This window comes from Streptomyces sp. NPDC046122 (assembly GCF_056429965.1).
In genome coordinates this window covers 49,642-511,014 of sequence record NZ_JBWKLQ010000001.1, presented here as the reverse complement: position 1 = coordinate 511,014, position 461,373 = coordinate 49,642, and the positions used below count along the sequence as shown (strand labels likewise).

Here is a 461,373-nt window from a genome sequence, read left to right as displayed (position 1 = left end):
GGGTCTCGCTCGCCGCGGCCCGCATCTCGCGACGCAGCTTGCCCGCCGCGCCGCGCACGTCGTCGCGGATCTCGGCGGCCAGCTCGGAGACCGACTCGCGGATCTCCAGCTCGAGGTCGGCCAGTTCGCCGCCGCGCCCCGCCAGTTCGGCGCGGCCCGCGTCGGTGATCGAGTAGACCTTGCGGCCGCCCTCGGTGGCGTGCGTCACCAGGCCCTCGGCCTCCAGCTTGGCGAGGCGGGGGTAGACGGTGCCTGCGGACGGGGCGTACAGGCCCTGGAAGCGCTCCTCCAGGAGGCGGATCACTTCGTAACCGTGGCGCGGAGCCTCGTCGAGCAGCTTCAGGAGGTACAGGCGCAGGCGGCCGTGGGCGAATACGGGAGGCATGTCAGAGCACCTTCTTGTCGGCGGGAGCGTCCGCGTCCTGGCCGGCCGGAGCGTCCGTGTCGTACGGGTCGTCGTCGGCCGGCGGGCGGCGCAGCAGGGCGATGGAGCCGGACACGGTCGTCGCTCGGAGCCGGCCGCTGCCGGCCCCGAGCGTGCCCGTGATCCTCTTCGCCCCCCACTGGCCGGTGACGCGCAGGTCCTCGAACGCGTTGGACACCGAACCGCTCGCCGTGCCGGCCTCGACCGTCGCGTCGGCCGGGTGCGGCAGGCGGACGGCGACCTCGCCCGAGACCGAGGTGAGGGAGATGTCGGCGGGCTTCCCGGCGGGATCCACGTCGACGACCATGTCGCCGCTGACCGAGTCGGCCCGTACGGCCGATCCCGAGCCGTCCACGACCGTCAGGTCGCCGGACACGGAGTGGAAGCGGAGCTCTCCGGTGACGCCCTGGGCCTCCACGCCGCCCGCGACGGTGTCGGCGCGCACGGCGCCGGAGAGGCCGACGAGAGTGATGTCACCGGTGATGCCGCGTACGTCCGTACGGCCCGCGATCCGCGAGACGACGGCGCCCGCGCCGATCACGCCCACCGCGACGGACGAGCCGGCGGGTACGGCGAGGGAGACGACCGCGCTGCGCCGCGGGCTCTTGCGGTCGAGCCAGTTGAGGAAGCCCTTCCAGGGCAGGTCCTCGTAGGTGACGGTCAGGATGCCGTCCTCGTGGGTGACGATCAGCGGCGGGCCGTCGAGCGCGGAGACTTCGAGCCGGGCGGGCCCGTCCTCGATGCCGACGACGTTCACCGCGCCGTCGACGATGCGCACGTGGAGCGCGGTCACCGGGTCCTCGAAGGTGAGCTTCTGCGGCTCGGCGACCGCCCGTGTCGGCTCCGTCATGCTTCTCCCCGATCTGGTGGGCCCGGCGCGACGCGCCCTGCGCGAAGACGCAACATATCGCGTCTGTGTCCTTTCACGATATATCGCGGCGAGTCGAAGTCAAGGGGCGGAAAGCCGCGGGGGCGGCAGGCCGAAGGGGGCGCGCCGCACGCGGGCGGCCCACTCGTACGCGCCATACCGGGGCAAAGGATCTAGCGTGAAGGCATGAACGCGACATTCGGTACCGGTCCGGTGGGAGCGCTGCTGCTGTGCGGGGCCGACACCGAGGCGGTACGGCCCGCGGCCCACCTGCTGCGCGAGCGCCTGCTCCTGGCGCCCGCCGACGACGCCGGGCCCGGCTCGGCCTCCGGCTCCAAGGGGCGGTGGAGCGTCGTCGTGCCCGAGGGCAAGCCCTGGCTGGACGGCGGTGAGCCGGTCGACCGGGTGCTCGCGGGCTGGGCCACGGCGCTCGCCGTCGGCGTCACCTGGCCGGTTCTCGCTCTCTGGTGGGACGCCGACCGGGCCGGCTTCACGCTCGCTTCGGGATTCCGGCGGCAGGTCGGCTACGAGTGGCTCGCGGACGGTACGCCGGTGGGGGAGGACGAGGCGATGCGCACGTTCGCGGCCCGGCTCGGGCTCGATCCCGTGCTGGACGTGGAGGCCCTCGCGGCGCTCACCCGTCCCGACGCCGACGCCGACGGCAGGGCCAGGCTGCTCGGCCTCCTCGCCGTACTGTCCCGCCTCGGGCTCGTGCTGCCCGCCGGTCTGGCCCCCGGCGAACCGGCCGACCGGCTGCGGGAGGCGGCGCGGGTCCGGCCGGGCGCGGAGTCGGTCGAGTGGTCCGGCTGGCGCGACGCCGTGCGCGCGGAACTCGACGTGGTCGAGAGCGGCCCGGCCGGCCCCTGGCTCCGCGGCCCCAGGGCCCGCCTGCTGAACGCCGCCCAGCTGGCGGCCGGGGTCTCGCTCGCCCTGTGGGGCCTGCGGGGGCGCAACGGCGGCTGGGCGTTCGCGGGAGGGGTGCTGGTCGCGCAGGGCGCGCTGGGTCTCGCGTACGACCGGATGCGCGCCCGCGCCTGACCCGGCCGTGCGCGCACGGGCTCGACGGCCCGGGCGGCGCGCCCGTGCGCCCGCGGTGCGCCGCCGGCGCGCCGGGCCTACGCCTACTCCTCGTCGTCGTCCTCGTCGTCCAGGCGGGCCAGCCACGTCGCCAGGCGCTCGACCGGAACTTCGAAGTCCGGGTTGAGGTCGACGAAGGTGCGCAGCTGCTCGGCGAGCCACTCGAAGGTGACTTCCTCCTCGCCGCGCCGCTTCTCCAGCTCCTCGATGCCGCGATCGGTGAAGTACAAGGTGGTGCTCCGTGGTGGGACAGGCGGTGGGCCAGGGGTGGACAGCGGTTGTTCCCAGCCAGGATAGGCACTGATCCCCGAGTCCCTCGCGCTCGTACCCAGCAGCGATTAACCTTCACCATTCATCGCGTGGGGGAGCGGGGGACGCTGTGGCCAATGGGATCGCACAGGTTCGGCTCGACGACGGGACCGTCGTCTGGGCGCGCGTCAGCGAGGCGCAGGAGCTCGACCGGGGCGGCGGCTACCGGGACACCGGCATCGGCGACCGGGTCGTGTCCATGGCGGGCGGACTGACCGACGTCGTCCAGGGCGTCGTGCGCTCCCTGCGCGCCGGGCTGCGGCCCGCCGCCCCCGTCGAGGTCGCCGTGACCTTCGGGATCGAGTTGTCCGCCCAGGCCGGCAAGGTGGTCGGGGTCCTCGCCGACGGCGGCGGCAAGGCGTCCGTCACCGTCTCCCTGACGTGGACCGAACCGGTGGCGCCGCCGCCCGCGGGGTCCGGGGCGCAGCCGCCCGCCGACCCGGGGGCGCACCCGGCCCGGGACCCGGCCGCCGCGCCGGATCCGGGGCCGAGTTCCCCGGCCCCCGGCACGGCATGAGCGCGCCGTGAACGTCTTCGACGAGATCGTGCGCCCCTCGCTCGTACGCATTGCCGCGCCCGGAGGCGGGTATGACCCGCACGGCGCCCGCTACTGGGGCAGTGGGTTCTTCATCGCCCCCGGCTGGGTGCTGACCTGCGCCCATGTCGTGGGAAAGGGGGAGGCCGCCGTGTGGAGGGGTGAGCGTGCGCTCGGCATCACCTGGCAGGGCGGTGTGACCACGGGTCAAGTGGTGCTCGCCAAGCCGCGCCCCGCCGATCCCGAAGAGCCGCCCCACCGCTGGGAGTTCCCCGACATCGCCCTGGTCCGCGTCCCGGACGCGCGAGACGCCGCCTGTGTCTGGCTCGGCGACCGCCCGCCCGCCATCCCCGCCGACGTGAGCCTGCACGGCTGGTCGCGCGAGACCGGCGACCTGGGCATCCGGCACGGCATCGGCAAGGCGCACGCCACCGACGGCAAGGCGCTGCTGTTACGGGGCAGCCTGCCCGTCGAGGGCTGCTCGGGCGGACCCGTCGTCGACCTCAGGCACGGCGCGGTCATCGCCATGAACAAGGGGCGCGGCGAGCACGAGGGAGCGGCCGTGCCCATCACCGCGCTGCGCGAACTGCACGACCTCAGGGGCGGCGGGATCCTCCACACCGTCCTGCGCGAACACGACCGCCACCATCTGCGCCGCTTCCGCAGCGCCACGGCGGCCGGGGGCGGCTGGATCAAGGCACAGGCCGACCTGCGCAAGGGCGCGCCGGGCTTCCTGCCTGCCGCGCGCGCCCACCTCTTCGGCCGGTTCGCCGAGCTGCCCCCGCCCACCGGACCCGGCGAGGTGATGGCCCTCGTCGACGACGTCAAGCGCCGTGTCCTGCACAGCGACTACCAGTCGCCCATCGAGCACGACCCGCGCACCTGGCGCGACGGCGTCGGTCTGCTGCACGACCTGCGCGGCCACGAGAGCGGACACGACCTCGCCGTCGACGCGGTCCTGCTGTACGCCGCCAAGGTCGTCCGGCACCTCGCCTGCCGGGGACCGGGCCGGTGCGACGGAGCGGAGCGCACCGCCCTCACCGAGCTCGCCGAGTGGATCACTACCCAGAGCGAGTCCGCGCACCAGGCGATCCGCGAGGAGATCGCGCAGGTCCTGGAGTCCCGGGGAACGGCCGCCGCCGTCACCGGGTTCGGCTTCCCGCAGGTACGGGAGCGCCCGGCCGGTCAGGCCCGCGCCGACGTGCTCGTCGAGATCGACCCGGTGCACTACGGCGACCGCTACCCCTGGCGCGTCAAGCTCCTCTACGACGGCCGGACCGTCAGCCCGCTCTCCGGCGACGACCGGGGAGTGCCCCGCGCCGAACTGCGCGAGACCCTGCGCGAACCGCTCGCCGACGCCCTGCGCCGGGGCGACAGCGGGGAGCATCTGGCGGCCGTCGAGGCCCTGTTGCCGCGCGAACTGTTCGACGAACCCCTGGACACCTGGCGGCTCTCCCCGGAGGACGACCTCTTCGACGAGAACAGCATGGCACTCGGGGAGCGCCGCATCGTCGTCATACGGGACCGCAGGCGCCGCGACCGCCCCGCGAGCCCGGAGTGGCGCCGCCGCTGGAAGGCCGCCGTCCGGGGACCGCTGTCCGTCGTACCGCTGCGCGGCGAGGTCCCCGCGTCCGGGCACGGCCCCGGCGCCCGCCGGGAGTCCCGCAGGGCCGCGTACGCCAGGCTGTCCGACGCCGAGGACGGCACCGTGCCCGTGTACTGCGGTCCGGTCGGCAGCGGCGACGGGCTCGACGCCATGGCCGCCGCGCTGGCCGCCGGGCACCCCCTCGCGCTGTGGCGCCGATGCGGCCAGGAGCACACCGACTGCCAGGAGTTCCACGTGCGGGCCGACGAACTGCTGCTGCGCGCCGACGGCGTGGAGGGCCTGCACCGGCACATACGTTCCCTGCGCATCGTTTCGATGGACCCGGACGCGACGCCCGACACCGTGTCGGAAGCGGCCTGGGCCGCGTCCGTCGCCGTACTCTTCGATCCGCCCGACCGTCCGCCGTACGACGGGGCGCCGCTCCAGGCGCCGCCGCGGCTGTCGGGACCCGGCACATGACGAACCGTCAGGAGGTGTCCCGCACGCGCGGCCGAAACCCGGGCGAACGACAGCAACCGGGATCGGCAGCAAGGAACTTGAGCGGTAACGTCGGCCTCCCGGAGCGCCGGGCCGGCTCCGTCCCCACCATCCACCCGCGAGGTGAGACTCAGTGACAGACTGGCGGATCTATCGCGGCGCGGGGCTGCCGCACGACGGAGTGCAGCGGTTACCCGGCCCGCCGCCGTGGCGCGATTTCGCCGCCGTCGGCCACGCCGACGGCTCCGACCCCGCCGCCACCGACCCCAGCGCCGCCCGCCGGCTCGGCGTACAGCGCCGCCTGGTCGAGAACCACCACCCGAGGCCCGCCGAGGTCGACGCCGTCAACGCGGCCCTCTACCTGCGCCGCCCGCTGCTGGTGACCGGCAATCCGGGCACCGGCAAGTCGACCCTGGCGCAGGCCGTCGCCCACGAACTCGGCCTCGGCCGCGTCCTGCGCTGGCCGATCGTCAGCCGCACCGCCCTCCAGGACGGGCTCTACCGCTACGACGCCATCGGCCGGCTCCAGGACGTGCAACTGGAGCGTGCGGGGGGCGCGGCGGGTCAAGCGGCCCCCTCGGCGGCGGCCGGCATCGGGTCGTACGTGCGCCTCGGGCCGCTCGGCACCGCGCTGCTGCCGTCCGAACAGCCGCGGGTCCTGCTCGTCGACGAACTCGACAAGAGCGACCTCGACCTGCCGAACGACCTTCTCAACGCCCTGGAGGAGGGCGAGTTCGCCATCCCCGAGCTGGAGCGGATCGCCGACCGGGAACCGGTCGTCGAGGTGCTGACCGACGACGGCCGCAAGGTGCCGGTGCACGGCGGCCGGGTCCGCTGCACGACCTTCCCGTTCATCGTCCTCACCTCCAACGGCGAACGGGACTTCCCCGCCGCCCTGCTCCGCCGCTGCATCCAGCTGGAGCTGGAGCCACCCGGCGAGGAGCAGCTCACCGCCATGGTCGAGGCGCACCTCGGCAGTGCGGCGGCGACCGAGGGACGGGACCTGATCGAGCGGTTCCTCGCCCGCGAACCCGGCGAGATCATCGCCGCCGACCAGCTGCTCAACGCCCTCTACCTCACCCAGCACGCCCCGCGGGCCGAGCGCGTCACCCGCGAGCGCATCGCCGACATGCTCATGCGACCACTCGACCGCCCGAGGTGAGCGCCGAATGGACCTGGGGGAACTTGTCGGCAGGCTGAGGCGCGGCGGCCTCGACCCGACGGCCGAGGAGGTCGCGGACGCCGTCTGGCTGGCGCAGTGGCTCCCGTCGGGCCGTACGCCGGCCGGCGCCTCCGGCGACCCCCGGGAGCCGGGCCGGGACACCGGCCTGGACGACGGCCGCGCCCGCACGCCCGCGTCCGCCGGCCGGGACTCCGGCGCCGGCGCCCCCGGGCCCTCCGGCCTCCCGTCGGGTCCCGTGTCGCTGTACGCGCCCGGCGTGCGCGGCGGACGCGCGGCGTCCACCGGGTCCACCGCGTCCGCCCGCTCCGCCTTCCCCGTGCGCGCTCCCGCGGCAGCCGCCCTGCCCGGCCTGCTGGGCCTCCAGCGCGCCCTGCGGCCCCTGCGCCACTACACGGTCACCACCGCGCGCCCGGCGGCCGACGGGCGCCTCGACGAGGACGCCACCGCGGAGCGCAGTGCCATGTCCGGCGTCCTGTCCCCCGTGCTGCGCCCCTCCGAGCGCCGCCGCGTGGACATCCAGCTGCTCATGGACACCGGGCCCGCGATGGCCGTCTGGGAGCGGATGGTCGAGGAACTGCGGCAGGCGTGCCAGCAGTCCGGCGTCTTCCGCGACGTACAGGTCCACCAGCTGTACGACGCCGGGGACGGCGGCGCGCCCCTCGTCGGCACCACGACCGGGCCCGGTGGACACACGCGGCTGCGCCCCGCCGACCAGTTCCACGACCCCACCGGCCGCAGGCTCACCCTCGTCGTCAGCGACTGCGTCGGCCCGCTGTGGCAGCAGGGCCGTGCGCAGCGGCTCATCCACCAGTGGCCGCGCAGTTCACCGCTGGCCGTCGTGCAGCCGCTGCCGCCGCGTCTGTGGGCGCGCACCGCGCTGCCCGCCGAGCCGGGACTGCTGGTGCGGCCGGCGGGTGCGGGCGGGCGGACCGCCTTCGTGCCCGACGAGGAGCCGTGGGAGCCGCTGGAGGCGACGGCGCGACCCGTCCCCGTGCTGCCGCCCACCCCCGAGGCGTTCGCGTCCTGGGCGCGGCTGCTGTCCGACCACGGCGGCAGCACGGTGCGCGGCTGGGCGGCCTGGGCCGGCGCCCACGAGCCGGTGGACCGCACCGCCCCGGGACTCGTCCCGCCCGCGACGCCGCCCCCCGCCCCGCCCGAGCGCGGCGCCGGCGAACTGCTGCGCGCCTTCCGGGCCAACGCCTCGCGCGGTGGCGTCCGCCTCGCCGTCCACCTGGCGGCTGCGCCTCTCACCCTGCCGGTGATGCAGCTCGTCCAGCGGGCGATGCTGCCCGACACCGGGCCGATGGAGCTCGCCGAAGTCCTGCTCGGCGGACTGCTCAGGCAACTGCCCGAACCGGCCCCGGGATCCGGCTCGCCCTGCTACGTCTACGCGGACGGCGTGCAGGAGCTGCTGCTGAACTCGCTCGGACAGGACGCGGCGGCGCTGGTGCTCAAGCACTGCTCCTCGTACGTCGAACGGCACTTCGGCAAGGGCGCGCGCAACTTCGCGGCGCTCGCCGCGGCGAGGCTCTCCGAGCGCGGCGACGTCACGGCTCGCGATCTGCCGTGGGACCCGGCCCCCGAGGGGGAGTCCGGGGAGCCCGCAGGCCCCGCCGAACCGGAGCTGTTCGCGGAGATCCCCGCCCGCGTACTGCGCTTCTACCAGCCCGAGCTCGTCACCCCCGTACCGCTGGCCGAGGCCGAACGCCTCCTGGGCCAGTGGCGCTCCCAGGCCGACCCGTCCCTGCTCCGCCGCGCCCGCGAACGCGCTGAGGCGGCGCTGCGGCCCGGCGGCCCGGTCGCCGCCGGGCCGCCGGAGAACGGCGCCGGGGCGGCGCGGGCGGGGCTCGTGCTGGGCAGGGTCCTGCTCGCGGAGGCGGGCGCACCGGCGGCCCGCGGCACCGAGCAGGCGCGCGAGCTGCTGCTGCGGGCCGTACGGGTGCTCGCCGACGCCCGCGACCGCGCGCCGCGGGGCACCGGGGCCCGGGCCGACGCCCGCCTCGAACTCGCCGCCGCCCGCCACGCCCTGTGGCGCGAGACGGGCGACGCGGCGCACCTCGCGGCGGCCCTGGACGACCTCGCCGGCGACGCCTCCGACTGGCCCGCCGCGTCCCGCAGGACGCTGCACCTGCGCCGGGGGCGGCTGCTGCTCGCGCTGCGCCGGGCCGAAGAGGCCGTACCGGAACTGAGCACGGGATGTGACCTGCTGGACGCCGAAGACGCCCCCGACGGCCTGCGCTGCCCCGCCCTCCTCGACCTCGCCGACGCCCTGCGCGCCGCGAACGCCCCGCACGCCGGCACCGCCGAGGTCCTGACCCGGGCCGCCCGGGCGGCCGGCGACGACCCGGCGCTGCGTCTGCGCTGCCTGACGGCCCAGGCCCGGCTGCACGACGCGGCGGGCGACCACCCGGCCGCCGACCGCGCGTACGAGACCGCGTCCGGCCTCGCCCCGCCCGACAGCACCCGCCGCTGCGACCTGCTCACCGAATGGGGCGAGTCACTCCTGCGCCGCGCCGCCGCCGAACCGGAGGCGGCCGGCGAGGACACCGTGGGCCGCGCGGAGAGCGTCCTGCGCGAGGCGCTCGCCGGGATGCCCGCCCGTTCACCGTCCCGCAGCAGGCTGCACCTCCTGCTCGGCAGCGCGCTGGCGCTCCGCTTCCGGCGCGTCGGCTTCCTCCCCGACCTCTACGAGGGCCGCCACCTGCTGGAGGAGGCCGCCAAGCGGCTGCCGGACACCGGCCTGCGCGCCGAGGCGTGGCTGGTGCTCGGCCGGGTGCGGTACGAACTCGCGCTGGTGTCGGCGGCGACGCTGCTGTCGGACGCCCTCCAGGCGTACGAGAGCGCGCGGCGCGACGCCGACGACGCGCACGGCGACCGCCCGGGCTCCCGGACGGCGGCGCGGGCGCTGTACGCCCAGGGCTGCGTGCTGGAGGCCATGGGCCGTACGGAGGCAGCGGGCCGGGCCTTCGAGCGCGCCCACGCGCGCTGGCAGCGGCTGACGGCGTCGCTCGTCGAAGTGGACTGGAGCGAGGCGGGCGCCCCCCGGGAACGCGCGTCCCGCCTCGCGGACGCGGACGCGGCGGCCCGGGCGAGCGGCCGGCGGCCGGCCGAGCGGGAGCGGCGGCAACTGGCGCCCCCGTGGTGGACGTTGCCCGAGGTGGGTGCCGGTTGACCGGAGTGAAGTCGAACATGTTTCTGTTTCACCGGGGTCGGGAAGAACTGGGCAGCCGCTGCGGCCGTGCGGGACGGGTGCCGGCAGGAGGGAGTCGGGCGTGTCGCACAGGAACACCGTGGTTGCCGGCCAGGGACGGGACGCCGGACAGCCCCCGGCCGCACTGGACCTCACCGACGTCGACCTGCGGACTTTACGCACCTCGGACGACCCAGGGCTCACCGAGGCGGTCGGCCGCGTGCTCGACCGGCCCGGAGAGCTGGCGGAGGCGTGGTGGACGGGCGACGAGCCCGGAACCCGCTGAGCAGCGGCGTTTTCCGGTCAGATGGGTGGCCCGCCCAACGGATGCGGAGCCGGCAGCGTACGCCGACGAGAGGGGGCCGGCATGACGTCGACCCCCCTCTCCTCCGCCTTCCTCAACCAGCTCGCCCGCACCCGGCCCGACCCGGCCTGCACCGTCGCGCTGCGGGCCGGCCTGCACGCGCGCCGGCTGCTGCTCCTGAAGTCGCTGCTGACCCGCGTGGAGGGGCAGCGGCCCGCCGCGGCCCCCGCCGCACGTGAACGCTTCCTCCGGCACTGGATGCTGCTGGAGTACGCCGAACGGCACGACCCCGGGGCGGTCCGCGAGGTCATCGACTACCCGCTGACCGGCGCGTGGCTGGCCGGCGCTCTCACCGCCCCCGAAGGCCCCGCCCTCGACCGGCACCTCGACCACTTCGGGGGCATAGCGGCAACCGCGGCCGTGCGCGCGGGCTGCGACCTGCGCCTGACGCTCGACGCGCCCACCGGCCTGCTGGGCCTGCCCGGCCTCGGAGCCCTGCGCTGCCCGGCCGGCCGGGCCGAACTGCGCGCCCGGGGCCGGACCGTACGGATCACCGGCGGCCGGACCGGCGCCCTCCTGCTGCGGCGGACCGCCGGCCGCGGCGGCAGGCCCGTCGGCGGCGGACCGGGCTGGTCGGGGCTGCGCACCCTGCCCGGAACCGCCGCAGTCCTCGACGACCTCGACCCCTACCGGGTCCCGCCCGGCGCCGCCGCCACGATGCCCGCGGCGGAGCGGGCCGCCGTCGCCCGCGAACCCTGGGCGCGGCTGTGGAGCCGGGCCGTCGCGCTCGTCGGGAGCACCGACCCGGGACGCGCCGCCGAGATACTGGCCGTGCAGCGCGTGGTCGTGCCGCTGGCCCCCGTCGACCCCGCCGCGTACCGGGGACGCCACCCGATGAGCGCGACGCTGCGGGCCGCGCCCGGCGGCGTACTGACGTCCCTGCCGGACGGGCCCGGCGAACTGGCCGAGGTGCTGGTCCACGAGACCCACCACACCAAGCTGGCCGCCCTGCACGAACGCGTCCCGCTGTACCGGCCCGGCGGGGAAGAGCTGCACCGGGTCGCCTGGCGGACCGACCCGAGGCCGGTGGCGGGCGTGTTCCAGGGGGCGTACGCCCATCTGGCGCTCACCGACCTGTGGCGGCGGGGGATCGCCGGCGGCGACGCGCCGGCGGGCTGGCGGCGACGGGCGGGCGAACAGTTCGCCCGGCACCGGGGACACGTGGCACAGGCGTTGTCCGTACTGCTTGAATCCGATGAACTGACCATGGAGGGGCGGGAGTTCGCGGCGGAGATGCGCGTACACCACGCGAGCCTCGGCGCGGCTCGCCGGAGCTTTGAGTGACACTGTGTCCATCGGTCGTGACAGTCGGTCGAGGGGTACTGGCGGAGTAGGACAGGGAGACGTGCAGATGGTGGATCAGCGGCGCTCGGGCGGGGCCGGTGCGGCGGACCGCGGCGGCCAGGACGGGCCGGAGCACTTCCTCGTGGTCTTCCCCGGCTATCACCGGCCCTGGGCCAACTGGATCGGACAGCGGCTGGAGGCCCACGGCCTGCGGGTCACCCTCCAGCGCTGGGACCCGCCCCGCGAGGTGCCGCTGGAGGAGTCGCTCGGCGACCTGCTGCTGTCCAGCGGGCGCGTCCTGCTCGTCCTCAACGACTGGTTCTTCGAGCTGGGGCCCCGGGCCCCCGGCGAGTGGAACGACGTCCTGCGCGGATACGTCGCCGCGCACGCCGACCGCTTCGCCGCCGTCAACCTCACCAACCGCCAGCTGCCGCCCGCCACCGCCGTACTGGAACCGGTCAGCCTGTGGAGCGCCGGAGAGCAGGAGGCCGAGGAACGGCTGCTGGGCAGGCTCGGCATCGACTTCCGGCGCCCCTCCGGCCGCCGCTCCGCCGTCAGCGGCTCTCGCTTCCCGAACACGCCCCCCGAGATCTGGGGAGAGGTGCCGCGCCGCAACGGCCGCTTCACCGGCCGCGACGACCTGCTCACCGAACTCCAGCAGCGCCTGACCGAGGCCGAACACGGCAACTCCGCCTGCACCCTCCTCGGAATGTCCGGCATCGGCAAAACCCAGCTGGCCGCCGAGTACGCCCACCGCTTCAGCACCGACTACGACGTCATCTGGTGGGTCAACTCCGACGACCGCAACATCCAGCGCGACCGCTTCGGAGAGCTCGCCGTCGAGCTGGGCCTGCACAGCGGCAGCGAACCCGGCGAACGCATCCGCGCGGTCCGCGAGGCCCTGCGGCGCGGTGAACCGTACGGCCGCTGGCTCGTCATCTTCGACGGCTGGGACGACATGGACGGCGCGAACGTCCTGCTGCCGCACGGTCCCGGACACACCATCGTCACCTCGCGGAACAGGGGCTGGGGCGACTACACGGACGTACTCGAAGTGCCCAGCTTCGACCGCGCCGAGTCCACCGCCTACCTGATGCGCCGCGCCCCGCACGTCACCTCCGGGCAGGCCGACGAGGTCGCCGCCGAGTTCGGCGACGTGCCGCTGCCGCTCGTGCAGGCCGCCTCCTGGCTGGGCGAGTCCCGGATGGAGGTGCCCGAGTACCTGCGCATGGTCCGCGAGGGCAGGCTGTCCACGGTCGAGGAGCCCGTCGGCGACGGCTTCCCGCACTCCTCGCTCACCTCCTGGTCCATCCTCATCAACCGGCTCAGGCGCACCCAGCCGCAGGCCGTCGAGGTGCTCAGCCTGTGTGCGTCCTTCGCCCCCGGCCGCATCCCCCTCGGACTGGCCCGCGCCTACCCGCAGGCCGACCTGCCCGAGGACCTGCGGTGGATGAGCACCGACCTGCCCGCCTGGACCCGGGCCCTCGACACCCTGGTCAACTACTCCGTGCTCACCCGGGAGAGCCGCGGGCCCGTCAACGCCGAGATGGGCCCGCACCAGGAGTCCGTGCACATGCACCGGCTCGTCCACGACATCGTGTCCCGGCTCACCGGCGACGAACGCCGCGACACCCACCGCAAGGCCGTCCGCACCCTGCTGGCCGAGGCCGACCCCGGCAACCCGCTCGACAGCAGGCAGTGGCCCCGGTACGCCGAGCTGCTGCCCCACCTGGAACCGTCGGGCGCGCTCAGCAGCTCCAACAGCCGCGTCCAGGCCGCCGTGCTCAACTGCCTGCGCTACTGCGTGCGCAGCGGCGAGTCCACGGCCGGCAACCGGCTCGCCGAGCAGATCCGGACGCACTGGACGGCGTTCATGGACCCGCTCGCCCAGCACATGCTCGACCTGACCATCCAGCAGGGCAACCTGCTGCGCTCCTCCGGCCGCTTCCGGGAGGCGTACGAACTGGAACGCGCCCTGCGCGACCGGCTGCGCACGGCGGAGCCGCGCAACGAACTCGGCGAACTCGGCGTCAACGGCGCCCTCGCCAGCAGCCTGCGCCGGCTCGGCCGCTACACCGAGGCGCTCGAACTGCAGCAACAGGTGCTGGAGGAAGCGGAACGGCTGCTCGGCGCCCACGAGCTGACCTCCATCAACGCCCGGCACAACCTCAGCGTCGGACTGCGGCTGCTGGGGCGCTACCGGGAGGCGTACGACCTGGACCTGGAGACCCTCAGCCGACGCGAGGCCGTCCTGCGCGCCCGCCACATCACCACGCTCAACTCCGGCAACGCGGTGGCCCACGGACTGCGGCTGCTGGGCCAGTACCGCGACTCCGTGGCCCGGCAGGAGCCGGTGGTGCGGCTCCACGTGCAGGTGCTCGGCCCGCTGCACCCCCAGACGCTGGCGGCCCGCGTGCACCTGGCGCTCGCCCGGCGGCGCGAGGGGGGATTCCAGCAGGACATCGGCCCGCTCATGGACAGCCTGATGGAACAGCTGGAGCAGGTGCACGGCCGCACCCACCACAACACGCTGTCCTTCATCAACGACTATGGGAACTTCCAGCGCGAACACGGCGACCTGGACCGGGCCAGGGACCTGATCGCCGAGGCGGAGGCCGGCTACCGGGCGCTGCTCGGCCCCGCCCACCCCGTCGCCACCGGCATGCTCGCCAACACCGGTCTGGTGATGCAGGCGTCCGGCGACCGCAGCGAGGCCATGTCCATGTTCGAGTCCGCGCTCGCGGGCCTGACCGCCACCCTCGGCGGCGACCACCCCTGGGTACTGGGCTGCGCCCTCAACGCGTCCGGCGGCCGCAACTTCAACGGCCGGGTCGCGGACGCCGCCGAACTCAGCCGGGACACCCTGCGCAGGTCCCGCCACGTGCTGGGCGACGAACACCCGCTCACCCTGTCCTGCCAGACCGCGCTCGCCGCCGACCTGCGGGCCCTGCGGGAACACGAGGAGGCCGACAAGGTCGAGGCGGACGCCCTGCTGACCCTCACCCGCACGCTGGGCGCCCAGCACCCGCACACCCTGTCCGCCCGCCAGCGGACCCGCCCGTACTGGGACTTCGAGGCGTACCTCGGCTGACCCGGCGCCTTCCCCGTACGCCGGAGGGCCCGGCGCCGCATCGCTGCGGTGCCGGGCCCTCCGGGGCGTACGAGCCGTGCCGGTCAGGCCTCGAAGACCTCGTTGAGCAGCTGCTGCTGCTCGGCCTGGTGGCGCTTGGCCGAGCCGACCGCCGGGGACGAGCCGTGCGGGCGCGAGATGCGCCGCAGCCGCTCGCCGTGCGGGACGTCGGCGCCGACCGCCAGGTCGAGGTGGTCGATCAGGTTGAGCGCGATGAACGGCCACGCGCCCTGGTTCGCCGGCTCCTCCTGCGCCCACAGGTACTTCTCGGCGTTCGGGTACTTCGCGATCTCCTGCTGGAGCTCCTTGCCCGGCAGCGGGTACAGCCGCTCGAGGCGGATGATCGCGGTGTCCGTGACGCCGCGCTTCTGCCGCTCGGCCTCCAGGTCGTAGTAGACCTTGCCCGCGCAGAAGACGACCTTGCGGACGGCCGCCGGGTCCATGGCCGTGTCGCCGATCACCGGGCGGAAGCCGCCGGTGGTGAACTCCTCCGCCTTGGACGCCGCCGCCTTCAGGCGCAGCATCGACTTCGGGGTGAAGACGATGAGCGGCTTGTGGTGCGGGTTGTGGACCTGCCAGCGCAGCAGGTGGAAGTAGTTCGACGGCAGAGTCGGCATCGCGACCGTCATGTTGTCCTGGGCGCACATCTGCAGGAAGCGCTCGGGACGGGCGGACGAGTGGTCCGGGCCCTGGCCCTCGTAACCGTGCGGCAGCAGCAGCGTGACGCCGGACGTCTGGCCCCACTTCTGCTCGGCCGAGGAGATGAACTCGTCGACGACGGTCTGCGCGCCGTTGACGAAGTCACCGAACTGGGCCTCCCACATGACCAGCGACTCGGGCCGGGCGAGCGAGTAGCCGTACTCGAAGCCCATGCACGCGTACTCGGAGAGCAGCGAGTCGTAGACGTTGTAGCGGGCCTGGTCCTCGGAGAGGTACTGCAGCGGGGTGTAGTCCTCGCCGGTGTTCTGGTCGACGAGCACCGCGTGGCGCTGGCCGAACGTACCGCGGCGGGTGTCCTGGCCGGACAGCCGGACCGGGACGCCCTCCATCAGCAGCGAGCCGATGGCGAGGGTCTCGCCCATGCCCCAGTCGATCGTGCCGTCCTCCACCGAGGCCGCGCGCCGCTGCATCTGCGGCATCAGGCGGGGGTGGACGGCGATGCGGTCGGGGATGTTGACCTGGGACTCGGCGATCCGCTTGACGACCTCCTGGGAGACCGCCGTGGCGACGGCCACCGGGAACTCGGCCTGCACCTCGGGGGTGTGGGCCGGAGCCGGGTTCGAGGTGGCCTCGCGGACCTCCGCGAAGACCTTCTCCAACTGGCCCTGGAAGTCCTGGAGCGCCTGCTCCGCCTCTTCCAGCGTGATGTCGCCACGACCGATGAGCGACTCGGTGTAGAGCTTGCGCACCGAGCGCTTCACGTCGATCAGCGTGTACATCTGCGGGTTGGTGAACTGCGGGTTGTCGCCCTCGTTGTGGCCGCGGCGGCGGTAGCAGATGAGGTCGATGACCACGTCCTTGTTGAAGGACTGGCGGAACTCGAAGGCGAGACGCGCGACGCGGACCACGGCCTCCGGGTCGTCGCCGTTCACGTGGAAGATCGGCGCCTCGATCATGCGGGCCACGTCGGTCGCGTACATCGAGGAACGCGAGGACTCCGGGGCGGCGGTGAAGCCGACCTGGTTGTTGATGACGATGTGGACCGTGCCGCCGGTGCGGTAACCCCGCAGCTGCGACATGTTGAGCGTCTCCGCGACGACGCCCTGGCCGGCGAAGGCCGCGTCGCCGTGCAGGGCGATGGGCAGGACGGTGAAGTCCGTGCCGCCCTTGTTGATGACGTCCTGCTTGGCGCGGGCGACACCCTCCAGGACCGGGTCGACCGCCTCCAGGTGCGAGGGGTTGGCGACGAGCGAGACCTTGATCTGCTCGCCGTCCAGGCCGGTGAAGGTGCCCTCGGCGCCCAGGTGGTACTTCACGTCGCCGGAGCCGTGCATCGACTTCGGGTCGAGGTTGCCCTCGAACTCGCGGAAGATCTGGGCGTACGACTTGCCGACGATGTTCGCCAGGACGTTCAGACGGCCGCGGTGGGCCATGCCGATGACGACCTCGTCCAGGCGCGACTCGGCCGCGCTGTCGATGACCGCGTCCAGCAGCGGGATGACGGACTCGCCGCCCTCGAGGGAGAAGCGCTTCTGGCCGACGTACTTCGTCTGCAGGAACGTCTCGAACGCCTCGGCGGCGTTCAGGCGGCGCAGGATGCGCAGCTGCTCCTCGCGCTCCGGCTTGGCGTGCGGGCGCTCCACGCGGTCCTGGATCCACTTGCGCTGCTTCGGGTCCTGGATGTGCATGAACTCGACGCCGACGGTCCGGACGTAACTGTCGCGGAGCACACCGAGGATGTCGCGCAGCTTCATCATCGACTTGCCGGCGAAGCCGCCGACGGCGAACTCGCGCTCCAGGTCCCAGAGCGTCAGGCCGTGCTCGTTGATGTCCAGGTCGGGGTGCTTGCGCTGCTTGTACTCCAGCGGGTCGGTGTCGGCCATGACGTGGCCGCGGACCCGGTAGGAGTGGATCAGCTCGAAGACGCGGGCGGCCTTCGTCACGTCGTCGTCGTGCGAGACGTCGATGTCCTTGAGCCAGCGGACCGGCTCGTACGGGATCCGCAGGGCCTCGAAGATGTCGTCGTAGAAGCCGTTCTCGCCGAGGAGCAGGTTGGCGAGGATCCGCAGGAACTCGCCGGAGGCGGCGCCCTGGATGACCCGGTGGTCGTACGTCGAGGTCAGGGTCATGACCTTGGAGATGCCCAGCTTGTTCAGGGTGTCCTGCGAGGTGCCCTGGAACTCGGCCGGGTAGTCCATCGCGCCGACGCCCATGATGAGGCCCTGTCCGGGCATCAGGCGGGGCACCGAGTGGACGGTGCCGATGCCGCCGGGGTTCGTCAGCGACGCGGTGACGCCGGTGAAGTCGTCCATCGTCAGCTTGTTCGCGCGGGCGCGGCGGACGATGTCCTCGTACGCCTGCCAGAACTCGAAGAAGTTGAGCGTCTCGGCCTTCTTGATGGCCGCGACGACGAGCTGGCGGTCGCCGTTGGGCTTGACCAGGTCGATGGCCAGGCCCAGGTTGACGTGCGGGGGCTTGACCAGCGTCGGCTTGCCGTCCTTCTCCGCGAAGGAGTAGTTCATCGACGGCATGGCCTTGAGGGCCTGCACCATCGCGAACCCGATGAGGTGCGTGAAGGAGACCTTCCCGCCCCGGGCGCGCTTGAGGTGGTTGTTGATGACGATGCGGTTGTCGAACAACAGCTTCACCGGGACAGCGCGCACGGACGTGGCCGTGGGCAGCTCCAGCGAGGCGTTCATGTTCTTCGCCACGGCGGCGGACGGGCCGCGCAGCGTCGCGTACTCGGGACCCTCCGGGGCCTCCTTGGCGGCCTCCGCCTTCGGCGCGGCCTTGGCCTTCGCGCCGGCCTGCTGTGCGGCGGCCGGTGCGGGGGCGGAGGCGGGCTTGGCGGCGGGCGCCGTCGTGGCGGGCGCGGCCTGGGCCGCGGGCTTCGCCGCAGGGGCCGGCTGGGTGGCGGCCGGCTGGGTGGCCGCGGGCGTCGCCGGGGTGGCGGGCGCGGCGGGGGCCTGGGCCGGCTGTGCGGCGGCCCCGGTCACGTCTTCGGCTTCGGGGGTGGCGGTCTTCTCCGCCGCCGGGGTGGATCCGGGCTTGTAGTCGGCGAAGAAGTCCCACCAGGCGCGGTCGACCGAATTCGGGTCCTGGAGGTACTGCTGGTAGATCTCGTCGACGAGCCACTCATTGGGACCGAAGGCAGCGGCAGGGTTCTTCCCTTGCCCGTCTTGGTCGGTCGAGACGCTCGGGCTACTGGGGGACTGAGACGACACGGCGTTAACCGCCCTCTTCCGCTTCGCAAGGTTATGGACAGCGGAAATAAAGGCTACGCCTCCCGGGCCGAGAGGTGCAGGCCGGGCGGGCCTTCCGTCGCGTAAGTCACATCGGAGCGCTGGTTTCGGCGCCTGGAATGGCGGGAAACAAGCGTGGTTCCGGTGTGGTCCGCTGCGGTCCGGGTAGGACGGACCGTGGTTACGGCCCACTTTGGGCCGCACCCCCATGGGATGACACGCAGAACGTGTGCTTCCGGTTCGACCCTACGTCAACGGACGGGTGGTCGGCTTCCCCGGAAGAGTGACCTGGATCCGGCAGCCGCGCGCGGATTCGGCCACACCGATCCGCCCGCCGTGCAGATCCACCGCCCAGCGGGCGATCGCGAGGCCCAGCCCGGTGCCGCCGTCGCTGCCGGGACCGTGCGGCGCCGGCAGGCTGCCCCGGTTGAAACGCTCGAAGACGCGGTGCCACTCGGACTCGGGTATGCCCGGCCCCTCGTCCAGGACCTCCAGGTCCAGGCTCTCCGGCTGCGGGCCCCGCCGGGCCCGCACGGTGACGCGGCCGTGCGGCGGGCTGTGCTTGACCGCGTTGTCGAGCAGATTGGCGACGACCTGGTGCAGCCGTTCGACGTCCGCGTGCGCGGTCAGCTCGGGCGGCGACACGTCCAGGTGCAGATGCACGTCCGTACGCGTATGGCTGCCGGAGCCGGAGGCCAGACCGCGCTGCGAGGCGATCACGTTGACCTCCTTGAGCACGCCCGAGAGGTACGGCCAGACCTCGAAGCGGTGCGCCTTCAGCGGTACGACGCCGTTGTCGAGCCGGGACAGGTCGAGCAGCGTCTCCACCAGCCGCCCGAGGCGCTCGGTCTGCTTCAGCGCCGTACGCATCGTCTCGGGGTCGGCGGCGGAGACCCCGTCCACGACGTTCTCCAGCACCGCTCTCAGCCCCGCGATGGGGGTTCTCAGCTCGTGGGAGACATTGGCGACCAATTCCTTGCGGTGCCGGTCCACGGCCTCCAGATCGTCCGCCATGCGGTTGATCGTGGCCGCCAGGTCGCCCAGCTCGTCACGGCGGCCCGCGCCGCGCACCCGCCGGGTGTAGTCGCCGTGCGCGATGGACTTCGCCACCGTCGTCATCTCGTCCAGCGGGGAGGTCAGGCTGTGCGCCACGAACTGGGTGATCAGCATCGACGCGATCACCGAGAAGACCGTGATGAACCGCAGCTCGGTCTTGGTCCGCAGCGCGACGAGGATGAGCCCGGTGGTGATGAAGACCGAGACGACGACGAGCGTGCCGAGCTTGGTCTTGATCGAGAAGGGACGCAGCCCGTTCCCGCGCCGCGTCATGCCGTCAGCCCGTTCTCCCGCCGCGTCATGCCGGCGGGGTCTCCAGTGCGTAGCCCACTCCGTGGACCGTACGGATCCGCTCCGCGCCGATCTTCCGCCGGAGCGCCTTGATGTGGCTGTCGACGGTCCGGGTGCCCGACGCGTCAGCCCAGTCCCACACCTCGGCGAGCAGCTGCTCGCGCGAGAGCACGGCGCGCGGCGTGTTCGCCAGGCACACCAGCAGGTCGAACTCGGTCGGCGTCAGGTGCACGTCGTCACCCCGCACCCGCACGCGGCGCTGCGCGTGGTCGATCTCCAGCTCACCCAGGCGCAGGATGCCGCTGCGCGGCGTCGAGGCGGCGAGCGTCGCCCGCTCGACGCGGCGCAGCAGGACGTGCACCCGGGCCGCCAGCTCGCGCATGGAGAACGGCTTGGTCATGTAGTCGTCGGCGCCGACCCCGAGCCCGACCAGCATGTCGGTCTCGTCGTCGCGCGCCGTCAGCATCAGAACCGGCACCGGCCGCTGCGCCTGCACGCGGCGGCAGACCTCGAGGCCGTCGAAACCCGGCAGCATGATGTCGAGAACCATCAGGTCGGGCTGCCACGCCTCGGCGGCGTCCACCGCCGCCGGACCGTCGACCGCCGTCTGCACCTGGAAGCCCTCGGCGCGAAGTCGCGCGGCAATGGCGTCGACGATGGTCGCGTCGTCCTCGACGACCAGCACCCGGCGCTGAGCGCCCGGAGTGGCCGCGAGGCCGTTGTGGCTGGTGTGTGTCTGCTCCATTGCCCCGCCCCTGGGAGGTCTCTTCAATCCCACGTGTAGGGCAGCAGCGTAGATGCACCGACTGCGTCCCGGCTACGCAGGGCGAACCCCGAGATGGACCACGTCAGGAACGCCCCGGGCAACTTGGATCTCTTCAGTCCTAACCAAGTTGAATCCGGCATTCCGCAACGCATCCTCGAATGCGGGGGACGGCTGGGCCGACCACACGGCGAGGATTCCGCCAGGTCGCAGCCGCCTCATGCACCCCGCAAGTCCCTGCGGTGAATAGAGATTGGCGTTGTCGTCGGTAACCGTCCAGTCGGGCCCGTTGTCGATGTCGAGGCAGAGCGCGTCGTACGCACTCTGGTCCGTACCAACGCTCCCGATCCGGTTTTCTCTGACGTAATCCACTAGATCGGTGTGAATGATCTCGCATCGCGAATCGGCGAGAGTTTCACCGGAAATCCGCGACAGCGGCCCCTGGCGGTGCCAGTCGATGATCGCCTGCTCCCGCTCGACGACGGCGATCCGCCCCCACCGCTCCTGCGAGGCCGCCCGGGCGAGCGAGAAGCCGACCCCGAGCCCGCCGATGAGGAGGGCGGGCGAGGGGCGGGACGCGGGGAGTGCGGCCAGGGCGGCGTCGACGAGGAGGCGCTCGGAGCGGCCGTCGGACGTGTCCATCAGGAAACACCCGTTGGCGATGATCTCGAAGTGCTCCCCACGCTCCCGCAGAACGACCTCACCGAACGGCCCCTCGCGCCGGTCGAGAGTGGTGGCGTACGGAACGGAAGCCTGGATGGCCATGGCAAAAACCTCCGGGGGCGTGCGGCGCTCTGTTCGGTTGGGGGGTGGGGGGGTGTCATTGACTTCATCCTGGCGTTGCGAGGAGGGCGGCGACAAACGTTTTGAGGGATTGACGGTTGGGCCTGTGGCGGTGGTTGTTTCTGGTGTGGGGGCCGCCTTGGCCGGTCGGAACGCGCATGTGGTGACCGGGAGCGACGCGGATGTGACTGATCGGGCCGGCGAGTTGGGGGCGGGTCGTCGGATTGTGCCCAAACCCCCCAGAAGCAACGGGGAGTTCGATCCGGCGCTGGCGGCGGTCCGGGACCGCCCTCCGCACCCCAGTGGCCGTTTTTCCACCTCGGCCTACCTCGGCCTACCTCCGCGCAGTGGCGTGGGTTACGCCCACCAGCGGGGCGTACACCTGCCAGTTCAGCGACTCGTACAGGCCGCGTCCCTCCGGTGTCGCGCCCAGGATGCCGACCCTCGCGCCCTGTTGGTACGCCGCGCGCTGGAGCGTCCGCATCACCAGTGCGCCCAGTCCCTTCCGGCGGTGCGCGGGGGCCGTCTCCACCTGGTCGACCACGGCCGTCCGGCCGGTCGGCGCCACCTGGCCGCGCGCCGCGAACCCGCCGTCGGGGGCGACGACCAGCAGGCGGGTCACGCCGCCCCGCTCCCAGGATCTGAGCGCATATCCGTCCGGCGGGGTGCATCCGGCCGGCCGGGCCGCCGGGCTCAGGGCTGTCGTCATCAGCCAGCCGGGGCCGTCCGACGCCCACTCCGGGCCGAGCCACGGCGCGACGGTCTCCGGCGGCAGGAACATCTTGAGGCAGACGCCCGGTGCGGCGTACGCCTCGGCCAGTTTGCGGACAGTCCCCTCGTCGGCGTCGGTCAGGACGTGGCGGGTGGAGTGGTGCGGAAGTCCTACGTCGATGGTCAGCCCCCAGGGCTGGGGTACCGGTTCGGCGGTTCCCCGCGACACGACCCAGCCGTCCACCCACGCGCGGATCGCATCGGGCGTCGAAGCGAAGGGGGCGCCGGTCATGCGGACTCCTGTCATGCGGATAGCAGATAGCAGATAGCAGTTAGGTGATGGACGCTCGTGACGGCCATGGGTTCGTAAGGACTGCTGATGCGCTGAGGCTATTACTGGAGTTCTCCGCCGTCCACCCCCGCGATGGCATGCACCCCTGCGCGTTGATCGCCCACAGCGAACGCGCTCCTCCCTCGGGAACATTCGGTCGCGCAGGAGCATTGAGTCGGCATAGCTCAAGTTCACTGCCGAAGGGGAGATCATGGCATCGTCGTCCAACCCGCTCACCCTGCCCGTGCTGCCGCTCGATGACGAGGTCGTGCTGCCGGGAATGGTGGTGCCCCTGGACCTGTCCGACACGGACGTACGCGCCGCGGTGGAGGCCGCGCAGGCCGCTGCCCGTTCCAGTGGCAACAAGCCGCAGGTGCTTCTCGTTCCGCGGATCGACGGCACGTACGCCGCGACCGGCGTCCTGGGCACCGTCGAGCAGGTCGGGCGGCTCTCCGACGGCGACCCCGGCGCCCTGATCCGCGGCCGCAGCCGCGTCCAGATCGGCGCCGGGACCACCGGGCCCGGCGCCGCGCTCTGGGTGGAGGGCACGGGTGTCGACGAGACGGTGCCCGACCCGCTTCCCGGAGCCGTCACCGAGCTGGTGAAGGAGTACAAGGCGCTCGCCACCAGCTGGCTGAAGAAGCGCGGCGCCTGGCAGGTCGTCGACCGCGTCCAGCAGATCGACGGCGTGTCCGCCCTCGCCGACAACTCCGGTTACTCGCCATTCCTCACCACCGCCCAGAAGGTCGAGCTGCTGGAGACCGCCGACCCGGTGGTCCGCCTGCGGCTCGCCGTGAAGTGGCTGAGCGAGCACCTCGCCGAGCAGGACGTCGCCGAGTCCATCGCAAAGGACGTGCAGGAAGGCGTCGACAAGCAGCAGCGGGAGTTCCTGCTGCGCCGTCAGCTCGACGCCGTGCGCAAGGAACTGCGCGAGATCAACGGCAAGGAGGGCGAGGACGAGTCCGACGACTACCGGGCCCGCGTCGAGACCGCCGACCTGCCCGAGAAGGTCCGTGAGGCCGCCCTCAAGGAGGTCGACAAGCTGGAGCGTTCCTCCGACCAGTCGCCCGAGGGATCGTGGATCCGGACCTGGCTGGACACCGTCCTGGAACTCCCCTGGACCGAGCGGACCGAGGACCAGTACGACATCCGGGGCGCCAAGGCGGTTCTGGACGCCGAGCACGCCGGTCTGGAGGACGTGAAGGAGCGCATCACCGAGTACCTCGCGGTGCGCAAGCGCCGGGCCGAGCGCGGCCTCGGTGTGGTCGGCGGGCGTCGGGGCGGCGCGGTGCTGGCCCTGGTCGGGCCGCCCGGCGTCGGCAAGACGTCGCTGGGCGAGTCGGTCGCGCACGCCATGGGACGCAAGTTCGTGCGGGTCGCGCTCGGCGGCGTACGGGACGAGGCGGAGATCCGCGGACACCGCCGTACGTACGTGGGGGCCCTTCCGGGACGGATCGTGCGCGCCATCAAGGAGGCGGGTTCCATGAACCCGGTCGTCCTCCTCGACGAGATCGACAAGGTGGGGTCCGACTTCCGGGGCGACCCGGCGGCAGCGCTGCTCGAAGTGCTCGACCCCGCCCAGAACCACACGTTCCGTGACCACTACCTGGAAGTCGAGCTCGACTTGTCGGATGTGGTGTTCCTCGCGACCGCCAACGTCCTGGAGGCCATTCCCGAGGCGCTGCTCGACCGCATGGAGCTGGTCAGGCTCGACGGCTACACGGAGGACGAGAAGGTCGTCATCGCCCGCGACCACCTGCTGCCGCGCCAGCTGGAGCGTTCGGGTCTGGAGCCGGGCGAGGTGACGCTGGACGAGTCCGCGCTGCGGAAGCTGGCGGGGGAGTACACCCGTGAGGCGGGCGTACGGAACCTGGAGCGCTCGGTGTCGCGCCTCCTGCGCAAGGTGGCGGCCAAGCACGAGCTCGGCGAGCAGGAGCTGCCCTTCATGGTCACGGACGGTGACCTCCGCGCCCTGATCGGCCGGCCCCACCACGTGCCCGAGTCCGCCCAGGACCCGTCGGAGCGCCGCACGGCGGTTCCGGGCGTGGCCACGGGTCTCGCGGTCACGGGTGCGGGTGGTGACGTGCTCTTCGTCGAGGCGTCGCTCGCGGACGAGGAGACGGGCGGCGCGGGGCTCACCCTGACGGGTCAGCTCGGCGACGTCATGAAGGAGTCCGCGCAGATCGCGCTCTCGTTCCTCCGCTCGCACGGCGCGGAGCTGGAGCTTCCGGTCGGTGACCTGAAGGACCGGGGTGTGCACATCCACTTCCCGGCCGGCGCGGTGCCGAAGGACGGTCCGAGCGCGGGCATCACCATGACGACGGCTCTCGCGTCGCTGCTGTCCGGGCGGCTGGTCCGTCCGGACGTGGCGATGACGGGCGAGGTGTCCCTGACCGGGCGCGTTCTGCCGATCGGCGGCCTGAAGCAGAAGCTGCTGGCGGCGCACCGGGCGGGTACGACGACGGTCGTGATCCCGAAGCGCAACGAGGCCGACCTGGACGACGTCCCGGCCGAGATCCTCGACAAGCTGGAGATCCACCCGGTGACGGACGTCCGCCAGGTCCTGGAGATCGCCCTGTCCCCGGCAGAGGTACGGGTGCCGGCGGCGGCGTGACGGACGCAGCCGGTGGCCCGGCCGTTGCAGGCCCCCCGGCCCTCTCGACAGAGGGCGCGGGGGGCCTGCGCGCTCCCCGGGGAGGGCGGGAAATGGTCCCCTTCCGCGCCTGAGAGGGCTCTCCTCGGGGGGCGGCGACGGTCTCCTTCCGCGCGAAAGGGGAGGTAATCGGATACAACGGAGGTAGGACGCGAACAGCGGGGGAGGGCGACAGCCGGGGGCGACAGCGACGGCGAGGTGGCGGCATGCGCGTACCGGAGCGGCTCACGGTGGCCGTCGGCCTTCTCGACGTACGCCCGGACGACCGTGTGCTGGAGATCGGCTGCGGGCGCGGTATCGCGGCGGGGCTGATCCTGGAGAAGCTGCCGGACGGCGAGTACGTGGGCCTCGACCGCTCCGACGTGGCGGTCACGGCCGCCGGCGAGCGCAACGCCGAAGCCGTGTCGGCGGGCCGGGCCTCGTTCCTGCACACGGCCCTGGCGGACGCCGACACCGACATGCTCGGCCGCTTCGACAAGGTCCTGGCGGTCGACGTCAACGTCTTCTGGACCGGACCGGCCGCGCGGGAGCTGGACGCCGTGGCCCGGCTGCTCCGTCCGGCGGGGAGCCTGGTGCTCTGCTACGCCCCGCCCGACCCCGAGCAGATCGCCCGGGAGAAGGGCCTGCTGCTCACGCATCTGAGCGACGCCGGTTTCATCGCCACCGCGACGACGCACCCGCTCGCCGGGGACGCGTCCCTGCTGGCGGTGGTCGCCGCGGTCGCGCGGCTGCCCGGGGGCGAGGAGGGTGACGGAGCCGGGGCCGGGGCCGTGGCCTGAGGCCGACGCGCGCGCCGGTCCGACCGCCGGGAGCGCGGGCAGCCGTAGCCAGGGCCTGTACGCGGTCGAGGGCGGGGGTCGGCCTCAGGGGCCTGTGCGCGGTCGAGGGCCTCGTTGAACGAACATGTCGTGGGCACTGGACGTGTACGGACACCTGGTCCGTACGCCCCAGCCGGCCGGGAGCTCGCCCGGCGTCCTGATCCCCCTCGCGGCTTCCGGCCGGGGGTCGGTGCGGGAGTGGCGCCGGGTGCCTGATCCCTGAAGCCGCTGAAGCCGCTGAAGCCGCTCGGGGAGACGGGGCGCCGGAAGGGATCCGGGTGCCGCCGTTGGTCTACTCCTGCGAAATACTGGCGGAGCTGCGGCAATGGACGCCGGTGAAAGAAGACTTCGGGGTGAGGAAAGCGCGCTATGGCTGACGTGCACGGAAGCGGAAAAGCGGATGACGGGCGCGCGGTGCGGGGAAGCGGCGGGGACCCCGAATTCCTCGCGCTGGAACGCGAATTGGCCGTCTTTCTGCGTAGGGCCCGGGCTTCCTCCGGCGACATGGCGCGCGAGGTCCACCCGGAGCTGGAGCCGGCGGCGTACGGCCTGCTCGTACGGCTCGACGAGGCGGACCGGCAGCGGGCCACGGACCTGGCGGCGTGGTTCGGCGTGGGCAAGGCGACGATGAGCCGGCAGCTGCGCGCCCTGGAGGAGCTCGGCCTGGTCACGCGGGAACCCGACCCGGCGGACGGGCGCGCCTCGCTGGTGGCCCTCACGGAGGAGGGCAGGGCCCGCTTCCGGCGGGTCCGGGACGCGCGGCGGGCCCGTTACGTGCGGAAGCTGGCGGGCTGGGACCGGGCGGAGGTGGCGGAGCTCGCACGGCTGCTGCACCAGCTGAACGCACGGGCGGAGGGGTGAGGCGTGCGCGGGGTCCGGAGAGGGAGCGGCGCTGAAGGGCGGCACCCCCCCAGCGCCCTGACGCGCGGGTGCGCCGGGTGGGGCGTGGGGTGCGCGCGGGCCGCCGTCACAGTTCCGCGTAGATCACCGCCGCGTCGTCGTGCTGCTTCCACCGGCGTACCAGCGGCGTGGCCGACCGGCCCCGCTCCAGCGCCCGGACGCGGTCGATCAGGCCCTGCGCCCCCTCCTTGCGCAGTACGCCCACGCACTGCCCCCAGTCCCCCTCGCCGAACATGTCCACCCACCGCGACGCCCCGTCGCTGAGTGCAGCCAGCGCCCGCACCTCCGCCCGCGGGCTCACCCCCGTCACTGCCAGGTCGGCCGCCGCGGGGTCGGCGGCCGCCGTGAAGAAGCCGCCCTCGGCGTTGCGCAGGGCGTCGGTCGCCGCGAGGGAGGCGAGGATCTCCGGCGGGACCCGGTCGAGGCGGTCGTCGAGGACCGCGCGCACGGTGCCGTCCGGGGCCTCCAGCAGCAGCGCCGAGTCCGACAGCACCAGGTGTTCGATCTCCTCCGCACCCCAGCGCGCCAGGACCACCGTCGCCTGGGGCGTGCGGACGTGAGAAAGGTCACAGGTGTCGCGGTGGGCGTCGGCCGTCCGGCGAATCGCCTCCGCCAGGACCTCCGACAGTGTCAAATCCCGGCGCGAAGCGGACAATTCGAGCAACGCTCCACCGAGTCGGGCGGTGAACCAGGGGACCGCGTGAACGCACCCGTACTCGCTCCCCGGCGGCGTCACACCGTCCAGCAGGACGAGCGCCCCGCCCTGTCCGTCGGCAGGCAGGGCGACAGACGCCCAGTCCTCGTTGGGGCGTTCGGGGTCTCCGGGGGCCGTGGCCAGTTCGAAGCGCATGCGGCCCAGTCTGCCCGAGGCCCCGGGGACCCCCCCGAAGGCCGTGCCATGGGCGTCAATTGGCCCGCACCAGCAGGTGAGGCGCGGGTTTATGGGTGGAATGGGTTGCTCCGCGAAGCTGCGGGGGCGCATCCTGCCAAAGGCCGGGCGGAAGTTCCAACCGGCACTCCGCGCGCCCGTGAGACGAACCGTGCCGGGAGTTGTTCGCCAACTCCCGATTGATGTTCACTCGTTCAGGTGGCGGAGCGCGTGCTGCGTGCCTTCTTCCCAAAAGCACTGGAATGGTCTGAAGTCATTCGAGTTCTGCAACTGGGGTGGGGCGTTCCTGTGTGACCAGTCGTCACCTCGGTCATGTGAGCAGACGAGTCAAGCAAGAATGCGAGCACCGGTGCAGAAGAAGCGGACTCGGGGCGACAGCGGCAACGGCGAGCGGACCGAACGCACCGTACGGGTACGCAGCCGGCTGGTCGCCGGCGTCGCCCTCGTCGGAGTCACCGTCCTCGCCGCCGGTACCCCTGCCATCCTCAGCGCCTCCTCCGAACTCTCCGAGTCGCAGCGTCTGGTCACCCTCGCCGAGCTGAACCGGCAGGCGGTCACCCTCGCCCACTCCCTCGCCGACGAACGCGACGACGTCACCGCGTACATCGCGGCCGGCCGCGACGGCGGCAAGGGCAAGGGGCCCTCGGAGAGCCGGACCGCCCGCGTCGACCGTCAGATGGACGAGATCGAGCCGGCGGCCCCCACCGGGCTGCGCCGCGACCTGGCCGGGATCCCCGGCATCCGCCGCGAGGCCCTGACCGGCAAGGGCACCGCGCTGGAGGCCCACAAGGCGTACACCGAGGTGATCGGGAAGCTCCAGGACCTCGCCGAGGAGCTGGCCGACAAGACGCCCCCGCGCGCCGCCGAGGCCACCCGCGCGCCCGCCTCGCTCGGCCACGCCGTCGACCAGGCCGCCGCCACCCGCGGCCTGCTGCTCGCCGCGCTGTCCGTGCCGCGCGAGAACACCGGCAACCGCGTCGACCCCGTCACCGGGCTCCTGGTGCCCGCCGAGGAGGACCCGGACTCCGAGAGCGTCCGCACCCGCAACGCGCTGACCGCCGCCGCCCAGCAGTCGCGCGTACGCGAACTGGCCGCCCTCGCCGACTTCGACCAGGTCGCGGGGCACAGCGCCCGCGAGTCCCTGAAAACCACCGTCACGGGCCCCGAGGTCAAGAACGCCGAGCAGTTCCTCACGCGCCTCACCGACCAGCCCCAGCTCTCCGACGACGAGCTCGGCACGGACCGCGCGAAGGCCGAGGCCGCCCTGTCGGCCCGTATCGACCTCATGCGCGGCGTCGAGTCCTCCCTCGGTTCCGCGCAGGTCAACCGGCTCTCCCAGCTCCGCGACGACGACGTCACCGCCCTGGAGATCCGGATCGCCCTGGCCGGCGCCTGCCTGCTGGTGGCCGTCGGCGTCAGCACCGCCGTCGCCCGTACGCTCACCCGGCCGCTCGCCGTGCTGCGCCTCGGCGCCGCCCGGCTGGCCGCCGAACCGGAGCCCGGGTCCGAGCCGGTCGAGCCGGTCCGTTTCACCGGACGCAACGACGAGTTCGCCCAGGTCGTACGGTCCCTCAACACCCTGCACTCCCGGCTCGCCGACGTCGGCGCCCGCGCGGAGAAGCTTGCCGGCGACCGTACGCACCTCATCGGCCAGCGCGAGACCCTCGCCACCCAGCGCGCCGAGCTCCAGGAGCAGGTCGCCGAGACCACCGCGCAGCTGGAGCGGATGCGCCACACCGTCCACTCCACCTTCGTCAACCTCTCGCTGCGCACCCTGGGCGTCGTCGAGCGCCAGCTGGGCGTCATCGAGAGCCTGGAGGAGCGCGAGCAGGACCCGGAGCGCCTCGCCACCCTCTTCAAGCTCGACCACATGGCCACCGTCATGCGCCGCCACGGCGAGAACCTGCTGGTCCTCGCCGGTACGGAGCACGGGCAGGGGCAGCAGAACCCGGTGCCGCTCGTCGACGTGCTGCGCGCGGCCGTCAGCGAGATCGAGCGGTACGAGCGGGTGGCCATCCAGTCCGTCCCGCCGCGCGCGCAGGTCGCGGGCTTCGCCGCCAACGACCTCAGCCACCTCCTGGCGGAACTGCTGGAGAACGCCACCTCGTTCTCCCCGCCGGACGCCAAGGTCGAGCTCTCCGGCTGGCTGCTGGAGAGCGGCGAGGTCATGCTCTCCGTCCAGGACGAGGGCATCGGCGTTCCGTCCGACCGGCTCACGGAGCTGAACGCGCGACTGGCCGACCCCGCCCCGTACGAGCCGGGCGACGGCATCGACGGAGGCATCGGCCTGCACGTGGCCGCGCTGCTGGCGGCCCGGCACGGCGTCCGCGTCACGCTGCGCGAGCAGAAGCAGGGCGGCGTCGCCGCCGTCGTGGTCCTGCCCGACGCGCTGCTGCCGCCCGCGCCGCCGACCGCCGCGCCGCCCGCCGTACCGGTGGCGGGGGACGCGCCGACGCTGAATCTGCCCGGGTCGGTGGCGGAGGCCAACTCCAACACCCTGCCGGGGCGTTCCGTACTGGAGGGCCCGCTGGGCCGGGCCGCGAAGGACCCGCTGGTGGAGGCGGCCGAGCGGACGATCCAGGAGGACGCGGAGCAGACGGAGCGGACGGAGGACCCGGACCTGCCGGACCTGCCGGAGCAGCCGGAGCGCTCCGCGGAGTCCCGGCCGTCGGACGAGCCCGGGCCGCGGCGGGACGACGCCGCCCCGGAGGCCGAGCCGGTGCGCGACGAGCCCGAGGCCGCTGTGCGGCCCGCCACCGACCCCTACGCCATCGGCCCCGACGCACACGAGCGCGCCGCCGACGGCGACGCGGGCACCGGGGCGCCGGTCGACGAACCGACCTGGACCATGCGGCTGCCCCAGCAGTCCGCCGCGCCCCGCGACGAGATGGACGCGGCCCCGGAGGCGGACGCCGGCGACACCACCGAGCCCACCGCTCCCACCAGGACGAAGGTCGAACCGGTCACCGACAAGGGGCTGCCCAAGCGCACCCCGAAGGTCGTCAAGTCCGGGCCGTCGGAACCGGGGGAGCGCACCGGCAGCGTCGACGCGGAGGCACTGCGGCGCAGGCTCGGCGGCTTCCACCAGGGGACGGTCAAGGGCCGCCGCGACGTGGAGGCGGAGATCTCGGCGCAGGGGGAGCGTACGGAGACCGACAGCGGCAATGAGACAGAAACCAAGGGGGACACAGTTGAGGAGGCACGCAGTTGACTGCGTCCAGCACGTTCGGGCTGAGTAGCGAAGCCCGCAATCTCCATTGGCTGTTGAGCAACCTCGTCGACGAGGTACCGGGACTCCTCTCGGTGGCGGTCGTGTCGTCGGACGGGCTGCTGCTCCTTTCCTCCGACCCGGAGCGGAACGCCGGACCAGCGGCGTCCGCCGTCCGCCAGGACGGTCCGAAGGGTTCGAGCGCCGACCTGGCGACCATCGTCTCGGGACTCGCCAGCCTCACCCAGGGCGCGGCGAAGCTGATGGACGGCGGCGGAGTCAAGCAGACGATGATCGCGATGGAGTCCGGCAGCGTCTTCGTCATGGCGATCAGCGACGGGTCGCTGCTCGGCGTGCACGGCTCGCCGGACTGCGACATGAGCGTCGTGGCGTATCACATGGCGCTGTTCGTCGGCCGCGCCGGCCACGTCCTCACCCCCGAACTCCGCAGCGAGCTGCGCAAATCGTTGGAGAGCGCCCTGTGACGCCGCCCACCCCCGCCAAACTCCCGGTAAGGGGCGACGGCCGCAGGCCCGCCCGCGTACGCCCGTACTCGCTCACCGGCGGCCGTACCCGCTTCACGCACGTCCTGCTCGTCGAGACGTTCGTCGCGGCGATCGAGGCGCCCGAGGAGCGGCGCGAGCTGACCAACGGCGGCCTCCAGACGCGCGTCATGCCCGAGATGCGGGCCATCGTGGAACTGTGCCGCCGCATGCGTACGGTCGCCGAGATCTCCGCACTGCTCAAGATGCCGCTGGGCGTGGTCCGGGTGCTGCTCAGCGACCTGGCCGACCAGGGAAAGATCCGTGTGTACGGGACCGGGCACGCGCCCGGCCAGCCGAACCGCGCACTGCTCGAAAGGGTGCTCAGTGGACTCCGTCGTCTCTGAGACCGAGACCTTCACCGCCCGCGCCACCGTGCACACGGCGTCGGTCCCGGTCCAGCCCCAGCCGTCTCTCCAGCCCGAGCCGTCCCTCCCGCCGCAGGCGGACGAAGGAGCCCGGGACTGGCAGACCGACCGCACCCGGGCCCCCACGGCCGCCAAGATCGTGGTCGCGGGCGGCTTCGGCGTCGGCAAGACCACGTTCGTGGGCTCCGTCTCCGAGATCACGCCGCTCAAGACGGAGGCCGTGATGACCACCGCGAGCGAGGAGACCGACGATCTCTCCGCGACGCCGGAGAAGACGACCACGACCGTCGCGATGGACTTCGGCCGCGTCACGCTCGACGACGACCTCGTGCTGTACGTCTTCGGAACGCCCGGCCAGCAGCGGTTCTGGTTCATGTGGGACGACCTGGTGCGCGGCGCGATCGGCGCGGTCGTCATGGCCGACACGCGCCGGCTCTCCGACTGCTTCCCCGCTCTCGACTACTTCGAGAGCTGCGGACTGCCGTACGTCGTCGCCGTGAACCACTTCGAGGGAACGGCGGCGTACGAGGCGGAGGACGTCAGGGAAGCCCTGACCGTGCCGGCGCACGTACCGGTTGTGATCATGGACGCGCGCAAGCGGATCACGGTGATCGAGTCGCTGCTGGCCCTCGTCGGCCACGCGCTCACCACCGCGCCCGAATAGCGCGTACCCCGAACAGCTACTCAACGGAGAGACCCCGTCATGCGGAAGATACTCATAGTCGGGGCCGGCCAGTCCGGTCTCCAGCTCGCCCTCGGACTCCAGACCCGCGGGTACGAGGTCACCCTGATGTCCAACCGCACGGCGGACGAGATCCGGTCGGGCCGGGTCATGTCGACGCAGTGCATGTTCCACACCGCCCTCCAGCACGAGCGCGACCTGCAGATCAACTTCTGGGAGTCGCAGGCGCCGAAGATCGAGGGCTTGGGCGTCTCCGTGGCGGCACCGGACTCCTCCCGGGCCGTCGACTGGGTCGGCAGGCTCGACGGCTACGCCCAGTCCGTCGACCAGCGCGTGAAGATGTCCGGCTGGATGGAGACGTTCGCGCAGCGCGGCGGACAGCTCGTCATCCACGGCGCGGCTGTCTCCGACCTGGACTACTTCTCCCGTACGTACGACCTGGTCATGGTGTCGGCGGGCAAGGGCGAGCTGGTCTCGATGTTCGGCCGCGACGCGTCCCGTTCGCCGTACGACGCCCCGCAGCGCGCCCTCGCCGTGGCGTACGTCCACGGGCTCGGCCCGCGCCCCGAGCACCCGGAGTTCGAAGCGGTCCGCTGCAACCTGGTGCCGGGTGTCGGCGAGCTGTTCGTCATGCCGACCCTCACCACCTCCGGCCGTGCGGACATCCTCTTCTGGGAGGGCGTCCCGGGCGGCCCGGTCGACGCGTTCAAGGGCGTCAAGGACCCCGCCGAGCATCTGTCCCTCACGCTGGAACTGATGGAGAAGTTCCTGCCGTGGGAGTACGCGCGGGCGACGAACGTCGAGCTGACCGACGCGAACGCCACACTGGCGGGCCGGTACGCCCCGACCGTGCGCAACCCCATCGGGCGGCTGCCGTCGGGCGGGCTCGTACTGGGCGTCGCCGACGTGGTCGTCGCGAACGACCCGATCACCGGCCAGGGCTCCAACTCGGCCTCGAAGTGCGCCGCCTCGTACCTCTCGTCGATCACGGCGCGGGGTGACCAGCCGTTCGACGAGGCGTGGATGCAGTCGACCTTCGACCGGTACTGGGACACCGCGCAGCACGTCACCAAGTGGACCAACGCCATGCTGGGCGTCCCGCCGGAGCACGTCCTGAACCTGATCGGCGCCGCGGGCGGCCTCCAGCCGGTGGCCGACCGCTTCGCCAACGGCTTCAACGACCCGTCCGACTTCGAGAACTTCTTCTACGACCCCGAGAAGACGAACGCCTACCTGGCGGAGGCCGCGGCTTCGGCGCAGGCGTGACGTTACGGCGGGCCGTACGTGACGCGTGCGGTTCGCACGTGACGTACGGCCGGCCGTGGAGCACCGCTGCACGGACGCCGGAGGGCCGCGGTGGCGCGCCGTGTGCGACGCGCCGTGCCGGGCGGCCCGTCGGCGTCCCGGGGCACGCTCCCAGGCCCGGGAGCGGACTGCGACGCGTACCCCCGGTCCTCGCCCGTCGCCGCTCCGGGGGCTAGGCCCCCGGAGCCGACTCCTCCTCGTAGCCCCGGTCCGAACCCGTCGCCGCACCGGGCGGCAGCCTCGGCGGGGTGTAGGAGGCCATCGGCTTCAGCCGGGGGTCGGGGCGGACCGCCCCGAGCAGGGGGTTCGCCGCGATGGGGGAGACCTTGACGCGGGCCCCGGGCCGCGGCGCCTGGACCACCAGGCCGTTGCCCAGGTAGATCGCCACGTGCGTGGCCCGGGGGAAGTAGATCACCAGGTCGCCGGGGCGCAGCTGACGCAACGGCACCTTCGGCAACTGCCGCCACTGCTCCTGGCTCGTCCGGGGGATCTCCCGCCCCGCGTGCGCCCACGCCTGCGACGTGAGCCCCGAGCAGTCGAAGGAGCCGGGCCCCTCCGCACCCCACACGTACGGCTTCCCGATCTGCCGCACCGCGTACTCCAGCGCCCGCCCGCCCTGCCGCGACGGCGCCCGCGTCGCGGCCGAGCCGGGGCTGCCGAGCGCCCCGGAGGCGAGCAGGCCGCGCTGCGCCGCGCCGGTCCTGCGTTCCTCCAGCCGCGCCAGGCCGGCGAGCTGCTCCTCGGTGAGCGACGCCAGCAGCGCCTGGACCTCTCCCAGCCGCGCCCGCACCGCGTCGCGCTGCTTCTTCTGCTTCCGCGCCAGCGTCTGCCGCTTGTCGAGCGCCGACCGCTGCCTGGTCGCCAGCGCGTCCGCCCGCCGCTCGCCGCTCTCCAGCCGCGCGATCACCGCCGCCCGGTCGTCGGCGGCCCGCTGGAGTACGTGACCCTGTGTCAGTGCGTGCTCCGGGTCCTTCGCCAGCAGCAGCCGCAGGTACGGCGAGAGGCCGGTCCGCCCCTGGTACTGCGCACGCGCCAGCCGGCCCGCCGCGCCCCGGTTCTCGGCCAGCGCGATCCGGGCCTCGGACAGGCCCGCCGTCACCTTCCTGACCTCGCCCAGCTGCTTCTTGACGGACTCCTGCGTCGCCTTGTACGCCTCACTGGCCTCCTCGGCCCGCTGGTACAGCGTCCGCAGCCGGATCAGCAGCTCCGAAACGGTCGCCTCCGGGCGGGCGTGCGGGGCGGGCGCGGGCAGGGGCGGGGAGGGGGGCCGGGGGACGGGGGCGCCCGGCGCCGCCCCGCTGGCCGGGGCCGGCAGTGCGGTGAGCACTGCGGCGGCGGCCAGAGCCACCGTACAGACGGACTGGGAGAGTCTGCCTGACACGTCATCACCTCCGGTTCGCGGCCGGGCGGTCCGGCCCCTAGGTGATGATGTGCGGCCGTGTCGCGGCGGTGAGCGCACGACTGGTCGGGTTGGTCCAACGCCGTCACTCGTCGAGGGGCAATGCGGGAGGCGACCGGCGTGGCTGCCCGGTGCCCCCGGGACGGCAGCGGACACGGCGCGGCCCCCGCCCCGGGAAGGGGGCGGGGGCCGCGGGGCCGAGCGGTGGAGCGAGGGTCAGCCGAGCTTGGCCAGCTGCGCGTCGATCGCTTCCTTCGGCTGCTCGGCCTTGCCCGCGAGGCTCTGCGCGAAGAAGGAGGCGAGCGTGTTGCCCTTGCGGACCGTCACCAGCTGGGCCGTGCCGGCCTGGCCGCCCAGGTCGGTCGACAGGGTGAAGGCGACCGCCTCGTCACCGGCGGTGTAGGAGGCCGGGGTGACCTTCGAATACTTGATCTTGTCGGCACCGGCGAGGGTGGTGAAGCCGCCGGCGCACGCCTTGCCGGCGTCGCGCAGCCCGGCGAGGACCTCCTGGGCGCTCTTGCCCTCGTAGGAGCCGAGGGTGTCCGCGATGACGACGGCGCCGCCGATGGCGTCCAGGCCGGCCTTCAGCTTCTCCTCGGGGGAGGCGTCCTCGGCGGGCTTCGCCGGCATGGCGGAGACCCGGCGCATCGTGGTCGCGGCGGGCGAACCCATGGCCCGCATCGACGTGGCGTCGACCAGCGGCGTGCACTCGGCCTTGTCGGCCTTGGCGATCTTCGCCGCGGCGACGTCCGCCTTCAGCGGCTTGATGACCTTGTGGTTCTTCACGTCGCCGTCGGCCAGCACGAGCTTGTCCAGCTCGGCCTGCGACAGGACCTTCGCGGAGGTCTCGGCGGCGGCGCTCTCCTTGCCCTTGCCCTCGGAAGCGGCATCGGTGGACTTCTCGGAGCCGCCACAGGCGCTGACGAGCAGGGCCAGCGAGAGGGCGGAGGCGGCGACGGCGGTACGGCGGACAGTGGTGCGGCGCATGAAACGGCATTCCTCTGGTTGGGCGAACGGCATCCCCCCGCGTGGGTTCACCCGTCCGGTGACACGCGGAATGTCTTGCTGACCGGTGAATCTACGGCCTGCGCGGCCCGGTTGATCAACGAATTAGGCCCGCGCGCGTGATCGTGACACCCGCGCAACGGCAGAGGGATGCAATCGAGACGCGCATCCGTACAACCCTGCGCGGTGCGGCCTCAGTCGAGAGGCAGCGCGTAGAAGGTGCGGCCGCGCCACAGCACCGCCCGGTCGCCGGACACCTGGGCCCGGTACGCCGCCCGGACGTCCTCCGCGCCCGGCGCCGTCGGGCCGGAGTCCTGGAACTTCCACAGGCGGCGGCCGTCGCGCGCGTCGACGGCCGTGGCCTGGGTGTCGTTGAGGGCGAGGACGGTACGGCCGCTGCCGCTGAGGGAAAGCCGGGGGACGGCCCGGCCCGGGTACTCCGTAGCGCGCCGCCACCGCCGGTCGCCGGTCGCCGTGTCGACGGCGTACACCTCGTTGTCGCCGCTGGGGACGTACAGCGTGGTGCCGCCCATGACGCCGGGTCCGAAGCCGAACGGCGCGTCGCCGGCCGGCCCCGAGGCGTCCTTCACCGTCCAGAGCTTCTTGCCGTTGCGGGTGTCGTACGCCTGGAGGCCGCCGTCGACCGCCGCGTAGAGCCGGCCCGCAGGGTCGTCGGTGGCGCCCGCGTCGGGGCGTACCCCGGGGAAGGACTTGCGCCACAGCGTCTTGCCGGTCCTGCGGTCGACGAGGACGAACGCCGACTTGCCCTTCGCCTTCTTCCGCTGGTCCCCGGTGAGGGAGCCGGTGTCCTGACGGACGAGCAGGCTGCCGGGGCGCAGGCCCACCGCTTCGTAGCGGGGGACGGGGCCGGGGCGGCCGTTCGGCATCTCGGTGCGCCACAGTTCCCGGCGTGCGGCCATGTCGTACGCGAGCAGGTAGGTCCGGGTGCGCGTCACCTTGTTCTTCCTGCCGCCCAGGGTCTCGACCCGCGCCGAGAACCAGACGACGGAGCCCTCGGCGGCGACCCGGCCGCCCAGGGTGGCCCGGGCGTCCTTCTGGCCCTTCGTCAGGAGGGGTGCCACCGGCTCGCGGTGCTTCACCCGGCCGTCCTTCGCGGACAGCCAGACGAACTCGGTGGCGGTGACGACGAGGCAGTGGTCGCCGTCGGCGGCCTCGGGGCCGTACGTCGTGCCGGCCGCCTTCTGCTCCCAGAGGCGGCGGCCGGTACGGACGTCCAGCGCGGTGGTCAGCTCCTCGCCGGGGATCAGGAGCACCTGGTCGCGCCAGAGCCGGGCGGGCGGGCCGCCGGCCGCGAGCGCGACCGGGTGCTGGTAGTGCCAGAGCGGGTCGGGTCCGACGCCCGGCAGCGGCTTGCGGCGGGCGGCGGGCTCGGGGGCCTTCGCCCGGGGCGCGGGCGCCTCTTCCTCGCCGCCGGTCAGGGCGAGTACGCCGCCGCCGCCGACCAGCAGCCCCGCCGCGCCGGCCGCGATCCCGGTGAGCAGGCCGCGCCTGCTGAGGGCGGCGCCGAGCCGGTCGCCGGCGCGGTGGCCGGGCCCGGCGGGTGCCGGCGGTGCGGGCGGCTGCGGCGCGGGCCGGGCGGGCGCGGCGGTCGCCGGTGGCAGGGCGAGCGCGGCGGCGGGGTGCGACAGGGACGGCGCGGGGGCGAGCGGTCCCGCGCCTCCGGCGCCCAGCGCCGGTGCGGGGGGCGGTGTGGCGCCGGGCTCCCCGCGGCGGAGGTCCGTACCGCCCCCCGCACCGCGCGGGGCCACGAGCCGCCGGGTCACGTCGCTCAGGTTCCCGTTCGGTTCCTCGGTACGGCGCCGCGGCACGAGCCGCCGGGTCAGCCCGCCCTCGACGTCCGCCGCGCCGGCGGGTCCTGCGGAGCCTTCCCCGCCCCGCACCTCCCCGGCCGCGGCGTGCGCGGCTCCGGCGGGTGCGGGGGCCGCCGCCCGGCCTTCCGGACGCCCCGCGGGCGTGCCCTCGGGTGCCGGGCGGACCCGCTCGCCCCCGCTGACCGGCAGGTGGCCGCCGTTCGCGGGTGTGGTGGCGAATGCCGGGCGCGGTGGGGCAGCCGCCCGGCCGGCGGTGGCTCCCCGGGCGCCGTCCGCTGCCGGCCCGGAGGGCAGAAGCGGCCCGTCCGCCGCGCCCGGACCGGCGGCGGGGGCGGAGTCACGGCGCCCGGAAGGGGCGGGCAGGGGAGCCGGGCTCACCGCCGCCGTGACCGCCCCGTCCCGCGGACCCGTTTCCCGCTCCCCCGCCCGGGCCGCCTGGTCCGCCAGCGCCGCCACCAGGGGCTCCGGGAGCCAGCCGGGGCGGGCCAGCGCCGCCGCGCCCTCCAGCGCCAGTTCGGCGGCCAGGACGCCGGGGGACGGGCGGTCCGCCGGGGACTTGGCCAGGCACCGCGCCACGAGGTCGCGCAACGGCGCCGGTACGGCGGCGAGTTCGGGCTCCGCGTGCGCGATGCGGTCGGCGGCCGCGTCCTGCGGGCCACCCGCCCACGGGGTCGCACCGGTCGCGGCGTACGCCAGGAGCAGGCCGAGGACGAAGATGTCCGACGCGGGTCCGGGCTCCCGGCCCGTCAGCTGCTCCGGGGTGAGGTAGCCGAGGCGTACGGACAACTGCCCGCCGGGGCCCGCCTCTGCGGCGGCCGCCGCGCCCAGCGCGCCGAAAGCCGTCAGGCGCGGCCCGTCGGCGGCCAGCAGCACGGTGTCGGCGGCGAGGCCGTGGAGTACGGCGCCGGTGGCGTGCACCCGGGACAGGGTCTCGGCGAGCGCCGCGCCCAGGATGCGTACGGTCCGCTCCGGCAGCGGGCCGGCCAGGGCGACCGCCTCGGCGAGGGTCAGCGCCGGCACATAGGCCGTCGCGGTCCACAGGCCGGGGCCGTCGCCGTTCTCCGGCGCGTCGGCGCGCGACGCGAGCGGGGCCTGCACCCAGCCGCCGGCCAGCCGTTCGGCCGTCAGCGCCTCGGCCTGGAAGCGGCGGCGGAACGCGGGCAGGCCGGCCAGCTCCGGCCGGGCCACCGCGACCACGGCCGTCGTGCCGTCGGAGCCGAGCGCCAGGTACTGCACGGCGCTCGCCGTCTCCCGCAGGCGCGACAGCGGGGCGTAGGGCCCGATGCGGCGTGGATCGTCCTGACGCAGCGCCTCCAAGGCGCACCCCCTGTGGTCACCGTGGTCGCCGGGCCGTGGCCACTCCTCCGGTCACAGCGGCCACGTTCGGCACAACCGCCGATCTTATGGGGTGCTGTCCGGTTTCGACCAGGGCCACCTGGGGCGTCGACGCTCCCGCCCGCCCGGCGCGTACGCGTACTTCCAGCCGCGCTGGAGCCCCAGCCGCTTGCTGTACCCGGCGGGCACGCGCAGGTACGCGTGCACGGTCGGCGGGCCGCCGTCGTCGTCCGGCACGGGCACCTCGTACCACTTCGGAGGGTGTCCGGTCGGTCCGACGAGGACCGGCAGCACCCGCCCGTCCAGGGGGCCGCCCACGAAGGGGGTGTTCTCGCTTCTCACCCGGCCAGTCTCGCAGGGCGGGCGCTCACAGCAGGTGCGCCGCCTCCGCGATCACCGGGAGCACCCGCCGGGCCAGCACCCCGGCCGGGCCGTCCGCCGTCTCCGTCGCCAGCGCCGCCCGCGTCAGGGCCGCCGTCTGCGGGTCCGTCGCCGCGGTGGCGGTCAGCAGCGCGACGAAGTGGTCGACCAGCCAGTCCCGCAGCTCGCCGGCCGGCGGCTGCTTGCCCTCGTCCAGCCAGATCAGGGAAGCCGCCTCGACGGCCGAGATCCAGGTGCGCACCATCATCCGCAGCCGGGGCCCGGCCGTTCCCGCGACGCCCAGGTGCGTCAGGATCTGCTCGGCCGCGGCCCGCCGCACGCCGTCGACGGTGGCCGTCGTGCGGGAGGTCTCGGCGACGCTGCCGCCCTGGAGCAGCGCGCTGAACCCGGCGTCGTGCTCGTCGACGAACGCGAGATAGCGGTCCAGTGCGCGGGTGAGCCGCCGGGTGAGCGGCCCCGTCTGCGGTTCGGCGAAGCACAGCTTCAGCTCGTCGGCGGCGGAGCCGAGCGCGGCTTCGTACAACTGCTGCTTGCCGCCCGGGAAGTAGCGGTACACGAGCGGTCGTGACACCCCGGCCGCCTCCGCCACGTCGTCCAGCGAGACGTCCTCGGGCGCCCGGTGCGCGAAGAGGGACAGGGCGGCGCCGAGGAGCTGGGCGCGGCGCTCCTCGACGCTGAGCCTGCGGTACGCGGGGGTGGTCGCTGCCGGGGTCATGTCGGCAGCGTAACCCCGCGTTTGACCGTTTACGCGAGGAGTCCCGAGCTCTTCCAGAGCCTGCGGCCGACGCCCTGGAGCACGCCGATGTCGTCGAAGAAGTCGGTGAGCCGCTTCGCGCCGTTCTGCATGACCTCCGCGCGGTGCCCGCTCGCCTTGACCTGGGCGACGGCCTCGCGGCGGTCGAGACCGACGTTCTCGTACACCTGGGGGTTGACGAAGCAGGTCGAGAAGACGCGCGCCGCCTCGCCGCAGCTGAGCCTGGTCAGTTCGCGCTCCCAGGCGGGGGCGGTCACCATCTGGCGGCGCAGCTCCTCCCGGGCGTACCGGACGTGGCGCGCCTCCTCGACCACGTGGATGCGGGTCACCCCGCGCACGAGGGTCTGCACGCGCTCGTCCGGGAAGGTCAGCCGCTGCATCCAGTCGAGGATCTCCTCGCCGAGCAGCGTCGCCGCGAAGGACCCCGGCGTCGTCGAGACGGTCTTCAGGACGCGCGCCAGGTTGTGGTAGAGGCGCGGCACCGGGTACGAGGGGGCGCCGCCCTTCTGGATCATCTTGGCGAACATCATGGAGTGGCGGCACTCGTCCGCGATCTCGGTGAGCGCGTACCGCACGTGATTGCTGGTCACGGACTTGTCGTAGATGTGCCTGACCAGCAGCTGCATCAGGATGATCTCGAACCAGATGCCGAGCGACGCGAGCGACGCGGCCTCGTGCCGGGCGAGGTCCATGCGCTGCTCCTCGGACATCTTCCGCCAGAGCGGGGTGTCGTAGAGCGATACGAGCTCGGGCGGCCAGAACCACTTGCCCTCTTCGATCGGCGCGGCCCAGTCGAGTTCCGTCTCGGGGTCGAAGGAGTGCTTGGCGGACGACTCCAGGAGGCGCTCGGCGACCTGCTCACGGTCCTTGAGGAGGCCGAGTGCGTCCCTGAGTACGTCGCGTTCGGTCACTGTCGTCATGGCGGGGGGCACCTCACGAGTGGTGTTCGGGGGTACGGGGTCGTCCCGGGACGGCCGCGGCCCGGCGGACACGTCTTATGAGACTGCTTGTCAGCAAGGCAGTCAATCCCTTGCGCACGACTTGTTGACCCGCCGTCTACCAACGTGTGACTCTGCCAACTGTCCATTGTCTCAAGGGATATGCGACCGGGAGGCGTCAGTGTCGACGCACGAGCTCTACACCACGGCCCCGCCGGACCTCCAGTGGCAGGTGCCTGCCTCCGGGGCGGCGCGCTTCAACTGGGAGTACGACGAAGGGCGCGCCCGCCTCCTCGCGCTGTACCAGAAGGGCAAGGACAAGCAGTGGGACGGCGCGACCCGCATCGACTGGGGCATCGAGGTCGACCCGTACGACCCGCTCGGCACCCCGGACGAGGCGCTCAGCCTCTACGGCACCCGCCACTGGGCGAAGATGACCGAGAAGGACAAGGGCGAGCTGCGCCGGCACTACTCCTCCTGGCAGTTCAGCCAGTTCCTGCACGGCGAGCAGGGCGCGATGGTGTGCGCGGCCCGGATAGTCGAGTCCGTCCCCGACCTCGACGCGAAGCTGTACTCGGCGACCCAGACCATGGACGAGGCCCGGCACGCGGAGATCTACAGCCGCTTCCTGCACGAGAAGATCGGGATGCTCTACCCGGTCAACGACAGCCTCCAGAGCCTGCTGGGCGACACCCTGCGCGACTCCCGCTGGGACATGCCGTACCTCGGCATGCAGGTCCTGATCGAGGGCCTCGCCCTGGCCGCGTTCGGCATGATCCGCGACACCACCGACAAGCCGCTGCCCCAGCAGATCCTCGCGTACGTCATGCAGGACGAGGCCCGGCACGTGGCCTTCGGGCGGATGGCGCTGCGCGACTACTACGGGCAGCTGTCCGACGCTGAGCTGCGGGAGCGCGAGGAGTTCGTCATCGAGGGCTGCTACCTGATGCGCGACCGGCTGCGCGGCGTCGAGGTGCTGGAGAACTTCGGCATCCCGCACCAGGAGGCCCAGGACTTCTCGGAGCAGTCCGAGTTCCTGCACCTCTTCCGCAAGCTCCTGTTCAGCCGCATCGTGCCGTGCGTCAAGGACATCGGCCTGTGGGGGCCGCGCCTGCAGAAGGCGTACCTCGACATGGGCGTCTTCGAGATGGGCGACTCCAACCTGGACCTCCTCATGACCCAGGACGAGGAGCTGGCGGAAGCACTCGACAAGCGGCGCTTCGAGGCGGAGGACGCGGCGCGGGTCGCCGAGATCGACGCGGCGATCGAGGCGGGGGCGTCCTGAACGGGTGACGGCGTGCGGCGGGCGCGTGCGGGCGTGACGTAGCGTTCCGGGCATGACCATGCCGCCGCCCTCCCAGCCCCCCGGTCCGTACGGGCCCCCGCAGCCCCCGCATCCGTACGGCGGGCAGCCGTACGCGCAACAGCCGCCGCAGCAGCCGCAGTTCCCGCAGCAGCCGGGGCAGGGCGGCTGGGGCCAGCCGCCCTTCACGCAGCCGCCGGCGCCGCTCCCGCCGCGCAAGAAGCGCACCGGGATGGTGATCGGCATCGTCGCCGTCTCGCTGGTCGCGCTCGGCGGCGCCGGCTTCCTCGTCCAGCGGGTGTCCGAAGCCGGGTCCGTGGCCACCGGGGCCGGCTTCCCCGCGGCGGAGTACCGGCTCACCGTGCCCAAGACCCTGCTCGACGGTGAGTACAAGCTGGCCCAGGACATGTCGCAGACCCGGGGCAAGCAGGCCCTGGAGGGGACGTACGACGCGAAGGTCCGCAATCCGAAACCGGTCGTCGGGCAGTACACCTCCGGGTCCGCGACCGAGCTGAGCGTGCTGGTCGTCTCCGGCATGTACGGCCAGTTCAAGGAACCGGACGCGGCGCGCAAGAAGATGCTCGAAGGCGCGGAGGACGGTCAGGGGGCGACGCTGGCCGTCCCGGCCAGGGAGATCGAGCCGAAGGGCTCTCCCGTCACGCTGAGCTGCCAGGTCCTGACCGCGGCGCAGAACGGCAGCGACGTCACCCTGCCGATGTGTGCCTGGGCCGACGGCAACACGGGCGCCTCCGTGGCCGTCGTCACCCCCGAGATCTCCCGGCAGGACCCCGAGTCGGTGGACCTCGGGAAGATCGCCGAGATCACCGTCGAGGTCCGGCGGGAAGCCATGAGCAGGATCGGCTGATCACTCCGCGCCGGGGGCCGGGAACGTCGTACGCAGCGTGAAGGCCTCCGGCGTCGGGCCCTGCTCGCGCAGCAGCAGGAGCGCCTTCTCGGCGTCCTGCACGGTCGGGCGGCAGCCCGCCTCCACCCACCACAGGGCCGTCATCGCCTCCTTGACGCGCGCGAACCACTCGTGGCGCCGGCTGAGCAGCTCCCGGTGCCGCCCCTGGTACATGAAGGCGGTCAGGGCGTCGGTGTCGCGCCACACCGTCAGGTTCACGATGAGCCAGTCGTCCCCGAAGATCCGCACGTCCGTCGCGTCGCCCGCCTCGCTCTGCAGCCGCCAGACGAATCCGTCGGCACGGTCGGCCACCGCGTTGACCGGCTCCAGGGCATCGACGAAGTCCTTCAACTCCGGTGAGTCCAGCGGAAACTTCAGGCGCGAGATGTTGACCTGGGCGAGTTCGTACGCGGCGGATTCAGTCGTCATGGCCGCACGATAGGCCGGTGGCACCGGCCCGCACCGGTCGTATCGCGGACCGAGACGGTGACCGGTCACGCACTCAGTCGTTCAGCGCCGCCCGCATCACCGCCCGTGCGATCGGCGCCGCGCTGCCGCCGCCGCTGATGTCGGCGCGGTCCGCCGACGCGTCCTCCACGACGACCGCCACCGCGACCGCCGGCTGACCGTCGCCGTGCTCGTGCGCCCACGAGATGAACCAGGCGTACGGCGTGCCCGTGTTGTCGACGCCGTGCTGTGCCGTGCCCGTCTTGCCGCCGACCCGGACGCCCGGGATGGCGGCGTTCGTGCCCGTGCCGTTCTCCACCACGTCGACCATCATCTGCTGGAGCTGCGTGGCGGTGGCCGGGTTCATCGCCTGGTGCAGGGACTTCTGGCTGTTCCGCGAGACGGTGTCGCCGTCCGCGTCCGTCGTCCGGTCCACCAGGTACGGGGACTTGAGCTCGCCGCCGTTGGCGACCGCCGCCGCGACCATCGCCATCTGCAGCGGCGTCGCCCGGGTGTCGTACTGGCCGATGGAGGAGAGCGCGAGCTGGTCGGCGGTCATGCTGGTGTCGAAGTTGCTGCGGGCGACCCCGGACGGGATCTCCAGCCCGTCGTCGTTGAAGCCGAACTTCTGCACGGTGTCGAGCATCCCGGCCATCCCCACCCGCACGCCGAGCTCCGCCATCACCGTGTTGCACGAGACCCGGATCGCGTACTCCAGCGACGCGTTCCGGCAGCCGCGCGCCTCGTTGGGCAGCGTGGTCCCGGTGCCGGGCAGGACGTACGGCTCGGGCGTCTTCGTCGGCGCGCCGATGTCCGTCACGACCTCCGTGTCGAGCGCCGCGGCGGCGGTCACGATCTTGAAGGTGGACCCCGGCGGGTACGTCTGGCGGATGGCCCGGTTGAGCATCGGCTGGCGCGGCGAGCCGTTCAGCCGCGCCCACGCGCCGGTGACCCGCTTCCCGGTGCCCGACAGCTCCTCGGGGTCGTACGACGGGCTGCTGACCAGCGCCAGGATCTTCCCCGTCGAGGGCTCGACCGCCGCCACCGCGCCCTTGCGGCCGCCGAGTCCTTCGTACGCCGCCCGCTGGACCGCGCCCCTGATGGTGGTGACCACGTCGCCGCCGGGCTGGCGCGAGCGCGTGATCTCGTTCCAGAGGGGGAGCGGGGCGAGCATCGAGTCGGTGCCGGACAGGATGTCGTCCTCGGCGTGCTCGAGAAGGGTCGTGCCGTACGTCTGGGAGGCGTAGCCGGTGACGGGCGCGTACAACGGCCCGTGCGGGTAGGTCCTTTCGTAGCGGAGCTGTTCACCGCTGTCCCGGGAGCCGGTGACCGGCCTGCCGTCGACGACGATGTCGCCGCGCTTCTGCTCGTAACGGCCGATCGTCTTGCGGCGGTTGGCGGGGTTGTCGTCGAGGGCCTCGGCCTGGAAGACCTGGACGCGGGCGGCGTTCAGCAGCAGCGCGACGAGCAGCAGCAGGCAGAACCCGGCCGCCCGGCGGATGTAGCGGATCACTGGTCGGCCTCCACGATGGGCGCGATGACGCCGGTCTCGACGTGCTCGGGCTGTGGACGACGGGCAAAGTCGCTGACCCGGATGAGCAGCGCCACGATGATCCAGTTGGTGACGACGGACGACCCGCCCTGCGCGAGGAACGGCATCGCCATGCCGGTCAGCGGGATCAGGCCCATGACGCCGCCCGCGATGACGAACACCTGGAGGGCGAGGATCGAGGCGAGACCGATCGCGAGCAGCCGTCCGAACGGGTCGCGCAGCGCGAGGCCCGCCCGGTAGCCGCGGGCCACGAGCAGGGCGTACAGCAGGAAGACGGCGGTGAGCCCGGACAGGCCGAGTTCCTCGCCCGCCGTCGCGAGGATGAAGTCGGACTTGGCGGCGAACCCGATGAGGATGGAGTCGCCCGCGCCCAGCCCCGCGCCCAGCATCCCGCCCGCCGCGAAGGCGAAGAGCGACTGCGCGAGCTGGCCGGGGCCCCGGCCGGCGTCGATGGAGGCGAAGGGGTGCAGCCAGTCCTGGACACGGCTGTGGACGTGCGGTTCGAGCGAGCCGACGACGAAGGCGCCGACCGCCGCGAGGAGCAGGCCGACGGCGATCCAGCCGGTGCGGCCGGTGGCGACGTACAGCAGGATCACGAAGAGCCCGAAGAAGAGCAGCGAGGTGCCGAGGTCGCGCTCCAGGACGAGTACGCCGACGCTGAGCAGCCAGATCGCGACGATCGGGCCGAGGACGCGGCCGGTGGGGAGCTGGAGCTTCCAGATCTTGCGGCCGGTGTAGGCGAGGGCGTTGCGGTTCGCCGCGAGGTAGGCGGCGAAGAAGACGGCGAGCAGGATCTTCGCGAACTCGCCCGGCTGGAACGAGAAGCCGCCGACCCGGATCCAGATCTTCGCACCGTTGATGGCGGGGAAGAAGATCGGCACCGTCATCAGGACCAGGGCGGCGGCGACCGAGAGGTAGGCGTAGCGCTGGAGGACGCGGTGGTCGCGGAGCAGGATCACGACGCCGATGAAGAGCGCCACGCCGAGGGTGGACCAGATGAGCTGGGTGGGGGCCGCCTGGTCCTTCGGCGTCTCCAGGTCCAGGCGGTAGATCAGCACCAGGCCGAGGCCGTTGAGCAGGACCGCGATGGGCAGCAGGAGCGGGTCGGCGTACGGGGCGCGGAAACGGACGGCGAGATGGGCGAGGAGCGCGAGGACGCCGAGGCCCGCGCCGTAGCCGGCGGCGTCGGGAGGGACGGCGCCGTTCTTGGTCAGGCCCACGTCGATGTAGCCGTACACGGCGATGAGGACGGCGCCGACGAGAAGCGAGAGTTCCACGCCGCGCCGTCTGGGGAGGCGTACCTCGGGCGGGGGAGCGTCCACCGTCGTTGCGGTCATGTCAGGCAACGTAGCAAGCGAGGGGCCCGTATGTACGTATATGTCGTCCCGTGCGCGAGGAGTCCGAGCCGGCTGCGGCGGCCCACGCGTCGCGAGGAGCGGACCGCGGCTCACGCCCGAGGGTGCGCACGGCGCAGGCCGCGGTCCTCGGGCGTCAGTGGTGTGGCCGGGGATTGGGCCGGCAGTGCGTCAGCACCACCGCGGGACGGCGCCGATGTTCGCGATGTAGTGCGCCGAGCCCCAGGCCCAGGTGCCGTCGGTGAGCAGGTACCAGCGGTCGTTGCCGTGCACGCTGCCGCCGCGCGTCTTGCAGAAGATGTGGACGATCGCGCCGTAGGGCTTGCTGCCGATGACCCGGCTGCCGCGGGTCGGCTTGTCGCGCAGCAGCAGCCCGGACTTGGCTATGACGCGCCCCTTGTACGCGTGGGAACGTTCGGCCGCGGGCGGTGCGGGGTCCGTCGCGGCGAGCGCGGGGCCCGCGGCGGTGAGGGCGGCCACCGCGCCTGCGGCGGCGTACAGGCCGAGCCGGGAAAAGGGAGACCGGGGAAGCAGGGGCATGCTGGCTCCTGGCGGGTGAGGGGCCTTCGTCGCGGCGAAGGGCGGCGAGGGGGCTTCGGTCCGTGACGAACCGGTCCTCGACTCGCCCGGTTCACGCTAGTTTCGTCACCCGGTGATCGCAATCTGTCACTCTGCGTGCGTGCGGGTGCTCGGGTCGCCCAGGCCCTCCTCGCCGGGATCGACCTCGGGCAGCGTCAGCGTCGCCACCGCCCCGCCGTCCGGCGCGTTGGAGAAGGCGAGCCGCGCGCCGATGGCCTCCGCCTGCCCCACGGCGATCGTCAGGCCGAGACCGTGCCCCTTGCCGCCGGCGCGCGGTTCGGTCCTGAAGCGCTGCGGGCCGTGCTTCACCAGGTACGCGGGGAAGCCCTCGCCGTGATCGCGCACCGACACCACCGGCCCGTCCACGGTCAGTACGACCGGCTCGCCCCCGTGCTGGTGCGCGTTGCCGATCAGGTTGCCCAGCACCCGCTCCAGCCGCCGCCGGTCGGTCTCCACGAAGGCGTCCCGCACGATCCGGACCTCCGTCGGGGCCCCCGTCCCGCGCGCCGGGCCGCGCGCCACGCGCTCGGCGAGCGGGCCGATCCGGTGCGCGTCCAGGCAGATCTGCTCGCTGCCCGCGTCGAGCCGCGAGATCTCCAGCAGGTCCTCGGTCAGCAGCCGCATCGCCCGCACCCGGTCCTGCACGAGCTGCGTCGGCCGGCCGGGCGGCAGCAGCTCCGCCGCCGCGTGCAGGCCGGTCAGCGGGGTGCGCAGCTCGTGGGCCACGTCCGCGGTGAACCGCTGCTCGCTCTGGAGCTTGCCCTGGAGGGTGGAGGCCATCGCGTCGAGCGCTCCGGCGACCGTCGCCACCTCGTCCTGGCGGAGTGAAGGCGCCTTCGTACGGCGGTCGTTGACACGGGCGTCGAGGTCCCCCGCGCTGATCCGGCGCGCCACCGCGGCCGTCTGGTGCAGGCGGCGCGTCACGCGGGTGACGGCGAAGACGCCGACGAGCAGCGTCGCGGAGATGGCGAGGAGCGACGAGCCGACGATGGCCCGGTCCAGGCCCGTGATCGTGCCGACGCCCTGGCTGTAGTCGATCTCGGCGGCCATGGCGCGCCGGTCAGCCGGAGCCGCCGCCCACATGGTGGGGCGGCCGTCGTGCTCGCTCACGATCGTGCCGTGCCGGCCGGACAGCGCGAGCCGGCGCAGCGAGGCCGGCAGGCCCTCCGGGTCGATGCCCGTGTCCGGCGGCAGCGGATCACCCGCCTCGTACGCCCGCGTCGCCTCCGCCAGGCGGGTGAGCGCCTTCTCGCGGGCCTGGTTGAGCGTCTGGTGCGTGACGGAGACGTGCACGAGCGCGCCGAGGAGCGCCGCGAGCGCGCAGCACATCACGGTGATGAAGGCCGCGGCCTTCCAGGTGAGCCGCGCGGTCCAGGCGGGCAGACGGGGCCTCACCGGGGACCGCCGGTCCCGGTGGCGGCCGGCGTGGGGGAGCGGCCGGGGGCCGGGGGGACCGTGTGCGAGTGGGAGGGCAGGGGTTCGCCGCCGTCCTGGTGCACCCGCAGGATCTCGTCACTGGTGGGGAGCATGGCGTGCTGGTGGTCGTCCCAGGACCAGGCCGTGCGGAACTCGTACCCGGGCAGGTTCGAAGGGGCCCTGATGATGAGGTCGCGGCCCGCCAGCGAGACACCGATCACCGCGTCGCTGGTGCCCATCACGCGGATGAGCCGCCCCTTCTCGGCCAGGTAGCAGCTCACCGCGAGCTGCCCCTTCGGCAGGGAGACACCGATGATCATCTCGTCCCTGCCGTCACCGGTGAGATCCCGGTAGTACGCCTTGAGCACGGGGCACGCCGTGGGTTTCGCGTCGCACTCCCGCAGCTGTCTCGCCGTCTGCTCGTACACGCCGTCGGGCCCGCTGAGGGTGTCCGGGTCCGCGGCCTGCTCCGCCTGGACGACGGCCACGGGCCGTACCCGGCGCACGTCGTCGCCGGGCACCTCGATCCCGCGCACCGTCTCCGTCTCGCCCTCGCCGTAGTCCATCGGAGGGACCGTGGCGGCGGGCCGCTCGGGCCACAGGCGGGTGGGGCCGACGGCCGTGGGCGTCGGCCCGGCGCTCTCCAGCTCCCCGGCGTCGGCGCAGCCGGACAGCGCCGCCAGCGCCGGGAGGGCCGCGGCGGCGGTCAGGAGCAGCAGTGCCGCGCGGACGGGGCGGTGCGCGCTCAAGGCTCCCCTCGCTTCTCTGCTTCGTGTGGATGCGCCGGTACGGCGCCGGGCCCTGCGCCGACGCGGTTCAGCACGCCGGAACGGCTCAGCGCTGGTACGGATTGCGGCCGGGCTCGGGCGCCTGAACGTGCTCCTGGCCGCCGTCGCCCCGCGCCTGCGTGGCTTCGAGCTGCTGCGCCTGCTCCTTGCCGATCTGCTGCTCGGCGCCGCAGAAGGTGCACTGCGTCGCGTACTTCGTCGAGAACGCGAACAGCGGCACGAAGAACAGCGTGAACTTGCTGACGCGCTTCTTGAGCGTGTGCGCGGCCGGGTTGCCGCAGCGCCCGCAGACGAGGGTGAGTATGGCCAGTTGGTAGAGATAGCTCTTGCTGCCAAAGATGATCATTCGATGACCCCTCCGTGCCGTGATCCGTGACTGCCCTGCTGTCGAGTCTGCACCAACCCCGCGGCTCGCGGCGCCGGGCCCCGCTCACCGGTCGCCGTACCGCAGCCGCAGCACCGTGGACGTCGCGTGGCGGCCCACGTCCTGGCGGACCTCGGCCAGCAGCCCCGCGCCGACCCGCCGGTACGGCACGTCACCGAGCCCGATCGCCACGATCCGCTCCTCGCCCTCGTCCGCCACGCCCGCCAGCGCCTCCCGCGCCTGCGCCCGCACCGTCGGGGTCAGCGGCCTCGACACCAGCGGGTCCGCGTCGCCGGGCAGCACGAGCACCAGCGCCCGCGGCGCCCGCGCGGTCCCGGTGTAGCCGACGACCGCCGCGTCACGCGTGTCCGAATGCCGCACCTTCACCCACGACTTGGCGTCCCGGGGCCGGTAGCGCGAGGCCAGGCCCTTGCACACCAGCCCCTCCACCCCCTGGCCCACCAGCGCCTCGTACCAGACCATCGCCTGCTCGCGGTCCGTCGTCGCCAGCACCCGCTGCACCTGCGGGCCGGCCTCCTCCAGCGCGCCGCCCAGCAGTTCCCACCGTTCCTCCAGCGGCCGCTCCCGCACGTCGCGCCCCGGCACGGCCAGTACGTCGAAGGCGACGTACGCCACCACGACCCCGTCCGCCACCCGCGCCGCGTGCGGGCGCATCAGCTGGGTGAAGGCGAACGCCCCGTCCGCCCAGGCGCACACCTCCCCGTCGAGCACCAGGCCGGCCGGCAGCGCGCCTATCGCGGCGGCGACGTCCGGGAAGTCGGGCGCCATGTTCCGCCCGGAACGGGACTGCAGGACGGCCCGGGCGCCGCCCCGCGCGAACGCCACGCACCGGAACCCGTCCAGCTTGAGGCTGTACTGCACCCCGCCCGCCAGCGCGTTCGCCGCCGGGACCGCCGCCGCCGTCCGCGGCCGCATCACCTCGACGGGCGGTACGACCGTGGCCACGCCGCTCACCCCTTCGGCAGCGGATGGGCGTGGTACGGATCGACCAGCGGGGCGAGCAGGTCGCCGTACCGCTCCAGCCGTACGCCCATGTCCGCCGCCCGGAGGACGAGCCGCTCCGGGTGCTTCCTCCCGTCCTCCACCTCGTCCCAGGTCATCGGCGCCGACACGGTCGGCTCGGCCTTCGCCCGGAGGGTGTACGGCGCCGCCGTCGTCTTCGCGGCGGCGTTCTGGCTGAAGTCGACGAAGACCTTGCCCGGCCGCAGCGCCCGCGTCATCCGGTGCACGACCAGCTCCCCGAGCGCCTCCTGCGCCTCCAGCGCGAGCTCCTTCGCGTACGCCGAGACCCGCTCGGACGGCGTCGGCTCCAGCGCGGCCAGCAGGTGAAGCCCCTTGGAGCCCGAGGTCTTCGCGAACGTCTCGATGCCGTCCCGCGCGAGCCGCTCGCGCAGCCACAGCCCGACCATGCAGCACTCCGCGATCCCGGCGGGCGGGCCCGGGTCGAGGTCGAGGACCAGCCGGTCCGCGACACCGGGCTCCGGGGCGAGCCACTGCGGCGTGTGGAACTCCACGACCAGGTTCGCCGCCCACATCAGCGTGGGCAGGTCCTGGACGACCACCTGCCGCGCCGGCTGGCCCTCGGTGCGGACGACCGCAGCCGTGCGCACCCAGTCGGGCGTACCCTGCGGCGGATTCTTGGTGAAGAAGAGCTGTCCCCCGGGGCCGTCCGGATAGCGCAGGAACGAGACGGGCCGGTCGCGCAGGTGGGGGAGGAACGCGTCCGCGGTCGTGGCGTAGTAGTGCAGCACCTCGCCCTTGGTGGTCCCGGTGGCGGGATAGAGGACCTTGTCCAGATTGCTGAGCGCCAGGCGCCGCCCCTCCACCTCTGTGATAGGCGACATACGATGACAATCTCATGTATTCATTGGTAAAGGCGTCTCAAGGGGGCGAAACGTGCGATCCATCTGGAACGGTGCCATCTCCTTCGGTCTGGTCAGCATCCCGATCAAGCTGGTCAACGCCACCGAGCACCACTCGATCTCCTTCCGCCAGATCCACACGGCCGACGGCGGCCGGATCCGCTACCGCAAGGTCTGCGAGCTCGACGGCGAGGAGATCCCGGCGTCCGAGATCGGCAAGGGGTACGAGGAGCCGGGCGGCGGCATCATGCCGATCACCGACGACGACCTGGCCGCGCTCCCGCTGCCCACCGCCAAGACGATCGAGATCGTCGCCTTCGTGCCTGCGGCCCGGATCGACCCCCTCCAGATGGACTCGGCGTACTACCTGTCCGCGAGCGGCGCTCCCGCCGCCAAGCCGTACGTCCTGCTGCGCGAGGCGCTCAAGCGCAGTGACAAGGTGGCCGTCGCCAAGTTCGCGCTGCGCGGCCGTGAGCGGCTCGGCATGCTGCGCGTGGTGGACGACGCCATCGTGATGCACGGGCTGCTGTGGCCCGACGAGGTCCGGGCGCCCGAGGGCGTCGCACCGGAGACCAGGGTGACGGTGCGGGACGCCGAACTCGACCTGGCGGACGCGCTGATGAACACGCTGGGCGAGGTCGACCTCGACACCCTCCACGACGACTACCGCGAGGCGGTCGAGGAGATGATCGCCGCCAAGGCGTCCGGCGGCGAGCTTCCCGCCGAGGCCGCGCCGGCGGCGGTCGGCGGCCAGGTGATCGACCTGATGGCGGCGCTGGAGAAGAGCGTACGGGCGGCGAAGGAGTCGCGCGGCGAGGGCGGGGCCGGGGGCGAGGGCGAAGGGGTCGCCGAGGTCACGCAGATGGCGCGGGGCAAGGAGAGGGGCGGGGCGGCGTCGTCCTCGGCGGGCGCGAAGAAGAAGCCGGCGGCGAAGAAGCCGGCCGCGGCCAAGAAGACCGCGTCCGCCGCCGGGGCGACGAGCGCCGCGAAGAAGTCCGCCTCGGCGTCCGGCAAGCAGGCGGCGGGGCAGAAGCAGTCGCAGGCGGCGGCGAAGAAGACCACCGCCAAGAAGGCGGCCCCGAGGAAGCGCACGTCGGCCTGACCTCCGGATCGCGCGCGGGCACCTCGGCCCGACCTCCGGATCGCGTGGGGGCGGATCGCGCGCGGGCGGATCGCGCGCGGGCACGTCGGCCGGGAGCGTCGTCCACCCGTCGCCGTAACGCCGTGGGCGGTTTGTGCGGCGACTTTTCACGGTGAGGCCATCGCCCCTTCCCTGCCTCTTCCCTTCCGTTGAGTCCTCTTGGAACATTCTGTTCGCTTCTGTCTCCTCACCCCCCCAAGAGGCCCCACACTCATGCCAGAACTCAATAGGCGCCGCTTCCTCCGGATAGCCGGCGCGACCGCGGGCTTCGCCGCCCTGTCGAGCAGCATCGACCGCGCCGCGGCGATCCCGGCCGCCCGCGTCTCCGGCACGATCCAGGACGTCGACCACATCGTCGTGCTGATGCAGGAGAACCGTTCCTTCGACCACTACTTCGGTGCGATGAAGGGCGTACGGGGCTTCGGGGACCCGCGTCCCGTGTCGCTGCCGAGCGGCAAGCCGGTCTGGCACCAGGCGGACGGCAGCAAGAAGGTGACCCTGCCGTTCCACCCCACGGCCGACGATCTGGGCATGCAGTTCCTCCAGGGTCTCAACCACGACTGGGCGGGCGGCCACAAGGCGCTCAACAACGGCAGGTACGACCAGTGGGTGCCTGCCAAGACGCCGACGACGATGGCGTACCTGACCCGTGAGGACATCCCCTTCCACTACGCGCTCGCCGACAGGTTCACCGTCTGCGACGCGTACCACTGCTCGTTCATCGGAGCCACCGACCCGAACCGCTACTACATGTGGACGGGACACACCGGCAACGACGGCGCGGGCGGCGGCCCGGTCCTGGGCAACGAGGAGGCGGGGTACGGCTGGACGACGTACCCCGAGCGGCTGGAGAAGGCCGGGGTGTCGTGGAAGATCTACCAGGACACCGGTGACGGCCTGGACGCGGCCGGGCACTGGGGCTGGATCAGCGACGCCTACCGGGGCAACTACGGCGACAACTCGCTCCTGTACTTCAACCAGTACCGCAACGCCAAGCCCGGCGACCCGCTGTACGACAAGGCCCGCACCGGCACCAGCGTCAAGGACGGCGACGGCTACTTCGACGACCTCAGGGCCGACGTCCAGGCCGGCAGGCTGCCGGAGATCTCGTGGATCGCCGCCCCGGAAGCCTTCACCGAGCACTCCAACTTCCCCTCCAACTACGGTGCCTGGTACATCGCGCAGGTACTCGACGCGCTCACTTCCAACCCCGAGGTGTGGAGCCGTACGGCCCTGTTCATCACCTACGACGAGAACGACGGCTTCTTCGACCACATCGTCCCGCCGTACCCGCCGGCCTCCGCCGCGCAGGGCAAGTCCACCGTCGACACCACAGCCGAGCGGTACGCGGGCGGCGCCTCCTACGCGGCGGGCAACTACGGCCTCGGCCCGCGCGTCCCCATGCTCGTCGTCTCCCCGTGGAGCAAGGGCGGTTACGTCTGCTCCGAGGTCTTCGACCACACCTCGATCATCCGCTTCATGGAGCGCCGCTTCGGCGTGCACGAGCCGAACATCTCCCCCTGGCGGCGTGCGATCTGCGGCGACCTGACCTCGGCCTTCGACTTCGCCGCCCCCGACGCGCGGCCCGCCGAGCTGCCCGGCACCGCCGCGTACGAGCCGCCGGACCGCGAGCGCCACCCCGACTACCGGCCGACCCCGCCGGCCGTCGGCAGCATGCCCAGGCAGGAGCCCGGCGCGCGTCCGGCCCGCCCGCTGCCGTACGCGCCCTACGTCGACGGCGCGGTCAACACCGGCGACGGCCGGATCGCCCTGACCTTCAGCCCGGGAGCGGTCGCGGGAGCGCAGTTCTACGTCACGTCGGCGAACCGCACCGACGCCCCGTGGACATATACCGCCGAGGCCGGGAAGAAGGTCTCCGACACGTGGAACTCCGCGTACTCCAAGGGCACGCACCACCTCACGGTCCACGGACCGAACGGCTTCCTGCGGACCTTCCGCAGCCCGGCCACCACCGTCTGCCCGGAAGTGACGGCCCGCCACAACGCCGCCACCGGCAACCTGGACCTCACCCTCACCAACCCCGGCACCACGACCGCCCACCTCACCGTCACCAACGCCTACGACGGCCGGCCGCAGACGTTCGCCGTGCGCGCCGGGGCCACGGTCACGCACACGGCGGACCTGCGGGCCACCAGGCGGTGGTACGACGTGACGGTGGTCTCCGACACGAACGCCACCTTCCTGCGCCGCTTCGCCGGGCACGTGGAGACCGGCGCGCCGGGCGTGAGCGACCCGGCCACCCTCACGGCCTGACGTCCACGAGGGCGGTCACTCCCACGGCCTGACATGCGCGGACAGGACGAGAGGCACCGCCCAGGATCTGGCGGTGCCTCTCGTTCCGCGGGCCCGATCCGCACCCGGGCCCGATCCGCACCCGGGCCCGATCCGCACCCGGGCCCTCCGCGCCGGGCCGTCCCCGCCCGGCGCGGACGGGACCTCACACGCTGCGGAGCTCGGCCGTACGCCGCCTGTCGACGTAGGCGAGCATCGCGGGATCGCCGCCGACGGCCACCGGGTGCCCGACGCAGTCGAGCATCGGCAGGTCGGACACGTGGTCCCCGTACCCGTAGCAGTCCGCCGGGTCGATCCACGGGCGGGCCTCCAGCAGCTCGCGCACGCCGGCCGCCTTCGCCTCCCCGATCATGGGCTTCTCGACCTCACCCGTGTACCGGCCGTCCCGCACCACGGGCCGGGTGCACAGCAGGTGATGGGCGCCCACCTCCGCCATGACGGGGGCGAGTACGGCGTCGAACGAGCCGGAGACCAGAACGATCTCCGCGCCCTCGGCGCGGTGCGCGCGCAGGGCGTCACGGGTGCTCTCGATGTAGAGCCCCGCCGCGCTCCGCTCGGCGTACCAGCGGGCTCCCAGCTCGCGGATCTCCTCCACCGGGTCGCCGGTGAAGTGGGCGTAGTACTGGCGGTTGATCTCCTCGCGCGGCACGCCCTCGTCCGCCTGCTGCTGGAGCCCGGCCCGGATCCGGGCGTACTCGGTGGCGCCGTACGGGCCGTGCTCGGCCACCAACTGGAACCGAAGGAAGTCGAACATGCTCTTGCAGTCGATGAGGGTCTCGTCCACGTCGGCGAAGACCAGGTACGGGGGAGTGGGCATCGCCGCACTCTCCTTTCGCATGGAATAATTTACTGATGCAACGTTTGCTGGCGAGTGATCCGGGGGCCGGTCCGCAGCACGGCACGGGGATGCGGCTGCGATCCGGGGCCCCGGGATAAACCGGCGTCACCGCGTATTCCGAGAATGCGTTCCCTGCCCGCCCGTACCTCGTCGTGAAACTCGGGGAGAACGGCTTCATGCCTTTCTTCGAAAAGGCGGTGAGCATTCATTGTGTCGCTGCTTTCACTCGAAGCGGTCCGGTGGGGTGGAGTTCAGCGCCGCATCAGCGCCGCGCCGGTCGCCATGCCGCCGCCGAAGGCGAGCAGCAGTACCAACTCGCCTTCCGCGATCGCGTCCTGGCGCAGCGCGTGGTCCAGCGTGATCGGCACGGACGCCGACGCCGTGTTCCCGTACCGGTCGATGGTGCGGTGCACCGCGACGTCGCCGGCGAGCTCCAGCGACGGCACGAGGGCGTCGAGCATGACGCCGTTCGCCTGGTGCGCCACCAGGTGCCGCACCTGCCGCCCGTCGACCCCGTGGTCGGCGAGGAACCCCTTGACCGCCAGGGGCACTTCGGAGAGGACGAAGTCGCGCACTCCGCCGCCGTCCATCCGGAACGCGTCGCCGTGCTCCATGTGGATCAGCTGCCCCAGGTGTCCGTGGCTGCGCAGCTGCGTGGCGAGGATCGAGCCGTGCCCGCCGTCCCGCTCCGGGCCGATGACGACCGCGCCGGCTCCGTCGCCGAACAGGACCACGGTGCGGTGGTCCGTGCGGTCCAGGATGCGCGAGTAGATGTCGGCCCCGACGACGACCGCGTAGCCGCCCGCGTCACCGGTGGCGAGCATGCCGCGCGCGGTGGCCAGGGCGAAGAGGAACCCCGTGCACACGCCGTTGACGTCCAGCGCGGCCGCTCCGGTCGCACCGAGCGCCGCTTGCACGGCGGTCGCGGTGGGCGGCTGGGGCCGGTCGGGCGTCGAGGTCGCCAGCACGACGAGGCCGAGCTGCTCCGGCTCGATGCCCGCGCGCTCGATCGCCTGCCGCGCGGCGGCGACGGCCGCGTCCGCGGTGGTCGTCCCGTCGTCGGCCCACCGGCGCTCGACGACCCCGGTCTTGCGGGTGATCCACTCGCTCGGACCGCCGGTCAGCGCGACGGTCTCCGCGTTGCTCACCACCCGCTCGGGCACCCAGGCGCCCGTGCTGATCAGGGCGGTCATCGCGACTCCTCCTGCTCCAGGGCGCGCGAGGCGACGGGCGCCAGGTTGGTGAGCAGCGCGATCAGGGTGCCGATGATGAGCAGGGTGAAGTGCACCTGCTGCACGGGGCCGAGGTGCAGCCAGTAGCCGAAGTACAGGCCGCTGATGAGGAAACCGGCGAAGAGCAGCAGGAACGGCACCAGGGAGTGGTTGACCTGGCGTACGTACGTGAACAGGCCCAGGGACGGGGTGCGCAGCGCGCGTACGCCGGTGACGACGGCCCGCCACATCATGGCGACCGTGCCGAGCTGGTAGACGATGACGGCGATGAGCGCCGGGGCGGCGAGGCCGTTGGGCAGGGCGCGCCCCTCCAGGCCGTTGCCGCGGACCGGGTCGTCGATCAGCGCCTGCATGTTCATGGTGGCCTGGAGCAGCGCCTTGTTCGTGCCGAAGTCGGTGATGTTGTTGACGGCGATCAGGGTCAGCCAGGCGGTGACACCGGCCAGCAGCACCACGGTGAGCAGGAGCAGGCCGCTGCGGCTGTGCACCGGGGCGGTGCGCTGCTCTTGGGTCCGTCTGAGGGTGGTCGAACTCATGGTGATCTCCGTTGTCTCGCGGGTCGTGCCGTGCGGTCGCGCCGCGGTGGCGCCGTACGGTCGCGCGGTGACCGGTCGCGCGGTGACCGGTCGGTCGTACGGCCGTACCGTCAGGCCGTGCGGGCGGGGGCCGGCTCGGGAGCCGCGCCGTTCAGGACGTTCGCCACCGCGCCGGCCGCCAGGCGGTGCTCCTTGGGCCCGAGGCGGTCGGCGTCGTAGGCGGTGAACTTGATCCGCGCGTGCGCCGCGCGGTTGCCCGCCTGGTGCAGGTCCAGGTCCACGGTGAACTTCAGGCGCGCCGGGTCGGAGGTGTCGGACTCGACCACCGTGCAGGTGATGTCCGCGTCCAGCGGGAACAGGAAGCTGTCGAAGCTGATGTCCATGCCGTGCCATATGTAGTAGTGGCGCAGCTCCGGCCACTGGGCGGCGACGAACTTCTCGCAGAAGGCGATGAACATCTGGCGGAACGCCTCGATGGCGACCATGCCCTGGACGTGCTCACCGGTCTGGTGGTCGAGCAGCAGCTCGTTGTCGGAGTGCAGCCGCAGCGTCGCCCGGTACGTGTCCTCGCCCTGCTGCTGGAGGCCCGCGAGCAGGACGTTCGGCTCGCGGTTCTTGTGAGCCTCCGCGCGCGGGACGACGACGGGGTTGTTCGGCTGGGTGAGGATCTTGCGCGAGAGGCCGGCTCTTTCGAGTGCGGCACGGACGTACTCGCGGTCGAAGTCGTTGACGCCCTGCCCCTCCCAGAGCAGGAGCGGGGTGTCGAGGTCGTCGTACACACCGGACGTCACGGCGGAGACGAAGCCGCTGACGGTGCGCACCGCCTCGTGCTTGGCGAAGGAGCTGAAGCGGTCCCCGACGAGGCAGACGCTTTTCAGAAGGTGTTCGGACATGGGTCCTCCGAAGGATTCGGGTGCTTCTGGCCGTGCGGACGCCTTGCGGCACGGCACGGCCGGCGCATGGGGGTGTGAGAAGGCGGGGAACGGTGAAGAGGAGCCGCGCGGAAGGCGGGCGCGTCAATGGGCCCGTGCGTGCAGCGGCTTGTGCGTCTCGCCGAACCCGCGGCGAATCGGAAGCCTGAATTCCGATTGCTGGGCGGCGAGTTCGTGCCAGAGAGAGATGATGTGTACGATTTCAGGGGACACCGGCGGTCTGTGGCCAGAAGGCCCTGCGACGACCAGAACGGTCTACGACCTCGGCGGGCGGTGAATCAACGCGCCGTTACGTCGGTGTCGGCGACACTCAGTACACATGAAATACATATTTCCCCCCGGCGATATGTCTACGCGTTCCCCCGCCGCGAGGCCATTCCTTCAGCCCCGCGACAGGTTGAACACTGCCAAACATCTAGTTGGTTGACAACCTCCTCCAGGGTGACCCACGCCACACGCTTTGCGAATGCTAGGAAATTCGCCGACCGTTCACCGTTTCCGGGATGCGGACCGCGGCGTAAGCCGTCCTCCATCCGTCAGCCGCTCGCGGGCCGCACCGGCCCGGCCGCCACGCGCCCGGCGAGCTCCACCACGCTCGCCCGGACGGCCGCTCCCATGTCCTCGGGTTCCACCCGTGAGCCGACGATGAGGCGCGAGAGCTGCGGTACCGCGCTGGGCCACGCGGCCAGGCCGATGAGCGACAGCAGCATCGCCGCGGCCTCCGGTCCCGGCGCGACGCCGAGGCGCTCGGCCAGCGCGTCCACCTTCAGGGAGTAGCCCCGCTGCCGGTCCTCCTCGCCGGCGATCGACGGCTCCCGCTGGTGCAGGGCCTCCCACAGGAGGAGACGCAGGAGTTCCGGCCGCTCGCGGTGGAAGTCGTACACCGAGCCGACCCACTGGGCGACGTCGTCGCCCGGCTTGCCCACCGCTTCCGTGAGCTCGTCCATGGCGGCGCCGACCGTGGCCGCGAACAGCCCTTCCTTGCTGCCGAAGTGGCCGTAGACCCGCTCCTTGTTGACCCCGGCGAGTTCGGCGATGCGGTCGACCCGCGCCCCCGCCACCCCCAGGGCGGCGAACTCCTGGCGAGCCGCGCCCAGGAGCTTCTGTTTCGTCACTGCTGTGTCTCTAGCCATAGGGCCAGATTACCCAACCGAATGGTTGGGACGCGTTGACATCCAACTGGTTGGTTGGTTCTATGTCCGTCATGACCACCGACTCGACCGTCACGCCCGCGGCGACGCCGCTGCGTGAGACCAAGCCGGCCAGGGCAATGCCCTCGCCCCGATCCGAGGCCGCGCCCGGGGCGGCCCCCGAGGCCGCCTCCTTCAGCAGGACCGTGCCGGCCCTGTGCGCGGTGGGCGTCCTGATCGTCGGCCAGCTCTACACCGTGCTCCCGGTGCTCGGCCTGCTCGCCGACTCGTGGTCCACGACCGCGGCCGCCGCGGGCTGGACCACGACCGCCTTCGGCTTCGGGTACGCCGCCGGATTCCTCTTCTGGGGCCCGCTGTCCGACCGCTTCGGACGCCGCAAGCTGATCGTCCTCGGCCTGTTCCTCACCGCGCTCACCACGGCCGCCGTCGCCGCCGCGCCCAACCTGGCGGTGGGCTGCACCCTGCGCGTCGTCCAGGGCCTGAGCGCGGCCACCTTCGCGCCGCCCGCCTTCGCGTACATCGCCGAGCGCATCGAGCCCGCCCGGCGCGTGGCCGCCATGACGTGGCTGACCAGCTCGTTCCTCTCCGCGGGCGTACTGGGCCAGGTGTTCTCGCAGTCCGTGGCCGACGCCCTCGGCTGGCGTGCGGTCTTCCTGATCTGCGCGGCCGGCATGATCGGCGGCGCCCTGCTGCTGCGCGGCGTCCTGAGCCCGGACCGGACCTCGACCACCTCCTCCTCCCTCGACGCCTACCGGGCGATGGGCAGGCTGCTCACCAAGCCGTCCCTGGTCCTGCTCCTGCTGGCGACGGTCACGCTCCTGTGCGGCTTCGTCGCCGTCTACACGGGCCTCCAGGTGGCCGGCCCCGCCAATCTGGCGGGCGACCCGGACGCGATGCTCCTGCTGCGCGCCAGTTCGCTGCCGGCCATGGTGCTCGTACCGCTGGTGACGCCGTTCCTCGTACGCCTGCCGGCCGTGAGCCGGGTCGTCGGAGCCCTGCTCCTGGCCGCCGCGGTGAGCGCCGGATCGGCGCTGCTCTCGCGCGGGGGCGACCTCGACGCCGTACTGCTGGCCGCGCTGCTGTTCGTCTTCGTCTTCGGCATCGCGGTCACGGCGCCGGCGCTCGTGGAGGCCATCGGCTCGCAGGCGGGCCCGGCGCGCGGCGCGGCGGTGGCCCTCTACACGTTCGCGCTGTTCATCGGCGCCAGCGTCGGCCCGCAGCTGGCGACGGCGGCGGGGGACTACGCCACCGTCTTCGCGGTGATCGCCGGCGTGCTCGGGACGGGCGCGGTACTGGCCGCCCTCGGCCACCGCGTACGCCGCTGACCCGCCCCGCCCGTACCCGCACCCCAAGGAAGGGAACCGATCCAGCCATGCGATACGGCATCCTCACCGCGGCTCTGGCCCTCGGCGGAGCCTGCGTGCTCGGCACGGCGGTACTGGTCACCGCCGACGACGGCGACCCGGGCACGGCGTCCGCCGCGCCCACCGCGACGTACGACACCGCACCGAAGGAGAAGAACGTGAAGCCGGTAGCCAAGGGCAGCGACAGGGCCAGGGCCGCCACGAAGCAGTCCAAGGCCGCCCTGGCCGAGGCGGGCCTGGCGATCCCCGAGGGCTGGCACCCGGCACAGATCCGCGACGAACGCCACGAGGACCGCCCGGTGACCGTGGTCCGCTACGAACAGGACACCACCCGCGACCTGGGCGGCGAGCACATCACCACCGTCGTGGACGCCGAGGGCACCCTGTACGGCTACACCAGGATGACGGTGGCGGGAGCCAAGTCGCCCGTACCGGCCGACGACAAGGCGGAGGAGACGGCCTTCGAGTGGCTGCGCGACTTCGCCCCCGACCACGCGGACGGCCTGTCGGTCCAGTGGGTGGACCGGCACGACGAAGAGGTGCGCGACAAGGCGGGCGCCGTCCACACGGTCGCCGGCGCCAAGGTGAAGACCCACCACGACAACGGCCTCTACACGTGGGTGATCGTCGACGGGAACGGCGAAGTCGTCACCTACGAACGGGACGTCCGCTGGGACGGCTCGGCGAACCGCCGCGCAACCCAGATGTGGCTCCACGACAAATGGATCGCGGCCCGCGAGGGCAGTGGCCCCCAGCCCCCTTCCCCGTACGCCGAAGCCTGACGCCCCGCCGGCAGGGAACCACGCCAACGGCCCGGACCATCAACCGCGGACGGCCTGAGCGAGGGGTCTCGCCGGGGACGGCGTACGAGCCCTGGGCGTACGACTCCACGGCGCACTACTCCACGCTCTGACAAACCACCACCTCACGAAAGGCAGAACCGATGACCACCACGACGATGCGCGCCACCCAGCAGCATCCCGACGCCACCAGAAGACCCAGAACACCTGTGCCGACCTGCAACTGCGGTTGCGAGATAGCGATCTGGTCGATGCCCGAGGACACGGCGGACCAGTGGGAGTGCTCAACTCCCCAGTAACGGACGGGCGAGGCAGCGGACGAATCCGGCATCCACCAGGAGGCCCGAGCCACCGAGCAGGTTCACGGCCGCCGGGCAGGGGCTTCTAGTCACTGGGCAGAGGCCCCAAGCCGCGGTCCGCCGCCCGACTCCTGCCACTCCCGCCCGCATCGGCAACACCGCCGCGCCCCAATCCCCACCCACCCCCCACACCTGCCGCGCTAGCGGGGCACCCCCACGAGCAGCACGCGACACCCCGACAATTCCCGCGGAGCCTGCTCCCCCCACGCCTGGGTGGCCGTCGCCCACACCCGCGACGGCCACCCACCCAAGCTGGGCGCCGCCCCTCCCCCGGACGGCCCCAGACCCCGGCCCCGGCCAGCCTCAAACCCCCGCAAGGCTGAGCCGGGGCCGGTTCACGCCCGGACGCTCAGGCACCAACTGGCACGCGAAACCGGTCAGTCCAGCCACCCTCGGCAGGGCGGTTGGGTGGGGACCGCCAACACTCGGGCCGGTCACCACGAAGGCCCCTTCATGACCGACCTGCAGTCGACTGCCCGACTGGGCGGCGAATCCATGAGGGAGAGGTCAGCCACCAAGTGGGGGCCCAGAACGCTAAGACCGGGTTGTCCCACAGAACATTGCACCTCCACTCGGGGCGGTACCAGCCCCCGGCCCGTGACGTCGGCGTCGTCGGCTGCCGCTGGCGAGATGACGCCACCGCCATGACCGGCCGCCACGCCCCTGAACGCATGGCCCGTAACACCGGACTCGAACCGGCGAGGGGGCGCACACCGGTCGGCACACCTCTCATCGGCATCCGGGCGTTTGTTCAACGGGGCAACGACCTAGAAAACCCGAACGGCGACTTCTAGGGATGGCAATGCCCAGCGCTTCCACCACCTGTGCACCTTGCCCCGTCCCCAGCGCCGGACGAAGAGCACTCGGGGTGCAACGACAAAGAGCCGGACCCAGTGGGACTGGGTCCGGCTCTTGAAGTCTGGCACTTCCGCAGGTCAGCGGGTGTTTCACGCTGGTCCGGCTTCTGTGCCCCCGGCAGGATTCGAACCTGCGCACACGGCTCCGGAGGCCCCGTGTGTCTCACGCGTTTCCAGAGGTCAGGGGCCTAGGGGTGGCATCCGCCGCCCCGCCAGTCCACGAATAGACCGCAGCTAGCCGGGCACCATGCACGCGCTGCCGCTGCGCCCCAGCCGCTACCGGAACTGAATAAAGTTCAGTAGTTGCAGCTTCCGCGCCTTGCCGTCGTCCAGAGCAAGCCGCGCGACAGCCGGCCCGCGATTACGGCGCCTGAGCCCTCAGCTTGGGGAGCTGCGATCATTTGCGGCCGGTTCGGGCGCTGACCGGGGCGAATGGTCGGGGCGCGGCCTCGTCGGGCTCGGCTGCTTTCCCCGTGATTCCCCGCTGTTCCCGGCCCGTTCTGGTGCGCTTGTGGTGCGCGTGCTCATCATCCACGCTCCGGGGCCACCTACCGCTTCTGCGCCCGGTAGCGTTTCATCAGCGCAGTGATCCGTGCATGGTCCGCCTGGCCGTTGAGCTCGGCCACGAGATCGTCAGGACACAACTCGTAGAGATCGCCCCACCATCGACGTCCCCGGTTGTCCCAGATCCGGTAACCACCCGGCACGCCCCGGGCGACGTAGCGTCTCCTGCTCACGGTCCCCCATTTCCGGCACACCCTCGTGCCGTCCTTCAGCGATCCCCCCGGCGCGCGACCATACGCGGGCTGCGACCAACCGGCGAGCGAGTGTGCAGCTGCTGCCCCACACGCTTGCCAAGTGTGCTCGTGCCCCTTAGAGGGCCGTACGGAGCCGTTCACCTGCGTCTACGGGGGCTCGTCGTCCTGAAGCTCGGTCGGCTCTGGTACTCGTTTGGACGGGAAGGTACGCCTGCGAATGAGACCAGAACTAAGACCAGGGCCAGGACCGGCTCTGTACGGCCGAGGGAATCGGTCACAGCCAACCGACCTGCGCTGCCAACCGTCGCTTGCGACTGCGGCCGAGGCGTAGGAGGCTCTCTTCCGTGCTCAGGGAACCTATTCAGCTGACGATCGCAGAAGACGGCTCGGTCGTTCTCCCCCTCGGGGTGCTCGCCGAGGCAGGGCTATCGCCCGGGAGCTCTGTGCTGGCCTACAGCAATGGCGACGGCCGAGTCGTTCTGCGCAGGCAAGAGGACGCGGTACAGGACCTCATCGAGTTCGGGCGCCTCGACTAGCCGGGGCAACGGCGTCGACGAGCGCGATGATGCGCTCTACAGCTTCCACCGGAGCCTCGTGCTCCCATACGCGGACGACTGTCCATCCCGCGGCTGTAAGGGCCTCGTCGGCGGCCCTGTCCCTGGCGACGTTGCGCTCCAGCTTCGGCCCCCAGTAGCCACCGTTAACACCAGGCTGCCGGCCATGCTCGGGGCAGCAGTGCCAGAAACACCCATCCACGAAGACAGCTACTCGGGCGCGGGTGAAGACGATGTCTGGTCGCGGTCGCGCACCCTCCAGCTGCAAGCGGACGTCAACGCGGTACCGCTTCCCTGCGGCGTGAAGGAGAGAACGGATGATCCGCTCGGGCTTGGTGTCCCGCCGCTTGATCGCAGCCATGTTGCGCGAGCGGCCGGGAGTCGGCGGCGTCGACGCTGTGGGGTCATTGTTGGGGGCCATCGGTTACACCGTAGCCAACACTGTCAGACCCTCGGTGTTTGATGCGTCAGGATGGTAGACCTGTGCAATCACAACCTGGAGGTACGAGCGTGGCTGATCTGACGGCCGTGGAGATCTGCGCGGGCGCTGGCGGCCAGTCGCTCGGCCTGGAGCTGGCAGGGTTCGACCATGCGGTGGCTGTCGAGCTCGATGAGAACGCGGCAACCACTCTCAGGAAGAACCGCGAACACTGGGACGTGCGGCACGGTGACGTGGCTGACGAGGGGGTGTGGAACCCCAAGGAGTTCCCTGACGTCGACCTGCTCGCTGGTGGTGTCCCCTGCCCTCCATTCTCCATCGCTGGTAAGCAGCTCGGCGCCACCGACGAGCGAGACCTCTTCGCGTGGGCTGTTGAACTCGCCGGAAGGATGCAGCCTAGGGCTGTCCTCCTAGAGAACGTGCGTGGGCTCTCGATGCCGCGTTTCTCCGCGTACCGTCAGCACGTGAAGGACCGACTGAAGGATTTCGGGTACTGGTCCGACTGGAAGCTCCTCCATGCGAGTGACTACGGCGTGCCGCAATTGCGCCCGCGGTTCGTCCTAGTTGCAATGCGCAATGAAGATGCTCAGTGGTTTGAGTGGCCTGAAGAGGCGCCTTATAAGGGAACGGTCGGGACAGCGCTATTCGACTTGATGGCAGAAGATGGCTGGCCGGGCGCTGAGGCGTGGAGAGAAAAGGCGAACGACATTGCGCCCACCATTGTGGGAGGCTCCAAGAAACACGGCGGAGCAGATCTTGGCCCGACCCGCGCCAAGGCCGCTTGGCGTGCACTCGGCGTAGATGCGATGGGCGTTGCCGACGCCCCACCGAGCGCGTCGCACCGTGTTGACTTCCTGCCCAAGCTCACCACGGAAATGGTCGCGCGTATCCAGGGCTGGGGGCCAGAGCCGGAGTACGCCTGGGAATTCACAGGCCGTAAGACAACGAAGTATCGGCAGGTCGGCAACGCCTTCCCCCCGCCGGTGGCCAGGGCAGTCGGTACGTCGATCGCCAACGCGCTCAACCGCAAGGGTCAGCCAAAGGAACTTTCCGAGGTGGAGAACGAGGTCATGCATGACCGTCTCTATCTGGCTTTGAAGAATGCCCCAGTTCCGCTTACGGAAAGGGAGCTGGTGAAGCTGGCAGGAGAGAAGATCGATTCTCGGGCCTTCGAGCGTCGTATGGCCATGCTCGCAAGGGATTTCGTGATTGACGAAGACGAGCAGCTTGGCGGACGGGCGTACCGACTCGTGGGCTTCAAGGGTTTCATAGGGCAGGAAGGCCACGAGCGGCACGCGCGATTCGCTGAGATGCGTTCCCGAATCAGCTGACTTCGCCGAGGCGTTTGGCGAGGTGATTGATCAGCGCCGTCCGGTCACTGTGAGGTAGCTTGCGAGCTCGGTCGTAAGCCTGGTCGACTTTTGACCGGGGGCGCTCACCCTTCCTCATCCAGTTAAGAAGCTCGCCCGCTTCTTTGCTGGTCAGCCGCTTCAGCCCGGCAATAACTTCGTCGTACTGCTCGGGGTCGGGCATCTCGTCCCGAACTGTTTCGTTGCAGCGAGAACACTCAACGCGCCAGTTGTCGATGTCGTCTCGGGCGCCGCGCGATTTTAGCCGCTCCTGCGGCACGAGGTGGCCGATGGTGAGCCTGACTTTGGTCCCGGGCTCGCCGGGGTACTCCTCATCGACGCCTGCCCCGCAAATCCTGCAACGAGAGCCGTCACGCTCCATGACGAATCTCCTGACCCGAGCGCTTGGGGCGAACTTCTCGTACTTCGCCCGCTCGCTGTCAATCCATAGCTTCCCCCCCTTGGCCTCTAGGCGGTACTCGTCGTGGGCGAGAGTGGCATCGTTCCGCTGCGAGGGGATGATCCAGTCGCACTTGCGCAGCTCTCGCAGCCTGCGGTTCAAGTGCTCCGAACTTTCAGCTATGTCGGGCCCCAGGGCGGCGCGCAGCTCCCGCATCGTGAACGTGTCGCCTACGTCCTTCCTGAACCAGAGCCAGGCTGCCAATCGGCACTCCTGCCCGAACCGCTGCTTCTTAGTTCCCGGCCGGATCGAGAGCTCCCACCACGGGGTTCCGTCCGGCGCTTTCGACTCATCGCGTTCGCTGGGGTCCACAGACATGCACGGGAGTATGGCCGGCTCAGTGGATCTCCGCTCAGAGATCGTCTGACTTGGGTCGTTCGGCGCCGTGGCCTGACCGGCCAGCCGACTGCTGACGGACCGCCTGTGGCCTTGGCTGACAGTCCATTGCCGAGCGACCGGGCGTGGGGGCCGGCCGAGCTTGATCTACTGAGTCGCTGCACAGCCACAACTGATCATCGGTGGCCGTGACCTGCGGCCGCCTAAACGAACAGCGTCTTGACCTGCTGAGCTGTCGGCAGTTGTCGGCGTTGGTCATCGTTGAGCGCCCTTCCACGGCCCGAGGACGGCACGGGAGGGCGCTCGTGCGTGAGCACCGCATTAGGAGTTCTGCCGGAGTGGTTCGCGCACAATGGCGGGCCCTGCCTCGGCTGCCGTCCAAGGTTCCCGGGGACTGCCGTTGTGCGCCGCCGTTGATGTCGGCAGTGGATGTCAGCTCACGGGCTCGGCATGTGCTCGTCGGCGGCCCGGCGCGGTCGTGTTCAGAGCTGCCGCAGCGCGCCTGTCGTCCGCATGCTTCTGCTCTATCGAGGCTCGCAGCTCCCCAGGGGTCGGCCATGGCGCGCGCCGGTGGATCATGCGGTGGCAGTTGGCGCAGATGAGGGCGAGATCGCTGAGCTTGGTCCGCCCTTCCCCCGCTACGTGGAGCGGAAGGACGTGATGGCACTCGATGTACCCGGCACCGCGGTCCCCGTAGATCTTCTCGAAGTCGAAGCCGCATGCCTCACATGCGAGCTGTCCGCCACGCTGAAGAACAGAGACGATCTTCTTCTTGCGCAGAGCCTTGTTGCGCTCTCGTGCCCTGTGCCGGCGCATGAGCAGTCGCCCTTCGGGCGCGCTGAAGTCGTCGCCGAACTCCTCGTCCTCAGTCGGTGCGAAGGACTGTAGTTCGCCGGTCGCGATGCCCTGACGGATAAGCCGCGCGGCCTCTGTCATCGCCTCCGGCCGGGCAAGAAACTCGCGCAGCACCGCGACGTCTAGCGCGCCGCCGTTGGTGGGCTTCCCCTGGTACTCCGGGTGCCGAGTGGCAATGTCGAACGTCTTGCGAGTAACGCCGTTGGAGTTGCGGAACTTCTCGTTGCGGTCCGCTTCAGCATGGATGGGAAGCAACTGGAGCAGAGCGGACAGTTCCACCACCCGGCGGTCCTGGGCATCGAGCCCCTTCCAGCCGTTGTCCATCACCAGGTGGCACGCAAGGATGATCTCGTCCCGAGCCCAATCCGGGTTCTTGATGGCCTTTACCTGGAAGCCCACACGCTTGAGCCACACTGCGGCATGGTCTCTGCCCCCGCTGAACTCGTCGGCCGCGAGGACCCGCCCCTGATCCCACTTGTGCGCCACCCCGGCGACGGCCTTGGAGTCATACTCCCGCCCCTCGTGCACCAGGACGTAGGACCGGGCCTCCCCGAAGCCGTACGTTGCCAGGAAGACTTCACGCCCCAACTTGTCGTGCTCCACCAGGACCTTGAGCACGGACTCTCGTGTGATCGCTCCTCTACGCATGGCGGAAGCGTACGACCGAGCGATGACAGCCCGAACGAAAGATGGACAAGTGCCCCCAGCAGGGGGGCGTCACTACTAGGGTTACGCCATGACAGAGAGTCAGAGCATCCAAGCCGCAGCGTCCGAGTCGGACGAAGATCCACAGGAAAGCTTCGTTAAGGAAGATTCAGATGTCCTGGATCCTGAGACGGATGAAGTCGACAGGACGCCCGTTCGGGCAGATGATGCCTTGCGATACTTCGGGGCGGACTTCGACGTCGACGGCCTGGTTAAGCGTCTCAACAATGACACGTTCATAATCCCCACTTTCGAACCGCTCGCCGACGATGACATTGCAGGTTTTGAAGGTTTCCAGAGAGGTCTCGTCTGGAAGAAAAAGCAAATGGACCGCTTCATTGAGTCCATTTTGCTTGGCTACCCAGTGCCAGGAATTTTCCTCGTTGAGCTAGCCGATCGACGTTACCTCGTCCTAGACGGTCAGCAGCGCCTCACGACTCTACAAGCCTTCAAGCGAGGGACGTACCGGTCAGTTAGAGGGCTGAGTAAGTTCGCACTGCGCTATGTGGGCGATGATTTCAAGGGGCACACCTATGAAAATCTGGAGCCCACCCAGCAGCGCATCTTCGATAACACGTTCATTCAGGCGACTATTGTCGTACCCAAGGGAGCGGAAGGGAAGCGAGGAGTCTACTCACTCTTCGAAAGAATCAACAGCGGAGGGACGAATCTAAAGCCGCAGCAAATCCGGGTCGCCCTGTACGCAGGGGAGACTGTTAACTTCGTAAGAGATCTAAATCAGGATCCAAACTGGAGGGATTTGTTTGGGCCGCAGAACCGCGACCTAAAGGATCACGAGTTGATTCTTCGGGCCATCTCCCTGATGCCGACAGCCCGGGGCATTCAGGTGTTTCGGCCTCCCATGGCGCGCTTCTTGAACGACTACCTGGAGGTGAATCAGGATCAACTTCCCGCGGATTCCGAAGCGATCCGAGCTCGCTTCACTAAGGCAACTGCGCTACTCAATGAGGCCCAGGGGCCGAAGGCTCTTAAGATTCGCGGAACTCAAGTGAACGCGGCGCACACAGATGCCGTATTGGTAGGCCTCATGTCTGCACTTGAACAGCGTGCCGACATTTCTACTCAGGGTGTTTCGGCGGCGCTTGCGGATCTCCTAAGGAATGACAGGTACCAGTACGCCATCTCGGAAAGCACCTCTCACGCGGAGCAGGTCAGCGCCCGCATCAGGCTCGCAGCCAGAGCGTTCCGGGGGGAACCACTTGCCGACGAACAAGAGTAACGCCCGGGTCGAGATATTGAAACTTAAGACTGACCTGGATTCCTCGTACAAGAGGTACAGGGACGGCCTTCTTTCGGTCGATATTCCACTCCAGGAAGACATGCACAAGTACATGTGCATTCGCCTTTCGGGGTACATGGAGCAGCTGATTTTCCAGGCTGTCTGCGGGTATATCGCCAGCACCACCGCTGGCGCCGCGCGGAGTTTCGCCCTCTCGTCCTTCAATAAGGCGCCAAACTTGACCCCCGAAGCTCTGGAGAAACTCGTGGGAAGGTTTGGAGATATCTGGAAAGATGAAATTGCTTCATTTCTGGATACAGATGAGCGTCGAAATTCTTTGGGTAACTTGCTGGCGGTTCGCAACAAAACTGCCCATGGGGAGAACTACCGCGGCGGGCAATTGAACGTCGCAACGTACAAGCGGCTTGTTGATGATCTCCACTCATGGGTGCTAGGGCGTATGTTGGCCTAGCTTCACGGGGGGGGGAGGGGTAAGGCAGCGCCGAACCCACCATCCACCCCGGCTCCCATCCCGTCCGCCTTCGACCCACACGCCGTGGAGCGGTCGTGGTTCAGGGCGTCAAGGTGGAGCGCGCCACTGTACGAACGACCTTGACGCCCTGGGCCGCGACTGCTCGGCTTTGCCTGGGTCGAAGGCGGACGGGATGGGAGCCCACGACGCTCACCACGATCCGGCCGGCACTCGCCAACGGCGCCCCGTCCATCCCGGAGTCTGAGCGCCCCCGCCGGAGGCATGTCTTTGACCAGCGGATGACTTTCTCACTCTGCCCGCCAGCACCCAGCGCGCCGCCGGGCGCGGCCAGCCGGGGCGGAGACAGGAGGCAGGCCGCGCCGCAGAGGCGGCGCGCGCCGGCGCCGTGCGCGGGCCTTGATGAAGTAGGGAAACTTCTACCGCACCGACCTCGTGGTCCTGGCTGGCCTGTCGACCTGCCCGTCCGCTGCGTTACCGTGCTGCTCATGCCTTCTGCGCTGGATACGCCCCAAGGAGCGGCCGAGCTGGCCGAGTCGTTGTTGCCGCCGCTCGGGAACCGTTGGCTGCACACTCAGGCTGTTGCCGCGCGGGCTGTCGAAGCATCGAAGTCTCTGCCAGAGGGTGAGCGGGACCTCTTGGTCGCCGCGGCCTGGCTCCATGACATCGGGTACGCGCCCGAGCTGCGCGACACCGGGTTCCATCCGCTTGACGGTGCCCGGTATCTGTCGGCCCTCGGTGCTCCAGACCGCCTGGTGCGGCTCGTCGCGCATCACTCCGGCGCGGTGTATGAGGCTGAGCAGCGCGGGCTGTCCGCCGAGCTTGCCGTCTATGAGCGCGAAGACTCCCCGGTCTTGGATGCGCTCATCTTCGCCGACATGACCACTGGCCCCGCCGGGGAGCATTTCGACTTCGGCCGGCGCATTGACGAGATCCTGGTTCGTTATGAGCCTGGCAGCGAGGTTCACACCGCGATCAGCAAGGCTCGGCCGTACCTCGGTGCTGCTGTCGAGCGGACTCTCGCGCGCCTTGGTGATCAGCCGATGTAAGGCTCCGTCTCGCCAGACAGCCCGCGGTCGATCCGCATCCGCATGGACGGGTGGATGTTCAGTTCGTCTAGCCGCTCCGGCCGGACGAACGCGACTTCCTTGCTCTCGCTGCTCGTCCGCAACTTGCCGCCGATGATCTTCGCTGTGAAGCAGATTGAGAACTGCTGCCGTACCTCGCCGTCGTCGTACGCCATGACGTGAGCCGGATTGGTGTAGAGGCCGACCAGCCCTGTCACTTCGACGTCGAACCCGGTCTCTTCCTTCGTCTCGCGTACTGCGGCGTCCGCAACTGATTCGCCGACGTCCACACCGCCGCCGGGGAGTGCCCACAGATCGTTGTCGGTCTTGTGGATCAGCAGCACTTCTCCAGCCTCGTTGCACGCCACGGCCGTGACGGACGGGACGATGCTGTTCGCCTCCGGGGCATTGGGATCGTTGAAGTAGTCGATACGGGCCATGACTCCAGCGTCGCATGCTCGCCGCCGAGCGTGGTTACGACGGGGTGCCCTGCTCCCACGCGTAGTCGAAGCTCTTCATGTAGTGCCGGAACGTCCGGGCTCCGGGGATGTAGCGGAAGTGCAGGACCGAGTTCTGTCCGGCCGGTGCTCCGAGGACGTGCGGATTCACCAGGATGTCGTCGTCGAACCGGTAGATCGAGTTGTAGAGGATCGTGTCGTGAAGCCGGATCTCGACGCCGGGCGTCTTGGTGGCCGGTTCGAGGTAGCGCCGGGTGATCCGTGCTCGGGCTGCAAGGTCGCTGCCGATGCCCTCTTCCTCGCCGCGTTGGCGGACCATCTCCGACTCCGGATCACCGAGGAGTATGCGGACTTGGGCGCCCGCCTTGGCTTTGTCGGCGAGCTGGTCCGGCAGATCCGGGTGGCTGTCGAACAGGAAGAGACCTGCATACACCAGGATTTCGACATGGCTGGTGGCCTGCTCGATGAGCGATGACCAGAGCGCGGCCGGCACTGCTCCGCGGTGCGGGTAGTACGTCACCAGCTCCGAAGTGCTGGCGGTTTCTGCTTGCTTGGTGACAGCAGGCCATAGGTACACCTCATCGGCGCCGAGGAAGCTTGACGCCTTCCAGCGGTGGCCGCGATGCGGCGTGCGATCCGTGGTGATCCATCGCTCGACGCTCTTCGGGTCCACTCCGACATGCTGCGCGACCGACTGAATGGTCTCGCCCTTTGCCGAAATCGCCGCTCGCAGACGTTCGTTCGCCATCTCGTACCGCCCTCATCTGGGGGACGCTGGGGACGTTTTGACGATAACTCAGACGTCCCCAAACGTCCATACGGGCCGTGATGTGTCTAGTGCCTCCTGCGGTCTCCTGATCTCGCCGCCCGATATGGCGGAACCAAACAGCCTCAACCACAGGAGACAAGACGATGCGTCAGATTCCCGTCGACACCGCCGGTGCTGTCGTGATGGTGGCCCAGTCCCCGCAGCCGAAGATTGCCAACCGCCAGACAGGTGAAGTCGCCACCGACCGGGACACCGGCGTCACGCTGATGACGATCGACGTCATGTTCGTCATGAACGGCAACGCAGAGATCCTGACCCTGACCGTTCCGGAGACCGGATTCACCGGTGAGCTGGCAACCGGCACCCCGGTCGGTCTGACCGGCGTCGTGGCCCGGCCGTGGGAGAACGAGTTCGGCGGCCAGAAGCGGCACGGCATCAGCTTCCGCGCCGTGGCAGTCACCTCGCTGGCTGCGGACACCGCCAAGCCGAAGGCTGCCTGATCATGACCGGGACAGCGGCTGGCCTCCTGGCTGTCGTCGGGCTGGCGCTGCTGCTCAAGTGGCAGCGCCCGGCCTGGTACTGGCTCGGCTTCGGCATCGCCCTCGCGGTCCTGCGGGTCCTGGTCCGGTACGCCTCAGTCATGGACGCCTGCGGGCTCACGGTCCCGCCGTCCCGGCTGCGGCTCACCTGGGCCCGCATCGCCCACCGGCCCATCCCCGATCCGCGGCCGCCGCGAATCCTGAGCATCCGTCCGACCCGTACCGGCCTCGTGCTCCGGCTCAAGCTTCGGTCCGGTCAGGACGCCTTCGACTTCACTGCCTCCACCGACCGGCTTCGGCACTCATTCACCATGCACGGCGTCACCTCCCGCGAGATCAAGTCCGGTGTCATCGAACTGCGGATGACCGGCTATGACGTGCTCAAGCGGGTGCAGATGCCCGCGAGGATCGAGCGTGAGGGCATGCGTATCCCGGTCGCCCTGCGTGAGGACGGTGAGGTCCACTACCGCGACTACCGCCAGGTCCCGCACGCCTTGAACCTCGGCGCTACGGAGTCCGGGAAATCGGTCTACCAGCGGCAGTTGGTCAAGGAACTCGCCGGGCTCGACGTCGCCCTGGTGGGCATCGACTGCAAGGAAGGAGTAGAGCTGTACCCGCTCGCTCGGCGCTTTTCGGCGCTCGCGGACAACGCCGATGACGCCGCCGAACTGCTCGACGTCCTCGTCGAGAGGATGGCCGCGACGTACCGGATCGTCCGCCGTGAACAGCGCATCAGCTCGGACGTCCCGGACGCGGAGATCACTGCCGACATCTGGGGCCTGCCCGAACACCTTCGGCCCGTCCCGATCGTCCTCCTGGTCGACGAGGTTGCCGAGCTGTCTCTCTTCGCCAATGCGGCGGAGAAGAAGCGCCGCGAGCGGATCATCACGGCACTGGTTCGGCTCGTCCAGCTCGGACGTGCTGCCGGGATCTATGTGGAGATCTGCGGGCAGCGCTTCGGCTCGGAACTGGGCGACGGGATCACCATGCTCCGAGCACAGCTCACCGGCCGTACATCCCACCGGGTCAACGACGAAGCTTCCGCCAAGATGGCGTTCGGCGACATCTCCCCGGACGCAGTGCTCGCCGCGACCCAGATTCCCGCTGACCGTCCCGGCACCGCCGTGGCCGGTGACTCGACCGGTGGCTGGGTTCGCATCCGTACCCCGTTCACCTCGCTGCGCCAGGCCGTGAACGTCTGCAACGGCAACGCGCACCGCACCCCGGATCTGCCGGAGCTGGCTCCCTTCCGACCGCTGCCTCCCACGGTCTCGCTGGTCAAGATCCCGGCTCCTGCTGAGGCACCCGCCTCCGTCTGATCCACCTCTGCATCCCGGTTGGCGCGACCGTCTCGCGTCAGGTCCCTACCCCCGCCATGCCCGATTCGGGGGCGGGACCGCCCACCCCTCGAAAGGAGGTGAGGACATGCGCCACTCGATCCGCATCGACGCCGTCCTCGTGCAAGCCGTGATCGCCGGGGCCCTCTCCTTCGCCCACCTGCACGATCTCGCCGCCGCTGCGGGACAGACCGGGTGGAAGGCATGGGCCTACCCGGTCAGCGTCGACCTGCTCCTGGTCGCCGCCTGGCGTCGGCTCCGCAATGACGGGCCGTCCCGGCTGGCCTGGTGCTGGTTCCTGATCGCCCTTGTCGCCTCGCTCGGCGCGAACGTCGCCACCGCCGGATTCCTCGACCTGGCTCACCCTCCGGCCTGGCTGCGGTTCGGCATCGCCGGATGGCCCGCGCTCGCCTTCCTCGGCGGCACGCTCCTTGCCCACTCCCCGACTGCCGCCGCTGCATCTGACCCTCAACCCGAGTCGGCCGACGTTGTGCCGGCCGAACCGGCTCCCGCCACCGAGCCGCATTCCGAACCTGAGGCCGTCGAGCCCTCGGAGTCTGCCCCAGCACTGCCCGCGCCTCCGCCCGAACCGGTCACCGTCTCGGCTCCCGCCCCGCTCGTTGCTCACGCCCGCAAGCTCGCTGACGCCCACCACGCCGCGACCGGCAATCCCATCGACACCGACACTCTGCGTGCCCGCCTCGGTGTCCCGCCTGCCATGGCCGACGCCATCGCCGCCCAACTCACCTGACCAGAGAGGACACCACCATGCCCAACCGCGACTTCTTCCACTCCGTCATGCGCATCGGCCCGGTCCAAGTCGGCACACACCGCGACCGGCACGGCCGTACCAAGCACGCCGCCGTCTGCACCGCCGACCGCTGCGGCTGGTCCTCGGACTACACCAACCGCGCCGCCGCCACCCTCGCCGCACGCACCCACCGCTGCCGCATCGCCTGACAGGAGATCGCCCGATGAACGTCGAACTCCCGCTGATCCTCGTCGTCGCCGTCTTCGGCTACTTCGGTATCCGGCTCTTCCGCCCGCCGACCTGGCTGATCGTCGTGCTGCTCCTCGGCGGCTTCCTCCTCGCCGACACCTTCCTGGCCCCCGCCATCGAGTCCGGCACCCGTACCGGCGTCGACGTCGTCAACGACACGCAGAAGTGATCGAAAGGAGAACGGTCATGCTCCGCCCTCGCATCCCCACCATGCCGACCCCGACCGGCATCGTCACCCCGCTCATCGTCCAGCCGACCCACATCGAGCAGCAGCACCCGGCAACGGCCTGCACCTGCCAGCACAGCCCCGCTGCGGCTCCGGCTCACGCGCCCGCCCCGGCCAGTCGCCCCGCCCTCCAGATGACCCCCGGCACGCTCCTCGCCCTCGTCGGCGGTGGCGCTGCCGTGGTCCTCGTCGTCGGCGCGGTTCTCGTCTCCATGCTCCTCGCGGTCGCCGTCACAGCCGCCTCGGTCGCGGTCTGCGCCGTCGTCCTTCGCTCGCTGCTCAACAGTCCGCGCAAGCGCTTCTGACCGGCCCCGGGGCGGTCGTCAACCGCCAAGTCACCGCCGCCCCGGAGCCGTACCCCAACCCACCCCGAAGGACAGGAAGGAACACCCATCATGACCGACCACACGACCGCCACCGCGCGGATCTGCTCGAACTGCGACGGCTTCCCCACCGTGCGGGTAACCCTCGGCGGCCGCGACCGTCACGGCTGCCTCCGCACCATCACCGTCCGCTGCCCGGCCTGCCACGGCACCGGCACGCGCACGGACCGCACCGCCCAGCTCATCGGGGGCCGGGCGTGAACGACATCACCGTTACCGCACACCTCGCCCCCGACACCGGCACCCGCGTCGTCACCTTCCCGGGCTCCGACTTCGTGAGCCTGCGCATCGGCGGCGGACCTGTGGACGTCGTGCTCATCGCCCCCTCCGGCACCGCCGAGGTCCTGCGCGCCATCGCCACCGCCGCCGAGGAAGCCGCCCGCGAACTGGACGGCATGAACGCCCCCGCCGAGGTGAGCGCGTGACTGACACCGCCACCCTGGCGGGCCTGGACCCGACCACCCTGGGGGACATCCTCCGGGTGGCCGGGTCCCCCGGCTTCGACCGCTGGCAAGACCAAGTGCGCCGCACCGGCGGCTGCTCCGACCCGATCCACCTGACCGGCTGGACGTTCGCCAAGGACAAGACCACTGGCGAGACCCTGCGCCGCTACTCGACCGACACCGAACCGGACGGACGGCTCCGCGTCGCCTGCGGCAACCGCCGCGCCTCCCGCTGCCCGTCCTGCGCCTACACCTACGCCGGGGACACCTACCACCTGATCCGCGCCGGGCTCGCCGGAGACAACTCCAAGAACATCCCGGCCACCGTCCGCGATCACCCCCGCGTCTTCGCCACCCTCACCGCTCCGTCCTTCGGCCGCGTGCACAACCGCCCCGACCGTGGCTCCTGCCGCTGCGGCGCCCACCACCAGGACGACGATCCCGCCCTCGGAACGGCCCTCGATCCGTCCACGTACGACTACGCGGGAACCGTCCTCTTCAACAACCACGCCGGACAACTGTGGCAGCGCTTCACCACTCGGCTCCGCCGTGAACTCGCCGCTCGGGCCGGACTCACCCAACGCGACCTGGCTGACCAACTGCGCCTGTCCTACGGCAAGGTCGCCGAGTTCCAAAAGCGCGGCGCGATTCACTTCCATGCCGTGATCCGCCTCGACGGACCGGACGGGCCCGACTCCCCACCGCCCTCCTGGGCCACCGTCGCCGTGCTCACCGACTCGATCCGCGCGGCCGTCGCCCACTCCTACACCACGATCACCGTCCCTGCTGCCGGAGACCAGCCCCGCCGGCCCTTCCGCTGGGGCAGTCAGCTCGACATCCGGCCTGTGCGCGCCTTCGACGACGGTAACGACATCACCGAGCAGGCGGTCGCCTCGTACGTCGCCAAGTACGCCACCAAGGCAGCGGAATCGACCGGCAGCCTCGACCGCCGCATCGGCAACCGGGAAGTCCTCGTCCTCCTGGACGTGCCCGACCACCCCCGGCGCCTCATCGAGGCATGCCTCGACCTCGCCCCGCTCTACCCCGACCGCAAGCTCAACAGCTGGGCCCACATGCTCGGCTTCCGCGGCCACTTCTCCACCAAGTCCCGCCGCTACTCCACCACCCTCGGTGCCCTCCGCCAGATCCGCGCCGACTACCGCGCCGCCCAGGAACACGACTCGCTCGGCGACCCGGACACCGTGCTCGTTCTCGCCTCCTGGCAGTACGCCGGACACGGCCACACGCCGGGCGAATCCGCCCTCGCGGCCTCCATCGCAGAAGACATCCGCATCAACCGAGAAACCGCTCGCGAAGCCATGTACGACCAACGCGCCCTGGAAGGAGCCATGTCGTGAAGGACGAGCTGATGACCACGGCGGAGGTTCTTTCCGAGCTGAAGGGGATCTCTCGGCGCACCTTCTACCGGTGGCGTGAACTCGGCAAGGCTCCCAAAGCGCTCACCTTGCCGAACGGTGAGCTGAGGGTGTGGCGGTCCGACTTCCAGGCATGGCTCCGATCGCGGGAAGGAGCGGCCGCGTGAAGTCGACGGATGTGAGGGTGTGGTCCATCCGCGTTAAGCCAGGGAAACGTCCGTCGTATCAAGTGCGCTGGAAGGTCGCCGGGCAGCCATTTTCTGAGACGCGGAGGACGAAGGCGCTCGCTGACAGCTTTCGATCGAAGTTGCTCCGGGCTACGCGCGACGGAGAAGAATTCGACTCAGTGTCCGGCCTTCCGGATTCCATGGCGGAGCTGAAAGCGAGCCTGAGCTGGTACACCTTCGCGCTGCGGTATCTAGCCATGAAGTGGCCTCATTCCGCTCCGAACACCCGGGACGGGATCAACGAGTCGTTGACCTCCGTGACCCTCGCACTGCTGGATGAGCGCCCTGGCCGACCTGCGGACCCCGTCCTAAGGAAGGCCCTGCGTAACTGGGCTTTCGTGCTGCCCGGACCGGATAAACGTGACCTGCCGGACGAGATCGCCAACGCGCTGCATTGGGTTGGCAAGGATTCCCGGCCGCTTGCGGATCTAGCCGATCCCGTCGCGGCAAGGGCCGTGCTGGATTCCCTGAAGATCAAATTGGATGGCACTGCCGCAGCGGCAGAGACGGTTCAACGGAAGCGGCGGACCTTGGTCAACGCCATGCACTATGCCGTCGATCTTGGGGAGTTCCAGGAAAACCCGTTGTCCGCCGTCCGGTGGCAGAAGCCGAAAGTCGCCAATGACGTAGATCCTCGGGTGGTGGCAAATCCCGAGCAGGCGCGTTCCCTGCTCTGTGCGGTCTCCTACGTCGGCGGCTATCGAAGGGCACGTGGCAGGCGCCTGGTCGGGCTCTTCGCGTGCATGTACTTCGGGGGCTTCCGGCCGGCCGAAGCCGTGGGCCTGGCGCTGCCGGATCTCACCCTTCCGTCCGCTGGGTGGGGGGAGGCGGTGCTGCACCGGTCCCGGCCCAGCGTCGGCAAGCAGTGGACCGATTCCAGCGAGAGCCACGACGACCGCGGGCTGAAGAACCGGCCTGCCGAGGAGGTCCGCCGGGTGCCGATTCCGCCGCAGCTGGTTGCCGTGCTCCAGGACCACGTCGACACCTTCGGAACCGCCGGGGACGGGCGGCTCTTCTACAGCGAGGGCGGGGGAGTGGTCTCGTCGTCCACCTACTACCGGGCCTGGCAGGAAGCGCGGATCCTCGCTCTGCCGCCGGCCGCGGTCGCTTCGCCATTGGCTCGGCGTCCCTACGACCTGAGGCACTCGGCCCTCTCCACGTGGCTCAACGCCGGCGTAGATCCCACTGAGGTCGCCGCACGGGCGGGGAACAGCGTGGAAGTCCTCCTGGGTCGGTACGCGAAGTGCCTGGACGGCCGGCAGGAGGTCGGCAACCGCCGCATCGAGGAGCTGCTGCGCGAGTACGAGTGAGAGCGGCGCCGCTGTGGTCCGAGGCCCCTGGGTGAATCCCGGGGGCCTTCGCGTTGCTGGGGCTGACCTGCGAGATTCTGGCGGGGACTGGGCCGCGAATAGGCCGCAGAGGCTGTCATACGGCTGCACAGCGCGGCAGTTGGCTGCGCATACGCGAAGACCCCGTTCTCAGCGAAAGCGCTGATGGCGGGGTCTTTGGGCACTTCCTGCGAAGTGCCCCCGGCAGGATTCGAACCTGCGCACACGGCTCCGGAGGGCACCCATAGATGCGGCACGGCATGCCAATTGACCTGGAGAAACCCGCAAGACGATCCAGCTTGGTGAAGACTTCACACGCTGCTCACACGATAGTGAGCTGTGTAGAGCCAAGGGTGCTGGCGCTCCTTAAGGCAGCCGTACCCGCTCTCCTGCCAACGACGTCAGGGCTGGGCCTGCTCGCAGCCCAACCTCAGCTCTGGGGCCTGCGTGCAAGGCCGTTGCGTGGACACGAAGCTGCACCAGGTGTGCGTCGGGTCCCCCGAAGATGGCTGCCTGCATAGCCCCAGAGCTTCCGCGGCGGGCCAGCCCTCGTTCTGGAACGTATGTGCGAGCAGGGTGCATGCGTCCACATCATCCCCCTTGTTGCTAACCGTGACCCCTTGTCGTAGATCGGCATCGGTTCTATGGTGACGGAACATCAAAACATGTAGTGCATTGGGGACTTGGGGGGCCGTGCTCAATTTAGGGGACTTCGAGGATGCTGTTCGTGCAGCGGTAGCTGTGTTCGGCGAGGAGTTAAAGCCGAAGCTCAAGGGCTCAACCGGTACGGAAGATCAGCTGAGAGCGCCATTTGAGCGGCTCATTACCAGTGCTGCTGGAGCACTCGGGCTGAAATCGGTCCTGATCGGCGAGGTCCCTCTCGTTGATATCGGGGCCCGCCCGGACTATGCAGTGAGCATCGCAGATGCCCTGGTTGGGCACGTGGAGTTGAAGCGACCCGGCGTCGGTGCAGACCCGACTTCCTTCACAGGCCGCAATGCGAATCAATGGCAGAAACTAAGGCTTCTGCCGAACGTGCTGTATACGGATGGCAATGAATGGAGTCTCTACCGGAACGGTCAGCGTGTCGGTGAAATTGCTCGCATGAATCTTTCGGTAAAGAGTGCCGGAAGTAAGTTGGCTCCAGCCGACAGTGGCATATCCCGTACGATATTTGACTTTCTGACCTGGATTCCGCAGCCACCGCGAAACATCACTCAGTTGGTTCGAGCTGTTGCAGGTCTATGCAAGTTCCTCTGCGCGGAAGTGCGGGAAGCGCTGCGCTTGGAGAGGGCTGGGAAGCGTCTGGAAACACTCACTGTACTAAAGGAAGACTGGGGCAAGCTCCTTTTTCCGGAGCAGACGGAGGAAGAGTTCGCTGACCAATATGCGCAAACCGTAGTGTTCGCGCTGCTGCTTGCCCGCGTCGAAGGAATTGTTTTCGAACACGACACAATGCATGGGATTGCCACAAAGCTCGGCAAGAGGCATTCCCTCATGGGTAAAGCATTGGATGTGTTGACTGACGACTCCCTCACCGGTCTATCTACAACACTCGACACTCTGATACGCGTCATCGGCCCAGTTGACTGGGAGCGCCTCGACGATGGATCGGGTGATGCGTACCTGCGCCTTTATGAAGACTTCCTTCAGGTCTACGACCCGAAATTGCGCGAACGCACAGGGTCTTACTACACCCCTAACGGGGTGGTCGCTGCGATGGTCAGGTTCACCGAGGATGTAATTAAGCAGCGCCTGGGAATTTCCGGCGGATTCGCCTCTCCGCAAGTTGTTGTAGTTGACCCAGCCATGGGTACGGGCACATTTCTGCTAAATATTCTGGATCGTGCCGCCGCGTCGATTCATGAAGATGAGGGGCCAGGTGCGGTGGGGCCTCGACTTCGTGAAATGACCGGACAGAGGCTAATTGGCTTCGAAATGCAGACCGGGCCTTACGCTGTCGCTGAACTGCGCATGCATGCGAGGCTTAAGGAGCTTAAGTCTTCTGCTCCGATGCGCGGGCTGCGCCTTTATGTCACGAACACTCTCGACAACCCCAAAGAAGAATTTAACTGGCTGCCTGGCACATTCAAGGCTATCGCTGAGTCGCGAAAGCAAGCCAACAAGGTTAAGCGTGACGAGCGAGTCATGGTTGTTATCGGAAACCCGCCGTACGATGCAGTGAGGCAGGGGGCGGGCAAGTGGATCGAGCTTGGGGATCCTGATGCTGGGATTCAGGCGCCCCTCGGCAATTTCCGGCTCCCCGGCAACGGTAAATACGAGTCGAAGATGTCGAATCTGTACATCTACTTCTGGAACTGGGCCGCCTGGAAGGTGTTCGAAAGTCACGGTGATGCTCCCTTCGGTGTCATAACTTTCATCACGCCACGTGCATGGATCAAGGGCGCCGGATTTGCAGGCATGCGCAAGTACCTGCGGTCTGTGGCGGATGAAGGGTGGATCATCGATCTATCCCCCGAAGGTCAGCGGCCGGACGCGGCTACCCGAATTTTCCCGGAGGTGGCTCAGGAGCTTTGCATCGCTGTATTCGTTCGGTGGCGACGTCCCGACGAGCAATCGGAAGGGGTGAAGCCGCCTGCAGTGGTGCGGCATGTATCCCTGGCCGGCCATCGGCGGGAAAAGGTGCAGGAGTTGACGGACCTTCGGCTCGGAGACAGCCGGTGGCGGACGTGTGCATCCGGTGAGACGGCTCCGTTCCTACCCCCAGGCAGTGATCTGTGGGAAGCGAGTCCACGTCTTAGCGATCTAATGCCGTGGTCATCCAGGGGAGTTACCACAGGCCGTGTGTGGGCATACGCGCCTGACCGGGAAACCTTGGAGCGTCGTTGGCAGCTCTTTACTTCGGCCGATGAAGCCGACAAGCGAGAGATGTTTGGCGAGGCGCGCGATCGTCATCTTCACACCGTGATCGGTCCCCTTCCAGGTATTCAAGACCATGGCCCCGTGACGCTCGCACAAGAGGATCGAGCTCTGGTGGATCCGGTGAGGGTCGGTTATCGAGCCTTCGATCGTCAGTGGGTGATCCCAGATAATCGGCTGATGGTAGTGCCCCGGCCGGACCTGTGGCGAGTGCGCGGAGATTCGCAAATCTTTGTCGTGGAGCAGAATGCTCATGCGATTGCGAACGGCCCGGGGCTAGTCTTTAGCGCATTCATCCCGGATATGCACTACTTCAATGGGCGCAGCGGGGCTGTCCGGCCTCTGTACAGAAATGCGGATGGGTTAACCCCGAATTTCACCCCAGAATTGCTCGGTGTCATTCATCGGCGCATTGGTGTACCGGTCAACGCAGAAGATCTAGTCGCATACCTGGCGGCGGTGACATCCCATCCTGCATACACCGAGAAATTTGCGGACGACTTGGAGGTCCCTGGCGTTCGTATCCCTCTGACGGCCGTCCCGGAGCTCTGGTCCCATGCGGTCGAAGTTGGGCGAAGGGTGCTGTGGCTACACACTTATGGTGGCCGGTGTGCCGAAGTCGGCGGCGAGATGCTCCCGGCGTCCCCCCGTCTTCCGGCTGATCGGCGCCCGGTCAGTCTGGTGGCAATCCCGGACACTGTGGATGGTATGCCAACAGCCATGCAATATGACGAGGAGAGCAAGCAGCTCTGGATAGGTGAAGGCTGCGTTGGTCCAGTTGAGCCGGAAGTGCGCCGGTACTCGACTTCGGGAATGAATGTGCTCGATAAATGGTTCGGCTACCGCCGTAAGAAGCCTGCTGGTAAGCGCCTGCGGTCCCTCGACCATGAGTACTCGTCCACCTGGCTTCCTGAGTGGACTTCGGAGCTGCTTGAGCTTGTAAATGTGCTAGGTCTACTGGTCGACCTGGAGCCGGAGCAAAGGCAGTTGCTAGACCATATTTGTAAGGGGCCATGCATTACGGTGAACGATCTGACCGCGGCAGGTGTTCTTCCTGTTCCGGAATATGCAACTCGCTTGCCGCGGGCAGGCGAGGGTGAGGTTATCTTCTAAGGGAGCAAGGACCCGAGGGGGCGGGTCTTGATTGCTCCGTCCTCCTCTGGCTCCTGCCTATGGCAGGAGATGGGCGTTGACCGAGCGGGCCTGATCGGCAAGCTCGGAGAGTTCCTCGACCTCGGCGGCCTGAGCGCGGAGGGTTTCTACCCCCACGCAGTCGGCTACCAGGAGGCTTGGCTCGCGCCAGGCGATGACTACTCGGCGGATGGGGGAGCGGAGGATCAGCTGTGTGCAGGTGAGGGGGCGGGACTTGCGTTCCGAGCAGGGTTCCAGGGTGCTGTAGAGAGTGGCGCCGGCCAGGCGGGGGTCGTCAGCCGGGAGTTTGGCCAGGGCTGATTCCTCGGCGTGGACGTAGGCGTCCGTCTCGCGGGAGTAGCCGTTGGCGAGCTCGTTGCCGTCGGCGCCCACGATGATGGCGCCGACGGAGAAGGCGCCCTCGGCCGGCGGGCACTTGCGGGACAGTTCGATGGCCCGCTCCATCCAGGTCACATCGTCGGCGTGCGTCATGCGGAGCCCTCCTGCTTGGGCAGGTAGCGGAGAAGGACCACGTCGCCGATCGTGCTGGCCTCGGCGAGGTGCATTCGGCGGGTGGAGCCTCCGGGGTAGGTGGCTGGGTTCAGGAAGCGGGGGGCGCCCGGGTCGCCGACGACCAGGGGGGCGATGGCGAGGTGAATCTCGTCCGCCAGACCCTGGGAGAGGAAAGCGGTGTGGATCTGGCCGCCGCCCTCCACCATCAGCCGCTCTATGCCGCGGGCTCCGAGATCGTCCAGCAGGGCGCCGAAGTCGATGGCCGGGCCGGTGGAGACGACGTCCGCCAGGCCGGCGAGCCGTTCGCGGAGCTTCTCCTCGCCCGCGTCCGTGGTGTAGGCGAGCTTCTCGCCGCCGTGGTGCCAGAACTTCAGGTCGGCCTCCAGGTCTCCGCTCGCGGAGATGGTGACCTTCAAGGGGTAGGCGGGCTTTCCTGCGGCGACCCGCGCCGCGCGCCGCTCCTCACTGTTCACCAGCAGCCGGGGGTTGTCGGACCGCATCGTGCCGGCGCCGATCAGGATGGCGTCGGACTCGGCACGCACCTGGTCGACCCGGTCGAAGTCTTCGCTGTTGCTCAGGAGCAGACGTTCGGTGCTGGTGTCGTCGATGTAGCCGTCCACGGACGTGGCCACGCTCAGGAGGACGTACGGGCGGGGCATTGGGTCTCCTTCATGTGCTGGTCAGGGCGGAGGGAGCCTGTTCAGGCCTGGCGCAGTACTGCCTCGGTCAGAGCATCCTTGAAGTCGCTCACGCCAGGGACCGTACGCCATTGATCAAGTGCGCCGTCGAGCTGGGCCAGCTCGCGCGAGATGCGGTCGGACCCGGTCTCCTTAGCGATGGCCAGGGCCTGGAGTCCGATGGAGGCTGCCTGTTCAGCCTCGCCCGCGTGAGCCAGGGAGACGGCCTCCCGTCCCAGGTAGACCCCGCGGTCTCGGTGGAAGCCGGCGGGCAGCCGACTGATGGCGTTCCGGAAGCCTGCAGCTGCTCCGTGATGGTCCCCGAGGGCGGCGAGACTGTGTGCTCGCTGCACGTCTATGTACGCGCCGTCGAGCCAGACACCCCACGGCGAGGAGGGGTCCGGATCCATCGAGGCGTGCAGCTCCAGCGCGTGTTCGTACGCCCGCTGCGCCATGAGCGGGTCTTTCCGCAGAGCGTGACCGTGGGCTCCGTACGTAGCGGCCACCGCGGCGAGGCGACTCCTCGGCGCTGCGCGGTCCTCCGCGGCCTCGGCGACGTCGACGGCTTCGATCGGATCCTTCATGTCGCCGGCCAGCTGGCTGCGGCGCGCCAGGATGTACGTGGTCAGTTCGTCGTCACCCGCCATGTGGGAGGCCTCCAGGGCCTCGCGCATCCAGTGCTGGGCGGCACGGAAGTCCCCGAGGTCCTGGTAGAGCCACCCGCACAGCTCGGAGTACTGGGTCTGCAGCTGGAGCAGCTGCCGGCGATCCGTGCCGCGGCGATCCGCGCGCAGTGCCTTTATAGCGGCGATCTGCTGCTGGACCGTCGGTATCACTCGATGGGGACCGAACAGGTTGTCGTTGTCGATCAGCACGCGCCGCGTTGCTTGGAGCAGCTCGATCGGGTCGGCCCCTGAGGCGATGAGATCGGATCGTGGGGCAGGGCTCGCTGCTGCTGAGAGGTCGGAAGTCGCAGCGATCGCGGCACCAGCGCCGAGTGCGCCGATCAGAGCCCTTCGAGACAGGGACACGAAGATGATCCTTCCGTCATCGGAACGTACGGGGATGGACATCCCCTCCTCCGACGGTGCCTGAGGCTCAGCTTCCTCAGCCAGGGCCACAGATCCGTTGGCCACATGGGGCCCTCGATTAGCCACATCCCCTGTGGGGAGGGCCTCAACGCTGACCCCTTCGAGGATCGTTGCGTGGAGCCGGACGAGCGAGCCGCTCGCGCCGAGCGCGTCGTCGTACGCCCGGACCAGATCGGCGGATGCGGCCTGCCCGCCGCGCTCCACTCGGGCCATGTAGCTGGTGTTGAACAGGATCGATCGGCTGAGTTTGCCCAGGGATAAGCCCCGCTGCGTGCGCCAGGCGCGCATCTCGGCGCCGAGATAGTGCTGAGGGCTTGCATGCGGTGTCAGATCGTTCGGTCGCTGCCCCACTCGTCCCCCCCTCATGCGGCCTATGTGGCCGCCCGAGGGCGGCCACATGGCAGATCTGTCGGTCCATCAAATGCCTGGTCTACAAAGGATGCAGAGGGCGGCGACAGCCTAGCGGCGCAGGTTGGAGCCCTCCATTCGATCCGAGCGAAGGGGGCAGATTGTGGCAACGGCAGCTGATCGTGATCCCGTCACGCGTCGTGGCGGTGACGCCCGGGGCGGTGTGGGGCAGGAGCTACTTCTCCTCCAGCTCCGCAACCCGTTGTCGGAGGTCGGTGACCTCACCCTGGAGCCGCGCGACCTGCTCACGGAGCTCCGCGACGGCGGCCTCAGGGCCGGCGAGCTTGGCGACCTCGGAGGCCTCGGCGGTCAGGAACGCCCCCTTGCCCTGGTGGCTTACCGCGAGACCGTCCGTCTTGAGCTGGCGGATGGCGTCGCGAGCCACGGTCACGGTGACGCCGTACGTCGCCTGGAGGTTTGCCAGGGACGGCAGCTTGCGCGACTCCGCGAACTCTCCGGCCGCGATCCTCCGCCGCAGTTGCTCCGCCACCTGCTGGTAGGCGGGCTTGCCGGTCCACTCGACCATCTGCACCTCATGTCTCTTCGCAGTCACTGCCTCAGTGTGCCCAAGTGGCACAGGGAGAGCTAGGACTCACCCTGTTCTTCCGCGGAGAAGTACTTGCGCAACTCTGCCTCACAGTGCACTCTGAGGCAGAGTTGAGCTTCTCCGGAAGCTCGACCTGATCGGCCGCAACTGCCGTGCAGGCAACCGCGATCGAGTTCGAATTCGCCGTGCCCGGAGGGCCCTCGAAAGGGGTCTGAAGGAAGCACTTGTTCCTTGAGAACTCAACAGCGTGCCAAGTGAGACGAGACGGGGCGTGATCCCCGTCCCCAGGGCGACGGGACGTCGCCGGCGGCCACTTCTTCCGCGTGCTGGCTCTGGAGAACACCCCTCGGGGTTCCACCCGGTACGCGCCGCCCTGCTGGCGCCAGAGCAGTGACGATGGCGCACCCGACTCTCAGGCTCGGGGCCGGCATGCCGTGGCAACGGTGCGCCGGTGAAGCCTCGCCCCTCCGATCTGGAGGCTGCTGTGTCCCTTCGACCTACGTGGGCGCTGCCCGTGCTGGACCGGTACGGCCAGCCGCGCCCCATGCGTCACCGCTGAACTGCCTCGCGAAGCGGTACCGGCTCCACGTCCGGTACCGCTTCGCGAGGCCCTCACACCCTCCGCAGTTTTCCAACGCTGCGGCCGGTTGCCTCCCCTGCCCGTACGGCGCCTTCGTGCCCTCCGGGCAGGGCTGCGGGGAGCCGCGAGATTCGGGCTTCATCCCCGGGGCTGGTCGCCTCTCGCCAAAGACCGCGACCGCCTCGGCATCCCTTCGACTTCAGGAGAACGACGATGCGTACGTACATCGGCGGCCAGGAGGCCGTGAGCGTCGAGGAGTTCATCGAACTGGCCCTCGGCACCCCGCTGGAGCTCTGGCTCGGGGTGGACGGGGAGAGCGAGGAAGAGCGAGCGGCCCGCCTGGACGCGGCCCGCGACATCCTCGCCGAATTCCCGGAGTTGCCCGACGACGTGAGCCGGGTCGCTGCCCAGGTGATCGAGGCCAACGCCCCGGAGCTGTTCAACATCGCCCCGCTCGTGCGACGGCCGGCCTGTCGTCGTCCGGCGCACAAGGGCGGCAAGGGGGCCGCGGCATGAGCCACACCCTGACCGCCCTGTCCGCCGCCTTACCGCTCGCGTCCGGCTGGTCGGTTCACAGCCTGTGGATGCGGCGCCGGATCGAGACCGCCCGCCGCGACCCGCTTACCGGCCTGTGGACGCGGGATCCGTTCGAGGAGCGTGCTCGCAAGAGCCTCGCCCGGAAGTGCCAGCTCGCCGTACTCGTCTTAGACCTCAATCGGTTCAAGGAGATCAACGACACCCTCGGCCACGCCGCCGGAGACGCGGTCATCCGCGCGACCGGGCAGCGCCTGGGCCGGTGGGCCGAGGAGCACGTCGGCGTAGCCGGGCGCCTGGGCGGGGACGAGTTCGCCGCTGTCATCCCCGGCTATGGCATCGACAAGCTGCGCGCAGACCTGCACATGCTGACCGCTCGACTGGACCGGCCGGTGCCATTCGACGGCCACCCGGTCGAGGTGCACACGTCGATCGGCGCCGCCTACTACCGAGCCGGTGCCGGGGATCTCTCCACTCTGCTGCGCCGTGCGGATGAGCAGATGTACCGGGCAAAGCAGCGCGGCGGGGGCTGGCGCATCGCACAGCGGTTGACCGTCCCGGAGATGCGCACGGTCAACGGCCGCCGAGACGGCCGCCGTGGCACCGGTGGTGAGGCGGCGTGATGACAGCTCGCAGGTCGCTGACCAAGGTGCAGAGGGTCGTCTTGACGGCCGCGTTCGTTCCCATGGTGGCCACCGGCGTCGCTGGAGGGGCCGGCACCTTCAGCAACATCAGCCGTGCCTACGGCTCAGGTACGGCGCTGGGAGCGGTGGCGGCCGGTGAGGGCGCGACCGCCGTTCTGGCGCTGGTGCTGCTCGGGCTGACGATGCTGGGGCAGTCCTCCCCGGGGATCATCCGGGTGGGTTTGTGGGCACTGCCCGCCGCCGCGTCGGTGATGGCCGCGATGGCCGCTGATGACCCGGGCCGCACCGTGATCTACGCCGTGACGCCGATGGGCATGTGCGTGTCGGCCGAGGGCATGGCGTTCCTGGCCCGGCGGATCGTGGTCCACCAGGACGGCCGCGACGCTGAGGCCGAAGCCAAGGCGGCCGCCGTGGTGCGTGCCCTGGCCTACCACCGGGGTCGTGCCGCGAATCATCCGTCGGGTTGGGTGCGGAAGTGGTCCGACCGGACATCGTGGCGGCTGGCCCGGAAGGTCGGGCTGGGCGATGCGTCGCTGGGTGCCAGGCTCCTGGACGTCCAACGCGACCGGTTGACCAGCGGTGCGGATGCCGCCCTCGCCGCCATGTTCACCGGACCCGCAAACCAGCATGGAACGCCTGAGTTCACCGTAGATCGGTTGGGGTCTGACCAGCACGAGTCGACCGCTGAGCCCCCGACCGTGGCCGCCGAACTGGCCTCTTCGGAGTTGGCGGACCCGGTGCCGGCCATCGAGTCAGCCGGACCGGCTGAGTCGATGCCGGTAGCCGAGCCGGTCGGGCTTCCCCAGTCGGCTCCTGCAAAGGCGGTCGCGGCTGCGGAGTCCGCTCCGCGTCGGGCGACCGGTCGGGTGCCGCAGTCGGCCCGTACGCCCCGACCGACTCGCACCCCGGATGAACTCCTCGCTGAGGCACGGTCGGTCACGGCCGACTGGCCCGACGTCGAGTTGACCGCGGAGAGGATCCGCAAGGCGGTTCGTACGTCGTCCGCCAAGGGCCGGACGCTGCGTGATGCGCTCAGGGCCGAGCGTGCCGAGCCCGAGGCAGCCTGATGACGTCGCTGACGTTCACCAAGTGCTTCGACCCGGACGGCGCCCGTTTCGGGATACCGACCTACCCGTGGCGCCTGGCTCCCGAGGGCCTGGCGACCCGCCGCCAGCTCCGCGCTGAGGGCCTGCGGCCGGGCGGCCAGCCGATCGCCGCGCAGCTCCTGCGGCCCCGGTTCCGGCGTGAGCCGCTGGTGGCGTACCTGTACCGCGTCGACCTGGCCAAACCCGTCCGGCCGATGACCTCGCGCAAGTGGGGAGCGCTCGCTCTGGCGATGCTCGCCCGCCGCACCTGCCCCCAGTGCTCCACCGATGCCGGTTACGTCATCCCGGCCTCGCTCGGCATGTGCGTGCCCTGCGCCTATCCCGAAGAACAGCGCGTCGCCTGACCCGCACCGATCACGTCGTGCGGGGCCCGGACGGAAGGCCGTCCAAAGCGCCGTCCGGGCCCCCTTCTCAACTCCACAGAGGGAGCAGACCCATCGTGTCTGAGATCCACGTCATCGAACAGCCGGCCGAAGAGCCGGACGGCACGCAGAACCCCCCAGGGTCGGCGTCAGTCCTGCCGTTCCCCGCACAGAAGGGCAAGACCGACACGCTCGCCCCGGGCGAGGCCAGGCCGGGGGAGTGGGAGGCCGAACTCCCCGACGACCAGCCGGACGACAACGGCGAGATCGCCGAAGGCGACCCGGTGGACCCGCCCAAGCACGAGTTTCCGCCCTCGATCGCCGAGGTCATCGAGGCCAAGGACAAGGCACGCCGGCCGGTGCTCCCGGACTGGCTGACCAGCGCCAAGCAGCGGGCCGCCGTCGCCAAGTGGGCGGCCGGCCACTACGGCCAGACCACCGCCTACCACCTGGTGCGGACCCCCGTGTACTCGGCAAAGCTGCTGGCCTACGCCCCGCGTGGCGCCTTCCGCTGGGTGGGTGCGAGCGGCCGTTGGGTCTCCGACGCCGAGGGCCTTCCGGTCCGGCTCGCCGCAGTCCGTACCGAGGACGCGGGGGAGTACCTCAAGCTCTCCCGGCAGCGGGACGCCCGGGTGAAGCTGCGCAGCATCATCGCCACCCTGGCCAGCGTGATCGGCCTCGGCGCGGCTCTGGCCATGTGGGTACTGGCCCCGGCCTGGCTCCTGACCCTGGCCCTGATCGCCCTGACCGGAGCCCTCGGGTGGGCGGGCACGCCGGCGGACCGGCCGCTGATCGATGCGGCCAAGGTGAAGTTCCGCCACCGCAAGCTGACCTCGGACATCGTCACCCGCGCCTTCCTGGCCGCCGGACTCACCAAGCCGGATCAGGGCATCGCCTTCCCGCAGCCCATTCGGCAGGACGGCGACGGCTGGCGCGTGGTCGTGGACCTCCCGTACGGCAAGACATTCTCCGACGCGGTCAAGAAGCGCGACGCGCTCGCCTCGGGCATCGACGTCGCCGAGACGCAGGTGTTCCTCGACCGCGATACGACCAGCTCACGCCGGGTCTCCATGTGGGTGGCCAACCGCGACCCGCTCGCCGTACCGACCGGCCGCACCCCGCTCCTCGGCGCGGACCGCGTGGACTTCTGGAAGCCCTTCCCCTGGGGCCGCGACGAGCGCGGAGTCGAGGTCGAGATCAGCATGCTGTGGCTCTCGCTCCTCGTCGGCGCCGTCCCCCGGCAGGGCAAGACATTCTCCGCCCGCACCATCGCCCTCGCCGCGGCACTGGACCCGTACGTCTGCCTGTACGTGTTCGACGGCAAGGCATCCCCGGACTGGCGGAAGTTCGCGATGGTCGCCCACCGCGTCGGCTTCGGCACCGTCCCGCAGAGCGGGGTGGACCCGGTCATGCACCTGGTCAACTCGCTCCAGGAGCTCAAGGCCGACGTGGAGGACCGCTACCACCGGCTCTCCGAACTGCCCCTGCACGTCTGCCCCGAGGGCAAGCTCACCCCGGCCATCTCGCGCGACAGGAAGTACGACATGCCGCTCGTGCTCTTCGTGGTGGATGAGGTGCAGGAGTACTTGATGCACCCCGTTCACGGGAAGACCATCCTTGACCTGCTGGTCTTCCTAGCCCGGGTCGCCCCTGCGGTCGGCGTCTCGGTCATGACCGCGACGCAGAAGCCCGACGACACCGCCTGCCCGTCCGTGCTCCGTGACCAGCACCAGGCCCGATTCGCCCTGCGCGTCGGCGCCTACCAGGTCTCGGAGACCATCCTCGGCGCCGGATCGTACGGCGAAGGCCTGGATGCCTCCCGGCTCCTGAAGTCCCACAAGGGAGTCGGCCTGCTCAAGGGCATGTCCGACGACGCCGGCATCGTCCGCACCTACCTCGCCGACGGCCGCGACGCGGAGACCATCCTCACCCGCGCCCAGGCCCTCCGGCAGGCGGAGGGCACGCTCACCGGCGACGCCGCCGGAGAGGCGCCGGCCGATGCCGCGCTCGCGACGATCCTTGACGACATCGCCGCGGTCATCGGCAAGGGCGAGGTCAAGATCTGGTCCGAGACCATCGTGGACCGCCTCGCCCAGCACCGGCCGGAGGTCTACGGGCCGTGGGCGGAGATGGAGCCCAAGCCCAAGGCCGAACAGCTCACGGCAGCGCTCAAGCCGTACGGCATCGGCACCGACCAGATCGGCCGCCGCATCGACGGCAAGACCGTCAACAAGCGCGGCATCGAACGCGCCCACATCGCCAAGGCGATTACGGAGCGCGACAAGAAGCGGGACGCCGGATAGCCCCACGGGGTCGCTGGTGCTAGCAGCAGACGTCGCTAGCGCTAGCGACCCCGCTAGCGGCCCGTATGTCACCTGATCAGGCCGCTAGCAGATAGCGGCCCACCTGTGGAAACCGCTGAATCCGGCCTTGGAGGCCTCTTGTGACCCTCTTACTGCTCGCTAGCGCCTTCACCCTGCTCTTCACGCTCAGTTACGCCTGCCTGTGTGCGGCCTCGCCGTTCGGCCGCTGCCGCAAGTGCAACGGACTCGGCTTCGCCCTCGCCCACGACCGCAAGGGCAAGCCCAAGCGCGGCAAGCACTGCCGCCGCTGCGACGGCCACGGCATCCGCATCCGGGTCGGCCGCCACCTCTACAACCTGTGGGCCCGCACCTACCGCAACGGCACCCGCTGAACCCCACACCGACTGGAGTCGCCATGACCTTCACCATCTCCGCGGTCCTGCTCTTCGGCGCCGGATCGTTCGTCGTCCTCAAGTCCAAGTCCGCCGGAGCCGGAGCCGCGATCGTCCTGTTCCTCTTCGGCTTCTTCACCGCCGGGACCGGCGCGTACGAGCCCATCACCAACCTCGTGAAGTCCGCCGCCGTCGCGGTCACCGACATCGCCGAGTAGGAGGCACTGCCGTGAACCACCACACCCCCGCCCGCCGGGAGACCAACGAGACCCACCACCCGATCCCCCTCGCGCCCGCTCCGCTGGCCGTCCGCCACCCGCACGCCGTCCCGGACATCCAGACCATCCAGCTCCCGGACGGCCGCATCATCACTGGCTACGCGATCGCCCCCACCAAGGCCCCCGAGGCCGTCCCGGAACGGCTGGCCATCAACCCGCTCGCCGTGAACATCGCCCTCGGCGGGATCGGGTTCGCCGCGGCCTGCTGCGGGCTGATGCTCCTGACCACCTTCATCGCGGCCGTCGCCGCACTCATCCAGCAGCTCGTCATCCTGGCCGCCGTCATCTTCGGCGGCTTCATCGCCGTCCAGGTCCTTGGCGCCAACCACGGCCGCGACAACGGCGGGACGGTCGTCAACATCCGCCGGGCCATCTTCAAGCGCAACAACTTCCGAGGTTGAAGGAGCCATCCATGTTCGAGATCCGCGTCATCTGCAGTCCGACCCAGGTACCCGAGATCACCAAAGCCCTGTCCGAGACGTTCACGACCGGGCCGGTCCGTCGGCACGCCACCCGCGACGGCGAGCGCGTCCGCCTGTACGTCACCGCCGAGCAGCAGCCGAGCCACTGGCCCGCTCCCGAGACGGCTTATGCCACCGCGCCGAGCGTCATCAGCGAGCTCGGCTGGACCGCCCGAGGAGTCCGGGACTGCCTGCACGGCGTCCACGTCCGCGAGTTCTGGCTCCGTAAGGCCGCACTCCTGGACCGGATCGCGCTCACCGACGACGACCCCGTGAGCGGCGACGCCGCCACTCTCGCCGTGGAAGCGGCCCGGCGCCTGATGGGCATCGACCAGACCGCCGGTCTCGGCCCCAGCGGCTACGCCGACGGCCCGTACACCCCGGACCACCCGGACAGCATCCGTGACCCCCGCGGCTACGTCCGCCAGGAGTACGCCCTCTGGAAGCGGCACCAATAGCTGTGCCCGGGGCGGTCGCCTCTCGCCAAAGACCGCGACCGCCCCGGTTCTCCGTCCCTTCGACAGAAACAGGAGACCACCAGCATGACACCCGAACCCGAGTCAGAGCAGTACGCCTCCGTGCTGCCCCTGCGGGCAGCACCCGCCAGCAGTCTGGAGCGCGTCCCGCCGCACGACCTGGAGGCCGAACAGGCTGTCGTCGGCGCCCTGATGCTGGCTCCCGAGGTCATTGCACAGGTGGCCGCGGCGATGGACCCCGCCGACCACTACCGCCCGGCCCACGAGACGATCCACCGCGCGATCCTGGACCTGCACGGCCAGGGCCAGGCCGCGGACCCCATCACCCTCGGCCACCACCTCGACCAGGCCGGCGTCCTCGGCAAGGTCGGCGGACGGCCCTACCTCCACACCCTGGTGCAGGCCGTCCCCAGCACGGCCAATGCCGAGTACTACGCCGGGATCGTCCACCAGCTGGCGCGCCGCCGCCGCAGCATCGAGGCCGGTACCCGCATTGTGCAGGCCGGCATGTCTCCGGACGCCACGGACGACGACCTGCGTGAGGCCCTGGCCCTGGGAGCCGAGACGATCCCGGCGACGTGGGCGGAACCCATCCAGCTCAACGTCCAGCCCAAGCTTCCTCCCTTCCCCACACATGCCCTCCCCGGGTGGCTCGCCGACTACGTCGCGGCCGTCGCCGAGGAGACCCAGACCCCGCCCGACATGGCCGGAGCCTTGGCCCTCTCCGTCCTGTCTGCAGCCTCGGGCGGTCGCGCCGTGGTCCAGGTGCGCGGGCGCTGGAGGGAGCCCACCAACCTCTTCGTGGTCGTCGCGCTCGGTCCCGCCAACCGGAAGTCCTCGGTCTTCGCCGCGATGACCCGCCCCCTGTACGAGGCGGAGAAGAGCCTCGTGGAGGGGGCGAGCCTCACGATCGTGGAGGCGGAGGTCACCGCGAAGATGGCCCGCGAGGCAGCCGAGAAGGCCGCAGCGCAGGCGGCCAAGGCCGAGGGCCCGGAGCGGGACAACCTGATCGCCGAGGCCATCGGCCTCGCCCAGGTCGCCGAGACCCTGACCGTGCCTGCCAGCCCGCGGCTCCTTGCCGATGACGCCACCCCAGAGGTCATCACCACCCTGCTCGCCGAGCAGGGCGGCAGGCTCGCGGTCATGTCCGCCGAGGGCGGCATCTTCGACATCATCGCCGGGCGCTACTCGGGCATCCCCAACATGGAGGTCTTCCTCAAGGGTCACGCCGGAGACCGGCTCAGGGTGGACCGCCGGAGCCGCGAGGAGTTCATCGAAGCCCCGGCCCTGACCATGGGCCTGGCCGTCCAGCCCAGCGTTCTGGAAGAGATCGGCAAGAACCGCGGCTTCGATGGCCGCGGCCTGCTGGCCCGCTTCCTGTACTGCCTGCCCGAGTCCCTGGTCGGCCGGCGGAGGATCAATCCGGACCAGGTGCCGGCCGACGTGGCGGCGACGTACGAGCGCAACGTGTACGCCCTCACCCTGCGGCTGGCCGACTGGACCGACCCTCTCGTCGTCCAGCTCACCCCGGAAGCTGATCGGGCCCTGATCGCCTACGAGGAGCGGCTGGAGCCGCAGCTCAGGGCCAAGGGCGGCAGGCTCGGCCACATCGACAAGTGGGCGGGCAAGCTCGTCGGAGCCACCGCCCGCATCGCCGGACTCCTCCACCTCGCGACCCACATTGATGGTGGGCACCACGAGCCCATCACCGAAGCCACCTTGCGCGCCGCCATTGAGATCGCGGACTACTTCACCGCCCATGCCCTGACCGTCTTCGATCTCATGGGCGCGGACACATCGCTCGCCCGGGCCCGCGTCCTGCTGACTGCTCTGGAGCACAACGGGTGGGAGAGCATCACCCGCCGCGGCCTGTTCGCCAAGCTCTCCCGCTCCGAATTCCCCACGGTCGCCGAGCTAGAGCCTGCCCTCGCGCTGCTGGAGGAACACGGCTACCTCCGCACCGACACCCCGCCCCGGACCGGCAAGCGCGGACGTCCGCCGGCCCCTCGGTACCTCATCCACCCGAACGTCCGGGAGCCCAAGGCGTGAGTCCTCGACGGAGCTGCACCCCCTGTACCCCGCCGCAGAAACCGCAGAATCCGCAGAAACCCACCACCGCCTGCTCTGACCAGCGGCGACGTCCCGGCAGTGTGATGGCCGCAGAAAGCCTTGGAACTCCCGCAGAAATCAGCGCCCACAGCTGGCGCCGCCTCGCCCCACGGGCCGCCACCTATTTCTGCGGAGATTCCCGTGGTTTCTGCGGCGTGTACCCGCAAAACCCCAACTCCGCAGGTCAGGCCGTAGATCCCGGCATTTCTGCGGATTCTGCGGTTTCTGCGGCGCCCCGCCGTCCCGTAGCTCAGCGATCTGCCCAGTGGAGGAACAGTGGCCGCACCGCGTGACGAGATGTTGACCATCCCCGAGGTCATTGCAGAGATCGGCGTGCCGCGAGCCACCTTCTACCGCTGGCGGCAGCTCAGGAAGGGCCCCAAGGCCATCAAGCTCCCGAACGGCGCGGTGCGAATCCGGCGCTCTGAGCTGGAGCGCTGGATCGCAACTTTGGAAGAGGCCGCGTGACCAACCGCAAGACCGCGAACGTGCCGGGCCCGCGCAACAGCGGGGGCCCGGCCCCCACGGCAGAACTCACCCTGACCACGGACGTCCGGATATGGAAGATCAGCAAGCTTTCCAGCAAGTCAGCTCCCTACCAGCTGCGCTGGGTCGTGGCCGGCCAAGTCCGGCACGCCACGTTCGCCACCATGGCGCTCGCCGAAAGCCGCCGCTCGGAACTCTGGAACGCGATGACGAAAGGGCAGCCGTTCGACGTCGAATCGGGCTTACCGGAATCCGAGGTCCGGAAAGCCGCCGCCGAAAAGAACGTCCGCCCTGATCCCACCTGGTGGGACTTCAGTCGCGAGTACATGGCCGTCCGGTGGCGGACAGCTGCGGCGAAGACCCGCGAGGGGCTGGCGGACAGCCTCGCCACGGTGGCCATCGCGATGATGGGCGACGGCGCCAAGGCGCCCACCCCGGAAGAGGTACGGCTGGCGGTGCGCTGGGCCGTCGTACCGGCCCACAAGGGCGAGGAGCCTCCGCCAGAGCTCCTGCAGCCTTGTACGTGGCTCTCGCAGCGCTCCCGGCCACTCTCGGACCTCCAGGACCCGAGGGTGCTCCGGGACGTCCAGTACCGGCTCGCGTTCAAGCTGGACGACACCCCGGCGGCGGGGGAGACCTACAAGCGCCGCCGCCGCGGCTTCAACACCGCTATGGAGTACGCGATCGAGTCGGGTTACCTGGACGCGAACCCTCTCGCTGGGGTGAAGCGGGTCGGGCCCAAGGGCGGTGGCGCGGTGGACCCCAGGGTTCTGGTCAATGCCGTCCAGGGAACCCAGCTCCTGACCGCGGTCTCCTACGTTGGCTCCGTGCACCGCAACCGCGGGCGGCGACTCGTCGCGTTCTTCGCCTGCCAGCTCTACGCGGCGGTGCGGCCAGCGGAAGCGGTCGGGCTGAGGGAGCAGGACTGCCACCTCCCCAAAACGGGGTGGGGCACGCTCACGCTCCGGGAGACGCTGCCGGTATCGGGCAAGAAGTGGACCGATTCCGGGAAGCGCCACGACAAGCGCGGCCTCAAGTCGCGCGAAGCCAAGGCCGATCGGCCAGTACCCATTCCGCCGATCCTGGTGACGATGCTCCGGGAGCACATTGAGGAGTTCGGCACGGCTCAGGGCGGTCGGCTCTTCGCCAACGAGCGAGGCGGCGTGCTGGGGACGTCCAGCTATTGGAGGGTCTGGCAGGAGGCACGGGCATTCGCCCTGCCTCCCGACCGGGCCGCCTCGCCGCTCGCGCGGAGGCCCTACGACCTGCGGCACACCTGCATCACGAACTGGCTGAACGCCGGGGTCCCGGTTGCCGAGGTCGCCCGCCGCGCCGGCAACTCGCCGGAGGTCATCCACCGGCGATACGAGGGCTGCATCGATGGCCACGAGGAGCTGAACAACGCGAAGATCGCGAAGGCCATGGGATGGGCAGAACCCTTGTGAGCACGAGGAATGGCTCCCACTAATCTGCGCTCATGAGACAAGTGGCGCGCCGATTAGGGCTGTTGGGGCTCCTGGTAGTCATAGCCGGGTGCGGTGGCCGGCAGACGACGACCACCACGGGTGATGTGACCACGACGGTGGTGCAGGACAGCCAGTGGGTAACGGCGGCGATTTCTGCCGGAGCTGTGCTCATCAGCTCGGCCGCAGCGGCCTGGATCACCCACTACTTCACGGGACGGACCGAGCGAAGGAGGCAACAGCACGCCGACACTCAGGAGGCCGCGAAGCGCGAGCACGAGACCAAGCTGACGCACGAGCAGCGCATTAGGGAGCAGGTGATCGCCACTTCTACGACGATCTCGAAGATGCTCCAGGACTTCCGGACGAAGATCAGTGAGGCCACGGAGGCGCCGGACACGTTGGCCGCCACGCTCCTGTACGACGAGTGCTCCGCGATAGTTCGCCGGCACCATGACGACGCCCTGCCCGTCATCGAGGTCATGCCTGACCTGGAGCTCCGGCAGCGGGCGAATGCCGTCTTCGAGGCCTACGGGGAGTGGGCGGCCGGCACTGCTGAAGCGCTGTCGAATCTCACGAGGCGACCGGATGCCGCTGGGCTGGACGGGACGCGCGAGCAGTTCTACGAGCGCGCCCGACGGGTGATCAGCGATGCGTCCGGCTCACGCGTGGCCCACACGCCCCTCACACGGGAGCAGTGAGTAGCAACGACAAAGGCCCGGACTCAGTGGGACTGAGTTCGGGCCTTCATGCTTGGCACTTCAGCTGGTCAGCGGCGTGATCGCGCTGTCTCTGCTGGAGTGCCCCCGGCAGGATTCGAACCTGCGCACACGGCTCCGGAGGCCGTTGCTCTATCCCCTGAGCTACGGGGGCGTACCGCCGTGGTGAAGCGGCGACGGGTTGAACACTACCAGCTCCGGCCGGGTGTTCATGAACAGGTTTTGGGGCGGGTGCGCGGGCGGGTTCGGCGGGTCTTCGCGTCCCCCGGAGGCTCCCCGTGCGGGTGGAAGTGGGCAAAAGCCGGACGCGGTGGTGGGGGGACACCTACTCTCGAGTTGTGCCAGGCGTGTCCGGCCGCGTGCTTGTTGTGGACGACAACAAGGTCATCCGGCAGCTGATCAGGGTCAATCTCGAGCTGGAGGGCTTCGAGGTGGTGACCGCGGCCGACGGTGCCGAGGCTCTGGACATGGTTCACCACGTGAGCCCCGATGTGGTGACGCTGGACGTCGTGATGCCCCGTCTCGACGGGCTGCGCACCGCCGCCCGGCTCCGGGATGATCCCCGCACGCGGAATCTGCCTCTCGCGATCATCAGCGCCTGCACGCAGTACGAGGTGGAGAGCGGACTCGCCGTGGGCGTCGACGCCTTCCTCTCCAAGCCCTTTGAGCCCGCCGAGCTGGTCCGGGTCGTACGGAACCTGGTGCATCAGGAGGGCCCCCCGGCCGCCGACGGCCGTCATGAAGCCGGGCAGGCCGGCCGCACGGTCGGGTAGGCCCATTCGGTCAGCTGTCCGGTCCGGTCCGCTCCCGTCCAGACCTGTCCGGTTCGGCTCGACGCGGCACCGCCCTCCTGTCTCGCTGCCCTGTACGTCGGTGAGTCGCTTCCACTGCTGGGTGCTGTGAGCACTGCGGTCCCGTTTAACCGCCATCGGAGGAGCCTTGCTGTTGGCTCGGACCGGGGCCTTCGCACGTATGCCGTGGGGCCGAGCATCCGCCGCCCACGTGTCGGCCGGCAGGCTCGCGGCGGTTTGGCTTTACGTACCTCTGGGGCGCCCGGGGGGCTTGACGCACCCCTTCTTCCCCCCGGCCGGGGAGGTGGACATGGTGCAGGCCGAAGCCGGTGCCCGAGTGTCCATCGGCGGGCATGGGAATGAGCTGCGCGTCCCGCACCGGTTCCCGTCTTGGAACCCGTTCGCGTCGGTGGTTGAGCACCCACGGTGCGGGTCGTCTGCCGGTGGCGGCCTGTACGGGCGGCGAAGGCAGGCCGTCCAAATGTCCCCATGGGCGAGAGTCCCGAGCCTGTCACCCGCCGGTGGCCGTCACGCAGTGGCCGAGTGCCCTCGGTCGCGGCACTTGTGTCGGCGGCAGCGTCCCCGGTCTCGGTTGGGCATCACACGCCGGGCCTCACACCGGAACGGGCGCTCCACGGCCCGTCTCGGTTTCGATGGCCGAGCGACCTTCGTGCCGGTGCAAGCTTTGCCGCCGGTGACCGAGCCGCCCGGGTCCACCGCCCCCGCCGCCGGCCGAGCCGCCGGTCCCGGCCCCCGTGGCGACACCTCCCTCGTCCCCGTCGGCTGGCTCTGCGTTTCCCGCCGGTGATAGTGCCGCCGGTGCGGGCCGGCGTGCCGACGCCCCAGTCTCGTCGCCGGGCCGGCAACGCATTCCGCGCCGGGTGACGCGGCAGCCGGCCGCAGGGCTCGCCCAGCGGCTCGCGGCTGCGGCGGGGGCCCCGCACTAATGCCCGTATGGCGAAACCGGTTCGCGTTACGACCCCCCTTCTCCCATACGCTTGTCCCGTGACCCCCGCAGAGCTGTCCCGTACCGTGCTGCGCGCCGTGCGTCGCGCCGTGGACGCGGACCTGCTGCGGGCGCCGGTGCCGGAGCGTGCCGTCGTCGAGCGGCCGCGGCCCGGCGGCCGTGGTGACTACGCCACCAACGTCGCCCTCAAGCTCGCCGGCCCCGCCGGCCGCCCCGCCCGCGAGGTCGCCGAGATCCTCCGGGCCCAGCTGATCGGGTACGGGCCGATCGTCGACGTCGAGGTCACCGGCCCCGGGTTCCTGAATTTCACGCTCGCGCCGGACGCCCGGACTTCCCTCGTACGCACCGTCCTCGCCCAGGGCCTCGCCTACGGCCACGCGGACGTCCTCGCCGGTGACGTCGTCCGCGCCGGCAGCGGACTCCTCGGCGACGCCGTCGCCCGGATCGCGCACGCCATGGGCGCGAGCGTCGTCCGTAGGGGAGACGTCGCGGACATGAGCGGCACGAGGGATGCGAGGGGTGCGAGGGATACGACGGCCAGGACGGATACGGGAGCCGCGGGAGGAGTCCCCGGAGGCACGGGAGACGCCGTAGACGGACGAGACACAGGAGCAGCGGCAGACGCCCCCCGCGCCACCGAGCGCGCCCTCGTCGCCCGGCTCGGGTGCGACGCCGCCGCCTGGCATCTCGTCTGGCCCACCGCGACCGCCTCGGCCGAAGAGCTCCTCGTACAGCGCGAGACCAACCCCCTCTTCCGCGTCCGGTACGCCCACGCCCGCATTCGGTCCCTCCTGCGCGGCGCCTCCCACCTCGGCTTCACAGCGGACGCGGATGCAGACCCCCACGCAGACACAGACCGACACACCGACGCGCCCGCCCCCAGCACCGCCCACCTCCTGCGCGCCCTCGCCGATCACCCCGCCGTCCTGGAAGCCGCCGCCCGTCACCGTGCGCCCGACCGGCTCGCCCGGCACCTGGACCTGACGGCGGAGGCGTTCTTCCGCTTCCACGACGCCCACCCCGTCCTGCCCCTCGGCGACGAGAAACCCTCGGTCGCCCACCGCTCCCGGCTGGCCCTCGCCGAGGCCACCGGGACGGTGCTCGCCGGCGGCCTGTCCTTGCTCGGCATCAGCGCACCAGAACATCTGTGAGAGAGACAGAAGGACCATGAGCCGTTCCGCACACCCCGCCGGGCCCCGTCACGCCGATGTCTACCCCGAGGGGCACTACACCGCCCCGCCCGCCGACCTCAACGTCCTGGACGAGAGGGTCTGGGCGCGGACCGTACGGCGCGGGGCCGACGGCGTCGCCACCGTCGGCGGCATCGAAGTCACCCGCCTCGCCGAGGAGTTCGGCACCCCCGCCTACTTCCTGGACGAGAGCGACTTCCGCGCCCGCTGCCGCGCCTGGGCCGACGCCTTCGGGCCGGACGCCGACGTGTTCTACGCGGGCAAGGCGTTCCTGTCGCGGGCCGTCGTGCGCTGGCTCAAGGAGGAGGGGCTCAACCTCGACGTCTGCTCCGGAGGCGAGCTGACCACCGCCCTCGACGCCGGCATGCCCCCCGAGCGCATCGCCTTCCACGGCAACAACAAGTCGGTCGCGGAGATCGAGCGGGCCGTGAGCGTCGGCGTCGGGCGGATCGTCCTCGACTCGTTCCAGGAGATCGTCCGCGTCGCGCACATCGCGCACAGCCAGGGGAAGCGGCAGCGCGTCCAGATCCGGGTGACCGTCGGCGTCGAGGCCCACACGCACGAGTTCATCGCCACCGCCCACGAGGACCAGAAGTTCGGCATCGCGCTGGCGGACGGGCAGGCCGCGGAAGCGGTACGGCGCGCCCTGCGGCTCGACGGCCTGGAGCTCATCGGCATCCACTCGCACATCGGCTCGCAGATCTTCGACATGGCCGGGTTCGAGGTGTCCGCGCGACGCGTGGTGCAGCTGCTCACCGAGGTGCGCGACGAGCACGGCGTCGAACTGCCCGAGATCGACCTCGGCGGCGGCCTCGGCATCGCGTACACCTCCGAGGACGACCCCCGTGAGCCGCACGAGATCGCCAAGGCGCTCAACGAGATCGTCGGCCGCGAGTGCGAGGCCGCCGGGCTCGCGATGCCCCGCATCTCCGTCGAGCCCGGCCGCGCGATCGTCGGGCCCACCGCCTTCACCCTCTACGAGGTCGGCACGATCAAGCCGCTGGAGGGGCTGCGCACGTACGTGAGCGTCGACGGCGGCATGTCGGACAACATCCGCACCGCCCTGTACGACGCCGAGTACAGCGTCGCGCTCGTGTCCCGCGCCTCGGACGCCGAGCCGATGCTCGTCCGTGTCGTCGGCAAGCACTGCGAGAGCGGGGACATCGTGGTCAGGGACGCGTTCCTGCCCGCCGACCTGGCCCCCGGCGACCTCATCGCCGTGCCCGCCACCGGCGCGTACTGCCGCTCCATGGCGAGCAACTACAACCACGCGCTGCGCCCGCCCGTCGTGGCGGTGAACGAGGGGGAGGCGCGCGTGATCGTCCGGCGTGAGACGGAGGAAGATCTCCTGCGTCTCGATGTCGGCTGATGAAATAGACGTCTCGCAATCTGGACCGGGGGCAGAAACTCCCGTCCGGTGAGTGAGACTGGTTCACACTCGAGCAAGAGAAGGCTGTGCTGATGAAAGGCGTAGGTCGGATGATGCGTACGCGTCCGCTGAAGGTGGCGCTGCTGGGCTGTGGTGTGGTCGGCTCAGAGGTGGCGCGCATCATGACGACGCACGCCGACGACCTCGCCGCCCGCATCGGGGCCCCGGTCGAGCTGGCCGGGGTCGCCGTGCGGCGCCCCTCCAAGGTGCGCGAGGGCATCGACCCCTCCCTGATCACCACCGACGCGACGGCCCTGGTCAAACGCGGGGACATCGACGTCGTCATCGAGGTCATCGGCGGCATCGAGCCCGCCCGCACCCTCATCACCACCGCGTTCGAGCACGGCGCGTCCGTCGTCTCCGCGAACAAGGCACTGCTCGCGGAGGACGGCGCGGCCCTGCACGCCGCCGCCGAGGAGCACGGGCGGGACCTGTACTACGAGGCCGCCGTCGCGGGCGCCATCCCGCTCGTCCGGCCGCTGCGCGAGTCCCTCGCCGGCGACAAGGTCAACCGCGTGCTCGGCATCGTCAACGGCACGACCAACTTCATCCTCGACAAGATGGACACGAGCGGGGCCGGCTACTCCGAGGCGCTCGACGAGGCCACGGCCCTCGGGTACGCCGAGGCCGACCCCACCGCCGACGTCGAGGGCTTCGACGCCGCGGCCAAGGCCGCCATCCTGGCCGGGATCGCCTTCCACACCCGGGTGCGGATCGGTGACGTGCACCGCGAGGGGCTCACCGAGGTCACGGCCGCCGACATCGCCTCCGCCAAGCGCATGGGCTGCACCGTCAAGCTCCTCGCCATCTGCGAGCGCGCCGCCGACGGCAAGTCCGTCACCGCGCGCGTCCACCCGGCGATGATCCCGCTGACCCACCCGCTGGCCTCGGTCCGCGAGGCGTACAACGCGGTCTTCGTCGAGGCCGAGGCGGCCGGTCAGCTGATGTTCTACGGTCCGGGCGCGGGCGGCGCCCCGACCGCCTCCGCCGTTCTGGGCGACCTCGTCGCCGTCTGCCGGAACAAGGTCGCGGAGACCACCGGACCCGGTGAGTCCGCGTACACCCAGCTTCCTGTCAGCTCCATGGGGGAGGTCGTCACGCGGTACCACATCAGCCTCGATGTGGCCGACAAGCCGGGTGTTCTCGCCCAGGTCGCGACGGTCTTCGCCGAGCACGGCGTCTCCATCGACACCGTGCGCCAGCAGAGCCGGCAGGACGGAGGCGGCGAGGCATCCCTCGTCGTCGTCACCCACCGCGCGCCCGACGCCGCCCTCTCGGGGACCGTCGAGGCGCTGCGCAAGCTCGACACCGTGCGCGGTGTCGCCAGCATCATGCGTGTTGAAGGGGAGTAAGGACCCATGACCAGCATCGGCACCCACCAGTGGCGCGGCATCATCGAGGAGTACCGGGACCGTCTTCCGGTGACGCAGACGACGCCCGTCGTCACGCTCGGCGAGGGTGGCACGCCGCTCGTACTGGCGCAGGTCCTCTCCGAGCGCACCGGCTGCGAGGTGTACCTCAAGGTCGAGGGCGCCAACCCGACCGGGTCCTTCAAGGACCGCGGCATGACCATGGCGATCACCCGGGCCAAGGAGGAGGGCGCGAAGGCCGTCATCTGCGCCTCCACCGGCAACACGTCCGCCTCGGCCGCCGCCTACGCGGTGCGCGCCGGAATGGTCTGCGCCGTCCTCGTGCCGCAGGGCAAGATCGCACTCGGCAAGATGGGCCAGGCGCTCGTGCACGGCGCCAAGATCCTTCAGGTCGACGGCAACTTCGACGACTGCCTGACGCTGGCCCGCAGCCTCTCCGACAACTACCCGGTGGCGCTGGTCAATTCGGTCAACCCGGTCCGCATCGAAGGCCAGAAGACCGCCGCCTTCGAGATCGTCGACCGGCTCGGAGACGCCCCGGACGTTCACGTGCTTCCTGTCGGCAACGCCGGAAACATCACGGCGTACTGGCGCGGGTACCGCGAGTACGCCGCCGACAAGATCTCCACCCGCACCCCGCGCATGTGGGGCTTCCAGGCCTCCGGATCCGCTCCGATCGTGCGCGGCGAGGTCGTCAAGGACCCGCACACCGTCGCCACCGCGATTCGCATCGGCAACCCCGCCTCGTGGCAGTACGCCCTCGAGGCGCGGGACGAGTCGGGCGGCTTCATCGACGAGGTGACGGACCGTGAGATCCTGCGCGCCTACCGCCTGTTGGCCTCCCAGGAGGGCGTCTTCGTGGAGCCCGCCTCGGCGGCCAGCGTCGCCGGTCTGCTCAAAGCCGCGGACGAGGGCAAGGTCGACCCCGGCCAGAAGATCGTCTGCACGGTGACCGGAAACGGCCTCAAGGACCCGGACTGGGCGGTGGCCGGAGCGCCCCAGCCGGTCACGGTGCCGGTGGACGCCGCCACGGCGGCGGAGCGCCTCGGCCTCGCTTAGAGCGAAGAGCCTCGCTCAGAGCGTAAAGCGCCGGTCGGGGGCCCGCGGGCGGCCTAAAGCCGCGCCGGTCGGGGGCCCGCGGGCGACCTAAAGCCGCGCCGGTCGGGGGCCCGCAGGCGGCCTAAAGCCCCGCAAGGCCCCGTAAGACCGCACATAGGCGCACAGGATGGCTCGCGACACGCATCGTGCGCCTCCTGTGCGCCCTATGTCGTCACAGAACCTTCCTTCGATAGGCTGTACCCAACCCGCCCCGCCGCATATGCCGCGGTGCTGTTGCCGTCATGGCCTTCGGGTGTTCGTACGTCCCTCAGAATGTCGCAGTCCCACATCTCGCAGTCCCACATCTCGCAGTCCCACAAGGAGAGTCGTCGAGCGATGGCCGGTCCCGCGTTCCGCGCCGCCGCCGTAAGGGTGCGCGTCCCCGCCACCAGCGCAAATCTTGGTCCCGGCTTCGATGCCCTGGGCCTGTCGCTGGGGCTCTACGACGACGTCGTCGTCCGGGTCGCCGACTCCGGGCTGCACGTCGACATCGCAGGTGAGGGCGCCGAGACGCTGCCCCGCGACGAGAGTCACCTGCTTGTACGGTCGCTGCGCACCGCCTTCGACCTGCTCGGCGGACAGCCGCGCGGCCTCGAGGTCGTCTGCGCCAACCGCATCCCGCACGGCCGCGGCCTCGGCTCCTCCTCCGCCGCCATCTGCGCCGGCATCGTCGCCGCGCGCGCCGTGACCATAGGGGGCGACGCACGGCTCGACGAGGCCGCGCTGCTGGAGCTGGCGACCGAGATCGAGGGTCACCCCGACAACGTGGCCGCCTGCCTGCTCGGCGGCTTCACGCTCGCCTGGACCGACGGGGGAGCGGCCCGGGCGATCAGGATGGATCCTGCGGATTCCATCGTTCCGGTGGTCTTCGTCCCCGGAAAGCCGGTACTCACCGAGACCGCGCGCGGCCTGCTGCCGCGCACGGTCCCCCACGTGGACGCCGCCGCCAACGCGGGCCGCGCCGCCCTGCTCGTGGAGGCCCTGACCAGGCGTCCCGAGCTGCTGCTCGCGGCGACCGAGGACCGACTCCACCAGGACTACCGCGCCCCGGCCATGCCGGAGAGCCTGGCCCTGGTCAACCGACTGCGCGCGGACGGCGTCCCCGCGGTCATCTCCGGCGCGGGCCCCACGGTGCTCGCGCTGGTCGAGGACAGTGCGGCCGACAAGGTCGCACGGCTGGCGGGCGAGGGGTGGGCGGCCAACCGGCTGGCTCTCGACGCCGCCGGAGCGAGTGTCCTGCCCCTCGGGGCGCAGTGACACGCGATTGCCGGTGAACGAGAGGGGGAATATTTGTTGGATCCGGTAGTGTTAATCTCAAGTCTGCACCCGGCGTCCTTGTGGCGCGGTGCATCGTGTCCCCGTTCGGGACCACCCTTCTTCCGGGAGCCTCCCCAACTGCCTGAGCAGCCTGCCTGAGCAGTTTCGAGCACGCTCCGGAACCGGCAATGCAAGAGCCGGACCCCCAGCACGTGTATCTCTTCCGCCGTATCCGGCGGACCACCGCCCCGGCACGGTTCACCAAAACCGCAGTCGGACAGCACAACCGGTCGCCGAGCCAGACAGGCCGACGTCCGCTCCAGGGAAGGACCCTTCGTGAGCGACACCACCGATCTGATGGGCGTGACTGCCGACAAGAATGTCGACAACACCGCGTCCGCCGCAGGTGCTGCCACTGGTAGTGCCGCACGGCGCCGCCGCTCCGGCACCGGCCTCGACGGCATGGTCCTGGCCGAGCTGCAGCAGGTCGCGTCCGGCCTCGGCATCAGGGGCACCGCGCGTATGCGCAAGAGCCAGCTGATCGAGGTCATCAAGGAAACGCAGGCCGGCGGCTCCGCCCCGGCCAAGAGCGCCGAGACGGCCGGCTCAGCCGCCGAGACCAAGCCGAAGCGCCGCGCCACCTCCAAGGCCCGTACGGGTGACGAGAGCGCCAAGGCCCCGGCCGCCGCGCCCGCCGCCGAGAAGGCCGTGGCGCAGCAGCAGATCGACATCCCCGGTCAGCCGGCCAGCGACGACCAGCCGGCCGGCGAGCGCCGCCGGCGTCGCGCCACCGCGCAGGCGGGCAGCCCCGAGTCGGCTGTCGCCACCGAGGTGAAGGCCGAGCCCAAGGCCGACCTCAAGACCGAGGTACGGACCGACGCGCAGCCCGAGGCCAAGGCCGAGGCCGCCGTCGACACGGCCGAGGGCCGCCGCGGCGACCGCCAGGAGCGCGGCCAGCGCGGCGACCGCCGTGAGCGCGGTCAGCGCGACCGCGGCGAGCGCGGTGACGGCCAGCGCGGCGACCGCCAGGACCGTGGGGACCGCGGCGACCGCCGTGACCGCGGCAAGGGCGACGACCAGGGCGGCCAGCGCCAGCAGCGCCAGGGCGGCCAGGGCGGCCCCCAGGGCGCCGGACCGCAGGACGACGACGATTTCGAGGGTGGCCGCCGCGGCCGCCGCGGCCGTTACCGCGACCGCCGTGGTCGTCGTGGCCGCGAGGAGTTCGGCAGCGACGCGCCGCCGGTCTCGGACGACGACGTCCTGATCCCCGTCGCGGGCATCCTGGACATCCTCGACAACTACGCGTTCATCCGGACCTCCGGTTACCTGCCGGGTCCGAACGACGTGTACGTGTCGCTGGCCCAGGTCCGCAAGAACGGCCTGCGCAAGGGTGACCACGTCACCGGCGCCGTCCGCCAGCCCAAGGACGGCGAGCGCCGCGAGAAGTTCAACGCGCTCGTACGCCTGGACTCGGCGAACGGCATGGCGGCCGAATCCGGCCGCGGGCGCCCGGAGTTCAACAAGCTGACGCCGCTCTACCCGCAGGACAGACTGCGTCTGGAGACCGACCCGGGCGTCCTGACGACCCGGATCATCGACCTCGTCGCGCCGATCGGCAAGGGCCAGCGCGGTCTGATCGTGGCCCCGCCGAAGACCGGCAAGACCATGATCATGCAGGCGATCGCCAACGCGATCACGGTGAACAACCCCGAGTGCCACCTGATGGTCGTCCTGGTCGACGAGCGTCCGGAAGAGGTCACCGACATGCAGCGGTCGGTGAAGGGTGAGGTCATCTCCTCGACCTTCGACCGCCCGGCCGAGGACCACACCACCGTCGCCGAGCTGGCCATCGAGCGCGCCAAGCGCCTCGTCGAGCTGGGTCACGACGTGGTCGTCCTGCTGGACTCGATCACCCGTCTGGGCCGTGCGTACAACCTCGCGGCTCCCGCCTCCGGACGCATCCTGTCCGGTGGTGTCGACTCGACCGCGCTCTACCCGCCGAAGCGCTTCTTCGGTGCGGCGCGCAACATCGAGGACGGCGGCTCGCTGACCATCCTGGCCACCGCGCTCGTCGAGACCGGCTCGCGCATGGACGAGGTGATCTTCGAGGAGTTCAAGGGCACCGGCAACATGGAGCTCAAGCTCGACCGGAAGCTCGCCGACAAGCGCATCTTCCCGGCTGTCGACGTCGACCCGTCCGGCACCCGCAAGGAGGAGATCCTCCTCAACGCGGAAGAGCTCGCCATCGTCTGGAAGCTGCGCCGGGTGCTGCACGCGCTCGACTCGCAGCAGGCGATCGAACTGCTCCTGGACAAGATGAAGCAGACGAAGTCGAACGCCGAGTTCCTGATGCAGATCGCGAAGACGACTCCTTCGGGCAACAGCAGCGACTGACCGCCGCAGCACCACCGAGCCGCCCCGTCACGCAAGTGGCGGGGCGGCTCCGTCGTGTCCGGCAACCGCTGCGGCGGTGTGACCGGGACCGCCCCGAAGCCGTAAGCGGTAAAGGCGTTGCCCGGTTTCGTTCACCGCTTGGCCGCAACTGACCACGGCCGTACGGGAGTCGGCCGTACGATCGGCCGGCCGGCAGGTGGGCTCATGGATGGCCCCGCCCCGACCGGCGACCACCGGCCCCACGTCCTCGCCCGGCGTCTCCGGTGACGGCGGGGCCCACTGCCCGGCCCGTACGCCCGGCGGCGGGGCGTCCCTCTGCCCGGGGACCGGGAAGGGCTCGTCCGAGATCTTCGCCACACGTTTCAAGATCGGGACCGGTCGGCAGCCGTACGACGTCTTCGGCCGAAAACCCTGGTGAGAGGCGGCTTCGCGGGTTCCCGCCCCGGCTTCCCCGCCGCGCCCGGTGGCCCCTGCCCCCGGCGGGGACCACAGGGCGCTGTGCAACCCTTCACGGTGATCCGCCGTCTGACAAGTGTCGTAAGTGCCGACATACCGTGCCCGATCACCACGGCAGGAGGTACCGGAACGAACGAGCGCTGGGGAGAACATGGGTGAGCAGCAGAGCAGGAGCGGCCGAATACGGGGCACCGGCAGACGCCGGAGGGCTCCTGAGCCCGGCGGCCGTCCGAAGACGCTGACGGTCACCGCGTGGGCCGCCGCCGGAGTGGTCCTGCTGGGCGGCACCGGACTCGGCATCGCGTACTTCCAACTCAACGGCAATCTGAAGGGTGTTGACATCAACACCCAGCTCGGCGCCGACCGCCCCGACGACGTCGACGACGGCTCCCTGGACATCCTGGTCCTCGGCTCCGACTCCCGCTCGGGCGACAACGCCGAGTACGGCGAGGACGAGGGCGGCGCCCGCTCAGACACGGCGATGGTCATGCACGTGTATGAGGGCCGGAAGAAGGCGAGCGTCGTCTCCATACCTCGCGACACCCTGATCGAGCGCCCCGCCTGCGCCTCGGACAGCGGCGGCGGCACCGTCCCGGCCGGCACGCACCAGATGTTCAACACGGCGTACGAGGTGGGCGGCCCGGCCTGCGCGGTCAAGACCGTCGAGAAGATGTCCGGCATCCGCATGGACCACTACGTCGAGGTCGACTTCACCGGCTTCAAGCAGCTCATCGACGACCTGGGCGGGGTGGAGATCACGACCCGCCGGGCCATCGACGACGGCAAGAGCCACCTGCACCTGAAGCCCGGCACGCACACCCTCGACGGCGAGCAGTCGCTCGGTCTCGTACGGACCCGCAAGAGCGTCGGCGACGGCAGCGACCTCGGCCGCATCCAGCTCCAGCAGGCGTTCATGAAGGCGCTGATCGACCAGGTCAAGGACGTCGGCGTCTTCACCAGCCCGAAGAAGCTGTTCGGCCTGGCCGACAGCGCCACCAAGGCCGTCACCACCGACTCCGACCTCGCCTCCGTGGGGGAGCTGACGAGCTTCGCGAACGGCCTCAAGGGCATCGGCGCCGACGACATGAACATGGTGACGCTGCCCGTGGAGTACGACCCGGCCGACCCCAACCGCGTCCTGCCGCTCCAGCGCCAGTCGAAGCGGGTGTGGGACGCGCTGCGCCGGGACGAGCCCGTGCCGGCCTCCGCGACCAAGGGCTCGGCGGGCGACAAGGGCGAAGCGGGGAAGGTCGTACGAAGCTCCTAGCGGGCGGGGAATAGTTCCGGTCCCTCCCCGGTTTTGGGAGATGCGGCCAGTGCTGGCAGACTGGTACGTCGGCCCCGGTTCACGTACGCGCAATCCGCGCGTGCGACCCGGCGCCCTCCCGAAACTAGGAGACACCTTGAAGCGCGAAATCCACCCCGAGTACGTCGAGACCCAGGTCAGCTGTACCTGTGGCGCCTCGTTCACCACCCGCAGCACGATCTCCAGCGGCTCCGTCCGTGCCGAGGTCTGCTCCGAGTGCCACCCGTTCTACACGGGCAAGCAGAAGATCCTCGACACCGGTGGCCGTGTGGCCCGCTTCGAGGCCCGCTTCGGCAAGGCTGCCGCCGCGAAGTAGCGAGCCATTGCGCCGGTCCTCGGCCGCTCCGTACTGGGGCGGGGAGGACCGGCGCTTTGTCGTGACGCACAGTCCGCACTTCCCTTTTCGTTTTGCAACCCAGGAGCCCGAAGATGTTCGAGGCGGTCGAGGATCTGATCGGTGAGCACGCCGATCTCGAGAAGAAGCTGGCCGATCCCTCGGTCCACGCCGACCAGGCGAACGCGCGCAGGCTGAACAAGCGCTACGCCGAACTGACCCCGATCATCGGGACGTACCGGACCTGGAAGCAGACCGGCGAGGACATCGTCACCGCGCGCGAATTCGCGCACGACGACCCGGACTTCGCGGCCGAGCTGAAACTGCTGGAGAAGCAGCAGGCCGAGCTCACCGAGAAGCTGCGGCTGCTCCTCGTCCCGCGCGACCCCAGCGACGACAAGGACGTCATCCTCGAGGTCAAGGCGGGCGCGGGCGGCGACGAGTCGGCCCTGTTCGCCGGTGACCTGCTGCGCATGTACCTGCGGTACGCGGAGCGCGTCGGCTGGAAGACCGAGATCATCGACGCCACCGAGTCCGAGCTGGGCGGCTACAAGGACGTCCAGGTCGCCGTGAAGACCAAGGGCGGCAACGGCGCCACGGAGCCCGGCCAGGGCGTCTGGGCGCGGATGAAGTACGAGGGCGGCGTGCACCGCGTGCAGCGCGTGCCCTCCACCGAGTCCCAGGGCCGCATCCACACCTCGGCGGCCGGCGTGCTGGTCACCCCCGAGGCGGAGGAGGTCGACGTGGAGATCCACGCCAACGACCTGCGCATCGACGTCTACCGCTCGTCGGGCCCCGGCGGCCAGTCCGTCAACACCACCGACTCCGCCGTCCGCATCACGCACCTGCCGACCGGCGTCGTCGCCTCCTGCCAGAACGAGAAGAGCCAGCTCCAGAACAAGGAGCAGGCCATGCGCATCCTGCGCTCGCGGCTCCTCGCCGCGGCCCAGGAAGCGGCCGAGCAGGAAGCCTCCGACGTCCGCCGCAGCCAGGTCCGCACGGTTGACCGCTCGGAGAAGATCCGTACGTACAACTTCCCGGAAAACCGGATCTCGGACCACCGCGTGGGCTTCAAGGCGTACAACTTGGACCAGGTGCTCGACGGCGACCTGGACGCAGTGATCCAGGCCTGCGTCGACGCCGACTCCGCCGCGAAGCTCGCGGCGGCCCAGGAAAGCCAGTAAGCCAGTCAAGCCCCCTGCAAGCCGGAGGACCGGGATGAATCTGCTGCTCGCCGAGGTGGCCCAGGCCACCCAGCGGCTGGCCGACGCCGGCGTGCCCTCACCGCGGTTCGACGCGGAGGAGCTCGCCGCGTTCGTGCACGGCGTCAAGCGGGGGGAGCTGCACAACGTCAAGGACGCGGACTTCGACGCCCGCTACTGGGAGACGATCGCGCGCCGCGAGGCCCGCGAACCGCTGCAGCACATCACCGGACGCGCCTTCTTCCGCTTCCTGGAGCTCCAGGTCGGCCCCGGCGTCTTCGTCCCGCGCCCCGAGACCGAGTCGGTCGTCGGCTGGGCCATAGACGCCGTACGGGCCATGGACGTCGTCGAGCCGCTCATCGTCGACCTGTGCACCGGCTCCGGCGCCATCGCCCTCGCCATGGCCCAGGAGGTGCCGCGCTCACGCGTGCACGGCGTGGAGCTGTCCGACGACGCCATCAAGTGGACCCGCAAGAACGCCGAGGGCTCGCGCGTCACCATCCACCAGGGCGACGCCCGGGACGCGCTGCCCGAGCTCGACGGCCAGGTGGACCTCGTCGTCTCCAACCCGCCGTACATCCCGCTCACCGAATGGGAGTACGTCGCCCCCGAGGCCCGCGACCACGATCCGCAGATGGCCCTCTTCTCCGGCGAGGACGGCCTCGACCTGATCCGCCACATCGAGCGCACCGCCCACCGCCTGCTGCGCCCCGGCGGCGTCGTCGTGATCGAGCACGCCGACACCCAGGGCGGCCAGGTGCCGTGGATCTTCACCGAGGAACGTGGCTGGGCCGACGCGGCCGACCACCCCGACCTCAACAACCGGCCCCGCTTCGCGACCGCCCGCAAGGCCATGCCGTGACCGCCGGCCGCACACACCAGTTCCCGCACGAGGAGGCCCGTTAAATGGCACGGCGATACGACTGCAACGACGCGACGGACCGCAAGACCGGTCTTCGCGAAGCCGCGGCCGCCGTCCGCCGTGGCGAGCTGGTCGTCCTCCCGACCGACACCGTCTACGGCATCGGGGCCGACGCCTTCAGCGCCGAGGCCGTCGGCGACCTCCTGGAGGCCAAGGGACGCGGGCGCAACATGCCCACCCCCGTCCTCATCGGCTCCCCGAACACCCTGCACGGGCTGGTCACCGACTTCTCCGAGCAGGCGTGGGAGCTCGTCGACGCGTTCTGGCCGGGCGCGCTGACGCTCGTCGCGCGGCACCAGCCGTCCCTCCAGTGGGACCTGGGCGAGACGCGCGGCACGGTCGCCGTCCGCATGCCGCTGCACCCGGTCGCGATCGAGCTGCTGACCGAGTTCGGCCCGATGGCCGTCTCCAGCGCCAACCTCACGGGACACCCCTCGCCGGAGGACTGCGACGCCGCCCAGGCCATGCTCGGCGACTCCGTCTCCGTGTACCTCGACGGCGGTCCGACGCCGGGCATCGTCCCGTCGTCGATCGTCGACGTCACCGGGAAGGTCCCCGTCCTGCTGCGGGCCGGCGCACTCGACGCCGAGGAGCTGCGCAAGGTCGTACCCGACCTCGAGGTGGCCAGTTGACCGCCCTTGACGGGCGTGGCACAGCCGAAGGTATATCCGGGCACACCTTCCGTATCCTCCACGTCAGCACCGGCAACGTCTGCCGCTCGCCGATCACCGAGCGGCTGACCCGCCATGCCCTCAGCGCCCGCCTGGGCGACCCGCTCACCCGCGGCCTCGTCGTCGAGAGCGCGGGGACCTGGGGGCACGAGGGCGCGCCCATGGAGGCCAACGCCGCCGCCGTCCTCGCCGACTTCGGCGCGGACGCGGCGGGCTTCACCGGACGCGAACTGCTCGACGAGCACGTCATCCGCGCAGACCTGGTCCTGACCGCGACGCGCGACCACCGCGCGCAGGTCATCTCGATGGGCCACTCGGCGGGCCTGCGCACCTTCACGCTCAAGGAGTTCACCCGGCTCGTACGGGCCATCGACCCGGCGACGCTGCCCGATCCCCTCCAGGACGGCGTGGTGGAGCGCGCGAGGGCCCTCGTACGGGCCGCGGCCGCGCTCCGGGGCTGGTTGCTCGCCCCGAGCGTCGAGGCCGACGAGGTGTACGACCCGTACGGCGCCCCCATCACCTTCTTCCGCTCGATCGGCGACGAGATCAACACGGCCCTCGACCCGGTCGTGACGGCGCTGACGGGCACCCCGACACGCACCTGAGGCCGTACGTCGGGCGGTGTGCCCCGGGCCGTCCTACATTGGAGGGGCCGCACCCCTTCGCCAGGCCCGGAGCCAGCCATGCCGGTCACCGCCTCATTCCCTCAGCGCGAGCACGCCGTCCTCGAAGCGGGCTTCGAAGCGCTGAGCCGCCAGGATCCCGAGATCGCCGACGTCGTCCTCGGCGAGATGGGCCGTGAGGCCACCGGCCTCCAGCTGATCGCCGCCGAGAACTACTGCTCACCCGCCGTCCTCGCGGCCCTCGGATCCCCCCTCGCCAACAAGTACGCCGAGGGCTACCCCGGCGCCCGCCACCACGGCGGCTGCGAACTCGTCGACGTCGCCGAACGCATCGCGATCGACCGCGCCATGAGCCTCTTCGGCGCCGAGCACGCCAACGTGCAGCCGCACTCCGGCTCCGCCGCCGTCCTCGCCGCGTACGCCGCGCTCCTGCGGCCGGGTGACACCGTCCTGGCGATGGGTCTCCCGTACGGGGGACACCTCACCCACGGCTCCCCGGCCAACTTCAGCGGTCGCTGGTTCGACTTCATCGGCTACGGCGTCGACCACGAGTCGGGCCTCATCGACTACGAGCAGGTGCGCCTCCTCGCCCGCACGCACCGCCCCAAAGCCATCGTCGTCGGCTCCATCGCCTACCCCCGGCACCCCGACTACGCGGCCTTCCGCGAGATCGCGGACGAGACCGGCGCCTACCTGATCGCCGACGCCGCGCATCCCATCGGCCTGGTCGCCGGGGGAGCGGCGCCCAGTCCCGTCCCGTACGCCGACGTCGTGTGCGCGACCACGCACAAGGTGCTGCGCGGCCCGCGCGGCGGCATGCTGCTGTGCGGCGCGGAGCTGGCCCAGCGCATCGACCGCGCGGTCTTCCCCTTCACTCAGGGCGGCGCCCAGATGCACTCCGTGGCCGCCAAGGCGGTCGCGTTCGGCGAGGCTGCGGCCCCCGCCTTCGCGGCGTACGTCCACCAGGTCGTCGCCAACGCCCGCGCCCTCGCGGACGCCCTGACGGCGGAGGGCTTCGCCGTCACCACCGGCGGCACGGACACCCACCTGATCACCGCGGATCCGTCACCGCTGGGCGCGGAGGGCCGCGCGGCACGCGGCCTGCTGGCGGCGGCCGGCCTGGTGGTGGACTGTTGCGCCCTTCCTTACGGCGACGAGCGCGGCATCCGCCTCGGCACCGCGGCCGTCACCACCCAGGGCATGCGCGAGCCGGAGATGGCCCGCATCGCGGGATTCTTCACAGCGGCGCTGCGGGGCGAGGGCCGGAAGGTGGCGGCGGAAGTCCGCGATCTGGCCGGGAATTATCCCCCGTATCCCGGCTGAATACGCGTCGTGCAACCATCAACCGGTACCCGAATGTCCTGGAGCAGGTGACCGCGAAGCTAGGGTGTGGGGCTGAGATGGCCGGCGATATCTGTGGGGCTGCCCGTGCGTGAATACCTGCTGACGCTCTGCGTTACGGCGGCGGTGACTTACCTGCTGACCGGACCGGTGCGGAAGTTCGCCATCGCCACCGGCGCGATGCCGGAGATCCGGGCCCGTGACGTGCACCGGGAGCCGACTCCGCGGCTGGGTGGCATCGCGATGTTCGGCGGCCTGTGCGCCGGTCTGCTGGTCGCGGACCACCTGCAGAACCTCAGCAGCGTCTTCGAGCTGTCGAACGAGCCGCGCGCGCTGCTGTCGGGCGCCGCGGTGATCTGGCTCATCGGCGTACTGGACGACAAGTTCGAGATCGACGCGCTGATCAAGCTGGGCGGCCAGTTCATCGCCGCCGGCGTGATGGTCGCGCAGGGCCTGACGATCCTTTGGCTCCCGGTACCCGGCATCGGCCCGGTGTCGGTGACCGCCTGGCAGGGCAACCTCCTCACCGTCGCGCTCGTCGTGATCACCATCAACGCGGTGAACTTCGTCGACGGGCTCGACGGCCTGGCCGCCGGCATGGTCTGCATCGCCTCCGCGGCGTTCTTCATGTACGCGTACCGCATCTGGTACGGCTACGGCATCGAGGAAGCGGCGCCCGCCACCCTCTTCGCCGCGATCCTGATGGGCATGTGCATGGGGTTCCTCCCGCACAACATGCATCCGGCCAGGATCTTCATGGGGGACTCCGGCTCGATGCTGATCGGCCTCGTCCTGGCGGCCGGCGCCATCTCGGTCACCGGCCAGGTGGACCCGGACGCGATGAAGCTGTTCCCGGACACCAGCACCCGCGAGGTCACGCACGCGATGCTGCCGGTCTTCATCCCCCTGCTGTTGCCTCTGACGATCATCGCGGTCCCGATCGCGGACCTGATGCTGGCGATCGTGCGGCGTACCTGGCAGGGCAAGTCGCCGTTCGCGGCGGACCGGGGGCACCTGCACCACCGGCTGCTGGAAATCGGCCACTCGCACAGCCGGGCCGTCCTGATCATGTACTTCTGGTCGGCGCTGATCGCCTTCGGCGCCGTCGCGTACTCGGTGCACTCGGCCAGCATGTGGATCGTCCTCGGCATCGTCGCGCTGAGCGCGGTCGGCCTGGTGCTCCTGCTGCTCCCGCGCTTCACACCCCGCGCCCCGCGCTGGGCGGAGTCCTTCATTCCTCCGCGCTACCGCAGGAGCGGCCGGACCTACTCCGCCCTGGAGCGTGAGGCGGAAGAGGCGGCTGTGGCCGGCGAGACCGACGGGACGGGAGAGGAGCCGCAGGAGCGCACCCCGCTGCCCGCGGGCGTCAACGGAGCGACTGCCATCGGGCCCCGATCGCGGTTCCCCGAGCGGCGTAAGGCCGGAACGCCGCGCTGACGATTTGGCGCGCAAGGTCCCAATACCAGACAAACCTCTGGGCTGTCGCGCACAGACGGGCACCGTCACTCTCATGTGTGACAGTGGGCACACCGCTTGGTAAAGACCTCATCAAATAGTTTGTGATACCGTTCACGAGACCCGGCGACAGAGCCGGAGGGCCGTAGTGCGACGGCTCTTCCGGCGTGAGGTGGTACCTCGGTCCCGGCTTACGCTCGTCCATGACGACACCTTTTGCCCCCACCACCTAGCGGAGCTGCCGCCATGCCGTCCAACGACGTCCGGAGTCTCCTCCAGACCGCTGTGCCCACCGCTGCCGCCGGCGCGATCGCCGCCGTCGTCAGCGCTGTGGTCGCGGGCGGCGAGGGAGCGCTCGGAGCCGTTGTCGCGACGCTGGTCGTAATCCTCTTCATGGGGGTGGGACTCGTCGTACTCCAGCGGACCGCGAAGTCGCTGCCGCAGCTTTTCCAGGCGATGGGGCTGATGCTCTACACCGCCCAGCTGCTGCTGCTGTTCATCTTCGTGGCGCTGTTCAAGGACACCACTCTGTTCAATCCCAAGGCGTTCGCCATCACATTGGTCGCGACGACCCTTGTGTGGATCGCCGCTCAGGCGCGTGCGCACATGAAGGCCAAGATTCTTTACGTCGAGCCGGAATCCTCCGAGGCGCAGAAGCCGAAGAACCCGGGGTCTTCGTCGTGAAGGGTAGGGCCGGTATAAAGGCGCGTTCGAGATCCTGCTATCGTCCGGTGCCAACTGCGGCACTGCGGGCGCGGGCATCCGAGCTGACGCCTGTTCCATCGCGAGGCTCGATGCCCGACAGCCGCCCCCACATCCGATACACCAGTCCAGTGCCGAACCGCGGCTGCTTGCCGCGCCGACACAACGAGGTTGCCGTACCTATGCGCCACGCTGAAGGAGCCCGCGGTGAGTGCTGAAAAGACGACGCTCGCCTTCGATTGGAGCTGCCGCATCCTCGCCGACAACGGCTGTGGATTCCCGGCCCCGGGCCTGCACTCCTTTCTCTTCAAGCCGATGTTCACCGTCGGTGGCTACGAGTTCAACAAGCCGATGCTTCTGGCGCTGATTTCGACCGTCCTGGTCGTCGGCTTCTTCTGGGCGGCGTTCAGCAAGCCCAAGCTCGTGCCGGGCAAGCTTCAGATGATCGGCGAGGCGGGCTACGACTTCGTACGCCGCGGCATCGTCTACGAGACCCTCGGCAAGAGGGACGGTGAGAAGTACGTGCCACTGATGGTGTCGCTGTTCTTCTTCATCTGGATCATGAACATCTGGTCGGTCATCCCGCTCATGCAGTTCCCGGTGAGCTCGGTCATCGCCTTCCCGGCCGCCCTGGCGCTCATCGTCTACGTGCTCTGGATGTCGCTGACGTTCCGCACGCACGGTTTCGTCGGGGCCCTCAAGAACGTCACCGGCTACGACAAGTCGCTCGGCCCGGTGCTGCCGCTCGTCATGGTCATCGAGTTCTTCTCCAACGTGCTCGTCCGGCCGTTCACGCACATGGTCCGACTGTTCGCGAACATGTTCGCCGGTCACCTCCTGCTCGTGATGTTCACCGTCGCCAGCTGGTACCTGCTGAACAGCTGGATGATCCCGGCCGCAGGCGTCTCGTTCGTCATGACCATGGTCATGATCGTCTTCGAGCTCTTCGTGCAGCTTGTGCAGGCGTACGTCTTCGTGCTCCTGGCCTGCACCTACATCCAGGGCGCGCTCGCCAAGCACCACTGACCAGCGCCTGCCCAGTACAACCCCCATCGTCCGGTGGCCAACCCCCACCGGTCCGTACAGAGAAGGAAGAATCAGCATGGCTGCCACTGAGACCCTTGCTGCCGTCACCGGCTCCCTCGGCTCCATCGGTTACGGCCTCGCCGCCATCGGCCCCGGCGTCGGCGTCGGCATCATCTTCGGTAACGGCACCCAGGCCCTGGCCCGCCAGCCCGAGGCTGCCGGCCTGATCCGCGCCAACCAGATCCTCGGCTTCGCCTTCTGTGAGGCGCTCGCCCTGATCGGCATCGTCATGCCGTTCGTCTACGGTCCGTGATTTTCACCCCCGTAGATCTATTCGACGAAAGGCACTGATGTGAACGCGCTGGTATTGGCGGCGACTGAGGAGCAGAACCCCCTCATTCCGCCCGGTCCAGAGTTCGTCGTCGGGCTGATCGCCTTCGCCGTCGTCTTCTTCTTCCTCGCCAAGAAGCTCCTCCCGGCCATCAACAAGGTCCTGGACGAGCGTCGCGAGGCGATCGAGGGTGGCATCGAGAAGGCCGATGCAGCTCAGACCGAGGCCCAGAGCGTGCTTGAGCAGTACAAGGCTCAGCTCGCCGAGGCCCGCCACGAGGCCGCCCGCCTGCGCCAGGAGGCGCTGGAACAGGGCACTGTGCTGAAGGAAGAACTTCGCGCAGAGGGTCAGCGCCAGCGCGACGAGATCATCGCCGCCGGCCACGCCCAGATCGAGGCGGACCGCAAGCAGGCCGCACAGTCGCTGCGTCAGGACGTGGGCAAGCTCGCCACCGACCTGGCCGGCAAGCTCGTCGGCGAGTCCCTCGAGGACCACGCCCGGCAGAGCCGCACCATCGACCGTTTCCTCAGCGAGCTCGAGGAGAAGGCCGAGGCCGCCCGATGAACGGAGCGAGCCGCGAGGCACTGGCCGCCGCACGTGAGCGTCTCGACGCGCTGACCGACAACACGTCGGTCGACGCGGCGAAGCTCGCCGGTGAGCTGGCCGCCGTCACCGCGCTGCTCGACCGCGAGGTGTCGCTGCGTCGGGTCCTGACCGACCCGGCGCAGGCCGGCGAGGCGAAGGCCCTGCTGGCCGCGCGACTGCTGAGCGGTCAGGTGGGTGGCGAAGCCGCCGACCTGGTCTCCGGCATGGTCCGCACCCGCTGGTCGCGGTCGCGTGACCTGGTCGACGCGATCGAGGAGCTGGCGGACACCGCCGACCTCACCGCGGCGCAGCAGGCAGGCGTGCTCGACGACGTGGAGGACGAGGTGTTCCGGTTCGGCCGGATCGTCGCGTCCGACACCGGGCTGCGCGCCGCGCTGACCGACCGGTCGGCGTCGGTGTCCGCCAAGAGCGAGCTGCTGCGCAGCCTGCTCGGCGGCAAGGCCCAGCCGGTCACCGAGCGTCTTGTGGTGCGTCTCGTGGCACAGCCGCGTGGACGTAGCCTGGAAGCGGGACTCGAGTCCCTGTCCAAGCTCGCCGCGGCGCGCCGCGACCGCATGGTCGCCGTCGTCACCACGGCGGTGCCGCTCACCGATCAGCAGAAGCAGCGCCTCGGCGCCGCACTGGCGAAGCTGTACGGACGCCAGATGCACCTGAACCTCGAAGTGGACCCCGAGGTCCTCGGCGGGATCCAGGTACAGATCGGTGACGAGGTCATCAACGGCACCATCGCGGACCGTCTCGAAGAGGCGTCCCGTCGCATGGCCGGCTGACCAGCCACCAACTGAACACGTATCACTAGCGGCCCGGTTGGGCCGTGCAGAGATTGCAGAAGATTCCTGGGGGACGGCCCCCAGACCCCCAAGAACTTCGGGCCCAACAAGGAGAGCAGGGAACCCAGATGGCGGAGCTCACGATCCGGCCGGAGGAGATCCGGGACGCGCTGGAGAACTTTGTCCAGTCGTACCAGCCGGACGCGGCCTCGCGCGAGGAGGTCGGAACGGTAAGCGTTGCCGGCGACGGCATCGCGAAGGTCGAGGGACTTCCCTCGGCCATGGCGAACGAGCTGCTGAAGTTCGAGGACGGCACCCTCGGCCTCGCCCTCAACCTTGAGGAGCGGGAGATCGGTGCGATCGTCCTCGGCGAGTTCAGCGGTATCGAGGAGGGCCAGCCGGTGCAGCGCACCGGTGAGGTGCTCTCCGTCGGCGTCGGCGAGGGTTACCTCGGCCGCGTCGTCGACCCGCTCGGCAACCCGATCGACGGTCTCGGCGAGATCGCGACCGAAAGCCGTCGCGCCCTCGAGCTGCAGGCCCCCGGCGTCATGGTCCGCAAGTCGGTCCACGAGCCGATGCAGACCGGCTACAAGGCCGTCGACGCGATGGTGCCGATCGGCCGTGGCCAGCGTCAGCTGATCATTGGCGACCGTCAGACCGGCAAGACCGCTCTGGCCGTCGACACGATCATCAACCAGCGCGACAACTGGCGCTCGGGCGACGTGAACAAGCAGGTGCGCTGCATCTACGTCGCCATCGGCCAGAAGGGCTCCACCATCGCGTCCGTACGCGGTGCGCTGGAGGAGGCGGGCGCGCTCGAGTACACGACGATCGTCGCCGCCCCGGCTTCCGACCCGGCCGGCTTCAAGTACCTCGCCCCGTACACCGGTTCGGCCATCGGCCAGCACTGGATGTACGCCGGCAAGCACGTCCTGATCATCTTCGACGACCTGTCGAAGCAGGCCGACGCCTACCGCTCCGTTTCGCTGCTGCTGCGCCGTCCGCCGGGCCGCGAGGCCTACCCGGGCGACGTCTTCTACCTGCACTCGCGTCTGCTCGAGCGCTGCGCGAAGCTCTCGGACGACATGGGCGCCGGTTCGATGACCGGTCTTCCGATCGTCGAGACCCGCGCGAACGACGTGTCGGCGTTCATTCCGACCAACGTCATCTCCATCACCGACGGCCAGTGCTTCCTGGAGTCCGACCTGTTCAACGCGGGCCAGCGCCCGGCGCTGAACGTCGGTATCTCGGTCTCCCGCGTCGGTGGCTCCGCCCAGCACAAGGCCATGAAGCAGGTTTCCGGCCGACTGCGCGTGGACCTCGCCCAGTACCGCGAGCTGGAGGCGTTCGCCGCCTTCGGTTCCGACCTGGACGCGGCCTCCAAGGCGTCACTGGAGCGCGGCAAGCGCATGGTCGAGCTGCTGAAGCAGCCGCAGTACGCGCCGTTCCCGGTCGAGGAGCAGGTCGTCTCCGTCTGGGCCGGCACCACCGGCAAGATGGACGACGTACCGGTCGAGGACATCCGCCGCTTCGAGGCCGAGCTGCTGGAGTACCTGCGCCGCGAGCGCAAGGAGCTCCTCACCTCGATCCGCGAGGGCGGCAAGATGTCGGACGACACGCTGCAGTCCGTCGCCGATGCCATCGCGGCCTTCAAGCGTCAGTTCGAGACCTCGGACGGACAGCTCCTGGGCGAGGACGCGCCGGCCGTCAACGTCTCCAAGTGACGACGGAAGGGACCTGACTCATGGGAGCGCAGCTCCGGGTCTACAAGCGTCGCATCCAAGCCGTCACCGCGACCAAGAAGATCACCAAGGCGATGGAGATGATCGCCGCCTCGCGCATCGTCAAGGCGCAGCGCAGGGTGGCGGCGTCGATGCCGTACGCGACCGAGCTCACCCGTGCGGTGACCGCGGTGGCCACCGGCTCCACCACCCAGCACGCCCTGACCACCGAGGTCGAGGCGCCGACCCGCGCCGCGGTGCTGCTCGTCACGAGCGACCGCGGTCTGGCCGGCGGCTACTCCTCCAACGCCATCAAGGCGGCGGAGCGGCTCCGGGAGCGCCTCAGCGATGAGGGCAAGGAGGTCGACACGTACATCGTCGGCCGCAAGGGTGTCGCCTACTACGGTTTCCGCGAGCGCAAGGTCGCGGAGTCGTGGACCGGCTTCACCGACAGCCCGACCTACGCGGACGCCAAGATGGTCGCCGCACCGCTGATCGAGGCCATCCAGACGGAGACGGCCGAGGGCGGTGTGGACGAGCTGCACATCGTCTTCACGGAATTCGTGTCGATGATGACGCAGAACCCGGTGGACAACCGGATGCTGCCGCTCTCGCTCGACAAGGCTGCAGAAGAGGACGGCAAGAAGGGCGAGATCCTTCCGCTGTTCGACTTCGAGCCGTCGGCTGAGGACGTCCTCGACGCCCTTCTGCCGCGCTACGTCGAGAGCCGTATCTACAACGCACTGCTGCAGGCCGCCGCTTCCGAGCACGCCGCCCGCCGTCGTGCGATGAAGTCGGCGACCGACAACGCCGGGGATCTCATCAAGAGCCTCTCCCGGCTTGCCAACGCGGCCCGCCAGGCCGAAATCACCCAGGAAATCAGCGAGATCGTCGGTGGCGCCAGCGCTCTGGCCGACGCGACCGCGGGGAGTGACAAGTAATGACGACCACTGTTGAGACGGCCGCCGCCACGGGCCGCGTCGCCCGGGTCATCGGCCCGGTCGTCGACGTGGAGTTCCCCGTCGACGCGATGCCGGAGATCTACAACGCACTGCACGTCTCCGTCGACGACCCGGCCGAGGAGGGCGCGCGCAAGCTGCTGACCCTCGAGGTCGCCCAGCACCTGGGTGAGGGCCTCGTCCGCGCGATCTCGATGCAGCCCACCGACGGCCTGGTCCGCCAGGCCCCGGTGACCGACACGGGCGCGGGCATCACCGTCCCGGTCGGTGACATCACCAAGGGCAAGGTGTTCAACACCCTGGGTCAGATCCTGAACGACCCGGAGGCCGAGGCTCAGATCACCGAGCGCTGGCCGATCCACCGCAAGGCCCCGGCCTTCGACCAGCTCGAGTCCAAGACCGAGATGTTCGAGACCGGCCTGAAGGTCGTCGACCTTCTCACCCCGTACGTCAAGGGTGGAAAGATCGGTCTGTTCGGTGGTGCGGGCGTCGGCAAGACGGTCCTCATCCAGGAAATGATCATGCGTGTGGCGAAGCTGCACGAGGGTGTGTCGGTGTTCGCCGGTGTCGGTGAGCGCACGCGTGAGGGCAACGACCTCATCGACGAGATGACCGACTCCGGTGTTCTGGACAAGACCGCGCTGGTCTTCGGCCAGATGGACGAGCCGCCGGGCACGCGTCTGCGCGTCGCCCTGTCCGCCCTGACCATGGCGGAGTACTTCCGCGATGTGCAGAAGCAGGACGTGCTGCTCTTCATCGACAACATCTTCCGCTTCACGCAGGCCGGTTCCGAGGTCTCCACGCTGCTCGGCCGCATGCCGTCCGCGGTGGGTTACCAGCCGACCCTGGCCGACGAGATGGGTGTGCTCCAGGAGCGCATCACCTCGACGCGTGGTCACTCGATCACCTCGATGCAGGCGATCTACGTCCCCGCGGACGACCTGACCGACCCGGCGCCGGCGACCACCTTCGCCCACCTGGACGCGACGACCGTTCTGTCGCGTCCGATCTCGGAGAAGGGCATCTACCCGGCGGTCGACCCGCTGGACTCGACGTCCCGCATCCTGGACCCGCGCTACATCACGCAGGACCACTACGACGCGGCCAGCCGCGTCAAGGGAATCCTGCAGAAGTACAAGGACCTCCAGGACATCATCGCGATCCTCGGTATCGACGAGCTGGGCGAGGAGGACAAGCTCGTTGTCCACCGTGCCCGTCGCGTCGAGCGCTTCCTGTCGCAGAACACCCACGCCGCCAAGCAGTTCACCGGCCTGGACGGTTCGGACGTTCCGCTCGACGAGTCGATCGCCGCGTTCAACGCGATCTGCGACGGCGACTACGACCACTTCCCCGAGCAGGCGTTCTTCATGTGCGGTGGCATTGACGACCTCAAGGCCAAGGCCAAGGAGCTCGGCGTCTCCTGAACGCAGTGAGCCGCGTGGGTCGAAGTGACCCACGCGACTCGTGGGAGAGGGGTGGGTACGTCCCGCCCCTCTCCGTACGCCCCCTAGAATTGACCCAACACCCGGCACAACCGCCGGGTGGTGACCCGAGGAGCCACCTTGGCTGCTGAGCTGCACGTCGAGCTGGTCGCGGCGGACCGTAACGTCTGGTCCGGCGAGGCCACCCTGGTCGTCGCGCGCACCACGTCCGGCGACATCGGCGTCATGCCCGGTCACCAGCCCCTCCTTGGCGTGCTGGAGTCGGGCCCGGTGACCATCCGTACGAGCGACGGCGGCACCGTCGTCGCCGCGGTGCACGGAGGGTTCATCTCGTTCGCCGACAACAAGCTTTCTCTGCTCGCGGAGATCGCCGAGCTGGCCGACGAGATCGACCCCGCGCGCGCCGAGCGGGCGCTGGAGCGGGCGAAGGCGGAGGCCGATGCCGCCGCCGAGCGCCGCGCCGCCGTCCGACTGAGCGCGGTTGCGGGACACTGAGTTCCGCGACAACGAGTTTTGACCTCAGCCGCGGCCCGTACTGGACTCTCCAGGGCGGGTCGCGGCTGAAGCGATACATCGGGTAGTTGTGTTCTGTACTGGTACTGGCACTGGATGATGCGAGGAGGTCGGTGGAGATGTTCCTCGCTCTGCTCGTGAGCGGCTCGGTAGTCGCGCTGGTACTGGTGGGACTGTTCGTCTTCGGACTGCGCCGGCGGCTGATCCAGCGCTCCGGCGGCACCTTCGACTGCAGCCTGCGCTGGAACCTGCCCGAGGAGCCCGACCGCTCCGGGAAGGGATGGGTGTACGGCGTCGCCCGCTACAGCGGCGACCGCGTCGACTGGTTCCGCGTCTTCTCGTACGCCCCCCGCCCCCGCCGCGTCCTGGAGCGCTCGGCGATCGAGGTGCTCTCGCGCCGCGTCCCCGAGGGCGAGGAGGAGCTGGCGCTGCTGTCCGACGCCTGCATCCTGGTGTGCGCGCACCGCGGCACGCGGCTGGAGCTGGCGATGAGCGAGGACGCACTCACCGGCTTCCTCGCCTGGCTGGAGGCCGCGCCTCCGGGTCAGCGCGTCAACGTGGCGTAGACGCCGGACGACGATCGGGGGGACGGGCCGCAGCCCGTCCCCCCGATTATTTCAAGCCTTTATGCTGCAGATCTTTACTACTTCAGACCGTTGTTGATCGCGGTCACCAGCTCGCCGTTGGCGGTGTCGCCGCTGAACTCCCAGAAGAAGGCGCCGCCCAGGCCCTGGCCCTTCGCCCAGGTCATCTTCGTACCGATGGTGGCGGGGGTGTCGTAGCTCCACCAGTCGGTGCCGCAGTGGGCGTAGGCCGTGCCGGCGACGGTGCCGTTCGCCGGGCACTTGGTCTTGAGGACCTTGTAGTCCTCGATGCCCGACTCGTACGTACCGGCGGCGGCGCCGGTCGCGGTGCCGCCCGGCTCCTTCTGCGTGACGCCGGTCCAGCCGCGCCCGTAGAAGCCGATGCCGAGCAGCAGCTTCTTCGCGGGGACGCCCTGGGCCTTGAGCTTCGCGATGGCCTCGGCCGAGTTGAAGCCCGCCTGCGGGATACCGGCGTACGAGGTCAGCGGGGAGTGCGGGGCCGTCGGGCCCTTGGCCGCCCAGGCGCCGAAGAAGTCGTACGTCATCACGTTGTACCAGTCGGAGTACGCGGCCGCGCCGGCGTAGTCGGTGGCGTCGATCTTGCCGCCGGCCGAGGCGTCCGCGGTGATGGCGGCAGTGACCAGGTTGTTCGTGCCGAACTTGCCGCGCATCGCCTGCATCATGTTCTTGAACGCGGCCGGGCCGCTGGTGTCGCAGGACAGACCGCAGGCGTTCGGGTACTCCCAGTCCAGGTCGATGCCGTCGAAGACGTCGGCCCAGCGCGGGTCCTCCACCAGCTTGTAACAGGAGTCGGCGAAGGCCGCCGGGTTCTTGACCGCCTCGGTGAAGCCGCCGGACCAGGTCCAGCCGCCGAACGACCACAGCACCTTGATGTGCGGGTACTTCGCCTTGAGCTTGCGCAGCTGGTTGAAGTTGCCGCGCAGCGGCTGGTCCCAGGTGTCGGCCTTGCCGTCGACGCTCTGGTCGGCGGTGTACGCCTTGTCTGTCGCCGCGAAGCTGTCGCCCATGGTGCACTTGCCACCCTGGACGTTGCCGAACGAGTAGTTGATGTGCGTGATCTTCGCCGCGGAACCCGAGGTGTCCAGGTTCTTCACGTGGTAGTTGCGTCCGTAGATGCCCCACTCGGTGAAGTAGCCGAGCTTGACCTGGTCGCCGGGGCCGGGGCCCGGGTCGGTGCCGCCGCCGGTTGTCCTGACCGCGCGGGCGCCGCTGACCGGGCCCGTCTGGTCGGCGGTGTCACGGGCCTGCACCGAGTACGAGTAGTCCGTGCCCGCGCTCAGTCCGGTGTCCGAGTACGACGGGGTGGTGACCGTCGCGACCTTGGCGCCGTCGCGCAGCACGTCGTAGTTCTTGACGCCCTTGTCGTCGGTGGCCGCGGTCCACGACAGCTTCACCGACGTGTCGGTGATACTGCTGGCGGAAGGGGTGCCGGGGGCGGTCGGCGGGGTGTCGCCGGGCACCGAACCGCCGTCGCAGGAGCCGCCGTTGAGCTTGCACCCGCCCTGCGAGCCGGTGCCGGTGCCGTTGAAGCCGAAGGACACGCTGGCGCCGGGGGCCAGGTTGCCCGCCCAGGACTTGTTCTTGGCGGTCCAGTGGGTGCCCGAGTTGGTGACGTCGGCGTCCCAGGCGGAGGTGACGGATGTGCCGGAGGGGAAGTCCCACTCCACGGTCCAGGTGCTGAGGGTGGTGGTGCCGGTGTTCTTCACCGTCCACTTGCCCTCGAAGCCGGTGCCCCAGTCGGAGACCTTGGTGTACGAGGCGGTCGCCGACGTGGCGGCCTGCGCGGGGGAGGCGAGGCCGACCATGGCGGCGAGGGGGACGACCAGCGCGGTGAGGCCGGCCGCCGCTCTGTTTCTGAAGCGGGTGCGTAGGGGGGCGTGTGTACTCAAGGGTGCTCCCGAGAGAGAGGTCCGGCGGGGAACGGGGATGGGACCTGCGCCGCTGGGCGAGCACCTTTTGACATGACACGCTCACCACTGCGGTGCGGCGAGCGTAGGAAGGTCTGGACCAATCGTCAAGAGGTCTGGACCAGAGTTGGCCCGGCGGGGGTCACCCGGGGGACACCCCTCGGTCAGATGCCCAACTCCTGAGCGAGTACGGCGGCTTGTACCCGGCTGCGCAGCTCCAGCTTCCCCAGCAGGCGGCTCACATGGGTCTTCACCGTGGCCTCCGCCATGGTCAGAGTCCGGGCGATCTCCGCGTTCGACAGCCCCTGGCCGAGGCACGACAGCACCTCGCGCTCGCGCCGGGTGAGCGAATCCAAGGCCTCGGGGGCGGGCCCGTTCGCGGATCGTACGTGCGCGGGCGAGGCGAACTCCGCGATCAGCCGCCGGGTCACGGCGGGGGCGATCAGACCTTCGCCGCGCGCGACCGTGCGTACCGCCTCGATCAGGTCCTTCGCCTCCGTGTTCTTCAGCAGGAAGCCCGCGGCCCCCGCGCGCAGCGCCCCGAAGACGTACGCGTCGAGGTCGAAGGTCGTCAGCATCAGGACGTCGGCGAGCCGCTCCGCCACCACCTGCCGGGTCGCCGAGACCCCGTCGAGGCGGGGCATCTGCACGTCCATCAGCACCAGGTCCGGGCGCAGCTCGCGCGCCATGGCGACGGCCGCCTCGCCGTCCGCGGCCTCCCCGACGACCTCGATGTCCGCCGCGCTGTTGAGGATGAGCACCAGGCCCGCCCGTACGGCCGACTGGTCCTCCGCGACCAGCACGCGAATCGTCATCCGGACAGCTCCGTATCGTCCTCGGCGGGCAGTAACGCCCGCACCTGCCAGGTCTTCGTGCCGTCCGCCCCCGTGACCGGCCCGGCCTCCAGCGACCCGTCGAGCAGCGTGACCCGCTCCCGCATGCCCACCAGGCCGGCGCCGGAACCGGGCGCGCGGGGGCCGGGCCGGTCGCCGTACGGGCTGGTGACCCCCACCGTCAGCGTGTGGTCGGTGTGCGCGAGCGTCACGGTGACCGGGCCGGGGGAGGCGTGCTTGAGCGCGTTGGTGAGGGACTCCTGGACGATCCGGTACGCGGCCATCTCGACCGGCGGCGGGAGCCGGCCGCCCGGTGCGCGGCTGTCGTCGAGGACGAAGTCGAGCCCGCTGTCGGCGCCGACCGTACGGACCCGGGCGACGAGGGCGTCGAGCCCGTCGAGCGACGGGGCGACGGCCGGCTCCTGGTCGGCGCCGGTGTCGCGGAGCAGACCGATGAGCCGGCGCATCTCGGACAGGCCCTGGACGCTGTTCTCCCGGATGACGGTGAGCGCCTCCGTCGACGCCTTCGGCTCCCCGATGGACAGCGCGGCGGTGGAGTGGATCGCGATGGCCGAGAGGTTGTTGGCGACCATGTCGTGCAGCTCGCGCGCCATCCGGGAGCGCTCGGCCGCGACGGCCTGACTGCGGTCGATCTCCGCCAGCAGCCTGGTCTGCTCGGCGCGCAGCCGGGCTGCCTCGGCCGCCTCGCGGTGGTTGCGCAGGCTGGCGCCGGTGAGCGCGGGCGCGAAGGAGACCAGGCCGGTGACGACGCCGATGAGCAGCGCCTCCGGGCGGCGGAGCCAGGCCAGGGCGGCGATCGTGACGGCCACGGTGACCAGGCCCGTGATGACGGGGATCCGGCGGGCGGCTCCCGGCGTTCCGTACGCCACGGCGGCATACGTCAGGTCCGTGTACATGAGGATGGTCGCCAGATTGCCGTCGGTGAGCTCGTTCGCGAGCAGGGCGACCGTGCCGGCTAGCAGGGCCGTGCGCGGGCACGACCTGCGCAGCAGCTCCAGGGAGGCCATCACCGCGAGCGGTACGAGCGTCACCCAGGGCGGCATCAGGTCGCGGACGGCGGAGGTGTGCAGCCCGAGGCCCCACAGCAGGACTCCGCCGAGCAGGCCGATCACCGCGAGGAGGATGCCGTCGCGGTGCGGACGGGGGAAGCGGCTCACGTCACCATCCAACACGGTGCGGACCGGCTCGCCCTCCGCGTCCGGGGTGAGAGGGGGCTACATCGAAGGATGCAGTGCGGGTTCGTCACCGGCGACGACGATTCGGGGCCTCGGGGACGGGAGGGTGGGGGACGTAACGGGAGGGGAGTGAACACCGTGATCGTCATGTTGATCATCATCTGTGAAATCGGCTTCTGGGTGCTGCTGGCCGGGGGCCTGGCCCTGCGCTACCTGGCGAGGATGCCGCGCGCCGGAGCGGCCGTGCTGCTCATGGAGCCGCTGCTGGAGGTCCTGCTGCTGGTCGTCACGGCGGTCGACCTGAAGAACGGCGCGGAGCCGGACTGGAAGCACGGGCTCGCCGCCGTCTACATCGGCTTCACGGTCGGGCTCGGCCACCGCACCATCAAGTGGGTCGACGCCAGGTTCGCCCACCGCTTCGCCGGCGGTCCGCCTCCGGTGCGGCCGCCGAAGTACGGGACGGCCCGCGCGGTGCACGAGTGGAAGACCGCCGGGCTGTGGACGCTGGCGGCCGCGGTCGCGATCGGGCTGCTCCAGGCGGCGATCTGGTACGTCGGCGGGGACGGGGAGATCGGATCGCTGCGGGCGTGGCAGCAGAAGATGCTGTTCGTGATCGGCGTCAACGCGGTCATCGCGGCGTCGTACACGCTCTTCCCGAAGCGGGAGCCGGCGGGGGAGCGGGAGCGGGTGGGGTAGGCGCGGCGCGGGCCGCCGCGCGCTCCCCTGCCCGCCCCGCCGCCCGGGACCCCGTACCCCGAAGGGCCGGGACCCGGCACGCTAGCGTTCGCCGCCCGGCACCCACAGCACGTCTCCGACCTCCTTGTTGGCCACCCTGGCCAGAATGAACAGGAGGTCGGACAGGCGGTTGAGGTACGTCGCCGTCAGCGGGTTCATCACCTCGCCGTGGACCTCGAACGCCGCCCAGGTGGACCGCTCGGCCCGCCGCACGACCGTGCACGCCTGGTGCAGCAGCGCGGCCCCCGGCGTGCCCCCCGGCAGGATGAAGCTGCGCAGCTTCTCCAGCTCCTCCAGGAAACGGTCGCAGTCCGCCTCCAGCTTGTCGATGTACGACTGCTCGACGCGAAGCGGCGGGTACTCGGGGTCCGCGACCACCGGGGTCGACAGGTCCGCCCCCACGTCGAAGAGGTCGTTCTGGACCCGGACGAGGACCTTCACCACGGCCTCGTCGAGCCGGCCCAGGGCCACGGCCGTCCCGATGACGGCGTTGGCCTCATTGGCGTCGGCGTACGCCGCGATCCGCAGGTCGGTCTTGGCGGTGCGGCTCATGTCGCCCAGGGCGGTGGTGCCCTTGTCGCCGGTACGGGTATAGATGCGCGTCAGGTTGACCATGCGACCAGCCTAGTTACGCGTCCGCCCCGCGGAAGACGCGTGTGCCCACCGTCACGGCGGAACCGGGACCCCTGCCGAGGTTCCGGGGAGGCTCCCGTCCTCCGCGGCGGGACGGGGGGACTGCTGAGCGGCGCGGCGCTCAACTACGCGGTCCGGTCCGCCGAATGAGGCGTCCCGGTGTGATGTCCGTCATCTGAGACGTGACGCGCATCTCTTCGCCGCCACTCGGCCCCTCACGGACGCTAATCTCCGCCGGAGAGCCTGAAGCGAACAGGCGTAGAGGCCAAAAGAATCAAGGGGTGTGTCGTGGCCAGGAAGCTCGCCGTCATCGGAGCCGGACTCATGGGGTCCGGTATCGCGCAGGTCTCGGCGCAGGCGGGCTGGGACGTCGTCCTGCGCGACGTCACCGACGCCGCGCTGACCCGCGGCCGTGACGGCATCAAGGCCTCGTACGACAAGTTCGTGTCCAAGGGCAAGCTCGACGCCGCGGACGCGGAGGCGGCGCTCGGCCGCATCACCACGACCACCGACCTCGACGCGGTCGCCGACGCCGACATCGTCGTCGAGGCCGTCTTCGAGAAGCTCGAGGTCAAGCACGAGATCTTCCGCGCGCTCGACAAGATCGTGCGCGAGGACGCCGTCCTCGCCTCCAACACCTCCGCCATCCCGATCACCAAGATCGCGGCCGTGACGGAGCGTCCGGAGCGGGTCGTCGGCGCGCACTTCTTCTCGCCCGTGCCGATGATGCAGCTCTGTGAACTCGTACGGGGCTACAAGACCAGCGACGAAACGCTGGCGACCACGCGGGAGTTCGCCGAGTCCGTCGGCAAGACCTGCATCGTCGTCAACCGCGACGTGGCCGGCTTCGTCACCACCCGCCTCATCTCGGCCCTCGTGGTCGAGGCCGCCAAGCTGTACGAGTCGGGCGTCGCCTCGGCCGAGGACATCGACATCGCCTGCAAGCTGGGCTTCGGCCACGCCATGGGCCCCCTCGCCACCGCGGACCTGACCGGCGTCGACATCCTGCTGCACGCGACCAGCAACATCTACACGGAGTCGCAGGACGAGAAGTTCGCCCCGCCGGAGCTGATGCGCCGGATGGTTGATGCCGGTGACATCGGCCGCAAGAGCGGGCAGGGCTTCTACAAGCACTGATGCCCTGTCAGCCCCTGGGGTCACTCCCAGGGGTGAATTCGGTATCGGTTCGCTTACGGACGGCAACTTCCTTGCCCGTACGGCAGTCAGTTGGGTGCAAGGAAAGAAACACGACACGGAGATCCGACGCACTCTCGGGGAGCGATATGCACATCAGGGGCGACCACGTCGAGCTGGTCGTCGGGGGCCGCCTCGACGTCCGCAGCGCGGCGGACGCCCGTACGGTCCTGCACTCGGCCGTCGACGACGGCGTCGGTGATCTGGTGCTGGACCTGACCGAGCTGGATTCCTGGGACGCCACCGGGCTGGGCGTGATCATGGGCGCCCACCGGCGGGCCGGGCGGGCGGGCCGCCGGCTCGTGCTGCGCGGCGTACCCGCCCAGATGCAGCGCCTGCTGGTGGCGACCAGGCTGCACCGCATCCTCGCCATCGAGGGCGGCCTCGCCGCCGAGTCGCTGCCGCGGGTCTGAGCGGCACGGCGCCGGCGCGAAGCGGCGCGATCCGTACGGCGGGCACAATCCTCACGAGACTGTGACGTCCCGGGCGGGGCGGCACCCCTCGTGTTCCCCGATACTGTGCGAAGGTCTAGGGTTCGGCTCGCCTGCCGATTGACGAACCCGAGTACGGCGGGCACCGGACCAGAAGCGACAGCGAGCGTGTGAAAGGCCGGGAGGGGCATCGGCACGCGACGCATCTGGGGGGCTTTGACCATGGACCCGATGAACCGGGGACCCGAAGAGTACGGCCACGACGACGACCTGTTCGGCGACAGCGACAGCGACAGCGGCACCGGGGACGGGCAGCGCCCGGCACCCCAGGACGCCCCGCCGGCCGCCCCGGCGAACGGCCCGGCCGGCGCAGGCCGGACGGGCGGACCGGGCTCGTCCGCGCCCGCCCGTACCGTCCAGGTCGTGGCGGGCGACTTCCTGCTCACCGTCAACCCCGTCGACGGCAGCGAGATCGAGGTCTGCCCGCCCGGCGAGCGCCCCGCCCGGCCGGTCCGGCACAGCGCCGACGACCGCGCCGAGCTGGAGCGCGCCGCGAGGCCGCCCGTCCCACCGGGACCCGCCGCGCCTGACCTGCCGCTCCTGGAGCGCCAGGAGGAACGCGAGCGGCTCGTACGGCTGCTCGCGCGCGGTCGCTCGGTGCGGCTGACCGGCCCGTCCGGCTCGGGCCGCACGGCCCTCCTCGACGCCGTCGCGGCCGAGTGCGCCGACCTCGCGCCCGACGGAGTCGTACGGCTCTGCGGAGCCCACCGCACGGCCGACGAGCTGCTCCACGACCTGTTCGCCGCCGTCTACAGCGCGCCGCTGCAGCGCCCGGACCGGGCGGGCCTGCTCGTTCTGGTCCACGAGATCGGGGCCGTCGTCGTCGTCGACGACCTGGAATTCGGCGGGACGGCGCTGGACGAGCTCCTGGAGGCCACCCCCGAGTGCGCCTTCCTGTTCGCCGCAACGCCGGACGTGGCCGCTCCCTCGCCCGAGGCGCACGTCGAGGAGGTGTTCCTCGGCGGACTCGGCCGCAGCGCCACCCTGGAGCTCCTGGAGCGCGCCGTGGACCGGCCGCTCACCGACGACGAGGCCAACTGGGCCGGTGACCTCTGGTTCGAGTCGGAGGGGCTGCCGCTGCGCTTCGCGCAGGCGGGCGCCCTGCTGCGCCAGCGCGACCGGCTGCGCGCCGACCCCACCGCCTTCGACGAGTACGGACACTTCGGCGAGCAGCCCGTCGACGCGCCGGTCGACGCGGAGGACGGCCACGACGTACCCCTGCCCTCGCTCGCCGAGGGAGCGATGCCGGCCGCCCTGCTGGCGTCCCGGCTGAGCGAGTCCGCCCGCGCCACGCTGCGCTTCGCCCTCGCGCTCGGCGGCGAGGTTCCGTACCAGGCGCACCTGCCGGCGCTCGTGGGCGACACCCACGCGGACGCCGCCGTGGGCGAGCTGATGAGCTGCGGCCTGCTCTCGCCGTTCGGGGCGCGGTTCCGGCTGGCGGCGGGCGTGGCCGTACAGCTGGAGGCGGCCGGATACACGGACGACCTCACGGAGCGCGCGCACACCGCCGCCCAGCACTACGCCTGGTGGGCCGGGCACCCCTCGGTCACCCCGGAGCGGGCGGCCTCGGAGGCCGACGCGATCCTCGCGGCCATGGGCGCGCTGGTGCCGGGCTCCGAGGCGGGGCACCCGAGCGCGGCCGTTCTGCTGGCCCGTACGGCGGCTCCCGCATTCGCGGCCGGCCTGTGCTGGGGCGCTTGGGAGCGGGCGCTGCGGACCGGTCTCGAAGCCGCCCGCATCGCCGGAGAGGTCGCCGAAGAGGCGTACTTCCACCACGAGTTGGGCGTCCTCGCGCTCTGCACGGGCAATCTGGACCGGGCCCGGGCGGAACTGGAGGCGTCCGTCGCGATGCGCGGCGCGGTGGCGGACAAGAGCGGCACGGTCGCCGGCCGCCGAGCGCTGGCGCTGGTCGCGGACCGCTCCCGCCCGGCGGTGTCCGGGCTCGTCCCCGGCGGTCGCACGCCCGCGGGGGAGGAGGTGCCGGCTGCGGGGTACGAGGAGTCGGCGTCGCCGCCGGGCGGCGTGCCGGCGGCGGTGGCGCCCCTGTCGCTGCCCGGCGGCCCAGCACGGGTCCTGGACGACAGCACGCTGGTCTCGCACCAGTCTCCCCAAGCCGGTGGTGGCCGTCTCGCCGTGCTCAGCGGCGCCCGGCGCAACATGGTCGCGGCGGGCGCGGGCGCGCTGCTCGTCGCCGTACTGGGCACCGTGGTGACGCTCGGAGCGACCTCGGAGGGCGAGGAGCCCCGGAACAGGGTCACGTCCGAACAGTCGGCGAACGAGGACGACGCGGAGAACGGGTTCACGGCCGACGAGCCGGCACAGGACTCCACCAAGCGCCCGGGCGACCCCGGCCGTCCCACCGGCCCCAGCACCTCGGGACAGCCCCAGCCTGACGAGAGCGGTGACGGCAAGGCGTCCGGCGAACCGTCGAAGAGCGGCAGGCCGAGCGATGACGAGTCGTCGCCGGGCAGCAAGCCGCCGGCCTCCGACGACCCGACGACGGCCGGCCCGACGACGAGCGGTCCGACCTCGGGCGGCCCGACGTCCGGCGGTCCCACCACGGGCGGCCCGACCTCGGGCGGCCCGACCTCCGGAGGTCCCACCACCGGCGCTCCCACCAACGGCGGCACGACGGACGGCGGCACGACCGACGGCGGCACCACCGACGGTGGCACGACGGACGGCGGTACGACGGACGGGGGCACGGCCGACGGCGGGACCACGGACGGCGGCGCCACCGGTGACACCACGGGCGGCGCGGCGGGCGGGACCACCGAAGGCGGCACGGCGGACGGCGGCACCACCACGACCACCAGCGGCAGTCCCAGCGACAGCGCCCCGGCCGCGTAGTCCGGCGCACCCGCGAACGGACGGGGCGGGTGCGGGAAACCTCCCCGCACCCGCCCCGTCCCGCTCAGCGGCCCACGCCGGCCCCCGGCCTCAGAACAGCCGCAGCTTGTCGTCCTCGATGCCCCGCATCGCGTTGTAGTCCAGGACCACGCAGCCGATCCCGCGGTCCGTCGCCAGTACGCGCGCCTGCGGCTTGATCTCCTGGGCCGCGAAGATGCCCTTCACCGGCGCGAGGTGGGGGTCGCGGTTGAGCAGCTCCAGGTAGCGGGTGAGCTGCTCGACGCCGTCGATGTCACCGCGCCGCTTCAGCTCCACCGCGACCGTCGCCCCGTCCGCGTCGCGGCAGAGGATGTCCACCGGCCCGATGGCGGTGGGGTATTCACGGCGGATCAGGGAGTAGCCCTCGCCCAGCGTGTCGATGCGGTCGGCGAGCAGCTCCTGGAGGTGCGCTTCCACGCCGTCCTTGATGAGCCCGGGGTCGACGCCCAGCTCGTGGGACGAGTCGTGGAGGACTTCCTCCATGGTGATGATCAATTTCTCGCCCGCCTTGTTGATCACCGTCCACGTGCCGGCGTCGTCGCCCGTGCCTTCCTTCAGGGTGCACGGCGGCGACATCCAGTTGAGCGGTTTGTACGCCCGGTCGTCGGCGTGGATCGAGACGCTGCCGTCCGCCTTCACCAGGATCAGACGGGGAGCGGAGGGCAGATGGGCAGTGAGCCGGCCCGCGTAGTCCACGGAGCAGCGGGCAATGACGAGACGCATGAGGCGCAACGCTACTCGACGACGATCCCTCTACGCGATTCGCCCAGTAAGCACCCCTTCGTTGTTGGCTGGTTGTGTTCCCAATCTCCTGGTGCGGCCAGGACCGCACGCTTAACTTGGATGCAGGAGGTCGTCGTACGTGCACTCTGCGTCGTCGTCCGTCTTCCCTGCCCGTAAGACCCCGGCCCCGGGGTCGCGAGAGGAGAACCCATGTCGCTCGACGTCTCACCGGCACTGTTGGAACAGGCCGAGCGAGGCGATGTCGACGAAGCCGCCTTCGTCGACTGCGTCCGGACCTCCCTGCCTTACGCATGGGAGATGATCAGCTCTCTGGTGGCTCAGCTGAAGGTCGACGGTGGCGAGTTCGCCGACAACCAGACGCCTCCGCCGGACGAGCAGGCACGTGGTCAGCTGCTGCGCGCACTCGCGAGTGACGCGATTCGCGGTGCGCTCCAGCGGCACTTCGGCGTACGTCTCGCATTCCAGAACTGCCACCGCGTAGCGGTGTTCCCGGTGGACTCCTCTTCGGACGAGCGGCTCAGCCGCTTCACGTCGATCCGGGGTCAGCTGCTCAACCAGTCGCCCACGCTGCGGGACTGCTGAGGCAATGCCGTCGTCGCTCCGCATCGCGCGAGGTGCGCCGATGCGGAGCGACGACGGCCGGCCGCCCGGTCACGACAGCAGGGGCAGCACTTCGGACCCCAGTGACCGTACGTTCTCCTCGGTGGCCGCGAGGTCGCCCGACCCTTCGACGAGCAGCGCGAAACGCGTGATCCCGGTCCGTTCCGCGGTGGCCGCCAGCCGTTCGGCGGCCAGCCGTGGCGGGCCCACCGGGTGCAGCGCGCACAGCATTTCCGTGTAGGCGACGGGGTCCCGCATCGCGCGGTGCCGTCCGTCGACCGTGACGTGGGCGTCGAGTCCCTGCTTGAGCCAGCCGGGCATCGCCTTCGTCAGCGTCTCGGTGGCGTCGGCCGCGCTGTCCGCGATCTGAGCCACGCCGGCCGAGACGTGGCCCGCCGCGGCGACCGTTTCCGGCTCATGTCCGGCGGCGAGCGCGAGCCTGCGCCACAGCGCGACCATCTCGGCCTTGTCCTCGTCGCCGCAGTGCATGCCGAGCAGCATCGGCAGGCCGCGCTCGGCGGCCAGCCGCACACTTTTCGGGGAGGTACAGGCGACCACGACCTCCGGGCCGCCCGGGTCTCCGTCGTCCGACGCCGCGCGCAGCAGCTCGTCCGGCCTCGGTACGACGGCGACCTCGCGGAAGTCGAACCGCTCGCCCCGCGCCTCGACGCGCGGTTCGCGCAGCCACCGCAGCAGCAGATCGAGCGACTCGGGGAAACCGTGCTCGTACGCGGCGAGACCCTGCCCGAAGACCTCCAGGTCCACCCAGGGACCGCCCCGCCCCACGCCGAGCGTGAACCGCCCGCCGGAGGTGAGGTGCAGCAGCGCGGCCTGCTCGCCCAGGGTGACCGGGTGCGCGGTCGGCAGGACGCTGACCGCCGTGCCCACCCGGATGCGACGGGTGCGCCCGAGCAGCAGCGCGGCGAGCGTCACCGCCGAAGGACACACGCCGTAGGGTACGAAGTGGTGCTCCGCGAGCCACACCGAGTCCAGCCCGGCCTCCTCGGCGACCTCGGCCGACCGCACCGCCCGGTGCAGTGCCTCCCCCTGGCCCTGGCCCGGGAATTGGGCCGCCAGTACAAACGTTCCGACACGCATCGCCTATTGCCTCCTTGCGGCCGACGCGGCTCCCCCTCACTGGCAACAACGTCTGACACGTGCCAAAGGCACGGGCGCGCGCGAAGTTGTTGCGATTTTCCGGTAAGCCGCGCCCAACGAGCGGCTGCCCGCACGCGATGCGGTACGTGTACCCCCGCCGGATGGCCCTAGGCTGGGTGGGGCCCGTGCCGTTCGACCCGTGAGGTTTCAGGTGTCCCCGCGTCGCAACCGCCCCAAGGGCGGCGAGAACCCCGCCGAGCCTCCGACCGGCGCGGTCGGAGACAGGTTCGGCCTCCAGAGCACCGAGTCGTGGCAGGGCGAGGAGTGGTCGGTGCGCCACGTCGCCGGCGCGAGCGCGGCCGGCAAGCGGTACCGCTGCCCGGGCTGCGACCAGGAGATCCCGTCCGGGGTCGCGCACCTGGTGGCCTGGCCCGAGTACGGCGGCGTCGACGACCGCAGGCACTGGCACAAGGCCTGCTGGAACGCGAGAGACCGCCGCACCACGAAGGTGCAGCGGTCCCGGAACGCCCCGCGCCACTGACCGGCGCGCGCCGGCCGGCGGTCACACGTCGCGCTTCTCCAGGGCGAGGAACGCGCCGCCGAGCGCCGCGGCCGTCACGCCCAGCAGGATCCACAGCGGGTCCCATCCCGACGGGCCCGAGTCGGTGACCGAGGCGTCGTAGAAGACGCCGAGCTGGTTGGGGATCGAGTACTCGAAGAGCGCCTGCTGGAGGTCGGCCAGCGACTCGGAGAACATGAACATCGCCAGCACCAGCGGCAGCAGCACCACGCCGATCATGATGGTGATCGCGCCCGCCGAGTGCCGGATGAGCGAGCCGATGGCGAGCGACAGCAGGCCGAGCGTCGCGACGTAGAGGCTGACGCCCAGCGTCGCCCGCACCCAGTCCTCGCCGGTCGGGGTGACGCCGTCGAGCATCGCGGTCTGGAGGGCTCCGACGAGGGCGGTGGTCACCAGCGTGATGACGAAGGCCACGACGAAGAAGACGATCGCCTTGGCGGTCAGCACACGGGAGCGGCTGGGGCACGCCGTGAGGGTCGTGCGGATCATGCCCGTGCCGTACTCCGAGGCGACGGTCATGACGCCGAGCGTGATCACCGGGATCGCCCCGAGCAGCACGCCGAAGAAACCGAGGCTCAGGACCGGCATGTCGCCGACGTCGGCGCCGGACGAGCTGACGGCCACCGCCGAGAGCAGCCCGATGCCGAGTACGAGGACGATCATCACGCCGAGCGTCCACATCGTGGAGCGCACCGAGCGGATCTTCGTCCACTCGGAGGCGAGCGCGTCCCCGAGCGTCGCCCTGCGTACCGGGATGGGGGAGACGTACGACGCCACGCCCTGGGGCGCGTACGGCTGGGGGGCCTGGTGAGCGGCCTGCTGCTGGTACGGGGTCGTCATCGGGCGTCCTCGGGGCTGTCGCTGTCGCTCTTGGTCAGGTCGGGCGCGGCGGGCGCGGCCGCGGGCACGGGAGGCGCCGCCGGCGCGGCCGCCGGCGCCGCGTACGGGTTGTGGCCCGGCGCGGGGGCCTGGCCCGGGGCGGCGTAGCCGGGAGCCGGCGCGGGGCCGCCCGGCAGCGGGGCGCCCGCGAAGGGAGGCTGCCCGCCCTGCTGGGGCGGCGGCGGGGCGTACCAGCCCTGCTGCGGGCCGGCGGGCTCGGCGTAACCGCCGGGCTGCTGCGGCTGCTGGAAGCCCGCCAGCTGGTCCGCCGTCGAGCGGTAGTCCACCGCGCCCTGCGTCATCCGCATGTACGCCTCCTCCAGCGAGGCCTGGTGCGGGGACAGCTCCCACAGCCGTACGTCGGCCTCGTGCGCGAGGTCGCTGATGCGCGGCAGCGGCAGCCCGGTGACGCGCATCGCCCCGTCCGGCTCGGTCATCACGTGCCCGCCGGACTCGGTCAGCACCGACGACAGCTTCTCGCGCTGCTGCGGATCGGTCTGCGGCGTACGGACCCGGGCGAAGTCCGCGGAGTTGGCGGAGATGAAGTCCTTGACGCTCATGTCGGCGAGCAGCTGCCCGCGCCCGATCACGATCAAGTGGTCGGCCGTGACCGCCATCTCGCTCATGAGGTGGCTGGAGACGAAGACCGTACGGCCCTCGGCGGCCAGCGTCTTCATGAGGTTGCGGACCCAGTGGATGCCCTCGGGGTCGAGACCGTTGATCGGCTCGTCGAAGAGCAGCACCTGCGGGTCGCCGAGCAGCGCGGCCGCGATGCCCAGGCGCTGCCCCATGCCCAGCGAGAAGCCCTTGGAGCGCCGCCTGGCGACGTCCTGGAGGCCGACGACGCCCAGCACCTCGTCGACCCGCTGCGCCGGGATGCCGGAGAGCTGCGCCAGCGACATGAGGTGGCTGCGCGCGCTGCGCCCGCCGTGCACGGCCTTGGCGTCGAGCAGGGCGCCGACCTGCCGGGGGGCGTTGGCGAGCTTGCGGAAGGGGTGGCCGCCGATGGTGACGTGGCCGGAGGTCGGCTCGTCCAGCCCGAGGATCATGCGCATCGTCGTGGACTTGCCGGAGCCGTTGGGGCCGAGGAAGCCCGTCACCGTGCCCGGGCGAACCTGGAAGGAAAGGTTGTACACGGCCGTCTTGGCGCCGTAGCGCTTCGTCAGGCCGACTGCCTCGATCATTGTGTGCCAGCCCCATCGACAGGTCGGGTCGTCGGGGCCGTGACCGCGTGGTCGAACCCCCGTAAGGGTTAGGAGGATATCCAGCGGCTGACGGTTCCCGCCAAGCCGGGACGACCCGCCGTGTCCGCCGCCCGCGCTAGGCGTCGCGCTTCTTCAGCAGGACGAATCCGCCCACCACGGCCGCGGTCACCCACACGGCCATGATCAGCAGCCCGCCCCACGGACCGTACGGCGCGCTGTCGTCGACCGGCGCGACCACCTGCATGATCTTGCTGCCCGCCTGGTCGGGAAGGTACTGGCCGACCTTCTTGGTCGCGGAGACGTTGCCCAGGATCGGCGCGAGCAGGAAGAAGAACGGCATCAGGACGCCGAGCGCGAGCACCTGGCTGCGCAGCATCGAGGCGACGCCCATCGAGAACAGCGCGATCAGGGTCATGTAGAGGCCGCCGCCGATCACCGCGCGCAGCACGCCCGGGTCGCCGATGTCCGCCCTCAGGTCGCCGAGCATCGCCTGGCCGAGGAAGAAGGCGGCGAAACTCGTGATCATGCCGACGGCCAGGGCGAGGGCCGTGGCGACGGTGATCTTGCTGAAGAGGAAGGTGCCGCGCTGCGGCACCGCCGCGAGCGACATGCGGATCATTCCCGTGCTGTATTCGTTCGACACGACGAGCACACCGAAAACGATCATTGCTAGCTGCCCAAGACTGGTGCCCGCGAAACTCACGAACGTCGGATCGAAGGCGAGCTTGTCCTCCGCGCTCATCTTCTCGAATTCGTTCTTCGAAAGAATACTGATGAGTACGCCGAGGCCGATGGTGACGATTGCGGCAAGGCCGAGTGTCCAAATGGTGGACTGAACGGATTTGATCTTCGTCCATTCCGACTTGATCACCTGTGTGGCAGCCATGGCTCAAGCCCCCCTCTCGTTCATCTGCTCCTGCATGCCGGCGCCCCAGCCGGCCCCGGGAGGCACGGGCCGGTCGCCGTCGGAGTGCGCGTGGTACTCGACGGACTCGGCGGTCAGCCGCATGAACGCCTCCTCCAGCGAGGCCTGCTGGGGGCTCAGCTCGTGCAGCACGAGCTGATGCCGTGCGGCGAGTTCACCGAGCTGCTCGGAGGTCACCCCGTCCACCTCCAGCGACCCGTTGGCGGCCGTGACCGCAGTGATCCCGGCCTCGTGCACGACGTCGCGCAGTCGTTCCGGTTGCGGGGTGCGCAGGCGTACGTAACTGCGCGAGTTCTCCCGGATGAAGTCGGCCATCGAGGTGTCGGCGAGCAGCCGACCCTGGCCGATGACGACCAAGTGGTCCGCGGTGAGCGCCATTTCGCTCATCAGGTGGGAGGAGACGAAGACCGTACGGCCCTGGGCGGCCAGGGCCTTCATCAGATTCCGGATCCAGTGGATGCCCTCGGGGTCGAGGCCGTTCACCGGCTCGTCGAACATCAGGATCTCCGGGTCGCCCAGCAGTGCGCCCGCGATGCCGAGGCGCTGCCCCATGCCGAGCGAGAAGCCCTTCGCCCGCTTCTTGGCGACCGTCGTCAGACCCACCGTCTCCAGCACCTCGGAGACCCGGCTCCGCGGGATGCCGTTGCTCTGGGCCAGACACAGCAGGTGGTTGTACGCGCTGCGGCCGCCGTGCATCGCCTTGGCGTCGAGGAGCGCGCCGATGTACTTCAGGGGATCCTTGAGGTCGGCGTAGTGCTTGCCGTCGATGCGGACGTCGCCGGCCGTCGGGTTGTCCAGGCCCAGCATCATCCGCATGGTCGTCGACTTGCCCGCCCCGTTCGGCCCCAGGAAGCCGGTCACGATGCCCGGCCGCACGGTGAACGTCAGCCGGTCGACGGCCACCTTCTCGCCGTAACGCTTCGTCAGCCCCGTCAGTTCGATCACTCAGACTCACCTCGCGGAGGCACCTCGGGCAGGCGGCCGGCCTGTCTGTCCGGCTGGGGGGCCGGCGGGCGCCCCTCGGGAAAGCACCGCATGCCGGCCACGCTAAGGGCGCGAGAAGCCCCCCGCCACCGGAATGACGGGGGGCTTTACGGCCTGACTGCTTCCGCTTCGGGCCGGACGGACCGGGGGACCGCGGGCCCGGCGACTAGCGGGTCTGCTGGGCCGGGACGCCGCGGGTGATCGGCTCGTCGTCGGCCGGGGCGCCGGCGGCGGCGACGGCCGCACCGGTCAGCGTGGCCAGCATCTCGCGGACGTTGGTGAGCTGCGCGTTGATCGAGTCGCGGCGGTTGGTGAGTGCCGCCAGCTCGCGCTCGGATTCGCTGCGGATCCGGTCGGCCTTGGCGTTGGCGTCGGCGACGATGTCCTCGGCCTGGCGCTGAGCGGTCTCCACCGTCTGACGGGCACGGCGCTCCGCGTCCGTACGCAGCTTCTCGGCCTCCAGGCGCAGCTGCTCGGCGCGGTGCTCGATCTCGGCCAGACGCTTCTCGGCCTTGGCCTGACGCGATGCCAGGTCGCGCTCCGACTGCTCGCGGCGCTTGGCCAGGTTCGTCTCGAAGTCCGCGGCGGCCTGGGCGGCCTTGGCGCGGGTCTCCTCGAAGAGGGCGTCCGCTTCCTCACGCTTCTGCTGCGCGTCCTTCTGCGCCTCGCTGCGCAGCGTGGAGGCGTCACCCTTGGCCTTCTCGACGATGCGAACGCCCTCGTCCTCGGCCTTCGCCTTGCGCTCCGCGGCGAACGACTCCGCGTCGTTGCGCACCTGCTGGGCCGCCGACTCGGCGAGCTCGCGGTGCTGCTCGGCGGCGCGGCGGGCCTCCTCACGCAGGTCCTTCGCCTCCTCCTCGGCGAGGCGGAGGATCTTCTCGACGCGCGCACCGAGCCCGGCGTACGACGGCTCCGCGTCGCTCACCTGGGCCTGGGCGTTCTGCGTCTCGAGGTGGAGTTCCTCGATGCGCTTTTCCAGAGCAGTGATTCGGGCCAGAGCACTGTCACGGTCGGCGACGAGTTTGGTAATGCGGTCGTCCACCTGACCGCGGTCGTAACCACGCCGCACGAGCTCGAAGCCGAAGGGGGAGGAAGTGTCGCTCATGGGGTTCCTGGGTTCCTGTCGAATGTGACCGGTGAGGTGTTAGGGGGAATCCTAGGGGCCGAAGCGGCGTGTCATCGAGTCAATGCCCGTTTGATCTGGAGAATGACACCCCTTTTGAGTGGCTAACCGTCGGATGACTTGCCACTCGAACGAGTGGCGCCCGCCGCCGCGCCGGCTTTCACGCCCCCCGCCCCGGAGCCGCTGTTCGATGCCGTCTTGCCGCCCCCGGAAGGCGCCTCAAAGGACTCCAACGCCTCGAGTACGTCTTGGACACGGGAGATTTCCGCCTGGATGTCCTCCCTGCGCCGTACCAGCACGTCGAGCTCGCGCCGGCCCTCCTCGACCATGCGCTCCGCCTCGGCCTGGGCCTGGGTACGCAGCTTCTCGGCCTCGCGCACCAGCTCGGCCTTCTTCTGCTCGGCCTCCTTGAGGAGCGCCTCGGCCTTCTTCACCGCGGCGATACGGACCTTGCCCGCCTCCGAACTCGCCTCGGAGATCATCGCCTTCGCCTTGGCCTCGGCCTCGGCCTGCTGCTCCGTCGCGGCCTTCACCAGCTTGTCGACGCGCTCGCCGGCCGTCCGCATCTGCTCGGACGTCTCCCGGCGGGCCCGCTCGTGCAGCTCCTCGATCTCGGCCTCGGTACGGGCGCGCAGCTCCTCCGCCCGCTCCCTTATGGCGGTCGCGTCCCTGCGGGCCCCGACCAGCAGCTCGTCGGCGTCCGTACGGGCCTTCTCCACCAGGGAGTTGCCCTCGACCGTCGACTCCGCGACCAGACGCTCGGCCTCCTTGCGGGCCGCGCCGACCATCGTGTCGGCCTGCTCCTCCGCCTTGGTCGCGGCGAGCAGCGCCTCCTCCTGGGCCTTCGCCATCAGCTGGTCGGCCTGCTCGGCCGCGTCCGAACGGCGCTTGGACGCCGCCTGACGCGCCTCGTCGAGCAGCCGGTCCGCCTCGGCGCGGGCGTCGCCGCGCATCCGCTCGGCGGCCTCCTCGGCGTCCGCCCTGACCTTCCGCGCCTCGGACCTGATGCGCTCCGCCGCCTGCTGGGCGGAGGCGACCATCTCGGCGGCCTCCGCGCGCAGCCGCTCGGCCTCGCCGCTCGCCTCGGCGACGAGCCGGTCGGCCTGCGCCGCCGCGTCGGCGCGCCGCTTGTCGGCGGCCTTGCGCGCCTCGTCGACGACCCGCTCGCCCTCGGCGCGCAGCCGCTCGGCCTCGCCGTTCGCGTCGGCGAGGAGCTTGTCCGCCTCGCCGCTCGCCTCCGAGACGAGCTTGTCGGCCTGGGCCGCCGCGTCGGCGCGGCGCTTGTCGGCGGCCTTGCGCGCCTCGTCGAGGACCCGCTCGCCCTCCTCGCGCGCCTCGGCACGCAGCCGCTCGGCGCCGGCCTCGCCGTCCGCCTTGATCTGCTCGGCCTCGGCCCGCATCCGGGCCGCGTCCTGGCCGGCCGCCGTCAGCGACTGCACCGCCTCGGCCGCCATGCGCTCGGCCTCACCCGTCGCCTCGCCGATCAGCCGGTCGGCCTGGGCCGCCGCCTCGTTGCGGATGCGGTTGGCGTCCTCCCGGGCCTCGGCGCGCGAGCGGGCCGCGTCCTGCTCGGCCGACGCGAGGGCGTCCGACGCCTCCGTACGCAGCCGCTGCGCGTACTCGGAGGAGTCGGTGCGCAGCCGCTCCGCCTCCGCGATCGCGTCCCCGACCGTGCGCTCCGCGAGCGACTTGGCCGCGTCCGTCTCCTCCTGCGCCTGCCGGCGCAGCCGGTTCGCGTCCTCGGTGGCCCGCTCCCGCTCCTCGTAGGCGTCGGCGCGGAGCCGGTCCGCCTCCTCCTGTGCCTCCGTCTTCGTACGGTCCGCCACGTGCTCGGCGGCCGAACGCAGCCCGGCGATCTCCTCCTCGGCCTGCTCGTGCAGCCCGGCGACCGCGTCCCGCACCTGCTGCGCCGTCTGCTCGGCCGCGGCGACCAGCTCCGTGGCCCGGTAGTCCGCCTCCTGCACCAGGCGCTGCGCCTCGGTCTGCGCCTCCTCGACCCGCTTGCGGGCGGACGCCAGCAGCTCCTCGCTCTGCTCGCGCGCCTGCGTACGCTCCCGCTCTGCCTCCTCGCGGGCGGTCGCCAGCGTCTCCTCGGCCTCCCGGCGGCGCCGTGCGGCCTCCTCCTGGGCGGCGGACAGCGCCTCGGCGGCCTCGGCCCCGACGCGCTCGGCCGCGGCGGCGGCCTCCGTGCGGATCCGGTCCGCGCTCTCCTGCGCCTCCGTCTTGAGCCGCTCGGCCTCGTTCGACGCCTCACTGCGCAGCCGTACGGCGACGGCCTCGCCCTCGGCGCGCGACTGGGCGGCGTCGGCGGCCGCCTCGGTCCGCAGCCGCTCCGCCTCGGTCTCGGCCTGCGCCTGGAGGGTCCGTACCCGCTCGGCCGCGTCGGCGCGCAGCCGCTCGATCTCCTCGCCGGCCTCCCGGCGCAGCCGCTCGGCCTCGGCCCGCGCCTCGCCCAGCGCCTGCTCGGCGGCGGTGACGCGCTGCTCGGCCTCGGTCTGCAGCCGGGCCAGTTCCGCGGCGGCCTCGGCCTGGCGGGCGGCGATGGAGCGCTCGGCCTCCTCGCGCAGGGCGCGGGCGGCCTCCTCGGCGCCGGCGGTGGTGCCCGCCGCCTGCTCCTCGGCCTCGGTGCGCAGCTGCTCGGCCTCGCCGCGGGCGCGCTCCAGCGCCTCCTCGGCCTGCTTGCGCAGCGTCGTGGCGCGCTCGATGGCCTCGCCGCGCACCCGCTCGCTCTCGGCGGAGGCGGACGTACGCAGCTCGTCGGCGTCGCCCCGTGCCTTGGTCAGCAGCTCCTCGGCGGTCCTGGCCGCCTCCTCGATCTGCTGGACGGCCTCGCGGCGGGCCTCGCCACGGATCCGCTCGCCCTCGGCGACCGCCTCGGCCCGCAGCTGCTCGGCCTCGCCGCGCAGCCTGCGTGCCTCTTCCTGCAGCTCGACCGTCTTGGCCCGGTACTCCTTGGTGTCGTCCTTCGCCGCGCCCTTGAGCTGGTCGGCCTGGGCCGCCGCCTCGCTGCGCAGCCGCTCGATCTCCGCCTCGGCCTCGCGGCGGATCCGCTCGGCCTCCTCGGACGCCTTGCGGGTGGTCTCCTTGGCGTCGTCGGACGCCTTGGTGAGGACCTCCTCGGCGGTACGGGCCGCCTTGGCGAGCTGGGCCGCCGAGTCCTCCGCAGCGGCCGTACGGGCCTTCTCGGCGGCCTCGGCCACCAGCCGCTCGGCCTCCGCGCGGGCGTCGGCGCGGGCCTGCTCGGCCTCCGCCTTGAGCGCCTCGGCGTCCTTCGTCGCCTCGGCCACGAGCCGGGCGATCTCGGACTTGGCCGTACGGGTGCGCTGTTCGTTGACGGACTCGGCCGTGGTCAGCTGCTTGGCCGCCGCGTCCTTCGCCTCGGTCAGGACCTTCTCGGCCTCGGCGCGCGCCTCGCGCAGCGCCGTCTCCGCCTCCTGCATCCGCTGCTCGGCGGTGCGGCTCAGCTCGGCGGCCTGCCGGCGGGCCTGGTCGGACTCGGCGGTCGTCGTCGTCCGCAGCTGCTCGGCGTGGGTGGTCGCCTCCTGCGCCTGGTTGGAGGCGGCGTTCAGCAGGCGCTCGGCGTCCTTGCGGGCGCGCAGCAGGATCGCCTCGGCCTCGGCGCGGGCGTTCTCGGCCTCGGAGCCGAGGCGCTGGCGGGCCTCCTGGGCGACGCGCTCGGCCTCGGCGCGGGCGGCGGCCAGGGACTGCTCGGCCTCGGCGCGGGACTCCTCCAGGAGACGGCGGGCCTGCGCCTCGGTGCGGGCGCGCAGCTGCTCGGCCCAGGCCACGTTCTCGTTGACGTGGGCCTCGACGGTCTGCCGGCGTTCGGCGAGCTCCTGGTCGAGCCGCTGGCGGCGGGTGACCGCCTCCGTGTGCAACTCGGCTTGGAGCCTTGCCTGGTGCTCGGCGTGCTCCTGGAGGATCCGCTGCGTCTGCGCCCGGGCGTCGCGCAGTTCGCGCTCGGCGTCGGTGCGCAGCTGGTCCGCCTGGATCTGGGCGTTACGGAGCAACTGCTCGGCCTGGTAACCGATGTCCGCCGCGTCGTAGGCGGGACGGGACGCCAGGTTGCGGCGCGCCTCATGGAGCTTGGCGCGCAACACCTCGACCTGGTAGCCGAGGTCCTCGGCGTGCTGAACCGCCTTCTCCCGCTCGGTCTTCAGCCGCTCCATCTCGGCTTCGAACCGCGAGAGATGGTCGTCAGGCTCGTGCCGTTCGTAGCCCCGCACTGCGCGGTCCCATCCGTCCCCTGGTCGCAACTCTTCCGAACTCTCCGAAACAAGCACCGCCCCGACTTCGGGCGGCCCCCGGGGGGAATGGTCTCAGATCAACAGTGAGGCATGAGTCACAGGCCCCGGTCCGGCCCCGGACCGGAACCGCCCACTCTACCGGCGTGGGATCAGGGGGACAGTGCTCCGGTCAGTGCTCCGTGGCGGAGGCGGGGGCCGAAGTGACCAGTTCCGTCAGCACTCCGTGGCAGTCCTTGGGGTGCAGGAAGGTGATGCGCGACCCCATGGAACCGATGCGCGGCTCGTCGTACAGGACGCGTACGCCCTTGTCGCGGATGTCCGATGCGTCGTCGTCCACGTCGGCGGTGCCGAACGCGATGTGGTGGACCCCCTCACCGTTCTTGGCCAGCCACTTTCCCACCGCGGAGTCCTCGCGGGTGGGCTCCAGGAGCTGGAGATAGGAGGCGCCGCCGTCCGACGTCTCGTTGATCTTGAGCATGGCTTCACGGACGCCCTGCTCCTCGTTGACCTCCGAGTGGTACACCTGGAAGCCATAGGTCGAGCGGTAGAACTCGATGGTCTTGTCGAGGTCGAAACAGGCGATTCCGATGTGGTCGATTCGCGTCAGCATGGGGACAGTGCAGCGCGGTTGGGGGTGGTTACGCAACGTGCGCGCGATCACACTTGCTGCCCGGTGACCGCACAGGTACCGCTCAGTACATTGAGGTAAACCCTCGTTCACTCCTCATCCCTAGGGGCCGTGCCTCATGTCTGGAACGAACAGCACCACGTCCGTCATCGTCGCTGGCGCCCGCACGCCCATGGGCCGGCTCCTCGGCTCCCTGAAGTCCTTCTCGGGCGCGGACCTGGGCGGATTCGCCATCAAGGCCGCCCTGGAGCGGGCCGGCATCGGCGGCGACCAGGTCCAGTACGTGATCATGGGCCAGGTTCTCCAGGCCGGTGCGGGGCAGATTCCCGCCCGCCAGGCGGCCGTGAAGGCCGGCATCCCCATGAACGTGCCCGCCCTGACCATCAACAAGGTCTGTCTCTCCGGGCTCGACGCGATCGCGCTCGCGGACCAGCTGATCCGCGCCGGCGAGTTCGACATCGTGGTGGCCGGCGGCCAGGAGTCCATGACCAACGCGCCGCACGTGCTGCCGAAGTCCCGTGAGGGCTTCAAGTACGGCGCGATCGAGATGCTCGACTCGATGGCCCACGACGGTCTGACGGACTCCTTCGAGGGCATCGCGATGGGCGAGTCGACCGAGAAGCACAACACCCGGCTCGGGATCGCCCGCGGACCGCAGGACGAGTTCGCCGCCCAGTCGCACCAGCGGGCCGCCGCCGCGCAGAAGAACGGCCTCTTCGAGGCGGAGATCACGCCCGTCGAGATCCCGCAGCGCAAGGGCGACCCGGTGCTCTTCGCCAAGGACGAGGGCATCCGGCCCGAGACGACCGCCGAGTCCCTGGGCAAGCTCCGTCCGGCGTTCGCCAAGGACGGCACGATCACGGCCGGCACCGCCTCGCAGATCTCCGACGGCGCGGCGGCCGTGGTGGTCATGAGCAAGGCGAAGGCCGAGGCCCTCGGACTGGAGTGGATCGCCGAGATCGGGGCCCACGGGAACGTGGCCGGTCCGGACAACTCGCTCCAGTCGCAGCCGTCCAACGCGATCACGCACGCGCTGGGCAAGGAGGGCATCGGCGTCGAGGACCTCGACCTCATCGAGATCAACGAAGCCTTCGCGGCCGTCGCCGTGCAGTCAATGAAGGACCTCGGCGTTTCCCCGGAAAAGGTGAACGTCAACGGTGGCGCGATCGCCCTGGGGCACCCCATCGGGATGTCCGGCGCGCGGGTGGTGCTCCACCTGGCGCTGGAGCTGAAGCGGCGGGGCGGCGGCGTCGGCGCCGCCGCGCTGTGCGGCGGCGGCGGTCAGGGCGATGCGCTGATCATCAAGGTCGCGGGCAAGTAATCACGGGCGCGTGCCCGCGGGCAAACGAACGCGGGCACGCGACCCTTCCGTAGTGCTTGATCGAGGAGCGGAGTTGTGATGCAGGACGTCCCCGGGCTGGTGGCTCAGGCACGAGAGGGCCGGCCGCGCGCCGTCGCACGGCTGATCTCGCTGGTCGAAGGGGCGTCCCCGCAGCTCCGCGAGGTGATGGCGGCGCTGGCTCCGCTGGCGGGGAATGCGTACGTGGTCGGCCTCACCGGTTCGCCCGGCGTGGGCAAGTCCACCTCCACCTCGGCGCTGGTGTCGGCCTACCGCCGGGCCGGGAAGCGGGTCGGCGTACTGGCGGTGGACCCGTCCTCGCCGTTCAGCGGCGGCGCGCTGCTCGGCGACCGGGTGCGGATGTCGGAGCACGCCTCGGACCCCGGCGTCTACATCCGGTCCATGGCGACGCGCGGCCACCTGGGCGGTCTCGCCTGGGCGGCGCCGCAGGCCATCCGGGTGCTCGACGCGGCGGGCTGCGACGTGGTGCTCGTCGAGACGGTGGGCGTGGGTCAGTCCGAGGTCGAGATCGCCTCCCAGGCCGACACGTCGGTCGTGCTGCTGGCGCCCGGCATGGGGGACGGCATCCAGGCCGCCAAGGCGGGGATCCTGGAGATCGGTGACGTGTACGTCGTCAACAAGGCCGACCGGGACGGCGCCGACGCCACCGCGCGCGAGCTCAACCACATGCTGGGCCTCGGGGAGTCCCGGGGGCCGGGTGACTGGCGGCCGCCGATCGTCAAGACCGTGGCGGCGCGGGGCGAGGGCGTCGACGAGGTCGTCGAGGCGCTGGAGAAGCACCGGGCGTGGATGGAGGAGCGCGGGGTGCTGGGCGAGCGGCGGGCGAAGCGGGCGGCGCACGAGGTGGAGACGATCGCGGTCACCGCGCTGCGGGAGCGGATCGGGGACCTGCGGGGCGACCGGCGCCTCGGCGCGCTGGCGGAGCGCATCGTCGCGGGGCAGCTCGACCCCTACGCGGCGGCGGACGAGCTGGTGGCCGGGCTCACCTCGGCCTAGCGCCGTCCGCGGGCGGGCGGTGCGGGTCCGGGCGCGTGACGCGGGCGGGGAGGCACAGTCCCCCGTGGACGCGCGACGGCGGCCCGCCTGTACGTCACGCTCCGGCCCGTACGTCACGCCGTCACGCCGCCGAACAGCACGCCCGCGCACCCGCCCCCGCCTCACGCGGGGGGAGCGGGTGCGGGCGGGACGGGCCGTCAGCCGGCGTCGTTGTGGTCGTCCCGGTCGTCCCGGTCGTCCAGGTCGTCCAGGTCGTCGTTCTTGTCGTTCTTGTCGTCGGCGTCGTCCCGGTCGTCCCGGTCCGCCGTCACCTCAGCGGTCCTGGCGTCCACGGCCAGCTCGTGGTGCTTGCCGTCCTTCGAGCGGACTTCGGCCTCCCAGACCTGCGCGCCCTCCTCGTCGTCCAGCTCGATGGACGTCAGCGTGCCCGGCTGCGCCTTCAGCGCCGCTGCCGCCGCCTCCTTCACGGTGACCTCGGCGGTCCGGGGGGCGCGGTCGTCCTCGTCGTCCTCCGTGCGGTCGCTCTGCACCTTCGCGGTCCTGGCGTCCACGTCCACGTCGTGCCACTTGGCGTCCTTGCCGAACACGTCGATCTCCCACGTGGGGGCGTCGTCGTCGAGCTCCGCTCCGGTGACCGTGCCCGGGTGGGCCTTGACGGCCGCCGCCGCCGCGTCGTCGAGCGTGACGGTGCTCGCGACCCGCTTCGGGTCGTCGTCCGACGTGGCGAACGCGGTCGCGGTGCCGCCGCCGACGAGCAGAGCAGTGACGGCGGTGGCGATGACGAGCTTGCGCTTCATGAGGTTCCTCCCGAGCGGTTGGTTGCTACGGGAAACAATCTGGCCGAGCGATGCTGAACGGGACCTGAAGCCTGCTGAAGGCTTCTTCAGCTTCCGTTTGCGAACCTTGGCGCATGCGCTTGTTGATCGTGGAGGACGAGAGGCGGCTCGCGACGGCCCTGGCCAAGGGGCTCACCGCCGAGGGCTTCGCCGTGGACGTGGTGCACGACGGGCTCGAAGGGCTGCACCGTGCCGGTGAGGGCTCGTACGACCTCGTCCTGCTCGACATCATGCTGCCCGGCATGAACGGCTACCGGGTGTGCGCGGCGCTGCGGGCGGCGGGCAACGACGTGCCGATCCTGATGCTGACCGCGAAGGACGGCGAGTACGACGAGGCGGAGGGGCTCGACACGGGCGCTGACGACTACCTGACCAAGCCGTTCTCGTACGTCGTGCTGGTCGCCCGGGTCAAGGCCCTGCTGCGGCGCCGGGCCGGCGCCGGGGCCTCGCCGGTCGTCGCGGTGGGGGATCTGCGGGTGGACACGGCCGGGCGGAGGGTGTTCGCCGGTGAGGACGAAGTGGTGCTCACCGCCAAGGAGTTCGCCGTACTGGAGCAGTTCGCCGTGCGGGCCGGCGAGGTGGTCAGCAAGGCGCAGATCCTGGAGCACGTGTGGGACTTCGCGTACGACGGTGATCCCAACATCGTCGAGGTGTACGTGAGCTCCCTGCGGCGCAAGCTCGGTGCGGCGAGGATCCAGACGGTGCGCGGTGCCGGGTACCGGCTGGTGGCGGCATGAGGCGCCTCTTCGGGTCCGTACGGGCCAGGGCGGCGCTCGGGGCCACCGCCGTCGTGGCGGTGGCGCTGGTGGCCGCAGGTCTCGCCGTGCTGCTGGTGCTGCGGGCGAATTTGATCGACCAGGCCGACCTCCAGGCCGAGGTCGACGCCCGCAACGTCGCCTCGCAGGTGGCCCTGGGACGTCCGTACGCGGACGTGGAGTGGCCCGACGACCGTCCGGTGCAGGTGGTGGACGAGGACCGGCACGTGGTGGCCGTGAGCGACGACCTGGAGGCGATCGAGGGGGCGGGGAGCCCCGAGGTCCGGGTGCGGGGCGGGGGTCCGGGCGAGGACGACGACCCCGGGCCCGGGGAGGTGTCCGACGACGAGCCCCGGATGTCGTCGGGGACCGCGACGGTGGACGGCGAGCGGGCCGACTACCGGTTCGCCGCCGTCGAGGTGCGGACGGCTCGCGGGCAGGACGTCACGGTCCACGCCGGTGCGCCGCTGGCCGCCGAGCAGGACGCCGTCGGCACGGTGCGCGAGGCGATGCTGATCGGGCTGCCCGCGCTGCTCGCCGTGGTGGCCGGGGTGACGTGGCTCGTGACGCGGCGGGCGCTGCGGCCCGTCGAGGGGATCCGGCGCGAGATGGCCGCGATCACCGCGTCCGAGGACCTGTCGCGGCGGGTTCCCGAGCCGGACGCGCACGACGAGGTGGCGCGGCTGGCCGTCACCACCAACGAGACGCTCGCGGCGCTGGAGGCGTCGGTGGAGCGCCAGCGGCGGTTCGTCGCCGACGCCTCGCACGAGCTGAGGAGCCCGATCGCCTCGCTGCGGACGCAGCTGGAGGTGGGCGCGGCGCACCCGGAGCTGCTCGACGTGCGGGACGCCGTGCGGGACACCGTACGGCTGCAGGGTCTGGCCGCCGATCTGCTGCTGCTCGCCCGGCTGGACGCCGGGGAGCGGCCCGGCCGGGGGCGGGTCGGTCTGGGCGCGCTGGTACGGGAAGAGGTCTCGCAGCGGGCGGACCGGCTCCCGGTGACGGTCGCGGGCGACGTCGGCACGTGCGAAGTGGCCGGGTCGCGCGGCCAGTTGGCGCGGGTGCTCGGAAACCTCCTCGACAACGCCCAGCGGCACGCGCACGGCCGCGTCGAGGTGTCCATGCGGCGGGAGCGCGGCACGGTGGTCCTCGGCGTGTCCGACGACGGTGCGGGGGTCCCGGACGGGGAGCGGGAGCGGATCTTCGAGCGGTTCGTACGGCTCGACGAGGCGCGCAGTCGTGACGACGGCGGCGCGGGCCTCGGCCTGGCCATCGCCCGCGACGTGGCCCGTCAGCACGGCGGCACGCTGTCGGTGACGCGCGGGCCGCTGGGGGGAGCGCTGTTCGAGCTGCGTCTGCCGGTGGCGGCAGGCCCGGCGGACGCCTGAACGGCTGGGGGCCGGGAGCGGAACCCGGGCAGGAGAGGGCGGCGGTGCTCTCCTCGCCTCGGGCGGCCGGCTAGATCCTTCCCCGTCGGCCGCGCAGCTGCTCCACCACCGGGGTGAGGGCGGCCTGCATGTCGGCGAGCGCCTCGGGGGAGAGCATGCCGATGAAGTGCCGGCGTACCGACTCCACGTGGTGGGGAGCGACCTGCTTCATGGTTTCGCTGCCCTGGTCGGTGAGTACGGCGTACAGGCCGCGGCGGTCGGACTCGCAGTTCTCCCTGCGGACCAGTCCCGCGTTCTCCATGCGGGTGATCTGGTGGGAGAGGCGGCTCTTGGACTGCAGGGTCGCCGCGGCGAGGTCGCTCATCCGCAGTCGGCGCTCCTGCGACTCGGAGAGGTTGACCAGGATCTCGTAGTCGTTGATGGTCAGCCCGTACGGCTGAAGATCCTTCTCGAGCTGATAGGTCAGCAGCCTGTTGGCGTCCAGGTAGGTCCGCCAGGCGCACTGTTCGGCATCGGTCAGCCAGGGGGTGGCCGTCTCGGTCTCCATATATGGATTCTACCTAAGAAGTTGAAAACTGGACGAAGTTGAGGAGTGTGACGCCCGGCACGCGACAAGGGCGCAGACGTTCGACGTCACACTCCGCAGACTACCGCTCACAGCCCGAAGCGACGCTGGAGGTCCCCCAGCTGACCGGGAAGGCGCGGTGCGCCGCCGTGCTGACCGGGGCCCGCGCCGTGGCCGCCGGGCACTCCCGCCTGCGTCGGGACGGCGCCCGTGGCCTGCTCCGCCATGAGGAGTTCGGTGGACTGGAGCAGCACCGTGCCGGCCCCGACGAACTCGAACTGGTGCTCCTCGCCCGAGGCGCCGCCGATGCCGGTGAGTGACCTGATCCCGCCCATGACGCCTGTCATGTATCCGTGGTCGTAGTGGTGGCACGGCGACGGGCAGTCCGCCCAGCCGACCAGCGCCTGCGGGTCCACGCGGATCGGCGGCTCCATGAAGACCACGGGGCCGTTGGAGGCCGCCACGAACTTGCCCGTGCCGATGAGGGTCAGGAAGCCCGGCACGATCGACTGCTTGAGCGCGAGGCTCGGCTCGTACGCGAGGAGGTTGCCGGAGCGGATGGTGAGGTTGCCGTTGTCGAGGTCGAAGGAGTTGACGTCGAACGCGCGGTCCGCGAGCAGCATCTTGCCCTGGCCCTCCGCGACCACCCAGTCGCTCGCGTGCAGCGGCGAGTGGAAGCTGGTGCGCAGGAGCCGCTCGAAGCGGCCGTGGCCGATGCCGTTGAAGTCGATGCGCCCGTAGTAGGCGATCATCTTCCCCTTCTGCAGGAACCACTGGCTCCCCTTGAGCTCCACGCAGAAGGTGTACGGAGTGACGTTGTCGTCGGAGGGGAGCGTGTGCGGGTCGAAGACGACGGGGCCCGCGGACATGGGGGTGGTCACAGCTTTTCCTCCGAGGCCTGTACGTACACCGTGCCGCTGCCGGACAGCTCCAGCTGGAACGCCTCGCCCGATCCGCGGCCCACCATGTCGCGCCAGCCGAGTGCGGTGGAGAGCTTGTTGCGCACGTCGCCGTGGTGCGCGACGTACGCCTGCGGGTCCACGTGCACCGGGCGCTGCGGGGTGATCGGCACCTCGATCACGCCGCCGTGCGCCATCACGGCGACCGCGCCGTGACCCTTGAGCGTGGTGGTGAACAGGCCCTGGCCGGTCACCTGGCCGCGCACCATGCCCATGACGCCGCCCTGCGAGCCCATGAACATCGTGCCCTGGGCGAGCGTGCCGTCGAAGGCGAGGAGGCGGTCGGCCTCGACGTACAGCGTCTCGCCGGTGAGCTGGACGACCTGGATGTGGTGACCGCCGTGACCGAACAGGACGGTGCCGGAGCCCTCGACCGTCATGAGGGGCGTGGCCTCGTTGGCGACCCTGCGGCCGATCATCGACATCACGCCGCCCTGGCCGCCCTGGATGTTCGGCGTGAACGACACGTCACCCTGGTACGCGAGCATCGCGCCGCGCTGGCTGAACATCTTCTGGCCGGGCGCGATCCGGGCCTCGACCATCTTCGAGTTGATCTCGCGGAACGGCATCAGACGTCGCCCCCGACGGTGTTGCGCTCGCTCGGCTGCACGTAGACCAGCCCCTCGCCCTCGAAGCGGATCTGGAACGCCTCGCCCGAGCCCTCGCCGATGAGCGTGCGGAAGTTGACGCCCGACTGGAAGTGCTGCTGGAGGTTGCCCTGGTGGGCGATGTACGCGCCGGGGTCGACCTGGAGCGGGTACTGCGCCGACACGCGCAGCACGACCGCCGGGCCGTCCGACATGATCGCCGCCTGGCCGGTGCCCTCCACGGTCGTGGTGAACAGGCCGTTGCCCGTCGCCCCGCCGCGCAGCCCCGTGAAGGAGGTGCCGGTGCGCAGCCCCGCGTCCGTGCACAGGAGGTTGCTGGACTCGACGTACAGCTTGTCGCCGTGCAGCGAGACGAGGTTGATCTCGCTCGCGCGGTCGGCGAACCAGCAGGTGCCGTGCCCCTTCACCTCCATCATCGTCATCTGTTCGCCGGTCAGGCGGCGGGTCACCATGCCGCGCACGCCCTCACCGCCGCCGGACATCTTCTTGAAGGCCATCTGGCCGTCGTACGCGACCATCGAGCCGTTCTTCGCTTTGACGGCGTCGCCGGTCATGTCGACGGCGAGCACCTTGCTGCCTTGCAGTCGGAACTGAGCCACGTGGGTGACGGTATCCCGTGACCCCGACCCTGATAAAGGGCGGCGGGGAGCGGCTGCCACAATGGTGGGCGAGCTTGTGCGTCCGTTCACAAGATCGACCGTTCCCTGCGACGACGAAGGTTGCCCCTCCGTGGACATCAAGACCGCTTCCGCACTCCGCCGCCTCCGCCTGGTGTCCGTACCCGAGGCGGTCTCCTTCCTGCTGCTGCTCGTGTGCTCGGTGCTCAAGCGCACCACGGAGTTCAACGCCGTCCCGGTCATGGGCGCGGTCCACGGTCTGCTCTTCGTCCTGTACGTCCTCTTCTGGGCCGACGCCTGGAACCGGGCCAAGTGGTCGCTGGGGACCGCCGCCTTCTACCTCGCCATGTCGGTCCTGCCGGCCGGCGGTTTCTTCGCCGACAAGCGCCTCAAGCGCGAGGCAGAGAACGCGGTCATCGCCACCCGCGCCCGCAAGGAAGGCGTGGTCGGAGCGTGATCGTCGCCTTCTCCGTCACTCCGCTGGGCGTGGGCGAGGACGTGGGGGAGTACGTCGCCGACGCGGTCCGCGTGGTCCGCGAGTCGGGACTGCCCAACCGCACCGACGCGATGTTCACCTCCGTGGAAGGCGAGTGGGACGAGGTGATGGACGTCGTGAAGCGCGCCGTCGCCGCCGTCGAGGCCCGCGCCCCGCGGGTGTCGCTGGTGCTGAAGGCGGACATCCGGCCCGGCGTCACCGACGGCCTGACCTCCAAGGTCGAGACGGTGGAGCGCCATCTGGGCGCCTGAGCCCGCCGAAGGAACCGAGCCCCCGGCCGCCGAAGCGGTCGGGGGCTCGGTGCGTCCGGCGGCCGTCCGCACCGTTCAAACGGCCGGACACCGAAAACCGCCCGCTCGGACGACCCAGTTCGACACGCCCGCAGATGTCCACTTATGTGGGGGTATCGAACGCCCTCGACTGCGGGAGGCACAGTGCGGCCGGACGGCTACGACTACGACACGCACAGCCGGCTCGCCGGGCCGTTGACGGAGCCCGGCGCCACCCGTTACCGGGTGCAGTACCGAAGTCTGATGGCGGGGGAGCCGCACCGAATACGCGCTGTACTGCTGATGACGCTCGCTCCGCTGCTCTCGGCGCTCCTGCTGGTCTACCTGGTCTGGCCGACGCACTGGACCCAACGCGAGGGCGGTGACCGCTGGCTGGTCCGCCTCGACGCGGTGATGCTGGCCTCGATCGGTCTGATCATGTTCTTCATGCTCGTCAACGTGGTGTCGATCGCACACGCCACGATGGTCGCCAGGGACCCGATACCCGTGACGCCCGAACCCGGAACCCGGGTCGCGTTCCTCACGACGTACGTACCGGGCAAGGAAGCCCTGTCCATGGTGCGCGCCACCCTCGAAGGCGCGGTCCGGGTACGGCACGACGGGCCGCTGGACGTCTGGCTCCTGGACGAGGGCGACGACGCGCTGGCCCGGGCGCTCTGCGCGGAGCTGGGCGTACGGCACTTCAGCCGCAGCGGCGTACCGGAGTGGAACACCCGCAAGGGCCCGCACCGGGCGAAGACCAAGCACGGCAACTACAACGCCTGGCTCGCCATGCACGGCGACGCGTACGACTTCTTCGCCTCCGTCGACACCGACCACGTGCCGCTGGCCGACTTCCTCGAGCGGATGCTCGGTTACTTCCGCGACCCCGACGTCGCCTTCGTCGTCGGACCGCAGGTGTACGGCAACTACGACACGTGCGTCACCAAGGCCGCCGAGTCCCAGCAGTTCCTGTTCCACGCGCTGATCCAGCGGGCGGGCAACCGCTACGGCGCTCCGATGTTCGTCGGCACCAACAACGTCGTACGCGTGCGGGCCCTCAAGCAGGTCGGCGGCCTGTACGACTCGATCACCGAGGACATGGCCACCGGCTTCGAGCTGCACCGCAGGAGGAACCCGGAGACCGGGCGCTTCTGGCGGTCCGTCTACACCCCGGACGTGCTGGCCGTCGGCGAGGGTCCGGCCTCCTGGACCGACTTCTTCACCCAGCAGCTGCGATGGTCGCGCGGCACGTACGAGACGCTGTTCAAGCAGTTCTGGAAGGCGCCCTTCCGGGTGCCGCCGGGGCGGCTGCTCACGTACACGCTGATGCTCGTCTACTACCCGATGACCGCCGTCAACTGGCTGCTCGGCATCCTCAGTTGCGTCCTGTTCCTGTGGTTCGGGGCGTCCGGCACCCAGGTCTCCTCGTCGGTCTGGCTGATGCTCTACAGCGACGCGGCGGCCCTCCAGATCGGGCTGTACCTGTGGAACCGGCGGCACAACGTCTCGCCGCACGAGCCCGAGGGCTCCGGCGGCCTGGCCGGCATGGCGATGTCCGCGCTGTGCGCGCCGATCTACGCCAAGTCCCTCGGCTCGGCGGTGCTGCGCACCCGGGGCAGGTTCGTCGTCACCCCCAAGGGCGGCGAGGCCAGCCCCGACCGGCTGGCGACCTTCCGCATCCACCTGTTCTGGGCGGCCGTGCTCGTCGCCTCGCTCGTCGCGTCCGTCCACTTCGGCCACACCCACGCGGCGATGCGCACCTGGGCCGTCCTGGCGCTCGCCATCGCCCTCTCGCCCGTCGCGGTGTGGTGCTGGACCTCCGCACGCGAGCGCGCCGCCGTCAAGGCGCTCAGGCCGGCCAAGGGCCACGCGAGCGGCGCGGTACCGGGCGAGGAGCCGGAGCCCGCGCTCGCCACGACGACCGGAGGGAACTGACCCATGGCCTACCGGCCGACGCAGAAGTTCAAGAAGACCCTGCTGGGCGGCGGAGCGGTCGTGGTGCTCGCGGGACTCAACGCCCCGGCGGCGCTGACCTTCGTGGAGGAGAAGTACCACGCGTACAAGATCGCCCAGCCGGGCTACAAGGCGCAGTACGGCTCCTGGTCGACCGTCGACATCCCCGAGAAGTACCGCACCAACGCGATCCACGCGGCCCTGCTCCACACCGGCAAGGTGCTGATCATCGCGGGCTCCGGCAACGAGCAGAAGAAGTTCGACGAGGGCACCTTCGAGACCGTGCTGTGGGACCCGGAGGACAACTCCTTCAAGCTCGTCCCGACGCCCGAGGACTTCTTCTGCGCCGGCCACGCGCAACTGCCCGACGGGCGGCTGCTGGTGGCGGGCGGCACCGCGCGCTACGAGGTGCTGGGCGACGAGGTCATGCGCGCGGGCGGCGGCATGCGGGTCAAGAACGAGAACCCGGACAAGCCCGTCACCTTCAAGAAGGGCACCCGCTTCCGCTCGCCCTCCGGCGTCACGTACGTGTCGAAGTTCGACGTGACCGTGCCGAAGGCGAAGCGCGAGTTCAAGATCTCGTACGCCAAGAGCGGGCGCATGCTGCCCTGGAAGACGACGGTCAAGGCGGCCGAGGCCCGGGTCTTCGTGGAGGCCGCCGAGGAGGGGCCGCGGGCCGTCACGAAGGAGGCGGCGCAGTACGAGATCGTCGGGCTCCAGGGCGAGGACGCCGACAACGCCTACGGCCTGGCCGAGGCGATCACCATGGACAAGCAGGACTTCCAGGGGATCAGGGCGGCCTACGAGTTCGACCCGAAGGCGGAACGGTACATACCCGTCGACCCCATGAAGGAGGCCCGCTGGTACCCGACGCTGGTCACCCTGCAGGACGGCAGGGTGCTCGCCGTCTCGGGGCTCGACGACGTCGGGGCGATCCTCTCCGGGGACAACGAGTACTACGACCCGAAGAAGAAGAAGTGGTCGAAGGCGCCCTTCCGGTACTTCCCGACGTACCCGGCGCTCTTCCTCACCAAGGGCGGCAAGGTCTTCTACTCGGGGGCGAACGCCGGCTACGGGCCGGCCGACAAGGGCCGCGAGCCGGGCATCTGGGACCTGGAGAGCAACACCTTCAAGAAGGTCGGCGGGCTGACCGACCTCGACCAGACCGAGACGGCCGCCTCCCTGGTGCTGCCGCCCGCGCAGGACCAGCGGGTGATGATCCTCGGCGGCGGCGGGGTCGGGGAGTCCGAGAAGGCGACCGGCCGCACGGCGATCATCGACCTGGACGAGGAGAGCCCGGTCTTCAAGACCGGCCCCCAGCTGCCGCAGGGCACGCGGTACCTGAACAGCGTGATCATGCCGGACGACACCGTCTTCACCAGCGGGGGCTCCTCGGACTACCGGGGACGCGGCGCGAGCAACATCCTCAAGGCGCAGTTCTACGACCCGAAGGCGAACGCCTTCAAGGAGGCGGCCGAGCCGACGGTGGGCCGCAACTACCACTCCGAGGCGCTCCTGCTGCCCGACGGCCGGGTGGTCACCTTCGGCTCGGACTCGCTCTTCGGCGACAAGGCCAACACGAAGCTGGGCAAGTTCGAGCAGCGCATGGAGGTCTACACGCCCCCGTACCTCTTCCGGGACAAGGCGCGGCGCCCGGTGCTCGGCGCCGGGCCGCGCGAGCTGCCCGCGTCGGGGGAGGCGACGTACAAGACCGCGCACCCGGAGCGGATCGCGCGGGCCCGGCTGATGCGGCCGAGCGCGGTCACGCACACGACGGACGTCGAGCAGCGCTCGATCGAACTGCCCCTGCGCAAGGGGCGGGGCGCGGTGACCGTGGAGGTGCCGGACGACAAGTCGCTGGTGCCGCCCGGCTGGTACATGCTCTTCGTCACGGACGGCGAGGGGACGCCGTCCCGGGCCAAGTGGATCCACGTGCCGTGAGGCGCGGTGCCGCCATGTCCCGGTGAGGGCTCACGCCTTGGCGCGGCGGGCCAGCCCCAGGGCGTAGTCCGGCCACCAGGTGCCCGCCGCCGGGCCGCCGCGGCACTGGCCGTCCGAGTCGCCCGGCCGCTTGATCCACAGGTACGCGTCGAGCAGCGGATCGCCGGTGCGGTCGCTGGGCGGCGTGCCGAGGGCGCGTCCGGTCGGGTTGCACCAGGCGTCGCTGCGGCCGCCGGACAGGGGGCCGTTGCCGTTGCGGCTGCTGTCGACGACGTAGTGGGCGCCGCCGAGCAGGGCGGAGAGCCGGGAGCCGAAGGACTTGACGGCGTCGTCGGTCTGGAAGTTCGAGACGTTGAGCGAGACGCCGTCGGCCTGGTCGACGCCGGAGCGCCGGAGCGGCTCCACGAGTTTGCCGGGGTCGTCGATCCAGGCCGGATTGCCGGCGTCCAGATACACCTTGGTCTTCGGCTGCCGCTTCAGCCGGTCGACGGCCTCGGCGAGCAGGGCGGTGCGCTCGTCGTGCTCCGCGGGCGGCGTACAGCCGTCCACGATGTGCGCCACGGCGTCCGGCTCCAGGATCACGATGGCCGGGGCGGACCCGATGCTGTCGGCGAACGTGCCGATCCAGCGCCGGTAGGCGTCGGCGTCGGCGGCGCCGCCGGCGGAGTGCTGCCCGCAGTCGCGGTGCGGGATGTTGTACGCCACGAGTACGACGGTCCGGGAGCCCTTGGCCGCGCCGCGCACGGCGTTGGCGATGTCGGGCGCCGGATCGTCGCCGGCGGGCCAGTCCGCGACCGGCCGCTCCGAGATCCGGCGCAGGACGTCCGCGTCGGCGCGGCGGCCCTGCGCGTCCCACGCCCTGACCTGGCGGGCGGCGTCGCTCTCCGGGTCCACCCAGTACGGCGACGCGTCCCGGCCCCCCTCCCGGACCTGCCGGCCGGACGCGGCGGCGGACTCGCCGGCCTGCCCGGGCCCGGAACCGCCGGCGTCGGAGCACCCGGCGAGGCCGAGCGCGAGGAGGGCGAGTGCCGCGGCGGTGAGCGCACGGGTCGGTCTGCGGCCGGACATCCAGCCCCCTTGAACGGATCGACTGGGCGAGGACAGGGACCGGGCAATAGTTACATGACACCCGTATCGCCCCTGGTTGCGACACCGACGCCGCCGGTGAAGGTCCATACCGCGCGGGCGCGTCCCGCGGATGTGCGGGGAGGGGCCGAATTCGACCGAAGCGCGAGACGGGGATGTTCACGATATGACCGGCCGGTAAGGTCGACGCCGTGCCGAAGCCGCTCAGCCTCCCCTTCGATCCCATCTCCAGAGCCGACGAACTCTGGCAGCAGCGCTGGGGACCCGTGCCCTCGATGGCCGCGATCACCTCCATCATGCGCGCGCACCAGATCCTGCTCGCCGAGGTCGACGCCGTCGTCAAGCCGTACGGGCTGACCTTCGCGCGGTACGAGGCGCTGGTGCTGCTCACCTTCTCCAAGCAGGGCGAACTGCCGATGTCCAAGATCGGCGAGCGCCTGATGGTGCACCCCACGTCCGTCACGAACACCGTCGACCGGCTCGTGAAGTCCGGCCTCGTCGACAAGCGGCCGAACCCGAACGACGGCCGCGGCACCCTCGCCTCCATCACCGGCAAGGGCCGGGACGTCGTCGAGGCGGCGACCCGCGACCTGATGGCGATGGACTTCGGGCTCGGGGCGTACGACGCGGAGGAGTGCGCGGAGATCTTCGCGATGCTGCGGCCGCTGCGGGTGGCGGCGCACGACTTCGAGGAGAAGTAGGGCCCCACGCCCGCGCGGCGCCGGCGCCGACACGGGTGGGCGGCCCGCCCGCCCCGCCCGAAGATCGCCCCTTGCGTCCGGTTACGCTCAATGCCATGAAGTCGAATGTGCTGTCCCGCTACCGGGTGATGGCGTACATCACCGCCGTCTGGCTGCTGGTGTTCACCGCGGCGATCATCGCGAAGTACGGGTTCCAGACCGGCGACACCATGCTGATCTCGCAGATCCACGGTGTGCTGTTCATCGTCTACGTGGTGTTCGCCTTCGACCTCGGCACCAAGGCGAAGTGGCCGTTCGGCAAGCTGCTGTGGGTGCTGGCGGCCGGCTGCATCCCGTTCGCCTCGTTCTTCGTCGAGCCGAAGATCACGCGCGAGGCCCGTGCGCTGGTGACGGACGCGAGCCCGGCCCCCGCCAAGGCGTAGTCCCGGCCCGGTCGAGACGAACCGACCGCCACGAGCGAGGCTCGTGGCGGTTTGCCATCGACATTTACTAGGACGTCCTAGTAAATTCGAGGGTATGGACGCTGAAGAGATCGAGGAAGGCCGCCGCCGCTGGCAGGCCCGTTACGACAAGGCCCGCAAGCGCGACGCGGACTTCACCACGCTCTCCGGAGATCCGGTCGACCCGGCGTACGGGCCGCGCCCCGGTGACACGTACGAGGGCTTCGAGCGGATCGGGTGGCCGGGGGAGTACCCCTTCACCCGCGGCCTGCACCCGACCGGCTACCGGGGCCGGACCTGGACCATCCGCCAGTTCGCCGGCTTCGGCAACGCCGAGCAGACGAACGAGCGCTACAAGATGATCCTGGCGAACGGCGGCGGCGGCCTGTCCGTCGCCTTCGACATGCCGACGCTGATGGGACGGGACTCCGACGAGCCCAAGTCGCTCGGCGAGGTCGGCCACTGCGGTGTGGCGATCGACTCCGCCGCCGACATGGAGGTCCTGTTCAAGGACATCCCCCTGGGCGACGTCACGACGTCCATGACGATCAGCGGCCCGGCGGTCCCGGTCTTCTGCATGTACCTCGTCGCGGCGGAGCGGCAGGGCGTGGACCCGGCGGTCCTCAACGGCACCCTGCAGACCGACATCTTCAAGGAGTACATCGCCCAGAAGGAGTGGCTCTTCCAGCCCGAGCCGCACCTGCGCCTGATCGGCGACCTGATGGAGCACTGCGCCCGCACCATCCCCGCGTACAAGCCGCTCTCCGTCTCCGGCTACCACATCCGCGAGGCGGGCGCGACGGCCGCGCAGGAGCTGGCGTACACGCTGGCGGACGGTTTCGGCTACGTCGAGCTGGGGCTCAGCCGGGGCATGGACGTGGACCACTTCGCGCCGGGCCTGTCGTTCTTCTTCGACGCGCACGTGGACTTCTTCGAGGAGATCGCGAAGTTCCGCGCGGCGCGTCGGATCTGGGCCCGGTGGATGAAGGAGGTGTACGGCGCGCAGACGGAAAAGGCGCAGTGGCTGCGGTTCCACACCCAGACGGCGGGCGTCTCGCTGACCGCGCAGCAGCCGTACAACAACGTCGTGCGTACGGCGGTCGAGGCGCTCGCGGCCGTGCTGGGCGGCACCAACTCCCTGCACACGAACGCGCTGGACGAGACGCTGGCGCTGCCGAGCGAGCAGGCCGCGGAGATCGCGCTGCGGACGCAGCAGGTGCTGATGGAGGAGACGGGCGTCGCGAACGTGGCGGACCCGCTGGGCGGCTCCTGGTACATCGAGCAGCTGACGGACCGCATCGAGGCGGACGCGGAGAAGATCTTCGACCAGATCAAGGAGCGGGGTCTGCGGGCGCACCCGGACGGCCGCCACCCGATCGGCCCGATGACGTCGGGGATCCTGCGCGGCATCGAGGACGGCTGGTTCACCGGCGAGATCGCGGAGTCGGCGTTCCAGTACCAGCGGTCGGTGGAGAAGGGCGACAAGCGGGTGGTCGGCGTCAACTGCCACCACGGGTCGGTGACGGGCGACCTGGAGATCCTGCGGGTGAGCCACGAGGTGGAGCGCGTACAGGTACGGACGCTGGCGGAGCGCAAGGCGGCCCGCGACGACGCGAAGGTGCGGGCCTCGCTGGACGCGCTGCTCGCGGCGGCGCGCGACGGCTCGAACATGATCGAGCCGATGCTGACGGCGGTACGGGCGGAAGCGACGCTGGGCGAGATCTGCGGCGTGCTGCGTGACGAGTGGGGGATCTACACGGAGCCGCCGGGGTTCTGACGGCCCCGGGGCGGCCGCCGGCCGCCCCGGCGCACCCGCCTCCTGACGACGACCGGCCCGGGGCCGGGCCCCTACCGCTGACGGGGCCCGGCCCCGGGCCGGCCCCCTTCGCCCGGCAGGCCCGCCGTGAGGCCGCCGACCAGCAGCAGCGTGAAGCTGCGCGCCCACTCCTCGTCGACCGGTTCGGCGCTCACCAGGGCCCGGTGGACGACGGCGCCGGCGATGACGTCGAAGATCAGGTCCGCGTGGCGGGCCGCCTGCACGGGATCGTCGTCGTACGGCAGCTCGCCGCGGGCCTGCGCGCGTTCCCGCCCGAGCAGCACCAGGCGCTTCTGGCGGTCGACGACCGCCGAGCGGATGCGCTCGCGCAGGGCCTCGTCGCGGGTGGACTCCGCGACCACCGCCATCAGGGCGGTCTTGGCCTCCGGCCGGTCGAGCAGCGCGGCGAACTGGAGCACCACTCCCTCGATGTCGGCCATCAGGCTGCCCCGGTCGGGCAGCCGCAGCTCGTCGAAGAGGACGGCCACGGCGTCGACGACCAGCTCGCTCCGGTTCGCCCACCGGCGGTACAGCGTCGTCTTGGCGACGCCCGCCCGGCTCGCCACGTCGCCCATCGTCAGCTTGGACCAGCCGAGTTCGACCAGCGCCGCCCGGGTCGCCCGCAGGATCGCGGCATGGGCCTCGACGCTGCGTGGGCGCCCGGTGCGGGCTGCGGGGGTGGACGGGGGGTCGCTGGGCGGCATGCCCGCGACCATACCGGCCGGTAGGTGACTCGGCCTCGTGAGCCAGATCACCGCACAGGGCTGTCGGCCCGGCGGGCTTTCGAGTTACGCTACGACCTGTAGCGAAAGAGTGAGACCAGAGCGACAACCAGAGCGGCAGACCACTGGCGCGAGGGTGGGGACCCCGCGCCGACCCAGGTCCTCCTCGGGACCCCGGACCGTGTTCGTTCGTACGCCCCGCAACCGGCGGGGGGCTGCGGGCGGGCGCGGTTCGTGTATCAGGTGGCGGTTCGGTGCACGTGCGGTGGCCGTATCGGCACGCACCGGGCACCGGACAGGCACAAGTTTTTCTTTACCGCGCGCGAAAGGGGGAGGATGTACGCATGCAGCCTAGGAACATGTCCATGAGCGGCGTCGTCGACCTCGCCGCGGTGAAGGCGGCCGGCGAAGCCCGGCAGAAGGCGGAGCAGGCGCGCGCCGAGGCCCTCCGGAACGGCGGCGGTGGCGGAGTCGCCCCGTCGAGCCTGGTGATCGATGTCGACGAGGCCGGTTTTGAGCGCGATGTACTCCAGCGCTCCGCCGAAGTCCCGGTCGTCATCGACTTCTGGGCCGAGTGGTGCGAACCGTGCAAGCAGCTCGGCCCGCTTCTCGAACGCCTCGCCCTCCAGTACAACGGTCGCTTCCTCCTGGCCAAGGTGGATGTCGACGCCAACCAGATGCTGATGCAGCAGTTCGGGATCCAGGGCATCCCGGCGGTCTTCGCGGTGGTCGCCGGACAGGCGCTGCCGCTTTTCCAGGGCGCGGCCCCCGAGGCGCAGATCCGCGAGACGCTGGACCAGTTGATCCAGGTCGCCGAGGAGCGCTTCGGTCTGACCGGTATCGCCGTCGACGCCGAGGCGGGCGAGGCGCCGGCCGCGGCGGCCGAGGTTCCCGCCGGTCCGTACGACGCGCTGCTCGAAGCGGCGGCGCGGGCGCTGGACGCGAACGACTTCGGCGGCGCGGTCCAGGCGTACAAGAACGTGCTCGTCGACGACCCGGGCAACACCGAGGCCAAGCTGGGCCTCGCCCAGGCCGAACTCCTGGCGCGGGTCCAGAACCTGGACCCGCAGCAGGTCCGCAAGGACGCCGCCGAGAACCCGGCCGACGTGACCGCGCAGATCGCCGCAGCCGACCTGGACCTGGTCGGCGGTCATGTCGAGGACGCCTTCGGGCGGTTGGTCGAGACGGTGCGGCGAACGGCGGGCGACGACCGCGACGCCGCGCGGGTGCGGCTGCTGGAGCTGTTCGAGGTGATCGGCGCCGACGACCCGCGGGTCGCGCCGGCGCGTGCGGCGCTGGCCCGCGTGCTGTTCTGACCGGACGGGACGCTCCGACCGGCGTTTTCACCGGTGGCGCCCCTGAGGCAGCCGCCGTTGATTTGGCGACACAGTGACATCGAGCGGCCGCGCTTTACCGAAACTTGGTAAACGCGGCCGCTGTTACTTGCAGTAAGATGATCAAGATGTTCTGCCCGTTTCTGGGCGACAATCACTGCGTTTTTCCCGTCACTTGACGGAACTGTCCACGGCTCGTCGATGCCGGGCGGTCGCACTTCGGTTATCCGGCCGTTACTAGCGAGTAACGAACCCCCTTGTGCCCCGGCCGCGAATGGACCACGATCGGCCACGCTCGGTCCAATACCGCACCAGCCCGACAGCCAATCGGTGCTCGCGGTCCCGTGGGTCCCCACCGAGCCGGCCGACGGCAGTGACGCCGGCCGTGGACAGGGGGGTCTCTGCCGAACGGCGGGGCCTGTCCAGCAGGTTGCGCGAACGCGTGGCCAGTGGTTGTCGCTCGGGGGTGATCGCCGGTGATTCGGAAGTCGTTCGCGCCTCCGATACGGGCGCTCTCCTTCCCGAGGACGTAGCACTTCTCCCATCCCCCTGCGGGCCCTGCCCGTACCGGAGATGTACGTCCGAGAAGGAGGAAAGTCATGGAGTCTGCAGTTCGTGGCGGTACCAGATGGAAGCGGTTCGCCGTCGTCATGGTGCCGAGTGTGGCCGCGACGGCCGCGATAGGCGTCGCCCTGGCACAGGGTGCGCTCGCGGCGTCGTTCAGCGTTTCTGGCCAGAGCTTCAAGGTCAGCGCGGAGAGGCTCGAGGGTAAGGGCTTCTTCCAGTACGGAGGACTGGCCGAAGGCACCGACCTCGAGGGCAACAAGGCTGCCCACCCGGTCGCGGTGTCGGCGTTCAAGACCGCCGAGATCACCAAGATGTGTCAGTCGGTCGTGACGCCCAACGTCCCGGTCTTCGGCAACATCTCTCTCCAGCTCACGGCTGGAGGAAACGGTACGCCGGTCAAGGCGGAGAACCTCTACCTGGACGTCGAGGAGCTCGGCGCCAACGCCACGTTCAAGAACATCGACATCGGCGTGGCGGCGGGCAAGGCCACCAAGGGACCGGGTATCCAGCCGGGCACCCGGGCCAACCCGTACGGCTTCTCGCAGCAGGCCGACTCGGCCGTGCTGACCGACGTGAAGCAGAAGGCCTGGGCCACCACGGCCGGCACCTTCAAGCTCAGTGGTCTGAGCATGAAGCTGCACAAGGGCGTCAAGGAGTGCTACTAAGCACTCCCTCTGCGGGCGGGACGCGTGACACGTCGTCCCGCCCGCTCCCCCTCCCTCATCTCTGCACAGCAACACCGGTTCCAGGGAGCTGTTTTCCATGAGCGCCGAGTCCTCGGGTCCGAGCCGCGATTTCACCTACTGGCGGCTGCGCTTCCGTGCCTGGCGGGGCGGCCGGCCGTTTTGGGCGGGCCTGCTCACCGTCCTCGGCGGTGTGCCGATCGCCTGGCTTCCGTACGCCGAAATCAAGATCGGCCACCTCACGATGGCCATGGCCACCACGGCGGGAGCGGGCTCGCTGATCATCGGCGTACTGCTCGTCACTCTCGGCCTGACCATGTGGTACCACCACATCGTCCGAGTCTTCGCGGGCGTCGCCTCGATTCTGCTGGCGCTCGTCTCGATTCCCGTGTCCAACCTGGGCGGCTTCGGAGTCGGCTTCCTGCTGGCGCTGACCGGCGGAGCGCTGTCCATCTCCTGGGCCCCGGCCAAGCCGGACGCGCCTGCCGAGTACGCGCCCCCGGCCGGCGAGGTCCCGCCCGCGGGCGGCGAGCCGGCCGGATTCGCGGACGGCACGGGCCACACGTACGCAACCGACACATCTGTTGACGCCAATGGCGGGAGGAACAGTGCGGGGTGACGAGGCGGAGCTGACCGCGGCCGGAGGCGACCGGACCCGTGAAAGAAGCGGGCCGCGTCACGCGGCCCCCAGGAAGTCGCTCCTGACGAAACTGCAGATGCCCGCGGGCAAGGCGATGGCCCTGGCCGCGATGCCGACGGCGGTGTTCGTCGGCATGGGGCTCACCCCCAAGCTGGCGCTCGCCGACGACCAGGTGACGAACCCCTTCGCCCCCGGACCGTGCGTCACCCGCTCGGACACCCCGGAACCGGACGCCTCCGAGTCCACGTCCCCCTCGGCCACGCCCACACCCACGGCCACCCCGAGCGCGGACGACACACGGGACAAGCCGGCCGAGACGCCGGGCACCGGTGAGACGCCGGAGCCGGGTGAGACCCCGGGCCCGGGAGCGAGCAGCAGCGCGCCGGCCACCGAGCCCGTCGAGGAGCCGGAGGCGGGCGAGGCAGCGACGAAGGATCCCGCGCCGGAGCCGACGGAGAGCGAGACCACGAACCCGCTCGACCCGCTGGGCGTGGGCGACGCGATCAAGGACGTACTCGACGGGCCGGACGAGGAGACCGCCGCCCCGGAGCCCTCCGAGACGGAGGACGCCGACGGCGGCGCGACCACCGAGCCGGACGCCGGCAAGCCCGACGCCGACCCGCCGGCCGCCGAGAAGCCCGCCGAGGCCGAGAAGCCCGCGGGCGACACGGCCGGTGGGACCGACGGGGCGGACGCGGCCGACAGGACCGCGGACGCGATCAGGGAAGCCGCCGACAAGGCGGGCGCCAAGGTCGAGGAACTCGGCGACGAGGCCAAGGACGCCGCGGACGACGCCGGCAAGGCGGACGGCAAGGCCGACGACCCGGCCGCCGGCGCCGACGGCAAGGAGCCCTTCCCCTGCCCGACGGCGGACCCCGAGGCGCTCGCGAACGCCGAGCTCGAACAGGGCATCCCGGACCTGCCCGACGAGCCGTGGATCCTGGAGAGCTCGATGCTGACCCTGCGCGGACTCGACTACAAGGGCATCGTCGAGGTCAGGACCGGCAGCGGCAAGATCAAGAAGGTCCTGAAGTTCACCGCCGAGGAGACCGACATCAACGACCTCCACCAGAAGGTCGTCGGACCCAACGGCACCACGGCGCACGTGCAGGCCGCGCGGGGTTCCACGTCGACCCTCCGCGACGGCACCGTGACCATGTACACGGAAGAGCTGAAGGGCAACCTCTTCGGCCTCATCCCGATCACCTTCAGCCCGGAGACCCCGCCTCCGCTGAACGTCCCGATCGCCATGTTCACGAAGGTCAAGGTGACCCAGGCCGGCCAGTTCGGCGGCACGCTCAAGGTCCCCGGCCTGCACAACTACTACACCGGCTGACCCGCGCGGCGGTACAGCGACGGCGGCGGCCCGCCCCCGACCGAGGGGGGCGGGCCGCCGCCGTTCGCGTGTCGCGCGGCGGATGTCAGGCCGCGTCGTGCCCGCCGCCGCCCAGGTGGTGCACCCGGACCATGTTGGTCGTGCCGGGCACGCCGGGAGGCGAACCGGCGGTGATGACCATGGTGTCGCCGTTGTTGTAGCGCTGGAGCTTGAGCAGCTCGGCGTCGACGAGGTCGACCATCGCGTCGGTGTTGTCGACGTGCGGGACGACGAAGGACTCGACGCCCCAGCTCAGCGCGAGCTGGTTGCGGGTGCCGACGTCCGTGGTGAAGGCCAGGATCGGCTGCGCCGCCCGGTAGCGGGACAGCCGGCGGGCCGTGTCGCCGGACTTGGTGAAGGCGACCAGCGCCTTGCCGTTGAGGAAGTCCGCGATCTCGGCGGCCGCGCGGGCGACCGAACCGCCCTGCGTACGGGGCTTCTTGCCCGGTACGAGCGGCTGGAGGCCCTTGGCCAGCAGCTCCTCCTCCGCCGCGACGACGATCTTCGACATCGTCTTGACGGTCTCGATCGGGTACGCGCCGACCGAGGACTCGGCGGACAGCATGACCGCGTCCGCGCCGTCCAGGATCGCGTTGGCGACGTCGGACGCCTCGGCGCGCGTCGGGCGCGAGTTGGTGATCATCGACTCCATCATCTGGGTCGCGACGATCACCGGCTTGGCGTTGCGGCGGCACAGCTCGATGAGCCGCTTCTGCACCATCGGGACCTTCTCGAGCGGATACTCGACGGCCAGGTCGCCACGCGCGACCATCACACCGTCGAACGCCATGACGACGCCCTCCATGTGCTCGACGGCCTGCGGCTTCTCCACCTTGGCGATGACGGGGACCCGGCGGCCCTCCTCGTCCATCACCTTGTGGACGTCCTTGACGTCGTCGGCGTCGCGCACGAAGGAGAGCGCGACCATGTCGCAGCCCATCCGCAGGGCGAAACGCAGGTCCTCGACGTCCTTCTCGGACAGGGCGGGGACGTTGACCGCCGCGCCCGGCAGGTTGATGCCCTTGTGGTCGGAGACCACACCCCCCTCGATCACGATGGTGTGGACCTGCGAGCCCTCGACCGACACGACCTTGAGCTCGACGTTGCCGTCGTTGATCAGGATCGGGTCGCCCTTGGACACGTCGCCGGGCAGACCCTTGTAGGTCGTACCGCAGATCGACTTGTCGCCGGGGACGTCCTCGGCGGTGATGACGAACTCGTCCCCGCGGACCAGCTCGACCGGCCCCTCGGCGAACTTCGCCAGCCGGATCTTCGGGCCCTGGAGGTCGGCGAGCACGCCCACCGCGCGGCCCGTCTCCTCGGCGGCCTTGCGGACACGGTCGTACCGGCCCTGGTGCTCGGCGTGGGTGCCGTGGCTGAAGTTGAATCGGGCCACGCTCATGCCGGCTTCGATCAGAGCCACGAGCTGGTCATGGGAGTCGACGGCGGGACCCAGTGTGCAGACGATTTTGGAACGGCGCATGAGGCGGATCCTATCGGTTTGTTTCGCTGCGGAATATTCCGTCTGGTGGAATGTACAAATGGGCGGGACGCCGCTCAGGCGTTGACCAACGCGTACGTCTGACGGGCGATCTCCAGCTCCTCGTCGGTCGGTACCACGGCGACCGCGACCCGGGCGTACCCGGGCGAGATCAGCCGCGCCGCGTCCGACCGTACGGCGTTCAGATCCGCGTCCACCACCAGTCCGAGCTCCTCCAGGCCCTCGACCGCGGCCGCGCGCACGGGCGCCGCGTTCTCGCCGACCCCCGCGGTGAACACCACCGCGTCGACCCGGCCGAGAACGGCGTAGTAAGCGCCGATGTATTTCTTCAGCCGGTGGATGTAGATCTCGAAAGCCAGCAATGCGCGCTGATCACCTTCGTCGATACGACGGCGTATTTCCCGCATGTCGTTGTCACCGCAAAGGCCGACAAGCCCGCTTTTCTTGTTCAGCAGTACGTCGATCTCGTCCGTGCTCATCCCGCCGACCCGCTCCAGGTGGAACGTCACCGCGGGATCGATGTCACCGGAGCGCGTACCCATGACCAGCCCCTCCAAGGGGGTCAGTCCCATGGAGGTGTCCACGCACCTCCCACCGCGCACGGCGGACGCCGAGGCGCCGTTGCCCAGGTGCAGCACGATGACGTTGACCTCGGACGGGTCCTTGCCCAGCAGCTTCGCCGTCTCGCGCGAGACGAACGCGTGCGAGGTGCCGTGGAAGCCGTACCGGCGGATGCGGTGGGCGTCCGCGGTCTCGACGTCGATCGCGTAGCGGGCCGCGGACTCCGGCATCGTCGTGTGGAAGGCGGTGTCGAAGACGGCGACCTGGGGCAGGTCGGGGCGCAGGGCCTGGGCCGTGCGGATGCCGGTGATGTTCGCCGGGTTGTGCAGCGGGGCCACCGGGACGAGCCGCTCGATCTCCGCCATCACCTCGTCCGTGATCACGGTCGGCGCGCTGAACCTCAGGCCGCCGTGCACCACCCGGTGGCCGATGGCGGCCAGCTCGGGGGAGTCCAGGCCGAGCCCGTCGTGCGCCAGTTCCTCCGCGACGGCCTTCAGCGCGGCCTCGTGGTCGGCGATCGGTCCGGTGCGCTCGCGCTTGGCGCCCGCCGGATCGCCCTCGCCGGTGAGCGGGCTGTGCACCAGGCGCGAGGTCTGCTCGCCGATCCGCTCGACCAGGCCGACGGCGAGGCGCGAGCTGTCGCGCATGTCGAGCAGCTGGTACTTCACCGACGAGGAACCGGAGTTGAGGACGAGAATGCGCTGGGCTGCGGTCACGGGTGCGGTGCCTTCTCGGGTCGGGGTGGAGGTCATGCGCTCGTGTCCTGCGCCTGGATCGCCGTGATGGCGACCGTCTGGACGATGTCCTGGACCAGGGCGCCGCGCGACAGGTCGTTGACCGGCTTGTTCAGACCCTGGAGGACCGGGCCGACGGCGACGGCGCCGGCCGAGCGCTGGACGGCCTTGTAGGTGTTGTTGCCGGTGTTCAGGTCCGGGAAGACCAGCACCGTGGCCTGGCCGGCGACCTCCGAGCCGGGCAGCTTGGTGGCGGCCACCGACGGCTCGACCGCCGCGTCGTACTGGATCGGCCCCTCGACCAGCAGATCCGGACGGCTGACGCGCACCAGTTCGGTGGCCTCGCGCACCTTGTCGACGTCCGCGCCGCTGCCGGAGCTGCCGGTCGAGTACGACAGCATCGCGATCCGGGCGTCGACGCCGAACTTCTCGGCCGTGACCGCCGACTGGACGGCGATGTCCGCGAGCTGGACGGCGTCCGGGTCCGGATTGACCGCGCAGTCGCCGTACACGAGCACCCGGTCGGCGAGCAGCATGAAGAAGACGGACGAGACGATCTTGGCGTCCCGCTTGGTCTTGATGATCTCGAAGGCCGGGCGGATGGTCGCCGCCGTGGAGTGCACCGAACCCGACACCATGCCGTCGGCCAGGCCCTCGTGCACCATCAGCGTGCCGAAGTAGTTGACGTCGGCCACCACGTCGTACGCCAGCTCCACGCTGACGCCCCGGTGGGCGCGCAGCTTCGCGTACGTCTCCGCGAAACGGCTCCGCAGCTCGGAGGTCTGCGGGTCGATGAGCTGGGTGCTGCTGAGGTCGATGCCCAGGTCGGCGGCCTTCTTGCGCAGGACGTCGACGTCGCCGAGCAGCGTCAGGTCGCACACGTCGCGGCGCAGCAGCACGTCGGCGGCGCGCAGGACGCGCTCCTCGGTGCCCTCGGGCAGCACGACGCGGCGGCGGTTCGAGCGGGCCCGCTCCAGCAGCTCGTGCTCGAACATCATCGGCGTCACGCGGCCGCTGCGGGCCACCGACATCCGGGTCAGCAGGTCGGCGGTGTCGACGTACCGCTCGAAGAGGCCGAGCGCGGTCTCCGCCTTGCGGGGGGTCGCGGCGTTGAGCTTGCCCTCGAGGGCGAACAGCTCACCGGCGGTGGGGAAGGAGCCGCCCGCCACCGAGACCACGGGGGTGCCGGGCGCGAGGCGCGACGCCAGGGTGAGCACCTCGTCGCCGGGGCGCTCGTCGAGGGTCAGGAGTACGCCCGCTATCGGCGGGGTCCCGGCGCTGTGCGCGGCGAGCGCGCCCACCACCAGGTCGGCGCGGTCGCCCGGGGTCACGACCAGGCAGCCGGGGGTCAGGGCGTTCAGGAAGTTCGGCAGCATCGCGCCGCCGAACACGAAGTCCAGGGCGTCGCGCGCGAGCCCCGCGTCGTCGCCGAGCACCACCTTGCCCCCCAGGGCGTGGGTGATCTGGGCGACCGTGGGGGCGGCCAGCGCGGGCTCGTCGGGCAGCACGTAGCAGGGCACCGGGAGGCGGGCCTCCAGGCGCTCGGCGACCTCCGCGCGGTCGGCGGGGGCGACCCGGTTGGCGACCATGGCGAGGACCTGGCAGCCGAGGGCCTCGTACGCGCGGTACGCGTTGCGGATCTCGGCGCGGACGGCGTCGGCGGGCTGGTTCTTGCCGCCGACCACCGGGATCACCGAGGCGCCGAACTCGTTGGCCAGGCGGGCGTTGAGAGCCAGTTCCTCCGGCAGCTGGGTGTCGGCGAAGTCGGTGCCGAGCACGAGGACGACCTCGTACTCCCGCGCCACCCGGTGGAAGCGGTCGACGACACGGGAGACCAGTTCGTCGGTGCCCTTCTCGGCCTGGAGCGCCGCCGCCTCCTGGTAGTACATGCCGTACCCGGTGGCCGGATCCTGCGACAGCCGGTAACGGGCGCGCAGGAGGTCGAAGAGCCGGTCCGGCCCGTCGTGGACCAGGGGACGGAACACGCCCACCCGGTCCACCTGGCGCGTCAGGAGCTCCATGACTCCCAGCTCGATGACCTGCCGGCCGTCTCCCCGGTCGATCCCGGTCACGTACACGCTGCGCGTCACGCGTGCTCTCCGTCCAGATAGGGTGGTCTTGCCCTCTTGACAATACCTGTGTGGGTGGATAGGGCGCCCGCCGGGCAGGGGGCCTGAGGGACCGGGACCGAAGGTCTCGCACGGGCTGATCCCCAGGTCTCCGCCACCCCTCCGTACGGCCCGTTCTTGGCACTGATGGAGGAGTAGCCGGAAGCGCCGGGCCCATGCGAGCCGTGGAACAATCGGATTCTGGCTCACATGTACCACTAGCGAGCAGGAGACACAGCACGATGCGTATCGGAGTCCTCACCGCAGGCGGAGACTGCCCCGGGCTGAACGCAGTGATCCGGTCGGTCGTGCACCGAGCCGTCGCGGGGCACGGCGACGAAGTCATCGGCTTCGAGGACGGGTTCAAGGGCCTGCTCGACGGCCATTTCCGCCCTCTCGACCTGGACGCCGTCAGCGGTATCCTGGCCCGCGGCGGCACGATCCTCGGTTCCGCGCGCCTGGAGCGCGACCGGCTGCGCGAAGCGGCCGAGAACTGGCAGGAGTTGGCGGCCCGGTCCGGCATCGACGCGCTCATCCCGATCGGCGGCGAGGGCACGCTCACCGCGTCCCGGATGCTGTCGGACGCGGGGATGCCGGTCGTCGGCGTACCGAAGACCATCGACAACGACATCAACGGCACCGACCGCACGTTCGGCTTCGACACGGCCGTGGGCGTCGCGACCGAGGCCATAGACCGTCTGAAGACCACTGCCGAATCGCACCAGCGCGTGATGGTCGTCGAGGTCATGGGCCGGCACGCCGGATGGATCGCGCTGGAGTCCGGCATGGCGGGCGGCGCGCACGGCATCTGCCTGCCCGAGCGGCCCTTCGAGGTCGACGACCTGGTGAAGATGGTCGAGGAACGCTTCTCGCGCGGCAAGAAGTTCGCGGTCGTCTGCATCGCGGAGGGCGCGCGTCCGGCCGAGGGGTCCATGCCGTACGAGAAGGGCGCCATCGACCAGTTCGGCCACGAGCGCTTCACCGGCATCGGCAACCGGCTCGCCAGCGAGCTGGAGAAGCGCCTCGGCAAGGAGGCCCGGCCGGTCATCCTCGGCCACGTCCAGCGCGGCGGCACCCCGACGGCGTACGACCGCGTCCTGGCCACCCGCTTCGGCTGGCACGCGGTGGAGGCGGTGCACCGCGGCGACTTCGGCAACATGACGGCGCTGACCGGCACCGAGATCACCATGGTGCCCCTGGCGGCGGGCGTCGAGGAGCTGAAGACGGTTCCCCACGAGCGGATGTACGAGGCCGAGTCCGTCTTCTGAGCCGGGTCGGCCGGGCGGCCCCCTCGTCCCCGGTGGACGACGGGGCGGCCCGCCGCCTCCGCCGGCCTGCGGCCGGCCGGTCAGTGCGGCGCCAGCCGCCAGAAGTGGCCGACGATCTCATCCAGGAACTCCCGGCCCTTCGCGCCGTCCTCCGCCCCGCTGCCGCTCCAGCTCAGCGTCGACACCATCCGTGACTGGTAGTCGGTGTGCAGTTGCTGGAGGACGTCCTCCAGCCGGCGCTTGGGCACCGGGACCAGCTTGGCCACCGGCCGTACGTACGCCTGCCAGCGGGTCGTCACCGCGCTGCACAGCACCTCGGCCAGGTCCTGGTCGCGGCCCGTGGCCGTGACGAACTCGCGCGGCGACAGACCGAGCGCCTCGGCGAGCGCCGCGGACTGCCGTTCGTTGCCGCGCCACCGCCCGGCGTCCTCCATCCGCTGGTACGAGGCCGCGTCCAGACCGACCTGCCGGGCCAGGTCCGGCGCTCCCAGGCCCCGTGCCATCCGGTGCTCGCGCAGCGTGCCCGGGGCGGCGATCAGGTCGCCGACCGCGCACCACAGGACACCGGCGAGCGCCGTGACCTCCTGCATGTCCGGCGCGCGCTGGCCGCGCTCCCAGGCGACGACGAGGTCGGGGCCGATGTTCAGTCCGTACTGCGCACGCAGCCCGTAGGCGACGTGGCCGGGGGCCATGCCCAGGGCCTCGCGCAGCCGGCGCGCGGCGAGGGCGTTGAAAGGCGGAGAGGGGTGCACGGGCACACCGTACGGAGAGCGGGGGCCCGATGACTACGGTGCGTTCCCCCAAGGCTACAAATCGTAGAAACGTCCTACGTTCCCACGCTCGCTCGTGCACTCCTCAGGTTACCCTCCGGTCACTCTGGGCTCACCGCAGGGCGATCCACCGGTAGTGCAGCTCGGGGCGGCCGACCTGGCCGTACTGCGGGGCGCGCTCGGCCCGCCCGGCGGTGACCAGGTGTTCCAGATACCGGCGGGCGGTGATCCGCGAGATCCCCAGCTCGGCGGCGGCCGCGGCGGCGGTGGTCCCGGCCGGCGAGCCGCGCAGGGTCCGTGTCACGGCCTCCAGCGTCGGGGCGCTGAGCCCCTTGGGCAGGGCGGCGGGCTGCGGAGTGCGCAGCGCGGCGAGGGCGCGGTCCACCTCGTCCTGGCCGCTGGCCTCGCCGGCGGCCGCGCGGAACTCGGCGTACCGGGTGAGGCGGTCGCGCAGGGTGGCGAAGGTGAAGGGCTTCAGCACGTACTGCACGACGCCGAGGGACACCCCTTCGCGTACGACGGCGAGATCGCGGGCCGAGGTGACCGCGATGACGTCGGCGGTGTGGCCGGCGCCCCGGATCGAACGGACGAGCTGGAGGCCGTGGCCGTCGGGCAGGTACAGGTCCAGGAGCAGCAGGTCGACGGGCCCGCGGTCGAGGGCCCGCACGGCCTCCGCCCGCGAGTGCGTCACCCCCGCGACGGCAAAACCGGGGACGCGGCCGACGTACAGCGCGTGGGCGTCGGCGGCGACGTGGTCGTCCTCGACGACCAGGACCCGGATGGGGCGTGCCGGGGCGCCGCTCATGCGGTCACCTCCGGGCGCCCGTGGGCCACGCGCCCGGCGGAGCGGGCGGGGGGAGCCGTACGCGGGGTCATGACCGCGCCCTCTCCACCGCCACCCGCAACGGCAGGCACACCGTGAACTCCGCGCCGCCGCCCGGGGCGCGGGTGAGCGCGACCGTGCCGCCGCCCCGGCGCACCGTCTGCCGGACCAGCGCGAGCCCCAGCCCGCGCCCCGCGCTCTTCGTCGACCAGCCCCGGGCGAACACGGCGTCCGCGGCCGCGGGGTCGACGCCCGGTCCCGTGTCCGCGACGCGCAGCAGCAGTTCGCCGCCCCGGTCGGTGCGGGCCGTCACGGTGACGCGCGCGCCGTCGCTGCCCTGCGCCGCGTCCACCGCGTTGTCGATCAGGTTGCCCAGGATCGTCACCAGGTCACGGGCGGGGAGCGTGCCCGGCAGGAGGCCGTCGTCGATCCGGCTGTCCTCGTCCAGGACGAGCGCCACGCCCCGCTCGTTGGCCTGCGCCGCCTTCCCCAGCAGCAGCGCCGCCAGGACCGGCTCGTTCACCGCGCCGACGACCTGGTCGGTCAGGGCCTGGGCCAGCTCCAGTTCGGCCGTGGCGAACTCCACCGCCTCGTCCGGGCGGCCGAGTTCGATGAGGGAGACGACGGTGTGCAGGCGGTTCGCCGCCTCGTGGGCCTGCGAGCGCAGCGCCTGGGTGAAGCCGCGCTCCGAGTCCAGTTCGCCGGAGAGCGCCTGGAGTTCGGTGTGGTCGCGCAGGGTCACGACCGTGCCGCGCTTCTCCCCGCCGGTCACCGGGCGGCTGTTGACGACGACCACCCGGTCCGCCGTCAGGTGCACCTCGTCGACGCGCGGCTCGGGGTCGAGCAGCGCCGCCGTCAGCGGGCCCGGCAGATCCATTTCTGCCACCGGGCGGCCGATCGCGTCCGGCCCGAGCCCCAGCAGCGCGCGCCCGCCGTCGTTGATCAGCGCGATGCGCTGGCGGCCGTCCAGCATCAGCAGTCCCTCGCGCACCGCGTGCAGCGCCGCCTCGTGGTAGTCGTGCATGCGGCTCAGCTCGCGGGCGTTCATGCCGTGCGTGTGCCGCCTCAGCCGGGCGTTGATGACGTACGTTCCGACGCCGCCGAGGGCGAGCGCGCCCGACGCCACGCCGAGCAGGGCGGCCACCTGCTGCCGGACCTGCGCGCTGATGGCCTCGATGGTGATGCCCGCGCTGACGAGCCCGAGTATCCGCCCGCCGCGCGCCTCGGTGTCCCGTACCGGCGCCACCACGCGCACCGAGCGCCCCAGCACTCCCACGTACGTCTCGGCGAAGGTGCGGCCCGCCAGGGCCGGCCCGGTGTGGCCCAGGTACGTCCTGCCGATCTGCTGCGCCTCCGGGTGGGTCCAGCGGGTGCCGTCCGGCGCCATGATCGTGACGAAGGTGACGCCGGCCTCCTTGCGCAGCGCCTCGGTGTACGGCTGGAGCAGTCCCGTCGGGTGGTCGGACCGGGCGGCCTCGATCACCGCCGGGGACTTCGCCACGGCGGTGGCGGTCGCGTACGCCTGCCGGCGGGCGGTCTCCTCGGCCTGGGACTTGTCCGAGAAGTACGCGAAGGCGGAGCAGCCCGCGACGATGACCGCGACGAGTACGACCTGCATCGCGAAGAGCTGGCCGGCCAGGCTGCGGGGGCGGGGAACGCGCATGCGGCAAGTGTGCGGCACGTGCGCCGGGCCGAAAACCCGTGAACGAAATGCACGTAACGGTGACCGCCGTCACAGCGTGATGGATAGTCGCCGGGACCCAACGGGACGTGGGTATCGCAGGACGAACCGAGGAGGCCCCCGTGGCAGGCACAGCAGGAAAAGCCGCAAGGCGGGACCGTACGCACTACTTGTACATCGCCGTGATCGTCGCCGTCGTACTCGGCGTGGCGGTGGGTTTCGCCGCCCCCGGTGTGGCCGTCGAGCTCAAGCCGCTCGGCACCGGATTCGTGAATCTGATCAAGATGATGATCTCGCCGATCATCTTCTGCACGATCGTGCTGGGCATCGGCTCGGTCCGCAAGGCCGCCAAGGTCGGCGCGGTCGGCGGCATCGCGCTCGGCTACTTCACCGTGATGTCGCTGGTCGCCCTCACGATCGGCCTGGTCGTCGGCAACGTGCTGCACCCCGGTGACAGCCTGGCGGTGACCGACGCCGTCAAGGAGGCGGGGCAGGGCCAGGTCGCCGCCGAGGCCAAGGACACGGTCGAGTTCCTGCTCGGGATCATCCCGACGACGTTCGTCTCCGCCTTCACGACGGGAGAGGTCCTGCAGACCCTCCTGGTGGCCCTGCTCGCCGGTTTCGCCCTGCAGGCCATGGGCTCCGCGGGCCAGCCCGTACTGCGCGGGGTCGAGCACATCCAGCGGCTGGTGTTCCGCATCCTGGCCATGGTGATGTGGGCCGCGCCGATCGGCGCCTTCGGCGCGATCGCGGCCGTCACGGGCTCGGCCGGTCTGGACGCGCTCAAGAGCCTCGCCGTGCTGATGCTGGGCTTCTACGTCACGTGCTTCCTCTTCGTCTTCATCGTGCTCGCCGCACTGCTGCGCCTCGTCGCCGGCCTCAACATCCTCACGTTCTTCAAGTACCTGGGCCGTGAGTTCCTGCTGATCCTGTCCACGTCGTCGTCCGAGTCCGCCCTGCCGCGCCTCATCGCGAAGATGGAGCACCTGGGCATCAGCAAGCCGGTGGTCGGCATCACGGTTCCGACCGGCTACTCCTTCAACCTCGACGGCACCATGATCTACATGACCATGGCCTCGCTGTTCATCTCCGACGCCATGGGCGACCCGATGTCCATCGGCGAGCAGATTCCGCTTCTCCTCTTCCTCCTGGTGGCGTCGAAGGGCGCGGCGGGCGTCAGCGGGGCCGGTCTGGCCACGCTGGCCGGCGGCCTCCAGTCGCACCGCCCGGAGCTGGTCGACGGCGTCGGCCTGATCGTCGGCATCGACCGCTTCATGAGCGAGGCGCGCGCCCTGACGAACTTCGCGGGCAACGCGGTGGCGACGGTGCTCGTCGGCACCTGGACGAAGGAGATCGACAAGGAGCGGGTCGACCAGGTGCTGGCGGGTCACGTCCCGTTCGACGAGAAGACCCTGCTCGACGACGCTTCCGGCGAACCGGACGGCGCGCGGGTGGAGAGCGGTCCGGAGGTACGGTCGGGCGACAAGGCCGCGGCGGGCGTGTAGCGCGGCGGGTGCGGAAGACCGCTCAGGGGGAGGGGCGCCGGCCGGTGACGGCCGCGCCCCTCCCCCTGAGCGGCGCCGGCCGCTACGTGATCGACGCCAGCAGCTCCGTCACCCGCTCCGGCGGCACACCCGAGGTGAGCAGGGCGGTGGAGGCGGCCGCCCGGCCGCCGTCCGCGGCGTCCAGCGCGCCGTCGTTGACCGCTTCCATCAGCCCGAAGAGCGTCTGCTCGTGTACGTAGGCGAGCGCGGCGGGCGGCAGCGAGGACCTGAACACCCCGGCGTCCGCGCCCCGTCGCAGCAGGTCGACGCACTCCTTGCGGACCGGGGCGAGGCGCTGCTTGATGCCCTCCATCGTGACGCTGCGCTGGGCGAGGGCCACCAGAAGGCGGTAGCGGTCGGCGATCCGCCAGACCGCGAGCGTCGCGCGGGCCAGGGCCTCCGCCGGGTCGGCGACCCCCTCGCGGCCCGCCGCGTGCGCCTCGGAGACAGCGGCCACCGCGCTGTCCACGAGGGCCACGACGAGCGCCTCGCGGCTGGGGAAGTGCCCGTACACCGTCCTGCGGACCACGCCGGCCGCCCGCGCGATCTGGTCCATGGAGGCATCCGGGTCGCGCAGCAGTTCGGCGAGCGCGACGTCCAGGATGCGGCGGCGGTTGGCGTCGGCCCTGATACCGGAGGTCATGCCCCCATTTTGCACATCGCTGTGCAGGCGACTAAATTGCACAACGTTGTGCAGTTGCACAGTTGTGTGCAAAATCGTGGGAAGGGTGTGGAGCCGTGCGCCTGGTCGTGAACCAGCCGGTGGAGGACATGGAGCAGCCGTACCGGCGGCGCTGGTGGGCGCTGCTCGTCCTGTGCCTCAGTCTGCTGATCATCGTGATGGCCAACACCGCGCTGACCGTTGCCGCTCCCGACATGACCCGGGACCTGGGGCTCAGCAGCGCGGACCTGCAGTGGGTCATCGACGGCTACACCGTCCCGTACGCCGCGCTGATGCTGCTGCTCGGCGCGATCGGCGACAAGTACAGCCGGCGCGGGGCCCTCGTGCTCGGGCTCGTCGTCTTCGGCGGGGGAGCGGTCGCCGGTTCGCTGGTGGACAGCTCCGAGGGGGTGATCGCCGCTCGCGCCGTGATGGGCGCCGGCGCGGCGATGATCATGCCCGCGACGCTCTCGCTCCTCGCCGCCACCTTCCCGCGCGCCGAGCGCGCCAAGGCGATCGTGCTGTGGACGGCCACCGCCGGCCTCGCCATCGCGGCGGGCCCGCTGGTCGCCGGCGCGCTGCTGGAGAACCACGGCTGGGCGTCGACGTTCCTGATCAACGTGCCGGTGGCGGCCCTGGCGATCGTCGGCGCGTTCGTCCTGGTCCCGCCGTCGAAGGCGGCCCACCACGGGCGCATCGACTACGTCGGGGGACTGCTGTCCGTCGCATGGATCGCCGCCCTCGTCTACATGATCATCCAGGGCCCGCACTTCGGCTGGGACGCGAAGGCGGTCACCGCCGCCGCAGTCGCCGGAGCCGCTCTCGTGCTCTTCGTCCTGTGGGAGCTGCGCCACCCCCGGCCGGTCCTGGACGTACGCCGCTTCCTCGACCGGGGCTTCGCCGGCTCCAACCTGGCCGTCGCCCTGTTCTTCCTCGCGGTCTTCGGCGCGTTCTATTTCCTCACCCAGCACCTCCAGTTCGTGCTCGGCTACGACGCCTTCGAGACGGGCGTGCGGATGCTTCCGCTGGCCGGCGCCGTCTTCGCCGGCTCCGCGCTCACCGGCTTCCTCACCCCGCGCCTCGGCATGAGGACCACGGTCACGGCCGGCATGGCCGGCGGCACGGCCGCCCTCGCCCTCCTCACCCGGATCGACGCGGACTCGGCGTACGGCGACTTCGTGCTGCCGCTGGTGATCCTGGGTCTGGCCATCGGGCTGTCCCTCTCGCCGTGCACCGACGCGATCATGGGCGCCTTCCCCGAGGCGGAGCTGGGCGTCGGCGGCGCGGTCAACGACACCTCGCTGGAGCTCGGCGGCTCGCTGGGCATAGCCGTCCTCGGCTCGGTGCTGGCAGGTTCGTACTCCTCCCACCTCGCCGACGCCACCGCCGGCACGAAGCTGCCCGGGGACGCCCTGAGCACCGCGCAGGACTCGGTCGGCGCCGGATACGCCGTCGCGCGGGGCATCGGCGACCAGGCGGAGCAGCTCGCCGACCGGGCCGCGCGGGCCGGCACCCCGGAGCAGGCCGCCCAGCTCAAGGGCCAGGCGGAGCAGCTCGCCGACGGAGCGCGGCAGATGGCCGACGCGGTGGGCGGCGCGTTCTCCGACGCGGTCGCGCACACCAGCCTGATCGGCGCCGCGGTCCTCGGCGTGGGCACGGTGATCGTCGCCGTACTCCTGCCGCGCCGGACCCGGGGGAGCGAGGACGCCGCGAAGCCCGCCGCCGAACCGGTGCGCAGCGGCGTGTGAACCCGGCGCCGCGAGCGCGTCCGGGCCGCGTCAACCACCGCGGCCGGTACGGGTACTGACAAAAAAGTGGGTACTTGCCGGACCGGCGGACGCGCCGAAGCATGGTGGTCATGACTCCCGCACCCCTTGCTCCTGTCACCGTTCTCGGCCTCGGCGCCATGGGCCGCGCCCTCGCCGGCGCCTTCCTGGACGCCGGGCACCCCACTACCGTCTGGAACCGTTCCGAAGGAAAGGGCGAGGACCTCGTCGCGCGCGGCGCGGTCCTCGCCCGGACAGCCGAAGAGGCCGTCCGGGCCGCCGAGTTGACCGTCGTGTGCGTGGTGGACTACGACGCCTCGCAGAGCCTCCTCGAACCGCTGGCCGACGCCCTCGCCGGCCGTGTCCTGGTCAACCTCACGTCCGACTCGCCGGAGCGGGCCCGCGCGGCGGCGGCCTGGGCGGACGCGCACGGCATCGCGTATCTGGACGGCGCGGTGATGGTGCCGACGCCGCTCGTCGGCGGTGCCGAGGCGCTCATCCTGTTCGCCGGCGCGCGACCGGCGTTCGAGAAGTACGAGACCACCCTCAAGGCCCTGGCCGGGCAGGCGGCGTACCTCGGCGAGGACCACGCCCTCGCCGCCGTCCACGACCTGTCGATGCTCGACCTCTTCTACGCGAGCATGGCGGGCCTGGTGCACGCCTTCGCCCTGGCGCGGGAGGACGGCGTCACCGCCACCGCTCTCGCCCCGTACCTCGCCTCCATCGCCGCGATCCTGCCGGACATCGCGTCCGGCATGGCGACCGCGATCGACGCGGGCGACTACGACGGCGGTCAGGCCAACCTGGGCATGATGACCGCGAGCGTCGACCACCTGCTGCACATGTCCCGGGACCGGGGCCTCGACACGGGCCAGTTGGAGGCGATCAAGGCCGTCGCGGACCGTGCGATCGCCCGGGGCCACGGCGCCGACGACTGGGCGAGCACGATCGAGGTGCTCAAGCCGAAGGGCTGAGCACCGCACGCTGGGGCTCGGCCCTTGCCTTGACGCCGACGTCAAGGAATACCGTCGGGGCATGCGAATCGGCGAGCTGGCGGAGCGGGCGGGGACGACCACCCGTGCGCTGCGTTACTACGAGTCCCGCGGGCTCCTCCCCGCCCGGCGCGCGGTCAACGGCTACCGCACGTACGACGAGGACGACCTGAGGCTTCTCCGGCAGATCCGGACCCTGCGGGACTTCGGGTTCGACCTGGAGGAGACCCGGCCCTTCGTGGACTGCCTGCGGGCCGGCCACCCGGCGGGAGACTCCTGCCCGGCCTCGCTGGAGGTGTACCGCCGCAAGTTGGCCGAACTCGACGCGCTGATCGGTGAGTTGGGCGCCGTACGCACCCAGGTCGGCGCCCAGCTCGCCCGCGCCGAGCTCGAAGCCGACGCGGCGCTGCCGGGCGGCCCCGCGCCGCGCTGCGAGCTGACGCGCGACGGATTCACGGACTGACGGACCGACGGACTCAAGGAGACGGTGATGGTACGAGCAGCAGGTGTGGACGCCGTGACGGACGCGACCTTTACCACCGATGTACTGAGGTCGGGCGGGCCCGTTCTGGTGGAGTTCACCGCCGACTGGTGCGGCCCGTGCCGCCAGCTCGCGCCTGTGCTGAGCGAGGTGGCCCGTGAGGAGGCCGGCCGGCTCAAGGTCGTGCAGCTGGACGTGGACGCCAATCCCGAGACGACGATCCGATACGGCGTGCTGTCGATGCCGACGCTGATCGTCTTCCGCGACGGCGAACCCGTGAAGCAGCTGGTCGGCGCGCGCCCGAAGCGCAGGCTCCTGGCGGAGCTCGCCGACGCGTAGCCGGACCGGTCGGGCACGCCGAACGCGGGCAAAAGAAATACCCCGGGGAATTGACACCCGGGGTATTTCTCTGCGTATATTGAGCGTTTCTGCGACCTGGTTTAAATTGGGTTACAGAGGTGCCGTATGAACGCAGCGTAGCTTGTTGGGAGCTGAATTGTCAACCGAGGAATTTCAGAAAGAGCAGGAATTCATCACCGGTCTCTACGCGCGCCTCGACGACCTGCGTGAGGAGGCCGAGTCCACCGTGCGGTCGGCATTGACGCAGGTGGGGTCGGGTCAACAGGCGAAGCTGGAACGCGATGTGCTGGTGGCCGAACAATCCGGGCTGCTCGCCGCATTCGACGCGGGGGAGAGCGGCCTGTGCTTCGGCCGGCTCGACTTCCAGGACGGACGCCAGTACCACATGGGGCGCATCGGTATCCGGCAGAACGACGCCGACCGCACCCCACTCGTCGTCGACTGGCGGGCCGACATCGCCCGCCCCTTCTATCTCGCGACCGGATACTCCCCGATGGGTCTGCGCCGCCGCCGGCACATCACCACCGAGGGCCGCACGGTCACCGCGCTGCACGACGAGATCCTGGATCTCACCGACACCACACGCACCGGCCACGAGGGATCCGCCGCCGACACCGTGCTGCTCGCCGCCCTCGACGCGGCCCGCTCCGGACGCATGCACGACATCGTGCAGACCATCCAGGCCGAGCAGGACCGCATCATCCGGGCCCCGCACCAGGGCGTCCTCGTCGTCGAGGGCGGACCCGGCACCGGCAAGACCGTCGTCGCGCTGCACCGGGCGGCGTACCTGCTGTACGCGTACCGCGAGCTGCTCGCGCGCCGCGGTGTGCTGGTCGTCGGACCCAACCCGGCCTTTCTCTCCTACATCGGTGAAGTGCTGCCCTCGCTCGGCGAGACGGGGGTGCTGCTGGCGACCGTGGGCGAGCTCTTCCCGGGCGTCGCCGCCACCGGCGCCGACACCCCGGCCGCCGCCGAGGTCAAGGGCCGCGCCTCCATGGCGGACGCGCTCGCCCGTTTCGTACGGGACCACCAGACCGTGCCCGACCCGGGCATCGAGATCGAGCACGACGACGGCACGCTCGTGCTGGACCGGGCGATGGCGGAGGACGCCCGGGCCGCAGCACGGCAGACCGGACTGCCGCACAACCTCGCCCGTCCCCACTTCGCCTTCCGGATCATCGACGCGCTCACCGAGCAGCTCGCCGACCGGATCGGCGCCGACCCGTACGGCGGCCCGAACTTCCTCGGCCCCGACGACATCGCCCAGCTCGGCAAGGCCATCGCGCTCAGCGGCGCGGTGCACGCCGCGATCGACGGGCTCTGGCCGGTGCTCACCCCGCGGCAGCTGGTCGCGCGGTTCCTCGCCGAACCGGCCCACCTGCCCGCCGCCGACGCCGAGTCGATCCGGCGCACCGCCGGCGAGTGGACCCCCGCCGACGTGCCGCTGCTCGACGAGGCCGCCGAACTGCTCGGTGAGGACGACTCGGCCGCACGGGCCGCCGAGGAGGCCGAGCGCCAGCAGCGGATCGCCTACGCGCAGGGCGTGCTGGACGTCGCGTACGCGTCCCGGACCTACGAGTTCGAGGACAAGGAGGAGCTCGACGCGGACGCGTCCGAGGTCCTCGGTGCGCACGACATCGTCGACGCCGAGCGGATGGCCGAGCGCCACGAGGAGGCCGACCACCGGAGCACCGCCGAGCGGGCCGCCGCCGACCGCACCTGGGCCTTCGGCCACATCATCGTCGACGAGGCGCAGGAGCTGTCCGCCATGACCTGGCGGCTGCTGATGCGCCGCTGCCCCACCCGCTCCATGACGCTGGTGGGGGACCCGGCGCAGACCGGCGACCCGGCGGGCTGCGACTCCTGGCAGCAGATCCTCGGCCCGTACGTCGGGACGCGCTGGGAGCACACCCGCCTCGGCGTCAACTACCGCACCCCCGCCGAGATCATGCGGGTCGCGGCCGGCGTGCGCCGCGCCGAGGACCCCGCGTTCGAACCGCCCGGGTCGGTGCGCTCCACGGGCGTCCGCCCCCGGGCGTACGCCGCCCGGCCGGACGGCCTCGCGACCGTCGTCGCCACGGCGGTCGCGGACCTGTCCGGCGAGGAGGGCCGGCTGGCCGTCGTCGCGCCCCGCGCCCTGCACCCGCGGCTCGCGGACGCGCTGCCCGGGGCGTCGTACGGCGCCGCGCCCGACCTCACGCGGCCCGTGGTGCTCCTCGACCCGCGGCAGGCCAAGGGGCTGGAGTTCGACGCCGTGGTCGTCGTCGAGCCCGGACGGATCCTCGCCGGCTCGCCGCGCGGCGCCAACGACCTCTACGTCGCCCTGACCCGGGCCACGCAGCAGCTCGCCGTCGTCCACACGGGAGCCCTTCCCGAATGCCTCCGGGAAGGGCTCACGCGGGAGACGCGGGTTCGGGTCAGGCCGGCTTGAGCCACACCGTCGCCAGCGGCGGCAGCGTCAGCTCCAGATACGGCCTGCCGCCGTTCGCCCCGGCCGGCTCCGGCTTGAGCGGCTCCGTGTTGCGCACGTCGCTGCCGCCGTATCGGGCCGCGTCCGTGTTCAGGACCTCGGTCCAGGCCGGGATCACGTCCGGCACGCACAGCCGGTAACCCTGCCGCACCACCGGCGAGAAGTTCGACACGGCCAGCAGCGGGCCGCTCTTCGCGTCGAAGCGCAGGAACGCGAAGACGTTGTCCTCGGCGGCGTCGCCCAGCACCCAGGCGAAACCGTCGGGGACGGTGTCCAGCTCCCACAGCGCGGGTGTGTCGGCGTACACCCGGTTGAGGTCGCGGACCAGGTCCCGAACGCCCCGGTGGTCCGGCTCCGCCGAGTACGACGGGTCGAGCAGCCACCAGTCGGGCCCGTGCCCCTCCGACCACTCCGCACCCTGGGCGAACTCCTGCCCCATGAACAGGAGTTGCTTGCCGGGGTGCGCCCACATGTAGCCGAGGTACGCGCGGTGATTGGCGCGCTGCTGCCACCAGTCGCCCGGCATCTTGCTCACCAGCGCCTGCTTGCCGTGCACCACCTCGTCGTGCGAGATCGGCAGGACGTAGTTCTCGCTGTACGCGTACACCATCGAGAAGGTCATCTCGTTGTGGTGGTACTTGCGGTGCACCGGCTCCTTGCTGACGTACACCAGCGAGTCGTGCATCCAGCCCATGTTCCACTTGAGACCGAAGCCCAGGCCCCCGCTGTCGGTGGGGCGGGTGACGCCGTCCCAGGCGGTGGACTCCTCGGCGATCGTCACGACGCCCGGGTTGCGGCGGTAGACGGTCGCGTTCATCTCCTGGAGGAAGGCGACGGCGTCCGGGTTGTCACGCCCGCCGAACTCGTTCGGCGCCCACTGGCCCTCCTCGCGCGAGTAGTCGAGGTAGAGCATCGAGGCGACCGCGTCGACGCGCAGGCCGTCGATGTGGAACTCCTCGCACCAGTACGTGGCGTTGGCGACCAGGAAGTTGCGCACCTCAGGACGGCCGTAGTCGAATTCGAGCGTGCCCCAGTCGGGGTGCTCCGAGCGCCGCCAGTCCTCGTGCTCGTACAGGTTGGGCCCGTCGAACCGGGCCAGCGCCCAGTCGTCCTTCGGGAAGTGCGCGGGCACCCAGTCCATGATGACGCCGATGCCCGCCCGGTGCAGCGACTCCACCAGGTACCGGAAGTCGTCGGGCGTGCCCATGCGGGCCGTCGGAGCGTACAGGCCGGTGACCTGGTAGCCCCACGAGCCGCCGAAGGGGTGCTCGGCGACCGGCATCAGCTCGACGTGCGTGAAGCCGAGGTCGGCGACGTACGCGGGAAGCTGCTCCGCCAGCTCGCGGTACGACAGCCCCGGCCGCCAGGACGCGAGGTGCACCTCGTAGACCGAGAACGGCGCCTGGTGCACGGGCCGGTCGGCCCGGTGCTCCATCCACTCCTGGTCGCGCCACTCGTGGTGCGAGGCAGTCACGATCGACGCGTTGGCGGGCGGGCACTCGGTGCGGCGGGCCATCGGGTCGGCGCGCATCGTGTGGCTGCCGTCCGGTCGCATGATCTCGAACTTGTAGAGCGTCCCCTCCTCGACGCCGGGCACGAACAGCTCCCAGACGCCGGACGAGCCGAGGGAACGCATCGGGAACCCGGTGCCGTTCCAGTAGTTGAAGTCGCCCGCGACGCGGACGCCGCGCGCGTTCGGCGCCCACACGGTGAAGCGGGTGCCGCTCACGCCTTGGTGGACCATGGGCTGAGCGCCGAGCGCCCGCCACAGCTCCTCGTGGCGGCCCTCGCCGATGAGGTACAGGTCGAGTTCGCCGAGGGCGGGCAGGAAGCGGTACGGGTCCTGCACCTCCAGCTCGTTGTCCTCGTACGTGACGACCAGGCTGTACTCCGGCGGCACGGCGTCCAGCGGCAGTACGCCGGAGAACAGCCCGTCGCCGTCGTCGTGCAGCGGGGTGCGGGTGCCGCCGGCCAGCACGGTGACGCCCCGTGCGAAGGGCCGCAGGGCGCGCAGGACGACCCCGGCCCCGTCCTCGACGGGATGGGCGCCGAGGAGCCCGTGCGGGTCGTGGTGGCCGCCGGCCAGCAGCCGGTCCCGGTCGGCGCCCCGGAGCGCCGGGCCGTGCGGCTGAGGCTCCGGGATCCCGTCGCCGGCCGCGGGGGCGACCGCGGGCCCGGCGCCCGGCGCGGGGAGCGGGGACTGCCGCGCCGCGGCGGTCCGCCGCGGCTTCGTCGCCCTGGTCGCTTTCGCGGGCTTGGCGGCCGGCGGTGGGCCGGACTCCGCGTCCTGCGCGGCCTCGACCGCGGAGTCGGGGAGACCGGCGGCAGCGGCGGCGGGCTGCGCGGCCTTGGCGGCCCTGGCCGGCTTCGCCTGCTTCACGGCCCGCGCGGGCTTGCGCGGCGGCGGGGTCTCGGCGGCCTGCACGGGCCGCGGAGCGTCCTGTGCTGCCTGCGCCGGCTCGACGGCCTCGGCCTGCTTCGGCGCCCTCGCGGCCTTGGCTCGCTTGCGTGGCGGTGCGGCCGGCGCGGTCTCCGGCGGCGTGGGCGCGGTCGGGGATTCGGCGGACTTGCGGGACGGTGGACGGGGGGTCACGGGTGCGGCCTCCTCGGGAGGATCCGGTCAGGTGCGGTGGACGGGGGAAGGGTGGCTGGTTCGCGCCGCCCGCGGGCGGCGGCGTACGGCCCTCGGGGAGGGACGGGACGTCCGTCGCCCCGCGTGCGCGGGCGGGAGGCGGTGCCGGCCGGCGCCGGTTCACGGCGTCGGTTCACGGCGTCGGTCCCGGGGTGCGCCCGGAGTCCGGCGGCGGGTCGGGCGCGCGGTGGCCGGTGGTGTCCGGGGACTGCGCGGGGTGGCTGTGCGGCGGGGTGCCCGGGGGCCGGGTGCTGCCGTGCCGCGCGGCCTGGGAGTGCGGGCCGGCGGTGCGCAGCGGTGTGGTGTCCGGACGGTGGCCGGGCGCGCCGGCCCCGGACGACGCCGACGCGAGGCGGTGGATGGCCGCCAGCGGCACCGGGAGCCAGTCCGGGCGGTGGCGGGCCTCGTAGAGGACCTCGTACACCGCCTTGTCCGTCTCGTACGCCCGCAGCAGCTCCGGCTCGTCCCGGGGATCCGTCCCGGACGCCTTCGCGTAGCCGTCGCAGAACGCCGCCCGGCACCGCGTCGCCCACTCCGCGTCCCACGGCTGGTGGCTGCGGGCCGCGTAGTCGAAGGACCGCAGCATGCCCGCCACATCGCGTACGACGGGCTGCGGACGCCGACGTTCCGTGAGCGGGCGCGACGGCTCGCCCTCGAAGTCGATGACCGACCACTCGCCGTCGTCGGCCCGGAGCGTCTGGCCCAGGTGCAGGTCGCCGTGGACCCGCTGGGCAGGCCACGCCCGTCCCGCCCGCCCCCGCGCCGCGAAGGCGTCGAACGCCGTGCGCAGCGCCGGGACGTACGGAACGAGCGCGGGCACGGCCTGCGCCGCCGCGTCGAGGCGCTCGGTCATCGCCGCGGCCAGCGCCTCCGTCTGCTGCCTGCGCAGCGTCGTCGTCGGCAGGGCGAGGGCGAGCGCGGTGTGCACCTCGGCGGTGGCCCGCCCCAGCGCCCGCGCGTCGGCGGTGAAGTCGTCACCGGCGGCCAGGGCCCGCAGGGCGCGCTGCCAGCCGTCCTCGGAGCCGTGCAGGAAGGGCTGGAGCACCCCCAGGGTGTACGGCTCGTGCGGATCGCCGGCGTTGTCGGCCTCGAACCAGGCGACCGGAGCCGGCACCCGCCCGCACCCCTCGCGGGCCAGGGCGAGCGGCAGCTCCAGATCGGGGTTGGAGCCGGGACTGACCCGGCGGAAGACCTTGAGAATGAACGAATCTCCATAGACGAGGGACGAGTTGGACTGTTCGGCGCCGAGCGGCCTGGGGGTGAGTCCGGGCGGGATGACGGCCGACGGGTCGCGCTCGAAGCGCAGCGCCCCCGGCGCGCCGGTGTTGCGCAGCCGCTCCAACAGCAGACCCGCCAGCCGCGGGTCGAGCAGCGCGTCGTACACGGTGAGACCGGCCAGCGGCCCCTCCTGCACGTGTCCGACGAGCGCCGGGGCCAGCCGCGGCGGCAGCGCCGGCCGTACGCCGAGCAGCAGTTGGTAGCAGTCGGCGACCGGCGGCGCCGACGGGCCGTGGGCGGGCCCGGCGGGCTGCTGGACGCCGACCAGCAGGTGTAGCAGGCCGGGAGCTCCCGTACCGCCGCCGGAGCCGCTTCTGGCCGGCAGCAACTCCGTGGCGGCGACGAGCGAGAACCCGGTGACCGGGCGTCCCTTGCCGGCGAACCACCGCTGCCTGGGCAGCCATTCGCGCAGCAGCGGAGCCAGTGAGGGGAGCAGGGCCGGGGGTGGAGCCGGCCCAGTGGCGCGGCGGGCGGCCGTACTCCGGGTGGATGCAGCCTCCGACATGGCATCGCGTCCTTTCCCCGGGCACACCACAGGATGCGCAGAGTGTCCCGGATTGCGACCGTAGCTGTCCGGGCGGTGCGTGGGGTTCTCCCCGCAGTCGAAACGCGGGAAGTGTCGGGTCGGGGATCGTCCGTACGGACCCGATATGACGGGATGAGTGCCCACGGCGGGGCGGGGGAAACCGCCCTGCCGCAGAAGGCACTTCAGGCGCGCTTGACCGGAAGCGGTGACGCGTCCTTGCGCAGCCGGAACCAGTAGAAGCCGTGACCTGCGAGGGTCAGCAGATACGGCCATTCGCCGATGGCCGGAAAGCGCACCCCGCCGATCAGCTCGACCGGGTGCCGGCCGTTGAAGGTCTGCAGGTCGAGTTCCGTCGGCTGCGGGAAGCGCGAGAAGTTGTGGACGCACAGCACCAGGTCGTCCTTGTACTCGCGCAGGAACGCGATCACCGCGGGGTTGGTCGACGGCAGCTCGGTGTACGAGCCCAGGCCGAAGGCCGGGTTCTGCTTGCGGATCTCGATCATCCGCCGGGTCCAGTGCAGCAGCGAGGAGGGCGAGGTCATCGCCGCCTCGACGTTGGTGACCTGGTACCCGTAGACCGGGTCCATGATCGTGGGGAGGTAGAGGCGCCCCGGGTCACAGGACGAGAAACCCGCGTTGCGGTCGGGCGTCCACTGCATGGGGGTGCGCACGGCGTCCCGGTCGCCCAGCCAGATGTTGTCGCCCATCCCGATCTCGTCGCCGTAGTACAGGATCGGCGACCCGGGCAGGGACAGGAGCAGAGCCGTGAACAGCTCGATCTGGTTGCGGTCGTTGTCGAGGAGCGGGGCGAGCCGCCGCCGGATGCCGATGTTGGCGCGCATCCGCGGGTCCTTGGCGTACTCCGCGTACATGTAGTCGCGCTCTTCGTCCGTCACCATCTCGAGGGTCAGCTCGTCGTGGTTGCGCAGGAAGATGCCCCACTGGCAGTTGGACGGGATGGCCGGGGTCTTGGCCAGGACTTCCGACACCGGGTAGCGCGACTCACGGCGTACGGCCATGAAGATGCGCGGCATGACCGGGAAGTGGAAGGCCATGTGGCACTCGTCACCGCCCTTCTTGAAGTCGCCGAAGTAGTCGACGACGTCTTCCGGCCACTGGTTGGCCTCGGCGAGGATCACGGTGTCCGGGTAGGACGCGTCGATCTCCTTGCGGACCCGCTTGAGGAACTCGTGGGTGCGCGGGAGATTCTCGCAGTTCGTCCCCTCCTCCTGGTAGAGGTACGGGACGGCGTCGAGGCGGAAGCCGTCGATGCCCAGGTCCAGCCAGAAGCGCAGGGCGGAGATCATCTCCTCCTGCACGGCCGGGTTCTCGTAGTTGAGGTCCGGCTGGTGGGAGAAGAAGCGGTGCCAGAAGTACTGCTTGCGGACCGGGTCGAAGGTCCAGTTGGACGTCTCGGTGTCCACGAAGATGATCCGGGCGTCCTGGTACTGCTTGTCGTCGTCGGCCCAGACGTAGTAGTCGCCGTACGGCCCCTCGGGATCGGAGCGCGACTCCTGGAACCACGGATGCTGGTCGCTCGTGTGGTTCATGACGAAGTCGATGATCACGCGCATGCCACGCTGGTGGGCGGCATCCACGAACTCCACGAAGTCGGCCAGGTCGCCGAACTCGGGGAGGACGGACGTGTAGTCCGAGACGTCGTAACCGCCGTCGCGGAGCGGTGACTTGAAGAACGGCGGCAGCCAGAGGCAGTCGACGCCGAGCCACTGGAGGTAGTCCAGCTTGGCGGTGATGCCCTTGAGGTCGCCTACACCGTCTCCGTTGCTGTCCTGGAAGGAGCGGACGAGCACTTCGTAGAACACCGCCCGCTTGAACCACTCGGGGTCGCGGTCCTTGGCGGGAGTGTCCTCGAACGTGTCGTGGACGGGCTCATTGACGATCATGATGTGGGTGACCCTCCGATCGGCGGGGACGGTCGCAGGACGACGACGTGCGCGGGCGTACGGCCCGGCTCGAGGCGCACATAGTTGGCCCTGCCCCAGTGGTAGGTCTCACCGGTGAGCTCGTCGCGCACCGGGACGGAGTCGGACCAGTCGAGGCCGAGTTCCGGCATGTCCAACGAGACCGTGGCCTCCTGGGTGTGGTGCGGGTCGAGGTTGACGACCACCACAACGATGTTCGAACCGGAGCGCTTCGAGTACGCGATGACCGCGTCGTTGTCGGCGTGGTGGAAGTGCAGATCGCGCAGCTGCTGAAGCGCCGGGTTGCGGCGGCGCACGCGGTTGAGGGTGGTGATCAGCGGGGCGATGGTGCGGCCCTCGCGTTCCGCCGACTCCCAGTCGCGCGGCCGCAGTTGGTACTTCTCCGAGTCGAGGTACTCCTCGCTGCCCGGCTTGGCCGGCGTGTTCTCGCACAGCTCGTAGCCCGCGTACACGCCCCACGAGGGCGCCAGCGTGGCGGCCAGCACGGCCCGTGCCTCGAAGGCGGGACGGCCGCCGTGCTGGAGGTAGGCGTGCAGGATGTCCGGGGTGTTCACGAAGAAATTGGGACGCATGTACGAGGCGGCGTCGCCGGTGAGCTCCGTGAGGTACTCGGTCAGCTCCTGCTTGGTGTTGCGCCAGGTGAAGTACGTGTACGACTGCTGGAAGCCGATCGCGCCGAGGGTGTGCATCATCGCGGGACGGGTGAACGCCTCGGCGAGGAAGATCACGTCCGGGTCGGTGCGGTTGATGTCGGCCATGACCTTCTCCCAGAAGACCACCGGCTTGGTGTGCGGATTGTCGACGCGGAAGATCCGCACACCGTGGCTCATCCACAGCCGCAGCACCCTGAGCGTCTCCTTGACCAGGCCCGGCATGTCGGCGTCGAACGCGATCGGGTAGATGTCCTGGTACTTCTTCGGCGGGTTCTCGGCGTACGCGATCGAGCCGTCGGCACGGTGGTGGAACCACTCGGGGTGCTCCTTGACCCAGGGGTGGTCCGGCGAGCACTGGAGCGCGAAGTCCAGTGCGATCTCCATGCGCAGGTCCCGGGCGCGCGCGACGAAGTCGTCGAAGTCCGCGAAGGTGCCGAGGTCGGGGTGGATCGCGTCGTGGCCGCCGGCCGCCGAACCGATCGCCCAGGGCACGCCGACGTCCTTGGGCGACGCGGACAGCGTGTTGTTGGGGCCCTTGCGGTGCGTGGTGCCGATCGGGTGGATCGGCGGCAGGTACACCACGTCGAAGCCCATCGCGGCGACGGCGGGCAGCCGCTCGGCGGCCGTCTTGAACGTTCCGCTCTTCTGCTTCCCCCGCTTGTCGGTACGGACGCCCTCGGAGCGCGGGAAGAACTCGTACCAGGAGCCGAAGAGCGCGCGCTCGCGCTCGACGAGCAGCGGCATCTCGGGCGAGGACGTCACCAGCTCGCGCAGCGGATGGCGGCCCAGGGCGGCGTCCGCCTCCGCGTCGAGCGCGGCGGCGAGCCGGACGGCGGGCGGCTTCGTCGTGTCGCGCAGCGCGTCGACGGCGGCCAGGACGGCTTCGCGCCCGTCCTTCTTCGGCACGCCGGACGCGGCCCGCTCGTACAGCTCCGCGCCCTCCGCGAGCACGAGCTCGGTGTCCTGGTCCGCCGCGATCTTGATGCGGGCGGCGTGGCGCCAGGTCGCCACGGGGTCGGACCAGGCCTCGACGGCGTACGTCCACTGCCCCTCGGCGGTGGGCGTCACGCGCGCACCCCACCGGTCGGTGCCCGGCGCCAGCTCGCGCATCGGGGTCCAGGGGCCCTCCCGGCCCGCCGGGTCACGCAGGACGACATTGGCGGCGACGGCGTCGTGGCCCTCGCGGAAGACGGTGGCGGTGACTTCGAACGTCTCACCGGCCACCGCCTTCGCCGGCCTTCTGCCGCAGTCGACGGCAGGACGTACGTCCAGGACAGGGATGCGACCGATCATTGGCTCACCTGGGGGCTGTGCGGCCGCGGACGAGTGCGGCTCGCGTTCGGGGGCTTTCTTGGGGTCTGTCCTTTTTATCTGCTCCGCTGGCGACTGGCGGGGTGCGGGCATCACCGCTCCTGTCCACGTTCACTCGGGTGGACCGACTTGGACCGACTTGGGGCCCACTGGCATGCGTACCGGTGGAGCCTTCCCTCGTACGCCGGGTGCGCAATCCGGCGCCTTGTTAACTACCGCCGCGTAAAACGGTCCGAAAAAAACGGCCCCGCCTTTCGGGCGGGGCCGTTCGTTCTCCGGTGTCCGGTGGTGAGCTCCGGTCAGTTGTTGACCTGGAGCAGGCGGTTGGGCGAGCCGATGCCGCCGCGCGTCACCTTGCCCTTGACCGCCTTGGCGGTCAGGGCGCCGCTCACCTGCGCCGGGGTGGCCGTCATGTGCTCGGCCAGGTAGAGCGCCGCCGCGCCGGCCGCGTGCGGGGCCGCCATCGACGTGCCGGAAATCGTCTGCGTCGCCGTGTCACCCGTGTTCCAGGTGGACGTGATCGACGCACCGGGTGCGAAGAGGTCGAGCCGCGGGCCCCAGTTGGAGAAGCTCGCGCGCGCGTCCGTGGACTCGGTCGCGCCGACCGTCACCGCCTCCGCGACACGGGCCGGCGAGAACAGGTGCGCCGGCAGTCCCTCATTGCCCGCCGCCACCGTGTAGGTGACGCCGGACGCGATGGAGTTGCGCACGGCGGCGTCCATCTGGGCGTTGCCCCAGCCGCCGAGGCTCATGTTCGCCACGGCCGGCTTCTTCGCGTTCTTGGTCACCCAGTCGATGCCCGCGATCACCTGGGCCGTCGTACCGCCGCCCTCGCTGTCCAGGACCCGTACGCCGACGACCCTGGCCTTCTTCGCGACGCCGTACTTCGTGCCCACGACGGTGCCGGCGACGTGCGTGCCGTGGCCGTTGCCGTCCTGGGCGGTGGCGTCGTTCTGGACGAAGTCCCAGCCGCTGCTCGCCCGGCCGCCGAAGTCCTGGTGGGACGTACGGATGCCGGTGTCGATGACGTACACCCGCACGCCGGTGCCGGCGCTGTCGGGCGTCGTGTACGACTTGCTCAGGGGCAGGGCCGGCTGGTCGATCCGGTCCAGGCCCCAGACCGGGTTGGTCTGGGTCTGGTTCAGCCACACCTTGGTGTCCTGGACCACCGACGCGACGTTCGGGTCGGCCGCGAGGCGCTTGGCCTCCGCCTCGTCCGCCTTCACCGCGTAACCGTTGAGCGCGCTGCTGTACGTGTGCTTGATCGTCGCCCCGTACTGCCGTGCGAGCTTGCTGCCGGCGGCCGACGGAGCCTTGATCCCCCCCGATCCCGTCTTGAGCGTGACGATGTAGCTGCCGCCGACCGAGCCGGGTGAACCGGCTCCCAGTATTCGCCCCTCGGCGGGGGCGGCCTGCGCGGGAAGCGTGACGGCCGAAAGCACCGCTGCCGTGGTGACAGCGGTGACGGCTCCCGCGAGGCGCAGGCTGGAAATGCGTGTTCTTGCCATGTGCTGGGTCCCCTCCTCAACTTGGCGCACCTTATGCGGAGCGGGTCCGGCCCTCGCGACCGGTCCCCCGTTGCGCTGCCGCGGACGCCTCCGGGCAGCCTCTCGTGCGCTGTGACGCACTACAAGACCGCACATGGGACGGGTTTGGGCCGCCGGCCCGGTGAGGGCATCGAGGAGGTGAACACCCAGGTCGTTCGCAGGTCCTCCAGGTCTAGGAGGCGGCAGCCGTGTCGTCCGACCAGATCTGCCACGGCTGCCTGGCCACCCACTCGTCCACCGGCGCCGGACGCACGGACAGCGCCTCGGCGGAGCTGCCGTCGTCGGCCGCCATCAGGTCGGGGCCCGCGCCGCTCGCCATGTAGTGGTAGATGCCCGCGACGCCGGCCGCCCCCTGCGGGCCGATCACCTGGGCCAGCCCCTCCTCGAAGACGTGCGGGGGCAGCGGCACGTACCGCACGTCCCGGCCGAGGCCCTGCGCGAACGAGACCGCGAGCTCGTCGCCGGTCAGGCTCCGCCCGCCGCCGATGTCCAGGGTCCGGCCGGCGACGCCGTCCACCGTCAGCGCCGCGTACACGGCCTCCGCGAGGTCCCGGTGCGAGAGCCAGGCGGTCCGCGTGTCGGCGGGCAGCGGGTAGGCGAGCACGCCCTCCTTCGCCAGCGCCGGGCCGTTCCACGGGCTGAAGAGGTTGTCGAGGTAGACGGGCGGGCGCAGCACCACCAGCTCCACGCCGCTCCCGCGCAGGCTCTCCCACAGCACCGTCTCGGCCAGCCGCCGGGTCTCGAACGCCGCCACATTCGTGTAAGCCTCGGGGACGCGGGTGTTGGAGTTGTACACGACTCTGCGCACGCCGGTCTCCCGGGCCGCCTGCGCGATGTTGCGCGCGTACGTGCCGATCGTCTCGGCGTCGTACACCAGCGGCATCACGACCGACGCGTGCGTGGCCCGCTCGAAGAGGTGGCGTACGTCGTCCGGGTTCGCGAGGTCGCCGGAGGCGAACGCGGTCCCCGCCAGTTGCGGGCGCTCGCTGTCGGGCTTACGGGTCAGGGTGCGGATGCGGTGGTTCCGCTCGGCCAGCAGGCGGGCGACCGCGCCCCCCTGGAAACCGGTCGCCCCCACGACCGCCACGCGCATCGGAATCTGATCGGACATGAGTGTGTAGAGCCCTTCGATAGGGTGAGGCTGTCGCCGGGAACGGCCTTTCCAGGCTGGCGGCGGGGGCTTCGGCCGATCAATTAACAAACCGGGGCGAGGGTTGAGGGATCGTCCAATGGACGCGAGCGAACGAGAAGCCGACGAGGGCGACGACCTGCTCAGCGAGCTGCTGAAGCCCTTGCGTCTCACCGGCGTTTTCGACAGCCGCTGGCACGTGAACGCCCCCTGGGCCATTGAGGGCGACGCCGAGCAGAGCTGCGCCGTGCTGCACTACATCGTCGAGGGCGGGTGCTGGATCAGCGGGGAGGGCCAGACCCCGCTCGAACTGAACGCGGGCGACCTCGCCGTCTTCCCGACCGGGATCGCGCACCGGCTCTCCGACCGGCCGGACCGGCAGGGGGTGCCGCTGCGGGCCGTGCTGCCCGAGCGGCAGCCGGGCACCTCCGGCGAGATCAGGATCGAGGGGACGGGCCCGGCGAGCCGGCTGCTGTGCGCCGGGCTCCACTACGACGCCAGCGCCGCCACCGGGCTCTACAAGGCGCTGCCGTGGGCCCTGGTGCTCGACGGGCCGCAGGTCGCCGCCGAGCCGCTGCTGCGGGACACCCTGCGGCTGCTCGCCGCGCCGGACCGGCCCGTCGGGCCGGGGGACCGGCTCATCACGCTGCGCGCGTTCGAGATGGCGCTGGTCCTCGCCCTGCGGCCGCTGCTGCGGCAACTGGCCGACAACCCGGCGGCCCTGCCGGTGCTGCGCCACCCCGGCATCAGCCGCGCCATGGTGATCATCGCGACGCGGTTCGCGGAGCCGTGGACCATCGAGTCGCTGGCCCGGGAGGTCGGCATGTCCCGGTCCGCCTTCACCGCGGCCTTCCGCAGCCTCGTCGGGGACGCGCCGGCGCGCCATCTGACGGGGCGGCGGATGCAGGAGGCGGCGCGGCTGCTGAGGGAGACGACGGTGGCGCAGTCGGCGGTGCCGCAGCGCGTCGGCTACCAGAGCTCGGTCGGCTTCCACCTCGCGTTCCGCAAGTGGTTCGGCACGACGCCGGGGGAGTACCGGACGGCGGACGGCCTGGCGTAGGGGGCGCTTTCGCGCCCGACTGGCCGGTTCATAAGGACCGGTGGACGGGTGTTCATTGCCGGGACAGGCGCGGCCAGACAGGCTCGGCAGCGGCAGTGCCGTTCCGTATGAGGAGAAATGGTGACGAGGTCCGGTCAGGATTATCTGGAATCGCTGCGAGACGGCCGAGAGGTGTGGCTGGACGGCGAGCGCGTCAAGGACGTCACCCGGCACCCCGCCTTCCGCAACACCGCGGGCTCCATCGCCCGCCTCTACGACCTCGCGCACGACTCCGCGCACACGCCCGTGCTCACCTCGGACGGCGTGCACCGCGCGTACACGGTCCCGCGGTCGTACGAGGACCTGGTCGCGCGCCGCCGCGCCTACAAGGTGTGGGCGGAGGCCAGCTTCGGCTTCCTCGGCCGTACGCCCGACTACATGGCCGGCGGCGCGGCCGGGTTCGCCGCGCTCCCGCAGGTCTTCACCACGGAGTCGTTCGACGGCGCACCGAACGCGCTCGCCTACCACCGGCGGCTCTCCGAGGGCGACCTGTACCCGACGTTCACCATCACCAACCCGCAGATCGACCGGACCAGGTCCGCCTCCGAGCAGGAGGAGGACGACCTGGTCGTCCGCGTCGTCGCCGAGCGGGACGGCGGGATCGTCGTCCGCGGCGCCAAGATGATCGGCACCGGCGCCGTCTTCGGCAACGAGGTCGTCGTCGGGACGATCGAACCGCTCGCCCCGCAGGACGTGGAGCACGCGGTGTGCTTCTCCGTGCCGATCGACACCGCGGGCCTGAAGTTCCTCTCCCGCACCTCGTACGAGGCGCAGGCACGCAGCGTCTTCGACAACCCGCTCTCCTCCCGGTTCGACGAGAACGACGCCCTCCTGGTCTGCGAGGACGTCTTCGTGCCGTGGGAGAACGTCCTCACCTACCGCAACGTCGACGCGAGCTTCGGGATGTGGTGGCAGACCCCGGCGTACGTGAACTTCGTGCACCAGGCCGCCACGCGCTTCTGGACCAAGCTGGAGTTCCTCACCGGCCTGGCCATCCTCATCACGAAGGCCAACAACACCTACCAGCTTCCCCCCGTCACCCAGGCCATCGGCCGGCTGATGGGCAAGGTGGCCCAGGCGAAGGCGTTCGTCCTGGCCGCCGAGGCGTCGTACGAGGACGTCGAGGGAGGGCACGGGGTCAAATGCGGCAAGGAGATCTCCTTCGCGCAGCGCATCATGGCCGGCGAGCTCTACCCGCAGGCCGTGCAGGAGATCAAGATGCTCGCGGGCGGCGGCGTCATCCAGCTTCCCGCGTCCGCCGAGGACCTGCTGCACCCGGAGATCGGGCCGCTGGTGAAGAAGTACATCCGCTCGCCGGGACACCCCGCCGAGGACCGGATCAAACTGCTCAAGCTGGCCTGGGACGCCCTCGGTTCGGAGTTCGCCGGCCGCCACGAGCAGTACGAGCGCTTCTACCACGGCGCTCCGCACATCTATCTCATGCAGCAGGCGTGGGAGGGCGACACCGGCGCGTGCGAGTCGCTCGCGCGGGCCTGCCTGGACGGCTATGCGCTGGGAGCCGGCGGCGGGGAGCAAGCGGCGTCGTGAAGGGCTCCCCGAAGGCGGCCCTCGCGCTGCTCGCCTCCACCCAGCTGCTGCTCATCATGGACACCGCGATCATCAATGTCGCGCTGCCCTCGATCGGTGAGGATCTCGGCTCGGGCTCGGCGGGGCTGTCGTGGGTGGCCAACGCCTACCTCATCACCTTCGGCGGACTGCTGCTGCTCGGCGGGCGCGCCGCCGACCTCCTGGGTCACCGCCGGCTGTTCGTCGCCGGACTCGGGCTGCTGGCGGCGGCCTCCGCCGTCGGCGGGCTGGCCCAGACCTCCGGCGCGCTGGTGGCCGCCCGCGCCGTACAGGGCGTGGGGGCCGCGTTCGCCGCGGCGGCCGCGTTCGCCCTGCTGCTGATCCTGTTCCCCGACGGGCCGGCCCGGCACCGGGCGCTCGGCGCGTTCGCCGCGATGGGAGGACTCGGCGGCGTCCTGGGAACCGTCCTCGGCGGAGTCCTCACCGACCTGCTCGGCTGGCGCTCCACCTTCTGGCTCAACGTCGTCGTCGGACTGCTGCTCGCCGTGCTGGCGCCGCGCCTCCTCGACGGCGGTACGCGTTCCGCCGAGCGCGGCTTCGACCTCGGCGGCGCGCTCACCGCCACCGGTGGGCTCGGCCTGGTCGCGTACGCCCTCGTCGGCGCGGGCGAGGCGGGCTGGACCGGCGGACGGACGCTCGCCGCGGGCGGCGGCGGACTGCTGCTGCTCGCCGCGTTCGCCGTGCTGGAGAAGAGGATCGCGCGACCGCTGGTGCCGCCGGCCGTGCTGCGGCGGCCCGCCCTGCGGCTCGCCAACACACTGAGCGCGCTCGCGCAGACGGCGCTCTTCCCGATGTTCTTCCTCGTCAGCCTCTACCTCCAGAGCGTGCTCGGCCACTCACCGCTCATCGGCGGCCTCGGGCTCCTCCCGCTGTCGGTCGTCGTCGTGCTCACCGCGCCGCAGAGCGGGCGCCTCATCGCCCGGCTCGGACTGCGCTCCACCATGACGCTCGGCTTCGGGCTGCTCTTCGCCGGTACGGTCTGGCTGGCCCTCGCGCTCACCGCGGAGGGCACTTTCTTCTCCACCGTCCTCGTACCGAGCCTGGTGCTCGGCGTCGCGCTGCCGCTGGTCATGGTCACCACCAACGTGGCCGCCACGGCCGAGGCGTCGCCCGAGGAGACGGGGCTCGCCTCCGGACTCGTCAACACCAGCCAGCAGTTCGGCTCGGTGCTCGGTCTCGCGATCCTCGTCGCCGTCGCCACCAGCGTCACGAACGCCTCCGCCGGTGCCGCCGCGACGGCCGAGACGGCGGGCTTCCGGGCCGCGCTGCTCGTCGGCGCCGCCTTCGCCGGCGTGGCCGCCCTGCTCTCCACCCGGTTGCGCCTCCCCGCACCGTCCGGCCTCCCGGCACCCGGGGAGCGGGTGGAGGACGCCGTGAAGTAGAGGACGCGGCGGGCGGCGTTGAGGGGCGCCGCCCGCCCGTGCGCGGGACTCGCCGCGCTCCGGTGCACGTCAGGGCCGCCGTACGGCACGAGCCGTACCGCCCGCGCACGCACCGTCCCGGCCACGCCGGGCACCACGCGAACGGCCGGCCACGAGCCGCCGCCGCGACCGATACGGGGCCGCCACCACGGACCGCACCACCGCACCGCGCACACCTCCGTCGCGCCCACACCGCGCCGGACCACGCCGTCGGCCGCACCGCATGGCATCCACGCATCTCACCGCCCAAGGGGGCAATCCATGATCACGCACGTCACGTACCCGAGGGACGCCGTCGACCTCGCCCTGCCCGGTCTCGACGCACGCAACGAACCGCGTTACCGGATATCCGAGATACGCGCCGCCGACCCCCTGGCCGCCGACCCGCTGCTCGCCGTACTGCCCGCGATGAACCGCGACGCGGACGTGCCGGCCCTCACCGTCGCCCTGCGCACCCTGCTGCCGCTCCCCGACACCGCGGCCCGGTGGAGCGTCGTCGAGGCACTCGCCGCGATGCGCGACCTCGGCATGATCCTCGGCTCGCTCAAACGGCACGGCGCCGAGCCGCTGACCGCCGTCCCCGAGGCCCTGCCGGTTCTGGAGGCGCTGGGGCGGCGCACCGACATGGTGCCGCGCGACACCGTGCACCACTACACGACCTGGAACCCCATCGGCGCACGCCAGCGCATGTACACGGGCGAGGAGATGGAGGGCAACCTCCAGGACGCCGTCCGCATGGTCTTCCCCAGCCTCGCCGCCTCGCTCGACACCTGCGCCGCGCTGGCCCGTCTGGAACCGCACGATCCGGGCTTCGCCGTGTCCCTCGACCGCACGGCGCAGCACGTCCAGTCGATGGTCGACTCCATCGACTTCACCGTCGCGAACGTCTCGCCGGTCTTCTTCGCGCAGACCCTGCGGCCGTACTTCGAGGAAGTGGACGTGGCGGGCCGCGACTACCTCGGCCCGGCCGCCGCCCAGGTGCCGCTGTGGCTGGTCGACCTGACGCTGTGGCAGTGCGACCACAGCAGCCCGGAGTACGACCGGTTCCTCGCCGAGTCGGTGGAGTACTCGCTGCCTGCCTGGCGGGACTTCTACGCCGCGCACAGCGGCGGCGTCTCCGCCGTCTCCAAGCTGGCCGCCGCCACCGACTGGGCGCAGGCCGACCGGCTGTCCCCGCAGCTCGCGGCGTCCGCCGTGTCCCTCGCCCGCGTCCTGCGCATCCTCAAGACCTTCCGGGCCCGGCACATCGGCATCGCCCGCAAGGCGTACAGCGAGGAGGTGCGGCTGTACGAGGTGGGCTCCGGCGGCGCGCCGATCGAGCTGCTGCGTTCCGTGCTCGACCTGACCCGGGACAACGAAACCCTCGTGCGCCGCGCCACCGCGCGTCCGCGCACCCCGGTCGCCTCCCACGCCTGAAGGGCACCCCACCCATGACGCACATCCTGATCGCCGGCGGCGGCATCGCCGGACTCACCGCCGCGCTCAGCCTGCACGCGGCCGGCTTCCGCCGGATCACCGTCGCCGAGGCGGCGCGCGAGATCCAGCCGGTCGGCGCGGGTCTGAACATCATGCCCAACGCCGTGCGCGAACTCGACGCCCTCGGGCTCCTCGGCGCACTCGACCGGCAGGCCGTGCGCACCCGCGAGCTGCGGTACTACCACTGCTCGGGCGGCCTGATCTCGCGCGAGCCGCGCGGTCTCGGCGCCGGCTACCGCTGGCCGCAGCTGTCCGTACACCGGGGCCACCTGCAACTGACGCTGGCCGCCGCGGTGCGCGAACGCCTGGGCCCCGAGGCGCTCGTCGGCGGCGTCCGGGTCAGCGCCGTGACCACGCGGCCGGACGGCAGGCCGCGGGTGAAGCTGGAGCACCGCGACGACACGACCCGCGGGTACGCCGCCCTGGAGCCCGACGTGCTGATCGGCGCGGACGGCATCCGCTCCACCGTCCGCACCGCGCTCGACCCGCGCGGCGGCGAGCCGCCGTGGAACGGGATGCTCGTGTGGCGCGGCACCTCGCGGATGCCCGCGGAGCGGGCCGGCGCGTTCATGTTCGTCGCGGGTTCCGACGTGCAGAAGGCCGTCGTCTACCCGATGACCGAGCCCGACCCCCGGACCGGTGAGGTCCTGGTGAACTGGGCCCTCGCCATGCCGGCCGGGTCCGTCGACGACGCCGCGCGCGGCGACTGGAACCGGCCGGTCCCGGTCGGCAAGTTCCTGCGGCACTACGAGGGCTGGGAGTTCGACGGCGTCAGCGTCCCGGACGTACTGCGGGCTGCCGACCGCGCGTTCGAGTACCCCATGGTGGACATCGACCCCCTGGAGCGCTGGAGCCACGGCCGTACGACGCTGATCGGCGACGCGGCGCACGCCATGTACCCGATCGGGTCGAACGGCGCGACCCAGTCGATCGTCGACGCCCGCGCCCTCGCCCACGCCATGGCGCTCCACGCCGACCCGGCCGACGCGCTCGCGGCGTACGAGGCCGAGCGCCGGCCCGCGATGACCGAACTCCAGCGGGCCAACCGGCGGCTGGGTCCGGAGGTCGTCATCAACATGGCGCACGAGCGGGCGCCCGGCGGATTCACCGACATCGAGGACGTGATCCCGGCCGGGGAACTGGCGGCCGTCTCGGCCCGTTACGCGGCCGCCGGGGCGTTCGACCCGGCCACTGTCAACCTGGGATCGCCGTACGACGTGGGGTCGCACGCCCTGCGATGATCCCCGGCGCTCCCGTGCGCCGTGGCAGCGGGAGGCGGGGCGCCACTACCTTCGTGGAGGAAAGGCCGGACACACACCGCCGTGCGTCCGACCCGGTTCGTATGTCCCCTGCGAAGGTGGAACACGTGAAGGCCATTCGTCGATTCACCGTGCGCCCCGTTCTTCCCGATCCCCTACGACCGCTCAGTGACCTCGCCCGCAATCTGCGGTGGTCCTGGCACACCGAGACCCGCGAGCTGTTCCAGGCCGTGGACCCCGAAGGCTGGGCAGCCTCCGGGGGCGATCCCGTACGGCTGCTCGGGTCCGTACCCGCCTCGCGGCTCGCCGAGCTCGCCCAGGACCGGCGGTTCCTGCGCCGGCTGACCGCCGCGGCGGACGACCTGGACGACTACCTGCGCGGCAGGCGGTGGTACCAGTCGCAGTCGCCGACCCCGGAACTACCCGCGGCCGTCGCCTACTTCTCACCCGAATTCGGAGTCACAGCGGCCCTCCCGCAGTACTCGGGCGGCCTCGGCATCCTCGCCGGGGACCACCTGAAGGCCGCCAGCGACCTCGGCGTACCCCTCATCGGGGTCGGACTCCTCTACCGTCACGGATACTTCCGGCAAAGCCTGTCCAGGGAAGGCTGGCAACAGGAGCACTACCCCCTGCTCGACCCGAACGAACTGCCCGTCTCGCTGCTCCGGGAGGCCGACGGCACGCCCAGCCGGGTCGCGCTGACCCTGCCCGGCGGGCGGTCGCTGCGCGCCCACATCTGGCAGGCGCAGGTCGGACGCGTACCGCTGCTGATGCTCGACTCGGACGTCGAGGAGAACGCGGCGGGGGAGCGCGACGTCACCGACCGGCTGTACGGCGGCGGCAGCGAGCACCGGCTGCTCCAGGAGATGCTGCTCGGCATCGGCGGGGTGCGGGCCGTGCGCGCGTACTGCCGGCTCACCGGCCACCCCGAGCCGGAGGTGTTCCACACCAACGAGGGCCACGCCGGCTTCCTCGGCCTGGAGCGGATCCGGGAAATGGCCGGCGAGGGGGTGGAATTCGACCCCGCGCTCGAAGCGGTGCGCGCCGGCACCGTCTTCACGACGCACACGCCCGTGCCGGCCGGGATCGACCGCTTCGACCGCGAGCTCGTCGCGCGGCACTTCGGCGAGTCCGGCGAGCTGCCGGGAGTCGACGTCGGGCGGATCCTCCAGCTCGGCATGGAGACGTACCCGGGCGGCGAGCCCAACCTGTTCAACATGGCCGTGATGGGCCTGCGTCTGGCCCAGCGGGCCAACGGCGTGTCCACGCTCCACGGCGCGGTCAGCCGCCAGATGTTCTCCGGCCTGTGGCCCGGATTCGACCCCGAGGAGGTGCCGATCACCTCCGTCACCAACGGCGTGCACGCGCCCACCTGGGTCGCTCCCGAGGTCATGCGCCTGGGAGTGCGGCAGATCGGCGCGGGCCGCGCCGAGGACGCCCTGTCGGCCGGCTCCGGCGGCTTTGCCGAGGGAGGGGAGCGCTGGGACGCCGTCACCGACATCCCCGACACCGACATCTGGGACCTGCGGCGCACCCTGCGCGAGCAGCTGGTCCAGGAGGTACGGGACCGCCTGCGCGCGTCGTGGCGCCAGCGCGGGGCCGCCGAGGCGGAGCTCGGCTGGATCGACGAGGCGCTGGACCCGGACGTCCTGACGATCGGGTTCGCGCGGCGCGTCCCGTCGTACAAGCGCCTCACGCTGATGCTGCGCGACCGCGACCGGCTGATGGAGATGCTGCTCCACCCGACGAGGCCGGTGCAGATCGTGGTGGCGGGCAAGGCCCACCCGGCGGACGACGGCGGGAAGCGGCTGGTGCAGGAGCTGGTGCGCTTCGCGGACGACCCGCGGGTGCGCCACCGGATCGTCTTCCTGCCCGACTACGGCATGGGCATGGCGAAGAAGCTCTACCCCGGCTGCGACGTCTGGCTCAACAACCCGCTGCGCCCGCTGGAGGCGTGCGGAACCAGCGGGATGAAGGCCGCGCTCAACGGCTGCCTCAACCTGTCGGTGCTCGACGGCTGGTGGGACGAGTGGTTCGAGCCGGACTTCGGCTGGGCCATCCCGACCGCCGACGGCGCGGCGACCACCGAGGAGCGGCGCGACGAGCTGGAGGCCAACGCGCTGTACGAGCTCATCGAGCAGCGCGTGGCGCCGCGCTTCTACGACCGGGGCCCCGGCGGGCTGCCCGACCGCTGGATCGAGATGGTCCGCCAGACCCTGGTCCGGCTCGGCCCGAAGGTCCTGGCGGGGCGCATGGTGCGGGAGTACGTCGAGAGGCTGTACGCCCCGGCCGCCGAGGCGCACCGCGCGATGGTCCCGGACGCGGCCCGGGAACTGGCGGAGTGGAAGAAGCGGGTGCGCGCCGCCTGGCCCAAGGTCGCCGTGGACCACGTGGAGGCCCTGGCGGCCACCCCGGTCAACGGCACGGCGGAACTGGGCTCGACGCTGAGCCTGCGGGTCCGCGTGGCGCTCGGCCCCCTGCGTCCCGAGGACGTGGAGGTGCAGGCCGTCGCGGGCCGGGTCGACGCGGCCGACGCGATCGGAGAGGCGCAGACCTTCCCGCTGAAGCCGGCGGGCGGCCCGGACCTGGAGGGCCGCTGGATGTACGAGGGCCCGCTGTCGCTCGACCGCACCGGCCCCTTCGGCTACACCGTCCGGATACTGCCGTCCCACCGCCTGCTGCCGCACGGCGCGGACCTGGGCCTGGTGGCCCTGCCCACGGAGGCGACGGGTGAGGGCGCCGGCGTGCTGATGCGCTGACGTCCCGGGCGCCGGCACATGGAACAGCCCTGCGGGAACGGTCTTCCGCTCCCGCAGGGCTGGTCTGCGCTTCGGGCTCCTTACGGGAAGGTCACCTTGAAGCTGTTGATGTAGCCGGTGTCCTGCGCGGCCACGTCCTGGACCTTGAGCTTCCAGACGCCGTTGGCCGTCTCGGAGGACGCGTTGACCGTGTAGGTCGCGACGACGTTGTCGGCCGAGTCGGAGCCGCTGGAGTTCTTCAGCCGGTATGCCGTGCCGTCCGGCGCCAGCAGGTCGACGACCAGGTCACCGCGCCAGGTGTGGACGATGTTGACGTCGACCTTGAGGTTGCTGGGCGCCGCACCCGTCTTGGTCGAGGTGACCGACGAGGTGACCGCGGCGCCGTTGTCCGGGATGGCCACGTCGGCGGTGTTCTCGAACGACGTGCCGGTGCCCGGGTCGCCGCCGCCGGGACGCGTCCCGACGTTGACGCCGGCCCACGCGTCGGCGACGGCCTTGTACTCGGCGCTGGTCGTCCCGTACAGCTCACCGGCTACCGCGAGGGTGCCGGTGCGGGCGCCCGCGTAGTTGGTCGAGGAGCCGAACTTGGTGGTGAGCGCCTTGAACCAGATCTGCGCGGCCTTCTCCCGGCCGATGCCGGTCACCGGCAGGCCGTCGGAGGTCGGCGAGTCGTAGCTGACGCCGTTGACGGTCTTGGCGCCGCTGCCCTCGGAGAGCAGGTAGAACCAGTGGTTCGCCGGGCCGGACGAGTAGTGGACGTCGATGGAGCCGATGCCCGAGTACCAGGCGTCCTTGGACGAGCCGTCCCTGCTCGGCTTGTCCATGTAGCGCAGCGGCGTGCCGTTGCCCCGGATGTCGATCTTCTCGCCGACCAGGTAGTCGCCGACATCCTTGGGGTTGTTGGCGTTGAACTCGACGGCGGCGGCGAAGATGTCGGAGGTGGCCTCGTTGAGGCCGCCCGACTCGCCGCTGTAGACGAGGCCCGCGGTGTTGGAGGTGACGCCGTGCGTCATCTCGTGCGCGGCCACGTCGATGGAGGTCAGCGGCTTGGCGTTGGCGGCCCCGTCGCCGTACGTCATGCAGAAGCAGGAGTCCGACCAGAAGGCGTTGACGTACGCGTTGCCGTAGTGGACGCGCGAGTACGCGCCGACGCCGTCACCGCGGATGCCGCTGCGGCCGTGCACGTTCTTGAAGTAGTCCCAGGTCAGGCCCGCGCCGTACGCCGCGTCCGCGCCCGCCGTCTCCAGGTTCTGCGGAGTGCCGTCGCCCCAGACGTCGTCCGGGCCGGAGAAGAGGGTGCCGGTGCCCGACGTACCCCGGTTGAGGTTGTACGTCTTGTGGTTGCCGCGCCCGGTGTCGGTCAGGGTGTACGACGGGGCTGAGCCCACCGTCACCTGGCCGCTGTACTGGGTGTTGCCGGTGCCGTTGTGGATGGCCTGCCACTCGAAGATCTTCTTGCCGGTGGAGGCGTCGGTGACGACGTGCAGCTCGTTCGGGGTGCCGTCGTGCTGCAGGCCGCCGACGACCGTCTCGTACGCCAGCGTGGGCTTGCCCTGCCCCATCCACACCACCTTGCGCGGGGCGCGGTCGGCCTCGGTCTTCTTCGACCCCTCGGCCCTGGCGGCGGACACCGCCTGCTTCTCCGCGGTGGCCGGGGCGACCTCGGCGCTCAGGTCGACGGACGTGAGCCGCGCCTTGGACGCCTTGGTCACGCCCTCGGTCTTCCCCGCCCCGGTCTCCGCGACGATCAGGTCGCCGCCGAGGACCGGGAGTCCGTCGTACGTGCGCTCGTACCGCGTGTGCGTGGTTCCGTCGCGGTCCTGGACGACGTCGCGTACGGCGAGCCTCTCCTTGGCGCCGAGGCCGAGTTCCCTGGCGGTGGCCGCCTTGGTGGCGTTGGCCTCGCGTATGAGCTCGGCGCGCTCCGCGGGGGAGAGCTTCGCGGGCAGGGCGCCCGGGTCGGGCTTCCCCGCCGCGGCGGTCTTCGGGGCTGCGGTCCGGGGGTCGTCGGCCGATGCGGCGCCGGCCTGTACGCCGACTGTCAGCAGCGCCGCGGCGGTCAGCAGCGCGCCGGTCGCGGTGGCACGTCGTCTGGGCGTGGATCTCACGCGAACTCCTTCTGCAAGGGGGGTGGCGGGCGGCTTGGGTGGGCTGCCCGGGCAGAGCCGTGCGGAGCAAGGTGGAGCGCGGAACGGGGGAAGAGTGACAGGAGCGAGCACTCCCTGTCAGGGGCGCGTCAAGAAGTTGGCCGGAATTCGTCCGTTGCCCGAAGAGCCGTGTTCGTTCAGCGGACGTTTCGCCGGCCGTCACCGCGGCCCTGTAAGAAGTCGGCCGACTCCCGTCCGGGCGTGGGCCGACCGTGTCGTCCGCCGACCGCTCAACTGCGTTTCCCGACCGGTCCGCCGGGGCGCGGGGAGCGGCCCGCGACCTCCTGCCCGCCGGCGTACGGGCGCGCGGAGGGCGGCGGTCGCCGGACAGCCCGCTCCGGTGACGTCCGGCCCGCGGGCCGGACCGTCAGGCCAGGCTGTCCCGCCAGGCCCGGTGCAGTCCGGCGAAGCGCCCCGTACCGCCGATGAGCGCGGCGGGGGAGCCGTCCTCGACGACGCGGCCGTGCTCCATGACCAGCACCCGGTCGGCGATCTCCACCGTCGACAGCCGGTGTGCGATCACCACCGCCGTACGCCCCCGCAGCACGGTGTCCATCGCGCGCTGCACCGCCCGCTCGCCGGGGACGTCAAGGGAGGACGTCGCCTCGTCCAGGATCAGCACCGCGGGGTCGGCGAGCAGCGCGCGGGCGAAGGCGACCAGTTGCCGCTGCCCCGCCGAGATCCGGCCGCCCCGCTTGCGGACTTCCGTGTCGTACCCCTCCGGCAGGCCCGCGACGAAGTCGTGGGCGCCGATCGCCTTCGCCGCCCGCTCGATGTCCTCCCGGGTGGCGTCCGGGCGGCCGACGGCGATGTTCTCGGCGACCGTTCCGGAGAACAGGAACGCCTCCTGGGTCACCATGACGACCCCCCGCCGCAGTTCGGGCACGGCCAGGTCGCGCAGGTCGGTGCCGTCGAGCAGGACGCGGCCCTCGGTCGGGTCGTAGAAGCGCGCGAGGAGCTTGGCGAGCGTCGACTTGCCCGCGCCCGTCGAGCCGACGACGGCCACGGTCTGCCCGGCCGGCAGCGTCAGACTGAAGCGCGGCAGGACCTCGCCGCCCGTGCGGTAGGCGAAGCTGACGCCGTCGAAGACCACCTCGCGGCCGGGGCCGCCGCCCGCCGGGGCGGGCAGCGCGCGCGGCACCGCGGGCTCCGGGACCGTGGGGGCCTGGGCCAGCAGACCCGCGATCTTCTCCAGGGAGGCGGCCGCCGACTGGTAGGAGTTCAGGAACATCCCGAGCCGGTCGATCGGGTCGTAGAGCCGCCGCAGATAGAGCACGGACGCGGCGAGGACGCCGAGCGCCATGCCGCCCTCGGCGACCCGGTACGCGCCCCACAGCACGATCCCCGCGACCGTCGTGTTGGCGACCAGCCGTGACCCGACGACGTACTGGGCCATCTCCAGCAGGCCGTCGCCGTTCGTCCGCTCGTGGCGGCGGTTGAGCGCGCGGAACTCCGCGTCGTTCGCCCGCTCGCGCCGGAACGCCCGTACTGGCCGGATCCCGTTCATCGTCTCCGCGAACTTCACGATGACGGCCGCGATCGCCGTCGACCGCTTGGCGAAGACGACGGAGACCCGGGCCCGGTAGCGCCGCACGAGCAGGTACAGCGGCGCGAACGACAGCACCGCGAGCCCGCCGATGCCCGTGTCGAGCCAGAGGAGCAGGGCGCAGATGCAGACGCAGGAGAGGATGACGCCGATCAGCTCCTGGAGGCCCTCCCCGAGCAGCTGCCGCAGCGACTCCACGTCGGTCGTCGACCGCGAGATCAGCCGCCCGGACGTGTACCGCTCGTGGAAGTCGACGCTCAGCGCCTGCGCGTGCCGGAAGATCCTGCCGCGCAGATCGAGGAGTACGTCCTGGTTGACGCCGGCGGAGAGCCGGATGAAGACGTAGTGGAACAGCCCCGCGCCGAGCGAGCACAGCAGGTAGCCGGCCGCGACGACGACCAGTGGCCCGAAGTCGTCCCGCCGCAGGGCCGGCACGCCCCGGTCGATGGCGTACGCGACGAGCAGCGGACCGGCCTGCACCGCGGCCTGCTGGAGGAGCAGGAGCAGCGCCGCGACGCCCACCCTGGCCCGCCGGGGCCTCAGCAGCGAGCGCAGCAGCGCCCCCGTCGCCCCGGCGGGCGCGGGCAGCGCGTCCCGGTCGAAGGGATCGCCGTCCGTCACCGGCTCGTTCCCGGGCCGGGGCCGCGTCTTCGTGAGCGGCCCGGCGTCCGCCGGTTTCCGTTCGTCCGGGCGGTCGTCCGCGGTGGTCGTCATGGTGTGTCCCCCTTCTCGCCGGCTGCCCCGCCGTCACCCGCCCCGGACATCAGCCAGGCGTACTCGTCACTGGAGCGCAGCAGTTCCCGGTGGGTGCCGACGGCCGCGATCCGGCCGCCGGAGAGCAGCGCCACCCGGTCCGCGAGCAGCACGGTGGAAGGGCGGTGCGCGACCACCAGCGCGGTCGTGTCCGCGAGGACGCGCCGCAGCGCCGCCTCCACCAGTGCCTCCGTGTGCACGTCGAGCGCCGACAGCGGGTCGTCGAGTACGAGGAAGCGCGGCCTGCCCACCACCGCCCTGGCCAGCGCGAGCCGCTGCCGCTGCCCGCCGGACAGGCTCAGCCCCTGCTCCCCGACCTGGGTGGCCGTGCCCTGCGGCAGCCGGTGCGCGAAACCGGCCTGCGCGGTGTCGAGCGCCCGCTCCAGGTCGGCCTCGCCCGCGCCCGGCCCCGCGCCCATCAGGACGTTCTCCGCGACGCTCGCCGAGAAGAGCGTGGGTTCCTCGAAGGCGACGGAGACCAGCTCCCGCAGCCGCTCGCGCGGCAGGGCCGTGATGTCCTGCCCGTCGAGCGTGATCCGCCCGCCCGTCACCTCGTGCAGCCGGGGTACGAGCGCGGTGAGCGTCGTCTTGCCGCTGCCGGTGGCTCCGACGAGGGCCATCGTCTCGCCCGGCCGCACGCGCAGGTCGACGCGGGCCAGTACGGGCGGCGTCCCGTCGGGGGCGTCGGGATAGCGGAACTCGACCGCGTCGAACACGATCCCGTCCCGGCCCGCAATCGCCGCCGGCGCGTCGCCTTCGGTCCGCGACTCCTCGGGCTCGTCCATCACCTCGAAGTACCGCTCGGTCGCCGTCGCCGCGTCCTGGCTGATCGCGAGCAGGAAGCCGATCGACTCCACCGGCCACCGCAGGGCCAGCGCCGTCGACAGGAACGCCACCAGCGTGCCCGCCGACAGGGCGCCGTCGGCGACCTGGACCGTGCCGAGGACCAGCGCCGCCCCGATCGCGAGTTCCGGCAGCACGGTGATGGTGGCCCAGATGCCTGCGAGCAGCCGGGCCTTCACCAGCTCGGTGCCCCGCAAGGTCAGCGACAGCTCGCGGAACGCCTGGGCCTGACTGCGGTGGCGGCCGAATCCCTTGATCACGCGGATGCCGAGCACGCTCTCCTCGACGACGGTCGTCAGGTCACCGACCTGGTCCTGGGATCGCCGGGTGACCCGCGCGTACTTCGACTCGAAGACGAAGCACAGCACCACCAGCGGCGCCACGGGCGCCAGCAGCACCAGCCCCAGCGGCCACTGCTGTTGGAGCAGGATGACGAACCCCACCAGGATCGTCACGCCGTTGACCAGCAGGAACGTCAGCGGGAACGCCAAGAACATCCGCAGCAGCATCAGATCCGTCGTCCCGCGCGAGAGCAACTGCCCCGACGGCCACCGGTCGTGGAACGCCACCGGGAGCCGCTGGAGACGCCGGTACAGATCGTCCCGCATCGCCGCCTCGACCCCGGCCAGCGGCCGGGCCACCAGCCACCGCCGGAGCCCGAAGAGCGCGGCCTCCGCGAGTCCGAGCAGCAGCAGGTACAGCGCCCCCAGCCACACCCCGCCCGGGTCCCGGTCCGCGACCGGACCGTCCACGATCCACTTGAGGACGAGCGGGATGACCAGGCTCAGGCACGACGCCACGACCGCCACGAGCGCCGCCCAGGCCAGCCGGCCGCGCACCGGCCGTACGTAGGGCCACAGGCGCAGCAGTGAACGTACGGCCGATCGGTTCCTGGTGGGTGCATCCGCTCCGGTCATCAGGATCGAGCGTACGGTTCACCACTGACGGCGCTCACTCCTTTTTGGCCGTGCCCGCCCGCAGCAGAAGCACCGACCGGGCCGGCGCGGTGATCGCCGTGCCCGCCGCGTGCACCGTCCCCGGCGCCTCCTCCTGGTCTTCCAGCGACGTGTCGACGACCAGCTCGTACGTCCGCGCCCACGGCGGCCCGGGCAGCGTGAAATCGGCCGGAAGGTCCCCCGCATGGAGTACGGCGAGGAAGCTGTCGTCCGTGATCTTCGCGCCGCGCGCGTCGCGCCCAGGGATGTCGCGGCCGGACAGGTACAGCCCCACGGTCGAGGCCGGCGCGTACCAGTCCTGCTGCGTCATCTCCTCGCCGCGCGGGGTGAACCACGCCAGGTCGCGCAGCCCGTCCGCCGCCTGCGGCCGCCCCGAGAAGAAGGCGCGCCGGCGCAGCACCGGATGCGCGTGGCGCAGCGCCAGCAGCCGGGACGTCAGCCGGAACAGCTCCCGCCAGCCGGGCTCCTCGAGCAGCGACCAGTCGATCCAGCTGACCTCGTTGTCCTGGCAGTACGCGTTGTTGTTGCCGTCCTGCGTACGCCCCATCTCGTCGCCCGCGACCAGCATCGGCACGCCCGTCGACAGCAGCAGGGTCGTCACCAGGTTGCGCAGCTGCCGCCGGCGCAGCGCGTTCACCCCGGCGTCCCCGGTCTCGCCCTCGGCGCCGCAGTTCCACGAGCGGTTGTCGTTCGTGCCGTCCCGGTTGCCCTCGCCGTTCGCCGCGTTCTGCTTCTGGTGGTACGACACCAGGTCCCGCAGCGTGAAGCCGTCGTGCGCGGTGACGAAGTTGACCGAGGCGTACGGGCGGCGGCCGCCCCAGGCGTACAGGTCGCTCGACCCCGACAGTCGGTAGCCCAGGTCCCGCACGTCCGGCAGGGCGCCGCGCCAGAAGTCCCGTACGGCGTCCCGGTAGCGGTCGTTCCACTCCGTCCACAGCGGCGGGAAGGCGCCCACCTGGTAGCCGCCGCTGCCCACGTCCCACGGCTCGGCGATCAGCTTCACGCGCCGCAGCACCGGGTCCTGCGCGATGACCGCGAGGAACGGGGACAGCATGTCGACGTCGTGCATCGAACGCGCCAGCGCCGCCGCCAGGTCGAAGCGGAAGCCGTCCACGCCCATCTCGGTGACCCAGTACCTGAGCGAGTCCGTGATCAGCCGCAGGACGTTCGGCTGGACGACGTGCAGGGTGTTCCCGCAGCCCGTGTAGTCGGCGTACCGTCTGGCGTCGTTCTGGAGGCGGTAGTAGCCGCGGTTGTCGATGCCGCGCAGGGACAGCGTGGGCCCCAGCTCGCCGGCCTCGGCCGTGTGGTTGTAGACGACGTCGAGGATGACCTCGATGCCGGCCGCGTGCAGGGCCCGCACCATCTCCTTGAACTCGCCCACCTGCTGGCCGGCCGTCCCCGACGCCGCGTACCCCGCGTGCGGCGCGAAGTAGCCGATCGAGTTGTAGCCCCAGTAATTGCGCAGCCCCCGCCGCAGCAGGTGGTCCTCGTGGGCGAACTGGTGGACCGGCAGCAGCTCCACGGCGGTCACCCCCAGCCGCTGGAGATGCCCGATCGCCGCCGGGTGCCCGAGGCCGGCGTACGTGCCGCGCAGCTCCGGGGGGATGTCCGGGTGCAGCTTGGTGAAGCCTCGTACGTGCAGCTCGTAGATGACGGTGTCGGCCCACGGCGTCTTGGGCCGCCGGTCGTCCACCCAGTCGTCGCCGGGCGCGTCGTCGTGCACCACCACGCCCTTGGGGACGAACGGCGCCGAGTCGCGGTCGTCGCGCACGGTGTCGGCGACGTTCTGCTGGGGCCAGTCCCTGACGTGCCCGTACACCTCCCCGGGCAGCGTGAAGTCCCCGTCGACGGCCCGTGCGTAAGGGTCGAGGAGGAGCTTCGCGTGGTTCCAGCGCGCGCCGGTCCACGGGTCCCACCGGCCGTGCACCCGGAAGCCGTAGCGCTGTCCCGCGCGCACGCCCGGTACGAAGCCGTGCCAGATCTCGTGCGTCAGCTCGGTCAGCGGGCAGCGCCGCTCGGCGCCGTCCTCGTCGAAGAGGCACACCTCGACGGCCTCGGCCCCGCCCGCCCACAGCGCGAAGTTGGTGCCCGCCACACCGTCGGGCCCCACGCGAAAGCGCGCCCCGAGCGGGGTCGGCGCACCGGGCCACACGGGCGGTCCGGCCCGGTCGTGGCCCGGGCGACGCCCGTTGACCGCCGCCGGGACGGGTGCGGGCGCGGACGCGGGGCTGTCGTCGCCCACCGCCTCGGGCACCGCTGCCCGCACCGCCTCCTGTACTGCCTCCTGCTCGGGTGCGCTGGACACCTGTAAGCCTCCCGCGGCTCGTGGGACCGGCGGATCCTGAGACCGTACGGCGTCCCGGCCGTGGCCCCCTCGCGCGTTCCTCCCACCTGTTCTTCCCGGAACAGCGGTCGTACTCACGTTTCCCCTGGAGGGGCGCGGTCGTTGGGCCCGGCGTGAGAGACGCAGTGAGACGCGCACGGGCGGTCCTGGCCGCCGTACTGGCAGGGGCTGCCCTGATCACGGGGCTCGCGGGCTGCACGGCCGACGGCGAACCGCTGCTCGGCGGGAAGCCCCGCTCGCCCAGGGACGCCATCCGGATCCTCCCCGCCGACGGGGCCAAGGGCGTCGGGGCCGGCGGCCGCATCGAGGTCGAGGTCCCCGACGGGCGGCTGGAACGGGTCCGGGTCGTCCGGGTCGAGGACGCCGACCAGCACGAGGTCACCGGCCGGATCGCGGACGACGGGCTGAGCTGGCGCCCGGACGCGGGCCCGCTGCGGCTGGCCGCCACGTACCGGATCCACGCGGTCGCCGTCGACGGCCACGGCCGCCGCTCGGCCCGGCACACCTCGTTCACGACCGTCGTCCCCGAACACCGCTTCATCGGCTACTTCAAGCCGGAGAACCGCTCTACCGTCGGCACCGGCATGATCCTCTCCTTCTCCTTCAACCGGGCCGTCGTCAACCGCGCCGCCGTCGAACGCGCCATCGAGGTCACCTCCCAGCCGCCGGTGGAGGTGTCCGGCCACTGGTTCGGCTCCCAGCGCCTCGACTTCCGGCCGCGCGCGTACTGGAAGCCGGGCACCCGCGTCACCGTCGACCTGAGACTGCGCGACGTCGAGGCCGCGCCCGGTGTGTTCGGCATCCAGCACAAGGCCGTCGGCTTCACGGTCGGCCGCTCCCAGGTCTCCACGGTGGACGCGGAGGCGCACACCATGCTGGTACGCCGCGACGGTGCGAAGCCGGTGCGCCTGCCGGTCAGCGCCGGCGCCCCGAAGACCACGACGTACAACGGGAAGATGGTGGTCACCGAGTTGTACGACGTCACGCGGATGGACGGCAGGACGGTCGGTTTCGGTGGCGAGTACGACATTCCGGACGTCCCGCACGCGATGCGGCTGACGGCCTCGGGGACCTTCCTGCACGGCAATTACTGGGCCCCGGCGGACACGTTCGGATCGGTCAACACGAGCCACGGCTGCATCGGACTGCGGGACGTGAAAGGCGGCAGCCCGGACACCCCGGCCGGCTGGTTCTTCGACCGCACGCTCGTGGGGGACGTGGTGGAAGTGGTGAACTCGCGCGACCGGAAGGTGGCTCCCGACAACGGCCTCGGAGGATGGAACATGGACTGGGACCGCTGGAAGGCCGGGTCCGCGCTCCGATGACCCCTCCCTGACCTGCACGGCCCCGCACCCGTTCCCCTCGCACTTGGGACCGAACGGTGACATACACGCAGAGTCGGCGACACGTCCGGTGTGATTACCATTCACCAGACGCGCGGTAGCTGCGCGTGGGGGTGCGGGCCATGGCTGGGGCCAGGCCGTGCGAGGGGAGAACAACACGTGAAGAGGCAGCCGATATCGGGGACGTCGGCCGGGGCGCGCAGGGGGCGCGGATCCCGGCGCGGCGGCCCGGGACTGCTGGCCCTGCTGCTGGGAGCGATGCTCCTTTTCGTCACGGCGTGCGCGGGAAGCGATTCCGGTGACGGCGACGGCAAGGGCGGGAAGGGCGGGGCGGGGAAGGCCGGCGACAACCAGGCGTCGCAGGCGGTGGTGACCATCGCCCCCGGGGACGAGGCGAAGAACGTCGCCACCAGCGGCGCCCTGAAGATCGGTGCCGACAAGGGCAGGCTCACGTCCGTCAAGGTCGAGGACACCAAGGGCAACGAGGTCGAGGGCAGGATCAGCAAGGACGGCTCCTCCTGGGAGCCGGCCCACCACCTCGGCGCCGCCACCCAGTACAAGGTCCACGCGATCGCGAAGGACTCCGAGGGCCGCGAGTCCGCGAAGGACACCACCTTCACGACGCTCGTGCCGAAGAACACCTTCGTCAGCTATTTCACGCCCGAGGACGGCTCCACGGTCGGTGTCGGCATGCCGGTCTCGCTGCGCTTCAGCCGCGGCATCACCGCGCCCGAGGCCGTCGAGAAGGCCGTCAAGGTGACGGCCGAGCCGTCGGTGCCGATCGAGGGCCACTGGTTCGGCAACGACCGCCTCGACTTCCGTCCCGAGAAGTACTGGGCGGCGGGCACCGAGGTGACGCTGAAGCTGAACCTCGACGGCGTCGAGGGCCGGCCGGGCGTGTACGGCAAGCAGGCGAAGACGGTGAAGTTCACGATCGGCCGCAGCCAGGTCAGCACCGTGGACGCCAAGGCCAAGACGATGACCGTCAAGCGTGACGGCAAGGTCTTCAAGACGATCCCGATCACCGCGGGCGCGCCGTCGACGACGACGTACAACGGCCAGATGGTCATCAGCGAGAAGTACAAGGTGACGCGCATGAACGGCGCCACCGTCGGCTTCGGCGGCGAGTACGACATCAAGGACGTGCCGCACGCGATGCGGCTGTCCACCTCGGGCACCTTCATCCACGGCAACTACTGGGCCGGCGCGGGCACCTTCGGGTCGGCCAACGTCAGCCACGGATGCGTCGGGCTGCAGGACGTGCGGGGCGGATGGGACAAGAAGGCTCCGGCCGCCTGGTTCTTCGACAACTCGATCCTCGGTGACGTGGTCGTCGTGAAGAACTCCGAGGACAAGCAGATCCAGCCCGACAACGGCCTCAACGGCTGGAACATGTCCTGGGCGGAGTGGAAGAAGTAGCACGCCGCCAGGCGCGTACGGACCCGGTGCACTGTGATCGAGCGCACCGGGTCCGTTGGCGTTAACGGGGGCTAACCTCGCTCGTATGACTGTGAATCTCGAAGTCTCCGAGGGCGTCGGCACCATCCGGCTGGCCCGCCCCCCGATGAACGCGCTCGACATCGCCACGCAGGACCGGCTGCGCGAACTCGCCGAGGAGGCGACCCGGCGCGAGGACGTGCGCGCCGTGGTCCTCTACGGCGGGGAGAAGGTGTTCGCGGCGGGCGCGGACATCAAGGAGATGCAGGCGATGGACCACGCGGCGATGGTCGTGCGCTCCAAGGCCCTCCAGGACTCCTTCACCGCCGTCGCCCGCATTCCCAAGCCCGTCGTCGCCGCGGTGACCGGCTACGCGCTGGGCGGCGGCTGCGAGCTCGCCCTGTGTGCCGACTTCCGTATCGCCGGTGACAACGCCAAGCTCGGCCAGCCCGAGATCCTCCTCGGCCTGATCCCCGGCGCGGGCGGCACACAGCGGCTCGCCCGGCTGGTCGGCCCGTCCAAGGCCAAGGACCTGATCTTCACCGGCCGGCACGTGCGGGCCGACGAGGCCCTGGCGATCGGCCTGGTCGACCGGGTCGTGCCGGCCGCCGAGGTGTACGAGCAGGCGCACGCCTGGGCCGCGAAGCTCGCCCAGGGCCCCGCGATGGCGCTGCGTGCGGCGAAGGAGTGCGTCGACGCCGGTCTGGAGACGGACGTGGACACGGGGCTCACCATCGAACGCAACTGGTTCGCGGGGCTGTTCGCCACCGAGGACCGCGAGCGCGGCATGCGCAGTTTCGTCGACGAGGGGCCCGGGAAGGCCAAGTTCCTCTGACCGGCGGCAAGTTGGCGTGAAGGCGGCGGGTAATCCTCTCGGGCGGATTGATCCGCCCTTGAGCAGGGACGAACGCACCCGTGTTCCGAGCTGCGGGTGATCAGTCGTACGCACCACGTCACCGCAGCTCGGAGGGGGTGCGGAGGGGCATTTGCTGCCACTGGCATATGTCAACCCGCACCCCTGAGGGGGGTGGTCGCCGGGGACCGAATCCACCGGAACGGCCCCGGGCGGCCTTCCGGGCGGCCATGATGGGGGGCATGGCGGGGCTGGAGGGTATGGAGCAACCGCGGCCGCGCGGCAGCGCGACTGCCGCGCGCTGGACGCCGGCGGTGGAAGACGAACAGGCGTTCAAAGCGGTGGAGTTGTACGGGAATCCGGCGGAGGACGAAGTGCGGCTGCCCTCCCGTCCGGAGTCGGCGGCCACGGCGCGGCGGCTCACGCACTGCGTGGTGTTCCGCCAGTGGCAGCTCTCGCCGCAGACCGCGGAGTACGCGGTGCTGCTGGTCTCGGAGCTCGTGGGCAACGCCGTGCGGCACACCGGGGCCCGCGTCTTCGGGCTGCGCATGCTGCGCCGCCGGGGCTGGATGAGGATCGAGGTGCGCGATCCGTCGCGCGGCCTGCCCTGTCTGATGCCCGTGCACGAACTGGACACCAGCGGCCGAGGACTCTTCCTGGTCGACAAGCTCTCCGACCGGTGGGGCGTGGATCTGCTGCCGCGCGGGAAGACCACCTGGTTCGAGATGCGCGTGGGCGACCGCACCGCCGAGCGCTGAACCGGCCGGCAGCCGGCAGCACAGAAGCCCCCTGCGGCCGGGTGTGGCGCTTCGGGGGCTTCTGTGGAGCGCCGTGGAACGGGGGGGTGTGATCCACGGCCGCGTGATGACGACCTGGCCCGGGTCAATGGGGGTCGTGACACCGACTATGGCAGACAGGTGAGCACGGCGCCAAACGGCCACGCCAGGTGAAAACGGCGCAAGCTCGGGCATTCAGATATTGAATTGCAGGTGAACTGGGCCACTCACCTGGCAATGCGTGCATAAATATGGGGCCGTGCGCGTGATTCATTAGTTGGCGTGCAGGGATGGCCGGGCGAGGTGCGCGACCCACTGCGCCGCGAATTGGCCAATCATTACCTTTTGCTCGCATTACCCCTTAAATGGGGCGCGTGACAGTGACATGCCGCCGCAGCGTGCTGCGCGCCGGAGCCGGAGCGGCCGGGGCGGCCGTCGCCGGAGCGTTCGCCCCCGGCTGCGCGGCGGGCCCGGGATCACCCGCTCCCGTACCCTCCGCGTCCCGCGCCACCCCCGCACCGCCGCGCCCGGCCCCCGCCCCGCACCGCCTCGCCGGTCTGCCCGTGCAGATCACCCACGGCCCGCGCGACCGCCCCCGGGTCGCCCTCACCTTCCACGGCGAGGGCGACCCGGCCACCGCGCGGGCCGTGCTCGCCGAGGCCGAGCGGGGCGGCGCCCGCCTCACCGTGCTCGCCGTCGGCGGCTGGCTCGACGCCCACCCCGCGCTCGCCCGCCGGATCCTCGACGGCGGTCACGACCTCGGCAACCACACCCAGCGCCACCTCGCCGTCTGCGCCATGGGCGAGCGCGAGGCGTACGCCGAGATCAGCGACTGCGCGGACCGGCTGCGCAGGCTCACCGGATCCATCGGCACCTGGTTCCGGCCCTCGCGCAGCCAGTACGCCACGCCGCTCGTCCAGCGGCTGGCGCGGCGGGCCGGATACCCGCACGTGCTCGCGTACGACGTCGACTCCCTCGACCACACCTCGCCCGGCGCCGCGGCCGTCACCCGCCGGATCGCCGGGGAGATCCGCAACGGATCGGTGGTGAGCCTGCACTTCGGCTACCCGGACACGGTCGCCGCCCTGCCCGCCCTCCTCGACGAACTCGACCGCCGCGGCCTGCGCGCGGTGACGACCACGGAGCTGCTGACCCGATGACGACGACCACCCGACGTACGACCGCGCTCCTCGCCGGCGCCCTCCTGGCCGCCCTCGCGGGCTGCTCCGGCCACGACGAGAAGGGCCCGGCGGCCGCGCCCGGCAGCGCCGCGCCCGGCGAGGTGAGGAAGACCGCGCCGGCCGGGCTGCCGGGGATGCCGCCGCTGCTCGATCCCAAGGACGTGTACGCCGCCGACCGGCCCGGCAAGCTGTCACCGGTCGTCAAGGACTTCCCGTCCCGCGTCTACGTCCCCAACACCAACTCCAACACGGTGTCGGTGATCGACCCCAGGACGTTCAAGGTCGTCAAGACGATCCCGGTCGGCATCCAGCCGCAGCACGTCGTCCCGTCCTGGGACCTGAAGACCCTGTGGGTCAACAACAACCGCGGCCACACGCTCACGCCGATCAACCCCGCCACGGGCGCGGTGGGCAAGCCGGTGGAGGTGCACGACCCGTACAACCTCTACTTCACGCCCAACGGCAGGTACGCCGTCGTGATGGCGTCGATGGACCGCGAACTCGTCTTCCGCGACCCGCACACCATGGACCGCGTCAAGACCGTGCCGGTGAGCTGCGCCGGCGTCAACCACGCGGACTTCTCCGCCGACGGCCGGTACTTCGTCGTCTCCTGCGAGTTCTCCGGCGAACTGCTCAAGGTCGACACCGAGAAGATGGAGGTCGTCGGCCAGCAGAAGCTGCCGCTCGAGGGAGCGATGCCGCAGGACGTGAAGATCTCCCCCGACGGCAGGACGATCTACATCGCCGACATGATGGCGCACGGCATGTGGGTCCTGGACGGCGAGAAGTTCACCACGCCCGAGCTGCTGCCGACGGGCAAGGGCTGCCACGGCCTGTACGTCTCCCGCGACTCCAAGGAGATGTACGTGTCCAACCGGGGTGAGGGCTCGGTCTCCGTCTTCGACTTCACGAAGAACAAACTGACGAAGAAGTGGCACCTGCCCGACGGCGGCAGCCCGGACATGGGCGGCGTCTCGGCCGACGGCAAGGTGCTGTGGCTGTCCGGGCGTTACGACTCGGAGGTGTACGCCATCGACACCGCCACCGGCAAGCAGCTCGCCCGCATCCCGGTCGGTGGCGGACCGCACGGTCTCGCGGTCTACCCGCAGCCGGGCCGCTACTCCCTGGGCCACACCGGCGTCTTCCGCTGACGGGCGGCCCCTGCGGCCGTGCCGGGCCCCAGCCCGGAGCCCCGGTCCGTCCGCCCCGGCCTCCTACCACAGCACCGGCAGCCGCTCGGGCAGCCGCCCGGTGAAGCCCGTACGCCACACCAGTCGCTCCGCCGGCACCGCGAGCCCCAGCCGCGGCATCCGCTCGACCAGCGCCGCCAGCGCCGTCTCCGCGTGGGCGCGGCCCAGCGCGGACGCCGGAGACAGGTGCCGGCCGCTGCCGAAGGAGAGGTGCGGGTTGTGTGCGCCGTTCAGGGTCAGGGCCCGGGGATCCGTGAAGACCTCGGGGTCGAAGTCGGCCCCCTCGACGAGGACCAGGACGAGATCCCCGGCGCGTACGAGGACGTCACCCAGCTGTACGTCGGCGAGCGCGAGGCGCGGCACACCGTCGCCGATCGACAGGTTCCGGCGCAGCAGTTCGTCGACGGCACGGCCCATCCGCTCCGGATGGTCCCGCAGATGGCCGATCAGCTCGGGCCGCTGGAGCAGCGCGAGCACCGCGAGCGACAGGAACGCCGACGTGGACACGGCGCCCGCGCCGAACAGTGAGGCGGCGACGGTGGCGAGCGTCTCGTCGGTCAGGTACGAGGACGCCGGGTCCTCGCGCAGCGCCGCCAGCTCGCCCAGCAGCCCCGAGCGCTCGGACGCCGGGGCGTTCAGCCGGTCCGCCATGTAGCCGACGTCCTTGTACCAGTCGAGCGAGGAGCCCTCGAGGGGCTGCGCGCTGGTCATGAACGCGACGTCGAGACTGGCCATGAGCCGCGGCCAGTCCTCGAACGGCACCCCGAGCACCTTGCAGTGCAGCGCCGCCGAGAAGGGGTCGGCGAACCCGGCCCGGAGGTCCACCGGCGGCCCCCAGGCCATCAGGTCGTCGATGAGGCGGTCGGCCGTGATGCGCAGCCAGCCGTGCAGCCCTTCTCCCACGGGCGGGTTGAGCGCCTTCATCACCGCCCCGCGCAGCGCGGCGCCGCCGATGCCGCCCGGGGCGGCGGTGGCTTCGGGCGGGACGGTCGGCGCGTCCCGCCCCTGGGCGCCCGTCCCCACGCGGCCGAAACGTTCGTCCTCCAGCACCTGTTTGGCCGGCCCGTAGCTGCTGACCAGCCAGGCGGTGTCACCGGTGAGGGTGCGCACGGGGGCCACCGGGCGCTGCCCGCGAAGCCACGAGCAGTCCTCGGAGAGGGTCTCGCCCCGCCGCGAAAGGGGGAATTCGAGCAGCTTGTCGGTCATCGTCCGCAGTCCTTCCGTAGGCGGCGCAGGGTTCCACGACGGCCTGGGCCGGGCCACGCGTACGTGCCTCTGACGCCGGGGCGCGCGCCGCACACGGCGCGGACGCCGTCGTGGCGGACGGTGCGGGTTCGGGGAACGCGGGGCTGAATTCCGAATGCGTCAGTCGTGAGGTCCACTGGAGAACGCCCTTGGAGCCGCTAGTCCCGGGGAGCCCTGTGCTCCTGGTGTGGCGGCGACGCCAAGAAGTTACCGTCCGGCGGCGGAGAGTGACGAAAGGGCCCTTGGTATTGGCCGGAAGTGGGCATTCCAAGGCGGAAAATGCGCTGGTTCTGCGGAGGAGGTTTCGCGGCGAAGCACTTCAGCCGACTCGCCGCCGAGGCGTCCGCACAGGACGCGGCCGCGCGGGTCGCGCGAGCGGCGCCGTCGGCCGCCCGGCGCACACCGGGTGCCTGCCGGGGCCCGCGGCCGGACCGATAATCTGTGCGGGTTCTGATCAGCACCAGAAGGGGTGGGTCCAGTGGCGGACATCGAGTCGGCGCGCAAGGCTTTCGAGCGGTACGACCTCAACGGGGACGGGACGATCTCGGCGGCCGAGTACAAGAGCGTCATGGCGCAGCTCGGTGACCCCTACGTCACCGAGACGGTGGCCCAGGCCGTGATCAACGCCCACGACGGCAACGGTGACGGCAAGCTCACCTTCGACGAGTTCTGGGCCTCCCAGAACAAGGGCTGAAGCCGCGCGGTACGGGCCAGGACTCCGCAGCTCAGGCTGTGGGCTCCGGGCCCGTACGCGTACCCGCGCCGCCCATGTCCGCGAGCTCCGCCCGGGCCGCTTCCAGCCAGCCGATCCAGAAGTTCTCCAGGTCGATCCCGGCGCGCAGGACGAGGTGCCGCAGCCGGTCGGCCTCGCTCAGGCCGCCGCCGGCGAAGTCCCGCTGCTCGATCGCCCGGTACTCCGCCAACTGCGCCCGGTGGAGCGTCAGATGGCGCCGCACCTCCGCCTCCAGGCCCTGCGTGCCCACCACCCCCGCCGCGCGCAGGCGCAGCAGGAGGGCGTCACGGATGGGCTTGGGGTCCTCGATCCTGGCCACCCAGGCGGCCAGTTCGTCGCGCCCGGCGGCCAGGACCTCGTACTCCTTCTTCTGCCCGCGCGTCGGCCGGCGCGGGCCGGGCAGCGCCCGGATCGCGCCGGACTCCTCCAGCTTCCCCAGCTCGCGGTAGATCTGCTGGTGCGTCGCGGACCAGAAGTAACCGATGGACTTGTCGAACCTGCGGGTCAGCTCCAGCCCGGACGACGGCTTTTCGAGCAGTGCGGTGAGGATGGCGTACGGGAGGGACATGAGCGCATCCTAAGGAGAGCCGGGTCTCACAGGGTGGCCGCGAGTTCCGTTCCCTGCCGGATCGCGCGCTTGGCGTCCAGTTCGGCCGCGACGTCCGCGCCGCCGATCAGGTGCACGGGCAGTCCGGCGGCGAGCAGGGTGTCGTACAGGTCGCGGCGCGGCTCCTGACCGGTGCACAGGACGACCGTGTCCACGGGGATCAGCCGCTGCTCGCCCTCGACCGTCACGTGCAGGCCCTCGTCGTCGATCCGGTCGTACGCCGCCCCCGCCACCATCGTGACGCCGCGGTGCTTGAGTTCGGTGCGGTGGATCCACCCGGTGGTCTTGCCGAGCCCGGCGCCGACCTTGGTGGCCTTGCGCTGGATCAGGTGGACGGTGCGGGTCTGCGGCGGGCGGGCCGGCGCCTGGAGGCCGCCGCGCGCGCCGTACTCCATGTCGACGCCCCACTGGGCGAAGAAGACCTCGGGGCTCAGGCTCGCCGCGTCGTCCGCGCCCGTGGACGTGTCCGTGAGGAACTCGGCCACGTCGAAGCCGATGCCGCCCGCGCCGATGACCGCCACGCGGTCGCCCGCCTTCGCCTCGTCGCGCAGCAGGTCGAGGTAGCTGATGACGCTGGGGTGGTCGATGCCGTGGATCTCCGGGACGCGCGGGGTGACGCCGGTGGCCAGGACGATCTCGTCGTAGCCGGCCGCGGTGAGGGCCTCGGCGGTGGCGTGGGTGCCGAGCCGCAGCTCGACGCCGTGCTCGTCGAGCTGGTTGCGGAAGTACCGCAGGGTCTCGTTGAACTCCTCCTTGCCCGGCACCTTGCGCGCGATGTTGAGCTGGCCGCCGATCACGTCGGAGGCGTCGTACAGCGTCACCGTGTGGCCGCGCTCGGCCGCCGTCACAGCGCAGGCGAGCCCGGCCGGCCCGGCCCCGACGACGGCGACGCGCTTGCTCCGGCGGGTGGGGGACAGGACCAGCTCGGTCTCGTGGCAGGCGCGGGGGTTGACCAGACAGGAGGTGATGAGCCCGCTGAAGGTGTGGTCGAGGCACGCCTGGTTGCAGCCGATGCAGGTGTTGATGGCGTCGGCGCGGCCGGCCGCGGCCTTGGCGACGAAGTCGGGGTCGGCGAGGAACGGGCGGGCGAGCGACACCATGTCGGCGCAGCCGTCGGCGAGCAGTTCCTCGGCCTTCTCGGGGGTGTTGATGCGGTTGGTCGTCACCAGCGGGATGCTCACGGAGCCCATGACCCGCTTGGTCACCCAGGCGTACGCGCCGCGCGGCACGGAGGTGGCGATGGTGGGGATGCGGGCCTCGTGCCAGCCGATGCCGGTGTTGATGATGGTCGCGCCGGCCGCCTCGATCGCGCGGGCGAGGGTGACGACCTCCTCCAGCGACGAGCCGCCGGGGACCAGGTCGAGCATCGACAGGCGGTAGACGAGGATGAAGTCCGCGCCGACGTGCTCCCGCACGCGGCGCACGATCTCGACGGGGAAGCGCATGCGGTTCTCGTACGAGCCGCCCCACCGGTCGTCGCGGTGGTTGGTGTGCGCGGCGATGAACTCGTTGATCAGGTAGCCCTCGGACCCCATGATCTCCACGCCGTCGTACCCCGCCGACTTGGCGAGGCCCGCCGCGCGGACGAAGTCCTCGACGGTCTCCTCGACCTCGGCGTCGGTCAGGGCGTTCGGCGTGTACGGGCTGATCGGGGCCTGGATCGCGCTGGGGGCGACGAGGTCGGGGTGGTACGCGTACCGCCCGAAGTGCAGGATCTGCATCGCGATCCTGCCGCCCTCGCGGTGCACCGCGTCGGTCACCTGCCGGTGCTGGGCCGCTTCCTCGGGGGTGGTGAGCTTGGCGCCGCCGGGGTAGGGGCGGCCCGCGTCGTTGGGGGCGATGCCGCCGGTGACCATCAGGCCGACGCCGCCGCGGGCGCGGGTCGCGTAGAACTCGGCCATCCGCTCGAAGCCGCGCTCGGCCTCTTCGAGTCCGACGTGCATGGAACCCATCAGCACGCGGTTGGGCAGGGTCGTGAAGCCCAGGTCGAGGGGGCTCAGCAGATGCGGGTACGCAGTCGTCGGACTCATGCCGCAATGTGTAGTCCACGCGGGCCGCCTTGTGCAACAAGTTGCATAAAGAACGCCGTGTTAGTTGGACGACACCCCGGCCTCGTACAGTGGGCGGGCCGGCCGCAGGCGCCGGACCCTCCCGTTCGCGTACGACAGGCTCATTCTCTTGCCCTCCCTCGCAGTGCCCCGCTCGTTCCGGCTCTCGCCCAAGGTCCTGCGCACCGAGTTCCTGGCCGGCCTCGTGGTCGCGCTGGCGCTGATCCCCGAGGCGATCTCGTTCTCGATCATCGCGGGCGTCGATCCGAGCGTCGGCCTCTTCGCCTCCTTCACGATGGCCGTCACCATCGCCTTCGTCGGCGGGCGGCCCGCCATGATCTCGGCGGCGACGGGAGCGGTGGCGCTGGTCATCGCCCCGCTGAACCGCGAGCACGGCCTCGGGTACCTGATCGCCTGCGTCATCCTCGCGGGCGTCTTCCAGATCGTCCTCGGTGCGCTCGGGGTCGCGAAACTGCTGCGTTTCGTGCCGCGCTCGGTGATGGTCGGCTTCGTCAACTCGCTCGCGATCCTGGTCTTCATGGCCCAGGTGCCCGAGCTCACCGACGTGCCGTGGGCGGTGTATCCCCTGGTCGTCGCCGGACTGGTGCTCATGGTCCTCTTCCCGAGGATCACCCGGGCGGTACCCGCTCCGCTGGTCTCCATCGTCATCCTGACGACCGTGACGCTGGCCGCCGGGATCGCCGTACCGGACGTGGGGGACAAGGGCGACCTGCCCTCGTCCCTCCCGGTGCCGGGACTGCCGGACGTGCCCTTCACCGTGGAGACACTGAAGATCGTCGCTCCGTACGCGCTGGGGATGGCGCTGGTCGGGCTGATGGAGTCACTGATGACCGCCAAGCTGGTCGACGACATCACCGACACGCGCTCCAGCAAGACCCGCGAGTCCATCGGCCAGGGCGTCGCCAACATCGTCACCGGCTTCTTCGGCGGCATGGGCGGCTGCGCGATGATCGGCCAGACGATGATCAACGTCAAGACCTCGGGCGCCCGCACCCGGCTGTCGACGTTCCTCGCAGGCGTCTTCCTCATGATCCTGTGCATCGTCTTCGGGCCGGTCGTCTCGGAGATCCCGATGGCGGCCCTGGTCGCGGTGATGATCCTGGTCTCGGTGGCGACGTTCGACTGGCACTCCGTCGCGCCCAGGACGCTGCGGCGGATGCCACCGGGCGAGACCGTCGTCATGGCCGTCACCGTGCTGTGCGTGGTGGCGTCGCACAACCTCGCCGTCGGAGTGGTCGTCGGCTCCGTCACCGCGATGGTCATCTTCGCCCGGCGCGTCGCCCACCTGGTCGACGTCACGGCGGTCACCGACGAGGACGGCGGACGCATCGTCTACACGGTCACCGGCGAGCTGTTCTTCGCGTCGTCCAACGAACTGGTCGAGCAGTTCGACTACGCGCGGGACGGCCCGGGGCACGTCGTCATCGACCTGACCGCCGCGCACATCTGGGACGCGTCGTCGGTCGCCGCACTGGACGCCGTCACGACGAAGTACGAGCAGCGGGGCCGGACCGTGGAGATCGTCGGCCTGAATCGGTACAGCGCCGAGATGCACGGCGCGCTCAGCGGCGAACTCGGCGGCGGCCACTGACGGCGGCCACTGACGGCGGCCGGGGCGCGCCCTGCGGCGGGGGCGCGACGGGTGGCGGGCGCGCGACGGGTGGCGGGCGCGCGACGGGCGGCTGGGGCGCGACAGATGGGCGGCGCGCGACGGGTGGCCGGTGCGTGACAGGTGGGCGGCGCGCCCCCTGCGGCCGGTGCGCTACGGAGGGCCGGTGCCTGGGGGACCCGGCGGCGCGGACGGGCGCGCGCGGCGCTCACCGCGCGTTGTGGACGGCCTCCACCAGCGCCATCTTGCGCGGGTCGTCGGCGATGTTCGGGCCCATGCGGTTCATCACGTACCCCATGCTGAGGCCGGCCTCGGGGTCCGCCAGGCCGCAGGAGCCGCCGAAGCCGTCGTGGCCGAAGGCCCGCGGGTTCGGCCCGTACGAACCGCGCGGACCGCTCAGCCACAGGCCGAGCCCGATCTCCGTGTCGTGGCCGAGCCCCGCGCCGAGCACCAGGTCCCTGCCGCTGCCCTGCCCCTCGCGGGCCCGCTCGACGGTCTCGCGGGAGAGCACCCGGTGCTCGCCCAGGCGCCCGCCGCCGGCGTAGATCCCGTAGAGGGCGGCCACCGCGCGTGCCGTGCCGTGGCCGTTGGCGGCGGGCACCTCGGCGGCCCGCCACTCGGGGGTGTTGGCCTGCGCCGCGCCGGGGCCGGGGTTGAGCAGGGCGGCGAGCGCGACCGGCTCCAGGGCGGCGAAGAGCGCCGCCTGTTCGCCGGTGGGCTCGGTCCGGGAGTGGACGAGTTCGGCTGCGCGCCCGGCTTCCCGCTCCGGCAGCCCCATCGTGAAGTCGATGCCGAGCGGCCCGGTGATCTCCCGGCGCAGGAACGCGCCGGGGAGCAGTCCCGTGACGCGCCGGACGACCTCGCCGACCAGGAATCCGTACGTGATCGCGTGGTAGCCGGACCGCGTGCCCGGTTCCCACCAGGGCTCAGTGGCGGCAAGGCGCGCGCAGGTCAGCTCCCAGTCGTACAGCTCGGCGAAGGTGTGCGGCTCGCGCAACCCGGCGAGTCCGGCCCGGTGCGACAGGAGGTGGCGTACGGGAATGGCTTCCTTGCCGGCGGCCGCGAACTCCGGCCAGTACGCGGCGACCGGGGCATCGAGATCGAGCAGCCCGCGGTCGGCCAGCAGATGGGCGCAGAGCGCCGTCGGCCCCTTGGTCGTCGACCAGACGTTGACCAGGGTGTCCCGCTCCCACGGCCGGCTGCGCGCGGCGTCGGCCCAGCCGCCCCAGAGGTCGACCACCGTCTCGTCGCCCTGCCGCACGGTGACGGCCGCACCCAGCTCGCCGCGGTCCCGGAAGTTCTCCTCGAACGCGGCGCGCACGGCGGCGAACCGGTCGTCGCAGTGACCGTGGATCTCCGGCAGGGGCGCGGGCGTGGGCTGGCTCATCGGGGCCCTCCAGATGGCAGGCGGCTGGGTTGCCCAGCAACATACCGACTGGTCGGACTGGCGGGAAGGCGGCGTGCCCGTCCGACTTCCGCGACGGAGGGGGCGGCGATCCGCGCCCCGAGCCGAGTCGCCCACTGCCTCCGGCTGCCCCCAGTGCGCACTCGCGCACGGCGAACCGGGCTGTCCCGGCCGGACGCGCCGGCCCGGACAGCCCCGGACGGCAGGTCAGATGTTGACGCCGAAGTCCGTCGCGATGCCGCGCAGGCCCGAGGCGTAACCCTGGCCCACGGCGCGGAACTTCCACTCGGCGCCGTTGCGGTACAGCTCGCCGAAGACCATGGCGGTCTCGGTCGAGGCGTCCTCGGAGAGGTCGTACCGCGCGAGCTCGTTGTTGTCCGCCTGGTTGACGACCCGGATGAAGGCGTTGCGCACCTGGCCGAAGCTCTGGCCGCGGCTCTCGCCCTCGTGGATCGAGACCGGGAAGACGATCTTGTCGACCTCGGCGGGCACCGTCGAGAGGCTCACCTTGATCTGCTCGTCGTCGCCCTCGCCCTCACCGGTGAGGTTGTCACCGGTGTGCTCGACCGAGCCGTCCGGGCTCTTGAGGTTGTTGAAGAAGACGAAGTGCTGGTCCGACACGACCTTGCTGTTGACATCGAGCAGCAGGGCGCTGGCATCGAGGTCGAAGTCGGTCCCGGTCGTGCTGCGTACGTCCCAGCCCAGGCCCACCATGACGGCGGTCAGGCCGGGGGCCTCCTTGGAGAGCGAGACGTTGCCGCCCTTGGAGAGACTGACACCCATGAAGATCCCTGCTCAATCCGGCGCGGGCCGCGCCCTTTGACGATCTCTTTGCCCAACCCGCCAACGCTTGCGCGGCCCGCTCAGTTCCCGCCCGCCCCGCTCAGTCCTCCGAATGGCCGACCGGGATGACGAGTTCGGGGCGGTCCCACATCACCGCGGGCGGATTGGCGCGCTCGGTTCCGGTCCGCCGCCCGCCCACGCCGAGGTAGAAATCCTCGGCGGGCGGGTGCGAGACCACGCGCACGCCGGTGATCCCCGCGGCACGCGCCTCGCCCCGCAGGTGCGCGACGAGCCGGCGGCCTATGCCGAGTCCCTGGGCCGCGTCGGCGACGAACATCAGGTCGAGCTCGGGGGGTTCCAGCACCAGGGAGTAGAAGCCGAGCACCCGGTCGTCCCCGGCGTCGACCGCCACGAAGACCCGGTGCGTCTCGATGTAGTCCGGCCCCACCCGGTACCCGGCGACCATGGGCGCGTACGGGCCCTCGTACGCGCCGGAACTCCGCACGAGCCGGGTGAGACGCTTCGCGTCCCGCGCGGTGGCCCGCCGGATGCTGGTAATGCGTGAAGCCATATCGAGAGTATTACTCATCCTCGGCTCCTCGGCTCCTCGGCCCGCCCTCGCCGTCACCGCCGCCGCACGGACTGACGGCCGCGGGGCCGCGAGCCGGGCGGCCCAGCCGCCCGGCCAGGAGACGTCGGCGCGTCGGCCTGAGCCGTCAGCACTCGATGATGTTGACGGCCAGGCCGCCGCGCGCGGTCTCCTTGTACTTCACCGACATGTCCGCGCCGGTCTCCTTCATGGTCTTGATGACCTTGTCCAGGGAGACCTTGTGGCTGCCGTCGCCGCGCATCGCCATCCGCGCCGCCGTGACGGCCTTCACCGCCGCCATGCCGTTGCGCTCGATGCACGGGATCTGGACCAGGCCGCCGACCGGGTCGCAGGTCAGGCCCAGGTTGTGCTCCATGCCGATCTCGGCGGCGTTCTCGACCTGCTCGGGCGAGCCGCCCAGCACCTCGGCCAGCGCGCCCGCAGCCATCGAGCAGGCCGAGCCGACCTCGCCCTGGCAGCCGACCTCGGCGCCGGAGATCGAGGCGTTCTCCTTGAAGAGCATGCCGATCGCGCCCGCGGCGAGGAGGAAGCGGACCACGCCCTCCTCGTCCGCGCCGGGCACGAAGTTCATGTAGTAGTGCAGGACGGCGGGGATGATGCCGGCGGCGCCGTTGGTCGGCGCGGTGACGACGCGGCCGCCCGCCGCGTTCTCCTCGTTGACCGCCATGGCGTAGAGGGTGATCCACTCCATCGACAGGGCCAGCGGGTCGCCCTCGGAGCGGAGCTTGCGCGCGGTGTTCGCGGCGCGCCTGCGCACCTTCAGACCGCCGGGCAGGATGCCCTCCTGGGACATGCCGCGCGCGACGCAGTCCTGCATGGCCCGCCAGATCTCCAGCAGGCCCTCGCGGATCTCGCGCTCGCTGCGCCAGGCCTTCTCGTTCTCCAGCATCAGCGCGGAGATCGAAAGGCCGGTCTCCTTCGCCAGGCGCAGCAGCTCGTCACCGGTGCGGAAGGGGTACTTCAGTACGGTGTCGTCGAGCTTGATCCGGTCCTCGCCGACGGCGTCCTCGTCCACGACGAAACCGCCGCCCACCGAGTAGTACGTCTTCTCCAGCAGCGCCGTGCCCTCGGCGTCGTACGCCCACAGCGTCATGCCGTTGGCGTGGTACGGCAGGGCCTTGCGGCGGTGCAGGATCAGGTCCTCGTCGAAGTCGAAGCCGATCTCGTGCGCGCCGAGCAGGCTGATGCGCCGGTCCGCCTTGATCTTCTCGAACTGCTCGTCGGCGGTCTCCACGTCGACCGTGCGCGGGGAGTTCCCCGCGAGGCCCAGGAGGACGGCCTTGGGAGTGCCGTGGCCGTGCCCGGTCGCGCCGAGCGAGCCGAACAGCTCGGCGCGTATGGACGCGGTGTGGGCCAGCAGTCCGTCGTTCTTCAGCCGGCCCGCGAACAGGCGGGCCGCGCGCATCGGGCCCACCGTGTGGGAGCTGGACGGGCCGATGCCGATCGAGAACAGGTCGAAGACCGAGATGGCCACGGGGAACTCCTAAGGGTTGGTAGACGCCGCTGTCTGCCGGGGTGGTGCAGATGATCAAGGGCGGGTACAAGAGCCGGGGCACCGCACTCACTGTCCAGTGTGCGCGGTGCCCCGTTGTTCAGTCTGTGTCGTAGGTAACTACTTCAGACCAGGGTAAAGCGGGTGCCTGCCGGCCAGCGCCGTGACGCGGGCCGAAAGGGCGTCGGCGTCGTACGACGGCTTCAGCGCCTCGGCGATGACGTCCGCCACCTCGGCGAAGTCCTCGGCCTGGAAGCCGCGCGTGGCCAGGGCCGGCGTACCGATGCGCAGACCCGAGGTGACCATCGGCGGCCGGGGGTCGTTCGGGATGGCGTTGCGGTTGACCGTGATGCCGATCCCGTGCAGGCGGTCCTCGGCCTGCTGGCCGTCGAGCTCGGAGTTCCGCAGGTCGACCAGGACCAGGTGGACGTCCGTGCCGCCGGTGAGGACGGACACGCCGTGCTCGGTGACGTCCGGCTGCACCAGGCGCTCCGCCAGGATGCGGGCGCCGTCCAGGGTGCGCTGCTGGCGCTCCTTGAACTCCTCGCTCGCGGCGACCTTGAAGGAGACGGCCTTCGCGGCGATGACGTGCTCCAGCGGGCCGCCCTGCTGGCCGGGGAAGACCGCCGAGTTGATCTTCTTGGCGAGCTCGGCGGTGGAGAGGATGACTCCGCCGCGCGGGCCGCCGAGCGTCTTGTGCGTGGTCGTGGTGACGACGTGGGCGTGCGGCACCGGGTTGGGGTGCAGGCCCGCGGCGACCAGACCGGCGAAGTGCGCCATGTCGACCATGAGGTACGCGCCGACCTCGTCCGCGACGCGGCGGAAGGCGGCGAAGTCCAGCTGACGCGGGTACGCGGACCAGCCGGCCACGATCAGCTTCGGCTTGGACTCCTTGGCGAGGCGCTCGACCTCGGCCATGTCGACCTCGCCGGTGGCGTCGTCCACGTGGTACGCGACCACGTTGTAGAGCTTGCCGGAGAAGTTGATCTTCATGCCGTGGGTCAGGTGACCGCCGTGGGCCAGGTTCAGGCCCATGATCGTGTCGCCGGGCTTCAGCAGCGCGAACATCGCGGCGGCGTTGGCCTGCGCGCCCGAGTGGGGCTGCACGTTCGCGTGCTCGGCGCCGAAGAGCGCCTTGATGCGGTCGATCGCGATCTGCTCGACCACGTCGACGTGCTCGCAGCCGCCGTAGTAGCGGCGGCCGGGGTAGCCCTCCGCGTACTTGTTGGTGAGCACGGAGCCCTGGGCCTCCATGACCGCGACCGGAGCGAAGTTCTCCGAGGCGATCATCTCGAGGGTGGACTGCTGGCGGAGCAGCTCGGCGTCGACGGCGGCGGCGACGTCCGGGTCGAGCTCATGCAGGGGAGTGTTGAGAAGCGTCATCACGGTCCCGATCGAGGTCTTAGTTGCCGGAGGAGAAGGCGTCGTACTCGTCGGCGGAGAGCAGGTCGCCCGGCTCGTCCGTGACGCGCACCTTGAAGAGCCAGCCGCCCTCGAAGGGGGCGGAATTCACCAGCGACGGGTCGTCGACGACGTCCTGGTTCGCCTCGACGACCTCGCCGGTCACCGGGGAGTACAGGTCGCTGACCGACTTGGTCGACTCCAGCTCGCCGCAGGACTCGCCCGCGCTCACGGTGTCGCCGACCTCAGGGAGCTGGGCGTACACGACGTCACCGAGCGCGTTGGCCGCGAACTCCGTGATGCCGACCGTCGCCACGCCGTCCTCGGCGGTCGACAGCCACTCGTGCTCCTTGCTGTAACGCAGCTGCTGGGGGTTGCTCATGACCTGAATTCTCCTGTACGCGGGGGAGTGGTGGTGAACGGGGAGGTTGTGCGGGGGGTCACTTCTGGCGCTTGTAGAAGGGCAGGGCGACGACCTCGTACGGCTCATGCGTACCGCGGATGTCGACGCCGACACCGGAGGTGCCCGGCGCCGCGTGCGCGGCGTCGACGTACGCCATGGCGATCGGCCTGCCCAGCGTCGGGGACGGGGCGCCGGAGGTGACCTCGCCGATCACCTTGCCGTCGGCGACCACGGGGAAACCGGCGCGCGGGACGCGGCGGCCCTCGGCGACCAGGCCGACCAGCTTGCGCGGCGGGGCGGTCTCGGCGCGCTCGGCGGCGGCCTCCAGCGCGGCGCGGCCGACGAAGTCGCCCTCCTTCTCGAACTTCACGACCCGGCCGAGGCCCGCGTCGAACGGAGTCAGGGCAGTGGTCAGCTCGTGCCCGTACAGCGGCATGCCCGCCTCCAGGCGCAGCGTGTCGCGGCAGGAGAGACCGGCCGGGACGAGGCCGGCGTCCTTGCCCGCCTCGGTCAGCGCCTGCCACAGCGTCTCGGCGTGCCGCGGCTCCACGAACAGCTCGAAGCCGTCCTCGCCGGTGTAGCCGGTACGGGCGATGAGCGCCGGGACGCCCGCGACGGTGCCGGGCAGGCCGGCGTAGTACTTCAGCCCGTCGAGGTCGGCGTCGGTGACCGACTTCAGGATGCCGGGGGACTCGGGGCCCTGGACGGCGATCAGGGCGTAGGCGTCGCGGTCGTCCCGTACGACGGCGTCGAAGCCGGCGGCGCGCTCGGTGATCGCGTCGAGGACGACCTGGGCGTTGCCGGCGTTGGCGACGACCATGTACTCGGTCTCACCCAGCCGGTAGACGATCAGGTCGTCGACGATCCCGCCGTCCTCCTGGCAGATCATCGTGTAGCGGGCGCGGCCGAGGCCGACGGTGCCGATGTTGCCGACGAGGGCGTAGTCGAGCGCGTTCACGGCCTGCGGGCCGGAGACGGTGATCTCGCCCATGTGGGAGAGGTCGAAGAGGCCGGCCCGGGTGCGGACGGCGTTGTGCTCGTCGCGCTCGCTGGCGTACCGCAGCGGCATGTCCCAGCCCGCGAAGTCGGTCATGGTCGCACCCAGCGAACGATGAGTGGCGTCGAGGGCGGTGTGACGGGGGACATTGCTCATGTGCGGGGCTCCCAGGGCATGACAGGCGAGGACGATCCTCCCCATCTGTCATCGGAACCTGAGAGGTTCACCGGGAGTCCCGGCTTGCACCTTGGGTGGAGCCGCGACGAGGCGGCTCGCTTTTCAGATCTGCCTCGCCCGCGCGGTACGGGGCCTGAGAGATTCAAGGGAGGAACTTGCTCCTTCGGCGTCCCGGGCACACAGTGCCCCGGACTCTCCCGCGCGGATTCAAGCGGCCGGTATGCAGTTGGCGGGCACATCATTGCACGCGGGCGGCGGCCCGACAGCACCTGGGCGGATCTCGAAATGGACTTGTGGCGCATTACCTTTTCTTTACACTTTGTGGGCAAGGGTGGGAGAGGGTGGGGGACACCCGACAGGGGGAAGACGATGACGTTGCAGCAGCCCGGTGTGTACGCGACGACCGCGGGGACCGCGCACCGCGCGATGCCCGCCCAGCAGGGTGTGCCGGTGCGGGCCGCCCGCCGGCCCGCGCCCTTCGTGCGCGACCTGCGCGCGCGGGGGGGATGCGGCCCGCGGGCACTGTCCTTCGCGGCCGGTGACACGGTGGTGGTGTCGGGCCTGCCGGGCAGCGGCAAGAGCACCCTGATCCGGCGTACGGCGAGTACGGCGGCGCACCGGATCGACTCGCAGGACGCGCGCGAGCGCTGGGAGGCGCTGATGCCCCGCCTGCTGCCGTACGCGCTCTACCGGCCGTTGGTGCGCGCGGCGCACTACGCCGGCCTGTGGCGCGCGCTGCGCTCGGGCGAGGGCGTCGTGGTGCACGACTGCGGTACGCAGACGTGGGTGCGGCGCTGGCTGGCCGGCGACGCCCGCCGCCGGGGCGTCGCGCTGCACCTGGTGCTGCTCGACGTGACGGCGGACGTGGCGCGGGCCGGCCAGCAGGAGCGCGGCCGCGGGGTCTCCGGTTACGCCTTCGCCCGGCACCGGCGTGCGGTGGGCCGGCTGGTGCGGGACGCGGAGGCCGGCCGGCTGCCGGCGGGCTGCGCGTCGGCGGTCCTGCTGGACCGGGACGCGGCGGGCGCGCTGAAGGTGATCGATTTCCTCGCTCCGGCCGCCGGGGGCCCTTCCGGCGGCTGAGGCCCGGCCGCGGGGGAGCCCGGGGGAGGGTGTGCGCGTCGCGTTAAAGTTCGTGCCGTGGATTTCCCTGACTTCCCGGTAGCGGCCCACCCGCACGGCGGCAGCGGCTGGCCCGGCAACGAGCTCGAAGAGGTGCTGGGCGCCTCGCTCGGCAACCCCGCCGCGGGCGGCCGCATAGTCGAGGTGCTCGGTCGCAGCCAGGTGTGGGTGCCGCTGCCCTCCGGCGGCGGCCCCGACTCCCCGCATCTCGACCTGCCGACCGTGCTGATCCACGGCGAGGCGTACGTCCCCGTGTACAGCTCGGAGGAGCAGCTCCGCCACTGCGCCGGGCCGCACATGTCCTTCACCGTGGCGCCGGCCCGGGAATTCGCCCGCGGCCTGCCCCCGCAGCTCGGCATCGCGGTGAACCCGGACGGCGCGGTCGGCGTCCCGCTGCCGCCGGCCGCCGTCGCCGAGCTCTGCCGGGCCGGCCGTACGCCGCTGGACGGGCCGGCCAGTGGCGGCCGGGTCCGGCTCTTCGAGCCGGACTGGCAGGAGGAGCCGGTCGACTTCCTCTCCGCCGCCGCCGGGGAGTTCGAGGAGAGCGGTGTGGTGCTGAGCGCCCGCCGCGCCCTCGCCAGCGTCGAGGGCGGCCCCCCGGCGCTCTTCGTCGGCGTACAGCTGTCCGCCTGGGAGGGCGCCGACCGCAACGCCCCGATGGACGCGCTGGGCCGGGCGCTCGGCCGCGTCCAGGTGCCGTGGGAGGTCAACCTGGTCCTGCTGGACGTGGCCCAGGACCCGGTCGCCGGGTGGATGCTGGAGAAGGTCCGGCCCTTCTACACGCGCGCCTGACGCCCGCCTGCCGCCCCCGGCCGTCGCGCCCCGGCCTCCGTAGGGGCGCCCCGCTCGCGGCCGTCGCGCACCGCGCGCCGGGCCGCCGTCCGCGCACCGCCGCCCGACTCGTGCCCCGCGCCGGTGCTGCCGCTTAAGCTTGGCCGACAACCGACACGGTGGATCGAAGAGGGGCGGGACCCAGGGTGAGCGCGTCAGGCACTGCGGCGGCCGGGCAGGTCGAGCACATGCTGCGCCAGGTGACACCCGGGCGTTACGACGCGTACGAGGCGCTCCTGCGCGCCCTCGCCGATCCGGCGGGCGGTGAGCTCTGGATGCTGCTCTGGCACGGTCAGGCCGGGTCGCCCGACGCCCAGTACGGGAACATGGACGTCGAGGGCCTCGGCTACGCGCCGTGCGTCACCTCCGCCCAGGAGCTCGCCGCGAGCGGCTGGAGCCGGGCGTACGAGGTGGTGCCCGCCCGCGACGTCGCCCGGGCGTTGTTCCCCGACCGCTGGGGCATCTGGCTCAACCCGCACGCCCCCGGCGGTGGCGTCGGGATCCCCTGGCTCGACCTGCGGCGTATCGCGACCGGGCTCGACCGGATGCCCGCGGGCCCGCTGCGGCTGTCCGAACCGGCCGTCGAGATCCCGCAGTTCTACGCCCTGCTCACCCAGAACGCCCACCGGACGCCCGCCGTCCGCGCGCTGCGCCGCGCCTGGGTGCAGCCGGCGCTCGGGGCGCCGTACCTGGCCATCGGACTCGACCTGTACGACACGGGCCAGCAGTCCGTCGACGCCGTGCGCGCGATGATGCAGCAGTCGATCGGCGTGGTCCCCGAAGGGCTGCCGGTGTCCACCGTCGCGATGTCCGACGAGTACGACCCCGTGTCCATGTGGCTGCGCGCCAACGCCCGCCCGTTCTACGACCGCGAGGCCCACGCGCCCGCCGCGCCGCCCGCCTCCGCCCCGCAGGGCGGCTACGGCTACCCGGCGCCGCGCGCCTACTGAGGCACGTCCCACAGCGGCTGACACGGCCCAAATTAGCGGCGCATGACGGCCGTTGGGCGGCATGTCCGGTCTGGTGCAATCGACCGCTTCTGGTCCGCTCAGTCGATCGCGGCGTCCGCATAACGGAAGCCCACAGGCCACATCACGGTTGCGCATCCATTGCCCGCCAGGTCTGGCGGGTGATCGCGCGCTCATTGAAGACTCCCGCAACAAGGAACGTCGGTCCTGTGTGCGACCCGCTTTCCCCGATGTCAACTGCGTTTGCCCGAGCACCTTCTGCACGTTTCCGCACCACTTGCACCTGCGATGCGAACAAGCCGCTACAGCGGCAGGCGCGGGCCGACCACCCGTCGGCCGAGCCGAGAGGGGTCCCCACCACGATGACGGCACCACTGCACGACACGAGCGCGGCAGAGACCGCGGCCGTTGACGTCGCGGCCGATGTTCCGGCGAAAGCCATCGAAGGCCGCTCGCCCTGGAAAATCGCATGGGTGCGTCTGAAGCGCGACAAGGTCGCGCTGGCCGGCGGCGTCGTCGTGTTGTTCCTGATCCTGGTCGCGGTGTTCGCGCCCTTGATCGTCAGCGCGTTCGGCCACCCGCCGAACGACTTCCACGAGGACAAGATCGACCCGCTGTTCGGCACGCCGATCGGCAGCTGGGGCGGCATGAGCTCCGACTTCCTGCTGGGAGTCGAACCGGTCAACGGCCGCGACGTGTTCAGCCGCCTCGTCTACGGCGCCCGGATCTCGCTGCTGGTCGCCTTCCTCGCGGCCGTCTTCGCCGTAGCCCTCGGCACGGTCTTCGGGATCATCGCCGGTTACTTCGGCGGCTGGGTCGACGCGGCGATCAGCCGGGTGATGGACGTACTGCTGGCCTTCCCGCAGCTTCTCTTCATCATCGCGCTGGTCTCGGTACTGCCCAACTCCCTCTGGGGGTTCAGCGGTTCCGGTGTGCGCATCGGCGCGCTCATCGTCGTCATCGGCTTCTTCGGGTGGCCGTACGTGGGCCGGATCGTCCGCGGCCAGACGCTCTCCCTCAGGGAGCGCGAGTACGTCGAGGCGGCGCGCAGCCTCGGCGCGGGCCGCACGTACATCCTCTTCAAGGAACTGCTGCCGAACCTGGTCGCCCCGATCACCGTCTACACGACGCTGATGATCCCGACCAACGTCCTGAGCGAGGCCGCCCTCAGCTTCCTGGGCGCGGGAGTCAAGCCGCCCACCGCCTCCTGGGGCCAGATGCTCTCCAAGGCCAAGGAGTACTACGAGGCGGACCCGATGTTCATGATCGCGCCCGGCGTGGCCATCTTCGTCACGGTCCTGGCCTTCAACCTCTTCGGGGACGGCGTGCGTGACGCGCTGGACCCGAAGGGCTCCCGCTGACCGTTCGTCCCGCACCACCCCACGTTCCCCCCGCGCCGCCCCTGCCGATGTGTCAGGAGGCCACCCAAACCGTCGGTCCCGCGAGGGACCGGCACTCTTACGGAGGTTGCTGATCGTGACAGCCAACAGTTCTTCCAGGCGACGGCTCGCCGCAGGCGCGGCGCTCGTTGTCGCCGCGCTCGTCGGAACCACGGCCTGCGGTGGCGGCGGCAAGGACGACGGCGCCGACGGCAAGGGCAAGGCCCCTGGCTTCAACGCCGCCGTCGGCAAGATCGCGAACCCTTCGGACAAGAAGGGCGGCACGATCAAGTTCATCGGTACGCAGGACTCCGACTCGTGGGACCCGCAGCGCGGTTACTACGGCTTCATGTGGGACTTCGCCCGCTACTACACGCGCCAGCTGATCACCTTCAAGCCGGTCGCGGGCACCGAGTCCACCGAGCTCGTCGCCGACATGGCGACCGACACCGGTCAGGTCTCGGCGGACAAGAAGACCTACACCTTCACGCTGAAGGACGGCCTGGCCTGGGAGGACGGCAAGCCCGTCACCTCCAAGGACATCAAGTACGGCATCGAGCGCATCTGGGCCCAGGACAAGATCTCCGGCGGCCCGATCTACCTCCAGCAGGTCCTGGACCCGAAGAAGGAGTACAAGGGCCCGTACAAGGACAAGTCGGCCGACAAGCTGGGCCTGAAGGCCATCGAGACGCCGGACGACAAGACCATCGTCTTCAAGCTGCCGAAGCCCAACGGCGACTTCCTCCAGATGCTGGCCATGCCGGCCGCCACGCCGGTCCGCCAGGACAAGGACACGGTCGAGAAGTACGGCCTGAAGCCCTTCTCCAACGGCCCGTACAAGATCGACTCCTACACGCCCAACAAGGGCATGGAGCTGAGCCGCAACCCCCACTGGAAGAAGGAGACCGACGCCGTCCGCAAGGCGCTGCCGGACAAGGTCTCGCTCAAGCTCATCACCAACGCCGACGACATGGACAACCGCCTGATCGAGGGCGACTACGACCTCGACGTGAACGCCACCGGCATCAGCCCGGCCGGCCGCACGAAGGCGCTGCGCGACCACAAGGCGAACGTCGACAACCCGCAGACCGGCTTCATCCGGTACGCGGTGTTCCCGCAGACGGTCAAGCCGATGGACAACATCCACTGCCGCAAGGCGGTCATCTACGCATCCGACCACAAGTCGCTGCAGACCGCGCGCGGCGGCCCCATGGCGGGCGGCGACATCGCCACCAACATGCTGCCGCCGAGCATCAAGGGCTCGGACGCGAAGTACGACCCGTACAACGTCCTCAAGGACACCACGGGCAACGTCGCCAAGGCCAAGGAAGAGCTCAAGGCCTGCGGCAAGGCGAAGGGCTTCGAGACCACCATCGCGGTCCGCAACAACAAGCCCCAGGAGATCGCCACCGCCGAGTCGATGCAGGCGTCGCTCGCGAAGGTCGGCATCAAGGTGCAGATCGACCAGTACGACGGTGCGCAGACCTCCGGCATCATCGGCGCTCCCAAGAACGTCGAGAAGAAGAACTACGGCATCATCATCATGGGCTGGGGCGCCGACTTCCCGAGCGGTCAGGGCTTCTCGCAGCCGCTCGTCGACAGCCGCTTCATCCTCGACAGCGGCAACAACAACTTCTCGATGCTGAAGGACAAGTCGATCGACGGCCTGTTCGACAAGGCGATGCTCGAGACGGACCCCGACAAGGCCGCCGAGTTCTACAAGCAGATCAACGAGAAGGTCTCCGAGCACGCGGTCTACCTGCCCTTCACCTTCGAGAAGAACGTGATCTGGCGCAGCTCGCGGCTGACCAACGTCTACACGGCCGACTCCTACAACGGCCGCTACGACTACGCCTCCCTCGGCGTCAAGTGACCGTCCGTTCGCTCCGCCGGCACACCCGCCGCTAAGCCCGAAGGGCAGGTGATGGCCGCGTGGGGGGGGGGGGGGGGGGGGCCCCCCCCCCCCCCCCCCCCCCCACCCCTCCCCCCCCCCCCCCCCCCCCCCCCCCCCCCCCCCCCCCCCCCCCCCCCCCCCCCCCCCCCGCCGGGCCGACCGTAGTGCTCGCATACCTCATCAGGCGGCTGACCGCCGTCGTCGTGATGCTGCTCGTGGTCACTCTCGTGACCTTCGGCATCTTCTACGTGATCCCGAAACTGACCGGCAGCGACCCCGCCGCGATGTTCATCGGCAAGCAGGCGGACCCAGGCGCCATCGAAGGCATCCGGGAGAAGCTCGGCCTCGGCGATCCGATCCTGGTGCAGTTCTGGAACTTCATCAGCGGACTGTTCGTCGGCCGCGACTACACCGGCGGCGGCTCGTCGTTCCACTGCGACGCGCCCTGCTTCGGCTACTCCTTCCGTACGGAGCAGGAGATCTGGCCCGTCCTCACCGAGCGGCTCCCCGTGACGCTGTCCCTGGCGGCCGGCGCGTGCGTGCTGTGGGTCGTCGTCGGTGTCACGACCGGCATCATCTCCGCCCTCAAGCGGGGTACCGCGATCGACCGCACGGCGATGACCATCGCCCTCGCCGGCGTCTCGCTGCCGATCTACTTCACCGCGCTGCTGTCCCTGGCGATCTTCCGCACCCAGCTCGGATGGTTCGACGCCGAGTACGTGGACATCGCGCAGGACCCGCTCGGCTGGTTCAGCGGCCTGGTGCTCCCGTGGGTGACCCTCGCCTTCCTGTACGCCGCGATGTACGCCCGCCTCACCCGCGCCACCATGCTGGAAGTCCTGGGCGAGGACTACATCCGTACCGCCCGCGCCAAGGGCCTGAGCGAACCGGTCGTCGTGGGCAAGCACGCCCTGCGTTCCACGATGACGCCTATCCTCACCATCCTCGGCATGGACCTCGGCGCCCTGGTCGGCGGCGCGATCCTGACCGAGACCGCCTTCAGCCTCCCCGGCCTCGGCCAGGCGGCGGTCAAGGCGATCGGCGACTTCGACCTTCCGCTCATCCTGGGTGTCACACTCGTCGCCGCCGCGGCCGTCGTGCTCGCGAACCTCGTCGTGGACATCCTGTACTCCGTGATCGACCCCCGAGTGAGGCTCTCGTGACCACTGTGCCTGTCCCGGGGGAGGCCCCCGGAGCCGCCTTGACGAAGACCGGTGCGGTCGGCGAGCCCGTACGCTCCGGCTCCCCGCAGACGGGCGCCTTCCTCGACGTGCGCGACCTCAAGGTGCACTTCCCCACCGACGACGGCCTCGTCAAGTCGGTGGACGGCCTGTCCTTCACGCTGGAGAAGGGCAAGACCCTCGGCATCGTGGGCGAGTCCGGCTCCGGCAAGTCGGTGACCTCGCTCGGCATCATGGGCCTGCACACCGTCGGCCAGTACGGCCGGCGCAAGGCCCAGATCTCGGGCGAGATCTGGCTGGACGGCAAGGAACTGCTGTCCGCCGACCCCGACGAGGTGCGCAAGCTGCGCGGCCGCGAGATCTCGATGATCTTCCAGGACCCGCTGTCCGCGCTGCACCCGTACTACACGATCGGCCACCAGATCGTGGAGGCGTACCGCATCCACAACAAGGTCGACAAGAAGGCCGCCAAGAAGCGCGCGATCGAACTGCTCGACCGCGTCGGCATCCCGCAGCCCGACAAGCGGTTCGACGGCTACCCGCACGAGTTCTCCGGCGGCATGCGCCAGCGCGCGATGATCGCGATGGCGCTCGTCAACAACCCCGAGCTGCTCATCGCGGACGAGCCGACCACCGCGCTGGACGTGACCGTCCAGGCGCAGATCCTGGACCTGATCCGGGACCTGCAGAAGGAGTTCGGCTCGGCCGTCATCGTCATCACGCACGACCTGGGCGTCGTGGCCGAACTGGCCGACGACATCCTCGTGATGTACGGCGGCCGGTGCGTCGAGCGCGGCCCCGCGGAGAAGGTCTTCTACGAGCCCCAGCACCCGTACACCTGGGGCCTGCTTGGCTCGATGCCGCGCATCGACCGCGACCAGACCGACCGGCTCATCCCGGTCAAGGGCTCGCCGCCCAGCCTGATCAACATCCCGAGCGGCTGCGCCTTCCACCCGCGCTGCCCGTACGCGGACGTGCCCAAGGGCGGGATCACCCGTACCGAGCGGCCGGAACTCAAGGTGCTGCCCGGGCAGGAAGCCGACCGGCACTTCTCGGCCTGCCACATGGCGGCCGAGGACCGGACGCGGATCTGGACCGAAGAGATTGCGCCGAAGCTGTGAGCGAGACGAAGGATCCCGAAGTGACGATCCCGGAGCAGGCGTCGTCCTCGCCGCTGTCACCGTCGACCGAGCCGCTGCTCAAGGTCAGCGGCCTGGTGAAGCACTTCCCCATCAGGAAGGGCGTGCTGCAGCGCCAGGTCGGCGCGGTCCAGGCCGTCGACGGTCTCGACTTCGACGTACGCCCGGGGGAGACCCTCGGTGTGGTGGGCGAGTCGGGCTGCGGCAAGTCGACCATGGGCCGGCTGATCACGCGGCTGCTGGAGCCCACCAGCGGGAAGATCGAGTTCGAGGGGCGGGACATCACCCACCTCGGCACCGGGCAGATGCGGCCGCTGCGCCGCGACGTGCAGATGATCTTCCAGGACCCGTACTCCTCGCTCAACCCGCGCCACACGGTCGGCACGATCATCAGCGCGCCCTTCAAGCTGCAGAACATCACGCCCGAGGGCGGTGTGAAGCGGGAGGTCCAGCGGCTGCTGGAGCTGGTGGGCCTCAACCCGGAGCACTACAACCGCTACCCGCACGAGTTCTCCGGCGGCCAGCGCCAGCGCATCGGCATCGCGCGGGCGCTCGCGCTCAAGCCCAAGCTGGTCGTCGCCGACGAGCCGGTGTCGGCGCTGGACGTGTCGATCCAGGCGCAGGTGGTGAACCTGCTGGACGACCTCCAGGACGAGCTCGGTCTCACGTACGTGATCATCGCGCACGACCTCTCGGTCATCCGGCACGTCTCGGACCGCATCGCCGTGATGTACCTCGGCAAGATCGTCGAGCTGGCGGACCGCAAGGCGCTGTACGAGTCGCCCATGCACCCGTACTCCAAGGCGCTGCTCTCGGCAGTCCCGGTGCCCGACCCGCGCAGCAAGCACAAGCGCGAGCGGATCCTGCTCAAGGGCGACGTGCCGTCGCCGATCTCGCCGCCCCCGGGCTGCCGCTTCCACACGCGGTGCTGGAAGGCCACGGAGATCTGCAAGACCAAGGAGCCGGTGCTCACCACCCTCAAGACGGGCCACCAGGTGGCCTGCCACCATCCGGAGAACGCGCCCGACCAGGCGCCGTAGCGGGGGCCCGCGTCCCGGTCCGCGGGCGCGGGGGACGCCGGCAGGGATGAATACCGGCACAATTGCCCGGTGTTCCAGGAACTCTTCACGCCCTCCGTCCAGCATGCGCTCGACCTCGTCGGGATCTTCGTCTTCGCGATCTCCGGCGCCCTGCTCGCCGTCCGCAAGAATTTCGACGTCTTCGGCATAGCGGTGCTCGCAGAGGTCACCGCGCTGGGCGGGGGGCTGTTGCGCGACCTGATCATCGGCGCGGTGCCGCCGGCCGCCTTCACCGATCTCGGGTACTTCACCATGCCGCTGGTGGCGGCCGCCCTGGTCTTCTTCCTGCACCCCGAGGTGGAGCGGATCCAGGGCGCGGTCAACGCCTTCGACGCGGCGGGGCTCGGGCTCTTCTGCGTCACGGGCACGACCAAGGCGTACGACTACGGGCTCGGCCTGACCGCTTCGGCCGCCCTCGGTCTGGCAACGGCGGTCGGCGGCGGCGTACTGCGCGACGTCCTCGCCAACGAGGTGCCCTCACTGCTGCGCTGGGACCGCGATCTGTACGCCGTCCCCGCGATCGTCGGCGCCGCCATGGTGGCGCTGTGCATCCGCTTCGACGTGCTGAACGCGCTGACCAGCGGCATCGCCGTCCTGACCGCCTTCCTGCTGCGGCTGCTGGCGATGCACTTCCACTGGCGGGCGCCGCGCGCCTGGCACCGCAGCTCCGCCAAGGCGGAGGAGAAAAGCGAGGCCACCACTTAGCTACCGCTTAGTAACGTGCCGGTGTACCGTGCATGCCATGGCACAGGCATCCATCGGGGACAGCGAGTTCGACCGCGACACCGCGATCTCCCCGCGCGAACCGGGCGTCTACGACGCGGAGCTCTCCGCGGGCTGGACGATCATCCACGCCGTCAACGGCGGCTACCTCCTCGCCCTGCTCGGCCGGGCGCTCGGCGACGCCCTGCCGCACTCCGACCCGTTCACGGTCTCGGCGCACTACCTGACGCCGTCCGTGCCCGGCAAGGCGGTCGTGCGGACGCAGACCGTGCGCACCGGACGCACCCTCTCCACCGGCCAGGCGTCCCTCTTCCAGTACGCCGACGACGGCACCGAGGTCGAGCGGATCCGCGTCATCGCCTCCTACGGCGACCTCGACGCCCTGCCCGACGACGTCCGTACGACGGCGAAGCCGCCCGTCATGCCGGCGTACGAGCAGTGCCTGGGCGCCGAGGCCGGGCCCGCCGCCATCCCCGGCAGCTCGGCCATCACCGAGCGGCTCGCCATCCGGCTGGACCCCGCGACCGTCGGCTGGGCCGTGGGCGCGCCCTCCGGCAAGGGCGAGATGCGCGGCTGGTTCGGCCTCGCCGACGGCCGTGACCCCGACCCGCTGTCGCTGCTGCTCACGGTCGACGCCCTGCCGCCGACCTCCTTCGAGCTGGGACTCAAGGGGTGGACCCCGACCGTCGAGCTCACCACCCACGTACGCTGCCGGCCGGCCCCCGGCCCGCTGCGCGTCTCCATCACCACCCGCAACCTCGCGGGAGGCTTCCTGGAGGAGGACGCGGAGGTCTGGGACAGCGCGGACCGGCTCGTCGCCCAGTCCCGGCAGCTGGCGCGAGCACCGCGCGGCTGACCTGCGGGGCACGACCGCCGGCCGAGCACTGTTCGGCGGTCGGGCCCGCTCGGTTCCGCCGGGTCCGGCTCAGTCCAGCCAGTGCCGGCGGCCCAGGCCGATCAGCCGCAACTGGCGGCGGGCGAGGGAGGCGGCGGCCGCGACGCGCTGCTCGCCGTACGGCTCCGCCTCAAGGAACGCGGACGCGGTCATCACCATGTGGTCCACGTGGACGTGCGCGAGCATCCGCCGGTCGTCCTCGCTCCAGGCCGCGCAGTCCGGCTGTGTGGCGAGCCAGGCCGCCACCTCGTCGGCGAACCGGCCGAGTTGCCCGCCGATCGCGTCGCGCACCCGCTCCACACCGCCGTGCCGCTCACGGGTGACGAAGCGGACGTGGGCGGGATACGCCTGGACGTGGCGGGCGATGAGGTCCACCGCGGCGTCGATGCGCACCGCGCTGTCGCCGGTCGCCGCGAGCGTCGCACGGATGACCGCGTGCAGACCGCCGAGCGCCTCCTCGACGAGCGCCACGCCCAGATCGGCCGTGTCGCGGAAGTGGCGGTAGAAGGCGGTCGGGGCGACGCCGACGGCCCGCGTGACTTCCCGCAGGCCGAGACTGCTCAGACTCTGCTCCTCCAGCAGGCCGAGCGCCGCCGCCAGCAGGGCCTGACGGGTCTTCTCCTTCTGTGCCCGGCGGACGCCCGCGGTGTGACTCATGACATTCAGTAAACAACTGTTCTCCGGTTACGGGAAGCATCCGGGGGAACCCTAGACTGGGTAGTCAGTGAACAGTCGTACTCCCAGGAGGGGTTCACATGTTCGTTCTCGTAGCGGCTCTGCTGTTGCTGGGGGTGCTGATGGGCTCGGTGGCACATGTGCCGGCCCCGGTGTCCCTCGTCGCCGCCGCGTTCATCGGTGCCTGGCTTCTCGTCTTCGCCGCCCGTGAGCGCCACTCGCGACGCACGACCCGAAGGAGCTGAACGCGCCATGGAGTTCACCGCATCCGCCCGCCGGGCGACCGGGACGCGGGACCCCGACGGCATGGCCGTCGCCTCGTTCGTCCTCGGCCTCGCCGGACTGCTCGTCCTCAACATCTTCCTCGGCCCCGTCGCGATCGTCCTCGCGTCCCTGGCCCTGTGGCGGGGCACCGAACGCCGGGGCAGGGCGCTGCTCGGCCTCGGTCTCGGGGTGGCCGACCTGGTCGTCCTCGCCGTACTCGCCTCCGCCGACGGCACCGTGTCCTGGACCTTCGGGGGCTGACCCGGCCCCGCGGCGGGCCACCGCGGGCGAGGGGCGCGGCGGGGGAGCGGGCCGCGGGCTCGTAGAATCGAGTGCACCATGGCTTACCTCGACCACGCCGCGACCACCCCGATGCTTCCGGAAGCGGTCGGGGCGATGACCGCCCAGCTCGCCGTCACCGGCAACGCGTCGTCCCTGCATGCCGCCGGCCGACGGGCGCGGCGCACCGTCGAGGAGGCCCGCGAGACGCTCGCCGAGTCCCTCGGCGCCCGGCCGAGCGAGGTGGTCTTCACCGCCGGCGGCACCGAGGCGGACAATCTCGCCGTCAAGGGCCTGTACTGGGCGCGGCGCGGCGCCGACCCGCGCAGAACCCGCGTCCTGGCCAGCCCCGTCGAACACCACGCGGTGCTGGACGCCGTCCACTGGCTGGGCGAGCACGAGGGCGCGACCGTCGAGTACCTGCCGGTCGACGCGTACGGCAGGGTCCACCCGGCGGCGCTGCGCGAGGCGATCGCGCGCGACCCCTCGGACGTCGCCCTGGCCACCGTCATGTGGGCCAACAACGAGATCGGCACCGTCATGCCGGTCCGCGAACTCGCCGACGTGGCGGCCGGGTTCGGCGTACCGCTGCATGCCGACGCGGTGCAGGCGTACGGGCAGCTCGACGTGGACTTCGCCGCCTCCGGGCTCGCCGCGATGACCGTCTCCGGGCACAAGGTAGGCGGCCCGTACGGCATCGGCGCGCTGCTCCTCGGCCGTGAGTACAGCCCCGTCCCCGTCCTGCACGGCGGCGGCCAGGAGCGGCACGTGCGCTCCGGCACGCTGGACGTCCCGGCCGTCGCCGCCTTCGCGGTGGCGGGCCGGATCGCGGCGGAGCGGCGCGAGTGGTTCGCGCGCGAGATCGGCGGGCTGCGCGACGACCTGGTGGACGCCGTACGGGCGGCCGTGCCCACGGCGATCCTCGGCGGCGACCCGTCCCCGGCCGGCCGGCTGCCGGCCAACGCCCACTTCACCTTCCCCGGCTGCGAGGGCGACTCCCTGCTCCTGCTGCTCGACGCCCAGGGCATCGAATGCTCCACCGGCTCCGCCTGCACGGCCGGAGTCGCCCAGCCGAGCCACGTCCTGCTCGCCACCGGGACCGACCCGGACCTGGCGCGCGGCACCCTGCGGTTCTCGCTGGGGCACACCTCGACCGCCGACGACGTGGCGGCGGTGGCGCGGGCGATCGGCCCCGCGGTCGAGCGGGCGCGCACGGCGGGGCTCGTCTGAACCGCAGGCCCGCCCCGCCGCGTGGGGGGCGAACCGCCGGGCTGCGTCACGGCGCGCGTCTGAACCCCAGGCCCGCGCGGCGGCGTGCGGGCGAACCGCCGGGCTACGTCGCGGCCGGCGGGCGCTCCAGCTCCGCGCGCACCAGGCGGATGTAGCGCCCCCAGTCCCAGTGCGGGCCGGGGTCCGTGTGGTCGGTGCCCGGGACCTCGACGTGGCCGATGATGTGCTCCCGGTCGGCGGGTATCCCGTACCGCCGGCAGATTCCGGCGGCCAGCCGCGCCGACGAGCGGTACATGACGTCCGTGAAGTTCTCCGGCCGGTCGACGAAGCCCTCGTGCTCGATGCCGACGCTGCGTTCGTTGTACGAGCGGTTTCCCGCGTGGTACGCCACGTCCAGCTCCCGCGCCATCTGCGTGATGTGGCCGTCCTTCGCCCGCACGATGTAGTGCGCGGCGGCCGCGTGCAGCGGGTCCTTGAAGACGCGTACGGCCGTCGCGAAGTCGCCCTGCGTCACATGGATCACGATCCGGTCGATGCCGTAGTCGGCCGGCCGGTCCGCGGTCCGCAGGTTCCCGGCCGACGCGGCGACCCACCGGGCCCCCTTGTGATCCACCTCTCCCTCCGTGCGCTGCTTGTCGACACCCGGCACGAGCCACCACAACCGGGCCAGCTCTTCCCCGAACAGGGCGGCCGTACCGCCCACGACGGCCGCGCCGCCCCCGATGAACAGGGCACGTCTGCTCACCCCTGCCGCCTTCTTCTGCTCCATGAGCCCTTTAACGCTTTCGGCCCTGTCGCTGGTTCCGTCTACCCTGGTGGAGCTATGACTGAGACCCCGCGCCGCCTCCGTGTCCTCGCCGCCATGTCCGGCGGGGTCGACTCCGCCGTTGCCGCCGCCCGCGCCGCCGAGGCCGGGCACGACGTGACCGGCGTGCACCTCGCCCTGTCCGCCAACCCGCAGTCCTTCCGTACGGGCGCGCGCGGCTGCTGCACGATCGAGGACTCGCGCGACGCGCGCCGGGCCGCCGACGTCATCGGCATCCCCTTCTACGTCTGGGACCTCGCCGAGCGCTTCCGCGAGGACGTCGTCGAGGACTTCGTCGCCGAGTACGAGGCCGGTCGCACCCCGAACCCCTGCCTGCGCTGCAACGAGAAGATCAAGTTCGCGGCGCTGCTCGACAAGGCGCTGGCCCTCGGCTTCGACGCGGTGGCCACCGGCCACTACGCGACGGTCGTCGTGAACGAGGACGGCAGCCGGGAGCTGCACCGCGCCTCCGACATGGCCAAGGACCAGTCGTACGTCCTCGGCGTCCTCGACGAGCGCCAGCTCGCGCACGCGATGTTCCCGCTCGGCGACACGCTGACCACCAAGGAGGAGATCCGCGCCGAGGCCGAGCGCAGGGGCCTCGCGGTCGCGAAGAAGCCCGACAGCCACGACATCTGCTTCATCGCCGACGGCGACACGCAGGGCTTCCTCGCGGACCGTCTCGGCGGCAAGGCGGAGGGCGACATCCTCGACGAGTCGGGTACGAAGGTCGGCACGCACGAGGGCGCCTTCGGCTTCACCATCGGCCAGCGCAAGGGACTGCGCATCGGCCACCCCGCCCCCGACGGCAAGCCGCGCTACGTCCTGGACATCTCGCCGGTGAACAACACGGTGACGGTGGGCCCGGTGGAGGCCCTGGACGTCACCTCCCTCACCGCCGTCAGGCCGCGCTGGTGCGGCACGGCCCCGGCGGGCGGCGGCGCGTACACCGCCCAGCTGCGCGCGCACGGCGACGAGACGCCGGTGACCGCGGAGCTGGTCGACGGCGAGCTGCGCGTCACCTTCGCGGAGCCGGTGCGGGGGGTCGCCCCCGGTCAGGCGATCGTCCTGTACGACGGCACCCGCGTGGTCGGCTCGGCGACGATCGCCACGACAGCGCGCGCGGCCGCCGCCCTGACCTGATCCGCCCGCGCCGCGACCCCGGCCCGCTGCCGGGAGCGCCGGGCGCGGGCCCGTAGCCCCCGCCTCCTCCGACGGGACGGGTCGGGCACCGGCTGCCCGGAGATCTTCACTCCGCGGCGAGGACCTCCGTCTCGTAGAAGCAGAAGTGCCCCTTCACGGCGGCCACTTCCGGCTTCGGATCCAGGTAGGCCCACACCAGGTCCGGCGCGCCCGGCAGCGACCAGTACGAGGCGTACCCCTTGAAGGGGCAGTGCGTGCGCTTGGCGGAGGGCGTCAGCAGGTCGGCCCTGACGTCGTCGGGCGGCAGGTAGTACCGCACCGGCAGGCCCGTCTCGCGCAGCAGCAGCGGGCGGCGGCTCTCCGCCACCACCTGTCCCCCGTACACGACGCGCACGTGCGCGTCGCCCTGCTCGACGGTGATGCGGTGTCCTGCGGTCACGGGCGACCCTCTTCTCGGTCCGGGGTACGACGGGCGTGTGTTCTCTCCAGCGTCCGGGGGTCGTAGCTTCTTCCCCATGGCACTGAACATCTGCGTCTTCCTCTCGGCAGCCGACCTCGACGAGCGCTACACCCGCCCCGCCCGCGAATTCGGCGAACTCATCGGCAAGGGCGGCCACACGCTGGTCTGGGGCGGCTCGGAGGCCGGCCTGATGAAGGTCGTCGCGGACGGCGCGCAGGACGCGGGCGGGCGGCTCGTCGGAGTGTCGGTGGAGTTCCTGCACACCGTGGCGCGGGAGAACGCCGACGAGATGGTGATCGCCAAGGACCTCGCCGAGCGCAAGGCGCTGCTGCTCGCCAAGTCCGACGCGGTCGTCGTCATGGTCGGCGGCACCGGGACGCTGGACGAGGCCACCGAGATACTGGAGCTGAAGAAGCACGGCCTGCACACCAAGCCGGTGGTGCTGCTCAACACGGCGGGTTTCTACGACGGCCTCAAGCTGCAGTTCGAGCGGATGGAGGCGGAGGGCTTCCTGCCGGTACCCCTCGCCGACCTGGTCTTCTTCGCGGAGGACGGCGTGGCGGCTCTGGCCTACCTTGAGGAGTGCGCGGGAGTCCAGTGATGCGAGCATGGGCCCCATGGCTACACATGTGATCACCGGAGCGGGCTCGGGCATCGGCGCGGCCGTCGCCCGCCGCCTGCACGAGCGCGGCGACGACATCGTCCTGATGGCCCGCGACGCGGGCCGTGCCAAGCAGCTCGCGGAAGTCTTCCCCGGCGCCCGTACGCTCGTCGGCGACCTCGCCAACCCCGACCGGCTCTCCTGGGCGTTCTCGCACCAGCCGATGCCGGAGCGGGTCGACTCGCTGCTGCATGTGGCGGGCGTCGTCGATCTCGGCCGCATCGGCGAGCTCGGCACCAAGACCTGGCACAGCCAGCTCAACGTCAACCTGATCGCACCGGCCGAGCTGACCCGGCTGTTCCTGCCCCAACTGCGCCACGACAAGGGCCATGTGGTCTTCGTCAACTCGGGCGCCGGCCTCACCGCGCACGCCGAATGGGGCCCGTACGCCGCCAGCAAGCACGGCCTGAAGGCCCTCGCCGACGCGCTGCGCCAGGAGGAGCACGGAAGCGGCGTGCGCGTCACCTCCGTCTATCCGGGGCGCACCGCCAGCCCCATGCAGGAGAAGGTCCACTCCCAGGAGGGTAAGGAGTACGACCCGTCGCACTGGATCGACCCCGAGTCGGTCGCGACGACGATCCTGATGGCCCTCGACCTCCCGCGCGACGCCGAGGTCAACGACCTGACCGTGCGGCCGGGCCGATGAGCGCGGGCGAGGCGGCATACGCGTGGGGCCCGGCGACCGGCGTCGGGTCGATGCCCGGCGGTGACGCGCGGGAGGCGGCCAGGACCGTCACCGGCAGCTTCGAGGACTTCCCGTACCTGGCGGAGCTGCCCGCCCGGGGCCCCGGTGCCGACATGATCGGCCGGACCGCCGGGATGCTCGTCGAGATGTACGTCCACCTCGAACCCAGCGGCTGGCGCTTCAGCGACCGCCCGGGGCGCGACACCCGGCGGGCCCGGTCCTGGCTGGGGGAGGACCTCGACGCGCTGGAGGAGTTCACCCAGGGCTACACGGGGCCGCTGAAGGTGCAGGCCGTCGGGCCGTGGACGCTGGCGGCCTCGCTGGAGCTGCGCGGCGGCGAGGCGGCTCTCGGCGACCCGGGCGCGGCCCGGGACCTCGCGGGCTCGCTGACCGAAGGGCTGCGGGCACACCTGGCGGAGGTGCGGCGGCGCGTACCCGGCGCCCAGGTCGGGCTCCAGCTCGACGAGCCGTCGCTGACGGCCGTACTGCGCGGACACGTCAGGACCGCGAGCGGGTACCGGACGTACCGGGCGGTGGACCGCCAGGTCGTCGAGGGGACGCTGCGGGACGTGATGGGGGCGGCCGGCGGGCCGGCGGTCGTCCACTCCTGCGCACCGGACGTGCCGTTCGCCCTGTTGCGCCGGGCCGGCGCCGCGGGGGTGTCGTTCGACTTCTCCCTGCTCACGGAGCGTGACGAGGAGGCGATCGGTGAGGCGGTGGAGGGCGGTACGCAGCTGTTCGCCGGAATCGTGCCGGGCACCGACACGGCATTGTCGGACCCGGCCGGTAGCGTCATGGGTGTCAGGACGCTGTGGCGCAGGCTGGGGCTGAATCCGGGGACTCTGGCGGAGTCCCTGGTGATCACTCCGTCGTGCGGGCTCGCGGGGGCTTCTCCCGCGTACGCGCGCGCCGCGCTCGCGCACTGCGCCAGGGCCGCGAGATCGCTCGCGGACAACCCTGAGTAACGGGAATCGGAAACGGGAGGCAGGACGGTGGCTGGCGAACAGCAGGCGGCGGTGCCGGCGGAGGCACGGGAGCGGCACGCACAGCTCGCTGAGCAGATCGAGGAGCACCGCTTCCGGTACTACGTGAAGGACCAGCCCGTCATCAGCGACGCGGAGTTCGACCGGCTGCTGCGGACGCTGGAGGGGCTGGAGGACGAGTACCCCGAGCTGCGTACGCCCGATTCGCCCACCCAGAAGGTGGCGGGGGCGTACGAGACGGACTTCACCGCGGTCCAGCACCGCGAGCGCATGCTCTCCCTCGACAACGCCTTCGACGACGAGGAGCTGTCCGCCTGGGGCGAGCGCGTGGCGGGCGAGCTGGGCACCGTGCCGTACCACCTGCTGTGCGAGCTGAAGGTGGACGGCCTCGCGGTCAATCTGACGTACGAGAAGGGCCGGCTCACCCGGGCCGCGACACGGGGCGACGGGCGGACGGGCGAGGACATCACGCCCAACGTCCGTACCATCGCGGGCATCCCGGACCGCCTGAAGGGCGACCGGATCCCCGACCTGGTCGAGATCCGCGGCGAGGTCTACTTCCCGATGGAGAAGTTCCTCGAGCTGAACGCGCGTCTGGTGGCGGCGGAGGACAAGCCCTTCGCCAACCCCCGCAACGCGGCGGCCGGTTCGCTGCGGCAGAAGGACCCCAAGGTCACCGCGAGCCGCCCGCTGCACATGGTGGTGCACGGCATCGGAGCCCGCGAGGGCTTCGAGATCGACCGCCTGTCGCACGCGTACGAGCTGCTGCGCGAATGGGGCCTGCCGGTCGCCCGGCACAACCGGGTCGTCGACGGCCTCGCGGGCGTACGGGAGTTCATCGCCCACTTCGGCGAGAACCGGCACTCCGTGGAGCACGAGATCGACGGCGTCGTCGTCAAGGTCGACGAGATCCGGCTCCAGGGCCGGCTCGGCTCGACCTCGCGGGCGCCGCGCTGGGCCATCGCCTGGAAGTACGCGCCGGAGGAGGTCAACACCAAGCTGGTCAACATCCGGGTGGGCGTGGGGCGTACGGGGCGTGTGACGCCCTACGCCCAGGTGGAGCCGGTCACGGTCGCCGGTTCGGAGGTCGAGTTCGCCACCCTGCACAATCAGGAGGTGGTCAAGGCCAAGGGCGTGCGCATCGGGGACACGGTGGTGCTGCGCAAGGCGGGCGACGTCATCCCCGAGATCCTGGGCCCGGTCGTGGACCTGCGGGACGGCAGCGAGCGGGAGTTCGTGATGCCGTCCGAGTGCCCCGAGTGCGGTACGCCGCTGCGGCCGATGAAGGAGGCCGACATCGACCTCCGCTGCCCCAACGCCCGGTCCTGCCCGGCCCAGTTGCGCGAGCGGCTCTTCTACCTGGCGAGCCGCAAGTCCCTGGACATCGAGAACTTCGGGTATGTCGCGGCGGCCGCGCTCACCAGGCCGCTGGAGCCGGCGCAGCCGCCCCTGCGCGACGAGGGCGACCTCTTCGACCTCCGGGTCGAGCAGCTGCTGCCCATCAAGTCGTACGTCCTGGACCAGGATTCGGGTCTTCCCAAGCGCGACCCGAAGACGGGCGAGGAGAAGATCGTCACCTTCTTCGCCAACCAGGAGGGCGAGCCGAAGAAGAACACGCTCGCCATGCTGGAGAACATCGCGGCTGCGAAGCAGCGTCCGCTGGCCCGGGTCATCACCGGTCTGTCCATCCGGCACGTGGGCCCGGTCGCGGCGGAGGCGCTGGCCCGCGAGTTCCGGTCGCTGGACCGGATCGAGCAGGCGACCGAGGCGGAACTGGCCGCCGTGGAGGGCGTCGGCCCCACCATCGCCGCCTCGCTCAAACAATGGTTCGAGGAGGAATGGCACCGGGAGATCCTGCGCAAGTGGCGGGCGGCCGGGGTCCGCACGGAGGAGGGCGCCGGTGAGGACCGGGGACCGCGCCCGCTGGAGGGCCTGACGGTCGTGGTGACCGGGACCCTGCAGAACTACACCCGGGATGGCGCGAAAGAGGCGCTCCAGAGCCTCGGCGCAAAAGTGACCGGATCTGTTTCAAAGAAGACCGGATTTGTGGTGGTGGGCGACAGTCCCGGTTCGAAGTACGACAAGGCCATGCAGTTGAAGGTGCCTGTCCTGAACGAAGAAGGATTTGCCGTCCTTTTGGCGGAGGGTCCGGACGCGGCGCGTGAAGCGGCTGTGCCGAGCGAGGAGTAGGGGCGCCGCAGGGCGGGGAAAGGGGCGGTGAGAGGGGGTGAACTCCGTGGCCGGGATCACCCGTTCGGCGCATAGCAGACGGACGCCGGTTGCCGGGTCGCATTCGGGCAACAGCGGTGGACCGCTGCCCCGAAGAGCCTTCTGCGGCCTACTGTTGAGATGTGCGCCTGCCGTACACGGCTGCAACGGGGTGTCCCCTGCACGTCCGAGCCGGGGAAGGGATTTCAGTCGTGTACGGCATGACTACGGGGCCAGCGCTTGGCACGGGCACCGCCGGCAGTGAGAGGGACGGAATGAAACCGACCGAGAGTGCCGACCCGGCCTCACGGCTGCGGCGGTGGGCGGGCACCCCCAGGGCGCTGCCCGCCGCCGTCGTGACAGTGGCCGCCCTCGTCCTGGCCACCGGGATCTTCCGCGCCCTGACCGGGGACCGCGCGCTGTTCCCCGCCGGCACGGTCGGCTGGTCCCTCACCCTGCTCACGGCGGTCATCGTCGCCCACCTGGTCGCGCTGGGCCGCGACCGCTGGTGGGGCGGCACCGGCTCCGGCGCCGCCCTCACCCTGGCCGTCCTTCTCCTGTACGGCTGGGTGCCCGCGGGCCTGGTCAGCCTGGCCGTCGTCGTGCTCGTCGGCGTGGCCCGCCGGCACCGCTGGAAGCAGGGCCTGCTGCACGGCGCGGTGGACATCCTCGGCATCGGCGCCGCCGCTCTGGTGCTGGCCGTGTTCGGCGACGTCCCCACCGTCGAGCAGCCCTGGAACCCACTGGAGTGGGGGATAGAAACGGTCCCGGAGGTCGTGCTCGCCGCCGTCGCGTACCTCGTCCTCACCCGGCTGCTGCTCTGGTACGCGCTGGCCCCGCGCGGTGGCCGCCTGCCGTCGGTCGCCCGGACGGCCCTGTACCGGCAGGGGCTCGTCGCGGTGGCCCTGCTCGGGATCGCACCCCTGATCTGCGTCATAGCGGTGGCGCTGCCCGTCCTGCTGCCGCTGTTCGCCGTACCGCTCATCGCGCTCGACTCCACGCTCTGGATCGCCCGGGCCAGGGCGGAGGAGCAGCTGAAGGACCCGCTGACCGGACTGCCGAACCGGCACTGGCTGCTGCAGCGGGCCCGTCCGGTGCTCGAAGAGGCGGAGAGCGTCGGGACCAGGTCCGCGCTCGTGCTGATAGACCTCGACCGCTTCAGGGCGGTCAACGACACGCTCGGCCACCTGGCGGGCGACCGGCTGCTGCTCCAGATAGCGGACAGGCTGCGGCTGGCGCTGCCGCGCGGGGCGGAGGCCGCGCGGCTCGGCGGCGACGAGTTCGCGGTGCTGCTGCCGGCCGCGGACTCGACGACCAGCGCGCAGCGCGTCGCCCGGCACCTGGTGGCCGCACTGTCCTCGCCGCTCGACCTGGACGGCCTGACGCTCGTCCTGGAGGCCAGCGCGGGCGTCGCCGTCTTCCCCGACCACGCGCTGGACGCCGAGGGGCTCCTGCGCCGCGCGGACGTGGCGATGTATCAGGCCAAGCGGGACCGCACGGGCGTGGAGGTGTACGAGTCCAAGCGGGACAGCAACACCCCCGACCGCCTCGGCCTGCTGGGCGACCTGCGGCGGGCGCTGGACGCGGGCGAGGTCGAGCTGCACTACCAGCCGAAGGTCCGTTTCGACGGACAGGTCGCCGGCCTGGAGGCGCTGGTCCGGTGGGTGCACCCGGAGCGCGGGCGGGTCCCTCCCGACGAGTTCATCGCCATCGCGGAGTCCTCGGGGCTGATGCCGCACCTGACCGAGTACGTCCTGGAGACCGCGCTCGCGCAGGTCGCACGCTGGCGGGCGCAGGGGCTGAACACCCCCGTGGCGGTCAACGTCTCGCCGCGCGACGTGCACACGCCCGGCTTCGCGGGCGCGGTGGCGGCCCGCCTCGCCCGGCACGGCGTCCCCGCCGGCTCCCTCCAGCTGGAGATAACCGAGCACGTCCTCCTCGAGGACCCGCAGCGGGCGGCGGACACGCTGGCCGGGCTGACCGGGCACGGCGTGAAGATGTCCCTGGACGACTTCGGCACGGGCTACTCCTCCCTCGTCCACCTGCGCCGGCTGCCGGTCAGCGAGCTCAAGATCGACCGGTCGTTCGTGGCGCGGCTCGCGGTCGACAACGAGGACGCCGAGATCGTCCGCTGCACGGTCGACCTCGCGCACTCGCTGGGCCTGCTGGTGGTCGCCGAGGGCGTCGAGGACGACGAGACGTGGGAGCGCCTGCGGGACCTGGGCTGCGACGCCGTGCAGGGGTGGCTGGTCGCGGCGGCCATGCCGCCGGACGAGGCGACGGCGTGGCTCCTGGCGCGGGGCGAGCGGGGCTGGCACCGGCAGGTGGACCTGGACCGGGTCGCCGCCGCGGCCGCCCTGGAGGAGGCGCAGCGCCAGTCCCCCTCGCCGTCCGGCCAGCCGGTGAAGTAGCGCACAGGGAGCGTACGAGGCCGTCCGCAGGGAATCCGTTTCGTGGGCAGGGGCCCGAGCCCCATAGGATTGGGCCAAAATCCACACACTCACCCCTGAGGATCGCTGCATGCCTGGCATCACGCGCGAGGAGGTCGCCCACCTCGCACGGCTGGCGCGTCTGGAGCTGAAGGGCGAAGAGCTCGATCACTTCGCCGGTCAGCTCGACGACATCATCGGCGCGGTCGCCCGCGTCTCCGAGGTCGCCGACCAAGACGTACCGCCGACCTCCCACCCGCTGCCGCTGACGAACGTCATGCGCGCGGACGAGGTCCGTCCGTCGCTCACCCCGGAGCAGGCCCTCTCCGGCGCCCCCGCCCAGGAGCAGCAGCGTTTCAAGGTGCCGCAGATCCTGGGGGAGGACTAGTCATGACGGACACCCACATCATCAAGCTGACCGCCGCCGAGACCGCCGCGAAGATCGCTTCCGGCGAGCTCACGGCCGTCGAGGTGACCGAGGCCCACCTGGCCCGCATCGAGGCCGTCGACGAGAAGGTGCACGCCTTCCTGTACGTCGACCGCGAGGGCGCGCTGGCCCAGGCCCGCGCCGTCGACGCGAAGAGGGCGAACGGCGGGAAGCTCGGCCCGCTGGCCGGCGTCCCGCTCGCGCTCAAGGACATCTTCACCACCGAGGGCGTCCCGACCACCGTCGGTTCGAAGATCCTCGAAGGCTGGATCCCGCCGTACGACGCCACGCTGACGAAGAAGCTGAAGGCGGCCGACGTCGTCATCCTCGGCAAGACCAACATGGACGAGTTCGCCATGGGGTCCTCCACCGAGAACAGCGCGTACGGCCCGACCGGCAACCCGTGGGACCTGACCAAGATCCCCGGCGGCTCCGGAGGCGGCTCCTCCGCCGCCCTCGCCTCGTTCGAGGCGCCGCTCGCCATCGGCACGGACACCGGCGGCTCCATCCGCCAGCCCGCCGCCGTCACCGGCACGGTCGGCGTCAAGCCGACGTACGGCGGCGTGTCCCGCTACGGCATGGTCGCCTTCTCGTCCTCCCTCGACCAGGGCGGCCCCTGTGCCCGCACGGTCCTGGACGCGGCGCTCCTCCACGAGGTCATCGCCGGGCACGACCCGCTCGACTCGACCTCCATCGACGCCCCGGTCCCGCCGGTCGTCGAGGCCGCCCGCAACGGCTCCGTCGCCGGCATGCGCGTCGGTGTGGTCAAGCAGTTCCGCGGCGAGGGCTACCAGGCCGGCGTCCTCCAGCGCTTCGACGAGTCCGTCGAGCTGATGCGCGGACTGGGCGCCGAGATCGTCGAGCTGGACTGCCCGTCCTTCGACCTGGGGCTGTCCGCGTACTACCTCATCGCCCCGTCCGAGGCGTCCTCCAACCTGGCCCGCTTCGACGCCATGCGCTACGGCCTGCGGGTCGGCGACGACGGCACGAAGTCCGCCGAGGAGGTCACCGCCCTCACCCGCGAGGCCGGCTTCGGCGACGAGGTCAAGCGCCGCATCATCCTCGGCACGTACGCGCTGAGCTCCGGCTACTACGACGCGTACTACGGATCCGCCCAGAAGGTCCGTACGCTCATCACGCAGGACTTCGAGAAGGCGTTCGAGAAGGTCGACGTGATCGTCTCGCCGACCACGCCCACCACCGCCTTCCCGATCGGCGAGCGCGCCGACGACCCGATGGCGATGTACCTCGCCGACCTGTGCACGATCCCGACCAACCTGGCCGGCAACGCCGCCATGTCGCTGCCCTGCGGCCTGGCTCCCGAGGACGGCATGCCGGTCGGTCTCCAGATCATCGCCCCCGCCATGAAGGACGACCGTCTTTACAAGGTCGGCGCCGCAGTAGAGGCAGCCTTCGTGGAAAAGTGGGGCCACCCGCTGCTTGAGGAGGCACCGTCGCTGTGAGCCCCATGCCCATCAAGGCCAAGGGATTCAAGAATTCCAAGGCCGGCACGTACCTGTCGATCGGCTCCACCGCCTTCGGCGCGATCAGCGTCGTCAAGCAGGCCCGTATGGCCCGCAAGGACAATGACACGCTGCGTCTCGTCGACGCCGCTGTCTCCGCCGCCGCCATCGTCACGGGCCTCGCTCTGCTGTACCGCGAGCTGAAGAAGCTCGGCGACGACGACGTCCTGCTGGGCTGAGAGGGAAAGTTTCACCGTGACCGTCACTGAACTGGTGTCGTACGAGGACGCACTCGCGTCCTACGACCCCGTCATGGGCCTCGAGGTCCATGTCGAGCTCGGCACAAAGACGAAGATGTTCTGCGGCTGCTCCACGGAGCTCAAGCAGGACGCCAACAGCCAGACCTGCCCCACCTGCCTGGGTCTGCCCGGCTCGCTCCCGGTCGTCAACGCGATCGGCGTCGAGTCGGCGGTCAAGATCGGCCTCGCGCTCAACTGCGAGATCGCCGAGTGGTGCCGCTTCGCCCGGAAGAACTACTTCTATCCGGACATGCCGAAGAACTTCCAGACCTCGCAGTACGACGAGCCGATCGCCTTCAACGGCTATCTGGACGTCCAGCTGGAGGACGGGGAGATCTTCCGCGTGCAGATCGAGCGCGCCCACATGGAGGAGGACACCGGCAAGTCGCTGCACGTCGGCGGCGCCACCGGCCGTATCCACGGCGCGTCCCACTCCCTGCTGGACTACAACCGCGCCGGCATCCCGCTCATCGAGATCGTCACCAAGCCGATCGAGGGCGCGGGCGAGCGGGCCCCCGAGGTCGCGAAGGCGTACGTCGCCGAGTTGCGCGAGCTCATCAAGGCGCTCGGCGTCTCCGAGGCGCGCATGGAGCAGGGCCAGATGCGCTGCGACGTGAACCTCTCGCTGCGGCCGCACGGCCGTGAGGAGTTCGGCACGCGCTCCGAGACGAAGAACGTCAACTCGTTGCGCTCGGTCGAGCGCGCCGCCCGCTTCGAGATCCAGCGGCACGCCGCGGTGCTCTCGTCCGGCGGCACGATCGTGCAGGAGACCCGGCACTTCCACGAGGAGGACGGCTCCACCACGGCCGGCCGCATCAAGGACAACGCCGAGGACTACCGGTACTTCCCGGAGCCCGACCTGGTGCCCGTGGCCCCCGCGCGCGAGTGGGTCGAGGAGCTCCGCAAGGGGCTGCCCGAGCTGCCGCGGGTACGCCGCAACCGCCTCCGCGAGGAATGGGGCGTCAGCGAGCACGACATGCAGTCGATCCTGAACGCCGGCGCGATCGACCCGATCGTCGCCACGATCGAGGCCGGCGCGGACGCGGCCTCGGCCCGCAAGTGGTGGATGGGCGAGCTGGCGCGCAACGCCAACGAGTCCGGCCGCGACCTCGCGTCGCTGCCGATCACGCCCGAGCAGGTCGCGCGCGTCACCGCCTTGGTGAAGGAGGGCTCGCTCAACGACAAGCTGGCCCGCCAGGTCATCGAGGGCGTCCTCGCGGGCGAGGGCGGCCCGGACGACGTCGTCGAGAAGCGCGGCCTGAAGGTCGTCTCCGACGAGGGCGCGCTGGGCACGGCCGTGGACGAGGCGATCGCCGCCAACGCGGGGATCGCGGACAAGATCCGCAGCGGCAAGGTCGCCGCGGCCGGCGCGCTGGTCGGCGCGGTCATGAAGGCCACGCGCGGTCAGGCCGACGCGGCGCGGGTGCGCGAGCTGATCCTGGAGAAGCTGGGCGTGACCGAGGGCTGACGCCCCTACGCCCGTCTGCGTACGAGGGGCGGCGCACCGGAGACCTCCGGAGCGCCGCCCTTCGGCGTGTGCGCGGGCCGGGTCCCGGTGTGGCCGGAAACCGCTTGGACTCCCGGTGCCTTGTCTTGGACGTTCACGCCGGAGTCGTCGCCGGGTCTTCTCGTCGCCACCCGGTCTCACTACCGTCCCAGGCGTACCACTCAATGGATCACAGGCGAACCATTGGCTGTCGACTGGGAGGTCGAGCGTGTCACCGGACATTTCGCGCAGAAGGATGCTCGCGCTGGGTGGGGGCGCCCTCGGGGCCGCCGGGGCCGGATCGCTGCTGCCGCCCTCGCTCCGGGCGGCGACGGCCGCCGAACCGCCCTCCGGCGGGCTCAGGGCGGTCAGGCACGTCGTCGTCCTCATGCAGGAGAACCGTTCCTTCGACCACTACTTCGGCACGCTGCGCGGCGTGCGCGGATTCGGTGACCGCAACGCCGTGGAGCTGCCGTCCGGCAGGCCGGTCTTCGAGCAGCCCGGCCCCCTGGGCGACGTCGTGCCGTTCCCGGTCCGGGACGCGGCCGAGGCGCAGAAGAAGGACCTGCAGTACATCGGCGACCTCGACCACTCGTGGGACGGCGGCGCCAAGGCGTGGAACCAGGGCTGGATGGACGGCTGGGTGCCGGCCAAGACCGCCGCCACCATGGCCTACTACGACCGCCGCGACCTCCCGCTGCACTACGAGCTCGCCGACACCTTCACCATCTGCGACGCCTACCACTCGTCGATCCACACGTCGACCAGCCCGAACCGCAACCACCTGTGGAGCGGCTGGACCGGCCACGAGGCCGACGGAAGCCGCGCCGTCACCAACGCGGCATACGCCGAGGGCACGCATCCCGGCTACCCGTGGCCCACGTACGCCGAGCGGCTGGAGAGGGCGGGCCGCTCCTGGAAGACGTACCAGGAGTGGGAGAACTTCACCGACAACAACATCGAGTTCTTCACGGTCTTCAAGCAGATCGCCCGCAAGGCGCTCGCGAAGGTCCCCGGCGGGTTCACCTATCTGGAGGCTTTTTACGCCAAGGTCCGGGAGACGGCCGGCACCGCCGAGCGCGAGCGGCTGCTCGCCGCGCTGGAGGACGGCGTGGCCACGCTGACGAAGAACGAGCGCTCCCTCTTCGAGCGGGGCCTGCGGCGGGAGGAGACCGGCAGCCTCGCCGACCGGTTCCGGGCGGACGTCGCGGCGGGCACGCTGCCCGAGGTGTCGTACCTGGTGCCCTCGGCGGTCGACTCGGAGCACCCCGGGGCCTCGTCGCCGGTCGCCAGCGCCTCGCTCGTCTACCGGGTGCTCGACGCGCTCGGCTCCCACCCCGAGGTCTGGCGGCACACCGTCGTACTGATCAACTACGACGAGAACGACGGCTTCTTCGACCACGTGCCGCCGCCGGTTCCGCCCGAGGGCAACACCGACGAGCGGTACCAGGGACGGCCGACCGGCCTCGGCGTCCGGGTCCCGATGCTGGTGGTCTCCCCGTGGACGGTCGGCGGGTACGTCTGCTCCGAGGTCTTCGACCACACCTCGGTGATCCGTTTCCTCGAGCGGTGGACGGGCGTCCAGGAACCCAACATCACCCTCTGGCGGCGCACGGTCACCGGCGATCTGACCTCCGCGTTCGACTTCCGGCGCGGCCGCCGGCAGCCGCCGGTGGAGCGGCCGGGCGCGATCCCGCCGTTCACGGGGCGCTGGCGGCCGGTCCCGCCGCTGGAGCAGCACATGCCCGTGCAGGAGGAGGGGACGCGTCCCGCGCGCCCGCTCCCGTACCAGCCGGACGCCCACGGCGCGGTCGACGGCGGCGTCTTCCGGGTGGAGCTCAGCAACAGGGGGCGCGCGAGCGCGCACTTCGCGCTCTACCCCTACGCCGGTGAGTTCGCCATTCCGCAGCACCGGGATGTAAGGGGCTCGGCGCAATGGGCCGTACCCCTTACGCGTGACGCCTACCGCTTCACGATCACCGGGCCGAACGGCTTCCGCCGGGAGTTCGCGGGTACGCGGACGGGCGCCGCCGAGGTCTCCTCGTACCTCGACGTGCGCGACCGCGACCTGCACCTCACCCTCGTCAACCGGGGCGGCGAGCCGCTGACCTTCACCGTGCGGACGCTCGCGTACGCCGACGAGGCCGATCTCCACGACGGGCGGCACCGCCGGGTGACGGTGAAGCCGGGCCGCAGCCGCACCGTGGTGCACTCCGCCGCGGACGCCCACGGGTGGTACGACCTGGCGATCACCGTTACGGGTGACGACGCCTTCCACAGGCGCCTCATGGGGCACATAGAGAACGGGCGCGCGAGCGTCTCAGGCTGACACACCGGGTGGTACGCGGGAGCCCGGGAGCTGTGCCCCCGGCTCCCGCGACTCCTGTGACGATGCGCACGAAAGGGACAAAGGATCACGTTTAGCTGCCAAAGTGGCTGAGCGTAGGTCCTGAGTTCTTTGCGGGTTTGTTCCCGGTAAAGATCCACGAACCACCCAGGGAGCAAGTCCGTTGGCAGCAATCGCCCGGTGGTGCGTCAAGCACCGTTTCGCCTCAGTCCTGCTCTGGCTTCTCGCGCTCGGCGTGGTGGCCGGAGCCGCCGGAGTCGCCGGTTCCGCGTACTCCAACGACTACGAGGTGCCCGGCACGGAGTCGGGGCGCGCCACCGCCCTCCTCGACGCCGCGTTCGACGGACGGGGAGGCGACGGCGACACCGTCGTCTGGCACACCGCGGGCCGCACCACCGTCCAGGCCGCCGGGGTCGAGCAGTCGATGACGCGGACCCTGGACGCCGTCCGGGACCTCCCGGGCGTCGACTCCGTCGTCAGCCCGTACGAGCGCGAGGGCGCCGGGCAGATCAGCAGGGACGGGCACACCGCCTACGCCACCGTCACCTTCGGCGCGCAGTCCGACGACGTCCTCCAGAAGCAGGCCGAGGCGCTCGTCACGACCGCCAAGAGCGCCGAGACCGCCCAGCTCCAGGTGGAGCTCGGCGGCAGCGCCGTCGCCCTCACCGAAGCCCCCACCTCGCACCTCAGCGAACTCGTCGGAGTCGTGGTCGCGGCCGTCGTCCTCTTCGTCGCCTTCGGCTCGCTGGCGGCCAGCCTGCTGCCGATCGCGACCGCCCTGGTCAGCGTCGGCACGGCGTACGCGGGCACCGTACTGCTCGGCCACGTCATGACCGTCGCCGACTTCGCGCCGATGCTCGGCATGCTGGTCGGGCTCGGCGTCGGCATCGACTACGCCCTGTTCATCGTCACCCGGCACCGCAAGGGCCTGCGCAGCGGCCTGTCCGTCGCCGACTCGGCGGCCAACGCCGTCGCCACCACCGGCCGCGCGGTCGTCTTCGCCGGCGCGACGGTGTGCATCGCCCTGCTGGGCATGCTGATACTGCGCCTGTCCTTCCTCAATGGCGTGGCGATCGCCGCGTCGCTGACCGTCGTCCTCACCGTCGCGGCGTCCGTGACCCTGCTGCCCGCCCTGCTCTCCCTCATCGGCATGCGGGCGCTCAGCCGCCGCGAACGCAGGCAGCTCGCCGTGCACGGCCCGAAGCCGGGACTGCCGACCGGGTTCGCCGCCCGCTGGTCGGCCTTCGTCGAGCGCCACCCCAAGCTGCTCGGCGCTGTCGCCGCCGTCGTCATGCTGGTCCTCGCGCTGCCCATGCTCGGCCTGCACCTGGGCACGTCCGACCAGGGCAACAACCCGGCGTCCACGACGACCCGCGCGGCGTACGACCTGATCGCCGACGGCTTCGGCCCCGGCAGCAACGGCCCGCTGACCCTGGTCGCCGAGGTTCACGGCGCCGACGACCGCGCCGCCATGGACGCCCTCGCCGGCACGGTGCGCGGTGCCGACGGAGTGGCCTCCGTCAGTCCGGTGGCGTACAGCGAGGACGGCGGCACGGCCGCGCTCACCGTCGTACCCGAGTCGTCGCCGCAGTCGCAGGAGACCAGTGACCTGGTCGACCTGCTGCGCGAGAGCGTCCTGCCGCAGGCCGAGCAGGGGACGTCGCTGGACGTGTACGTCGGCGGGATCACCGCGGGCTACGACGACTTCGCCGAGGTCATCGTCGACAAGCTGCCGCTCTTCGTCGGCGTCGTGATCGCACTCGGCTGCGTCCTGCTGCTGCTCGCGTTCCGCAGCGTCGGCATCCCGCTCAAGGCCGCGCTGATGAACGTGCTCGCCGTCGCCTCCTCCTTCGGCGTCGTCGTGGCCGTCTTCCAGTGGGGCTGGGGCAGTGAGCTGCTGGGGCTCGGGAGTGCGGGACCGATCGAGCCGTTCCTTCCGGTGATCATGGTCTCGGTGCTCTTCGGACTCTCGATGGACTACCAGGTCTTCCTGGTCAGCCGGATGTACGAGGAGTGGCTGGACACCGGGGACAACCGGCGGGCGGTGCGGGTCGGGCTGGCCGAGACCAGCCGGGTGATCAACTCCGCCGCGGTGATCATGATCTCGGTCTTCCTGGCGTTCGTCCTCAGCGGCGACCGGGTGATCGCGATGTTCGGCATCGGGCTCGCGGCCGCCGTCGCCCTGGACGCGTTCGTGCTCCGTACCCTCCTGGTCCCCGCGCTGATGCACATGCTCGGCGGCGCGAACTGGTGGCTGCCCCGCCGGCTCGACCGGTGGCTGCCGCGGATCAGCATCGAACCCGCCGAATGCCTGCCCGTGCATGACAAGATCGAAGCCCAGCGCACGGGCGAGTCGGAGGAGTCCCAACAGCTCGTGCCCTAACCGGCAAGGAGCGGGATGTTCGCGATACAGCTGGGCGGCGCCGACGAGAACGCGGAGCTGCGCCCCCTGGAGCCCTGGCAGGCCGAGGAGTATCTCGCCCACATCGACCGCGGGCGCGAGCACATCGACCGGTTCATCGGGCTCGCGGCGGCTGCCGAGGACCTCGACGCGGCGCGGGCGTTCCTGCAGTCGTACGCCGACAAGCAGGCGGCGGACGCCGGCCGGATCTACGGCATCTGGCTCGACGGCACACTGGTCGGCGGCGTCCTCTTCCGGCTCTTCGACACCGCGGCGGGCACCTGCGAGGTCGGCTGCTGGCTGGAGCAGTCCGCGGTGGGGCGCGGCCTGGTCACGCGCGCGGCGCGGGTGCTGATCGACTGGGCGGTGGACGTGCGGGGTGTGCACCGGGTGGAGTGGCTGGTCGCCGCCGGGAACACCGCCAGCATCAACGTGGCGAGGCGGCTGGGGATGACGCGCGAGGGCGTACGGCGCGAGGCCCACGTGTCCCACGGCGTACGGCACGACCAGGAGACCTGGTCGGTGCTGGCACGGGAGTGGCGCGAGAGGCGTTAAGGAAGCTCTCAGAAACCGCACCTAGCGTGCGGCGTATGACTGCAACAGCCCGTACGAAGTCCGACCCGAACGAGGGCGACGAGATCGCCGCGGAGAAGAACACGAGCACCGCCGACCGGGAGGCCGTCGCCGGCGGGCCCGGGGCCGCGGACGGTGTGGCCAGGGACGACGCCGTGGTGAAGCAGGGCGCGGGGAAGGACGACGCCGCGCTGGAGGACGGCGCCGAGGACGACGGGGACGACTCCGATGATCTCCTGGACGAGACCCCGCCCGCCCCGTCGTCCGGCGTCGGCGCGGGCGCGGCCGCCGTCGTCTCCACCGTGCTCGGCTTCGCCGCCCTGTCCGGGACCTGGACCAGCCGGGTCGCCGCCGAGCGCCAGACGCTCATCGGCCAGCTCGGGACCAAGCAGACCGACAGCCCCGCCGACCAGGTCGCCGCGCTGTACGGCAACGGCTGGCACATGACGGCCCTCGTCAACGGCGGCTTCGCGCTGCTCGCCCTTGCCGTCGCCGCCGTGGTGCTCGTCCGCCCGTCCTTCGGCACGCCCGGCGCGAGCACCCGTCCGGCCTGGGTCCGCTCCTTCGCCTGGGCCGGCTTCGCCCTCGGCGTCCTCGGCCTGCTCGTCTCCGCCGGGATGTACTTCGACCTCTTCGCGGCGATGCCCACGCCGCCCGGTGCGGGCACGGGGGCCGGAGCGGGCGGGTAAGGCAGCCGGACCAAGGGGCCTTAGGGACGTACGCAACCCTGCGCGTACGTCCCTAAGGCCCCTCGTGCCGTCAATATGCGGCACTCTCCCGATGCGCCGGGGGCCCCTGGGAAACGAGAGTGGGGACATCGCGGAAAGCGAGATCGACACCCTCTCACCCAGCCGGGAGAACACCATGTTCGAGCACGAGATCCAGCAGCAGTACGCGGCCGAGCTCAGGCGCGTCGCCGCCGCGGAACGCCTCGCACGCCAGGCCGCCAAGGCGCGCCGGGCCGGCCGCCGGGCCGCCCGCTCCTCCGGGCGCAACGCATCCGAGGGGCCGGTGAGTTCGCTGCGCAACCGCTTCGCGCGGGCCGCGTGACAGCGGCCCGACGGCGGAGCGAGGACCTGCGATGACGGTCGTGCCCCTGAGAGGTTCGCAGGTCGCCCCCGCGATGTCGGACCTCTGTGCGATGCTCGGCGATGTGGAAACCAGGTCTGTCAGCCCCGTGTTCGTCGGTCGCGCCGGCGAACTCGCCCAGCTCACCGATGCGCTCGCCCGCGCCACCGCGGGCGAGCCGCAGGCGTTGCTCGTGGGCGGTGAGGCGGGCGTGGGCAAAACCCGCCTCGTCGAGGAGTTCTTCACGGCGGCGTGCGAGGCGGGGGCCGTCGTCGTGGTGGGCGGCTGCGTCGAGATCGGCGCCGACGGACTGCCGTTCGCGCCGTTCTCCACCGCGCTGCGCGCCCTGCGGCGCAGGATGCCCGACGAGGTCGCCGCCGCAGCCGACGGGCAGGAGGGCGAACTGGCGCGTCTGCTGCCGGAGTTGGGCGAGACCACCCGCGATCAGCACCACGAGGACGGCATGACGCGTCTGTTCGAGCTGACCGTCCGCCTCCTGGAGCGCATCACCGCCGACCGTACCGTGGTGCTCGCCCTGGAGGACCTGCACTGGGCCGACACCTCCACCCGCCACCTGCTCGCGTACCTCTTCCGCACCCTGCGGCGCGGGCGTCTCGTCGTGATCGGCACCTACCGCGCGGACGACATCCACCGCCGCCACCCGCTGCGCCCCCTCCTCGCCGAACTCGACCGGCTGCGCACGGTCCGGCGCATCGAGCTGCCCCGCTTCAACCGCGCCGAAGTACACCGTCAGTTGGCCGGAATCCTCGCCGCCGAGCCGGACGCGGCGCTCGCCGAAGAGGTCTTCACCCGCTCCGACGGCAACGCCTTCTTCGTCGAGGAACTGGCGTCGTGCCTCGCGAGCGGCTGCGCCACGGGCCTGAGCGACTCCCTGCGCGACCTGCTGCTCGTCCGCGTCGAAACGCTGCCCGACGACGCCCAGAAGGTGGCCCGGATCGTCGCCGAGGGCGGCTCGACCGTCGAACACCGGCTGCTGCTCGCCGTCGCGCGGCTCCCCGAGGACGACCTGATCGAGGCCCTGCGCGCGGCCGTGGGCGCCAACCTGCTGCTCGCGACGCCTGACGGCGACGGATACCGCTTCCGGCACTCCCTCGTGCGCGAGGCGCTCAGCGACGACCTGCTCCCCGGCGAGCGCTCCCGGCTCAACCGGCGCTACGCGGAAGCGTTGGAGGCCGATCCCTCCCTGGTGCGGGCCGACGAGTACGCCACCCGCCTCGCCAGCCACTGGTACGCGGCGCACGACGCCGCCAAGGCGCTTCCCGCCGTGCTGAAGGCCTCCGTCGAGGCCCGCGGCCGCCATGCGTACGCCGACCAGCTGAGCCTTCTCGAACGCGCCATGGAACTGTGGGACGACGCCCCCGACGACGTCCGCGCGGTGCTGCGCCCCCTGGACTACGCCGAGGTCTACCCGCCCTGCGGCTGCGACCCGGCGACGACGCCGCTGCGCTACCTCGACCTGATGGCGGAGGCCACCGTCGCCGGCCGGTTCGGCGGCGAACGCGAACGGGCTCTGAAGATCGCCAAGAAGGCGCTGCGACTGCTGGACGGCGAGGGCGACGCCCTGCGCGAGGCCTGGTTCTGGGTGCAGCGCTGCAAGCTCATATCGAGCCTCGGCCGGGGTGACGGCTGGAGCGAGCTCGCCCGCGCGCGCGACCTCGTACGGGGCCTTCCGCCGTCCGCCGTCCATGCCGAGGTCCTCGCGTACGTCGCGGGCTGGGGCATGCTGCACGAGCCGGGCGCGGAGAGCCTGGTCTCCGCCGAACAGGCCGTGGAGTACGCCCGCATGGTCGGCGCCCGCGACACCGAACTGTCCGCGCTGACCACCCTGGGCGGCCTGACCGTCGACTCGGGAGACGTCGAGGGCGGCCTCGCCGTGCTGTACGCCGTCAAGGAGCAGGCCGTCGCCCAGCGCATGGCCAGCGTCGCCGGCCGCATCCACGTGAACCTCCCCTCGGCCCTGGAGTCCGTGGGGCGCTCCCGGGAGGCCGTGGAGATAGCCGAGGAGGGCGTCGCCTTCTCCCGGAAGTACGGCCTCGTCGACACCGAGGCCTGGGTGCGGGGGAACCTCGCGGAGTCACTCGTCTCCCTCGGGCGCTGGAGCGAGGCCGTGGAGCACGCCGTCGACATCGAACGGGCCTCGGCGCCCAGTCCCAAGCCGCGCGGGGCCGCCGCGTGGATACAGGCCGACGTGGCGCGCGCCCGAGGCGAACTGGCCGCCGCCGACGAGCGGCTCGCAGCCGCCCGCGCGTACTTCGGCAGCCACGACCCGATGCCCCAGCACGACCTGCCGCTGCACCGCATCGCGCTGACCCTGGCCGCCGCTCGGGGCCGCATCCTCGACGTCCGCGCCGGGTTCGCCCGGGCCGCCGAGGCCGGCTTCCCCCTCGGGACGCACCGCTACGCCTGGGCGCTGCTCGTCGAAGCCGCCGTCGCCGAGGCGGACGCACGGGGCCTCCCGGCCGCCGAGGAGGGCCGCGCCGCGGCCCTGGAGCTGATCCGGGCGGGGGCGAAGCGCCTGCCCACCCCGGTCCCGCTGTGGCATGCGTACGAACGCTGGGTGAGGGCCGAGCTGCGACGGGCCGAGGGCGTGGTGAGCCCGGACGACTGGGCGGGCGTGGTCACGCGGTTCGAGACGCTGGAGCGCCCGTACGACCTGGCCCGCGCCCGCCTGCGCTGGGCGGAGTCACTGCTGGCCGCTTCCGCCCCCGGCGGCGCCGACGCGACCGACGCGCCGGCGGCCGGTTCGGTGAGGCCGCGCGAGCCGAACGCCGACGAGCGCGAACGGGCCGCCGAGCTGCTGCGGCTGGTCCGCGCGGCGGCGGAGCACCTGGGCGCCCGGCCCCTCGGCGAGAGCGTCGTCCTGCTGGCCCAGCGCGCCCGCCTGTCGCTGACCCCGGCGCCCGAGGTCCCGGTGCTCACGGCCGGCCCGGCCGCGTCCCTGGGCCTGACCCCGCGCGAACAGGACGTCCTGCGCCTGGTCGCGGCCGGTCTCAGCAACCGGCAGATCGCCCAGGAGCTCTACATCTCACCCAAGACGGCGAGCGTCCACGTCTCGAACATCCTGGGCAAGCTCGGCGTGTCCGGCCGGGGCGAAGCCGCCGCCGTGGCACACCGCCTGCGTCTGTTCACCGACCTCCAGGACGAGCCCCTGGCCACGGCCTGACACCGCCGGGCGCCCGCGGCGCCCGCCCGGTCCGGGCCCGCCGGTCCTCGCGCCTCCCGGTGCGAGGACGAAGCCGGTGGGGGACCCAAGCCGGTGCGGGGCCGTGGCTCCCCGGGCCGCGACCGGCTACTCCACCTCCACGTTCAGGATGCGGTCGTCGCCCGCCTGCGGCGTGCCGCGTGTGTCCGTCTCGCTGGTGACCAGCCACAGCTTCTCGCCGCCCGCCGCCACGACGGTGCGCAACCGGCCGTACTTCTCCGCCAGGAACGACTCGGGCGCGGCCACCGGCTTCGTGCCGTCCAGCGGAATCCGCCACAGCCGCTCGCCGCGCAGGCCCGCCATCCAGATGGAACCGGCGGCGTACGCGATGCCGCTGGGCGATGCCTCGGACGTCTTCCACTCCGCGACCGGGTCGACGTACCCCTCACGGTCTCCCTTGCCCTCGACCTCGGGCCAGCCGTAGTTCCGGCCGGGGCGGATCAGGTTCAGCTCGTCCCAGGTGTTCTGGCCGAACTCGGCCGCCCACAGCCGCTTCTCGCCGTCCCAGGCCAGCCCCTGCACATTGCGGTGCCCGTACGAGTAGACGACCGAGTCCGCCTCCGGATTGCCGTGCACCGGTTCGCCGTCCGGGGTCATCCGCAGGATCTTGCCGCCCAGCGACTTCTTGTCCTGCGCCAGCCCGGTGTCACCAGTCTCGCCCGTCCCGGCGTAGAGCATCTTGTCCGGGCCGAAGGCGATCCGCCCGCCGTTGTGGACGGTGCCCTTGGGGATGCCGCGCAAGATGGTGTCAGGGGCGCCCAGTTGCTGCCCGGCCGGCTTCTTCTCGTCGTACAGCATGCGGGCGATGCGGTTGTCGGACTCGGTGGTGAAGTACGCGTAGACCATGTGGTCCGAGGCGAAGCCGGGCGAGACGGCCAGGCCCATGAGCCCGCCCTCGCCGGCCGGGGCGACCCCGGCCACCGTACCGACCTCGGTCTTCTCGCCGCTCTCGCCGTCCACCCGGGTGATGGTCCCCTCGTCGCGCGAGGAGACGAGCAGATCGCCGCCGGGCAGCGGGGCGAGCCCCCAGGGCGACTTGAGCTCCTTGGTGAGCGTGCCCGTCACCTCGGCCGACCCCTTGGCCGGCGGGGGCTCGGCTCGGGGTCCGGAGCCCGGCGCGGACGCGTCAGGTGACGGCGGCGCACTCGTGCCGCCCGTGGCCGTCGGGGCCGGCGCGTTCGCGTCCCCGCCGGAGCACCCCGCGCCGAGCAGGAGGACGGCGGCAGCCAACACGGCTGTCACAGCAGGACGTTGCACGGTACGCATCCCTTCGACGGCCGGCGGTGGTCACCGGCAGCGGCTCCCACTCTTCATACACCGCTCGCACCCCGCGGGTTCCCTTCCGGACCAACCGGGTCGCGGGTCGTCGCAGCGGTCCGGCAAGCCGCCGCACCAGTCCCACAGGCCCCAGGCCACTCCCACGTGCCGCCGCGTCAGTCCCACGAGCCGCGCGCCGGCGGCAGCGCCGCTATCTCCGCCGTGTCCTCGGCGGTCAGCCGCAGCGCCGCCGCCCCGGCGTTCTGCACCGCCCACCGCTCGCGCTTGGTCCCCGGCACCGGCACCACCTGGCGCCCGCGCCCCAGCACCCACGCCAGCGCCACCTGCGCCGGAGTCGCGCCGTGGCGCTCGGCGACCCGGCGCAGCCCGGCGACCACCGGCTGGTTCGCCGCCATCATCTCGGCCGTGAAGCGCGGATGCCTCGCCCGTACGTCGTCCGGCTCGAAGCCCTGCCCCGGCTTGAGCGTCCCGGTCAGGAACCCGTTGCCCAGCGGCATGGCCGCCAGGAGGCCGACCCCCCGCGCCTCGCACCACGGCAGCAGCGCCGTCAGCGCCTCGGGAGACCAGACCGAGAGCTCGGCCTCCACCGCGCTGACCGGAAAGACCTGCTGCACCCGCTCCAGTTGGCGAATCGTTCCGTCATGCATGCGCGCCCCGGACCGCCGCGACGCCCTGGCCCCCACCGCGCACACGCCGAGCGCCCGCACCTTCCCGGCCCGCACGAGGTCCGCCATCGCGCCCCAGGTCTCCTCGACCGGCACCTCCGGATCGGGCCGGTGCAACTGGTAGAGGTCGATCACATCGGTCTGCAGCCGCCGCAGCGAAGCGTCACAGGCCCGCCGCACGTACCCCGGTCGTCCATTGGCCACGATGTGCTGATCGCCGACGAGCAGCCCGCACTTGGTCGAGACGAAGGCGTCGGCGCGCCGCTCCTTGAGCACCCGCCCGAGCAGCAGCTCATTGGTGAAGGGCCCGTACATGTCGGCCGTGTCGAGCAGACTGGACCCGGCGTCGAGCGCCGCGTGCACGGTACGCAACGACCGGTCCCCCCGCTGCTGAGAGCCGGTGTACGCCCAGCTCATCGGCATGCATCCGAGTCCGATCGCACCCACTTCGAGCGCTGCCGCACCGATTGTCCTGCGCTCCAACTCCCCGTACCCCTCCCTCTGCCGCTCCCCAAACTAACCTCTGCCTTCGGCCGCCCTTCGCATAGCCTCCTGACCATGACTTCAGACGTGTGGCTCCCCGTTCCCGCCGCCGAGATACCGGGGCTCCCCGACGGCTTCACCTACCGTTTCTGGGACGGTGGCCAGGACTTTCCCGCCGATCCCGCCGACTGCGCCTTCTACGTCGTCCCGTACATGAAGGGCCCCGAGATCGCGGTCCGCCCGCTTGCCGCCATGACCTCCGTACGCGCCGTCCAGACGCTCTCCGCCGGCATCGACCACGTCGAGCCGGGCCTCGCGGACCTGCACACCGGGGTGCGCCTGTGCAACGCCCGGGGCGTCCACGAGGCCAGCACCGCCGAGCTGACGCTCGCGCTCGTCCTGGCCTCGCTGCGGGGCATCCCGGGCTTCGTGCACGGCCAGGACAAGGAGGAGTGGCGGGCCGGTTTCTACCCGGCGCTCGCCGACAAGTCCGTCCTCATCGTCGGGTACGGCTCGATCGGCGCGGCCATCGAGGACCGGCTCACGCCCTTCGAGTGTGCGCGGGTGGCGCGCGTCGCGCGCTCTGCCCGTACAACGGAGCGCGGGCCGGTGCATCCACTGGCCGACCTGCCCGGACTGCTGCCCGCCGCCGACGTCGTGATTCTCTCCACCCCGCTGACCGAGGCGACTCAGGGACTGGTGAACGCGGACTTCCTGGCGCGCATGAAGGACGGAGCGCTGCTGGTCAACGTAGCGCGCGGGCCCGTCGTCGACACCAAGGCGCTGCTCGCCGAGCTCGAGGCGGGCCGCCTGCGGGCCGCCCTCGACGTCACGGATCCGGAGCCGCTGTCCCCCGGTCACCCGCTGTGGCACGCCCCCGGCTGCCTCATCAGCCCCCATGTGGGCGGCAGTACGTCGGCGTTCATGCCGCGCGCGAAGCGCCTGATGGCGGACCAGCTCACCCGCTTCGCCGCCGGAGAACCCCTGCGCAACGTCGTCCTCACCACTCCCTGAGAGTTCGCCCGGATCAAGAACGGACACACTGCGAAGCCACTCGAATGCACGGCGTGCCGATCACGGTCTCTGCTGGTCACGGAGAGTAGAGGGAGTATGTCCCTGAGTGACGGAATTGGTGTATCGTCCGGACCAAGGGGCTGCGCCGCGCATTATCACGGCGCTGGGGAGCGACCGGACTGTGAGGGGGGCGACGGGCGATGCACGGCGAATGGACCAAGGTTCCGACGCGGCGGGGCCACCGGCGGCAACCTCCGCGCGAGCGGCGCGACCGGCGCCGCCCCGGGGGCCCGGGGTGCGGCCCCGGCCCGCGACTGTCTTCCGCCCCTCCGGCGCCCGGAGCGCCGCGCGTCAGGGCGGCCCGGTGAGTGCGCCGGGAGCGCTTCTCGCCCGGCAGCAGCTGCCCGGCGGCGGATGCGGCCTGATCTCGCAGCTCGGCCTGGCGCTGGTCTGCGGGGCCTACGCCGTCGGTTCGGCCCTCGGCTGGGGCTCCGCGCACCTGGCGCTGATCATGGGCGACTTCGGTCTCGCCGCCGCCGCCCTGGTCGCCGCGGTCTCCTGCTTCCTGTACGCACGCGCGCGGGAGAGCCGCTTCCGGCCCGCCTGGCTGCTGTTCTCGGTCTCCTCCGCGATGGCGGCCTGCGGGAACGCGGTGTGGGGCTGGTACGAGGTGGTGCTGGGCCGCGAGGTCCCCTCGCCCTCCTTCGCCGACCTCTTCTTCCTCTGCTTCGGACCGCCCGCCATCGTCGGCCTGCTGGTCCTCGCCAAGCGCCCCGTCACGCGCGCCGGCTGGGTCTGCCTGGCGCTCGACTCCTGGCTCATCGGCGGTTCGCTGCTCACGCTCTCCTGGAGCCTCGCTCTCGCCCACACCGCGCACTTCGAGGCGGAGAGCACGGCCCACGCGGCGCTCTCCCTCGCCTACCCGCTGCTCGACATCGCGCTGGTCAGCATGGTGCTCGCGCTGCACTTCCGGCGCTCCAACGCCAACCGCACGGCGATCAACACGGCGATCGCGGCCCTCGCCACGACCGTCCTGTGCGACGCGCTGTTCACCTCGCCCCTGCTGCGCGAGAGCTACCGCTCGGGCCAGCTCCTCGACGCGGGCTGGTTCGCCGGCTCGCTGCTCCTCGCGTACGCGCCCTGGGGCGCGCGGCGGGCGGAGCAGTGGAGGGAGGGCGCCCCGTACCCCCGGGGCGGCCGTAATCCGGCCGGCCGCGGCCCGGTCACCCGCAGTCCGGCCGGCCGCACTCCGGGCAGCCGCCCCATCGGCGGCTCACTGGCCGCCCTGACGCCGTACCTCGCCGCGGCCGTCTGCACGCTCGGCATCCTCTACAACGTCGTCGACGGCCGCCGCGTGGACCGGGTCGTCGTCTTCACCGGCTGCACGGTCGTACTGGCCCTCGTCGTACGCCAGGGCATCATGCTCGTCGACAACATCTCCCTCACCCAGGAACTGGCGCAGAAGGAGAACCACTTCCGCTCCCTGGTGCAGGGATCGAGCGACGTCATCATGATCGCCGCACCCACCGGCATATTGCGGTACGTCAGCCCGGCCGCGTCCGGCGTCTACGGACGTGAGGCCGAGGAGCTGATCGGATCGGAGCTCGCCTCGCTGATCCACGCGGAGGACCTGGGGCGGGTCGTCCACGAGGTACGCCGGTTCCTGGCCGCCCCTCCGGCCGAAGAGCCGACCACCCGCATCGAGTGCCGCTTCAAGTCCGGGACGGGGGAGTGGCTCAATGTCGAGTCCACCGTCAACCGGCACCAGGGCGGCCTGATCTTCAACAGCCGGGACGTGACCGAGAGGGTCCGCCTCCAGGCCCAGCTCCAGCACAACGCCGAGCACGACCCGCTCACCGACCTGCCCAACCGGGCCCTGTTCACCGCGCGCGTCCGCCAGGCGCTGAGCGGCCGCCGTGTCGGCGACCCCGGCACGGCCGTGCTCTTCATCGACCTCGACGGCTTCAAGGCCGTCAACGACACCATCGGCCACCAGGCCGGCGACGAGCTGCTGATCCAGGCGGCCCGCCGCCTCCAGGACTCCGTACGGGCGGGCGACACCGCGGCCCGGCTCGGCGGCGACGAGTTCGCCGCCCTGATCGTCGGCGAGGGCTCCAAGGACCAGGCCGCACGGGAGTGCCAGGTCCACGAGATCGCCGACCGGCTGCGCCTCACGCTCTCCCAGCCCTACCGGATCGGAGGCAACGACGTACGCGTCGCCGCGTCCATCGGCGTCGCCTTCGCCGAGCCCGGCATCAGCCCCACCGACCTCATGCGCAACGCCGACCTCGCGATGTACCGGGCCAAGGCGGGCGGCAAGGACCGCGTCGAGCTGTACGCGCCCCAGATGCAGGCCGACGTGGTCCGCAGGACCGAACTGGCCACCCGGCTGCGCACCGCGCTCCACGAGGGCGAGTTCGCGCTGCTCCATCAGCCGGTGGTGAGCCTGACCACCGGCCGGGTGGTCTCCGTCGCCGCCCAGGCCCGCTGGCGCTCCACCCAGGGCATCCTCTTCACGCCCGCCGAGTTCCTGCGGGTGGCCGACAAGGGCGACGCGCAGGAGGGCCCCCGCATGGCCGAGCTCGGCCGGTGGCTCCTCGAAGAGGCGGTCGAGCAGGCGGCCGAGCGCAACCGGGCGGGCCACGAGGTGCCCGTGACGGTCCGGCTCGACGCCCGCAGGCTGGTGGACAAGCCCCTGCCGCTCGGGTCCATCGAGGCCCTCCTCACCCGGCACGGGCTGCCCTCCGGTTCGCTGATCATCGAGCTGGCCGACAGCGACCCCCGGATCTCGTTCGACGAACTGGAGCGGCGCCTGGTGGCGCTGCGCCGGCTCGGCGTGCGGATCGCGCTGGACGGGTTCGGCAGCGGGTACGCCGCCATCAACGCGCTGCGCCGGCTCCCCATCGACGTACTGAAACTGGACCGGGAGCTGGTCGAGGGCGTCGTCGAGTCGGCCCGGCTGCACAAGATCACCAGCGGGCTGCTGCGGATCGCCTGCGACCTCGGTATGCAGTCCGTGGCCGACGGCGTCGACCTGCCGGAGCAGGTGAGCGCCCTGCGCGCCATGGGGTGCACCCACGGGCAGGGGATGGCCTTCTCAGGGCCGCTGGACGAGTACCGGTTGCGGCGGGCGCTGGTGCGCGGAGAGTTCCCTCTTCCGGGGGAGGCGGCCCTGCCGGTGCTCGCCGGCGGCCCGGGCGGATCACTTCCCGTACGTCATGTGAGCGCGAACGGAAGCGAAACGATCACACACCCGCCAATGCGCTCAAATAGTGAGACGCCTGTCCCACCTACTTGACAGGCACCGGCCGCCGGAGGGAGGGTCAGTGCCATGCGCACCCGAATTCTCGTACTTGGAAAGCGCGTCGGCTGAAGCAGAGCACGCACATGCAGCTCTGCAACCCGCACCGGCGCGCTCCCCTCGCTTGCCTCACGGCACGGGGGGTTTTTTGTTGCACTGGCACTACGCAAACCACCGCAAAACCATCTCAGCTTCACACCCTCAGCTTCGAGAAGAGAATGCCGATGACCGAGCAGGCCTCCGGGGCCCACCATCCGCAGCCGCGGCCCCGCAACGGCGGAACCCACGCCACCCCTGTCGAGCACGTGACGGGCGCCCAGTCGCTCATCCGCTCCCTCGAGGAAGTGGGGGCCGACACGGTATTCGGCATTCCCGGCGGCGCCATCCTGCCGGCGTACGACCCGCTGATGGACTCCACGAAGGTCCGCCACGTCCTGGTGCGTCACGAGCAGGGCGCCGGCCACGCGGCGACCGGCTACGCGCAGGCCACCGGCAAGGTCGGCGTGTGCATGGCCACTTCGGGGCCCGGCGCCACGAACCTGGTCACGCCGATCGCCGACGCCCACATGGACTCCGTCCCCATGGTCGCGATCACCGGCCAGGTCGCCTCCAAGGCGATCGGCACGGACGCCTTCCAGGAGGCGGACATCGTGGGCATCACGATGCCGATCACCAAGCACAACTTCCTGGTCACCAAGGCCGCGGACATCCCGCGCACCATCGCCGAGGCGTTCCACATCGCCTCGACGGGGCGCCCGGGCCCCGTCCTGGTCGACATCGCCAAGGACGCCCTCCAGGCGAAGACCACGTTCAGCTGGCCGCCCAGCCAGGACCTGCCCGGCTACCGCCCGGTCACCAAGCCGCACGCCAAGCAGATCCGTGAGGCCGCCAAGCTGATCGTCCAGGCCAAGCGTCCGGTCCTGTACGTCGGCGGCGGTGTCATGAAGGCCGGCGCGACCGCCGAACTGAAGGTCCTCGCCGAGCTCACCGGCGCCCCCGTCACCACCACCCTGATGGCGCTGGGCTCCTTCCCCGACAGCCACCCGCTGCACGTGGGAATGCCGGGCATGCACGGTGCGGTCACCGCCGTCACCGCGCTGCAGCGGGCCGACCTGATCGTCGCCCTCGGAGCACGCTTCGACGACCGCGTCACCGGCAAGCTGGACAGCTTCGCGCCGTACGCCAAGATCGTCCACGCCGACATCGACCCGGCCGAGATCGGCAAGAACCGGGCCGCGGACGTGCCGATCGTCGGTGACGCCCGCGAGGTCATCGCCGACCTCGTCCAGGCCGTCCAGGCCGAGCACACCGAGGGCAACACCGGCGACTACGCCGCCTGGTGGAACGACCTCAACCGCTGGCGCGACACCTACCCCCTGGGCTACGACCTGCCGGAGAACGGCCAGCTGTCCCCGCAGCAGGTCATCCAGCGCATCGGCCAGCTGGCGCCCGAGGGCACCATCTACGCCGCGGGCGTCGGCCAGCACCAGATGTGGGCCTCGCACTTCATCCAGTACGAGCAGCCCGCCACCTGGCTGAACTCCGGCGGTGCCGGGACGATGGGGTACGCCGTCCCGGCCGCCATGGGCGCCAAGGCCGGCATGCCGGACCGCACGGTCTGGGCCATCGACGGTGACGGCTGCTTCCAGATGACCAACCAGGAACTCACCACCTGCGCGCTCAACAACATCCCGATCAAGGTCGCCATCATCAACAACGGCGCGCTCGGAATGGTCCGCCAGTGGCAGACGCTCTTCTACAACCAGCGCTACTCCAACACCGTGCTGCACAGCGGCCCGGACGCCGACGGCAGGCAGCCGAGCGCCGGCACCCGTATCCCGGACTTCGTGAAGCTGTCCGAGGCCATGGGCTGCCACGCGATCCGCTGCGAGGACCCGGCCGATCTCGACAAGGTCATCGCCGAGGCCAATGCCATCAACGACCGCCCGGTCGTGGTCGACTTCATCGTGCACGAGGACGCCATGGTCTGGCCGATGGTGGCCGCCGGCACCTCGAACGACGAGGTCATGGCCGCCCGCGGGGTGCGCCCCGACTTCGGCGACAACGAAGACGACTGAGCAGACGAGAGAGAGACTTCAAGCCCATGTCCAAGCACACCCTCTCCGTCCTGGTCGAGAACAAGCCGGGCGTCCTCGCGCGGATCACGGCCCTGTTCTCCCGCCGCGGGTTCAACATCGACTCCCTCGCGGTGGGCACCACCGAGCACCCCGAGATCTCGCGCATCACCATCGTGGTCAACGTGATCGAGGCTCTGCCGCTCGAACAGGTGACGAAGCAGCTGAACAAGCTCGTCAACGTGCTGAAGATCGTCGAACTCGAGCCGGCCGCCGCCATCCAGCGCGAGCTCGTCCTCGTGAAGGTGCGGGCCGACAACGAGACCCGCTCGCAGATCGTCGAGATCGTCCAGCTGTTCCGGGCCAAGACGGTCGACGTCTCCCCGGAGGCCGTGACCATCGAGGCGACCGGCGGCGCCGACAAGCTCGAAGCGATGCTCAAGATGCTGGAGCAGTTCGGTATCAAGGAGCTCGTCCAGTCCGGCACGATCGCCATAGGGCGCGGCTCCCGGTCGATCACCGACCGCAGCCTGCGCGCCCTCGACCGCTCGGCCTGACCACCCCTCGGTCCCGTTGTTCGCATAGCGAGACCCGCAGTCCAACATTTCGCACCCCGCCGTACGGTGGGACGCACAACCAGCACCCAAGGAGAATCCCAGTGGCCGAGCTGTTCTACGACGACGATGCCGACCTGTCCATCATCCAGGGCCGCAAGGTCGCGGTGATCGGTTACGGCAGCCAGGGCCACGCCCACGCGCTGTCGCTCCGTGACTCGGGTGTCGACGTCCGGGTCGGCCTGCACGAGGGCTCCAAGTCCAAGGCGAAGGCCGAGGAGCAGGGCCTGCGCGTGGTCACGCCGACCGAGGCCGCCGCCGAGGCCGACGTCATCATGATCCTGATCCCGGACCCGATCCAGGCCCAGGTCTACGAGGAGTCCATCAAGGACAACCTCAAGGACGGCGACGCGCTGTTCTTCGCCCACGGCTTCAACGTCCGCTTCGGCTTCATCAAGGCCCCGGCCGGTGTCGACGTCGCGCTCGTCGCCCCCAAGGGTCCGGGCCACCTGGTCCGCCGTCAGTACGAGGAAGGCCGCGGCGTTCCGGCGATCGCCGCCGTCGAGCAGGACGCGACGGGCAACGCCTTCGCGCTGGCTCTCTCGTACGCCAAGGCCATCGGCGGCACCCGGGCCGGCGTCATCAAGACGACCTTCACCGAGGAGACCGAGACCGACCTGTTCGGTGAGCAGGCCGTGCTCTGCGGCGGTGCGTCGGCGCTCGTCAAGGCGGGCTTCGAGACCCTGGTCGAGGCCGGCTACCAGCCGGAGATCGCCTACTTCGAGTGCCTCCACGAGCTGAAGCTGATCGTCGACCTCATGTACGAGGGCGGCCTGGAGAAGATGCGCTGGTCGGTCTCCGAGACCGCCGAGTGGGGCGACTACATCACCGGCCCGCGCGTCGTCACGGACCAGACCAAGGCCGAGATGAAGAAGGTCCTCGCCGAGATCCAGGACGGCACGTTCGCCAAGAACTGGATGGACGAGTACCACGGCGGTCTGAAGAAGTACAACGAGTACAAGACGCAGGACTCCGAGCACCTGCTGGAGACCACCGGCAAGGAGCTCCGCAAGCTCATGAGCTGGGTCGACAACGACGAGGCGTAAGCCTTGGGGCGGGGGCCGCGGCGTATCGCCGCGGCCCTTCGCGCACAACTGGACAGAACGTCCAGCCACGGACGGGTGATACTTCCGCCGAGGCGGAAGACCCACTGTTCCGCGCCACTAGACTGCTTCTTACATACACGCGTCAGGCCCACAGCGTCGTGCGTCTTCCACGCGGCTAGCCCCTCCACCGCCTGCGGCCGTCGGGACGGCCGTCCGCAAAGGACCAGTGAGGACTCACGTGAGCTCGAAACCTGTCGTACTCATCGCTGAAGAGCTGTCGCCGGCCACAGTCGACGCCCTGGGCCCGGACTTCGAGATCCGGCAGTGCAACGGCGCCGACCGGGCGGAGCTTCTGCCGGCCATCGCCGACGTGGACGCGATCCTCGTCCGCTCCGCCACCAAGGTCGACGCCGAGGCCATCGCCGCCGCCAAGAAGCTGCGCGTCGTCGCCCGTGCGGGCGTCGGCCTCGACAACGTCGACGTCTCCGCCGCCACCAAGGCCGGCGTCATGGTCGTCAACGCGCCGACCTCCAACATCGTCACCGCCGCCGAGCTCGCCTGCGGCCTGCTCGTCGCCACCGCGCGCAACATCCCGCAGGCCAACACCGCCCTCAAGAACGGCGAGTGGAAGCGCTCGAAGTACACGGGCGTCGAGCTGAGCGAGAAGACCCTCGGCGTCGTCGGCCTCGGCCGCATCGGCGTCCTGGTCGCGCAGCGCATGTCCGCCTTCGGCATGAAGATCGTCGCGTACGACCCCTACGTACAGCCCGCGCGCGCCGCGCAGATGGGCGTCAAGCTGCTCTCGCTCGACGAGCTGCTCGAGGTCGCCGACTTCATCACCGTGCACCTGCCCAAGACGCCCGAGACGCTCGGCCTGATCGGCGACGAGGCGCTGCACAAGGTCAAGCCGACCGTGCGCATCGTCAACGCGGCGCGCGGCGGAATCGTCGACGAGGCGGCGCTGTACTCCGCCCTCAAGGAGGGCCGGGTCGCCGGCGCGGGCCTCGACGTGTACGCGAAGGAGCCCTGCACGGACTCCCCGCTGTTCGAGCTCGACCAGGTCGTCTGCACCCCGCACCTCGGCGCCTCCACCGACGAGGCCCAGGAGAAGGCGGGCATCGCGGTCGCCAAGTCCGTGCGCCTCGCGCTCGCCGGTGAGCTCGTGCCGGACGCGGTCAACGTCCAGGGCGGCGTCATCGCCGAGGACGTACGCCCCGGTCTGCCGCTCGCCGAGAAGCTCGGCCGGATGTTCACCGCGCTCGCGGGCGAGGTCGCGGTGCGGCTCGACGTCGAGGTGTGCGGCGAGATCACGCAGTACGACGTCAAGGTGCTCGAACTGTCCGCCCTCAAGGGTGTGTTCGAGGACGTCGTCGACGAGACGGTCAGCTACGTCAACGCGCCGCTCTTCGCGCAGGAGCGCGGCGTCGAGGTCCGCCTGACGACGAGCTCGGAGTCCCCGGACCACAAGAACGTCGTCACGGTGCGCGGCACGCTCTCCGGCGGCGACGAGGTCTCGGTCTCCGGCACCCTGTCGGGCCCGAAGCACCTCCAGAAGATCGTCGGTATCGGCGAGCACGACATCGACCTGGCGCTGGCCGACCACATGGTCGTCCTGCGCTACCAGGACCGTCCCGGTGTCGTCGGCACGGTCGGCCGCATCCTCGGCGAGGGCGGCCTGAACATCGCGGGCATGCAGGTGTCGCGCGCCGACCAGGGCGGCGAGGCGCTCGCCGTTCTCTCCGTGGACGACACGGTCCCGGCCGCGGTGCTCAGCGAGATCGCCGAGGAGATCGGCGCCTCATCGGCCCGCTTCGTGAACCTGGCCGACTGACGCACCCCCGCCCGACCCCGTGCCCGGGACGCACGGACGGCTCGTACGACTCGTACGAGCGGTCCGCGTCCCGGGCACGGTGCTGTGACCGCCGAGGTGCATGGCGCACGGTCCGCGCGTCCCCGCCAGGGGGGCGAAGGAAGGGGCGGCGCTGGGCCGGTCCGGCTCTCGGCGGGCGGGTGTCAGCAGACCCAGAGGCCGTCCGCCTTGTCGTTGTTGGCGCTGCCGACGTAGGAACTGGACGACGGTGCGGTGGACGTCCACAGCAGGGCCCAGGCGCTGCCCGTCCAGTTGTAGACGCGGGTCTGGGTGCCGCGCGTCTGGTTGTTGTGCCAGGACGTCGTCTTGTCGTTGAAGCCCCAGTTGGCGAGATTCTCGAAGTTGCAGTCCGACCAGGTCAGCCGGCGTCCGTCGAAGTTGGAGTGCTCGTAGAGGCATGTCCAGGCGTAGCTGCAGTTCGGTGTGCCGAGGGCGCCGACGGGCTCGTTGACGGCGCGGGCCCGCTTCTCGCCCGGTAACGGGAAGGTCATGACGGTCTTGCCGCCGCGCCAGGAGATCTGGTTGACGCCGATCTGCTTGCCGCCGGGCGTGCGGGCGAGCTGTTCGTCGATCTGCTTCTGCAGTCCCGCGACCTCGCTCGTGCTGAGTCCGGCCTGCTTCGCCTCGGACGCGATCCGGGCTTCGAGCGGGGCCGACGCGGAGGTCGGGCCGGCCAGGCCCACGACCGCCGTCGCTGCCGCGGTGAAAGTGACGGCGAGCTTGGTTCTGATGCGCATGGGGAGTGCGTTCCCTTCGCTCACGTCGCTCCGGTCTCTCCGGAGCGACGCACACGCTAGTGACACGGCCGGGGGGCCTCCAGAGGCTTTCTGGTCGTACGCCCCCTTGTGCGGCGAAAGGCGTGGCCGCCGGACGGCGGCGGCGAAGGGCCCGCCGGAGGGCCGCAGGTCGGTGGCGGTCCGCGGGGGCGCGCGGCGGGACCGGAGCGGGGGCGTCCCCCTGGAACGGGCCCGCCGGCCGGGGAGCGCGCCGCACGGAATGAGTCAACCCGTGATCGGGATCCGCGTCCCCCGCACGGCGACGGCTAGAGGCGGGCGGCCTTGAGCGACATGTGCAGCAGCAGCCGGTCCTCGCCGTCGTGGAGGTCGAGGCCGGTGAGCTGCTCCACGCGGGACAGGCGGTAGTAGAGCGTCTGGCGGTGGATGTTCAGGACGCTCGCGGTGCGGCCCGCCTGGCCGGCGCAGTCCAGGAACGCCTCCGCCGTGCGGGCCAGTTCGGCGTGCGCGGGGTCGAGCAGCGGGCGCACGGCGGGGTCCACCGGGTGCCCCGGCCCGCTGTCGGGGAGCGCTGCCAGCAGCCGGTACGGACCGATCCCCGACCACTCGGCGACCGGCCCGAGGTGGGGGCGGGCCAGGGCGGCCCGGGCGGCGGCCGACGCCTCGCGCCACGCGCCCGGCAGGTCGTCAAGCGCCGGAACCGGGGTGCCGATGCCGACGACCGGACCCGGCGCGGCGATCAGGCTCTCGGCCGCCCGGTGGGCGGGGGAGAGGCCGGTCTTCGTACGGATCCGGATCAGGGCGGCGAGGCGCGGGCCCGCCGGACCGGGCACCGGCAGCAGGCACAGCGCGGCCGCGCCGGGCACCTTGCGCACACCCGGCACGTCGGCGGCCCACGGAGCGACGCACAGCAGGGCGTACGGGCCCGAGTCACCCAGCGCCGCGCCGAGCGAGGCCAGCGCGGCGGACCGGCTGTCGGCGGAGTCCGTGGTGAGCAGGGTCAGCAGGTGGGGGCCCAGGTCGGCACGGGCCCGGGCCTCGTCGGCCAGGAGTGCGCCGATCCGGGCGCAGACCGCCATCGCCGTGTCCGGCACCGGCCCCGGGTGGCCTTCGGCGCCGGCGAGGAGCCAGACGTAACCGTGGACGACGCCGCGGTGCCGTACGGGGAGGCAGAGCCGGCCGCGCAGCACGCCCGCCGCCGGGTCGGCGGGGATGTGCACCGGGCCCTCGGCCGTGGCGATGCCGAACTTCTCGAACCAGGCGCGGACCTCGGCCGTCGAGCGGCGGGTCAGGATCGAGCGCGTACGGACGGGGTCCAGGGTCGTCTCGTCGAAACCGCTGCCGCTGTCGTGGGCGCCGAACGCGATCAGCCGGAAATCACGGTCCTCCAGCGTCGCCGGCGCGCCGAGCAGCGCCGAGATCTCGTCGACCAGGTCCTGGTAATCGCCTTTCACGCCTCCCATTCTCGCATTCCTTCAGACATCTGTATGAGATACGGGACACGGATGCGTGACAGCTGTCGATGGCCGCGCACCCGGGCGATCCTTAGATTTCACGGTGGTCATCCGTGCCGTGACACTTTCCCCTGGTCGCGGCCCCCTTCAAGCCTTTCCCGTGGAGGTGCCCCGTGCTGGGTCCCGTGATCCTCGCCGCCTCGCGCAGCGACAAGATGCGCCGCTTCGTGTCGGCGGCCCCGGGCACCAAACAGGTCGTCGGCCGCTTCATCGCCGGTGAGACCGTCGAGCAGGTCGTCCCGATCGTCCGGGAAGCCGCCGACAAGGGCCTGGAAGTGACGCTCGACGTCGTCGGCGAGGACATCACCACGCCCGAGCAGGCGTCCGCCGCCCGCGACGCGTACCTGGAGCTGATCGAGCACCTCAAGGGGCTGGAGCTCGGCGAGCGGGCCGAGATGTCGGTGAAGCTCTCGATGTTCGGCCAGGCGCTGGAGGGCGGCCACGAGCTGGCGCTCGCCAACGTCCGCCCGGTCGTCGAGGCCGCCGCCGAGATCGGCACCACGGTCACGCTGGACGCGGAGGACCACACCACGCTCGACTCGATGTTCGCCATCCACGAGGAGCTGCGGAAGGACTTCCCGCAGACCGGCTGCGTGATCCAGGCGTACCTCTTCCGCACCGAGGAGGACGCGCGCCGCCTGGCGGCGGCCGGCAGCCGGGTCCGTATCGTCAAGGGCGCCTACAAGGAGCCCGCCTCCGTCGCGTTCCAGGACAAGGCCGAGATCGACAAGGCGTACGTCCGGATCCTGAAGATCCTCATGGCGGGCGACGGCTACCCGATGATCGGGTCCCACGATCCGCGACTGATCGCCGTCAGCCAGGAGCTCGCCCGGCGTGCGGGGCGCAAACTGGATGAGTACGAATTCCAGATGCTCTACGGGATCCGCAGCGAAGAGCACGTGCGGCTCGCGGCGGAGGGCCACCGGATGCGTGTGTACACCGCGTACGGCACCGACTGGTACGGCTACTTCATGCGACGCCTCGCGGAGAAGCCGGCCAACCTGCTGTTCTTCGTCCGCTCGATGATCACCAAGAACTGACCCAGGCTGACCCTAGGGCCGAGCCCTTCCACCCCTCACAAAGGAGTCAAGGAACTCATGGACGCTGTGACCCAGGTCCCCGCCCCGGTCAACGAGCCGGTGCACACCTACGCCCCCGGTTCGCCGGAGCGTGCGCGTCTCGAGGTCAAGCTCAAGGAGCTTGCCGAGAACCCCGTCGACCTCCCGATGACGATCAACGGTGAGAAGCGGATGGGCGGCGGCGAGCGTTTCGACGTCGTACAGCCGCACAACCACAAGGCCGTCCTCGGCACCGCCGCGCACGCGACGCAGCAGGACGCGCGGGACGCGATCGACGCCGCCCTGGCCGCCGCGCCGGCGTGGCGCGCGATGTCCTTCGACGACCGCGCGGCGATCATCCTGCGCGCCGCCGAGCTGCTGTCGGGCCCGTGGCGCGAGACGATGGCCGCCTCGACCATGCTCGGCCAGTCGAAGACCGTGCAGCAGGCCGAGATCGACACCCCGTGCGAGCTCGTCGACTTCTGGCGCTTCAACGTCAAGTACGCCCGCGACCTGCTCGCCGAGCAGCCGCCGGCGAACTCCCCGGGCGTGTGGAACCGGCTGGACCACCGTCCGCTGGAAGGATTCGTCTACGCGATCACGCCGTTCAACTTCACGGCCATCGCGGGCAACCTGCCGACCGCTCCCGCCCTCATGGGCAACGTGGTGGTCTGGAAGCCGTCCCCGACGCAGACGCACGCCGCCGTGCTGCTGATGCAGCTCCTGGAGGAGGCGGGCCTCCCCAAGGGCGTCATCAACCTGGTCACCGGTGACGGCATCGAGGTCTCCGAGGTCGCCCTCAACCACCGCGACCTGGCCGGCATCCACTTCACCGGCTCGACCAAGACCTTCCAGTACCTGTGGAAGACGGTCGGCAACAACATCGAGAAGTACCGCACGTACCCGCGTCTCGTCGGCGAGACGGGCGGCAAGGACTTCGTCGTCGCGCACCCGAGCGCCGACCGCGCCGTGCTGAAGACCGCGCTGACCCGGGGCTCGTTCGAGTTCCAGGGCCAGAAGTGCTCCGCGTCCTCGCGGGCGTACGTCCCGGCCTCGATCTGGAACGACGGCTTCAAGGAGGAGTTCGCGGCCGAGGTCGACGCCATCACCATGGGCGACGTCACCGACCTGTCGAACTTCATCGGCGCCGTCATCGACGAGCGTTCGTTCGCCAAGAACAAGGCCGCGATCGACCGCGCCGCCGCCGACCCGACCTGCACGATCGTCGCGGGCGGCACGTACGACGACTCGGTCGGCTACTTCGTCCGCCCGACGGTCATCGCGTGCACGGACCCGGCGAACGAGGTCTTCACGACCGAGTACTTCGGCCCGATCCTCGCGGTGCACGTGTACGAGGACGAGAAGTACGACGCCATGCTGGAGCAGATGGAGTCGGCCTCCGACTACGCGCTGACCGGCGCCGTCATCTCCCGCGACCGCGCGGCCGCCGCGTACACGATGGACAAGCTCCGTTACGCGGCGGGCAACTTCTACATCAACGACAAGTCGACCGGCGCCGTCGTCGGCCAGCAGCCCTTCGGCGGCGGCCGCGCGTCCGGCACCAACGACAAGGCCGGCGCACCGCAGAACCTCCAGCGCTGGACCCTGACCCGGGCCATCAAGGAGACCCTGGTCCCGCCGACCGACTACACCTACCCGCACCAGGGCTGACCGCCCCGGCGCACGACCCCTCGCGCGCCCCGCGAAGCTCCGCCCCCGTCCCGGCCCCCACGCCGGACGGGGGCGGTTCCACGAGCGGCGTCAGATCTTGCGCCAGCGGGCCATGGCGAAGGAGAACAGGCCGAACATGGCCAGGCCGACGGCTATGAGCGCCAGCAGCCACGGGCCCGCCGGGGTGTCGGAGAAGGAGCGCAGGGTGTCGTCGATGCCCTTGGCCTTGTCGGGCTCGTAGTCGACGGCCGCCTTGACCGCGAAGCCGCCGAGTACGGCGAAGACCGCGCCGCGCGCGATGCCTCCGGACACGCCGGTGACGTCGACGGCCCGCCGGGTGCGGCCCCGCAGCGCGTCCGCCTTCAGGTGCTTGTGGTACTTGCGCAGGGCGGCCCGGCCCGCGATCCACACGCCCGTGACCGCGATGGCGAGGCCGCCGATTCCCACCAGCCACTGGCCGGCCGGGAGTTCGAGGGCCCTGGCCGTCACGTCCTCCGACTGCTTGTCGCTCGATCCGCTGCCGCTGCCGCCCTCGCCCGCCGCGAACGACAGCACGCTGTACGCCACGAAGCCGTAGAAGAGGGCGCGGGCCAGGGACATCAGGCGCTTGCGGGCCTTGTGGCCGTCGGACCCGGCCGCGCCGAAGCAGGCTTCAGACAGCCGCCACAGCGCCATGCCCACCAGGGCGATGCCGAGCGCCCACAGGAGGAGCGAGCCCAGCGGCTGCGCGGCCACCTCCGCGAGCGCGCCGCCCCGGTCCGCCTCGCGCTCGCCGTCGCCGAGCGCGATCCGCAGGGCCAGTACGCCGATCAGCAGGTACAGCACCCCGCGCGCCACGAATCCCCAGCGCGCGGCCGCCTCCATGGCCGAACTGTCCGATGCCCGGCGCGCGGTGGTCCTGCCGCGGCGGGTGAGTGCCCAAGCTCCCATGTCTCGCCTCCTTCGTCGCTGTCCATGTGCCCCGAAGCGGGCGCGGAAACCGGCGGGGCGGCCCGGGTGGGCCGACGCGGTCTTGCGTGACGGTAATGAACATGTCAAATTTCTCGGCGGCGTCCCCGTTCCCCACGGAGACCTGACCGAGGAGATCCCCCCATGAGACGCATCCTCCGCACCCGCACGGTCCTGACCGCCTTACTGGCCGCCGGGGCACTCGGCATCGGCACGGCCCCGGCCGGCGCCGGGACCGCCACCGGCGGCGCCGCCGGGGCCGCCGCCGCGGGCCCCGCGACGTACGCCCTCGACTCGGAGCTGTCGACGCGCCTCGGCGACGACACCGCCGGCAGCTACCTCGACGCCCGTACCGGCGCCCTCGTCGTCACCGTCACCAGCGACCGCGCCGCCGCGCAGGTCCGGGCGACCGGCGCCGTCGCGAAGAAGGTGGAGCGGGGCGCCGCGCGGCTGGAGGCGGCCATGGCCGCCCTGGAGTCCGACGCGAAGATCACCGGTACCTCGTGGGGCATCGACCCGAGGGTCAATCAGGTCAGCGTCGAGGCCGACCGGTCCGTGTCCGCCCGCGAGCTGGCCCGGCTGAAGAAGGTCGCCGCCGCGCAGGACGGCGCGGTGCGCGTGTCGCGCGTACCGGGGACGTTCAAGCGGGAAGTGGCGGGCGGCGACGCCATCTACGGCGGCGGGTACCGCTGTTCGGCGGCCTTCAACGTCTCGAAGGGGACGGCACGTTACTTCGTGACGGCCGGCCACTGCACCAACAGCGCCGCCAACTGGTCGGCCACGTCCGGCGGTCCGGTCATCGGCGTCCGTGAGGGCACCAGCTTCCCCACCAACGACTACGGCATCGTCCGCTACACCGACGGCTCGGCGCCCGCGGGCAACGTCAACCTCTACAACGGCGGTTTCCAGGACATCGCGTCCGCCGCGAACGCCGTTGTGGGCCAGGCGCTGAAGAAGAGCGGCTCGACCACCAAGGTGACCAGCGGCACCGTCACCGCCGTGAACGTCACCGTCAACTACGGCGACGGCCCCGTCTACGGCATGGTCCGCACCACCGCCTGCTCGGCCGGCGGCGACAGCGGCGGCGCCCACTTCGCCGGAAGCGTCGCGCTCGGCATCCACTCGGGCAGCTCCGGCTGTACGGGCGCCAACGGCTCCGCCATCCACCAGCCGGTGAGGGAAGCCCTGTCGGCGTACGGCGTGAACGTGTACTGACGGATTCCGGCCGCCACCCCGCCCTCCGGGGTGGCGGCCCTGCGAGAGTGCCCCCATGAATGACGTGCGCACCGCCCACACCGCAGATCTCGAACCCGCCGAACTCGACGAGATCCGAGCCCTCCTGGACGCCGCCTTCGACGGCGACTTCGGCGAGGACGACTGGGACCACACCGTCGGCGGCATGCACGCCTTCGTCCGCGACGAGCACGGCCTCGCCGCCCACGGCAGCGTCGTCCAGCGCCGGGTCCTGCACGGCGGCATGTCACTGCGCGTCGGGTACGTCGAAGGGGTGGCCGTACGGGCGGACCGCCGCAGGCAGGGGCTCGGGAACCGGGTGATGGAGGCGCTGGAGCGGGTGATCGACCGTGCGTACGGGCTCGGCGCGCTCTCGGCGTCCGACGACGGGGCGGCGCTCTACGCCGGGCGGGGGTGGGCGGTGTGGCCGGGACGGATCGCGGCGCTGGGTCCGGACGGCGTCGTACCGCTGCCGGACGAGGAGGGCTCGACGTACCTGCGGCCCGTGACCGGGCTCCCGGACGGGTCGGACGCCCTGGTCTTCGACTGGCGGGGCGGCGACCTGCTCTGAGCGGACGCCCGGCGCGGCGGGGAGCGCGGTGGCACAGGGGGCGTTGTCCGGCCATGCCGTGACGCAAAAGAAACGTGCACGTACCTAGCGGTAACAAACGGCGGCGTGCCAGATTTCCGCATGCCACCGGCCGGCGGCTTCCCTCACTGATACGCCCTAGCGGCTTAGCGCAGGAGTTCCGCCGTGTCCGGATTCCGCTCCACGAATACGCTCAGACCCACCCGCGGCCGTACCCGCACGCGGCGCCTCGCCGCGGCCGCGCTCTCCCTCCCGCTGGCGTTCGGCGCCGTACTGACGGCCGGGGCCGCTCCCTCGGCCGCGAGCCCCACCGCCGGCCCGACCGCGATCGTCTCCCTGGGTGACAGCTACATCTCGGGCGAGGCGGGCCGCTGGCGGGGCAACAGCCTCACCAACAGCGGCAGCCGCGACGGCTCCGACCGCGCGTGGACGGGCAGCGGTTACGACCCGGCCGCCGTGTACGGTCCGACGGCCGCGAACGGCTGCCACCGGTCCGACTCGGCCGAGGTGCGCAGCGCCACCGGCACCGCCCAGGCGCTGATCAACATCGCCTGCTCGGGGGCCACCACCCAGAACGTCTTCCGCGCCGCCAACGGCGGTGTCCCGTACAAGGGCGAGGCCCCGCAGGCCGACCAGCTCGCGGGCATCGCCGCGGCGAACAACGTGAAGGTCGTCGCGCTGTCGGTCGGCGGCAACGACCTCGGCTTCGCCGACGTCATCACCGCCTGCGCCACGGACTACATGGTCTGGTACTCGTACTGCCACGACGACCAGCAGGCCGCGGTGGACTCGAAGATCGACCGGGCGATGGCCGGTGTGGGCAAGGCCGTCGACGAGATCCGCGCGGTGATGTCGGCACAGGGATACGCCGCTTCGGCCTACCGGATCGTCCTGCAGTCGTACCCCTCGCCGATTCCCAGGGCCGCCGAGAACCGCTACACGGAGAGCGGCTGGAGCCGGGTCTCCACCGGGGGCTGCCCGTTCTGGAACAAGGACTCCGACTGGGCGCGCGACTCGCTCGTGCCGCAGATCGCGAACCGTCTGAAGGCAGTGGCCGCCGCCAAGGGAGCGCAGTTCCTGGACCTGCGGGACATGCTCCAGGGGCGTGAGGTGTGCGCCAGGCAGAGCAGGCTGGTGAGCGCCACCCAGCCGGCGTCCGCCGCCGCCAGCGAGTGGGCGCGCTGGATCGACAGCGACTCCACGCAGGGGCCGGTGCAGGAGTCCATGCACCCCAACCACTACGGCCAGCTCGCCCAGGGCCGGTGTCTCGCCCTGATGTACGCGGCGCCGACGGGCAGCGCCTACACCTGCCGCAACACGGCGGGCGCGGACGCCTCGAAGATGTATCTCACGGCTTCCTGAGCGCGGTGCGGGCCGCGCCCCTCCGGGGCGCGGCCATGATCGCGTCTCAGATAGTAGGAAGTCCGAGTAATCGTGGAGACAGACAGTCCGGCCTCGCTTAGCTTGGAAGAAGCCGAACGTCTCGCTCCATCAGCGAACGGCGGTCGCGAGCCCGTGCCCGATGCAGGTAACCCCTGCGGCACCTGCTCCCCGCCCCTTCCGGCGCCCTGAAATCATTCTGATCTCAAGGAGTCGATCACCATGGCCGAGACCGCCCGCCGCGTCCGCCACACCCCCCGTTCGAACGACACCGACCGCAAGCAGGCGGCCGCCGCCCTCCAGCGGGCGCTGGACCGCCGCGACAACGGCGGCGCCACCGGCCACTGAGCCGCCGGCAGCGCCCGCCGCCACCGGCCGACGACCGCGCCGGATCCCGCAGGAGTCGACGCGCTCGCCCGATTCGGCGAGCGCGGAGACCGTTTGCCCCGGCGAGGTGCCGGTCCCGGCTCCACGGCGAGGTGCGTAGTGACAAGCAACTCCGGCCGATCTGCGGGCGAACGCAATCCGCCGAGAGTGTGAGTCCGAATGGCGGACGCCCGGTGTCACGGGCTGGGACGCGGGAGTAGGGTGCCGACATGTCTCGCAGCATCAATCTCGCAGTGGTCCCTGGTGACGGCATCGGCCAAGAGGTCGTGGCCCAGGGGCTCAAGGTCCTCAACGCCGTCCTCCCGCAGGATGTGAAGCTGCAGACCAAGGAGTACGACCTCGGCGCGCAGCGCTGGCACCGCACCGGGGAGACCCTCCCGGACGCGGAGCTCGACTCCCTCAAGCAGCACGACGCCATCCTGCTCGGCGCGATCGGCGACCCGTCCGTGCCGTCCGGCGTCCTGGAGCGGGGGCTGCTGCTCAAGCTGCGGTTCGCCTTCGACCACTTCATCAACCTGCGCCCGTCGAAGCTGTTCCCCAACACCGCGACGCCGCTGGCGGGGCGCCCCGACATCGACTTCGTCGTCGTGCGCGAGGGCACCGAGGGCCCGTACACCGGCAACGGCGGCTCGATCCGCACCGGCACGGAGCACGAGGTCGCGACCGAGGTCAGCCTGAACACGGCGTACGGCGTCGAGCGCGTCGTCCGTGACGCGTACGCGCGGGCCGACGCGCGCCCCCGCAAGAAGCTGACGCTGGTCCACAAGAACAACGTCCTCGTCCACGCCGGCCACATGTGGAAGAACATCTTCGACAGGGTCGGCCAGGAGTACCCCGAGGTCACCACCGACTACCTGCACGTCGACGCCGCGACGATCTTCTTCGTCACGCAGCCGGAGCGCTTCGACGTCATCGTCACCGACAACCTCTTCGGCGACATCCTCACCGACCTCGCCGCCGCCGTGACCGGCGGCATCGGCCTGGCGGCCTCGGGCAACATCAACCCGACGGGCGCCTTCCCGTCGATGTTCGAGCCCGTGCACGGCTCCGCGCCCGACATCGCGGGCCAGGGCAAGGCCGACCCGACGGCCACGATCCTCTCCGTCGCCCTCCTCCTGCGCCACCTCGGCTTCGAGACCGAGGCCGGGCGCATCGAGGCGGCCGTCTCCGCCGACCTCGCGGAGCGCGACGGCAGCACGGTCCGTACGACGGACGAGATCGGCGACGCGCTCGCGGTACGTGTAGCGGGCTGACCCGACGGACTCCTCCCACAGCCGCCGGGTCGCAGACACCCGGCGGCTGTGCTTTGCCGCGGCCGGGTGGGACCATCATTCCTGGGCCGCACTACACGCCGTTTCATGCACGCACTCCCACGGGCGATAATCGAACGTGGGGCCGCGGTATGAGGGGAAGCTCGGACGTCCTACTAGGCGTGAGCGCGGTCCACCACACACAAACGGTGAAGGACACGCACTCATGACGACGCCCACGATCGAGCTCAAGCCCTCCTCGCACCCGCTGTCCGACGCGGAGCGCGAGGCGATTCTGGCCAGCCCCGGATTCGGCCGCCACTTCACCGACCACATGGTGACGATCAGGTGGACCGAGGGCCGTGGCTGGCACGACGCGCAGCTCGTGCCGTACGCGCCGCTGTCGATCGACCCGGCGAACATGACCCTGCACTACGCGCAGGAGATCTTCGAGGGTCTCAAGGCGTACCGCCGTCCCGACGGCTCGGTCGCCACGTTCCGCCCGGACGCCAACGCCAAGCGCTTCCAGATCTCCGCGCGCCGCCTCGCGATGCCCGAGCTGCCGGTCGAGACGTTCATCGCGGCGTGCGACGCGCTGGTGCAGCAGGACAAGGCATGGGTTCCGCCGCACGGCGGCGAGGAGTCCCTCTACCTGCGCCCGTTCATGATCGCCAACGAGGTCGGGCTCGGCGTGCGGCCGGCCAACGAGTACCTCTTCATCGTCATCGCCTCGCCCGCCGGCGCCTACTTCCCCGGCGGCGTGCAGCCGGTCTCCGTCTGGCTGTCGGAGAACTACGTGCGCGCCGTTCCCGGCGGCATGGGCTTCGCCAAGACCGGCGGCAACTACGCGGCCTCCCTGCTCGCCTTCGCCGAGGCGGCCGAGAAGGGCTGCGACCAGGTGGTCTGGCTGGACGCGCTGGAGCACAAGTGGGTCGAGGAGATGGGCGGCATGAACCTGTACTTCGTGTACGGCGACAAGATCATCACCCCCGCCCTCACCGGATCGCTTCTCGCCGGGATCACGCGTGACTCGCTGCTCCAGCTCGCCCGCGATCTCGGTTACGAGGCGGAGGAGGGCCGGATCTCCACGGAGGCGTGGAAGCGCGACACGGAGAACGGCACGCTGACCGAGGTCTTCGCCTGCGGCACGGCCGCGGTGATCACGCCCGTCGGCTCGGTGAAGTCCGAGGGCGCGGAGTGGGTGCAGGGCGACGGGCAGCCGGGCAAGGTCACGATGGAGCTGCGCAAGCGGCTCCTCGCCATCCAGACCGGCACCGCCGAGGACGTCCACGGCTGGACGCACGACCTGGCCTGACACCCGCCACGCCGGTACGGGTACGTACATGAGGCCGCGCCCGGCACACCCGCCGGGCGCGGCCTCACGCGTCGCGGCGCCGGACGGGCCGGATCCGGCGAAGGCCGGCGGACGCGGAGGTCACCCCCGGCCCGGTTCGGCCACCGCTGCCTCCACTGCCGGCGCCCACGCCAGCAGCCGCTCGTCCGCGCCCCGCCCGCCGACCAGCTGCAGGCCCAACGGCAGGCGGCCCGCACGGCGGGTCCGGACGCACAGCGACGGCAGCCCCGCGTGGCTCCAGGGCAGGCACATGACGGAGCTGCCGGTGGTGGCCAGGCCGCGCGGCGCCGGGCCGGTCGCGGCCGGGGTGATCCACAGGTCGACGCCGTGGGCGCTCGCCGCCGACGCGAGGCGGTCCTGGAAGACCGCGCGCTCCCGCACCGCCCGCTCGTACGCGTCCGGGGTGACCGCGTGCCCCTCGCGGATCGCCGTCACCGTCTCGGGGCGGTACAGAGAGCCGTACTCCGCGAACCACTCGGCGTGGGTCCGGGCGACCTCGTAGCGGTTCATCGTGAACAGCTGCGCGCGGATCCGCTCGAAGTCGTCCATGACCGGCACCCGGCGTACGTCGAAGCCGGCCGCGCGCAGCAGGCCGACGTGCGAGTCGAACGCGTCCAGCGCCTCGGCCCCGGCGCACCGCAGGTACGGGCCGGCCGGAACGCCGAGGACCGGCAGGCCGTCGCCCGGGGCGACCGGCCGCCAGTCGTCGCACACCGCCGCGGCGGCCAGGGACACCCCGGCGACGTCGGCGGCGTACACGCCGAGGGTGTCGAAGGACGGGGCGTTGGCGATCACACCGTCCATGGGGATGCGCCCGTACGTCGGCTTGAAGCCGGTCACCCCGCAGTACGCGGCCGGGCGGATCATCGAGCCCACCGTCTGAGTGCCTATGGCCAGCGGCACAGCCCCGGCGGCGACGGCCGCCGCCGAACCGCTGCTCGAACCGCCCGGCGTGTGCTCGGGGTCGTGCGGGTTGCGGGTCGGCCCGGGGGCCAGGACGGCGAACTCGGCGGTCACCGTCTTGCCCGCGACCAGCGCCCCGGCGTCCTTCAGCCGGCGTACGACCGTGGCCTCTTCGCCCGCCAGCGCCTCGGGCGGCACCGCGGAACCGGCCCGCGTGTCCAGCCCCGCGGCGTGCACGATGTCCTTGATGCCGACCGGGATCCCGTACAGCGGCGGCCGCGCGGCGGCGTCGGGCCACCGGGCCGCGGCGGCCCACGCCTCCGCCGCCAGCCTCCCCTCCCGGTCCGGCTCGGGGACGAACGCGCCGACGCGTGCGTCCAGTTGCTCGATCCGGCCGGTCAGGGTGGCGGCGTCGCGCCCGTGGCTGTTCATGGGCGCCAGGCTATGCGGCGTGCGGCCGGCGTCTAGGCCGGAGCGGGCGTCTCGCTCTCGGCCGGGGCCTCGGCCGCGGGGTGCGCGGCCTGCCGCCCCTTCGCCGCCAGGGCCGCGTACGCCACGCCGCCGACCAGGCCGGAGAGGACGAAGCTGCAGTCCACGCCGCCGGTGAGGGCCAGCAGCGGACCTTCGTACACCGTCGTGGAGACCGCGGCGAGGCCGACCGCCGCGCCCAGCGCCCAGGACACGGTGGCCTGGACGTTCCAGCCGGACCGGTACCAGTAGACGCCGCCCTTGGCGCGCCGGTTGAAGACCTGGAGGGCGTCCGCGTCGTACTCGCCGCCGCAGCGCACGTACCCGATCAGGGAGATGACGGCCCACGGCGTGCCGACGGCCGTCAGGAGCAGGACGAACGACGTCATCGCGGACTGCACCGACCAGGCGAAGGAGCCCACGAACACGAAGGCGGTCGCGACGGCGGCGGCGATCACGGTCGCCCGGGTGCGGGTCGCCCGCGGCACGATCGCGTCCAGGTCGAGGCCCATCGAGTACAGCATCAGCCCGGCGTTGCCGACGGAGCCGGCCGAGGCCGCCAGGAGCAGCGGCACCAGGTACCAGACGGGCGCCGCCTCGACGAGCGGCCCGGCGTAGTCGAGGCCCGCGCGGGCGGCGAGGGCGGTGTACGTACCGAAGAGCTGCGGCACGAGCAGGCCCAGGAGCAGACCCAGACAGGTCGCCCCGAGCACCTTGCGGGAGGTGTGGCGGCGCGGCGAGATGTAGCGCGTGTAGTCGCCGAGCAGGGTGATGAAGGCGACCGGGCCGCTCAGTCCGGCGGCGACGGCCGCGAGCAGCCAGGTGGGCCAGAACGAGCCGAGCAGGTACGGGGTGTCCGGGGGCGCGGCGGTGGTGAAGTCGCCCGCGTAGGCGTAGACGCCGACGAGCAGCAGGACGACCATGCCGACGGACAGCACCTTGCTGAGCCTGAGCAGCAGCTTGTACCCGTACACCGCCGCCACGACCGTGGCGACCGCGAGCACGCCGTACATCAGGGCGCGCGAGGCCCCGCCGTCCGGCAGGCCGGTGAGCCGGGAGAGGGTCCCGACCATCACGTCGCCGCCGATCCAGAGCGTGAGCGCCGTATAACCGAGCGAGAGCAGCAGGCCGACGACCGACCCGACGAGCCGGCCGCGTACGCCGAACTGGGCGCCGCTGGAGGTGGAGAGGTTGGTGGCGGTGCGCAGGGAAATGAGCGCGAGCGGTGCGGTGACCGCGATTCCAGCCAGGGTACCGACCACGATCGACGTCACGGAGGGCCACAGGCCCAGGCCGAAGGACGGCGGCAGCCATCCGAAGACGATGACGCCGAGGCAGAGGTTGGAGCCGAGCAGGATGGAGACGAGGTCGCGCGGCCCGCTGGTGCGTTCCTCGTCGGGGATGGTGTCGACTCCGCGCTGTTCTATCGGCATGGCTGGGCCTCCCGGTCCGCCGGACAACATACTTTTGAGTGCTGTTCAATGTGACTTGCCTCAAGGTGGCGCGTCAATGTTTCCGGCGCATTAATCTCGTGGTTAGAGTGAAGTTCTAAACTTTGGGAGGTGTGGCGGCGTGCGACTGACCCCGACGGAACGCGACCGGCTGCTGCTGTTCGGAGCCGCCGAGCTGGCGCGTGCGCGCCGGGCGCGCGGGCTGCGGCTCAACGTGCCGGAGGCGACCGCGCTCATCGCGGACACGGCCTGTGAGGCGGCCCGCGACGGGCGGCGGCTCGCGGAGGCGATCGAGGCGGCCCGCTCCGTGCTCGGCCCCGACGACGTGCTGCCGGGCGTGGCCGACGTGGTGACCGAGGTGCATGTGGAGGCCGTCTTCGACGACGGCTCGCGGCTCGCCGTCGTGTCGTCCCCGATCGGCGGGGGCGCCACCCTGGGCGACGGCGCCCCGGGCGCGGTGCTGCCCGGCCCGGCGGACGCGGAACCGGAGCCGGCGGTGCGGCTGACCGTGCGCAACACGGCGAGCGTCCCCGTCAGCGTCACCTCCCACTTCCACTTCTTCGAGGCGAACCCCCGCCTCGACTTCGACCGCTCGGCGGCGTACGGCATGCGGCTGTGCGTACCGGCCGGGTCCTCCGTCCGCTTCGACGCGGGCGGCGAGGCCGAGATCGGCCTGGTCCCGATCGGCGGCGACCGGGTCGCCATCGGCTTCGCGGGCCTGGTCGACGGCCCGCTGGACGCGCCCGGCGCGAAGGAAGAGGCCCTGCGCAGGGCCGTGGCCTGCGGCTACCTGGGAGCGCGGGCCGAAGGAGGAGCTGAGGCATGAGCATCGATCCGCATGAGTACGCCGCCGTGCACGGCCCCCGCGCCGGGGACCGGGTCAGGCTCGGCGACTCCGGGCTGACCGTGCGCGTCGAGTCCGACGCGCAGAAGCCGGGCGAGGAGTTCCTCGCCGGATTCGGCAAGACCGCCCGCGACGGGCTTCACCTCAAGGCCGCCGCCGTGCGCGAGACCTGTGACGTGGTGATCAGCAACGTGCTGGTCATCGACGTGGCGCAGGGCATCCGCAAGGTGTCGATCGGCATCCGGGAAGGCCGCATCCACGCCATCGGGCGGGCCGGCAACCCGGACACCCTCGACGGCGTCGACGTCGTCGTCGGCACCGGTACGTCGATCGTCTCCGGCGAGGGCCTGATCGCGACGGCGGGCTCCGTCGACACCCACGTCCACCTGCTGTCGCCGCGCATCATGGAGGCATCGCTCGCCTCCGGCGTGACGACGATCATCGGCCAGGAGTTCGGCCCGGTCTGGGGCGTCGGCGTCAACTCGCCGTGGGCCCTGCGCCACGCCTTCGGCGCCTTCGACGCCTGGCCCGTCAACATCGGCTTCCTCGCGCGAGGTTCCTCCTCCGACGGCGCGCCCCTCGTCGAGGCCCTCGCCGAGGGCGGCGCGTCCGGCTTCAAGGTGCACGAGGACATGGGCGCGCACACCCGCGCCCTGGACACCGCGCTGCGCGTCGCCGAAGAGCACGATGTACAGGTCGCCCTGCACAGCGACGGCCTGAACGAGTGCCTGTCGGTCGAGGACACACTGTCCGTCCTGGAAGGCCGTACGATCCACGCCTTCCACATCGAGGGCTGCGGCGGCGGGCACGTCCCCAACGTTCTGAAGATGGCGGGCGTGCGCAACGTCATCGGCTCGTCGACCAACCCCACCCTGCCCTTCGGGCGGGACGCGGTCGCCGAGCACTACGGGATGATCGTCTCCGTCCACGACCTGAAGACCGACCTGCCCGGCGACGCCGCCATGGCGCGCGACCGCATCCGCGCCGGGACGATGGGCGCCGAGGACGTGCTCCACGACCTGGGCGCGATCGGCATCACCTCGTCCGACGCGCAGGGCATGGGGCGCGCGGGCGAGACCGTGCGCCGCACCTTCCAGATGGCCGGGAAGATGAAGGCCGAGCTCGGCCCGATGGAGGGCGACGGCCCGGACGACGACAACGCCCGCGTCCTGCGCTACATGGCCAAGCTCACCATCAACCCGGCCATCGCCCACGGCCTCGCCCACGAGATCGGGTCGATCGAGGTCGGCAAGATGGCCGACATCGTGCTGTGGCGGCCGCAGTACTTCGGCGCGAAGCCGCAGATGGTCCTGAAGTCGGGCTTCCCGGCGTACGGCGTCACGGGCGACCCCAACGCGGCGACCGACACGTGCGAGCCGCTCGTCCTCGGCCCGCTCTTCGGGGCGTACGGAGCGACGCCCGCCGACATCTCGGTGGCCTTCGTCGCCCAGGCCGCGCTCGACCAGGGCAACGACCTCATGCCGACGCGCCGGCGCCGCGTCGCCGTGCGCGGCACGCGCGGCATCGGCCCCGCCGACCTGCGCCTGAACTCCCGTATCGGACAGGTGGGGGTGGACGGACACAGCGGACTCGTCACGCTCGACGGCGACCCGCTCCGCTCCGAACCCGCCGACTCCGTCTCCCTCAACCGTCTCTACTTCCTGTAAGGACCCCCCATGACGTACCGCATGCCCGCCGAATGGGCCCCGCACGAGCGCACCTGGATGGCCTGGCCCGGCCCCAACGTCACCTTCTCCGACGAGTTGGAGCTCGCCGCCTCCCGCGCCGCGTGGGCGGGCGTCGCCCGCGCGGTACGCGCCTACGAGCCGGTCACCGTGGTCTGCGGCCCCGGCCAGTCGGCGGGCGCCCGCGAACTGCTCGGCCCCGACATCGACCTCGTCGAGCGGGAGCTCGACGACGCCTGGATGCGCGACATCGGCCCGACCTTCGTCAAGGACGACGAGACGGGCGAACTGGCCGCCGTGGACTGGGTGTTCAACGGCTGGGGCGCCCAGGACTGGGCGACCTGGGAGCACGACTCGAAGATCGCCGGAATGGTCGCCGATCTCACGGGGGTGCCCACGCTCAGCTCCCCGCTCGTCAACGAGGGCGGCGGCATCCACGTCGACGGCGAGGGCACGGTCCTGCTCACCGAGACCGTCCAGCTCGGTCCCGAGCGCAACCCCGGGTGGACGCGTGAGCAGGTCGAGGCGGAGATCCACGCCAAGCTCGGCACGACCAAGGCGATCTGGCTGCCCCGCGGCCTGACCACCGACTACCCGCCGCACGGCTTCGGCACGCTCGGCCACGTCGACATCGTCGCCGCGTTCGCCGCGCCCGGCGTCGTCCTGGTCCACACCCAGCCGGACCCGTCGCACCCCGACCACGAGCCGTGCAAGGCCAACGTCGAGCTGCTGCGCGCGCAGACGGACGCCAAGGGCCGCCCGCTCCAGGTCGTCGAGGTGCCCGCCCCGACCAGGGTCCAGGTCGACGGCGACTGGGTCGACTACTCGTACATCAACCACTACCTGTGCAACGGCGGCGTGGTCCTGTGCGCCTTCGACGACCCGCGCGACGAGGAGGCGGCCGAGATCTTCCGGGGCCTGTTCCCCGACCGTACGGTCACCCTCGTCGACGCCCGCGAGATCTTCGCCGGCGGTGGCGGCATCCACTGCATCACCCAGCAGCAGCCCGCGACGCACGGCTGATCGGGTAAAACATACGAGTGAATGTGAACGCCTCATGACCCGGTCCGGTGCCGATTCCGGGGCCGCCAAGCCGTCCCGCCGTCGCAACTCCGCGCCGCCGCGCGAGACGGTGCTCGCCGCCGCCATGGCGAGCATCGCCGAGCACGGGCTGGAGCGGCTGACCATGGCCGGGCTCGGTCGTGAGGTCGGTATGAGCAGCGGCCACCTGCTCTACTACTTCCGCAGCAAGGACGAGCTGCTCCTGCAGACGCTCGAATGGAGCGAGGAGCAGCTCGGCATGGACCGCAGGGCCGCGCTCGCCCGTCAGGTCCCGGTCCGCGAGCGCCTCGACGCGTACGTCGACCTGTACGTGCCGTCGGGGCCCCGCGACCCGCACTGGGCGCTGTGGCTCGAACTCTGGAACCGTTCGCACGCCGTGGACGAGGAGGCCAGGGCCCGGCTCCTCGACATCGAGCTGTCCTGGCACCGCGACCTGGTGGCCCTTCTCGTCGAGGGCGCCTCGCGCGCCGAGCTGCGCACGGTGGTCGACGCGGACCGCTTCGCGACCCGGATACGGGCGCTGCTCGACGGCTTCAGCACGCATGTGGCGATGGGCCTGCCCGGCTCGGAACGGTCCCAGGTCCTCGCCCAGATCGGCGAGTTCCTCGACGAGACGCTGCACTGAACGCAAGGAGGGGACCCGGATCGACACGAACGCGCCCGCCCGCATGATGAGACGGGGATACCACGCCGGGGCAGACGTGCCAGACTGCCCTCGTGTTCTCGTTCGCCGTGATTATGGGCAGCAGGCGCGCCGGTCCCCAGTGACCGCTCCCGTACGACCACGTACGGCGCGGCCACCGTGCCCCAGACCCGCGCGCAGACCTCTCGCACCCGCGAGAGGTTTTTTCGTTTCCCGGCCTCATCACGGCCGGGACGAGGCGCGCGCGATGATGGGGGCAAGTGGAGCCAGTCCTTCCACTCGACAGGAGTCCAGAAAGCCATGACCACTTCAGGCCCCGACGACAGCTTCTCCGACGACAGCTTCCACGTCTTCGACACCACGCTGCGCGACGGCGCCCAGCGCGAAGGCATCAATCTGACGGTCGCCGACAAGCTGACCATCGCCCGGCACCTGGACGACTTCGGCGTGGGCTTCATCGAGGGCGGCTGGCCCGGCGCGAACCCGCGCGACACCGAGTTCTTCGCCCGCGCGAAGGCCGACATCACCTTCAAGAACGCGCAGCTCGTGGCCTTCGGCGCCACCCGCCGCCCCGGCGCGAGGGCCGAGGACGACCCGCAGGTCGCCGCCCTCCTGGACTCCGGCGCGCCCGTCGTCACCCTGGTCGCCAAGTCCCACGACCGCCACGTGGAACTCGCCCTGCGCACGACGCTCGACGAGAACGTCGCGATGGTCCGCGACACGGTCGCGCACCTCCGCGCCCGGGGCCGCCGCGTCTTCGTCGACTGCGAGCACTTCTTCGACGGCTACCGCGCCAACCCCGAGTACGCGAAGACGGTCGTACGGGCGGCCTCGGAGGCCGGAGCCGACGTCGTCATCCTCTGCGACACCAACGGCGGCATGCTCCCCGCCCAGATCCAGGCCGTCGTCGCCACCGTCCTCGCGGACACCGGCGCGCGCCTGGGCATCCACGCGCAGGACGACACGGGCTGCGCGGTCGCCAACACCCTCGCCGCCGTCGACGCCGGCGCCACCCACGTCCAGTGCACCGCCAACGGCTACGGCGAGCGCGTCGGCAACGCCAACCTCTTCCCCGTGGTCGCGGCCCTTGAACTCAAGTACGGCAAGCAGGTGCTCCCGCCGGGCGCGCTCGCGGAGATGACCCGCATCTCGCACGCCATCGCCGAGGTCGTCAACCTGACGCCCTCCACCCACCAGCCGTACGTCGGCGTCTCCGCCTTCGCGCACAAGGCCGGCCTGCACGCCTCCGCGATCAAGGTCGACCCGGACCTGTACCAGCACATCGACCCGGGCCTCGTCGGCAACCACATCCGGATGCTGGTCTCCGACATGGCCGGCCGCGCCTCCATCGAGCTCAAGGGCAAGGAGCTCGGCGTCGACCTGGGCGACGACCGCGAGCTGGTCGGCCGCGTCGTCGCCCGCGTCAAAGAGCGCGAGCTGAAGGGCTACACGTACGAGGCGGCGGACGCCTCCTTCGAGCTGCTGCTGCGCGAGGAGGCCGAGGGCCGCACCCTCAGCTACTTCCGTACGGAGTCGTGGCGGGCCATCGTCGAGGACCGCCCCGACGGCACCCACGCCAACGAGGCCACGGTGAAGCTGTGGGCCAAGGGCGAGCGGATCGTCGCCACGGCGGAGGGCAACGGCCCGGTCAACGCCCTGGACCGCGCGTTGCGCGTCGGCCTGGAGCGGATCTACCCGCAACTCGCCAAGCTGGAGCTGCTCGACTACAAGGTCCGCATCCTGGAGGGCACGCACGGCACCGAGTCCACGACCCGCGTGCTGATCACCACCGGCGACGGCGAGGGCGACTGGTCCACGGTCGGCGTGGGCGAGAACGTGATCGCGGCCTCCTGGCAGGCGCTGGAGGACGCGTACACGTACGGCCTGCTGAAGGCGGGCGTCGACCCCGCGGAGTAGCCGGCGGCGCCCGGGCGGCGGGTGGCGCCCCGGCAGGGGCGCCCATCGGTCCGGCGTACGCCCTGGCAGTCACGCGCCTGTCCTAAAATGCACCCATTCGGGTAGCTTTTAACTATGAGGGCACGACCGTTCTCCACCCTGTCAGGGCTGCTGCTCTCCGTGGCGGCCGCCGTACTCGCCGTGGCGCCGGGCGCGCAGGCAGCCACGGGTCTCGACGCGGCGGGGGATGCGCTGCGCCAGGGGCCGGTCTACGTCGATCCGCGCGCCGCCGACCAGCTGCCGCCGCGCGAGGCGGACGCGCTGGAGCAGAAGATCCTCGACGCCGACAAGCCGGTCTTCGTCGCCGTACTGCCGCAGAGCGCCCAGTTCCCGCAGGACGGGCTGCTCGCCGACCTCCGGACCCAGACCGGGATCACCGGTGTGTACGCCGTCCGGCTCGGTGACGGATTCAACGCGGGCGCCGACCCGGCCGTGATGTCGCGTCAGGCCGTCGCCAACCTCACCGCCTCGGTGAAACCGGCGGGCGGCAGCGACGCCGTCACCCAGCTGAACACCTTCGTCGACGACGCGCTCGAACAGGCCCGGGGTGACGCCCCGAGCACCTGGGACGGCGCGGCGGGGACCGGCCCGTCGTCCGTCGTCGGCCTGGTCACGTTCGGTCTGATGCTCGTGGCCGGCGTCTCCGGCGTCTTCCTGGTGGCCAGGCGCAACCGCCGACGTAGCGCAGAGCAGGAGCGTGCCGCGCTGGAGAAGGTGCGGGTGGTCGTCGACGAGGACATCACCGCGTTCGGCGAGACCCTGGACCGCCTCGACTTCCACCCCGGTGAACCGGGCGCCGACGACGCGATGCGGGCCGACTACGAGCGCGCCCTGGACGCGTACGAGAAGGCGAAGTCGGCCATGGCGAGGGCGACGAGGGCCGACGACGTGCGCGCCGTGACCGAGGCACTGGAGGACGGCCGCTTCTCGCTCGCCGTGCTCGCCGCGCGCCGCGAGGGCGCCCCGCTGCCGCAACGCCGGCCGCCGTGCTTCTTCGACCCGCGCCACGGGCCTTCCACGGCCGACGTCGACTGGGCTCCGGCCGGCGGCCACACGCGCCGGGTGCCGGTCTGCGCGGCGGACGCCACCCGGCTGTCCGAGGGGCAGGACCCGATGTCCCGCACGGTCGAGACGGCCGACGGCCGCCGTCCGTACTGGGAGGCCGGTCCGGCGTACGCCCCATGGATCGGCGGCTACTACGCCGGCGGCGTCCTGCCCGGCCTGCTCATGGGCACGATGCTCGGCTCGATGCTCTCCACCCCGGCCTACGCCGACCCGGGCGCCGGCGGTTACGAGGGCGGCGACTTCTCGGGCGGCGACTTCAACGCCGGTGACTTCGGCGGCGGAGGCGACTTCGGCGGGGGCTTCGGCGGAGGCGACTTCGGCGGCGGGGGCTTCTAGCCCCTGGGAGCCGATCCGGGGCCCGGACACAAGCAGTCCCCGGTAGTCCGTCCCGGTTCCGTGAGTCCCAGCCGTCGCTGGAGGCTCCGGACCCGAGCGGATCCGCCGGGGGCCTGGCCAGAACCTGCGAGTGGGTCGTCACGCGAGGCGGCGGACGTCTCCGCCGACCGTGCGGCTCGCTCCGGTTTTCCGGTGTATGAAGAATTTTCCTCCCGATTTCTTCCCAGTCAAGAGGCCGTCGCGTTCTTGACGGCGGAGATGTCGAAGGTCAGCTTGATCTTGTCGCTGACCAGCACGCCGCCGGTCTCCAGGGCCGCGTTCCACGTCAGGCCCCATGCGGAGCGCAGGAGCTCGGCCTTGCCCTCGAACCCGACGCGCTCGTTGCCGAAGGGGTCCGTGGCGGAGCCGTTGAACTCCAGGTCGATCGAGATCGGCCGCGTGACGTCCTTGATGGTCAGATCGCCGGTGATCCGGTAGTCGCTGCCGCCCAGCGCCTCGGCGGAGGTCGAGCGGAAGGTCATCAGCGGGAACTGCTCGGCGTCGAAGAAGTCGGCACTGCGGAGGTGGCCGTCACGGTCGGCGCTGCCGGTGTCGATCGAAGCGATCTTGATGTCGATCGAGGCGGTCGAGGCGGCCGGGTTCGTGCCGTCGAGCCGCAGGGAGCCCGTGTAGTCCTGGAACGCCCCGCGGACGTTGGTGACCATGGCGTGACGGGCGGTGAAGCCGATGCTGCTGTGCGCCGGGTCGATGGCGTACTCGCCGGTCAGGGCGGCCAGGGCCGGGTCGACGGCGGTCGTGGTGGCGGGGGAGGTGGTGGCGGCGCTGCGGGTGAAGAGACCCATGATGACGAACTCCTTCGTGGCGTTGGTTGAACCTTCAACGAGAATGACTGTAGACCCATTCTGTTCAATTTTCAACCAATGCTTTTCGTGAGGCGCCGCCCCCGTGCCGCCGTGTTCCCGTGCTACGACCCGACCGTCAGGGTGAAGCGGCGCGGACTGCCGTCGTGGGCGGCGCCCGAGACGTCCGGACGGCCGTCCGGACGGACGTCGTCGTACGGGAAGGCGTAGCCGATCGGCGTGTTCGCGTGGACCACGCGCGACCAGTGGTTGGTCGACGGGTCGCGGTAGTAGTCGGAGGGGGCCGGGCCGTTCGGCTGGTCGGGGTGGGTGAGCAGGGTCGTGCGGTTGAAGCCCGCCGCCAGGCGGGCGAGCAGCGCCTTGCGGTCGTCGGAGTCACCCGGGTTGTTGGTGAACGGCCCGTGGTTGCAGGTGAAGACGTCCTTCGACGTGGGCCGGGTGAAGCTGTGGCCGCCCGTGAAGGTCAGGACGTCCCCGCTGACCCGGCCCACCCGCACGCCGCGCCCGCCCTGGAGGTCGATCCGCAGGTCGGTGGTGCGGTACTTCTGCCAGACGCGGTCGATGTAGCCGGTGAAGGCGCTGCGGAAGGGCATCTGATCGGGGCGGTCGAAGTAGGGCGCCATGAGGTTCTGCGGGGAGATCACCCGCAGGACCGAGCCGTTCGCGGCGCGGATGACCAGCTTGTCCCACGGCTGGCCGTCCCGAGCGGCTTGGGCGACGAGCTCGTCGGCGATCCGCTGAAGCGCGCCGGCCGGCAGCGGGGCGACGGTGTGGGTGGCGTCGCCCGTGAGGGTGAGACCGATGGGGAGGGCGGTCACCAGGTCGACGTAACTGATGTTGGCGTACAGCTGCTGCGGGTTGAAGGTGAACTCCGCGAACGACCAGGTCCGGCCGTAGTTGGCGTCGCTGGAGGCCGCGAACGCCGGCTCGACCAGGGCCGGGCCCGGGTTGACGAAGAAGGACAGCTTGCCGTCGCGTACGAAGTACACGCGTGCGCCGTACATCTGAGGAAGGGTCAGCACGATCGGTCCCGCGCCCGCCGGGCGCAGCGGCAGGGCGCAGTCGACGGGAAGCGGCGTCTGGGGCGCGGCGGGGGACGAGGGGTAGTAGACGCCGCCGCCGGGGCGCAGCAGCACCCAGCGGCCGGTGCCCTGCTCGTGGCCGGTGACGTAGGCGTTGACCGTACCCGGCAGCGACTTGTTCTCCAGAGCCAGTTCGCAGGTGGAGGGAGCGGCGGCCCGGGTGGTGAGAGCGCTTCCCCAGGCGGGGGAGGAGAGCGCTGCCGTGGCCGCTGTGGCGCCTGTGAGGAAGGTTCGGCGGGATATCACGAGGTGAACTCCTGCTGGTGTAGGGGGAGTTCCACTGTCGGGAGCCCCGGGACGGCCGTCAAGAGCTGTGACTGAGAGCGCTCTCACCACGTTCGCGGGGCGGGAAGCGGGTCCATGCCCGGCCGGGGGGCGTCACTGGCGCACCGCCGGCCGGCCGCAGACGGCGCCCCGTGCGGGGCAAGCGCTTTCCGTTCGGTGGTGCACGAGCATTGAAGGCGCGCGCGGCCCCGTGCTAGACCAGCGGGGCACAGGTCTGAACCACCCTGACCGGAGGTCCCACGTGCCGCCCCCATCCCCCTGGTCCCGCCGCGCCTTCCTCGCCGGCGCCGCAGCCGCCGCTTCCGTCACCGCACTCGGCCCGGCCGGCCCCGCCCACGCCGCTAGCGGCGGCATCGCCGACGGCGGCGCCGACGAGTTCGACGCCCTGCGTCTGCGCTGGGTCGCACTCTCCCTGGGCACGGGGTTCGACGCCGCCGCCGAGCCGTACGCCTCGCGCCTGAAGGAGACGGGCCGCCTCGCCGCGGGCTTCCGCGCCGCCATGGCCCCCGACGACACCTCCCTGTGGCCCGGCCACCCCTTCGACCCGCCCGCCGGCATAACGCAGAGCTACAGCCGGCTGTGGACCATGACCCGGGCCTACCTCCAGCCCGGTACGGGCCTCACCGCCGACGCGTCCCTCCTCGCCGACGTCCTCCGCGGCCTCGACCACCTCTCCGCCCGCGTCTACCACCCCTCGACCACCCGCTACGGCAACTGGTGGGAGTGGCAGATCGGCAGCCCGCGCCTGTTGATGGACATCGTCGCCGCCCTCCACGACGAGCTCACCGACAGCCGGCGCCAGGCCGCCTGCGCCGCCGTCGACCACTTCGTCCCCGACGCCGTGCTGAAGAACTACTCCGGCACGAGCACCGGCGCCAACCGGGTCGACCTCTGCCGCTCCGTCGCGCTGCGCGGCGTCGTCGGCCGCAGCCCGGCGAAGATCGCCCTGGCCCGCGACGCCCTGTCGCCCGTCTTCCCGTACGTGGCCAGGGGCGACGGCCTGTACGCCGACGGCTCCTTCGTCCAGCACACCTGGGTCGCCTACTCCGGCACGTACGGCCAGGTCATGCTCGACGGTCTCGGCCGGCTGTTCACCCTCCTCACGGGCTCCACCTGGGCCGTCACCGACCCGAACCGTCAGATCGTTCTGGACTCGGTCGAGAACGCCTACGCGCCCCTCATCTACGACGGTCTGATGATGGACAGCGTCAACGGGCGCGCCATCAGCCGCGGTTACCTCAAGAGCGACGACCGCAAGGTCATGCGGAGCGACCACTTCCACGGCCAGGGACTGATCGCCGCCGTCGCGCTGCTCGCCGGCGGCGCCCCGGAGGCGGAACGGCGGCGCTGGACCGCCGTCGTCAAGGGCTGGATCGAGCGCGACCGCACGGTGCCGCTCCTCACCGCGCCGCAGTTCGACGTCGCCGACCTCTCCCGGCTGCACGCGATCGCCGCCTCGCCGGTGGCCGCCGCTCCCGAGCCCGTCGCGCACAAGCTCTTCGCCTCCATGGACCGGGCCGTGCACCGGCGGCCCGGCTGGGCGGCCGGCATCTCGATGGCCTCGGAGCGCATCGCGTACTACGAGTGCGGGAACGGCGAGAACCCGCGTGGCTGGCACACCGGCGCCGGAATGCTCTACTGGTGGCCGGGGGAGGGAGGGAACGGCCGGAACGACCGGAACGATCAGTACACGGACTGGTTCTGGCCCACCGTCGATTTCTACCGGCTGCCCGGAACCACCGTGTCCACCAAGCGGCTCCCCGACCGGGCGGGCGGAGAGTGGGGCGCCCCCAAGCCCGCCGTCCAGTGGGTCGGCGGTGCCACCGACGGCGAGTTCGCCGCCGTCGGCCAGCACCTCAAGGGTCTCGGCTCCACCCTGGAAGCCCGCAAGTCGTGGTTCTGCCTGGCCGACACGATCGTCTGCCTCGGCGCCGGCATCACCTCCACCGACGGCGTGCCCGCCGAGACCGTCGTCGACAACCGCATGCTGGGGGAGGGGGGGACGAACCGCCTCAGCCTCGACGGGGAAGGCGCCGCCCCCCGGTGGGCCCACCTCGAAGGGCACGGCGGCTGGGTGTTCCCCGGCGACGGCGCCACGGCCCTGCGCACTCTGCGCGAGGACCGCACCGGCTCCTGGAGCGACATCAACACCACCAGCACCACCGAGCGCCGCACCCGCCGCTTCCAGACGCTCTGGTTCGACCACGGCACCGACCCGGTGGACGCCGACTACGCGTACCTCCTCATGCCGGGCGCCGCCCGCCGCACCGTGGCCGCCCGCGCGGCCGACACCGGCTGGCTGCGGACGCGGGCCAACACCCGCTCGGCCCAGGCGGTGGAGGTTCGCTCCCTCGGCGTCACGGCGGCCAACTTCTGGCAGCCGGGCACGGTGGAGCGGCTGACGGTGACGGCCCCGGCCAGTGTGCTCGTACGGAGGAAGCGCCGCACCGCGACCCTCGTCGTCAGCGAGCCGACGCGCACCGGGCAGCCGCTGGAGCTCGTCTGGGAGCACCGCGCCGCCCGCGTCGTCTCCAGGGACCCCTCCGTCGAGGTGCTGTCCACCGGCCGTACCCTGAGGCTTCGCGTCGTGCCCGGAACGGCCGGCGCGAGCCACCGCTGTGAGGTGGCTCTCAGCTGACGTCCTCCGGCGCCCTTGTCGGACCTCCACAACGGCCGGCCGCTCTGAGCTGGTACTTAGGCTGCATGGCCGGATGGTTCTGTCCGGTGGTGACAGGAGAACGGGCCGGAGACTGTGAAGAGTCGACGGCCTGTTTTTCTTGTACTCCTTCGTAGGGTCAGTGCATGACCGTTTTGGACCAGACGCCGAGCGAGCCCACCGACGCCCGTGGCCGGGTGGCCGAACTGCTCGCACTGCGCGAGCAGGCCCGCCGCGGCCCCAGTGACCGGGCGACCGAAGCGCAGCACGCCAAGGGCAAGCTGACCGCCCGTGAGCGCATCGAGCTGCTGCTCGACCCGGGTACGTTCAAGGAGGTCGAGCAGCTGCGCCGGCACCGGGCGACCGGGTTCGGCCTGGAGGCCAAGAAGCCCTACACCGACGGTGTCATCACCGGCTGGGGCACGGTGGAGGGCCGCACGGTCTTCGTCTACGCCCACGACTTCCGCATCTTCGGCGGCGCGCTGGGCGAGGCCCACGCCACCAAGATCCACAAGATCATGGACATGGCCATCTCGGCCGGTGCCCCGCTGGTCTCCCTCAACGACGGCGCGGGCGCCCGTATCCAGGAGGGCGTCTCCGCGCTCGCCGGCTACGGCGGCATCTTCCAGCGCAACACCCGCGCCTCGGGTGTCATCCCGCAGATCTCGGTGATGCTCGGCCCGTGCGCGGGCGGCGCGGCGTACAGCCCGGCCCTCACCGACTTCGTCTTCATGGTCCGCGAGACCTCGCAGATGTTCATCACGGGCCCGGACGTCGTGCGCGCCGTGACCGGCGAGGAGATCACCCAGAACGGCCTCGGCGGCGCCGACGTGCACGCCGAGACCTCGGGCGTCGCGCACTTCGCGTACGACGACGAGGAGACCTGCATCGCCGAGGTCCGCTACCTCATCTCGATGCTGCCGTCCAACAACCGCGAGAACCCGCCGACGGTCGACTCCGAGGACCCGGCGGACCGCCGCTCGGACGTACTCCTCGACCTGGTCCCCGCCGACGGCAACCGCCCCTACGACATGCGCAAGGTCATCGAGGAGCTCGTCGACGACGGCGACTTCCTGGAGATCCACGAGCGCTGGGCCACCAACATCATCTGCACCCTGGCCCGCCTCGGCGGCCAGGTGGTCGGCATCGTGGCCAACCAGCCGCAGTCGCTGGCCGGTGTCCTCGACATCGAGGCCAGCGAGAAGGCCGCGCGCTTCGTCCAGATGTGCGACGCGTTCAACATCCCGATCGTCACCCTGTTGGACGTCCCCGGCTTCCTGCCGGGCGTCGACCAGGAGCACGGTGGGATCATCCGCCACGGCGCCAAGCTGCTGTACGCCTACTGCAACGCCACCGTGCCCCGGATCTCCCTGATCCTGCGCAAGGCCTACGGAGGTGCGTACATCGTCATGGACTCCCAGTCCATCGGCGCCGACCTCACCTACGCCTGGCCCACCAACGAGATCGCCGTGATGGGCGCCGAGGGTGCCGCCAACGTCATCTTCCGCAGGCAGATCGCCGACGCCGACGACCCCGAGGCCATGCGCGCGCGCATGGTCAAGGAGTACAAGGCCGAGCTGATGCACCCCTACTACGCCGCGGAGCGCGGCCTCGTCGACGACGTGATCGACCCGGCCGAGACGCGCGAGGTGCTGATCGCCTCCCTCGCCATGCTCCGCAGCAAGCACGCCGACCTGCCGTCGCGCAAGCACGGCAACCCCCCGCAGTAATCCTGCGACGAAGAGGAGAACCTCAGTGAACGAATCCCTGCTGCGCGTCGAGAAGGGCCACGCCGAGCCCGAGGAACTGGCCGCGATCACCGCGGTCCTGATGGCCCGCGCCGCGAACCGCTCCGACGAGGCCCCGGCCCACCACGGCCGCTCCACGGCTGGCTGGCGCCGCCTGGAGCGCACCCCGGGCTTCCGGGCCCCGCACAGCTGGCAGGGCTGAGCCCCACCGCTCTCTCAGCGCGTACGACGAAGGCCCCCGTCCACTCTTCCGAGTGGCGGGGGCCTTTCTCGTACGTACGCTCCGTACGCCTACCGCAGCCGCGCCATCAGGGCGTGCTCGACCAGGGTGATCAGCGCGCTCTTGGCATCCGCACGGTGGCGGGCGTCGGTGGTGAGGATCGGGGTGTCGGGGCCGATCTGCAGGGCCTCGCGCACCTCGTCCGGGTTGTACGGCTGGTGTCCGTCGAAGCCGTTAAGGGCGATGACGAACGGCAGCCCGCTGTTCTCGAAGTAGTCGACGGCGGGGAAGCAGTCGGCGAGCCTCCTCGTGTCGACCAGGACGACGGCGCCGATGGCACCGCGCACCAGGTCGTCCCACATGAACCAGAAGCGGTCCTGACCGGGCGTACCGAAGAGGTACAGGATCAGGTCCTGGTCCAGCGTGATACGGCCGAAGTCCATGGCCACCGTGGTGGTGGTCTTGTCGCCGGTGTGGGTGAGGTCGTCGATGCCCGCCGACGCGGACGTCATGACGGCTTCGGTGCGCAGCGGGTTGATCTCCGAGACGGCTCCGACGAACGTGGTCTTGCCCACGCCGAAACCGCCCGCCACCACGATCTTCGCGGAGGTTGTGGAGCGGGCTGCTCCGCTGCTAGAGCTTGCGAAGTCCACTGAGCACCCTTTCGAGCAGTGTCACGTCTGGCTGACCACCGGCGGACTCGTCGCCGCCGGGCTGGTGAATGGCTACAAGTCCGGCCTCGGCCAGGTCGGCGACGAGGATCCGGGCCACCCCGAGGGGGATGGTGAGAAGTGCCGAGATCTCGGCGACCGACTTGATCTCGCGGCACAGATGGCAGATCCGCTGGTGCTCGGGCAACTGCCCTTGCAGACGTGACGGGTCCGCCGTGGTGCTGACCAGTGCCTCGATGGCGAGCTGGTAACGCGGCCTGGTGCGACCGCCGGTCATGGCGTAGGGCCGGACCAGCGGGTTGTGGTTCGCCTGCGAGGCGGCGGGCGCGGGGGCCCGCCGCGACTGCGCCGGCTGGACGCGCTGCTGAGGCTGCCGCTGGTGCGGAGGCTGCTGCTCGTACTGCTGCGGCCGGCTCGGCGCGGAGGGGAAGTTGAACCTGTTCTGCGAGGTGTCACCCTGATTCTGACCCTGGCCGTAAGGCCAGTTGGCCGAAGAACCGTCCGGGGGTGTTGCCACGTTTCCTCCTCCGACTGCCGGGCGCCCGATTGCTTGCTGAGGTGCCACGTTCCCGAACATTAAAGCCCGTGGACACCGAAGCGCACTCTTTGTCTGCTAGTTGAGAAGACTTCCTTGCAGCTCGGCGCGCAGGTCCGGAGTGAGGACACTGCCGGCCCTGTCCACCAGGAGAGCCATCTCGTAACCCACGAGACCGATGTCGGCCTCGGGGTGGGCGAGTACGGCCAGCGAGGAGCCGTCCGAGATCGACATCAGGAAGAGGAAGCCGCGCTCCATCTCCACCACGGTCTGGTTGACCGCGCCGCCCTCGAAGATGCGGGACGCGCCCGCCGTCAGCGAGGTGAGTCCGGAGGCCACCGCTGCCAGCTGGTCGGCGCGGTCCCGGGGGAAGCCTTCGGACATCGCCAGCAGGAGTCCGTCCGCGGAGACCACCACCGTGTGGGACACCCCGGGGGTGTTGTCCACGAAGTTGGTGATCAACCAGTTCAGATTCTGCGCCGCCTGGCTCATCGGGCTCACACTAACGCTCCTGGTTGTAGGTGTTGCCATGGCCACTGTCCTGATCGTATGTGGCCGCCGTGTTCGTGTCCGTTCCCGCGTTGCGACCCTGCTGGACACCCCGGCGCAGGTTGCTCAACCTGCCCCGGACGTCCTCGGGAGCGCGGGAGACCTGTGGGCCGCCCTGCGGGGTCTGCTCCGCGGTCCCCTCGACCAGGTTGGCCTTGGGCACCCGCCGGGGAAGACCGGAGGAGGTGACTCCGCCTGCCTTGGGCTCACGGAGCTTCTCCGCCCGCTGCCAGCGCTCGTCGTTCGACGAACGCCACTCATCGGTACCGGTGCCGCCCTGCCCGTCCCCGTCCTGCCGCGGCGCGTCGTGCTGCGGCTGCTGGGCGACGACCGGCTGCTGCGTCAGGTCCTGACCGACGGACTCCGCACCGGGCTGCCAGTGCTGCTGGCCGCCACGCCGCGGGAGGCCGGCGCCGGTCATCTCGTGGCCGGGGGCCGGGGAGGAACCCGGACGGTCGAAGCCTACGCGCTCGCGGTCGTTCGCGGGAGCGCCCGGACCAGATTCCGCTTGCGACCCGAACTCCGGTTCGTACGCCTCCTGGTAGGAAGCCTGGTCCGGCCAGTTCCCCTGGTGGGAGGCGGAATCGTACGAGTCTTCGTACGTCGCTTGCGGTGCCGCAGGCTCCTGGTACTCGGCGTCCGGATACGTCTGGTACGCCGGGAAGTCGTCGTACCCGCCCTGGTCGTACGCCGGCTGCTGGGGCTGCTCGTACTGCTGCTGCGGGTCCTCGTACGACTGCTGGTCGTCGTACGACGCCTGCTGCATCTCGTCGCGGAACAGCGGGCGGTCGCCGGTGGTCTGGGCCTCCAGCTGCGCGCGCCGCTCCTCACGGATCAGCGAGCGGCCCACCGGGTCCAGCTGCGCGTCCTCGCCCTCGTTGCCGTAGCGCGAGTCGTCGAAGCCCAGCTCGGCCGCGGTGCGCATCGGAGCGCTCTCGTACGCCTGCTGCTCGGGAATGATCGAGGAGACCGTGAAGTCGTCGTGCGGGAGCGGCTCGCCGCCGCCACCGTGGGTGATGGCGTCCGGGAGCATGACGAGCGACGTCGTGCCGGCCTGCTCGCCCGAGGGGCGCAGCTGGACGCGGATGCTGTGGCGGTCCGCGAGGCGGCCGACCACGAACAGGCCCATGCGCTGCGAGACGGCGGCGTCCACGGTCGGCGGGTTCGCCAGCTTGTGGTTGATGTCCGCGAAGTCCTCGGCGGTGAGGCCGATGCCCTTGTCGTGGATCTCGATCATGACGCGGCCGTCGGGCAGCCGGGTCGCGGTGACGCGCACCTTGGTCTGCGGCGAGGAGAACGTGGTGGCGTTCTCCAGGAGCTCGGCCAGCAGGTGCACGAGGTCGGTCACGGCCTGGCCGTGGATCTCCGACTCCGGTACGCCGGTGAGTTCGATGCGCTCGTACATCTCCACCTCGGAGGAGGCGGCGCGCAGCACGTCGACCAGCGGGACCGGCTGGTTCCAGCGGCGGCCCGGCTCCTCGCCGGCGAGGACCAGGAGGTTCTCGCCGTTGCGGCGCATACGGGTCGCGAGGTGGTCCAGCTTGAAGAGGTTCTCCAGCTGGTCCGGGTCGGCCTCGTTGTTCTCGAGGTCGGTGATCAGCGTCAGCTGGCCCTCGATGAGGGACTGGTTGCGGCGCGAGAGGTTGGTGAAGATCGCGTTGACGTTGCCCCGGAGCATGGCCTGCTCGGCGGCGAGCCGGACGGCCTCGCGGTGCACCTGGTCGAAGGCGCGGGCGACCTCGCCGATCTCGTCGTGGGACGTGATCGGGATCGGCTCGACACGGGTGTCGACGCGGCCCGGCTCCGTACGGGAGAGCTGGTCGACGAGCATCGGCAGGCGCTGCTCGGCGATGCCGAAGGCGGCGGTCCGCAGCCGGCTCATCGCGTTGCTCATCTGGCGCGCCATGAGACCGGCCAGGATCACGGAGGTCAGCAGGGCGATGACGACGATCAGGCCGTTGACGATGGCGTCGGTCTTGGCGTCCGAGGAGATCGCGGCCGCTTCCTCCACCGCCTTGTCGACGAGGCCCTTCTCGATCTCCGTGTAGCCGTCGAACTTGGCCGTGGACGCGGCCATCCAGGCCTCGGGGGTGACGCCCTCCGCCTTGAGGCCCGCGGGCTTGCCCTGGCCGATCGCCTCGGCCATACCGTCCAGGATCGAGCCGCCCTTGCTCGGCGGCGCCTTGAAGGGCACACCGGCCTGCTGGGCCTGCTGCTTGGCGGCGGCGAGCTTCTTGGCGCCGTCCTCCGCCTTCTCCTTCATGATGCGCTTGAGCTTGTCGGTGTCCTCCTGCGTACCGCCGGAGACGTACTCGCCGAGGGCGATCTGCTCCAGGTAGTTGTACGAGTTGAACGCGACCGTCTGCTTCGCGAGCTTCTCCGGGTTGCCGCTCGGGCGGACCAGGAGGTGCGTGCCGATGGAACGCTGGAGCGACGTGGCGGCCTTGGCGAGCTGGACGGCGTAGACCGTACGGCCGTAGGCGGTGATGTTGCCGGTGCCGAGACCCAGCTCGTTCGACAGCTCCATCAGGTAGTGATGGATCTGGACGTAACCCTCTTCGGTCTTCACCGGGTCGAGAGCCTCGCTGTACGCGGCCTTGCGGAGCTCGGCGAGCCTGGGCTCCTCCTTGGCGAAGAGACCGAGACGGCGCTCGAGGCCCTGCTTCTCCGGGATGTCCTCGGTGGCCTCGCGGAAGTTCTTCGCCGCCTCGTCGGTCACGGCGTACGCGTCGGCGACCTCGGAGCTCTTGCGTTTGCCCTCGAGGAGCGGCTTGGCGGTCAGGTCGCGCTCGTTGAGCAGCGCCTGTCCGTACTCCGAGGCGGCGCGGACGAGAACGGCCGTCTTCTCGGCGTCCTGGGCCTCCCGCCAGGTGTCGATCGAGCCCTTGACCTGGAAGCCGCCCATGACGAGGCCGACCAGCACGGGGATGAGCAGGATCGCGTTCAGCCTGGTGGGCACGCGCCAGTTGCGCGGCGAAAGCTTGCTGCTGCTGCCACCACTGCCACCACTGCCCCTGGGGGCGGCAGCGGGCGAGGTCGCGGGCGACGTCGCTGTGCGCGGCGGCGGGGTGAAGTTGCCCCGCGCCTGCTGCTGTGCGGAGCTCGTCTTGCTGCTACGCCTCACTCGACCAACAACCTCTCGGCGTCGGCACCTACGTTGTGCCGTTTTTCTCGTTCAGGGCCGTACTACTCGGGAGTTCGACGAATTCCAGCACGGGGAGCGGCTGCGTTCCAAACAGGGGGAACCGGCCATTCCGAGTGTTGTAAGCCTCAGATAAAACGGTCAAAAAGAGCGAGCCCCGCCAAATGGCGGGGCTGATGTGAGCGCAGCGGCACCGTGCGGTCGCGTGCCGTGGCGGCCGTCGCGCAATTCTCTTTCGAAACGTTATGAACACAGGGGCGGAGAGTGTCAAAGGACACAGTCCGCCCCTGTGGGGCTACGACAACTGCCGTATATGAGCAACTACTTGAGACGGGCCATCAGTGCGTGCTCGACCAGTGTGATCAGGCCGCTCTTCGCGTCGGCCCGGTGGCGGGCGTCCGTGGTGATGATCGGGGTGCCGGGGCCGATCTGCAGAGCCTCGCGCACCTCGTCGGGGGTGTACGGCTGATGCCCCTCGAAGCCGTTGAGGGCGATGACGAACGGCAGCCCGCTGTTCTCGAAGTAGTCGACCGCGGGGAAGCAGTCGGCCAGACGGCGGGTGTCCACCAGCACGATGGCGCCGATCGCGCCGCGCACCAGGTCGTCCCACATGAACCAGAAGCGGTCCTGGCCCGGTGTACCGAAGAGGTACAGGATCAGGTCCTGGTCCAGCGTGATGCGGCCGAAGTCCATGGCGACGGTCGTCGTCGTCTTGCCACCGGTGTGCGTGAGGTCGTCGATACCGGCGCTCGCGCTGGTCATGACGGCCTCGGTGCGCAGCGGGTCGATCTCGGAGACCGCGCCCACGAACGTCGTCTTGCCGACGCCGAAGCCGCCCGCCACCACGATCTTCGCAGACGTGGTGGAGCGGGCCGTTCCGCTGCTAGAGCTTGCGAAGTCCACTGAGCACCCTTTCCAGCAGCGTGACGTCCGGCGTACCGCCGGCCTCTCCGTTGCCCGGCTGGTGGATCGCCACCATGCCGGCCTCCGCCAGGTCGGCGACGAGGATCCGCGCGACACCGAGCGGCATCGACAGCAGCGCCGAGACCTCGGCCACCGACTTGACCTCGCGGCACAGGTGGCAGATCCGCTGGTGCTCGGGCAGCAGCGAGGAGAGGTGCGCGGGGTCGGCGGTGGTGCTGACCAGCGCCTCGATGGCGAGCTGGTAGCGGGGCCGGGTCCGGCCGCCGGTCATCGCGTACGGGCGTACCAGCGGCTGGTCGCCTTCGTGATCGTACGACGCGTCGAAGCGCGCTCCGTACGGATCATGAGAGGCGGGGGGCGGGGTCATGGATCGATCCTCCGGGCATGACGGCAGGGGATGGGCCTGCCGTCTGACGGGGCCGGGGTGGGGGGCTGTGCGCGGCCTTGGGTCTGTTCTCGGCAATACCTGGTGCGCTGCCTAGTGGAGAAGGCTCCCCTGGAGCTCCGCACGGAGGTCCGGGGTCAGAACGCTGCCGGCCCGGTCGACCAGCAGCGCCATTTCGTAGCCGACGAGGCCGATGTCGCAGTCGGGGTGAGCGAGTACGGCCAGGGAGGAGCCGTCGGACACGGACATGAGGAAGAGGAAGCCGCGCTCCATCTCGACGACGGTCTGGGTCACAGCCCCGCCCTCGAAGATCCGGGAGGCCCCCGCGGTCAGCGAGGTCAGTCCGGAGGCGACGGCCGCCAGCTGGTCGGCGCGGTCACGCGGGAAGCCTTCGGACATCGCCAGAAGGAGTCCATCGGCGGAGACCACGACCGTGTGGGACACCCCTGGGGTGTTGTCCACGAAGTTGGTGATCAACCAGTTCAGATTCTGGGCCGCCTGGCTCATCGGACTCAACTAACGCTCCTGCTGGTGAGTGGGGTCAATGTTGAAACTCCCGGTCGACGAGCCGCTGCCGGCCTGCCGACCCTGCTGGATACCCCGACGAAGATTGGTCAGCCGTCCGCGCACGTCGTCAGGCGCGCGCGAGACCTGCGGACCGGTCTGGTGGTTCTGCTGCTGCGCGGTACCCGGCACCAGATTGGCGCGCGGGACGCGACGCGGCAGACCCGAGGTCGTGACACCGCCGGCTGCGGGCTTCTTGACCCGCTCGGCCTGCTTTACGAGTTCGTCGTTCGGCGAGGTGCGCCAGGCGGCGCCGTTGGTGGCGTTCGTACCGTTGGTGGTGCTGCTCGCGGCACCCGTGTCACGCGCCTGGGCGCGCTGCGGCATCGGAGGGGTGGCGGAGGGCGCTGCAGAGGACTGCTGCGCGGCCCGCCCGGACTGCTGCTGGGGCGCGGGCGCCTGCTGCTCGCCCTGCTGCTGCTGGAACCAGTTCGATTCCAGCGTGTCGAAGAGCGGCGTACGACCGTCCCCCGGACCGGACGCCGGCGGCAGCTCGTGCTGCTGCGGCTGCGGAGGCAGGCTCGCGGCGGGCTGACGCGGCGCGCCGCCGGGGTAACCGGCGTTGTCGCCGCCGTGCCTGCGCGGCGCCGGCGGGAGGGCCTGGGGGCCGCCCTGGTTCTGGCCGGTCTGGTTCTGACCGCCCTGGTTCTGGCCGGTCTCGTACGACCCGCTCTGAGGACGGCCCGGGCGCCTGCCCTGGCCCGGCCCCGTGCCCTGCGGCTGGACCGGCCCGCCGTACGCACCGGCCGGGTCGGCCTGGCGCGGGGCGTTGAAGTCCGGCCGGGGGAGCTGCGCGGTGGACGCGGGGTCCGGGGAGCCGGGCAGCTCGGGCCGCTGGTACTGGCCGGTGTTGCCCTGAGGAACGTCGCCGTGGGGGGCGTTGCCGCGCGGGGCGTTGCCCGTGGGCCGGGCGAACTGGCCCGCGTCCTGCGCACCGCGCTGGCCGGGGCGCTCGTACGAGCCGGTGGTCGCGGGGCCCACCGGGCCGCGCACGTCGGAACGCTCGAACCCGCCGGTGGAGGAGGAGGCGGCCGGTCCGGCCTGCCGGTCCGGCTGGTCGAAGTGGGGGCGCTCGAACTCCGCCGTGGCGCCGGGGCCCTGCCGGGAGGCCAGGTCCGCTTCCTCGTGGCCGCGCGGCTGGTCGGTGCCCCAGCTGGCCGCCTGCGGACGCGCCGGACGCTGCTGGGCCGGGTTGCCGCCGGGCAGTTCGGCGCGCGAGCCGCTCCGACCGGGCTGCTGCGGCTGCTGCGGACGTCCCTGGTCGCCCGGGGCGGGGCTGTTCTTCTGGAAGGCGTTGGGGCGGGCGTCGGGACGCTCGCGGTTCCCGGCCTGCCGGGAGCCGCCGAAGGCGCCCGCGAGACCGCCGCCCTGGCCGGAGCCGGGCTGCCCCTGGCCGGGACCGCCGTCGCGTCCGGGGAGCGCGGCGCGCGAACCGGAGCCCGCGACCTGACCGCGCGCAGCGCCGGGACCGGCCGGAAGCCGCCCGGCCGGAGCGTTGCCGCCGCCGACCGCGCCGGGGCCGGCCGGCATCCGCGCGCCGGGGCCGGAGGGCACCTGCGGCTGAGCGGCGGCGCCGGTCTTGGCCGGAGCCTTCTTGCCGCCCTGGGCGACGTCGACGGGCAGCATGACGAGCGCGGTCGTGCCACCGGAGTCGGAGGGACGGAGCTGGATGCGGATGCCGTGTCGCAGGGACAGGCGGCCGACCACGAACAGACCCATACGGCGCGAGACGGAGACGTCCACGGTGGGCGGCGAGGCGAGGCGCTCGTTGATCGCCGCGAGGTCCTCGGGGGAGAGGCCGATGCCGGTGTCGTGGATCTCGACCAGCACACGGCCGTCGGGCAGCGCGTGACCGGTGACCTTGACCTTGGTCTGCGGGGAGGAGAACGAGGTCGCGTTCTCCAGCAGCTCGGCGAGCAGGTGCACGAGGTCGTTGACGACGCGGCCGGCGACCTCGGTGCCGGGCACCGAGGACAGCTCGATGCGCTCGTACTGCTCCACCTCGGACGCGGCGGCGCGGAGCACGTCGACGAGCGGCACGGGCCGGGTCCAGCGGCGGCCGGGCTCTTCACCGGCGAGAACGAGGAGGTTCTCACCGTTACGGCGCATGCGGGTCGCGAGGTGATCGAGCTTGAAGAGGGAGGACAGCTGGTCCGGGTCGGCCTCGCGCGACTCCAGCTCGGAGATGAGCGAGAGCTGACGCTGGATGAGGCCCTGCGAACGGCGCGAGAGGTTGGTGAACATCGCGTTGACGTTGCCTCGCAGCAGCGCCTGCTCGGCGGCCAGTCGGACCGCCTCGCGGTGCACGTCGTCGAATGCCGCGGCCACCTGGCCGATCTCGTCGCGCGAGTGCACGCCGACGGACTCCACGGACGTGTCGACGTCCTGGGGGTCGGCCTCGGAGAGCTGCTTGACGAGCTCGGGCAGACGGTCCTGGGCGACGCGGGTCGCGGTGTCCTGGAGGCGGCGCAGCGAACGGATCATGGAGCGGGCGACGACGAACGCGCCGACCAGCGAGACGCCGAGGACGAGCAGGATCAGCGCACCGTTGAGGATGGCGTCCTGCTGCGACTCGTTGCGCAGCTCACGGGCCTTCTGCTCCATCTCGTTGAGGAGCGTGGCCTCGATCCGCTTCATCGCCTGGATCTTGGTGGAGTCCGCGTCCGTCCAGTCCATGTACGAGCGCTCTTGCTCGCTCTTGAGCCGCCCCGGGGTCTGGAGCACCCGGTCCGCGTACTTGTTGGCGGCCTCGATCGTGGCGTCGTTGCCGCTCTCCAGCGACGCGGTCAGGTTCTCGTTGTCGCCGACGTAGACCTGGTCGAACTGCTTGAGCGCCGCGATCTCGTTGTCCTGGGCGGACTTGGCGTAGAGGCGGTCGTTCTCGGTGAGCTCGCCGGCCTCGCGGTCGTTCGCCGGCAGCGCGGCGGCGATGATCGCGCGCTGGATGGAGGCGTACTCCTTGGCGGAGGAGAACGCGGACAGCGCACGCGTCCGCTTGATCATCTCCGGGTTGGAGGTCGCCTGCGCCATGTCCTGGGAGAGGCTCAGCAGCGATTCGATCAGCTGGTTGTAGTTGTTGACCGTCTGCGAGTTGGTCGTCTTCTTCTGGTACGCGCCCTCGCGGATCTGGCGGATCGAGTTCAGACGCGACGCGATCTGCTGAAGGCTGTTCCGGATGCTCTGAAGGCTCTCGTCACCGTTCGGCTGGACCTGCATGGTCCCGTCGATGAACGCCTTCTTGGCCCGGTCGGTCTTGTCGCGGGGGCCCTTGACCTTGAAGTCGGCCGGGCTGGTGCCGTTGGCGAGCGGACCGGCCGACCGGTCGCGCTCCGCCTGGAGCGCGTCGGCGAGCTCGGTCGCCTGCTTGGTCATGTCGGTCAGCAGCTGCATGTGCTCCAGCTGCTCCATGTCGTTCATGGACTCGTTGATGCGCAGGCCGCCGAGGGTGGTCGCCGCGACCACCGGCAGAGCCAGCAGCGAGACCAGACGGGTGCTGATGCGCCAGTTGCGCAGTGCTATTCGCGACCCCGTGGCGCCGGGTTCCTTGGCGTGCGTGGGAGCCGCCTGTTCACCGTCGCCCTTGGTCCCGGTCCGCGCGGCACGATCGCCGCCGCCGGCCGAGGCCGGTGCGTGATTCCGGGCGTGCTGGGGCGAGGATCCGCGGTCGGTCCCGCGCGGCTCCTGCTCCGCCGCAGCGCTGCCATCCCTCTTGAAACGTCCCTGCACTAGCGTCGCAACCTCTGGACCAGGCGTTCCTCCGCGCGAACGGCGGAACGGTGTCGAGTCGTGGGGCACCGAGCGGCCCCATGGGTGGTCGTGAGTGACCGGCGCCTCTCCCCTTCCCGCCGCCACTCGGCGCTGCGTTGCGCCCTGCGCGCCGGCTGGAATCTCGCGGCGGTCCGGGGAATTCCAGCACAGTGCCGGATCTCCAACAAGGCCCGCGTGTCGCGCCGCGGCCGCGGTGACACCATGTGAGTGGCGGATCACCTGGTGTAGAACGTGTTCGGGCTGAAAAGGGGCAAAGGTGAGCGAGTCGCTTAGGGGTAGGGGGTGTCCCAGTCCTGATGATCAGGAGCGGAATGGTCGCTTCAGTGGCGCAATGTCCGTTTCTCCCACCTCGGCACGCCGCCCGAAATGCTTGATTTGCCCGCCATCTCGTGAGGAAACTCACACGGCTTTCCCGACTGCTTCACATCTTCGACGGGGATGCGGATGTTTAGCCTGACGCTTTACAGGGATGGCGAAGCCGACAATCACCGCGCCCGAGGGGCGCCCGTACCGACAAGGCATGAACAGCAGATGAAGACCACGACCGCGTCGATGTTCCGCAGCACCGCCAACCCCCGCCGCACCACCCTGGTGCATCTCGCGGACGCCGCGGAGCTGCGTGGGCCGGAGCGGCCCGAGCACCCCGTCGACCTTCCCTCGGAGACGGCCAACCCGCGCCGCACCATCCTCATGGAAGCCCCCGCCGCGTAGCCGGGCACGGCGTTGACACGGGAGGTGGGACGCCTCGGCCGCGTTAGCCTGGGGCGTCAGTCTCCAGCCAGCCAGCAAGTAAGGGGCGGCAGCATCCCGTGCGTATCGCCAGGTTCTCCATCGACGGCAATGTGGCCTTCGGCGCGGTTGACGCGGCCGCCGGCGAACGCGGACCCGACGGTCTCGTCCTCGACATCATCAAGGGCATCCCGTACGCCGACTTCGAGCTCTCCGGCGTCAAGGTCCCGCTGAGCAAGGTCCGCCTCCTGCCCCCCGTGCTCCCCAGCAAGGTCGTGGCCGTCGGCCGCAACTACGCCGAGCACGCGGCGGAACTGGGTCACGAGGTCCCCGACCTCCCCCTCACCTTCTTCAAGCCGTCCACGTCGGTGACCGGCCCCGGCGACGACATCGCGTACCCCTCCTTCTCCAGCGAGCTGCACCACGAGGCGGAACTCGCCGTGGTCATCGGCCGCATGTGCCGCGAGGTCCCGCGCGAGCGCGCCAAGGACGTCATCTTCGGCTACACCTGCGCCAACGACGTCACCGCCCGCGACGTCCAGCAGCGCGAGAAGCAGTGGGCCAGGGCCAAGGGCTTCGACACCTCGTGCCCGCTGGGACCCTGGGTGGAGACCGACCTCGACCCCGCCGACCTGGCCGTCCAGTGCACGGTCAACGGGCAGCAGCGCCAGCTGGGGCGTACGAGCGACATGATCCGCTCCGTCGAGGACCTGATCGTGCACATCTCCGAGGCCATGACGCTGCTCCCGGGCGACGTCATCCTCACGGGGACCCCGGCCGGAGTCGGACCCCTGAACGTCGGCGACGAAGTCGCCGTCACCATCGAAGGCATCGGCACTCTCACCAACAAGGTGATCAAGCGTGGATAGCGCAACCCCGTCTCCCGTCCGTGTACGTTTCTGTCCCTCGCCGACCGGCAACCCCCACGTGGGCCTGGTCCGTACCGCCCTGTTCAACTGGGCCTTCGCCCGGCACAACGGCGGCACGATGGTCTTCCGCATCGAGGACACCGACGCGGCCCGCGACTCCGAGGAGTCGTACAACCAGCTGCTCGACTCGCTGCGCTGGCTGGGCCTCGACTGGGACGAGGGCCCCGAGGTCGGCGGCCCGCACGCTCCGTACCGCCAGTCACAGCGGATGGACGTCTACAAGGACGTCGCCCAGAAGCTGATGGCGGGCGGTTACGCGTACGAGTGCTTCTGCACGGCCCTGGAGCTGGAAGTCCGCCGCGACGCCGCCCGCGCCGCCGGCAAGCCCTCGGGTTACGACGGCACCTGCCGCAACCTGAGCGCCGACCGCATCGAGCGGTACAAGGCCGAGGGCCGCGAGGCGATCGTGCGCTTCCGGATGCCCGACGAGCCGATCACCTTCACGGACCTGGTCCGCGGCGAACTGACCTTCAACCCGGACAACGTGCCGGACTACGGCATCGTCCGCGCCAACGGCGCCCCGCTCTACACGCTCGTCAACCCCGTCGACGACGCGCTGATGGAGATCACCCACGTCCTGCGCGGCGAGGACCTGCTGTCCTCCACCCCGCGCCAGATCGCGCTCTACAAGGCGCTGATCGAGCTGGGCGTCGCCAAGGAGATCCCGCAGTTCGGGCACCTCCCGTATGTCATGGGCGAGGGCAACAAGAAGCTCTCCAAGCGCGACCCCGAGGCGTCCCTCAACCTCTACCGCGAGCGCGGCTTCCTCCGGGCCGGCCTGCTGAACTACCTGTCCCTCCTCGGCTGGTCGATCGCGGAGGACCGCGACATCTTCACGATCGAGGAAATGGTCGCGGCGTTCGACATCAAGGACGTCAACGCCAACCCGGCGCGCTTCGACCTGAAGAAGTGCGAGCACATCAACGCCGAGCACCTGCGCATGCTCCCGGTGGAGGAGTTCACCGCGGCCTGCGAGCCGTGGCTGAAGGCGCCGTACGCGAACTGGAAGCCGGAGTCCTTCGACCGCGCGGCCTTCGAGCGGATCGCCCCGCACGCCCAGACCCGTGTGACGGTCCTGTCCGACATCACGGCCAACGTCGACTTCCTGTTCCTCGACGAGCCGGTCGAGGACGAGGCGTCCTGGGCGAAGGCGATGAAGGGCGAGCCCGTACCGCTGCTCACCACCGCCCGCGCGAAGCTCGAAGCGGCCGACTGGACCAGCCCCGAGTCCCTCAAGGAGGCCGTCCTGGCCGCCGGCGAGGAGCACGGTCTGAAGCTCGGCAAGGCCCAGGCCCCGGTCCGTGTGGCGGTCACCGGCCGCACGGTCGGCCTGCCGCTCTTCGAGTCCCTGGAGATCCTGGGCAAGGAGAAGACCCTGGCCCGCGTCGACGCGGCCCTGGCGAAGCTCACCGCGTAGCAGGCCCCTGCGAAGGGCCCGGAAGCCTCCCCGGCTGCCGGGCCCTTCGCGTACCGTCGGAGCATGCCGATCCGCGCCGTGGTCTGGGACATCGACGACACGATCTTCGGCTACGCGACCGCCGACACGGCGGGCATGCGCGCCCACCTCGCGGCCGAAGGGCTGCTCGACGGGTCCGAGTCCGCCGAGCAGGCTCTCGGCCGCTGGCGCGAGGCCACCGCACTGCACTGGGAGCGGTTCGCCGCCGGGGAGGCCGGCTTCGAGGAGCAGCGCCGGGACCGCGTGCGCTCGTTCCTCGGCAGGCCGCAGATCGCCGACGACGCGGCGGACGCGTGGTTCCTGCGGTACGTCGCCCACTACGAGGCCGCGTGGAAGCTCTTCCCCGACACCCTCCCCGTCCTCGACGTCCTGGCGGCGGACTACCGCCACGCCGTGCTGTCCAATTCCAGCGTGCGCAACCAGGACCGCAAGCTGCGGATCCTCGGGGTGCGCGACCGCTTCGAGGTGCTGCTGTGCGCCGCCGAGCTGGGGGTCTCCAAGCCGGCCGCCGAGGCGTTCCACGCCGCCTGCGAGGCGCTCGCCCTGCCGCCGCACGAGGTGGCGTACGTCGGTGACCAGCCCGACACCGACGCCCGGGGCGCCGTCGAAGCGGGACTGGTCGGCATCTGGCTCGACCGCGGCGGACTGGGCGGACGTCCGGAGCTCGTCCGGATCACCGGCCTCGAGCAGCTACCAGGGCTGTTGCGCGACGATACCCGTTTTGGAGCGCCGTCCACCTTCGGGTAATGTTCTTTCTGCGCCGCCCGAGAGGGCCGAAAGGTCCGGCCGGGAAGCGCAAGCCAAACAAACCCCCACCAGGGGGTTGTGTTTTGGTGGGCTATGGTGTAATTGGCAGCACGAGGGTTTCTGGTTCCCTTAGTCTAGGTTCGAGTCCTGGTAGCCCAGCTCGCAGGAGCTGTTGAAGTACATGCAGTGTCTGCAAGGCCCCCGTTGTGTAGCGGCCTAGCACGCCGCCCTCTCAAGGCGGTAGCGCCGGTTCGAATCCGGTCGGGGGTACAGATCCTTTCTTTCCGTTTCCTTCGGGTCGCTCCCGGATGCAACGACGCGAGGATCGCTAGGGCCCCCGTTGTGTAGCGGCCTAGCACGCCGCCCTCTCAAGGCGGTAGCGCCGGTTCGAATCCGGTCGGGGGTACGGGTTGAAACCGAATTGGTCTAAACCATTTTGGGCTATGGTGTAATTGGCAGCACGAGGGTTTCTGGTTCCCTTAGTCTAGGTTCGAGTCCTGGTAGCCCAGCTCGCAGAGCATATCTGCAAGGCCCCCGTTGTGTAGCGGCCTAGCACGCCGCCCTCTCAAGGCGGTAGCGCCGGTTCGAATCCGGTCGGGGGTACGTATCAAGAAGGCCTCCCGCATCATGCGGGGGGCCTTCTTCGTGCGCGCAACCGCTGGCCCGCGTCGTGGAGTTGCCCGAGGAGTGCCGGGAAAGCCCGCAGGGGCCCTGGCGGCGTGCCAGGGCCCCTGAGCGATGCGTCGGCGCCCTCGAGGCCCCGCGTCCTTCTGGTTCCTTCTCAGCCGCCAGAGCGGCGCAGCGCCTCCGAGAGACGGGCCGCCGAGTCGATGACCGCCTGGGCGTGCATGCGGCCCGGGTGGCGGGTCAGTCGCTCGATCGGTCCGGATACCGAGACGGCCGCGACCACACGGTTGGACGGGCCGCGCACCGGCGCCGACACCGACGCCACGCCCGGCTCCCGCTCGCCGATCGACTGGGCCCAGCCGCGGCGGCGTACGCCGGACAGCGCCGTCGCCGTGAAGCGGGCGCCCTGGAGGCCGCGGTGCAGGCGCTCCGGCTCCTCCCAGGCCATCAGGATCTGCGCGGACGAGCCCGCCTTCATGGTGAGCGTCGAGCCCACCGGGACGGTGTCCCGCAGTCCGGACAGCCGCTCCGCCGCCGCCACGCAGATGCGCATGTCGCCCTGCCGGCGGTAGAGCTGCGCGCTCTCGCCGGTCACGTCGCGCAGGTGCGTGAGTACGGGCCCTGCCGTGGCCAGCAGCCGGTCCTCGCCCGCCGCGGCGGACAGTTCCGACAGTCGCGGACCGAGGATGAACCGGCCCTGCATGTCCCTCGCCACCATCCGGTGGTGTTCCAGTGCCACGGCAAGTCGATGTGCCGTGGGCCGTGCGAGCCCTGTCGCCGCGACCAGCCCGGCGAGGGTGGCCGGACCGGACTCCAGTGCGCTCAAAACCAGAGCTGCCTTGTCGAGAACGCCGACGCCGCTAGAGTTGTCCATGCGTCGATACTCGCGTCTCACTCTGTGAAACGCAAGTTCAATTTTCTCCCGAACTTGCGAATCTGTAGATGAGGCCGCACAACGGCTCAGCAGCCACCGCCCCGTACGGGGGGTCCGGGCGAGGGCGATCCGATCTCTAGATGGGCCGGTGAAGACGCCGGTCGAAGGGAAAGCGATGGGTAGGACACTTGCGGAGAAGGTCTGGGACGACCATGTCGTCAGGCGCGCCGAGGGCGAGCCGGACCTCCTCTTCATCGATCTGCACCTGCTGCACGAGGTGACCAGCCCGCAGGCCTTCGACGGCCTCCGCAAGAGCGGCCGCCAGGTGCGGCGGCTCGACCTCACCATCGCCACCGAGGATCACAACACCCCGACGCTCGACATCGACAAGCCGATCGCGGACCCGGTCTCCCGCGTCCAGCTGGAGACGCTCCGCAAGAACTGCGCGGAGTTCGGCGTACGCCTGCACCCGCTCGGCGACGTCGAGCAGGGCGTCGTCCACGTGGTGGGACCGCAGCTGGGCCTGACCCAGCCCGGCACCACGGTGGTCTGCGGTGACAGCCACACCTCCACGCACGGCGCGTTCGGCGCCCTGGCCTTCGGCATCGGCACCTCGCAGGTGGAGCACGTGCTGGCCACCCAGACGCTGCCCATGGCGCCGCCGAAGACCATGGCCATCACGGTCGAGGGCGAACTGCCCGCCGACGTGACCGCCAAGGACCTGATCCTGGCGATCATCGCGAAGATCGGCACCGGCGGCGGTCAGGGCTACGTGCTCGAATACCGCGGCTCCGCCATCGAGAAGCTCTCGATGGAGGCCCGGATGACCATCTGCAACATGTCGATCGAGGCCGGCGCGCGGGCGGGCATGATCGCCCCCGACCAGACCACGTTCGACTACCTGGAGGGCCGCGACCACGCCCCCAAGGGCGAGGAGTGGGACGCCGCCGTCGCCTACTGGAAGACCCTGCGCTCCGACGACGACGCCGTCTTCGACGCCGAGGTCGTCATCGACGCCGCCGGACTGGCGCCGTTCGTCACCTGGGGCACCAACCCGGGGCAGGGTTCGCCGCTGTCGGCCAATGTCCCCGACCCTGCTTCGTACGAGGACGCTTCGGAGCGCTTCGCCGCCGAAAAGGCCCTGGAGTACATGGGGTTGACCGCCGGGCAGCCGCTGCGCGAGATCAAGGTGGACACCGTCTTCGTAGGTTCGTGCACCAACGGCCGGATCGAGGACCTGCGGGCCGCCGCCGCCCTGATGGACGGCCGCAAAGTCGCCGACGGCGTACGGATGCTGATCGTCCCCGGCTCCGTCCGGGTCGCGCTCCAGGCCATCGAAGAGGGTCTGGACAAGGTGTTCACCGCCGCGGGGGCCGAATGGCGGCACGCCGGCTGCTCGATGTGCCTGGGCATGAACCCGGACCAGCTGGCGCCCGGTGAGCGCTCCGCGTCCACCTCCAACCGCAACTTCGAGGGCAGGCAGGGCAAGGGCGGCCGTACCCACCTGGTGTCGCCGCAGGTCGCCGCCGCCACCGCCGTGCTGGGCCACCTGGCCGCGCCCGCGGACCTGTCCGACGTACCGACGCTCGTGGAGGCCTGATCACCATGGCCATGGAAGCTTTCACCGCACACACCGGCCGGGCCGTCCCGCTGCGCCGCAGCAACGTCGACACCGACCAGATCATCCCCGCCCACTGGCTGAAGAAGGTCACGCGCGACGGGTTCGAGGACGGGCTCTTCGAGGCCTGGCGCAAGGACCCGCAGTTCGTGCTCAACCGCCCGGAGCGCGAAGGTGCCACCGTGCTGGTCGCCGGACCGGACTTCGGTACCGGTTCCTCGCGCGAGCATGCCGTCTGGGCCCTGCAGAACTACGGCTTCAAAGCCGTGATCTCCTCGCGGTTCGCGGACATCTTCCGGGGCAACTCGCTCAAGAACGGCCTGCTGACCGTCGTACTGGACCAGAAGACCGTGGACGCGCTCTGGGACCTGGTCGAGGCGGACCCCACGGCTGAGGTCACCGTGGACCTCGAGGACCGTCAAGTCCGGGCTGGAAGCATTACGGCTGATTTTGAACTTGACGAGAACGCCCGCTGGCGGCTGCTGAACGGTCTCGACGACATCAGCATCACCCTCCAGAACGAGCCGTCGATCGCCGCCTACGAGGTATCCAGGCCCTCGTACAAGCCCAGTACCGTGCAGCTCTGACGCTCTTCCTTCACTCCGTTGCCCCCTGCCGCTCGCGGTGGGGGGCACCGTCATGTTTGGGCCCCAACTCCGGTGGTACGCGAGGAACATGACGACCGTGCCACAGGTGTCCAGGGCTCCTTTAGGACGTCCGGATGCCATTAGTTGCCCCCGCCGGAGGCGACAACTCGCCCCAGATGGCACAATCGGTGCATGGAACGCGACAGCCAACTCGAGCTCTACGAGGCGGTCGCGGGTCGCTTGAAAGAAGCACACACAAGGGTGCGCACACTGCAAGTCCCGGAGGGCGTACGGATGGCGCTGACCCGGAAGCTGCTGGTCATAACGGCCGGGGCGAAACACGATCTCGCCGATACGGCAAGGCGCCTGGACAGGTTGATGAAGGACCTCGACGAGGGTCGATTCCCCGAAGGCGACTGAGGCCTGTGGAACTCCCGCCGGTCTACTTCGTTGCGGCACTAGGGTGATTAGCCCGTTTCGTGTTTGATTTGCGGTATATATCTGCCTAACGTGCGAAAAAGCTTGAACACATTCGTTCTGGCAATGTCTCCGAAGGGGAAGACGTGAACAAGGCGCAGCTCGTAGAAGCGATTGCAGACAAGGTCGGCGGCCGTCAGCAGGCCGCGGACGCGGTCGACGCGGTACTCGACGCGATCGTCCGTGCAGTGGTCGCCGGCGACCGTGTGTCGGTCACCGGCTTCGGATCGTTCGAGAAGGTCGACCGTCCGGCCCGTTACGCCCGCAACCCGCAGACGGGCGAGCGCGTACGGGTCAAGAAGACCTCCGTTCCGCGCTTCCGCGCAGGTCAGGGCTTCAAGGACCTGGTCAGCGGCTCGAAGAAGCTCCCCAAGGGTGGCGAGGTCGCCGTCAAGAAGGCTCCCAAGGGCAGCCTCTCCGGTCCGGCCCCCACCATTGCCAAGGCGGCGGCCAAGAAGGCCGCCACCAAGCGCGCCGCGGCGAAGAAGACGACCCCGGCGAAGAAGGCGGCTCCCGCCAAGAAGACCACCGCCACGGCCAAGAAGGCGAGCCCGGCCAAGAAGACCACGGGCGCCGCGAAGAAGACCACCGCGACCGCCAAGAAGACCACGGGCGCCGCGAAGAAGACGGCCGGCGCGAAGAAGGCCACGCCTGCCGCCAAGAAGACCACCGCCACGAAGACCGCACCGGCCAAGAAGACCACCGCGAAGAAGGCGCCGGCCAAGAAGGCCACGGCGCGCAAGACCACCGCGAAGAAGACCGCCGCCGGGAAGTAGGAGCGGCAGCAAGGAGTCACGCGCCGGGCCGGGCTCCCTCCGGGGAGCCCGGCCCGCGGTGTGCCCAGGCGCCTCGGGGCGGTGCGCCCGGACCGCGGGCCGGGCCCGCCGTGAATCGCGGGCCGGCGCCCGCCGTGCACCGGGCGGGTGCCCCCCTTTACCCACCCCGTCAGCCGTGGCCGGCGCATCCGGGGGCAGCCGTGTGGCCGGAGCCGCCGGGACCATGGAGCTGGACGGCCCTCGGAGGGCTTCCGGGTCCCTCGCGGGCCGCGCGCCCACCTGCGGAGTGCCCTCGCCTCCGCCCCTCAGAAGGTCTGCAGCGTCACCAGGGTGATGCGCAGGTCCGCGCCCTCGCCCTCGCCCTCGATGCGCACCCGCTGGCCGGGGCGCAGCAGCCGCAGGCCGCCCGCGTCGAACGCCGTGGCGTCGAATTCCACCGGGGTGCCGTCGTCGAGCAGCACACTGCCGCTGCGGGTCTCGGAGTCGTACGTGTACGCGGTCGCCTGCATGACGGCAGCGTATCTGCCGGAGACCGCCGCGCTCAGCCGGGCCGTGCGCGGGCCCACGCCGAGCGCCAGCGCCGCCCGCAGATCGTCCCCGGTGTCCACGTCCCGGCGCACGGAATCGACCCCGCCGAGCGGTATTTCCCGGGCGCCGGCGGCCGAATGCCGGGCCCGCGAAGGACCGCCGAAGAACGGCGTCAATTCCACCCCCGGTGCCGCGGAAAGCAGCGTCGTACCGATTCCGGTGGCGTCCGCCAGAAATGCGCGCGGAAATTCGGCCGCGTAATCGAGCACCTGCCGCAATTCCACCGGCCGCAGCGCGGGGAGATCCGCATTCAGCGCCGCGACGGGCGCGCCGGGCCGCAGCGCCCGGACGGTGCGCGCCCCGTGCGCCAGTGCGGCGTTGAGACCGGCGGCCGGGGTGTCCGGCGCGATGCGCGCGCCGAGGGCGGCGAGGGCCGCGCCCGCCGGGCCGTCGTCCGTGACGACCACCACATCCCGTACGGCCGCACAGGCCAGCGCGGCGGCCACGGTGTCCTCGGCGAAGGCCAGAGCCAGCCTGCGGCGCAACGTGTCGCCAGCGGAGGGAGCGAGCCTGCTCTTGGCCAGCAACAGGGGCTTGAGAGGGACGACCAGGGACCAGCGGGCGGTCCGGAGCGTGTTCAGTGGCCAGCCCTCCGTCCAGTGCGCGTCGGGCCCCATTGTGGCCTGCCCGCACGGCGGGCACGGGCTCCGGGGGCCGTGCCGGGGCGTACGGTGTTCTCGACAGACAGGGGACCTGGCGCGACACTTGTGCGGCTGACCAGGCACATGTGAACAAGCAGCCCGGTCCTAGAGGAAGGTGTCCGAGTGTCCCGCCGCAGAATCGGCTTCTGGTACCGCCTGGCAGCGGTCATCGCCAAACCGCCGCTCGTGGTTCTGTTCAAGCGGGACTGGCGCGGAATGGAGCACATTCCGGCCGAGGGCGGATTCATCACCGCCGTCAATCACAACTCGTACCTCGACCCGCTCTCCTACGGCCACTTCCAGTACAACACGGGACGTGTTCCGCGGCTGCTGGCCAAGGCGGGCCTCTTCAAGACCCCGTTCGTCGGGATGATGCTGCGCGGCACGGGCCAGATCCCCGTCTACCGAGAGACCACCAACGCACTCGACGCCTTCCGGGCCGCCGTCGCCGCCATCGAGCGCGGCGAATGCGTCGCGTTCTACCCCGAGGGCACGCTCACCCGCGACCCCGACATGTGGCCCATGGCCGGCAAGACCGGAGCGGCGCGGGTGGCCCTCATGACGAAGGCCCCCGTCATTCCGGTCGCCCAGTGGGGCGCCAACTTGGCGATGCCGCCGTACGCCAAGGAGAACAAGCTTCAGCTTTTCCCGCGCAAGACGCTTCAGGTGCAGGCGGGCCCGCCGGTCGACCTGAACCGGTTCTACGACAAGGAACCGACGCCCGAAGTGCTGCGCGAGGCGACCGAGGCCATCATGGCCGCCATCACGGAACAGCTCGCCGGCCTGCGCGGCGAGCCCGCGCCCGCCCAGCCGTACGACCACCGCATGGCCCGCGCGCAGCAGCGGCGCAAGGCCGAGGGAGAGAACGCGAAGTGACACGCCAGCCGGTCAAGGCGGCCGTATTCGGAACAGGCTCCTGGGGTACGGCCTTCGGCATGGTGCTCGCCGACGCGGGCTGCGACGTGACCCTCTGGGGCCGTCGCGCCGAAGTCGCCGACGCCATCAACAACGGCCGTACGAACCCCGACTATTTCCCGGGCGTCGAACTGCCCGCCTCACTGCGCGCCACCACCAACGCCGCCGAGGCCGCCGAGGACGCCGACTTCACGGTCCTCGCCGTCCCCTCCCAGACGCTGCGCGGCAACCTGGCGGCGTGGGCGCCGCTGCTGGCCGCCGACACCGTCCTCGTCTCCCTCATGAAGGGGGTCGAACTCGGCACCGCCAAGAGGATGAGCGAGGTCGTCGAGGAGGTCGCCAAGGTGCCCGCCGAGCGGGTCGCCGTGGTCACGGGCCCCAACCTCGCCAAGGAGATCGTCGCCCGGATGCCCGCCGCCGCGGTCGTCGCCTGCAGCGACGAGTCGGTGGCCACCAGGCTCCAGTCGGTCTGCCACACGCCGTACTTCCGTCCGTACACCAACACCGACGTCGTCGGCTGCGAGCTCGGCGGCGCCGTCAAGAACGTCATCGGCCTCGCCGTCGGCATCGCGGACGGCATGGGCCTCGGCGACAACGCCAAGGGCTCCCTCATCACCCGCGGTCTCGCCGAAACGACGCGGCTGGGCCTGGCGATGGGCGCCGACCCGCTCACCTTCTCGGGCCTCGCGGGCCTCGGCGACCTGGTCGCCACCTGCTCGTCGCCGCTCTCGCGCAACCACACCTTCGGCACCAACCTGGGCCGCGGGATGACGCTCGAAGAGACCATCGCGGTCACCCGGCAGACGGCGGAGGGCGTCAAATCCTGCGAGTCGGTGGCCGATCTGGCCCGCCGTCACGGGGTCGACATGCCGATCACGGACACGGTCGTCGACATCGTCCACAACGGGAAGCCGCCGATCGTCGCGCTGAAGGAACTGATGTCGCGCAGCGCCAAGCCCGAGCGCCGCTGACCCCTTCCGCACGCACCTCTCGCGCTGCTGCCCGGGCCTCGGGGTGCCGCCGTGGCCTCCGGCCGCCGGCCCCGGAGGAGGCGGGCAGCACGCCGCGCCCGCGCCCGCACTCCCCGGCACCGGATGTGCACGGTACCCTCAACGCGATATGAGCAGCGAGAACCTCCCCCAGAGCCCCGCGCAGGAGCCCCGCAAGCCGCGGGTGGCCGTCGTCTTCGGCGGCCGCAGCTCCGAGCACGCCATCTCGGTCGTCACGGCCGGCGCCGTACTGCGGTCCATCGACCGCGAGAAGTACGACGTACTGCCCATCGGCATCACGACGGACGGCCGCTGGGCGCTGACCGCCGACGAGCCCGACCGGATGGCCATCGCCGACCGGACCCTGCCGAGCGTCGAGGACCTCGCCGAATCGGCCGAGGGCGGCGTGGTGCTCTCGGTCGACCCGGCCAACCGCGAAGTCGTCTACAGCGAGCCGGGTTCGGTGCCCAAGGCGCTGGGCGAGGTCGACGTCGTCTTCCCCGTCCTGCACGGTCCGTACGGCGAGGACGGCACCCTCCAGGGCCTCCTGGAGCTGTCCGGTGTCCCGTACGTCGGCTCGGGTGTGCTCTCCTCGGCCGTCGGCCAGGACAAGGAGTACATGAAGCGGGTGTTCGTCTCCTTCGGGCTGCCGGTCGGCCCGTACGAGGTCATCCGCCCGCGGGAGTGGGAGAACGACCCCTCCGCCGCGCGCAAGAAGATCGTCGACTTCGCCGGCGAGCACGGCTGGCCGCTCTTCGTGAAGCCCGCCCGCGGCGGCTCCTCGATGGGCATCACCAAGGTCGACGACCTCTCCGGCCTCGACGAGGCGGTCGAGGAGGCGCGGCGGCACGACCCCAAGATCCTCGTGGAGTCGCTGTTGCGCGGCCGCGAGATCGAGTGCGGCGTGCTGGAGTTCGAGGACGGGCCGCGTGCGAGCGTGCCGGCCGAGATCCCGCCGGTCACGTCCCACGACTTCTACGACTTCGAGGCCAAGTACATCGACTCGGCGGCCGGCCTGGTGCCCGCGCCGCTGACCGAGGAGCAGACCGCCGAGGTGCGGCGGCTCGCGGTCGAGGCGTTCGACGCGGCGGCCTGCGAGGGCCTGGTGCGCGCGGACTTCTTCCTGCTCGACAGCGGGGAGTTCGTGATCAACGAGATCAACACCATGCCGGGCTTCACGCCGATCTCCATGTACCCGCGGATGTGGCAGGAGACCGGGGTGTCCTACCCCGAGCTCGTCGACCTGCTGATCCAGGCCGCGCTGCGCCGCCCGACGGGCCTGCGCTAGCACACCGCACCGGACAGCCCGCACCGCCCGGTTCCGGGCGCTACAGGCTGTCCGGCACCGTCTTCTTCACCGGCCCCGCGAAGGCCGCCAACGGCGTCACGTCGTGGGCGTACTTCGCGGGCAGGGTCACCTCGACGTAGGCGTCGCGATAGGTCGTGGTGAACCGCGGACTGCCGTCCTCCTGGCGCTCCAGCATCCAGTTGACGCCGTCCGCCTCCACCCCCTTCGACCCCGCGTCGCTCATCTTCCCGGGTCGCGGGACGCCGCAGCGCAGTACGATCGCCGGATCTCCCCACACGGCGGTGAGGTCCGACTCCGGGTCGGCGGTGCGCCGCTCCAGCCCGTCGACGGTCTCCGGCAGCTCACGGTGCAGCGCCCGGCACACCTCGGCCTCTTCCGAGGCCGGGGCGGGAACCGGGACCGCCACGGCGTCGTCCGTGAGGGAGCAGCCGGCGACGGCGAGGAGCAGGGCGGCGCACGAGAGCACCGGGACCGGCGCGTACGACGGAAGCCGACGTGAAGAGGAAGTCACCGGCCAAGAGTAGACGGGGGCTAGATGTGCACGACCGGGCAGGTCAGAGTGCGGGTGATGCCGTCCACCTGCTGGACCTTGGCGACCACCAGCCGGCCGAGATCGTCGACGGTGTCGGCCTGCGCGCGGACGATCACGTCATAGGGTCCGGTCACGTCCTCGGCCTGGATCACTCCCGGAATCTTGCCGATGGTCTCGGCGACGGACGACGCCTTGCCCACCTCGGTCTGAATGAGGATGTACGCCTGTACCACGGAACCTCCAGGGCGGCCACGAGGATCATGTGGGAGATAAAGAGACGCCACCGTATCGCGTCGTCGCGGGAAGCGGGGAGACCTGCGCGGCCGTCGGCGCACGGAGCGTGGCGTACGGGAGACCAGAAGTTGACGTATGTGTTGACGGTACCTACAGCAGTGATGGCTCGCGACCGCAAGCGCACTGGGGCAGAAGGGGCACATCCATGAAGGGCACTGTGGGCGAACTGGGGGAGTTCGGGCTCATCCGAGAGCTCACCTCCCGGCTCACCTCCACCCCGGCGGTTCGGCTGGGGCCCGGCGACGACGCCGCCGTCGTGGCCGCACCCGACCGGCGGGTCGTGGCGAGTACGGACATCCTGCTCGAAGGACGCCACTTCCGGCGCGACTGGTCGACGGCGTACGACGTGGGCCGCAAGGCGGCGGCCCAGAACCTCGCCGACATCGCCGCCATGGGGGCCGTGCCGACCGCGCTGCTCCTGGGCCTCGTCGTCCCGGCCGAACTCCCCGTGAGCTGGCCGACCGAGCTGATGGACGGCATCAGGGACGAGTGCGCGGTCGCGGGCGCCGCCGTCGTCGGCGGTGACGTCGTACGCGGCGAGACCATCACCGTGGCGATCACCGCCCTCGGCGACCTGCGCAACCACGAGCCGGTGACGCGCTCGGGGGCGCGGCCCGGCGATGTCGTGGCCGTCACCGGCTGGCTGGGCTGGTCGGCGGCCGGCCTCGCCGTCCTCTCGCGCGGCTTCCGTTCGCCGCGCGCGTTCGTCGAGGCGCACCGGCGACCCGAACCGCCGTACCACGCGGGCCCCGCGGCGGCCGGGCTCGGCGCCACCGCCATGACGGACGTCAGCGACGGGCTCGTGGCCGACCTCGGGCACATCGCCGAGGCCAGCAAGGTGCGCATCGACCTGCGGTCCGGGCTCATCGACATCCCCACGCAGATGTCCGACATCGGTCAGGCGGTCGGCGTGGACCCCCTCCAGTGGGTGCTGACCGGGGGAGAGGACCACGCGATCGTGGCCACGTTCCCGCCGGACACGAAGCTGCCCGCCCGCTGGAAGATCATCGGCGAGGTCCTCAACCCGTCGGCGCTGCCGCAGGTGACGGTCGACGGGGCGCCGTGGACCAGCAAGGGCGGCTGGGACCACTTCGGCGACATCGAGACCGGTCCGTAGGTCCGCTCCGGACCCGGCGCGTACTAGATTCGCCCGTATGCGAATACTTCCCTGCGTTCTCACCGTCGCCGGATCGGACTCCGGCGGCGGTGCCGGCATCCAGGCCGACCTCAAGACGATGCTGGCCCTCGGCGTGCACGGCATGAGCGTGCTCACCGCGGTGACGGCGCAGAACTCCCTCGGTGTGCAAGGCGCCTGGGACCTGCCGGTGGAGGCCGTGCGGGCCCAGTACCGCAGCGTCGTCGACGACATCGGCGTCCAGGCCGTGAAGACCGGGATGCTGTCCTCCGCCGAACTCGTCGAGACGGTCGCGGAACTGCTCGCCGGCACCGGCGCCCCGGTGGTCGTGGACCCCGTCGGCGTCTCCAAGCACGGCGACCCGCTGCTCGCCGCGTCCGCCCTGGACTCGGTGCGCACGAAGCTGCTGCCCACGGCGACCGTCGCCACCCCGAACCTCGACGAGGTGGCCCAGCTCACCGGCGTACGGGTGGAGTCCGAGGCCGGACTGCGGCGAGCGGCCGGCGCGCTTCTCGAATTCGGTCCGCGCTGGGTCCTCGTCAAGGGCGGCCACCTGCCGGGCGACGCGGTCGACCTGCTCACGGACGGCGCCGAGGAGCACTGGCTCCGCGCTCCCCGTCACGACAACCGGCACACGCACGGGACCGGCTGCACGCTGGCGTCCGCGATCGCCTCGGGCCTCGCGAAGGGCCTCGACGTGCCGCAGGCAGTGTCCGCCGCCAAGGAGTACGTGACCGAGGCGATCGCCGCCGGGTTCGCGCTCGGGGCCGGGATCGGGCCGGTGGACCACGGCTGGCGTCTCAGGAACAGCCCCGCGGTCTGACGCCGGCCGCGGCGCACGCGCGCGGGTACAAAAAAGAACCGGCCCACCACGAGGGTGGACCGGTTCTCAAGCAACCAGCTAGGTGGCCGCGCTTCGCATACGTCAGCGCGAGACCTTGCCGGCCTTGATGCACGAGGTGCAGACGTTGAGCCGCTTCGGCGTCCGACCGACCACTGCACGCACGCGCTGGATGTTGGGATTCCAGCGACGGGACGTACGGCGGTGCGAGTGCGAAATGTTGTTGCCGAAGCCCGGCCCCTTGCCGCAGACGTCGCAGTTGGCAGCCACGGGTCACTCCAAAGACTTCAGATGCACTTACAGTGGATCCCGGCATGCCGGGATCGAAGAATCGAGTGGCGTAGCCGGGGGAATGTCCCGATTCTCATCGGGCAACCGGAGCAGCATACATCGCCTGCTCCCGTAGAACGAAACTACCACGGTCGCGGAGGCTCCCCGTCCCGTCCCCCTGGTCCGCCCCGGCGCCCGGGCGGCGCACCGCGCGACTACCCTGCGGTGCAACCCGCTCTCAAGGAGGACGCCAGGTGCCGCAGACCCTCGACGCCGTCGCGGTACGCACCTGGTGCTCGCTGGCCCTGGAGGCCCTGGGCCGAGCCCGCGAGGAGATCGACGCGATCAACGTCTACCCGGTCGCGGACGGGGACACCGGCACCAATCTCTACCTGACCGTGGAATCCGCCGTGCAGGCCGTCGAGGCGGTCTTCACGGCCCACGAGACGGTCACCGCCCCCGAGGCGTCCGTGCCGGCCCTCTCGGACGCGGTACGCGCCATGGCGCACGGCGCGCTCATCGGCGCCCGGGGCAACTCCGGAACCATCCTGGCCCAGCTGCTGCGCGGCATGGCGCAGGTGCTCTCCGGCCGGGCGGCGGACGCCGAGGCCCTGCGCCGGGCGCTGCGCGCGGCCGCCGAATCGGCGTACCAGGCGGTCGCGCACCCGGTCGAGGGCACCGTCCTCACCGTCGCCACGGCGGCGGCCGAGGCCGCCGGGCGGACGGGCGGGAACACCACCGAGGTGGTGCGCGCGGCGTACGAAGGGGCGCGCACGGCGCTAGACGCCACCCCGCGGCAGCTGGCGGTCCTCGGCCGCGCGGGCGTGGTCGACGCGGGAGGCCGGGGCCTGGTCGCCGTGCTCGGCGCGCTGGTCGAAGCCGTTTCGGGGGAGGCCGTCGCCGTACGCAAGCGGGAGGCGCCGGCGCCGCTGCCCGTGGACGACTGTCCCGCGGACGCGGAGTGGACGGACACGGCCGGGGAGGGCGGCCCGGCGTTCGAGGTCATCTACCTGCTGGAGGCCGACGACGCGGCGGTGGCCCGGCTGCGGACCCGGCTCGACGGGCTGGGGGACTCGCTGGTGGTGGTCGGCGGCGACGGCCTGTGGAACGTCCATGTGCACGTGGACGACGCGGGCGCGGCGGTGGAGGCCGGAGTGGAGGCCGGCCGCCCGTACCGCATCCGCATCACGCACTTCGCCGCCGACCGGGCCGCCCCGCCCCGTCAGCGGGCCCAGCGGGCCGTCGTCGCCGTCGTCCCCGGAGAGGGACTCGCCGGCCTCTGCGAGGAGGCCGGCGCGACCACCGTGCTCGCGCGCCCCGGGGAGCCGCCGGCGAGCGGCGAGCTGGCGGAGGCGATCCGGCGCGCGCACGCCCGTGAGGTCGTCCTGCTGCCGAACGACGCCGACCTGCGGCACACGGCGGCGGCCGCCGCCGAGCAGGTCCGCACCGAGGGCGTACGGGTCGCCCTGATCCCCACCCGCGCGGCGGTCCAGGGCATCGCGGCCCTCGCCGTCCACGAACCGGAGCGGCGCTTCGACGAGGACGTCGTCGCGATGACCTCGGCGGCCGGCGCCACGCGCTACGGAGAACTCGCCGTCGCCGAACGGCAGTCGTGGACGACGGCCGGCATCTGTCAGGCGGGTGACGTGCTCGGCCTGATCGACGGCGACGTGGCGGTGATCGGGTCCGACCTGACGGCGGCGGCCCGCACGGTCCTGGACCGGATGCTGGCGGCCGGCGGCGAGATGGTCACGCTCGTCCTCGGCGGGGAGGCGCCGGCCGGCCTGGCGGAGTACCTGGAGTCGTACGTACGCGAGTCGCACCTCGCGGTCGACACGGTGACGTACGACGGCGGCCGCCAGTCGTCCCCCCTGCTGATCGGCGTCGAGTAGCGCCTTCCCGGCCGCGTCCCGCCGCGCGCGGGACGGCTCCGGCGGGGGAACGTCGCCCGTTGTCAGTGGCGTGGTGTGCAATGGATCCGTGCCCGCGCTCGACGAACCACTCAAGAAGACGCTCGGCGGCACCACCGCGAAGGTGATGGCCGAGCACCTCGACCTGCACACGGTCGGTGACCTGCTGCACCACTACCCCCGGCGGTACGCCGAGCGCGGCGAGCTGACCCAGCTCGCCGACCTGCCGCTCGACGAGCACGCCACCGTCGTGGCGCAGGTCGCCGACGCCCGCGTCCTGCGGTTCAACAACGGCAAGGGGCAGCGCCTGGAGGTCACCCTCACCGACGGCAGCGGACGGCTCCAGCTGGTCTTCTTCGGCAAGTCGATCTACCACCACCAGAAGGAACTGCTGCCCGGCCGCCGGGGCATGTTCTCCGGCAAGGTCGGCATGTTCCGCAACATCCGCCAGCTCTCCCATCCGGCCTACGAGATGCTCGGCAAGGACAGCGGCGCGGACGCCGTCGAGGCGTGGGCGAACCAGCTGATCCCGCTCTACCCCGCCTGCGCCCAGATGGAGAGCTGGAAGATCGCCAAGACGGTCGACGTGGTCCTGGCCTCCATGGAGGCCACCGGCTGGCAGGAGATCGCCGACCCCCTGCCGCCCTCCCTGCGCGAGGGGCGGGGGCTGACCGACCTGCCCGACGCCTTCCGCAAGGTCCACCGGCCGCGCACCAAGGCGGACATCGCCGAGGCGCGGGACCGGCTCAAGTGGGACGAGGCGTTCGTCCTCCAAGTCGCGCTCGCACGTCGCAGGTTCGCCGACGCCCAGCTGCCCGCCGTCGCCCGCAGGCCCGTCCCCGGCGGCCTGCTCGACGCCTTCGACGCCAAGCTCCCCTTCACCCTCACCGACGGCCAGCAGCGCGTCTCGAAGGAGATCTTCGACGACCTGGCCACCGAGCACCCCATGCACCGTCTGCTCCAGGGCGAGGTCGGCAGCGGCAAAGCGCAGCCGCTCGATGCGATGGTTCTGACCCCGCAGGGATACCGGCCCATGGGGGATATGGCCGTAGGCGACACCGTGGTGGTCCCCACTGGTGAGCTGGCCGTGGTGGACGGGGTCTTCCCGCAGGGCGAACGGGAGGTGTGGCGCATTGTGCTGTCCGACGGCACGGCCGTCGAATGCGACGATGAGCACCTTTGGATCGTGGGCACCAGCTGCGCCTGGGACCGCGGACAGACACCGAAGGTCATGACGACACGCGAGATCCGGCAGGACACCCACAAGGCGAACGGTCATTCCAAGTGGTACATCCCTCCGGCCGCCCCAGTCGACCTCGCCAGCGATGCGGAACCCCCTCTCGATCCCTACCTTTTCGGTCTCCTCTTGGGGGATGGCTCATTCCGTCACAACCTGAGGCTGTCCACGGCCGATGACGAGATCCTCGCTGCTGCCCGTGCGGCCGTTACCCCGGAGTGTGAACTCCGACCAGTGCCCGGATCCCGGTGCGACTACACGATCCAGATGGCTGCGGCGAAGGGTGGGACACGCAGGAATCCGGTGATCAGCGCCCTTCGGTCCCTGGGGTTGTGGGACATCACATCGCACGGAAAGTTCATCCCGGCTGTCTTCAAGAACACGACGATCAAGAACCGCCTGGCTGTTCTGCAGGGTCTGCTGGACACCGACGGCACCGTGCCGTCCAGCGGCATGAACGTCTCGTTCTGTTCCGCGTCGAGACAACTGGCGGACGACGTGGCCTGGCTTGTGCGTTCCCTCGGTGGCAGGGCCAGGGTGCTGCCGAAGAAGGCCGCCTTCAGCGTGTCGATCGCCCTCCCTGACTCGTACGCGCCGTTCAGGTTGGGGCGTAAGGCGGTGCGCGTGCAGTCCAGGCCGAAGTGCAACACCTTCCGGCGTGGAATCCGCGCAGTGGAGTACGTCGGGCGGAAAGCAGTTCAGTGCATCAGCGTTGCTCATCCGACTCATGCATACGTGACAGACCACTTCACCGTGACCCACAACACCATGGTGGCGCTGCGCGCGATGCTCGCCGTGGTCGACGCGGGCGGCCAGGCCGCGATGCTCGCGCCCACCGAGGTGCTCGCCCAGCAGCACCACCGGTCGATCACCGAGATGATGGGCGAGCTGGCCGAGGGCGGCCTGCTCGGCGGCGCCGAGCAGGGCACCAAGGTCGTGCTCCTCACCGGCTCCATGGGCATGCCCGCCCGCCGGCAGGCCCTGCTGGACCTGGTCACCGGGGAGGCGGGCGTCGTCATCGGCACGCACGCGCTGATCGAGGAGAAAGTGCGGTTCCACGACCTCGGCCTGGTCGTCGTCGACGAGCAGCACCGCTTCGGCGTCGAGCAGCGCGACGCCCTGCGCTCCAAGGGCGCCCAGCCCCCGCACCTGCTCGTGATGACGGCCACCCCCATTCCGCGCACCGTCGCGATGACCGTCTTCGGCGACCTGGAGACCTCCGTCCTCGACCAGCTCCCGGCCGGCCGCTCGCCCATCGCCACCCACGTCGTCCCGGCCAAGGACAAGCCGCACTTCCTCGCCCGCGCGTGGGAGCGCGTGCGCGAGGAAGTGGAGAACGGCCACCAGGCGTACGTCGTCTGCCCCCGCATCGGAGACGGCGAGGACGACCCGAAGCGGGCCGGGAAGAAGGCCGCGGCGGCCGACGAGGACCCCGAGAAGAGGCCGCCGCTCGCCGTCCTGGAGATCGCCGGGCAGATCGCCGCGGGCCCCCTCGAGGGACTGCGCGTCGAAGTCCTGCACGGCCGGATGCAGCCGGACGACAAGGACGACGTGATGCGCCGCTTCTCCGCGGGCGAGGTCGACGTCCTCGTGGCCACCACCGTCATCGAGGTCGGCGTGAACGTCCCCAACGCCACCGCCATGGTGATCATGGACGCCGACCGGTTCGGGGTCTCGCAGCTGCACCAGCTGCGCGGCCGGGTGGGCCGCGGCTCGGCCCCGGGGCTGTGCCTGCTGGTCAGCGAGATGCACGAGGCGAGTCCGGCCCGGGCCCGGCTGGCCGCCGTGGCCGCCACCCTCGACGGCTTCGAGCTCTCGCGCATCGACCTGGAGCAGCGCCGCGAGGGCGACGTGCTGGGCCAGGCCCAGTCCGGCGTCCGGTCCTCCCTGCGGATGCTCGCCGTCATCGACGACGAGGAGGTCATCGTGGCGGCCCGCGAGGAGGCCGCCGCCGTCGTCGCCGCCGACCCTGAGCTCGAACGGCTCCCGGAGCTGCGCACCGCCCTCGACGCCCTCCTCGACAAGGAGAGGGAGCAGTACCTCGACAAGGGCTGACAATGGGGGCAGCAGCATCAGCGCCACCCCCGCCCCAGCCCCACGACCCTAGGAACCGACACCCATGACCCGCGTGATCGCCGGCACGGCCGGCGGACGCCGCCTGGCCGTCCCGCCGGGCAACGGCACCCGCCCCACATCCGACCGCGCGCGCGAGGGCCTGTTCTCCACCTGGCAGTCGCTGCTCGGCACCCTGGAGGGCATCCGTGTCGCGGACCTGTACGCGGGCTCCGGCGCGGTGGGCCTGGAGGCGCTGTCGCGCGGCGCCGCGCACGCCCTGCTCGTGGAGGCCGACAGCCGGGCCGCGCGCACGGTCCGGGACAACGTCCGCACGCTCGGCCTCCCGGGCGCCGAAGTCCGGGCGGGCAAAGCGGAACAGATCGTCACGGGTCCGGCGCCCGAGGCGCCCTACGACGTGGTGTTCCTCGACCCGCCGTACGCCGTCACCGACGACGATCTTCGGGAGATCCTCCTCACACTCCGCACCCAGGGCTGGCTAGCGGACGATGCCGTGGCCACCGTGGAGCGCAGCACAAGAGGTGGAGAGTTCAACTGGCCCAAGGGATTCGAGCCACTGCGGGCCCGTCGCTACGGCGAGGGCACGCTTTGGTACGGTCGCGCCGCCTCTACGTGCGAAGACGCACGATGACCGGACCGGAGAGCGAGGGACCACCGATGCGCCGCGCAGTCTGTCCCGGGTCATTCGACCCGATCACCAATGGACATCTCGACATCATTGCCCGCGCCTCCAAGCTGTACGACGTCGTACACGTCGCGGTGATGATCAACCAGTCGAAGCAGGGGCTGTTCACCGTGGAGGAGCGGATCGACCTGATCCGCGAGATCACCGCCGAGTTCGGCAACGTCCAGGTCGAGGCCTTCCACGGCCTCCTCGTCGACTTCTGCAAGCAGCGCGACATCCCGGCCATCGTCAAGGGCCTGCGCGCGGTCAGCGACTTCGACTACGAGCTCCAGATGGCCCAGATGAACAACGGCCTCTCGGGTGTCGAGACCCTGTTCGTCCCCACCAACCCCACCTACAGCTTCCTCTCCTCCAGCCTGGTCAAGGAGGTCGCGGCCTGGGGTGGCGACGTCTCCCACCTGGTCCCCCCGAAGGTGCTCGGCGCGCTCACCGAGCGTCTCGCCGGGAAGTGACAATCTGACGGAACGTCACCAGGTGTCGGACGGGGGCCGACTGCCCGTACAGTCGTGCCGTCCGTCTCCAGCCGGAAGAACAGGTGGCGAGCACACGGTGGACGTGCAGAAGAAGCTCGACGAGATCGTCGAGGCGGTCGGCAGCGCCCGGTCCATGCCCATGTCGGCCTCGTGCGTGGTCAACCGCGCCGATCTGCTCTCGATGCTCGACGAGGTGCGCCAGGCCCTGCCCGGCTCCCTGGCGCAGGCCCAGGAGCTCATCGGCGGCCACGAGCAGATGACCGAGCAGGCCCGCCAGGAGGCCGAGCGGATCATCGAGTCCGCCCACGCCGAGCGCGCCGCGCTCATCTCCGGCACGGAGGTCGCCCGCCGCTCCCAGGAGGAGGCCGACCGCATCCTTGCCGATGCCCGCCGCGACGCGGAGGAGATCCGCGCCGAGGCCGACGAGTACGTCGACTCCAAGCTCGCCAACTTCGAGGTCGTCCTCACCAAGACCCTCGGCTCCGTCGACCGCGGCCGCGAGAAGCTGCTGGGCCGGGGCCCCGGACTCGACGACCAGGGGTACGCCGACGAGGAGGCACCGGAGCGCAGCCACGACCCGGAGACCCTCAGGCAGCGCGCGGACGAGTACGTCGACACCAAGCTCGGCGCCTTCGAGGCCGTGCTCTCCAAGACCCTCGAAGCGGTCGGCCGCGGCCGGCAGAAGCTGCACGGGCGGGTGGCGACGGACGAGCTCGGCGCGCACATGCTGGCCCAGGACGAGGCGGGCCGGCAGCACACCAGCGACGCGGACTTCCTCGCCGACCTGGCCGAGCCGCACGCGGCCGCACCGGCGCCCGAGCAGCCGCAGGCCCCGCAGATCCCCGCGCAGCAGCCGTACGACCCGTACGCCTATCAGCAGCAGCCGGGGCAGGACCCCTACGCGTACCAGCAGCCCCAGGACCCGTACGCCGCCCCGCAGCCCGATCCGTACGGCTACCAGCAGGACCCCTACGCGTACCAGCAGCAGGGCTACGGCCAGGGCCAGGACTACGGCCACCAGCAGCAGGGGCACGTCCCCCAGCAGCAGGGTTCGCTCGACGAGACCAGCCTCTTCGACACGAGCATGATCGACCTCGACCGGCTGCGGGAGTACGAACAGGGGCGCTAGGCCGCCGATTGGGCCCTGGGCGAAGCGTCAAGTATCCTGGCTCTTCGGTCGCGCGTATGCCCGCGATCACGGCTGCCCGCTTCGCGTTTCCGCGACGGCGACACGGCGGCCCACCACACGAACCGAAAGCAGGAAGTCCCCTGAACGCCCACCTCGACCACCGCAACCCTCTCGTGTTCGACACACACGAGCTGGGCCGGCGTCCCGGTGCGCTCCAGCGGCTGACCCGCTCGGTGGGCGCCCCCAAGGACCTCGGTCTCGACGGGGTCATCGGAGTGCCCGAGGGCGCACCGGTGGATCTCAGACTCCGCCTCGAATCCGTCATGGACGGGGTGCTCGTCACAGGCACCGCCCGTGCGACGGCCGAGGGGGAGTGCGTAAGGTGTCTGGAGCCGCTGGAGCTGGCAGTTGCAGCGGACTTCCAGGAGATGTTCTCGTACCCTGCCGCCGATGACCGGGGCCGCTCCAAAGCGGAACCGGCCGACGACGACGAGGACGACGAGGACACGCTCTACCTCGAGGACGGTCTGTTCGACCTCGAGCCCGTGCTGCGTGATGCGGTGGTGCTCGCACTGCCGATGCAGCCGGTGTGCCGGGAGGACTGCCCCGGCCTGTGCCCGCAGTGCGGGATCAGGCTGGACGAGAACCCCGATCACAACCATGACGCCGTCGACATTCGATGGGCGGCACTGCAAGGACTCGCCGGGACCGACCAGGACGGCGAGAAGGACAACATTGGCGACGCCGCCGAGTCGGGCGTCGACGAGAAGCAGGAGAAGTAGCCGTGGCTGTTCCGAAGCGGAAGATGTCGCGCAGCAACACGCGCCACCGCCGGTCGCAGTGGAAGGCTGCGGTCCCCACCCTGGTTTCGTGTGAGCGTTGCCAGGAGCCGAAGCTCCAGCACATCGCGTGCCCGAGCTGCGGCACGTACAACAAGCGCCAGGTCCTCGAGGTCTGAGCGGCTGGTGAGAGGCACTGTGTCTAGCCCCAAGAAGGCGGATGACGCCAAGGCGGACAACGCCAAGAACTCGGCGGAAAACACAGCCTCGTCCCACACGCTTCTGGAAGGGCGGCTCGGGTATCAACTCGAGTCCGCCCTTCTGGTGCGCGCGCTGACCCACCGTTCGTACGCGTACGAGAACGGCGGCCTGCCCACCAACGAGCGTCTGGAGTTCCTCGGGGACTCCGTGCTCGGCCTGGTGGTCACGGACACGCTGTACCGGACCCACCCCGATCTGCCGGAAGGCCAGCTGGCCAAACTGCGGGCCGCGGTGGTCAACTCTCGTGCACTGGCGGAGGTGGGCCGCGGCCTCGAACTCGGCTCCTTCATCCGGCTCGGCCGGGGCGAAGAGGGCACGGGTGGCAGGGACAAGGCATCCATCCTCGCCGACACCCTCGAAGCGGTGATCGGCGCGGTCTATCTCGATCAGGGTCTCGGAGCCGCATCGGAACTGGTGCACCGGCTCTTCGATCCGCTGATCGAGAAGTCTTCGAGCCTCGGTGCGGGCCTGGACTGGAAGACCAGCCTCCAGGAACTCACCGCGAGCGAGGGCCTCGGCGTTCCCGAGTACCTCGTGTCGGAGACCGGACCGGACCACGAGAAGACCTTCACTGCTGCTGCCCGCGTCGGTGGTGTCTCGTACGGCACCGGCACCGGCCGCAGCAAGAAGGAAGCGGAACAGCAGGCGGCGGAGTCCGCGTGGCGCGCGATCCGCGCGGACGCGGACGCGCGCGCGGAGGCGGCTCCGGCCGTCGCCGAAGCGACCCCCGTCACGGCCACGGCCGACGACGCGACGCAGTCGGCCCAGGCCGGCGCCTAACCCGCGCGAGCACTGCTCTCTGTGCCCCCTGCCGGATCCCGGCAGGGGGCACAGCGGTATGCTGCTGACGTGCCAGAGCTCCCCGAAGTCGAAGTCGTACGACGCGGATTGGAGCGCTGGGTCACCGGCCGTACCGTCGCCGAGGTGCAGGTCCTGCACCCCCGGGCCGTACGCCGCCACCTCGCCGGCGGTGAGGACTTCGCCGCCCGTCTCCAGGGGCACCGCGTCGGAGCCGCGCGCCGCCGGGGCAAGTACCTGTGGCTGCCGCTCGAAGACACCGCCGCCTCCGTACTCGGTCACCTCGGCATGAGCGGCCAGCTCCTCGTCCAGCCCGAGGCCGCCCCCGACGAGAAGCACCTGCGCATCCGCGTCCGCTTCGACGACGCCCTCGGCACCGAGCTGCGCTTCGTCGACCAGCGGACCTTCGGCGGGCTCTCGCTGCACGACAACTCCCCGGAGGGGCTCCCCGACGTCATCGCGCACATCGCGCGCGACCCGTTGGACCCCGCCTTCGACGACGACGCCTTCTTCGCCGCCCTGCGCCTGCGCCGTACGACGGTCAAGCGAGCCCTGCTCGACCAGTCGCTGATCAGCGGCGTCGGCAACATCTACGCGGACGAGGCGCTGTGGCGCGCGCGGCTGCACTACGAGCGCCCAACCGCGACCCTCACGCGCCCCCGGGCGGCCGAGCTCCTCGGCCACGCGCGGGACGTGATGAGCGCCGCCCTGGCCGTCGGCGGCACCAGCTTCGACAGCCTGTACGTCAACGTGAACGGCGAGTCCGGCTACTTCGAGCGGTCCCTGGACGCGTACGGACGTGAGGACGAGCCCTGCCGGCGCTGCGGCACCGCGATGCGCAGGCGGCCGTGGATGAACCGCTCCAGCTACTTCTGCCCGCGCTGTCAGCGCCCGCCGCGCGTCCCGTCGTAACGCGCCCGCGCCGTCAGCACCTGGGGCATACGGCCTTCCACCAGCTCGATCAGGGCCAGCAGCCGTCCGGCGACCTCCTGGCCCAGCGGCGTCAGCTCGTAGTCCACGCGCGGGGGATTGGTCGGCTGGGCCCGCCTGCTGACGAGTCCGTCGCGCTCCAGCGCGTGCAGCGTCTGGGACAGCATCTTCTCGCTGACGCCGTCGACCCGGCGGCGCAGTTCGTTGAAGCGCAGCGTGCCGCCCTCCCGCAGCGCGCCCATCGTCAGGCCGCCCCACCGTCCCGTCACGGCCTCCAGGGTGCCGCGCGAGGGGCAGCCCCGGGAGAACACGTCGAATCCGGAGTCGCCGCGGGCCTGCTGCGCCGTGTCGTCCATACCGCCAGCATACCGGCGTAGCACTAACCCTGAGAAAGCGCTTTTGTCAGTGGGGTCGTCTGGATGTGCGAACGCGAAGGCCCCCGTCCGGAGGGAGGGGGGCCTTCGCGCGGGCCGCGTTCGGTGGTCCGAGCCGGGTTCAGAAGCCGAAGTTCTGCGTCCACCAGGGGCCGCCCGGCGCCATGTGCACGCCGACGCCCAGGGTCTTGAACTCGCAGTTCAGTATGTTCGCCCGGTGGCCCTCGCTGTTCATCCAGGCGTCCATCACGGCCTCGGCGTCGGCCTGGCCGCGGGCGATGTTCTCGCCGCCCAGCCCGTCGACGCCCGCCTTCTCGGCGCGGTCCCAGGGGGTCGCCCCGTCGGGGTCGGTGTGGTCGAAGAAGCCGCGGGTGGCCATGTCCTCGCTGAAGTCCTGCGCCAGTGAGCCGAGCGCCCTGTCGGCCCGCACCGGGGAGCAGCCGGCCGTCGCGCGCTCCTGGTTGACCAGCTTCAGGACGGCCGCCTCCGCGGCGGTCTCGGTGCCGGAGCCGGCGTCGTCCGGTCCACCGGTCTCCGGGACTTTCACGGTCGGGGTGGGCACGACGCGTTCCGGCCGCGTGGTCTTCGGGGGCGCGGCCGGCTTCTCGGTGCGCCGGTCCTCGGCGGTCTCCCGCCGGGACGGCTTGGCGGACGGCTCGGCGGAGGGCTTCTGCGCGGACTTCGAGGGCTTGGACGGCTTGGGCGAAGGGGACTTCGACGGTGCGTGGGCCCGCTCGGTGTCCTGGGCGGCCGGAGTCGTCGCCCGGTCCGTGGGCTGCGCCGAACTGCCGCCCTGCGTCTCGAGACCGGTCGCGCCCTCGGCGCTGACCCGGTCGCCCGAGCCGCCGCTGATCGAGAAGTTCTCCCCGCCGGGAAGCACGCCGGAGGTGACGGCCACGGCGCCCAGGGCGACGGCGGCGGAGACGCCGAGCAACCCCGTGCGCACGGGCGCCGCCCGCTTCTTCCTGCGGCGCGTACCCGTCTGGTACCGGCCGGCCGGTGCGTCCGCGTGGTCTCCTGCTACGGGTCCGGCGGCGGAGCGACGATGGCGTCCCATCTGCTGTGCCTTCCTGGTGCCTGCTCGACGTGGTCCACGTCGATGCGTCTCACTCGAATGGGTGAGGCTTTATTTCGTCGGGACTGTACGCCATGACGCGTGAGGGCGAAGTGCCTCGTGAGCAATTGGCCCGTTAGCGTGCAGGCATGAACGAAGATGTACGGCTCACCGCCTGGGTGCGCGGCCGAGTACAGGGAGTGGGCTTCCGCTGGTTCACCAGGGCAAACGCTTTGGAGATCGGCGGTCTCGCTGGCTTCGCGCTCAATCTGGAGGACGGCCGGGTACAGGTCGTGGCCGAGGGTCCGCGTGAGAATTGCCACCGTCTGCTGGACTGGCTGCGCTCCGCCGACACTCCCGGGCGGGTCGACGGTGTGACCGAGATCTGGGGCACGCCGCGCGGCGGTTATGCGGGCTTCGCGATTCGTTGATCGATTCCAGCCGCGGGGCGCCTCCGGCGCGTTTCGCAGATGCCCGTGGCGGGTGCGTGGGACAGAAACGACCTGGTGGTTGCCAAGAAACAGTTGTCGTGGAAAGCTGCCGCAGTACGGATGATCTCTACGCCCCCAGGGCCCCGCAGATGAGGCGGCGCCGCGCTTTCCGCGGCTGCGCGCCCCCGGGCTGCCCGCGATACGGGGCGTGATCGTGTTGACCGTCAAACTTTTTGGTGAGACTCTGGAAGCCCCGCGCACCTTAGCTGTTTGGCATTGAGAACGACAGAGATGACAAGCACCGCGGGTGCGATTCCCTCACGACCCACCACCGCTTCGGTCGGTCACTCAGTGTGGAGGACCATCCATCATGGCAAAGGCGCTTCTCGGTTACGTCGGCGGCTCCGACCCGCGACTCCTCGCCGAGATGCGACGGCTTCAGCAGCGCGTCCAGGATCTCGAGTCCGAGCTCAACCGGATTCAGTCCGAGAACGACGCGCTGAGCGCCGCCGCTCACCACCGCGGAGATTCGCTGCTCGACAGCATCGACATCGACGTACCCCAGGCGGAGCCCGCGCTCACCTGACTCGGCTCGTAGGAGAATCCGAGCCCGTCAGGCTGTCCGTATCAGCCGCTTGAGATCTGCTCAAGATCTAACAGCACGACATTGCAAGGGACGCTTCGGCGTCCCTTCTTTTTTCCCGCCCGTGGTCCCGCCCGCCCGTATGTACACCTCTTCCCTTACCGTCTGATGTGCCCTGCACCTTCATGGGTGAAACCGGCGGTGAAAGGTAGAGTGCGGCGGTGCATCTCAAGGCCATGACTCTCCGCGGTTTCAAATCCTTCGCGTCGGCCACCACGCTGCGGTTCGAACCGGGCATCACCTGCGTCGTCGGCCCCAACGGATCGGGCAAGTCCAACGTCGTGGACGCCCTGTCCTGGGTGATGGGAGAGCAGGGAGCGAAGTCGCTGCGCGGCGGCAAGATGGAAGACGTGATCTTCGCCGGGACCACCGGGCGGCCGCCGCTCGGCCGGGCCGAGGTCTCCCTGACCATCGACAACTCCGACGGCGCGCTGCCCATCGAATACGCCGAAGTCACGATTACGCGGATCATGTTCCGCAACGGCGGCAGCGAATACCAGATCAACGGTGACACCTGCCGGCTGCTGGATATCCAGGAACTGCTCTCGGACTCCGGCATAGGGCGGGAGATGCATGTCATCGTCGGGCAGGGCCAGCTCGACTCGGTGCTGCACGCCGATCCGATGGGCCGCAGAGCGTTCATCGAAGAGGCCGCCGGCGTCCTCAAACACCGCAAGCGCAAAGAGAAGGCGCTGCGGAAGCTCGACGCGATGCAGGCGAACCTCTCACGCGTACAGGATCTGACGGGCGAACTGCGACGCCAGCTCAAGCCGCTCGGGCGGCAGGCGGCCGTCGCGCGGCGGGCCGCCGTCATCCAGGCCGACCTGCGCGACTCGCGGCTGCGGCTGCTCGCCGACGACCTGGTGGCGCTGCGCGAGGCGCTGCGCGCGGAGATCGCCGACGAGGCCGCACTCAAGGAGCGCAAGGACGCGGCCCAGGCGCAGCTGCGGGCCGCGCTGGCGCACGAGGCGGAGCTGGAGGAAGCGGTACGCCGCCTCGCTCCGCGGCTGCAGCGGGCGCAGCAGACCTGGTACGAGCTGTCCCAGCTGGCGGAACGGGTGCGCGGCACGGTGTCGCTGGCCGACGCCCGGGTGAAGAGCGCGACGGCCCCCCAGGAGGAGGAGCGGCGCGGGCGCGACCCCGAGGACATGGAGCGCGAGGCCGCGAGGGTCCGGGAGCAGGAGGCGGAACTCGAAGCCGCGCTGGAGGCGGCGCAGCGGGCGCTGGAGGACACCGCCGGGCACCGGGCCGAGCTCGAACGCGAGCTCGCCGAGGAGGAGCGCAGGCTCAAGGACGCCGCCCGCGCCATCGCCGACCGGCGCGAGGGCCTCGCCCGGCTCAGCGGCCAGGTGAACGCGGCGCGCAGCCGGGCCGGTTCGGCCCAGGCGGAGATCGACCGGCTGGCCGCCGCGCACCGGGACGCCCAGGAGCGCGCCGCCGCCGCACAGGAGGAGTACGAGCAGCTCAAGGCCGAGGTGGAGGGGCTGGACGCGGGCGAATCCGACCTGGCCGACCAGTACGAAGCCGCCCGGCGGGAGCTGGCCGAGGCGGAGGCCGGGCTCACGGCGGCCCGGGAGGCGGCCACCTCCGCCGAGCGCCGCCGGGCGGCGACCTCCGCCCGGCACGACGTACTGGCCCTGGGGTTGCGGCGCAAGGACGGCACGGGTGCGCTGCTCGCCGCGCGGCCCGGGCTCGGCGGGCTGCTGGGCCCGGCGGCGGAACTCCTCTCGGTCGCCCCCGGCTACGAGGTGCCGGTCGCGGCGGCGCTGGGCGCGGCGGCCGACGCGGTCGCGGTACGGGACCCGGCCACGGCCGCCGAAGCGATCCGCCTCCTGCGCAAACAGGACGCCGGCCGGGCGGTGCTGCTGCTGAGCGGGCCGGGGGGCACGGGGGACGCGGGCGGCGGGGGAAGCCCCGGCGCCCCGGCGTTCGTGGCCGACGTACCGGGGCAGGCGGCCGGTGACGCGGCCGACGGCTTCGCACGCCCGGGGGCCGTGCCCGAGCAGGCAGGTGGCCCGGATACGCCCGGGAGCGAGGGAGCGGGCGCCGGGGGTACGCGTGGTGCGGCCGGTTCGAGCGCTGGGGCCGGGGCGACCGCCGGCGCACGTGACGCGTCCGCAGCAGAGGGCGCGGCCGCCGGCGCGGAGGAGGGCCGGGGGGCCGCCGTCGTGGTCGCGCCGCGGCGGCCGGGCGGCGCCCCGGCGCCCGTCGCCGAACTGGTGCGCGGCCCCGCCGCTCTCATGCCCGCCGTACACAGGCTCGTACGGGACATGGTCGTCGTCGGGACGCTGGAGGACGCCGAGGACCTGGTCGCGGCCCACCCCCACCTGACCGCCGTGACCGCCGAGGGCGACGTCCTGGGGACGTATTTCGCGCACGGCGGTTCGGCGGGCGCGCCGAGCCTGCTGGAGGTGCACGCCTCCGTCGACGAGGCCGCCGCCGAGCTGGAGGAGCTGGCCGTACGGTGCGAGGAGCTGGCGGCGGCGCAGCACCGGGCGGGGGAGCGGCGGGACGCCTGCGCCGCGCTCGTCGAGGAGTTGGCCGGGCGCCGCCGCGCCGCCGACCGGGAGAAGTCCGGCGTCGCTCAGCAGCTCGGGCGGCTCGCCGGCCAGGCGCGCGGCGCCGCCGGCGAGGCCGAACGGTCGGCCGCGGCGACCGCCCGTGCCCAGGAGGCGCTGGAGCGGGCCGCTCAGGAGGCCGAGGAGCTGGCCGAACGCCTGCTGGTGGCCGAAGAGGCGCCCCTGCAGGAGGAGCCGGACACCTCGGTGCGGGACCGGCTCGCCGCCGACGGGGCCAACGCCCGGCAGACCGAGATGGAGGCCCGGCTCCAGGTCCGTACGCACGAGGAGAGGGTGAAGGGCCTCGCCGGGCGGGCCGACGCCCTCGACCGGGGAGCGCGCGCGGAGCGCGAGGCACGGGCGCGCGCCGAGCAGCGGCGCGCCCGGCTGCGCAACGAGGCGCGGGTGGCCGCCGCCGTCGCGTCCGGTGCGCGCGCCCTGCTGGCCCACGTCGAGGTCTCGCTCGTACGGGCCGACCAGGAGCGGGCCGCCGCCGAGGCGGACAAGGCCGGGCGCGAGCGGGAACTGGCGGCCGAGCGCGGCCGGGGCCGCGACCTGAAGGCGGAACTCGACAAGCTGACCGACTCGGTGCACCGCGGCGAGGTGCTCGGCGCCGAGAAGCGGTTGCGCATCGAGCAGCTGGAGGCCAGGGCGCTGGAGGAGCTGGGCGTCGAACCGGCGGGGCTCGTGGCGGAGTACGGCCCCCACCAGCCCGTACCGCCGTCTCCGCCCGCCGAGGGGGAAGACCTTCCGGACGACCCGGAGGACCCCCGCAACCAGCCGCGGCCCTTCGTACGCGCGGAGCAGGAGAAGCGGCTGCGAGCCGCCGAACGGGCGTACCAGCAGCTCGGGAAGGTGAATCCGCTGGCACTCGAGGAGTTCGCGGCGCTGGAGGAGCGGCACAAGTTCCTCTCCGAGCAGCTTGAAGACCTGAAGAAGACGCGCGCCGACCTGATGCAGGTGATCAAGGAGGTCGATGAGCGCGTCGAACAGGTCTTCAGCGAGGCGTTCCGGGACACGGCGAGGGAGTTCGAGGGGGTCTTCTCACGGCTCTTCCCGGGCGGCGAGGGACGCCTGGTCCTCACGGATCCCGGCAACATGCTCACCACGGGGGTGGACGTCGAGGCCCGGCCGCCGGGCAAGAAGGTCAAGCGGCTGTCCCTGCTGTCCGGCGGCGAACGGTCGCTGACCGCGGTGGCCATGCTGGTGTCCATCTTCAAGGCCAGGCCGAGTCCGTTCTACGTGATGGACGAGGTCGAGGCGGCGCTGGACGACACCAACCTCCAGCGGCTCATCCGGATCATGGAGGAGCTCCAGGAGAGCTCGCAACTGATCGTGATCACTCATCAGAAGCGGACGATGGAGGTCGCCGACGCGCTCTACGGCGTCTCGATGCAGGGGGACGGCGTCTCCAAGGTCATCAGCCAGCGTCTGCGCTGATCGGGTTCATCTCTTCAAACCTTGAACACAAGCCGACACGCCGCATTCATAAATTTCACGTTCCCTCGCTCTTGACTTCGAAACCTGAAGGCATAGTCTCGGCATCGTCGTTTTTACCTTCAAGTGGTGCGTGGCGGGATGCCGTGCCCCACTGGAAGTGCTTGCCCCCCACGCCAGGCGACGCGGCCAGGCACCAGGAGTTGATGTGACCAGCACAGCGCAACCACCGGCGTCCGGAGCCCGAGCGGCTCACCCGGATCACCTCGGCCACGTCATCTTCATCACGGCGGCAGCCGCGATGGGCGGCTTCCTGTTCGGCTACGACAGCTCCGTGATCAACGGCGCGGTCGAAGGCATCCGGGGCAAGTACGACGTCGGATCCGCGACCCTCGCCCAGGTCATCGCCATCGCTCTGATCGGCTGCGCCATCGGCGCCGCCACCGCGGGCCGCCTCGCCGACCGCATCGGCCGTATCCGCGTCATGCAGATCGCGGCCGCGCTGTTCACGATCAGCGCGGTCGGCTCCGCGCTCCCCTTCGCGCTGTGGGACCTCGCCTTCTGGCGTGTGCTCGGCGGCATCGCCATCGGCATGGCCTCGGTCATCGGCCCCGCATACATCGCCGAGGTCGCCCCGCCGGCGTACCGCGGACGCCTCGGCTCCTTCCAGCAGGCGGCGATCGTCATCGGCATCGCGGTCTCCCAGCTCGTCAACTGGGGCATCCTCAACCTCGCCGACGGCGACCAGCGCGGTGAGCTGCTCGGCATCGAGGCCTGGCAGGTCATGCTCGGCGTCATGGTGGTGCCGGCGGTGCTCTACGGCCTGCTGTCCTTCGCCATCCCGGAGTCCCCGCGCTTCCTGATCTCCGTGGGCAAGGTCGACAAGGCGAAGGCGATCCTGGCCGACGTCGAGGGCAAGCACATCGACCTCGACCTGCGCGTCAGCGAGATCGAAAACGCGATGCGCAGCGAGCACAAGTCCACGTTCAAGGACCTGCTCGGCAGCCGCTTCGGCTTCCTGCCCATCGTCTGGGTCGGCATCGGCCTCTCGGTCTTCCAGCAGCTCGTCGGCATCAACGTCGCCTTCTACTACTCCGCGACCCTGTGGCAGTCGGTCGGCATCAACCCCAGCGACTCGTTCTTCTACTCGTTCACCACGTCGATCATCAACATCATCGGCACCGTGATCGCCATGATCTTCGTCGACCGGATCGGCCGCCGACCGCTCGCGCTCATCGGCTCCGCCGGTATGGCGCTCGCCCTGGCTTTCGAGGCGTGGGCCTTCTCCGCCGACCTGGTCGACGGCAGGCTCCCGCACGCGCAGGGCGTCGTCGCGCTCATCGCGGCCCACGTCTTCGTGCTCTTCTTCGCTCTCTCCTGGGGTGTCGTCGTCTGGGTCTTCCTCGGCGAGATGTTCCCCAACCGGCTGCGCGCCGCCGCGCTCGGCGTCGCCGCCTCCGCGCAGTGGATCGCCAACTGGGCGATCACCTCGAGCTTCCCGAGCCTCTCCGAGTGGAACCTCTCGGGGACGTACATGATCTACACATTCTTCGCCGTGCTCTCGATCCCCTTCGTGCTCAAGTTCGTGAAGGAGACCAAGGGCAAGGCGTTGGAGGAGATGGGCTAAACCCCGCTGCCCCGCTCCTCGGACACGGCACTGCCCCGGCTCAGCTGTTGAGCCGGGGCAGTACGTCTTCGCAGAACAGCTGCAGGCTGCGCCAGCCCTCGTCGACCGGCATCCCGCCGCACAGCGGATGCAGGACGAGACTCTCCGCCGCCTGCGCCGCGCACTCGTCCGGCGTCACGACGCGGTAGACCCCTTCGCCGCGCAGCTCGTCCACGGTGGTCGCCCGCGACCGCACAGCCGACCTGATGTCCTTCGACTGCCAGGAGGCGTACGTCTGCGCCTCGTGCAGGAAGTGCTCGCCGTACTGCGCCCACGTGCGGTCCGGATCCTCCGATATGTGCAGCAGAGCCGTCGAGGCCGACGGCATCATGCAGAAGCCCTCGGTGCCGAACTCCGCCCGCCGCGCGTGGTAGTACGCCTCCAGCTCCGGCAGGTGCGCGCTCGGGAAGAACGGCAGCCCGAACCGGGCCGCGCGCCGGGCCGCCGCCCGCGACGATCCGCCGACCAGCAGCGTCGGATGCGGCTGGGTGTAGGGCCTGGGCGTGACGCGCACGGTCCGCCCGCGGTACGGGAAGGGCTCGCCGGTCCACGCCAGGAGCAGCGTTTCGAGCACCTCGTCCTGCAGGGCGCCGCGCCGCCCCCACTCGACGCCGAGCTGCTCGTACTCCTCCGGCCGGTAGCCGATCCCCGCCACCGTGACCAGCCGCCCCCGGCCGATCAGGTCGAGCACGGCGATGTCCTCCGCCAGCCGCAACGGCTCGTACAGCGGACCGATGACCGCCGAGACGGTGACCGCGATGCGCCGTGTCGCGCCCAGTACCGCGCCGGCGAGGACGAAGGGGGACGGGAGCCACCCGTTCGCGGTGCCGTGGTGCTCCTCGGTCTGCACGGTGTCGATGCCCCGGTCGTCCGCGTACGCCGCCATCTCCAGCGCGGCGCGGTACCGGGCCGCGTGGCCGACGGGGGTCGCGTCGGGATCGACGAGGTTGAAGCGGACCACTGTGAAGGTCATGACGAAACGTCCCCCTCCGCCGGATGCCGGTGTGGCGAAGGGGGACGTTAGTTGACGTGACGTCAGATGGACAGGGTTCCGGCGGGCTCGCGGACCGGCTCGGCCCCGTCCCGCTCGGGCGCCGCGGCCTTCGTCCTCGGCAGCACCGCGTACAGCAGCCCGGCCACGACGACGGTCGCCGCCCAGCCCAGACCGTTGCGCCCGATCCAGGAACCGGCGAGCGGCCCGGTGAACCAGTCGACCTTGGTGAACAGCAGACCCGTCACCAGCGCCACGCCCCAGGCCGTCATGGCCTGCCAGGCGAAACCGCCCCGGTACCAGTAGCCGCTGGTGCGGGTGGTGTCCATCAGCGCTTCGCCGTCGTACACGCGCCGGCTCAGCATGTCGACACCGAAGACGCCGATCCACGCCGAGAACGCCACGGCCAGCAGGGTCAGGAAGGAGATGAACGAGCCGAAGAAGCTCGTCGCCACGACCATCAGCAGGAAGCCGAAGACCAGGCTGATGGCGGCGTTCACGCTCACCGCCCAGGCGCGCGGCACGTTGATGCCCAGCGTCTGCGCGGTGAATCCGGCGGAGTACATGGACATCGAGTTGATGAGCAGCATGCCGATCAGGGCGATCAGCAGGTACGGAACGGCGATCCAGCTCGGCAGCAGCTCGCCGATGAAGGACACCGGGTCCTTGGCCGACGCCAGGTCCGGTGTGCTGACGGCCATCACCGCGCCCATCAGCACCATCGGCAGGACGACGACGCCCGCGCCGCCGACAGTGGCGGCGACCATGCCGCCGCCCGAGGCGTTGCGGGGCAGGTAACGGGTGAAGTCGGGACCCGAGGGCACCCAGCTGATGCCGCCGGCCGCGATGGTGCCGATGCCCGCGATCATCATCGCGGTGGAGCCGGCAGGCTTGGCGAACACGGCCGACCAGTCGGTGCCGGCGATCAGGTAGATCAGCACGAGCACGCTGAAGGCGCCGAAGAGATACGTCGACCAGGTGCTGCACCGGCGCAGGGCGTTGATGCCGAGCCCCGAGACGAGGAACGTGCAGCCGACGAAGAGCAGCAGCGTCACGACGATCAGCGGGGTGTTGCTCTTGATGCCGAAGAGCAGGTCGAGCACGGTCAGTACGGCGTAGGCGCCGGTCACCGCGTTGATCGTCTCCCAGCCCCAGCGCGCCACCCAGATCAGCGAGCCGGGGAAGAGATTGCCCCGCTGCCCGAACACCGCCCGCGAGAGCGCCATGCCGGGCGATCCGCCCCGCTTGCCCGCGATGGAGATCAGGCCGGTGAGCCCGTACGAGACGAGCGGCGCGGCCACCGCGACGGCCAGGACCTGCCAGATGTTCAGGCGGTTGAAGACCACCAGACCGGCGCCCATGGTGAGCAGGAGCACGCTGATGTTGGCGGCGACCCAGGTCGGGAACAGTTCACGTACGCGGCCCGAGCGCTCGCTGTCGGGGACGGGCTCGAGACCGCGGGTCTCTATCGCGCCCTCGGACTCGGGGGCGGACGTTTCAGGCATGGTGGAACTCCGTGCGGGGGTGGGGGGAACGAACAACATCTTACGGTCACACCGGCGTACGGTCCCCCCAAAAGGTCCAAATCCTCTCCCGGGTCATCGTGCGATCGTCCGAGGAAGCCGCTGGAACACGGGTGTGGCTGATACTGGGTGAGTTATGGAAATCGTCATCCTTGCTGTAGTCATCGCCCTGGTCGCGATCGGCGCCATCAGCGGGCTCGTGGTCAGCAGCCGCAAGAAGAAGCAGCTGCCCCCGCAGGCGCCGCCGACCACGCCGACCATCACCGCCCCGCCCGCCGAACCGCAGGTCGGCGAGGACGCGGCGCCACCGCGCGACGAGGCGCGCCGGACCATCGAGGAGGTGGACCTCCCCGACGCGTCGACCGCCGTCGAGGAGCCCGTCGCCCTCGAGGACCCGGTCGTCGCCGAACCCGTCGCGCCCGAGATCGAGGTCCCCGAGCCCACCGCCGGCCGCCTGGTGCGGCTGCGCGCCCGGCTCGCCCGCTCGCAGAACACGCTCGGCAAGGGTCTGCTGACCCTGCTCTCCCGCGAGCACCTCGACGAGGACACCTGGGAGGAGATCGAGGACACCCTGCTCACCGCGGACGTCGGCGTGGCCCCCACCCAGGAGCTGGTCGAGCGGCTGCGGGAGCGCGTACGGGTGCTCGGCACACGTACGCCGCAGGAGCTGCGCGTCCTGCTCCGCGAGGAGCTGCTGAACCTGCTCGGCACGGACATGGACCGCGCGGTGAAGACCGAGAGCGCCGCCGACATCCCCGGCATCGTCATGGTCGTCGGCGTCAACGGCACCGGCAAGACCACCACGACCGGCAAGCTCGCCCGCGTCCTGGTGGCCGACGGCCGCAGCGTGGTCCTGGGCGCGGCGGACACCTTCCGCGCGGCGGCCACCGACCAGCTCCAGACCTGGGGCGACCGGGTCGGGGCGCGCACGGTGCGCGGTCCCGAGGGCGGCGACCCCGCGTCGGTCGCCTACGACGCGGTGAAGGAAGGCGTCGCCGAGGGCGCGGACGTCGTCCTCATCGACACGGCCGGCCGGCTGCACACCAAGGCCGGACTCATGGACGAGCTCGGCAAGGTCAAGCGCGTCGTGGAGAAGCACGGCCCGCTCGACGAGGTGCTGCTGGTCCTGGACGCGACGACCGGGCAGAACGGTCTGGTCCAGGCGCGGGTGTTCGCGGAGGTCGTGGACATCACCGGCATCGTGCTGACGAAGCTGGACGGCACGGCGAAGGGCGGCATCGTCATCGCCGTGCAGCGCGAGCTGGGCGTACCGGTGAAGCTGATCGGCCTGGGCGAGGGGCCGGACGATCTGGCGCCGTTCGAGCCGGAGGCGTTCGTCGATGCCCTGATCGGCGACTGACCACCACGCGGTACGCGAACGCCGGGCGGGCTCCCCACGGGGGCCCGCCCGGCGTTCGTGCGGGTGGCCGCGCCGTCACGCCGGTGAGCGGTGCGCCACGTACGCCAGGGTCCCCAGCAGCAGCCGGGCCGGCGGCGGAGCCTGCGCCGTGTCCAGGGACGGCGGGCGCAGCCAGCGGACCGGGCCGAGGCCGCCGAGGTCGGACGGCGGCGCCACCACGTGGTCGCCGGGACCGCGCCCCCGCAGGTCGAGGTCGGCGTCGTCCCAGCCCATCCGGTACAGGAGACGGGGCAGCTCGGCGGCGGCCCCGGGGGCGACGAAGAACTGCGCCCGGCCGTCCGGCGTCCCGGCCACCGGCCCCAGCGGCAGTCCCATCCGCTCCAGCCGTACGAGCGCCCGGCGCCCCGCGGCCTCGGCGACCTCGATGACGTCGAACGTACGGCCCACGGGCAGCAGCACCGCCGCGCCGGGGAAGTCGGACCAGGTCCTGCTGACGTCGTCGAGGGTGGCGCCCGCCGGCACCTCGGGCGCGAAGTCCAGCGGATGCGCGCCGGGCGCCCGGCAGGACGGGTCGCCGCAGGAGCAGGCCCGTGTCCCGGAACCCGCCGCGCCGCCGGAAGCCGCTCTGGCGCCCGGCACCACCGCCCAGCCCCAGAGCCCGGTGTACTCAGCCACCGTCGTGCAGTCCGGCACGCGGCCGCGGCGCCGTGCGCCGGACCGTGTCTCCCGGCCGATCGTGAAGCCCATGCCCCCTCCAACGGGTCCAGTGCGCCGGTGGTTACGACATGGAGTCAAGTCGTGACGCTCCGCTGCCGTCGAGGTGGTCCGCACGGCGCACAGTGTCGTGCGGGGTGGTGCGGGCAGGATCGAGCGCCCCGGCGTACACCGCTCCACCGACTCCCGATCGGCGTATGTCAAGTGAATCGCGCCCGGGAGCGGGGGAGTTCATTCGTTGGGGTGGCGAATGGTGGCGATTGTGGAATCGCCATGGCCGGAGGGGTGATCGTAGGATTACTTTCGGTACACGAACCCCGGAATAACCGCGCGTGTGGGTATGCCGGAGGCAAGCCGGTTTCCTGTTCGAGGGCTGCATCCCGGGGACAACAGGCCGCAACTCACGGCATTCTGTCAGGGGTTCGGGCAAAGAGGCTTCGGCGGGATGGGGGCGTACCAGTGGGCGGCAGTGGCGCAGGCGGTTCGAACGCTGGAAAGCGCCCGAACGAGCAGCTGGGCTCGTGGTTCGTGCGCAGCGGCTGGTCCAAGGGCGAGCTCGCGCGTCAGGTGAACCGCAGGGCCCGCCAGATGGGCGCGCACCACATCAGCACGGACACCTCACGGGTCCGCCGCTGGCTCGACGGCGAACAGCCGCGCGAGCCGATCCCGCGCATCCTGTCCGAGCTCTTCTCCGAGCGCTTCGGCAGCGTCGTCGCCGTCGAGGACCTCGGTCTGCGCGCCGCCCACCAGTCACCCTCGGTGTCGGGCGTCGACCTGCCCTGGGCCGGCCCCCAGACCGTCGCGCTGCTCAGCGAGTTCTCGCGCAGCGACCTCATGCTCGCCCGCCGGGGCTTCCTCGGCACCTCGCTCGCGCTCGCCGCGGGACCCGCCCTCATCGAACCCATGCAGCGCTGGCTCGTCCCCTCGCCCGCCGGGGAGCCCCGCCGCGCCGAGCCGGCCGGATCGTCCCGCCGGCCGTCCCGGCTCTCCAGGCCGGAGCTCGACCTGCTGGAGTCCACGACCATGATGTTCCGCCAGTGGGACGCCCAGTGCGGCGGCGGGCTGCGGCGCAAGGCGGTCGTCGGACAGCTGCACGAAGTGACGGACCTGCTCCAGGAGCCGCAGCCCGAGGCGACCTCCAAGCGGCTCTTCAAATGCGCCGCCGAGCTGGCCGAGCTGGCCGGCTGGATGAGTTACGACGTGGGCCTGCAGCCCACCGCGCAGAAGTACTTCGTCCTCGCGCTGCACGCCGCCAAGGAGGCCGGCGACAAGCCCTTCGGCTCGTACGTCCTGTCCAGCATGAGCCGTCAGATGATCCACCTCGGCCGCCCCGACGACGCGCTGGAGCTCATCCACCTCGCCCAGTACGGCAGCCGCGACTGCGCCACGCCCCGCACCCAGGCGATGCTGTATGCGATGGAGGCCCGCGCCTACGCCAACATCGGGCAGCCCAGCAAGTGCAAGCGGGCCGTGCGGATGGCCGAGGACACCTTCTCCGACGCGGGCCTCGACGGCGAGCCCGAGCCCGACTGGATCCGCTTCTTCTCCGAGGCCGAGCTCAACGGCGAGAACGCCCACTCGTACCGCGACCTGGCCTACGTCGCCGGCCGCAGTCCCACGTACGCCTCGCTGTCCGAGCCCGTCATGGAGCGCGCCGTCGAGCTCTTCGGCAAGGACGAGGAGCACCAGCGTTCGTACGCACTGAACCTCATCGGCATGGCCACCGTGCACCTGCTCAAGCGCGAGCCCGAGCAGTCCGTCGTGCTGGCCGAAAAGGCCCTGGGCGTCGCCCGGCGGGTCCGCTCCGAGCGGGTCAACACCCGGCTGCGCAAGACCGTCGACACGGCGGCCAGGGACTTCGGCGACGTCGCCGAGGTCGTCGACCTCACCGACCAGCTGGCGGCCCAGCTGCCCGAAGCCGCGGAAGCGGTCTGAGGGACCGCCCGGCGGCCACCACAGACGCCGGCCGCGACAGCCACCCCGTGAAGCCCGACTCGGCTCCCCCGCGCCAGGTCAACCGGGTGGCGGTCGCGGCCGGTCTTGTGATGGTTGCGACACGATAACGGCCGCCCGGCGCCCAGTCCGGCGGTTCACCCGCACGTAACACGCACGACCTCTTCGTCATGGGTGCGAAACATCGAGCGGCACTGGCCGAAACCGTGCTGCGTCAACCTCGTGGCCTATAGCGGCGCACCCCTTTGCTGCCGAACAGGCCAACAGGCTCCGCCCCCGCACGGGCCGCACCGACGACGAGGAGACGCCGATGCCTCCAGGCATCACGATGCTTGCCGCAGACAAGATCGAACTGTCTGCCGCCAATACCGGCTTCATGCTCATCTGTTCCGCCATGGTGATGCTGATGACGCCGGGCCTGGCCTTCTTCTACGGAGGCATGGTCCGCGTCAAGTCCACCCTGAACATGCTGATGATGAGCTTCATCAGCCTCGGGATCGTCACCGTCCTGTGGGTGCTGTACGGCTTCAGCCTCGCCTTCGGCACCGACGTCGGCTCGGTCATCGGCTGGTCCTCCGCGTACGTCGGACTGGGCGACATCGGAGTCACCGAACTCTGGGACGGCTACACCATCCCGGTGTACGTCTTCGCCGTCTTCCAGCTGATGTTCGCCGTCCTCACCCCCGCCCTGATCAGCGGCGCCCTGGCCGACCGCGTGAAATTCACGGCCTGGACGCTGTTCGTCGCCCTCTGGGTCACCGTCGTCTACTTCCCGGTCGCGCACTGGGTGTGGGGCTCCGGCGGCTGGCTCTTCGAGATGGGCGTCATCGACTTCGCGGGCGGCACGGCCGTCCACATCAACGCCGGCGCCGCGGCGCTGGGCGTCATCCTGGTCATCGGCAAGCGCGTCGGCTTCAAGAAGGACCCGATGCGCCCGCACAGCCTGCCGCTGGTGATGCTGGGCGCCGGCCTCCTGTGGTTCGGCTGGTTCGGCTTCAACGCCGGCTCCTGGCTGGGCAACGACGACGGCGTCGGCGCGGTGATGTTCCTCAACACCCAGGTCGCCACCGCTGCCGCCATGCTCGCCTGGCTGGCGTACGAGAAGATCCGGCACGGCTCGTTCACCACCCTGGGCGCCGCGTCCGGCGCCGTCGCGGGCCTCGTCGCGATCACCCCGGCAGGCGGCGCGGTCAGCCCGCTCGGCGCGATCGCCGTCGGCGCGATCGCCGGTCTGCTGTGCGCCATGGCCGTCGGCCTCAAGTACAAGCTGGGGTACGACGACTCGCTCGACGTCATCGGCGTCCACCTCGTCGGCGGAGTCGTCGGCTCGCTCCTCGTCGGCTTCTTCGCCACCGGCGGCGTGCAGTCCGACGCCAAGGGCCTCTTCTACGGAGGCGGGTTCGATCAGCTCGGCAAGCAGGCCGTGGGCGTCTTCGCGGTACTGGCCTACTCTCTGGTGGTCTCCGCGCTCCTCGCCTTCGTCATCGACAAGGTGATGGGCATGCGGGTCCCCGAGGACGACGAGGTCTCCGGCATCGACCAGGTCGAGCACGCCGAGACCGCGTACGACTTCAGCGGAGCGGGCGGCGGTTCGGCCTCCCGCACCGCCGCACCCGCCCCCGGCCTGACCGACAGGGCCGGCGCCGCCACGCAGAACAAGAAGGTGGACGCATGAAGCTCATCACCGCGGTCGTGAAGCCGCACCGGCTGGACGAGATCAAGGAGGCCCTGCAGGGCTTCGGGGTCCAGGGACTCACCGTCACCGAGGCCAGCGGATACGGCCGCCAGCGCGGCCACACCGAGGTCTACCGGGGCGCCGAGTACACGGTCGATCTCGTACCGAAGATCCGCATCGAGGTGCTGGTCGAGGACAGTGACGCCGAACAGCTCATCGAGGTGGTGGTGAAGGCCGCCCGCACCGGCAAGATCGGCGACGGCAAGGTGTGGAGTGTGCCGGTCGAGACGGCGGTCCGGGTCCGGACCGGCGAACGCGGCCCGGACGCCCTCTGATCCGACCGCATTGCGAAAACGGGAGCTGCCGGGTGACGAGCGCACGAGTGACCATCGAACCGTCCGACGACTCGGGACCCAGCGGCTACGCGGCGGCCCGGCTGCGACTCCTCCAGGAGGAGTCGCGGTCCGGGCCGTCGCGCCGCGCCGGCCTCGCGCGGCTGACCGACGACTGGCTGGAGGCGCTGTTCAGCACCGCGGCCCACGAAGCGGGGGTGCGCGGCGCGGCGCTCGTCGCCGTCGGCGGCTACGGCCGCGGCGAACTGTCGCCGCGCAGCGACCTGGACCTGCTGCTCCTGCACGACGGCCGCGCCGACAGCGGCGCGATCGCCGCCCTGGCCGACCGGATCTGGTACCCGGTGTGGGACCTGGGCCTGGCGCTCGACCATTCCGTCCGCACACCCGCCGAGGCCCGCAAGACCGCCGGCGAGGACCTCAAGGTGCACCTCGGTCTCCTCGACGCCCGGCACATCGCCGGCGACCTCGGAGTCACCGCCGGGCTGCGGACCGCCGTACTGGCCGACTGGCGCAACCTCGCCCCCAAGCGGCTGCCCGAACTCCACGAGCTGTGCCAGGAACGGGCCGCGCGGCAGGGCGAACTCCAGTACCTCCTCGAACCCGATCTGAAGGAGGCGCGCGGGGGCCTGCGCGACGCCACCGTGCTGCGCGCCGTCGCCGCCTCCTGGCTCGCCGACGCCCCGCGCGAGGGGCTTGACGCGGCGCGGCGCCGGCTCCTCGACGTACGCGACGCACTGCACCTGACCACCGGGCGCGCCACCGACCGCCTCGCCCTCCAGGAGCAGGACCAGGTCGCCGACGCGCTCGGGCTGCTGGACGCCGACACCCTGCTGCGGGAGGTGTACGAGGCGGCGCGCACCATCGCGTACGCCGGCGACGTCACCTGGCGCGAGGTCAACCGCGTGCTGCGGGCCCGGTCGGTGCGGCCGAGGCTGCGCGCCATGCTCGGCGGCAAGGCCGCGCCGGAACGCACCCCGCTCGCGGAGGGCGTCGTCGAACAGGACGGCGAGGTGGTCCTCGCCCGCACCGCGCGGCCCGAGCGCGACGCGGTGCTCCCGCTGCGCGCCGCCGCCGCGGCGGCCCAGTCGGGGCTGCCGGTCTCCCTGCACGCCGTACGCCGCCTGGCCGCCGTGGCGCGGCCGCTTCCGGTGCCGTGGCCCGCCGAGGCGCGCGAGGAACTCGTCACCCTGCTCGGCGCGGGCGAGGCGACCATCGCCGTGTGGGAGGCGCTGGAGGCCGAAGGGCTCATCACGCGGCTGCTGCCGGACTGGGAGCGGGTCCGCTGCCGCCCGCAGCGCAACCCCGTCCACACCTGGACCGTCGACCGGCACCTGGTCGAGACGGCGGTACGGGCCTCCGCGCTCACCCGCCGCGTCCACCGCCCCGACCTGCTGCTGACCGCCGCACTGCTGCACGACTTCGGCAAGGGCTGGCCCGGCGACCACTCCGTGGCCGGCGAGATCATCGCCCGCGACGTGGCCACCCGCATCGGCTTCGACCGGGCGGACGTGGGCGTGATCGCCACCCTCGTCCGCCACCACCTCCTGCTCGTCGAGACCGCCACCCGGCGCGACCTCGACGACCCGGCGACCGTCAGCGCGGTGGCCGACGCCGTCGGAACGACCGGCACCCTCGAACTCCTGCACGCCCTCACCGAGGCGGACGCCCTGGCCACCGGACCCGCCGCCTGGTCCGCCTGGCGCGCCTCGCTCGTCACCGACCTGGTCGAGCGCGTCGCCGCCGTCCTCGCTGGCGCCGAACCGGCCGCTCCGGAACCCGCCGCCCCCAGCGCCGAGCAGGAACGCCTGGCCATCGAGGCCTTCCGCACCGGCGGGCCGGTCCTGTCGCTGCGCGCGCAGCCGGAGGCGCACGCGGAGGCGGACCCGCAGGAGGCGGGCCAGGAGCCGGAGCCCCTGGGCGTCGAGCTGCTGATCGCCGTACCGGACCAGCCCGGCGTCCTGCCCGCGGTGGCCGGCGTACTGGCCATGCACCGGCTGACCGTACGCACGGCCGAGCTGCGGGCCGCCGAACTCCCCGGCCCGGTGGCCGGCGAGGGACCGGCGCAGGAGGGCGGTGTGGTGCTGCTCGACTGGCGGGTGGCGGCCGAGTACGGGGCGCTGCCGCAGGCCGCCCGGCTGCGGGCCGACCTCGTACGCGCCCTGGACGGCTCGCTGGACATCCCCGCGCGCCTGGCGGAACGGGAGCGCGCGTACGAGAAGAACCCGCGCCGCCGCGGCGCCCAGGCCCCGCCGCCCCGCGTCACGGTCGCCCCCGCCGGCTCACGCCTCGCGACGGTGATCGAGGTACGCGCCCAGGACGCCCCCGGGCTGCTGCACCGCATCGGTCACGCGCTGGAGGCCGCGAAGGTGCGGGTGCGCAGCGCGCACGTCTCGACGCTGGGCGCGAACGCGGTCGACGCGTTCTACGTCACGGGGACCGACGACGCCCCGCTGCCGGACACCGAGGCGGCCGAGGTGGCGAGGGCGCTGGAGGGCGCCCTGCGGTAGCTGGAGGGCGCCCTGCGGTAGGGGAAGGGGGCAGCCTCCACCGCGGGCGGGCAGATACCCTGGGGGCATCTGTGTCCACCCGCCCCCTGACCCGAGGATTCGCGACCGCCGTGTTCGATACTCTTTCCGACCGCCTCGCAGCGACATTCAAGAACCTCCGGGGCAAGGGCCGCCTGTCCGAGGCGGACATCGACGCCACGGCACGTGAGATCCGTATCGCGCTGCTCGAAGCGGATGTCGCGCTGCCCGTCGTCCGGGCGTTCATCAAGCAGATCAAGGAACGCGCCGCAGGGGCCGAGGTCTCGCAGGCGCTGAACCCCGCCCAGCAGGTCATCAAGATCGTCAACGAGGAGCTCATCGGCATCCTCGGCGGCGAGACCCGCCGGCTGCGGTTCGCCAAGAACCCGCCCACGGTCATCATGCTCGCCGGCCTCCAGGGCGCCGGTAAGACGACCCTCGCCGGAAAGCTCGGCCTGTGGCTCAAGGGCCAGGGCCATTCCCCGATCCTGGTCGCCTGCGACCTCCAGCGCCCCAACGCCGTCAACCAGCTCAGCGTCGTCGCCGAGCGCGCCGGCGTCGCGGTGTACGCGCCCGAGCCGGGCAACGGCACCGGGGACCCGGTCAAGGTCGCCAGGGACTCCGTCGAGTACGCCAAGAACAAGCTGCACGACATCGTCATCGTCGACACCGCCGGCCGCCTCGGCATCGACCAGGAGCTGATGCAGCAGGCCGCGGACATCCGCGACGCCGTCAGCCCCGACGAGGTCCTGTTCGTCGTCGACGCGATGATCGGTCAGGACGCGGTCAACACCGCCGAGGCGTTCCGCGACGGCGTCGGCTTCGACGGCGTGGTGCTCTCCAAGCTCGACGGCGACGCCCGTGGTGGCGCCGCGCTGTCGATCGCCAAGGTGACCGGCCGCCAGATCATGTTCGCCTCCAACGGCGAGAAACTGGACGACTTCGACGCGTTCCACCCGGACCGCATGGCGTCGCGCATCCTCGGCATGGGCGACATGCTGTCGCTCATCGAGAAGGCCGAGCAGACCTTCAGCCAGCAAGAGGCCGAAGCGATGGCGGCCAAGCTGGCGAAGGGCCCCAAGGAGTTCACCCTCGACGACTTCCTGGCCCAGATGGAACAGGTCCGCAAGATGGGCTCCATCTCCAAGCTGCTCGGCATGATGCCCGGCATGGGGCAGATCAAGGAGCAGATCGCCAACATCGACGAGCGCGACGTGGACCGTACCGCCGCGATCATCAAGTCGATGACCCCCGCCGAGCGCCAGGATCCGACGATCATCAACGGCTCGCGCCGCGCGCGCGTCGCCAAGGGTTCGGGCGTCGAGGTCAGCGCCGTGAAGAACCTCGTGGAGCGGTTCTTCGAGGCCCGCAAGATGATGTCGAAGATGGCGCAGGGCGGCGGAATGCCCGGCATGCCGGGGATTCCGGGCATGGGCGGCGGCCCCGGCCGCCAGAAGAAGCAGCAGAAGCAGGCCAAGGGCAAGCGCAAGAGCGGCAACCCGATGAAGCGCAAGCTCGAGGAGCAGGCCGCCGCCGAGCGCCGCGAGCAGGCCGCGCAGGCGGGCGGCGCGCTGGGTCTGCCGGCCGGTCAGGGCGCCCAGGACTTCGAACTGCCCGACGAGTTCAAGAAGTTCATGGGCTGACACCCGGTCGTACGCACAGCGCCGCGGGCGCCCCTCCCCACCGGAGCGGGCGCCCGCGGCGCGTTTCCTACGGCGTACGGGCGATCAGGTAGCGGAAGACGTTCGACATCCAGACCGTTCCGTCCCGCCGCACATGCGGGTGGAGCGCCTCGGTGAGCTCCTTCTCCACCTGCGCCGGGTCCGTGGCCCGTACGGCCGCGTCGAACAGCCCGGTCGACATCAGGCCGCGCACGGCGCTGTCCATGTCGGCGTACCCGAAGGGGCACGCGACCCGCCCCGAGCCGTCCGGCTTCAGACCGGCCCGCGAGGCCACGTCCTCCAGGTCGTCCCTGAGCGCCGGACGCCAGCCCCGGCCGCCGCCGGCGCGCAGCGTCTCGGTCAGCCGGGAAGCCACCCGCAGGACCGCGGACGTCGCGCAGCGCTCGGGCGGACCCCACCCCGCCAGCACCACTTCGCTGCCGCGCTCGGCGAGGGGTATGGCGCTCTCGAGCGCCGCGGCGAGCCCCTCGGAGTCGCCGGCGGCGCAGCCGAGCGGTTCGAAGGCGGTGACGAGGTTGTACGCCCGCGCGGAGCCGTCGCCGGCCTCCGCCGCCCCGCCTTCGAACAGGCGCGGGGTCGCCTGCGCGGGCTCCTCGGCGTCGCCGCCCGCCCGCGACGCGTCCGCCAGCAGACGTTCGCGGGCCAGCGCGACCCGGTCGGGATCGGCATCGACGCCAGTCACGTGCGCGCCTCGCGAGGCGGCCATCAGCAGGGCGAGACCCGAGCCGCAGCCGAGACCGAGCAGCCGGGTGGCGGGGCCCACCTCGAGCCGCTCGTACGCCGCTTCGTAGAGCGGTACCAGCATCCGCTCCTGGATCTCGGCCCAGTCGCGGGCGCGCGCGCCCGCGTCGGTCGCCGGCGCTGAAGCGGCGTTCGCGTGGTGCCGGTGGTGCCGGACGAGCGTAGGTGTCATCGAAAGCGCCCCAATCCGCCGAGAGGTCATGTCGTGTCCTGATGGACGTTCCCCCGTGTGCGTGCGCCTGTACTCCCCGTAGCCAGGGAACTCCGCATCCGGCGGCAAGTCCAGGGGTTGTAGGGCAATGCTTGTATGCCCCTGCCGTGCGCCCCCGCGCCGGAGCCGATGCAGTTCCCAGAGTGCCGTCGCCGCGCGGATCGCGCCACGGGAAGGGAACAGCCGCCCTACCGGCGCCGTTCACCGGGGCGGGGCGGTCTCCGGCCGGCCGCGTCCCACCGGTACTGTCGCGATCAGCGGCGCTTTCCCCGGTGACCGCGCCGGTGCCCGGTCCCCGGTCGGCGCCCGCCGGAGCGGCCGATGCCCCGGCGTGCGGCCTTTTTCTACGCGCCGGGGCGTACGCGCGGGTACGCCCCAGGATGATGTGAGCTGGGCGTGTCCTCCGCAGATCAGCGCACCCGCCCTCGTCACGACGCATCAATGGCAACTGACTGGTACGTGCAAATTATTTGGGATGGCCCGGAATAGGAACACCGGGGCATCCCGGCTCGTTGTCACGACGTGAGCACGACACCACCTGTTCTCGCCGCAGAGCTGGCGCAGGCGTGGGCCGACATTCAGCGGTACCACCCCGAGCTGCCAGACCTAGCCGCGCCCGAATCCCTGATCGGAGAGTCGTCGTCCGCCTGTGGCGCCGAGCTCTCCTTCGAACGACTGCTGCACGAGGCAGTCCACGGCATCGCCGCCGCCCGCGGCGTCCGTGACACCTCGCGCGCCGGCCGCTACCACAACCGCAGATTCCTCGCGATCGCCGAGGAGATGGGCCTCGACCATCCCGAGGAGCCGCACCCCAGCAGCGGTTTCTCGCTGGTCTCGCTCAACTCCGAGGCGAGGCGGCGCTACCGGCCGACGATCGAGCGGCTGCAGCGCGCCCTCAAGGCGCACACGGTCGCGACCGCGTCGGACACCAAGCGCTCCTTCCGCGGACCCGCCGCCCGGCACGGCTCGTCCGGCGGCGGTGTGCGGGTCAAGGCCGTGTGCGACTGCGGGCGCAACGTCCGCGTCGTGCCCTCGGTCCTGGCCCAGGCCCCGATCGTGTGCGGGGGCTGCGGAAAGCCGTTCCGCATCCCGGAAGTGGTGGCAGCAGCGAGCTGACCGCCCCTCCGCCGACCCCGTCGGCGCCCGGTCTCAGCCGTCCCGGCCGGGTGCCGGCCGGATGCTGTCCGCGCCACAGGTGTGTGGCACAATGGCTAGCTGTACTCGACAGCCGCACAGGAACCCTCTCGCCTCCGGCTGACGCGTCCATCGGGCACCCGAGTACCGCAACCCCACGTGGCATCTTCGTTGTGCCCAACCACGTCATAGACCAGGAGACACCACTCCAGTGGCAGTCAAGATCAAGCTGAAGCGTCTGGGCAAGATCCGTTCGCCTCACTACCGCATCGTCGTCGCCGACTCCCGTACCCGCCGTGACGGCCGGGCCATCGAGGAGATCGGTCTGTACCACCCGGTGCAGAACCCGTCGCGCATCGAGGTCAACTCGGAGCGTGCGCAGTACTGGCTGTCCGTCGGCGCCCAGCCGACCGAGCCGGTCATGGCCATCCTGAAGCTCACCGGTGACTGGCAGGCGCACAAGGGCCTCCCGGCCCCGGCGCCGCTGCTGCAGCCGGAGCCCAAGGCCGACAAGCGCGCCGCGTTCGACGCGTTCGCCAAGGGCCTCGAGGGTGGCGACGAGTCCAAGGGCGAGGCCATCACCCCCAAGGCGAAGAAGGCCGACAAGAAGGCTGACGAGGCTCCTGCGGAGTCGGCGTCCGCCGTTGAGTCGACCGAGGCCTGAGCATGCTCGAGGAGGCTCTTGAGCACCTCGTGAAAGGCATTGTCGACAACCCCGACGATGTGCAGGTCGCCTCGCGCAACCTGCGCCGCGGACGCGTTCTCGAGGTCCGGGTCCACCCCGACGACCTCGGCAAGGTGATCGGCCGCAACGGCCGCACCGCTCGCGCTCTGCGTACGGTCGTGGGCGCCATCGGCGGCCGTGGCATCCGCGTCGACCTCGTCGACGTGGACCAGGTCCGCTGACGCGGTCGGCCGTTTTCACCTAGATATGCCGGCTCGGGCCGGGAAGGGCTCGCGAGCCCTTCCCGGCCCGTAGTCGTGAGACAGGAGAAACATCAAGTGCAGCTCGTAGTCGCGCGGATCGGCCGCGCCCACGGCATCAAGGGCGAGGTCACGGTAGAGGTACGCACCGACGAGCCGGAGCTGCGGCTCGGGCCGGGCGCCGTACTCGCCACCGACCCGGCCTCCGCCGGGCCGCTGACCGTCGAGACCGGGCGGGTGCACAGCGGCCGGCTGCTGCTGCGCTTCGCGGGCGTCAAGGACCGCACGGCCGCCGAGGCGCTGCGCAACATCCTCCTCATCGCCGAGGTCGACCCGGCGGCGACTCCGGAGGACCCCGAGGAGTTCTACGACCACCAGCTGATGGACCTCGACGTCGTCCTTGCCGACGGCACCGAGGTCGGCCGGATCACCGAGATCACCCACCTGCCCTCGCAGGACCTGTTCATCGTGGAGCGCCCCGACGGCAGTGAGGTCATGATCCCCTTCGTCGAGGAGATCGTCACCGAGATCGACCTGGAGGAGCAGCGCGCGGTCATCACCCCGCCGCCGGGCCTGATCGACGACAGCCAGGCCGAGGTCGCCTCCAGCCGGGACGACGAGTCCGGCCAGGGTGACGAGTCCACCCGGGACGAAGACTGATGCGGCTCGACGTCGTCACGATCTTCCCCGAGTACCTGGAGCCGCTGAACGTCTCGCTGGTCGGCAAGGCCCGCGCGCGCGGACAGCTCGACGTGCACGTGCACGACCTCAGGGACTGGACGTACGACCGCCACAACACGGTCGACGACACCCCCTACGGCGGCGGCCCCGGCATGGTCATGAAGACCGAGCCCTGGGGCGCGGCACTCGACGACGCACTGGCCGACGGCTACGAGCACGGGGCGCACGGCCCGGTGCTGGTCGTGCCCACTCCCAGCGGCCGGCCGTTCACGCAGGAACTCGCCGTCGAGCTCTCCGAACGGCCCTGGCTGGTCTTCACGCCGGCGCGCTACGAGGGCATCGACCGCCGCGTCGTCGACGAGTACGCCACCCGCATGCCGGTGTACGAGGTCTCCATCGGCGACTACGTGCTGGCGGGCGGCGAGGCGGCCGTACTGGTGATCACCGAGGCCGTGGCCCGGCTGCTGCCCGGCGTGCTGGGCAACGCGGAATCGCACCGTGACGACTCCTTCGCGCCCGGCGCGATGGCCAACCTGCTGGAAGGCCCCGTCTACACCAAGCCGCCCGAGTGGCGCGAGCGCGGCATCCCGGACGTACTGCTCAGCGGCCACCACGGGAAGATCGCCCGGTGGCGGCGGGACGAGGCGCTGCGGCGTACGACCGCCACCAGGCCGGACCTGATCGAGCGCTGCGACCCCGCGGCCTTCGACAAGAAGGACCGCGAGATGCTGAGCATCCTGGGCTGGCGGCCCGGCCCCGACGGCCGATTTGGGCGCAGCCCCGAGGCCGTGGAAGAATAGGCCGCTGCTGTACGTCCGGCGTGCGCCCCTGCCACAGGGGGAACGACGCCCGCCCGACGCGGACAGCACCCCGAAACTCTCTTATCGAATTCCGTCGATGACCTGTGGCATCGGCGAGGAAGCAGACTCACATGTCCAGCCTTCTCGACTCCGTCGACTCCGCCTCGCTGCGTACCGACCTTCCCGCGTTCCGCCCCGGCGACACCGTGAACGTCCACGTTCGCGTCATCGAGGGCAACCGCTCGCGTGTGCAGCAGTTCAAGGGCGTAGTCATCCGCCGCCAGGGTTCGGGCGTCCGCGAGACCTTCACGGTCCGCAAGGTCTCCTTCTCCGTCGGCGTCGAGCGCACCTTCCCGGTGCACAGCCCGATCTTCGAGAAGATCGAGCTCATCTCCCGCGGTGACGTCCGCCGCGCCAAGCTGTACTTCCTCCGTGAGCTGCGCGGCAAGGCCGCGAAGATCAAGGAGAAGCGCGACCGCTGATCGCGCATTCGGCGCCCGGGGCCGGCCGGATAGGCTCACGTCCCGATGGACACCGAAGCACACGACACGGAGCGCGACCGCTCTTCCGTCCCCCCGCCAGGGGACGAAGAGGGGTCGCGCTCCGCGCGTTTTCTCGACGCTCCGTGGCGCCGGCCGGCTCTGCTCGGCAGCGCGTGCGCGGTTTTTCTGCTGCTCTTCAGCACCTTCGTCATGCAGCCCTTCCTCATCCCCAGCGGCTCGATGCAGCCCGCGCTGGACATCGGGGACCGGGTGCTCGTCAACAAGTTGGCGTACCGTTTCGGTTCCGTACCGCAGCGTGGCGACGTGGTCGTCTTCGACGGCACCGGGTCCTTCGTACGCGAGGAGCCCGGGGGGAACCCGGTCACCGGGCTGCTGCGGTGGGCGGCCGCGGCCGTGGGACTGGCCGAGCCCGCCGAGACCGATTACATCAAGCGCGTGGTGGGCGTGGGGGGCGACCGGGTCGTGTGCTGCGACAAACGGGGGAGGGTCGAGGTGAACGGCTCTCCGGTGGACGAGAAGTACCTCTACCCGGGCGACGCGCCCTCGCGGGTCCCGTTCGACATCGTCGTACCGCAGGGCACCCTGTGGGTCCTGGGCGACCACAGGTCCCACTCGCGCGACTCCCGTGACCACCTGGGTGAGCCCGGCGGCGGCATGGTGCCCGTCGAGAAGGTCGTGGGGCGGGCGGACTGGATCGGCTGGCCGGTGGGCCGCTGGTCCTCCCTGGACGACCGTGGCGCCTTCAGCCGCGTCACCGCGCCGGCCGGGCCCCATGGGTAACCGGGGGCGGGCACGGGCGAGCCACCGTGCGGACACCCGGCTGCCGACCGGTACGCGGCCGACCACCGGGCCCGCGCTGCCGGGCAGGGCGGACCGGCGGAAGCTGGCGAAACGGGTGAAGCGGCGGCGGCAGAGGTCGGCCGTCAAGGAGATACCGATCCTGATCACGGTGGCGCTGCTCATCGCGCTCGTGCTCAAGACCTTCCTGGTGCAGGCCTTCGTGATCCCGTCCGGGTCGATGGAGCAGACGATCCGGATCGGCGACCGCGTGGTGGTCGACAAGTTGACACCGTGGTTCGGCTCGAAGCCGGAGCGCGGTGACGTGGTGGTCTTCAAGGACCCCGGCGGCTGGCTCCAGGAAGAGAACGCCGATCTCGGCGGCGGCGAGGACCCGGTGGTCGTCAAGCAGATCAAGGAGGCCCTGACCTTCATCGGCCTGCTGCCGTCCGAGGACGAACAGGACCTGATCAAGCGCGTGGTGGCGGTCGGCGGGGACACCGTCAAGTGCTGCGACGCGGACGGGCGGGTCACCGTCAACGGCGTACCGCTGGCCGAGCCGTACCTGAACCCGGGCGACCGTCCCTCCGAGCTGGAGTTCGACGTGAAGGTGCCCGACGGCCGTCTGTTCGTGATGGGCGACCACCGGTCGAATTCGGCCGATTCGCGGTTCCACCTGGACGAGAAGTTCGAGGGCACGGTGGGGGAGGACCTGGTGGTCGGACGGGCCGTCGCCATCGTGTGGCCCTTCAGCCACTGGCGGAAGCTGGAGGAGCCCGGGACGTACGCCGGGGTCCCCGACCCGCGCGGCGGGACGACCGCGGCGACCGGCCCGTCGAATAGGGTGTCGTTCCAGGATTCGAACGAAAAGATCCTCCTCCCGACCCCTGCGGAACTCCCGCTCGTTATGGGAGTGGTGGGTCTGCGTCAGATGTGGCGCGGGCGGTGGAACGGAGTGAGGAGTTGATGTGGGGGATTTGGCGGTCGGCGCACGATCCGAACGCGACGAGCCCGAGGAACGACCGGAGTCACCCGCAGCCGTGAGCGACGACGTACGGGGCGAAGACCCGACCAGCGGCGACAACAGCAGCGACAGCGGCAGCGCGGGCCCGAAGAAGCCGCGCTCGTTCTGGAAGGAGCTGCCGCTGCTGATCGGCATCGCGCTCCTGCTGGCCCTGCTGATCAAGACCTTCCTGGTGCAGGCGTTCTCGATTCCCTCGGACTCGATGCAGAACACCTTGCAGCGGGGCGACCGGGTGCTGGTCGACAAGCTGACCCCGTGGTTCGGCTCGGAGCCGGAGCGCGGCGAGGTCGTGGTCTTCCACGATCCGGGCGGCTGGCTGGAGAGCACCGAGGCGCCGGAGCCCAACGTCGTCCAGAAGTTCCTCAGCTTCATCGGCCTGATGCCGTCCGTTGAGGAGAAGGACCTGATCAAGCGCGTCATCGCGGTCGGCGGGGACACCGTCGAGTGCAAGAAGAACGGGCCGGTCAAGGTCAACGGGAAGACGCTCGACGAGAAGTCGTACATCTTCCCCGGTGACACCCCCTGCAACGACGAGCCCTTCGGGCCGCTCAAGGTGCCGGACGGCCGGATCTGGGTGATGGGCGACCACCGCCAGAACTCGCTGGACTCGCGCTATCACCAGGAGCTGCCCGGCCACGGCACGGTCGCGAACGACGAGGTCGTCGGGCGCGCGGTCGTGGTGGCGTGGCCGGTCAACCGCTGGTCGGCGCTGTCGGTTCCCGGCACGTTCGACCAGCAGGGGCTCAACGCCGCCGGCGTGGCGATGACGGCGGCGCCCGGCGCCCTGGGGCTCGCGGGTGCGTTGCCGCTGGTGCTGTGGCGCAGGAGGAGGCTGACCGGCGGGCGTACCGCCGGGTAGGGTGCCGCTCGGATCAGCGATTTTCGATTCCCGAGTGGGGAGCGCTGCGATGAGCGGAACAGGACGTACAGAAGGCGGCCGCGGCCGGCTGGGCAACGCGTTGTCCGGGCTGGCCGTGGCCGTCGGCTGTGTGCTCTTCCTCGGCGGCTTCGCCTGGGGAGCGGTGCAGTACAAGCCGTACACGGTGCCGACGGATTCGATGACCCCTTCGATCAAGGCGGGGGACCGGGTGCTCGCGCAGCGCATAGGCGGCGGCGAGGTGCGGCGCGGCGACGTGGTGATCTTCACCGACTCCGTGTGGGGCAACCTGCCGATGGTCAAGCGCGTGGTCGGGATCGGCGGCGACAAGGTCGCCTGCTGCGGCGAGGACGGCCGGCTGACGCTGAACGGCAAGCCCCTGGACGAGCCGTACCTGGCGAGCGGGGAGCCGGCGTCGACCACCCCGTTCACCTCCGAGGTGCCCGAGGGCCACCTCTTCCTGCTGGGCGACGAGCGGCGTACGTCGGTCGACTCGCGCGGCCACATCGAGGACGCCGCCAAGGGCACGGTCCCGGTGGCCAACGTGGACGCACGCGTCGACGCCGTGGCCTGGCCCTGGGGCGGGACCCTCGCCCGGCCGGACAGCTTCGCGGCGCTGCCGGGCGGTGTCTCCGAGCCCGGACCGGTCAACGGGGTGCTGGCCGCGGTGGCGGCGGGGGTGGTGCTGATCTTCGGCGGGGCGGCGTACGGACCGGTCGCCAAGCGCGTCGGGCGGCGCCGCGCGGGTACGCGTGAGGCGGTGAGGTGACGGTGGAGACCCACGCACAGGCCGAGGCGCGGGGCCGGCTCCGCAAGGTCGCCCGCGTCATCCTGCTCGACCCGGCCGACCGCATCCTGCTGCTGCACGGATACGAGCCGGACGACCCGGCGCTGACCTGGTGGTTCACCCCGGGCGGCGGGCTGGAGGGCGACGAGACGCGGGCCGAGGCGGCGCTGCGCGAGGTCGCGGAAGAGACGGGGATCACAGAGGTCGCACTCGGCCCGGTGATCTGGCAGCGGCACTGCTCGTTCATGTTCGACGGGCGGCGCTGGGACCAGGACGAATGGTTCTACCTGGCGCGTACGGAGCGGACCGAGACGGTGCTCGACGGGCTGACCGGTCTGGAACGGCGGAGCGTCGCGGGGCTGAGGTGGTGGACCTCCGCCGAACTGTCCGCGACGCGTGAGACGGTGTACCCCATCAAGCTCGCCGGGCTGCTGCGTACGCTGCTCGACGAGGGTCCTCCTGGTACGCCGACGGTCTTGGCCCCGGAAGTCGCATAGGGGCGCACGGGGCTGGCGCACAATAGGGGGACGCAAGGCTGAAGGGGAACATGCCATGAGCGCCGAGGACCTCGAGAAGTACGAGACCGAGATGGAGCTGAAGCTCTACCGGGAGTACCGCGATGTCGTCGGTCTGTTCAAATACGTGATCGAGACCGAGCGGCGTTTCTACCTCACGAACGACTACGAGATGCAGGTGCACTCGGTCCAGGGTGAGGTCTTCTTCGAAGTATCCATGGCGGACGCCTGGGTCTGGGACATGTACAGGCCGGCCAGGTTCGTCAAGCAGGTGCGGGTCCTTACGTTCAAGGACGTGAACATCGAGGAGCTCAACAAGAGCGACCTCGAGCTTCCGAGTGGCTGAGTTCTCCACAATCGCCGGGTTGTCCACCAAGATCCACTAGTCGGTGGCGATCACGGCAGATTCGGTTCCGGAGGTGGAACCGGATGAACGCGAAGAATGCCACAGGAGCCCTCGGCCGGTACGGCGAGGACCTCGCGGCGCGCAGGCTCGTCGAGGGCGGCATGACCGTCCTGGAGCGCAACTGGCGCTGCCGGGCGGGAGAGATCGACATCGTCGCCCGGGACGGCGACGCCCTGGTCGTCTGTGAGGTGAAGACCCGCAGGGCCGGACCGTTCGAGCACCCGATGCAGGCCCTCAGGTCCACGAAGGCGGAGCGGCTGCGCCGGCTGGCGGAACGCTGGGTGCACGAGCACGGAGGACCCCCGCCGGGCGGGGTGCGGATCGACCTCGTCGGCGTGGTGCTGCCGCGGCGCGGGGCACCCCTCGTCGAGCACGTGCGGGCGGTGGCGTGATGGGGTTCGCGCGCACGTGCTCGGTGGCCCTGGTCGGCGTCGAGGGCGTGGTGGTCGAGGTCCAGGCGGACCTGGAACCGGGCGTGGCCGCCTTCACGCTGGTGGGGCTGCCGGACAAGAGCCTGGTCGAGAGCCGTGACCGGGTGCGGGCGGCCGTCGTCAACTCGGGCGCCGAATGGCCGCAGAAGAAACTCACGGTGGGGCTCAGCCCGGCCTTCGTGCCCAAGAGCGGCAGCGGCTTCGATCTGGCAGTCGCCATCGCGGTGCTGGGGGCTGCCGAGCGGATCGACTCCAAGGCGATCGCCGATCTGGTGATGATCGGGGAGCTGGGGCTCGACGGAAGAGTCCGGCCGGTGCGCGGTGTCCTGCCGGCCGTCCTCGCCGCGGCCGAGGCCGGATACCGGCAGGTCGTCGTGCCGGAACAGACGGCGGCGGAGGCCGCTTTGGTGCCCGGGGTCTCGGTCCTCGGCGTACGGAGCCTGCGCCAGCTCATCGCCGTCCTGACCGGGGCCGAGGTGCCGCAGGAGGAGCGGGCCGACGAGGGGCGGCCCGACGCCATGCTCGCGGGGCTGATGGTGCCGGGAGCGGGGGTGGGCACCGGGCTGGCCGCCGCCGGCCACGGGGGCGGCGACGGCCCGGACCTCGCGGACGTGGCGGGGCAGCACGCGGCCCGTACCGCGCTGGAGGTGGCCGCCGCCGGCGGTCACCACCTGCTGCTCCACGGGCCGCCCGGGGCGGGCAAGACGATGCTGGCGGAGCGGATGCCCGCGATCCTGCCTCCACTGACCCGGCAGGAGTCGCTGGAGGTCACCGCGGTGCACTCGGTGGCGGGCATCCTGCCGCCGGGCGAGCCGCTGGTCGGTACACCGCCGTACTGCGCGCCGCACCACTCGGCGACGATGCAGTCGCTCGTCGGCGGGGGCAACGGACTGCCCAGGCCGGGAGCGGTCTCGCTCGCACACCGCGGGATCCTCTTCCTGGACGAGGCGCCCGAGTTCAGCGGGCGGGCCCTGGACTCGTTGCGGCAGCCGCTGGAGTCGGGGCACGTGGTGGTGGCGCGCAGCGCCGGTGTGGTGCGGCTGCCGGCGCGGTTCCTCATGGTGCTGGCCGCCAATCCGTGCCCTTGCGGGCGGCACACGCTGCACGGCTCGGGGTGCGAGTGCCCGCCGTCGGCGATCCGCAAGTACCAGGCGCGCCTGTCGGGGCCGCTGCTCGACCGGGTCGACCTGCGCGTCGGGGTCGAGCCGGTGCGGCGCGCCGACCTGCTCGGCCGGGGCGGGCGGGGCGAGCCGACGGCCGCCGTCGCGGAGCGGGTACGGGAGGCCAGGGCGCGGGCGGCGGCGCGGCTGGAGGGCACGCCGTGGAACACGAACAGCGACGTGCCGGGCCACGAGCTGCGGACGCGCTGGCAGCCGGCGCGCGGAGCCCTGGGCGCTGCAGAGCGGGACATGGAACGCGGGCTGCTGACGGCCCGCGGCCTCGACCGGGTGCTGCGCGTGGCCTGGACTGTCGCGGACCTGGCCGGCCGCGACCGGCCCGACGAACGCCACGTCGACCTGGCGCTGGAGTTGCGCACGGGGATTGCCAGGGGCGCTCCCGCGACGGTCGGAGGCTTGCGGTGAGCGGGGGAGCGGGGGAGGAGACGGTGACGGAAACGGGCGTCACGACGGGCTGCACGGCGGCCGGTGTGGGTCGGGAGAGTGCGGCGGCCGGCAGCGGCCGGGAGGGTGCGTCGGCCGCGCCGGTCGGGCCGGTGGGTGACCCCGAGCGCCTGGCGCGGGCGGCGCTGACCCGGGTCGTCGAGCCGGGGGACGAGGCCGCCGGGCGGTGGTTGCGGGAGTACGGCGCGGTGGACTTGCTGCGCAGGCTCACCTCGGCCGACGGGGGCGAGGCGGCCGAGGCGCTGACCGGTGTGACGGGGCAGCGGCTCGGCGGGTACCGGATCCGTGCGGCGGCGGCCGATCCGGAGCGGGACCTGGCGGCGGTGGCCGCGGTGGGCGGCCGCTTCGTTTGCCCGGGCGACGAGGAGTGGCCGGGTCAGCTCGACGACCTGGGAGACGGCCGGCCGGTGGGGCTCTGGGTGCGCGGCAAGCCGCACCTGCGGATGTGGGCACTGCGGTCCGTCGCGGTCGTCGGGGCCCGGGCGTGTACCTCGTACGGGGCGCACATGTCGGCGTCGCTGGGCGCCGGCCTCGCGGAGCGGGGCTGGGTCGTGGTGTCAGGAGCCGCTTTCGGCGTGGACGGCGCCGCCCACCGTGGAGTGCTCGCCGCCGGCGGGGCCACGGTCGCGGTGCTGGCCTGCGGGGTCGACGTCGCCTATCCCCGGGGGCACGCGGAACTGATCGGGCGCATCGCGGAACAGGGACTGGTGATCGGAGAGCTGCCGCCCGGCGCGCATCCCACCCGGAGCCGGTTCATCCTCCGCAACCGGGTGATCGCCGCCCTCACCCGGGGCACGGTCGTGGTGGAGGCGGAGTACCGCAGCGGCTCGCTGGTCACGGCGCGCGGAGCGCAGCGGCTCGGGAGGTTCACCATGGGCGTGCCCGGCCCCGCCACCAGCGGACTCTCGGCGGGGGTGCACGAGCTGCTGAGAGGGGAGGGCGTGCTGGTCACCGACGCCGCCGAGGTGGTCGAGCTCGTCGGGGACATCGGGGACCTCGCCCCGGCGCGCCGGGGACCGCTGCTGCCGCGAGACCTGCTGGATCCCGTCGCGGCGCTCGTGCTGGAGTCGCTGCCGGCCCGGGGCGCCGTCGACGCGCGCGGCGTCGCCCGGCACGCCGGAACCACCCCCGACGACGCACTCGGCAAGCTGTACGAACTCCACTCCTTGGGGTTCGTCGAACGACGGGGTGACGGATGGGAGTTGACGCCCGGGCCCGTAGAGCACGCGAAGGCGCGGCGAGGCGGTACTTGACCAGCGGCATTCGGGTGAAAAGGTACTGGTGATGAGCCTTTCAGCCCGCCCGGACCGCTCTCCGGGGCCGCCGTACACGGTGACGGCCCCGCAGAGCGGCGTGCCGCTCGGCATTCATCTTGACGGGGGCGATCCCATATCCTGCGCGGACTGCGACGCCGCAGTCACGCTACGCTCACAAAGGTTCCCCCCAGGCGCAAGATTCCCCCGACGGCACAGCAGAACGGCTCAAGGCAACGCATGCCCCAGCACACCTCCGGGTCCGACCGCGCGGCAGTGCCGCACGCGGCGCGTGGCAGTGTGCGGCCTGCCGCACCCTCCTCGCTCGACGAGTTGTGGCGGTCGTACAAGACCACGGGCGACGAGCGGCTGAGAGAGCAGTTGATCCTGCACTACTCGCCGCTGGTGAAGTACGTCGCGGGCCGGGTCAGTGTCGGGCTGCCGCCCAACGTCGAGCAGGCCGACTTCGTGTCCTCCGGGGTCTTCGGGCTCATCGACGCCATCGAGAAGTTCGACATCGAGCGGTCCATCAAGTTCGAGACCTACGCGATCACCCGCATCCGGGGCGCCATGATCGACGAGCTGCGGGCCCTGGACTGGATCCCCCGCTCGGTGCGGCAGAAGGCCAAGGCCGTCGAGCGCGCCTACACCACGCTGGAGGCGCAGCTGCGCCGAACCCCCACCGAGAGCGAAGTCGCCTCGGAGATGGGCATCCTGCTGGAGGATCTGCACGCTGTTTTCAGCCAGTTGTCCCTGGCGAACGTCGTCGCCCTGGAAGAGCTGCTGCACGCCGGGAGCGAGGGAGGCGACCGGCTCAGTCTGATGGACACGCTGGAGGACACCCACGCCGACAATCCGGTCGAGGTGGCCGAGGACAGGGAGCTGCGCCGGCTGCTGGCCCGTGCCATCAACACCCTGCCAGACCGCGAGAAGACCGTGGTCACGCTCTACTACTACGAAGGTCTCACCCTCGCCGAGATCGGCAACGTGCTCGGTGTGACCGAGAGCCGGGTCAGCCAGATCCACACGAAATCGGTACTGCAGCTACGGGCGAAGCTGGCCGACGCCGGGCGTTGACGGCGGCGCTGAATCGTCCCTGCCGCCGCTGGCGCATCGTCAGGGCGGCGGCTCATCCGTACAGTGGGACCGTGCCAAGGATTCGAGCGGCCTCGGTGGCCGAGCACCGGACGATGCAGCGCGGCGCCCTGCTGGACGCCGCCCGCTCCCTGCTGTCCGAAGGCGGTACGGAGGCGCTGACCTTCCCCGCCCTCGCGGAGCGCACCGGCCTCGCGCGGTCGTCCGTGTACGAGTACTTCCGATCCCGCGCCTCCGTCGTCGAGGAACTGTGCGCCGTCGACTTCCCGGTCTGGGCGGCCGAGGTCGAGAGCGCGATGGAGCGGGCCGACACCCCGGCCGGCAAGGTCGAGGCGTACGTACGCGCCCAGCTGCTCCTGGTCGGCGACCGGCGTCACCGCGCCGTGGTCGCGATCTCCGCGAGTGAGCTCGACGCGGGTGCCCGCGAGAAGATCCGCGCCGCGCACGGCGGTCTGGTGACGATGATCGTCGAGGCGCTGGGCGCACTGGGCCACGAGCAGCCCCGGCTGGCGGCGATGATGCTCCAGGGGGTCGTCGACGCGGCCGTGCGGCGCATCGAGCTCGGCGCGGCGGAGGACCCGGACGTCATCGCGGACACGGCCGTGGCGATGGCACTGCGCGGCGTCCAGGGCTGACCAGCCCACCCCAGCCGAGTCACGCGCGCCAGGACTGGTCCGCCCGCCCCGGCCGACTCACGCGCCATGGCTGATCCGCCTGCCCCAGGCGGTTCGAGTGCCAAGGTCGTCCCGCATGCGACGGCTGGCTTGCGCGCCAAGCCTGTCCCGCCCGTCCCAGCCTGCTCAGGTGCCACGGCTGTCCCGCATGCCACAGCTGGTTCACGTGCCCCGGCCGGTCCGCCCGCCACAGTCGGCCCGTCCGTGCAGGTTCGTCCACCCCAGGTGCCCGGTCCGGCCGCGGCGGCGCCCCCGCCCCCGGCGGGAGCGGAACGCCGAAGACCGGCAGCAGGCGCGGGGGGCCGCCGCGGAGCAGGCGGTCCGGAAGCAGCGTCAGCGGGTCGAGGTAGGCCCCGCCCCGGCGCAGCCCCCAGTGCAGGCACCCGGTCGGGCAGTGGAACGGGCCGTCCTGGAGGACGCCCACCACCTGCCCGGCGGTCACCTCTTCGCCCTTGGCGACCAGCGCGCGCACCGGCTCGTACGTCGTCCGCAGCGGCGGTTCACCCGTCCCCGGCAGGGTGATGGACAGGACCCCGCGCCCGGCCACCGGCCCGGCGAAGGAGACCCGGCCCGAGGCCGCCGCCCGTACCGTCTCGCCCGCCCCGGCCGCCAGGTCCACGCCACGGTGCCCGGCGGCGTACGGGGACGGCGGCGGCTCCCAGGCGCGCAGGACCGGCGGACGCCCGCCGCCCACCGGCCACACCCGCGCCGGGGGCGGCTCGCCGGCGGCCGGCTGCGGGGGCCGCACGCCCATCGCCGTCAGCAGGATCAGTAACAGCACAGTCATTCGTCGCATCCACAAACCGTCCCCCGGCGGACGGGTTCGTGCGGATCATGGACGCGATCTGTGGACCGGCGGCCGGTTGTGGACATCGCCGTCACCCGGCACCGCGGAGGTCCCGTACACTTCTTGTGGCGATCCGGGTCACCGGGTCGACTTCGCACGCCCCGCCACCCACCCTCTTCGCGGTCGGTGGCCGCGCCGCTCGGTCCTTCGTGGCACGGCGCATGGGGCGTCAGGCGCGACCGCAATCCTGCGGACGCGGCAAACCGAGTAACTCAAGGAGTACGGCCATGGCCGTCGTCACGATGCGGGAGCTGCTGGAAAGCGGCGTCCACTTCGGTCACCAGACCCGTCGTTGGAACCCGAAGATGAAGCGCTTCATCTTCACGGAGCGCAACGGCATCTACATCATCGACCTGCTCCAGTCGCTGTCGTACATCGACCGCGCCTACGAGTTCGTCAAGGAGACCGTCGCCCACGGCGGTTCCATCATGTTCGTCGGCACCAAGAAGCAGGCGCAGGAAGCGATCGCCGAGCAGGCGACGCGCGTGGGCATGCCCTACGTCAACCAGCGCTGGCTCGGCGGCATGCTGACCAACTTCTCCACCGTCTACAAGCGCCTTCAGCGTCTGAAGGAGCTCGAGCAGATCGACTTCGAGGACGTGGCCGCGTCGGGCCTCACCAAGAAGGAGCTCCTGGTCCTCTCCCGCGAGAAGACCAAGCTGGAGAAGACCCTCGGCGGTATCCGCGAGATGTCCAAGGTGCCCAGCGCCGTCTGGATCGTGGACACCAAGAAGGAGCACATCGCCGTCGGTGAGGCGCGCAAGCTCCACATCCCGGTCGTCGCGATCCTCGACACCAACTGCGACCCCGACGAGGTCGACTACAAGATCCCGGGCAACGACGACGCGATCCGCTCCGTCACCCTGCTCACCCGCGTGATCGCCGACGCCGTGGCGGAGGGCCTCATCGCCCGCTCCGGCGCCGCGACCGGCGACCAGAAGCCGGGCGACAAGGCCGCCGGCGAGCCGCTCGCCGAGTGGGAGCGCGACCTGCTCGAGGGCGACAAGAAGGCTGACGAGGCCGCTGCCCCGGCCGCCGACGCCGAGGTGCAGACCTCCGCCGAGACCGAGAAGGTCGCGGACGCCGAGAAGGCCGACGAGGCCGCGGCCCCGGCCGCCGAGGCCGAGCAGGCCTGACACCCGTCACGGTTGACGACGGCGGGGGAGGGTGCGTGAGCGCCCGCCCCCGCCGCCACCCGTAGATCTTCGTTTCGACTTCGAAAGAGATTCACAGATCATGGCGAACTACACCGCCGCGGACGTCAAGAAGCTCCGTGAGCTCACCGGCGCCGGCATGATGGACTGCAAGAAGGCGCTCGACGAGGCCGAAGGCAGCGTCGACAAGGCCGTCGAGGCCCTGCGCATCAAGGGCCAGAAGGGCGTCGCCAAGCGCGAGGGCCGTTCTGCCGAGAACGGCGCCGTCGTCTCCCTCCTCTCCGACGACAACACCTCCGGTGTCCTCGTCGAGCTGAAGTGCGAGACGGACTTCGTCGCCAAGGGTGACAAGTTCCAGGCCGTCGCGAACGCGCTCGCCGCCCACGTCGCCGCGACCTCCCCCGCCGACATCCAGGCGCTCCTCGCGTCCGAGATCGAGGCCGGCAAGACGGTCCAGCAGTTCGTCGACGAGGCCAACGCCAACCTCGGCGAGAAGATCGTCCTGGACCGCTTCGCGCAGTTCTCCGGCGCCTACGTCAGCGCCTACATGCACCGCACCATGCCCGACCTGCCCCCGCAGATCGGTGTCCTGGTCGAGCTGGACAAGGCCGACGCCGAGCTGGCCCGCGGCATCGCCCAGCACATCGCCGCCTTCGCGCCGAAGTACCTGGACCGCGACGACGTCCCCGCCGAGGTCGTCGAGGCCGAGCGCCGCGTCGCCGAGGAGACCACGCGCGCCGAGGGCAAGCCCGAGGCCGCGCTCCCGAAGATCGTCGAGGGTCGCGTCAACGGCTTCTTCAAGGAGGCCACCCTCCTCGGCCAGCCGTACGCCCTGGACAACAAGAAGTCCGTCCAGAAGGTTCTGGACGAGGCCGGTGTCACCCTGAAGCGCTTCTCGCGCATCAAGGTCGGCATCTGAGTCCGTTTCGGCGGTCGGGCGTAGACCCAGCTAGGGTCTACAGCAGTCGGACGCGTACGTAACGGACGACCGCAGATCTTACGAGGAGGCCATTGCCGCGCACGGGACTCAGCACCCACCGGCAATGGCCTTCTTCGTATGTGCACTAGGAGATCTCCATGACGAATACCCAGAAGAGCGACGACGACGGCAAAGTGTCCGGCCGTTTCATGCTGAAGCTGTCCGGCGAGGCGTTCGCGGGCGGCGGCGGCCTGGGTGTGGACCCTGACGTCGTGCACGCCATCGCGCGGGAGATCGCCGCCGTCGTGCGTGACGGTGCGGAGATCGCGGTCGTCATCGGCGGCGGCAACTTCTTCCGTGGCGCCGAGCTCCAGCAGCGCGGCATGGACCGGGCCCGGTCCGACTACATGGGCATGCTCGGCACGGTCATGAACTGCCTCGCCCTCCAGGACTTCCTGGAGAAGGAGGGCATCGACAGCCGGGTGCAGACCGCCATCACGATGGGGCAGGTCGCCGAGCCGTACATCCCGCTGCGCGCCGTGCGCCACCTGGAGAAGGGCCGGGTCGTCATTTTCGGCGCCGGCATGGGCATGCCCTACTTCTCCACCGACACCACTGCCGCCCAGCGGGCCCTGGAGATCGACGCCGAGGTCATGCTCATGGGCAAGAACGGTGTCGACGGGGTCTACGACTCCGACCCCCGGACCAACCCCGCGGCCGTCAAGTTCGACGCGCTCGAGTACGGCGAGGTCATCACCCGGGACCTGAAGGTCGCCGACATGACGGCGATCACCCTCTGCCGGGACAACAACCTTCCGATCCTCGTCTTCGAACTGCTCGCCGAGGGCAATATCGCGCGGGCGGTCAAGGGTGAGAAGATCGGCACGCTCGTGAGCGACCGGGGCACCCGGGCCTGACCGGGGGATGGACAAGAACTCTGCCGGTCGGACACCGTGCAGAGACAACGCGCCGCAGATTCACAGACGCAGGTTCACAGGGTCTGTTCATGCAGTTCATGCCGGGCCCGATCGAGACACGCAGGAGCAAGTGGTGATCGAAGAAATCCTCCTCGAGGCCGAGGAGAAAATGGAGAAGGCCGTCGTGGTGGCCAAGGAGGACTTCGCCGCGATCCGCACCGGCCGTGCGCACCCGGCGATGTTCAACAAGATCGTGGCCGACTACTACGGCGCGCTGACGCCGATCAACCAGCTCGCCTCGTTCTCGGTCCCCGAGGCGCGCATGGCGATCGTGACGCCGTTCGACAAGAGCGCGCTGCGCAACATCGAGCAGGCGATCCGCGACTCCGACCTGGGCGTCAACCCCAGCAACGACGGCAACATCATCCGGGTGACGTTCCCCGAGCTGACGCAGGACCGCCGCAAGGAGTACATCAAGGTCGCCAAGACCAAGGCCGAGGACTCCAAGATCTCGATCCGCTCCGTCCGCCGCAAGGCCAAGGAGACCCTCGACAAGCTCGTCAAGGACAAGGAGTCCGGCGAGGACGAGGTCCGCCGTGCGGAGAAGGAGCTCGACGACACCACCGCGAAGTACACCGCGCAGGTGGACGAGCTGCTCAAGCACAAGGAAGCCGAGCTGCTCGAGGTCTGATGAACGACTCTTCCTGGGGGGCCCCGGCGCGGGGCGACTACGCCGCCGCGTGGGGACCCTCCGACCAGGGGCCTGCCCCGGCGGGTCCCGCCTACGATGCGCATCCGGCCGAGCAGACTCGCCCCATGCCCATCGTGCCGCCCGAGGAGCCCATGCCGACCCCGCCGCCGTCCCCGCAGAAGAAGCGCGCGGGGCGTAATCTGCGTGCCGCCATAGGGGTGGGCGTGGGGCTCGGGGCGGTGATCGTCGCGTCGCTGTTCATCTGGAAAGCCGCGTTCATCGGCGTGATAACGGTCGCCGTGGTGGTCGGGCTGTGGGAGCTGACCTCGCGGCTGGAGGAGCGCAAGGGCATCAGGGCTCCGCTGGTGCCGCTCGCGGTCGGCGGCGCGGCGATGGTCGTGGCCGGATACGTCAGGGGCGCGGAGGGCGCGTGGGTCGCCATGGCACTCACCGCCCTCGCGGTGCTGGTGTGGCGCATGACCGAACCGCCCGACGGTTACCTCAAGGACGTCACGGCAGGCGTCTTCGCGGCGTTCTACGTGCCGTTCCTCGCCACGTTCGTCGCGATGATGCTGGCGGCCGACGACGGCGCCCAGCGGGTCCTCACGTTCCTGCTGCTCACGGTCGTCAGCGACACCGGGGCGTATGCCGTCGGCTGGCGCTTCGGCAAGCGCAAGCTTGCCCCGCGCATCAGCCCCGGCAAGACCCGGGAAGGGCTGGGCGGCGCGGTCGCCTTCGCGATGGCGGCGGGCGCGCTGTGCATGGAGTTCCTGGTGCACGACGGGATGTGGTGGCAGGGTCTGCTGCTGGGTCTCGCGGTGGCCGCGAGCGCCACGCTGGGCGATCTCGGAGAGTCCATGATCAAGCGGGATCTCGGTATCAAGGACATGGGAACGCTCCTGCCGGGTCACGGCGGGATCATGGACCGCCTCGACTCGCTGCTGCCGACCGCACCGGTGGTGTGGCTGCTGCTCGTGGTCTTCGTAGGAACTGGCTGACCTGCGCTTTCATCGGTGAGGGGCCCGCTGTCCACAGGACGGCGGGCCCTTTCCGTATGTCTGCGACACTGGTAAGACCATGCCTGTACCCGGAGAACTCACTTTCGTCGCGCCGCGCGGAGCCAAGAAGCCCCCGCGGCACCTCGCCGACCTCACGCCCGCCGAGCGCCGCGAGGCCGTGGCCGCGATCGGCGAGAAGCCGTTCCGCGCCAAGCAGCTGTCGCAGCACTACTTCGCGCGGTACGCCCACGACCCGGCGGAGTGGACCGATATCCCCGCCGGCTCGCGCGCGAAGCTCCAGGCGGAGCTGCTGCCCGAGCTGATGACCGCGCTGCGCCACGTCAGCTGCGACGACGACACCACCCGCAAGACCCTGTGGAAGATGCACGACGGGACGCTCGTGGAGTCCGTCCTGATGCGTTACCCGGACCGGGTCACGATGTGCATCTCGTCGCAGGCCGGGTGCGGCATGAACTGCCCGTTCTGCGCGACCGGGCAGGCCGGGCTCGACCGCAACCTGTCGACCGCCGAGATCGTGCACCAGATCGTCGACGGCATGCGCGCCCTGCGCGACGGAGAGGTGCCGGGCGGTCCGGCCAGGCTCTCCAACATCGTCTTCATGGGCATGGGCGAGCCGCTCGCCAACTACAAGCGCGTCGTCGGCGCGATCCGCCGGCTCACCGACCCCGAGCCCGACGGCCTCGGGCTGTCGCAGCGCGGTATCACCGTCTCGACGGTCGGCCTGGTCCCCGCGATGCTGCGCTTCGCCGACGAGGGCTTCAAGTGCCGCCTCGCCGTCTCGCTGCACGCCCCCGACGACGAGCTGCGCGACACCCTGGTGCCGGTCAACACGCGCTGGAAGGTGCGCGAGGTCCTGGACGCGGCGTGGGAGTACGCCGAGAAGTCCGGGCGCCGCATCTCCATCGAGTACGCGCTGATCCGCGACATCAACGACCAGGCGTGGCGCGGCGACCTGCTCGGCCGCCTGCTCAAGGGCAAGCGGGTCCACGTCAACCTGATCCCGCTGAACCCGACGCCGGGCTCGAAGTGGACCGCGTCGCGTCCCGAGGACGAGAAGGCCTTCGTCGCGGCGATCGCCGCCCACGGCGTGCCCGTGACCGTACGGGACACCCGCGGCCAGGAGATCGACGGTGCGTGCGGGCAGCTGGCGGCCACCGAGCGGTAGGCCGCGAAACGGCCCGTGTAACGTGGGCCGCACATTTACATATTCCGACAGGGGAGCGCCACAGCGCTGAGAGTGCGGTACGCCGCAGACCCTCTGAACCTTGCCCAGGTCATTCTGGGTAGGAAGTTCGGTCACTACTCGAGCTGTTGCGCCCTGCCCGTTTTCCGCGGGCAGGGCCGCGTCTCTTCCTGGATGTCCCATCCCAGGAGGAATTCAGTGCACACCACCAAGAAGTTCGCGGCCACCGCGCTGGCCGCCGCCCTCGGCGTCTCCACGCTCGCGGCGTGCGGGGGCGACAAGGACGAATCCGGCTCCGGCGACGCCAAGAAGTCCAAGACCGTCACGCTGGTCAGCCACGACTCGTTCAACGCGTCCGACGCCGTACTGAAGGCGTTCACCAAGGAGACCGGCTACACGGTCAAGGTCCTCAAGAGCGGGGACGCGGGCGCCGCCCTCAACCAGGAGATCCTCACCAAGGGCTCCCCGCGCGGCGACGTCTTCTTCGGCGTCGACAACACGCTCCTCTCCCGGGCCCTCGACAACGGCATCTTCACGCCGTACGAGGCCGAGGGACTCGCCGGCGTGCCGGACGAGGTCCAGCTGGACAAGGGCGAGCACCGCGTCACGCCCGTCGACACCGGCGACATCTGCGTCAACTACGACAAGAAGTACTTCGCCGACAAGAAGCTCGCACCGCCGAAGTCCTTCGACGACCTGATCAAGCCGCAGTACAAGAACCTCCTCGTCGCCGAGAACGCCGCCACCTCCTCACCCGGCCTCGGCTTCCTGCTCGGCACGGTCGGCCAGTACGGCGACGACGGCTGGGAGAGCTACTGGAAGAAGCTCCGCGCCAACGGCGTCAAGGTCGTCGACGGCTGGGAGCAGGCGTACAACGAGGAGTTCTCCGGCTCCGCGGGCGGCAAGAAGGCCAAGGCCGACCGGCCGCTGGTGGTCTCGTACGCCTCCAGCCCGCCCGTCGAGGTGCTTTACGCCGAGCCGCGGCCCAAGGAGGCGCCGACCGGCGTCGCGACCGGCACCTGCTTCCGGCAGACGGAGTTCGCGGGGCTGCTGACCGGTGCGAAGAACGAGGAGGGCGGCAAGGCCCTCATCGACTTCCTCATCGGGAAGAAGTTCCAGGAGGACATGCCGCTGAACATGTTCGTCAACCCGGTGATCAAGGACGCGAAGCTGCCCGAGCTGTTCACCCGGCACGGCGTGGTCGTCGACAAGCCGCAGACCGTGGCCCCCGAGAAGATCGCCGACAAGCGTGAGCAGTGGGTCAAGTCGTGGTCCTCGCTCGTCCTGAAGTAATCAGGAAGGCGACGAGGAACCGGAGCTTCCGCGGGAGCGCGGTGCGGTTCGGCCTGATGGCCGTGCCCGTCGCGTTCTTCGCGGTGTTCTTCGCCTGGCCCGTGGCCGCGATCGTCGGCCGCGGGATCACCGCGGACGGCGTCTGGCAGTTCGGCCGGATCGGCGAGGTGCTCGCCGAGCCGGACATCCGCGGCGTGCTGTGGTTCACCACGTGGCAGGCGCTCGCGTCGACGGCGCTGACCCTGCTGATCGCGCTTCCGGCGGCATACGTCTTCGCCCGGCTCGACTTCCCCGGCAAGCAGCTCCTGCGGGCCGTCGTCACGGTGCCCTTCGTGCTGCCGACGGTCGTCGTCGGGACGGCGTTCCTGGCCCTGCTCGGGCGGGGCGGGCTGCTGGACGAGCTGTGGGGCGTACGGCTCGACACCAGTGTGTGGGCGATCCTGCTCGCGCACGTCTTCTTCAACTACGCGGTCGTCGTACGCACCGTGGGCGGCCTGTGGTCGCAGCTCGACCCGCGCCAGGAAGAGGCGGCGCGGGTGCTCGGCGCCGGGCGGTTCGCCGCGTGGCGGCGGGTGACGCTGCCGGCGCTGGCGCCGGCCGTCGCCGCCGCCGCGCTGATGGTTTTCCTGTTCACGTTCACCTCGTTCGGCGTCGTGCAGATCCTCGGCGGGCCCGCCTTCTCCACCCTGGAGGTGGAGATCTACCGGCAGACCGCCCAGTTCCTGGATCTGCCGACGGCCGCCGTGCTGACGCTGGTGCAGTTCGCGGCGGTGGGCGCGATCCTCGCCGTACACGCCTGGACGGTACGGCGCGGGGAGAGCGCCCTGAAGCTCGTCGACCCGGCCGGGACCGCCCGGCGGCCGCGCGGGGCGGGGCAGTGGGCGCTGCTCGGCGGGGTGCTGGCGACCGTGGCGGCGCTGATCCTGGTGCCGCTCGGCGTGCTCGTCGAGCGGTCGCTGGACGGGCCCGGCGGGTACGGGTTCGGGTACTACCGGGCGCTCCAGTCGGCCGGTGCGAGCGGCGGCACCTTCCTGGTACCGCCGCTGGAGGCGGTGTGGAACTCGCTGGAGTACGCCCTCGCCGCGACGGCGATCGCGCTGGTCGTCGGCGGGCTCGCGGCGGCGGCGCTGACCCGGCGGGCGGGGCGGCTCGTGCGCGGGTTCGACGCGCTGCTGATGCTGCCGCTCGGCGTCTCCGCCGTGACGGTGGGCTTCGGGTTCCTCATCACCCTCGACGAGCCGCCGCTGGATCTGCGCACGTCGTGGATCCTGGTGCCGCTGGCGCAGGCGCTGGTCGGCGTGCCGTTCGTCGTACGGACCATGCTGCCCGTGCTGAGGGCGGTCGACGCGCGGCTGCGCGAGGCGGCGGCGGTGCTCGGGGCCTCGCCGCTGCGGGCGTGGCGGGAGGTCGACCTGCCGATGGTGCGACGGGCGTTGCTGGTCGCCGCCGGGTTCGCCTTCGCGGTGTCGCTGGGCGAGTTCGGGGCGACCGTCTTCATCGCGCGGCCCGACAACCCGACGCTGCCGGTGGCCGTGGCGCGGCTGCTGGGGCGGGCCGGGGACCTCAACTACGGGCAGGCGATGGCCCTGAGCACGATTCTGATGGTGGTGTGCGCGGTGGCGCTGCTGGCTCTGGAACGCCTGCGGCCCGACCGTTCCGGAGCGGGGGAGTTCTGATGTTGCGGCTGGACGGGGCGACCGTACGGTTCGGTCGGCGGCCGGTGCTCGACGCGGTCGATCTCGAAGTCGCCGAGCACGAGGTGGTCTGTGTGCTCGGGCCGAGCGGCAGCGGTAAGTCCACGCTGCTGCGGGTGGTCGCCGGGCTCCAGCCCGCGGACGCCGGGCGGGTGCTGCTCGACGGGCGCGACCAGCGCGGGGTGCCGGTGCACCGCAGGGGCGTCGGGCTGATGTTCCAGGACCACCAGCTCTTCCCGCAGCGCGACGTCGGCGGGAACGTCGCCTTCGGGCTGCGGATGAGGGGCGCGGGGAAGGCCGAACAGGTCCGCCGGGTCGACGAGCTGCTGGAGATGGTCGGTCTGCCGGGCGCGGGGCGGCGCGCCGTGAGCACGCTGTCGGGCGGTGAGCAGCAACGGGTCGCGCTGGCGCGGGCGCTCGCTCCGGAGCCGAAGCTGCTGATGCTCGACGAACCGCTGGGGCAGCTGGACCGCGGGCTGCGGGAGCGGCTCGTCGTGGAACTGCGGCAGCTCTTCGGGCGGCTGGGCACGACCGTACTGGCCGTCACGCACGACCAGGGCGAGGCCTTCGCGCTCGCCGACCGGGTCGTGGTGATGCGGGACGGGCGGATCGCGCAGACCGGTACGCCGCTGGACGTCTGGCAGCGGCCGGCCTCCGAGTTCGTGGCGCGGTTCCTCGGCTTCGACAACGTCGTGGCGGCGACGGTGAGCGGCGAGGCGGCCGACACGGTGTGGGGCAAGGTCCCGGTCCCGGCGGGCACGGCGCAGGGGGAGGCCCGGCTGCTGGTGCGGCCGGCGGGCGTCAGGCTGGTGCCGGGGGACGAGGGGCTGCGGTGCGCGGTCACCGCGCGGACGTTCCGGGGACACCACGTGGCCCTGCTGCTCCAGCCGGCGGGGGCGCCGCCGCTGGAGGCGGAGTGCGCGCTCGGGGACGCGCCGGAGGCGGGCGCGGAGGTGGGGGTGGCGTTCGCGGGCGAGGAGGTCGTGGTGCTGGGGGCGGAGGGCTGACGGTGCGGGCGGCGGGCGTGCGCGGTCCGTGGCCGCGGCGCGTGAGAGCCGGGCCGGGGGGCGGCGTACCGGACGGATGGTGTGCGTACGCGCGGCCCGCCGGGCTAGGCGGCGGTCAGCCGGGCCAGTGCCGCCGGGGCCTCCTCGACGGTGTCGACCAGGGCGATGCGTGACTCCATCGGGCGGCCCTTGGCCAGGGACTGGAGAAGAGCCCAGGTGGGGAGCTTCTCGGTCCAGTGGGCGCGGTTGACGAGGACCATGGGGGTGGGTTCGCCGCGCGACTCGTAGTAGTTGGGGGTCGCGTTGTCGAAGATCTCCTGGACCGTGCCGGCGGCCCCGGGGAGGAAGACGACACCGCCGTCGCAGCGCGCGAGGAGGCCGTCCTCGCGGGTGGCGTTGGCGAAGTACTTGGCGATGCGGCCGGCGAAGGCGTTCGGGGGCTCGTGGCCGTAGAACCAGGTGGGGATGCCGATGGAGTCGCCGCCGGACGGCCAGCGGTCGCGTACGTCGAAGGCGGCGCGGGCCCAGTCGGTGACCGAGGGCCTGAAGGACGGGGTCTTGGCGAGGAGTTCGAGTGCCTCGTCGAGCGCGGCGTCGTCCTCGACCGGGGCCAGGTACGCGCCGAGGTTCGCCGCCTCCATCGCGCCGGGGCCGCCGCCGGTCGCCACGGTCAGGCCGCTGCGGGCCAGGGTGCGGCCGAGGCGGGCGGCGCCCGCGTAGGCGCTGGTGCCGCGGGCCATGGCGTGGCCGCCCATGACGCCGACGACGCGGGTGCCGGCCAGGTGCTCGTCGAGGGCGTCGGAGACGGCGTCGTCGTGGATGGAGCGGAGCATCGAGGCGAGTATGTCGCCGTCGGCCTTGGTGCGCTGGAACCAGGCGTAGGCGAGGGCGTCCGGGGTGGCCTCGTACCCCTGGTCCAGGTGCTCGAAGAGCGTGGCCGGTGTGTAGAGGAGACCGCGGTACGGGTCGAACGGGAGATCCGGGACGGGCGGGAAGACGAGCGCGCCGTCCGCGCGGACCTTGGCGAGGCCCTCGGGTTCCATCGGGCAGCCGAGGAACACGGCGCCGGAGGTGTCGACGGCGAGGAGGCCGGGGGTACGGGCCGTCAGATCGACGGCCTGCACGCGGAATCCCCCGAGCGAACCGCCCGCGACGGCGTCGTCGAACTCGGCGAGCGTTTCGATCTCGCGGTCGGGGGCGGGGTCCTGGGCACGGTCCGAGAGTTGAGGCACGCCAAGATGCTAGGCGGTACGCGCCGCCGGGCCGAGGCCCGGGGGAGCGGGGAGTGCCGGGACCCGGGCCCCGTACGGCCTGCCGGGTTCAGAGGGGGACGGGCGCCGGGGCGGAGGACGGGGTCCCGGGGGCGCGGGGCACCGTGCGCCGCTGGGGTTGTGATGCCTGGCCGCGGACGGGGACGGGCCCGAGGGCGCGGTCCCGAGGGGCGGGGGCGCTGTCCGCCGCTCGCGGGCCGTGGTGCCCCGGCGTGTCACTGGGCCAGGGGGACGGCGGCCAGGGTGGCCAGGGCGAGGGTCACCGGGGTGAAGACCGTGAGGACGGCCGCGGCTCGCAGGGCCGCTGCCGCGCGCAGGGTCTGCGGCGGGGCGCCCAGGCCCACCAGGGCCTCGGTGGTGGGCGCGCGGGACTGCTTCGCCTCCAGGGCCGCCATCATCACCGTCGCGACCGTGCAGGTCAGCACCAGTCCCGCGCCCAGCCCGGCCAGCGGGCCGAAGGGAGCGGCGGCGGGGCCGGCGTCGTACAGGCCGGTCGCGGCGACGACCGCCGACGCCACCGCGCAGACCACGCCCAGCGGGCGGCCGAGGCGGGGGGCCTCGGTCATCAGGAACCGGCCCGCCAGCAGCCGGGCCGCGCCCGGGCGGAGCGACTGGAGAAGACGCCCCGAGAGGTACGTCAGGCCGGGGCCCGCCAGCGCGAGTCCGACGGCGGTGAGGGCCCAGCCGGCCAGCACACCGGCGGGTGCGACGTCCAGCCGGCCCGGCAGCGCGAGCGTCGCGCCCGGCCCGCCGCGGCTCGCGTACGTCTCGACCGCGAGGCCCGCCGCGACGAGTGCCACGCCCCACGGCAGGCCCGTCGGAGACACGGGCGCGGCGGACTCGTCCTCCGTGCGCCCCGGGGTGCGGGGCCGCACGGCCAGGAAACACGCGGTCGCCGCCGTGACCGGCACCACGCACAGCAGAATCAGGGCGCCGGCCCGGGGCAGCGGCCGGCCCGCGGCCAGCAGGTCCGCTCCCGCGCCGTCGAACGGCAGCGTGGTGAGGTCGCCGCGCAGGTGGAGGAAGAGGAGGAGGGCGAACGCGCTGCCCAGCGCGCACGAGAGCGCGGTGGACACCGCCGCCAGGGCCGCGAGACGGGCCGGGCCGAGGCCCACGGCGGAGAGCCCCGCGCGCGGCGCGTGCGTACTCGGGTCGGTACGGGCCACCGCCACCGCGAGGTAGACCGCGGCCGCCAGCGGAGGCAGGCACCAGAGCAGGCGCCGCACCGCGCCCGAGGACTGCTCGGGGTGGCCCAAGGCGTACCCCAGGGTGCACAGGAGGAGGAAGCCCACGCCGGCGGACGCCGCCGCGACCAGCAGTCTGCGCAGCAGGACCAGCGGGTGGGTGCCGCGGGCTAGACGGAGAGCGAGCACGCGGCCCGGCCTTCCGCACCGTCGCCGCCGTCGGGCTGCACGGGGCTGACGCGGCGCCCGTCGAGCAGCGACACCGCACGGTCCGCGACCGCCGCCACCTCCGCGTCGTGGGTCGCGAGGAGCACGGTGATCTCGTGCGACCGGGCCGCGGTGGTGAGCGTACGGAGCACCTGCGCCCGGTCGGCGCGGTGCAGCGGCGCCGTCGGCTCGTCGGCGAAGATCACCGTCGGGCCGGTGACCAGGGCGCGGGCCACGGCGATCCGCTGGCGCTGGGACTGGGGCAGCGCGGCCGGCCGCTTGCGCGCGACCGCGCCGACGTCCAGCCGCTCCAGCCACTCCATGGCGGCCTTCTTCGCGGCGCGGTGCGAGACGCCGTGCAGGAGGAGGGGCAGGGCGGCGTTCTCCCACGCCTTGAGCTCCGGCACCAGCCGGGGCTCGGGGCCGATCCAGCCGAACCGGTCGCCGCGCAGCCTCTCGCGGAGCGGGGCGCTCATCGTATGGACGGGCACGCTGTTGAACCAGACCTCCCCCTCCTGGGGGACGATCCGGCCGGAGAGGCACTGCAGGAGGGTCGTCTTGCCGCTGCCGCGCGGGCCGGTGACGGCGACGATCTCGCCCTCGCGCACACCCAGCGAAACGCCGGTGAGGGCGGGCGATCCGCCGTGGGAGCAGTGCAGGGAGCGTGCCCACAGCACATCGTTGTCGGGCGGGGCCACCATGGCGTACACCTCGCGTCTTGAGTGGTCACAGCACGTCTTGAGCGTCACAGCAGATGTCCCGTCCCCCGTATGGGGGAACGAAGACGGGGCCGATCGGTCACTGCACCGTAAGGACGCGAGGGGTGGTGGCGTGGCAAGCGCGCGGCCCGGATACGTCCGTTCTCACTCGAACGGGCGTATCCGGGCCGTGACGGGGTCATACGATCAGAGCAAGCCCGGGTCCGGCCGTCGGGTCGGCCGGATGCTCGGGGATCAGAGCTTGGTCCACGCCTCGGTGAGCACCTGGCGCAGGATGCCCTCGATCTCGTCGAAGGTGTCCTGGTTGGAGATCAGCGGCGGCGCGAGCTGGACGACCGGGTCGCCACGGTCGTCGGCGCGGCAGTACAGACCGTTCTCGAAGAGGGCCTTGGAGAGGAAGCCGTAGAGCACGCGCTCCGTCTCCTCGTCCGTGAAGGTCTCCTTCGTGGCCTTGTCCTTGACCAGCTCGATGCCGTAGAAGAAGCCGTTGCCGCGCACGTCGCCGACGATCGGCAGGTCGAGCAGCTTCTTCAGCGTCGAGTGGAACGCGTCCTCGTTGTCGAGCACGTGCTGGTTGAGGCCCTCGCGCTCGAAGATGTCGAGGTTCGTGCAGCCGACCGCCGCGGAGACCGGGTGGCCACCGAAGGTGTAGCCGTGCAGGAAGGTGTTGTCACCCTTGTAGAACGGCTCGGCCAGGCGGTCCGAGATGATGCAGGCGCCTATCGGGGAGTAGCCCGACGTCATGCCCTTCGCGCAGGTGATCATGTCCGGCACGTAGTCGAACTTGTCGCACGCGAACATCGTGCCGAGGCGGCCGAAGGCACAGATGACCTCGTCCGAGACGAGCAGCACGTCGTACTTGTCGCAGATCTCGCGGACCCGCTGGAAGTACCCGGGCGGCGGCGGGAAGCAGCCGCCGGCGTTCTGCACCGGCTCCAGGAAGACGGCCGCGACGGTCTCGGGGCCCTCGAAGAGGATCTCCTGCTCGATCTGGTCGGCGGCCCAGCGGCCGAAGGCTACCGGGTCGTCGCCGTGGATCGGCGCGCGGTAGATGTTGGTGTTCGGCACCTTGTGCGCGCCCGGTACGAGCGGCTCGAAGGGGGCCTTGAGGGCCGGCAGGCCGGTGATGGACAGGGCGCCCTGCGGGGTGCCGTGGTAGGCCACCGCGCGGGAGATCACCTTGTACTTGGTGTGGTTGCCGGTGAGCTTGTGGTACTGCTTCGCCAGCTTCCACGCGGTCTCGACCGCCTCGCCACCGCCGGTGGTGAAGAAGACCTTGTTCAGGTCGCCCGGCGCGTAGTTCGCCAGACGCTCGGCCAGCTCGACGGCCTTGGGGTGGGCGTACGACCAGATCGGGAAGAAGGCGAGCTCCTGCGCCTGCTTGTACGCGGTCTCCGCGAGCTCGTGACGGCCGTGGCCGGCGTTCACCACGAACAGGCCGGAGAGACCGTCGAGGTACTTCTTGCCCTTGTCGTCGTAGATGTAGGTGCCCTCACCACGCACGATGGTGGGCACGGGTGCGTTCTCGTAGGACGACATGCGGGTGAAATGCATCCACAGGTGGTCGTACGCGGTCTTGGAGAGGTCCTGGCTCACGACTATCGGGTTCCCCACATATAGGTCTGCTTCTTCAGCTTGAGGTAGACGAAGCTCTCGGTGGATCGCACGCCGGGGAGCGTCCGGATCCGTCGGTTGATCACTTCGAGCAGGTGGTCGTCGTCCTCGCAGACGATCTCCACCATGAGGTCGAAGGAGCCCGCGGTCATCACCACGTACTCGCATTCGGCCATGGCAGTCAGCGCTTCGGCGACGGGATCGAGGTCGCCCTCGACGTTGATGCCGACCATGGCCTGCCGCCGGAAACCCACGGTGAGCGGGTCCGTGACGGCGACGATCTGCATCACGCCCTGGTCGAGCAGCTTCTGTACGCGCTGGCGCACGGCCGCTTCGGAGAGGCCGACGGCCTTGCCGATCGCGGCGTAGGGACGGCGTCCGTCCTCCTGCAGCTGCTCGATGATCGCCAGAGAGACGGCATCGACCGTGGGGGACGACCCGTTCCCGGTCCTGGAATCTGTGCTTCTACTGGCCACGTCTTCACTGTGCACGACGTCTCGACTGTTCCGCAACCCCAAACCGATGAAATTCGTTGTTTGGGGCTTCGGATCTTGCTGAATCCGAAGTTACCGGCGGGCGGGTATGTCGAAAGCGACACCTGAGCGACTAGGGTAGGGATCTCAGCAATCGGACATCGCACAAGGGAGGGGTGGCTGTGACCACCGAACTGCGCCGCCTGCGCAACTACATCGACGGAGAGTTCCGCGAAGCCGCCGACGGGCGGACCATCGACGTGGTGAACCCGGCCACCGGCGACGTGTACGCCACGTCCCCGCTCTCCGGCCAGGAGGACGTCGACGCCGCCATGGCCGCCGCCGCCGCGGCCTTCCCGGCGTGGCGCGACACCACGCCCGCGGAGCGCCAGAAGGCGCTGCTCAAGATCGCGGACGCCTTCGAGGAGCGCGCCGAGGAGCTCATCGCGGCCGAGTCCGAGAACACCGGCAAGCCGCTCGGCCTCACGCGGAGCGAGGAACTGCCGCCCATGGTCGACCAGATCCGCTTCTTCGCGGGTGCGGCCCGGCTGCTCGAAGGCCGCTCGGCCGGCGAGTACATGGAGGGTCTGACCTCCATCGTCCGCCGTGAGCCGGTCGGCGTCTGCGCGCAGGTCGCGCCGTGGAACTACCCGATGATGATGGCCGTCTGGAAGTTCGCCCCGGCGCTCGCCGCGGGCAACACGGTCGTCCTCAAGCCGTCGGACACCACCCCCGCCTCGACCGTCCTGATGGCCGAGATCATCGGCTCGATCGTCCCCAAGGGCGTCTTCAACGTCGTCTGCGGCGACCGTGACACCGGCCGCGCGATGGTCGAGCACCCGGTACCGGCCATGGCCTCCATCACCGGTTCCGTGCGCGCCGGCATGCAGGTCGCCGAGTCCGCCGCCAAGGACGTCAAGCGCGTCCACCTGGAGCTCGGCGGCAAGGCGCCGGTCGTGGTCTTCGAGGACACCGACATCGCCAAGGCCGTCGAGGACATCTCGGTCGCGGGCTTCTTCAACGCCGGCCAGGACTGTACGGCCGCCACCCGCGTGCTCGTGCAGGAGTCGATCCACGACGAGTTCGTGACCGCGCTGGCGAAGGCCGCGGCGGACACGAAGACCGGGCAGCCGGACGACGAGGACGTGCTGTACGGCCCGCTGAACAACGCCAACCAGCTCAAGCAGGTCAGCGGCTTCATCGACCGTCTCCCGGCGCACGCCAAGGTCGAGGCGGGTGGCCGGCAGGTCGGCGACAAGGGCTACTTCTACGCCCCCACCGTCGTCTCCGGCCTCAAGCAGGACGACGAGATCATCCAGAACGAGGTCTTCGGCCCCGTCATCACCGTCCAGTCCTTCACGGACGAGGCGCAGGCCCTGGAGTGGGCCAACGGCGTCGAGTACGCGCTGGCGTCCTCGGTGTGGACGAAGGACCACGCGCGGGCCATGCGCATGTCCAAGAACCTCGACTTCGGCTGCGTGTGGATCAACACCCACATCCCGCTGGTCGCCGAGATGCCGCACGGTGGCTTCAAGAAGTCCGGTTACGGCAAGGACCTTTCGGCGTACGGCTTCGAGGACTACACGCGCATCAAGCACGTGATGACGTCCCTCGACGGCTGACCGCGGCCGGCTGACCACGACGCTGTTCCACGGGGGCGGGCGATAGACAGACTGTCTATTGCCCGCCCTTCGTGCGCGGGGTGAGGGTGGGGCCGTGAGTGATCTTGGTCGTGGTCGGACGTCGCGCCGTACGCTGCTGCGGGGACTCGGAGCGACGGGCGTGCTGGGCGCGCTCGCCGGGTGCGGGGTGCCCGCCGCGTACGTCGAACCGGCCGACCGGGCCGCCGCCGACCGGTCGGAGCGCGACCGCAGCCTCCAGTTCGCCAACTGGCCGCTCTACATCGACACGGACGACGAGAACGCGGCGCGGCGGCCCACGCTGGACGCCTTCACCGAGCGGACCGGGATCGCCGTCCGCTACACCGAGGAGATCAACGACAACGACGAGTTCTTCGGGAAGATCGGCCCGGCCCTGATGAACCATCAGGAGACCGGCCGGGACCTCGTCGTCGTCAGCGACTGGATGGCCGCCCGGTTCGTACGCCTGGGCTGGGTGCAGGAGATGGACCGGGCGAAGCAGCCGAACGTCGCCAGGTACCTCGACCCTCAGCTGCGCACGCCCGCCTTCGACGAGGGGCGGCGGCACTCCGTGCCCTGGCAGTCCGGAATCACGGGCATCGCGTACAACCGAAGGGCGCTCGGCCACGACATCCGCTCCACCTCGCAGCTGTGGGCCGACGACCTGCGCGGCAGGGTGACGCTCTTCTCGGGGCTCGACGAGAGCTTCGCGCTGCTGATGCAGGGGGACGGCGTGGACGTCACGCGGTGGAGCGCCGACGACTTCCACGCCCTGTGCGAGCGGATGGAGAAGCTGGTCGCGCGGGGGCACATCAGGCGCTTCACCGGCAACGACTACATCAAGGACCTGGCGAGCGGCGACGTGCTGGCGTGCCAGGCGTACTCCGGTGACGTCGTCCAGCTCCAGGCGGACAACCCCGACATCGAGTTCGCCGTACCGGAGGAGGGGGCGGAGCTGTGGGCGGAGAGCCTCATGATCCCCAATCTCGCCCGCCACAAGCGCAACGCGGAGAAGCTCGTCGACCACTACTACGAGCCCGCCGTGGCCGCGGAACTGGCGGCCTGGGTCAACTACGTCTGCCCGGTCCCGGCGGCCCGTGACGTCCTGGCCTCGGCCAAGGACAGGGAGACCGCGGTGCTCGCCGAGGACCCGCTGGTCTTCCCCGACGACGCGATGCGGCGGCGGCTGGCGATCGCGCGGGACGTCACGGCGCGGGAGCGGGCCGGCTTCGCGAAGAAGTGGAACGCGATCGTCGGGCTGTAGCGGCCCGGCGCGGCACCCGTGCCGACCGGCGCGTCAGTGCGTACGGCGCAGGATGCCGGCCAGGGTGTTCACGCGGTTGGTGGTGATGGAGTCCACGCCGTGGCCGATCAGGCGGCGCATCGTACGCCCGGTGTCGGCGGTCCACGCGGACACCAGCATGCCGTCGCGGTGCACCCGCTGCGTGAGGTCGCGGCCGATCAGCCCGAAGCGGTAGTTGAGCCAGCGGGGCTTGACCGCGTCGACCAGCGTCGCGCGCGGCGGGGTGAGCGTCGTCCAGGTCAGGGCGATCTCGGCGCCCGGATCGGCGGCGCGCACGTCGAGCATCGCCGAGGCGCCCCCGCAGTAGTACGCGCGCTCCGCCGCCCCGCTCTCGTGGACGACGCCGACCACGGCGCGCACCGACGCGGCGGTGGCGCCCGGCAGGTCGATCATGACGCGGCGGTCGCCGAGGGCGCTCAACGCGTCCCGCAGAGTGGGGACTTCGCCGCCCGTCAGCTCGCGCAGCTCCTGCTCGGTGAGGTGCGCGAGCAGCCGCTCGTGACCCCACAGCCGCTTGAGCGAGTCGTCGTGGAGGAGGACGGGCACGCCGTCGCGGGTCGGCCGGACGTCGATCTCGACGGCGTCCGCGCCCCGCTCCACCGCGGAGCGGAGCGAGGCGAGGGTGTTCTCACGGAGCCGGTACGGGTCGCCCCGGTGGGCCACGGCAGTCACAGTGCGCATGGGCCCATTGTCCGGTGGCGCGTCACCGGGCGAGCCAGTTCTCGGTGTACGCGTCGATCTCGGCGGCTATCCGCCGCTTGCCCGCCGGGTCGAGGAAGGACGCCTCGACCGCGTTCTTGGCGAGGCCGGCGACGCCGCGTTCGTCGAGGCCGAGCAGCCGCGCGGCGACGACGTACTCGCTGTTGAGGTCGGTGCCGAACATCGGCGGGTCGTCGCTGTTGACGGTGACCAGGACGCCCGCGTCGGCCATCTCCCGGATCGGGTGCTCGTCCAGCGTGGCCACCGCGCGGGTGGCGATGTTGGAGGTCGGGCAGACCTCCAGTGCGATGCGGTGCTCGGCGAGGTGGGCCAGCAGCGCCGGGTCCTTGACGGAGCTGGTGCCGTGGCCGATGCGCTCGGCGCCCAGGTGGTTCAGCGCGTCCCAGACGGTCTCGGGGCCGGTCGTCTCGCCGGCGTGCGGCACGGAGTGCAGACCGGCCGCGATCGCCCGGTCGAAGTACGGCTTGAACTGCGGGCGCGGTACGCCGATCTCGGGGCCGCCGAGCCCGAACGACACCAGTCCCTCCGGGCGCAGGTCCACGGCCAGCCGGGCGGTTTCCTCCGCCGCCTGCAGGCCGGCCTCGCCGGGGATGTCGAAGCACCAGCGCAGTACGGTGCCCAGCTCCGTCTCCGCCGCCCTGCGGGCGTCCTCGATGGCCTCCATGAAGGCCTTCTCGTCGATGCCGCGGCGGGTCGAGCTGAACGGCGTGATGGTCAGCTCGGCGTACCGGATGTTCTGCCGGGCCATGTCGCGGGCGACCTCGAAGGTCAGCAGCCGGACGTCCTCCGGGGTGCGGATCAGGTCGACCACGGACAGGTACACGTCGATGAAGTGCGCGAAGTCGGTGAACGTGAAGTAGTCCGCGAGCGCCTCGGGGTCGGTCGGGACCTTGGAGTCGGGGTGGCGGGCGGCCAGTTCGGCGACGATGCGGGGGGAGGCCGATCCGACGTGGTGCACATGCAGTTCGGCCTTGGGCAGCCCTGCGACGAAGGGGTGCAGATCGGTCATCGGATCCTCCGGGGTAACGGCAGGCGGAGCGGGTTCGGGGATCATCGTAGGCGGGCGGTACGGGGCCGGAGGCAGGCCGTAGCATGGCGGAACCACGATGGGGGAGCACATGTCAGACAACGCACACCACCCCTCGGGCCCGCCGCCCGAGCAGCCGCGGGACCCCTGGGCTCCGCCGGACCAGTCGGCGCGCAAGGTGCCGCTGGACAAGCCGGCGGCCGGCCGTCCGGCCGTGCACGACCAGCAGACGGTCACCTCGATGCCGACCGGCGAACCGGCGCCGGGCTTCGGTCCGGGCGGGGCTCCGGGACAGGGCGCGGTGCCGCCGCCCCCGGCCGCGCCCGTGACTCCGGGCGGTCCGGCGCAGACGACCCCGGGCCAGTACGGCTACCCGGCGTACGCGACGCCGCAGAGCCCTTACGCCACCGGCGGCTACCCCGGGTACCCCGGCTACGGCGGCCCGGCCGCCTGGACCGGACAGCAGGGGCCGGCGCCCGCGAACGGGTACGGCATCACGGCGATGGTGCTCGGCATCATCGCCGTCACGTTCTTCTGCGCCTACGGTCTCGGCATCATCCTCGGCGCCCTCGCCCTGATCTTCGGCATCCTGGGCCGCAAGCGGGTGCAGCGCGGCGAGGCGACGAACGCCGGCATGGCACTGGCCGGCATCATCCTCGGGGTCGTCGGCTTCGTGCTGAGCGCGGCGTTCATCGGGTTCATCGTCTGGGCGATCGTGCAGGCGGAGAACGAGAAGGACCTGGAGTCGCCCGAGTACGACCCGTACGCGCACTCCTCCCTGATCGTCGAGGTCCCCGTCCGCGGCTAGGCGGTCCGCGGCCCCCCTCCCCGCGCCCCGGCCCCCGGTCTGTGACCGGGGGTCTCGTGGTTCCGGAACCTCGCCGCCGCGCGCCGTCCCACCTGCGGTTTCCCGGTCATAGGGCGGCATGCCACGCCTTCCGCGCGGGCGCCACGGACACTCCGTCCCGTATTTGCGGTTCACCTCGACACATGGTCGACCGATTCCGTCGCGTAACCAAAAGGCAACAACGGAATCCCTTGTTGGTGATCAGCGGCTCTGTCAGGATCGGCACTCAAATCCAGCTGGAGCTACGGAGTGCGTCATGGTCAACCGCTTCCCGGTGCAGGACCGATTCGCGGACGGTGCGCAGTACATCGGCGGACAGCTGCGAGCGGGCACCTCGGGACGGACACACGCCGTCGTGGACCCCGCGACCGGCGAGAAGGTCTACGAGTACGAGCTGGCGTCCACCGCTGACGTCGACGCCGCCGTCGCCGCCGCGCGCGAGGCGTTCCCCGGATGGTCCTCCGCCACCCCCGGCGAGCGCTCGGACGCGATGCACCGCTTCGCCGCCGTGCTCGCCGAACAGGCGGACGACTTCGCCTACGTCGAGTCGCTGCAGTGCGGCAAGCCCATCAAGCTGTCCACCGAGTTCGACGTGCCCGGCAGCGTCGACAACACCGCGTTCTTCGCGGGCGCGGCCCGGCACCTCGAAGGCAAGTCGGCCGGCGAGTACTCCGGCGACCACACCTCGTACGTACGGCGGGAGCCCATCGGCGTCGTAGGGTCCATCGCCCCCTGGAACTACCCCCTCCAGATGGCCGCCTGGAAGGTGCTGCCGGCGATCGCGGCGGGCAACACCATCGTCCTGAAGCCCGCCGAGCTCACGCCCCTGACCTCGGTCATGTTCGCGCAGGCCGCCAAGGAGGCCGGCATCCCGGACGGTGTCGTCAACATCGTCACCGGCGCCGGCAAGGACGTGGGCGAGCACCTCGTCGGGCATCCGGACGTGGTCATGACCTCCTTCACCGGCTCGACGGCCGTGGGAAGGCGCGTGGCGGAGATCGCCACCGCCACCGTCAAGCGCCTCCACCTGGAACTCGGCGGCAAGGCCCCCTTCGTGGTCTTCGACGACGCGGACCTCGAAGCCGCCGTGAACGGCGCGGTGGCCGCCTCGCTCATCAACACCGGCCAGGACTGCACGGCCGCCACCCGCGCCTACGTCCAGCGCCCGCTCTACGACGCCTTCGTCGCCGGCGTCGCCGAGACGATGGACGGCGTACGGCTCGGCGACCCCTTCGACCCGTCCACCGACCTCGGCCCGCTCATCAGCCACGCCCAGCGCGACCGGGTCGCCGGCTTCGTCGAACGGGCACGGTCGTACGCCCGGGTCGTGACGGGCGGCGAGGCGCCCGGCGGCGACCTCGCCAAGGGCGCGTACTACCGGCCCACGCTCGTCGCCGACGCCCCCCAGGACAGTGAGATCGTCCAGGCCGAGATCTTCGGCCCGGTCCTGGTCGTCCTGCCCTTCGACACCGACGAGGAGGGGATCGCGCTGGCCAACGACACCCCGTACGGACTCGCCGCCTCGGCCTGGACCCGCGACGTGTTCCGCGCCAACCGCGCCACCCGCGAGATCAAGGCGGGCTGCGTATGGGTGAACGACCACATCCCGATCATCAGCGAGATGCCGCACGGAGGGTACAAGGCCAGCGGCTACGGCAAGGACATGTCGTCGTATTCCCACGAGGAGTACACGCAGGTCAAGCACGTGATGTACGACAACACCGCGGTCGCCCGCAAGGACTGGCACCGCACGATCTTCGGGGACCGATAAGTACGCCGCACGACCAGCGGCCACACCACCCGAAAGGGCACTTGCGCATGGAGCAGTACCAGCCCGACAGCCTCTCCGCGGCCCAACTGGCCGCAATGCGCCGCAGCATGACCAGCGGCAGGGGCGCCCTCACCCGCCGTTCCATGCTGCGCGCCTCAGGCATCGGCGCGCTCGCGGTCGGCGGTCTCGGCACGCTGAGCGCGTGCGGCATCCCGCCGGCCAAGCGGGAAGGCGACGCGCCGGCCTCCGACGACCACTCGGCCTCGGAGAAGCGGATCAGCTTCTCCAACTGGACCGAGTACATGGACGTCAGCGAGGACGAGAAGAGCCGGCCCACCCTGGACGCCTTCAGGAAGCGCACCGGGATCACGGTCAAGTACACCGAGGACATCAACGACAACGTCGAGTTCTTCGGCAAGATCAAACCGCAGCTCGCGGCGGGCCAGGACACCGGGCGCGACCTCATCAACGTCACCGACTGGCTGGCCGCCCGGCTCATCCGGCTCGGCTGGGCGCAGAAGCTCGACCCGGCGAACCTGCCGCACGCGTACGCGAACCTGTCGTCGCAGTTCCGGTCCCCCGACTGGGACCCGGGACGCGCCTACTCGTACCCCTGGACCGGCATCTCCACCGTCATCGCCTACAACAAGAAGGCGACCGGCGGCCGGAAGATCGAGAGCGTCAGCCAGCTCCTCGACGACTCCCGGCTGAAGGGCAAGGTCGGTTTCCTGTCCGAGATGCGCGACTCCGTCGGCATGACCCTCCTCGACATGGGCAAGGACCCGGGGACGTTCAGCGACGACGACTTCGACGCGGCGATCGCCCGGATGCAGAAGGCCGTCGACAAGAAGCAGATCCGCCGCTTCACCGGCAACGACTACACGTCGGACCTGAGCAAGGGCGACATGGCCGCCTGCCTCGCCTGGGCCGGTGACATCATCCAGCTCCAGGCCGACAACCCGGACATCGAGTTCGTCATCCCGGACGCCGGCTACATCACCTCCACGGACAACCTGCTCGTCCCCGCCAAGGCGCGGCACAAGGCCAACGCCGAGAAGCTCATCGACTACTACTACGAGCCGCCCGTCGCCGCCCAGCTCGCCGCGTACATCAACTACGTCTGCCCCGTCGACGGCGTCCGCGACGAACTGGCGAAGATCGACAAGTCGATGGCCTCCAACACGCTGATCCTCCCCGACAAGGCGATGGCCGCGAAGTCCCGCGCCTTCCGCTCGCTCAGCGGCAAGGAAGAGACGGCGTACGAGGAGAAGTTCGCCAAGCTCATCGGCGCCTGAGCCGCTGTCCGCTTCCGCCCCTCTCACCACCCTGGGACCACACCCCATGACGCAGAAGACAGCAGGCGGCGACGTCCGCCTCTCCGGGATCAGCAAGACGTACGGCTCCTTCACGGCCGTTCACCCGCTCGACCTCACCATCCCGCAGGGCTCCTTCTTCGCCCTGCTCGGGGCGTCCGGCTGCGGCAAGACGACCACCTTGCGGATGATCGCCGGCCTGGAGGACCCCACCACCGGCACGGTCTTCCTCGGCGACAAGGACGTCACCGGCCTGCCGCCGTACAAGCGCCCGGTCAACACCGTCTTCCAGAGTTACGCGCTCTTCCCGCACCTCGACATCTCCGAGAACATCGCCTTCGGCCTGCGCCGGCGCGGCATCAAGTCGGTGAAGAAGCAGGTCGACGACATGCTCGACCTCGTCGAGCTCGGCGCGTTCGCCCACCGCAAGCCGCACCAGCTCTCCGGCGGCCAGCAGCAGCGCGTCGCCGTCGCCCGCGCGCTCATCAACCACCCGCAGGTGCTGCTCCTCGACGAGCCGCTGGGCGCGCTGGACCTCAAACTGCGCCGCCAGATGCAGCTGGAGCTCAAGCGCATCCAGACCGAGGTCGGCATCACCTTCGTGCACGTCACGCACGACCAGGAGGAGGCCATGACCATGGCCGACCAGGTCGCGGTGATGAACGGCGGGCGGGTCGAGCAGCTCGGCGCCCCCGCCGACCTCTACGAGAACCCGAGGACGACGTTCGTCGCCAACTTCCTCGGCACGTCGAACCTCATCGAGGCCGAGGTCGTCGAGACCGCCGGCGACGACACCGTCGTCACCTGCGGCGGCTCCAAGCTGCGGCTGCCCGGCGAGCGGTGCGTGTCCCGGCCCGGCACCGGCGGCAAGCTGCTCGTCGGCGTACGTCCCGAGAAGGTGTCCCTCGCGCACGCCGACGCCGCGGGAGACGTCCCGGTGGGACGCAACCGGCTCACCGGCCGGATCGTCGCCTCCAGCTTCATCGGCGTCTCCACGCAGTACATCGTCGACAGCCCGGCCTGCGCCGACTTCGAGGTGTACGTGCAGAACACCGAGCGCGACACCCGCCTGGTCCCCGGCGCCGAGGTCGTCCTGCACTGGAACCCGGCCCACACCTTCGGGCTCGACGCGACGCAGGACATCGACGCGGGCGTGGAGACGGTGGAGGAGAGCGCGTGAGCGTGACCGACGCGCCGCCCCTGGCGCCCTCACCGGTGGAACCGCCCGCCCCGCGCAAGCCCTCCACCCGCAAGCGGCTCGTGCCGTACTGGCTGCTGCTGCCCGGCATCCTGTGGCTGATCGTCTTCTTCGCGCTGCCGATGGTCTACCAGGCGTCGACCTCGGTGCAGACCGGCTCGCTGGAGAAGGGCTTCGAGGTCACCTGGCACTTCCAGACGTACTGGGACGCGCTGACGGACTACGCGCCGCAGTTCGTACGGTCGCTGCTGTACGCAGGCACCGCGACCCTGCTGTGCCTGCTGCTGGGCTACCCGCTCGCGTACATGATCGCCTTCAAGGCGGGCCGCTGGCGCAACCTCGTCCTGGTGCTGGTCATCGCGCCGTTCTTCACCAGCTTCCTGATCCGCACGCTCGCCTGGAAGACGATCCTGGCGGACGGCGGCCCGGTCGTCGACGTGCTGAACACCCTGCACGTCCTGGACATCACCAGCCTGCTCGGCTGGACCGAGGGCGACCGGGTGCTGGCCACGCCGATGGCGGTGGTCTGCGGTCTGACGTACAACTTCCTGCCCTTCATGATCCTGCCGCTCTACACCTCGCTGGAGCGCATCGACGGCAGGCTGCACGAGGCGGCCGGCGACCTGTACGCCACCCCGGCGACCACCTTCCGCAAGGTGACCTTCCCGCTGTCCATGCCGGGCGTCGTCTCGGGAACGCTGCTCACGTTCATTCCGGCGTGCGGCGACTACGTGAACGCGGAACTGCTCGGCTCCACCGACACGAAAATGGTCGGCAGCGTCATCCAGTCCCAGTTCCTCCGGGTGCTCGACTACCCGACGGCCGCCGCCCTCTCCTTCATCCTGATGGCGATCGTGCTGGCCATGGTCACCGTGTACATCCGCAAGTCCGGGACGGAGGATCTGGTCTGATGGTGGTCATCCACTGGATACGGCGCAATGTCGTCGTCATCGCCGGGCTGCTGACGCTCGCCTACATGGTCCTGCCGAACATCGTCGTCATGGTGTTCTCCTTCAACAACCCGAAGGGGCGCTTCAACTACGCCTGGCAGGAGTTCTCGCTGGACGCGTGGAAGGACCCGTGCGGCGTCGCGGACCTGTGCGGCTCGCTCGCCCTCTCGCTCCAGATCGCCGCCTGGGCCACGGTCGGCGCCACCGTCCTCGGCACGATGATCGCCTTCGCGCTGGTCCGCTACCGCTTCCGGGCGCGTGGCGCGATCAACTCGCTGATCTTCCTGCCGATGGCCATGCCCGAGGTCGTCATGGCCGCCTCGCTGCTGACGCTCTTCCTCAACATGGGCGCCCAGCTGGGCTTCTGGACCGTCCTCATCGCGCACATCATGTTCTGCCTCAGCTTCGTGGTGACGGCGGTCAAGGCCCGCGTGATGTCGATGGACCCCCGCCTCGAAGAGGCCGCCCGCGATCTCTACGCCGGCCCCGTGCAGACGTTCCTGCGCGTGACCCTGCCGATCGCCGCGCCCGGGATCGCCGCGGGAGCGCTGCTCGCCTTCGCGCTCTCCTTCGACGATTTCATCATCACCAATTTCAACGCGGGCTCCACCGTCACCTTCCCCATGTTCGTGTGGGGATCGGCGCAGCGCGGTACGCCTGTCCAGATCAACGTCATCGGCACGGCCATGTTCGTCATCGCCGTACTGACGGTCCTCGGAGGCCAGCTCCTCGCGAGCCGGCGGAAGAACCACGCACAACCCAAGTAAGCCCTGAAGGAGTTGGAAACCATGGCCCCAGTCGCCATGCGTACTGCTGCACAATCCCTTACCGGCGCGAAGCCGGTGTCGTTCTGGCTGGACGACCCCGACAAGCCCGCCCCGCTGCCCGCCCTCGCCGGCGACGAGCGCTGCGACCTGCTCGTCATCGGCGGCGGATACAGCGGACTGTGGACCGCGCTGCTCGCCAAGGAGCGCGACCCCGGGCGGGACGTCGTACTGATCGAGGGGCACGAGGTGGGCTGGGCCGCCTCGGGCCGCAACGGCGGCTTCTGCGCCGCCTCCCTCACCCACGGCCTGGGCAACGGCATCGCGCGCTGGCCCGGCGAGCTGGCGAAGCTGGAGGAGCTGGGCGAGCGCAACCTCGACGCCATCGAGGCGGCGGTGGCGGCGTACGGCATCGACTGCGACTTCGAGCGCACCGGTGAGATCGACGTCGCCACCGAGCCGCACCAGCTCGAAGAGCTGCGGGAGATGTACGAGGAGGCGCGGAAGCTGGGCTTCACCGGCCTGGAGCTCCTCGACCGGGACCAGGTGCGCGCCGAGGTGGACTCGCCGACCTTCCTCGGCGGCCTGTTCGACCGGCGCGGCGTCGCCATGCTGCACCCCGCCAAGCTGGCGTGGGGGCTCAAGCGCGCGTGCCTCGGTCTCGGCGTACGGATCTACGAGCACACCAGGGGTCTCGACCTGGTCCCGTCGGGCGCCGGCATGGCGGTGCGCACCCCGTACGGCCGGGTCTTCGCCCGCCGGGTCGCGCTCGGCACCAACATCTTCCCGTCCCTGGTCAAGCGGGTGCGCCCGTACACCGTCCCGGTCTACGACTACGCGCTGATGACCGAGCCGCTCACCGAGGAGCAGCTCGCCTCGATCGGCTGGAAGAACCGGCAGGGGCTGGGCGACAGCGCGAACCAGTTCCACTACTTCCGCCTCAGCGCCGACAACCGGATCCTGTGGGGCGGCTACGACGCCGTCTACCCCTTCGGCGGCAGGCTGAGCGCCGAGATGGACCACCGGCCGGAGACGTACCTCAAGCTGGCCGAGCACTTCTTCCGCTGCTTCCCGCAGCTGGAGGGCGTGAACTTCAGCCACGCGTGGGGTGGCGCCATCGACACCTGCTCGCGCTTCTCGGCGTTCTTCGGGACGGCTCACGCGGGGAAGGTGGCGTACGCCGCCGGGTACACCGGGCTCGGGGTCGGCTCCACGCGCTTCGGTGCCGACGTGATGCTCGACCTGCTCGCGGGCGAGACGACCGAGCGCACCGAGCTGGAGATGGTCCGCAGCAAGCCGCTGCCGTTCCCGCCGGAACCTTTCGCCTGGGCGGGCATCGGCATCACCAAGTGGTCGCTGGCCCGGTCGGACGACAACGGAGGCCACCGCAACCTGTGGCTGAAGGCCATGGACAAGCTGGGGCTCGGCTTCGACAGCTGAGCGCGGCCGGCGCGGGCGGGTGCGGCGGAGACCCGGCTCACACCAATGAGGTGACCGAACCCGCGTCATAGTCCGGGCCCGCGCCCCTCTCCCTCGTGAACGCACTGGCTGCGCACACGAACGGAGGCTGGACGACATGACCGGCTCGGGGGCACACACCGCGGTGGACTGGCTCGTATCGGTGGCACCGGATCCCGACGCCTGCCGGTGGGAGTGGGAGCGCAACCCCCTCGGGGTCGCGATCCTGCCCGCCGGCAGGCGCTGGGACGTCTTGATCCTGCCGGGGGAACTGGGCTACCCCACGCTCGACGTCCTGACCCGCCTCGTCGACCGCCCGGGGCCCGTGCTCGCCGACTTCGGCGACTCCCGCATGGGCTTCTTCGTCCCGGCGGGCACGGCCGGCCGCTGGATCGGTACGGGGGTGCGCGGCGCCGGCAGCGGCACCTGGATCGTCGTCCCCTACCCCGGCCGGACGGCCGGCGGCGTCCGCTGGCTCGTCCCGCCGGACGGCACGGGCACGCTCACCGATCCGGCGCTGCTGGAACTCGCGATGCACGAGGCGGCCGCGGGTATCGCCCGGGCGGGCGACGACTGAGCAGCAGGAGTACGAGGCACAGGCACCAGCTGCCGACGACGTCCAGCGGCCAGTGGTAGCCGCGCAGGACGAGCCCGGCGCCGGTGGCGAGGATCAGCGCGCACGCGAGGACCGGCGGCCACCAGCGCCCGCGGCGTACGTACGCGCACACGAGCAGGGCGGCGCCGCCGTAGGCGACGACGGCTGTCGCGGTGTGTCCGGACGGGTAGTAGCCGGTGTCCCGGGTGAGCGGGCCCGTACGGGCGATCCAGGACTTGAGCGGGACCACGAGGGCGGGCACGGCCGCCATGGCGAGGGCGGCGCCGGCCGCGCGGGGGACGGCGCCGCGGCGGCCGCGCCACAGCGCGTACGCGACGGCCGAGGCGAGGACCGGGAGCGCGACCGCCGTGCTGCCGAGGTCGGCGAGGAATTCCGTGAGGCCGGTCGGGCCGCGGCCCACCAGGGCCCGGCCGAGGCGCTCGTCGGCGCGGCGCAGCGGACCGCCGGCGGCCACCTGCCAGGTGACCAGTGCGAAGAGGACCGCCGGGACGGCGAAGAGCGCGACGAGGCGGGAGGGCCGGAAGCGGCCGAAGCGCCCGAGGAGCCCGACGAGGAAAGCCGGCTGCCCCGGAACAGGGGGGGTGGTTCCGGGGCAGCCGCCTGGACCGGGCTGCCGCGCGCCCCGGGGGGTGTGGGGCGGGCGGCCATCCGATCGGTGAGGAGTTCCGGAGCCAGAAGCTCCGGTCATGTGCGCGAGGGCACGGCCAGGGCGGGGCAGGGGGTGCCTCGACCTGGAACCGCCCGCAGTCCCCTGCGAGCGGGGTGTTTCACTCATCTGCAGAAACCGTACGCCAGCGGCTGGGGGGCCGACAGCCGGAACTCCATCCCGCCATCGGCCCCCCACCCTTTCTTCACAGGTCGCACGTCTTCACAGGTCACACGCCGGCGAAGGCCGCCTCGATGATGTCCAGGCCCTCGTTGAGCAGGTCCTCGCCGATGACGATCGGCGGCAGGAAGCGGAGCACGTTGCCGTAGGTGCCGCAGGTCAGGACCAGTAGACCCTCGGCGTGGCACGCCTTGGCGAGCGCGCCGGCTGCGGCCGCGTTCGGCTCCTTGGTGTCCCGGTCCGTCACCAGCTCGATGGCGATCATGGCGCCGCGGCCACGGATGTCACCGATGATGTCGAACTTCTCGGCCATGGTGGCCAGGCGGCCCTTCATGACCTCCTCGATGCGCTTGGCCTTCGCGTTGAGGTCCAGCTCCTTCATCGTCTCGATGGAGCCGAGCGCGCCGGCGCAGGCCACCGGGTTGCCGCCGTACGTGCCGCCCAGGCCGCCGCCGTGCGGGGCGTCCATGATCTCGGCGCGGCCGGTCACGGCGGCGAGCGGCAGACCGCCCGCGATGCCCTTGGCGGTCGTGATCAGGTCGGGGACGATGCCCTCGTCCTCGCAGGCGAACCACTGGCCGGTGCGGCAGAAGCCGGACTGGATCTCGTCCGCGACGAACACGATGCCGTTGTCGTTGGCGAACTTCACGATCTCCGGCAGGAAGCCCTTGGCCGGCTCGATGAAGCCGCCCTCGCCGAGCACCGGCTCGATGATGATCGCGGCGACGTTCTCGGCGCCGACCTGCTTGTTGATCTGGTCGATCGCCTGCGCGGCGGCCTCGGGGCCGCAGTTCTCGGCGCCGGTGGGCCAGCGGTAGCCGTAGGCGACCGGGACGCGGTAGACCTCGGGGGCGAACGGTCCGAAGCCGTGCTTGTACGGCATGTTCTTCGCGGTCAGCGCCATCGTGAGGTTCGTACGGCCGTGGTAGCCGTGGTCGAAGACGACGACGGCCTGGCGCTTGGTGTACGCGCGGGCGATCTTGACGGCGTTCTCGACGGCCTCGGCGCCCGAGTTGAACAGCGCGGACTTCTTGGCGTGGTCGCCCGGGGTCAGCTCGGCGAGCGCCTCACAGACCTCCACGTAGCCCTCGTACGGCGTGACCATGAAACAGGTGTGGGTGAAGTCCTGGAGCTGCGCGGAGGCGCGGCGTACGACGGCCTCGGCGGAGGCGCCGACGGAGGTCACGGCGATGCCGGAGCCGAAGTCGATGAGGCGGTTGCCGTCGACGTCCTCGATGATGCCGCCGCCCGCGCGCGCGGTGAAGACGGGCAGCACGGAGCCCACGCCACCGGCGACCGTGGCGGTGCGCCGGGCCTGCAGCTCGGCCGACTTCGGGCCGGGAATCGCGGTGACGACGCGGCGCTCCTGCGGGATTGCGGTCATGGGGGGCTCCTGGGGGTATTACGGACGCTTCTTTACTCCGCAGGCTAGGGGTGGCGGGTGGGGGGTGGCATGTTCCGTTCGGGAGAAGTGGGGGCGTGTCCTTGTCCGTGGCGGACATAGCCGGGCCGCGGGCGGCGCTCCGGCCCCGGGAGCCGGAGGCGCCCGGCAGGCGGACCGCGCCGCCCGCGACATGCCTCCGGCCGGGCGCGGGGGCGGTGAACTGCCCAGCGCCGGGCACTAGATTGAGGCCCTGCGCACAGGCTTGGCGGTCAGGGGACGAGGGGCAGGGCAGCACATGGACACCGAGGGCACCGGCACACCCGACGCACGCGCCACCCGCGCCAATCCCGTACCCCGCCCCGCGGGCCCGCCCCCCTCCGCGCCCCCCGAGGTGCCGCCCGCCCCCACCCACGCGCCCGCCACCGGCCCGAGCCTCACCGAGTGGCTGCGCACGCCGCGCACCGCCGACGGCCCCGGCGTCTGGTCGTACGGCCATGTGCCGCGTCCCGCCGAGGAGCCCGAGACCGTACCCGGCCGCCAGCTCGTCGGCGGGGCTCTGATCTCGCTCCTCACCGCCCTGCTCATCTGGTCCCTCTGCTGGAACGGCTACATCAGCTTCTGGCTCTGGCCGCTCTTCTGGGTCACCCCCGAGTCGTGGCGCGAGGACGGCGGCAACATGGCCTACGTCTGGGTGTCGTACCTCTACTACGGCCTCTTCGCCCTCCTCCTCGCCGTCGCCTTCGGCCGCATGGGCCGCTGGGCCGAGGTGGTACGCCGCTACCTCCTCCCCAAGCCCGCCGCCGCCCGCGCCGTGCCCGATCCCCGCAGCGAACCGGGCTCAGCCGCCGACCCCGCCGAGTGGCCCGAGCTGCGCGGGGCCGGGCAGGCCGAGGCGGCCGCCCGGCTGGCGGAGGAGATCAGGTCCGGGCGGATGAACGACGTCGACTACGCCCGCATCCGCCGCGCCTGGCAGTCCGTGCGGGCCGACCCCTCGCGGCTGAGCGCCTTCACCGACACCGTCCTGCGCCACGGCGCCGCCGCCTGCACCCACCCCTCCGGCGCGCGCGACCTGCCCGTACGCGCCGCAGCGCACGACCTGTGCGCCCGCCAGGTCCGGCTCGGCACCGTCCACCCGGGCGAGCGCAACCCGTACGCCCGGCGCGGTACCGGCCTCGCCCTCGACCCGGAGCTGCTCGGCACCTCCCTCGTCGCCGTCGGTCCGCCCGGCACGGGCAAGACCCGGGCCCTGGTGCGGCCCGTCGTCGAATCGCTCGCCCTCCAGGCGCTCGCGGGGCAGGCCGCCGTCATCGCCGTCGCGGCGGCCGGCACGCAGCTCGGCCCGGACGAGGCGTACGACGTCGTGATCAAGCTCGGTGACCCGTCCTCCGCGTACGACCTGGACCTGTACGGCGGCACCACCGACCCGGACGAGGCCGCCGCGGTGCTCGCCGAGGGCTTCGTCGGCGACCTCCCCGACGTCGACAGCCGGCGCGCCGCCACCGCCCTCGCCCAGCTCCTCGGCCCTTACCGCGCCGCCCACGGCCGCTTCCCCTCCGTGTCCGAACTGCGCGAGCTGCTCGACGGCGTACCGGCCGCGCTCGGCGCGCTGCGCGAGGCGCTGGACGGCGAGTCGCAGTACGCCCTCCGGCGCGAACTCGACGCCCGAGCCCGGCAGGCGGCGGCTCCCGGCGACCCGGGCCTCGCCCTGGCCGACCGGGTGGCGCTGCTCGACCGGCCCGCGTTCGCCTCGTTCTTCGACACGAGCGGCCGGGCGCGGCCCTTCTCGCTCCGCTCCCTGGAACACCCGCTGCGCGTGCGTGTCGACCTGCCGGAGCGCGGTCACGCCGAGGCGTCACGGATGCTCGCGCGACTCGTCCTCGCCCAGTTCACGGCGAGCGCCGCGCACCGCGCCGACCGGTCGCTCTTCGCCTGCCTGGTGCTGGACGACGCGACGCGCGCCATCACCGCGGAGACCGTGCGCGGCATCCAGCGGCTGCGCTCGGCGCACGCCGGCGCGGTGATCACGCTGCGGTCGCTGGACGACGTACCGGAGCACCTGCACGCGGCGCTGCTCGGCGCGGTGGGGTGCCGGATGGCCTTCTCGGGGGTGACGACGTGGGACGGCAAGCGGTTCGCCGAGGCGTGGGGCACCGAATGGGTGGAGACGCGTGACGTGACGAGCCGGACCGTCTTCGCCGACCAGCCGCTCACCCGCGCCTTCCACGTCTTCCGCCGGATCGTGACGGGCAAGGCGGTGACGACGGACGCGATCACGGTACGGAAGGTCGAGCGCGAGCGGTGGTCGGCCTCGGAGCTGGCGCACTCGGTCCCCGCCGGACACGCGGTGCTGTCGCTGACGACGGTGCGCGGGGAGCACGCCCCGCCGCTGCTGGTGGATCTGCGCAGCTGAGCGCGGGGGCGCGGAGGACCCGTACGTCCTGGCAGAATCGAGATGAGCCGTTCATACGCGACGGCGAAAATCCTCCGTCCTAAGGTCAGCCGTCCATGCCGCCCACCCTTGCCTCCCTCGTCCACCACTCGGCGCTCAAGCTCACCGTGCGCGCCGGTGAGGACCGGCTGGACACGCCCGTGCGCTGGGCCCACGTCAGCGAGCTGCCCGACCCCGTGCCGTACATGGAGGGCGGCGAGCTGCTGCTGGTCACCGCCCTGAAGATCGAGGCCGAGGACCCCGAGGTGATGCGCCGGTACGTACGGCGGCTGGCCGGGGCCGGTGTCGTGGGGCTCGGCTTCGCCGTCGGCGTCCATTACGACGACGTCCCCCAGGCCCTCGTCGACGCCGCCACGCAGGAGGGCCTGCCGCTGCTGGAGGTGCCGCGCCGTACGCCCTTCATCGCCATCAGCAAGGCCGTCTCCGCGGCGAACGCCGCCGACCAGTACCGCGCCGTGACCGCCGGTTTCGAGGCGCAGCGCGAGCTGACGAAGGCGGCGCTGTCCGGCGACGGGCCGGGGGACCTGCTGGCCCGGCTCGCGTCGCACGTGAACGGGTGGGCCGCGCTGTACGACGTCTCCGGCGCGGTGGTCGCCGCCGCGCCCGACTGGGCGGCGCGCCGGGCCGCCCGGCTGACCGCCGACGTGGAACGGCTGCGCGAGCGCCCCGCTCCCGCGAGTTCCGTCGTCGGCGGCGGCGCGGACGGCGACGCCGAGGCGGACGACCGCGTCGAGCTCCAGTCGCTGGGCGCGGGGCGGCGGGTACGGGGCGTACTGGCGGTCGGGACGGGGGCTCCGCTGGGCACGGCCGAGCGGTACGCCGTGCACTCGGCCATCGCGCTGCTGACCCTGACCACGGAGCGGTCGCGGTCCCTGCAGGCGGCCGAGCAGCGGCTCGGCGCGGCCGTCCTGCGGATGCTGCTGGCGGGCGAACCGGACCACGCGCGGGCGGTGGCCGGCGAGCTGTACGGGGCGCTGCTCGACGCGCCCTTCCGGCTGCTGATCGCCGAGCCCGCGGTCGCGGAGGCGGAGGCCGCGCCCGCCGGGACCGACCCCCTGAACGCGCTCGCCGACGCCATGGAGTCCGCGGCGCTGCGGGCGGGGGAGCCGGTGCTGGTGGTGCCGGACGGCGACCGGCTGGTGGTGCTCGCCGCGGACGCGGGCGAAGCGGTGGACGCGTGCCTCGCCCATACGGAGGCCCTGCGAGGCGACTCGGTGCGGCCGCACGAGCCGGCGGACGCGGACGACCTCGTGGTCGGGCTCTCGGCGCCGGCCGGACCGATCACGGCGGTCGGGGCGTACAAGCAGGCGGAACAGGCGCTGTCGGTGGCGCGCCGGCGGGGGCGCGCGCTGGTCGAGCACGAGGAGCTGGCGGCGGGCTCGGTGATGCAGCTCCTCGCGGACGACGCGGTCAGGTCGTTCGCGGACGGAACACTGCGCGCCCTGCACGAACACGACGCGAAGGGCCGGGGCGACCTGATCGCCTCCCTGCGGGCGTGGCTCTCCCGGCACGGCCAGTGGGACGCGGCGGCGGCGGACCTGGGCGTGCACCGGCACACGCTGCGGTACCGGATGCGTCGCGTCGAGGAGATCCTGGGCCGCTCACTGGACGACGCGGACGTCCGGATGGAGCTGTGGCTGGCCCTGAAGGCCACGAGCACGTCCACCCCGCCGCCCACGACCTGACGCGCGGAACTGGGGGCGGGCGACGCGGTGCCGGCGCCGGCCCGCAGCCCCTTCGGCGTTCGAGGAGCAGGGTCCGGGGCGGAGCCCCGGTTCGGGAAGGGGCGGGGCAGGGGAAAATCCGCCACCGGCCGAGGTGCGCTCGCACCCGTACTGCCCAGCCCCGCCACGGCGTACGACCCTGTCGTCGTCCAAACCGGCGTCCCCGCGACACGCAGCACTCCACCTCGGACAAACGACCTCCCGCCTCCGCACCCCTACCGTGGTGGACATCAGCACCCACCCCCTCGGAAGGGCCGGAAACGACATGACTTCCACCCACGCCTTCTGGCTCGCCGGCCGCCAGGCCACCGGCGAGGACGCGTTCGACGTCACGTCCCCCTGGGACGGCCGGCTCGTCGGTACCGTGAGCATCCCCACCGACGCGCAGGTCGAAGAGGCCGTCGCCGCCGCGAAGGCCGTCGAGGCCGAGTACGCGGCCACGCCCGCGCACGTGCGCGCCGCCGCCCTCGACCACGTCAGCAAGCGTCTCGTGGAGCGGACGGAGGAGATCGCGCAGCTGATCTCCGCCGAGAACGGCAAGCCGATCAAGTGGGCCCGCGGTGAAGTCGGCCGCGCCGTTTCCGTGTTCCGGTTCGCCGCCGAGGAAGCCCGTCGTTTCAACGGCGGAGAGGCCCAGCGCCTCGACACCGACGCCGGTGGCGTCGGCCGCCTCGCCCTGACGCGCCGCTTCCCCCGCGGCACCGTCCTCGGCATCGCGCCCTTCAACTTCCCGCTGAACCTGTGCGCGCACAAGGTCGCCCCGGCCATCGCCGTCGGCGCCCCGATCATCCTCAAGCCGGCCCCCGCCACGCCGCTGTCCGGCCTGATCCTGGGTGAGCTGCTCGCCGAGACCGACCTGCCGGCCGGCTCCTGGTCCGTCCTCCCCGTGGCCAACGACAAGATGCCGGCGCTGGTGCAGGACGACCGCCTGCCCGTCATCTCCTTCACCGGGTCTGAGAAGGTCGGTTACGCGATCATGGACTCGGTGCCGCGCAAGCACTGCACCCTGGAGCTCGGCGGCAACGGCGCGGCTGTCGTCCTGGCCGACTGGGCCACGGACGAGGACCTGGACTGGGCCGCGACCCGCATCGCGACCTTCTCCAACTACCAGGCCGGTCAGTCCTGCATCTCCGTGCAGCGCGTGATCGCCGACGCGTCCGTGTACGAGCGTCTCGTCCCGAAGATCGTCGCGGCCGTCGAGGCCCAGGTCACCGGTGACCCGAACGACGCAGCCACCGACGTCGGCCCGCTGGTCAACGAGGACGCCGCCAAGCGCGTCGAGGCGTGGGTCGACGAGGCCGTCAGGGCCGGCGCGAGCCTGCTGACCGGTGGAAAGCGCGAGGGCGCGTCGTACGCCCCGACCGTCCTCGCCGACGTACCGGCCGACACCACGGTCTCCTGCGAGGAGGTCTTCGGACCGGTGCTGACGGTCCGCAAGGTGGAGGGCGAGGCCGAGGCGTTCGCCGCGGTCAACGACTCCAAGTACGGCCTCCAGGCGGGCGTGTTCACCCACGACCTCCAGACGGCCTTCCGCGCCCACCGCGAGCTGGAGGTCGGCGGCGTGATCGTCGGCGACGTCCCGTCGTACCGCGCGGACCAGATGCCGTACGGCGGCGTCAAGCAGTCCGGCGTCGGCCGCGAGGGTGTGCGGTTCGCGATGGACGACTACACGTACGAGCGGGTCATGGTCTTCACGGGCCTCGCCCTCTGACCTCGTACGCCACCTGAGCCACGGCCGGAGCCCACTGTGCGGGGGCTCCGGCCGTATTCATTCACCACCGAGCCGGGTCCGCCCGGCTGTGACGGTCACTCAAGGGCTTCCTCCCAGTGCACGCACTCCAGATCCTGACCCCGCATCTCGTACTTGACGCAGATCCGCGACCGGATCACCGGAGGGTCCTTCTCCCGGTCATGGAACTCGGTGATGATCCGGCCGTCCTCGATCCGGGACACTCCGTACTGCTGGGCGTAGTCGACGCCCATCTTGCGTTCGAGCGTGAAGCTCGCCAGGCCGTACTTCCTGGCGGCTTCGGGGTGCTTCTTGAACACCTCCGCGATGTCGGCGAGGAACGCGGCGTCCTGTCCGGTGTCGTAGTCAGCGGCGGTCACGGCCATCTCCCTGCGGGAAAGCGTCGGACATTTCCCCCGTCTCCAGGCTCCTACGCGCCTCACCCCCACGCGAGTCGGGGCCTCCCGCACCGCCGGACGCTCGGGCGAAGCCATCGCGCCGCGGCCGTGCCGTGTCCCGACCGGGGCCGCGATCGATGCGCCAGGGGTGGTGGGGATGCCGGGAATCGGGTAGATACGGTCGAGTAAACCAGTCGGTAATGCGACCGACCGGGCCACGACTCGCGGCGAGGTGAGCTCCTCATGTCCGCACAACCGACCCAGCAGCCCAAGGTCTCCGAGCGCGAAGCACGGCAGGTCGCCGAGGCGGCGCGCGAGCAGGACTGGCGCAAGCCCAGTTTCGCCAAGGAGCTCTTCCTCGGCCGCCTGCGCATGGACCTCATCCACCCCCACCCGATGCCACCGCCCCAGGACGCGGCGCGTGGAGAGGCCTTTCTCGCCAAGCTCCGGGACTTCTGCGAGACGCGGATCGACGGCGCGCGGATCGAGCGCGAGGCGAAGATCCCCGACGAGGTGATCAACGGGCTCAAGGAGCTCGGCGCGCTCGGCATGAAGATCGACATCAAGTACGGCGGCCTCGGCCTCACCCAGGTGTACTACAACAAGGCCCTGGCGCTCGTCGGCTCCGCGAGCCCCGCCATCGGCGCCCTCCTGTCGGCGCATCAGTCGATCGGCGTACCGCAGCCGCTCAAAATCTTCGGTACGCAGGAGCAGCGGGACGCCTTCCTGCCGCGCCTGGCCCGCACCGACATCTCCGCGTTCCTCCTCACCGAGCCGGACGTGGGCTCCGACCCCGCCCGGCTCGCGACGACGGCGGTGCCGGACGGCGACGCGTACGTGCTGGACGGCGTGAAGCTCTGGACGACGAACGGGGTGGTCGCCGACCTGCTGGTCGTCATGGCGCGCGTCCCGAAGTCGGAGGGTCACAGGGGCGGCATCACCGCCTTCGTGGTCGAGGCGGACGCGCCGGGCATCACCGTCGAGAACCGCAACGCCTTCATGGGGCTGCGCGGCCTGGAGAACGGCGTCACCCGCTTCCACCAGGTACGGGTCCCCGCCGCCAACCGCATCGGCCCCGAGGGCGCCGGTCTCAAGATCGCGCTGACCACGCTCAACACCGGCCGCCTGTCCCTGCCCGCGATGTGCGTGGGCGCGGGCAAGTGGTGTCTGAAGATCGCCCGTGAGTGGTCGTCGGTGCGCGAGCAGTGGGGCAAGGCGGTGGCCTTCCACGAGGCCGTCGGCTCGAAGATCTCCTTCATCGCCGCCACGACCTTCGCCCTCGAAGCGGTGCTCGACCTGTCCTCGCAGATGGCCGACGAGGACCGCAACGACATCCGCATCGAGGCGGCCCTCGCCAAGCTGTACGGCAGCGAGATGGCCTGCCTGATGGCCGACGAACTCGTCCAGATCCGCGGCGGCCGCGGCTTCGAGACGGCGGACTCACTGGCCGCGCGGGGCGAACGGGCGGTCCCCGCCGAGCAGTTGCTGCGCGACCTGCGCATCAACCGGATCTTCGAGGGCTCCACCGAGATCATGCACCTGCTGATCGCGCGCGAGGCGGTCGACGCCCACCTGAAGGTGGCGGGCGACATCATCGACCCCGACAAGCCGCTCTCGGCGAAGGCGAAGGCGGGCGCGAACGCGGCGGGCTTCTACGCCAAGTGGCTGCCGAAACTGGTCACGGGACCGGGCCAGCTCCCGCGCTCGTACGCCGAGTTCCACCCGGCCGGGCACCCCGACCTGTCGGTACACCTCCGCTACGCCGAGCGCACCGCGCGCAAGCTCGCCCGCTCCACCTTCTACGCGATGTCGCGCTGGCAGGGCCGCATGGAGACGAAGCAGGGTTTCCTCGGCCGGATCGTCGACATCGGCGCCGAGCTCTTCGCGGTCAGCGCGGCCTGTGTACGCGCCGAACTCCTGCGCACGACCACGGATCACGGCCGCGAGGCGTACCAACTGGCCGACGCCTTCTGCCGCCAGTCCCGCATCCGGACCGAGGAACTCTTCAACCGCCTGTGGACCAACACCGACGACCTCGACCACAAGGTCGTCAAGGGCGTCCTGTCCGGTACGTACACCTGGCTGGAGTCGGGCATCGTCGACCCCAGCGGCGACGGCCCCTGGATCGCCGAGGCCGCCCCCGGCCCCTCGGAACGGGAGAACGTCCACCGTCCGATCCGGTGACGCACGGAGCGCACCCGGCGGCACTCGCGCCGGCCGGGTGCGCTCCGCGCCTGCCGTACGCCCGTACGTACCGCCGGGTGGCTTCGCGCCGGCCGTACGTCCCTGCGTGTCCAAGGGGCGGAACGCGGCGCGGCGCGCCCGCGCGGGCGCGGCAGGATGGGGTGCTGTGACCCTCGTAGACATCCCCGGCTCCAAGTCCGTGACCGCCCGCGCCCTCTTCCTCGCCGCCGCGGCCGCCGGAACCACCACCCTGCTGCGTCCCCTGAGCTCGGACGACACCGAGGGCTTCGCCGAGGGACTCGGCCGGCTCGGCTACCGGCTGGAGCGTGAGGCAGGCGCCTGGCGCGTCGAGGGGCGCCCCGAGGGACCGGCGGTGGGCGAGGCCGACGTGTACTGCCGTGACGGCGCCACCACCGCCCGCTTCCTGCCCACGCTCGCCGCCGCCGGGGCGTCCGGCACGTACCGCTTCGACGCGTCCCCGCAGATGCGCCGCCGCCCGCTCGCCCCGCTCACCGGCGCCCTGCGCGCGCTCGGCGTCGACCTCCGCCACGAGGAGGCCGAGGGCCACCACCCGCTGCGGATCCACGCCGCCGGTATCAAGGGCGGCGACGTCACCCTCGACGCGGGCGAGTCGTCGCAGTACCTGACGGCGCTCCTGATGCTCGGCCCGCTGACCGCCGAGGGCCTGCGCATCACGGTCACCGACCTCGTCTCGGCGCCGTACGTCGAGATCACGCTCGCGATGATGCGCAGTTTCGGGGTGGAGGTCACCCGCGAGGGCGCCACCTTCACCGTTCCGCCCGGCGGCTACCGCGCCACGACGTACGCCGTCGAGCCCGACGCCTCCACCGCGAGCTACTTCTTCGCCGCGGCGGCGATCTCGCCCGGCCGCGAGGTCACGGTCCCCGGGCTCGGCGCCGGCGCGCTCCAAGGCGACCTGCGCTTCGTCGACGTGCTGGAGCGGATGGGCGCCGAGGTCCGCGTCGCCGCCGACAGCACCACCGTCCGGGGCACCGGCGTCCTGCGCGGCCTCACGGTCAACATGCGCGACATCTCCGACACCATGCCGACGCTGGCGGCCATCGCGCCGTACGCCGCCGGACCGGTCCGCATCGAGGACGTCGCCAACACACGCGTGAAGGAGTGCGACCGGCTGGAGGCCTGCGCGGAGAATCTGCGCAGGATGGGCGTCACGGTCGCCACCGGTCCCGACTGGATCGAGATCCGGCCCGGCGCGCCCCGGCCCGCCGAGATCGCCACCCACGGCGACCACCGCATGGCGATGTCCTTCGCGGTCACGTCCCTGCGCACCGCGGCCGGCGTCACCTTCGACGACCCCGGCTGCGTGCGCAAGACGTTCCCGTCCTTCCACGAGGTCTTCGCGGCGCTCCAGCGCGCCTGGTAGCCGTCGGCGGACGCCGCCGCGGCCCGCTCAACCGCCGGAGACGACGAGCCGCGGCCTCAGCCCGGAATCCGGGCACCGGCAGCCGGACCTTCGCGGCGTGCGGCGGACCCAAGAGCGCGACGGGCGCGTTCTCGTAGCGCTGGATGCCCTCCCGTGCGACGAGGAGGCACTCCGCCGCGAGGTCCGAAGCCGCCGGAACCGCCAACTCCCGCCCGACGCGCGCGACTCGGCCCGCGCACCGCACCACGCGGCCGGCCTCCCCGGCACCGGACTCCTCAACCGAGTGGATCCGCGGCTCACTTGCGGCCCCGCGGTCACGGGTCACACGCCGACGCTTCCGTCGATCGCCTCGCGCAGGAAGTCGGCGTGGCCGTTGTGGCGGGCGTACTCGTGCATCATGTGCAGCATCACCAGCCGCAGCGACACGTCCTTGCCCGTCCGGGCCCAGACGCCCGTCACGTCGAGCGACTCCGCCTCCCGCTCGATGCGCCGCGCGTGCTCGACCTCCGTCCGCCAGGCGTCGAACGCCTGCGACCGCGTGGCCGAGGTCGCGTCGTACGCCACCTGGTAGTCGCCCTCGTCCGACCAGACGAGCGGGATGTCCTCGCCGCTGATCACCCGGCGGAACCAGGCCCGTTCCACCTCCGCCATGTGCCGCACCAGACCCAGCAGCGACAGCGTCGACGGCGGCACCGAACGCCGGCGCAGGTCCTCGTCGCTCAGCCCGTCGCACTTCATGGCGAGCGTCGCGCGGTGGAAGTCCAGCAGGGCGCGCAGGGTCTGGCGTTCACCGGCGACGACGAACGGATCGATGCGTTCGGTGGCCACGGCGGGCTCCTTCTCGTACGGGCGAATGGGCGTCCGGGGCGGTGCCTGTGGCGCGAACCGCACCCATGCACCACAATCGTGCACTCACCCACGCGTCAACAGAACCAGGGGTCACGCATGTTCGGGGCGGGAAAGCACAGCCGGCGGCGGCGTGGGGCGGCCCTCGCGGCGGGCGGTCTTCTGCTGGCCGGCGCGGCCGCGTGCGGCGGCGGCCCGGACGGCGACGCCGGCCAGGACGGCAAGCGGCCCGGCGGCGAGGACCGGGCGTCCGCGAGCGCCACCGGGCCCCGGGCGCTCACCGAGGCCCAGCTCACCGCCGCCTCCTTCACCGACGGTGAGACGGTCGGCAAGTACACCGCGTCCGAGTTCACCCTCGGCGCGCCGCACGGCGACGACTACACGGCCGATCCCGCCGTCTGCCAGCCCCTGGTCAGCCTCGCCGCCGACGTCACCGGCTTCGACCTGAAGAGCGAGGTCAGCCGCCAGGTCGACGTCCCCGACGAGATGCTCGGCCTCACCGTCGCCGTGCAGCTCCGCTCGTACGGGGGCGGCGACGCGGCCCGGGTGATGAAGGCCCTCGACCGGGCCGGCCGGGAGTGCGCCGACGGCTTCACCGAGGTACGGGCCATCGCCAGGGGAAGGTACCTGAAGGTGGAGCGGGTCGAGGCGCCCGACCTCGGCGCGGGCGCGGACGAGGCCAGGGCGTACCACTTCACGATTCTCGACGTGAAGGGGAAGCTGAAGCTCCACGAGTACCTCACCGTCGTGCGCTCCGGCTCGGCCACCCTCTCCTTCCGGGGCGAGATCACCGACACCAAGGACTTCGGCGGTGTGCCCGAGTCGGTCACCGACGCGCAGTGGGAGAAGTTCCGGTCGGTGGTCGCACCGAGGTGATCCGCGGGCCGGCCCGTACGCCGAACGGCCGTCGCCGCCCCGGCCGATGGGGTAGGCGCGTACGCGGCGCACCGGCGGCCGGCCGCCGCCGCCGCGCCACCCCGCCGCCGCCGCGCCACCCCGCCGCGGCGGTGCTCCCGCCGGCCTCCGCGGTCGCCCCGCCGGCACGGCGGCGGTGAATCGAAGGGGCGCGTTGTCCGCGCGGTGCGCCATTGCGGCAACAATGGGGGGCATGAGCGACAGTCCAGCCCCCCTCGCCGACCCGCACATCGCCTTCGACCCGTCCGAAGGCCGCCGCGACATCGTCGTCCTCGGCTCCACCGGGTCCATCGGAACCCAGGCCATCGACCTGGTGCTCCGCAATCCCGACCGCTTCCGCGTCACCGCGCTCTCCGCGGCCGGCGGCCGGGTCGCCCTGCTCGCCGAGCAGGCGCGGCGGCTGCGGGTCCGTACCGTCGCGGTCGCCCGCGAGGACGCGGTGCCCGCCCTGCGCGAGGCGCTCGCGGCCCAGTACGGAAACGCGGAGCCCCTCCCCGAGATCCTGGCCGGGCCCGACGCCGCCACCGAGGTCGCCTCCTCCTCGTGCCACACGGTGCTCAACGGCATCACGGGATCCATCGGCCTCGCCCCGACCCTGGCCGCCCTCGAAGCGGGCCGCACGCTCGCGCTCGCGAACAAGGAGTCGCTGATCGTCGGCGGCCCGCTCGTGAAGGCGCTCGCCAAGCCCGGCCAGATCATCCCGGTCGACTCCGAGCACGCCGCGCTCTTCCAGGCCCTCGCCGGAGGTACCCGTTCCGACGTGCGCAAGCTCGTCGTCACCGCGTCCGGCGGCCCGTTCCGCGGACGGACGAAGGCCGAGCTGGCCGGCGTCACCCGACAGGACGCACTCGCGCACCCCACCTGGGCGATGGGCCCGGTGATCACCGTGAATTCGGCCACTCTGGTCAACAAGGGGCTGGAGGTCATCGAGGCGCACCTCCTGTACGACATCCCCTTCGACCGCATCGAGGTCGTCGTCCACCCACAGTCGTACGTTCACTCGATGGTGGAATTCACCGACGGCTCGACGCTCGCCCAGGCGACGCCGCCCGACATGCGGGGCCCCATCGCCATCGGCATCGGATGGCCGGAGCGCGTCCCGGACGCGGCCCCCGCCTTCGACTGGTCCAAGGCGTCGACCTGGGAGTTCTACCCGCTCGACGACGACGCCTTCCCCTCCGTGGGACTCGCCCGCCACGTCGGTACGCTCGGGGGCACGGCTCCGGCGGTGTTCAATGCCGCGAACGAGGAGTGCGTCGACGCGTTTCTCGCGGGACGGCTGCCGTTCACCGGAATCGTGGATACGGTCGCCGCAGTAGTGGCCGAGCACGGCGCCCCTCGTACGGGAACCTCGCTCACGGTCGCGGACGTCCTGGAAGCCGAGACCTGGGCACGAGCCCGGGCCCGTGAAATCGCAGCACAGGCAACAGCGGAGGCTCGCGCATGACGACGATCCTGTTGACGGTCCTCGGGATAGTCATCTTCTTCGCCGGGCTGCTCGTCTCCATCGCCTGGCACGAGCTCGGCCACCTCTCGACCGCCAAGCTCTTCGGCGTCCGCGTGCCGCAGTACATGGTCGGCTTCGGCCCGACCCTCTGGTCGCGGCACCGGGGTGAGACGGAGTACGGCATCAAGGCCATCCCCCTCGGCGGCTACATCCGCATGATCGGAATGTTCCCGCCGGGACCCGACGGCAAGATCGAGGCCCGGTCGACTTCGCCGTGGCGCGGCATGATCGAGGACGCCCGTTCGGCGGCGTACGAGGAGCTGCGGCCCGGCGACGAGACGCGCCTCTTCTACACGCGCAAGCCGTGGAAGCGCGTGATCGTGATGTTCGCCGGCCCCTTCATGAACCTGATCCTGGCCGTGGCGATCTTCCTCGGCGTCTTCATGACGATCGGCCTGAACCAGCAGACGACCACCGTCGACACGGTCGTCCCCTGTGTGGTCGCGCAGAGCGAGAACCGCGACTGCCGCAAGGGCGACCCCGCGTCGCCCGCCAAGGCCGCCGGCCTGGAGAAGGGCGACAGGATCGTCGCCTTCAACGGCCGGCCCGTCGAGGACTGGACGACCCTGTCCGACCGGATCCGCGAGACCATCGGCCCGGCCACGATCACGGTCGAGCGCGACGGCGCCCAGAAGGTCCTCAAGGCCGACCTGATCGCCAACAAGGTCGCCAAGAAGGACGCCCAGGGGCAGCCCATCGCCGATCAGTACGTCGAGGCGGGCTACCTCGGCTTCGGGCCCGGCTCGGCTGTCACCCCGCTGTCCTTCACCGAATCGCTGGACCGCATGGGCGTGATGATCGAGTCCGGCGTTAACTCGCTGATCGACCTGCCGTCCAAGGTCCCCGACCTGTGGAACGCGACGTTCAACGGCGAGGAGCGCAAGGCCGACTCCCCGATGGGCGTGGTCGGCGCGGCCCGCGTCGGCGGCGAGATCCTCGGTCTCGGACTGCCCATGGAGAACACCGTCGGGATGATGCTGTTCCTCATCGCCGGCTTCAACCTCTCCCTCTTCCTGTTCAACATGCTCCCGCTCCTGCCGCTCGACGGCGGACACATCGCGGGTGCCCTGTGGGAGTCGCTGCGGCGCACGGTGGCGAAGGTGTTCCGGCGGCCCGACCCGGGCCCCTTCGACGTCGCCAAACTGATGCCCGTGGCCTATGTGGTCGCCGGTGTCTTCATCTGCTTCACGGCGCTCGTACTGGTGGCCGATGTGGTCAATCCGGTACGAATCTCTTGAGCGGACGCGGTGACGTGGTGTGCTCCGGGCTTTCGCGGTGACGTAACCTCGAAGTCCGGAGCCCGCCGATCTCGGGACCTTGATCCACACTTGGGGTTGCACAGCAGATGACTGCAATTTCTCTCGGAATGCCGTCCGTTCCGACGAAGCTCGCCGACCGTAGGGTCAGCCGCAAGATCCAGGTCGGGTCGGTGGCCGTCGGCGGGGACGCACCCGTCTCGGTGCAGTCGATGACGACCACCAGGACGTCCGACATCGGCGCGACGCTCCAGCAGATCGCGGAGCTGACGGCCTCGGGCTGCCAGATCGTACGCGTGGCCTGTCCCACCCAGGACGACGCCGACGCGCTGGCCACCATCGCGCGCAAGTCGCAGATCCCGGTGATCGCGGACATCCACTTCCAGCCGAAGTACGTCTTCGCCGCCATCGACGCCGGCTGCGCGGCGGTCCGGGTGAACCCGGGCAACATCAAGCAGTTCGACGACAAGGTGAAGGAGATCGCCAAGGCGGCCTCCGACGCCGGGACGCCGATCCGCATCGGCGTCAACGCCGGATCGCTCGACGCGCGCCTGCTGAAGAAGTACGGCAAGGCCACGCCCGAGGCCCTGGTCGAGTCCGCGCTGTGGGAGGCGTCGCTCTTCGAGGAGCACGGGTTCGGTGACATCAAGATCTCGGTCAAGCACAACGACCCGGTCGTGATGGTCAACGCCTACCGCCAGCTCGCCGCCCAGTCCGACTACCCGCTGCACCTCGGTGTGACGGAGGCGGGCCCCGCGTTCCAGGGCACCATCAAGTCCGCCGTGGCGTTCGGCGCGCTGCTCAGCGAGGGCATCGGCGACACCATCCGCGTCTCGCTGTCCGCGCCGCCGGCGGAGGAGGTCAAGGTCGGCCTGCAGATCCTGGAGGCGCTCAACCTCAAGCAGCGCCGCCTGGAGATCGTGTCCTGCCCGTCCTGCGGGCGCGCCCAGGTCGACGTCTACAAGCTGGCCGACCAGGTGGCCGCCGGTCTCGACGGCATGGAGGTGCCGCTGCGCGTGGCCGTCATGGGCTGCGTCGTCAACGGTCCCGGCGAGGCGCGTGAAGCGGACCTCGGCGTCGCGTCCGGCAACGGCAAGGGCCAGATCTTCGTCAAGGGCGAGGTCATCAAGACCGTGCCCGAGTCGAAGATCGTCGAGACCCTCATCGAAGAGGCGCTGAAGATCGCCGAGCAGATGGAGAAGGACGGCGTCCCGTCCGGCCCTCCGGTCGTCGACGCCGTCGGCGAGCCCGAGGCCGCCGTCAGTCACTGACTTCCCCCGCACCTGTACGGGACGGAGCCCTGCCCCCGGCAGGGCTCCGTCCCGTATTGCGGCGTCCCGCGGGAGCGCCCGGTAGAGTGCGGAGATCAGAAGACCGTACGGTGAGGCCCCTCACGTGTTGACTCAGACCACTACCCGGGTCCTCGACCCCGGCGAACTCGGCGCCGCTCTCGCGATCCTCGAAAGCGAGCCCGTCGCCAACGCCTTCGTGACCTCGCGCGTGCAGGCGGCGGGACTCGACCCGTGGCGCCTCGGCGGCGAGATGTGGGGCTGGTACGCCGACGGCCGCCTCCGCTCCCTGTGCTACTCCGGCGCCAACCTGGTCCCGATCTGCGCGACCCCCGAAGCCGTCCGGGGCTTCGCCGACCGCGCCCGCCGGGCCGGCCGCCGCTGCTCCTCGATCGTCGGCCCCGCCGAGACCACCCGGCAGCTGTGGCGGCTGCTGGAACCCAGCTGGGGACCCGCCCGCGACGTACGACCGCACCAGCCGCTCATGGTCACCGAGCAGCCCTCGCCCGACGTTCGGCCCGACCCCCGCGTCCGGCGCATCGGCAAGGCCGAGATGGACGTGATCATGCCGGCGTGCGTGGCGATGTTCACCGAGGAGGTCGGCGTCTCGCCGCTCGCCGGCGACGGCGGGCTGCTCTACCAGGCGCGGGTCGCCGAACTCGTCGCCTCCGGCCGGTCGTTCGCCCGCATCGACGACGGCAAGGTCGTCTTCAAGGCGGAGATCGGCGCCGCGACCGCGCAGGCGTGCCAGATCCAGGGCGTCTGGGTGGCCCCCGAGTTCCGCGGCCGCGGCCTGTCCGAGACCGGCATGGCGGCCGTCCTGCGCTACGCGCTGGCCGATGTCGCGCCCATCGTCAGCCTGTACGTGAACGACTTCAACACCGCCGCCCGCGCCGCCTACCGGAAGGTCGGATTCCGCGAGGTCGGCGCGTTTATGAGCGTGTTGTTCTGACCTCCCCGCGAAGTAGGGTGCGCTCCATGGCACCTCTTTCCGGGGGAGAACCCCAGACCCCCGCCGTTGTGATCGAGCCCGTCGATCTCGCCGCGCGCGTGGACGAGGCGCTCGCCGTACAGGCCCTCGCCTTCGGCCTCACCGACGAGGAGATCGGGGTGCGCCGTCACATCGTGCTGCGGCACCTGCTGAACCCCGGCGCCCGGGCGCTCGGCGCCACGACGCCCGACGGGAGGCTCGTCGGCTTCGTCTACGGGATGCCCAACAGCCGTGCCCACTGGTGGTCCACGGTCGTCGAGCCGTACCTGCGCCAGACCGGCAGCGACGGCTGGCTCGACAACTCCTTCGTCATCACCGAACTCCACGTCGCCCCCGCCCACCAGGCGCGCGGCATCGGCCGCCGGCTCATCACCGCCATCACCGACACCGCGCAGGAGCCCCGCTCGATCCTCTCCGCGATCGACACCGAGAGCCCGGCCCGCGGCCTCTACCGGGCACTGGGCTACGTCGACCTGGCCCGCCGGGTCCACTTCCCGAGCGCTCCCAGGCCGTACGCCGTGATGGGCGCGCCGCTCCCGCTGCGCCGTCACGGCCGGTAACGGATTTCCCGTGCCCGACGCCGCCCGGCTAACCTCCTAGCCCTCACACTTTTCTTCGCAGGAGTTCACCATGGCCCAGGTCCAGCGCATGTCCCGTCTGATGGTCAAGACACTGCGTGACGACCCGGCGGACGCCGAGACGCTCAGCCACAAGCTGCTGGTGCGCGCCGGCTACGTCCGCCGGAACGCGGCGGGGATCTGGACCTGGCTCCCGCTGGGCAAGAAGGTCCTCGAGAACATCACGCGCGTCGTCCGCGAGGAGATGGACGAGATCGGCGCCCAGGAGGTGCTGCTCCCCGCGCTCCTGCCCAAGGAGGCGTACGAGGCGAGCGGCCGCTGGGAGGAGTACGGCGACCTGCTCTTCCGTCTCAAGGACCGCAAGGGCGCCGACTACCTGCTCGGCCCGACGCACGAAGAGATCTTCACGCAGACCGTCAAGGACCAGTGCACGTCGTACAAGGACCTGCCGGTCATGCTCTACCAGATCCAGACGAAGTACCGCGACGAGGCGCGTCCGCGCTCCGGCGTGCTGCGCGGCCGTGAGTTCCAGATGAAGGACTCGTACTCCTTCGACACCACCGACGAGGGCCTCGCGGAGTCGTACGCGCTGCACCGCGCCGCGTACCAGAAGATCTTCGCGCGCCTGGGCCTCGACTTCCGCATCGTCTCCGCCGTGTCCGGCGCGATGGGCGGCTCGGCGTCCGAGGAGTTCCTGGCCCCGGCCGCGGCCGGCGAGGACACCTTCGTGGACTGCCCGGCGTGCGACTACGCCGCGAACACCGAGGCCGTCACGTTCAGCGCCGAGGCCGTCGCCGCCGCGTACGACGGCGCGGAGCACGGACCGGTCGAGGAGCTGGACACCCCCGACACCCCGACGATCGAGACCCTGGCCGACCACCTCGGCGTACCGGCCTCGGCCACCCTCAAGAACCTGCTGGTCAAGGTCGACGGCGAGATCGTCGCCGTCGGCGTCCCCGGCGACCGCGAGGTCGACCTGGGCAAGCTCGGCGAGCACCTGGCGCCCGCCGTGGTCGAGCTGGTCACGGCCGAGGACTTCGTGGGCCGCCCCGACCTCGTACGCGGCTACGTCGGCCCGCAGGGGCTGGAGAAGGTCCGCTACATCGCGGACCCGCGCGTCGCCGCCGGCACCGCCTGGATCACCGGCGCCAACCAGCAGGACAAGCACGCGAAGAACGTCGTCGCCGGCCGCGACTTCCAGGTCGACGACTACCTCGACGTCGTCGTGGTCGAAGAGGGAGACCCCTGCCCGAAGTGCGGCACCGGCCTCAAGCTGGACCGCGCGATCGAGATCGGCCACATCTTCCAGCTCGGCCGCAAGTACGCCGACACCTTCCAGCTCGACGTGCTCGGTCAGCAGGGCAAGCCCGTCCGCGTGACCATGGGCTCGTACGGCATCGGCGTCTCCCGCGCCGTCGCCGCGCTCGCCGAGCAGTCGGCCGACGACAAGGGCCTGTGCTGGCCCGCCGAGATCGCCCCGGCCGACGTGCACGTCGTCGCCGCGGGCAAGGCGCTCCAGACGGAGCTGGCCGTCGAGGTCGCGGACAAGCTGGGCGCGGCCGGTCTGCGCGTGCTGGTCGACGAGCGTCCGGGCGTCTCGCCGGGCGTCAAGTTCACGGACGCCGAGCTCATCGGCGTACCGAAGATCCTGGTGGCGGGCCGCCGCAGCGCCGAGGGCGTCGTGGAGCTGAAGGACCGCCGCACGGGCGAGCGCGAGGAGCTGACGGTCGACGAGGCGATCGCCCGCCTGACCGCCTGATCCGGCCGGCAGCACCACGAGGGCCCCGCGCGGATCGCGCGGGGCCCTCGTGCGTGCCCCCGGCGCTACAGCCAGCCGGCGAACTCCAGCAGCAGTTCGGCGTCCTGGTGGCGGCCGGCCGCCGTCGCCCGCAGGCCCGACTCCACCGCGCGGAACAGCGTCCAGCCGTGCAGCCTGGCCCGGTCCACGTCCAGGGAGTCAGCGAGCTTGTTCACCCGTCGGCGGGTGGCGGACGCGCCCGCCGCCGTGGCGACGAGGTCCTCGACCCGGTCGCGGACCAGCCGGGCCAGGTCGTACGCCCGCTCGCCGACCAGGGGCTCGGGACCGACGGCGAGCCAGGGCGCCCGGTCGCCGGCGAGGACCTTCCCCTGCCTGAAGTTGCCGTGCAGCAGCAGCAGTTCGTCCGCCGACGCCGCCAGTTCGTCGCGCGCCGCGAGAGCCGCGTCCACCAGCGGGGCCAGGGCCGGATCGGCGGAGCGCATCGCCGCCGCCTGGCGGGCCGTGCGCGCGGCGACCGTCTCGAAGGGGTGCGCCGGGGGCGGCTCGATCCACAGCCTGCGGACGATCCCGGCTGCCTCCAGCAGCGCCTTGGCCTCCGGCAGTGAACGCAGCGAGACCTCGGAGTGCAGGCGCTCCAGGAGGAGTGCACCGGCCCCGGCGTCCCCGTCGACCAGCTGCACCGCGCCCCAGCCGTTCCAGTGCGCGAGCGCCGCGCGCTCCGGGCCGGGCCCGGCCGCCTCGGGGGCGATCTTGAGCGCGGCGGGCGTGCCGTCCTGCCGGCGCACGAGAACGACCAGACTGCTCCTGCCGCCCGGGTTCTGCACCCGCTCGACGGTCAACTTCCGCCGCGCGACCGCCGCTTCGGTCAGCTCCGGCAGTCGTCCGAGCCAGTCGGCGGCCACCTCCGGGTACGCCTCGCCGAGCGCTCGTACGAGACGCTGCGGCGGTTCGAAAAGCATGCGTGTGGTGTCCCCTTCAAAAGCCGGTGCGAGGGCCGGTCGCGCGCCGGCCCCGGGGCCGGCGCGCGTCTCACTGCTTGCGGCTCACGGCCGGCGTGGTCAGCTCGGCGAGCCCAGGAAAGGCTACGCCGCGCCCGCGCCAGCGCACCGCCCGCACCGCTGCCTCCCGCAGCGCCCCCGCCGCCTCGCGCCGCAGGGGGCCGCCGGCGGCGCGTACGAGGTCGGAGTAGACCCCGGCCACCCGGTCCTCCAGTTCGGCGGCGAGCCGCAGGGCCGCCGCCGCGTCCGGCACCGGGAACGGCAGGGCGTACGCGGCGGCCGCGGCCACCGGGGTGGCGCCCAGGTCGCGCGCGGTCCGCTCCAGCGCGTCACGCCGCGCGCGATGGGCGTCGTACGCCTCCCGCGCCTCGTCACGGCGTCCCTCGGCGACCCGGCCGCCGACGACTCCGTACCCGTACACGGCGGCGTGTTCCGCGGCCAGCGCGGCCTGCACGGCCTCCACCGCCCGTGCGGCGGTCGGCGTCCCGCTCACCCCTGGCTCCCTTCGGTCAGCAGATACACGTGCGCGGCGCCGGCCGCGGCGACCGACGCCAGCAGCCGCGCCAGCTCCGGCGGCGCGTCGACGAGCGCCGCGGTGTGCGCGTCGGCGGCGCGCCGCTCCTCGGCGGCGAGCTCCCGCAGCGCGGCGCCGGCCTCCGCGGCGACGGCCGGGGGCGCCGCGGCGCGTACCGCCGCGCCTTCGCCCCGCAGGGCGTCCGCCTGCCGGGCCACGGCGTCGCGCAGCGGCTGCAGCCGGCCGGCGGCGGAGGGGTGGGCGGTGATCACGGCGTCGTAGTGCGCGAGCAGCGTCCGCCTGGTCCGCGCGGAGCGCTTGCGCATCCCCGCCTCGGCCTGCACGGCGGCCACCGCCCCGTCGGAGCCTTCCCGGCCGCGCGGAGCCGTGTCGCGCGCACAGCCGGCCAGCAGCGCGGCGGCCGCGGCCCCGGTCGCCGCGAGCGCACCCCTGCGTGTGGTTTCCGTGCGCCGCACTGTGTCTCCCTCGGGCCGCTGCGGTGATCACCGCAGGCGAGCGTACCCGCGGCTCCCCGGCGGGCGGACGGCAACACCCCTCGGGACCGGATACCCTTTGATCTGACACGCGACGATCCACACAACAGCACACGCGGCCGAGGAGTCACCCGGATGAGCACCACCCAGAGCGACAGGCTGCGCGCACTCCTGGAACCACTGGTCAGCGCGGAAGGCCTCGATCTGGAGGACATCGAGGTGTCCCGGGCCGGCAGGCGCCGCCAGCTGAGGATCGTCGTCGACTCCGACGAAGGCGTGGAACTCGACGCCTGTGCCGAGCTGAGCCGCGCCGTCTCCGAGAAGCTCGACGAGACGGACGCGATGGGTGAGGGCGAGTACGTCCTCGAAGTCAGCTCCCCGGGCGCCGACCGCCCGCTGTCGGAGCACCGCCACTACGTACGGGCCACCGGCCGCCTCGCCAAGCTGACGCTGAACGACGGCGACGAGCTGGTCGCGCGCATTCTCACCGTGGACGACGAGGGACTGGACCTCGAGGTGCCGGGCGTGAAGGGCCGCAAGCCCACCGCCCGCCGTGTCGCCTTCGCGGACATCGCCAAGGCGCGGGTGGAGATCGAGTTCAACCGCAAGGACAAGAAGGAAGAGGAGGCGTAGCCATGGACATCGACGTAAAGCTCCTGAAGGGCTTGGCGAAAGAAAAGGAGATCTCCTTCGACCTGATGGTCGAGGCGATCGAATCGGCCCTCCTCATCGCGTACCACCGCACCGAGGGCAGCCACCGCCGCGCGCGCGTGGAGCTCAGCCGCGAGACCGGTCATGTGACGGTCTGGGCGAAGGAGGACCCGGCCGACCTCGAAGAGGGCCAGGAGCCGAAGGAATTCGACGACACCCCGTCCGACTTCGGGCGGATCGCGGCCAGCACCGCCAAGCAGGTCATCCTCCAGCGTCTGCGCGACGCCGAGGACGACCGGACCTTCGGCGAGTACGCGGGCCACGAGGGCGACGTCGTCACCGGTGTCGTCCAGCAGGGCAGGGACCCCAAGAACATCCTGGTCGACATCGGCAAGCTGGAAGCCATCCTGCCGGTGCAGGAGCAGGTGCCCGGCGAGGAGTACACGCACGGCCTGCGGCTGCGCTCGTACGTCGTACGGGTGGCCAAGGGTGTGCGCGGCCCGTCGGTGACGCTCTCCCGCACGCACCCGAACCTGGTGAAGAAGCTCTTCGCCCTCGAGGTGCCGGAGATCGCCGACGGCTCGGTCGTCATCGAGGCCATCGCCCGCGAAGCCGGCCACCGCTCCAAGATCGCCGTACGCTCGACGCGGTCGGGGCTGAACCCGAAGGGCGCCTGCATCGGCCCGATGGGCGGCCGGGTGCGCAACGTCATGGCCGAGCTGCACGGTGAGAAGATCGACATCGTGGACTGGTCGGACGACCCGGCCGAGATGGTCGCCAACGCCCTGTCGCCCGCGCGCGTCAGCAAGGTCGAGGTCGTCGACATGGCGGCCCGCTCCGCCCGCGTCACCGTTCCCGACTACCAGCTCTCGCTGGCGATCGGCAAGGAGGGCCAGAACGCCCGCCTCGCCGCGCGGCTCACCGGCTGGCGCATCGACATCCGTTCCGACACCGAGCAGCCGCAGTCCTCCGACCAGGACTGAGGCCGGTTTTACGACAACAACCGTTCGATTTTTGCCCCCATGGGGCGAGGTCGCCGCGGGGAGGTAGACTTAATAGTGTCTGGCCGGACGCATGCCCGCGTATGCCCTGAGCGAACCTGTGTGGGATGCCGGGAGCGAGCGGCCAAGCGTGAACTGCTGCGCATCGTGGAGATCGAGGGTGAATGTGTCCCCGATCCTCGCGGTACGCTGCCCGGCCGGGGTGCGTACGTTCACCCCGCCTCTGAGTGTCTCGCCCTGGCGGTCCGCCGCCGGGCGTTTCCCCGGGCCTTTCGGGGCCGGGCACCGCTCGACACAACGGCACTGAGCCAGTTTGTCGAGCAGGCAACACCGTAAGAAGAGAACGGCACGGATAACCGTGCGGTCAGGTACCTCGCGAGTTGGAAGTAGGTCGAGATTGCGATGAGCACTCGATGAGTACGCGATGAGTACGCCCATGAAGTAGCGACGGTCCGGCGGTAACCCGGACCTCAAAGGAGCGAAGTGGCAAAGGTCCGGGTTTACGAACTCGCCAAGGAGTTCGGTGTAGAGAGCAAGGTCGTCATGGCCAAGCTCCAGGAACTTGGTGAATTCGTCCGTTCGGCGTCCTCGACGATCGAGGCGCCGGTTGTACGCAAACTGACTGACGCACTGCAGGGTCCCGGCGGCAACGCCGGCAAGTCCGCAGCCAAGCCGGGCGCGCCGCGTAAGGCGACGCCCGCGAAGCCGTCTCCGGCGGCCCCCTCGTCCGCGCCCTCTCCGGCTCAGGCGGCACGTCCGGGCGCCCCGAAGCCCGGCGCACCGGCCCCCAAGCCGGCCGCGGCCGAGGCCCCCGCGAGCACCCCGCCGGCGTCCGCGCCGTCCGGTGCCCCGCGTCCGGGTCCGAAGCCCGCGCCGGCCAAGCCCGCTCCGGCGGCTCCGGTCCCCGCGGCTGAGTTCTCGGCTCCCGAGCCGGCCCAGCAGGCACCGGCTGCCCCCGCGCAGCCCCAGCAGGCCCCGCGTCCCGCGGGCGCCACGCCCGGCCCCCGTCCCGCCCGTCCGGCCCCGGCCGGCCAGCGTGACGCCGGTCAGCGTGACGGCGGCCAGCGTGACGACCGCCGTGGTGGCGAGCGTCCCGCCCGCCCCGGTGGCCAGCAGGCCCCCCGTCCCGGCGGCGCCCGTCCCGCGGGTCCCCGTCCGGGCAACAACCCGTTCACCTCTGGTGGCTCCACCGGCATGGCGCGTCCGCAGACGCCCCGTCCGGGTGGCGCCCCGCGTCCCGGCGGTGCCGGCGCCCCTGGTGGCGCCCCGCGTCCGCAGGGTGCTCCCGGCGGCGCTCCGCGTCCGCAGGGCCAGGGTGGCGCTCGTCCGACCCCGGGCGGCATGCCCCGTCCGCAGGGCGGCGCCCCGCGTCCGGGTGGTGCTCCCGGCGGTAACCGTCCGAACCCCGGCATGATGCCGCAGCGTCCCGCGGCCAGCCCCCGTCCCGGTGGCGGTCCCGGTGGCGGCGGCCGTGGCCCCGGCGGCCCCGGTGGCCGTCCGGCAGGCGGCGGTCGTCCCGGTGGCGGCGGCTTCGCCGGCCGTCCGGCCGGTCCCGGCGGTGGCGGCGGCGGCTTCGCCGGCCGTCCCGGTGGTCCCGGCGGCGGTGGCGGCGCGGGCCGTCCCGGCGGTGGCGGCGGCTTCGGCGGTCGTCCCGGCTTCGGTGGGCGTCCCGGCGGTCCCGGTGCCCGTGGTGGCACGCAGGGCGCGTTCGGCCGTCCCGGTGGTCCCGCGCGTCGCGGTCGCAAGTCGAAGCGGCAGAGGCGCCAGGAGTACGAGGCCATGCAGGCCCCGTCCGTGGGCGGCGTGATGCTGCCTCGCGGCAACGGACAGACCGTCCGCCTGTCGCGCGGTGCCTCGCTCACCGACTTCGCCGAGAAGATCAACGCCAACCCGGCGTCGCTCGTCGGCGTGATGATGAACCTCGGCGAGATGGTCACCGCCACGCAGTCCGTCTCCGACGAGACGCTCAAGCTCCTCGCCGAAGAGATGAACTTCATCCTGGAGATCGTCAGCCCGGAGGAGGAGGACCGCGAGCTCCTCGAGTCGTTCTCCATCGAGTTCGGTGAGGACGAGGGCGGCGAGGACATGCTCGTCTCCCGTCCGCCGGTCGTGACCGTCATGGGTCACGTCGACCACGGTAAGACCCGACTGCTGGACGCGATCCGCAAGACGAACGTCGTCGCGGGCGAGGCCGGCGGTATTACGCAGCACATCGGTGCGTACCAGGTCGCCACCGAGGTCAACGGTGAAGAGCGCGCCATCACCTTCATCGACACCCCCGGTCACGAGGCGTTCACCGCCATGCGTGCCCGTGGTGCGAAGTCCACCGACATCGCGATCCTCGTGGTCGCGGCGAACGACGGTGTGATGCCGCAGACGATCGAGGCGCTGAACCACGCCAAGGCGGCCGGTGTGCCGATCGTGGTCGCGGTCAACAAGATCGACGTCGAGGGCGCCGACCCGACCAAGGTGCGCGGTCAGCTCACCGAGTTCGGTCTGGTGGCCGAGGAGTACGGCGGCGACACCATGTTCGTCGACATCTCCGCGCGCCAGGGCCTCAACATCGAGCAGCTGCTCGAAGCCGTGATCCTCACCGCCGACGCGTCGCTCGACCTCCGGGCGAACGCCGAGATGGACGCGCAGGGCATCGCCATCGAGGCCCACCTCGACAAGGGCCGCGGCGCCGTCGCCACCGTCCTCGTCCAGCGCGGAACGCTCCGCGTCGGTGACACGATGGTCGCCGGTGACGCCTACGGCCGAGTCCGCGCCATGCTCGACGACAACGGCAACAACGTCGAGGAAGCGGGTCCGTCGACCCCCGTCCTGGTCCTGGGTCTCACCAACGTCCCCGGCGCCGGCGACAACTTCCTGGTCGTCGACGAGGACCGTACGGCCCGCCAGATCGCCGAGAAGCGTGCTGCGCGTGAGCGCAACGCCGCCTTCGCCAAGCGCACCCGCCGGGTGTCCCTCGAGGACCTCGACAAGGTGCTCAAGGCCGGTCTGGTCCAGGACCTCAACATCATCATCAAGGGCGACGCGTCCGGTTCGGTGGAGGCTCTCGAGTCCTCGCTGCTCCAGCTCGACGTCGGCGAAGAGGTGGAGATCCGGGTCCTGCACCGCGGTGTGGGTGCGGTCACCGAGTCCGACATCGACCTGGCGATGGGCTCCGACGCCATCGTCATCGGCTTCAACGTCCGAGCTGCCGGCCGCGCCGCGCAGATGGCGGACCGCGAGGGCGTCGACGTCCGGTACTACTCGGTCATCTACCAGGCGATCGAAGAGATCGAAGCGGCCCTCAAGGGCATGCTCAAGCCGGAGTACGAAGAGGTCGAGCTCGGCACGGCGGAGATCCGCGAGATCTTCCGCTCGTCCAAGCTGGGCAACATCGCCGGTGTTCTCGTCCGCTCCGGAGAGGTCAAGCGCAACACCAAGGCGCGCCTCATCCGCGACGGCAAGGTCGTCGCCGAGGACCTCAACATCCAGGGTCTGCGTCGCTTCAAGGACGACGTCACCGAGATCCGCGAGGGCTTCGAGGGCGGTATCAACCTCGGAAACTTCAACGACATCAAGGTCGACGACGTCATCGCGACGTACGAGATGCGCGAGAAGCCGCGCGGCTGAGCCGTGTAGCCACACAGTGCAGGGTCGGGGCCGCTCGGCGGAGATTATTTCCGTCGAGCGGCCCCGGCCGTTGCGTGTACGGTTCTTGTGTCCCTGCCAAGCGGTTGGCGGGGCACGACCCCGAACCGGCGGGACATCCGGACACACATGTATGTGGGGACACTGTCCTTCGACCTGCTCCTCGGCGACGTACGGTCGCTGAAGGAGAAGCGCTCCGTAGTACGCCCGATCGTCGCCGAACTCCATCGCAAGTTCGCGGTGAGCGTCGCGGAAGTCGGCGATCAGGATGTCCATCGCAGGGTCCAGATCGGCCTGGCGGTGGTATCAGGGGACACGGGGCACCTCACAGAGGTACTGGACCGGTGCGAGCGCATGGTCGCCGCCCGGCCCGAGGTGGAGCTGCTGTCGGTACGACGGCGGCTGCACGGTGATGAAGACTGAAGCACTGAAGTTCAGCAGCAGCAGAAAGAGGAGACGGACCGGTGACCGACAAAGCGCGGGCCCGCAAGCTGGCCGATCGCATCCAGGTCGTGGTCGCGGAGACCCTGGACCGGCGAATCAAGGATCCGCGACTGGGGTTCGTGACCATCACGGACGCCCGGGTCACCGGTGACCTGCGGGAGGCCACGGTCTTCTACACGGTCTACGGCGACGACGAAGCGCGCGCCGCCTCGGCCGCCGCGCTGGAGAGCGCCAAGGGGGTGCTGCGTTCCGAGGTCGGGCGGCAGACCGGCGTGCGCCACACGCCGTCGCTCGCCTTCGTCGCGGACGCGCTGCCGGACAACGCACGCACGATCGAGGACCTCCTCGACAAGGCGCGCGCCAAGGACGCCGAGGTGCGCCAGGTGTCCACGGGCAAGACGTACGCCGGCGAGGCCGACCCGTACCGCAAGCCCGAGGACGAAGACGAAGCCGAAGTCGAGGACGAGGGCGAAACCGCGGAATGAAGCAGCGCACCACCACGACGCCGGACGGCCTTGTCATCGTCGACAAGCCGTCCGGCTTCACTTCGCACGACGTCGTGGCCAAGATGCGCGGGATCGCCAAGACCCGCCGTGTCGGGCACGCGGGCACGCTCGACCCCATGGCGACGGGCGTCCTCGTCCTCGGCGTGGAGAAGGCGACGAAGCTCCTCGGACACCTCGCCCTGACCGAGAAGGAGTACCTCGGTACGATCCGGCTCGGCCAGACCACGGTCACCGACGACGCGGAGGGCGAGATCACCGCGTCCGCCGACGCCTCCGGCGTGACCCGGGAGGGCATCGACGCGGGCGTCGCCGAGCTGACCGGCGCCATCATGCAGGTGCCGTCCAAGGTCAGCGCCATCAAGATCGACGGCAAGCGGTCGTACTCGCGGGTCCGCGAGGGCGAGGAGTTCGAGATCCCGGCCCGGCCGGTCACCGTCTCGTCCTTCCAGGTGTACGACGTGCGCGCGGCGGTGGCCGAGGACGGGACGCCCGTCGTCGACCTCGTCGTCTCGGTGGTCTGCTCCTCCGGTACGTACATCCGCGCCCTCGCGCGCGACCTCGGCGCGGGCCTGGGCGTCGGCGGTCACCTGACCGCCCTGCGCCGCACCCGGGTCGGCCCGTACGGGCTGGACGCCGCGAAGACGCTGGAGCAGCTCCAGGAGGAGCTCACGGTCATGCCGATCGCCGACGCGGCGGCCGCCGCGTTCGCCCGCTGGGACGTCGACGAGCGGCGCGCGGGCCTGGTGACCAACGGCGTACGGCTCGACATGCCGGCGTACGACACCAGCCCGGTGGCGGTCTTCGGGCCCGAGGGCCGGTTCCTGGCGCTGGTCGAGGAGAGCCGGGGCAAGGCGAAGAGCCTGGCCGTCTTCGGCTGAGGCAGCGGACGCCGAGCCCTGCCCGGCTTACCGTGGAGCGGCCGGCCCTCGGGCCGCCCGCTCCACGATCCCCCTCGCCAGGGGTCTTTCCAGCCTGGGGCCGCCGATTCACCCCTTTGGGCGGGCGCTCGGAGTGAACGGCGGGTGTCCGGGGGGCGCTTTCGCCGTGCGTCCTTCTCCTGCTGATCACCGCCGACCTACCGTCGTTCGCACGGGGCACGGCGGGAGGTTCGGTGATGGCGGTACGGGACACGCCCTCGTCGTCGCCTGCCCTGCCGCCGGCCCCGTCGCCCCTCTCGCCGCCGCAGGCCCCGCCGGTCGCGCTGGTGCGCATCCACGATCCGGCCGGGCGCCCGCGCGGGACGGGGTTCGTCGCCGACGACCGGGGCACTCTCGTCACCGGTCACGAGGTCGTCGACGGCCTCGGCCGGGTCGTCCTGCACGCCCCCGGCGGGCGGACCTGTCAGGCCGGGGCGGAGGCGATCGTCCCGCTGCCGGAGACCGGCCTGGCGCTCGTACGGACCGAGGGGCTCGGCGTACGCCCGGCGCCCGTCGCGGTGCGGGACGGGATCGGGACGGGCACGTACGTGCGGCTGGCGGCCGGTGGCTGGCGCGAGGCGAGGGTGCTCCGGCAGGTGCCGCTCACCCGCACGGCGACCCGCCCCGTCCCGCTGATCGGCCACGCCGTCGAGCTGGCGATGGGCACGGCCGGCAGGGACGCGCTGCGGCTCGGCGGACCGGCGGCGGGCGGGCCGGTGCTGGACGCCGAGACGGGAGCGGTGCTGGCCGTGCTCGGCTCCGCGATGGACCCCGAGCGGCGGGAGGCGGGCGTCGCCGTACCGCTGCGGGCGGCTGCGGCGGCCGCGCCGGACGGCCCGCTGGCCCAGCTGCTGCGGCGCAACGCCGCCACCGTGCCGGCGTACGGGAGCGACCTCAACCTCGCGGGAGCGGTGCGGCTGACGGCCGCCGCCTCGCACGCGCCGGAGCCGGACCGCCGGCCGGAAGTGGTCGAACGCCCGCGCCTGGTCCGGGAGTTGGCCGCCTTCTCGGCGTCCGCCGACGCGCTGGTGCTCGCTCTGGCCGGGGACCCCGGGACCGGTCGTACGACGGAACTCGCCGCGCTGGCCGAGCGGCGCGCCCGGGGCCCCGAGCCGGCCCCGACGCTCCGGCTGCGCGGCGCCGACCTGTGCGCCGGTGACGCGTCCGTCGCGGACGCGGTGGGCCGGGCGCTGCGGGGCGCGCAGCGGATCGCGGCCGCGTCGGGGGAGTGGTGCGGCGACGCCGGGGCCGCCACGCCGGAGCGGGTGGCGCGGTCGGCGCTGGACGCGGGCCTCCCGCTGTTCGTCCTGCTGGATGCCCCGGAGGAGATGCCGCCCGCGCTGCTCCGCCGGCTGCCCGAGTGGAGCGCGGGGACGGCGAGTTGGCTGCGGGCGGCCGGGGCGCGGCTGGTGGTGGCCTGCCGGGCCGAGTACTGGGAGACGGCCGGCACCTTCTTCCCCGGCAGCGCGCTGCACCGGCCCGCCCGCCCCCGGCGGGGGCTTCCGGGAGCCGTACGGACCGGGGACCTGACCGAGGCGCAGGGCCGCGCGGCGCGCGAGCGGTACGGCATCCCCGACGGGACGCTCGCGGACCCCGCCGACGCCCGGCACCCGCTCACCCTGCGGCTGCTGGCGGAGGTACGGGAGGCGCTGCCGGGGGAGGTGCCGGGGCGGCCCTCGCGCGAGGACGTGTTCCGCGCGTACCTGGACCTGGTGTGCCTGCGCGTGGCGGTGCGGCTCGCGGCGGCGGACCGGCCCGCGCCGCGGGGCACGGCGGTGCGGCGGCTCGCCGCACAGGTAGCGGGTCAGGTGCACGAGGCGGCGCGGCGGTGTCTGCGGTCGGGGCAGGGCGCACTGGACCGCGCCGCGTTCGAGGAACTCTTCCCGCCGCGCACGGGGTGGGCGGCGGCGGTGCTGACGGAGGGGCTGCTGGAGCCCGCCGGGGACGGCTACCGGTTCGCCCACGAAGAACTCGGCGACTGGCTGCAGGGTGCGCACGTGGACGTCGACGCGGCCCTGCGCACACTGGTGCCCGACCCGCCCGAGACAGGCCGGCCGTCGCCGGTGGCGCGCCACCGCGTCGGGCCGGTGGTGCATGCGCTGCTGGCCCTGCACCGGGTGCACGGCGCCCCCGCGCTGTCCCGCAGGCTGATGGGCCTGGTCCACGCGCTGGAAGGAGCAGCACCTCCCGTCCCGCCCGGCGCCCCGGCCGTGGAACCGCCCCGGGGCCCGGCGGAGCGCGCCGGGTCCGGCTCACCCCCCGGCCCGGCGCGGGCAGCCGGGGCCGGCGGGCAGGACGAGCCGTCGGGCCTCCCGTCGCCGGCCGGGGCGCCCGTGCCCCAGCGGCCGGTGGCAAAGGCGGTGGCGGCGGCGGTGCCGGGGGCCACGGCGTCCGGTGCGGCCGGGCGGGCGGGGGACGAGGCCCTGTGGTGGGCGAGCCGGTTGACGGCGCAGGTGCTGTCCCGGGTGGAGGACGCGTCGGGCTGCCTGGCCGTGCTGCGGGTGCTGGCTGACGCGATCACCCGCAGATCCGCCGGGGCGGACGGGAGCCGGGGGCCCGGCGCGGCGGCGGACTTCGGGCCCGCGTTCTGGGAGCGGATCCGGGTCGCGGAGGAGGAGCGTGTGGACCTGTTGCGGCGGCTCGTGCCCGCCGACGGGCCGCCGCGCCGGGGCGGCGGGGACGTACCGGCCCGGGGCCGGTACCTCGACGCCGTCGTGCGTCGCCTCGAGGCCGCGCCGCGAACCGTGCAGCCCTTGCTCTGCCAGTGGTTCGACGACGAGCGGCGGCTGCCCGCGGCGGACGACGCCGAGGTGCGTCCCACGGTCGCCGACACCGCCCAGGCACTCCTCTACGCCCGCCGCGCCCTCGCGGTCGACGACCTGACGGACGCGCTGGCGGACCGGGCGCACCCCCGCGCCGGTGAACTGCTCGCCGCCCTCGCGGAGGAGGAGCCGTCCGCGCTCTGCCGGGCCGTCGGCCGCTGGGCCCGCGACGACGAGCGGCCGGGCCGCCGCGCCGCCGCCGCCCGGTACGGGACCGCCACCGCGCCGTACGGCACCACCCCCGCCGACCGGGAGCTGCTCCGGCACGCCGCGCTCGCGCTGCTCTCCCGGCCCCTGGAGGGCGCCCTGCACGGGCCGGCCCTGGGCCTGCTCGTACGGGACCCGCGGACCCGGTCGCGGTACCTGCCCCGGGCCCTCGCGGTGTTCGGGGGCGACGGCTCACGGGTGCCCGCCGCCGACCTCGCCGCCGCGCTCACCACCGACCCGGCGCCCGTCCTCGCCGCCTTCCTGGTACGCCTGGCGGGTGGAGGCGAGGGCGCGGCCGAGGTGCTGCGCGCCCTCGCCGAGGTGCGTACGCCCGCGCTCGCCCACCGCGCCGCCGGCCTCGTCCGCGCCTACGCGGAGCGCCACCCCGACGGGGCCGCGCACGCCGCCGCGTACGTGGACCGGTGCCTGGAACACGGCCCCGGCGTCCGCGCGGCTCTCCTTCCGCTGGTCACGGGCCTGCTGCGCGACCATCCCCGCGGGATGCGACGCGCCCTCGCCCCGGTGCTCGCCGCCCCGGGCACCGCCGCCTCCCGCGCGCTGCGCGGCGAGCTGCTCGACGTACTCCTGGAGTGCGAGGAGCGGTACGGGCGGGAGGACGGGGAGCGGGACGCGCCCGACACCGGCGTTCTGGAAGCGGTGCTGCTGGCCGCCGGCGCCGGCGGCCGGCACAGGGGAGAGGCCCGTACCAGAGACCTCGTCCACCGCACCGGGACGCTCCTGGTCCGCACGCCGCGGGGGGCGGCCCGTTTCGACCGGCTGCTGGCCGGGCTCGCCCGCGAGGTCCCCGGCTTCGCCGCCCTCGTCGCCGGCTGGCTGGCCGCCGCGCCGCACGAATGGGCGGTGGTCGTGGGACCGGACACCCGCCGTGCCGTCGCCGGTCCGGGCTCCACGATGCCGATGCGAGCCGTACCCCCTGGGCATGGCAGTCTTAGACCTGCGTAATCAGGTTCGAGTGCGGACGAGGAGAGCGGTCACAGTGCAGCGCTGGCGTGGCTTGGAGGACATCCCCCAGGACTGGGGACGCAGCGTCGTCACCATCGGCTCCTACGACGGCGTACACCGCGGACACCAGCTGATCATCGGGCGCGCGGTCGAGCGCGCCCGGGAGCTGGGCGTGCCGTCGGTCGTCGTCACGTTCGACCCGCACCCGAGCGAGGTCGTGCGGCCCGGCAGCCACCCCCCGCTGCTCGCCCCGCACCACCGCCGGGCGGAGCTGATGGCGGAGCTCGGCGTGGACGCGCTGCTGATCCTGCCGTTCACCCAGGAGTTCTCGAAGCTCTCGCCGGCCGACTTCATCGTCAAGGTGCTGGTCGACAAGCTGCACGCGCGTGCGGTCATCGAGGGGCCCAACTTCCGCTTCGGGCACCGGGCGGCGGGGAACGTGGCCTTCCTGACCGAGCTGGGGCAGACGTACGACTACGAGGTCGAGGTCGTCGACCTGTACGTGAGGGGCGCGGCGGGCGGCGGCGAGCCGTTCTCCTCCACGCTCACCCGGCGGCTCGTCGCCGAGGGCGACGTCGAGGGCGCGGCGGAGATCCTCGGCCGGCCGCACCGGGTCGAGGGCGTCGTGGTGCGCGGGGCGCAGCGCGGCCGTGAGCTCGGTTACCCGACGGCGAACGTCGAGACGCTGCCGCACACCGCCATCCCGGCCGACGGGGTGTACGCGGGCTGGCTGACCGTGGAGGGCGAGCGGATGCCCGCCGCGATCTCGGTCGGCACGAACCCGCAGTTCGACGGCACGGAGCGTACGGTCGAGGCGTACGCCATCGACCGGGTCGGTCTCGACCTGTACGGACTGCACGTCGCCGTCGACTTCCTCGCGTACGTGCGCGGGCAGGAGCGGTTCGAGTCGATCGAGGCGCTGCTCGAGGCCATCGGGGCGGACGTGAAGCGGTCGAGCGAGCTGATCGAGGCGTACGAGGTCCGGGCCGCGCGGCCCACCGCGTAACGTCGCCGGCCGGCTCGGCGGCCCGTGGCCGGCCGCACGGCTCAGGCGCCGGCGGCCTCCTTCCCCGTGACGCGGGCCGCCGCCCAGTGGCAGGCGACCTGCGCCTGTTCGCCGCCGGTCAGGACCGGCAGGAGCGTCGTACGGCAGTCGGCGGCGACGCCCGCCCGCTCCGCCTCTCCCGACGCGAGCACCTGGCAGCGGGCGTGGAAGCGGCAGCCGTCGGGGACGCGGGACGGGTCCGGGGGCTCGCCGGTGAGGACGACCGGCACTTCACCGGACTCCGGAAGCACCGACAACAGGGCCCGGGTGTACGGATGCTGAGGATCCGTCAGCACCTTGTCGGCCGGGCCCGTCTCGACGATCCGGCCCAGGTACATCACCGCGACGCGGTCCGCGATGTTCCAGGCGAGTCCCAGGTCGTGGGTCACCACCAGGGCGGAGAGGCCCAGTTCGTCGCGCAGCGACAGCAGCAGGGCGAGGATCTCGCCCCGTACGGAGGCGTCGAGTGAGGCCACCGGCTCGTCGGCGACGATGAGTTCGGGCTCCAGCACCAGCGCGCCGGCGATGACGACGCGCTGGCGCTGGCCGCCGGAGAGCTCGTGCGGGTAGCGCAGGAAGAACCGCTCGGGGGGCCGCAGCCCGGCGCGGGACAGCGCCCCGGCGACGGCTTCGCGCTCGTCACCGGCGCAACCGTGGATGCGCAGCCCCTCCGCCACGGCGTCGTACACGGTGTGACGCGGATTGAGCGAGCCGCTGGGGTCCTGGAGCACCAGCTGGACGCGCTTGCGGTATGCCTTGAGGGAGCGCGAGCCGTAGTCGAGCGGCGCGCCGCCGAACGTGACGCGGCCCGAGGTGGGCGGTACGAGGCCCAGGAGGGAGCGGGCGAGCGTGGTCTTGCCGCAGCCGGACTCGCCGACCAGGGCGACGATCTCGCCGGGGCGGATGTCGAGGTCGACCCCGTCGACGGCCCGCGCGGTCGCCGCACCGCCCCGGCCCGGGAAGGCGACGTGCAGTCCGGCGGCGGAGAGCAGGGGGCCCGCGTCGGTGCTGGTGCTGATGCTCATGGCTGGCTCCGGGTGAGTACGGGTGGTGGTCAGCTGTGCGGGGGCGGTTCCGCGACCGGGAACTGGGGCGGAACCGCCGCTCCCACCCGCACGCACGCCGCCCGCCGGCCCGCCCCCGCCTCCCGCAGCGCCTGGTCCTGCGTGCCGCACTCCTCCAGGGCGACCGGGCACCGGGGATGGAACGTGCAGCCGGGCGGGAGCGCCGACGGGTCCGGGGGGTCGCCCGGCAGGCCGCGCGGAGCCCGGCGGGAGGCCGGGTCGCCGATGCGGGGGAACGCCGCCGACAGGGCCAGGCCGTACGGATGCCGCGCATCGGTGAACACCTGGTCCGCCGGGCCCTCCTCGACGACCCGGCCGGCGTACATCACCGCGAGCCGGTCGCACGTGTCGGCCAGGACCGACAGGTCGTGACTGATCATCAGCAGACTGATGTCCTTGTCGGCCACCAACTGCTCGATCAGCCGCAGGATCTGCGCCTGGATCATCACGTCCAGCGCCGTCGTCGGCTCGTCCGCGACGATCAGCCGGGGATCGCACGCCAGGGCCATCGCGATCATCACGCGCTGCCGCTGCCCGCCCGACAGCTCGTGCGGATACGCGTCGGCGCGCCCCGCCGGAAGCCCCACCTGCTCCAGCAGGTCGCCGGCCCGCCGCCGCGCCGCCGCCGCCGTGGATCCGCCGTGCAGCAGCACCGGCTCCGCGATCTGCTCCCCGACGCGGTGCACCGCGTTCAGCGAGTGCATGGCGCCCTGGAAGACGATCGAGGCCCCCGCCCACCGTACGGCCCGCAGCCGCCCCCACTTCATGGTCAGGACGTCCTCGCCGTCGAGGAGGATCTGCCCGCCGATCCGGGCCGACGCCGGCAGCAGCCGCAGCAGCGCCAGCGCCAGGGTCGACTTGCCGCAGCCGGACTCGCCGGCGACGCCGAGCTTCTGCCCGGCGGACAGCGTCAGATCCACGCCGCGCACGGCGCGCGTCCCGGCGCCGTACGTCACGTGCAGGTCCCTCACTTCCAGCAACGGGGCCGGTGCGCTCATCGGGTCGACACTCCCAGCTTCGGGTTCAGGACGGACTCCACGGCGCGCCCGCACAGCGTGAACGCCAGCGCGACGACCGCGATGGCGATGCCCGGTGGCGCCAGGTACCACCAGTGCCCCGAGGAGACCGCGCCCGCCTCCCGCGCGTCCTGGAGCATGCCGCCCCACGAGACGACGTCCGGGTCGCCGAGGCCGAGGAAGGCGAGCGTCGCCTCGGTCAGGATGGCGTTCGAGATGCCGAGGGTGGTCTGGGCGAGGACCAGGGGCATGACGTTCGGCAGGACGTGGCGGCTCATGATGTGCCCGTGGCCGCCGCCGAGCGCCGTCGCCCGTTCGATGTACGGACGGGACTCCACGGCCAGCGTCTGCGCCCGCACGAGGCGCGCCGTCGTCGGCCAGCTCGTGACGCCGATCGCCAGGATCACCGTCCACACGCTGCGCGACATCACCGTGGCCAGCACGATCGCGAGGACCAGCGTCGGCATCACCAGGAACCAGTCGGTGATCCGCATGGTCACCGTCGAGAACCAGCCGCCGAAGTGCCCGGCCAGGATGCCCACGAGCGTACCGATGGCGACCGACAGCGCCGCCGCCATCAGCCCGACCGTCAGGGAGATCCGCGCACCCCAGACCAGCAGTCCGAGCAGGGAGCGGCCGAACTGGTCGGTGCCGAGCGGGAACGTGCCGCTCGGCGCCTCCAGCGCCGCCCCGGGCGCGTTCGTCACGCTCTGCACGTCGCTGCCGACGAGCATCGGCGCGGCCAGCGCCACCAGGGCGATCGCGGCCAGGGCGCCGAGGCCGAAGAGGCCCGCCCGGTGCGTACGGTACGCACGCCAGAAGCGTGCCACGGACCCGCGTCGCCGCGCCCAGGCGAGGGAGGAGGCGCTCTGCGCGGCGGTCGAAGGGGAAGTCATCGGCCCACCCGGGGATCGAGCAGCGGATAGAGCAGGTCGGCGAGGAGGTTCATCAGGATCATCGCTCCGGCGAAGACGACGAACAGACCCTGCACGAGGGGCAGGTCGGGAACGCTCAGCGCCTGGTAGAAGAGGCCGCCGAGCCCCGGCCAGGAGAAGACCGTCTCGACGAGGATCGACCCGGCGGCCACATGGCCGAGGTTGATGAAGACCATGGTGACCGTGGGCAGCAGGGCGTTCGGCACGGCGTGGTGGCGGCGCACCAGGTCGTCGCGCAGCCCTTTCGCACGGGCCGTCGTCAGGTAGTCGCTGCCCATCTCGTCCAGCAGCGAGGCCCGCATGACCAGCAGCGTCTGCGCGTACCCGACCGCCACCAGGGTGACGACGGGCAGCACCATGTGGTGCGCCACGTCGGCGACGTACGCGAACCCGGTCTCGCCGCCCGTCTCCATGCCGCCCGTGGGGAACATGCCGGGGATCGGGCCGATGCCCACCGAGAAGGTGATGATCAGCAGCAGTCCGAGCCAGAACGAGGGCACGGACCACAGGGTGAGGGCCACGCCGGTGTTGACCTTGTCGCCGAGCCGGCCGTGGCGCCACGCGGAGCGCGTACCGAGCCACAGGCCGAGCACGGAGTAGATGACGACGGCGACGCCGGTCAGCAGCAGCGTCGCGGGCAGCTTCTCCGCGATCAGCTCGCCGACCGGCGCGTGGAACTGGTACGAGGTGCCGAGGTCGCCGCTGAGCGCCTTGGCGCAGTACTCGGTGAACTGCTGCCACACCGGCAGGTCGAGCCCGAACTGGCGCCGCAGCGAAGCGAGTTGTTCCGCGGACACCTGGCGGCCGTGCGTCATGGTGCGCACCGGGTCGCCGGGGATGATCCGGAAGAGGAAGAAGCTGGTGACGAGTACGGCGAAGAGCGAGACGGCCGCGCCGCCGAGCTTCCCCGCGACGTACAGCAGATAGGCACGGGCGGAGCGGGCGCGGGGGCCGGACGGCCCGGTCTTCACCGGGACCGGGCCGTCGGCCGCACCCTCCGCGAGGGGGGTGGTGCTTGCAGTGCTCATGTACTACTCACGGTCTTCCGCGGTGGAGCGGCGGCGCATGGCGACGAAGACCACGAGCCCGCCGGCGAGGACCACCGCGACGGCGATGCCGACGACGAGGCCGGTCGAGGAGCCGCTCCCGCCGGACGTGTCGTCGGCCTCCGCGGGCACGGCCGACCACCAGCTCCAGTAGCCGTCCTGGCCCCACAGATTGCCGCCGGACTCGGGCATTGTCGTGATCGCCCTGATCTGGTCGGTACGGTACGCCTCGACCGCGTTCGGATACGCCATGACATTCATGTAACCCGTGTCGTAAAGCCGCGACTGCATCTGCTTGACGAGATCCGCGCGCTTGGCCTGGTCGTACTCCGCCGTCTGCTTCGCGTAGAGCTCGTCGAACTTCTTGTCACAGATGAAGTTGTCCGTCGCCCCGGTGTCCTTCGGCGTGGACGGCAGCGCGGCACACGTGTGAATGGACAGGACGAAGTCCGGGTCGGGGTTGACGGACCAGCCGTCGAAGGCCAGGTCGTACTCGCCGGCCAGCCACGGGTCCGAGACGTTGTCCAGGCAGTCGACCTTCAGCCCGATGCCCAGATCACCCCACCACTCCTGCATGTACTTGCCGATGGCCTTGTCGTTCGGGTCGGTGGCGTGGCACAGGATGCGGAAGTCGAGCGGCTTGCCGTCCTTGCCGACGCGCTTGCCGGCGCCGTTCTTCCGGTAGCCGGCCTCGTCGAGCAGCGCGGCCGCCCGGGCCGGGTCGTACGCGATCCTCTGCTCGGCGGACGGCTTCCAGTGGTACGCCGGGAAGCGCGGCGGGATGTACCCCTCGCCCTCGACGGCGTGTCCCTGGAACACCTTGTCGATGATCGTCTTGCGGTCGGTGGCGGCGAAGAGGGCCCTGCGCACCTTCGGGTTCAGCAGCGCCGGATGGCCGTCGCCGAACTTCTTGCCGTTCTTCGCCCTGGCGCCCGGGTTGGTGGCCAGGGCGTAGAAGCGGCGGCCGGGAGCGTCGTTCACCTTGATGTTCTCGGCCTTGGCGAGGGACGCGGCCTGCGCCGGGGTGAGGTTGGACGCGAACGACACCTCGCCCTTCTGGAGCGCGGCGACGGCGGCGTCACCGTCCTTGTAGTACTTGAGGACCAGCTCGTCGAACTTCGGGGCGCCGCGCCAGAACTTCTTGTTCGGCTTGAACTTGACGTACTGGTCGACCTTGTAGTCGGTGAGGACGAAGGGCCCGTTGCCGACGATCGGGAACGTCTTGTCGTTGTTGAACTTCGAGAAGTCGCCGACCTTCTCCCACACGTGCTTCGGGACGATCGGCACGTCGAGCGCGGCCATGGTGGCCTGCGGCTTCTTCAGCTCGATGACCAGCTCGGTGGGGCTGGGCGCGGTCACCTTCCTGAAGTTCGCGACGAAGCTGCCGTTGGCGGTGGCCGCGCCCTCGTCGGTCATCATCGTGTTGAACGTCCAGGCGGCGTCCTCGGCCGTGACCTGCTCGCCGTCGGACCACCTGGAGTTCTCACGGATGGTGTACGTCCACGTCAGCTTGTCCGGGGACGGCTCCCACTTCGTGGCGAGACCCGGGATCGCGTGGTTGTCCCCGACGTCGTAGTTCGTCAGGTTCTCGTAGATCAGCCGGTGGACCGTGGTGGAGACCAGGCGCTGGGCCAGGAACGGGCTGAGGGAGTCGACGCTCTGCGAGACCGCGACGGTCAGCGTCCGCTGCCCGTCCGCCCGCGCCTGCCGCGGTGCGGGGTTCAGCGGGGTCGCGGCCGCGGCGGCCAGGGCCAGGGCGGTGGCGCCGACGGCGAGCAGGGTGAGGGCTCGGGGCAGGGGGCGGGCGGAGGGCGGAACTGTGGTGTTGTCCATGGACGTTTGACCTCGCGTCATCACTCGCACGGAGAAGGCGTGTTGACCACTGGTGTCCAGCTCGTTATGCGAAGGTGTACCAGCGCTGTTCCAGCCGAGTCAACGATGCCAAAACCCCGTGTGTACTGCGGGAATGCCGGAGCCGACGGCGCCGCGCGCGTGTCGTCGGCACCCGGCGTCCCCTCATTGGTCTACACCCTTGTCGCCTCCCTGGTGAGGGTATGGCGGAGACCGCGATCGCGCCCGGGGCACGGGTGACGCCGTTTGGTAATTTGGGCAGCTCCAGCTTCTGCTTCTCGGGGGACCCCTTCATGAGCCAGCCCTGGCAGCCCCAGTACAACCCGGGCCACCAGCCACCCGTACCCCAGCAGCCGCCCGGGCCCCCGCAGGGGTTCGGTGCGCCGCCGGTCGGACCGGGGCAGTTCCCGATGCAGCCGGCCTACCCGCAGGCGACCTACGGGCCGCAGCCGAGGTCGGGAAGTCCGGTCGGAGCGTTCTTCCTCGGCTTCTTCGCCTCGGTGGTCATCTCCCTCGTGTACGCCGGCGTCGTCTACGCCACGTACCGGGACCAGTCGCCGAACACCGTCTACACGCTCTACCTGCTGCACGCCCTGATCAACGGAGCGGCCGTCGGCACGCTCGTCGGTCTGGTGGGCCACCGGAGCACCGGCGCGCACATCAGCGGGGCCGTCGTGGCCGCGCTCGGCGCCTTCTTCGGCTTCACGAACGCCGTGGTGTTCGTGACCCTGGACGCCGGCGGATGGTACGGCTTCCGGAACATGATGCAGGCCGACGCCCTCATCCCGGCCAAGTCGTGGTGGGGCGCCGAGACCGGGAACCCGCTGATCAGTCTGCTCGGCCTCGTGCTCGCCGCGGCGGCCGCCTGGGGTCTCGCCCACCTGGTCGGCAGGAACCGCCGCTGACACCGTCCGTACGCCCGGACCGACGACCGCGACCCGCCGGATCCTTCCCGGCGGGGTGCGGTGTTGTCACAGCACCGGAGGCCGCCCCTCAGGTCCAGT

Annotated in this window: 396 protein-coding genes, 7 tRNA genes, 3 pseudogenes and 2 riboswitches (1 of these 408 only partly in view); of the genes and pseudogenes, 266 read left to right on the top strand and 140 right to left on the bottom strand. The window is 71.3% G+C overall.

All coding sequences use genetic code 11. The features are described from left to right. Together AC07FK_RS02215 and AC07FK_RS02210 are read right to left on the bottom strand one after the other, a co-directional pair. On the bottom strand, positions 1-385 hold the beginning of the coding sequence (locus AC07FK_RS02215; protein WP_479101721.1) for a PadR family transcriptional regulator. 620 nt of this gene lie to the left of the window's left edge; only the first 385 of its 1,005 coding nucleotides appear in the window; it begins with the start codon at positions 383-385; its stop codon lies beyond the left edge, outside the window. A 1-nt stretch (position 386) separates the two neighbouring features. Further along, positions 387-1,274: a DUF4097 family beta strand repeat-containing protein gene (locus AC07FK_RS02210; RefSeq protein ID WP_479101719.1), complete on the bottom strand. Its 888-nt coding sequence runs from the start codon at positions 1,272-1,274 to the stop codon at positions 387-389. A gap of 204 nt (positions 1,275-1,478) precedes the next feature. Here AC07FK_RS02210 and AC07FK_RS02205 point away from each other — a divergent pair, with 204 nt between their 5' ends. Further along, complete coding sequence (locus AC07FK_RS02205) at positions 1,479-2,330, top strand: hypothetical protein (protein WP_479101718.1); 852 nt, start codon at positions 1,479-1,481, stop codon at positions 2,328-2,330. Between the two features lie 83 nt (positions 2,331-2,413). Here AC07FK_RS02205 and AC07FK_RS02200 read toward each other — a convergent pair whose 3' ends face one another. After that, entirely contained in the window at positions 2,414-2,599 is a 186-nt protein-coding gene (locus tag AC07FK_RS02200; protein WP_037674049.1) for a DUF6104 family protein, read from the bottom strand. A gap of 149 nt (positions 2,600-2,748) precedes the next feature. Here AC07FK_RS02200 and AC07FK_RS02195 point away from each other — a divergent pair, with 149 nt between their 5' ends. The 7 genes from AC07FK_RS02195 to fxsT all read left to right on the top strand — a co-directional run bounded on the left by AC07FK_RS02195 (position 2,749) and on the right by fxsT (position 14,408). Next, the gene (locus AC07FK_RS02195) at positions 2,749-3,195 is read left to right on the top strand and encodes a CU044_2847 family protein (RefSeq protein WP_479101717.1); all 447 of its coding nucleotides are present in this window, start codon (positions 2,749-2,751) and stop codon (positions 3,193-3,195) included. 7 nt (positions 3,196-3,202) lie between these two features. Beyond that, a complete protein-coding gene (locus AC07FK_RS02190; protein ID WP_479101716.1) occupies positions 3,203-5,278 on the top strand; it encodes a VMAP-C domain-containing protein in 2,076 nt (691 codons plus the stop codon). A 151-nt stretch (positions 5,279-5,429) separates the two neighbouring features. Next, positions 5,430-6,458 (top strand): AAA family ATPase, encoded by a 1,029-nt coding sequence (locus tag AC07FK_RS02185; RefSeq protein WP_479101714.1) that lies wholly within the window; start codon positions 5,430-5,432, stop codon positions 6,456-6,458. A gap of 7 nt (positions 6,459-6,465) precedes the next feature. Beyond that, positions 6,466-9,651, top strand: coding sequence for an SAV_2336 N-terminal domain-related protein (locus tag AC07FK_RS02180; protein ID WP_479101713.1), 3,186 nt, complete (start codon positions 6,466-6,468; stop codon positions 9,649-9,651). A gap of 100 nt (positions 9,652-9,751) precedes the next feature. Next, complete coding sequence (fxsA, locus tag AC07FK_RS02175) at positions 9,752-9,955, top strand: FxSxx-COOH cyclophane-containing RiPP peptide (RefSeq protein WP_479101712.1); 204 nt, start codon at positions 9,752-9,754, stop codon at positions 9,953-9,955. A gap of 81 nt (positions 9,956-10,036) precedes the next feature. Further along, positions 10,037-11,317 (top strand): aKG-HExxH-type peptide beta-hydroxylase, encoded by a 1,281-nt coding sequence (locus AC07FK_RS02170; RefSeq protein WP_479101710.1) that lies wholly within the window; start codon positions 10,037-10,039, stop codon positions 11,315-11,317. 67 nt (positions 11,318-11,384) lie between these two features. After that, the gene (gene fxsT, locus AC07FK_RS02165; RefSeq protein ID WP_479101709.1) at positions 11,385-14,408 is read left to right on the top strand and encodes an FxSxx-COOH system tetratricopeptide repeat protein; all 3,024 of its coding nucleotides are present in this window, start codon (positions 11,385-11,387) and stop codon (positions 14,406-14,408) included. Positions 14,409-14,491: 83 nt separating this feature from the next. Here the strand turns inward: fxsT and AC07FK_RS02160 are convergent, their stop codons facing one another. The 5 genes from AC07FK_RS02160 to AC07FK_RS02140 all read right to left on the bottom strand — a co-directional run bounded on the left by AC07FK_RS02160 (position 14,492) and on the right by AC07FK_RS02140 (position 22,245). Next, positions 14,492-18,331 carry a multifunctional oxoglutarate decarboxylase/oxoglutarate dehydrogenase thiamine pyrophosphate-binding subunit/dihydrolipoyllysine-residue succinyltransferase subunit gene (locus AC07FK_RS02160; protein ID WP_479101707.1) on the bottom strand — a complete coding sequence of 1,280 codons (3,840 nt, stop codon included), beginning with the start codon at positions 18,329-18,331 and terminating at the stop codon, positions 14,492-14,494. A gap of 264 nt (positions 18,332-18,595) precedes the next feature. Further along, positions 18,596-19,678 carry a HAMP domain-containing sensor histidine kinase gene (locus tag AC07FK_RS02155; protein ID WP_479101705.1) on the bottom strand — a complete coding sequence of 361 codons (1,083 nt, stop codon included), beginning with the start codon at positions 19,676-19,678 and terminating at the stop codon, positions 18,596-18,598. A 25-nt stretch (positions 19,679-19,703) separates the two neighbouring features. Beyond that, positions 19,704-20,441 carry a response regulator transcription factor gene (locus AC07FK_RS02150; RefSeq protein ID WP_069926973.1) on the bottom strand — a complete coding sequence of 246 codons (738 nt, stop codon included), beginning with the start codon at positions 20,439-20,441 and terminating at the stop codon, positions 19,704-19,706. A gap of 72 nt (positions 20,442-20,513) precedes the next feature. Next, on the bottom strand, positions 20,514-21,224 hold the full coding sequence (locus AC07FK_RS02145) for a spermidine synthase (protein ID WP_479101704.1): 711 nt from the start codon (positions 21,222-21,224) through the stop codon (positions 20,514-20,516). Positions 21,225-21,576: 352 nt separating this feature from the next. After that, positions 21,577-22,245 carry a GNAT family N-acetyltransferase gene (locus AC07FK_RS02140; RefSeq protein WP_479101702.1) on the bottom strand — a complete coding sequence of 223 codons (669 nt, stop codon included), beginning with the start codon at positions 22,243-22,245 and terminating at the stop codon, positions 21,577-21,579. 250 nt (positions 22,246-22,495) lie between these two features. Here AC07FK_RS02140 and lon point away from each other — a divergent pair, with 250 nt between their 5' ends. The 3 genes from lon (at position 22,496) to AC07FK_RS02125 (ending at position 26,616) form a co-directional block, all read left to right on the top strand. After that, positions 22,496-24,898 carry an endopeptidase La gene (gene lon / locus AC07FK_RS02135; protein ID WP_479101700.1) on the top strand — a complete coding sequence of 801 codons (2,403 nt, stop codon included), beginning with the start codon at positions 22,496-22,498 and terminating at the stop codon, positions 24,896-24,898. A gap of 245 nt (positions 24,899-25,143) precedes the next feature. Beyond that, positions 25,144-25,716, top strand: a complete 573-nt coding sequence (locus AC07FK_RS02130) for an SAM-dependent methyltransferase (protein WP_479101699.1) — start codon at positions 25,144-25,146, stop codon at positions 25,714-25,716. Between the two features lie 408 nt (positions 25,717-26,124). After that, positions 26,125-26,616 carry a MarR family winged helix-turn-helix transcriptional regulator gene (locus tag AC07FK_RS02125; RefSeq protein WP_479101698.1) on the top strand — a complete coding sequence of 164 codons (492 nt, stop codon included), beginning with the start codon at positions 26,125-26,127 and terminating at the stop codon, positions 26,614-26,616. A gap of 106 nt (positions 26,617-26,722) precedes the next feature. Here the strand turns inward: AC07FK_RS02125 and AC07FK_RS02120 are convergent, their stop codons facing one another. Further along, positions 26,723-27,505: a protein phosphatase 2C domain-containing protein gene (locus AC07FK_RS02120; RefSeq protein WP_479101697.1), complete on the bottom strand. Its 783-nt coding sequence runs from the start codon at positions 27,503-27,505 to the stop codon at positions 26,723-26,725. A 376-nt stretch (positions 27,506-27,881) separates the two neighbouring features. Here AC07FK_RS02120 and AC07FK_RS02115 point away from each other — a divergent pair, with 376 nt between their 5' ends. From AC07FK_RS02115 to AC07FK_RS02095, 5 genes are read left to right on the top strand one after another with little or no spacing between them, the layout of a single operon-like run. Further along, complete coding sequence (locus AC07FK_RS02115; protein WP_479101696.1) at positions 27,882-30,755, top strand: sensor histidine kinase; 2,874 nt, start codon at positions 27,882-27,884, stop codon at positions 30,753-30,755. Then, on the top strand, positions 30,752-31,237 hold the full coding sequence (locus AC07FK_RS02110; RefSeq protein WP_479101694.1) for a roadblock/LC7 domain-containing protein: 486 nt from the start codon (positions 30,752-30,754) through the stop codon (positions 31,235-31,237). Before AC07FK_RS02115 ends, AC07FK_RS02110 begins: the two co-directional genes overlap by 4 nt. Continuing rightward, positions 31,234-31,641, top strand: coding sequence for a DUF742 domain-containing protein (locus tag AC07FK_RS02105; RefSeq protein WP_138903712.1), 408 nt, complete (start codon positions 31,234-31,236; stop codon positions 31,639-31,641). Before AC07FK_RS02110 ends, AC07FK_RS02105 begins: the two co-directional genes overlap by 4 nt. Then, positions 31,622-32,326: a GTP-binding protein gene (locus tag AC07FK_RS02100; protein ID WP_479101692.1), complete on the top strand. Its 705-nt coding sequence runs from the start codon at positions 31,622-31,624 to the stop codon at positions 32,324-32,326. Before AC07FK_RS02105 ends, AC07FK_RS02100 begins: the two co-directional genes overlap by 20 nt. Positions 32,327-32,365: 39 nt before the next feature. After that, positions 32,366-33,610, top strand: coding sequence for a styrene monooxygenase/indole monooxygenase family protein (locus tag AC07FK_RS02095; RefSeq protein ID WP_479101691.1), 1,245 nt, complete (start codon positions 32,366-32,368; stop codon positions 33,608-33,610). A 211-nt stretch (positions 33,611-33,821) separates the two neighbouring features. Here AC07FK_RS02095 and AC07FK_RS02090 read toward each other — a convergent pair whose 3' ends face one another. The 6 genes from AC07FK_RS02090 to AC07FK_RS02065 all read right to left on the bottom strand — a co-directional run bounded on the left by AC07FK_RS02090 (position 33,822) and on the right by AC07FK_RS02065 (position 41,275). After that, the gene (locus AC07FK_RS02090) at positions 33,822-35,030 is read right to left on the bottom strand and encodes a C40 family peptidase (protein WP_479101690.1); all 1,209 of its coding nucleotides are present in this window, start codon (positions 35,028-35,030) and stop codon (positions 33,822-33,824) included. 234 nt (positions 35,031-35,264) lie between these two features. Continuing rightward, the gene (locus AC07FK_RS02085) at positions 35,265-36,035 is read right to left on the bottom strand and encodes a hypothetical protein (RefSeq protein ID WP_479101689.1); all 771 of its coding nucleotides are present in this window, start codon (positions 36,033-36,035) and stop codon (positions 35,265-35,267) included. A 212-nt stretch (positions 36,036-36,247) separates the two neighbouring features. Continuing rightward, entirely contained in the window at positions 36,248-39,202 is a 2,955-nt protein-coding gene (locus tag AC07FK_RS02080; protein WP_479101687.1) for an outer membrane protein assembly factor BamB family protein, read from the bottom strand. A gap of 84 nt (positions 39,203-39,286) precedes the next feature. Then, positions 39,287-39,562, bottom strand: coding sequence for a hypothetical protein (locus AC07FK_RS02075; protein WP_479101686.1), 276 nt, complete (start codon positions 39,560-39,562; stop codon positions 39,287-39,289). A gap of 25 nt (positions 39,563-39,587) precedes the next feature. Beyond that, complete coding sequence (locus AC07FK_RS02070) at positions 39,588-40,316, bottom strand: TetR/AcrR family transcriptional regulator (protein ID WP_479101684.1); 729 nt, start codon at positions 40,314-40,316, stop codon at positions 39,588-39,590. 29 nt (positions 40,317-40,345) lie between these two features. Next, positions 40,346-41,275 carry an AurF N-oxygenase family protein gene (locus AC07FK_RS02065; protein ID WP_479101682.1) on the bottom strand — a complete coding sequence of 310 codons (930 nt, stop codon included), beginning with the start codon at positions 41,273-41,275 and terminating at the stop codon, positions 40,346-40,348. A 199-nt stretch (positions 41,276-41,474) separates the two neighbouring features. Here AC07FK_RS02065 and AC07FK_RS02060 point away from each other — a divergent pair, with 199 nt between their 5' ends. Continuing rightward, positions 41,475-42,578, top strand: a complete 1,104-nt coding sequence (locus AC07FK_RS02060) for a ferritin-like domain-containing protein (RefSeq protein WP_479101681.1) — start codon at positions 41,475-41,477, stop codon at positions 42,576-42,578. 52 nt (positions 42,579-42,630) lie between these two features. Further along, on the top strand, positions 42,631-43,461 hold the full coding sequence (locus AC07FK_RS02055; RefSeq protein ID WP_479101680.1) for a hypothetical protein: 831 nt from the start codon (positions 42,631-42,633) through the stop codon (positions 43,459-43,461). Here AC07FK_RS02055 and AC07FK_RS02050 read toward each other — a convergent pair whose 3' ends face one another. The 9 genes from AC07FK_RS02050 to ligD all read right to left on the bottom strand — a co-directional run bounded on the left by AC07FK_RS02050 (position 43,462) and on the right by ligD (position 51,866). Next, entirely contained in the window at positions 43,462-43,929 is a 468-nt protein-coding gene (locus AC07FK_RS02050) for a DUF3291 domain-containing protein (RefSeq protein ID WP_479101679.1), read from the bottom strand. Positions 43,930-44,002: 73 nt separating this feature from the next. After that, on the bottom strand, positions 44,003-45,460 hold the full coding sequence (locus tag AC07FK_RS02045) for a penicillin-binding transpeptidase domain-containing protein (RefSeq protein WP_479101677.1): 1,458 nt from the start codon (positions 45,458-45,460) through the stop codon (positions 44,003-44,005). Continuing rightward, entirely contained in the window at positions 45,457-46,836 is a 1,380-nt protein-coding gene (locus AC07FK_RS02040; RefSeq protein WP_479101676.1) for an FtsW/RodA/SpoVE family cell cycle protein, read from the bottom strand. Before AC07FK_RS02040 ends, AC07FK_RS02045 begins: the two co-directional genes overlap by 4 nt. A 189-nt stretch (positions 46,837-47,025) precedes the next feature. Continuing rightward, a complete protein-coding gene (locus tag AC07FK_RS02035; protein WP_479101674.1) occupies positions 47,026-47,394 on the bottom strand; it encodes an SH3 domain-containing protein in 369 nt (122 codons plus the stop codon). Between the two features lie 126 nt (positions 47,395-47,520). Then, positions 47,521-48,828, bottom strand: coding sequence for an ATP-binding protein (locus AC07FK_RS02030; protein ID WP_479101673.1), 1,308 nt, complete (start codon positions 48,826-48,828; stop codon positions 47,521-47,523). After that, positions 48,825-49,598 carry a hypothetical protein gene (locus AC07FK_RS02025; protein ID WP_479101671.1) on the bottom strand — a complete coding sequence of 258 codons (774 nt, stop codon included), beginning with the start codon at positions 49,596-49,598 and terminating at the stop codon, positions 48,825-48,827. The genes AC07FK_RS02030 and AC07FK_RS02025 overlap by 4 nt, the downstream gene beginning before the upstream one ends. 85 nt (positions 49,599-49,683) lie before the next feature. After that, positions 49,684-49,983: a zinc-ribbon domain-containing protein gene (locus AC07FK_RS02020; RefSeq protein WP_479101670.1), complete on the bottom strand. Its 300-nt coding sequence runs from the start codon at positions 49,981-49,983 to the stop codon at positions 49,684-49,686. A gap of 84 nt (positions 49,984-50,067) precedes the next feature. After that, entirely contained in the window at positions 50,068-50,967 is a 900-nt protein-coding gene (locus AC07FK_RS02015) for an ATP-dependent DNA ligase (protein WP_479101669.1), read from the bottom strand. 5 nt (positions 50,968-50,972) lie between these two features. Further along, a complete protein-coding gene (gene ligD / locus AC07FK_RS02010; RefSeq protein WP_479101667.1) occupies positions 50,973-51,866 on the bottom strand; it encodes a non-homologous end-joining DNA ligase in 894 nt (297 codons plus the stop codon). A gap of 52 nt (positions 51,867-51,918) precedes the next feature. Between ligD and ku the strand changes: the two genes are divergently transcribed. Together ku and AC07FK_RS02000 are read left to right on the top strand one after the other, a co-directional pair. Next, the gene (gene ku / locus AC07FK_RS02005) at positions 51,919-52,986 is read left to right on the top strand and encodes a non-homologous end joining protein Ku (RefSeq protein WP_479101665.1); all 1,068 of its coding nucleotides are present in this window, start codon (positions 51,919-51,921) and stop codon (positions 52,984-52,986) included. Positions 52,987-53,238: 252 nt separating this feature from the next. Then, positions 53,239-55,299, top strand: coding sequence for a phosphocholine-specific phospholipase C (locus tag AC07FK_RS02000; RefSeq protein ID WP_479101663.1), 2,061 nt, complete (start codon positions 53,239-53,241; stop codon positions 55,297-55,299). Positions 55,300-55,483: 184 nt separating this feature from the next. Here the strand turns inward: AC07FK_RS02000 and AC07FK_RS01995 are convergent, their stop codons facing one another. The 5 genes from AC07FK_RS01995 to AC07FK_RS01975 form a co-directional block, all read right to left on the bottom strand. Then, positions 55,484-56,155, bottom strand: a complete 672-nt coding sequence (locus AC07FK_RS01995; protein WP_479101661.1) for an HAD family hydrolase — start codon at positions 56,153-56,155, stop codon at positions 55,484-55,486. Between the two features lie 272 nt (positions 56,156-56,427). After that, complete coding sequence (locus AC07FK_RS01990; protein WP_479101659.1) at positions 56,428-57,369, bottom strand: 3-oxoacyl-ACP synthase III family protein; 942 nt, start codon at positions 57,367-57,369, stop codon at positions 56,428-56,430. Continuing rightward, complete coding sequence (locus tag AC07FK_RS01985; protein WP_479101657.1) at positions 57,366-57,944, bottom strand: DUF2165 family protein; 579 nt, start codon at positions 57,942-57,944, stop codon at positions 57,366-57,368. Before AC07FK_RS01985 ends, AC07FK_RS01990 begins: the two co-directional genes overlap by 4 nt. A 110-nt stretch (positions 57,945-58,054) precedes the next feature. Then, positions 58,055-58,837, bottom strand: a complete 783-nt coding sequence (locus AC07FK_RS01980) for an AfsA-related hotdog domain-containing protein (protein WP_479101656.1) — start codon at positions 58,835-58,837, stop codon at positions 58,055-58,057. A gap of 575 nt (positions 58,838-59,412) precedes the next feature. After that, entirely contained in the window at positions 59,413-59,991 is a 579-nt protein-coding gene (locus tag AC07FK_RS01975; RefSeq protein ID WP_479101655.1) for a TetR/AcrR family transcriptional regulator, read from the bottom strand. 89 nt (positions 59,992-60,080) lie between these two features. Between AC07FK_RS01975 and AC07FK_RS01970 the strand changes: the two genes are divergently transcribed. Beyond that, positions 60,081-61,352 carry an MFS transporter gene (locus AC07FK_RS01970; RefSeq protein ID WP_479101653.1) on the top strand — a complete coding sequence of 424 codons (1,272 nt, stop codon included), beginning with the start codon at positions 60,081-60,083 and terminating at the stop codon, positions 61,350-61,352. A 47-nt stretch (positions 61,353-61,399) separates the two neighbouring features. Continuing rightward, complete coding sequence (locus AC07FK_RS01965; protein WP_479101651.1) at positions 61,400-62,173, top strand: hypothetical protein; 774 nt, start codon at positions 61,400-61,402, stop codon at positions 62,171-62,173. Between the two features lie 115 nt (positions 62,174-62,288). On the opposite strand, the gene AC07FK_RS01960 is transcribed toward AC07FK_RS01965, so the two are convergent. From AC07FK_RS01960 to AC07FK_RS01945, 4 genes are all read right to left on the bottom strand, one after another. Next, complete coding sequence (locus AC07FK_RS01960; protein ID WP_479101649.1) at positions 62,289-62,456, bottom strand: hypothetical protein; 168 nt, start codon at positions 62,454-62,456, stop codon at positions 62,289-62,291. A gap of 1,061 nt (positions 62,457-63,517) precedes the next feature. Continuing rightward, positions 63,518-63,595: transfer RNA gene (locus tag AC07FK_RS01955), tRNA-Arg, on the bottom strand. A 360-nt stretch (positions 63,596-63,955) separates the two neighbouring features. Continuing rightward, complete coding sequence (locus AC07FK_RS01950; RefSeq protein WP_079077019.1) at positions 63,956-64,144, bottom strand: hypothetical protein; 189 nt, start codon at positions 64,142-64,144, stop codon at positions 63,956-63,958. A gap of 531 nt (positions 64,145-64,675) precedes the next feature. Then, positions 64,676-65,140, bottom strand: a complete 465-nt coding sequence (locus AC07FK_RS01945; RefSeq protein ID WP_479101647.1) for a very short patch repair endonuclease — start codon at positions 65,138-65,140, stop codon at positions 64,676-64,678. An 89-nt stretch (positions 65,141-65,229) separates the two neighbouring features. Between AC07FK_RS01945 and AC07FK_RS01940 the strand changes: the two genes are divergently transcribed. After that, positions 65,230-66,489, top strand: a complete 1,260-nt coding sequence (locus tag AC07FK_RS01940) for a DNA cytosine methyltransferase (protein ID WP_479101645.1) — start codon at positions 65,230-65,232, stop codon at positions 66,487-66,489. Here AC07FK_RS01940 and AC07FK_RS01935 read toward each other — a convergent pair. Both AC07FK_RS01935 and AC07FK_RS01930 read right to left on the bottom strand, forming a co-directional pair. Further along, positions 66,482-67,285 carry an HNH endonuclease gene (locus AC07FK_RS01935; RefSeq protein WP_479101643.1) on the bottom strand — a complete coding sequence of 268 codons (804 nt, stop codon included), beginning with the start codon at positions 67,283-67,285 and terminating at the stop codon, positions 66,482-66,484. The genes AC07FK_RS01940 and AC07FK_RS01935 overlap by 8 nt on opposite strands. Before the next feature lie 450 nt (positions 67,286-67,735). Further along, positions 67,736-68,776: an HNH endonuclease gene (locus AC07FK_RS01930; RefSeq protein ID WP_479101641.1), complete on the bottom strand. Its 1,041-nt coding sequence runs from the start codon at positions 68,774-68,776 to the stop codon at positions 67,736-67,738. Positions 68,777-68,894: 118 nt separating this feature from the next. Between AC07FK_RS01930 and AC07FK_RS01925 the strand changes: the two genes are divergently transcribed. The 3 genes from AC07FK_RS01925 (at position 68,895) to AC07FK_RS01915 (ending at position 71,642) form a co-directional block, all read left to right on the top strand. Continuing rightward, the gene (locus tag AC07FK_RS01925) at positions 68,895-70,103 is read left to right on the top strand and encodes a DUF262 domain-containing protein (RefSeq protein ID WP_479101640.1); all 1,209 of its coding nucleotides are present in this window, start codon (positions 68,895-68,897) and stop codon (positions 70,101-70,103) included. Further along, a complete protein-coding gene (locus AC07FK_RS01920) occupies positions 70,084-70,575 on the top strand; it encodes a HEPN domain-containing protein (RefSeq protein WP_479101638.1) in 492 nt (163 codons plus the stop codon). The genes AC07FK_RS01925 and AC07FK_RS01920 overlap by 20 nt, the downstream gene beginning before the upstream one ends. A gap of 506 nt (positions 70,576-71,081) precedes the next feature. Continuing rightward, positions 71,082-71,642 (top strand): HD domain-containing protein, encoded by a 561-nt coding sequence (locus tag AC07FK_RS01915; protein WP_479101636.1) that lies wholly within the window; start codon positions 71,082-71,084, stop codon positions 71,640-71,642. Here the strand turns inward: AC07FK_RS01915 and AC07FK_RS01910 are convergent. Next, positions 71,630-72,100, bottom strand: coding sequence for an NUDIX hydrolase (locus AC07FK_RS01910; RefSeq protein ID WP_479101634.1), 471 nt, complete (start codon positions 72,098-72,100; stop codon positions 71,630-71,632). The genes AC07FK_RS01915 and AC07FK_RS01910 overlap by 13 nt on opposite strands. Before the next feature lie 34 nt (positions 72,101-72,134). Next, positions 72,135-72,866, bottom strand: coding sequence for an XRE family transcriptional regulator (locus tag AC07FK_RS01905; protein WP_479101632.1), 732 nt, complete (start codon positions 72,864-72,866; stop codon positions 72,135-72,137). 164 nt (positions 72,867-73,030) lie between these two features. On the opposite strand from AC07FK_RS01905, the gene AC07FK_RS01900 reads away from it, so the two are divergent. The 12 genes from AC07FK_RS01900 to AC07FK_RS01845 all read left to right on the top strand — a co-directional run bounded on the left by AC07FK_RS01900 (position 73,031) and on the right by AC07FK_RS01845 (position 83,739). Next, positions 73,031-73,387, top strand: a complete 357-nt coding sequence (locus tag AC07FK_RS01900; RefSeq protein WP_479101631.1) for an SCO3933 family regulatory protein — start codon at positions 73,031-73,033, stop codon at positions 73,385-73,387. Between the two features lie 2 nt (positions 73,388-73,389). After that, the gene (locus tag AC07FK_RS01895) at positions 73,390-74,745 is read left to right on the top strand and encodes an FtsK/SpoIIIE domain-containing protein (protein ID WP_479101629.1); all 1,356 of its coding nucleotides are present in this window, start codon (positions 73,390-73,392) and stop codon (positions 74,743-74,745) included. Positions 74,746-74,851: 106 nt separating this feature from the next. Beyond that, on the top strand, positions 74,852-75,514 hold the full coding sequence (locus tag AC07FK_RS01890) for a DUF2637 domain-containing protein (protein ID WP_479101627.1): 663 nt from the start codon (positions 74,852-74,854) through the stop codon (positions 75,512-75,514). A 17-nt stretch (positions 75,515-75,531) separates the two neighbouring features. After that, complete coding sequence (locus AC07FK_RS01885; RefSeq protein ID WP_479101625.1) at positions 75,532-75,723, top strand: mobile element transfer protein; 192 nt, start codon at positions 75,532-75,534, stop codon at positions 75,721-75,723. A gap of 14 nt (positions 75,724-75,737) precedes the next feature. Beyond that, complete coding sequence (locus AC07FK_RS01880) at positions 75,738-75,932, top strand: hypothetical protein (RefSeq protein WP_406304974.1); 195 nt, start codon at positions 75,738-75,740, stop codon at positions 75,930-75,932. 17 nt (positions 75,933-75,949) lie between these two features. Then, the gene (locus AC07FK_RS01875; RefSeq protein ID WP_479101623.1) at positions 75,950-76,294 is read left to right on the top strand and encodes a SpdD-like protein; all 345 of its coding nucleotides are present in this window, start codon (positions 75,950-75,952) and stop codon (positions 76,292-76,294) included. A gap of 90 nt (positions 76,295-76,384) precedes the next feature. Further along, a complete protein-coding gene (locus AC07FK_RS01870) occupies positions 76,385-76,573 on the top strand; it encodes a hypothetical protein (protein WP_479101621.1) in 189 nt (62 codons plus the stop codon). Then, complete coding sequence (locus AC07FK_RS01865) at positions 76,570-76,797, top strand: hypothetical protein (RefSeq protein WP_479101619.1); 228 nt, start codon at positions 76,570-76,572, stop codon at positions 76,795-76,797. The genes AC07FK_RS01870 and AC07FK_RS01865 overlap by 4 nt, the downstream gene beginning before the upstream one ends. Next, a complete protein-coding gene (repSA, locus tag AC07FK_RS01860) occupies positions 76,794-78,173 on the top strand; it encodes a replication initiator protein RepSA (RefSeq protein WP_479101617.1) in 1,380 nt (459 codons plus the stop codon). The genes AC07FK_RS01865 and repSA overlap by 4 nt, the downstream gene beginning before the upstream one ends. Positions 78,174-78,184: 11 nt before the next feature. Continuing rightward, on the top strand, positions 78,185-78,358 hold the full coding sequence (locus tag AC07FK_RS01855) for a helix-turn-helix transcriptional regulator (RefSeq protein ID WP_138903323.1): 174 nt from the start codon (positions 78,185-78,187) through the stop codon (positions 78,356-78,358). Beyond that, entirely contained in the window at positions 78,355-79,728 is a 1,374-nt protein-coding gene (locus AC07FK_RS01850; protein ID WP_479101615.1) for a tyrosine-type recombinase/integrase, read from the top strand. The genes AC07FK_RS01855 and AC07FK_RS01850 overlap by 4 nt, the downstream gene beginning before the upstream one ends. A gap of 711 nt (positions 79,729-80,439) precedes the next feature. After that, on the top strand, positions 80,440-83,739 hold the full coding sequence (locus tag AC07FK_RS01845) for a type ISP restriction/modification enzyme (RefSeq protein ID WP_479101614.1): 3,300 nt from the start codon (positions 80,440-80,442) through the stop codon (positions 83,737-83,739). Positions 83,740-83,796: 57 nt separating this feature from the next. On the opposite strand, the gene AC07FK_RS01840 is transcribed toward AC07FK_RS01845, so the two are convergent. The 4 genes from AC07FK_RS01840 to AC07FK_RS01825 form a co-directional block, all read right to left on the bottom strand. Then, positions 83,797-84,249: a cytidine/deoxycytidylate deaminase family protein gene (locus AC07FK_RS01840; protein WP_479101612.1), complete on the bottom strand. Its 453-nt coding sequence runs from the start codon at positions 84,247-84,249 to the stop codon at positions 83,797-83,799. Then, positions 84,246-84,929 (bottom strand): RibD family protein, encoded by a 684-nt coding sequence (locus AC07FK_RS01835; RefSeq protein ID WP_466491134.1) that lies wholly within the window; start codon positions 84,927-84,929, stop codon positions 84,246-84,248. The genes AC07FK_RS01840 and AC07FK_RS01835 overlap by 4 nt, the downstream gene beginning before the upstream one ends. 41 nt (positions 84,930-84,970) lie before the next feature. Next, positions 84,971-86,389 carry a helix-turn-helix domain-containing protein gene (locus AC07FK_RS01830; RefSeq protein WP_479101610.1) on the bottom strand — a complete coding sequence of 473 codons (1,419 nt, stop codon included), beginning with the start codon at positions 86,387-86,389 and terminating at the stop codon, positions 84,971-84,973. A 232-nt stretch (positions 86,390-86,621) separates the two neighbouring features. Continuing rightward, positions 86,622-86,999 (bottom strand): winged helix-turn-helix domain-containing protein, encoded by a 378-nt coding sequence (locus AC07FK_RS01825; protein WP_479101608.1) that lies wholly within the window; start codon positions 86,997-86,999, stop codon positions 86,622-86,624. 787 nt (positions 87,000-87,786) lie between these two features. Here AC07FK_RS01825 and AC07FK_RS01820 point away from each other — a divergent pair. From AC07FK_RS01820 to AC07FK_RS01760, 13 genes are all read left to right on the top strand, one after another. After that, the gene (locus AC07FK_RS01820; protein ID WP_479101606.1) at positions 87,787-88,089 is read left to right on the top strand and encodes a hypothetical protein; all 303 of its coding nucleotides are present in this window, start codon (positions 87,787-87,789) and stop codon (positions 88,087-88,089) included. Continuing rightward, entirely contained in the window at positions 88,086-88,730 is a 645-nt protein-coding gene (locus AC07FK_RS01815) for a GGDEF domain-containing protein (protein ID WP_479101604.1), read from the top strand. The genes AC07FK_RS01820 and AC07FK_RS01815 overlap by 4 nt, the downstream gene beginning before the upstream one ends. Continuing rightward, positions 88,730-89,818 carry a conjugal transfer protein gene (locus AC07FK_RS01810; protein WP_479102537.1) on the top strand — a complete coding sequence of 363 codons (1,089 nt, stop codon included), beginning with the start codon at positions 88,730-88,732 and terminating at the stop codon, positions 89,816-89,818. Before AC07FK_RS01815 ends, AC07FK_RS01810 begins: the two co-directional genes overlap by 1 nt. Continuing rightward, a complete protein-coding gene (locus AC07FK_RS01805; RefSeq protein ID WP_479101603.1) occupies positions 89,818-90,201 on the top strand; it encodes an RRQRL motif-containing zinc-binding protein in 384 nt (127 codons plus the stop codon). Before AC07FK_RS01810 ends, AC07FK_RS01805 begins: the two co-directional genes overlap by 1 nt. A 95-nt stretch (positions 90,202-90,296) precedes the next feature. Then, positions 90,297-92,522: a cell division protein FtsK gene (locus AC07FK_RS01800; RefSeq protein WP_479101601.1), complete on the top strand. Its 2,226-nt coding sequence runs from the start codon at positions 90,297-90,299 to the stop codon at positions 92,520-92,522. A 140-nt stretch (positions 92,523-92,662) separates the two neighbouring features. Next, positions 92,663-92,914: a hypothetical protein gene (locus AC07FK_RS01795; protein ID WP_479101599.1), complete on the top strand. Its 252-nt coding sequence runs from the start codon at positions 92,663-92,665 to the stop codon at positions 92,912-92,914. A gap of 23 nt (positions 92,915-92,937) precedes the next feature. Then, on the top strand, positions 92,938-93,132 hold the full coding sequence (locus tag AC07FK_RS01790; RefSeq protein WP_030708098.1) for a hypothetical protein: 195 nt from the start codon (positions 92,938-92,940) through the stop codon (positions 93,130-93,132). An 11-nt stretch (positions 93,133-93,143) separates the two neighbouring features. Next, positions 93,144-93,593: a hypothetical protein gene (locus AC07FK_RS01785; RefSeq protein WP_479101597.1), complete on the top strand. Its 450-nt coding sequence runs from the start codon at positions 93,144-93,146 to the stop codon at positions 93,591-93,593. A gap of 11 nt (positions 93,594-93,604) precedes the next feature. Continuing rightward, positions 93,605-94,111, top strand: coding sequence for a hypothetical protein (locus AC07FK_RS01780; RefSeq protein WP_479101595.1), 507 nt, complete (start codon positions 93,605-93,607; stop codon positions 94,109-94,111). 84 nt (positions 94,112-94,195) lie between these two features. Further along, positions 94,196-96,178 (top strand): YfjI family protein, encoded by a 1,983-nt coding sequence (locus AC07FK_RS01775; protein WP_479101594.1) that lies wholly within the window; start codon positions 94,196-94,198, stop codon positions 96,176-96,178. 336 nt (positions 96,179-96,514) lie between these two features. Continuing rightward, positions 96,515-96,706: a helix-turn-helix transcriptional regulator gene (locus AC07FK_RS01770; protein ID WP_479101592.1), complete on the top strand. Its 192-nt coding sequence runs from the start codon at positions 96,515-96,517 to the stop codon at positions 96,704-96,706. Continuing rightward, positions 96,703-98,169, top strand: a complete 1,467-nt coding sequence (locus tag AC07FK_RS01765) for a tyrosine-type recombinase/integrase (protein ID WP_479101590.1) — start codon at positions 96,703-96,705, stop codon at positions 98,167-98,169. Before AC07FK_RS01770 ends, AC07FK_RS01765 begins: the two co-directional genes overlap by 4 nt. A 32-nt stretch (positions 98,170-98,201) precedes the next feature. Continuing rightward, a complete protein-coding gene (locus tag AC07FK_RS01760) occupies positions 98,202-98,888 on the top strand; it encodes a hypothetical protein (RefSeq protein ID WP_479101588.1) in 687 nt (228 codons plus the stop codon). Positions 98,889-98,988: 100 nt separating this feature from the next. On the opposite strand, the gene AC07FK_RS01755 is transcribed toward AC07FK_RS01760, so the two are convergent. Further along, a tRNA-Arg gene (locus AC07FK_RS01755) sits at positions 98,989-99,060 on the bottom strand. A 130-nt stretch (positions 99,061-99,190) separates the two neighbouring features. On the opposite strand from AC07FK_RS01755, the gene AC07FK_RS01750 reads away from it, so the two are divergent. From AC07FK_RS01750 to AC07FK_RS01625, 26 genes are all read left to right on the top strand, one after another. After that, complete coding sequence (locus AC07FK_RS01750) at positions 99,191-99,679, top strand: response regulator (RefSeq protein WP_479102535.1); 489 nt, start codon at positions 99,191-99,193, stop codon at positions 99,677-99,679. A gap of 1,023 nt (positions 99,680-100,702) precedes the next feature. Then, entirely contained in the window at positions 100,703-101,815 is a 1,113-nt protein-coding gene (gene nrtL, locus AC07FK_RS01745; RefSeq protein ID WP_479101586.1) for an ArgS-related anticodon-binding protein NrtL, read from the top strand. A 16-nt stretch (positions 101,816-101,831) separates the two neighbouring features. Then, the gene (gene lysA / locus AC07FK_RS01740; protein WP_479101584.1) at positions 101,832-103,223 is read left to right on the top strand and encodes a diaminopimelate decarboxylase; all 1,392 of its coding nucleotides are present in this window, start codon (positions 101,832-101,834) and stop codon (positions 103,221-103,223) included. Positions 103,224-103,333: 110 nt separating this feature from the next. Then, entirely contained in the window at positions 103,334-104,635 is a 1,302-nt protein-coding gene (locus tag AC07FK_RS01735) for a homoserine dehydrogenase (protein ID WP_479102533.1), read from the top strand. 6 nt (positions 104,636-104,641) lie between these two features. Beyond that, positions 104,642-105,712 (top strand): threonine synthase, encoded by a 1,071-nt coding sequence (gene thrC, locus AC07FK_RS01730; RefSeq protein WP_138894113.1) that lies wholly within the window; start codon positions 104,642-104,644, stop codon positions 105,710-105,712. A 375-nt stretch (positions 105,713-106,087) separates the two neighbouring features. Next, on the top strand, positions 106,088-107,008 hold the full coding sequence (gene thrB, locus AC07FK_RS01725) for a homoserine kinase (RefSeq protein WP_479101582.1): 921 nt from the start codon (positions 106,088-106,090) through the stop codon (positions 107,006-107,008). A gap of 336 nt (positions 107,009-107,344) precedes the next feature. Next, a complete protein-coding gene (gene rho / locus AC07FK_RS01720) occupies positions 107,345-109,402 on the top strand; it encodes a transcription termination factor Rho (RefSeq protein WP_479101580.1) in 2,058 nt (685 codons plus the stop codon). 208 nt (positions 109,403-109,610) lie between these two features. Further along, entirely contained in the window at positions 109,611-109,820 is a 210-nt protein-coding gene (locus AC07FK_RS01715) for a hypothetical protein (protein WP_479101578.1), read from the top strand. Between the two features lie 189 nt (positions 109,821-110,009). Further along, entirely contained in the window at positions 110,010-111,125 is a 1,116-nt protein-coding gene (locus AC07FK_RS01710; RefSeq protein ID WP_479101577.1) for an LCP family protein, read from the top strand. A gap of 136 nt (positions 111,126-111,261) precedes the next feature. Continuing rightward, complete coding sequence (rpmE, locus tag AC07FK_RS01705; protein WP_453403692.1) at positions 111,262-111,480, top strand: 50S ribosomal protein L31; 219 nt, start codon at positions 111,262-111,264, stop codon at positions 111,478-111,480. A 113-nt stretch (positions 111,481-111,593) separates the two neighbouring features. After that, positions 111,594-112,682: a peptide chain release factor 1 gene (gene prfA / locus AC07FK_RS01700; RefSeq protein ID WP_479101575.1), complete on the top strand. Its 1,089-nt coding sequence runs from the start codon at positions 111,594-111,596 to the stop codon at positions 112,680-112,682. A gap of 34 nt (positions 112,683-112,716) precedes the next feature. After that, complete coding sequence (gene prmC / locus AC07FK_RS01695) at positions 112,717-113,562, top strand: peptide chain release factor N(5)-glutamine methyltransferase (RefSeq protein WP_069926919.1); 846 nt, start codon at positions 112,717-112,719, stop codon at positions 113,560-113,562. 44 nt (positions 113,563-113,606) lie between these two features. Next, a complete protein-coding gene (locus AC07FK_RS01690; protein WP_479101573.1) occupies positions 113,607-114,254 on the top strand; it encodes an L-threonylcarbamoyladenylate synthase in 648 nt (215 codons plus the stop codon). Continuing rightward, a complete protein-coding gene (locus AC07FK_RS01685) occupies positions 114,251-114,898 on the top strand; it encodes an arsenate reductase/protein-tyrosine-phosphatase family protein (RefSeq protein WP_479101572.1) in 648 nt (215 codons plus the stop codon). The genes AC07FK_RS01690 and AC07FK_RS01685 overlap by 4 nt, the downstream gene beginning before the upstream one ends. A 78-nt stretch (positions 114,899-114,976) precedes the next feature. After that, a complete protein-coding gene (locus AC07FK_RS01680) occupies positions 114,977-116,239 on the top strand; it encodes a serine hydroxymethyltransferase (RefSeq protein ID WP_479101570.1) in 1,263 nt (420 codons plus the stop codon). A gap of 105 nt (positions 116,240-116,344) precedes the next feature. Further along, a complete protein-coding gene (locus AC07FK_RS01675; RefSeq protein WP_479101569.1) occupies positions 116,345-117,694 on the top strand; it encodes an MraY family glycosyltransferase in 1,350 nt (449 codons plus the stop codon). A gap of 264 nt (positions 117,695-117,958) precedes the next feature. Next, the gene (locus AC07FK_RS01670; protein ID WP_479101568.1) at positions 117,959-118,396 is read left to right on the top strand and encodes a hypothetical protein; all 438 of its coding nucleotides are present in this window, start codon (positions 117,959-117,961) and stop codon (positions 118,394-118,396) included. Positions 118,397-118,621: 225 nt separating this feature from the next. Beyond that, on the top strand, positions 118,622-119,440 hold the full coding sequence (gene atpB, locus AC07FK_RS01665; protein WP_344492868.1) for a F0F1 ATP synthase subunit A: 819 nt from the start codon (positions 118,622-118,624) through the stop codon (positions 119,438-119,440). A gap of 76 nt (positions 119,441-119,516) precedes the next feature. After that, positions 119,517-119,753: an ATP synthase F0 subunit C gene (gene atpE, locus AC07FK_RS01660; RefSeq protein ID WP_344492866.1), complete on the top strand. Its 237-nt coding sequence runs from the start codon at positions 119,517-119,519 to the stop codon at positions 119,751-119,753. A 39-nt stretch (positions 119,754-119,792) separates the two neighbouring features. Beyond that, complete coding sequence (locus AC07FK_RS01655) at positions 119,793-120,335, top strand: F0F1 ATP synthase subunit B (RefSeq protein ID WP_479101565.1); 543 nt, start codon at positions 119,793-119,795, stop codon at positions 120,333-120,335. Continuing rightward, positions 120,332-121,147, top strand: a complete 816-nt coding sequence (locus tag AC07FK_RS01650; protein ID WP_479101564.1) for a F0F1 ATP synthase subunit delta — start codon at positions 120,332-120,334, stop codon at positions 121,145-121,147. The genes AC07FK_RS01655 and AC07FK_RS01650 overlap by 4 nt, the downstream gene beginning before the upstream one ends. Before the next feature lie 128 nt (positions 121,148-121,275). Continuing rightward, on the top strand, positions 121,276-122,871 hold the full coding sequence (gene atpA / locus AC07FK_RS01645) for a F0F1 ATP synthase subunit alpha (protein ID WP_355723376.1): 1,596 nt from the start codon (positions 121,276-121,278) through the stop codon (positions 122,869-122,871). Positions 122,872-122,891: 20 nt separating this feature from the next. Then, positions 122,892-123,809 (top strand): F0F1 ATP synthase subunit gamma, encoded by a 918-nt coding sequence (locus tag AC07FK_RS01640; protein ID WP_479101563.1) that lies wholly within the window; start codon positions 122,892-122,894, stop codon positions 123,807-123,809. Continuing rightward, a complete protein-coding gene (gene atpD / locus AC07FK_RS01635; RefSeq protein WP_452804829.1) occupies positions 123,809-125,251 on the top strand; it encodes a F0F1 ATP synthase subunit beta in 1,443 nt (480 codons plus the stop codon). Before AC07FK_RS01640 ends, atpD begins: the two co-directional genes overlap by 1 nt. Before the next feature lie 138 nt (positions 125,252-125,389). Further along, a complete protein-coding gene (locus tag AC07FK_RS01630; RefSeq protein ID WP_069926908.1) occupies positions 125,390-125,764 on the top strand; it encodes a F0F1 ATP synthase subunit epsilon in 375 nt (124 codons plus the stop codon). Between the two features lie 137 nt (positions 125,765-125,901). Then, positions 125,902-126,348, top strand: coding sequence for a DUF2550 domain-containing protein (locus AC07FK_RS01625; RefSeq protein WP_479101561.1), 447 nt, complete (start codon positions 125,902-125,904; stop codon positions 126,346-126,348). A 77-nt stretch (positions 126,349-126,425) separates the two neighbouring features. Here the strand turns inward: AC07FK_RS01625 and AC07FK_RS01620 are convergent, their stop codons facing one another. From AC07FK_RS01620 to AC07FK_RS01610, 3 genes are all read right to left on the bottom strand, one after another. Next, positions 126,426-128,276: a glycosyl hydrolase family 18 protein gene (locus AC07FK_RS01620; protein ID WP_479101559.1), complete on the bottom strand. Its 1,851-nt coding sequence runs from the start codon at positions 128,274-128,276 to the stop codon at positions 126,426-126,428. 182 nt (positions 128,277-128,458) lie between these two features. Beyond that, on the bottom strand, positions 128,459-129,109 hold the full coding sequence (locus AC07FK_RS01615) for a response regulator (protein ID WP_479101558.1): 651 nt from the start codon (positions 129,107-129,109) through the stop codon (positions 128,459-128,461). Next, entirely contained in the window at positions 129,106-130,305 is a 1,200-nt protein-coding gene (locus tag AC07FK_RS01610) for a sensor histidine kinase (RefSeq protein ID WP_479101556.1), read from the bottom strand. The genes AC07FK_RS01615 and AC07FK_RS01610 overlap by 4 nt, the downstream gene beginning before the upstream one ends. A 156-nt stretch (positions 130,306-130,461) precedes the next feature. On the opposite strand from AC07FK_RS01610, the gene AC07FK_RS01605 reads away from it, so the two are divergent. After that, entirely contained in the window at positions 130,462-131,019 is a 558-nt protein-coding gene (locus AC07FK_RS01605; RefSeq protein WP_479101555.1) for a hypothetical protein, read from the top strand. 81 nt (positions 131,020-131,100) lie between these two features. Here AC07FK_RS01605 and AC07FK_RS01600 read toward each other — a convergent pair whose 3' ends face one another. Further along, on the bottom strand, positions 131,101-131,673 hold the full coding sequence (locus AC07FK_RS01600) for a cob(I)yrinic acid a,c-diamide adenosyltransferase (RefSeq protein ID WP_479101553.1): 573 nt from the start codon (positions 131,671-131,673) through the stop codon (positions 131,101-131,103). 306 nt (positions 131,674-131,979) lie between these two features. On the opposite strand from AC07FK_RS01600, the gene AC07FK_RS01595 reads away from it, so the two are divergent. From AC07FK_RS01595 to AC07FK_RS01585, 3 genes are all read left to right on the top strand, one after another. Then, on the top strand, positions 131,980-132,828 hold the full coding sequence (locus AC07FK_RS01595) for a 3-hydroxyacyl-CoA dehydrogenase family protein (RefSeq protein WP_479101552.1): 849 nt from the start codon (positions 131,980-131,982) through the stop codon (positions 132,826-132,828). Between the two features lie 146 nt (positions 132,829-132,974). Next, positions 132,975-133,298: an STAS domain-containing protein gene (locus AC07FK_RS01590; protein WP_069926899.1), complete on the top strand. Its 324-nt coding sequence runs from the start codon at positions 132,975-132,977 to the stop codon at positions 133,296-133,298. Between the two features lie 240 nt (positions 133,299-133,538). Continuing rightward, positions 133,539-136,226: an ATP-binding protein gene (locus AC07FK_RS01585; RefSeq protein WP_479101550.1), complete on the top strand. Its 2,688-nt coding sequence runs from the start codon at positions 133,539-133,541 to the stop codon at positions 136,224-136,226. 90 nt (positions 136,227-136,316) lie between these two features. On the opposite strand, the gene nucS is transcribed toward AC07FK_RS01585, so the two are convergent. After that, positions 136,317-136,988 carry an endonuclease NucS gene (nucS, locus tag AC07FK_RS01580; RefSeq protein WP_028813196.1) on the bottom strand — a complete coding sequence of 224 codons (672 nt, stop codon included), beginning with the start codon at positions 136,986-136,988 and terminating at the stop codon, positions 136,317-136,319. Positions 136,989-137,198: 210 nt separating this feature from the next. Here nucS and AC07FK_RS01575 point away from each other — a divergent pair, with 210 nt between their 5' ends. After that, on the top strand, positions 137,199-137,591 hold the full coding sequence (locus tag AC07FK_RS01575) for an SCO5389 family protein (RefSeq protein WP_138897598.1): 393 nt from the start codon (positions 137,199-137,201) through the stop codon (positions 137,589-137,591). Positions 137,592-137,660: 69 nt separating this feature from the next. On the opposite strand, the gene AC07FK_RS01570 is transcribed toward AC07FK_RS01575, so the two are convergent. After that, a complete protein-coding gene (locus tag AC07FK_RS01570; RefSeq protein WP_479101548.1) occupies positions 137,661-138,707 on the bottom strand; it encodes an LLM class flavin-dependent oxidoreductase in 1,047 nt (348 codons plus the stop codon). 211 nt (positions 138,708-138,918) lie between these two features. Between AC07FK_RS01570 and AC07FK_RS01565 the strand changes: the two genes are divergently transcribed. Next, positions 138,919-139,248 carry an ATP/GTP-binding protein gene (locus tag AC07FK_RS01565; protein ID WP_479102531.1) on the top strand — a complete coding sequence of 110 codons (330 nt, stop codon included), beginning with the start codon at positions 138,919-138,921 and terminating at the stop codon, positions 139,246-139,248. A 21-nt stretch (positions 139,249-139,269) separates the two neighbouring features. On the opposite strand, the gene AC07FK_RS01560 is transcribed toward AC07FK_RS01565, so the two are convergent. From AC07FK_RS01560 to mce, 7 genes are all read right to left on the bottom strand, one after another. Further along, a complete protein-coding gene (locus AC07FK_RS01560) occupies positions 139,270-140,127 on the bottom strand; it encodes an ABC transporter permease (protein ID WP_479101547.1) in 858 nt (285 codons plus the stop codon). Next, positions 140,124-141,350: an ABC transporter ATP-binding protein gene (locus AC07FK_RS01555; protein WP_479101546.1), complete on the bottom strand. Its 1,227-nt coding sequence runs from the start codon at positions 141,348-141,350 to the stop codon at positions 140,124-140,126. The genes AC07FK_RS01560 and AC07FK_RS01555 overlap by 4 nt, the downstream gene beginning before the upstream one ends. Before the next feature lie 136 nt (positions 141,351-141,486). Next, positions 141,487-142,257, bottom strand: a complete 771-nt coding sequence (locus AC07FK_RS01550) for an ABC transporter permease (protein WP_479101544.1) — start codon at positions 142,255-142,257, stop codon at positions 141,487-141,489. Between the two features lie 3 nt (positions 142,258-142,260). Next, positions 142,261-143,241 carry an ABC transporter ATP-binding protein gene (locus tag AC07FK_RS01545; protein ID WP_479101543.1) on the bottom strand — a complete coding sequence of 327 codons (981 nt, stop codon included), beginning with the start codon at positions 143,239-143,241 and terminating at the stop codon, positions 142,261-142,263. A 205-nt stretch (positions 143,242-143,446) separates the two neighbouring features. Next, on the bottom strand, positions 143,447-144,385 hold the full coding sequence (locus tag AC07FK_RS01540) for a coiled-coil domain-containing protein (RefSeq protein ID WP_138896371.1): 939 nt from the start codon (positions 144,383-144,385) through the stop codon (positions 143,447-143,449). Between the two features lie 122 nt (positions 144,386-144,507). Then, positions 144,508-148,629 carry a polarized growth protein Scy gene (gene scy / locus AC07FK_RS01535; protein ID WP_479101541.1) on the bottom strand — a complete coding sequence of 1,374 codons (4,122 nt, stop codon included), beginning with the start codon at positions 148,627-148,629 and terminating at the stop codon, positions 144,508-144,510. A 190-nt stretch (positions 148,630-148,819) separates the two neighbouring features. Next, positions 148,820-149,260, bottom strand: coding sequence for a methylmalonyl-CoA epimerase (gene mce, locus AC07FK_RS01530; RefSeq protein ID WP_479101539.1), 441 nt, complete (start codon positions 149,258-149,260; stop codon positions 148,820-148,822). Between the two features lie 136 nt (positions 149,261-149,396). Here mce and AC07FK_RS01525 point away from each other — a divergent pair, with 136 nt between their 5' ends. Both AC07FK_RS01525 and meaB read left to right on the top strand, forming a co-directional pair. After that, positions 149,397-150,599, top strand: coding sequence for an acetyl-CoA C-acetyltransferase (locus AC07FK_RS01525; RefSeq protein WP_479101537.1), 1,203 nt, complete (start codon positions 149,397-149,399; stop codon positions 150,597-150,599). Positions 150,600-150,677: 78 nt separating this feature from the next. Next, positions 150,678-151,634 (top strand): methylmalonyl Co-A mutase-associated GTPase MeaB, encoded by a 957-nt coding sequence (meaB, locus tag AC07FK_RS01520; RefSeq protein WP_453403666.1) that lies wholly within the window; start codon positions 150,678-150,680, stop codon positions 151,632-151,634. Positions 151,635-151,831: 197 nt separating this feature from the next. On the opposite strand, the gene AC07FK_RS01515 is transcribed toward meaB, so the two are convergent. Next, positions 151,832-152,431, bottom strand: coding sequence for a PepSY domain-containing protein (locus AC07FK_RS01515; RefSeq protein ID WP_479101535.1), 600 nt, complete (start codon positions 152,429-152,431; stop codon positions 151,832-151,834). A 113-nt stretch (positions 152,432-152,544) separates the two neighbouring features. Here AC07FK_RS01515 and AC07FK_RS01510 point away from each other — a divergent pair, with 113 nt between their 5' ends. Continuing rightward, entirely contained in the window at positions 152,545-153,207 is a 663-nt protein-coding gene (locus AC07FK_RS01510; RefSeq protein ID WP_479101533.1) for a response regulator transcription factor, read from the top strand. After that, positions 153,204-154,613: a sensor histidine kinase gene (locus AC07FK_RS01505; RefSeq protein WP_479101532.1), complete on the top strand. Its 1,410-nt coding sequence runs from the start codon at positions 153,204-153,206 to the stop codon at positions 154,611-154,613. Before AC07FK_RS01510 ends, AC07FK_RS01505 begins: the two co-directional genes overlap by 4 nt. A gap of 70 nt (positions 154,614-154,683) precedes the next feature. On the opposite strand, the gene AC07FK_RS01500 is transcribed toward AC07FK_RS01505, so the two are convergent. From AC07FK_RS01500 to AC07FK_RS01485, 4 genes are all read right to left on the bottom strand, one after another. Then, positions 154,684-155,160, bottom strand: a complete 477-nt coding sequence (locus tag AC07FK_RS01500; protein ID WP_453403662.1) for a MarR family winged helix-turn-helix transcriptional regulator — start codon at positions 155,158-155,160, stop codon at positions 154,684-154,686. A 107-nt stretch (positions 155,161-155,267) separates the two neighbouring features. After that, complete coding sequence (locus tag AC07FK_RS01495; protein WP_479102529.1) at positions 155,268-156,047, bottom strand: AIM24 family protein; 780 nt, start codon at positions 156,045-156,047, stop codon at positions 155,268-155,270. An 8-nt stretch (positions 156,048-156,055) separates the two neighbouring features. Continuing rightward, positions 156,056-156,706 (bottom strand): AIM24 family protein, encoded by a 651-nt coding sequence (locus AC07FK_RS01490; protein ID WP_479101530.1) that lies wholly within the window; start codon positions 156,704-156,706, stop codon positions 156,056-156,058. Beyond that, positions 156,706-157,344: an AIM24 family protein gene (locus AC07FK_RS01485; RefSeq protein WP_479101529.1), complete on the bottom strand. Its 639-nt coding sequence runs from the start codon at positions 157,342-157,344 to the stop codon at positions 156,706-156,708. Before AC07FK_RS01485 ends, AC07FK_RS01490 begins: the two co-directional genes overlap by 1 nt. Positions 157,345-157,474: 130 nt before the next feature. On the opposite strand from AC07FK_RS01485, the gene AC07FK_RS01480 reads away from it, so the two are divergent. The 4 genes from AC07FK_RS01480 to glxA all read left to right on the top strand — a co-directional run bounded on the left by AC07FK_RS01480 (position 157,475) and on the right by glxA (position 162,024). Further along, a complete protein-coding gene (locus AC07FK_RS01480; protein ID WP_479101527.1) occupies positions 157,475-157,819 on the top strand; it encodes a DUF3817 domain-containing protein in 345 nt (114 codons plus the stop codon). Beyond that, positions 157,816-158,109, top strand: coding sequence for an MTH1187 family thiamine-binding protein (locus AC07FK_RS01475; RefSeq protein WP_093798987.1), 294 nt, complete (start codon positions 157,816-157,818; stop codon positions 158,107-158,109). Before AC07FK_RS01480 ends, AC07FK_RS01475 begins: the two co-directional genes overlap by 4 nt. A 183-nt stretch (positions 158,110-158,292) precedes the next feature. Further along, the gene (locus AC07FK_RS01470) at positions 158,293-160,065 is read left to right on the top strand and encodes a glycosyltransferase family 2 protein (protein WP_479101525.1); all 1,773 of its coding nucleotides are present in this window, start codon (positions 158,293-158,295) and stop codon (positions 160,063-160,065) included. Between the two features lie 3 nt (positions 160,066-160,068). Then, a complete protein-coding gene (glxA, locus tag AC07FK_RS01465; protein WP_479101523.1) occupies positions 160,069-162,024 on the top strand; it encodes a radical copper oxidase GlxA in 1,956 nt (651 codons plus the stop codon). 30 nt (positions 162,025-162,054) lie between these two features. On the opposite strand, the gene AC07FK_RS01460 is transcribed toward glxA, so the two are convergent. Beyond that, entirely contained in the window at positions 162,055-163,092 is a 1,038-nt protein-coding gene (locus AC07FK_RS01460; protein ID WP_479101521.1) for a glycoside hydrolase family 6 protein, read from the bottom strand. A 209-nt stretch (positions 163,093-163,301) separates the two neighbouring features. Here AC07FK_RS01460 and AC07FK_RS01455 point away from each other — a divergent pair, with 209 nt between their 5' ends. The 3 genes from AC07FK_RS01455 (at position 163,302) to AC07FK_RS01445 (ending at position 166,028) form a co-directional block, all read left to right on the top strand. Beyond that, positions 163,302-163,811, top strand: coding sequence for a MarR family winged helix-turn-helix transcriptional regulator (locus AC07FK_RS01455; protein ID WP_479101519.1), 510 nt, complete (start codon positions 163,302-163,304; stop codon positions 163,809-163,811). A gap of 95 nt (positions 163,812-163,906) precedes the next feature. Beyond that, the gene (locus AC07FK_RS01450) at positions 163,907-164,233 is read left to right on the top strand and encodes a DUF3817 domain-containing protein (protein ID WP_479101517.1); all 327 of its coding nucleotides are present in this window, start codon (positions 163,907-163,909) and stop codon (positions 164,231-164,233) included. Between the two features lie 94 nt (positions 164,234-164,327). Then, positions 164,328-166,028 (top strand): acyl-CoA mutase large subunit family protein, encoded by a 1,701-nt coding sequence (locus AC07FK_RS01445; protein WP_479101515.1) that lies wholly within the window; start codon positions 164,328-164,330, stop codon positions 166,026-166,028. 71 nt (positions 166,029-166,099) lie between these two features. Here the strand turns inward: AC07FK_RS01445 and AC07FK_RS01440 are convergent, their stop codons facing one another. After that, on the bottom strand, positions 166,100-166,771 hold the full coding sequence (locus tag AC07FK_RS01440) for a TetR/AcrR family transcriptional regulator (protein ID WP_479101514.1): 672 nt from the start codon (positions 166,769-166,771) through the stop codon (positions 166,100-166,102). A 362-nt stretch (positions 166,772-167,133) separates the two neighbouring features. Between AC07FK_RS01440 and AC07FK_RS01435 the strand changes: the two genes are divergently transcribed. The 4 genes from AC07FK_RS01435 (at position 167,134) to AC07FK_RS01420 (ending at position 171,349) form a co-directional block, all read left to right on the top strand. Continuing rightward, positions 167,134-168,105, top strand: coding sequence for a tetratricopeptide repeat protein (locus AC07FK_RS01435; RefSeq protein ID WP_479101512.1), 972 nt, complete (start codon positions 167,134-167,136; stop codon positions 168,103-168,105). A gap of 617 nt (positions 168,106-168,722) precedes the next feature. Then, positions 168,723-169,355 carry a DUF6230 family protein gene (locus tag AC07FK_RS01430; RefSeq protein ID WP_479101510.1) on the top strand — a complete coding sequence of 211 codons (633 nt, stop codon included), beginning with the start codon at positions 168,723-168,725 and terminating at the stop codon, positions 169,353-169,355. A 97-nt stretch (positions 169,356-169,452) separates the two neighbouring features. Further along, the gene (locus tag AC07FK_RS01425) at positions 169,453-169,992 is read left to right on the top strand and encodes a DUF6114 domain-containing protein (protein ID WP_479101508.1); all 540 of its coding nucleotides are present in this window, start codon (positions 169,453-169,455) and stop codon (positions 169,990-169,992) included. After that, positions 169,982-171,349 (top strand): hypothetical protein, encoded by a 1,368-nt coding sequence (locus AC07FK_RS01420; protein ID WP_479102527.1) that lies wholly within the window; start codon positions 169,982-169,984, stop codon positions 171,347-171,349. Before AC07FK_RS01425 ends, AC07FK_RS01420 begins: the two co-directional genes overlap by 11 nt. Positions 171,350-171,434: 85 nt before the next feature. Here AC07FK_RS01420 and pyk read toward each other — a convergent pair whose 3' ends face one another. The 3 genes from pyk to pta form a co-directional block, all read right to left on the bottom strand. Next, positions 171,435-172,871, bottom strand: coding sequence for a pyruvate kinase (gene pyk, locus AC07FK_RS01415; RefSeq protein WP_479101507.1), 1,437 nt, complete (start codon positions 172,869-172,871; stop codon positions 171,435-171,437). 74 nt (positions 172,872-172,945) lie between these two features. Further along, positions 172,946-174,202: an acetate kinase gene (locus tag AC07FK_RS01410; protein ID WP_479101505.1), complete on the bottom strand. Its 1,257-nt coding sequence runs from the start codon at positions 174,200-174,202 to the stop codon at positions 172,946-172,948. Then, positions 174,199-176,274: a phosphate acetyltransferase gene (gene pta / locus AC07FK_RS01405; RefSeq protein WP_479101504.1), complete on the bottom strand. Its 2,076-nt coding sequence runs from the start codon at positions 176,272-176,274 to the stop codon at positions 174,199-174,201. The genes AC07FK_RS01410 and pta overlap by 4 nt, the downstream gene beginning before the upstream one ends. A 260-nt stretch (positions 176,275-176,534) precedes the next feature. Between pta and AC07FK_RS01400 the strand changes: the two genes are divergently transcribed. After that, complete coding sequence (locus AC07FK_RS01400) at positions 176,535-177,560, top strand: ATP-dependent 6-phosphofructokinase (protein ID WP_479101503.1); 1,026 nt, start codon at positions 176,535-176,537, stop codon at positions 177,558-177,560. 80 nt (positions 177,561-177,640) lie between these two features. Here AC07FK_RS01400 and AC07FK_RS01395 read toward each other — a convergent pair whose 3' ends face one another. The 3 genes from AC07FK_RS01395 to AC07FK_RS01385 all read right to left on the bottom strand — a co-directional run bounded on the left by AC07FK_RS01395 (position 177,641) and on the right by AC07FK_RS01385 (position 180,816). Then, positions 177,641-178,312, bottom strand: a complete 672-nt coding sequence (locus tag AC07FK_RS01395) for a helix-turn-helix domain-containing protein (protein ID WP_479101502.1) — start codon at positions 178,310-178,312, stop codon at positions 177,641-177,643. Between the two features lie 130 nt (positions 178,313-178,442). Then, positions 178,443-179,135: a response regulator gene (locus AC07FK_RS01390; protein ID WP_479101500.1), complete on the bottom strand. Its 693-nt coding sequence runs from the start codon at positions 179,133-179,135 to the stop codon at positions 178,443-178,445. A 67-nt stretch (positions 179,136-179,202) separates the two neighbouring features. After that, complete coding sequence (locus tag AC07FK_RS01385) at positions 179,203-180,816, bottom strand: sensor histidine kinase (protein ID WP_479101499.1); 1,614 nt, start codon at positions 180,814-180,816, stop codon at positions 179,203-179,205. Between the two features lie 140 nt (positions 180,817-180,956). Between AC07FK_RS01385 and AC07FK_RS01380 the strand changes: the two genes are divergently transcribed. Continuing rightward, positions 180,957-182,339 carry a cation:dicarboxylate symporter family transporter gene (locus AC07FK_RS01380; RefSeq protein WP_479101498.1) on the top strand — a complete coding sequence of 461 codons (1,383 nt, stop codon included), beginning with the start codon at positions 180,957-180,959 and terminating at the stop codon, positions 182,337-182,339. A gap of 82 nt (positions 182,340-182,421) precedes the next feature. Here the strand turns inward: AC07FK_RS01380 and AC07FK_RS01375 are convergent, their stop codons facing one another. Further along, positions 182,422-183,021, bottom strand: a complete 600-nt coding sequence (locus tag AC07FK_RS01375) for a TetR/AcrR family transcriptional regulator (protein ID WP_479101496.1) — start codon at positions 183,019-183,021, stop codon at positions 182,422-182,424. Positions 183,022-183,116: 95 nt separating this feature from the next. Between AC07FK_RS01375 and AC07FK_RS01370 the strand changes: the two genes are divergently transcribed. From AC07FK_RS01370 to AC07FK_RS01350, 5 genes are all read left to right on the top strand, one after another. After that, on the top strand, positions 183,117-184,787 hold the full coding sequence (locus AC07FK_RS01370) for an MFS transporter (protein ID WP_479101495.1): 1,671 nt from the start codon (positions 183,117-183,119) through the stop codon (positions 184,785-184,787). A 110-nt stretch (positions 184,788-184,897) separates the two neighbouring features. Continuing rightward, on the top strand, positions 184,898-185,779 hold the full coding sequence (locus AC07FK_RS01365; RefSeq protein WP_479101494.1) for an NAD(P)-dependent oxidoreductase: 882 nt from the start codon (positions 184,898-184,900) through the stop codon (positions 185,777-185,779). A gap of 61 nt (positions 185,780-185,840) precedes the next feature. After that, positions 185,841-186,260 carry a MerR family transcriptional regulator gene (locus AC07FK_RS01360; protein ID WP_479101493.1) on the top strand — a complete coding sequence of 140 codons (420 nt, stop codon included), beginning with the start codon at positions 185,841-185,843 and terminating at the stop codon, positions 186,258-186,260. Positions 186,261-186,287: 27 nt separating this feature from the next. Then, a complete protein-coding gene (gene trxA / locus AC07FK_RS01355; protein WP_479101492.1) occupies positions 186,288-186,617 on the top strand; it encodes a thioredoxin in 330 nt (109 codons plus the stop codon). A gap of 157 nt (positions 186,618-186,774) precedes the next feature. Further along, positions 186,775-189,069, top strand: a complete 2,295-nt coding sequence (locus AC07FK_RS01350; protein WP_479101491.1) for a HelD family protein — start codon at positions 186,775-186,777, stop codon at positions 189,067-189,069. Here AC07FK_RS01350 and glgB read toward each other — a convergent pair. The 6 genes and pseudogenes from glgB to AC07FK_RS01320 all read right to left on the bottom strand — a co-directional run bounded on the left by glgB (position 189,056) and on the right by AC07FK_RS01320 (position 200,109). Continuing rightward, the gene (gene glgB, locus AC07FK_RS01345) at positions 189,056-191,488 is read right to left on the bottom strand and encodes a 1,4-alpha-glucan branching enzyme (RefSeq protein ID WP_479102525.1); all 2,433 of its coding nucleotides are present in this window, start codon (positions 191,486-191,488) and stop codon (positions 189,056-189,058) included. The genes AC07FK_RS01350 and glgB overlap by 14 nt on opposite strands. A gap of 583 nt (positions 191,489-192,071) precedes the next feature. Then, a pseudogene (locus AC07FK_RS01340) lies at positions 192,072-193,523 on the bottom strand (maltokinase N-terminal cap-like domain-containing protein); the annotation flags it as partial. Positions 193,524-193,726: 203 nt separating this feature from the next. Continuing rightward, positions 193,727-195,448: a maltose alpha-D-glucosyltransferase gene (gene treS / locus AC07FK_RS01335; RefSeq protein ID WP_479101490.1), complete on the bottom strand. Its 1,722-nt coding sequence runs from the start codon at positions 195,446-195,448 to the stop codon at positions 193,727-193,729. Beyond that, positions 195,445-197,433, bottom strand: coding sequence for an alpha-1,4-glucan--maltose-1-phosphate maltosyltransferase (locus AC07FK_RS01330; protein ID WP_479101489.1), 1,989 nt, complete (start codon positions 197,431-197,433; stop codon positions 195,445-195,447). Before AC07FK_RS01330 ends, treS begins: the two co-directional genes overlap by 4 nt. Positions 197,434-197,750: 317 nt before the next feature. Next, positions 197,751-198,959, bottom strand: a complete 1,209-nt coding sequence (locus AC07FK_RS01325) for a S8 family peptidase (RefSeq protein WP_479101488.1) — start codon at positions 198,957-198,959, stop codon at positions 197,751-197,753. Between the two features lie 211 nt (positions 198,960-199,170). Beyond that, positions 199,171-200,109 (bottom strand): SDR family oxidoreductase, encoded by a 939-nt coding sequence (locus tag AC07FK_RS01320; protein WP_479101487.1) that lies wholly within the window; start codon positions 200,107-200,109, stop codon positions 199,171-199,173. 118 nt (positions 200,110-200,227) lie between these two features. Between AC07FK_RS01320 and AC07FK_RS01315 the strand changes: the two genes are divergently transcribed. The 6 genes from AC07FK_RS01315 (at position 200,228) to glgP (ending at position 209,728) form a co-directional block, all read left to right on the top strand. Then, positions 200,228-201,187, top strand: a complete 960-nt coding sequence (locus AC07FK_RS01315) for an AraC family transcriptional regulator (RefSeq protein WP_479101485.1) — start codon at positions 200,228-200,230, stop codon at positions 201,185-201,187. Between the two features lie 117 nt (positions 201,188-201,304). Further along, complete coding sequence (locus AC07FK_RS01310; protein WP_479101484.1) at positions 201,305-202,774, top strand: 4-hydroxyphenylacetate 3-hydroxylase family protein; 1,470 nt, start codon at positions 201,305-201,307, stop codon at positions 202,772-202,774. After that, the gene (locus AC07FK_RS01305) at positions 202,771-204,195 is read left to right on the top strand and encodes an MFS transporter (protein ID WP_479101482.1); all 1,425 of its coding nucleotides are present in this window, start codon (positions 202,771-202,773) and stop codon (positions 204,193-204,195) included. Before AC07FK_RS01310 ends, AC07FK_RS01305 begins: the two co-directional genes overlap by 4 nt. Positions 204,196-204,495: 300 nt before the next feature. Continuing rightward, the gene (locus AC07FK_RS01300; protein ID WP_479101480.1) at positions 204,496-205,650 is read left to right on the top strand and encodes a monodechloroaminopyrrolnitrin synthase PrnB family protein; all 1,155 of its coding nucleotides are present in this window, start codon (positions 204,496-204,498) and stop codon (positions 205,648-205,650) included. 14 nt (positions 205,651-205,664) lie between these two features. Continuing rightward, positions 205,665-206,951, top strand: a complete 1,287-nt coding sequence (locus AC07FK_RS01295) for an FAD-dependent monooxygenase (protein ID WP_479101479.1) — start codon at positions 205,665-205,667, stop codon at positions 206,949-206,951. A 125-nt stretch (positions 206,952-207,076) separates the two neighbouring features. Then, on the top strand, positions 207,077-209,728 hold the full coding sequence (gene glgP, locus AC07FK_RS01290; protein ID WP_479101478.1) for an alpha-glucan family phosphorylase: 2,652 nt from the start codon (positions 207,077-207,079) through the stop codon (positions 209,726-209,728). An 80-nt stretch (positions 209,729-209,808) separates the two neighbouring features. Here the strand turns inward: glgP and AC07FK_RS01285 are convergent, their stop codons facing one another. From AC07FK_RS01285 to glgX, 4 genes are all read right to left on the bottom strand, one after another. Continuing rightward, positions 209,809-211,836, bottom strand: coding sequence for a M4 family metallopeptidase (locus AC07FK_RS01285; RefSeq protein WP_479101477.1), 2,028 nt, complete (start codon positions 211,834-211,836; stop codon positions 209,809-209,811). Between the two features lie 406 nt (positions 211,837-212,242). Next, positions 212,243-214,135, bottom strand: a complete 1,893-nt coding sequence (locus tag AC07FK_RS01280) for an ABC transporter ATP-binding protein (protein ID WP_479101475.1) — start codon at positions 214,133-214,135, stop codon at positions 212,243-212,245. Then, the gene (locus tag AC07FK_RS01275) at positions 214,132-215,934 is read right to left on the bottom strand and encodes an ABC transporter ATP-binding protein (RefSeq protein WP_479101474.1); all 1,803 of its coding nucleotides are present in this window, start codon (positions 215,932-215,934) and stop codon (positions 214,132-214,134) included. The genes AC07FK_RS01280 and AC07FK_RS01275 overlap by 4 nt, the downstream gene beginning before the upstream one ends. Positions 215,935-215,968: 34 nt before the next feature. After that, positions 215,969-218,281 carry a glycogen debranching protein GlgX gene (gene glgX / locus AC07FK_RS01270; protein WP_479101473.1) on the bottom strand — a complete coding sequence of 771 codons (2,313 nt, stop codon included), beginning with the start codon at positions 218,279-218,281 and terminating at the stop codon, positions 215,969-215,971. Positions 218,282-218,445: 164 nt separating this feature from the next. Between glgX and AC07FK_RS01265 the strand changes: the two genes are divergently transcribed. The 6 genes from AC07FK_RS01265 to AC07FK_RS01240 all read left to right on the top strand — a co-directional run bounded on the left by AC07FK_RS01265 (position 218,446) and on the right by AC07FK_RS01240 (position 225,061). After that, positions 218,446-219,645, top strand: a complete 1,200-nt coding sequence (locus tag AC07FK_RS01265) for a L,D-transpeptidase (RefSeq protein WP_479101471.1) — start codon at positions 218,446-218,448, stop codon at positions 219,643-219,645. A gap of 177 nt (positions 219,646-219,822) precedes the next feature. Beyond that, on the top strand, positions 219,823-221,082 hold the full coding sequence (locus AC07FK_RS01260; RefSeq protein WP_479101470.1) for a L,D-transpeptidase: 1,260 nt from the start codon (positions 219,823-219,825) through the stop codon (positions 221,080-221,082). 85 nt (positions 221,083-221,167) lie between these two features. Then, positions 221,168-221,935, top strand: a complete 768-nt coding sequence (locus AC07FK_RS01255; protein ID WP_479101468.1) for an enoyl-CoA hydratase/isomerase family protein — start codon at positions 221,168-221,170, stop codon at positions 221,933-221,935. Between the two features lie 248 nt (positions 221,936-222,183). Continuing rightward, the gene (locus AC07FK_RS01250) at positions 222,184-222,711 is read left to right on the top strand and encodes an ATP-binding protein (protein ID WP_479101466.1); all 528 of its coding nucleotides are present in this window, start codon (positions 222,184-222,186) and stop codon (positions 222,709-222,711) included. Positions 222,712-223,094: 383 nt separating this feature from the next. Beyond that, positions 223,095-223,889, top strand: coding sequence for a polysaccharide deacetylase family protein (locus tag AC07FK_RS01245; protein WP_479101464.1), 795 nt, complete (start codon positions 223,095-223,097; stop codon positions 223,887-223,889). Further along, the gene (locus AC07FK_RS01240; RefSeq protein WP_479101462.1) at positions 223,886-225,061 is read left to right on the top strand and encodes a YncE family protein; all 1,176 of its coding nucleotides are present in this window, start codon (positions 223,886-223,888) and stop codon (positions 225,059-225,061) included. The genes AC07FK_RS01245 and AC07FK_RS01240 overlap by 4 nt, the downstream gene beginning before the upstream one ends. 63 nt (positions 225,062-225,124) lie before the next feature. Here the strand turns inward: AC07FK_RS01240 and AC07FK_RS01235 are convergent, their stop codons facing one another. Then, positions 225,125-226,306, bottom strand: coding sequence for a cytochrome P450 (locus tag AC07FK_RS01235; RefSeq protein WP_479101460.1), 1,182 nt, complete (start codon positions 226,304-226,306; stop codon positions 225,125-225,127). Positions 226,307-226,823: 517 nt separating this feature from the next. On the opposite strand from AC07FK_RS01235, the gene AC07FK_RS01230 reads away from it, so the two are divergent. After that, entirely contained in the window at positions 226,824-227,039 is a 216-nt protein-coding gene (locus AC07FK_RS01230) for an EF-hand domain-containing protein (RefSeq protein ID WP_069926840.1), read from the top strand. 31 nt (positions 227,040-227,070) lie between these two features. On the opposite strand, the gene AC07FK_RS01225 is transcribed toward AC07FK_RS01230, so the two are convergent. Further along, complete coding sequence (locus AC07FK_RS01225) at positions 227,071-227,646, bottom strand: PadR family transcriptional regulator (protein WP_479101458.1); 576 nt, start codon at positions 227,644-227,646, stop codon at positions 227,071-227,073. Between the two features lie 26 nt (positions 227,647-227,672). After that, on the bottom strand, positions 227,673-229,715 hold the full coding sequence (locus AC07FK_RS01220; protein WP_479101456.1) for an oxidoreductase: 2,043 nt from the start codon (positions 229,713-229,715) through the stop codon (positions 227,673-227,675). A gap of 148 nt (positions 229,716-229,863) precedes the next feature. Here AC07FK_RS01220 and AC07FK_RS01215 point away from each other — a divergent pair, with 148 nt between their 5' ends. Then, a complete protein-coding gene (locus AC07FK_RS01215) occupies positions 229,864-231,345 on the top strand; it encodes a SulP family inorganic anion transporter (protein WP_479101455.1) in 1,482 nt (493 codons plus the stop codon). 226 nt (positions 231,346-231,571) lie between these two features. On the opposite strand, the gene AC07FK_RS01210 is transcribed toward AC07FK_RS01215, so the two are convergent. The 7 genes from AC07FK_RS01210 to gcvT form a co-directional block, all read right to left on the bottom strand. Beyond that, positions 231,572-232,750, bottom strand: coding sequence for a serine hydrolase domain-containing protein (locus AC07FK_RS01210; protein WP_479101454.1), 1,179 nt, complete (start codon positions 232,748-232,750; stop codon positions 231,572-231,574). Between the two features lie 225 nt (positions 232,751-232,975). Further along, positions 232,976-233,551 (bottom strand): TerD family protein, encoded by a 576-nt coding sequence (locus AC07FK_RS01205; RefSeq protein WP_028813823.1) that lies wholly within the window; start codon positions 233,549-233,551, stop codon positions 232,976-232,978. A gap of 100 nt (positions 233,552-233,651) precedes the next feature. Further along, complete coding sequence (locus tag AC07FK_RS01200; protein WP_479101453.1) at positions 233,652-234,122, bottom strand: GNAT family N-acetyltransferase; 471 nt, start codon at positions 234,120-234,122, stop codon at positions 233,652-233,654. 145 nt (positions 234,123-234,267) lie between these two features. After that, positions 234,268-235,635 carry an L-serine ammonia-lyase gene (locus AC07FK_RS01195; RefSeq protein ID WP_479101452.1) on the bottom strand — a complete coding sequence of 456 codons (1,368 nt, stop codon included), beginning with the start codon at positions 235,633-235,635 and terminating at the stop codon, positions 234,268-234,270. A gap of 138 nt (positions 235,636-235,773) precedes the next feature. Then, positions 235,774-237,036, bottom strand: a complete 1,263-nt coding sequence (gene glyA, locus AC07FK_RS01190; protein WP_479101450.1) for a serine hydroxymethyltransferase — start codon at positions 237,034-237,036, stop codon at positions 235,774-235,776. Between the two features lie 19 nt (positions 237,037-237,055). Then, a complete protein-coding gene (gene gcvH / locus AC07FK_RS01185; protein WP_479101449.1) occupies positions 237,056-237,436 on the bottom strand; it encodes a glycine cleavage system protein GcvH in 381 nt (126 codons plus the stop codon). A gap of 58 nt (positions 237,437-237,494) precedes the next feature. Continuing rightward, entirely contained in the window at positions 237,495-238,610 is a 1,116-nt protein-coding gene (gene gcvT, locus AC07FK_RS01180) for a glycine cleavage system aminomethyltransferase GcvT (RefSeq protein ID WP_479101448.1), read from the bottom strand. Positions 238,611-238,645: 35 nt separating this feature from the next. Then, positions 238,646-238,743: riboswitch (glycine riboswitch) on the bottom strand. Continuing rightward, positions 238,744-238,841, bottom strand: a riboswitch (glycine riboswitch). It abuts the riboswitch before it with no gap. A gap of 159 nt (positions 238,842-239,000) precedes the next feature. Here gcvT and AC07FK_RS01175 point away from each other — a divergent pair. The 10 genes from AC07FK_RS01175 to AC07FK_RS01130 all read left to right on the top strand — a co-directional run bounded on the left by AC07FK_RS01175 (position 239,001) and on the right by AC07FK_RS01130 (position 249,800). Beyond that, positions 239,001-239,711 (top strand): AAA family ATPase, encoded by a 711-nt coding sequence (locus tag AC07FK_RS01175; protein WP_479101447.1) that lies wholly within the window; start codon positions 239,001-239,003, stop codon positions 239,709-239,711. A gap of 57 nt (positions 239,712-239,768) precedes the next feature. Next, a complete protein-coding gene (locus tag AC07FK_RS01170) occupies positions 239,769-240,542 on the top strand; it encodes an enhanced serine sensitivity protein SseB (protein WP_479101445.1) in 774 nt (257 codons plus the stop codon). Positions 240,543-240,727: 185 nt separating this feature from the next. Next, the gene (locus AC07FK_RS01165) at positions 240,728-241,531 is read left to right on the top strand and encodes an enhanced serine sensitivity protein SseB C-terminal domain-containing protein (protein ID WP_479101443.1); all 804 of its coding nucleotides are present in this window, start codon (positions 240,728-240,730) and stop codon (positions 241,529-241,531) included. A 380-nt stretch (positions 241,532-241,911) separates the two neighbouring features. Beyond that, on the top strand, positions 241,912-242,910 hold the full coding sequence (locus AC07FK_RS01160) for an ABC transporter permease (RefSeq protein WP_479101442.1): 999 nt from the start codon (positions 241,912-241,914) through the stop codon (positions 242,908-242,910). A gap of 112 nt (positions 242,911-243,022) precedes the next feature. Further along, positions 243,023-244,801 carry an ABC transporter substrate-binding protein gene (locus tag AC07FK_RS01155; protein WP_479102523.1) on the top strand — a complete coding sequence of 593 codons (1,779 nt, stop codon included), beginning with the start codon at positions 243,023-243,025 and terminating at the stop codon, positions 244,799-244,801. 185 nt (positions 244,802-244,986) lie between these two features. Continuing rightward, complete coding sequence (locus AC07FK_RS01150; protein WP_479101440.1) at positions 244,987-245,985, top strand: ABC transporter permease; 999 nt, start codon at positions 244,987-244,989, stop codon at positions 245,983-245,985. A gap of 38 nt (positions 245,986-246,023) precedes the next feature. Further along, positions 246,024-247,124 (top strand): ABC transporter ATP-binding protein, encoded by a 1,101-nt coding sequence (locus AC07FK_RS01145; RefSeq protein WP_479101438.1) that lies wholly within the window; start codon positions 246,024-246,026, stop codon positions 247,122-247,124. 20 nt (positions 247,125-247,144) lie between these two features. Then, positions 247,145-248,182 carry an ABC transporter ATP-binding protein gene (locus AC07FK_RS01140; RefSeq protein ID WP_479101437.1) on the top strand — a complete coding sequence of 346 codons (1,038 nt, stop codon included), beginning with the start codon at positions 247,145-247,147 and terminating at the stop codon, positions 248,180-248,182. 69 nt (positions 248,183-248,251) lie between these two features. Continuing rightward, positions 248,252-248,926 carry a trimeric intracellular cation channel family protein gene (locus AC07FK_RS01135; protein WP_479101436.1) on the top strand — a complete coding sequence of 225 codons (675 nt, stop codon included), beginning with the start codon at positions 248,252-248,254 and terminating at the stop codon, positions 248,924-248,926. A gap of 37 nt (positions 248,927-248,963) precedes the next feature. After that, on the top strand, positions 248,964-249,800 hold the full coding sequence (locus AC07FK_RS01130) for a thioesterase family protein (RefSeq protein WP_479101435.1): 837 nt from the start codon (positions 248,964-248,966) through the stop codon (positions 249,798-249,800). A 69-nt stretch (positions 249,801-249,869) separates the two neighbouring features. Here the strand turns inward: AC07FK_RS01130 and AC07FK_RS01125 are convergent, their stop codons facing one another. Continuing rightward, a complete protein-coding gene (locus AC07FK_RS01125) occupies positions 249,870-250,496 on the bottom strand; it encodes a TetR family transcriptional regulator (protein ID WP_479101434.1) in 627 nt (208 codons plus the stop codon). A gap of 98 nt (positions 250,497-250,594) precedes the next feature. On the opposite strand from AC07FK_RS01125, the gene AC07FK_RS01120 reads away from it, so the two are divergent. From AC07FK_RS01120 to AC07FK_RS01110, 3 genes are all read left to right on the top strand, one after another. Then, on the top strand, positions 250,595-250,759 hold the full coding sequence (locus tag AC07FK_RS01120) for a hypothetical protein (protein WP_479101432.1): 165 nt from the start codon (positions 250,595-250,597) through the stop codon (positions 250,757-250,759). 7 nt (positions 250,760-250,766) lie between these two features. After that, positions 250,767-251,039 carry a DUF4190 domain-containing protein gene (locus AC07FK_RS01115; protein WP_479101430.1) on the top strand — a complete coding sequence of 91 codons (273 nt, stop codon included), beginning with the start codon at positions 250,767-250,769 and terminating at the stop codon, positions 251,037-251,039. A gap of 78 nt (positions 251,040-251,117) precedes the next feature. Further along, entirely contained in the window at positions 251,118-252,287 is a 1,170-nt protein-coding gene (locus AC07FK_RS01110) for a cysteine desulfurase family protein (RefSeq protein ID WP_479101429.1), read from the top strand. Positions 252,288-252,390: 103 nt separating this feature from the next. Here the strand turns inward: AC07FK_RS01110 and AC07FK_RS01105 are convergent, their stop codons facing one another. After that, positions 252,391-253,056, bottom strand: a complete 666-nt coding sequence (locus AC07FK_RS01105; RefSeq protein WP_479101427.1) for an N-acetylmuramoyl-L-alanine amidase — start codon at positions 253,054-253,056, stop codon at positions 252,391-252,393. Between the two features lie 54 nt (positions 253,057-253,110). Here AC07FK_RS01105 and mnmA point away from each other — a divergent pair, with 54 nt between their 5' ends. After that, positions 253,111-254,235 (top strand): tRNA 2-thiouridine(34) synthase MnmA, encoded by a 1,125-nt coding sequence (gene mnmA / locus AC07FK_RS01100; protein ID WP_479101426.1) that lies wholly within the window; start codon positions 253,111-253,113, stop codon positions 254,233-254,235. Positions 254,236-254,341: 106 nt separating this feature from the next. Here the strand turns inward: mnmA and AC07FK_RS01095 are convergent, their stop codons facing one another. Next, positions 254,342-254,674, bottom strand: a complete 333-nt coding sequence (locus AC07FK_RS01095; protein WP_479101424.1) for a DUF427 domain-containing protein — start codon at positions 254,672-254,674, stop codon at positions 254,342-254,344. Positions 254,675-254,756: 82 nt separating this feature from the next. On the opposite strand from AC07FK_RS01095, the gene AC07FK_RS01090 reads away from it, so the two are divergent. The 15 genes from AC07FK_RS01090 (at position 254,757) to AC07FK_RS01020 (ending at position 274,909) form a co-directional block, all read left to right on the top strand. Then, the gene (locus tag AC07FK_RS01090) at positions 254,757-255,296 is read left to right on the top strand and encodes an LOG family protein (RefSeq protein ID WP_479102521.1); all 540 of its coding nucleotides are present in this window, start codon (positions 254,757-254,759) and stop codon (positions 255,294-255,296) included. A gap of 16 nt (positions 255,297-255,312) precedes the next feature. After that, on the top strand, positions 255,313-256,002 hold the full coding sequence (locus AC07FK_RS01085; RefSeq protein WP_479101422.1) for an SDR family oxidoreductase: 690 nt from the start codon (positions 255,313-255,315) through the stop codon (positions 256,000-256,002). After that, positions 255,999-257,006 carry a methionine synthase gene (locus AC07FK_RS01080; RefSeq protein WP_479101421.1) on the top strand — a complete coding sequence of 336 codons (1,008 nt, stop codon included), beginning with the start codon at positions 255,999-256,001 and terminating at the stop codon, positions 257,004-257,006. Before AC07FK_RS01085 ends, AC07FK_RS01080 begins: the two co-directional genes overlap by 4 nt. Positions 257,007-257,033: 27 nt before the next feature. Then, on the top strand, positions 257,034-259,214 hold the full coding sequence (ligA, locus tag AC07FK_RS01075) for an NAD-dependent DNA ligase LigA (RefSeq protein ID WP_479101419.1): 2,181 nt from the start codon (positions 257,034-257,036) through the stop codon (positions 259,212-259,214). 293 nt (positions 259,215-259,507) lie between these two features. Beyond that, a complete protein-coding gene (locus tag AC07FK_RS01070; RefSeq protein WP_479101418.1) occupies positions 259,508-261,643 on the top strand; it encodes a putative bifunctional diguanylate cyclase/phosphodiesterase in 2,136 nt (711 codons plus the stop codon). 109 nt (positions 261,644-261,752) lie between these two features. Continuing rightward, positions 261,753-262,049, top strand: a complete 297-nt coding sequence (gene gatC / locus AC07FK_RS01065) for an Asp-tRNA(Asn)/Glu-tRNA(Gln) amidotransferase subunit GatC (RefSeq protein ID WP_015036350.1) — start codon at positions 261,753-261,755, stop codon at positions 262,047-262,049. A 2-nt stretch (positions 262,050-262,051) separates the two neighbouring features. Further along, a complete protein-coding gene (gene gatA, locus AC07FK_RS01060) occupies positions 262,052-263,551 on the top strand; it encodes an Asp-tRNA(Asn)/Glu-tRNA(Gln) amidotransferase subunit GatA (RefSeq protein ID WP_479101417.1) in 1,500 nt (499 codons plus the stop codon). A 5-nt stretch (positions 263,552-263,556) separates the two neighbouring features. Beyond that, positions 263,557-263,790, top strand: coding sequence for a hypothetical protein (locus tag AC07FK_RS01055; RefSeq protein WP_069926802.1), 234 nt, complete (start codon positions 263,557-263,559; stop codon positions 263,788-263,790). A gap of 16 nt (positions 263,791-263,806) precedes the next feature. Then, positions 263,807-265,318 carry an Asp-tRNA(Asn)/Glu-tRNA(Gln) amidotransferase subunit GatB gene (gatB, locus tag AC07FK_RS01050; RefSeq protein WP_479101415.1) on the top strand — a complete coding sequence of 504 codons (1,512 nt, stop codon included), beginning with the start codon at positions 263,807-263,809 and terminating at the stop codon, positions 265,316-265,318. A 247-nt stretch (positions 265,319-265,565) separates the two neighbouring features. Further along, on the top strand, positions 265,566-267,665 hold the full coding sequence (locus tag AC07FK_RS01045; protein ID WP_479101414.1) for a phosphocholine-specific phospholipase C: 2,100 nt from the start codon (positions 265,566-265,568) through the stop codon (positions 267,663-267,665). A 181-nt stretch (positions 267,666-267,846) separates the two neighbouring features. Then, a complete protein-coding gene (locus AC07FK_RS01040; protein ID WP_479101412.1) occupies positions 267,847-270,066 on the top strand; it encodes an MMPL family transporter in 2,220 nt (739 codons plus the stop codon). Positions 270,067-270,081: 15 nt separating this feature from the next. Further along, positions 270,082-270,639 carry a GNAT family N-acetyltransferase gene (locus AC07FK_RS01035; protein ID WP_479101411.1) on the top strand — a complete coding sequence of 186 codons (558 nt, stop codon included), beginning with the start codon at positions 270,082-270,084 and terminating at the stop codon, positions 270,637-270,639. A gap of 35 nt (positions 270,640-270,674) precedes the next feature. Then, positions 270,675-271,346 (top strand): hypothetical protein, encoded by a 672-nt coding sequence (locus AC07FK_RS01030; RefSeq protein WP_479101409.1) that lies wholly within the window; start codon positions 270,675-270,677, stop codon positions 271,344-271,346. Positions 271,347-271,521: 175 nt separating this feature from the next. After that, a complete protein-coding gene (locus AC07FK_RS01025) occupies positions 271,522-271,707 on the top strand; it encodes a hypothetical protein (protein ID WP_479101407.1) in 186 nt (61 codons plus the stop codon). 31 nt (positions 271,708-271,738) lie between these two features. Further along, complete coding sequence (locus tag AC07FK_RS01020) at positions 271,739-274,909, top strand: helix-turn-helix transcriptional regulator (RefSeq protein ID WP_479101405.1); 3,171 nt, start codon at positions 271,739-271,741, stop codon at positions 274,907-274,909. 126 nt (positions 274,910-275,035) lie between these two features. Here the strand turns inward: AC07FK_RS01020 and AC07FK_RS01015 are convergent, their stop codons facing one another. Beyond that, the gene (locus tag AC07FK_RS01015; RefSeq protein WP_479101404.1) at positions 275,036-276,190 is read right to left on the bottom strand and encodes a PQQ-dependent sugar dehydrogenase; all 1,155 of its coding nucleotides are present in this window, start codon (positions 276,188-276,190) and stop codon (positions 275,036-275,038) included. A 191-nt stretch (positions 276,191-276,381) separates the two neighbouring features. After that, positions 276,382-277,374, bottom strand: a complete 993-nt coding sequence (locus AC07FK_RS01010) for an aldo/keto reductase (protein ID WP_479101403.1) — start codon at positions 277,372-277,374, stop codon at positions 276,382-276,384. A 75-nt stretch (positions 277,375-277,449) separates the two neighbouring features. Here AC07FK_RS01010 and AC07FK_RS01005 point away from each other — a divergent pair, with 75 nt between their 5' ends. The 6 genes from AC07FK_RS01005 to serA all read left to right on the top strand — a co-directional run bounded on the left by AC07FK_RS01005 (position 277,450) and on the right by serA (position 287,255). Next, positions 277,450-278,388 carry a 2-hydroxyacid dehydrogenase gene (locus tag AC07FK_RS01005; RefSeq protein ID WP_479101402.1) on the top strand — a complete coding sequence of 313 codons (939 nt, stop codon included), beginning with the start codon at positions 277,450-277,452 and terminating at the stop codon, positions 278,386-278,388. A 364-nt stretch (positions 278,389-278,752) separates the two neighbouring features. Continuing rightward, positions 278,753-281,686: a putative bifunctional diguanylate cyclase/phosphodiesterase gene (locus AC07FK_RS01000; protein WP_479101400.1), complete on the top strand. Its 2,934-nt coding sequence runs from the start codon at positions 278,753-278,755 to the stop codon at positions 281,684-281,686. A 221-nt stretch (positions 281,687-281,907) separates the two neighbouring features. Beyond that, complete coding sequence (locus AC07FK_RS00995) at positions 281,908-283,767, top strand: acetolactate synthase large subunit (RefSeq protein WP_479101399.1); 1,860 nt, start codon at positions 281,908-281,910, stop codon at positions 283,765-283,767. Between the two features lie 26 nt (positions 283,768-283,793). Then, positions 283,794-284,321, top strand: a complete 528-nt coding sequence (ilvN, locus tag AC07FK_RS00990) for an acetolactate synthase small subunit (RefSeq protein ID WP_138896396.1) — start codon at positions 283,794-283,796, stop codon at positions 284,319-284,321. 101 nt (positions 284,322-284,422) lie between these two features. Further along, positions 284,423-285,424, top strand: coding sequence for a ketol-acid reductoisomerase (ilvC, locus tag AC07FK_RS00985; RefSeq protein WP_453402330.1), 1,002 nt, complete (start codon positions 284,423-284,425; stop codon positions 285,422-285,424). Positions 285,425-285,662: 238 nt separating this feature from the next. Beyond that, entirely contained in the window at positions 285,663-287,255 is a 1,593-nt protein-coding gene (gene serA, locus AC07FK_RS00980) for a phosphoglycerate dehydrogenase (protein ID WP_479101397.1), read from the top strand. 182 nt (positions 287,256-287,437) lie between these two features. Here serA and AC07FK_RS00975 read toward each other — a convergent pair whose 3' ends face one another. Next, positions 287,438-288,031 carry a peptidase inhibitor family I36 protein gene (locus AC07FK_RS00975; RefSeq protein ID WP_479101395.1) on the bottom strand — a complete coding sequence of 198 codons (594 nt, stop codon included), beginning with the start codon at positions 288,029-288,031 and terminating at the stop codon, positions 287,438-287,440. Positions 288,032-288,336: 305 nt separating this feature from the next. Beyond that, a complete protein-coding gene (locus AC07FK_RS00970) occupies positions 288,337-289,482 on the bottom strand; it encodes a PucR family transcriptional regulator (protein ID WP_479101393.1) in 1,146 nt (381 codons plus the stop codon). Positions 289,483-289,655: 173 nt separating this feature from the next. Between AC07FK_RS00970 and AC07FK_RS00965 the strand changes: the two genes are divergently transcribed. Continuing rightward, a complete protein-coding gene (locus AC07FK_RS00965) occupies positions 289,656-290,582 on the top strand; it encodes a proline dehydrogenase family protein (protein ID WP_479101391.1) in 927 nt (308 codons plus the stop codon). Positions 290,583-290,639: 57 nt separating this feature from the next. After that, a complete protein-coding gene (pruA, locus tag AC07FK_RS00960) occupies positions 290,640-292,271 on the top strand; it encodes an L-glutamate gamma-semialdehyde dehydrogenase (protein ID WP_479101390.1) in 1,632 nt (543 codons plus the stop codon). A 90-nt stretch (positions 292,272-292,361) separates the two neighbouring features. On the opposite strand, the gene AC07FK_RS00955 is transcribed toward pruA, so the two are convergent. Next, a complete protein-coding gene (locus AC07FK_RS00955) occupies positions 292,362-293,201 on the bottom strand; it encodes a DUF1206 domain-containing protein (RefSeq protein WP_479101388.1) in 840 nt (279 codons plus the stop codon). A 162-nt stretch (positions 293,202-293,363) separates the two neighbouring features. Between AC07FK_RS00955 and AC07FK_RS00950 the strand changes: the two genes are divergently transcribed. From AC07FK_RS00950 to AC07FK_RS00925, 6 genes are all read left to right on the top strand, one after another. After that, positions 293,364-294,434, top strand: coding sequence for a S1 family peptidase (locus tag AC07FK_RS00950; RefSeq protein ID WP_479101387.1), 1,071 nt, complete (start codon positions 293,364-293,366; stop codon positions 294,432-294,434). A 55-nt stretch (positions 294,435-294,489) separates the two neighbouring features. After that, the gene (locus tag AC07FK_RS00945) at positions 294,490-295,023 is read left to right on the top strand and encodes a GNAT family N-acetyltransferase (protein WP_479101386.1); all 534 of its coding nucleotides are present in this window, start codon (positions 294,490-294,492) and stop codon (positions 295,021-295,023) included. Between the two features lie 183 nt (positions 295,024-295,206). Next, positions 295,207-296,403, top strand: a complete 1,197-nt coding sequence (locus AC07FK_RS00940) for a GDSL-type esterase/lipase family protein (protein ID WP_479101385.1) — start codon at positions 295,207-295,209, stop codon at positions 296,401-296,403. Between the two features lie 240 nt (positions 296,404-296,643). Next, the gene (locus AC07FK_RS00935; protein WP_454374385.1) at positions 296,644-296,769 is read left to right on the top strand and encodes a hypothetical protein; all 126 of its coding nucleotides are present in this window, start codon (positions 296,644-296,646) and stop codon (positions 296,767-296,769) included. Between the two features lie 248 nt (positions 296,770-297,017). Further along, entirely contained in the window at positions 297,018-298,061 is a 1,044-nt protein-coding gene (locus AC07FK_RS00930) for a 3-isopropylmalate dehydrogenase (RefSeq protein WP_479101383.1), read from the top strand. A gap of 223 nt (positions 298,062-298,284) precedes the next feature. After that, the gene (locus AC07FK_RS00925; protein WP_479101381.1) at positions 298,285-299,373 is read left to right on the top strand and encodes a branched-chain amino acid aminotransferase; all 1,089 of its coding nucleotides are present in this window, start codon (positions 298,285-298,287) and stop codon (positions 299,371-299,373) included. 120 nt (positions 299,374-299,493) lie between these two features. Here AC07FK_RS00925 and AC07FK_RS00920 read toward each other — a convergent pair whose 3' ends face one another. After that, positions 299,494-300,747 carry an amidase gene (locus AC07FK_RS00920; protein WP_479101379.1) on the bottom strand — a complete coding sequence of 418 codons (1,254 nt, stop codon included), beginning with the start codon at positions 300,745-300,747 and terminating at the stop codon, positions 299,494-299,496. A gap of 32 nt (positions 300,748-300,779) precedes the next feature. After that, positions 300,780-302,216: a cytosine permease gene (locus AC07FK_RS00915; RefSeq protein ID WP_479101377.1), complete on the bottom strand. Its 1,437-nt coding sequence runs from the start codon at positions 302,214-302,216 to the stop codon at positions 300,780-300,782. A gap of 139 nt (positions 302,217-302,355) precedes the next feature. Here AC07FK_RS00915 and ureA point away from each other — a divergent pair, with 139 nt between their 5' ends. From ureA to AC07FK_RS00885, 6 genes are all read left to right on the top strand, one after another. Next, positions 302,356-303,060, top strand: coding sequence for an urease subunit gamma (ureA, locus tag AC07FK_RS00910; RefSeq protein ID WP_479101375.1), 705 nt, complete (start codon positions 302,356-302,358; stop codon positions 303,058-303,060). Continuing rightward, entirely contained in the window at positions 303,057-304,745 is a 1,689-nt protein-coding gene (locus AC07FK_RS00905) for an urease subunit alpha (protein ID WP_479101374.1), read from the top strand. Before ureA ends, AC07FK_RS00905 begins: the two co-directional genes overlap by 4 nt. 9 nt (positions 304,746-304,754) lie before the next feature. Beyond that, positions 304,755-305,786, top strand: a complete 1,032-nt coding sequence (locus AC07FK_RS00900; protein WP_479101372.1) for an agmatine deiminase family protein — start codon at positions 304,755-304,757, stop codon at positions 305,784-305,786. A gap of 34 nt (positions 305,787-305,820) precedes the next feature. Continuing rightward, entirely contained in the window at positions 305,821-306,450 is a 630-nt protein-coding gene (locus AC07FK_RS00895) for a TetR/AcrR family transcriptional regulator (protein ID WP_479101370.1), read from the top strand. A 318-nt stretch (positions 306,451-306,768) separates the two neighbouring features. Next, positions 306,769-308,385 (top strand): citramalate synthase, encoded by a 1,617-nt coding sequence (gene cimA / locus AC07FK_RS00890; RefSeq protein ID WP_479101369.1) that lies wholly within the window; start codon positions 306,769-306,771, stop codon positions 308,383-308,385. Positions 308,386-308,499: 114 nt separating this feature from the next. Beyond that, a complete protein-coding gene (locus AC07FK_RS00885) occupies positions 308,500-309,825 on the top strand; it encodes a hypothetical protein (RefSeq protein ID WP_479101368.1) in 1,326 nt (441 codons plus the stop codon). Between the two features lie 227 nt (positions 309,826-310,052). On the opposite strand, the gene AC07FK_RS00880 is transcribed toward AC07FK_RS00885, so the two are convergent. Continuing rightward, on the bottom strand, positions 310,053-310,667 hold the full coding sequence (locus AC07FK_RS00880; RefSeq protein WP_479101366.1) for a YceI family protein: 615 nt from the start codon (positions 310,665-310,667) through the stop codon (positions 310,053-310,055). 122 nt (positions 310,668-310,789) lie between these two features. Then, positions 310,790-312,013, bottom strand: coding sequence for a glycoside hydrolase family 64 protein (locus AC07FK_RS00875; RefSeq protein ID WP_479101365.1), 1,224 nt, complete (start codon positions 312,011-312,013; stop codon positions 310,790-310,792). 280 nt (positions 312,014-312,293) lie between these two features. On the opposite strand from AC07FK_RS00875, the gene AC07FK_RS00870 reads away from it, so the two are divergent. From AC07FK_RS00870 to AC07FK_RS00860, 3 genes are all read left to right on the top strand, one after another. Next, complete coding sequence (locus AC07FK_RS00870) at positions 312,294-314,690, top strand: polysaccharide lyase 8 family protein (protein ID WP_479101364.1); 2,397 nt, start codon at positions 312,294-312,296, stop codon at positions 314,688-314,690. Between the two features lie 164 nt (positions 314,691-314,854). Beyond that, complete coding sequence (locus AC07FK_RS00865) at positions 314,855-316,438, top strand: acyl-CoA carboxylase subunit beta (RefSeq protein WP_479101362.1); 1,584 nt, start codon at positions 314,855-314,857, stop codon at positions 316,436-316,438. Positions 316,439-316,463: 25 nt separating this feature from the next. Next, positions 316,464-316,658, top strand: a complete 195-nt coding sequence (locus AC07FK_RS00860) for an acyl-CoA carboxylase subunit epsilon (RefSeq protein ID WP_138894013.1) — start codon at positions 316,464-316,466, stop codon at positions 316,656-316,658. An 89-nt stretch (positions 316,659-316,747) separates the two neighbouring features. Here AC07FK_RS00860 and AC07FK_RS00855 read toward each other — a convergent pair whose 3' ends face one another. From AC07FK_RS00855 to AC07FK_RS00820, 8 genes are all read right to left on the bottom strand, one after another. Next, complete coding sequence (locus tag AC07FK_RS00855; protein WP_028813754.1) at positions 316,748-317,329, bottom strand: GTP-binding protein; 582 nt, start codon at positions 317,327-317,329, stop codon at positions 316,748-316,750. After that, positions 317,310-317,864, bottom strand: a complete 555-nt coding sequence (locus AC07FK_RS00850; RefSeq protein ID WP_479101361.1) for a DUF742 domain-containing protein — start codon at positions 317,862-317,864, stop codon at positions 317,310-317,312. The genes AC07FK_RS00855 and AC07FK_RS00850 overlap by 20 nt, the downstream gene beginning before the upstream one ends. A gap of 96 nt (positions 317,865-317,960) precedes the next feature. After that, positions 317,961-318,374 carry a roadblock/LC7 domain-containing protein gene (locus tag AC07FK_RS00845; RefSeq protein WP_037649449.1) on the bottom strand — a complete coding sequence of 138 codons (414 nt, stop codon included), beginning with the start codon at positions 318,372-318,374 and terminating at the stop codon, positions 317,961-317,963. 10 nt (positions 318,375-318,384) lie between these two features. Beyond that, complete coding sequence (locus AC07FK_RS00840) at positions 318,385-321,555, bottom strand: sensor histidine kinase (protein ID WP_479101359.1); 3,171 nt, start codon at positions 321,553-321,555, stop codon at positions 318,385-318,387. A gap of 339 nt (positions 321,556-321,894) precedes the next feature. Then, positions 321,895-322,476: a GTP-binding protein gene (locus tag AC07FK_RS00835; protein WP_479101357.1), complete on the bottom strand. Its 582-nt coding sequence runs from the start codon at positions 322,474-322,476 to the stop codon at positions 321,895-321,897. Then, positions 322,457-322,864: a DUF742 domain-containing protein gene (locus tag AC07FK_RS00830; RefSeq protein ID WP_479101355.1), complete on the bottom strand. Its 408-nt coding sequence runs from the start codon at positions 322,862-322,864 to the stop codon at positions 322,457-322,459. The genes AC07FK_RS00835 and AC07FK_RS00830 overlap by 20 nt, the downstream gene beginning before the upstream one ends. A gap of 111 nt (positions 322,865-322,975) precedes the next feature. Next, positions 322,976-323,389: a roadblock/LC7 domain-containing protein gene (locus AC07FK_RS00825; protein ID WP_037649408.1), complete on the bottom strand. Its 414-nt coding sequence runs from the start codon at positions 323,387-323,389 to the stop codon at positions 322,976-322,978. 9 nt (positions 323,390-323,398) lie between these two features. After that, positions 323,399-327,172, bottom strand: coding sequence for a sensor histidine kinase (locus tag AC07FK_RS00820; protein ID WP_479101353.1), 3,774 nt, complete (start codon positions 327,170-327,172; stop codon positions 323,399-323,401). 573 nt (positions 327,173-327,745) lie between these two features. On the opposite strand from AC07FK_RS00820, the gene AC07FK_RS00815 reads away from it, so the two are divergent. From AC07FK_RS00815 to AC07FK_RS00775, 9 genes are all read left to right on the top strand, one after another. Beyond that, positions 327,746-327,925 carry a hypothetical protein gene (locus tag AC07FK_RS00815; protein WP_479101352.1) on the top strand — a complete coding sequence of 60 codons (180 nt, stop codon included), beginning with the start codon at positions 327,746-327,748 and terminating at the stop codon, positions 327,923-327,925. 98 nt (positions 327,926-328,023) lie between these two features. Further along, entirely contained in the window at positions 328,024-328,812 is a 789-nt protein-coding gene (locus AC07FK_RS00810) for a fumarylacetoacetate hydrolase family protein (protein ID WP_479101351.1), read from the top strand. Next, on the top strand, positions 328,805-330,289 hold the full coding sequence (gene gltX, locus AC07FK_RS00805) for a glutamate--tRNA ligase (RefSeq protein WP_479101349.1): 1,485 nt from the start codon (positions 328,805-328,807) through the stop codon (positions 330,287-330,289). The genes AC07FK_RS00810 and gltX overlap by 8 nt, the downstream gene beginning before the upstream one ends. Positions 330,290-330,352: 63 nt before the next feature. Next, a complete protein-coding gene (locus AC07FK_RS00800; RefSeq protein WP_479101348.1) occupies positions 330,353-331,075 on the top strand; it encodes an HAD family hydrolase in 723 nt (240 codons plus the stop codon). Between the two features lie 87 nt (positions 331,076-331,162). After that, positions 331,163-331,234 (top strand) — tRNA-Gln (locus tag AC07FK_RS00795). Between the two features lie 38 nt (positions 331,235-331,272). After that, positions 331,273-331,345 (top strand) — tRNA-Glu (locus AC07FK_RS00790). 63 nt (positions 331,346-331,408) lie between these two features. Then, positions 331,409-331,481, top strand: a tRNA-Glu gene (locus AC07FK_RS00785). Between the two features lie 31 nt (positions 331,482-331,512). Then, positions 331,513-331,584, top strand: a tRNA-Gln gene (locus AC07FK_RS00780). A 21-nt stretch (positions 331,585-331,605) separates the two neighbouring features. Next, a tRNA-Glu gene (locus AC07FK_RS00775) sits at positions 331,606-331,678 on the top strand. A gap of 178 nt (positions 331,679-331,856) precedes the next feature. On the opposite strand, the gene ndgR is transcribed toward AC07FK_RS00775, so the two are convergent. Continuing rightward, a complete protein-coding gene (ndgR, locus tag AC07FK_RS00770; protein WP_028813744.1) occupies positions 331,857-332,576 on the bottom strand; it encodes an IclR family transcriptional regulator NdgR in 720 nt (239 codons plus the stop codon). Positions 332,577-332,751: 175 nt separating this feature from the next. On the opposite strand from ndgR, the gene leuC reads away from it, so the two are divergent. From leuC to AC07FK_RS00750, 4 genes are all read left to right on the top strand, one after another. Beyond that, positions 332,752-334,176 (top strand): 3-isopropylmalate dehydratase large subunit, encoded by a 1,425-nt coding sequence (gene leuC / locus AC07FK_RS00765; protein ID WP_479101346.1) that lies wholly within the window; start codon positions 332,752-332,754, stop codon positions 334,174-334,176. A gap of 11 nt (positions 334,177-334,187) precedes the next feature. Further along, positions 334,188-334,781 (top strand): 3-isopropylmalate dehydratase small subunit, encoded by a 594-nt coding sequence (leuD, locus tag AC07FK_RS00760; RefSeq protein ID WP_479102518.1) that lies wholly within the window; start codon positions 334,188-334,190, stop codon positions 334,779-334,781. A gap of 192 nt (positions 334,782-334,973) precedes the next feature. Next, positions 334,974-335,201, top strand: a complete 228-nt coding sequence (locus AC07FK_RS00755; protein WP_479101344.1) for an SCO5555 family protein — start codon at positions 334,974-334,976, stop codon at positions 335,199-335,201. A 143-nt stretch (positions 335,202-335,344) separates the two neighbouring features. Next, the gene (locus AC07FK_RS00750) at positions 335,345-336,034 is read left to right on the top strand and encodes an HU family DNA-binding protein (RefSeq protein WP_479101343.1); all 690 of its coding nucleotides are present in this window, start codon (positions 335,345-335,347) and stop codon (positions 336,032-336,034) included. Between the two features lie 524 nt (positions 336,035-336,558). Here the strand turns inward: AC07FK_RS00750 and cofC are convergent. Next, positions 336,559-337,222 (bottom strand): annotated as a pseudogene (cofC, locus tag AC07FK_RS00745) (2-phospho-L-lactate guanylyltransferase); the annotation flags it as partial. A gap of 164 nt (positions 337,223-337,386) precedes the next feature. Here cofC and AC07FK_RS00740 point away from each other — a divergent pair. From AC07FK_RS00740 to AC07FK_RS00730, 3 genes are all read left to right on the top strand, one after another. Next, complete coding sequence (locus tag AC07FK_RS00740; protein ID WP_479101341.1) at positions 337,387-338,139, top strand: lysophospholipid acyltransferase family protein; 753 nt, start codon at positions 337,387-337,389, stop codon at positions 338,137-338,139. Continuing rightward, complete coding sequence (locus tag AC07FK_RS00735) at positions 338,136-339,149, top strand: NAD(P)H-dependent glycerol-3-phosphate dehydrogenase (RefSeq protein WP_479101339.1); 1,014 nt, start codon at positions 338,136-338,138, stop codon at positions 339,147-339,149. Before AC07FK_RS00740 ends, AC07FK_RS00735 begins: the two co-directional genes overlap by 4 nt. Positions 339,150-339,297: 148 nt before the next feature. Next, the gene (locus AC07FK_RS00730; protein WP_479101337.1) at positions 339,298-340,455 is read left to right on the top strand and encodes a D-alanine--D-alanine ligase family protein; all 1,158 of its coding nucleotides are present in this window, start codon (positions 339,298-339,300) and stop codon (positions 340,453-340,455) included. A 40-nt stretch (positions 340,456-340,495) separates the two neighbouring features. Here the strand turns inward: AC07FK_RS00730 and AC07FK_RS00725 are convergent, their stop codons facing one another. Beyond that, on the bottom strand, positions 340,496-340,987 hold the full coding sequence (locus AC07FK_RS00725; RefSeq protein ID WP_479101336.1) for a DUF3515 domain-containing protein: 492 nt from the start codon (positions 340,985-340,987) through the stop codon (positions 340,496-340,498). A 20-nt stretch (positions 340,988-341,007) separates the two neighbouring features. After that, positions 341,008-341,241 (bottom strand): Lrp/AsnC family transcriptional regulator, encoded by a 234-nt coding sequence (locus AC07FK_RS00720; protein ID WP_069926747.1) that lies wholly within the window; start codon positions 341,239-341,241, stop codon positions 341,008-341,010. 206 nt (positions 341,242-341,447) lie between these two features. Here AC07FK_RS00720 and AC07FK_RS00715 point away from each other — a divergent pair, with 206 nt between their 5' ends. Together AC07FK_RS00715 and thiD are read left to right on the top strand one after the other, a co-directional pair. Further along, positions 341,448-342,419 carry a thiamine-phosphate kinase gene (locus AC07FK_RS00715; RefSeq protein WP_138893995.1) on the top strand — a complete coding sequence of 324 codons (972 nt, stop codon included), beginning with the start codon at positions 341,448-341,450 and terminating at the stop codon, positions 342,417-342,419. 37 nt (positions 342,420-342,456) lie between these two features. Beyond that, a complete protein-coding gene (gene thiD / locus AC07FK_RS00710) occupies positions 342,457-343,260 on the top strand; it encodes a bifunctional hydroxymethylpyrimidine kinase/phosphomethylpyrimidine kinase (protein WP_479101333.1) in 804 nt (267 codons plus the stop codon). 102 nt (positions 343,261-343,362) lie between these two features. On the opposite strand, the gene rpmB is transcribed toward thiD, so the two are convergent. Then, on the bottom strand, positions 343,363-343,548 hold the full coding sequence (gene rpmB, locus AC07FK_RS00705; RefSeq protein ID WP_003957616.1) for a 50S ribosomal protein L28: 186 nt from the start codon (positions 343,546-343,548) through the stop codon (positions 343,363-343,365). 254 nt (positions 343,549-343,802) lie between these two features. Here rpmB and AC07FK_RS00700 point away from each other — a divergent pair, with 254 nt between their 5' ends. The 9 genes from AC07FK_RS00700 to mutM all read left to right on the top strand — a co-directional run bounded on the left by AC07FK_RS00700 (position 343,803) and on the right by mutM (position 353,805). Continuing rightward, positions 343,803-345,440 carry a DAK2 domain-containing protein gene (locus AC07FK_RS00700; RefSeq protein WP_479101331.1) on the top strand — a complete coding sequence of 546 codons (1,638 nt, stop codon included), beginning with the start codon at positions 343,803-343,805 and terminating at the stop codon, positions 345,438-345,440. Positions 345,441-345,528: 88 nt separating this feature from the next. Next, on the top strand, positions 345,529-348,750 hold the full coding sequence (locus AC07FK_RS00695) for a helicase-related protein (protein WP_479101329.1): 3,222 nt from the start codon (positions 345,529-345,531) through the stop codon (positions 348,748-348,750). 64 nt (positions 348,751-348,814) lie between these two features. Beyond that, on the top strand, positions 348,815-349,399 hold the full coding sequence (gene rsmD / locus AC07FK_RS00690) for a 16S rRNA (guanine(966)-N(2))-methyltransferase RsmD (RefSeq protein WP_479101327.1): 585 nt from the start codon (positions 348,815-348,817) through the stop codon (positions 349,397-349,399). Positions 349,400-349,425: 26 nt separating this feature from the next. After that, positions 349,426-349,905, top strand: a complete 480-nt coding sequence (coaD, locus tag AC07FK_RS00685; protein ID WP_479101325.1) for a pantetheine-phosphate adenylyltransferase — start codon at positions 349,426-349,428, stop codon at positions 349,903-349,905. 97 nt (positions 349,906-350,002) lie between these two features. Next, a complete protein-coding gene (locus AC07FK_RS00680; RefSeq protein WP_479101323.1) occupies positions 350,003-351,055 on the top strand; it encodes an ATP synthase F0 subunit B in 1,053 nt (350 codons plus the stop codon). A gap of 140 nt (positions 351,056-351,195) precedes the next feature. Next, a complete protein-coding gene (locus AC07FK_RS00675) occupies positions 351,196-351,837 on the top strand; it encodes a YceD family protein (RefSeq protein WP_479102516.1) in 642 nt (213 codons plus the stop codon). 2 nt (positions 351,838-351,839) lie between these two features. Beyond that, positions 351,840-352,013: a 50S ribosomal protein L32 gene (gene rpmF, locus AC07FK_RS00670; protein ID WP_003965982.1), complete on the top strand. Its 174-nt coding sequence runs from the start codon at positions 351,840-351,842 to the stop codon at positions 352,011-352,013. 7 nt (positions 352,014-352,020) lie between these two features. After that, on the top strand, positions 352,021-352,875 hold the full coding sequence (rnc, locus tag AC07FK_RS00665) for a ribonuclease III (protein ID WP_479101321.1): 855 nt from the start codon (positions 352,021-352,023) through the stop codon (positions 352,873-352,875). A gap of 69 nt (positions 352,876-352,944) precedes the next feature. Next, on the top strand, positions 352,945-353,805 hold the full coding sequence (mutM, locus tag AC07FK_RS00660; RefSeq protein ID WP_479101319.1) for a bifunctional DNA-formamidopyrimidine glycosylase/DNA-(apurinic or apyrimidinic site) lyase: 861 nt from the start codon (positions 352,945-352,947) through the stop codon (positions 353,803-353,805). Here mutM and AC07FK_RS00655 read toward each other — a convergent pair. Next, positions 353,778-354,179 (bottom strand): winged helix-turn-helix transcriptional regulator, encoded by a 402-nt coding sequence (locus AC07FK_RS00655; RefSeq protein ID WP_479101317.1) that lies wholly within the window; start codon positions 354,177-354,179, stop codon positions 353,778-353,780. The genes mutM and AC07FK_RS00655 overlap by 28 nt on opposite strands. 139 nt (positions 354,180-354,318) lie before the next feature. Beyond that, a complete protein-coding gene (locus AC07FK_RS00650) occupies positions 354,319-355,254 on the bottom strand; it encodes a CAP domain-containing protein (RefSeq protein ID WP_479101315.1) in 936 nt (311 codons plus the stop codon). A gap of 146 nt (positions 355,255-355,400) precedes the next feature. Between AC07FK_RS00650 and AC07FK_RS00645 the strand changes: the two genes are divergently transcribed. From AC07FK_RS00645 to AC07FK_RS00630, 4 genes are all read left to right on the top strand, one after another. Next, complete coding sequence (locus AC07FK_RS00645) at positions 355,401-355,682, top strand: acylphosphatase (RefSeq protein WP_479101313.1); 282 nt, start codon at positions 355,401-355,403, stop codon at positions 355,680-355,682. A gap of 370 nt (positions 355,683-356,052) precedes the next feature. After that, on the top strand, positions 356,053-356,268 hold the full coding sequence (locus AC07FK_RS00640) for a hypothetical protein (protein ID WP_028814575.1): 216 nt from the start codon (positions 356,053-356,055) through the stop codon (positions 356,266-356,268). 218 nt (positions 356,269-356,486) lie between these two features. Next, complete coding sequence (locus tag AC07FK_RS00635; protein ID WP_479101311.1) at positions 356,487-360,323, top strand: AAA family ATPase; 3,837 nt, start codon at positions 356,487-356,489, stop codon at positions 360,321-360,323. Positions 360,324-360,528: 205 nt separating this feature from the next. Beyond that, on the top strand, positions 360,529-361,947 hold the full coding sequence (locus tag AC07FK_RS00630) for a sugar porter family MFS transporter (protein WP_479101309.1): 1,419 nt from the start codon (positions 360,529-360,531) through the stop codon (positions 361,945-361,947). A 40-nt stretch (positions 361,948-361,987) separates the two neighbouring features. Here the strand turns inward: AC07FK_RS00630 and AC07FK_RS00625 are convergent, their stop codons facing one another. Together AC07FK_RS00625 and AC07FK_RS00620 are read right to left on the bottom strand one after the other, a co-directional pair. After that, entirely contained in the window at positions 361,988-362,959 is a 972-nt protein-coding gene (locus AC07FK_RS00625; RefSeq protein ID WP_479101307.1) for an LLM class flavin-dependent oxidoreductase, read from the bottom strand. Between the two features lie 62 nt (positions 362,960-363,021). Next, complete coding sequence (locus tag AC07FK_RS00620) at positions 363,022-364,482, bottom strand: cytosine permease (protein WP_479101305.1); 1,461 nt, start codon at positions 364,480-364,482, stop codon at positions 363,022-363,024. Positions 364,483-364,636: 154 nt separating this feature from the next. On the opposite strand from AC07FK_RS00620, the gene ftsY reads away from it, so the two are divergent. Next, positions 364,637-365,860 (top strand): signal recognition particle-docking protein FtsY, encoded by a 1,224-nt coding sequence (gene ftsY, locus AC07FK_RS00615; protein ID WP_479101303.1) that lies wholly within the window; start codon positions 364,637-364,639, stop codon positions 365,858-365,860. Between the two features lie 75 nt (positions 365,861-365,935). Here the strand turns inward: ftsY and AC07FK_RS00610 are convergent, their stop codons facing one another. Beyond that, positions 365,936-366,607, bottom strand: a complete 672-nt coding sequence (locus tag AC07FK_RS00610) for a bifunctional DNA primase/polymerase (protein WP_479101301.1) — start codon at positions 366,605-366,607, stop codon at positions 365,936-365,938. Positions 366,608-367,033: 426 nt separating this feature from the next. Between AC07FK_RS00610 and nsdA the strand changes: the two genes are divergently transcribed. The 5 genes from nsdA to ffh all read left to right on the top strand — a co-directional run bounded on the left by nsdA (position 367,034) and on the right by ffh (position 374,723). Next, complete coding sequence (nsdA, locus tag AC07FK_RS00605) at positions 367,034-368,509, top strand: transcriptional repressor NsdA (RefSeq protein ID WP_479101299.1); 1,476 nt, start codon at positions 367,034-367,036, stop codon at positions 368,507-368,509. Positions 368,510-368,837: 328 nt separating this feature from the next. Next, on the top strand, positions 368,838-370,202 hold the full coding sequence (locus tag AC07FK_RS00600) for an ammonium transporter (protein ID WP_479101297.1): 1,365 nt from the start codon (positions 368,838-368,840) through the stop codon (positions 370,200-370,202). Then, positions 370,199-370,537 (top strand): P-II family nitrogen regulator, encoded by a 339-nt coding sequence (locus AC07FK_RS00595; protein ID WP_453402390.1) that lies wholly within the window; start codon positions 370,199-370,201, stop codon positions 370,535-370,537. The genes AC07FK_RS00600 and AC07FK_RS00595 overlap by 4 nt, the downstream gene beginning before the upstream one ends. 32 nt (positions 370,538-370,569) lie before the next feature. Continuing rightward, positions 370,570-373,062 (top strand): [protein-PII] uridylyltransferase, encoded by a 2,493-nt coding sequence (locus AC07FK_RS00590; protein WP_479101295.1) that lies wholly within the window; start codon positions 370,570-370,572, stop codon positions 373,060-373,062. Positions 373,063-373,172: 110 nt separating this feature from the next. Beyond that, positions 373,173-374,723: a signal recognition particle protein gene (ffh, locus tag AC07FK_RS00585; protein ID WP_479101293.1), complete on the top strand. Its 1,551-nt coding sequence runs from the start codon at positions 373,173-373,175 to the stop codon at positions 374,721-374,723. A 67-nt stretch (positions 374,724-374,790) separates the two neighbouring features. On the opposite strand, the gene AC07FK_RS00580 is transcribed toward ffh, so the two are convergent. Then, positions 374,791-375,675 carry a methyltransferase domain-containing protein gene (locus tag AC07FK_RS00580; RefSeq protein ID WP_479101291.1) on the bottom strand — a complete coding sequence of 295 codons (885 nt, stop codon included), beginning with the start codon at positions 375,673-375,675 and terminating at the stop codon, positions 374,791-374,793. Between the two features lie 561 nt (positions 375,676-376,236). Here AC07FK_RS00580 and AC07FK_RS00575 point away from each other — a divergent pair. The 17 genes and pseudogenes from AC07FK_RS00575 (at position 376,237) to AC07FK_RS00495 (ending at position 389,178) form a co-directional block, all read left to right on the top strand. Further along, complete coding sequence (locus AC07FK_RS00575) at positions 376,237-376,830, top strand: hypothetical protein (RefSeq protein ID WP_452806177.1); 594 nt, start codon at positions 376,237-376,239, stop codon at positions 376,828-376,830. Positions 376,831-377,059: 229 nt separating this feature from the next. Further along, positions 377,060-377,512 carry a 30S ribosomal protein S16 gene (rpsP, locus tag AC07FK_RS00570; protein WP_479101289.1) on the top strand — a complete coding sequence of 151 codons (453 nt, stop codon included), beginning with the start codon at positions 377,060-377,062 and terminating at the stop codon, positions 377,510-377,512. Positions 377,513-377,514: 2 nt separating this feature from the next. Next, positions 377,515-377,754: an RNA-binding protein gene (locus tag AC07FK_RS00565; RefSeq protein ID WP_005311361.1), complete on the top strand. Its 240-nt coding sequence runs from the start codon at positions 377,515-377,517 to the stop codon at positions 377,752-377,754. A gap of 96 nt (positions 377,755-377,850) precedes the next feature. Beyond that, on the top strand, positions 377,851-378,432 hold the full coding sequence (gene rimM, locus AC07FK_RS00560; protein ID WP_479101288.1) for a ribosome maturation factor RimM: 582 nt from the start codon (positions 377,851-377,853) through the stop codon (positions 378,430-378,432). Then, entirely contained in the window at positions 378,432-379,253 is an 822-nt protein-coding gene (trmD, locus tag AC07FK_RS00555; RefSeq protein ID WP_479101286.1) for a tRNA (guanosine(37)-N1)-methyltransferase TrmD, read from the top strand. Before rimM ends, trmD begins: the two co-directional genes overlap by 1 nt. A gap of 131 nt (positions 379,254-379,384) precedes the next feature. Beyond that, a complete protein-coding gene (gene rplS, locus AC07FK_RS00550) occupies positions 379,385-379,735 on the top strand; it encodes a 50S ribosomal protein L19 (RefSeq protein WP_093798805.1) in 351 nt (116 codons plus the stop codon). A gap of 45 nt (positions 379,736-379,780) precedes the next feature. Next, on the top strand, positions 379,781-380,536 hold the full coding sequence (gene lepB, locus AC07FK_RS00545) for a signal peptidase I (RefSeq protein ID WP_479101284.1): 756 nt from the start codon (positions 379,781-379,783) through the stop codon (positions 380,534-380,536). Beyond that, positions 380,529-381,593: pseudogene (lepB, locus tag AC07FK_RS00540) on the top strand (signal peptidase I); the annotation flags it as partial. The gene lepB (AC07FK_RS00545) and the pseudogene lepB (AC07FK_RS00540), both read left to right, overlap by 8 nt. Further along, on the top strand, positions 381,511-382,416 hold the full coding sequence (gene lepB / locus AC07FK_RS00535; protein ID WP_479102514.1) for a signal peptidase I: 906 nt from the start codon (positions 381,511-381,513) through the stop codon (positions 382,414-382,416). The pseudogene lepB (AC07FK_RS00540) and the gene lepB (AC07FK_RS00535), both read left to right, overlap by 83 nt. A 49-nt stretch (positions 382,417-382,465) precedes the next feature. Beyond that, positions 382,466-383,203 carry a signal peptidase I gene (gene lepB / locus AC07FK_RS00530; protein ID WP_479101282.1) on the top strand — a complete coding sequence of 246 codons (738 nt, stop codon included), beginning with the start codon at positions 382,466-382,468 and terminating at the stop codon, positions 383,201-383,203. Continuing rightward, positions 383,200-383,718, top strand: a complete 519-nt coding sequence (locus AC07FK_RS00525; RefSeq protein WP_479101281.1) for an NUDIX hydrolase — start codon at positions 383,200-383,202, stop codon at positions 383,716-383,718. The genes lepB (AC07FK_RS00530) and AC07FK_RS00525 overlap by 4 nt, the downstream gene beginning before the upstream one ends. 55 nt (positions 383,719-383,773) lie before the next feature. Further along, the gene (locus AC07FK_RS00520) at positions 383,774-384,082 is read left to right on the top strand and encodes a DUF2469 domain-containing protein (protein WP_003993268.1); all 309 of its coding nucleotides are present in this window, start codon (positions 383,774-383,776) and stop codon (positions 384,080-384,082) included. An 83-nt stretch (positions 384,083-384,165) separates the two neighbouring features. Next, positions 384,166-384,534, top strand: coding sequence for a YraN family protein (locus AC07FK_RS00515; RefSeq protein WP_479101279.1), 369 nt, complete (start codon positions 384,166-384,168; stop codon positions 384,532-384,534). Beyond that, positions 384,534-386,156, top strand: a complete 1,623-nt coding sequence (locus tag AC07FK_RS00510) for a YifB family Mg chelatase-like AAA ATPase (protein WP_479101277.1) — start codon at positions 384,534-384,536, stop codon at positions 386,154-386,156. The genes AC07FK_RS00515 and AC07FK_RS00510 overlap by 1 nt, the downstream gene beginning before the upstream one ends. Before the next feature lie 23 nt (positions 386,157-386,179). Then, entirely contained in the window at positions 386,180-387,448 is a 1,269-nt protein-coding gene (gene dprA / locus AC07FK_RS00505) for a DNA-processing protein DprA (RefSeq protein ID WP_479101276.1), read from the top strand. 240 nt (positions 387,449-387,688) lie between these two features. Beyond that, positions 387,689-388,525: an RNA polymerase sigma factor WhiG gene (gene whiG / locus AC07FK_RS00500; protein ID WP_479101275.1), complete on the top strand. Its 837-nt coding sequence runs from the start codon at positions 387,689-387,691 to the stop codon at positions 388,523-388,525. Positions 388,526-388,620: 95 nt separating this feature from the next. Next, positions 388,621-389,178, top strand: a complete 558-nt coding sequence (locus AC07FK_RS00495; protein WP_479102512.1) for a TetR/AcrR family transcriptional regulator — start codon at positions 388,621-388,623, stop codon at positions 389,176-389,178. A 19-nt stretch (positions 389,179-389,197) separates the two neighbouring features. On the opposite strand, the gene AC07FK_RS00490 is transcribed toward AC07FK_RS00495, so the two are convergent. Next, on the bottom strand, positions 389,198-390,004 hold the full coding sequence (locus AC07FK_RS00490) for a murein hydrolase activator EnvC family protein (protein WP_479101274.1): 807 nt from the start codon (positions 390,002-390,004) through the stop codon (positions 389,198-389,200). 287 nt (positions 390,005-390,291) lie between these two features. Between AC07FK_RS00490 and rpsB the strand changes: the two genes are divergently transcribed. The 9 genes from rpsB to AC07FK_RS00445 all read left to right on the top strand — a co-directional run bounded on the left by rpsB (position 390,292) and on the right by AC07FK_RS00445 (position 399,941). Beyond that, entirely contained in the window at positions 390,292-391,200 is a 909-nt protein-coding gene (gene rpsB, locus AC07FK_RS00485) for a 30S ribosomal protein S2 (RefSeq protein ID WP_452806154.1), read from the top strand. Positions 391,201-391,300: 100 nt separating this feature from the next. Continuing rightward, positions 391,301-392,137, top strand: coding sequence for a translation elongation factor Ts (gene tsf / locus AC07FK_RS00480; RefSeq protein WP_479101272.1), 837 nt, complete (start codon positions 391,301-391,303; stop codon positions 392,135-392,137). A 158-nt stretch (positions 392,138-392,295) separates the two neighbouring features. Next, a complete protein-coding gene (gene pyrH / locus AC07FK_RS00475) occupies positions 392,296-393,054 on the top strand; it encodes a UMP kinase (protein WP_479101270.1) in 759 nt (252 codons plus the stop codon). A gap of 133 nt (positions 393,055-393,187) precedes the next feature. Then, positions 393,188-393,745, top strand: coding sequence for a ribosome recycling factor (gene frr / locus AC07FK_RS00470; protein ID WP_069930413.1), 558 nt, complete (start codon positions 393,188-393,190; stop codon positions 393,743-393,745). Further along, entirely contained in the window at positions 393,745-394,743 is a 999-nt protein-coding gene (locus tag AC07FK_RS00465; RefSeq protein ID WP_479101269.1) for a phosphatidate cytidylyltransferase, read from the top strand. Before frr ends, AC07FK_RS00465 begins: the two co-directional genes overlap by 1 nt. A gap of 79 nt (positions 394,744-394,822) precedes the next feature. After that, positions 394,823-395,929 carry a dual-specificity RNA methyltransferase RlmN gene (gene rlmN / locus AC07FK_RS00460; protein ID WP_479101267.1) on the top strand — a complete coding sequence of 369 codons (1,107 nt, stop codon included), beginning with the start codon at positions 394,823-394,825 and terminating at the stop codon, positions 395,927-395,929. Between the two features lie 216 nt (positions 395,930-396,145). After that, a complete protein-coding gene (locus AC07FK_RS00455; RefSeq protein ID WP_479101265.1) occupies positions 396,146-397,240 on the top strand; it encodes a thiamine ABC transporter substrate-binding protein in 1,095 nt (364 codons plus the stop codon). Between the two features lie 56 nt (positions 397,241-397,296). After that, the gene (locus AC07FK_RS00450) at positions 397,297-398,916 is read left to right on the top strand and encodes an ABC transporter permease (protein ID WP_479101263.1); all 1,620 of its coding nucleotides are present in this window, start codon (positions 397,297-397,299) and stop codon (positions 398,914-398,916) included. Continuing rightward, positions 398,916-399,941: an ABC transporter ATP-binding protein gene (locus AC07FK_RS00445; protein WP_479101261.1), complete on the top strand. Its 1,026-nt coding sequence runs from the start codon at positions 398,916-398,918 to the stop codon at positions 399,939-399,941. The genes AC07FK_RS00450 and AC07FK_RS00445 overlap by 1 nt, the downstream gene beginning before the upstream one ends. Before the next feature lie 104 nt (positions 399,942-400,045). Here the strand turns inward: AC07FK_RS00445 and AC07FK_RS00440 are convergent, their stop codons facing one another. The 5 genes from AC07FK_RS00440 to AC07FK_RS00420 all read right to left on the bottom strand — a co-directional run bounded on the left by AC07FK_RS00440 (position 400,046) and on the right by AC07FK_RS00420 (position 405,427). Then, complete coding sequence (locus tag AC07FK_RS00440) at positions 400,046-401,173, bottom strand: LOG family protein (RefSeq protein ID WP_479101260.1); 1,128 nt, start codon at positions 401,171-401,173, stop codon at positions 400,046-400,048. A 254-nt stretch (positions 401,174-401,427) separates the two neighbouring features. After that, a complete protein-coding gene (locus AC07FK_RS00435; protein WP_479101259.1) occupies positions 401,428-402,585 on the bottom strand; it encodes a hypothetical protein in 1,158 nt (385 codons plus the stop codon). Further along, positions 402,567-403,304 (bottom strand): ABC transporter ATP-binding protein, encoded by a 738-nt coding sequence (locus AC07FK_RS00430; protein ID WP_479101258.1) that lies wholly within the window; start codon positions 403,302-403,304, stop codon positions 402,567-402,569. Before AC07FK_RS00430 ends, AC07FK_RS00435 begins: the two co-directional genes overlap by 19 nt. 252 nt (positions 403,305-403,556) lie before the next feature. Beyond that, complete coding sequence (locus tag AC07FK_RS00425; RefSeq protein WP_028814533.1) at positions 403,557-404,936, bottom strand: aspartate aminotransferase family protein; 1,380 nt, start codon at positions 404,934-404,936, stop codon at positions 403,557-403,559. After that, complete coding sequence (locus AC07FK_RS00420) at positions 404,921-405,427, bottom strand: Lrp/AsnC family transcriptional regulator (RefSeq protein WP_453406350.1); 507 nt, start codon at positions 405,425-405,427, stop codon at positions 404,921-404,923. The genes AC07FK_RS00425 and AC07FK_RS00420 overlap by 16 nt, the downstream gene beginning before the upstream one ends. Before the next feature lie 164 nt (positions 405,428-405,591). On the opposite strand from AC07FK_RS00420, the gene AC07FK_RS00415 reads away from it, so the two are divergent. Next, positions 405,592-407,031, top strand: a complete 1,440-nt coding sequence (locus tag AC07FK_RS00415; protein ID WP_479101257.1) for a gamma-aminobutyraldehyde dehydrogenase — start codon at positions 405,592-405,594, stop codon at positions 407,029-407,031. Between the two features lie 94 nt (positions 407,032-407,125). Continuing rightward, a complete protein-coding gene (locus tag AC07FK_RS00410) occupies positions 407,126-408,313 on the top strand; it encodes an ABC transporter substrate-binding protein (RefSeq protein WP_479101255.1) in 1,188 nt (395 codons plus the stop codon). 33 nt (positions 408,314-408,346) lie between these two features. On the opposite strand, the gene AC07FK_RS00405 is transcribed toward AC07FK_RS00410, so the two are convergent. Together AC07FK_RS00405 and AC07FK_RS00400 are read right to left on the bottom strand one after the other, a co-directional pair. Beyond that, entirely contained in the window at positions 408,347-409,033 is a 687-nt protein-coding gene (locus AC07FK_RS00405) for a glycerophosphodiester phosphodiesterase (RefSeq protein WP_479101253.1), read from the bottom strand. A 22-nt stretch (positions 409,034-409,055) separates the two neighbouring features. Continuing rightward, entirely contained in the window at positions 409,056-410,081 is a 1,026-nt protein-coding gene (locus AC07FK_RS00400) for an adenosine deaminase (RefSeq protein ID WP_479101251.1), read from the bottom strand. A gap of 109 nt (positions 410,082-410,190) precedes the next feature. On the opposite strand from AC07FK_RS00400, the gene AC07FK_RS00395 reads away from it, so the two are divergent. The 8 genes from AC07FK_RS00395 (at position 410,191) to AC07FK_RS00360 (ending at position 418,977) form a co-directional block, all read left to right on the top strand. After that, positions 410,191-410,907 carry a DUF4190 domain-containing protein gene (locus AC07FK_RS00395; RefSeq protein WP_479101249.1) on the top strand — a complete coding sequence of 239 codons (717 nt, stop codon included), beginning with the start codon at positions 410,191-410,193 and terminating at the stop codon, positions 410,905-410,907. A gap of 295 nt (positions 410,908-411,202) precedes the next feature. Then, entirely contained in the window at positions 411,203-412,717 is a 1,515-nt protein-coding gene (locus AC07FK_RS00390) for a gamma-aminobutyraldehyde dehydrogenase (protein WP_479101247.1), read from the top strand. A 47-nt stretch (positions 412,718-412,764) separates the two neighbouring features. After that, complete coding sequence (locus AC07FK_RS00385; protein WP_479101246.1) at positions 412,765-414,012, top strand: polyamine ABC transporter substrate-binding protein; 1,248 nt, start codon at positions 412,765-412,767, stop codon at positions 414,010-414,012. Between the two features lie 46 nt (positions 414,013-414,058). Continuing rightward, complete coding sequence (locus tag AC07FK_RS00380; RefSeq protein WP_479101245.1) at positions 414,059-415,210, top strand: ABC transporter ATP-binding protein; 1,152 nt, start codon at positions 414,059-414,061, stop codon at positions 415,208-415,210. After that, entirely contained in the window at positions 415,207-416,139 is a 933-nt protein-coding gene (locus AC07FK_RS00375) for an ABC transporter permease (protein WP_479101243.1), read from the top strand. Before AC07FK_RS00380 ends, AC07FK_RS00375 begins: the two co-directional genes overlap by 4 nt. Then, positions 416,139-416,945, top strand: a complete 807-nt coding sequence (locus AC07FK_RS00370; protein WP_479101242.1) for an ABC transporter permease — start codon at positions 416,139-416,141, stop codon at positions 416,943-416,945. The genes AC07FK_RS00375 and AC07FK_RS00370 overlap by 1 nt, the downstream gene beginning before the upstream one ends. A 21-nt stretch (positions 416,946-416,966) precedes the next feature. After that, on the top strand, positions 416,967-418,382 hold the full coding sequence (locus AC07FK_RS00365) for an NAD(P)/FAD-dependent oxidoreductase (protein ID WP_479101240.1): 1,416 nt from the start codon (positions 416,967-416,969) through the stop codon (positions 418,380-418,382). 136 nt (positions 418,383-418,518) lie between these two features. Next, positions 418,519-418,977 (top strand): hypothetical protein, encoded by a 459-nt coding sequence (locus AC07FK_RS00360; protein WP_479101238.1) that lies wholly within the window; start codon positions 418,519-418,521, stop codon positions 418,975-418,977. Here the strand turns inward: AC07FK_RS00360 and AC07FK_RS00355 are convergent. Both AC07FK_RS00355 and gabT read right to left on the bottom strand, forming a co-directional pair. After that, positions 418,904-419,791, bottom strand: a complete 888-nt coding sequence (locus AC07FK_RS00355; protein ID WP_479101237.1) for a phosphatase PAP2 family protein — start codon at positions 419,789-419,791, stop codon at positions 418,904-418,906. The genes AC07FK_RS00360 and AC07FK_RS00355 overlap by 74 nt on opposite strands. Positions 419,792-419,891: 100 nt before the next feature. After that, positions 419,892-421,226, bottom strand: coding sequence for a 4-aminobutyrate--2-oxoglutarate transaminase (gene gabT / locus AC07FK_RS00350; protein ID WP_138902428.1), 1,335 nt, complete (start codon positions 421,224-421,226; stop codon positions 419,892-419,894). 295 nt (positions 421,227-421,521) lie between these two features. On the opposite strand from gabT, the gene AC07FK_RS00345 reads away from it, so the two are divergent. From AC07FK_RS00345 to AC07FK_RS00335, 3 genes are all read left to right on the top strand, one after another. Then, positions 421,522-423,636 (top strand): type IV secretory system conjugative DNA transfer family protein, encoded by a 2,115-nt coding sequence (locus AC07FK_RS00345; protein WP_479101235.1) that lies wholly within the window; start codon positions 421,522-421,524, stop codon positions 423,634-423,636. A gap of 95 nt (positions 423,637-423,731) precedes the next feature. Next, complete coding sequence (locus AC07FK_RS00340) at positions 423,732-425,360, top strand: PucR family transcriptional regulator (RefSeq protein ID WP_479101233.1); 1,629 nt, start codon at positions 423,732-423,734, stop codon at positions 425,358-425,360. A 304-nt stretch (positions 425,361-425,664) separates the two neighbouring features. Then, positions 425,665-427,110, top strand: coding sequence for an aldehyde dehydrogenase family protein (locus tag AC07FK_RS00335; RefSeq protein WP_479101232.1), 1,446 nt, complete (start codon positions 425,665-425,667; stop codon positions 427,108-427,110). 95 nt (positions 427,111-427,205) lie between these two features. Here the strand turns inward: AC07FK_RS00335 and AC07FK_RS00330 are convergent, their stop codons facing one another. Continuing rightward, a complete protein-coding gene (locus AC07FK_RS00330; RefSeq protein ID WP_479101230.1) occupies positions 427,206-427,514 on the bottom strand; it encodes a hypothetical protein in 309 nt (102 codons plus the stop codon). Positions 427,515-427,769: 255 nt separating this feature from the next. On the opposite strand from AC07FK_RS00330, the gene AC07FK_RS00325 reads away from it, so the two are divergent. Both AC07FK_RS00325 and aroA read left to right on the top strand, forming a co-directional pair. Next, a complete protein-coding gene (locus AC07FK_RS00325) occupies positions 427,770-429,710 on the top strand; it encodes an acyl-CoA dehydrogenase family protein (protein WP_479101228.1) in 1,941 nt (646 codons plus the stop codon). Between the two features lie 166 nt (positions 429,711-429,876). Then, positions 429,877-431,115 carry a 3-phosphoshikimate 1-carboxyvinyltransferase gene (gene aroA, locus AC07FK_RS00320; protein WP_479101226.1) on the top strand — a complete coding sequence of 413 codons (1,239 nt, stop codon included), beginning with the start codon at positions 429,877-429,879 and terminating at the stop codon, positions 431,113-431,115. Positions 431,116-431,436: 321 nt separating this feature from the next. Here aroA and AC07FK_RS00315 read toward each other — a convergent pair whose 3' ends face one another. After that, positions 431,437-431,943: a DinB family protein gene (locus AC07FK_RS00315; RefSeq protein ID WP_479101224.1), complete on the bottom strand. Its 507-nt coding sequence runs from the start codon at positions 431,941-431,943 to the stop codon at positions 431,437-431,439. Between the two features lie 117 nt (positions 431,944-432,060). Here AC07FK_RS00315 and AC07FK_RS00310 point away from each other — a divergent pair, with 117 nt between their 5' ends. The 7 genes from AC07FK_RS00310 (at position 432,061) to AC07FK_RS00280 (ending at position 440,256) form a co-directional block, all read left to right on the top strand. Next, positions 432,061-432,837 (top strand): hypothetical protein, encoded by a 777-nt coding sequence (locus AC07FK_RS00310; protein WP_479101222.1) that lies wholly within the window; start codon positions 432,061-432,063, stop codon positions 432,835-432,837. A 232-nt stretch (positions 432,838-433,069) separates the two neighbouring features. After that, complete coding sequence (dxr, locus tag AC07FK_RS00305; protein WP_479101221.1) at positions 433,070-434,323, top strand: 1-deoxy-D-xylulose-5-phosphate reductoisomerase; 1,254 nt, start codon at positions 433,070-433,072, stop codon at positions 434,321-434,323. Then, entirely contained in the window at positions 434,320-435,621 is a 1,302-nt protein-coding gene (locus tag AC07FK_RS00300) for a M50 family metallopeptidase (RefSeq protein WP_479101219.1), read from the top strand. The genes dxr and AC07FK_RS00300 overlap by 4 nt, the downstream gene beginning before the upstream one ends. Positions 435,622-435,728: 107 nt before the next feature. Further along, entirely contained in the window at positions 435,729-436,910 is a 1,182-nt protein-coding gene (gene ispG / locus AC07FK_RS00295; protein WP_479101217.1) for a flavodoxin-dependent (E)-4-hydroxy-3-methylbut-2-enyl-diphosphate synthase, read from the top strand. Positions 436,911-437,034: 124 nt separating this feature from the next. Continuing rightward, positions 437,035-437,880 (top strand): GNAT family N-acetyltransferase, encoded by an 846-nt coding sequence (locus AC07FK_RS00290; protein ID WP_479101215.1) that lies wholly within the window; start codon positions 437,035-437,037, stop codon positions 437,878-437,880. A 26-nt stretch (positions 437,881-437,906) separates the two neighbouring features. Next, positions 437,907-438,479 carry a GNAT family N-acetyltransferase gene (locus AC07FK_RS00285; protein WP_479101213.1) on the top strand — a complete coding sequence of 191 codons (573 nt, stop codon included), beginning with the start codon at positions 437,907-437,909 and terminating at the stop codon, positions 438,477-438,479. Between the two features lie 70 nt (positions 438,480-438,549). After that, entirely contained in the window at positions 438,550-440,256 is a 1,707-nt protein-coding gene (locus AC07FK_RS00280) for a proline--tRNA ligase (protein ID WP_479101212.1), read from the top strand. Between the two features lie 65 nt (positions 440,257-440,321). Here AC07FK_RS00280 and AC07FK_RS00275 read toward each other — a convergent pair whose 3' ends face one another. The 3 genes from AC07FK_RS00275 to AC07FK_RS00265 all read right to left on the bottom strand — a co-directional run bounded on the left by AC07FK_RS00275 (position 440,322) and on the right by AC07FK_RS00265 (position 442,244). Continuing rightward, positions 440,322-441,215 (bottom strand): aminoglycoside phosphotransferase family protein, encoded by an 894-nt coding sequence (locus AC07FK_RS00275; protein ID WP_479101210.1) that lies wholly within the window; start codon positions 441,213-441,215, stop codon positions 440,322-440,324. A 70-nt stretch (positions 441,216-441,285) separates the two neighbouring features. Next, complete coding sequence (locus tag AC07FK_RS00270) at positions 441,286-441,747, bottom strand: ferritin-like domain-containing protein (RefSeq protein ID WP_479101208.1); 462 nt, start codon at positions 441,745-441,747, stop codon at positions 441,286-441,288. Continuing rightward, entirely contained in the window at positions 441,744-442,244 is a 501-nt protein-coding gene (locus AC07FK_RS00265) for a hypothetical protein (protein WP_479101206.1), read from the bottom strand. The genes AC07FK_RS00270 and AC07FK_RS00265 overlap by 4 nt, the downstream gene beginning before the upstream one ends. A gap of 153 nt (positions 442,245-442,397) precedes the next feature. On the opposite strand from AC07FK_RS00265, the gene rimP reads away from it, so the two are divergent. From rimP to AC07FK_RS00220, 9 genes are all read left to right on the top strand, one after another. After that, a complete protein-coding gene (gene rimP / locus AC07FK_RS00260) occupies positions 442,398-442,895 on the top strand; it encodes a ribosome maturation factor RimP (RefSeq protein WP_479101204.1) in 498 nt (165 codons plus the stop codon). Between the two features lie 2 nt (positions 442,896-442,897). Next, a complete protein-coding gene (gene nusA, locus AC07FK_RS00255; protein ID WP_479101202.1) occupies positions 442,898-443,896 on the top strand; it encodes a transcription termination factor NusA in 999 nt (332 codons plus the stop codon). A 75-nt stretch (positions 443,897-443,971) separates the two neighbouring features. Further along, complete coding sequence (locus AC07FK_RS00250; RefSeq protein ID WP_479101200.1) at positions 443,972-444,250, top strand: YlxR family protein; 279 nt, start codon at positions 443,972-443,974, stop codon at positions 444,248-444,250. Positions 444,251-444,397: 147 nt separating this feature from the next. Beyond that, a complete protein-coding gene (gene infB / locus AC07FK_RS00245) occupies positions 444,398-447,535 on the top strand; it encodes a translation initiation factor IF-2 (protein ID WP_479101199.1) in 3,138 nt (1,045 codons plus the stop codon). A 147-nt stretch (positions 447,536-447,682) separates the two neighbouring features. Then, positions 447,683-447,976 (top strand): DUF503 domain-containing protein, encoded by a 294-nt coding sequence (locus AC07FK_RS00240; RefSeq protein WP_479101197.1) that lies wholly within the window; start codon positions 447,683-447,685, stop codon positions 447,974-447,976. 41 nt (positions 447,977-448,017) lie between these two features. Continuing rightward, positions 448,018-448,482 carry a 30S ribosome-binding factor RbfA gene (gene rbfA / locus AC07FK_RS00235; RefSeq protein WP_479101195.1) on the top strand — a complete coding sequence of 155 codons (465 nt, stop codon included), beginning with the start codon at positions 448,018-448,020 and terminating at the stop codon, positions 448,480-448,482. Then, positions 448,479-449,381: a tRNA pseudouridine(55) synthase TruB gene (gene truB, locus AC07FK_RS00230; RefSeq protein WP_479101193.1), complete on the top strand. Its 903-nt coding sequence runs from the start codon at positions 448,479-448,481 to the stop codon at positions 449,379-449,381. Before rbfA ends, truB begins: the two co-directional genes overlap by 4 nt. A gap of 236 nt (positions 449,382-449,617) precedes the next feature. Continuing rightward, on the top strand, positions 449,618-453,412 hold the full coding sequence (locus tag AC07FK_RS00225; protein ID WP_479101191.1) for a serine protease: 3,795 nt from the start codon (positions 449,618-449,620) through the stop codon (positions 453,410-453,412). A 34-nt stretch (positions 453,413-453,446) separates the two neighbouring features. Continuing rightward, entirely contained in the window at positions 453,447-454,418 is a 972-nt protein-coding gene (locus AC07FK_RS00220) for a bifunctional riboflavin kinase/FAD synthetase (RefSeq protein ID WP_479101189.1), read from the top strand. 41 nt (positions 454,419-454,459) lie between these two features. On the opposite strand, the gene AC07FK_RS00215 is transcribed toward AC07FK_RS00220, so the two are convergent. From AC07FK_RS00215 to AC07FK_RS00195, 5 genes are read right to left on the bottom strand one after another with little or no spacing between them, the layout of a single operon-like run. Beyond that, on the bottom strand, positions 454,460-455,482 hold the full coding sequence (locus AC07FK_RS00215) for an ABC transporter ATP-binding protein (protein ID WP_479101187.1): 1,023 nt from the start codon (positions 455,480-455,482) through the stop codon (positions 454,460-454,462). Positions 455,483-455,511: 29 nt separating this feature from the next. After that, a complete protein-coding gene (locus tag AC07FK_RS00210) occupies positions 455,512-456,519 on the bottom strand; it encodes an ABC transporter ATP-binding protein (RefSeq protein WP_479101185.1) in 1,008 nt (335 codons plus the stop codon). Further along, a complete protein-coding gene (locus tag AC07FK_RS00205; protein WP_479101183.1) occupies positions 456,516-457,433 on the bottom strand; it encodes an ABC transporter permease in 918 nt (305 codons plus the stop codon). The genes AC07FK_RS00210 and AC07FK_RS00205 overlap by 4 nt, the downstream gene beginning before the upstream one ends. After that, the gene (locus AC07FK_RS00200; RefSeq protein WP_479101181.1) at positions 457,430-458,500 is read right to left on the bottom strand and encodes an ABC transporter permease; all 1,071 of its coding nucleotides are present in this window, start codon (positions 458,498-458,500) and stop codon (positions 457,430-457,432) included. The genes AC07FK_RS00205 and AC07FK_RS00200 overlap by 4 nt, the downstream gene beginning before the upstream one ends. Before the next feature lie 3 nt (positions 458,501-458,503). Then, the gene (locus tag AC07FK_RS00195; RefSeq protein ID WP_479101179.1) at positions 458,504-460,351 is read right to left on the bottom strand and encodes an ABC transporter substrate-binding protein; all 1,848 of its coding nucleotides are present in this window, start codon (positions 460,349-460,351) and stop codon (positions 458,504-458,506) included. 311 nt (positions 460,352-460,662) lie between these two features. Here AC07FK_RS00195 and AC07FK_RS00190 point away from each other — a divergent pair, with 311 nt between their 5' ends. Further along, entirely contained in the window at positions 460,663-461,274 is a 612-nt protein-coding gene (locus AC07FK_RS00190) for a hypothetical protein (RefSeq protein WP_479101177.1), read from the top strand. Positions 461,275-461,373 lie beyond the last annotated feature (99 nt).

Coding starts and splice junctions, on each gene's coding strand:
- gcvT (WP_479101448.1), bottom strand. CDS start 238,610: ATGAGCAATGTCCCCCGTCACACCGCCCTCGACGCCACTCATCGTTCG.
- AC07FK_RS02065 (WP_479101682.1), bottom strand. CDS start 41,275: ATGACGACAGTGACCGAACGCGACGTACTCAGGGACGCACTCGGCCTC.
- AC07FK_RS02020 (WP_479101670.1), bottom strand. CDS start 49,983: ATGATCATCTTTGGCAGCAAGAGCTATCTCTACCAACTGGCCATACTC.
- AC07FK_RS01820 (WP_479101606.1), top strand. CDS start 87,787: ATGCGTACGTACATCGGCGGCCAGGAGGCCGTGAGCGTCGAGGAGTTC.
- AC07FK_RS01005 (WP_479101402.1), top strand. CDS start 277,450: ATGACTTCAGACGTGTGGCTCCCCGTTCCCGCCGCCGAGATACCGGGG.
- nusA (WP_479101202.1), top strand. CDS start 442,898: ATGGACATCGACGTAAAGCTCCTGAAGGGCTTGGCGAAAGAAAAGGAG.
- AC07FK_RS01625 (WP_479101561.1), top strand. CDS start 125,902: ATGTTCCTCGCTCTGCTCGTGAGCGGCTCGGTAGTCGCGCTGGTACTG.
- AC07FK_RS01555 (WP_479101546.1), bottom strand. CDS start 141,350: ATGATCGAGGCAGTCGGCCTGACGAAGCGCTACGGCGCCAAGACGGCC.
- AC07FK_RS00355 (WP_479101237.1), bottom strand. CDS start 419,791: ATGAGTGAAACACCCCGCTCGCAGGGGACTGCGGGCGGTTCCAGGTCG.
- AC07FK_RS02040 (WP_479101676.1), bottom strand. CDS start 46,836: ATGACCGCAACGACGGTGGACGCTCCCCCGCCCGAGGTACGCCTCCCC.
- meaB (WP_453403666.1), top strand. CDS start 150,678: ATGCAGGACGTCCCCGGGCTGGTGGCTCAGGCACGAGAGGGCCGGCCG.
- rsmD (WP_479101327.1), top strand. CDS start 348,815: ATGACCCGCGTGATCGCCGGCACGGCCGGCGGACGCCGCCTGGCCGTC.
- AC07FK_RS00825 (WP_037649408.1), bottom strand. CDS start 323,389: ATGAGCCAGGCGGCCCAGAATCTGAACTGGTTGATCACCAACTTCGTG.
- AC07FK_RS01840 (WP_479101612.1), bottom strand. CDS start 84,249: ATGACGCACGCCGACGATGTGACCTGGATGGAGCGGGCCATCGAACTG.
- AC07FK_RS00365 (WP_479101240.1), top strand. CDS start 416,967: ATGGCCCCAGTCGCCATGCGTACTGCTGCACAATCCCTTACCGGCGCG.
- atpA (WP_355723376.1), top strand. CDS start 121,276: ATGGCGGAGCTCACGATCCGGCCGGAGGAGATCCGGGACGCGCTGGAG.
- AC07FK_RS01690 (WP_479101573.1), top strand. CDS start 113,607: ATGGCACGGCGATACGACTGCAACGACGCGACGGACCGCAAGACCGGT.
- leuC (WP_479101346.1), top strand. CDS start 332,752: ATGGGTAGGACACTTGCGGAGAAGGTCTGGGACGACCATGTCGTCAGG.
- AC07FK_RS01200 (WP_479101453.1), bottom strand. CDS start 234,122: ATGGCTTCACGCATTACCAGCATCCGGCGGGCCACCGCGCGGGACGCG.
- AC07FK_RS00225 (WP_479101191.1), top strand. CDS start 449,618: ATGGCGGTACGGGACACGCCCTCGTCGTCGCCTGCCCTGCCGCCGGCC.
- AC07FK_RS01175 (WP_479101447.1), top strand. CDS start 239,001: ATGACGTTGCAGCAGCCCGGTGTGTACGCGACGACCGCGGGGACCGCG.
- AC07FK_RS02170 (WP_479101710.1), top strand. CDS start 10,037: ATGACGTCGACCCCCCTCTCCTCCGCCTTCCTCAACCAGCTCGCCCGC.
- AC07FK_RS00310 (WP_479101222.1), top strand. CDS start 432,061: ATGTTCGGGGCGGGAAAGCACAGCCGGCGGCGGCGTGGGGCGGCCCTC.
- AC07FK_RS01125 (WP_479101434.1), bottom strand. CDS start 250,496: ATGAGTCACACCGCGGGCGTCCGCCGGGCACAGAAGGAGAAGACCCGT.
- ispG (WP_479101217.1), top strand. CDS start 435,729: ATGACTGCAATTTCTCTCGGAATGCCGTCCGTTCCGACGAAGCTCGCC.
- atpE (WP_344492866.1), top strand. CDS start 119,517: ATGGCTGCCACTGAGACCCTTGCTGCCGTCACCGGCTCCCTCGGCTCC.
- AC07FK_RS00445 (WP_479101261.1), top strand. CDS start 398,916: ATGTTGCGGCTGGACGGGGCGACCGTACGGTTCGGTCGGCGGCCGGTG.
- AC07FK_RS02125 (WP_479101698.1), top strand. CDS start 26,125: ATGGCTGACGTGCACGGAAGCGGAAAAGCGGATGACGGGCGCGCGGTG.
- AC07FK_RS00935 (WP_454374385.1), top strand. CDS start 296,644: ATGGCCGAGACCGCCCGCCGCGTCCGCCACACCCCCCGTTCGAACGAC.
- gcvH (WP_479101449.1), bottom strand. CDS start 237,436: ATGAGCAACCCCCAGCAGCTGCGTTACAGCAAGGAGCACGAGTGGCTG.
- leuD (WP_479102518.1), top strand. CDS start 334,188: ATGGAAGCTTTCACCGCACACACCGGCCGGGCCGTCCCGCTGCGCCGC.
- gabT (WP_138902428.1), bottom strand. CDS start 421,226: ATGACCGCAATCCCGCAGGAGCGCCGCGTCGTCACCGCGATTCCCGGC.
- AC07FK_RS01295 (WP_479101479.1), top strand. CDS start 205,665: ATGACGCACATCCTGATCGCCGGCGGCGGCATCGCCGGACTCACCGCC.
- prmC (WP_069926919.1), top strand. CDS start 112,717: ATGAATCTGCTGCTCGCCGAGGTGGCCCAGGCCACCCAGCGGCTGGCC.
- AC07FK_RS01650 (WP_479101564.1), top strand. CDS start 120,332: ATGAACGGAGCGAGCCGCGAGGCACTGGCCGCCGCACGTGAGCGTCTC.
- AC07FK_RS01450 (WP_479101517.1), top strand. CDS start 163,907: ATGAAGTCGAATGTGCTGTCCCGCTACCGGGTGATGGCGTACATCACC.
- AC07FK_RS01875 (WP_479101623.1), top strand. CDS start 75,950: ATGCTCCGCCCTCGCATCCCCACCATGCCGACCCCGACCGGCATCGTC.
- atpD (WP_452804829.1), top strand. CDS start 123,809: ATGACGACCACTGTTGAGACGGCCGCCGCCACGGGCCGCGTCGCCCGG.
- AC07FK_RS01995 (WP_479101661.1), bottom strand. CDS start 56,155: ATGCCCACTCCCCCGTACCTGGTCTTCGCCGACGTGGACGAGACCCTC.
- AC07FK_RS00285 (WP_479101213.1), top strand. CDS start 437,907: ATGGCACCTCTTTCCGGGGGAGAACCCCAGACCCCCGCCGTTGTGATC.
- AC07FK_RS02055 (WP_479101680.1), top strand. CDS start 42,631: ATGACCATGCCGCCGCCCTCCCAGCCCCCCGGTCCGTACGGGCCCCCG.
- AC07FK_RS01360 (WP_479101493.1), top strand. CDS start 185,841: ATGCGAATCGGCGAGCTGGCGGAGCGGGCGGGGACGACCACCCGTGCG.
- AC07FK_RS01365 (WP_479101494.1), top strand. CDS start 184,898: ATGACTCCCGCACCCCTTGCTCCTGTCACCGTTCTCGGCCTCGGCGCC.
- coaD (WP_479101325.1), top strand. CDS start 349,426: ATGCGCCGCGCAGTCTGTCCCGGGTCATTCGACCCGATCACCAATGGA.
- AC07FK_RS01240 (WP_479101462.1), top strand. CDS start 223,886: ATGACGACGACCACCCGACGTACGACCGCGCTCCTCGCCGGCGCCCTC.
- lon (WP_479101700.1), top strand. CDS start 22,496: ATGGCATCGTCGTCCAACCCGCTCACCCTGCCCGTGCTGCCGCTCGAT.
- AC07FK_RS01670 (WP_479101568.1), top strand. CDS start 117,959: ATGCCGTCCAACGACGTCCGGAGTCTCCTCCAGACCGCTGTGCCCACC.
- AC07FK_RS00930 (WP_479101383.1), top strand. CDS start 297,018: ATGTCTCGCAGCATCAATCTCGCAGTGGTCCCTGGTGACGGCATCGGC.
- AC07FK_RS00975 (WP_479101395.1), bottom strand. CDS start 288,031: ATGCGCATCAGAACCAAGCTCGCCGTCACTTTCACCGCGGCAGCGACG.
- AC07FK_RS01445 (WP_479101515.1), top strand. CDS start 164,328: ATGGACGCTGAAGAGATCGAGGAAGGCCGCCGCCGCTGGCAGGCCCGT.
- AC07FK_RS01560 (WP_479101547.1), bottom strand. CDS start 140,127: ATGACGACCCCGTACCAGCAGCAGGCCGCTCACCAGGCCCCCCAGCCG.
- AC07FK_RS00595 (WP_453402390.1), top strand. CDS start 370,199: ATGAAGCTCATCACCGCGGTCGTGAAGCCGCACCGGCTGGACGAGATC.
- AC07FK_RS00360 (WP_479101238.1), top strand. CDS start 418,519: ATGACCGGCTCGGGGGCACACACCGCGGTGGACTGGCTCGTATCGGTG.
- AC07FK_RS01710 (WP_479101577.1), top strand. CDS start 110,010: ATGGGTGAGCAGCAGAGCAGGAGCGGCCGAATACGGGGCACCGGCAGA.
- AC07FK_RS01020 (WP_479101405.1), top strand. CDS start 271,739: ATGACGGTCGTGCCCCTGAGAGGTTCGCAGGTCGCCCCCGCGATGTCG.
- AC07FK_RS01300 (WP_479101480.1), top strand. CDS start 204,496: ATGATCACGCACGTCACGTACCCGAGGGACGCCGTCGACCTCGCCCTG.
- AC07FK_RS01990 (WP_479101659.1), bottom strand. CDS start 57,369: ATGACCGCCCTGATCAGCACGGGCGCCTGGGTGCCCGAGCGGGTGGTG.
- AC07FK_RS00195 (WP_479101179.1), bottom strand. CDS start 460,351: ATGGACAACACCACAGTTCCGCCCTCCGCCCGCCCCCTGCCCCGAGCC.
- AC07FK_RS00325 (WP_479101228.1), top strand. CDS start 427,770: ATGTCCGCACAACCGACCCAGCAGCCCAAGGTCTCCGAGCGCGAAGCA.
- AC07FK_RS01220 (WP_479101456.1), bottom strand. CDS start 229,715: ATGAGTCCGACGACTGCGTACCCGCATCTGCTGAGCCCCCTCGACCTG.
- AC07FK_RS00200 (WP_479101181.1), bottom strand. CDS start 458,500: ATGAGCACTGCAAGCACCACCCCCCTCGCGGAGGGTGCGGCCGACGGC.
- AC07FK_RS01320 (WP_479101487.1), bottom strand. CDS start 200,109: ATGTCCGATCAGATTCCGATGCGCGTGGCGGTCGTGGGGGCGACCGGT.
- AC07FK_RS00945 (WP_479101386.1), top strand. CDS start 294,490: ATGAATGACGTGCGCACCGCCCACACCGCAGATCTCGAACCCGCCGAA.
- AC07FK_RS00600 (WP_479101297.1), top strand. CDS start 368,838: ATGCCTCCAGGCATCACGATGCTTGCCGCAGACAAGATCGAACTGTCT.
- AC07FK_RS01435 (WP_479101512.1), top strand. CDS start 167,134: ATGCAGCCTAGGAACATGTCCATGAGCGGCGTCGTCGACCTCGCCGCG.
- AC07FK_RS01965 (WP_479101651.1), top strand. CDS start 61,400: ATGCGATACGGCATCCTCACCGCGGCTCTGGCCCTCGGCGGAGCCTGC.
- rpsB (WP_452806154.1), top strand. CDS start 390,292: ATGGCCGTCGTCACGATGCGGGAGCTGCTGGAAAGCGGCGTCCACTTC.
- AC07FK_RS01970 (WP_479101653.1), top strand. CDS start 60,081: ATGACCACCGACTCGACCGTCACGCCCGCGGCGACGCCGCTGCGTGAG.
- AC07FK_RS01915 (WP_479101636.1), top strand. CDS start 71,082: ATGCCTTCTGCGCTGGATACGCCCCAAGGAGCGGCCGAGCTGGCCGAG.
- AC07FK_RS01250 (WP_479101466.1), top strand. CDS start 222,184: ATGATGGGGGGCATGGCGGGGCTGGAGGGTATGGAGCAACCGCGGCCG.
- thiD (WP_479101333.1), top strand. CDS start 342,457: ATGCGAATACTTCCCTGCGTTCTCACCGTCGCCGGATCGGACTCCGGC.
- AC07FK_RS00390 (WP_479101247.1), top strand. CDS start 411,203: ATGGTCAACCGCTTCCCGGTGCAGGACCGATTCGCGGACGGTGCGCAG.
- AC07FK_RS01430 (WP_479101510.1), top strand. CDS start 168,723: ATGGAGTCTGCAGTTCGTGGCGGTACCAGATGGAAGCGGTTCGCCGTC.
- AC07FK_RS01775 (WP_479101594.1), top strand. CDS start 94,196: ATGACACCCGAACCCGAGTCAGAGCAGTACGCCTCCGTGCTGCCCCTG.
- AC07FK_RS01515 (WP_479101535.1), bottom strand. CDS start 152,431: ATGAAGCGCAAGCTCGTCATCGCCACCGCCGTCACTGCTCTGCTCGTC.
- pruA (WP_479101390.1), top strand. CDS start 290,640: ATGGACGCTGTGACCCAGGTCCCCGCCCCGGTCAACGAGCCGGTGCAC.
- AC07FK_RS00430 (WP_479101258.1), bottom strand. CDS start 403,304: ATGGTGGCCCCGCCCGACAACGATGTGCTGTGGGCACGCTCCCTGCAC.
- AC07FK_RS00755 (WP_479101344.1), top strand. CDS start 334,974: ATGGAACGCGACAGCCAACTCGAGCTCTACGAGGCGGTCGCGGGTCGC.
- AC07FK_RS00905 (WP_479101374.1), top strand. CDS start 303,057: ATGAGCATCGATCCGCATGAGTACGCCGCCGTGCACGGCCCCCGCGCC.
- AC07FK_RS01055 (WP_069926802.1), top strand. CDS start 263,557: ATGCCCATCAAGGCCAAGGGATTCAAGAATTCCAAGGCCGGCACGTAC.
- AC07FK_RS00205 (WP_479101183.1), bottom strand. CDS start 457,433: ATGACTTCCCCTTCGACCGCCGCGCAGAGCGCCTCCTCCCTCGCCTGG.
- lepB (WP_479101282.1), top strand. CDS start 382,466: ATGAGCGGAACAGGACGTACAGAAGGCGGCCGCGGCCGGCTGGGCAAC.
- AC07FK_RS00610 (WP_479101301.1), bottom strand. CDS start 366,607: ATGGGCTTCACGATCGGCCGGGAGACACGGTCCGGCGCACGGCGCCGC.
- AC07FK_RS01680 (WP_479101570.1), top strand. CDS start 114,977: ATGCCGGTCACCGCCTCATTCCCTCAGCGCGAGCACGCCGTCCTCGAA.
- AC07FK_RS01815 (WP_479101604.1), top strand. CDS start 88,086: ATGAGCCACACCCTGACCGCCCTGTCCGCCGCCTTACCGCTCGCGTCC.
- AC07FK_RS01500 (WP_453403662.1), bottom strand. CDS start 155,160: ATGGAGACCGAGACGGCCACCCCCTGGCTGACCGATGCCGAACAGTGC.
- AC07FK_RS01130 (WP_479101435.1), top strand. CDS start 248,964: ATGGCACAGGCATCCATCGGGGACAGCGAGTTCGACCGCGACACCGCG.
- AC07FK_RS01310 (WP_479101484.1), top strand. CDS start 201,305: ATGGTGACGAGGTCCGGTCAGGATTATCTGGAATCGCTGCGAGACGGC.
- AC07FK_RS01495 (WP_479102529.1), bottom strand. CDS start 156,047: ATGTCCGCGGGCCCCGTCGTCTTCGACCCGCACACGCTCCCCTCCGAC.
- AC07FK_RS01490 (WP_479101530.1), bottom strand. CDS start 156,706: ATGCCGTTCCGCGAGATCAACTCGAAGATGGTCGAGGCCCGGATCGCG.
- AC07FK_RS00885 (WP_479101368.1), top strand. CDS start 308,500: ATGAGGGCACGACCGTTCTCCACCCTGTCAGGGCTGCTGCTCTCCGTG.
- ligD (WP_479101667.1), bottom strand. CDS start 51,866: ATGTCGCCTATCACAGAGGTGGAGGGGCGGCGCCTGGCGCTCAGCAAT.
- lysA (WP_479101584.1), top strand. CDS start 101,832: ATGAGCCGTTCCGCACACCCCGCCGGGCCCCGTCACGCCGATGTCTAC.
- whiG (WP_479101275.1), top strand. CDS start 387,689: ATGCCCCAGCACACCTCCGGGTCCGACCGCGCGGCAGTGCCGCACGCG.
- AC07FK_RS00330 (WP_479101230.1), bottom strand. CDS start 427,514: ATGGCCGTGACCGCCGCTGACTACGACACCGGACAGGACGCCGCGTTC.
- AC07FK_RS00215 (WP_479101187.1), bottom strand. CDS start 455,482: ATGAGCATCAGCACCAGCACCGACGCGGGCCCCCTGCTCTCCGCCGCC.
- AC07FK_RS02130 (WP_479101699.1), top strand. CDS start 25,144: ATGCGCGTACCGGAGCGGCTCACGGTGGCCGTCGGCCTTCTCGACGTA.
- AC07FK_RS00620 (WP_479101305.1), bottom strand. CDS start 364,482: ATGCCTGAAACGTCCGCCCCCGAGTCCGAGGGCGCGATAGAGACCCGC.
- AC07FK_RS00565 (WP_005311361.1), top strand. CDS start 377,515: ATGCTCGAGGAGGCTCTTGAGCACCTCGTGAAAGGCATTGTCGACAAC.
- AC07FK_RS01400 (WP_479101503.1), top strand. CDS start 176,535: ATGCGTATCGGAGTCCTCACCGCAGGCGGAGACTGCCCCGGGCTGAAC.
- AC07FK_RS01540 (WP_138896371.1), bottom strand. CDS start 144,385: ATGAGCGACACTTCCTCCCCCTTCGGCTTCGAGCTCGTGCGGCGTGGT.
- trxA (WP_479101492.1), top strand. CDS start 186,288: ATGGTACGAGCAGCAGGTGTGGACGCCGTGACGGACGCGACCTTTACC.
- AC07FK_RS01205 (WP_028813823.1), bottom strand. CDS start 233,551: ATGGGTGTCAGTCTCTCCAAGGGCGGCAACGTCTCGCTCTCCAAGGAG.
- AC07FK_RS01890 (WP_479101627.1), top strand. CDS start 74,852: ATGCGCCACTCGATCCGCATCGACGCCGTCCTCGTGCAAGCCGTGATC.
- gatA (WP_479101417.1), top strand. CDS start 262,052: ATGACGGACACCCACATCATCAAGCTGACCGCCGCCGAGACCGCCGCG.
- AC07FK_RS00950 (WP_479101387.1), top strand. CDS start 293,364: ATGAGACGCATCCTCCGCACCCGCACGGTCCTGACCGCCTTACTGGCC.
- AC07FK_RS01895 (WP_479101629.1), top strand. CDS start 73,390: ATGACCGGGACAGCGGCTGGCCTCCTGGCTGTCGTCGGGCTGGCGCTG.
- AC07FK_RS00640 (WP_028814575.1), top strand. CDS start 356,053: ATGGCAAAGGCGCTTCTCGGTTACGTCGGCGGCTCCGACCCGCGACTC.
- AC07FK_RS00880 (WP_479101366.1), bottom strand. CDS start 310,667: ATGGGTCTCTTCACCCGCAGCGCCGCCACCACCTCCCCCGCCACCACG.
- AC07FK_RS01585 (WP_479101550.1), top strand. CDS start 133,539: ATGGACCCGATGAACCGGGGACCCGAAGAGTACGGCCACGACGACGAC.
- ndgR (WP_028813744.1), bottom strand. CDS start 332,576: ATGGACAACTCTAGCGGCGTCGGCGTTCTCGACAAGGCAGCTCTGGTT.
- AC07FK_RS01760 (WP_479101588.1), top strand. CDS start 98,202: ATGAGACAAGTGGCGCGCCGATTAGGGCTGTTGGGGCTCCTGGTAGTC.
- AC07FK_RS00335 (WP_479101232.1), top strand. CDS start 425,665: ATGACTTCCACCCACGCCTTCTGGCTCGCCGGCCGCCAGGCCACCGGC.
- ftsY (WP_479101303.1), top strand. CDS start 364,637: ATGGAAATCGTCATCCTTGCTGTAGTCATCGCCCTGGTCGCGATCGGC.
- AC07FK_RS01070 (WP_479101418.1), top strand. CDS start 259,508: ATGAAACCGACCGAGAGTGCCGACCCGGCCTCACGGCTGCGGCGGTGG.
- mnmA (WP_479101426.1), top strand. CDS start 253,111: ATGACTGAGACCCCGCGCCGCCTCCGTGTCCTCGCCGCCATGTCCGGC.
- AC07FK_RS00275 (WP_479101210.1), bottom strand. CDS start 441,215: ATGCTTTTCGAACCGCCGCAGCGTCTCGTACGAGCGCTCGGCGAGGCG.
- AC07FK_RS01600 (WP_479101553.1), bottom strand. CDS start 131,673: ATGGTCAACCTGACGCGCATCTATACCCGTACCGGCGACAAGGGCACC.
- AC07FK_RS01375 (WP_479101496.1), bottom strand. CDS start 183,021: ATGACCTCCGGTATCAGGGCCGACGCCAACCGCCGCCGCATCCTGGAC.
- AC07FK_RS01505 (WP_479101532.1), top strand. CDS start 153,204: ATGAGGCGCCTCTTCGGGTCCGTACGGGCCAGGGCGGCGCTCGGGGCC.
- AC07FK_RS01410 (WP_479101505.1), bottom strand. CDS start 174,202: ATGACCTCCACCCCGACCCGAGAAGGCACCGCACCCGTGACCGCAGCC.
- AC07FK_RS01790 (WP_030708098.1), top strand. CDS start 92,938: ATGACCTTCACCATCTCCGCGGTCCTGCTCTTCGGCGCCGGATCGTTC.
- AC07FK_RS00510 (WP_479101277.1), top strand. CDS start 384,534: ATGGGGTTCGCGCGCACGTGCTCGGTGGCCCTGGTCGGCGTCGAGGGC.
- AC07FK_RS01715 (WP_479101578.1), top strand. CDS start 109,611: ATGGCCCCGCCCCGACCGGCGACCACCGGCCCCACGTCCTCGCCCGGC.
- dxr (WP_479101221.1), top strand. CDS start 433,070: ATGAGCGACAGTCCAGCCCCCCTCGCCGACCCGCACATCGCCTTCGAC.
- AC07FK_RS00280 (WP_479101212.1), top strand. CDS start 438,550: ATGGCCCAGGTCCAGCGCATGTCCCGTCTGATGGTCAAGACACTGCGT.
- AC07FK_RS01390 (WP_479101500.1), bottom strand. CDS start 179,135: ATGAGCGGCGCCCCGGCACGCCCCATCCGGGTCCTGGTCGTCGAGGAC.
- AC07FK_RS02155 (WP_479101705.1), bottom strand. CDS start 19,678: ATGACGCGGCGCGGGAACGGGCTGCGTCCCTTCTCGATCAAGACCAAG.
- AC07FK_RS00210 (WP_479101185.1), bottom strand. CDS start 456,519: ATGAGCGCACCGGCCCCGTTGCTGGAAGTGAGGGACCTGCACGTGACG.
- AC07FK_RS01735 (WP_479102533.1), top strand. CDS start 103,334: ATGATGCGTACGCGTCCGCTGAAGGTGGCGCTGCTGGGCTGTGGTGTG.
- AC07FK_RS02035 (WP_479101674.1), bottom strand. CDS start 47,394: ATGCCCCTGCTTCCCCGGTCTCCCTTTTCCCGGCTCGGCCTGTACGCC.
- AC07FK_RS01160 (WP_479101442.1), top strand. CDS start 241,912: ATGACGGCACCACTGCACGACACGAGCGCGGCAGAGACCGCGGCCGTT.
- truB (WP_479101193.1), top strand. CDS start 448,479: ATGAAGCAGCGCACCACCACGACGCCGGACGGCCTTGTCATCGTCGAC.
- AC07FK_RS02115 (WP_479101696.1), top strand. CDS start 27,882: ATGCGAGCACCGGTGCAGAAGAAGCGGACTCGGGGCGACAGCGGCAAC.
- nucS (WP_028813196.1), bottom strand. CDS start 136,988: ATGCGTCTCGTCATTGCCCGCTGCTCCGTGGACTACGCGGGCCGGCTC.
- AC07FK_RS01525 (WP_479101537.1), top strand. CDS start 149,397: ATGTCTGGAACGAACAGCACCACGTCCGTCATCGTCGCTGGCGCCCGC.
- AC07FK_RS01110 (WP_479101429.1), top strand. CDS start 251,118: ATGGCTTACCTCGACCACGCCGCGACCACCCCGATGCTTCCGGAAGCG.
- AC07FK_RS01245 (WP_479101464.1), top strand. CDS start 223,095: ATGGGGCGCGTGACAGTGACATGCCGCCGCAGCGTGCTGCGCGCCGGA.
- thrC (WP_138894113.1), top strand. CDS start 104,642: ATGACCAGCATCGGCACCCACCAGTGGCGCGGCATCATCGAGGAGTAC.
- glxA (WP_479101523.1), top strand. CDS start 160,069: ATGGCCTACCGGCCGACGCAGAAGTTCAAGAAGACCCTGCTGGGCGGC.
- AC07FK_RS00715 (WP_138893995.1), top strand. CDS start 341,448: ATGAAGGGCACTGTGGGCGAACTGGGGGAGTTCGGGCTCATCCGAGAG.
- AC07FK_RS00900 (WP_479101372.1), top strand. CDS start 304,755: ATGACGTACCGCATGCCCGCCGAATGGGCCCCGCACGAGCGCACCTGG.
- AC07FK_RS02120 (WP_479101697.1), bottom strand. CDS start 27,505: ATGCGCTTCGAACTGGCCACGGCCCCCGGAGACCCCGAACGCCCCAAC.
- AC07FK_RS00490 (WP_479101274.1), bottom strand. CDS start 390,004: ATGACTGTGCTGTTACTGATCCTGCTGACGGCGATGGGCGTGCGGCCC.
- AC07FK_RS00625 (WP_479101307.1), bottom strand. CDS start 362,959: ATGACCTTCACAGTGGTCCGCTTCAACCTCGTCGATCCCGACGCGACC.
- AC07FK_RS01925 (WP_479101640.1), top strand. CDS start 68,895: ATGACAGAGAGTCAGAGCATCCAAGCCGCAGCGTCCGAGTCGGACGAA.
- AC07FK_RS00830 (WP_479101355.1), bottom strand. CDS start 322,864: ATGACCCCGCCCCCCGCCTCTCATGATCCGTACGGAGCGCGCTTCGAC.
- AC07FK_RS01315 (WP_479101485.1), top strand. CDS start 200,228: ATGGACGCGAGCGAACGAGAAGCCGACGAGGGCGACGACCTGCTCAGC.
- AC07FK_RS00645 (WP_479101313.1), top strand. CDS start 355,401: ATGAACGAAGATGTACGGCTCACCGCCTGGGTGCGCGGCCGAGTACAG.
- AC07FK_RS02095 (WP_479101691.1), top strand. CDS start 32,366: ATGCGGAAGATACTCATAGTCGGGGCCGGCCAGTCCGGTCTCCAGCTC.
- AC07FK_RS00520 (WP_003993268.1), top strand. CDS start 383,774: ATGAGCGCCGAGGACCTCGAGAAGTACGAGACCGAGATGGAGCTGAAG.
- AC07FK_RS00895 (WP_479101370.1), top strand. CDS start 305,821: ATGACCCGGTCCGGTGCCGATTCCGGGGCCGCCAAGCCGTCCCGCCGT.
- glyA (WP_479101450.1), bottom strand. CDS start 237,036: ATGACGCTTCTCAACACTCCCCTGCATGAGCTCGACCCGGACGTCGCC.
- AC07FK_RS02150 (WP_069926973.1), bottom strand. CDS start 20,441: ATGGAGCAGACACACACCAGCCACAACGGCCTCGCGGCCACTCCGGGC.
- AC07FK_RS01085 (WP_479101422.1), top strand. CDS start 255,313: ATGGCTACACATGTGATCACCGGAGCGGGCTCGGGCATCGGCGCGGCC.
- AC07FK_RS01640 (WP_479101563.1), top strand. CDS start 122,892: ATGGGAGCGCAGCTCCGGGTCTACAAGCGTCGCATCCAAGCCGTCACC.
- AC07FK_RS00580 (WP_479101291.1), bottom strand. CDS start 375,675: ATGACACCTACGCTCGTCCGGCACCACCGGCACCACGCGAACGCCGCT.
- AC07FK_RS01035 (WP_479101411.1), top strand. CDS start 270,082: ATGTTCGCGATACAGCTGGGCGGCGCCGACGAGAACGCGGAGCTGCGC.
- AC07FK_RS01880 (WP_406304974.1), top strand. CDS start 75,738: ATGAACGTCGAACTCCCGCTGATCCTCGTCGTCGCCGTCTTCGGCTAC.
- AC07FK_RS02180 (WP_479101713.1), top strand. CDS start 6,466: ATGGACCTGGGGGAACTTGTCGGCAGGCTGAGGCGCGGCGGCCTCGAC.
- AC07FK_RS01550 (WP_479101544.1), bottom strand. CDS start 142,257: ATGGCTGCCACACAGGTGATCAAGTCGGAATGGACGAAGATCAAATCC.
- cimA (WP_479101369.1), top strand. CDS start 306,769: ATGACCACTTCAGGCCCCGACGACAGCTTCTCCGACGACAGCTTCCAC.
- AC07FK_RS01780 (WP_479101595.1), top strand. CDS start 93,605: ATGTTCGAGATCCGCGTCATCTGCAGTCCGACCCAGGTACCCGAGATC.
- AC07FK_RS00190 (WP_479101177.1), top strand. CDS start 460,663: ATGAGCCAGCCCTGGCAGCCCCAGTACAACCCGGGCCACCAGCCACCC.
- rplS (WP_093798805.1), top strand. CDS start 379,385: ATGTCCAGCCTTCTCGACTCCGTCGACTCCGCCTCGCTGCGTACCGAC.
- ilvN (WP_138896396.1), top strand. CDS start 283,794: ATGTCCAAGCACACCCTCTCCGTCCTGGTCGAGAACAAGCCGGGCGTC.
- AC07FK_RS01570 (WP_479101548.1), bottom strand. CDS start 138,707: ATGCGTGTCGGAACGTTTGTACTGGCGGCCCAATTCCCGGGCCAGGGC.
- AC07FK_RS02205 (WP_479101718.1), top strand. CDS start 1,479: ATGAACGCGACATTCGGTACCGGTCCGGTGGGAGCGCTGCTGCTGTGC.
- AC07FK_RS01935 (WP_479101643.1), bottom strand. CDS start 67,285: ATGTCTGTGGACCCCAGCGAACGCGATGAGTCGAAAGCGCCGGACGGA.
- AC07FK_RS01275 (WP_479101474.1), bottom strand. CDS start 215,934: ATGACCGGAGCGGATGCACCCACCAGGAACCGATCGGCCGTACGTTCA.
- AC07FK_RS00925 (WP_479101381.1), top strand. CDS start 298,285: ATGACGACGCCCACGATCGAGCTCAAGCCCTCCTCGCACCCGCTGTCC.
- AC07FK_RS01855 (WP_138903323.1), top strand. CDS start 78,185: ATGACCACGGCGGAGGTTCTTTCCGAGCTGAAGGGGATCTCTCGGCGC.
- AC07FK_RS01325 (WP_479101488.1), bottom strand. CDS start 198,959: ATGGCAAGAACACGCATTTCCAGCCTGCGCCTCGCGGGAGCCGTCACC.
- lepB (WP_479101284.1), top strand. CDS start 379,781: ATGGACACCGAAGCACACGACACGGAGCGCGACCGCTCTTCCGTCCCC.
- AC07FK_RS01985 (WP_479101657.1), bottom strand. CDS start 57,944: ATGAGTTCGACCACCCTCAGACGGACCCAAGAGCAGCGCACCGCCCCG.
- AC07FK_RS00995 (WP_479101399.1), top strand. CDS start 281,908: ATGCCGATGACCGAGCAGGCCTCCGGGGCCCACCATCCGCAGCCGCGG.
- AC07FK_RS01885 (WP_479101625.1), top strand. CDS start 75,532: ATGCCCAACCGCGACTTCTTCCACTCCGTCATGCGCATCGGCCCGGTC.
- AC07FK_RS02085 (WP_479101689.1), bottom strand. CDS start 36,035: ATGCGCCGCACCACTGTCCGCCGTACCGCCGTCGCCGCCTCCGCCCTC.
- rimP (WP_479101204.1), top strand. CDS start 442,398: ATGAGCACCACCCAGAGCGACAGGCTGCGCGCACTCCTGGAACCACTG.
- prfA (WP_479101575.1), top strand. CDS start 111,594: ATGTTCGAGGCGGTCGAGGATCTGATCGGTGAGCACGCCGATCTCGAG.
- AC07FK_RS01115 (WP_479101430.1), top strand. CDS start 250,767: ATGGAGTTCACCGCATCCGCCCGCCGGGCGACCGGGACGCGGGACCCC.
- AC07FK_RS01330 (WP_479101489.1), bottom strand. CDS start 197,433: ATGATCGGTCGCATCCCTGTCCTGGACGTACGTCCTGCCGTCGACTGC.
- AC07FK_RS00800 (WP_479101348.1), top strand. CDS start 330,353: ATGCCGATCCGCGCCGTGGTCTGGGACATCGACGACACGATCTTCGGC.
- AC07FK_RS01575 (WP_138897598.1), top strand. CDS start 137,199: ATGTCGCTCGACGTCTCACCGGCACTGTTGGAACAGGCCGAGCGAGGC.
- rlmN (WP_479101267.1), top strand. CDS start 394,823: ATGCCTGTACCCGGAGAACTCACTTTCGTCGCGCCGCGCGGAGCCAAG.
- AC07FK_RS01870 (WP_479101621.1), top strand. CDS start 76,385: ATGACCGACCACACGACCGCCACCGCGCGGATCTGCTCGAACTGCGAC.
- AC07FK_RS02145 (WP_479101704.1), bottom strand. CDS start 21,224: ATGGCCATCCAGGCTTCCGTTCCGTACGCCACCACTCTCGACCGGCGC.
- AC07FK_RS01460 (WP_479101521.1), bottom strand. CDS start 163,092: ATGTCCGGCCGCAGACCGACCCGTGCGCTCACCGCCGCGGCACTCGCC.
- AC07FK_RS01120 (WP_479101432.1), top strand. CDS start 250,595: ATGTTCGTTCTCGTAGCGGCTCTGCTGTTGCTGGGGGTGCTGATGGGC.
- AC07FK_RS00955 (WP_479101388.1), bottom strand. CDS start 293,201: ATGGGAGCTTGGGCACTCACCCGCCGCGGCAGGACCACCGCGCGCCGG.
- AC07FK_RS00915 (WP_479101377.1), bottom strand. CDS start 302,216: ATGCCGATAGAACAGCGCGGAGTCGACACCATCCCCGACGAGGAACGC.
- AC07FK_RS01900 (WP_479101631.1), top strand. CDS start 73,031: ATGCGTCAGATTCCCGTCGACACCGCCGGTGCTGTCGTGATGGTGGCC.
- pyrH (WP_479101270.1), top strand. CDS start 392,296: ATGACGAATACCCAGAAGAGCGACGACGACGGCAAAGTGTCCGGCCGT.
- AC07FK_RS00450 (WP_479101263.1), top strand. CDS start 397,297: ATGGCCGTGCCCGTCGCGTTCTTCGCGGTGTTCTTCGCCTGGCCCGTG.
- AC07FK_RS01945 (WP_479101647.1), bottom strand. CDS start 65,140: ATGGCCCCCAACAATGACCCCACAGCGTCGACGCCGCCGACTCCCGGC.
- AC07FK_RS01025 (WP_479101407.1), top strand. CDS start 271,522: ATGTTCGAGCACGAGATCCAGCAGCAGTACGCGGCCGAGCTCAGGCGC.
- mce (WP_479101539.1), bottom strand. CDS start 149,260: ATGCTGACGCGAATCGACCACATCGGAATCGCCTGTTTCGACCTCGAC.
- AC07FK_RS01255 (WP_479101468.1), top strand. CDS start 221,168: ATGACTGTGAATCTCGAAGTCTCCGAGGGCGTCGGCACCATCCGGCTG.
- AC07FK_RS00730 (WP_479101337.1), top strand. CDS start 339,298: ATGAGCAGCGAGAACCTCCCCCAGAGCCCCGCGCAGGAGCCCCGCAAG.
- AC07FK_RS01905 (WP_479101632.1), bottom strand. CDS start 72,866: ATGGCGAACGAACGTCTGCGAGCGGCGATTTCGGCAAAGGGCGAGACC.
- AC07FK_RS02050 (WP_479101679.1), bottom strand. CDS start 43,929: ATGACGACTGAATCCGCCGCGTACGAACTCGCCCAGGTCAACATCTCG.
- AC07FK_RS01590 (WP_069926899.1), top strand. CDS start 132,975: ATGCACATCAGGGGCGACCACGTCGAGCTGGTCGTCGGGGGCCGCCTC.
- gatC (WP_015036350.1), top strand. CDS start 261,753: ATGCCTGGCATCACGCGCGAGGAGGTCGCCCACCTCGCACGGCTGGCG.
- AC07FK_RS00650 (WP_479101315.1), bottom strand. CDS start 355,254: ATGGGACGCCATCGTCGCTCCGCCGCCGGACCCGTAGCAGGAGACCAC.
- AC07FK_RS00370 (WP_479101242.1), top strand. CDS start 416,139: ATGGTGGTCATCCACTGGATACGGCGCAATGTCGTCGTCATCGCCGGG.
- tsf (WP_479101272.1), top strand. CDS start 391,301: ATGGCGAACTACACCGCCGCGGACGTCAAGAAGCTCCGTGAGCTCACC.
- AC07FK_RS01280 (WP_479101475.1), bottom strand. CDS start 214,135: ATGACGACCACCGCGGACGACCGCCCGGACGAACGGAAACCGGCGGAC.
- AC07FK_RS01805 (WP_479101603.1), top strand. CDS start 89,818: ATGACGTCGCTGACGTTCACCAAGTGCTTCGACCCGGACGGCGCCCGT.
- AC07FK_RS00515 (WP_479101279.1), top strand. CDS start 384,166: ATGAACGCGAAGAATGCCACAGGAGCCCTCGGCCGGTACGGCGAGGAC.
- AC07FK_RS00920 (WP_479101379.1), bottom strand. CDS start 300,747: ATGAACAGCCACGGGCGCGACGCCGCCACCCTGACCGGCCGGATCGAG.
- AC07FK_RS00380 (WP_479101245.1), top strand. CDS start 414,059: ATGACGCAGAAGACAGCAGGCGGCGACGTCCGCCTCTCCGGGATCAGC.
- AC07FK_RS00655 (WP_479101317.1), bottom strand. CDS start 354,179: ATGGACGACACGGCGCAGCAGGCCCGCGGCGACTCCGGATTCGACGTG.
- AC07FK_RS02140 (WP_479101702.1), bottom strand. CDS start 22,245: ATGACCGGCGCCCCCTTCGCTTCGACGCCCGATGCGATCCGCGCGTGG.
- AC07FK_RS00845 (WP_037649449.1), bottom strand. CDS start 318,374: ATGAGCCAGGCGGCGCAGAATCTGAACTGGTTGATCACCAACTTCGTG.
- AC07FK_RS01225 (WP_479101458.1), bottom strand. CDS start 227,646: ATGTCCCTCCCGTACGCCATCCTCACCGCACTGCTCGAAAAGCCGTCG.
- AC07FK_RS01425 (WP_479101508.1), top strand. CDS start 169,453: ATGAGCGCCGAGTCCTCGGGTCCGAGCCGCGATTTCACCTACTGGCGG.
- AC07FK_RS02000 (WP_479101663.1), top strand. CDS start 53,239: ATGCCAGAACTCAATAGGCGCCGCTTCCTCCGGATAGCCGGCGCGACC.
- AC07FK_RS01980 (WP_479101656.1), bottom strand. CDS start 58,837: ATGTCCGAACACCTTCTGAAAAGCGTCTGCCTCGTCGGGGACCGCTTC.
- AC07FK_RS01810 (WP_479102537.1), top strand. CDS start 88,730: ATGACAGCTCGCAGGTCGCTGACCAAGGTGCAGAGGGTCGTCTTGACG.
- trmD (WP_479101286.1), top strand. CDS start 378,432: ATGCGGCTCGACGTCGTCACGATCTTCCCCGAGTACCTGGAGCCGCTG.
- fxsT (WP_479101709.1), top strand. CDS start 11,385: ATGGTGGATCAGCGGCGCTCGGGCGGGGCCGGTGCGGCGGACCGCGGC.
- AC07FK_RS01210 (WP_479101454.1), bottom strand. CDS start 232,750: ATGAGCCAGCCCACGCCCGCGCCCCTGCCGGAGATCCACGGTCACTGC.
- AC07FK_RS01440 (WP_479101514.1), bottom strand. CDS start 166,771: ATGCCGCCCAGCGACCCCCCGTCCACCCCCGCAGCCCGCACCGGGCGC.
- AC07FK_RS00865 (WP_479101362.1), top strand. CDS start 314,855: ATGACCGTTTTGGACCAGACGCCGAGCGAGCCCACCGACGCCCGTGGC.
- AC07FK_RS01105 (WP_479101427.1), bottom strand. CDS start 253,056: ATGGAGCAGAAGAAGGCGGCAGGGGTGAGCAGACGTGCCCTGTTCATC.
- AC07FK_RS01510 (WP_479101533.1), top strand. CDS start 152,545: ATGCGCTTGTTGATCGTGGAGGACGAGAGGCGGCTCGCGACGGCCCTG.
- AC07FK_RS01835 (WP_466491134.1), bottom strand. CDS start 84,929: ATGCCCCGCCCGTACGTCCTCCTGAGCGTGGCCACGTCCGTGGACGGC.
- thrB (WP_479101582.1), top strand. CDS start 106,088: ATGGCCGGTCCCGCGTTCCGCGCCGCCGCCGTAAGGGTGCGCGTCCCC.
- treS (WP_479101490.1), bottom strand. CDS start 195,448: ATGATCGTCAATGAGCCCGTCCACGACACGTTCGAGGACACTCCCGCC.
- AC07FK_RS00240 (WP_479101197.1), top strand. CDS start 447,683: ATGTATGTGGGGACACTGTCCTTCGACCTGCTCCTCGGCGACGTACGG.
- AC07FK_RS00395 (WP_479101249.1), top strand. CDS start 410,191: ATGTCAGACAACGCACACCACCCCTCGGGCCCGCCGCCCGAGCAGCCG.
- AC07FK_RS00300 (WP_479101219.1), top strand. CDS start 434,320: ATGACGACGATCCTGTTGACGGTCCTCGGGATAGTCATCTTCTTCGCC.
- AC07FK_RS00465 (WP_479101269.1), top strand. CDS start 393,745: ATGAACGACTCTTCCTGGGGGGCCCCGGCGCGGGGCGACTACGCCGCC.
- AC07FK_RS01615 (WP_479101558.1), bottom strand. CDS start 129,109: ATGACGATTCGCGTGCTGGTCGCGGAGGACCAGTCGGCCGTACGGGCG.
- AC07FK_RS00385 (WP_479101246.1), top strand. CDS start 412,765: ATGGAGCAGTACCAGCCCGACAGCCTCTCCGCGGCCCAACTGGCCGCA.
- AC07FK_RS02070 (WP_479101684.1), bottom strand. CDS start 40,316: ATGACCCCGGCAGCGACCACCCCCGCGTACCGCAGGCTCAGCGTCGAG.
- AC07FK_RS02210 (WP_479101719.1), bottom strand. CDS start 1,274: ATGACGGAGCCGACACGGGCGGTCGCCGAGCCGCAGAAGCTCACCTTC.
- AC07FK_RS01910 (WP_479101634.1), bottom strand. CDS start 72,100: ATGGCCCGTATCGACTACTTCAACGATCCCAATGCCCCGGAGGCGAAC.
- AC07FK_RS00405 (WP_479101253.1), bottom strand. CDS start 409,033: ATGCGCACTGTGACTGCCGTGGCCCACCGGGGCGACCCGTACCGGCTC.
- AC07FK_RS01080 (WP_479101421.1), top strand. CDS start 255,999: ATGAGCGCGGGCGAGGCGGCATACGCGTGGGGCCCGGCGACCGGCGTC.
- AC07FK_RS01030 (WP_479101409.1), top strand. CDS start 270,675: ATGACTGCAACAGCCCGTACGAAGTCCGACCCGAACGAGGGCGACGAG.
- pyk (WP_479101507.1), bottom strand. CDS start 172,871: ATGCGCCGTTCCAAAATCGTCTGCACACTGGGTCCCGCCGTCGACTCC.
- AC07FK_RS01235 (WP_479101460.1), bottom strand. CDS start 226,306: ATGACCGACAAGCTGCTCGAATTCCCCCTTTCGCGGCGGGGCGAGACC.
- AC07FK_RS00340 (WP_479101233.1), top strand. CDS start 423,732: ATGCCGCCCACCCTTGCCTCCCTCGTCCACCACTCGGCGCTCAAGCTC.
- AC07FK_RS00345 (WP_479101235.1), top strand. CDS start 421,522: ATGGACACCGAGGGCACCGGCACACCCGACGCACGCGCCACCCGCGCC.
- AC07FK_RS00815 (WP_479101352.1), top strand. CDS start 327,746: ATGAAGACCACGACCGCGTCGATGTTCCGCAGCACCGCCAACCCCCGC.
- AC07FK_RS00400 (WP_479101251.1), bottom strand. CDS start 410,081: ATGACCGATCTGCACCCCTTCGTCGCAGGGCTGCCCAAGGCCGAACTG.
- AC07FK_RS01385 (WP_479101499.1), bottom strand. CDS start 180,816: ATGCGCGTTCCCCGCCCCCGCAGCCTGGCCGGCCAGCTCTTCGCGATG.